Below are 461,373 nucleotides of genomic sequence, written 5' to 3'. Positions count from 1 at the left end.
AGATCGCGCACCACCGCCGTAATGGGCTTGATCCCCTGCGCATGGCGCACCGCCCCGCTCAGCGCCGTGATGGCCCGCCGGTCACTGTCGTAAGCCGTCACGGCCGCCCGCCGGGCAATAGGCAGTGTGAGCGTGCCTACGCCCGAGAAGAGGTCCGCGACAGTCTTCGCTGATTTCGGGAGCGCCTTCACGCAGAGATCCGCTAGAAGCCCCTCGGCCTGAGGCACGGCCTGCAAAAAGAGGCCTGGCTCGATGTCAACCGCAACCCCTGCAATCGTCACCGCCGGACGCCCCGCCGCGACAATCGTCTCACCGCCAACCACGAGGCGGACAAGCCCCATCTTCTGCGCGAACGCACCAATTTCCGCCTTCTCGTGCGGAGCAAGATCCTTGCGGCCATTGTCGAACGAAACGTCGAGACCGTGATCCACGCGCGTCACGACGAGACGGCCGCCAACGCGATCGGCCATGACACGTTGCGCCAGAACGCGCAAACCCGGCACCGCCGAAACGATGCGAAGATCGAGCACCGGGCACTCCATGAGATCGACCAGCTTGTGCTGGCCTTCCTCGCGAAAACCGACCGTCACATCGCTCCCGCGCCGCTCGACGCCGAGAAACGCGCGCCGCCGCGACGCTGCATCCACCACGACCACAGGCGCAACGTCTGCTTCGATCCCACGATGCCGGAATGCCTCGACGACAAGGCCCCGCTTCCAATCGCGATAGAGAGACGGCGACATGTGCTGCGCGAGGCATCCGCCACACCGCAGGAAATGCCGGCAGATCGGTTCAGCACGGTCGGGACTCTCCGTTATGCGGACGGGATCCTCGACGCCGATGCGCCAGCGCTCTCCCGGAAGCGCAAACGGAACATACACAGGCTCGCCGTCGCGGAGCGCGACGCCGTCGCCCTTCGCGCCGATCCGATCGATCACGACCTCTGCGCCCTCAGCCATCGAAAAGCGCCCCCAGCAAAAATTCCTGATTTCCCGATCCGCCTTCGATAGGCGACGGAATGACACCCGCCACACGCCAGCCCGGCAAGGCCGATACCCAGGCTGCAAGCTTGTCCGCCTGGGCATCGCGGACAGCCGCATCTCGCACGATGCCGCCCTTTCCGATGGCCTCGCGTCCCGCCTCGAATTGCGGCTTCACCAAAGCCACGAGCCAAGTGCCAGACTGTGCGAAGCCGAGCGCCGCCGGAAGCACCTTTTCAAGCGAGATGAAGCTCACGTCAGCGACGATGGCCGTTACGGGTAGCGGAATCTCTTTGTCGGTGAGCGCCCGCGCATCCTGACCTTCAAGAGACGTGACGCGCGCATCCCCCGCGAGGCGCGGATGAAGCTGCCCGTGCCCGACGTCGACCGCAAACACGTGTGCTGCCCCCCGGCGCAGCAGCACCTCCGTAAAACCACCCGTGGACGCACCCACGTCGAGAGCCACGCGGCCCTCGGGCTCGAAACCGAACGCGTCCAGCGCGGCTTCCAGCTTGAGGCTACCCCTCGAAACGTAATCGGATGATTCAGTCAGCTCAATGGGCACATCGTCCGCCACCAGAGCACTCGGCTTGAGCTCGACAATGCCCGCGACGCTCACCGCGCCTCGCACGATCAGATCGCGCGCGCGCGAACGCGTAGGAACAAGTCCCCGCTCGAGAAGCGCCTTGTCGAGCCGCAGCCCCATTTGTCGTGTTCCTGACAGAACTTTGTTGCTTCGTCTGGCGTTGCAGCAACGGCCAGCTATATATCGACTGACCGCGTTCAGAGGCAGCAACAGTTTAGCCTACTACGGAGACCGCAGATGTTGACACCCGATCGCCGCACCTTCCTTCGCGCTGCAGGCGCTGTATCCCTCGTAAGCGCCTTCTCGACAGGCGTCGTCGGACAGGCTTTCGCGGCGGATCCCCCGGCCCCCACCGGCCCGTTCACCTTGCCGCCTCTACCCTACGACGCGGCCGCCCTCGAGCCGCACATCGACGCAACCACGATGGGCCTGCACCACGACAAGCACCATCAGGCCTACGTCACCAACCTGAACAAGGCCCTCGCCGACCACGGCGAGCTGGCCAAGCTTTCGCTCGAAGATCTGCTCGCGAAGCTCAGCGAGGTCCCGGAGAGCGTCCGCACCACAGTTCGCAACAACGGCGGCGGCCACGCCAACCATTCCATGTTCTGGCAGATCATGGGGCCCCCCGGCGGTCCCGGCCCCGACGGAGACCTGAAGGCCGCTATCGAGCGCGATCTCGGCGGTCTTGAGAAGCTTCAGACGGACTTCAACGCCGCTGGCGGCAAAGTCTTCGGCTCGGGCTGGGTGTTCGTCACCGTCGATAAATCGGGCAAGCTCGCGCTTGTCTCGAAACCGAACCAGGACACGCCGGTCATGGAGGGCGGCCGTGTCCTCTTCGGCAACGACGTGTGGGAGCACGCCTATTACCTGAAGTACCAGAACAAGCGCGCGGACTACCTCAAAGCCTGGTGGAACGTCGTCAACTGGAAAGCCGTCGGCGAGCGTTATGAAGCCGCCAAGGCGGGCAAGCTCGCAATCTAGGCTTGGAGTTCTTCTCCCCATCGCCGTTCGCGATGGGGAGAAGAAGCGTACGAGTGTGAATCGCGTGCCGTTACGATTCCCCAGTTCACTCCGCGACCTGGCCGCACACTCCAGCGAGTTTTGGAGCGGAGCCACTAATCATTGATCGCGTACCGCCCAGGCCCGTTCGCAGCCAACAACAGCAACCCACCGGCCAACGCCAGATTCTTCATGAAATTGATGAACTGCCCCTGTCCGCCGTCGCCCGACCACGCGGTGTGAAACACCAGCGCAGTTACGACGCAGAAAATCGCCAGCGCCAACGCTGCCCAGCGCGAGAAAAACCCGAACAAAATCGCGAGCCCGCCGCCCAGTTCGGCAGCGATTGCGATAGGGAGTAGGATCCCCGGAAGCCCGTATGCTTCCATGTAGCCGGCTGAGCTGGCGTAGCCGGTAATTTTCTCAAAGCCGAACACGATGAAGAGCGGCGCGATCAAAAGCCGGGCAACGAGACTCGCGAGATCGTGGATTGATGACATTGGATGAACCTGTGTCCTGCGGTTGGATCAGACTGCGCATCCAGCCTAACTGCTTCTCGCGGTCAGGTCATCGCCTCGCTGATCAATCCGCTCAAAAGCCATCCCTGGAGGTATTGGGCTACCCTTAGCGCTGCACCATCCGGGTCATCGAAGGTTGCTGCCATTTCAGCGAGCGCGCCAAAGGACCTGCCGCGCGATGCTTCGCACCAGAGCATGGTTTCCTCGGCACCGAGCCTGCGAATCTTCGGGACGCCTCCCTGCCGCCAAACGAGAACATGCTCCGCTTCCTCGAGCTGCCGGGCCTCCGGGACCTCGGTCTCGTTCCTCAGCGCGAGCCAGATATCGAAGGTATTCGTCATGAACGGCAGCAGCGCCACTGACGGATGCGGAGTGAACGACACGGCGCCCCATGACTCGGGGGGAATCTTGGCAAGCGCAGCAAGATCGAGAACGGCATCGTCGCGGGCGTCGAACGCCAGGTCGAGCTGCCACTCGATGGCCGCCACATCCTTGAACACTGGCAGAGCGCCCCATGGCTCCAGGCCGAGCAGCCCCGGAAGGTTAGAGGCATACCACCGCGCGTTGGCATGACGCGACGGATAGTCCGCCACATAGCGGCGCGCGAGCGCATCGAACGCCTCATCACCCATGTAGCGCGCCAGCAGCGGAAATGCTCCACGCACCACCTCCACCAGACGCGCGCTGTATGCGTGGCGATATACGCCGAACAGCACAGCGTTGCTCGTGCGCGAACTGGCCGGGATGTATCGCAGCACGTCGTCGCTGCCGTCCAGCAACGCGGCCTGGAAACGGCTCTGAAGTTCCGAGAGCGATGGCGCCTTACGCGGCATGAGGACGGCCCAGCGTTTCGGCGGCGATGGCGCGGGCCTCGTCCAGTTCGGCCACGAGTTCCGCCAGCGGCGGGATATGATCGTCGCGCTCGATGATCGCCGACACGGGCCCGAAATGGCGTAGCGCGCTCCGATAGAGGTCCCAAACCTCGTCGCACACGATCGCATCATGCGTATCGACGATATGGCTCATGTTGTGCTCATGCCCCGCCAGATGGAACTGCACGATGCGCTCCTTGGGAATACCGGCAATGAACGCGTGCGCATCGAAGTCGTGATTGAACGCGGAGACGAAGACGTTGTTGACGTCGAACACCAGCCAGCAACCCGTGCGCTTGGTCAGCTCGGCAATGAACTCCCATTCCGTCATCTCGGAATGGGAGAATTGCACGTAGCTAGACACGTTCTCGAGCGCGATCGCCTGCCCCAGGTAATCCTGCACGTAGTGAACGCGCGCAACGACATGATCGAGTGCTTCGCGCGTATAGGGCACCGGCAGGAGATCGTGCAGGTTCACGCCATGCACGCCCGTCCAGCACAGATGATCGGAAATGAACACCGGCTCCGCACGCGAAGCCAGCGACTTGAGATCGCGCAGATAGCGCGTGTTGATCGGCGCCGTCGACGCAATCGAAAGCGAAACGCCGTGCATCACGATCGGGTAGCGCGCGCGGATCTTGTCGAGCATCTGGAGAGGCTTTCCGCCCGGCACCATGTAGTTCTCGGAAATGACCTCGAACCAATCGACATTCGGGGAACCTTCCAGAATGTCCTGATAGTGCTGCGGCCTCAGGCCGAGCCCAAATCCGAGATAGGGAGGCTTGTTCGAAACCGCCGCAGATGAAATCGAATGAACGTGACCTGGGCTCATCTCGCGCCTCCGAACCTTCCGAGGGAGAAAGTCCGGCGGCGCGCTTGCCGCCGGACAGAACATCGTCAAGCGGTACTTACTTCGCGGGTTCGAACTTGGCGCCTTCAACTTTCTCGCAGTCGGCCTTGGTCGACTCTGTGAAGCCCTGGCCCTTGCAGGCATTCTGCCCCTTGCAGGCGTTGGTGGCCGTCTTGCAGGCGCTGGTCCCCTTGCAAGCGTTGGCGCCCATGCAGTGGCCCTTCGCCTCCTCTGCCGAGAAGCTCGGCGTAGCGACAGCGCCTGCGAGAAGCAGCGTGGCTGCGGTGGCGGCGAGAGCGGAACCGGAGATGACGTTCAATTTCATGGGGCATTCCTTCCTTTGGATCAAAATGTCCCGGTCTGCGGAGCAAGCTTCCCGTCTCCGGGCCGACGCCGGAAGCATGGCGGAGTTACGTCGGGCACTGGACGCAGGTTTCAGAATGCGATCTGTTTTATTTTTCTGATGCGAAGGATACGTTCACACGTAAACGATGGCCCTATGTCATGCGCCAAAGCCTCAGTATCGCGAATATCAGAATTAAGGCGTGGCTTTCACAAGTCGGCCACTGAATACGACAGGGCCCGTCGGAGCCCCCGTCGGCGAGCCGCCCTTTGGCTCGACGCTCACCGCATACGTACCGTCCATCATCATGTCGTGCATTTTGCCCGGCGGCGTCATGGGACGCACGTCCATCTCGCTGTCATCGAACACGCCGAGCGACTTGGGGTTTGGCATGTCGTCGTGCACGAGCCAGAGCTGGTAGGACTTCTCCGCCTCCGGCGGCTTCTGCATCGCCGAGATGACAAACATATTGCTCTGGGTGTCGACCGTAAGCAGGAACGCGGGAAGGGCTTTATCCGCCTGGAGTACAGCCACATACTGCGTCGGCATTTGCCGGCGCTGATAGTCCTGCCAGCCCACGACGCCGGCGAGCGACGCGGCAAGCGCTGTCATACCTGCCGCCATGCTGCGCCACCGGTTCCCGCGGCGCACGATGGCCTGCTCGCGCGCCTTCAACGACACGACATGCGAGGCAAGCCCGATCTGCGCGCGGATCTTGTTGTAGAGACCTGGCGGGGGCTGGACAGGAGCCAGCGTTTCGGAAAGCGGACCCAGACGGCGCTCCCACGCCTGCACGGCACGCGCGAACTCAGGATCTGTCTCCTTCCGCGCTGCAGCCTCCGCGCGTTCCTCGCGCGACAGCGTCCCGAGTACGTACTCGGCAGCCAACCCATCGATGTCGTCGAGCTCGGTCATTGCTCGAGGCACCCTTTCAATTGCGCCAGGCTGCGCCGCAGCCAGGTCTTGATCGTTCCTTCCGGATGGCCGAAGCGGCTGGCCAGCGCCTCCCGGCTCAAACCATGGAGATACGCAAGCTGCACCATCTGCCGCTTCTCGGCTTCCAATCCTTCGAGGCAGCGGCGCAAGCGTTCGACATCCTCACGCCGACCCAGAACCTCGACCGGATGCTCGTCGTCACTCTCGATGTTGTCTAGTTCGGCGACGTCAGCCTGTGGTCGCGCCGCCCGCCTCCGTACTTCATCGAGCGCCCGGTTGCGGACGATCGCCGCCATCCAGGTGATCGGCGCGGCGATCCTGGGATCGAAATCCCGCGCTCGCTCCCAAACCTTGAAATAGCTGTCCTGGACCACGTCTTCAGCCGCCTCGCTGTTTCGAAGGATACGAAGGGCGACCGAATAGAGTTTCGCGGATGTGACCTGGTAAAGCTCTGCGAACGCGGCCTCGTCGCCACGCGCCACGCCATCCAAGAGCTGATCGAGCGTCTCGCGCGACGACTGCATTCCCACAGATCCCGATGCATCCGCCCAAACACCGGGCACGGAATACCGAACACTAATAGGCAGGCGCCGCTCCTGTCGAGACAGGAGCGCGCGCATGCCTTAATCAAGTGACGGCGCCCGGCGACGCCGGGTCCCGCTCAACGTATATACGGAGGCCCGCGTGCCAAGTTTCGGACTGTCGCCGACTATTGCTCCCGTCCTGATGCTTTTTGCCTCGAATGTATTCATGACGTTCGCTTGGTATGGCCACCTTAAGTACAAAACGTCCCCTCTCCTGATCGCCATCATCGTGAGTTGGGGCATCGCTTTTTTTGAGTATTGCCTGGCGGTTCCGGCAAACCGCATCGGCTCAGCCACCTACACCACAGCAGAGCTCAAGACGATCCAGGAGGTCATCACCCTCACGGTCTTCGCGGGCTTCTCGGTGCTATATTTGAAGGAGCCATTGACCATTAATCATCTGGTCGGCTTCGCTTTCATTTGCGCCGGGGCCTATTTCATCTTCAAGGGCCCGCTGTGAACGTGGCCAAGACAGAAAGACCCGTGATGAACCGGCTCCAGACCGCTCTCGAAAAAATCGACGCCGCCAACAGCGCCGATCCGAACCGCGTAAAGATGGACGGAAAGGATATTCCCGCCGAACTTGCCTACGGCCAACGCATGTCCACCATGCAGGAGCGCGTCTATCCCGAGGCGTCGGAAGAACTGCGCATCGCAGCCCGTGCCCAGCACATCCGCCGTTGGGAAGTGCCCCGGTCCACCTATCCTATGGATCGTCCGGGTTATCTCCGCTGGCGCAAAGACCTCGGTCGCAAGCACGCCGAATGGACGGGCGAAATCCTGGCATCTTGCGGATACGACGAAGCCAAAATCAGCCGCGTGGGCGCGCTCGTCCGCAAGGAGAACTTCCGCCGCGATGCCGAGGCGCAAGCCGTCGAGGACATCGCCTCGCTTGTGTTCCTCGCCCACTACGCCGACGACTTCGCCGCCAAGCACGAGCCCGAAAAGGTCGTCACCATTCTCGCCAAGACGCTCGGCAAGATGTCGGAGCACGGCAAGACAGCAGCCGGCAGCCTGAACCTCTCCCCAGCTGTGCGCGGTGCACTCGAGGCAGCCATCGCACAGGCCGCGGCCACATCATGACTCCAAGGGCACCAGAAACGCTCGCGGCCGTTCTGGTGGCGCATGGAGATCGCGGCGGCGCGTCTCCCAACGCGGCACTCGAAGCCCAGGCTGCGGCCGTACGCAAGCTGACCGGACTTCACGTCGGGACTGGTGTTCTAAAGGGTGAGCCCTCCCTCGAAGAAGCGGTGAAGAATGCTGCGCAATTCGGCGCGGCACGGATCGCTGTGTATCCGCTGTTTATGGCGGACGGCTATTTCGTGCAGAAGGTGCGCGAGCGCGTGAACGCCGTCGGCATCGTGCCGGAGCCTGTGCTGCTCGCACCACTCGGACTCGATCCTGGCCTTCCCGATATTCTCGTCCAGGAATCGCTCGCTGCGGCGGCGGCACACGCCATCGACCCGGCCAGTGCCCGCCTTCTCGTCGTCGGTCATGGCTCAAAGCTCGGCCCGGCATCCGCTACAGCCACGCGCAAAGCCGCAGCGCGCGCCGCACTCGCCCGCCGCTTCGCCAGCGTCACGACGGCCTTTCTCGAAGAAGAGCCGTTCCTCGATGACGCCCTGCACGCCTCGACGGCACCGACCGTAGTCGCCGGCTTCTTTTTCGGAGACGGCATGCACGCAGGTGAGGATGTGCCCGAGGCCATCGCCGAGACCGAGGCGAACGCCATCTACACCGGCGCTATCGGCAATTCCCCCGCCGTCGCGCCTCTCATCGCCGCATCTCTGCTTGCGGCCCTCCCTCAGGACGAAAAAAGCCGCGGAGCATAAGCCCCGCGGCCTTCGTTTTTCAGTGGTGACGCGCGAGCGAACTACTCGCGGCGGCGGCGCTCGCCGCGGCCACCCTCGCGCTCGCGGCGCGGCGGACGCTCGGCCGAGAACGTCTCCTCAGGCTCGCCCTCGGCGCGCGGAATCTCTGCGCCCGTGGCCTGATCGACAATCTTCATCGAGAGACGCACCTTGCCGCGATCGTCGAAGCCCAACAGCTTCACGTAGACTTCCTGGCCTTCCTTCACCACTTCGCCGACAGTCTGCGGACGGCCCTGCGTGAGCTGCGAAATATGGACCAGGCCGTCCTTCGCGCCGAAGAAGTTCACGAACGCGCCGAACTCCATGATCTTGACGACCTTGCCCTTGTAGATCTGACCGACCTCGGGCTCCGACGTGATGCCCTTGATGCGGTTGAGCGCTGCTTCGATGCTCTCGCGCTTCGCAGCGGCGATCTTCACCGTGCCGTCGTCGTCGATGTCGATCTTGGCGCCGCTCTCTTCGACGATCGAGCGAATGACCGAGCCGCCCGAGCCGATCACTTCGCGGATCTTGTCGGTCGGGATCTTGATCGTCTCGATGCGCGGGGCATACTCGCCGAGCTCTTCGCGAGCGCCCGTCAGCGCCTTCGACATCTCACCCAGGATGTGCAGGCGGCCCTTGTTCGCCTGCTCGAGGGCGACCTTCATGATCTCTTCGGTGATACCGGTGATCTTGATGTCCATCTGCAGAGCGGTGACGCCGTTCGCCGTGCCGGCCACCTTGAAGTCCATGTCGCCGAGGTGGTCCTCGTCGCCGAGGATGTCCGACAGAACTGCGAAGTCGTCGCCTTCCTTGATGAGGCCCATGGCGATACCCGCAACCGGCGACTTCAGCGGAACGCCCGCATCCATCAGCGCCAGCGAAGTGCCGCAAACGGTCGCCATCGAGGACGAGCCGTTGCTCTCGGTGATCTCCGAGACGACGCGCAGCGTGTAGGGGAACTCGTCGGCCTTCGGAAGCAGCGGATGCACGGCGCGCCAAGCGAGCTTACCGTGGCCGATTTCGCGGCGACCCGGCGAGCCCATGCGGCCCGTCTCACCCACCGAGTAGGGCGGGAAGTTATAGTGCAGAAGAAAGCGCTCTTTCTTCGTGCCTTCGAGGCTGTCGATGTACTGCTCGTCCTCACCGGTGCCGAGCGTCGCGACCACGAGGGCCTGCGTCTCGCCGCGCGTGAACAGCGCCGAGCCGTGCGTACGCGGCAGCACGTGCACTTCCGAAAGGATGGGACGAACCGTCTCGAGGTCGCGGCCATCAATACGGCGCTTCGTCTTCAGCACGTCGCCGCGCATGATGTCCATTTCGAGCGCCTTGAAGGCATCCGTCAGCAACACCTTCTCGCTGGCATCATCGGCCGAAAGCTGGACGCCCTCGACGACCTTTTTCTTGGCTTCGGAGACGAGATCCTGACGCTTGCCCTTCTCCTTGGTCGAGAAGGCAGTCTTGAGCAGGTCACCTGCGATTGCCTTGACCTGATCCTTGTACTTGTCGGAGTCCGGAAGCTTGATGTCCCAGGGCTCCTTGGCAGCCTTCTCGGCGAGCTTGATGATCGCATCGATCACCGGCTGGAAGTGCTTGTGGCCGAACATCACGGCGTCGAGCATCACCTTCTCGGACAGCTCTTTCGCCTCGCTTTCGACCATCATCACGGCATCCTGCGTGCCGGCAATGACGAGGTCGAGCGTACTCTCCGGCATTTCGTCGATCATCGGGTTGAGCACGTACTCGCCGCCGATCACGCCGACGCGGGCTGCGCCGATCGGTCCGAGGAACGGCAGACCCGACAGGGTGAGAGCCGCGGAGGCGGCAACCATGCCGACAATATCCGGATCGTTCTCGAGATCGTGGCTGAGCACGGTCACGACGACCTGCACTTCGTTCTTGAAGCCATCGACGAACAGCGGACGGATCGGACGGTCGATGAGGCGCGAGGTCAGCGTCTCCTTCTCGGTGGGACGGCCTTCACGCTTGAAGTAGCCGCCCGGGATCTTGCCCGCGGCGTACGTGCGCTCCTGGTAGTTCACGGTGAGCGGGAAGAAATCGATGCCCGGCTTCGGGCTCTTGGCGCCCACAACGGTGGCCAGAACACTGGTCTCGCCGTACTGCGCATAGACGGCCGCGTCGGCCTGGCGGGCCATATGCCCGGTTTCGAGCTTGAGCTTGCGCCCGCCCCATTCAATTTCCACGCGGTGAATATCGAACATGTTCGTTCTTTCGTTCTATCTCTGTTTCATGTCTCTATGATGCGCGGCTTCCTTAGCACGAATGCAAGCGGCGCCGCGAACCAAAAGGCCGGCGGCGCCACGCTTTCCTCACATTCGCAAAAGGCTCGAAGCCTCAAGGCTTTGCGCCATCGCCGGCCGGAATCCGCGCGATTAGCGGCGGATGCCAAGCTTTTCGATGATCTTCTGGTAGCGCGCCTCATCCTTGCGCTTAACGTAGTCCAGAAGCTGGCGGCGCTGGCTGACCATCTTGAGCAGCCCGCGGCGCGAATGGTTGTCCTTCTTGTGCGTCTTGAAGTGCTCGGTGAGACCGTTGATGCGCTCCGTCAGGATCGCAACCTGCACTTCGGGCGAGCCGGTGTCGTTCGCCTTGGTGGCGTTGTCCTTGATGACCTTGGTCTTGTGTTCAATCGTCAGCGACATCGGGAGCTCCTTTCAGGATGGAGGGCGGACCGCGCGAAAGCGGGCCAGCCGGAAAACGGCCATAGCCGGGATGTCGTCCAGCCAGGTCGCAAACAGAAACGCCGTCCGCACCCAAGGTGCGGCCAGATGGGGGCTTTATACACGTTCGCCCCGGCCCAGCGAGAAAAAGTTGCGAAAATTGCAACAACATAAGCGGTAATCGCCAAGCAGATCGACCATACAATTGATTTAATTATATAAAATCACAACAAGGCGAGAAAAAGTTGCATCCACTCAACGATGCGTTGCGATAATCGCAATTAACCCCGCGTCCCCTCGCCAAGAACCTCGACGGCCTTATCGAGCTGCGGATCGGCACCCGCGGAATAGGGGATCTCCAAAGGGACCTCGATAGTCGGCGCGACGCCGACACCTTCGAGGCGCTCGCTATCCACGGCCACGTCGTTCACGGCCACCATTAAGAAGCTGCCGTCCGAGAGCAGGAACCCCCGGCCTGCGAGCAAGGCTCCGGCGGTGCGCGTTCCGATAAGCTCGCCGTATCCGTACTTTTTGAAACCGTAAGCAAGCACCTCCTTGCCGCTGCGGGTTCCGCCGTTGATCAGCACGGCGGCCGGCTTGCGCCACTTGAAACCGGCATATGAAGTTTTGCCTGATCGCGCGGTGAACGTGAGGTCAGGAGCGCGCGCATTGAAGATGTCGAGGAATTGCGGCCTCGCCCCACCCCATCCATCGCGCAGGTCCCAGATCAGGGCGTCTGCATCTTTGAGCTTCCCCGAACTCAACTCTTCTTCGAGGATGTCCTGATAGTCCTGGCCCGCGTACGACCAGACGTGGATGTACCCGATACGCTTGCCATTCGCCTCGATGAGGCGCGCACTCTCCTGCATCGCGGTGCGAAACGCCTTGCCAGGCTCGATGTGCTCAGGACGCACCTCGACGACAGACACCGGCCCTCCCCGCACACGGCGGATCGACATCGTCACCGTTGAGCCGACTTTGTCGCGAAAGGAGGAAACCGGCTCGAACGGAGCGCCATCTACCGTCAGAATCTCATCGCCCGTCTTGAGATCGGCCTTGGCCGCAGCGCTGCCCGCAAGAACACCCGTAACGAACGTCTTGCCGTCGATCTCGCGCGTGAAAATTCCGATGCCGGGATAAGAAATGCCGTTGGGAAAGTATTTCGAAAGGTCGCGCCTCAATCCGAAACGGAAAATATCGACGAGTTGATAATAGGCCGGGTCCTCGGCCGTGGCATAGATCATGTGCGAAGCGTCGAGTTCCGCAAGCATGTCGTTGATGGCGGCCGACCGCGCCTCGTTGGTGGTCGCGGCGAGATACTGCGGACGGTGACGAGCAACGATGGCGTCCCAGTCTTTTCCCCGAAGGTGGCGGTCGTAGAAATTGTGGCGCACGACGCGGGCCGCCTCGTCGAAGATGACGGCATTTTCAGCATCCCGCGCCCACGCGGGAGAAGCGCTGATCGACAGCACAACGAACCCGACGATTGCCGCCAACACAACGGCAATCCGGTGCAATCTGAAATGTCCGCAACTCTGCTCGTAGGTCCGCATGGTCACGCACACATATAGGTGCGCGCAATCAATCGAACAGATGCGAACTTCTCCCGAGTGGAATTTTCGCCTAGCCGCCGAAATTGAACACGCGCGTCGGATGCAGTGCGCCGCGCTCGATTTCGCCCAGTGCCACGATCTGCCCCTTCGACATGGCGTAGGCCGCCCCGCCTAGCACCGGCGCATCGCGGCCCCGGATCAGCACGCTCCGCCCCTGCACCAGATCAGCAGCATCCGATGGACTGACATTCACCTCGAGGATCTCCCCGAGCGCCATCTCAACCGGCTGCAACAACGACGCGAGATCCTCCCCCGCTTCCGCCGCATCCTCGATCTCACTGAGGCTCACGGCCTCTGCCTCTGCGAACGGACCGACACGCGTGCGCCTGAGGCCGATCACATGACCACGGCAGCCGAGAGTGCGTCCCATGTCGCGGGCGATGGCGCGCACATAGGTGCCCTTGCCACAGCGAGCCTCGAACACCGCCGTGTCACCATCCGGAACATCGATAAGACGAAGCTCGTCAATCACCACCGGGCGTGGCTCGAGCACAACCTCTTCGCCGTCGCGGGCCAACGCGTAGGCGCGCTCACCATCGACCTTAATCGCCGAATACTGCGGCGGTACCTGCATGATCTCGCCGGTGAACTGCGGCAGCAGCGCCTCGATATCAGCGACGGTGGGCCGTCCTTCGCCGGTCGCGGTCACCGCGCCCTCGGCGTCATCGGTCTCCGTTTCCGCGCCCCAGCGCACCGTGAAGCGATAGACCTTTTCTCCGTCCATCGCGAAGGAAACAGTCTTTGTCGCCTCGCCAAACGCAATTGGTAGAATCCCGGTGGCGAGCGGATCGAGCGTCCCCGCATGTCCCACCTTCTGCGCGAAGAACAGCCGCTTGAGAATGCCGACAGCCCGCGTCGACGTCATCTCGAGCGGCTTGTCGAGAATGAGCCACCCATGGATGGGATTGCCTTTTTTGCGTCGTGCCATTCGTAACTCTTGAAGTGAGTGGGTGTCCGGGCGCGGGCGAAAAGTCGATCGCCGCAGCAAGTGAAAAAGGCCTAATCCTTTTCCACGTCGCGGCGCACCTTGTCGCTGTGCAGCAGCATGTCGATGCGATTCACTTCCTCGAACGTCTCGTCTTCGCGGAAGCGGACCTCGGGTGCCGACCTGAGATCGACAGCATGGGCGATTTCGCCGCGTATGAACTTCTGATTGCGGGTCAGCGCCTCGATAACTGCCGCCGTATCCTTGCCGCCTAACGGCATCACGTAGGCGGTCGCCAGCCGCAGATCCGGAGACATGCGCACTTCCGTGATCGTCGTCACATGAGAGGCGAGCACGTCGTCATAGATTTCGCCGCGCGCCAGCATCTCCGCCAGCTTGTGGCGGATCAGCTCGCCGACGCGGAGCTGACGCTGCGAAGGACCCTTGGTCTGATGGGATTTCCGTCTGGACATATCTTCTTCATCCTACCGGGATCGAACCGGCACGAGGCAAACGCCTCTTTCAGCAACGCTTCGGCCCCCAAAGGGGGCCGGGGAGCAAGGCGACCCGCGGCAAGCCGCGCCCCCGCGGAGCGCGCCCTTTCGCCCGAACGGGCGAAAGGAACAGCGCGTGAGCGCCTAAAGACTCCGCTTGATGGTCTCGACCTGGAAGCACTCGATCTCGTCGCCTTCCCGGATGTCTTGGTAGTTAGCGAAGGCCATACCGCATTCCTGCCCGGCCGGCACTTCCTTAACCTCATCCTTGAAGCGCTTGAGGATCGACAGCGTGCCCTCGTGAATGACGACCTTGTCGCGCAGGAGGCGCACCTTCGCGCCGCGCTCGACTTTGCCTTCCGTCACCACGCAACCTGCAACCTTGCCGACCTTCGAGATGTTGAACACCTGTTTGATCGAGGCGTAACCGAGGAACACCTCGCGCTTTGTCGGCGCAAGCAGACCGGACATCGCCGCTTTCACGTCATCCACCAGATCGTAGATGATGTTGTAGTAGCGGATCTCGATACCCTGGCTGTCAGCAGCCTGCTTCGCTTGTGCGTTGGCACGCACGTTGAAGCCAATCACGACCGCCTTGGACGCCACCGCCAGCGCGATATCGGACTCCGTGATGCCGCCGACCGCCGAGTGGACGATGCGCGCCATCACCTCGCTCGTGCCGAGCTTGTCGAGAGAGCCGGCGATGGCTTCCACCGAACCCTGCACGTCGCCCTTGATGACCAGCGGGAATTCCTTCTTACCGGCCTCCTTGAGCTGCTGCATCATCTGCTCGAGCGTACGCGCCGTTCCTGCGCCACCCAGCGTCTCGCGACGCTTGCGGATGCGGTAATCGGTAATTTCGCGCGCACGGCCCTCGTTCTCGACGACGGCGATCTGATCGCCCGCCTCAGGAGCCGAGTTGAAGCCCAGGACCTCGACGGGAACCGACGGTCCGGCGCCATCCACGTTTTCACCCTTGTCGTCGACCAGGGCGCGCACACGGCCCCACGCGGTGCCGGCCACGACGATGTCGCCGACCTTGAGCGTGCCGCGCTGTACGAGAACCGTGCCCACAGGGCCACGGCCGCGCTCGAGCTTGGCCTCGATGACAATGCCCTCTGCCGAGCGATCCGGATTGGCCTTGAGCTCGAGGATTTCGGCCTGGAGCTGAATGCCCTCGAGGAGCTTGTCGAGATTGGTGCGCTTGAGCGCCGAAACCGGAACCTCAAGCGTCTCGCCGCCCATGCTCTCCACGACGATCTCGTGCTGGAGCAGTTCGGTGCGCACGCGGTTCGGATCCGACTGCGGCTTGTCGATCTTGTTGATCGCAACAATGATCGGAACGTTCGCCGCCTTGGCGTGATTGATGGCCTCGACGGTTTGCGGCATGACGCCGTCGTCCGCCGCGACGACAAGAATGACGATATCCGTCACCTTGGCGCCGCGAGCACGCATCGCGGTAAACGCAGCGTGGCCCGGCGTATCGATGAACGTCACCTTCGCGCCCGCCGGCGTCGTCACCTGATAGGCGCCGATATGCTGCGTGATGCCGCCCGCTTCACCTGACACGACGTTGGTCTGGCGGATGGCGTCGAGCAACGACGTCTTGCCGTGGTCGACGTGACCCATGATCGTGACGACGGGCGCACGCGACTGCATGTGCTCGTCGACGTCCTTCTCGCCGATGAAGCCGGTTTCGACGTCGGCTTCAGAAACGCGCTTCGGCGTATGGCCGAACTCGGTCACGATGAGTTCTGCGGTATCCGCATCGATCACGTCCGTGATCTTGTGCATTGCGCCTTCCTTCATCAGGAACCTGATGAGGTCGACGGCGCGTTCCGTCATGCGGTTGGAGAGATCCTGGATCGTGATGGCCTCGGGAATAATGACTTCGCGCACAATCTTGTCCCTGGGCTGTTGGATGCCCATGGCCTTGAGCTTCTCGCGCTCGCGCTTGCGCTTGAGCGAAGCCAGAGACCGCTCGCGCTGTTGCTCGTCGAGGGCATTGTTGATGGTGAGCTTGCCGCGCGCGCGGTGATCCTCAGTCGTCTTGACCGGCGTGCGGACAACTTTGTTGCCGGGGCCGCGCTTGACGCCGCGTGCCTCATCGTCCTCCCCGACATCAGCAACGGGACGCGCGCGCACCTGCGGCGCTTCCTTGGTCAGCTTGCCGGCCTCGGCTGCAACGGCGCCGCGCGAAGACGGCGGCTGAGCAGCGGCAGGACGCGGGATCTCGATCTGTTTGGGACGGCCGCCCTCACGCGGAGCAAAACGCGTATCGTAGGACGTCGGCCGCTGCTGGCGCTGCGGCGTGGCGCGCGGAGCGTGACCTTCGGCGGCGGGCGGACGCGCAGCTGCTGGGCGCGGCCCAGCAGGCGCCGGACGCGGGGCAGGCTCGGCGTTCGTCACAGGCGCCGGGGCAGCCGGCGGTGGTGTCGTCGGCGCGGGGGCTTCGACAGCGGGAGCCGAAGCTTCGAGAGCCGGCGGAGGAGCCTCAGCGGCGCGCTTGGCTTCGGCTGCACGCTGCTCTTCGGCGCGCTGCGCATCCTCGACCGCTTGCCGGCGCGCGGCCTCCAGAGCGCGCGCACGTGCGTCGCGCTCCTCGGGGCGAAGGAGATCGGACTTGCCGGCGGACTCGGAACGCGCAGCCGGGGCCTTCGGCGGGGCCTTGGCCTCGACCTTCGGGGCCGGCGCTGCAGCAACGGGTGCAGGCTGATCTGCCGGTGCGCCAGGCGTCGCCAGCTTGCGCGTCTTGCGCTTTTCCACCACCACCGACTTGGAGCGTCCATGGCTGAAGCTCTGCCGGACGTGGCCCGATTCAACGGTGCGCTGAAGCGATAGCGGCTTGCGTCCGCCCCCAGCCAGCGTCTTGTCGGCAGTGTCCTTGGTTTCGCTCATTCGATATCCGTTCAAACCTTTAAATTTGAGGTGTTTTCCGGCACATCACCGGCCGCACCGGATGTGACAGAACCCGACCGGTAGCGTTCCAGCCGCTCGGCCTCGTTCAAAAACCGCTGGGCGGCTCCACCTTGTATGAGGGCAGCATGTACCACATTTGACCGCCCCATGGCCAAGCTCAATTGTTCTGTCGATAGACTGGTTACTAAAGCCGTTTTCTGGCCCTTCGCGCGCGCAACCGCAGCAAACTTCCGCTGCAGCTTTTCCCGCCCGCCTTCTGCCGCATCGGCCCCCTGAACGAGGCCGACCGCCGTTCCGCTTTCCAGAAGCTCGTCCACCTGCTGGAAACCGGTCGTCACAAGTCCCGCTTTGTTGGCTATGGCCAACGCTTCGAGAGCCCGTTTTTCCAGGAGTTGCTCGACCCGGTCAGGCAGTTGGGAATCGGCCCGGACATTCCGCTTCAGGCTCTTGGCGAAAACGTTGGCCTTCACCGCGCGCGCGAGAACGTCTTTGGAGGCCGTGACCCAAACCCCACGCCCGGGAAGACGGCGCGCAAGATCCGGAACGATATCTCCGTCAGGACCTGCGACGAAACGGATCAGAGCGTCCGGGTCGAGCGCTTCCCGCGTGGCCGCACAGAGACGCAGCCTGCCGTCTGAAACGGCGGCAGGTTCCGCATCATCGTACTGGCGGCGGCGGTCAGCCAATGCCCGAAGTCCTCCAAAACTCGTTCGCGCAGCACCACGGCCTTACGCTTCCGACGCGGGTTCGGATACTTCCGAGCCCTCGGCAGCGCTGTCTTCGTCTTCCTCCGAGGCCGGAGCCTCGTCGGGCGTAATCCAACCGGCAACCACACGAGCCGCCAAAATCAATGCCTCGGCGTCCTTGCGGTCCACCTCGAACCCATCGAGCACGCCCTTGTGACGCACGGGCTCGACCTCTTTGTCCTTCGAACGCTCCGTCCAGCCGACCAGATCGTCGGTGGCGCAATCAGCGAGATCTTCGACCGTCTTGATGCCATTCTCGCCGAACGCGACCAGCATCGCCGTCGTCACGCCTTCGACTTTCAGAAGGTCATCCGACACGCCGAGCTCGCGGCGGCGCGCATCGCGCTCGGCCTCGAGCTTCTCGAGATACTCGCGAGCACGCGTCTGGATCTCGCTCGCCGTGTTCTCGTCGAAGCCTTCGATGTGCGCGATTTCCGAGAGATCGACGTAAGCAACCTCCTCGACCGACGCGAACCCTTCCGTGACGAGCAGCTGCGCGATGACCTCGTCGACGTCGAGCGCATCCATGAACACCTGCGAGCGCTCAGCGAATTCCTTCTGACGCCGCTCGCTCTCTTCCTGCTCGGTCAGGATATCGATATCCCAGCCGGTCAGCTGTGAAGCGAGCCGCACGTTCTGACCGCGCCGGCCGATGGCGAGCGAGAGCTGGCTCTCCGGCACCACGACCTCGATGCGGTTGCTGTCTTCGTCGAGAACGACCTTGGATACTTCCGCCGGAGCAAGCGCATTGACAATGAAGCTCGCCGCATCCGGGTTCCACTGGATGATGTCGACCTTCTCACCCTGCAGCTCATTGACGACCGCCTGCACGCGCGCGCCGCGCATACCGACACATGCGCCGACCGGATCGATCGAGCTATCGCGCGAGATGACGGCGATCTTCGCGCGCGAACCGGGATCGCGGGCCACCGACTTGATCTCGACGACGCCGTCATAGATCTCCGGCACTTCCTGCGCGAAGAGCTTCGACATGAATTCGGGGCGCGCGCGGGACAGGAAAATCTGCGGGCCACGCTGCTCGCGGCGCACGTCGTAAATATAGGCGCGGATACGGTCGCCGTAGCGGACGTTCTCGCGCGGGATCATCTCGTCGCGGCGGATGATGCCCTCGGCGCGTCCGAGATCGACGATCACGTTGCCGTACTCAGCGCGCTTCACCGTGCCGTTCACGATCTCGCCGACGCGATCCTTGTACTCGCCGAACTGGCGATCGCGCTCGGCTTCGCGAACCTTCTGGACAATGACCTGCTTCGCGTTCTGCGCAGCGACGCGGCCGAAATCGAGCGGCGGCAGGCTTTCCGCGATCAGGTCGCCGGCCTTCGCCTCGGGATTGCGGCGCTTGGCGTCTTCGACCGTGATCTGGGTGGCTTCATTCTCAACGTCGTCGACGACCGCCAGCACGCGCGAAAGCCGCGTTTCGCCGGTCTTGGGGTCGATTTCACAGCGGATATCGTTCTCGGCACCATAACGCGATTTCGCGGCCTTCTGGATCGCATCTTCCATGGCCTGGATCACGATCTTGCGGTCGATCGTTTTCTCGCGCGCGACAGCATCCGCAATCTGCAGAAGCTCGAGCCTATTGGCGCTAATGCCTGCAACGCCTGCCATGTCTAGAGACCCTCCACGTCGTCGGTCTTCAGTTCGTCCGGATCGGCTTCGACGCCGTCTCCGAGTTGTTCTTTGCCTTTTGCCTTCGCGCGGCTCAGCGCTTCACGGATGAGCTCATCCGTCAACACGAGGCGCGCGCTCGCAATCAGTTCGACAGCGAGCCCGATAACCTTGCGGCCCTCTTCTCCGAGATCCGCTTCGATCAGAACCTCGCCATCCTCGAAGCCCTCGAGATGGCCACGAAAACGCTTGCGGCCCTCGATCGGCGCCCTGAGCTCGATCTTCGCCTCCGATCCTGCCCAGTCCACGAAGTCGGACGGACGCACCAGAGGCCGATCGATGCCCGGCGATGAAATTTCGAGCCGATAGCTGTCGCTCACAATGTCCTGCACATCGAAGATGGGCGAGATGGCCTTCGAGATCATCTCGCAATCGTCGATCGTGATCGAGCCATCGGGACGCTCGGCCATGATCTGGACGGTCTTTCCATCGCGGCCCGACACTTCGATGCGGACAAGGCGAAATCCCAAGCTATCGAGAACCGGCTCAACAAGCGCAGCCAGTTCCGATGCGAGACCCGTCTCCTCAATGAAGCGATCGCTCGTTGCGACCTCGTTCGTATTGTCCATACCAAGTTAATTCCGGCCGCCGCCCTAGGCGCCAAAACAAAAAGAGCGGACCCTTGAGGGGCCCACTCTCAAAGTTGAGATGATCATGAGCGTCCTAATAATACGTGAGGATGACAGCCCTTGCAAGCGGCTTTCCTGGTCTTTACCGGCCCCAAAGACTTCGAAAAGCCGGTACCTTGGCGAGTATCGGGGACTATTCCCGTAAAAATCGAAAGAAATAACAGCGGCGCCCCTCGCGGCCGGCCTTGGCCTCATAGCGGGTTGCAGGCCAGTCAGGAGAGCGGACACGCCAGTCCTCCGCGCAGTCCGCAGTCCAACGGAACTCGGGCGTCTGCGCAACGGCCAATAGCGCAGTGCGCGCGTAGTCGCCGATATCGGTGGCGAGGCGCATTTCCGCACCCGGCGCCATCACGCGGGCGAGCAGACGGAGGAGGTCGGCTGAAAACAGCCGCCGCTTGTGATGCCGCTTCTTCGGCCACGGGTCCGGAAACAGCATAAAAACGCGCGAGATCGAGGCTTCCGGAAGCCATCGCAGCAGCGGCCGAACGTCGTCTCCAAAGAGACGCACGTTCTTGAGGTCGCCGTCTTCGATGGCGGTTAACGCCTTAACCAACCCATCCTCGAATGGCTCGCATCCGATCAAGCCAACGCGCCCGTTGTGCTTGGCCTGCCAGATGAGATGCTCTGCGCCTCCGAACCCTATTTCGAGCCAGTACTCCGTCGCATCGGCTGGAAAAAGAGTTCGAATGTCGGCAAGCGGCGGTCCCGAGGGATCGACGCCGACGCGGGGTAGCAGGTCCGCCATCAGCTGATCCTGCCGGGAGCTCAGCTTACGCCCCCGCCGGCGCCCGAAAGAGCGGAGTTCAGTCGTAGGCCCTTGCGAGGGTTTGCCGCCGGCTGGATCCACGTCGTGTCATCCTCAAAACAAACGGCCGCAATCGCTGCGGCCGTTTGCAATTCGCTCAAATCCGAAAGGCTCAGACAGCCTTCTTGATCGTATCGGCCAGATCGAGCTTCTCCCAAGAGAAGCCGCCATCATTGTCCGGCTTGCGGCCGAAGTGTCCGTATGCCGACGTGCGTGCGTAGATCGGACGGTTGAGATCCAACTGCTGGCGGATGCCGCGCGGCGTAAGATCCATCGACTTGGCGAGCGCAACTTCGATGGCCGCCTCGTCGACCTTGCCCGTGCCGTGCGTGTCCACATAGATCGACAAGGGGCGCGCAACGCCGATCGCGTAGGCGAGCTGAATCGTGCAGCGGTCCGCAAGGCCGGCGGCAACAACGTTCTTCGCCAAATATCGCGCGGCATAGGCAGCCGAGCGATCGACCTTGGTCGGGTCCTTGCCCGAAAACGCACCGCCGCCGTGAGGAGCTGCGCCGCCGTACGTGTCGACGATAATCTTGCGGCCGGTGAGGCCGGTGTCGCCGTCAGGACCGCCGATGTAGAACTTGCCCGTTGGATTGATGTGCCAGATCGTATCCTTGCCGATCCAGCCGTCCGGCAGGGCGCTACGCACGTACGGCTCGATGATGTCGCGAACCTGCTTCGAGGAAAGATCCTCGACCACATGCTGATGCGAAACCACGATCTGCGTCACGCCCACCGGCTGGCCGTTCTCGTAGCGAACTGTGACCTGGCTCTTGGAGTCCGGCCCAAGCTTGGCTGCGTCGCCGTTTCTGGACTTACGCGCACGGGCAAGATCCTCGAGGATCTTGTGGCTGTAGTAGATCGGGGCCGGCATCAGCTCAGGCGTCTCGCGGCAGGCATACCCGAACATGATGCCCTGGTCGCCGGCGCCCTCTTCCTGATTTGTGGGCTGCTTCGCATCGACGCCCTGCGCGATGTCGGACGACTGGCCGTGCAGCAGAACTTCGATATTGCAGTTGGCCCAGTGGAAGCCGTCCTGCTCGTAGCCGATATCCTTGATGGCAGCGCGCGTGATGTCCTCGATCTTCGCGACGGTGACCGAGCGCGGACCACGATACTCACCGGCGATGATCACGCGGTTGGTGGTCGCGAGAGTTTCGCAAGCGGCGCGGATCGCCCAAGGGTCGAGCCCCTCGGCGGCACCCTCGCGGAAGAAAGCGTCCACAACCTCGTCGGAGATGCGATCGCAGACCTTGTCCGGATGCCCCTCAGAAACGGATTCGCTCGTGAATAGATATGACTGGCGTGCCACCTAGGTCCCCTCGTCTCGCGCGGCGCATAACCGGATGAATCAGCCGGAAAATGCGAAAAATCCAAGAACCGGGACTGCCCGATGCAATGGGCATCGGATCGATTCCGCCCAGTGAATTCGGGCCGTGTCTTGCAGGTTTTTCGGAGTTCGGTCAAGCGCGCCCCGGCGGGGATACGGCAACGGCGAAGCGACAGAACGTCCGATGATGCAATAATGGGCGAAGGCGACGTTTTAGTCCGCCGTCTCGTCCCCGCCTAGCGCGCGAACCAGCTCGACGACAGACCGACGGACGCGTGGATCGGCGATTTTTACGAACGCCTTGTTAAGCTCAAGACCTTCTCGGGTAGAGAGAAATTCGACCACATAGCTCTCGGTCGGACGTTCTGAGAACCCCGGCGCAAGCTGGGCTTCCATGAGATCCGCCGGGGCTTCGTCGTAAAAGAATTGAACGGGCACGCCGAGGACGCGGGAAAGGTCGAAAAGCCGGCTCGCGCCGATGCGATTGACACCCTTTTCGTACTTCTGAACCTGTTGAAACGTCAGCCCAAGGTGCTCGCCGAGCTTCTCCTGGCTCATGCCAAGCAGCATACGGCGCAACCGAACGCGTGTTCCAACATGAGCGTCGATCGGATTGGGCTTCCGTGACCCGCGTTCAGTATCGGCGTCATCGTCGATGGTGACTTCTTTGGACATCCGTATTCCGCTCCCCTACCCGGTCGTCGTCGTCCCACCGATACACTGCCTAGAAAACTCAAGTGCTGGGGTCAATATTTACCAGCATGAAAAGAGTTTGCACCTTACATCTTGGGAAGAATCGACAGCCTGCGAATCAACCGCGGATTGAAATAGGCATACTTCTTGGGGCGGAACAGCGGTGTCTACTACTGAACGTCAGTGGTCCGGAGAATGGGAGAACAACCGGAGTGCAGCCGCGAACAACAAGGCAACGAGTAAGAATACTCCGTCACCCATGACGGCGTAGAGACCCGGAGAACGCGCAACAGGCAGCAGCGCATCCAGCGAGCCTTTCTGGTTCATTCCGAGCATACCAACGACTCGCCCACTTGAATCGACGACGGACGAGATGCCGTTGTTCGCCGCTCTGATGAGCGGCAGTCCTTCCTCGACAGCCCGCACGCGCGCCTGATGGAAATGTTGTCGCGGACCTGTCGTATTTCCGAACCATCCGTCGTTGGTCACATTCACGAGCACTCCCGGCGGGCTGGCACTATTAGCCCCGACACCTGGAAAAATCGCCTCATAGCAAATGAGCCCGCCCACCGTCGGCAGGCCTGGCACAGCGAGCGTGGGCCGCGGCGTAACACCGACGGAAAATCCTCCGCGCAGCCGCGTCAATTGCTCCAGTCCCACCGCCTCGAGCATGTTCTGCCACGGAAGGTATTCACCGAACGGAACAAGGTGTGTCTTGTCGTAGACACCGGCAAGCCCGCCCCTTCCGTCGAAAAGCATGAGACTGTTGTACGCCCGTCGCTTCGACAGCCCCCCGTCGCCGGATGTTGCAGCTTCGCGCCTTAATGCACCTGTGAGCAGAAAAGTGCCGTCCGGCAACATGTCACCGATCGCGTCCAACGCCTCGGGATGCTCGAGCGGCAAAAAGGGCATCGCTGCCTCTGGCCAAATGACGTGTGTAATACCGGCGAGGTCATCGCGTTTTCCTGACGGATCGGTTGCCGACAGCGCGAGATGGTCCTGGAAGATCGCTCCTTGCCTATCCGGCAACCATTTTTCTCGCTGCGGGATGCTTGGCTGAACGATCCTGATTTTGACACCGTCGACAACGCCGCTCGGAGCTGTCGCGAGCCGGACTGCCCCGTAGGCAAAGAGAAACACCAACGGCACACTGGTGATCAGAAGCGCGCGAACACTCACACTGCGCCGCTTCAATGGCGACGCATCGGCGAGCAAGACAAGTGGCGCACCGAAAATCGGCATAGCAACCAGCGTCAGGCCGTAGATCCCGAGAAGCCCGGAGCTCTGCATGAGCACAAGCGGCCAGGTCAGCGCATAACCGAGCACGTTCCACGGAAAACCCGTCAGGATATGGCCTCGCAGCCATTCAGCGGTAGCAAGAGCCAGCGCGAGGACGAGGAGCCGCCCGAACCCCATCCGCCACGCGACGACAGCCGCTGCTGCGGCGCCCGCCCAGAACAGCGCGAGCCCCGCTGGCATGAGTGTTACGGCGAACGGCAACAACCAGCCGAATTTGTCCGCCTCAACGAGAAAGGCTTCTCCGATCCAGAACAAGCCCAACAAAAAATAGCCAAAACCGAACCACCATCCGGCACTCGCAGCCGCTTTGAAGCGTTCACGCGCGGAGCCCCGGCTCGCAGCGCCATCGATGAGCCAGACGAAAACAGGAATCGAGAGAAACAGGATGGGAGAGAAAAAGAACGGCGCGATAGCAAGATTGGAAACAGCACCGGCCGCAAACGCAATGCCAAGACGGCGCCATCCGCGCGCAGTTCTTACCGCGTGTTCCCAATCACCGAGACGATCCAACACCCCCATCACGCAGCTCAGTGGGGCCGACCGTTGTCCGCCGGATGAACAGGCGGAAGATGAATTTTGAGGCGCTTGACCCGCCGCGGATCTGCATCGAGCACCTCGAACTCGACGCCCGTGGGATGACGAATGAGTTCACCGCGTGCGGGAACACGCCCCACGATGGCAAACACCAACCCGCCGAGCGTATCGATGTCAGTTTCCTCGTCAGGTTTCAAAAGCTTCACGCCGAGCCGCGTTTCGAGTTCCTTCACCGGCGCGCGGCCGGACGCCACGAGTCCGAGTTTGGGATCGACCGCGATCAGGTCCGCCTCCACCTCGTCGTGCTCATCCTCGATGTCGCCGACGATCTGCTCGACCAGATCTTCGATCGTCACAAGCCCGTCGGTTCCACCGTATTCGTCCACGATGAGCGCCATGTGAATATGCGTCGCCTGCATGCGCACCAGGAGGTTCATGGCAGGCATGGATGGCGGAACATAAAGAACCGGCTTGCGAAGCTTGAGCACCGCAATCGACCGTGTGAGATCAATCCGGCTGAGATCCGGCTTGGTCGAACCCTTCGCGTCGCCCTCGCCCTTCAGCCCGGTTTCCGGCTGAATGAGCCTTTGCTTCGTCGGCTCGCGTAACTCGCGGCCAGCAACCTCGGACGAGATCCAGCGAAAGAGATCCTTGATGTGAATCATCCCGCGCGGATCGTCCAGAGTGTCGTGGAAGACCGGAATTCGCGAGACGCCGGCCTCCTCGAACAACAGAACGAGATCACCGAGCGGCTCCATCTCTTCGATGGCAATGATGTCCGCACGCGGAACCATGATTTCATCGACGCGCGACGCGCCGAAGCGCAGGAGCCCCGAAAGCATCTTGCGCTCTTCGGGCGAGAACCCACCGGTCGCTTTCGCTTCTTCCTTGAGGAGTACTTCCAGCTTGTCGCGAAGCGTTGGCTGCTCCGCAAGTCCGAGCCGCGTCCAAAGATGCTGAAGCCACCCGCTCGCGCTCTCGCGCATCGTCGGCCGTTCGTCGCGACTCACATCGTCCATCGGATCGTCGTCACTATTCATGGGTTGGAACAAATCGCCTCGTCGGCGCTGTAGGGATTGGGAATACCGAGGCTCGCGAGAATTTCGATCTCGATGCCTTCCATTTCCTCGGCTTCGGATTCGGTCTCGTGATCGAAACCCAGGAGATGCAGGAGGCCGTGCACGACAAGGTGCTGAAGGTGGTGGGCCAACGGAATGCCCTGCTCGACGGCTTCGCGTTCGACCGTCTCTTGAGCGAGCACGATATCGCCCAGTGCCACCGGCAGCCTTTGAGCCACGATGCCGTCGGGAGCCGAAAAGGAGAGCACGTTCGTCGGCTTGTCCTTGCCGCGATAACGCGCGTTGAGGTCGCGCACCGTCTCGTCATCGCTGAGCGCGACGCACGCCTCTGCCGTATCAAGGGATGCGAACCGCGGGTAGTTCGCGAGGGCGCTTGCCGCAGATGCGATCAGTGAGTCACGGTCATCAATCCGCGACCAGTCTCCCGCTTCATCGAGAATGTCGAGGCTGAGCCAGAGGGGAGCCTCGCGACCCCCCTCGCTCCGACTTCGACTGTCTGCCGAATCCGGCATGTCAGGGCTTCCTCGTCCCGACGCGATCGTACGCTTCGACGATCTTTGCAACCAGATCGCGCCGTACGACGTCGGAGTTAGTGAACCGGACTGCGTTGATATCCGGAACATCCGAAAGAAGACGCACGGCTTCCTCAAGACCGGAAACCATTCCCGGCGGCAAATCGATCTGCGAAGGATCGCCCGTAACCACCATCTTGGAGCCCTCGCCAAGCCGCGTCAGAAACATCTTCATCTGCATGCTTGTCGTATTCTGCGCTTCGTCGAGAATGACGAACGCATTGGCGAGCGTGCGCCCGCGCATAAAAGCGAGGGGCGCGATCTCGATAACGCCTTGTTCGAGATCCCGTTCGACTTTCTCCGGCGGCAGCACATCATAGAGCGCATCATACAGAGGTCGAAGGTAGGGATCGACCTTCTCGCGCATATCGCCGGGCAAGAATCCGAGCCGTTCACCAGCCTCTACAGCAGGACGCGACAGGATGATGCGCTCGACAACTCCTCGCTCGAGGCACTGAGCCGCGAACGCCACCGCGAGGTAGGTCTTACCCGTGCCGGCAGGCCCGATACCGAACACGAGATCGGTTTTCTCAAGCGCCCGAATGTAGAGGCTCTGTGAGGGCGTACGCGCCTTGACCACCTTGCGTCGCGTCGCGATCTGCGCCTGGCCGTCGGATGAAGGGGAATCCTGCTGCCGGGCATGTCGGATCAGCCCGTCGAAATCGCCTGGTCCCACATGATCTCCCTTCGAAACACGCTCATAGAGGCTTTCCAGAACTTCGCGCGCAATCTCGCAAGCCGCCTCCGATCCATTGAGAATGACAATATTGCCGTGTGCGTGGGCTTCTATTCCGAGCCGGTCTTCGATCAATGCCAGATGGGCATCGAACTCGCCGAGAAGATGGGTGAGAAGCCGGTTGTCCTCGAAAGGAACAACAACTCTCTTGCTCGGAATTGGAGACTTAGGCACTCGCCTTCGACCTATAGCCGTTTGGCCGCGAATTGCTGTCAATCGTTTCGTCTCCCGAGAGGGGTGCTTCCAGGACTCTGGAAGCTTCATATACGACGAGAAGCACGATCAATCACAAGCCCCGAGCGGAGCCGAATCGGGCTCCGTCCTTTGATCCTAGCATAGGCGGAACTCGCATCGAATCCACGCTTCTGCCCAATGCGCAAACCGTTAACAGGTTCATTTTTACCCGCATATGACGCCCGACAGGCTGTTCGAACCGGCCGATCGGATGTCGACGTTTACGATACTTCCGACGAGTGCCGGATCGGCGTCCGCGTGCACCAACTGCAAATAGGGAGACCGACCGACGAGCTGCCCCTCGCGGCGCCCGGCCTTTTCGAACAGCACGGGAAGGGTCTTGCCGACGCTGGCGCCGTTGAAACGCGCCAAGCACTCTTCGATAAGCGTCTGCAGCCGGTCCAGCCGCTCACGCTTGACGTCCTCGGGAACCTGCCCATCCATGGTAGATGCCGGAGTGCCGGGCCGCGGACTGTACTTGAATGAGAACGCGTGCGCGAAGCCTACTTCTTTCACGAGCGCGAGTGTGTCCTCGAAATCCTGGTCTGTCTCTCCCGGAAATCCCACGATGATATCGGTCGATAGCGCGATGTCGGGCCGAGCCTCGCGGATGCGAGCAATGAGACGAAGATACTCCGCAGCCGTATGCTTGCGGTTCATCGCTGCGAGGATGCGATCCGATCCGGCCTGAAATGGCAAATGCAGATACGGCATCAGCTTTTCTTCGTGAGCATGCGCCGCAATGAGGTCGTCGCTCATGTCGCGGGGATGGCTCGTCATGTAGCGGATGCGCTGCAGCCCACCGATTGAAGCGAGCTCGCGGATTAGCGCGGCCAAAGACTTGGCTTCACCGTCTGTGCCCTCGCCATGATAACCGTTGACGTTCTGCCCCAGCAACGTGATGTCGCGCACGCCGCGATCAACGAGACGGCGCGCTTCGTCCATCAGCGCCGCAACGGGACGAGAAAATTCCATTCCTCGCGTGTAGGGCACGACGCAGAACGTACAGAATTTATCGCACCCTTCCTGCACGGTAAGAAAGGCCGAAGCCGCTTTCGCCGGACGCCGGTCGGGAAGCGCATCGAACTTGTCTTCGTCCGGGAAGGCCGTCTCGACCAGGGCCTTTTCGCCACCCCTGAGACGCGAAAGCAGTTCCGGCAAACGGTGGTAGCTCTGCGGACCGACCACAAGATCGACCGCCGGCGCCCGCCGCACGATCTCGTCGCCCTCGGCTTGCGCGACGCAGCCGGCAACCGCGATGAAAGTCTCTTTGCCGCCCTTGGCGCGATCGCGTTTGATGTCGCGCAGACGCCCGAGATCCGAATAGACCTTCTCCGCCGCTTTCTCACGAATGTGGCAGGTGTTGAGGATGGCAAGATCGGCCTCGGACGCCTCGCTCGTCTCGACATAGCCCTGCGCCGCGAGTGCCTCGCTCATGCGCTCGGAGTCGTAAACATTCATCTGGCAGCCGAACGTCTTGATGAACACGCGCTTCGCCTCAGGTGAAGGCGCACCTTCACCCAAACCTGGCTGTGTCGCCACATCGTCCGAGGCTATTGGCTCAAGATCGTCCAAAGAACTCTGCATCCGGCCTTCGATCATCCGCTCGTCGCGGTATCACAAATCGACCGCGCCTGCATCCTGTGCTTGCCGCATTGCAGCATTGCGCCATCCCTTTGTCCAGCGGCACCAAGGCGATGAAACCAGGAGTTAATAGAGTTGTGTAACCAGCGCTGGCGGACGTCAAGCCTTCGACAGCGCCGAAAGTCGAGCGGTTTGGCGACTCAGCGGAACAAGCTCCCACTGCTTTGCTGACGAGGGGTCGTGCGCGCCTCCGCCGCAGGAGCCGTGACCGAGATTGGCATGTCGTCGGGGTAGCCGCGCAAAAGCCGGACGACATTTTCGCGGATTTGATCCTCGCTCCGCCGCGCGAGATCCTTGCGGTCTGCAAAACTGTCGAGCGGAATGGGCGGGCTGATCCGAATACGGACGTCGAGCGGACCCGCCTTGAGCAATTCCCAGGCGTGGCTCTGCATTTCCATGTCACCGAACCAACCGACCATCGGTCGCGCCGATCGATTGATCGGCACGCCGTGCAGTCGCGTGTAGACAATCGACAACGTCTGCACCACGACATCCGACCGGACGGCCGGAGCAGCACCCGTTTTCCCCGGCGGCTTCGCGGCGGCAAACAACGACGTTTTGAATGGCAGAACGCGGTTTCCGTCGCTCGACGTGCCTTCCGCGAAAAGAACGACCGTATCGCCCGTGGCCAGCCGCGCCATGATCTCGTTCGTCGTTTCGCCCACCGCGCTGCGCCGCTCACGATCGACGAAGACCGTGCGCTGAAGGCGCGCCAGGCTCGACACGAACGGCCAGCGCCCGACTTCTTTCTTGGCCACAAACGACAGCGGCGCGACCGCGGAAAGCACGGGGATGTCGAGCCAGGACGTATGATTGGAGATCAACAGCACCGGCTTGTCGGACATGACAGCGCCGTCGATGTGCAGCTTGATGCCGAAGAGCCTGCAGACACGCCGATGATACCAGTTCGGAAAGCGCCGCGCTCCGGACGGCGAGACCCGCAGCAGAAGCGCCTGCACCGGCATGAGCGGTACGGTCAGCGTAAAGAACCCAGCCAGAATTGACGTTGCTCTGAACGCACCCATGTCCTCGGCTCACGCGAAGTGAGCTATCCCTTTCGCGGCAGCTTCTTCTTATCGATCGGCTCACCGTAAAGCTCTAGCCGGTGTCCGACCAGAGTGTAACCGAGCTCGCGTGCAATCTTTTCCTGCAGCCGTTCGATGTCAGCACTTTGAAATTCGATGACGCGTCCTGTCGCGATGTCGATCAGGTGATCGTGGTGGTCGCGCTTGGCTTCCTCGTAGCGGCCGCGCCCCCGTCCGAAGGCATGCCGCTCGAGAATCCCCTTTTTTTCGAGAAGATTGACCGTCCGATACACGGTCGACAGCGAAATATGCGAGTCGACCAGGTGGGCGCGCCGGTGAAGCTCCTCCACATCGGGATGATCACGCGCTTCCGAAAGCACACGCGCGATCACCCGGCGCTGGCCAGTCATGCGAAGGCCATGTTCCGCGCACAGCACCTCAAGCCGTGAGAGGCTTTCGTCTTTCAGAACGGGCATAACGCAAATCCCGTGTGTGATCTGCCGCGCGAGCACGCGGCGCAATTATGATCTTTGTACTGGATCAAAATATGGGATTCTGCAAGGCAGACTAGAGCCTTAGAGCTAACGTTACGGCGTCCACGGCATCCCGCCCCGTCCGTTCGTAGTACCCCCGCCTGAGGCCGATCCCGAGAAAACCGGCGCGCTGATAGAGCTCCATGGCGGCGTCGTTATCAGCCGCAACCTCGAGGAAGAGTTTCTTCGCCTCGGCCTTCTGTGCCGCGCGCGCAACGCCCTCGACAAGCCGCTTGCCGATTCCCTTCCGCTGCCAGTCCTTGGCGACGCCGATCGAAAGGATTTCCGCTTCGTCCGCCGCGAGTTGCGCCATGACGAATCCCACGCAGGTTTTCGGCGCGCCCCCGATCATGGCTGCGAAGGCGGTCGAGGCAGGATGCTCGAGAAGAGCACGTACGCTCTCTTCGGACCAAGCTGGATCGAAGAGCTGAGAGTGAAGCCGTGTGATGTCCGCGGCGTGCTCCGGCCCCGCCCATAGAAGCGAGACGTACTTGGGATCGAAGGTCGCACCATTCGTCATGACACTCTCGCAAGGGAGGCACCGTCCTGCGGCTTTGCATCCGGTGGCCTGAGATAAAGGGGACGCGGCACGCCGAAATCCGTTGGGATCGCGGCCTCCGGCACAAATCGCACGTCCGGTTCCAGTGTCGCCAATCGCACGGAGATGGAAAGCCCCTTTGCGCGCGCGCCATCCGCGAGCAGCTGGGAACCCGAACCGACGGCCACAACGTCCCGGCCGGCGAGCCGCCGCGCAGCGTCCTCTGGCGTCGTCAACAAGGGCTCGTCCAGCGCTGCGAGATCGGGACCGGAGAAGAACTGCACGTAGATCTCGCCGCGCCGCGCATCGACCGCCGCAGCAAGTGTCTTTCCTGCGGTTTCGCCTTTAAGTTGGTGCGCGGCCGTATGGGCCATCACCGCGAGACTCGGGAGAGACGCAACGGGCGCACCCGTCGCAAGCGAAAGCGCGCGTGCAGCAGCAATCCCGACCCGCTGGCCCGTGAAGGTTCCAGGTCCTGTCGTGACAACCAAACGTTGAAGTGCGGAAAAATCGAAAGGCGCTTCACTCATCGCGTCGGCGATCAAGGGCATCAGGCGTTCAGCGTGCCCCCTCTCCAGCCGCTCGAAACGAAATGCGCCGCGAGGTCCCTCAGGCGTTGCCCAAGTGACCGCGACCGAGCAGGCGCCGAAACAAGTGTCGAATGCGAGCGTATTCATGCCGCGAGCATATCGTGCTCACCGGATCATGCAACGTTTGGACAAAGGGAATCCCGCGCTCAGACTATTTTTGCCAGCTCGTCGAAGCTGAGGCGCGGCAGGCGCGGTTTCAGTGTCGAGGCATCGCCGTAGCCAAGATTGCAAAGGAAGTTTGCCTTGATGTCCGTCCCGGCAAAAAACTCTGCCGTGACTCCCGCCTGATCGAAGCCGGACATGGGCCCGCAATCGAGGCCCACCGCCCGCGCCGCAAGGATGAGGTAGGCGCCCTGGAGCGAACTGTTGCGGAATGCGGTCTCCTGGATGTGCTCGGGCTTTCCCGTGAACCAGGAGCGCGCATCCGTATGCGGAAAAAGACGCGGCAGCAGTTCGTAGAACTTGAGATCGTAGCCGATGATCGCAGTCACCGGCGCCTTCATTGTCTTGTCGCTATTGCCTTGGGAAAGAAACGGTTTGAGCCGTGCTTTGGCCTCCGCCGAGCGCACGAACACGATCCGAACCGGCTCGCAGTTGCCACTTGTCGGCCCAAGCTTCATGAGATCGACGATCCGAACCAGAAGCTCATCCGGCACCGGCTTCTCTTGCCAGGCGGAATACGTGCGGGCGCTCAAAAAGAGCTGCGAGAGCGAAGCCTCGTCGAGAGCAGACGACATGCAGAAATCCTTCAGGTGCAGCCGCGGACAATGCGGATACCGAGCATCCGCATCAAGAAAAACCCCGCCGGAAGGGCGGGGTTCCGACGAGACTGGCTTGGCTTAAACGGCCTGGACCTCTTCCACTTCCGGACAGAAGTGCTTCAGCAGGTTCTCGATGCCGTGCCGCAACGTCGCCGTGGAACTCGGGCATCCAGAACAGGCGCCGCGCATGTGGAGATAGACGATGCCATCGCGGAAACCGGCGAAAGTGATATCGCCACCGTCCTGAGCCACTGCGGGCCGGACGCGCGTTTCCAGAAGCTCCTTGATCGTTGCCACGACGTCGGCATCTTCGGCGGCGTACGCGCCTTCCGCTTCATCGTTGGCTTCCTCACCATCGACGACGGCCGCACCCGACAAATAGTGCTCCATGATCGCTCCGAGGATCATGGGCTTCAGATGCTGCCATTCGGCGTCGGTCTTGGTGACCGAGATGAAATCCGACCCCAGGAACACCCCCGCGACGCCATCGATGTCGAACAGCCGGCTTGCAAGCGGCGAGGCTCCGGCATCGCGCTTGGCCCGGAAGTCGGCCGTACCCTCCGCGAGCACCGGCTTACCCGGAATGAACTTGAGCGTCTGCGGATTGGGGGTAGCCTCGGTCTGAATAAACATGTCGCCTCCTCGGGGACCAACCTAGCGCGCCCCGCACGTGGTCTTTAGAATAATTCTAGCAAATAGGAAAGATGGGCGCAATTGTCTAGCCCTGGCGTCGGGCTTTTCACAAGCGAAAGATGCGCTTAGGCAAGCGCAATGATGTCCTCGAAGGCGAGGTTACCGGGCACCACCGTGATCGGGATCGGAAACGATCCGGCCTGCGTGCCGACCGCCAAGGTCGAAACCAGCGGTCCCGGCCCTTTGGGGTCGGTCGACGCACCGAGAACAAGAATAGAGACGTCCTCGTCCTCGGCAATCGTCTTCATGATTTCATCGGATTTGACACCCTCGCGGATCACTTCTTCGCACGGAATGTTCTCGAACCCGACAAGATGCAACTTGCGGCGGAAAAGACGGAAGAGCGCCCGCGCCTTCAGCGTCTCTTCCTCGATTTGCACCTGCTTGACGCCGGCCCAGTGTTGAAAATCCTGAGGCTCGATGACGTAGAGCATCACGATCACGCCTGACGAGCGCACCACGCGCGCAGCGGCGTAATAGAGCGCGCTCTCCACCTCCGAACTCTCATCGACGATGAGAAGGAATTTCCGGGCGTGGCCAGCCTCGAAGGAGCGGCGTTTTCTGTATGCGGGCATCATCGGGCAATGCTGCCACGTGATTCCAAACTCCACAACAGAGGCGTGAACCGGCTGCTACGAGCGGATGAACCCGACGATGTCCTTGACCTCGTCCAGGATCGGCGTCGCGATGGCCCGCGCACGCGCCGAGCCGTCCGCCAGAACCCGGTCAATCTCCGCCGGATCGTCCATGAGCCGCACGATCTCGGTCCGGATCGGTCCGAGCTTCTCGATCGCCACGTCCGTCAGTGCACGCTTGAAACCGGTGAAGATGCTCGGTCCCTCGCCCGCCTTCGAAACGAGGACTTCGAGGCTTTGCTCCTTGGAAACACCAGCCAACGCCGCGTAGATGCCGACCAGATTGTCCACCTCCGGACGCGCCTTCAGCTCCTCGAGGTTGCTCGGCGGTGCAGGCTCCATATCCGTTTTCGCGCGCTTGATTTTGTCGGCAATCGCGTCCGTGTCGTCCATCAGGTTGATGCGCGACATGTCGGACGGCTCGGACTTCGACATCTTCTTCGTGCCATCACGCAGGCTCATGACGCGCGTCGCCGGTCCCATGATCACCGGCTCCGGCTGCGGGAAGAAGACTCCATCGGCGTAGCCCTTCGCCACGATCCCGTCGCGGAAGTCGCTGTTGAACTTCTGCGCGATGTCGCGCGCCAGTTCGAGATGCTGCTTCTGATCTTCGCCAACCGGCACGTGCGTCGCGCGATAGGCGAGGATGTCAGCCGCCATAAGATTCGGGTACGCGTAAAGTCCGACGGACGCGGCCTCGCGATCCTTGCCCGCCTTCTCCTTGAACTGCGTCATGCGGTTCAGCCAGCCGAGGCGCGCCACGCAATTGAAAATCCACGCCAGCTCGGCGTGCGCCGATACCTGGCTCTGGTTGAACAGGATGCTCTTCTTGGGATCGAGCCCGGACGCGATGTAAGCGGCCGTGACCTGCCGGATGGCGCGCTTCAACTCGGCGGGATCCTGCCACACCGTGATCGCGTGCAGATCGACGACGCAGTAGATGCACTCGTGCGTCTTCTGCATCTCGATCCACTGCACCATGGCACCGAGATAGTTGCCGAGATGGAGGCTTCCCGTGGGCTGCATGCCCGAGAAAACGCGTTCTTTGATGGTCATAGTCCCTCGATCGTTCGGCAGTCTGTCAGCCGCGGGTTATGGCGCGGCGGGCCAGGATGCGCAAGTCTCGCTCAGCTCCGGCGGATCAGGTTGCGCAACTGCCGGAAATTGATCGTTCCCGTGAGCAGCACGAACACCGCGTAGGCCAAAAACCCAGCCCCCACGAGGGCCGCCAGCGCAAGGATATGGACGGTGAACCCGCGGTCGGATGCAAAATAGGGCGCGAGATAATGGGCAGCAACGACGAGCGCCACGCCCATCAAAACGGACGAGAGCAGGATCGCCGCGAAGGCGCGCCCCATCCGGGCATCGAGCGAGAAGTGCCCCCGCCGCACGAGCGTCGACCAGAGCAGCCCCGCATTGAGCCAACCCCCCAGCGTGGTCGCCACGGCGATTCCGAGTTGAGGCAGGTAGCCGAGCTTCCGGAATAGGAAAAACAGCACCACCGAGCCGATCGTATTCGCGATCAGGCTGATGGCCGCATACCGCATCGGCGTCTTGGTGTCCTCGCGCGCGAAGTACGCGGGCGAGAACACCTTGATCATGACGAACGCCGGAAGCCCGAGCGCAAAGATCGAAAGCACAGCCGAGGTCGCGGCCGTGTCCGCAGCCGTGAACGCACCCCGCTCGAACAGAACCTTGATGATCGGGATTGGCACGACAGCAAGCGCCACCGCAGCGGGCACCGTCAGCAGCATCGCGAATTCGAGCGACCGGTTCTGGCTGTTGAGGACCCCTTCGTGATTTCCGGCCCTGAGTTGCCGCGACACATCCGGCAGCAGAACGACGCCAATAGCGATGCCGACAATTGCCAGCGGCAGCTCGTAAAGGCGATCCGCATAGTAGAGCTGCGAGACGGCACCCGGCTGCTGCGAGGCAATCACGGTTCCGATCATGATGTTGATCTGCGTCACGCCGCCAGCGATCACACCGGGAATGCCTAGCGCAATAAGCCGGCGCATGCTGTCCGTCATGCGCGGCCGACGCAGCTTGAGCGTAAAATTATTACGCCGCAGGCCGTCAATCAGCAGCCAGACCTGCAGAACACCCGCAACGAAAACGCCGACCGCCTGCACGATGCCGCCACCCGGCTCGTTGTGATAGCCCATCGCGAAGCCGATGAAGATGGCGGCGGCCAGCGTGAGATTGAGAACAATCGAGACGGACGAACTCTCGACGAACTTGCCGAACGTGTTCAACACACCCGAGAACAGCGCCACCATCGACATGCAGAGCAGGTACGGGAAGGTGATCTGCGTGAGCAGCACCGCGAGATCGAACTTTTCGGGCGTGGCGCTGAAGCCGGGCGCGAGGAGATACATCAGCCACGGCATGGCGAGGATGGCGACAATCGTCAGCACAACGAGCACGGCAAAGAGCCCACTCATCGCCTCCTCGGCGAACGAGCGCGCGGCCTCCTTGCCGTTCTCCTCGAGCTCTTTCGCGAACAGCGGAATGAACGCCGAGTTGAACGCTCCCTCGCCGAACAGACGCCGGAAGAGGTTGGGAAACCGGAACGCGACGTTGAACGCGTCCGCGACCCATCCCGCACCGAAGGCCCACGCAAACAGAATGTCGCGCACGAACCCGAGCACGCGGCTGACAAGCGTCAGCCCGCCGACGGTGGCAAAGGCGCGGTAGAGCTTCATGGCGGCCTATGGAACAATGTGGACCCCGTGAGGACGCGCCAACCCTTAGAGAGGATTTGCCCCGCAGAAAAGCCCCGACTAGAGGGGAGAGGCCCCCGTGCCACTGAGCGAGGCAACGAAGAAGCTGGCGCCCATCAGGAAGACCAGCGTCGAGCCGAGCAGCCCGGCGCCCGTGGCCACCATGCCGGCGAAGCGGCTTTCGCCTCCCGCAAGCTTCTGCGCCAATTCGCGGGAGCCGACGGCAAGCGAGGCAAGGACCGACACCGTGATCGCCGTCCCGAGGGCCATCGCAAACGTTGCAAACACACCGGCAATCAGCAGTCCCTGGCTCATGGCGAAGATCATGACCAGGATCGCACCGGTGCAGGGCCGGATGCCGACCGACAAGGCAATGGCCAGCGCCTTCTTCCAGGACAACGGCCCCTGCAGCTCCGCCGGATCCGGCATGTGGGCGTGATTACAGCAGGAGCCATCCGCGTGATGGACGTGATCGTGAGCCGCGTGAGCGGGCGCATGATCATGGGTGTGGGTGTGAGCGTGGGCATGGCTGTGCCCATGGTCGTGACCGCAGCCGCACCCCGCATGAGCGGAGGCAGGCTCGTGTGCGTGTGCGTGCCCATGACCGTGATGAGGGTCGTGAACCGGTGCCGCTGCCGCGCGCCGCTTCAGCAAAGCACTGATTTGCCCGTAGAGCAGCCAAAGCCCCACCAGTGCCACGAAACCCCAGCTGATTGTCTCGATCCACTTCTCCGTGGCCGTGATCTGGAGACTGGTCGCATTGAGCGCGATGGCTAGCACGCCGACGATGGCGATCGCCGACAGAGCCTGGATGAAGGCCGAGAGAAACGACAGCATGATCCCGCGCCGGACCGTCTTCTCGTTGGCCAGCACGTAAGACGAAATCACCGCCTTGCCGTGGCCGGGACCGGCCGCATGAAGCACGCCATAGGTGAAACTGAGAAAGGCGAGCAGAAGCGTCGCGTCGAGAACATTGCCCGTCTTCATCTGCCGTACAGCACCCGCCAGCTCGCGATTGATCCGCTGCTGCTGAGCCAGGACATACGACCAGATATCGCCGAAAAAGCTGCGTTCGACTTTCTGAGGCGAGGCCGCTGTCGATTGTCCCGGCGCGAGCGGCACGCCGAACGGCGACTTCTGCGGCTCGGACTGCGCGAATGCACCGCTCATCATCGTGAGACAGACGAACAGCGCGGCCAGCGTCGAAAGGATGCGGCTCATGATTTTTTGCAGCCGAGTGTCACGGTCTTTGCGTATCCGAGGCCCATGCCCGCGTTCGCATCGCCGGCCGTTAGCTGCCCCCCGAAAGACTCATTGAGCGCCTGAAGCTGCTCAAGTTCGTTCTCTGGGATGCCGATGTTGGCCGAACAGCCCTCAGGCGCCCCTGAACTCAGCTTCACCGGATTGTCCTTTCCGAAATCGAAGGCGATGAAGAAGGACTCGTCGAAAACTGAGAAATTGAAGTCCGGCGCATCCGCCTTCACCGGCTGCTCGAATGGCAGTGTGAAAAAAAGCGAGAGCAGGCCGTCCTTGTACTCGAGATAGTAGTCGATGGGGTCCTTCGCCTTGACCGGCATCTTGCCGAGCTTCGCGACAGTGAAATAGTTGAACTCCTTCAAGCCATCGATATTGACTTGCGCGAGCTCCTTGAGCTCCTCGCGGCTGTAGACGCCGTCATTATTGGTATCCAGGCCCTGGATCGCCATCGCGGTGTACATGTCATCGAAGGTCCATTTGTGCTGAAGACCGGTGATCGCTCCGCCCTCGTAGTCGACGGTCGTCTCGACGGTCACCCAGACATGCGGATGCGCCGACGCAGGCGCGCTCGGCATCGCAGCGAACAAGGCCAACACCACCAATTGGCTTCCGATAGCGGACCAAATCGATCGCAATCTCGTCTCCTCGTGTGAACCAGAAAGGCCGGCAGTTTAGCACACTCGCCCAACTCCCGGCCGGCAGCACACTACATCAGGTCCAAGCGTCCCGCTTCGACTCTGGGCGGAAGACGAGCCGGAAAATCAAGCAAAACCAAGGCATCTTCGCCCTAGTTGCGCCAAATTGGATGTTATAGTATCCGATACGCATGCGGCAAATATGGAGAGGCTCGAAGATGAGGCAAATGTCCAAGCTGCGCATCGGCGCCGCGATGCTGACGGCGGGCCTTACGATTGTCGCCAGCCCGGCGCTGGCCGAACTCAAAGTCACCGCGACCATCAAGCCCATCCATGCCCTCGTCGCGCAGGTCATGGAAGGAGTGGGCACCCCATCCCTTCTGGTGCAAGGCGCTGCCTCCCCGCACACCTATGCGCTGAAGCCGTCGGACGCGAAGACACTGAACAACGCCGACGTAGTCTTCCGGGTATCCGACACCGTCGAACCATTCACACGCAAGATCGTGGAGGCGCTTCCCAAGTCCGTGCGCACCGTGACGCTGGCGGGCTCGCCCGGCATCGAACTCCTGAATGTCCGCACCGGCGACACGTTTGAGGCCCATGACCACGCGCACGAAGGAGAGAGCGATCACGATCACAAAGGCGACCACGGGCACGATCATGACGACCACGATCACGCGGCCGAAAAGCACGAACACGCCGACGACCACGCCCATGACCACGAGAGCGGCGCACGCGACGGACACGTCTGGCTCGATCCCCAGAACGCCCGCAAGATGATCGCCGAAATCGCCCGCGTGCTGTCGGAGGCCTCTCCCGCCGACGCGGAGAAGTTCAAGGCCAATGCAGATCGCGCAACGGCGGCCCTCGACGCCCTCGAAACGGAAATCGCCCGCGACATCGCTCCGCTCAAGGGTAAGCCTTACGTCGTCTTCCACGACGCCTATCAATATTTCGAGCGCAGATTTGGCCTGGAAGCCGTTGGCTCCATCACTGTGAGCCCAGAAGCCCAGCCGTCGGCCAAGCGCCTCACGGAAATCCGCAAGAAGCTGTCGTCGCTCTCAGCCGCCTGCGTGTTTGCGGAACCTCAATTCAAACCCAAGCTGGTCGCGGCCGTGACCGAAGGCACCAAGGCACGCTCAGGCACGCTGGATCCTGAAGGCGCCCTCATCGAGCCCGGTCCCGCTGCTTACAACACCCTGATGCGCAACTTGGCCACGGGCCTCAAGGCGTGTCTCGCCGACGCAAGCTGATCGAGCGAGACTGACATTCGACAAAACAAAACGGGCGGCTGCTTCAAGCAGCCGCCCGTTTTAATTTGAAACCCTATCGGTCGAACTACTGAACCGAGGTCTGAGAAGCGCGGGAAACGGAGCCGCCGACCTTGCGGCCATAACGCGTGACCACTTCCTGCTTCTTCGGCTCCCTGCTCACCGACGACGACTCTTCCGAATATGTCCCGTCCGGGTTGCGCGAGTAGACCTTGACCTCGTCGTCCGCCTCAGCAGAAACCGGGGTCGCACTCGGTTCCTCGTCGGAGACAACAAAACCGGTCTTGGGCGTGCTCGCGACCGACCGAGCCTTAGCCTTCGGCTGCTCGGGCTCAGCAGCTGGTTCGGACTGAACGTCAGCCGTTTCTACGCCGCCGCTCGTCTTGAAGCGCTCCCAGGTCACGACAACTTTGGTGCCGGTCGGAACCTTCGGATAAAGGTCGATGACGTCCTCGTTGAACATTCGGATGCAGCCCTTCGAGACGTTCTGACCGATCGTCCAGGGAGCGTCCGTTCCGTGAATACGATAGGTGCTCGAGCCCAGGTACAGAGCGCGCACGCCAAGCGGATTCATCGGATGGCCACCCGGGACCCAGCTCGGAAGCTTGGGATTTTCACGCAGCATCTCGGGCGTCGGACGCCAATCGGGATTTTCACGCTTGGACGAAACGGTCGTCGTGCCCTGCCAGCGGCTCTGCTCGCGCGGAATCGCGATCGGATAGCTCATGGCCTGGCCGGCCTTGGTGATGTGGTACAGACGGCGATCGCCGAAGCTGACGATGATCTGGCCAGCCGAGTACTTCGAATCGAAGCTCACAACCTGGCGCTTCTGGCCGCCGTATTCCGGTTCGCCGCCCCAGAGGAACTCAATCAGGCTCTGCGCGCTCGCTGCGGTCGAAACACCAACCAACGTGGTTGCCGCGACCACACCCGCCAAAACGCCGCCGATCTTTGCCTTCAACACAGACATTACAGAAAACTCCCGCTGTCCAAAACTGCAAAGGTCGAAACCGGTTCCCTCTAGCCCCGACCGCTGCCGGCATGTTGCGCCCGCAAAATGAAGGCCCCGTATAAAACAGACTGAAAAATTGCGGCAGAGCATGACGGTCACACAGCGGTCATCATCGCCCCTATCGCACGACTTGCAATGCAACTGATGCAGATCAGCAACGCTTGCCGATTTGTAAGGCAAGCCGGACGCTTAGTGAGCCCGACATCAGGAATTTTGCTCATCTTGATGAGAGAACAAAAAAAGAACAAAATCGAGCGTCATACAGATAACCGTGAGCGCGTCGCCGGGCCAAGCCGGCTGCTCCGAAGTGGTCCGCGAATCCGTAAGTCGTACGCGGTCGTGTTGCGTAGCGAAGTAAAGTTGAGTGGAGTTGCAGTAGCGTCTTTTGCGTACACGGCGCTCGCCCGGTCTTGGTCCCTCTCCCGAGACCCACGTCGAGCGCCCGCATTCCCCGCCTGTTCTCTTGTGGAGCCAGTCCGCGTTCAGTTGCGTCCCCCCGATTTGGCCTGGCCCAACGGCCGGAATGGAACCCCCGCCATTCCGGCCGTCTTTTTTCGCTCCTGGTCAGCGGGACACGGGCTCGGTCGTCTTGAGCCCCTCGGCCCCCATGAACACGGCAAGGATCCGCACAGGACCGGTTCCTATATTCCGCCCATTGTGCGGAGCCGCGATTGCCTCGAGGAGCGCGTCACCGGCGCGATAGACGTGAATGCCCTTGTCGCCGTAGTCGACCTCAAGCTCGCCCTCCAGAACGTACCCGAACACTGGCACTCCATGCGTGTGCCACCCCGTCTCCTGCCCCGGCGCGAGCGGGACAACCACGGCCGTCACTTTCGCGGGCGCACTGGTGGGGTAGACGAGGGTCTCGCCCACGATCGTCTTGCCGGATGAAATGAGCGGCGTCACAGGCTGCGGCGATTCACGGGCTCCCGGAACATCGGCCCAAGTCAAAAGCAGACCACAGAGCGCAGCAGCCGTGGCGACAGCGCGAATACGGAGGTTTCCAAGCATGTGTTCGCCCCTATAGAACGGTAGCCGGCAGCTACCCTCGTCTCGGAGGATCATGCCTGAGATTCGTAGAATGATGGACCGATGCGCCTCATGAGACTGACTGCGAAATCTCGCTCGGCGGTGGCCCTCGCCCTCCTTTGCGCTCTGAGCGTCCCGGGCCCGCTATGGGCTGAACAAACGGCCATCCCGCGCGGGCAGCTCGAGCCGGAAGCCGCGTCCGGCCATTCAGAGAAAAGCCTCGCCGTCGCCAAGACCTTCATGATCTCGACGGCAGATCCCCTTGCGTCGGAAGCCGGGCGCGAAATGTTGCGCGCTGGTGGCTCCGCGACCGATGCGGCGATCGCGGCCCAGCTCGTGCTTGGACTCGTCGAACCGCAATCGTCAGGCCTCGGCGGCGGAGCCTTCATCCTGCACTGGGACCAGCAGAAGAAGGCGCTGCAATCCTACGATGGCCGCGAGACGGCGCCGGCTGCCGCTCGCCCGGATCGCTTCCTCAAGGACGGGAAGCCCATGGACTTCTCGTTTGCGGTCCAGTCCGGCTTGAGTGTCGGCACACCGGGCCTGCCGCGCCTCATCGCGGAAGCCCACCAACGTCACGGCAAATTGCCATGGGCGAAACTGTTCGAGCCCGCCATCAAGCTGGCACGCGATGGTTTCGAGGTTTCAACCCGCCTGTACTACACGCTGAGCTGGTTTGGTCCGTCGGTCCTCTCGGCGGAAGCGCGCCACTATTTCTTCGACGAGACCGGAAGCCCGCGCCCAATCGGCTATCGCCTGAAAAACGCGCCCTATGCCGCGACGCTGGAAGCACTCGCCCAGCGCGGACCCGATGCGTTCTATTCCGGCCCCATTGCCGAAGCCATCGTGGCCGCCGTGAAGACGGCGCACAACGCGGCCGGGGATCTCACGCTCGCTGATCTTGCCGGATACAAGATCCAGGAGCGCGCACCGCTTTGCACCATCTACCGTGCTCACCGGATTTGTGGGATTGGCCCTCCGTCGTCAGGCGGCATAGCCGTTGCGCAAACGTTGGGAATGGTCGAGCGCTTCGATCTGGGCCGCAGCCCAGACGACGCCATGCGCATCTCGGCCATGCACCTCATAACTGAAGCCGAGCGGCTCGCCTACGCAGACCGTGACCGGTACATCGGCGATCCCGATTTCGTGTCCGTCCCGCAGGGCTTGCTCGACCCCGCCTATCTCGCTCAGCGCAGCGCGTTGATCAATCCCGCGCAAGCCATGGCGCGCGCTGAGCCGGGCGTCCCGCCGGGCACCGGAAAACAGACCTTCGGCATCGACGAGACCTTGGAGCGCGCCGGAACAAGCCACATCTCCGTCGTCGACGCGGACGGCAACGTCGTTGCCATGACCACCACCATCGAAGGCGCATTCGGCTCGGGCCTGTTTGCCGCCGGGTTCCTGCTCAACAACGAGCTGACGGACTTCTCCTTCCGTCCAGAGGATTCGGCCGGACGGCCGGTTGCCAACCGTGTCGAAGGTGGCAAGCGTCCGCGCAGCTCGATGGCGCCCACCATCGTATTCGACGAAAAAGAGAACGTTTTCGCCGCACTCGGCTCTCCAGGCGGCAGCCGCATCATCCTTTACGTCACGAAAGCCCTGATCGGACTGATCGATTGGAAGCTCGATGCCCAGACCGCTGTCGCTCTGCCGAACTTCGGCAGCACGGGCCGTGCCCTCGAAATCGAACTCGGATGGTCCACGATGTGGCAGGCCCTGGGGCTGAAGAGCTACGGCCACACGATTGCGCCTGACCTCATGATCTCGGGTTTGCATGCGGTTGTGAAACGTGACGGCCAGCTGGAAGGCGGCGCCGATCCACGCCGTGGAGGAGTTGCCCTTGGCGATTGACCACGAGCGCGTCGCCAACCCGCTGTCGGTCACCGTCGTGGGCGCGGGCATCCTGGGACTGTGGCAAGCCCTGACCTTGTCCCGGCAGGGCCATCGTGTGCGGCTTGTCGAAAAAAGCGCGACGCCGTTCGCCGAAAGCGCAAGCCGCTATGCGGGTGCGATGCTGGCGCCGGGATGCGAAAGCGAGAACACGCCGGAAGTGCGCGACCTTGGCCCGCGCGGCCTCGCCCTGTGGCGCGAGGTCTATCCGCATCTCGTGAATGGCGGCAGCCTCGTCGTCGCCGCTCCTCGCGACTATCCTGAGCTGTCTCGTTTCGCCAAGGCCACGGCTCCGCCTGAAACGCTCGACGCAAACGGGCTCGCTGCCCTTGAACCGGATCTCGGCGGCCGCTTTCAAAGCGCGTTTTTCTTCCCCGACGAAGCCCACATGGTCACGCCAGACGCGCTCGAATTCCTGCTCGACGCCGTGCGGCTCTCCGGCGCGGTTGTCGAACTCGGTGCGGCTTGGACATCGCCGTCGGCAGCCGACGTCATCATCGACTGCCGCGGCATGTCTGCCTCCCGCGACTTACCAGTCCTGCGCGGCGTACGCGGCGAACGTCTCCTGATCAGAAGCGAAGACGTCCACCTCTCGCGTCCTGTGCGCCTGCTGCATCCGCGCCATCCGCTCTATGTCGTGCCCTGGGGCGGCGGGCGTTACGTCGTCGGAGCGACCGTCATCGAGAGCGAAGACGCGGGCGGCATGACTGTGAGATCGGCACTCGATCTCCTGGGCGCCGCTTACACCCTGCACCCGGCATTCGGTGAAGCGGAAATCGTGGATGCCGGGGCGGGCGTCCGCCCGGCCTTCCCCGACAACCTGCCCCACGTCGAGATCCGTGACGGCGGCGGCCGTATTTTCGTCAACGGCGCCTTCCGGCACGGCTTCCTGTTGGCACCGGTCTTGGCCGAGGCCGTCGCGGGCTATCTTGCTAACCAAACGCCGCATTCCCTGATCGTGCCAGCGTGAAGCATTGGCCTCGCTGGCGAGTTGCGTCTAAGGTCCCGCCATGTCGAACACACCGAACACCCCGCCCGAATCCGGCACGCAAACGAGCTTCGGCTTCCGCGCCGTTCCCGAGACCGAACGCCAGGGCTTGGTCAACCAGGTCTTCTCGTCGGTCGCCTCGCGCTACGATCTGATGAATGACCTCATGTCGGGCGGCCTGCATCGCCTGTGGAAGTCCGAGTTCGTCGCCATGATCGGCGCGTCGCGCGGCGAAAGCCCGTTCAAACTCCTGGACGTGGCCGGGGGCACGGGCGACATCGCCATCCGCTATGCGGAGAACTCAGGTCCGAATGCGACGGCCGTCCTTGCCGACATCAGCCCCGAGATGCTCGCGGAAGGACGCTCAAAGGTCGCCGCACGCGGCCTCTCCTCGCGCATTCGCCTGACTCAGGGCAACGCGGAAGCCCTCCCGTTCCCGGATCGGACGTTCGACGCCTATACGATCGCGTTCGGCATTCGCAACGTCACGCATATCGACGCGGCACTGCGCGAAGCCCATCGCGTGTTGAAGATCGGCGGCCGCTTCCTGTGCCTCGAATTCTCGGAGTGCCAGGTGCCGCTCCTCGACCGCCTCTACGACTTCCACTCGTTCGAGGTCATCCCCCGCCTCGGCAAGCTGACGACCGGCGACTCCGAGTCCTATCGGTATCTCGTCGAGAGCATTCGCCGCTTCCCCAACCAGGAAAAGTTCGCGGCAATGATCCGCGAAGCCGGATTCGAGCGCGTCTCGGTCAGAAACCTGACCGGCGGCATCGCAGCCATTCACTCGGGCTGGAAGCTCTAGAGTGCTTCCGGAAAAGTGGACACCGGGTCATGGCGGAGCCATGCAAGTACCCATGTCCGATAAGAAGCACGACAAACAAAGAATAAGGGTCGGTCCGCGATTCAACCAGAACCGGAACGCCCCTAGATCTCGCCTCGATCCGCGCGGCGAGAAAACTCCGTCTGGCCGCCGGACGCGAGGATACGCGCCTGCTCGATCCAGTTCTCCCGCTCGATGCGGCCCTTGAAGTCGAGAACCTGGCTGATGCGGTCGATGTCGGCACCGGTCCAGTTGGCCATCTGCTCGTAAGACGTGATGCCGAGCGAATTGAGCTTCTTCTCGATCAGCACGCCGATGCCGCGGATGCGCTTTAGATCGTCGACCGCACCCGCCGTGAAGCTCGCGTACCCAGCGCCCCCACCAAGCAGAGCCTCGGACCGGACGGACCTTAATCCGGCATACCCTTCATCACCGCGTTCCGAGGTTGCATCCGCCTCGGCGGCTGGCGGCTCGGCATCCGGCAGGTCGTCGCCGGTTTCGACCTCAATCGGATCGCTTGAAGACGCTCCGAACGCAACTGCTGGTGCCGCGGCGGCCACAGCGGGAGCAAACACCGCCTCCGGCGAAAGCCCGCGGATCAGGAAACGCGCCTGCTCGACCCAGCTTTCGCGCGCGATGCGCCCCGGCATCCAGAGCAGCGCCTCGAAATGCGCCACGTCATCGTCCGTCCAATCCGCGATCTGCGCAAGTAGAGTGACGCCGTTGGCGCGCAGGGCTGCTTCGGACCGCGGGTCGACGCCGATGATGCGATGAAGCCGGTCGCCCTCCACGGGCGCAGCAGCGACCTCGCCCTCCGAGGGCTTGCGTGAATAATCCGTGTCGGGGCCACCCGCAAGGATCTGCGCCTGCTCGATCCAGTTCTCACGTTCGATGCGGCCCTGGAAACCGAGGCTCTGGCTCACGCTGCGCACATCGGCAGGTGTCCAGGCGGCAATCGTTGCGAACTGATGCACGCCGTGGCGGACAAGGCGCTCTTTGGTCTCAACGTCGATGCCGTGAATGCGCGTGAGATCATCGATCGGCCCGGCGAGCACCGGATCGGGCGAGGGCGACGGTACTTCAGCCGGCTCGACCACAGCGAAGCGCGACTGCTCGACGTCCTCGTCGAGAGGCGCAGGCTCGGAGGCCGTGGCGGACGGCACCACTTCCGGTTCTGGCTCTGCTTCAGGTTCCTGCAAGACCGGAGGCGCCGGCTCGAGTGCGATGACCTCGCCGGCAGCCGCCAAGCGGTCTGCAGCCTCCGCTTCGGCCCTCGCCCGCGCGGCCAGAGCCGCCGCAGCGGCGGCCACCGCAATCTGGGTATAGCTCTCGCCGTGGTAGGGCTCGGCAGGCTTGGATTTCTGAGGGGGCTCGGGTTGCGGGGCAGGCTTTGAAATTGGTGTAATTTCGGCGACCGGCGCCGGGGCCGGTTCCGGCAGCGGCACGGGCTCGGGTGCAGGCGGCGGAACGAGTTCTGGAACAACCGCGGCGGGAGGCGGAGCTGGCTTCGGTTGTGCGGGCTGCGGCTGGACCTCCACCACCGGCTGGCCAGCGAACACGGGCGGCACCGCTGGTCCCGAACCGCCGACAAGGGCGCGACCGAAGCGATCCGTTTCGGCCACTTTCGGCATTGCAGGCGCCGCGGCTGTGAGCGAGGCCGACGTCGCGGGAACCGCAACCTCTTTCGATCCCGAAATCGCGCGCCGCATTAGGCAGGCTAGCGAGGCGCCGAGCAGAAAGGCCCCCAGCAGCAGCAGGAAAGTCTGCACCAGCAAAATAGTCATTCGCCCCAACTCCTCCTCAAAGACCGCGCCACCCCGTAAATCGGCTCAGTCTTCGACGCGCCCGCAACTGATCCACCCCACGACAAGACCGATGGCGAACGCCGCAGCTAGGTACCAGAACAACTTCACAATCAGGTAGTCCATCGCCCCGTCCCCCACTCGATCCCGACTAGTCTGTAAAAACCTTGAATTCGATGCGTCTGTTCTTTGCCATGCCCGCCGGAGTGTCGTTCGACGCCACCGGGCTCCCCGCACCATGGCCGACCGACGTCAGGCGATCTTCGGCAACACCCGCGTGAACGAGGCTCCGGACCACCGCGCGTGAGCGGCGCTCAGATAGGCGTTGGTTGCGATCGGGCTCGCCCTCGGCATCCGTATGGCCTTCGACTTCGACCCGGGCCCCCGGGCATCGTTTGATGATTTCCGCGAGCTTGGCGATCGTGAGTGAACTCTTCGGATCGATGTCAGCACTCGCGCGATCGAAGTGAATCACGCCTTTCTCGGCAGCTTCGGTCAGGCGCTTTTCGCAAGCGCTCGTCTCCGGTGTCGTCTTGCGCTTGGCCTTCTGCGCAGCGGCTACCTCAGCCTCTTGCTGCGCCTTCAGCGCTGCGGCCTGCTCCTCGGCACGTGCCTTCTCAGCGGCAGCGGCTTCCTCAGTCGCCTTCTGCTCGGCCGCGGCTGCCGCTTCAGCCTCTTCCTTGGCCTTCTGTGCAGCAGCCGCTTCGGCCTCCTGCTGCGCCTTCAACGCCGCGGCCTGCTCCGCTTCGCGCGCCTTCTCAGCGGCAGCGGCCTCGTCCTTCGCCTTCTGCTCAGCAGCGGCGGCAGCCTCAACCTCTTCCTTGGCCTTCTGCGCAGCAGCTGCCTCGGCCTCCTGCTGCGCCTTCAACGCCGCGGCCTGCTCCTCCGCGCGCGCCTTTTCAGCGGCGGCGGCGACCGCTTCAGCCTCTTCCTTGTCCTTCTGTGCAGCAGCCGCCTCGGCCTCCTGCTGCGCCTTCAACGCCGCGGCCTGCTCCGCTTCGCGTGCCGTCTCAGCGGCAGCGGCCTCGTCTTTCGCCTTCTGCTCAGCAGCGGCGGCTGCCTCGGCCTCCTGCCGCGCCTTCAACGCCGCGGCCTGCTCCGCTTCGCGTGCCGTCTCGGCGGCAGCGGCGTCCTCTTTTGCCCTTTGAGCCTCGGCGTCAGCCTTCGCCTCGGCTTCCATATCCGCTTCTTGCTTGGCCTTCTGTGCAGCAGCCGCTTCGGCCTCCTGCTGCGCCTTCAGTGCCGCGGCCTGCTCCGCTTCGCGTGCCTTTTCTGCGGCAGCGGCTTCCTCTTTCGCCCTTTGAGCCTCAGCGTCAGCCTTTGCCTCGGCTTCCATGTCCGCTTCTTGCTTGGCCTTCTGTGCAGCAGCAGCCTCGGCCTCCTGCTGCGCACTTAAGGCATCGTCTGAACCCGGCGCTACGCTATGCGGTCCAATGCTGGCCGGCAGCTGTGCCGCTCCGGCGAGATCGGTTTTGAGCTGAACGGTACGAATGCCCCACACAGAGCGAACGGCGTCGAGCGCCGCCTTGGGCTCGCCGTCCTTGCTGGCCCGCCCAGTGATCACGACATCGCGTCCGACGAGCGTCACTGCAGCCCAAGGCTGCCCGGCGTCACGAAGCGCAGCCATCGCCCGCTCCGTAAGGTCCGCCTCCACCTGAGGCTGCTCACGGTAAAACGTGCCCCAGGCTAGCATTGCGATCGGAATGAGACCCCAAAGCCAACGCGAAGGATTACACCTCATTCCCGCCCCATGCTCCCCAATACGCGTGTCGATCCCGAACCACGAACGCTCTTCCCCGCGTCGCTACCCGGCCCCCCGGTGACCTGACGCGGCGCACTATAAACAAGGCTTTCCGCGTTTCCAAGTTGCAGCGATCACACAGCGCGACCGGGTAAACGGCTCAAATTTCGATATCCTCACCCGTGCAACAAACATGAGATTAAGCATGTCGCTTTGCGGTCCCACTCCCTAAAACCTGATATTTGCTGCGCCGCAACATAACTTGACCAGAAGATCTTCCATTTCCCCCTTGCCAACCCCAGCGCCGGGGTCTCAACTGCAGGAGGTGGCACCGCGAAATGGATTTTCGATTTTGATTGATTTCACAGCGCGCTTTGCAGCGACCGGCGACATAAAACATCCCGATCGAGGACGCTTGGAATGACGGTCAGATTTTTGATCGTCGACGATCACCCCCTCTTTCGCGAAGCCCTGCAGCTCGCGATCCAATCAGTGTATCCGGAAGCCGAAATCGTCGAGGCGTCGTCCATCGCTGCCGCGCGCGACGCGCTGGCCGGCGCACAGCCGTTTGACCTGTTGCTGCTGGATCTTACGATGCCGGGCACACGGGGCTTCGACGGATTGATCGAGCTACGCGCCGCGCGTCCCAAGCAGCCCATCCTGGTCGTCTCCGCGCATGAAGATCCGCGCCTCGTTCATGAGGCCATGAGCTGCGGTGCCGCCGGTTACATTTATAAATCCGTCAAGAAGAGCGACCTCGCCGAGGCCATCCAGGACGTGATGGCGGGATTGGTGGTCCTGCCGAAAGGCTATCAACCTCCGGATGCCGATAACGGTATGTCCCGGGAAGCCGACCTCGCGGCTCGCGTCGCCTCCTTGACGCGTCAGCAGCTCCGCGTACTGCAGATGGTTCGCCAGGGTATGCTGAACAAACAGATCGCCCATGAGCTCGGCGTAGGGGAAACGACGATCAAAGCGCACGTGTCCGAGATCATGCGCAAGCTCAACGTCGTTTCGCGGACGCAAGCCGTGATCGAAGTCTCGCGGCTCGACTACGATTCGATCCTGACGAGCGCTGCGGCGAAAGAGACCGATAAGAGCACGGCCGGTTCCTAACAGATCAGCCGACGAGATGCGTGACGAGCGCTCGCAGCTCGGCCGGTTTCACAGGCTTGCGTAGGATTTCGCAGCCAGCCGCCGCAACAGCCTCCGACACTTCGGCCGAGTGATCCGCAGTAATAACGACAGCATGGACCGGCGTGCCATGCACGCCTCGAAGACGAGACACAGCCGTCAAACCGGAGTCGCCATTGTCCAAGTGAAAGTCCGCCAAGATGATGTCCGGCCGAAATCCCGGTTCGCTCGCAAGCAACTGCTCCAAGTCGCGAAGCCCCGCAAGAAGACGCGCATCGCATCCCCATCGATCCATTAGCGCCCGCATGGCGTCACGCACCGCCGCGTCGTTGTCAATGACAACGGCCTTGATCGCCGCAAACCCATAGGCCCGCGAAGCCGGCCTGCGGTCGAAGGGCGACTTATACGTACCGGCGTCTTCGGAAAGCGGAACATAGATCGAGAAGCGCGTTCCACGGTCTACGCGCGAGCACAGCTCGATGCGGTGCCCCAAAGCCTCACCCATGCGCGCGATAATCGCGAGCCCAATACCGAAACCGCCGGCGTGCGACCGCTGCCCTGCGGCCCCGCGTTGAAACTCTTCGAAGACCTTTGTCTGCTCCGAAGGAGCAATGCCGGGGCCTGTATCCCAGACATCGATCCGAAGCTGAGCCCCGCGCCTGCGGCTGGCCAGCAACACACGGCCGTGCTCGGTATATTGCACCGCATTAGCAAGCAGGTTCTGCAAAATGCGGCGGAGCATCAGCGGATCGGACGAAACCGTTGCGCACCGTGCCCGCATCGAAAGCTCAAGCCCCTTGTCGCGCGCGATCGGCTCGATGTCGACTAGCACCGAGCGAAAGAGGTCCAGGATCTCGACCGGCTGAAACGACGGCCTGAGCGCCCCGGATTCGAGTTTGGAGAGATCGAGGATCGTCCTCAAAAGCTCTTCGACTGTAGACAGAGCATGATCAATCTGTCCGATCAACCGCGTGTGTTGCTGATCGTGATGAATCTCACCGAGCGCCGAAATCGACAGGCGCGCCGCATGTAACGGCTGGAGCAGATCGTGCCCAACCGCGGTAAAGAAACCAGTTTTGAAGCGGTTTGCCCGCTCGGCTTCATCGCGCGCAGAGGTCAACTGCTCGTTGGCCGCCTCAAGCCGATTGAGCGCCGCTTTGAGTTCTTCTGTTCGCGCACGCACCTGCGTTTCGAGGCCGATGGCCGTCTGAAACATGGAATAGGCGTTCGCCTGATAGTCCATCGAACGCTCAACGCGCTGCATGAGCGCTGCGTTGATCTTGGCAAGCTTCTGGTTACGCCGCTCAAGGTCCGCGAGCGCATCGTAAGGGAAAGGCGTACCTGGCTGGTTGTTTCCTGTCACCGCAGTTCCCGCCGCGATCCAAACGCGACGCCCGTCAACGTTTGATTGAGGTGCATCGAATTGTGTTGCTCGCCGTAGGTGTGAAACCCGACCACGCCGTAGCTGCGATAGAGGTCTTCCATTTGGCGGCGCACCTGCCGGTTCTCCGCATCGAGCCGCCTCAGAACACAATCGAAACCTAGCACGATGTCGATGCCGCCAAGTGACTTGTCGAGATCCTCGAACACGCGCTCCGTCGATTGCAGCATGTCTTTCGGACGCGCGACCGTGAACACCAGACCCTCGTCGATGGCACAGAAGAACGACAGGCTGCCGTCAGGGTTCATGTTGCGGATCGAGCGGCAATAGTAATCGCCACCGACTTTAACCACGAGCGGATAGGACGCAAAGCTGAATGGCCCAAGCTCGTCGGGCATGAGACCTATGGCCGCTGCATATTCGCGGGCCGCTGGCTCGGCATTGAGTTCGTGCACTGTGCGCGATCCCGCATCCGCAGCCGTCACCACGAGCTTGATTTGCGTGGGCTCGAAATTTGAGGTCTTGAACACCTGGAACGGAAATTCGCTCTCGACCATCATCAGGATGGCGGACCGCTTGTACACGCGTCCTTCGTGAATAAGAACCGTCTCGCGGAACTGCAGCCCATCGCCAGCCGACCCGCCGATAAGCTTTATGTCACCGAAAGCCCAGTGCACCGCCGCGACCAGCGTCTCTTCCGAATTGGAAAGACCATCGACCAGCATCACGCCGAAAACACGCTCTGCCAACGTCTCGCCGGCCCGAACACCGATCCGTGCCTTGAGCCCGCGCACGATTTCGCTGGCGCGCTCGACACCGAATGCGCCCACGTCCTCGATGACACCGGTGTGAATGCGGAACCCCTGGCGTGGAAACGCGATGAGGAGCACGCCGCTTTGCACGAGGCCGGTCGGACCGAATCCGCCCGAGGTCGAACAGCCGCTGATGGTAACGTTCGGGAACGCTGCGCCGAGCGCGGTCACGAGCTCCTGCGCGTCGTAGTCGATCGAGAAAAACGCGATGATGTGCTGGAAGTCACCGACGAGCGCATCCCCGAGCTCGCACACCGCTTCTTCCACTGACGGCGCACACGTCGATGCAACGCCGATTCCACACGTCCTCGCGGAGGCTGAAGCTCGCCCCACGCAACTCCTCCCTTGGCCCGCTCCTTGACGTGCTCACAGCACGCGAAGCGTTTTGTTTGATAAGCGAGGCTGCCACACCTCCCGCAAGGCAGCAAACATGAACTTGCGGGAGGCGTATCATCGCCAAATTCCGGCTCGGACGCGGAAGGATGCGCGGAGGTGGTAAACGTCTGCAGCGAGCAGAAATCAACCATCCTGCCGTACGGGCGCCTCAACTGAGATGACGCGCAACCGGTGAGCTCGTCCGTCCACCCCCCTGAGCATGATCAATTGTCCCGGCGACAGACCGATCAAGGCCGTCCCAATCGGCGTCAGAACCGAGATTTTCCCTTTATCTATGTTGGCTTCACCCGGGAAAACCAGCTCCGCCTCACGCCGCTCGCCGCCGTCGACCTCGAACGCAACGCGTGAATTCATACGCACGACGTCACCAGGCACGCGGGCATCCGGCACGATGTCTGCGCGCTCCATTTCCGCAAGGAGAACCCGCGCCACATACGCTGACCTTCCAGTCAGCATTGCAGATGTCGCAAGCGTCGTCAGCCGCTGCTCCTCGCGCTCGCCGACAACAATCCGCGGCAGGGTCTCTGTGGGAGGGTGGTGAATCATGGTGAAAACCTCTCGTTTTTCATGCGCTCTCTCCTGTCGCACGCATGCGCGTCGTGGTAGGAGGCGCAAGCACACCCAGCCCTATGAGGGCCGAGCCCCGCTTGGGCGCAGCTGCGTTATTGGAAAATTTAGTGTGATAGGACGTCCCCCGGCTTGGGGACACACGCACGGCAAGCCAAGCCGGGGCTAGAGGCCCGCGACTTCGTCTCCCTCACGGGGGAGCTTCAAATGAAATGCCGCTGCTTTGAACATGCATAAGAGATGGGCAACGCCGGCTTGTCTGTCAAATGGATTGTAAACGACGCTCCAACCCTACGGGTTGTCATTGGGTTGTCGTCGAACCGTAGACGTTCCGTCGCACTGAATTGCTAGCGAATTCGCACAAGGCTCGGAAAAGCCTTGGCGCAAAGCGCGGGGGGCGGGTGATGGATGCGATTCACAAGGACAGGAATGGCCCGCAACCTGCCAGTCTCGATGGGTTACTGGCACGCATCAGGTTCGCCATTCGCGAGGGCGATCTAACTGCATTTCTCGTTCTCGCACTCCTGATCACCGCATTTCGGCTCGTTGCGCTCGCCTTCAACGGGACGGATCTCTACGTCGACGAAGCGCAATATTGGACGTGGTCGAGAAACCTTGCCTTGGGCTATTTCTCGAAACCACCGCTCATCGCGTGGATCATCCATGGCGCGACAACCGTGTGTGGCCATGGCGAGACCTGCGTCCGCCTGCCCTCTGTTGCACTCCATCTCGTGACAACGCTCCTCGTCTATTTTCTGGGGCGGCGCTTGTACTCGCCACAAGTTGGTTTCTGGTCGGGGCTCGCCTACGCGCTTCTGCCCGCCGTCTCGCTCTCGAGCGGCATCATTTCGACCGACGTTCCCCTGCTTGCGGCATGGGCGCTCGCGCTCTTTGCGTTCACGGGGCTTCTGGCCGCACCGAGCATCGCTGACACGCTCTTGCTCGCACTGGCACTTGGCTTGGGCCTCAATGCCAAATACGCGATGGCGTACTTTGTCCTCTGCGCGGCGATCTATTTCCTCGCCGTGCCCGACCACCGAGATCGCCTCAAGCAACCGCATCTCTGGGTTGCGCTTGCCGGCGGACTTGCGCTGATCACGCCGAACATCCTTTGGAACGTCGCCAACGGCTTCGTCACCTTCTCTCACACTGCGGACAACGCCAAATGGAGCGGCATACCGTTCCATCCGGACAAAGCTGGCGAGTTTTTCCTCGCGCAGTTCGGCGTGTTCGGCCCGATCCTGTTCGGCGCATTTCTCGTCATTCTATGGCGCACTGCGAAGACCTCCGCGAAAACCTCGGACGCCGACAAATTGCTGATCGCGTTCTCGGTGCCGATTATCGCGCTTGTCACAGCGCAGGGTCTGGCGTCACGCGCGCACGCCAACTGGGCCGCTCCGGCCTACGTGGCCGCCGTCGTGCTTGTCACGGCGACAATGCTAAGAAATCGCGATTGGAGCTGGATGCGCGCCTCGTTCGCGCTTCACGCCATTATCGCGCTGCTTCTTGCCGTCGCCACTTGGCAGGCCGGACGTCTCGCCCTTCCCGTCATCGGCGATCCATTCGCGCGCACGCTCGGAAATCGCGAACTTGCCGAAGCCGTGAAAAGCGAGATTGCGATTTCAGCGACGAACGGTCAGCCGATCGGCTCGATCCTGACCGACGACCGCGACGTTGCCGCTGCTCTCACCTACTACGCGCGCGATGCCGGAGTGCAGATCTTCGCGTGGCGCAATAGCTCCGCGCCTCGCAGCCAATACGAGATCGAGAACCCATTCTCGGCTTCAAGCCCGATGCCGGCATTGCTGGTCAGCCCGAACGCGTCGTCGTCTCTGATCAAGCAATTCGGTTCGGTCACTGCACAACGAACTGTTCAAATCCCAGCCGGAAACTACGCCTCGCGGCGCACCACCTTTGCCTTTCTCACCCGCTTTCGCGCAGGCAAGCCATGACCGCAACCGATCTCCTTGCAGTCCGGGAAGCGAAGTTCCGCCGCACGTTTCTGATCGCGACTGCAGTAATATTCCTGCTCCTGACTGCAACGCTCGTTCCCATTTCCAGTATCGACCTCACGATCTCGGAAAACGCCAAAGCCGCATGCCCCATGCCCTCGGCGAGGGGACCGTGGTGCCCGATGACGGCCGTCGTGACCGCCCGCCAGTTTTTCACGGGCGTGTTCATTCTCATCTTTCTTGCAACCCTCGCGGCAACCATCCGCACCTTGCTTGCCAAGCGTCGCTGGTTCGGCGCCGAACAGGCCCGCTGTGTGTTCCTACTCGCGGTTCTGATCTGCGGTCCGGGCCTCGTCGCCAACCTTGGCTTCAAGGAACACTTCGGCCGCGCCCGCCCACGCGAGGTCATCGAATTCGGTGGCAAAAAGGCCTTCACGCCGCCCCTCATCCCATCCAGGGAATGTTCGCGGAACTGCTCGTTCATTAGCGGCGAAGCCTCTGCGATGTATGCCCCCTTCTTCGCGCTTGCATTCGTGCTGCCGCACTATCGCAGCAGACTGCTCGCCGTCGGCGTCGCCGCGGGCATACTGGCCGGCGCCGTAAGGATCATCCAAGGCGGCCACTTCCTGAGCGATGTCCTTTTTGCCGGCGTCTTCATGGCGCTCACGGTTAGTGTGCTGCACATCGCCGTCATCGGACTCTGGCGCAATCCGCGCCGGACGTGGAGCGCACTCCTGGCGCCGTTCGCACCTCTGAGGAATGAAATACTCGGAAGGGTACGCGGATGAATCCAGAGCCAACACCCGTCACCACCCATGAGCTAGCCGACAATTCCATCTCCGTCGTAATCCCGGCCCTCAATGAAGCCGGCAACATCGGTCTCTTGGTACGCGAAACTGTTTCGTGCATCCCTGCCTTCGCGCTGCGCGAGATCGTCGTCGTGGATGACGGCAGCGACGACGCAACACCCGACGAGCTGCGCGCACTCGCCAGCGAAATCCCGAAGCTGCGATATGTGCGCCATCAGCAGCGTGCAGGCCAAAGCGCAGCCGTCCGCACCGGCGTACGCACGGCGACCGCGCCAATTATCGCCACGATGGACGGCGACGGCCAGAACGATCCGCGTGACATCGCGGCCCTCGTTTCACGGCTCGACCAAGCCGATCGCGGCAAGGTGGCCCTCGCAGGTGGCGTTCGCACCACGCGACGCGCCGAATCTTCAAAACGCGTCGCGTCGAAATTCGCCAACTGGCTCCGGGACGCCATTCTCGACGACCACTGCCCCGACACCGGATGTGGAATCAAGGCGTTCCGTCGCGAGGTCTTTCTCGACCTTCCCTACTACTCGGGAATGCACCGCTATCTTCCAGCGTTGTTCCAGGCATACGGCTACGAGGCGGTCTATCACCCCGTCAATGATCGCCCGCGGCGTGCCGGGCAATCGAAGTACACCAACCTCGGCCGGGCGCTCATCGGCATCTACGACCTCATCGGGGTCCGCTGGTTGATCCGGCGAACAATTCTGCCGGATCGCGTCCCTACTGCTAACCAGTCCCTGCGCTCAGCTTCGAAAGAGGAAACACGCGCATGTACGCAAAACTGATCGCCTGGTGGAACACACTGTCGCCGGCTGAATTGATGTGGCTGTCGTTTGGCCTTATCGGACAGGGCCTCTTCTCGGCGCGCTGGCTGCTCCAGTGGTTTGCGACCGAAAAAACGCAAAAATCCACAGTGCCAGAAACCTTCTGGTACCTTAGCCTGCTCGGCGGTCTCCTCGTATTCGCCTATGGCCTCCACAAGATGGACCCCGTGATCCTTCTCGGGCAATTCGGTATAGTCATTTACACGCGCAACTTGGTTTTCATCCGGCGCGAAAAGCAGTCGGCAGCCCCCGACACCTCCGTCAGCGCTCCCTTCGGCAGCTGACCCACGGCGGACGTAGCAAGTTGCCTGGAGTGCTTCCGGAAAAGTGGGAACCGGTTTTCCGATAAGAAGCACGACAAACAAAGAACGAGGGTCGCTCCGCGATTCAACTAAAACTGGAGCGACCCTCGTGTCATGAGCCCGTCATAAGCCTCACGGAAGCATGCGGACGAATGTCTGCCTCTCGTCCAGGCGAAGGTGGCCGAACGAGGTCGCCGCTGCTGTCAGCCTCAAACCGACCATAGGACTCACCATGACCGAGCGCGATCCCATTGGCGAACGAATGAAGGCCGAGATGCTCGACAGTTTCGACGAGGAGCTGGAGCTTGAGCTGGAGGACGAAAAGCAGGAGGGCCACGACGAGAGGACCGGAACCAGCGGTCTAGACCGCAAGCTCTATTTCCGGGAGTTGTTCCGCCTTCAGCGCGAGTTGGTGAAGCTCCAGGATTGGGTCGTCGACCAGAAGCTCAAGGTCGTGGTCATCTTCGAGGGCCGCGACGCCGCCGGCAAGGGCGGTGTCATCAAGCGCATCACCCAACGCCTCAATCCGCGCGTCTGCCGCGTTGCCGCTCTCCCCGCTCCCAGCGAACGCGAGCAGACACAATGGTACTTCCAGCGTTATGCCGCCCACCTACCCGCAGGCGGCGAAATCGTGCTCTTCGACCGCAGCTGGTACAATCGCCCTGGCGTCGAGCGCGTGATGGGCTTCTGCTCGGAAGCCGACGTGGAAGAATTCTTCCGCTCGGCACCCGAGTTCGAACGCATGCTGGTCCGAGCTGGAATCAAGGTGGTGAAATACTGGTTCTCGATCACCGACGACGAACAGAACTTTCGCTTTTCGATGCGCATCCACGACCCCTTGAAGCAGTGGAAGCTCTCGCCCATGGACCTCGAGTCGCGGCGCCGGTGGGAAGCCTATACCAAGGCCAAGGAGGCGATGCTGGAGCGCACGCACATTCCGGAAGCGCCCTGGTGGGTCGTCGAAGCGGACGACAAGAAGCGTGCCCGCCTCAACTGCATCAGCCATCTCTTGACCCAAATTCCGTATCGCGAGGTGGAGCGAGCTCCCATCGCCCTTCCTGAGCGCGTCTTCAACCCCGACTACCTGCGCGGCCCCGTACCTGACGACATGTACGTCCCCGACCTCTACGGCGACAGCTGATCCTTTAGCCCAGGTGCCACCGTAAAAGCCGGGGTCATTTTCGTCCCGTGGCTCAACCGAACTTGGCTACGGCTATGCCGCAGCCAACGTATCAAGCTCCGCGCGCACCGAGTCGACCGCCGGTTTGATCACCGTGCCTACGCCCGGAATGGCAAGTGCCTTGGAGAACATCTGCTCCAGCGCCGGCTTCACGGACGCAACGGCACTCGCAAGGCTCTTACGCATTTCCGGCGACAGTTGACTGATCAGTCCGGTCACGCGGTTGATTTCCTCCTTCGAAGTCGCGATGGCAGGCACAGCCGCCTTCGCGCTTGCTTCATCTTTGATCCCTTCGAGCGACGAGCGCAAACTGCTGACCGCAGTCGTCAACTGCGCACCCAGATCGACATCTCCAACCTTGACGCCATTGAGTGTCTGGAACGCCGCGGCAGGATCGAGCGTAACCGGCTTGATGGCACCCGTTTCGATGGGCGACGACTCGGAGACCTTCGGTGCAGGAGCACTTTCGGCCGGGGCCGGCGGGGGCGCGGTCTCGGCGACCTTTGTGTGGGTTGGACCGGAGAGAAGATACCACGCCAGCGCACCGAGGGCCGCCAGAGCCAATGCCGGCAATGCCCAACTCGGGCTTCCGGAAGTTGAGGCTGGCTTCGCCCACTGCGTAGGAGAAGGGGCATCGTAGACCTGAGCTCGCGGAGCGGCCGCACCGGCCATGGAGGCAACATCGTCAAGCAAGCCGGTTCCGCTGAGATAGTCAGCGAAGCCTTTTGGCATGGCACGCGCAATGTTGTCTTTCTGTGATGCGAGAATATCCGTGACGCTGCGACCGGTGCTGCGTTGCTGCTGTCCGAGGGCACCAAGTGCGACGGGAGCAAGCAACCCCATGATATTCTTCCCGGCGCCGCCGCCCACTCCGGCGAACTTTCCGACCGCGTTGGATAGTGCGTTTGCCGTGGGCCCGCCGAGCAGCGAGCTCAGTGTGTTGAGGCCTGTATCGATCAATGCCGACTGGTTTGCGCCACCGATCATATTGGCAAGATTGGTGAGAAGCCCGGGCTGCTGATCAGCGACGACCCGGTTGAGGCTATCTGCCCCATCACGCGTTGCAGCGCGTGAACTGAAAGCGGCCAGCAGCGACGGGATCCCGGCGCTGAGTGCTTTCTCGACGAGGTTTTTGTCTAGACCAAGAGCGGTCGCAATTCGCGTGAGAAGTTCCGGACTCAGAACCTGAGAAATCGAAGAAATGAGATTGGTCGCCATGGGACTCTCCTTGAAAGTCCCCCCGTTGCGCTACCGATATAGTTATTAAGTATGAGCAGCCGGAAACGAAGCCTCAGCTCTGGCTAAGACCAATTGCTCACTTCAAAGTGCTACTCTTTGACAACCCGCCTGTAAATCCCCTGGATTGGATAGACGCAGATTTGGGGCGCGGCGTGGGACGCTTAATAAGCGGAGGGCATACCTCCTCAAATCTTTCACGATCCAAAGCGCCCATGCCAAGCGTCTTCCGCAAAAATTCGGAACCCTTGGTCTGAAAGCACAGCAAACCCGCAGAGGTACGCATGGGTAGCCAATGTGCGTTAAGGGGCTCACGGAATGTTTAATCCATGAGCCCCGTCCTTTTTCCGGCTACGCGATGTCGAGCACAATGCGGTAACGCGCCTTGCCGTCGAGCAGGTGCTGGATGGCGTCGTTCACCTTGGCGATTGGGAAGTGCTCGGTCTGCGGCGCAATGTTGTGGCGAGCGCAGAACTCAAGCATCAATTGCGACGTCACCGGGGCGCCGTTGGGCGAGCCCGAGATGCTGTTCTGACCCATGATGATCGGGAACGCAGCGACGGGGATCGGCTCCAGGACGGCACCGACCACATGCAGGCGTCCCTTCGGACGCAACGTTCCCATCATGGCCGGCCAATCGAGCGGCACGTTGACCGTGACGAGCAGAAGATCGAGCGTCCCGGCAATGCGCTTGAGATCGTCGCTGTTTCGGGTGTTGACCACATTGTGGGCGCCGAACGAACGAGCTTCCGCGGCCTTAGCGTCGGTCGACGTGAACGCAGTCACCTCACAGCCCCAGGCATGCGCGAACTTGAGCGCCATGTGTCCAAGGCCGCCGATGCCGACAACACCGACGCGGTCCGTGGGCTTGATGCCGAAGGCGCGGAACGGCGTGAACACCGTAACGCCGCCACAAAGCAGGGGCCCGGCTTCCTTTGCGTCCACGCCGTCGGGGATCGGAATCGCCCACGGCCATTGCGCCCGCACCTTCTCAGCGAAGCCGCCGTGGCGCCCGACGATGGTGCCTGTGTGGGTCGCACAGAGATTCTGGTCCCCATCGAGGCACGGCTGGCAATGCATGCAGCTCGACGCGGCCCAGCCCACACCAACGCGCTGACCGACCTTCAGACCCTTTGCGTTAGCGCCAAGCGCCGTGACACGGCCGATCACCTCGTGACCGGGAACGAGCGGATAGGCCGTCATGCCCCACTCGTTGTGCATCATGGAAACGTCCGAATGGCAGATGCCGCAAGTTTCCACCGCGATCTCCACATCGTCGGCGGCGAGCGGCCCCGGATCGTACTCGAACGGCTCGAGCGGCTTGTCTGCGCCATTCGTGGCCCATGCTTTGACTGTCATTGCGATTGCTACCCTCCAAGTTGATAGGACCCGCTAAGGGTCTCAGCCCTGCGAAAACTATGTTTCTTGCGATCGAAACCGAGCGCGAGTGTTTCTGACAGCCGAGCGCCGCGCAATTCCCGTGTCCCGCCTCTAGGATAGGGCCCGCTGACTGCTGCAAAGCAGCATAGACGTGACGAATACGAACCAGGGCTTCGAACATATATGCTTCGAACATATATGATGTCATATGAAACGCTTCATGCGAGCGTGCGGCCTGTTCTTCTTCCGTAGCATCACTGCCGTATTGGCGCCTATGCCGACCGGGATCAGCCGTAGTGCAATTCCTGGTATCCTACTCGCCAGCCTCCTTGTGACTCTTGCGGCGCCGACGGCACGCACGCAGGACATCACGCCGCGCCACGCCCTGTTGATCGATGTGAAGGGCACCATCGGCTTCGCATCGACGACCCAGCTCACGCGCGCGCTGGAGATGGCCAAGGCGGACGAGGCGACCGTTCTCATCATGCGCATCGATACACCGGGCGGCTTGCTGACCGCCACGCGCGACATGATCCAGGCGGTGCTCGCGTCTCCCGTTCCGATCATCGCGTACGTGGCACCAAGCGGCGCGAGGGCCGCAAGCGCCGGAACCTACCTCGTCTTTGCCTCTCATGTTGCGGCCATGGCGCCGGCCACACACCTCGGCGCCGCTACTCCAGTCGAGCTAGGTGTGCCCGGCTTACCTGGATCCTCCCCGCCGACGAAGCCATCTGACGCTGAGAAGCCCGCCGCACCCGAGCCCAGCGATGCGGCGGAACGCAAATCCGTCAACGATGCGGTGGCCTATTTGCGCACGCTCGCCGAACTCAGGAGCCGCAGCGCGGACTGGGCCGAGGTGGCGGTGCGCGAAGGAGCGACACTCACAGCCAGCGAAGCCCTGAAAAAGCATGTCGTCGAGCTTATCGCCGATAACGTCAACGAACTGCTGACCACGATCGACGGACAGTCAGTCACGACCGCAGCGGGTGCAATAAAGCTCAAGACGAAGGGCCTCCGCATCGTCGAGCTCAAGCCAGACTGGAAGATGCAGGTGATGGCAATCATCACCGATCCTAACATCGCGTTTATCCTCATGCTGTTCGGCGTCTACGGCATTCTGTTCGAATTCATGAGTCCGGGTGCCGTGGCCCCGGGCGTGGTCGGTGGCATCAGCCTGATCGTGGCACTCACGGCTCTCTCCGTTCTCCCCGTCAATTACGGCGGACTCGCACTTTTGCTTTTCGGCGTTGCGCTCATGGTGCTCGAGGCGTCGGCACCGACCTTCGGCATTCTTGGTCTTGGCGGAATTGTCGCCTTCGTCGTCGGCGCGCTCTTCCTGTTCGAACCCGCCGATAGTGATCACCAGGTAGCAGTCGCCTGGCCAGTGATCGCCGGAGCGGTAGCCGCCAGCGCGGCGTTCTTTGCAGGCATCCTGGGCTTTGCGCTCAGAACCCGCCGCCGCCCAGTGCGGACCGGCGTGGAGGAGATGCTGGGCAGCACCGGTGAGGTCGTCGCTTGGTCGGAAGGCGCGGGCCACATCCGCGTGCATGGTGAAGTCTGGGCAGCCGAGTCGAACCAGAACTTGCCCATCGGTCAGAAGGTGCGTGTCGTCGGCCTGGCGGGCCTGACGCTAACGGTTGAGGCTGCGGCGTAGGCTCTTGAGGTAGGAGTTGGCAATGGAAACCCTGGAGTTCTTGATTTCGATCGCGATCCCGCTGGCCATCGTTCTGGTTATCCTCTCTTCCACCGTCCGCATCCTGCGCGAGTACGAACGCGGCGTCGTCTTCATGCTTGGTCGCTTCTGGAAGGTGAAGGGCCCCGGTTTTTTCCTCCTCATACCCTTTGTCCAACAGATGGTACGCGTCGATCTCAGGACCCGCGTCTTCGACGTCCCGCCACAGGACGTCATTTCGCGGGACAACGTCTCGGTCAAGGTCAACGCCGTTCTGTACTACCGCGTCATCAACCCGGAGAAGGCAATTATTCAGGTCGAGCACTTCGACAACGCAACAAACCAGCTCGCCCAGACCACCCTGCGCTCCATCGTTGGGCAGCACGAGCTTGATCAGATGCTGGCCGAACGCGAAAAACTCAATGCGGAGATCCGGCGCATCCTCGATCAACAGACCGACGTGTGGGGCATCAAGGTCAGCAACGTGGAGCTGAAACACATCGACCTCAACGAGACGATGGTGCGCGCTATCGCCAAACAAGCCGAAGCGGAACGTCTGAGACGCGCCAAAATCATCGATGCGGAGGGTGAGTTTCAAGCTGCGGAGCGTCTGCTGCAGGCGGGTGAGATACTCTCGAGGCGCCCGCAGGCCATGCAACTGCGCTTTCTCGGCACGCTCCTCAATATCGCCGGGGAGAAGAGCTCCACGATTGTCTTCCCGTTCCCGATCGAATTTGGGGACATTCTCGCAGCACGACCGAAGCAACAGAAGGCCGACGATGGATGGCCTCCAAAAGAGGCCTAGGTCACACCTTCCGCCGTCCCATGGGCATCTCGCCGAGAATTTTTTCGACATGTCGGAATAAAGCCGGCGCGGGCCGAGTCTTTCCCCTCGAAGCAGGTCGAAACGGTATGCAGAAGGGGAACTACCATGGACGACAACACGGACAGCCCCGGCGTAAGTCGGCGCCACGCATTGGAATGCATGCTTTGGGCCGGAACTGGCGTTTTGTGGACCGTCGCGGCCGGCGTTCCGAAATCGCTCTCGTTACTCGATGAAGCGCAAGCCGTGGAAGCGGCAAGTAGCGGCTTCACGTTCATGCAGATTTCCGACAGCCATGTCGGCTTCAACAAGCCGGCCAATCCGCACGCCATCGACACGCTGAAGGAAGCCGTTGGCCGGATAAAGAGCTTACCTGTCAAGCCGGCCTTCATGCTGCACACCGGCGACATCACCCACAGCGCAAAGCCCAGCGAATTCGACGATGCCAATCAGATCATCGGCAGCACGCAAATCAATGTGCACTACGTTCCCGGCGAACACGACATTACCGACGAAGCCACCGAGACGGCCTATCTGGAGCGCTACGGCAAGGGCACAAAAGGCGGCGGCTGGTACAGCTTCGACGCCAACGGGGTTCACTTCATCGGTCTCAACAACGTCGTGAACTTGAAGCAGTTCGGATTGGGATACCTGGGTCCGGACCAGCTTGAGTGGCTCGAGGATGATCTGCGACCACTGAAGGACTCAACTCCGATCGTGGTCTTCGCGCACATTCCATTGTGGTCCATCTATCCGAATTGGGGATGGGGCACGGACGACGCTGCAATCGCACTTGGATATCTGAAGCGCTTCGGATCGGTGACTGTTCTCAACGGCCACATTCACCAACTCATGCAGAAGGTCGAAGGAAACGTCACGTTCCACACGGCACGTTCCACGGCCTTCCCTCAGCCGGCGCCGGGCACAGCGCCCTCCCCCGGACCACTGGTGGTGCCGGCTGAGAAGCTTCGCAGCGTACTTGGCATCACCAGTGTTGCGTTCAAGAGGAATGCTTCGCCACTTGCCATCACCGACAGCTCTCTCGACGGGTAGGGTTTCGACATGCCGCACACAACAAAGCGGGCCGCCTTGGCGACGCTGAGCATCCTCTTCTCATGCCAACACGCCGAGGCCGCGGCGGATATTTCGCACGGAGAAACGCTGTATCAGGGATGCCAGGACTGCCATTCGCTCGACACCAACGATGTCGGCCCCAAGCACCGTGATGTCTTCGGCAGGAAGGCCGGCTCGGTGGCAGATTATGCTTACTCCCCGGCCTTGAAGAGCTCGGGCCTGACGTGGAACGAGGAGACCCTGGATCGCTGGCTGACAGACCCGCAAAAGCTCGTCCCCGGATCGAAGATGTTCTACCATCTCGACAGCGCCAGCGATCGCGCCGATGTCATTGAGTATCTGAAAGAGCGGCCACGCTAGCATGATCGAGCGCGCACCCCAGCAGCCAGCCTAGGCAACGCGAGGGAAGATGGACGACCGGCAGAGATTTGCGGAAGCGGTGCTGCCTCATGTCGACGACGCGCTCTCCCTGGCGCGCTGGCTGACGGGCAACCTCACCGATGCGGAAGACGTGGTGCAAGAGGCCTGCATCCGCGCCTTCCGTGCGATCTCCTCTGCGCGCAATGTCAACTCGCGCGCCTGGCTTCTCGCCATCGTTCGCAACACGGCCTTCACATGGATTGCCAAAAACCGGCCCAAGGCCGTCGTGACGACTGACGACGACGATACATTCGAGCGGGCGGGATTGGAGATGGTTGAAACGCAGACCTCGCCCGAAGCCATCCTCATCGAGAAAACCGAATCCGAGCATCTCCATGCTGTTATCGCCGCGCTTCCTCTCTCGTATCGGGAGGTGCTCGTGCTGCGGGAGATCGAAGGGCTCAGCTATCAGGAGATAGCCAAAACTCTCGCCATACCGATCGGAAGCGTGATGTCGCGACTGGCGCGGGCCCGCAGCTTGCTCATTCAGCGCATCGGCACGACAGGCAAGGGAAAGGCGGGCGTCGCATGATCAAGACACCGTCATGGTCCTCTCGAGAGGAATCCATTCTTCTGCTGAACGCCTATCTCGACAACGAGCTCGATGCGGCATCCGTGCTGGATGTCGAGCGGCGTTTGGCGGCTGACCCCGCTCTAAAAGCCGAGCACGATCGGTTGAAACAGCTACAGAGTGCGCTCGCCTCGCAGCTCGCCCGCGAACAGGCTTCGGAAGATTTGAAGCGGCGGATCACCGAGATAGTGGACCCGCCGCCTGTAGTGGCGAAGCCATTCCGCCCATCGCCGAGAACAGCTTACGGCTGGCCACAGCTGGCCGCGGCCGCAGCCCTCGCGGCTGTTGTCGCCGGAGCAGGCGTGTTCGGGCTTCTGCGTCCAGACCCACTATCGAACGATATTGCGGCGATCGTTGCCGATCACCGGCGCGCCCTGCTGGCTGCGGCTCCCTACGACGTGGCATCGAGCGACCAGCATACCGTAAAGCCGTGGTTCGACAGCAAGCTCGCACTCTCGCCGCAAGTTCTTGACCTCGCGACCTGGGGATATCCGCTCGCGGGAGGCCGCGTCGAAATTCTGAATGGGAAGCCCGTGCCGGTCCTGGTTTACAAACGCCGAGCGCACGTCATCAGCGTCGTTGCGGCGCCGCGCGATGGAGAGAAATCCGTTGCAACGTCGGTCCGGCCGGCGACCCGGGATGGATATTCCGTGATCACGTGGCAAAGCCGAGATTTCGACTACTTCGCTGTCTCCGATGTGGCCGAGAGCGAACTCAGCGATTTCGTTGCACGCTGGCGCGAAGTGTCGGGTGATCGTTGACAGGCTGTACCGCTCTCCCCTTTGCAAACGCATAAACGGCAGGGATTACGACGAGCGTCAGGATCGCGGAGGACACCATCCCGCCGACCATTGGCACGGCGATGCGCTGCATGACCTCTGATCCCGTGCCGTGGCTCCATAGGATCGGGAGCAGACCCGCCATGATGGCAACGACCGTCATCATTTTGGGCCGCACGCGCTCCACCGCTCCCTCCATAATGGCGGCGTGGAGATCGCCGGATGTGAAAGGTCGTCCCTCGATCTCGGCGATCTTCTTCCGGTCAGCGAGCGCATGATCGAGGTAGATCAGCATGATGACGCCGGTCTCGGCCGCAACGCCCGCAAGCGCGATGAAGCCGACGGCCACGGCGACGGAGAAGTTGAACCCCATCCACCACATGAGCCACAGTCCACCGACGAGCGCAAAGGGAAGCGAGAGCAGAACGATCAACGTCTCGGTCAGGCGCCTAAAGTTCAAATACAGCAGGAGAAAGATGATGAGCAACGTGAGCGGGACAACGATCGCGAGTCGCTGCTTCGCGCGCTCATAGTATTCGAACTGGCCGCTCCATACCGCGTAGTAGCCCGTCGGAAACTTCACAGTGGCCGCCACTGCCTGGCGTGCGTCGGCGACATAGCCGCCGAGATCCCGATCGCGCGCATCGACAAAGATGTACGCGGCGAGCTGTGCGTTCTCTGTGCGGATCGACGCCGGTCCTTGTGTGCGCCTGATCTTGGCGACCTCGCCTAGAGGGATCGAGGCCCCATTGGCCAAGGGGACTAATACCTCGCGGGCGATCGCTTCCGGATCTGAGCGCATGTCGCGCGGATATCTGAGGCTCACCGCATAGCGCTCGCGACCTTCAACGGTGGTGGTCACGGTTTCGGCACCGATGGCGGAGGCAATGACCTGCTGCACGTCTGCAATCTTGAGGCCGTAGCGTGCGAGCTGGGGACGGTCCGGCTCGATCTCGAGATAGTAGCCGCCGATGATGCGCTCGGCGAAGGCGCTCGCCGTGCCGGGTACGGTTTTTATCGCCGCCTCGATTTCGCGCGCCAGCCCTTCGATGACCTTGAGATCGCGGCCGATCACCTTCACGCCGACGGGCGTGCGGATGCCTGTCGCCAGCATATCGATGCGGGCCTTGATCGGCATCGTCCAAGCATTCGAGACGCCCGGAAACTGCAAGGCCTTGTCCATCTCGGTGATGAGCTTGTCGACGGTCATGCCGGATCGCCACTCGCTTTCCGGCTTTAAATTGATGACGGTTTCGAACATCTCGGTCGGAGCAGGGTCGGTCGCGGTCGCCGCCCGCCCTGCCTTACCCCAGACGCTTGCGACCTCTGGGAACGACTTGATGATCTTGTTCTGGGTCTGCAGCAGCTCACCCGCCTTGGTGATGGAGAGCCCTGGCAGAGTCGTCGGCATGTAGAGCAGTGTGCCCTCATTGAGGTTCGGCATGAATTCCGAGCCGAGTTTAGTTGCCGGCCAAACCGAGGCCGCAAGCACCACGAAGGCCAACGCAATCGTCAGCCCCTTTGCCTTGAGAACGCCCCCGATAACCGGCCGATAGATCCAGATCAGAAAGCGATTTACGGGGTTCTTGTGCTCAGGGACGATGCGTCCCCGAACGAACAGCACCATCAGCGCGGGAACCACTGTCACCGACAGCAGCGCGGCGGCCGCCATGGCGAAGGTCTTGGTGAAGGCGAGAGGATGAAAGAGCCGTCCCTCCTGCGCCTCGAGCGCAAAGATCGGCAGAAACGAGACGGTGATGATGAGGAGCGAGAAGAAGAGCGCAGGGCCGACCTCGCTTGCCGCTTCGATCAGCACGTCTGTCCGCGGCTTGTCGGGGGGCGCGCGTTCGAGATGCTTGTGGGCATTCTCGATCATGACGATCGCCGCGTCGACCATGGCGCCGATGGCAATGGCGATACCACCGAGGCTCATGATGTTCGACGACAGCCCGAGGGCATACATGCAGATGTAGGCGATGAGGATTCCGAGCGGCAACGTGATGATGGCGACGAGGGCGCTACGGGCATGGAGCAGGAAAACGATGCACACCAGCGCCACGATGAGGCTTTCCTCCATCAGCGTGGTCTTGAGCGTAGCGATGGCGCGATTGATCAGCTCCGAGCGGTCGTAGACGGGGACGATCTCGGTGCCGTCCGGCAGGCTCTCCTTGATGTCGGCGAGCTTGCTCTTGACGTTCTCGATGACGGAAAGAGCATTCTGGCCATAGCGCTGGACGGCGATACCGGAGACGACTTCGCCTTCACCGTTCAGCTCGGTGATGCCCCGCCGCTCGTCAGGCGCCAGCTCGACACGGGCGACATCGCGCAACAGGACGGGTGTACCGTTCTCCGCTTTGAGAACGATCACTCCAAGATCATCGACGCCGCGCAAATACCCGCGACCGCGCACCATGAATTCGGTCTCAGCCAGCTCTACGACGCGCCCGCCGACATCCATGTTCGATTGACGGATAGCTTCGCGCACGTCCATCAGCGATATGCCGAACGCCTTCAGGCGGCGCGGATCGACGACGACCGAATACTGACGCACGAAGCCGCCGACGCTGGCCACCTCGGCGACTCCTTCGGCCTTGGCGACTGCAAAGCGCACCTGCCAGTCTTGGGTCGACCGCAGCTCCGCAAGCGTCCGCTTGGCGGCCATGACGGCATATTGATAGACCCAGCCGACGCCCGTCGCGTCGGGGCCGAGTGTCGGCGTCACGCCGCTCGGCAGGTTGCGCGTGGCCGCCGAGAGGTATTCGAGCACGCGTGACCGTGCCCAGTAGATGTCGGTGCCATCCTGGAAGATGACGTAGACGAATGAAACGCCGAAGAAGGAAAAGCCGCGCACCACCTTTGATCTCGGGACAGAGAGCATGGCGGTCGAGAGCGGGAACGTGACCTGATCCTCGATGACCTGGGGCGCCTGTCCTGCATACTCGGTGTAGATAATGACCTGCGTGTCCGAGAGATCCGGAATGGCATCGAGCGGCACATGCTTTACGGCATAGAGACCAGCGCCGACGATGAACACCGTGGCGATGAGGATCAGCATCAAGTTGGTCGCCGACCACCGGATGAGACGCGCAATCATGGCGACGGCTCCCGAGCCGGCACGGATGGTTCTTGAGGCGGATCAGCCGTGAACGACGACAACGCTGCCTTGAGGTTGCTTTCGGCATCGATGAGGAAGTTGGCCGAGACGACAACGTTCTCGCCTGCCTTGAGGCCATCTTTGATTTCGATCATGCCATCGCCGCGCCGCCCGAGTTGCACGACGCGTGGCTCGAATCGTCCCGCGTCCCGTGCAACCAACACGACCTGCCGGCTTCCGCTGTCGATGACCGCCTGTTCCGGCACCGCAAGCCGCGGCTCATCATCCGCGCCGGTGTCGATCTCCACATCGGCATACATCTCGTGCTTGATGCGGTGGTCGGGGTTCTTGACTTCGATCCGCACGGAGGCGGTGCGCGTCTCCTTGTCGAGCTCATGAAGGATGAACGTGACCTTGCCGTCGAACGTCTCGCCGGGCAGCGCCGTGAAGCGCACCCTGGCCGGGTCGCCGATCTTGACGGCTGAAAGATCCTGCTCGGCAACGCTGGCGAGGACCCAGATGTTCGAAAGATCGACGAGGCGGTAGAGCGGCTCACCCATCCGCATCATCATCCCCTCGACAACCAATTTCTCCATGACAATGCCGGAAGCGGGAGAGGGATAGTCGAACGACGGAGTGACCTCCTTGTTGCGTTTGGCCTCGGCAATTGCGTCCGCCGGGATACCAAGGATATGCAGCTTCTGCTCGGCGCCGATCACACCGGCAATGGCACTCGACTTCGCTTCCACCAGTGCGCGCAGGAAGTCCGGACTGTAGACGCGGAACAGCGGCTCACCGGCCTTCACGTGCTGGCCTTTCTCATTGACGTAGAGCTTTTCGATGAAGGCATCGGCCCTGAGTGTGATCACGCGCAGCGTGCGCTCGTCTGGCTTCGCGATGCCAGCGGCACGAACGGGTTTTGCGAGCGCGACCATGCGTGCTTCCTCGGTGCGCACACCAGCGCGCTGGACTTTGTCGAGGCTCACCTTGACGGTCGTGCCGCTCTCGTCTTCGCCCTCGTAGACGGGGATGTAATCCATCCCCATCCAGTCCTTCTTCGGCACCGGGGAGGTGTCCGGCAGACCCATCGGATTGCGGTAATAGAGCGGCTTGCGATCGGATTGGGCTTGCTGCGGAGGTACGGGCTTTCCCGCGAAGTCTTTCTCCTGGTTCTCGTAGACGGGCACGAAGTCGCGCCCGTCAGCCGTTTTGGCCGCGGTCGGCGAATAGTCGGCCGTGCCATCGGGATGCTTCCAGTAGAGCACCTTGCGGTTCTCCTGGCTCACCGGTGCATGAGGCTCGGTCGCGCGAAGGATTGGCCATGTGCCAGTGCCGGCCAAATAGCCCGCAGCGGCACTGGCAAGGACGGCCGCAATGGCCGCCCCCGCGAGGAGCGATCTGTTCATGGACGCGCTCCTCAGTCCTTGGCCGTAAAGACGACGCTGCCTTCGACGGTCTCGGCCTCGCCGGGAACCTTGGCCTGCAGCTTGAACGCCCAGTCACCGGCCATCGTGATGTCGGCCTTGTAGCGGTAGACGCCGGGTTCGCCGGGCGGCAACGCTTCGTGCTTGGCCAGCATCTCACCCATGCCGTCGGGCGACATGTCGAGCTGGGTGCGGAAAATCACAGCACCCGGCACGGCTTTCCCTGTTCGCTTGTCGACAAGCCGGACGCCCAGCTCCGATCCCGCATCGTTCTTGATTTCGACACTTACGGGTTGGAACTCGTAGTCAGTGGCTGCGGCAAGCGCGGCATGCGTGGTGAAGACCGCAAGCCCGGCAAGGACTGCGATGCGAGAATACGTTCCGATCATGATGATCAGCCTTCCTCGAATGATGAATGCGAGCGCCTGAATGGCGCATGAAAAGGTCCGCGCGAGGCTGTAGGCCTGCGCCAGACGATGTCGATCGCACTCAGGCTCGAGGAGGAGGCAGGGGAGGTCGGAGGTGGATCACGTCAAACTGCGCCGACGCGGAAAACATGAGACGCATCGGACCGGAAAGTCCGAGTTTGATCCCGCGCGGCAAATCTCCGACGAAGCTGGAGCACTTAACTTGGCACATATCGGGGGTGCAGAGACCCGCCTTGCACTTCGCACAATGCTCTTTTTGGTGCTTGGCCGTTTCGGCGCGTTCAGCCTTCATCCCGGGGCAGTCGGGCATGTCTGCGTGGCTTGAGACGTGCTGCGCTGGAGGCGGTGCATGGTAAGGCGCGGCCGCGAATGAGATGGCAGGCGTTGCCGCAATGCTGAACGCAACCAGCATCGCCACAATACGCCGCAAGTAATGAAACCGAGCCATGGCGCACGCTAGGGCGAACGCCTCCCCGGGTCAATGCGATGTCCGCGTCCGATCGTTAACGCCAAACTTGTGTCAGCAATCACAACTAGTCGGTGACGCCGGTCGGCACCGTCTTCTGGTAGCGGCTTGACGCGCCGCTCCAGAAGTATCCGGCTATTGCCACCGCAAGGAAGATCGTCCAGGCGATCACCCATGGCGCGGGCTTGAACCCGGCGCGCGCGGCCTTGCGGCGCTGCCGCTCGCCTTCCGCTCGCCTTTGAGACAGATCAACAACATTCCGGTCGGACATTGCATCCTCAATCAAATCAAGAGGGTACACATTCTACGCAATCGATGGCGCGGTCATCGATGAATCGGCCGAACAAGGGTTACATCACTCTTGACGCATTTCGCTAGCCGACACTGGCAAGAGTCGGCCTCTGGAGCAGACTCCGAGTGGACCGCCCTCACCCGCCTGCAGCAATGCTTGGCGTGGAGAAGCACATCGTCATGGAGGGCGTGAGAACGAATGGTTTCGCGCTGAGTGTTGGCGGAGACGAGGGGATTCATACCCCTGTGAGGCGCCAGCCTAACCAATTGATAGCATTGCTCTCTTTCAAACGCCCAAACGGCGGTGATATACGCGGTGATATATGCGGCACATGCCTGCCTAGATCCACCGATTGTGAGATATACCAAACCCCGAGGCAGAAATAGGTGAAATCCTACCCTCGGTGTCTCGCCCGAAGCCAAGCCTGCACGTCGGCAAGACAATAAACAACATTGCCAACTCCCGGGCCACCCAAGCGACGGTAAGGCGGCCCACGTCCCTCATGGCGCATCTTCTCAATTGCCTTCGGTGTACGGCGTAACATCTCGGCAATCTCCTCGACCGAGAGATACACTTGATCCTCGTCACCACCTTTGCCCATGGGCCACCGCTCGGGTCTTATTGCTTATGCAGCGAGACCCATTCCAATACTTCATCGAACAGATACAGGACCTTCGATTTCCCGTTGTCGCCGAGCCTGTAATATTTCGGCCCCCGCGATTCCAACCTCATCTTTTCCAAAGTCCGCGGTGACATCCTCAACATCTCCGCCACTTCAACCGACGTCATAAATACCGGTCCGTCTTTCCTCCCCCCACCACCGGAGCCTTCCGCTGCAAGAGCTGCCCCTTCCAATAACCAAAGCACACTTGCTACAATACCGCTCAGAAACACTTGCCCACCTGGATCGATATGAACGCTTCCCCCGAACTCGCCGCCGCAGAACGTGAGCTTGCAACAGCGCGTAAGCAATTCAATACCGCCCGGCGCGCCTTGGAAGCAACACTTTCACAGCACGGAGCAAGGGAAGGGGCGGCAGACCGCCTCATCCACCATGCCGATGAATACGGCGTTGATCATACGCTGGCTGTGCTCTCCAAAACCCCTGAAGTCCTGGACATCAAGGACGTGTTGCCCGCCGCCTCGGTCGCGGCACTCCGCACACCCCTTCAAGCGGCCTACGAAGCCATGCACCGCGTGGACCTTGCCATGGCCAAGGTCGAGAACTTCGCACGCAAGGGCGATCCCTCCCGAGCGAAAGCCGTCCTCATCGCGGACAAGTCGTATGTCTTCAATGCGAAGCAAGACACGCTGCGCAACATTGACAGCGGCGAAACCGTCAAAGCTGGCTCCCGCGTCGTTGACGGTGAAAGCAGCGGCCCCGGCAAGAAGCGCGAGCCGGAACGCGACCGCTAACCTGATCCTTCGCAATCCACTTCACTAGCCAACCACAATCCCTCATCGTATAAGCCCGAAAGCAATCCAGCTGAAGAGGCTAACGTGTTCGGACTGTTCAAGAAAACATTGCCAGCTCAAATCCGCCCAGCCCTCGAAGCCCGAGCGAGAGAAGCTGTCGCTCATATGGCCGGACAGATCCACGGCACTGAGTTCGTCCTTCAAGGAGGCACCATTAACTTCGCCATTGCCGCCGAAAGAAAGGAGCTTCAGACAGAAGTATCCGCCGCGCTTACTGCCCTATCCAGAAACCGCGAGAACTGGACCCGCCAACTCAAAGAGCTATTCGATGAGTACGACAAGCCTGAAACCACCGTTTACAAAAAAGGCGCCTTCCACGTCCTTGCTGCTCTGATAAAAACAGACGTCGTCTGCCGAGCCACAGACGAATACCCTAACGACAAAGCCCTCTCAGACATAGTGACCCACGTTCTCGTCACCACCTTAACCGCATTTGACTATCTGATGACTGGCACCAAGGACCACACGTTGGGTGAACCACTGCCATCCACGGAGATACTCTCCGAATTTCAATACGCCAACGCTCATTTTGAACGGCGCATCGGGTTTCGTTGATTTGGCGATACCCATCTCCTAGCCATTGCACGCGCGAAGCAGCAAAAGCCGTTCTTCAGATAGCCGATAGATCCACACTCAAAGGCAGATCGACCACACCGGCATCGTGATCAATGAGGTCGCCGTGTTGACGGAAGCCTGACCCAGCACAAGAAAGGGAGAGGGGCGATGCCGCCCCTCATGAACCGGCGCAAGGGAAAGAGAGGCTTTTCCGCCGCGCACGGGGCAACCCAACAGAAATCACCGCCATGAACACGACCACTCTCCCGCTGCCCGACTCCGCGCCCATCCTGCTTGGCCGCATCAAAACCGGAACCACCCAGCCTTACGAACAGGATCCAGCCCACGACCTTCTGGAAGAAGCGGTGCTAGTCTTACTGAGACAACGCTACCCCGCCTACCTCAAGCTGAATGGCTACCAGGTGCGGTGCGCCCTCAACCGCGCCTTCGTCCGCTTCCTTCTCGAGCGCACACGCGGCAACCAGGCACGCGCCGCGGAACTTGCAGGGTTCAACCGCAACACCCTGCGCACCCTCATCCGAAATTTCCAGATCGACTGGAAGCGCTACGTCGGCAAGTGAACGCGCCACCCATGCGCAAATCCATCATGCCACCCGCTCGGCAGTTTCAGCGCGCACGCAGCCGCCGCACGTTCAATCGGCTGTTCCAGCCCCTCCACGAGGGCCACCTTCACGAGGTGATTGAACTTCCGCCAACCCCCGACGAACACCATTGGTGGACATGCGTTGACCTCGAACCCGACGGGCAACGCCTCTATCTGCTGCCGGGGATCCGCTTCGCCAACCGTTTGGGCTTCGTCCAGACAGAACACGCGTGGGGTGGAGATGCAGACCTGCATCCGCCCTACGTCTACTAAATCAAACGAAAGAATGCCCTATGAACTATGTCCTGCTCGCCCGCTCCAACTACTTCCGCGTCCGCGATCCGAAACGCTTTGAACGCTGGTGCAGTTACTTCGGAATCGAATACTGGACAGGCAAAGAAATCCCGGACTCCGAAGACCTCGCCTACGCCATCGCCGCTGACAACGGCGAGGGATGGCCCAGCAGCCATCCGGAAACCGGGCATGAATTCAATTTCGATGAAGAACTCGCCAAACACCTGGACCCGCGCGACATCGCCCTGCTCTACCAGGTGGGAAACGAAGGCCTGCGCTACATCTCTGGCCATGCTTCCGCCATCCACGCCGACGGCCGCGCCGTCCATGTTGGGCTGCACACCATCCAAGACCTTGCCCGCAAGGAATTCGGCGAAGACGTTGTCATCACCGACGCCTGTTACTGACCACTCAAGAAAGCACGCAGCCGGTTCCGATTGGTCTAAAACGCAGCAGGAAAATCATGTTATTCTGTGTGCTGACAATAAAGCTGGCGCTCAATAACGCCAAACCAAGCGTCTAACCCTGTCCAAAAAGAGCAAGAGCCCGCAGCGTGCGGCCGAACTTGCCGGAAGGGAGAGAGAGGCTTTCCCTGCCAGGGCCCGAAACATCAACGAAAGACCCCGACCATGACGAATGCTTTGACCATCCGAGATCAGCTCAGCGAAGCCGCCTGGAACATCCTCGACGTCTACCACCGCTTGTTCGACCCGCTTCCGGTATCGCCCGATGTCTCTTCCGATCCGGACAGTCTTGAACGCTACATGGACGGGACGCGCAACGCCCGCCTTGGTACCGACGCCTAACTACCCATCACACCACACTCCCCAAAACGCGCCGAACGATCGGCGCGTTTTGCGTTTCAATGCCACGAAAGACCATCACCATGACCCATCAAATCCGTATCGCCCTCTTCGGCTGCAATGCTTCCGACCAAGCCTGGGCCTGCAACCTCCCCTCAGAGATCGACGCCAGACACGAAGGCACCATTTCCAAAGAAACCTACGATGCCATCCTCACCGCGAAGGAAGCCCTTGCCGCGAACCCCTGCTGGGACAGCATAGCCATCTCCTCTGATATGGCGTGTACATCGCTGGAAAATGCTCTCGTAGAATCTGGCTTGTGGCGCACGGGGAACGAAGACTTTCTGGTCTACCGCTTCGGCGGCCTCTACCTCCGCATCCTGAACAAGCATGACCGCGCCGCCGATATCGAGTTTGAAGTGGTGCGCCCGGATGGGGGCTCCGTCATTCCTGATATTGCCATCCCCGCGGTCTGACATCGCTGAAACATGCCCTTGGTATTGCGCACAACCTCCACTCGCCCCATAATCCTGTCAGTCAACCGGAACGATCCATGTGAGCCAAACGTTTACGCCCCGCCTCGATATCCTGCCCAAACCACAACAACGCCTCTGGCCTGAACTTTCGCAGCTATCAGCGTCTTTCACGCTCTATGGAGGCACCGCCATCGCCCTCCAACTCGGTCACCGGGTCTCCGTGGATTTCGATTTTTTCGCGCTTGAACCCATCGACACAGGCGCCCTCTACCAAAATACCTCATTCCTTTCTGGCGCCCGCATCATCCAACGCGAAGCCAACACCCTGACTTGCATCGTTGAGCGCGACGGACCAGTGAAACTCTCGTTCTTCGGGCTCCCGAACTTAAAACGCATCAACGCCCCTCTGCGCACATCCGACACAAATCTTCCTGTTGCCTCGTTACTTGACCTTGCGGGAACCAAAGCCGAGGTCGTCCAACACCGTGCCGCGGCAAAGGACTACGCCGACATCGATGCCCTCATCAGTGCCGGCATAGACCTACGCACCCATTTGCAAGCTGGCCGCAAAGTGTATGGCGACGTCTTCGTCCCCATCGCCACTGTTAAGGCTCTCACCTATTTCGACGATGGTGATCTCGCCACTCTTCCACCGAATGTGAAAGCCAGATTGGCAAAGGCTGCCGCCGACGTTGACCTGCTTACACTCAAACAGGATGGAGGCCACGATTGAAGCCGTTTCCTCAAACTCCTGAATTCCTAGCGGCCGCACAGCGCATCGTCTGGTTCAAACCGCCAAGCACGGCCCTTACGAACCCGATCGAACTCATGGCTTACGCCATGAAGCACTCCATCCCCGAAGACATGGACCTGTTGTTGCGCCACATCGGTGACGATGGACTGCGCGAAGCCCTCGACAAGGCACCCCCAGGCATTATTGATCCGCGCTCTTGGGCTTACTGGAACACCAAGGCAGGACGCTTCCCCACCCCACCACTTCCGACCCGTTCATTCACGCGCTGACACCGCCAATGACCCTCACCGTCCATCAACAAATGCTCGCGCACATGAGCGACATGCGCACCGCTCTCGGATTGCGCTTTATGTGGTTCATCCACGTCACCTTGAAAGACAACCTGCCCGGCATCCTCCTGGAAGGGCTCCAACCCAAAACGGACATGGCCGCCCCGGACGAGGTTGTTGCAGCGCTCGGTTACGGTGCAAGCAGCATCATCTGCCTCACGCCACTGGGAACGCAGCGCGTCTGCCCACCCGTAAAGGAGGGCAAGAAAGCCTGCCTCGCCTTCTTCCGTGATGATCTGCCGGAACGCCTCGGGTTGGATTGGTCGTTTAGTTACATGACCAACTTTGCGGAAGAACGTAGCTCCCCACACAGGCCCATCGAAGACATCTTTCTGGAACTTGTCATCCAGAACGGCACCTTCGTCTCCTACGACAGCATTCCGCCGCAACACCTGCGCCTGTTCGTCAACGGCGTGGCTCCGCATGACGTGGAGAAATGGCCGATGCTCTCTCCCCAATCCATTGAACAGGCCTACACGTTTCCGTAGGCCACTGCTGAGCACACCCACCGGACATCGAATTTTAAGAGGTGCTCCCGAATGGAGGACCACTCATCCCATCACCTGGCCACGTTATAGTTTGAGTTTTTCCTTCGCGGCTTCGTCCTTTATTTTCCCTTCATAACGCCGCTTTTCATCCAAAACCGCGTCTAGGTTTGCTTCCTTCAAGGTTTCGTCTTCCCACCTAATACTCAAGCGCCGATCGTTTACAGTGGCCACGACATCTAACTCTTCCCGGATTCGCCAGACGTTCGCGCCACTCTCATGAACATACGGTTCACCGAACGAAGCGAACTTCTCGCGCACTTGCGCCATGGCATCCCCTTCACGCATCTCGGCCGGAAGATCGATTACGCGTTCAAGCTCAAACACACGCCCGTCTCGCGAGAACCTCATCCGCACAAGTTCGCCCGACTGCCTTCCCCGAAAGTTACTTTCTCCCTTCGAGAATACGCAATACTCAAGATAGCGATTGTCACGCTTAATACACGAAGCGGGAGAACCGAATGCCGCCTCCGCTTCCGTCATCGTCATCCGCGTTGAAAATTCTCCCAGCGTCACGTGCATCTCTTCAGCCGTCAGCTTCGGCAAAACCACAACCACCTCAGCGTACACCTTCCCCGTGGGGCCATAGTCCCTAAGAAGCATCGAGCAGTAGTCCGCAGCACCCCGTTCTTTCACAAATGACTTGACCACCTTTTCGCCACGCTCCGTACCCCGCGATTCATAGCGATCCATCACGTCATACCGATTATCATTCTCCGACCAATCGGATGGCGTTGGCGTATGGGTCGTGATCAATCCAACCTCCGAGAGATGTGGGCAATGCTCCTTAATCCCGGCCACCACTGCCCGATGATAAAACATCTCCTCCCAAGCCTTGAAAACCGCCTGGTCTTGCTTCTTCCCCGCCGCCGCTTCGCACGACACTGAGAACACCATCACTAAGGCTAGCAACGCCTTCATCCCTTGCCCCTGCTTCATGTGCTCCAATCCCCCGCTTCACTCAGCCACCACAACACACGCCACCCGCACCACTCCGCGAACGACAGCATTCGAGACAGCATTCGAGACAGCATCTTCTGAAAATTGTTTTGCGCGCAACGCCAACCTTGCATTTTGGTCACACCGCATACAACGAGCGTACACGCTGTATGCCTGCCTGCCTAAGTTGGCACCATGGTCCCTTGGCACCACGTCACCTTGGTGCGTCAGATGCTGGCACCATGATACTCAGAGAGATGTCAATGCCGGATGGTGAGGTGCGCCTCTACTGCACGCGCATCGCTCAGGTCATCAGCTATTTCACAGAAGACGGGGAAGGGGGCTCGGTGCTCTGGCTTGAACCCGGTGAGATGGCCATCGTGCAAGACGGCGCCATGGATGAGATCCGCACGTGGATTCTGGGTGACATCGCCCAGCGCCTCCAATGCACGCCAGACCAGGTCGAAGCCTTCCCGCTCGAAACCCTCTGCACGCGCTTGAAGTGGACACCCGACCCTCCGCGTCACCCCTGGCAAGTCCAGCGCTCCCAAACGCCCGCACGTCGCATGTCCCGCTAAGCTACGCTTAGATACTCCATTACCACAGTAAAACACGCTATAATACTCTCTCACTTCGCCTGATGGGGTGTATTTTTCCGTTCACCGTCCAATAAACCTTCGGGGGTCCGGGGGCAGACAGCCCCTGGTAGCTGCTTTTCGCATAGCCATTTCTTGAGCCGGACTGTGCACGCTCTGTATGCATCATAACTATACCATATTTTTGCATCATGATAGGTAATGATTGTTGGGAGCAAGCAATGCCATAGGGCCCCCAAGAGGGCCCTATGGCGGGTCATTCGGCCTTCGGCCTCAAGACCCAAATTGCTTGTCCCTCAAACGCCGGGAGGGCTTTGCAGCTGCATGACATCGGACACCGCCGACACCGCAACGGGCGCGCGCGCCGCGCGCGCCAAGTCGAATCGGCGCCCGAAAATCACGTTGGATGACGATGAATCCGCCTTGGTGCGATCGGCCGCCAAAGCACGAGGGATAAAACCCGCCCACTTCATGCGCGAAGCAGTTCTCGCCGCCAGCAGGGCAGCCGTCAGCACGCCGTCGCCATCAGCGACAGCATCATCCGCATCCAAACGTCAAGCAGATCCAGGGGACCCCGAGGCAACCGTCAGAAAGAAGCTCTTCCTCACCCCGTCAGAGAGCACGCTGCTCGAGAAGGAAGCCCAAGCCGCAAAGCTGTTGCAGAGGGATTACCTGCGTCTGGCCGTGGTCGCCGCCATGACGCAAGCGCCGCCTCCACGCCGCAAAGCCGTCGTCAGCAAAAACGATCTGGCCCATGAAATCTCGATGATCGCCTTCCAGCTGAAGAAGATCGGGAACAACCTGAACCAGATGGCCAAGCAGGCCAACACCGGCTTGGTGCCCATCACCGAACGCGAAATCTATTATTTCCTCTCGCTGCACCAGCGCGTGCTGACCATGAGCTCCGCCGCCCTTGAGAAGGTGCTGGCATGATCGGGAAGATCCCGCGGCCGGGGAAGGGGTTCCGGGGCAGCTTCAACTACCTGATGCACGGTAAACGCGACGATGCCCGCGATCCCGAGCGTTTGGCATGGTGGGAAACCCGCAACCTGTTCGTGCAAGATACGAACAAGATCCCGGGCATGATGCGCGCCACCGCCGCGCAATCGAAGAAATGCCAGAAGCCCGTCTACCACATGATCATCTCGTGGCGGCCGGATGAATTGCCCTCGGACGTCACCATGCGCGAAGTGGCCGACCGCGCCCTTTTCGACATGGGCTTGAACGAACACCAAGCCGTGCTCGCCGCCCACCGCGACACCAATCACCGCCACCTCCACATCCTGGTCAACCGCGTTCACCCGGAAACGGGAAAGGCTTGGCATACCAGCAAGGACTGGGCGCGCTTCGAGCAGAGCATTGCCCGCCAAGCGTTGGAACGTGGAATGGTCAAGGTGGATGGCCGCCACAATACGCCCGAGAAGATGGCACGCGCACGAAAGCGCGTCCGCGACGGCGAATACCAGATGGAAAAGCGCTTGGGGCGCGAAGTTCCCAAAGACCGCTGGTCCGCCGAGGAAATCAGATCCCGCAGAAAGCAACTCCACCCCATCTTTGAGCAAGCGCGTTCATGGGACCAGCTTTCCCGCCTGTTGGGCGCGGAAGGGTTGACCCTCACCGCCAAGGGACAAGGCTTGGTCATCGACGACGGCATGGGGTTCATGAAGCTGTCCGACCTCAACAAGGAGGTGCGCCTTGCCGGGCTTGAGGCCCTATACCGCGAGCGATTCAGTGACTTCTCGCAACGAAGGGAGATGGAAGCCGCTCAGTCGAACGCAACCCCGCCGGTTGCACCAGCGCAGGTTCCCGAACTTGCCGTTCTGCAACCCGGCCACGACAAATCAGCCGCTTCAGAAACCTCGCCCGCGCGACACCAAACCGAAGAGGCCGAGAAGGACAAGGTACGCGCCGAGTGGCGCGCCAAACGCCAGCATGAACGCCAAAGCACCGGCGAGGCCGAAGACGACAACGACGGGAGCAGCGGCACGCAAAGTATCCGCCGCGAACGCGCAGAGCCTGCGCGTGCCCGCGCCGATGCCCAGCCGCGCAAGGAAGCCTGGCGTGCGGTCATGGAAGCCCGCGAAAAGCTTGACCTTGCCCGTGAGCTCCACCGTAGCCGCCTCATCGACAATGACGACCTCGTTCGCGCCATCGACAATCACGCCGCAGCGCGCGACGACCTTGCAACGCTGATGCAGGAGGAACCCAACAAGGCGCTTCTGCGCGAGGAATGGAGACAACAAGCCGAATCCCAGCGCGAAGCCGTCCATGCGCGCGCTTGGCGTCAGCCAAATGCCAACAACGGAAGCGCCACCGAGGCTGACGCCGCCGCGGCTGCGGACGCGCGCCCCCAGCGTGCGTTGCAGCCGACACCGAAAGCTGCACCGCCTGCGCCGTCGCCACGCCTCGAAGCCTTCCGCAACCTAAGCCATGCCCATGAGACGTTGGATCTGGCCCGCCAACTGCACGGGTTGGGCCTTCTCTCCAAGCAAGACCTGATGAACGCGCGCGATGACGTTGCTGCAGCGCGCGATCAGTTGAACAAGCACCAGACCTTTAGCGAGTTTGTCGGTGATGGCGTGCGCGATGTCCTGTCCAAAACCCACAAGGCTGCACCAGCTCCGGCGGCAACACCCGACAAGAAGCCTCCTCCTCCGCCCCCAATGCCCCGCAAGCAAGAAATCAAGCAAGACAATGAGCACGATCGGAAGAAAGAGCGTGAACGTGACCGCGACCGCTAACTTCCACTCTTGACGCCTCGCGTTACGCTAAGCCACAAAGATGGTGTTCCACCGCAGCACTTGGGAGATGTCCTACCAACCCCTCCAAGCACAATCTCACATCACAGATCACACACGCTCACCGTAATAGCAGCGAGTTTGCTGATCCATGTTGCTTGGACCTGGGGACCACGCCTGGGGTGCCCGCTTGCACCCTCAGAAAGACGACTATTTCCGTTTCACGTTGGGTGAGATCATGGGCACGGCCGGCGGAGCCGGCGCCGTCTACCAGCTCATGCCGCGTACCGACCCGCCCCTAGTCGCAAAGATCTACAACGACAAGGTGCTGCAGTTCATCCGCAGCGACAGGAAGTATGCCCAGCGCATCATCGCGCTTGGACTGCATCGCGATGAGCTCGCCAAATCGTTGTCCTTCGCGACCTGGCCACGGCGCCTGATCTTCAACGAAAGAGAACCCAAAGACGCGCAGCAGGCCCTGCTCGGGTTCACCATGGAACGGTTGGTGGGGACCACCTCCCTCATTGACCTCGTCACCCAGCAGAACGCCCGGTTCAAGATCACGCCAGACACCACCGCGTTCCTGTGCATCACACTCGCCGCCCAGCTGGCGCGGATGCACCGGCATCCCTGGACGTTCGTCTTTGGGGACATGTCCCCCAACAACTTCCACATCACCGCCGACCTTACGAAGGTGCGGTTCATCGATACCGACGGCTTCCAGTTTGATTACAACAACGGAATGTACACGTTCCGGCTGTCGGGGCTGACGCCGGGGTTCAAATCTCCCGGCGCCGACGCCTCGCTGCAAAGGACAGGGCGCCTCACCACGACGCATGACGACTTCGTGTTGGCCATCCTCCTGTTCATGATGCTGATGGCCGACAAGGGGATGCCCATCCATCCCTTCCAATGCGGCGACACGCCGGAAGATGTCCGCATCGAGAAGCGCCAGTTCCCGCTTTCCGACCCCGTACAGTTCCCGCTGCCCGCGCCGGTCGTCGCCGCCTGGAACGAGCTTCCGCAAAAACTCAGGGACGCCTTCACCCGCACGTTCACCGGCCCTACGCCGATACCCGCCGCCGAGTGGGAGACCATCCTCACCGACTACCGGAGGTGTCTTTGACCCGGCGAAAATCACGGCCATGCATTCCCACTACATCGCCCCGCCCCGTGCGGTTACCCACGTCTACGGGTACTCGAACGCTTATTGGCGCTTTGCGAGATGGGTCGAGACTGCGCAACCGGCCTTCAACGTCGCCAGAAAGGTGCTGTCCGTCTCGTGGAAGGTGCTCGTCATCACCTTTCTCATTATCAAGGGCCTCCTCAAGGCACACCTCCCCAAGCTGCGGCGTCCGCTCGGCCGCGCGGCAACGTTTGTCCTCAAATCCATCGGAGAATTCCTGCAGGAAGCGCTGCACGCCCTCATCAAGCCCGTTCTCACCGTGGTGGGGCTGACCGCCTTGTTCGTCATCCTCAGCAACACCAAGGACCCGTCCCTCCAACAGGCCATGACCTTACCCGTCGCGCAGGTCACGACCTTGCTTAAACCTCAGCCACGGAAGGCCCCGCCACCGCCAGTCGACACGCCGCTCACCCGCTTCCATGACGGGGCGCAGTCGTTTTCCTCTGAAGCCGCGTCCATCACCGCGCTTGCCGACGCCCTCAACATCCCGGCCAGCGTCGTCAACGCCAACGTGCCTCGCGCACTGGAGCTCGCCAACAGCAACAACAGCGCCATGAAGAAGCGCGTGGGGAACTTTCCGCTCCCCACCGGCACCAGCAGTCGCCTACTCGCCGCCCTCACGCCCTCGGATGTCGACCATCTCGGCTTGGTGCTGGATTATGCCGCAACGCTCGGAAAGGAAGAGGTCACCCTGCAAACCGAAATGCCGTCGGGGGACCTGTCCCTCGAGGCCACGGTCACCAAGCTTTCCCGCGGATGCTTCCGCTACGCCATGACGTTTTTACGCCGCAGCTTCCGCCATCTCTCCACCGCAACCGCCTGCCGCAACGGCAACACCTGGTCATTCCCAGAGAAAAGGAGCACGCCATGAGCATCGCCAAACAGATGATCACCAATCTCGCAGGGCCGGGCTTCGTCCCTCCGACGCTGGCCTCGCGCAAGCGCTATCCCTTCGTGTTCATCATCGACGTATCGGGTTCGACCGGTGACGAACCCGACCCCGACATCCACCACATCAACAAATCCATCAGCATCCTGCTCGACACGCTCAGGAACCCGACCCCCTCGAGCGACCTGCAGAAGCAGGTGGACAGCATCGATGTCTGCATCATCTGCTATTCCGCCACAGCCCGCGAACTTCTGCCGTGGTCGATCGCGAAAAACCTTCCCCCCGCCGTCCAGACCCTTACTCCGGAATCCTCCACCAGCACGGGCGCCGCCATCGAAATGGCCCTGCAGCAGATTGGAGACCGCCTGCGCTACTACAGGGATCCCGCCAACAACTTCGCGTCAGGCATGCCCCACATCATCCACCTCACCGATGGCGCCATGAACGACATGAAGCCCGGCGACGCGAAGTGGAACACCATCAAGCAGCGCCTCGACAACATCAACGGCGCCAACAATACCGAAAAGAAATCGGTCACCATGCTGCACTTCGTGTCGCCCAAGGGTTGTGACCGCGAGCGCATCGACATCAACGGCCGCATGATGACCGGTCAGCAACTGCTTGCAGAGCTTACGGGCAAGGACACCGTATTCGAGATGGGCCGCGAAATCGGCTCGTTCGAGACGTTGATCAAGCTCATTACCGTCGCCATCACCAGCATCACCAAGAACTACGGCGGCGTAGGAGCCGTCGATGCCATGAAATCCGCCATCGACAGCGCCGCCATCCAGCTGCGCACCAACAACGTCACCAACATCCTCTGATGCAACAAAACATTACGCTTCCCGTCCGCCATGATCTCGCGCCGCTTGCTCGCCTCGAGACCAACTGGGTACCGCCCTGGCTCATCGCCCGCGTCGCCCAGCATGGCCCGTGGCATTTCGAGAGCGGCGCGCCCATGGACGACAGCCACATCATCGGCGGCGCCTCCGGAGCCTTCTGGATGGCCGCCGCCGACGGTGTCGGTTCAAAGAAGAAAAGCCGCTTTGGCAGTGCTGCCGCCTGCCTCGCACTCGACACTTATCTCGGCGCCGCCCTGTCAAACGGCGCCGATCCCACCCGCATCCTCCTTATCGAAGCCTTCCATGCGGCACACGTTGCCATCCAGCAGCTTGCCGCAAAGGAGAAAGCACCCGCCGACGAATTCGCCACCACATTCGCCGCCGTCATCATCAAGGGCGATACCATCATCGGGGCAACGGTCGGTGACAGCGGTATCGCCGTGGGATCGGAGCACGAGGACGAGCATGGTCAAAAGGCCTTCCGGCTGGCCCCATTCTGTTCAGCGCCACAACCCAATGGGGCAACCTACAGCCTCACCGACCCCAACTGGTCCCAATACGTCGCCAGCACGCAATCACGCAGCCCCCACATCACCACGGTCATCGTCGCCACGGATGGCGCCAATAACTACTTCCTAAAACCCGCCGCTTCCGGAACGTCCTTCCACCCGGAGTGGGCGGAAACGCTGGAGGGACGATTGGAAGAGCTTGGCCCGCTCACATTCATCAACGCCTTCGCCCATTTCATCCAGCATCAAACCCCCGAGAACTACGATGACAGGACTCTTCTCGTCGCGTACCGGGCCCCAGAAAAACATGCACCACCCGCTCCGCAATCCCGGTGACTACACACAAAATACCTTCGTGCCAGCGCTTCAAGCGCTGCTCGCGAATCCGGCTGGCCTGTTGACCGTTCCAGTTTCCGACCTCACCTCTCTCGCCGACACCAAGCAGTTCGAACGGTTCATCAACGACCACGTCAACAAGGATGCCCCAAGCACGATTGCTTACGCCGCCGGCGCCATCCTCAACATCTTCACCCTGAACCCCGCCGCGCAGGCGGCACACACCGCAGATCATCTGAAGAAGTCGTATCAACACAACAGCAAGGTCAAAGAGCTCTACAAGATCGTCAACCGGTTCATCGTTGCGCGCCCGGTGCTGTCGCTCACCGACAAGGAAAAGGCCTTTCTGCGCACCAACGCCGCCTTCACCGCGCAGAACCTCATGACGCCCGACGATTGGGTTGAATTCTATGCGACGATGATATGGAACGAGGGAAATTGCAGCCTTGACCCGGAGCCGTCTGTGGCTGCGTTACCTGCCACGCATGGCGCGCATTCCGTCGTCCGCTCCTTTTTGGAGAAGTGGTTCGACAAGCACGAAGTGTTTATGGCATCCACTGCCGCCGCCATCTCACGGCGTGCGCAGAACCTGCCGCCCGCCGCAAAGCCCTTGCCGCAAGCCGTGATGCACCAGGCGCTCGATACCGGCGCCAAATGGATGGACCGGAACGACCTTCATAGCAGCCGCTACTATACCGATACCTTCAAGCCCGAAACTCTCGTCCTCGGATATGAAGCATCAACCGGCGCACCCGTTTGCTTCTCGGGGGCGGAAAGCCTCATCACCATTGGCGGGCCCGGCTCCGGGAAAAGCCAATGCCAAGTCATCCCCAATCTGCTTCGGTACCGGGGCAGCGCCATCGTCCTCGATGTAAAAGGAGAGCTGTGGGATGCGACCGCCGGATACCGCTCCAATCATTATGGGCCGGTCTACCGCTTTGCCCCCACCGATCCGAGCCGGTGCACGCATCGCTACAACCCCTTCGACTTCATCTCCAATGACCCTGCCCAGGCCGCCGACCAGGCCACCGTGCTGACCTATCAGGTTGTGGTCGACGACCCCAACCTCAAGGAACCCTACTGGGAGAACAGGGGCCGCGACCTGATGTGGGCCTTCGCCATGATGGTCGCCGTGAAGGCCTCACCCGAGAAGCGCACCATGAAGGGCTTGGCGGAGCTCATGAGCGTGCCCTTCAGCGACGACCCCGACAGCGACATCCAGCTCTTGCTGGATTCCATGACCAGAATGGCGAAAAGAACCGGCATCTTCGACCTTGAAGCCGCCGCCAACGCCATCCGCGCGGGCATCAAGGCGGGGGGAACGCGCCTGGAAGGTGTCCTCGACACCGGGCGCCGCTATCTCTCGGTGTTCACCCGATCGCCAACCATTGAAAAGACCATCGCCACTTCGGATTGGAGGCCGGAGCATTTTCGCAACAAGCCCGGCACCACGCTTTACATCTGCGTGCCGCCCGCGGAATTGAAGGCTTACGCCCCCATCATCCGCATCATGCTGATCCAGCACACGCGCATCCTGATGAAAAAGCAGATGCAGCAAGGGGAACTGCCCATCACCTTCTTCCTCGACGAGATGCCTCAATTGGGCAACTTCGAGAGCATCCTGGAACTGCAGGACGTGGGGCGTGGCTCCGGGCTACGCCTCTGGATGTTTGCTCAATACATCGCGCAGCTGGAAGCAGCGTTCGGAAACAAATACCAGGGTGTGGTCGATGCCTGCCGCTCCAGAAGCTTCCTGCAGCCCGACATGCAATTGGTCAAATTCATCCAGCCGGGCCTTGGTACGACCCGCAATCCCTTCACCGGGGAAACCAAGAAACTTGCAGAAGACCACGATCTCGTCGGAAGGCTCTACGACGACAAGGTCATTCTCACTACGCGTGGGGACCACCCGATGGCGTTGAACAAACGGTATGCGTGGCAGACCGATAGAGGAAAGATGGTTCCCCCGCCCGCCATTCGCAGAATACCCTAACCCTGGTCGCGATCACTGTCCTTCGCACGGGTGTATTCCCGCACGGCAACGGAAACGGCTGGCGAGGCGGCCACCGGTGCTTGCCTCCCGCGTTCCACAGGCTTGGACTTCTCGGCTGCTCTCGCCAGCCCCCGATCGGCGGCATAGGACCGCAATTGCTTCAATCCCGGATACTCACGCGAATGGGCCGGGGGAAGGGGAGCCACCGCCGTTTCCAGCAAAACACCCAATTCAAATTTCGCCTTGTCGCGTGGGTAGTCTTCCTCGGTACGCCCCCGCAAGCGTTCGTGCGCAAGCAGCACTCGGCCGACCGTCAAAGCATCAGAGACCATCTCGCCGCGGTCAGAAACGACCTCACGCAGCTTGTCGAGCGTCCACATCACGAACCCTTTTCAGTTCCCAGCGCGATGCCTTCGTAGAGCACATGCGCACCCACTTGCCTGCGAACGATGCCCGTCGCTTCCGCAACCTTGTCAAACTCGGCATGGAACACGGAGAAAGCGAGGGGAACCGCATTCCTGCCCTCGCACCAATTGCAGTAGGATTCCCAGATGGCGCTGCTGCCCGCGCCGCTATTCGGCTCGGGTGAAATCCGCTCCAGCGCAAACACCCCTACCTGCCAACCAAGGGTGTCCTTACTTTCCGTCATCCCCCGATCGTCCCCGCCCTTGGCCGGCTTCACCAGCAATTCCCGAAAGAACCTCACGGCAGACCTCAGTCCGAAACCCCATCCCTAGTTCAAAACTCTAGCAGCCGGGGTTTACTCCGTCACCTGTCTTTGCGTTCACGGACAGCCACGCCCGCCCGCTCGGCCTCAAAGTACACGTTGGTCAGGGCATCGCCACGTCCGCAGTTGATGAAATAAACTGGAACACCCCTGCGCGCGGTTTCAGATTGGGATTTCGCGACGGATGCTGGCGCAATAGACGTTGCGCATCGCGCATCCTCTCGATGGAGGCGGTTTACGGCCTTGATGATGCCAGCCCGATCCTTGATATCGGTCGTGCTGTCCCAGAAAAAGTGATCGTCCCCAAAGGTTCGGAATCCGTCCTCGCCAACAGCCTGCTCATCCAGCGCGCTGCGCTTCACCCAGCCGACATTCGCGCGCAACCACTCCGGTTCGGTGATTTGAACGCGCACCCATTCCCCGTCGCTGCACTGCTTCTGCACCATGGTTGAATTATCGACGAGCTGGTAGTGGACCTCACCGAGCGCCTTTGTGGCCTTCTCGTTGACGATCCGTTCGCCACCGGGCGATTGCAGAAGGTTGTGACCATCGGCCCCCAGCACGCCAACGACCGCGCCGTCAGCGGAAGCTCCGAATTCACAGGCGAAGCCCTTGGGTGCCGTGCCGATCGACGACACCAGGTAGAAGGTGCCCAACGCAATCACGCCGAAGACCAGCACATGCGACCAACCCATTGGACGTTGCGGTGATACTTGTTGCGGATTTTGTGCGGTGCCGCGCTTCCCAAACGTCGTCATGAGGGGTTTCTTCTATGAGGGTTTGTCTCTCTTCGCAGCGTGCTGCCCTTCCATGGAGAAACCCTTAACGTACACGTCATATTCAGCCCAAAACGTACCCTATTGGTCAGGCAAACGCCGCTGCAATAATTTGTGATATCCCACTAGATACGCCTAGCTACGCCATACCCAGACCGCTCAAAAATGCCGATTGTATAAGGGTTTTGCATTACCCATGGTCTGTCCACCGGCACACGTGCCGGATGTTTTGACATCAAAACGAGGACAGCCCGCATGGCAAAATCCTACGACCAGACCGATCGCGGCAACTTCCGCGCCTTTAAGAACAACTCCAAGGAAATCGGCGACGACCGGCCTCTCTTTCAGGGCAAGCTGACGTTGCCCAACTCCAAGGACGAGCGCAGCTTCGCGCTCTGGCCTTACGCAAGCGAGAAGGACGGTTCTTCCATCCTCTCGGGGCGCGCGGGGGCATCCGCCAACTCGCAGATCGCCGCCTACACCCAGCCCACCAAGGAGCAGGTGCAGAAGCTCGCCGTGGAGATCCCCTCCAAGACAGACGGCAAGCCGTTCAAGCTGGAGCCGGACTCCCTGATCCTCTTCACCAACAAGACCAAGGACGCCGATAACCAGGGACGACCCGACTTCTACGGCTTCTACAATCCCGGTGATGGCAAGCTGCAGCGCGTGGCAGCCTGGTCGCAGCTTGACCGCTACGGCAACCCCATGCTGACGGGGTCGCTGCAGACCTACGACCGCAACAAGGAGATGGACCAGGACAACGCCGGTCCACCGAACCAGCACCAGCAGGCGCGCGAACAGGAACTCGAGCACGCCCGCTAAGCCCCCACGTCGCTTCAGCCAGACGGGGGGCCGCGTCTTGCGGCTCCCCAATTTTTGGAGGCGCCATGAACATCCACATCGACATCAACGAAGCCTTCGCCGACCTGCATGAGCAGTTCCGGGAAGGGAAGCTTTCGCGCGAAGAGTACGACCTCAAGCTCAAGACGATCCTCACGGATGCCGGAAAGCTGCCCGCGTCCGCTCCCAAGGCCGACAGTGTCAAAACCGAAACCGAGCAATCCGGGTGCCTGTCCTATCACTGGAAACCCGGCGAGCAGCTGTCCATCAGCTTCCGCACTTCATGGGACGGGCAACACCGCATCAACAGCTTCCCGCGTCACGTGCGGCAAGCCGCGCGTGTGGAGCTGAACGACAAGATGACCGAGTTGGAGGCCACGAAGCTTCAGGTAGCCCGCACGTCCGGTGATGCCGTCTTTGAAGCGGTGATGGACGACCTGCTCTGCAGGCGCGCCGAAGACATGGTGCAACGGGAAGGCCCCGACACCCGCCGCGCGGTCAACCTCGATGAACGCTTCCGTCTCGCGGACAACCCCGACGTCATCCGCAATGAAGACGTCACGAGCCTCATCGGCGGGCCATTGCGCGCCGATGACGATATGGAACGGTGACCATGACGGGAAAAGACGTTCCGCGCGTGCGTTATTCGCAAAGGCCCGACGGTAGTTTCGACATCACCGTGACCAACGCCGATGCACCGCACCTGCGCATCGACAGCTACCCGCGTCGGATTCAGGAAGCCGCCCAAGGCAACTTCCATTGCACGCTCACGCTCGAGGAGCGGCGCAAGCTTCGCGCCGCCCAAGACATCGGGGAACCCGTCTACACCGCCGTGTGGGACGACCTCGTATCCGCCCGCGCCGAAGAAATGCTGCACGCCCCCGCCGTAACCCTGGAGAACGGACGCGATGCCCTCACAACACCTGTCCACCCTTCTTATCACTCACGAGAACGAGAGCTTTGATGAAGAGGATGCGCTGCATTTCACCTTGCGGCTGATCATGGACCTCCATGGGCCCGCAGCCGTCATCACCTACGCAAAGGAACATGGCCTCCGCTGCGACTATTGCCATTCATGCGGATGGGTGCCCCACCAATACGGAGAATGCCTTTTGTGCGAGCTGCCGCTCATCAACGATCTATGACCAGTCGCTATCACGTTTATCGCGGGAAGGGGGTTGATTAGACAAAGTCTGCAGGTCTGCCGCGTTGCGATCGGCGATCCTCTTCACCGCATAACTGACCAGACCCTTGAAGGTCGCGTCGCCAATGTGCGCCGCGGCCTTTTGCATGCCCTCCCACTCCTCGGCGTCCATCCCGTCCAGAAGTGCGTTGAGCTCGTTCACCGTAGCTTGCCTGTCGAAGCCGTCTTCCTCAGTCCACCCCTGAGCCCGCGCATAGAGGAGCGCCGCTTCTTCCGCCTTGCTGGTGGCGCCTCTGCGCTGAAGCGCTTTTGCTTCAAGCACAGCCTTGAACTCGCCCCGGCTCCACATGAGTAACTTCCCGATATTCATGTTTGGCGTGTGGGTTGGAAATGAAGAAACACTCAAACCAGCCCTAGGCTTCTTCTTCATCCTCTTCTTCGTCATCCAGCTTGGACATAACCCGCTCAATCATTGTCGCCAAATCGGCGCCGTCGCTGACCTCCTCCAGAACTTCGTCCATCTCTTCTTCGGAAAACCCTGCCTCCACAGCTTCCCTGTGACATTGGACGGCGAGATCCTCTGCGCGTTCGGCGCGTACGTTGGCAGGTGTGGAAACGACGTTGTCATCAATCCATTTTTCAAGAAACGCCAGTGCATCGTCGTTCATGGAAATCCTCTTCCGATAACAATGCTTCCCAAAGCCCGCTCGTTCATAGCCCGCACCATACGTTCCCCTCGTTCGGCCACTTCTGGATCAGACCTTCGCCCAACAGCACGGCCCCCGCATTGCGACCGTCCTTCAAAATCACATCAACAAGAGCGCGTTTAAATTTGTCGGTCTTCCCGTTTCCCTTGATCGTATAGCCATCCGCCATTAGCGCCATGAGTCGCGCGAGCGAGGCCCGCGCCTTGTCACGTTCCGCGTCGCACTGCGCTTTGTCGTTCATCTCCGGCGCGTCGTACGCCAGCATCCGCCACTTCGTGCCGTCCTGCCACCCCGTGTCGCCATCAACGAGGCACGTGCGGCGGATGAGCCCGCATTCGTCAATGCCGCCGCTTTGCGTCACGCCACCGGACAGATCCGCCGTGGCTACGTTGTCAGAACGCTGAAAGCCGAAATAGGTGACGGCAGCGAACAGGAGCAACGCGCCCCATGCCATGACACCGAGCGAAGGGCGAAAGCTCGCGAGTGTTGCCGCTCGTCCCTCTTGCTTCTTTTCCGCACGCCGTGCGTTCAGATCCACAAGGTTGTTATCGTCGCTCATAGAGATCCCTTACTAGCATGAGCGTTTCCACTCATTGCTTCTGTGCTTCGAACCACGCCCTTGCGCGCTCTTGAGACGTCGCAATCTCTTCCGGCGTCAGCGATTTCAGAACTTCATCCCGCTGCTGAATAAGCGCTTTGTCACTGTCGTCCGCGCTGACAGTAAGGTTGAGCCAAGTGTAGGCCGCAACCTTGTCACCCATCGCAAGGTGCAGCCTGCCGATTGCGGAACGCGACGCCGAATAGCCACCCTCGGCGGCCTTCAGATAATGCTCAATCGCTTGCTTGAAGTCCTGCGGTACGCCCTTGCCGCTTTCGTACATCTTGCCGAGCCGGTAGTGAGCCCAGTATTGCCCACGTGCAGCAGCGCTCTGATACCAATGGAACGCCTTCGCATAGTCCTGTGGAAGAGACCAACCAGGTTGATTCCCGCATCCGTCAATACGCGTTGCCAACCACCCCGCCCCATCGTCGCAATCTCGGAAGTAGATATCTCCGAGATTGGCCATGGCTTTCATCAGCATGTCTCCGAGTACCTTGCGCTCTTTCCCGTCTGCTTTCGGTTCCAGCTTCTCGGCCAATGTCACGTATTGGAGGTAGTACCGTGCCGACCTTGGATGATCGATCTCGATAACAGGCTTCGCATCCTCACCGATATCGTTGTGCTTCCTGCTCTGATAAAGCTCACCGAGAAGATAGAAAGCTGGCGGATAATCCTGGAAGGACGCCGCCTCAAGCCAATTCTTCGCTTTGACAAAATCCCTTTCCACACCACTGCCATCCGAATAGCGCATAATCCCGGTCTGATAATCGAGCCCTAGCTGCACTTGCGCATCCACGTTGCCTGATTCAGCACGCTTTATGAGGCGTTCCGTATCGCTCTCTGCGTTAGCCGCGCCGGCAAGTGCGAAGCACGAAACGAGTGCCAAAGTTAGTATCCTCATCGAAGCATCCTCCGAAGACAGCTACTCATGAGAACCAAGTGCCCAAATGCCTCGGGCATAGAGTTCCGACCGCCAACGCCTCCAACAGCACGCGCGTTCTCGCGTCCTCGACCACAAGGCACCGGTACGCGTAGCCTTCGCGAAGGCATGCCCCATCGCCACCGTGCACCGCACGCGTGTAAGAGGAATTCCCATTGAGGTGGTCCTGCAGTCGTCCGAGCAACCCATCCTTGCCACGGGGGGTGTTTCCGACGTGCTCCACGCCCCCATCTGCACCATAAACGGCGTACACGCCCCGATCCGTCGTACAGACCAGCCGTTCGCCCTTCTTCGGAAACTTCAGCAACGGCGCCGCCAACAGGTCTGCGAGGAGATGGCTGATGTGGTCGCGTTCAAGGGTCATCTTGCGCCCGCTTGCCGTTCCGGTTCAGCAGGAACACTAGTACAAGCCGGAAAACGGAAGACTAGCCACACGACGTTTTGCACAGCTCGCTCCCAGCCGCGCCGGATCACGTTGACAACCGTTTGGAACCAGCCAAGGCTGATGCCTTCCGCGGGGCATGGAGATCGATATGCCGTTTGTGACTGGCGATGTTATCCCGAGCGGCGATCCAGAATGGCCGTTCAAAGTCGTGTTCAAGCGCGGCGATGAGATCGTGTCCGAGTGGTATGTGGATACGCAGGAATCCGGAGAGGAACAGATCCTCACGGTTCTACAGCGCGCCGCCGAAGAGGATGACGACGAAGAGGAGGATGAAGACGAGGGGTGACCCTCCTGACTTCATCCTCATTTGCTATTCAGGCAAGCGGCCCGGAGATGCATTTACCGACAACACCGTCTCGCTCGCCGTATCGAAATCGCAGGTATAGATGTGGAATTGCCAGGCGCCGAAGCCGTTCTGGAACTTGATGCGGTCTCCGAGAAACGTCACCACGCCAGTATTCTTGTTCTTCCACCGGAACCGCGAGAACTTCGCCTCGAGCATCCCATCCGTCCATTCGTGCTGATACTGGGCGAGCCGCTCTACCATCGGGGCGCAGGTGAATGACGCCTTGATGAGATGCTTGTCGCCCAAGCACTGCAAATCCTTGCGGCAAGATTCATTCGCTATTGATGCAGCCGCAGCGGCGTTCCGTTCCTCCGCAGCCCTCTTTGCTGCGGCTTGCTGCTCTTCCCGCGCCCGTCGATCAGCTGCCTGCTGCTCCTCATGGGCCTTCCTGGTTGCTTCGGCGGCGTTGTGCGCCGCAAGCTCCTGTGGAGACGTCAATCCAAGCGCAAGCGCCCGCCGATAAGCCGGGCCGTCGGCGAAGCCCAGGGCGACGCCTTCCTTGTCGACTTCGGCGACCAATAGACAGCCCGCAATAAACAGCAGGAATGACAGAACGCTCGCAAAAAGCGGTGTGAAGGGTTGCACGAACCCGGATATCCGACGCCTCACCGGCGGGAGTAATGCCAAGCCTCCTATGAGGTACAGCACGCCGCCCGGATCGCCCAACCGCTGCGTCTGAAAGACGAGGCTCATGAGCAGCAAAAAACATCCAAACGCCCAGCCGATGGCGTTGCCAATGGTCCGCATATCCCCCCCCAATTGCCTTTAGAGCTGCGCCGGCGGCTTCACAGTATTGATCCGCTTCTTCTTCAGCGCGGTGCTTCGCGACGAAACCTCTGCATAGAGATCCTTCGCATAGAACGAAAGTCCGAACATGAAGGCCTTGCCCACCCCTTCGACAATGCAGCCTTCCCGTGCCTTGTAGGCGGTCACCGCCACATGTTTCGGAACGGCCGGTGCCCATGGCGCGGACGCCGTTTCAAACGTCTGAAATTCATCGTTCTTGAACAGAGAGGCATCAGGCATTCCAGAGCCCTGAAACCCCTCGGGCCATTCCCGACCAAGCTTTCGGTACAAAACCTTCTCACCTTCCTGTTCGTCGCCGGAACAATAAAGCAAGGTCACGCCCATCACCCGTTGGGGCTCCGCTTTTTCAATCGTGATGCTGTATTGGCGCCGATCCTTGCAGATGTATTCGATCTGCTCGACCGTCGAAGCTCTATCCAACAAATCGATCCCGAGATCCGCCTCCAGCGTCCACATGTTCGCCAGAGCCAGCGCCGACGTACCAGGATCAAACACGCGGTCCAGCTCGGTCTTATTAGAATGGTCGTCTCGCTCCAAGCGGCGGCACCCGTCATTGTGCAGCATGATGGCGCTGAAGGATGGAGCGCCGAGCTTTACGCCGCCGAGGTCCGAAGCAGAAGCCCCTGCGGAGACGGCAATAAGTAGAACGATCGAAACGATTGGTATGCGCATGGCCCACTCCGAGGTCCGCTCGAGATTCGTGCTTCGCAATTTAACGTCATTTCCGAATGGCCGATCACGGCCGGCAACCATCACCTTGTGTAAAACCAATCACAATCCTCAACTTGCTTCTTTGAGTGTGGGCGGCTCCCTCCCTGCGGTCGGGCCACGCCCTACCGCGCGCACGCGCGCGGCCGAGCCCGAAGGTGGTCTCGGCCCATTCGGGTGACGGTCGTTGCCGCAAGTGAAGTGATCAGCACTTCGTGCCCAAAAGCATAAAGCAAGAGGAGGGCCCCGGGAGGTGTCCGCACGGGCGAATAAGAGAAAGCCCGGCGGCGCATTCAACAAGGAGCCCCGACCATGACGGAACATCACGTCGTCTACTGCTCGGCCACGCGCAACATCATCGCCTACGTCCGCCAAGACGAAACCGATGCCGCAGCCATTGCCCGCCTCAAACCGGAATACGGAACGGCGCTTTCCGCCATGCCTGCCCGTGAGGCCCAAGACCTCTACGAAACTTCGTTCAAAACGCCCGTGCAGGAAATCACCTCCAAAGAGTTCGATTACGCGTTGAACGTCCTTCCACCCGTCGCCTGGACCCACGCCCGTGGCGCCGAAAGCTTCAAGATCTCGGAACGCGTCGCAGGCTGCGTCACCGCCATCTATGTTGAAATGGGGCGCCGCTACTTCCGCTTCCACGATGACATCCGCACACCGCATGACAGGTGCTGCGACCGTGTCGCCGCCTACATCGCCGCCCAACCCGATGCATCTGTTCCCGCTCCGGAGGTGAAGCCGTGACCGCTGCTCTTCATCTTCCCCGCCACCTCAACGGATCACCAGACCGGCGCTACGGCATCGCCCGCGAATACTGCGGTTACAGGAAACCGCAGTGGGTGGTGCGCTTCTACGGAGGATGGGTCGGTCGTGCACCCGTAAAGTCCGCCGCCCGCGTTCTCGCCCGTGCCCACCAGGCCGCCCGTTACTAAAATCTCGGCATCACGCCCCATCAGGGCTGACCATTCAAAAGGAATAAGCAAATGACCTCCAGCCTTTGCGACAAGGCCATCGAAATCCTGCAAGCAACCCGTGATGGTGAAGACCTCGATCCCAAGCACCTCAAGCTTGTTGAGCTCGCCGTCAATGGGATACTCAATGAAACCGGCCTGTATGTCTTTGAGGAATTGCTGCGGCAGGTGCGCGATGGATACGTCAAGCCATGGTTCCATGGCGTTCAGCACATCACCCGCAACCATGAGGGATATGTTTTCTGGAGGGGCGTTGCCATCGAACATTACAGCTCCGATTACGCCGCTTCAGATGAATCCGAAGCCCATGTGCGAGAATTGGCGCGGCGTTGCGTCCTTCTCGAAGGGAAGGGGATTACCCCCTCCACCAACACCGTCATCTGGAAGTGGCGTGATTTTTGAGCAGCTTTCTTGTGCCGCCGCATGCCATGCGAAATACTTTCCAAGCATGGCCATCCACCCAAACCTTCAAGTGCTGCTTCACCTCATAGACTGCCACCCGGGCTCCACGGTCGTTGAACTTACCGACCACATGAAGCCCTTCGCCCCCCTCCATGATCCCTACACACAGCAGGCCGTCCGCTATCGATTGCGGGAGTTGATGGATGCCGGCTTCATTCAGCTTGGCCACAGGGGCAAACCCCGCACCTACATCCGCACGCAAGCAAGCTACCGCGTGCTCCCGACCGGGTGGGTTCCCGACGAGGGCGCTTCCCGCCGTCGCAAACACCCAACATCCCTCAAGAGATAGAGCACGGCCCGGAAAGGGGTGCCGGATGGTCCTGCACAGAGGGTGAAGGGGTCCGGTTCAATCCTGATCCGGAGGCCTTTTCATGTCGCTCCTTCACGCGCCCACTACCGCATCTTCCACACACCCGCTCCCCGATGATTTGGAACGCACCGCGTGTTCAAAGTCCGCGTCGCTCCTTGAGGCAGGCGAACTTCTTCTCGCTTTCCTCTCACGCGGACAGGCGCCATCCGCGCACGACATCCGACATTGCATGGAGCAGGCCTTTGGCGCTTCGGATGCCACCGGTAAATGGATTTGGAAGGATTCCTATGAGGCTTTGGAAATTGCCCAACTGCTGTTCCTCCGCCGCTTCCTCCCCTCCATGCGCCGGTCCTCCCACAAGGCATCCGATCTTCTCGCCATGCTGCAGAAGCTTGGAGACCTCATCCCCACCCATACGCGCCGCAGCGAAGACAGCATCGGGCTGCAGCAGTTCTCAACACCGCTAGAGCTTGCCTTCCTCGTTGCGGAGGCGGCCGCCATCACAAACGACGATGTGGTGCTGGAACCCTCCGCCGGAACAGGGCAACTGGCCGTGTTCGCGGAAAGCATGGGCGCCGCGCTTCACCTCAACGAACTCTCCCCCACCCGCGCCGACATCCTCGTCTCGCTGTTCAAGACCATGGTCACGGGCTTCAACGCGGAACACATCCATGACCGCCTGGGCGATGCGGTTCAGCCCACCGTCGTCATCATGAACCCGCCCTTCTCTGTGTCGCCCAAGGTCAGCGGAACATTGCAGGGCATGGATTTCCGGCATCTGAAATCCGCTCTGCACCGCCTCGCCCCCGGTGGACGTCTGGTCGCCATCACCAGTGCTGGATTGTGGCCCCACAGTCCGCAATGGAAGGAAGCGTTCGACACGCTGCTTTCCATTGCAACGCTGCGCTACACCACCCTTGTCAGCGGGAAGCTGTTCCGGCGCCACGGAACCACCATCACCACTCGCCTCTCCGTGTTCGACAAGCTTCCGGCCGCCAACGCGGATTGCAAATGGACGGCGGAAGAAGCAACAGATCCTCACGCCGTCTTGCGCGACATAGTGCAATGGGTGCCGCCCCGCGCACCTTGCGCGAAGAGCATTATCTCGCCGGCCGTGCAACAGGCCGTCACTCGGCACGCCTCTAAGCCCGTACAAAAATCATACGGACAGGTTGCAGCACCCGTTCATGCCATCAACGGGGAAGAGCTCGACTACAGCATTATCGACACGCCTGCGTTGAGCGTCACGGAAGGTCTCTACCAGACCTACGCCCCCGAGCGCATCGTCATCGCCCATGCCCAACCGCACCCGACCGCGCTGGTGCAATCGGCCGCCATGGCGTCGGTGAAGCCACCGGCACCCGCCTATAAGCCGCATCTTCCTTCCGGCGTTGTGCGAGACGGATTATTGTCGGATGCACAGCTGGAATGCGCCGTCTACGCGGGCGAAGCCCATTCCCGCATGCTCTCCGGCCACTGGATCGTCGAAGATGCCCTTGACCGCGTATGCACCGCGGCTTCGGACGACCAGAACGCGGTGCAGTTCAGAAGGGGCTTCTTCATCGGTGACGGAACCGGTGTAGGGAAGGGGCGCGAGGTCTCCTCCATCATCCTCGACAACTGGATCAAGGGCCGGCGCAAGGCCGTATGGATTTCCAAATCCGACACGCTGATCGAGGATGCCCAGCGCGACTGGAGCGCGCTCAATCAGGAAAAGCTGCTCATCACTCCGCAATCCCGCTTCAAGCAAGGCAGCGCAATTCCGCTTTCGCACGGCATCCTCTTCACCACCTACGCCACGCTCCGGTCTTCGGAACGCGAAGGCAAGGCCTCACGTCTCAAGCAAATCACCGATTGGCTTGGTGATGATTTCGATGGCGTCATCGTCTTCGATGAGGCCCACGCCATGGGCAATGCCGCTACCAGCCGCAACGACCGGGGTACCAAGGCCGCTTCGCAACAAGGGGTTTGCGGACTGCGCCTGCAGCACGCGCTGCCCAATGCACGCGTGGTCTATGTCTCCGCCACCGGCGCCACCACCATCGAGAACCTCGCCTACGCCCAGCGCCTCGGCATCTGGGGCAACGACGACCTCCCGTTCCCGACCCGCGCGGATTTCGTTGCGGCGATGCAGCAGGGCGGTATCGCCTCGTCCGAGGTGCTGGCGCGCGATCTGAAGGCGCTTGGCTTGTATGTCGCCCGATCCCTCTCCTACGAGGGCGTTGAGGTCGACATCCTTGAGCACGCGCTCACGCCGGAGCAGATCGCCATCTACAATGCCTACGCGCGCGCCTACAAAATCATCCACGCCAGCTTGCAGGAAGCACTGAAAGCCTCCAACATCTCGGATGACAGTGGCAGCACCCTCAACAAGAACGCCAAGTCGGCGGCACTGTCCGCTTTCGAGTCCAACAAACAGCGGCTCTTCAATCACCTCATCACGGCGATGAAGGTGCCAACGCTGATCAAGGCGTTGCAGGACGATCTCGATTCAGGGCGCGCCGCCGTCATCCAGCTGGTCTCAACCTCCGAAGCATTGATGGAACGGCGCTTGGCGAGCCTCTCGCCTTCGGAAATGAACGCGCTCAACTTCGACATCACGCCCCGCGAATACGTGCTGGACTACTTGCAGCACAGCTTCCCGACACAGCTCTTTGAGACCTACAGCGATGACGAGGGCGAAATCCAATCTCGCCCCGTCTACTCGGCCGACGGTCATCCCGTGTTGTGCCGCTGGGCCGTCGAACAGCGGGACCAGATGCTGGAAGAGCTCCAGCTGCTGCCGCCTGTGCAGGCCGCGTTGGATCAGCTCATCCACCATTTCGGGACCGATCTTGTTGCGGAAGTGACTGGGCGATCGCGCCGCATCGTGAAGCGCAAGGAAGGAAGGGGAATCGAGCTTTGCGTGCAAAACCGGCCCGGAAGCGCCAACCTTTCTGAGACATCCTCGTTCATGGACGATGCGAAGCGCATCCTCATCTTCTCGGATGCCGGTGGCACAGGGCGCAGCTACCACGCCAATCTCAACTGCCTCAACCAGCGCAGGCGCGTGCATTATTTGCTGGAAGCCGGTTGGAAGGCCGACACCGCCATCCAGGGGCTGGGCCGTTCTCATCGCTCCAACCAGAAACAGCCCCCACTCTTCCGTCCCGTCGCCACCGACGTCCGCGGTGAGAAACGGTTCCTCTCCACCATCGCCCGCCGCCTGGATAGCCTCGGTGCCATCACGCGCGGGCAGCGCCAGACCGGCGGCCACGGCATGTTCCGTCCCTCCGACAATCTGGAATCCCATTACGCGCGGGAATCCTTGCGCACCTTCTATACGCACCTGCACAAGGGCTTAGTGACTTGCACCACGCTGCAGCAGTTCCAGGATTCGACCGGCCTCAAGTTGGTTGACCGTGATGGAACGCTGTTGGACGAGCTGCCGCCCATCTCACGATTCTTGAACCGCGTCCTGGCGCTCGAGATCGAAATGCAGAACGCCGTCTTCCTCTACTTCGAGCAGCTTCTGGAAACCCGCGTTGAACGCGCCAAGCTTGCCGGAACCTATGACGTGGGGCTTGAAAGCATCACGGCCGCGAGCCTTACGGTCAAATCCCGCCAACTCATCGCCACCAACGCGATGACAGGCGCCGAAACGCTGCTGCTGCACGTGCGCAAGAAGGAACGGACACAGCCTCTGACGCTGGAGCGTTTGCGCGAATACCTCCAATACCGGGACTCTGTTCGCCTCATGAACACCAAGTCCAACCGCGCCGCTCTGCAAATCCCGGCGTCTTCCCTCATGAACGAGGATGGATCCGTTGAAGATCGGGTGCGCCTGTTGCGCCCCATGGAATCATCGGCCGTTCCCCTATCCATGATGGCAGACACCCATTGGGAGCCTTGCGACCAGGAAACCTTCGAAAAGCTTTGGACCGAGGAACTGTGCGCGTTACCCGAGTTCACCGAAACAAGCTTCCACGTCATGACCGGGTTGCTTCTCCCCCACTGGAAGCGGCTCCCCCTCAACAACCCCCGCGTCTACCGCTTCACCACCGACGATGGGGAAGCCCACATCGGCCGCCTCATTCCCGTTGAAGTGCTGGGTGCCTTCACCAAGGACAAGCCCGACCTCTCGCCGGAAGAAGCTTGGGACCACGTGCTCAACAACGGCATCCTTCGCCTTCAGGATGGATTGCTCGTGAAGCGCGTCACCACCATGCACGCGCAGCGCATTGAGGTTCTGGGCTTTACGCCCGCGCACTACCTGCAGCTCAAGGCCATGGGCCTGTTCTCCGAAACCATCGCCTGGAAGTTGCGGCTGTTCATCCCGCTCTCGCACGATGGCCCACCCACCCTTGCCGCGTTGCTCAGGAAGCACCCCATCATCTCAACCGCGTTTTGAGGAGGCGTTCATGGACCTCAAAACCCTCTCGCGTCGGTTGGCGGACAACGCGGAAGCCGTTTGTGCCCATTACCTCTCCAACGGCAAACGGCATGGGCGATACTGGTTGGTGGGCGATGTCTTCAACACGCCTGGGCGCTCGCTCTATGTGCGCCTCTATTCCTCATCCACGGGAAAGCCACCCGGAAAATGGGCCGATGCGGCCAACCCGGATCATTACGGCGACCTGCTGGACCTCATCCGCTACAATCAGAACATCTCCTCCACTGCGGAACTGCGCCGCGAAGCCTTGCGCTTCCTGTCGCTTCCCTCAAAGCCCGCAGTAGCATCGCCAGCCCCACGCAACAGTCCGCTTGCCGCATCGCGCCTGTTCCATGCGTCGGTCCCCATCCTTGGGACACTTGGGGAGCGCTATCTCAGCAACCGAAACATCACCGCTTCATTGGACCTCAAGTGGCTGCGCTTTCATCCCGGCTGCTATTACAAGCCCAACCGCGATGCTACCCTTGAAACCCATCCCGCCATTATCGCCGCCATCACCGATCTTGCCGGCTCCATCACCGGCGCGCTCCGCATTTATCTCGACCCTTACGAGGCCACCAAAGCCAATTTGGAATTTCCCCGCCTTGCCATGGGCAATGTGCTTGGACACGGCATCCGGTTGGGCCAGGCGCATGATGTGATGGCCGCGGGGGAGGGGCTCGAGACCATGTTGGCGTTGCGATCACTGATGCCGTTGATGCCGGTGGTCACCGCCACATCAGCTTCACACCTCGGTGGACTGCTTTTGCCACCTACGCTCAAGCGTCTCTACATCGCCGTCGATAACGATCCCGCGGGATTGGTGGCGGCGGAACAGCTTGCATTCCGCCATATCGATGAAGCACTTGAAATCCGGTTGCTTATCTCGATGTTCGATGACTGGAACACCGATCTCATGAGGTTGGGGGCGGCTTTCACAATCAGGCAACTCCTGCCACAGCTCGCCCCGCAAGAACGTCTGCGCTTGCAAAGTTGGCAGCTTTAGCCGAATTTCCCCACGCTAAGTCACACGCGTATAGGTTTTACCGTCAAGGACCCGCTGCACCTGTTCAGTGTTCGACGCTCCAATCCGCAAGGCGATCGTTTCGACCGAGTGCGTTGCCGACAATTCGCGGATAGCAAGAACCTGCTCAACCGAAAGCCGCCCATCCCGACCACAGATCTGAGCAACAGCCCATGCGTTGTCCTTCCATTTCTCGGCAACCCACGGCGCAGGCAGACCTTTGCGAGGATGGGCGTGCAACCATTCGGTAACAAGGCGGTCCCGCTCATCCGGCGATGGTACGACACGATCAGGCAACATCCCGTGCTCACGCATGTACCGTAAGGCCGACTTCCCACCCGGTATCATATTAAGGCGCCGCTCATCATGCCAGTGGCCTTCAACCAAACGCTCCTCCGCCCCGTAGAGCGCTTCCAAATCATCCGTAATTCCCATCACCTTGTGATGGATGTAGCTGACCCGTCCAGCATCCAGCTCCTCGCGCAACCTCTTGTGAAACAGCAACGGGCTTCCTGATTCCATGGAACGACGATGCTCATTCCATCGCTGCTGCCAGCTCCGCGTCGTCACTCCGACATAAAAGTACCCGTCATCAGGGTAAGATCCGCCAGATCCAAAAATGTGCTGATAAAGGACATAGGCCCTCTTCGGCCATGTGCTCGGTGCAATGAGCAGCGATGCTGGTGCCGAAAAGACAAGCGCCGGCTTCCTGACACCTTCAACTCGCGGCGAACTATCGCCACGACGTGCGGCCGCCAACATCGCCTCATCCTCAACCAAGTCCAAGCTGATCGTGGGCGTGAATACAAGCTCACCGCCTTCAAGTGCCTGGCCTGACGCAAAGTCCGTCTTGTCATTCACCGTCCGGTGCCCAACCAACACCTTTTCCTGCGGCACAATGAAGACAGGCCGATCAGCCAACGCAATGAACCGCACAACGGGCAAAATTTGCCCAGGCTTCGCCCGAATAACTCCATGCGGTTTTGATGCGGAAGAAAGCCAATGCGTGCCGTAATCCGACCTGCACCATTGAGCCAGAAACAGCTCAACCTCACGTCTGCGCGCATGCATGCGTTTTGGCGCCAGATGCTCCCACCATTGCTTGTTGATCGAGACCATGCACCAACCTAGCGTACAACTTCTTCGTTCTCAAAGAACCTGAAACGAGATGCATGGTCAGTTATGCGGCACCCCATCAATACACCGGGAACACGATGGGGTTGGCGATCGGCCCGCGCATGTCCGTGTCGTTGCGGAACCTCACTTCAACACCACCACCCGCCTGGCCATTTTGCGGAATGCAAGCACCTATATCGATTTCAGTTCCCGAAATTGGCTGCAGCTCCCAGCGGTAGCAATGGGGCCCCAGCTTTGGGAGGGCGTACCGGCCGACCGCGCCGAACCCCGACGCCACAAACGGCGCTTCGCGGGCAGGGGCAGCATAGGTATCCGCAATTACCCGCTGGCTGCTTTGCAGCACCCTTTTGCTCACGGGCCACGCCTCAAACCGGTAGAACACATCGTCTGGCGCCGTAACCGTCCGATAGGGAAGATGCGAAATCGGAACACCGTAATCCTGCGTCCATGGGTTGTAGTTCGGCACGAGCCGCCGGATTTCGGTCAGCCCGTTGAGTTCGATCATCTGCCCAATAACCGGCAGTTCCCGCCACCACTGATAGAAGCCAAGATGCTCACGCGGCTCCGGGCTTTCGTCTGCACTGAAGAATGGATCCGTGACCTCAATCTCTGGCCACTGCCATTGCCGCTTGAACACGTCGTCAAGCTTTGCACCGCCGTCGCCATCGCCCTCATCTGACATGAAAACAATATCGCCCAGTATGTAGCCGACCAAAATGCGGTCACCGGCCACAACTTTCGCCACCTGAACACCCATGGCAAATTCAGGCGTTCCCAACGAGCGCCTGATGTAAGGCGCCTCCAACCTGAATACCCCCATTCGCATCCCCCCTTGCAAGCAACGAATCCCGCCCCATACTCTCCTCACAAGGAAAGTATCTAAGGATGACCACCAACGCACAAACCGCTACCACAAACCTCACAACTGCCACCAAACGAGCCACAGAACTTGATCGCCTCGCAACCGATACGAGGGCCTGCCTCCTCAAAGAAATAAACGGGGAACCTGGACAACATCACTCCCATGTCTACGAATACGTAGATCATCTTCGCGCCGAATGCCGCATTCACATCTCGCAAGCAAACTACGACGACCTTCCGTTCCATCTCCGGAAGGAAAAGGATCCGACCCGATACAGAGCAGAAGTGGTCAATGGCCCTATGATTTTGATACCTGGACAACGATAGAGCCCGACCGTCCGATAGGGCACTTACGCGCTAGCATTTGACATAATATACATAATGCGAAGCGCGGAAATCTGCCATTTCCGACCAGTCAAGAAATTATGCGAAGTACCTTACATGCTCGGCCGTGCGCAACAACTCGTAGCGCCACGCAAGCTGCGGGTTACCCCTCACGCCACGGGCCATCGCATCTCCGCCAACAAGCACGAACTTCGCACCGCTCGTATTGGAAAGGTATATCAGCTGCGCTTCCGCGACGCGCAGCGCCTTACCTTTAAGCCCGGCCCACAACGCATCGGCATCATTGACCACAACCACCTTCGTCTTCGCTGATCGCAGAGCCTCACGCGCCGGCCAATCAACCATCCTGCGCGCTTCCGAAAAGCCGACGGCATCTAGTATGGAATTCGCCAGCCGTGACGACTTGTGTTGAGCGTTCGCGCTGCAGACAATGACACCATCGCATTTGATGTCCTCTATTCTGATCGTGAACCCATCCTCAGTCACCACAGCGAAGTGCCCGCCATCGCCATCCCTCGGATGTTTATGGCATTGACGTATCACCGCCACCGTAACGGATTTCGTCACTCTTGCCGGTACTGCCGTCTCATCCATCAATAACCAAAATACGCCACCCCTCATCCGTCGCAACGGATTTGCCTACGCCTTAGCCAGCTTCACCCTGACCGAACCCCGTCAGGAACCCGAGCAAACGTGTCCATAGGCTTTCACAACGAAAGCCAAACGGACTGCCGTACAAATGGCCTTTGCTGGCCGATGGCCAAGACCCCGACGCCCTTGAGGCGCGCTTGGCATATCACCTGCACCGGCTGAACCTCACAGGTGAACCGTTGCGGGAAGCATTAAAGGGGAAAGCCTATCTGGCCACGGCCCTGTCGCAGGGACGCGCAACCATCAATCATGACTTCATCCTTGAACTCGCCGCTACCCTCAGCATCGCGGCCGATGAACTTAGCCGCGCGCCCACCGACGATGAAACCATGGAATGGGCCTTTTATCGAATCAGCGCCAACAACAGCAAGGCTGTGTGGTCTAAGGCAATTCAACTGGCTCAGAACAACAACCTATCCATAAGAGACCTCGCAACCCTTACCGGAATTGACCAGGCCCATGTCGTTCGAGCTGCCTCTGGCAAAAAAGCTCGTGTATTCACCCTCGATCACGCTCAGCGTCTCGCCGCCTCAATTCCAAGCGCTGATCCACACTCACTGCTTCCTGACGACAACGAACGCAGCTGATGCCCCAGATTTCCACGCCTGAACTTTGACGCAATGCCGTCAACATGGCCGCCGCAATCGGCGACGAAATAACAGCAACCGGTGCCCGTTCGCGCCGCACTTCACACCGCTAAGAACCCCACCCGCTGCGCCGGAACCCCACCGGCGCAAACGGGCAACCATGTCCTCTCTCATATCCGGGAAACGCGATGACGCCACAATTCAATCCAACCCGCATGAAACGTTTCTTCCGCGCCAATAAACGCGCGGAAACCCTGGAGGTAAATTATGTACCTGTTATAGCTACGCATTTTTATTATGCCCACAATACATCGCTGATAACCGCGCCCGGACTATGTCCTGCAAGCCCTCTCACAAGGAGGGCTTTTGCTTTTTCGGGTTCCGTTACCCAGCGGACTGCGTGAAGCCCCTTCCGCCGCCTTCCGGCACACCGCCGGAGGGAACGATCCCGCTTGCTCCGTTCAAAGTGCCCAGGCTCATGAAAATCGAAACCCTGATCACCCGCTTCAAAGGCCACTGCGTCTACTGCGGAAAGATGGTCGATCCCACCAAGCCCCAGCCGCATGCGGATGCCCCAAGCCGCGACCACTTCATCCCGATCTCGCGTGGGGGGTCACGCGGATCCAAGAACACGGTCCTCGCCTGCTACGCCTGCAACCAGGCGAAAGGCAACATGGACCCGCGCCTGATCCTGTTCACGTGGCTGTGGCTCAACCCGGCGAGCTTCCACGCGGCTGTGCAGAAGTTCGAGCCGGTCAACGGCATCAACTCCTCCATCCATTAGCCACTCTCAGCACACGGAACCGCGGGTATGTCGTCATTGCCAGGGGTTTTCAGGTCAAACCGGGGAAACCCGCTTGCTTCATCCGCAAGCGGTTCAAATGATGCCGGCAATCCATCCGGAATCAGCAACCCACCCATGTCGAAAAGCTTCAAGAAACCGGCAGAGGATAAGCCCGCCTATCCTCCCATGCCGCCCGTTGCGGTTCCAAAATCCCCCTTCCTTGCGCGGGTGTACGACCTCACCAGCCGCTGGGTGCAAGAGGAATGGATCGCCATCGACGCCATCAAGCGGGATACCTCCAGAAGCGGCAAGGCTTTGCAGTTGGCCATCGAGGAGACGCGCCTCACGCTCAACACGCTCTCCAAGCGCCTGGACAACATCAGCCAGGCCACGCTGCTGCGCGAGCTCAAAAAACTCAATGCGCCTCCCCCCGGTGAAATCATCCGCATCACGCGCCTGCACTTCGCGCGCCACCTCCTGATCCATACCCGTCTCCTGGTTCGCGACGTGGCATTGAGGGCCGGATACGACAACGAGCGCCACTTCTCCGAGCGGTTCATCCGCGAGTTCGGCTGTCGCCCTTCTGAATTCAGGAGGCAGCATGTGGAGCAGACGGCCATCAAAACGAAGCCCCCCCCGAAGCCAAAAACCTAACAGGGGGTATTTCGTCAACAACAGCGGATTCCACGCCACGCCGTTTACCGATCACTCCCTTTCATCCAGCGTACCCATTTTCAGACCAGGGGGATTTCATGAGCTCACCACGCACCATTACCGTGCAGTCACCGGAAGCGTTCCGGAAGACCATCACCGCCTATGCCGCACAAGGGTTCCAGACGCTGCGCGACGAAGGGAACCAGATCACCCTTTCCAAGCGCACCACCTTCAATTGGGTCCTCGCCATCATCTGCCTCTTCATCCCCGTCATCGGATGGGTTGCCCTCGTCTTCATGATCATGGCCGCCGGGCGCGGATCAGAGGTGGTTGAGATCGTTCTCGAAGCCAAACCCGCCTGACTTGGAGGGCCAATCCGATGAATATCCGCATTGCGGCAATATCCGCTTCATGTCTTGTCTTCGCCATCAACGCCTCGCCGGCGTTGGCGAAAAAATCGAACCTCACCCAACTCCACTACCAGTATTTCGCAGCCATCCATCAGGGAAACATCACAAAGGCCCGCGAACTGGCTTCGCTTGGGAACATCGATCCCGACAATGTCGGCGGCTCTCCCCTTGTCGCCAACCTCTTCAATAGCGGAGGCAAGCTACCTGCTTCCGTCGCCTATCTCAGCGATGAGGCATTTGACTACGTCTTCAAGGAACTCAAGCAACCCTTCAATGCAAAGATGGAGCCAGGCGGAGATCAAACCGTCTTCTCCGCCATGTGCCTGGCATTCTCCCGTTCCAACATGTTTCAGCCCGTCAATTTCGATGATGTCTACAGCACCATCAAGCGCATCAAATTCGCGTTCTCACAGGGTGCAGACCCTCATCCACTCAGCGGCATCCCCGACCATATGCGTAAGAACCAGCCCTTTCCGGCCTGTGTGCGTGAGTACCTACGATACCGGCATATCCCGCAAGTTGCGGGGGCCATCCTCTCCGTCCTCAATGACTATCTCGAAAAGGGGGTAGACCCCGATTACCAACAGCCCATCGCCCTTGCCGCCGAGAATCTGGATGCGGAGCTGTTCGGGTTGCTTGCCATCCACAAAGCCAACTTCGGCCGGGTCTTCCAAGTACGCGGGAACATCCCCCACGCCTGTAACAGGGGACGTGGATTGACTTCCATCACTTCAGAACTCCCCCAGCGCGATACACTTCTTGGATTGCTGCCCACGCCCAAAGACTCCGAAATGGGACCGGCACGCGACTTCCTCATCGCCTACATCGAAGCCGGTGGAAGCATCACAGAGAAGCAGAACAGGTTCGGCCTCAACGGTAATCGTTGCGAGCACACCACATCCACCTTGTTCGAGAAGGCAGTCTCCAATGGACAGGTCAACTACGCAAAGATGGTGCAGGAACTAGAAAAGCAGCGCGTCCTCCACAAAGCCCTTCCCTTCGCCGCCGCCAATCCACCGTCGCCACAAGCACCTTCTCCACCAGCACAACCGCTCTACGGCAGTCGCGTCACCACCGCCGAAATCAACGTGCGCGACCAGCCCGCCATCACGGGCAACCTCATGAGCACGCTCGGGCCCAACATCGCCTTCGACATTGAAGAAACCAGCCCCGACGGGGCGTGGAGCCGCATCAACGCCGAACCGATCGTACGGGGGTGGGCCAACAATGGTGTCATCCGCAAATCCAGCACGTCAAACATCGCGCAATAATTGGAGATGCTTATGCGTCACGTCCCACTTTTCATTGCCGCCCTGCTGCTGTCATCCACCGCGCAAGCGCAAAGCTACAGCTGCACCATCCTCCAGCACTGGAGGAATGCCGCCATGAATGGTCAATACGTCCCCGAAGACGCCGGGGTCAGCGACACCAACAATGTCATCACACTAAACTTACAGACCGGCTTCATCCAGTATGGAAATCTCAAACCTGAACAAGGGAAACCCGTCGTCAACACCGGCGGCAACACCGTTGGCTTGTTGGCTGGAAGCAACGTGGAACTCACCGTCTACACCATCTTCCCCAACATCACAGATCCTCGCGGTGCAGCGCTCGGAAGCATCATGCGGATCAACGACAACATGTACATGCCCAAGGGCACCATGATGTCGCGCCTGTCCTGCAAGCCCCTGTAAGGAAACACCTCCATGAAACTCTCGCCCGCACTCATCCTCGGCGTCGCCGTCGGGGTCGCCACCTTCACCTTCATCAAGCGGTCAAGCGGTCAAGCGGTCAAGCATGATGGGCATTGAATGCTTCCACACCACCAAGCAATTCCTACCCAATACCCCCTGTCTCAACCCGGTCATCTACTACGGCCTCCTCGGCGTTGCCGCCCTGCTGACAATCGTCGGAATCATCGGCATGGCGAAGGGCAATTCATGACCTTCCGGCCCCTCGCCTGCCCGGCATGCGGTGCATCCTGGGTGGGCAAGGAAATTCCACCCGAACTTCGCCACCACTACGGGGGATCAACGCACTTCCGGCGATCAATCGGCATCTACGACATCCATCTCGACATGCGCGTTGCGATTACCTGCCCAGACTGCAACGCGATGTTCGACCGTTGGACGGGAAATCGCATCCAATCCGTAACGTATTCCAAACGCATGAACTGATGACTTGGTGACAAGGCTTGAAAATCTGCCTATTCATCACTATACTGACAAATAGACAAGGAAAGCACTCACAATCGCTATCCCACTAACCTTTAATACCCCGGGCAAGATCGTATCCACCCTTGCCCATCAGGCGCGCAGCCTCCGTCTTGAGGCGAACTTCACCCAAAAGGGTTTGGCACGGCATGCCGGCGTTTCTTACGCCTCGTTGCGTACGTTTGAACGCAGCGGCCAAATTTCCCTCCTTTCGTTCGTGAAGATCGTCCAAACGCTTGGACGGGAAAAAGACCTCCTCGCCGTCCTCTCCACCCGCCCCCTACCTTACCAATCCATCGACGATGTGGTTCGGGTGGAAACCACGCCCGCACGCCAACGGGGGCGCCGGTCATGAGCAACATCACGCGCCTGGACGTCTTTCTGCGCTTTAAAGATGAAAGCATCCCCGTGGGTACCCTCGCCACGAACGGGAAAGCGATATTCTTCGAGTATCTCACAGCCTTCATCGAACGTCAGTTGCACCTCTCCCCGTTCATGCTGCCGCTTCGGGATGGCCTCCAACACACGAACGATGACCTCTTTCATTCGTTGCCCGGCGTCTTCAACGACAGTCTCCCAGACGGTTGGGGCCGTCTCCTGCTGCACCAATCGCTGAAGCAGCGCGGCATAGACCCCGCTTCGCTCGGTCCGCTTGATGAACTAGGCATGGTGGGAAGCACGGGGATGGGAGCCCTCACCTATCAACCGTCATTGAAAACGGAACAGCAACCGTCAGCCCTTGACCTCGATCGCTACGCGTCCGCAAGCCAAAATATCCTCAACGGGTCCACCGACCACATGCTGCAACAGCTGCGCGCCGCCGCGGGATCATCGGGAGGCGCCCGTCCAAAGGTATTGGTGTCCGTGAGCGCCGACAGAACGCATCTCACCACCGCGCCGCCCGCCGATGGCGAAGAAGAATGGCTCATCAAGTTTCCGGGATCGACTGACAGCGCCGACGCCGGCGCCATCGAATACGTCTACTTCCTGATGGCTCGGGAGGCAGGCATCACAATGAGTGATTGCCACCTGTTCCCGTCACACACCGGGCCCGGATATTTCGGAACGAAGCGCTTCGACCGCGTCGGGGGAAAGCGGTTGCATGCCCACTCCCTGTCCGGGCTCGTCCACGATGATTTCCGCCATCCCAGCTTCGATTATGAGAATGTGCTGGCCCTCACCCACAAACTCACCCTCAACCCCACCGACGTGAAAGCCATGTACCGGCTTGCCGTCTTCAACGTGCTTTCACACAACCGCGACGACCACAGTAAGAACTTCTCGTTCCTCATGGACGAAACCGGGCGATGGGCGGCGTCACCCGCCTACGACCTCACGTTCTCATCCGGGCCCAACGGCTTCCAAAGCATGTCGGTCATGAATGAGGCGCGTCATCCCGCACAGGAACATCTCATCGCCCTCGGCCGTTCCGTTGGATTCCCCCAATCCGAAATCGTAAATGTCATCGAGCAGGTGGCGGATGCCTTGTCGCTGTGGCCTCGCTTTGCGAAAGAGCATGGCGTCACCTCATCGTCCGCGAAACTCGTACAGAACATCATCTCGAAGGCTATTGCCCTCAACGCCTATTGACGACGCGCTTCACGGCCACTGCCATCAACCAGCGAGGCCATTCCCCTCTATGCGCGCGTTTGTTTGCGAGATCACTTTTAGAAGCGCTTCCACAAACGGAGCGCTGCCTATGTTTCCGGGTACAATCTCTTGTCCACTTGGAACCTGCCGCGCCTTGTTAATGAGCTCTGCCAACGCCGGCAGATCCTGCATCTCCAAGAGAACATCAGCTTCCGTCATCAGCTGGCTTACTTTCGACAGAGCGCCAAACGGGCCTACGGAAAACCGTTCCGAAGCTCTGTGCCCGCGTATTGAGGCCGCAAACCCCACCGCAACACCCAGCATCGTTCCCGCAAAGACGTTACTTCCACCGTCTTCCTTCGCACGAATCCACGCAGCCGACCCTTCTTCCAGCGCATCCGCCATCTTCTCGAGACCGTAGACAACGGTTGCATCATCCATCGGATGGACAAGCTCAACTCGTTCACGCCAAGCGGCGCGGTCAAGCACGTTCATGCGTTGCTCAATACGCGCCTGCTGCCGCTTCAATATTCTGAGGTGTTCGTCGTTTCGCAGGCCCTGCTGCTTGGCCAACACCATCATCAGCACCTGGTGCAACCCGTTCGACATGGTCACGTAGTGGTTCGGATTGGACCAGCTCATTCCGGTGGTCGCATATCGCTCCGGATTGTCCCGCAGCAGGGCAGCATCAGTGTCTTTCAATCCGCAAATCTTTCCTTATGCGGATAATTGTATACGCCATTTGTCAGCAATTCACAACAAACTGGATTACCCGGAAAGGGGAGAGGGCAGTTCCCCCGCGATGCGCGGCTCGGGAGCGTGCGCCTAAGCCGGGACGCCCACCCCGCAAGGGCTTTGCCCTCGCGCTCGCGCGCGCCCAAGTGGGTGCGGGGGCCCGGCGATACACGGCTTCCTTCCGGCGCACGAGCCGCGCATCGGGCGCGGCTTCGGAAGGAAAGAAGCCCCATGCGAAACAAAAAGCCGCTGGATGTCTACCAGCACGTCACCGACCACATCGTCGCCGCCATCGAAGCAAACCCCGGCGAATACCGCATGCCGTGGCAGCGTTCAGGGTTCGGGGCGACCCTCCCCCGCAACGCCCACACCAAGGCCCTGTACCAAGGATTGAACACGGTATGGCTGTGGTGTGCCGCCGAGCAAAAGCAGTACGAACACGCCATCTGGGCCTCGTTCAAGCAATGGCAGCAGATGGGGTGCCAGGTGCGCGCAGGAGAAAAGGGCACCGTCATCGTCTTCTACAAACAGTACGAGGTGGACCCCAACCCCGACCATGAATCGGACGACGGCAAGCGCATGGCGCTGAAGTATTCCCACGTCTTCAACGCCGCCCAGGTTGATGGGTACGAAGTACCATCGCTACCTCAGACGCCACCGCTTGAGCGGCATGAACTCATGCGGAAGCTCGTGGCCGTGTCAGGCGTCAAAGTTCTCACCGGCGGCGATAGTGCCTACTACCACATGGGCAAGGATCTCATCCAAATGCCCGACGATCGCTGCTTCCAACAGACCGAAGCGGCAGAACGCACATTCCACTACGAATCCACACTTGCCCACGAACTCATCCACGCAACCGGCCACAAATCCCGTCTTGCTCGCGACATGACCGGCCGGTTCGGTAGCGAAAGCTACTGCATGGAGGAGCTTTGCGCCGAGACCGGTGCCGCCTTCATCTGTGCCCATCTCGGCATCTCCGCGGAGCCGCGCACCGACCATGCGCAGTACCTTCATCACTGGTTGCGCGTGATGAAAGCGGACAAGAAGGCCATCTTCACGGCCGCCGCGAAAGCATCCGAGGCCACCCGCTACCTCCTCAGTTTCCTCGTTAAGGAGGTGGCCCATGCCGCGTAGCAGCCGCACCACCTACGAAACCCTCATCTGGCGGGGCGTCACCTGCCGCGTCACCACCACCCGAGACTGCCGCATTGAGGGCTGGACCGTCATCACGTTGCGCGCGCCCGAGGATGTTCCGTTTCCGTTGGGCGTGCGCGGATATTGCCACCACGGCCTTGAGCAGAAGGAGCTCGATACGCTTGGTGGTGCGGTCAGTTATTTCAAAGCATGGGCCGACCGGGAGGCCGACAGCGCTGCCTATGCCATTGCCATCGCCAAATGGAAGCAAGGCAACCTTTTCGGGTAGCCCCCCTGAAATCAGTGAACACCGCTCCACCATGTTGTTACCAAGGAAAGCAACATGGATGACCACTCGTTTTGCCGATTCACACGGACGTAGGTTGGCTTGCCCATTTAGCGATCAACCACGCGGTCGGAACGTCCCCACTTCGCCTCTTCCAAGGCCTTCACCGCCGCTTCGCATTCCGGGTCATCACGCGTGAGGATTTCGGCAAACACCGCTTCCCGTTCCGCTTCATCGCGTTCTTCTTGATCCCGCTGCCAGCGTTCATACTCTTCCAACGACCACGGCGGTTTCAGTGCGGTTTCGCAGTCCCTGTCGGGCTTTCCCATGCATCGTCTTTCTTCCGATACACGCTACCCCGAACCAACCCACTCCGTCTCCGCATAACCCGCACTGCGCAATGCGCCCTGTCGCGTGACGGCAACATGCGGTGTTGCACACCATAGTTTTGTCCAAACCTGTCGATAGGGTTTAGTCAGTCCCGATTAAAATGCATGAGATACCCATGAAACCCCGTAAGCCGCGTCCAGATACCCCCTTGAACGGCCTCCTGCTCGGTTGGACAGAAGACAAAGACAGCAACACCCTCACCCCCATCTGGGATACCGGGCACGAAGGCCACCTCCTCACCATGGCGCCCACAGGAGGCGGCAAGGGCGTTTCATGCGCCATCCCCGCCCTGTTGACATGGCGTGGCCCCGCCATCGTCGTTGACCCAAAGGGAGAGAACTACGCGGTCACCGCCGAGCGCAGACGACAGATGGGCCACCTCGTCCATCGCCTCGACCCCTTCTCTATCGCAGGAGACGATATTGGGGATTCACTCAACCCCATGGACCTTATCGACCCGCACTCGGATTGCTTTGAAGACAATGCCGCAGTCGTCGCGAAGCTTTGCATGCAGGAACACGCTTCCCATAACGATCCCTTCTGGGACGAACGCGCCACCGCCATGATCGTCGCCGTCATCTGTGAGCTCTTCCGAGCACTGAAGCGTCAGCCAACCCTTAAAGACGTGCAGGAAGCCATCAGGGGGGCCCCGATCGCGGATGAATTCAGCCAAGCCGTAATGCACGCCCACGGCATGATCCCTGAAAAGCCACGCGGTATTTCAATGAGGCACGTCATCACGTCTTCTGAGTTCTCATCCGACAAGACGCGCGCCAGCATCATGGCCACGGCCCAAGCCCACATGGGGTTCCTTCGCTCACCTTCCGTACATGCCTCGCTCACCAGCAGCACCATTCCCCTCGACGACATTACCGCCGGGGCCATGCAAACCATCTATCTCATCATTCCGCCAGACAAGCTCATCTCGCACGGGAAGCTGTTGCGGTTGTGGATCGGGGTCATGCTGGCCGCGATCGCCAGACGAAAGCGCGCCCCGCAACAACCAACCCTTTTCCTCATCGACGAGACCGCGCAGCTCGGGCACATGAGCGATCTGAAAGCAGCCATCACCCTCATGCGCTCCTATGGAATGCGCGTCTGGACGTTTTGGCAGGATCTCTCCCAACTCAAAGCCGTCTACCCGAGAGACTGGGAAACCATCATCAACAACAGTGCCGTCCAGCAATACTTTGGTGCGAAATCTCCACCCGCCCGGCAAGCCCTCAGCGAGTACCTCGGAAAGTTCTACCCAAGCGAGGGGTTGCCCGAAGAAAGCCTCCTCCTGCTCAACGGGGAACACATCAAAACGGCGAAGCGGTCCAACTATCTGGTCGATCCGGTCTTCAACGGACTTGCGGCACCGCATCCGTTCCACCGGCCGCAGGACGAACTGGTCTTCCAATAGAAAAAGGGCGGACCCTGCGGATCCGCCCTTTCCCTTGATTTGGCTGCTCTACTTCTTGATCAGCAGCGTCTCGATCTTGCTCCCGCGCTTCTTCAGGTATTCCCGCATCCAGGTCGGTTGCACGCCGCGGCCGGCCCAGGTCTCGCCGGTTTCAGGGTGCCGGTACTTAGGTTCGACCTTCATACCCTTCATCGCGCCCCTTCTGTTTGCTGACCTTGCGATAATGGTTTTCGCACCACCGCGCAGAGAGGCGATTTCCTTTTCCAGCGCGGTGATACGCTGTTCCTTGGAGAGATCATGCGTCTTCTTAAAATCATCCAGAACGGATTGCTGAACCTCGAACGGTTGCCCCGCGAACCAGTCCGCCACATCCCGCTTGTTGATCACCTTTGCCGCCTTCGCCATCTCACCAACTCCGATACGCATTCATGGCAGTGATAGAGCAGGTATCCCCTGAACTCCATACCGATTGATGCTTAACGGTTATTATGCGGCTACCTGTCCCAACATATCCTTCGTTGCACTTCCCTTCTGCACGATACGCATCCGTTCAGCGGGGTATGGCCTTGCAAGCGAAAGAGCCTCCTCTTCATTTCCGTGCAACCACACGTCGAAATCCTCATCGGTCGGTGGAGATGGATTTGGGCTGGCACGGCGTCAAGAGGAGGGGTCCTACGGGGTGGGCGCCGCTTTAAGTACCCACACCCAATGCCGCTTTTAGCCAACCCCCTCTTGCCAAGCCATTTTATTGGCCCACACTCACGATGTGTCCGAAGACCGTGGCCCTTTACGCTTCATCGCCGATCTGATCGAGCTTCCTTCCGCGCGCGACACCCTCGATGAAATTGCCCGCGAACTCTCGGACATCTCCCAGATGGCCGCCAAGGCCCAAGACCTGTTCCGTTCCGCTGACTTGAACCAGCCGGACGCGCACGGCATCTACAGCAAGCTCCTAGAGCGCGCAGGGTTCAAAGATTACGCGTTCGCCACCCTCAAATCCGTGCTTGCCCAACCCGATTTGCCGGCGTTGCTCCAAAGCGAAGCGCTGGCCCTAAAAGTACGGGTCGTTACTGTTGACGACGAGCTCAACAAAACCCTCATCCATTGCTACTTCCGGCTCAGCAAAGGCAGGTCCAAGGTCGTTCCAATCGACGAGCGCCCACGCACCACCCTCAAGCAACTCAGCGAATCCCTGCAGCAGGCAAGCCTCGACCTCTCCGCGCTTTTGCATGATGCCCTCGCCGTGGAAAAGCTTGATCCCCTCCCCATCACCCGCGCCGACATCGAGAAAGCCCGCGCGGAACTTCGGCACAACCGCGCGGAAACGGCCATAGCCGCGGTCACGCTTCCCGAAGATCCACCCAGCGATCCGGACGACAGCGTGAGCTACGTCGCCGCCAAAGCCGCGCTCTACACCATCGGAGACATCACCGACGCCCTGGAAACCATCTACCGCGAAATGGAGCGGCGGCTTCTCCAGGGTGCCCCCTTGCCTCCAGCTGTTCACTAGCCTCCGCCACCTCACTTTCGGCCAAAACCCGGAAGATACTCACCATACATAACACAATACCTTTTTTGTCCGTGTATTTTGGGGGTTACCGTATGATTACCCAAGAGCGCTTTCACAACCTCTTCCGAGCGCACAATGCCATCGCCAACGTCCTTTGCGGACGAACGGCAGATGGCGAGGAAACCATCAAACAAGCCGTCTCATTCACCTCTGATTTTGCCACGCGCCAAGCTGCAGCCCGTCAGCTGCGGCTTATCCTCTGCCATTGCTTCCGCGTACTAGACGCCGAAGACGTTACACCCCTTACCATCAAGCTCCTGTGGTATTGCACGCGAACCGGGCGGAGCACGCCCTCCTCAATAGATACCCTGCCCATCATCACCATCATCCGGGCCATCAAGCACGCGCCTCATTTGGTGCGCGGCCGGTCAAGCCTTGTGGGTATTCTGAAGCACTACAATCGCCAAATTGCCCAAGAGCGTGCCACGAAGCTGTCCTCCCTCCGCCACCAGGTGCCGATGCGCACCTTGCTTTGGACTGACGGGGTCTACACGTTTGAAGAGGCCAACGATCCCCGCCATCTCGTCTACGATTCACTCACGCTAGGGCATTGCGTTGGAACCCTGCACTTGAGGGCAGCCCTCGCGCACCAAAACATTACATCCAGCCATCCAGACGCCATCAACTACCTGCATTACTGGATCAAGATCAAAAACGGGCGCTCGCGCATCATCACGCTCATCGAACGGAATACACCACGCATAACCGTGGAGTTTGATGTATCCACCTGCACGATCCTCGCCGCTCAAGGCGCCATAACTCCGATGGGCGAACTCCTGCCAGTACCCGCCTCAGCCAAAATTCCGTTCTTTGAAGCTGTGAAGGTCTTGCCGGTAAGGAAGGGTGGGGGGCGGCTGTTGCGCAGTCTGATATTCGAACCGGATCCGCCGAAACTGCAGCTGCAGCGCATCACAAGGTTCACCCCTCTCTGAAACCTCCGCCTCTCTTAAGGCTGCGGCAGGTTCCTCTGCTGCAGCCACGCCCTCATCGCCTCGATCTCCCTGCGCTGCGCAGCAATGATCTCACGGGCCAGTTCGTGGTTCTCATGGTCCTTCCCGAACCTCAGCACGATTTCAGCCATGTCGATCGCCCCCTGATGGTGAGGGATTATCCCCAAAACAAAAGCCGTATCAGGATCTGGGTTCGCCACACCTTCGATCATCGGACCGTGCATCTTGTCCATCGCCACCGCAAAGGCTGACGCCGCCGAACCTTCCGAGCTCGATGCACCAGCCATTCCATGCGGATGATCCACGTTGGGTGTATGCGTCAAACGCTCACCCGCAACGGCCGCGACCGTTCCTTGTGGGCCATAGATCGCCATATGCAGCCCCCAATAACTCCCGGCGAACACCAGCAACCCGGCCGCAAGTCCGACCGGCACCCCCGCAAGGGATCGTTTCAGCTTGGGCGCCAGGTGCTCGTCACGCGAATGGTCAGCCGCAATGGCGACGATAACGGCCATGATCAGCGCATGGCCGATAAGGTCGATACGCCCGAAGGGATAGACCGCCGCATTGAAGATGATGAACAAGGCAACGGCCGACAGACGCCGTACCAGCGGCGTCCACAACAACCCGAACCCCATGGTGAACTCGGCAACGCCCGCCATCGGAATAAAGACGTCGCGCGGCATCCCGAATGTCAAAAAGGGCTTCTCTTCCACCAGCGGATAAAACCAGTCCGGATAGGCAAACTTCTCAAGGCTCGACCACATCAATGCGATGGCCACGCCCCAGCGCAGCATTTGGAAGCGATGCTTTCGCCAATCGGGATCGGACGAGGCATCCAGAACAAGATAGCCAGCGACACCGACACCCAGCGCCAGATAATCCAGCAGGTGGAACACGTCGTAGTCACGCAGGGCCAACAACCACAAACCGATAATCCCGGCCGCTGCCAGCGGTTGCGTCTTCCGGGAAAATACCAACCCCGCAATCAACAGCTGTGTCCACGAGACCCACTCCGCCGGCGTCTTCAGGTCAGGCGTCAGATACACACCGCCCACCGCGAAAATGGAAACAAAGAACGCGCCAATAACAACCCGCACGAAATCATCCAGCCGACGCGATAGTGGCTCGGTCAAGCGGTCCATGCCCGCCAGGATAACCTCTCCCAGTTTCGACACCTCAACTAAACGCGTCGCCACAAAGAACACCAACACCAGCGAGATGCCGGTCCAGAACCAGACATCGACAAGCGTGGTCGCGATCGCTTGCGGAGGTGCCCCAACAATATACGGTGCAAACCACTTCACGTGCGCAAGGGCAGTTCCCGGAAATAACAGCAGCGCACTCACAAGCGCCGCCACTCCCGCGAGACGAGCGCAATTCAACTTGTTCCAAGAGATACTCATGCCAAAGCCTAGGCGTTGCCACCGCTCACTGTAAACGCATACGGACAACTATAGTCCGACACCCGTGGCATTCCTGTTGACCCTACCCCCCCGAAAAACTGCGGAACGTCGTCGTGCCGCCGTCGAACATCAGCTTCACCGTGTCGGTCGGTCCCTTTCGGTTCTTCGCAACAATCAGTTCAGTGATCCCGCACACCGCTTCAAGTTGCTGCTGCGCTTCCGCAATGGATTTCCTATCCGCATCGCTTGCCGCATCCCCACTGGCTGCGCGCGACAAATAATAGTCCCCGCGGTAGAGCATGAGCACTACATCGGCATCCTGCTCGATGCTGCCGCTTTCGCGGAGGTCCGACAGCAAGGGGCGCTTGTTGTCCCGGGATTCCACACTTCTGGACAGCTGGCTTGCCGCAATCACCGGAATATCCAGTTCACGGGCAATGAGCTTGAGGCCGCGGCTGATCTGCGTGATTTCCTGGACGCGGTTGAAGTCGCCCTTGATGGGGGAATGCATCAACTGCAGGTAATCGACGATGATGAGGCCGATGTTGTGCTTCCGCTTCATCTCGCGGGCGCGCGAGCGTAGCGCGCTGATGGAAAGGCCAGGCGTATCGTCGATGATCAGCGGAAGCTTGTAGAGGTTCTCGGCCGCACCCACGATGCGCGTCATATCCGCATCGTTGATTTGACCATTCCCCAGTTTGGTGGCGCAGATGTTCACCGCATTGGCAACTAGCCGTTGGGTCAGTTGCGTCGCGCTCATCTCGAGGCTGAACACGCCAACGGGTGCGCTGTTGTCCTCGTCCTGCAGGAAACGCGTCGCGGCCGTTTGCGCGATGTTGAGCAGTAGGCTGGTCTTCCCCATGCTGGGACGCGCGCCAACCACGATGAAATCGCTGTTCTGGAACCCGCCCAGAAGCTGATCCAGGTCAACGAAGCCGCTGGCAATCCCGGTGATGCCCGTTCCGCCCCGCTTCGCCGCATCCGCCATGCGGATGACCTCGATGAGATTTTGGCGCATGTCACGGGCGGTGGATTTGCCGCCAAGCTCCGTCAGTCGGAACACTTCGCCGGCGACAGCTTCCAGCATCGCTTCCACATCTTCAGGTCGGGACGTTGCACGGACCTGCGTATGGACGCTTTCGGCAAGGCCCATCAGTTGCCGTTGCCGGAAACTCGTGATGATCACTTCCGCCAGTGATTTCGCATCGCCTGCCAGCGTTGCGTTCTCGAACATGCCGGAGAGATGCGGGAACAGCCCCTTGTCCGCATCGAACTGCGTTCCCTGCAGCCGTTGGCTGATGGTGATGGGGTTCGCCTCCCCACCACGCCCGTTGATGACCTCCTCGATCGCCTCGAACACTGCCGCGTGCAATGGCACGTAAAAGTGTTCGGCCTTCAGCGTTCCTTCGAGCTCGTCATAGAAACGGTTGTTGACCATGATGGCGCCGAGCAGCGCCATTTCCGCTTGGGAACTGTGTGGGACCTTCTCGACAGGTGCAAGCGGGGCATTGCTCCCCTTCCCCAACACGCGCAACGCTTCCCCAGCCATTTGCGCATCATGCGGGGAACATTCCCAGCCGGCCACCCTTCAGATTCGTACAACAATCATTCAGGAGGCCGCATCGCCAGAATACTGCGTGTTCGATGGGCAGCCAGCCCCTTGCCGAATCCCCACATGCCCTCTACCCACTGTTCCATGGCTTCCTCACGTCTCCCCGTCGCCGGATTTCCGCACCTCGCGCTCTCCGCGCAAGATGACGACTTCCGCCAAAAGACACTCACCCGTTTGCGGGCTGAAGGATTCAAGGTTGACCACGGATTGCTGGTTCCGCCAGAGGGTGCCACCAGTCCGGCCGTCATCATGGCCATCACGCACGCATTCCACGAGGCACAGCGCAAATAGCGCAACTCTCCCTTGGCAACACAGCAGCTTCAGAGATTGAGTCTCCACCGTGAAAAGACTAACGACGCTCTGCCTCGCCATCGGCATTTCTATCGTCCACCCGACTGTCGCAACATCCAACGAAAAGCCCGCCTTTCAACTGGCGCGCGAATTTGTGGGCCACTGCCTGCAGACACTTGCAGACCCCAAGCGGGTCGAGGCAGCCGCACGGGCCTTGAACTGGAAGACGCTAGACCGCGACATGGCAGCTGTAGCAGCCCCACGGGACAAGACCGTGCCTTGGCAAAGTTGGTTCGTGGACACCGCTCCCCAACCCTTCATGATCGCCATCTCAAAGGCAAAGTTTCGCGGTCAACCCATGGCGACCTGCACGGTGGGCAGCACCCAGGCTTCGGTCTCGGATTTTCTTGGAGAACTGACGAAGGTCATAAAGTTGGGACAACCACTGGCCGACTATACAGAGGTCGGGCAACGGTCACGTGTTTGGCAGATCGATCTCTATGGCAAACCAGCCATGGTTATTGTCAACGACGCAGAACAAATGGACGTGACAGGTTTTACAATTGCAGCCATGGTCACCCCATAATCCAATTGCAAACACGCTTCACCATCCGGCCTCATCAAGGGAAGCTACGCAAACCGATCCGGGTGGTCAGGAGCCCCGCTCCTCCTCCGTTTACTGTATTACATCAGCGCACATACTCTCGGGCGATATTCTGGCTCCGGCGCGCCGTCGTGATGCCTGCACAAACCCCTATCTACTTCCGATATGGCCCCAAGGTTCGATTCAGAAGATCCGTACAATATGTCAACCGATCAATTAAGCGAAGCTCACCGGCGTAAAGGCAAGCTACACCGTGACCAAGACCGTGCTGAAGATCGGGGATGGGAAGTAACGCTACCACCCATTCTGGGTAAGGCACCAATTGGATGCCAAGAAGTGGGTATGGAGAGCACCTACTCTTTTCTCACTTGACCTTCATGATGAAAACCACCGTCATGGCGGCCACCATAATGCGTGCGTTGCCCAAACCGTTGCTGCTGGCGTTGTAGGTCGCTTGGAATGCGCCAGTTTCATTGGACTGGCTACGGCCGTAGCCGATACCGTAGTACGTGCCGCTGCTTTGACCGAAGGAATAATCCGCGTTGTTTCCCGTGTAGTAGGTCGAGGTGTTGAAATCACCAGAGGTCGTTCCTCCACGCAGATAATGGCCCCGGCCACCACCCCAGAGCTGACTGTTGAGATCGGGTAGTGCTTGCCCATTAAGGGGAGATGACGCATCGCTGACCGTTTGCCCATTGCATTCCAACCATCCTACCGGAAGGGTGCCAGGAACCCCTGTCATGCTTTTGTGCCATGGAATGATAATCCCGATGGGCATGGTGAGCAGTTCACCATTGCTGTAAATGGCAGTGCCGCTGACGGAGCCAATGACCTCTATTTTCGTGCTGGGGTTGGTCGTTCCGATTCCCACGTTGCCCGCCGTGGTGATGCGCATTCTCTCGGTGGTGGGAGAGGTTGCGCCGGTACGGAAAACCATGCCGGTGCTGGCAGAGGTATCCATCGTTTGCGCTAAAACATCATGCGTCGCCGTCACCACGAAGATGGTGATCAACGCAAGAGAAAGGGCACGGGTGCGCATCATCATTTGATCTTGATTATGTAAACCATGGTCATCGCTGCCACCTGGAAGCGGTTAGTTTGAAGGTTATTGTCAGTAGCGTTGTACGTGAGTGTGCTTCCCGCTTCGCCGTCGACCACACGACCATAGTTGACTCCATAGTAGGTGTTTGTGGATGATCCAAAATTATACTTGCTGCCATTTCCGCTGAAATAGCTTGAATCATTGAAGACACCCGATGTTGTCCCACCGCGCAGATAGTACCCCCTGCCCCCGGCATAGACCTGATTGTTGAGATCGGGTACCGCTTGGCCGTTCATGGGAGATGCCACATCGCTGATGGTTTGCCCATTGCACTCCAACCATTCGGGGGGGAGGTTGGGCACGCCTGTCATGCTTTTGTGCCATGGCAGAATGATACCAACCGGGATGATATGCAGTGATCCGTAGGAATACACGGTTGTGGCGCTGAGTGTGCCGGCGACTTCAAGCGTTTTCCCCGGTGCACTGGTACCGATACCGATGTTGCCCGCTTGAGTAATGCGCACCTTCTCTGTTGTGGGTGAGGTTAGCCCTGTCCCAAGCCGCATACCCGAAGCGTGTATGCTTTGCAGAACACGGTTCTGTTGTGCCAAGCCCTGCCCAGTGAAAAGGGCCGCGAGGAGGAGTGTAAGGGCGAAGATACTACGCATGGTCATTTAATCTTGATGATGAAAACCACCGTCATCGCCGCCACCTGAGCGCGAGCGTTTGTGAGGTCGTCGTTGCTGCCACTGTAGGTCGCGGGGTTGCCGACTTCACTGTATTGGGCGATCCCATATCCAATCCCGTAATAGCCGGAGCTTCCATAGCTAAACTGGTACAAACCCCCGTTGCCAGTGAGCTTGGTGGACGCGTTGGTTCCACCCGAGGTGTTTCCGCCGCGAATGTAGCGCCCCCTGCCCCCCGCATAGACCTGGCTATTAAGATCAGGCACGGCTTGGCCGTTCATGGGTGATGCGGCATCGCTGATGGTTTGGCCGTTGCACTCAAGCCAGCCATCCGGCAACGGAGCCACTCCCGTCATGCTTTTGTGCCAGGGAATAACCACACCGATCGGGAAGCCCTTGAGAACGCCGCCACTGTAGACCTGGCTCGCGCTAATGGTGCCGTTGACATCCAGCTTGGTGCTGGGGGTAACAATACCTCCCATTCCCACATTGCCGTTTTGGGCGACGTTGACGCGCAGCGTCGTTGGAGAGGCAGCGCCCGTGGCAAGGCCAAGACCGCGAGCATCGGTACTTTCAACGGTTTGCGCTACGACGGAAGCTGCCAACAAGGCGAAGGTAAGCATGAAGGGTAGAAACCGTCGCAGCATTCTCGTTTCTCTCCCTAGTTCAATATTTCGCCACGACGCTCTTCTAAGAGCTTGAGGCGTCGTTCTAGTTTTTCGTTGGTGTCTTTCAGACCTCGCAAAGCCCGTTCAAGTTTGTCGTTGGTGCTTTTCAGCTCCTGCATACCCTTCACGAGGTACGGAATAATTTGGCTGTAATCCACCGAGAGTGTCCCAGAGACATTAGCAGAAACAGCGGCAGGGATGACCGATGACACCTCTTGCGCGATAAGACCCGCAGCATGTTTGCCATCCTTCTTCCAGTCGAACGTTACGGGATTGAGCTTTTCAATTGTCGCCAAGCCCGACCGAAGCTGCACGATGTTGTCTTTCAAAGTTCTGTCGGAGCTCTGGAAAAAGCTTGTGGCCTGCACCACGCCATTCACGTCTAAGGAATAGGATGGCGTAGACGTTCCAATCCCAAGCCGCTTGGTCGCGTTGTTCCAAAACAGGTTGGCAGTGTCGCCGCCAAACGAAGAACCGTTGGCATTGAACTGAATGGCCCCGGTGCTGCTGGCCACGTTGGCGTTTCCAGCGGTGGTATTGCTCGCCACCCAGCTTGCGCCATTGAACGCGAGCACCTGACCGGTCGAGGCACCTGCGATGCTTACATCCGTAAGGCTAGCCAATGTCGTGAGGATGGTTTGACCGGGAGCGCTCTGGAATCCGCTATACACACAGTACGTGACGGCAACGTTCTTGGGGCGGGTTTCATCAGCCGTGCGCGGCGCCCCATTTGTGCCGTCGGTGTTCGGGTCGCCAATACCCACCCCCTTCATGTTCGTGCCGACTGCATAGTTGCCGTTACCGGTTCCGTTACCGATCCAGGCCAGGTTGCTGCCTTCCAGAATGGCATGCCGGTGGCCTTGGAAAGCATCCGTCTGCGTGTTCCCCGCCGCCCGAACGGAATCGTTCGTGCCGGTTGGGTCAATCCCGCGCAAGAAGCGCCCACGGGCAGGGGTGTATTCTGTCCACCCGCTAGGGCAACTTGCCGTCGCAAACGCCGCGATGGTGCCTGTGGGCACACCGATTCCGATGTTGCCCCAGTTGGAGCCATCGCACACCTGCATAGTGCCGGACGTGTATCGCATCGCACCGGTGAACCCGCTGTTGCACGCCAACACGGTGCTCGGGCTGTTCAGTTGAATGTAGGTGGCCGAGACGTTGGTGCTGCTCACACGGCTCGCCGTGATCGTCGGAAGGTAGCTCACTCCACTGGAGAGATAACCCCAATCCGTTCCGCTGGTAGAGAGATTTATATACCCGCTGCTTGTGTTGACTGCTACCGCGTGGGTGCCGCTGGTGATGCGATCGCCCAGAGCACCGCTACCCGTCGTGGTATTGCTCGCCACCCAGCTTGCGCCATTGAACGCAAGCACCTGACCGGTCGAGGCACCTGCAATGCTCACGTCGGTAAGGCTTGCCAATGTCGTGAGGATGGTTTGACCAGGCGCGCTCTGGAACCCCGCGTAGACACAGAAAGTGACCGCGACGTTGGACGGACGGGTTTCGTTGGCGGTACGCGCGCCGGGCGAGTTGGCACTGTCGAAGCTCAAACCGCCCGCTGCGCTGCTCCCTGGGCTGGCGCCTGCCGAACCTTGTGCAGCTGTTGCGAATGCGCCGGAGAAAGTGCTACCCGCCGTGCGGTTGAAGCCCACCGAACCGGTAATCTGCTGCATGGCATCGGCCTGTTGGTTGCCAGCAGCCCGCGTGCCGGCAGGGTCAATGCCCGCGCCATTGTCGATACCGCGAAGGAAGCGGCCGCGCGAAGCCGTATATTCGCTCCATCCGCTGGGGCAACTGCTGGCGGCAAACGCCGCGATGGTGCCCGTGGGGACACCGATGCCAATGTTGCCCCAGTTGCTGCCATCGCAGACCTGCATGGTGCCGGAGGTATATCGCATCGCGCCAGTGAACCCACTGTTGCACGCCAACACGGTGCTGGGGCTGTTCAGTTGAATGTAAGTGGCCGAGATGTTCGTGCTGCTCACCCGGTTTGCGCTGATGGCCGGGAGAAAACTGGCGCCACTACCCAGGTAGCCCCAATCGGTTCCGTTGGTGGACAGGCTGATGTAGCTCGTCGCACTGTTCGCCACCATGGCCAGTGTGCCGCTGGTAATACTGTCGCCTTCGGCGGTCGAATTGGTATTTGCGTTGCCGATGAAGTTGAAGGCTTGGCCATCGATATAGAGTTGGGAAATGTTCTTGTTGCAGCCTCCAGAAGCATGTGGGGTAAAGTTGTTATTCGTTTTGTAAGAGCCGTCCGGGTTGAAAACGTTGTAGTAGCCCTCTCCGTTATAGTAGTAAAAGTCAGTCCCGCTGGGTGACCAGTTCAAATACATGATGGACCAGTCACCATTTGAACGACGGCACCGCAAAGCATCCGGCCATCCGCTTGACATCGTGGTCGTGCTCATCACGCTGGACTCAGAAATGTTCACCCACTTGGATGTGACTGCGTCGTAGCGGAGATAATCGCGACCTGCCACATTTGTGATTTGTGTATCGGTGAGTTCCGAAAGGCTGGTTGCCGCCGTACCGCTCACCAGGCTCTTCCATCCTGAAGCGCCCGCGCACACCTGAACCGTGTTGCTGGCGGTGCTGTAGCGCAGCGCCCCGGCAATCCCCGTCGAGCATGTCAAACTACTTGTTCCTGGTTGGATTGCGTCACTCGCAGAAATCGTCCCAACCACATCAAGCTTCGCTAGGGGAGTTGTCGTACTGATACCAATATTAGCGTTCATCAACGACAGCACGCCATTGCTTGGGAAGCCCAAATATCCGTTCGATATGTTGGAACGGTAGAGACCGTAGGTGTTGTTTCCAACAATGTACGATCCTGCGCCCGTCCCCGTCCCGAACATGCCATAGCTGGAGCTTCGAACAATACCGGTCACGTCCAGGGTGTAACTCGGATCTGCGTTTCCGAGCCCCATTCGGTTGTTCGTGGCATCCCAGAAGAATTGTCCGGTATCCGCTGCGAGATTGCTACCGTCGTTGAATTGGATGTCACCTGCCCCACCCGCCGGATTGGCGGTTCCACCGCCACCGCCGACACCAGACTGAGGACCCAATAGAGCACCTTCAAAGTGGGTGTTGACCGCGCCGCCGCCGATCGTCGTTCCCGCTGAATACGCCCACCCTTCCAGATAATCCGTGGTTCCATTCATCTCGATGATCGTCGTGGCATATGCGTAGCTGTTTGCCGCCCTATTCGTGATCGAGAACGAGTTTGTGGCGCCGTTCTTGTAAATTCCAGCCATGCAGTCGCCTCCACCGGAGCAGTGAACCGTCAAGTAGACGAGATATTTCCCAGGAACCGTCGGGGTGAAGCGGCTCGTCCCCGTATCAAAATTGTTGTTCGTATCGAAAACTTCAGAGCTCCACGTGAGCTTGGTCCACGTACTCGCGGTCACTGTCTGGTTGGTGCCGTTCTTGTTGACCTTGAAACTCACCACCTGAGTATCGCTTGGTCCAAGGCTCGTCCAAGCGGTGCTGTTGCAATATTCGAGCGTGCTGCTCGTCGTCGAGTAGCGAATAGAACCTGAAATCGCACTCGAGCACACAAGCTCGCTTGTTCCGACCTGAATGGCGTCGGAGGCCGAAATCGTGCCATTCACATCAAGCTTCGCAATCGGGTTCGTATTGCTGATCCCGAGCCTGCCCCCACTCAGGCGCATGCCCTCCGCGTTGATATTGAGGAAGCGGAGTGTGCCCGTACCGCCAGAACCGTAGGTACCCTGCAGGTAGCCGCCTGAAGCATCGGCCCCCATGATCACACGGTTGTTCGCAGCCGTTGCGTCAAAAGCCGTTATCCTGCCTCCAGAGCCCGCCGCCGTAGCGATCGATCCGCTGACTTCGAGTTTCGTGCCTGGGCTGGATGTGCCAATCCCCACGTTGCCGTTGGTGCCGACGTAAAGGCTTGGAGTCGTGGTCTGCGCGCTCGTGGAAACGATGAAGCTCCCGCTCACCTGTAACGTCGCGGTGGGGGTAACGCCGGGTGCTCCAATACCGACACCTGCCGGCGCCACCACCAATTGGATGTTGTCAGGACCACCACCACCGGCAAAGACACGCCATTGATCAAAGGGGTAGTAGTATTGAAGGTACGCCTCTCCGCCGCTGTTACCCCAGATTTCAAGTCCAGCCACAGCGGGGGTAGCAGCACCGTTGGTAAGACGCACATAGCTTGTGCTGCTGACCTCCAAGGCACGGCCGGGGGTAGCCGTACCGATACCCACGTTACCAGACCGCGCCACAATCATCTGCTGGACGTTGTTGGTCGTGAAGGTCAGGCTGCTGTCTTGCCATGCGATGGCGCTGGTGGTTCCGCTGATGATGCGGTCATCTTGCCCTCCACCACCAGCACCAAGGGTCGTCCATGCGCTGCTGTTGCAATATTGCAGGATACCTGACGTGTAGCGAATGGCACCGCGTGTGGTTGCTCCACAAACAACGCCGCTGTTGGAAACCTGCACTTCGCCAACCACACTCAGGCTGACAGCAGGAAGAAGTGCAGCGCCAATCCCCACGTTACCGGCAGCCGACAACACCATCCGTTGGGCGCCTGCGCTAAAGAAACGGAGGTTTCCGGCGGAACCGCCCCCCGCAACCAACGAGTTTCCAAGCGAACTATCAAAGCTAATCGCGCTAGTAAGGTCGCCGGCACGGGAAAGATAAAGCGAAGAAGTCGCATCATCGGTCGCAATGTGCAGATGGCCTTGCGGGTTCAAGGTTCTAATCCCCACGCGCCCGCTTGCGCTTACATAAAGGCTCGGAGAAATCCCGGTGTCGGTCGAGGAAACAATAAAGCTACCACTAACCTGCAAAGTGGCGGCAGGCGTCACAACCCCACCAATCCCAACCTGTTTACCGGAGGTCAGGACCATACCGACATTGCTGTCGTTGATGTTACCGGCAGCGGCAAAGCGCAGAGAGCCACTGCCGTTTTGGCCGATACCCGCATATTGCGGGCTGGCAGGATAGTTGTTGGCAAACCACAGCACGTTGACGCCGCCGCTCGCACTGTTGGTCATGTAGGTGTGAGTGCCACCAGCGGTTCCGGAAATATGCAGGGCTGCTGAAGCATTGGGGTTGGTGATGTTAATGCCCAAGCCCCCATTCTCGCCCACAATCATCCGCTGCGTGCCAGCAGTTGTAAACGTCAGGCTCCGGTCTTGGTGCGTAAGGATGCTGCTGGTGCCGGAAACGATGCGGTCTTCCAACCCGCCGCCCGCCGCACTCAAGCTGGTCCAGCTTGTCCCGTTGCAGAACTGGAGTATTCCACCGTTGTAGCGAATAGCGCCTGGAATACTCGCCGAGCACGTAAGGGTGCTACTTCCCACTTGAATGGCGTTGGTCGAGGAAATGGTGCCGGAAACATTCAACGACGCGCGCGGCGCGGTGATACCAATCCCCACTCTACCGTTCGGGAACACAACATTGTCAATTCCGGTATGGGAACCGCCAACGTCCCGAGCAACCTGCAACCAATTGACACCGCTGCTGTTGTCGTCCGTGCGCGTAAATCCATAGAAAGTACCGGCCGAAATCGAGAAGGCCCAATTCTTTTCATCTACGGCTTGATCGGTTTCCTGGAACTGCAAGCGCGGTGCATCTGAAGACAAGGTAAGAAGCTCGGGAGGGGTACTTGTACCGAATCCAACCTTGCCATCCAGCCCAACAAAGAGACTAGGCGTAGTCGTCTGCGCGCTGGTGGAGACTATGAAGCTGCCGCTCACTTGCAACGTTGCAGCGGGTGCAAGGTTTTGGATACCCACATTGCCCGTGGCCCGACGAACCGTAAGCGGTGTTGAGATATAAGCGCCGGCATCGTCGTAAGCATTGATGCCGAAGTTTGAGCCTGATTCCGATCCGCTTTCTGCGGACTGGTCAGCGAAGAGGGACCAACGCAGGCTTCCATTGGTGCGGTAGTGCAGCATCCCGAACGCTCCAGCGCGTCTGTCGATCGCGAGCACGGGAAGCGTGGCTGAAATGTTCAGTGTCGCACTGGGGGCATTCGTACCGATGCCCAAGCGATTGTTCGAACTATCCCAATAGAAGCCATCGGTGTCGTAGGTGAGACCCGAGGCGCCGTTCCAGAAGGCCACCGCCGTTGCACTGCCAGTACCGGCGAGCGTTCCCACACCCGCCGTGCCGGACACAAGGCTCTTCCATCCGAAGCCGGTGCAGACCTGCAAAGTGTCACTCGTCGTGTTGAAGCGGATCGAGCCGGAGATGCCGGTGGCGCACGCAAGAGTGCTCTGCCCCACTTGAATTGCATCGCTCGACGAAATCGTCCCGTTCACGTCAAGTTTTGCTATGGGGCTGGTATTGCTGATCCCCAAAGCCCCGGTCGCCAAATCGGCCGTCCAATAGTTGAAACGGACTGCGATCGCGTCGCTCAATGAACGCATGTAGACTTTGTTCAGGACGTTAACAGTTTGGAGAAGGCGTTGATCAGCGGCGTTTCCGCGCGTCCTCATAATAATGTCGGATTGGGTCGCCCCATCACCATCAACGACCAAACCCCAAGCGTTGTTCGGGCGCATGACGTGCAGCATCGTAGGAAAAGCACCGAGGCTAGGGCTTGATGTTCCAACACCCACCGCGCCATTGCTCGCCACAAACAAACTTGGTGAATTCGTCCCCTGGGAACTGGTGCTCACGACGAACGTCCCGCTCACCTGCAGCGCCGCATTTGGTGCCGCCGTGCCGATCCCCACATTGCCATCATCGGTGATGACCATGCGGTAGGTGTTGAGCGTGCTCCCTGCCTTGTTGCTTAACTGATAGAACGTGAGGGCATTCTGCAGAGAAGGGATGGAGGCATATGCGCCGTTGAGGTTCGAAAGCGCCCAACGGCTTGCGCCGTTCTCTGCAAAATGGAACGCTGCGTTGCTGGAACCCGTCGCAGCATGATCGAGCATCACGATCGGGAACGTATCACTCACGTGAATGGGCCAAGCAGGCGGCACAAGACCCGTGCCGATGCCTAGCTTCCCGCTAAAGTAACCATCCGTTCCGCTAATGGGTCCGGTTGTGCTGATACCGAGCGAGACCAGACCGCGCGTCGGGTCAAACCATCCCGTGTTATTTCCGCCCTGCGTAATGGAGATGTAGCGCGTGTCGGAAACCGCAATCATCTGCGTGAACGGGCCGGTACCGCTTACGATGCGGTCTCCGCTTGCATTGCTAATCCCTGTCAGCAGGGAACCGTCGCCGATGAACTTACTGGCTGAAAGGTTGCCTGTAACGCTGACGTGGCCCGCTGTTGAAACACTCGGGGCGTAGCTGGGGCATCCGATGTCAGAGACACGAAGTCCTTCGCCAACGCAAAGGCGGCCGGCGTTGTTGCCCATCGTGTCGGAGATAACGGCGATGTTGCCCCAATCTTGGGTGTTGCCCCACGCAGCGGCCAACGCCATGAGCGCAGTAAGTGCAGCACGCGCTATCGTTCGAGGCAAATCTGCGGGCTTCCATCAGAGTTGATGCGGAAAGAGCCCAATGCATCGTGGCCACATGCGGCAGCGATAGGTGTGATCTTCTCCTGAGCGCTTTGGTAGACCGACCAGCCCACATACCCGAACACACCCAAGCAAAGGGTGGTCAACATGATACGGCGAAAAGCGATGCTCACGACCCCACTTTGCCTGCTGTTTCAGTATACAGCAGCACGTGTGCTTGTTTTGTTATCAACTCCTGTTGCTTGCGCGCACGCGTGAACATCAGGAACTGAATGATACGCTATCTGCTCCTGCCACCCGGTGTCAGAAGCCCCATCCTCCGACGCGGATGCTCCTGCCATGCGTTCTGGTATCCCTCTTCCAGAACATCGTCGTAAATCTCATCCACGCCTTCCCGAGCATCCTCTTGCACATGATCGGCGTCCGCCACCACCCGCCGCAAATGATCCCTGTTGGGGAGCGACAGGGCATCCGGCTCCAAGGATTGAGGCGCAGGAAGCGCAAGAAGAGCCGTCGTCGATTCCTGCAGGCGCTTCGGTTCAACAACCGGAAGCAATCTTCCGGGAGTTGCCTCCTTCGCTACGGCATCTCTTTGGTCCAGTTGATGTTTGCCTGAAGATTCCCCCGAAAACACCGATTTGAGGAAGCGCACATAGAACGGGGGAACATCGGCGATCATGCCCAACGCTGACACAAGCCGCCATTTCGTGGAAGTACGCCTGCACACGTTGTATCCAATGTTGGCGCAGCACAGCAACCCAGCGCGCCTTCGCTTGATATCGCTGCTGCCAACGAACCGTCTTTCGCCGCAACCCGGTTCACGCGTGTCATTGCATCCCTCATTCGCCGCGATGCACATCGCTGAAGTGCCGTTCGCGTTGTCCATGCGCACCGTGCCAAGGGAGTAACCGTCGCAGCCCCGTACGATCGTCCCTTCATCCATGGTCAATGGGTAGTAAGAATAGCGATCGGAGTTCGTTTCATTGCAACCCGTTATCGCCAGACAGGACAGCACCAACAAAAAGGACACTCTCTTCATACCCTTTCATCGCGTATTCCTCTGGCATCTGAAAGTGGATTGCGTACAGCGTGGGCAACAATTGCACATCTCTGCGCATACCTTAGCCGGTGGTTTTTCAATCAAACGCAACGGGTATCGCATCTCACAGTTGCCGCGGTCCGCGCCCAAGGACAATCTTCCCCCCGTGGTCCCGGCATGTTGAAGAGACCCCCCTTCCAAAAGCATGGTGTGGCGCCACGTATCCCCCGCCCAACCCAACCCGGCTGCTTCCCCATCATCCTTCAGCAGCCGGGTTTCCTCCCTTGACCCGCCCCCCATGGAATGACGACGTTCGGTTGATGAGCACCTTCCGCTTCATCAAGCCGTCCGAACCGGTCCAACGCGTATTACCCCCTGTCGGTGATGCATACGTCCATGAAATCAAATGGGATGGGTTCCGCGTGCAGCTGCACAAGCGGGATCAGGACGTCTATATCTATTCCCGCAACGGGAAGTGGCTGCCCCGGTTCAAGCCCATGCTTGCGCCACTTTCGCTGCTGCCTGCTCTTATCGGCCATTATCGATGCGGAGCTGGTCGCGCTGAACGCCAAGGGGATACCCGATTTCCGCGCGCTCACAGGCGGTCAATTACATTCCCTCGTCTGCTTTTGCTTCGACATCATGGAGCTCAATGGCAAGGACTTACGTCCCTTGCCGCTTGTGAAGCGATGCCGCGCGCTGGAAAAGCTGCTGAGCAAAGCCGCCATACCCGAACTACAATTCTCCACGAGCCACGACGATCCGGACAAGCTTCTTGAGCGGCTGGACGCATTGGGGATGGAAGGGATCGTGTCGAAGCTAAAAACGCAGCCTTACCTTTCCGGAAAGAACCAAGCGTGGATCAAGGTCAAATGCCACGCCTGGCGCATTGCCAACAAGGAGCGGGGCACCCTGTTCGCCAAGCGATGATAATCAGCCTCAAATATTTGCACTCCACTTGGCCTGCATTCATCATCACTCTACCCTGATTGGGTGAGCAGCATCCCGGTCAACCACCGTGAACGCATCGCGTGTCACGTCAAGGAACTCAACCGCAGGCTCGGGTTCAGCTTCACGCCTTCAGACCTTGATCACCTGATTGCCCAAGCCCCGCTGCTTGGAGAAAGGGCAACCGAATCCGTCGTCACCAACGTCGCCGGCCTGATGAGGTTGCTGAAACTCTCCACTGGTAAACTCCAGCCGTTCCTCCTTACTGTTCCGACATTCATACGTCGCTCTCCCGCATCCGTCCAAACCCAGTTCACCGACAATGCCGCGCTGCTTGGAATGCCGTGGCGGTCGTACATCAAGAAGATTCTGAAAAACCCTCGCATCGCCAACGCGACACCTGATGGCGTTGAGCTCTTGATCGTAACTTTGGCCGGAGAACTACACATCGAACGCAAAGCCGCCATCGCGATGATCCGGCGCCACATCCTCTTGCTGGGAAGTAGTCCGGAAACGCTTGCGTTCAATATCCGTGAGGCCATTGCTCTGCTTCATTTGCAGATGCCCGTCTACGTCAAGATTGTTAAGCGGTCGCCGTCACTGATGGCGACGCCAGCCCCTACCCTTCTGGCAAAGGTCAGCGCGTTCGCGGAATTGTTTGAAACAAGCCCCTCAACGGCAATGACCGTCCTGCGCCGCGCGCCGCAGCTGCTCGCCATGTCTCCCGATACGATCAGGAGCAATATCCAGGCTTCATCAGCCGCATTGAGCATCCGAACCGACACATGGAAGAAAATGATCCTCAAAAAGCCGGGTCTGGCCGGCTACCGCGCCGACACCCTCTTCGCCACCGTCACCAAGATGTCCACCCTGCTCAAGATGCCCGCTTCCGATGTCATTGCCGTCGCTGCGCGTTACCCCGCCATTCTCCTTCTCTCCATAGCGGGAATAAGAACCAAACTCCCTCTGGTCCTCGACGTCTGCCACGCTTTGGGCTTTCACTATGCTGCGTCCGATGCGTTGCGCGAATGCCCACTTGCGTTCACCTATGCCCCCAATCGCCTGCAGGAGCGGTTGCTGTTGGCTAAATGCGGCCTGGGGCCCCGCAGCGTCATGAACTTGCTGTCGCTCGCCAATGTAGACGCCGCACCCCTATTGCGCAGGGTGCCCTCCATCAAATAGCGCCGCAGACCACTCTATCCACAACGCGACATGCGGTTTCTCATCTAACCCTGCCGGTCTTTCATCACGCCATTGAGCGCTTCCATCCCTTGCTTCATCGTTTCCCCCGTGACGCCGGTGCTGGCGATGTTGTCGATGGGGTATCCCTCCGCCACCGCGTATGTGTGCGGACCGGCGTCACTTCTCCTGTCTAGCTAAGCCCGGTCGCTCCTTCCCATCAATAGGAGCGACACAGAACCTATGGGCTTGGTATCGCACAGATTTCCATGTTCTCTCAGTGTGCATGAACGAGAACATGCACAATTTTGTTCGCTTCTGTTCTCACCTCTAGCCGCCTTTTCGCAGCTTCCGTGTGCACACTTTGTGCACGTCAGTCCTTACCCATATCGGCACCATGGCATCCTTCGATAAGCTACCCTCGGGCCGTTGGCGAGTGCAGGTCCGTCGCAAGGTCAACGCGCCTCGCGCTGCTTTCGGCTGAAGTCGGAGGCCGAAACCTGGGCTGTCGAGACCGAGGGCAAGATCAGCCGTGGCAAGAGCGTCGACGCCGTACTGGTCGACACCACGACGACATTCGCATTCATAATAGACTTGCATATCCAAGATCTCGCCCAAGTCGGTAAGACGCGGTCTCCACCAAGATTGAGCGCGTGCTGCTCGTTTAGAAGAGCTATTGCGTCGTACCCCGTCGCGTCAAAAAGCGGAACCTTCTGGTGGTTGCCAGATTTGCGGCGCGGATCCTTCCTGTTGCGCACCGTGGCGAGGCTCGTGGCACGATCGAAATCGGCCCAGAGCAGGGTGCAGATTTCTTCCTGACGCATCGCAGTTGCGATTGCGAATTTAACGATCCGTCCGAGGGGGATCGCCTGCCGCGGGTTGTCATCGTGGAGCGCAATGATGCGACCAGCTCGGCTTGTGTTGGCCGGCGGTCGCGCTCGTTGCCTTTGTCAACGAGGCTGAGCCTGCGGAGCGCGACCCGCGCCAAGTTCACTTGCTCGACCGGGACATCGATGCCGTGGACAGCAGCGGCGTGCACGAGGATCGTGCGGATGTAGCCGATGTCCATGCCGATCGTGGCGGCACCAGCGCCTTGTTTTGCGCGCGTCTTGGCGTAGGTGATGAGGCGCTCGCGCGTCAGGCCCGCGAGCTTTTCGCGTCCAAGATCTGTCTTGAGCTTTTCGAGGCTGAACGCTTTGGTGCGGAGAAGCGGCTTACGTCCTTCAGCGAACTCATCTGGATCGCAAATCTACGGTTTTTTGGGACCGTGGTTTTGAGCGGGGTCAATGAACGGCACGAGCGCTGCGCAGCGGTCGACACTCCGATCCAAGTTGCAAGCCGCAGAACACGGTGCAGATCGACAGGAGCGGAGGACACTTCGCGACCGTCCATTCCTTGCGAAGCCATTCCCTAAGCAAATGGCTTTGATAGCGAGGAAACTGTCAGCCGCCCGGGACGGCACCGGCGACGCCTCCGCACGTTGATCGTGCAGTCAGAACGCACCCATTGACACCAGTCTGCGCTCGACCGCGGCCCGCAGCGGCCCTCTGTGACGCCCCTCAACAACAACGCGCAAAGCTCCACATAATATGGGGCGAGAACTCCCCCCTACACTTTCCCGCATCCCGGATATTGAAGGAGGACAGCCATGACATCACGCAGAACCAAGCCTGCAGGCGGCCTCAGTGCCGCTCCTGCAAATGTTGGCAGCATTGCGCCAACTCTGCATTCGTGGATAGGAAAAGTGGCCACGATCCTCGTGCTCGCGATCGCTATCTTGACGGCGCAGACGCGCATCGCCCCCGCCGGCTCGGACGCCTGGACAACGATCATTCGAGAGGGTGCCGAGGAATACAAGGAAAGCTGCGCCGCCTGCCACGGAACCAACGCCCAAGGCCGCGGTGACCTGGGCCAAAAGCTGTTCAAGAAGCCCAACGACCTGACCGAGATCCCCAAGCGCAACAACGGCGCGTTTCCGTTCCGACGCGTCTTCGACATCATTGCCGGTGACCAGCCCGTCGACGGCCACGACACCATGCACATGCCGAAGTATGCCGAGCGTATGAAGGGCGAGGATTTCCAGCCCGGCTACAACCGCGCGCACCTGCGCATCCTGGAACTTGCACACTATCTCGAAAGCATCCAGGCGGCGCAGCAGACACCCCAGCGCTGAGACCCGCTCGGCGACAACAGCAGCGCTGTCCGCATTGCAAAATGGATTGTTCGATCGGCTTTGTACCGTCTCAACGGTACCGAGGTCGCCGGCGCGTGCTTTGCTCCACACTGCGGGCACATACCCCCATATTCTACTTTTCGTTGCGCTAGTCGCTACATGCAATCAATCGCAACTCTAGAAATGTAAACGCAATCAACCGCTTATGATTACCGCTTTTCGAATTGATTCCAATCAAACCTCAATATCAAAAACATCTTACCGATTAACTTCTCCTCAAACTGGTGTTTCTTATTGGGAGATATGCAATGCAAAACACACAGAGCAGTTTAAGTGCAGTCTGGAAAAATGGTGCGCTCCCCGAGCCATGGGCTCCCATCGCACATCAAGCTGAAGAACTTCAATCCGCCTTCGCAGACACGAGCAACGATTACCTCGATTTTCTGCAAAAGCGCAGCTCAGAAAACATCAAGCTCCTAAGGCGCTTGGTAACTTGCAAAACGCCGTGGGATGTCTTCAGCGCGTACCAAAGCTTCCTTTCTCAGGCGTCTCGAGACTATCAGGAGGAATACTCCGCGCTCGCAGAGAGCGGCAAAAAGGCTCTGGATAATGTGGTCAACGGACATGGCGCCACTCAGCACCTAGCCCAAGGGTAGCATGTTCAATCACATCCTTATCGCCACCGACGGTTCAGATCTCGAACAGGTTGCAGTTCAGACGGGTCTAGAACTGGCCAAAGCGCTAGGTGCAAAAGTCGGCCATGCCCCGAAGCTGGAGAGTTACATGACACTTCCCGCGTCAGTCGAAAACTCGCTTCAGAAAACGCAAGAGTGGCTCAGGGAACTGCGGGTCAATGCCGAACTCGAAGACAATGAAGAGGCGTTGAGCGTCCTACGAGTTGTCTTACATCGGTTGCGGGACCGGCTGCCACGTGAGGAAGCTGTCGACCTTGGCGCGCAGCTGCCGAACATCATCCAAGGATTCTACTACGAATCCTGGCAGCCTTCCCTCATGCCGCTTCGCACCCGTGCTAAGCGCCCCTTTCTGGAAAACGTGGCGACAGATCTTGACCCGCAGCGCAACGAACCCGACCGGCTCGTGCGAGATGTATTCAAACTGCTCGCATGCCATTGCGACCCCCGCGAAATAAGCCGTATCATTAACCAGCTTCCTGAAGACATCAGGTCGCTTTGGCCGGACCCCTCGCTCACGGTTCGCCACCGGCTCTCGACAGAGAATTATTCCTGACGCGGTGGCGCGAGATGGCAAAGAGCAACAAAGCGGATAGACGCCGCGAGGAATTTGTCAGGCTTCAGATCGAAGCTCGCGGCGTACGCAATCCGCTTGTGTTGACTTCCATGCGCAGGGTTCCCCGCGAGTTATTCGTGCCTGAGAACATACGGGAGAACGCCTACTCGGACAGTCCGCTGCCGATTGGCGTAGGCCAAACTATATCCCAACCCTACATCGTCGCTTTCATGGTGGAGGCCTTGGCGCTCCAAGGCGGAGAGCGTGTTCTCGAAATTGGAACCGGCTCTGGGTATGCAGCGGCTGTATTGGCTGAAATTGCAGGAGAGGTTTTCACGGTCGAAAGGATTGGCCAACTCGCAGAGCGCGCCGCAGTCAACCTTCAGGCGGCCGGTTATAACAACGTGCATGTCAGGCACGCAGATGGAACTCAAGGATGGGCCGACTACGCGCCCTTCGACGCTATCCTCGTCTCCGCCGGCGGCCCCGACATTCCAAAATCGCTTCTTCGCCAACTCAAGATCGGCGCGCGAATGGTCATTCCTGTGGGAAGCGATCCGCGCGCACAAGAGCTCATCTGCGTCACGCGGCTGGACGAAGATGAATTCGATCGTGAAGACATCGCTGATGTTCGCTTTGTCCCTCTCATTGGCAAGGAGGGATGGGAAAGCCCGGAAGGCGAGTGGGAGACAAAGTCTCCACGTGTGGTCCAGACGCGCCCTGCGGTAAGCGTTTCAACCACCGGCCTCATAGCCAAGTCGTCCGAGACATTTGTTTCGGTCGACGAAGCGGAACTCGATCCATTGCTGCGCCGCATCGGCGACGCTCGCGTGGTGCTCATAGGCGAATCCACGCACGGCACGTCCGAATTCTACCGCACACGAGCCAGGATCACAGAACGCTTGATTGCTGAAAAGGGCTTCAGCTTCGTTGCGATCGAGGCGGATTGGCCCGACGCCGCGCGCGTAGACAATTATGTCCGAGATCGTCACATCGCCAGAGCGCCGTGGACGGCATTCGCACGCTTTCCTACGTGGATGTGGCGCAATGAGGAGACGCGCCAATTCATTGAGTGGTTGAGAGGTTTTAATGCGGCCCGCGAACCTGAAAAGCGCGCAGCCTTTTATGGATTGGATCTCTACAGCCTCTACGGCTCCATCAAGTCGGTTACCCACTACCTCGAAAGCGTCGATCCAGAACTGGCAGCTGTCGCACGTCATCGCTATGGCTGCCTGAGCCCATGGGAGGCAGACCCAGCTGCATACGGACGCGCGGTCCTATCTGATGAATACCGCGCTTGCGAGGGCGACGTCGCCCGCATGCTGGTTGATATTTTGGAGAGGCAGCAAGCCTACACGCAACAAGATGGCGAACCGTTTTTCGACGCCGCGCAGAACGCCCGTCTTGTCGCGAATGCAGAGCGCTATTATCGCAAGATGTATTTTGGATCGCGCGCATCTTGGAACCTGCGCGACAGCCATATGTTCGAAACGCTCCAGCACATTCTCGAACACCAGGGGGAGACGTCAAAAGGCGTGATTTGGGCTCACAACTCCCATGTCGGAGACGCCTCTGCGACAGAGATGGCTTGGCGCGGCGAACACAACATCGGGCAACTTTGCCGTCAGCAGTTCGGCCGTCAATCATACCACATCGGATTTGGCACGAACGATGGAACGGTGGCCGCTGCCGCCGCTTGGGATTCGCCAATGCAGATTATGGCAGTACGGCCTGCGCATCCACAGAGCTACGAGCGGATGTTCCACCTCACCAATGCCTATGGATTCATTCTGCCGTTGCAGCAAAAGAAGCAGGAGAATGTCCGAGAGCGGCTTTCCAAGCCACGCCTCCAGCGAGCTATTGGCGTCGTGTACCGCCCCGAAAGCGAACTCGCGAGCCATTATTTCGAGGCAAACCTACCGCAACAGTTCGACGAGTATATTTGGATCGACCGGACAAGCGCCATCACTCCGTTCAAGACGGCCCAACTCGAAGGCGTTCCCGACACCTACCCCTTCGGCCTCTAGCGTCTCGCAGTTCAACAGTCTGGAACACCGCCCAGCTCAACGGATGCGCTCGGCAAGACCTTCCTCTTCGTCCAAGCGATCGATCTCCATACCCTTGAAATCCGCGCGCGAAACGACACCCCAGATCCGCCCATGTTCGACGACCGGGACATGGCGGAACCCGCCATCGCTCATGATGCGCAACGCATCGATCGCACGCTGGTCCGGATCGACCGTCAGAGGATTGGGCGTCATGGCTTTCGAAAGCGCGACCTTCGGACCTTCCCCTCCCGCGAGCACTCTAAGAGCGTCGCGGCCTGTGAAAATGCCGATCAAGTGCTGATGTTCGTCCACGACAAGCACCGATCCGGCATGGCGCTCGCGCATTGCCTTCGCCGCGTTGTGCACCGTTTCGTCGGCACGCATCACCAGCGGATCCTGATCTCTAATGATGTAACCAAGTCTGCGATTGAGCATCACTTCGGCCTCCTCTTCAGGTTTGCGTTCCACCGGCACAGCCCACGATTGCTTCGAGCGTCGCTTAGCGGACGATGAGAACGGGTATGGTGCTATGCGTCAGGACTTCGTTCGCCTGGCTGCCAAGCAACAGCCGCTTGAAACCGCGCCGGCCGTGCGAAGCCATCACGATCAAGTCACTGCCTGTCGCCTGCGCTGCAGCGAGAATACCTTGCGCCGGTAGCTGATCAGGCTCATGGAGCAAGGAGCATGTGACGCCGGCCTGCTTTGCAGCGGCTCCAACCGGCGAGAGTATCGCTTGCGCGCTTACCTGGGTCGCCCGGATGTAGTCTTCGACCGGGAATGACATCCCCGCTTCTGCCGGTGCAATCGAGACCCAGGAAGGCGTCACTGTCACGGCCGTTACTTCGGCACCGAGCGCCTTCGCAAGCCCGAGGCCTTTATCGACCGCAACTCGCGAGAGTTCCGATCCGTCTGTCGCAATCAGGATGTGCTTGAACATTGCTGTTTCCGGATACGCGGTTTCAATGTGGCAATGCTACAGACGCTCCCAGTTCCTCATTTGATCACAGTCAAAACACCACAAACATAAGGCAACGTGCAGTCGGCGCCACGTAACTTCTCTTAAGCTATTCTAATAGCATCATCTGATTGACCCGGCTGCACGTTTTCCCGGGTGCCGTTTTTGAACAAGGCCTGCTTCGTGAATTCCACGGAGGCTAGGTAAACAGCCAAAATGCCGACGAGCAGCAGGTAGAACAGGGGCGGCAGTTCCCTGAGCCCGAACAGTGCGCCAAACGGTGTCCAGGGCAGGACCATACCGGCCACGGCGGCTCCAATGGAGAGACCAGCAAGCAGTCCATGGGGCCGACTGTTCCATGGACGACGACGAGTTCGGATAACGAGAACCACGAGGGTCTGCGTTGCGAGCGACTCCACGAACCAGCCGGTTTGGAAAATTGCTTCGTTCGCATTGAAGAGGGTCAGAAGCGCCCAGAATACAAAGAAATCAAACAACGAACTGAGCGGCCCCAGCACCAACATGAAGCGCTTTATCAAACCCAGATCCCACCGCATCGGCCGCTTAACTGTCTCTGGATCGACGTTGTCGAACGGAACGCCGGCCTCGGACAGATCGTAGAGCAAATTGTTGAGCAGCACCTGCATGGGCAGCATCGGCAGGAAAGGCAGAAAGAGTGCGGCGCCTGCCATGGAAACCATGTTGCCCAAGTTGGAACTGGCACCCATCAGGATGTACTTCGTGACGTTTTCGACTGTGCGGCGACCCTCGTGAATACCGTCCAGGACGACGCCGAGACTTCTGTCCAGCAAGACCAAGTCTGCAGCCTCTTTCGCCACGTCCGCAGCCGTATCAACCGAAATGCCGACATCAGCGGCATTGAGCCCGGAGGCGTCGTTGATCCCGTCGCCAAGAAAACCTACGACGCGGCCGTCCTGCCTGAAGGCTCTGATGATCCTCGCCTTCTGTTGCGGCATAACCCTGCAGAATACCGTCGTAGCGGCAAGGCGCGCCCTAAGAGCCTCATCGCTCAAGGCATTGACTTGGACCCCCGTAAGCACCCCGGCAACCTCGATGCCCAGCTCACGGCAGAGATGCAGCGTGATCCGCTCATTATCGCCCGTCAGAATCTTTACCGCGACGCCTGCCCTCGCAAGATCGTTGATCGCCAGCCCCGCGTCCGCTTTTGGAGGGTCAACGAACGCAAGAAAACCAGCAAACGCAAGATTGTTTTCGTGCGCTCGGACATCCGTCTCTTTCTTGGAAAGCGGCCGTGTCGCGACCGCGAGCACTCGAAACCCTTCCTCACCCAGGCGGTTGAACTCCGCCATGAGGCGCTGCCTCGTATCGGGATCCAAATGGACGGGTGCCTCGTCGCCCCGAATGAGATCTGTCGACAGCGACAGAACATCTTCAGGAGCGCCCTTCACGATCAGCAACCTTTCGGCGCCGCGTTCAAGCAAAACGGATACACGCCGTCTCTCGAAGTCAAACGGGCACTCACCGATCTTCGTCCATGACGAGGTGTCAACGCTCTTGTGATTGACAATGGCCGCGTCGAGAGGGCTCGAAATGCCGCCAGAGAAGCTGCTGTTGAGATACGCAAGTTCGAATATCCGCGGATCGGGCTGTCCCGCCGCGTCGGCATACTGGGACAGCGCCACATCCGCCTTCGTCAAAGTCCCTGTTTTATCGGTGCAGAGAATATCCATGGCGCCAAGATCGTGGATCGAGGCGAGGCGTTTCACGATCACGCGGCGCTCTGCCAGACGGCGCGCACCCGTTGCCAGCGTAACAGTGAGCACCATCGGCAGCAGCTCAGGCGTGAGGCCGACTGCAAGTGCCAGCGCGAAAATGAGGGTCTCGAGCCACGGCCTGCCGGAAAACGCGTTTACAGCTAGAACGAAGAGCACGAGGAACATCGTCAGGCGCATCATGAGCAGCCCGAAGTCCTGGATGCCCCGTTCAAAGGCATCGATCGGCCGTCGTTCCGACAACGATCCCGCGACTGCGCCGAGCTCCGTCCTCAACCCGGTCTCGCAGACCAACGCGGTTGCGCTGCCACTGATAACAGATGTGCCCGCAAAGACTGCATTCAATGCGTCGACCGCGCTGCTGGAGTCCACGGCATCCCGCGCATGTTTCGCGACCGGAAAGGCCTCGCCTGTCAGCAGACTTTGATTGACGTAAAGATTTTCGACCTGGAGCAAACGACAGTCGGCGGGCACGATATCGCCCGGAGACAGCTGCACCACATCTCCAGGCACGAGGCTCTCAACAGGGACTTTGTGCGGCCTGCCATCTCTTATGACATTCGCCTTGAGCCCAACGCTGCGGCGCAATGCATCGACGGCGTGCAACGCGCGTCGGTGCTGAGCAACGTCAAGAACGACACTCAACGAGATGATTGCGACGATGGTGACGAAGCTCACCCGGTCGCCGGTCCAAGCTGACAGCGCACTTGCAAACAGCAGGATCACGATGAGCGGATTTGCAACCCGGTCGAACACAGCGCGCCATAACGGCTGCACGCGCTTTTCCAGCACATCGTTCGGGCCAACGTGCAGCAGCCTACGAGCGGCTTCCGCCTCACTGAGGCCCCATCGCCGGTGCGCCAGGCTGCTGTCGAACGCCTCTTGCCAAAAGCGATGTGACGCCGTTGCGCCCGGCCTGCTGCCAGAAGGTTCGGCGGATCGACGAGCGAGCCTAGCCCAATTCATCCCATTCACGCTTCAAACAGGCGATCAAGACTCGGCGACCCGCTGGGCGATCTCCGATATCGATGCGTGCGCAAGATCGAGGACCAGCTCGCGCTGAACATGGCTCCTGACGGCTTCAGATAGGTGCGAACGGAGGTCTCCCATCATCTGAGGGGGCGCAACGATCACCAACCGATCGTAGGACCGGTTGGCGAGTCTGGCGTCGAGAACATGCGCCAATTCTTTTGCGAACTGCAGCTTCTCCGAGCGGTGCGGATCGGACTTCGGCGCAATGGCATGACGGCCTGGACCAGTAGAGTCGAACGTACGCGGCAGGCTATCCCGAACTACGTCGCTCGACTTTGGAACCGAATGGTCGAAGTCGAGCCCCGCCACCACCGACAGTTTATTCTCGGCGCCAGTCTGCTCTAAGACCCGGGCACGCCCCGCATCAGCGACCAGAAACCACGTTTTTGTGTGTTTCATAGCGACCTCTCCTTCGAGGCTACAATTGAAACAAAATCGAATGGCCTTGCTTTGCGAGAAATCAAGCCAATGCAAAATTAGGGGATGGCGTTCCGCGACGTTCCGGACCTCAATCCGTCATTAGACGAAGCCGGAAGCCACTCATTCGCTCGCGAGATAGTTTTGTACGCTCGCAATTTCCTCTGATGTGAACTGGATTTGCGGCATCTCCCGATGCTTCGACCCCATCCCTTCGGCAAGCTCGAATTCAAGCTGGTCCGGCGGATAAAAGCGAAGGATGTCCCAAAGATTTGGCGCATTGCCGAGTGGGCTTTTCACTCCGGCGCTCACGGCGTGGCACCGGCCGCATCTCCCCTCGAGCAGCACCTTCCCGCTGTCCTCAGCGGACACTGCCGGGCTCGCGGCCCCGGCGATCAATACGGTCAACACCGCCAATAAATCGACGGAATTGCGCATCATGCCCTCCTTCGCCCTTCCCGATCGGCGTGACTGATCCAGATCAACCTCAGCCGGTTTCTGGTGTGATCTTCTCTCCGGCAATAAGCCGCGGCATCATACCGGAAAACCCACGTCCGTAAGCTTACAAAATGTTTTGCTGCGCCGCCCCGCGCGGCAGGTCTTAATAGCGTAACGAGATATTGATAGGGGTTTTGACTGCGGAGGGCTCAATGAAGCCGTACAGCGCCATTGCGTTTATCTTTACGTTTCCATTTGCCAATCCAAGTCTCGCTGCTTCCCCATCCACACCCAAGGCCGATCCCGAGATCGGTCGCGCATTGGCAGAGCGCGTGTGCGTCGCATGCCATGTGGTAAGCAAGCAACCGAGCTCCGTCGCTACTGACGTTCCGAGCTTCCCCGCCATTGCCAACAAACCTGGTCAGTCGATGGAAACCATCGCCGGACGCATTGTCATTCCGCACCCACCGATGATTGCCGTTCCCTTGACCCGCGCGGAAATCGCCGATCTAGCCGCCTACATCATGACCCTCAAGGAGACCGGCGGATCCGAGCCGTGAAGGGCCACCAGCAAAAACTCGAAAACCTGGAAATCCCCGCCGATTGCTCGCGTTCTCGAGTTGTCGCGCCCTTCACGAAAGTGCTTCGCTGAGAAGCAGACAGATGCTCGTGACGAGCCCCACGACCGGAACCCAATTCGGAGCGACGTAAGCATTCGCGGGAGCCGGAATGCCGCGCCGTTTGATTGCGATCAACGCGCTATTTACGAACACGAAAACGATGAGCGTGAGCCTCGAAGTCATCTCGGCAAGCCCCTCGATAGGAAACGCAAGGCCGAGAAGGACAACTGCGGAGATGACCAGACCGGTCGCGATCAACGGCGTGCGGGTGTATGGGCTGACATGGGCAATCTTTCTGGGCAAAAGCCCTCGGCTGGCGAGGCCGTAGATCACGCGCGAAGACATCACGATATAGATCACAACGCCATTCACGGTCGCGAGAATTGCGATTGCGCTGAAGGCGAAGGGGGCAGTCCCGGTCAACCGCTCGAACACGCGAGACAGCGGAGCGCCGTCCGTGCCAAGTTCGTCGTGAGGGATAACGTTGAGCGCCACCCAAACAACCAGCACATAAAGCAGAGTGGTGAGAACAAGCGTGATCAAGATCGCGCGCGGAATGGTCCAGCCAGGAGACTTCACTTCCTCCGCGATATTTGCGAGCCCCTCGAAGCCTGTGAAGGCAAAGAACGCGATCAGGGACGCACCCAAGACGCCGCTCCACGCATTGGCATTCGACAATCCCGGCCATGCTTCAGGAAGCCGGGATCCGAGATCGGGAACGGTGACGGCGGCGAGGACAATGATGATCAGGAGCCCACCGACCTCGATCAGCGTCATGACCCCAGCGAACGCCACGGACTCGACGATACCCCACGCCGCGATGGCTCCCATCGAAAGGATCACCAGCAGCACGATCAAATCGAAGGGCCAATCTAGGAACTCGCGGATATAGCCGGCACTCCCTCGCGCAATGGCGGCCGCCGAAATGATGCCGATTGCGGCAACCATCAATCCTACGACCAGCGCGAGCCGATCAGATTGGAAGCCCTCCTTGACGTACGCGGCCTCGCCCGCACTTGTTGGCAGGCGCGAGGCAAGCTCAGCGAACGTGGCGGCGGAGGGCGCCATGACCAGAGCGGCGATAATGAACGAGAGTGGAGCGTGAAATCCTGCGCGAGCGGCCGTAGCGCCTACAAGGACATAGATTCCCGCCCCGATCGTCACGCCAAGGCCATAGAGAACAGTAAGCGGAAGACCTAACGATCGTTTGAGAGAAACCGCTTCCCCGCCCACTGAGCCCATCTCACCGCCCCCGGTTTATGTACGAATTTCCAACACGCTTCGCACCTTTCACTGTCTATAACCTTCCGTCAACGATCGGAAAATGGCGCATATGACCGAGACGAGTTGGACAGAAATCGACCGGCTTTGGGAGAAGCTGGAGAAAGCGCTCCTGACCCCGATCCGGGCGTTTCGCCTGCGGTATCTCCCGCTTCTGATGGTCTACTTCGCCTATGGCGCGCTCGGCATCATCACCATCGCCGAGAGCTTCTGGATCAAGTCATCGCTGACGTTGACGCCGTCCGAACTCGCGGCCTTAAGTGTTTGGCTCACACTTCCCTGGACCATCAAGATGGTGTTCGGCGAGTTAGTCGATGCCGTTCCGATCTTCGGCTCGCAGCGTCAGTCCTATGTCGTGATCGGCGGCGTGCTCGTTGCCCTGGGACTTCTGACGCTCGCTGGAGCAGCCGGCGGCTGGTTCACCTTTGCGCCGCCCGACGACCTATATCGCATTGGGTCGTTTCTCAGCGTCGTTGGAGTTGTTCTCCAAGACGTCGCCGCCGATGCAATGAGCGCCGAAGTCGTCGATCGGGAGAACCCGGACGGCTCCCCGCGAGCCCCCAAAGATATCAATCGTGACCTCGCAATGGTCCAGGTCTTGGGCCGGCTCGCACTTTCGCTTGGCCTCGTCGTGGTGGCAGGTCTCGGCGGCTGGCTCGCAAGCGTGTTTTCCTACACCACCGTATTTCTCTGCGGCCTTGTCATTCCGGCTATCTCCGTATCGGGTGCTTTGTTGGTCCAGATCGACAGCAGCGAAACGCGCCCCGTGGACTGGCGCATCTTGGGCGGAGGATTGGCCTTTGGCGCCGGTGTCCTGGCGATGGCGATAGGCGGCGTTCCTTACAGCCAGGAAATCGTCTTTGTCGTCTCGATGGCGGTTGTCTCGGCTATGCTCTGGCGTGTCGTTGGCGACCTTGATCGACAGATCCAGAAAACAGTCTTCTATGCGGTCATCATCATCTTTGCATTTCGAGCCACACCTCTCGTTGGCCAGGGCTACACGTGGTTCACGATTGAAATCCTGGGCTTCGACGAAGCATTTCAGGGTACGTTGAACCAGATCGGCGCTTTGCTCGCGCTCATCGGTACGTGGCTTTTTTCCGATTCCATTACGGGGAGACCTATTCCCGTCGTCTTGTTCTGGTTGACCATCGTCGCAACCATTCTCTCGTTGCCGAGCCTTGCGCTGACGCTCGGCATCAGCGGATGGACAGAGGCAACGTTTGGCTTCGGTGCCCGAACGATCGCCATCATAGACACCGCCGCGTCATCGCCGTTCCTCCAGCTCAGCATGATCCCCCTCCTCACGCTCTGCGCTATCTATGCGCCGCAGAAGCGGCGAGCCACTTGGTTCGCGCTCATGGGATCGCTGATGAACCTCGCCCTTGTCGCCGCCGCCCTACAGACAAAGTATCTCAACCAAGTTTTCGTCATCGATCGCGGGGCTTATGAGAGCCTGCCGCTGCTTCTCGGGGCCGTGATGGCTATTGGTCTCGTTGTACCGCTTACTGCAATCCTTCTATTCGGGAAAAAGTTGGAGAGCGGGGAAAGCGCGAGACCGCATTCCGGCTGAAAGCCGCTAACAAACCGTCCGCTTGCATTCGGAACTGATCATGACCATCCGCAATCTCGAATACATGTTCTCGCCGGCCTCGATCGCGCTCATCGGCGCGAGCCCCAAGCCCGGCAGCGTCGGCCGCATCATCGCGTCCAACCTTCGGAGCGGAGGATTTTCGGGCGACGTCTGGCTGGTCAACCCGCGTCACGCCGCGATCGACGGCGTCGCTTGTTATCCGTCAGCGTCGAAGCTTCCTGGCGTACCGGACCTCGCAGTGATTGCCACCCCACCGGCAACGATCTCAGACATCATCTCCGAACTGGCATCGCTCGGCACCAAGGCCGTCGTTGTCATAACGGCAGGCGTTGACGATGCCCTCCGCAGCCGCATGCTCGAAGCCTCGCGCCAGGCCTGCCTGCGTATTCTCGGGCCCAACGGTGTCGGCATCATCCTGCCGCGCCTCGGCATAAACGCCAGCTTCGCTCAACGCATGCCGCCCAACGGCGATCTCGCCTTCCTGTCCCAGTCCGGCGCCCTGGTGACGGCCATCATCGATTGGGCGGAAGGTCGCGGCATCGGCTTCTCGAAAGTCGTCTCGATGGGCGAGATGGCCGACGTCGACTTCGGCGACGCGTTGGACTTTCTGGCCGGAGATCCCGACAGCAAAGCGATCCTGCTCTATGTCGAGCAGGTCACACATGCGGCCAAGTTCATGTCTGCCGCGCGGCGTGCGGCGCGCGCCAAACCTGTGATCGCGCTCAAATCCGGAAGGCACGCGGCTGGCGCCAAGGCCGCCCGCTCCCATACCGGCGCACTATCTGGCTCGGACGCCGTCTACGACGCCGCGTTTCGACGCGCGGGCCTCGTGCGCGTCAGCGACCTCGATGGTTTGTTCGAGGCGGCAGCCATGCTGTCCTTCGCTCCGAAGCTCGCGGGCGAACGCCTCATCATCCTCACCAACGGAGGCGGCGCCGGCGTACTTGCGGCAGACCGCCTCGCCGATTTTGACGGCAAGCTGGCCGACATCTCACAGGACACGCGTGACGCTCTCGATGCGGTATTGCCGAAGACGTGGTCAAAAGGAAATCCCATCGACATCATCGGCGATGCCGGCCCGGACCGCTACGCGGCGGCGATGGAAGCGGCCCTCGACGACAAAGCCTCCGACGCGATCCTCGTCATCAATTGCCCCACCGCGCTGGCGTCCAGCGAAACCGCTGCCGACGCAGTGCTCACGGCTGTCTCGAACAACCGGCAGGAGGAGCACTCCGGCAAGGTCGTCCTGACGAACTGGCTGGGCGATGGAGCAGCCGAAGAAGGCCGGCGGCGCTTCACGGCTGCACGCATCCCGACGTTTGAGACCCCCGCGTCTGCAATCGACGGCTTCATGCATCTGGTGCGCTACCGGCGCTCCCAGGACGAGCTGATGCAGACGCCACCCGCTACTCCGCTCGAACTGGTATTCGACCGCGACCGCGCGAAAGACGTGATCGCCAGAGCGCTCGCTCAAGGCCGGACGATGCTGACCGAACACGAGGCCAAAGCGGTGCTCGCCGCGTATGGGATTCCGGTCGCCGAAACCACGATCTGTCCCGACCCCGATGCCGTCGAGGCCACGGCGCGCAGTATTCTCACGCAACATCGCGCCTGCGTCGTCAAAATTCACTCCGGCGACATCTCGCACAAGTCGGATGTCGGCGGCGTGCGCCTTGGCATCACGAGTGCCAAGGAAGCGCGCGACGCCGCCTGCACCATGGCGGACACGATCGCCGCAAAACTGCCCCACGCACGCATCCAGGGATGGGCCGTCGAGCCAATGATCGAACGGCCTGATGCGCACGAACTGATCGTCGGCATGAGCGAGGACGCCACGTTCGGCCCGACGATGCTATTCGGGGCCGGCGGTACGGCCGTCGAGGTCATCAAGGATACGGTGCACGCCTTGCCGCCGCTGGATCTCAAGCTGGCACGCGACGCCATGCGCCATACCCGCATCAGCCGCCTGCTCGACGGCTACCGCAATCGCCCAAGGGCCGATCTCGATGCCATCGCAGGTGTGTTGGTGCGTGCAAGCGCGCTCGTTGCCAACCATCCCGAACTCCGCGAACTCGACATCAACCCGCTGTTGGCCGACGAGACCGGTTGTATCGCCGTGGATGCGCGGATGCGGGTCGAGGACGAGACGAAATCTCCGCGCCGGCCGATGGCGATCCGGCCCTATCCTTCAGCTTGGGAAAAAGACTTCGAGTTGCCCAATATTGGCCCCTTCCTCATTCGCCCTGTGCGTCCTGAAGACGAACGCCTCTACGAGCACTTCTTCGCAAATGTGAGCAGCGAGGACCTCACGATGCGGTTCTTCACATCGGCTCCAGAGCGCTCGCATCGCTTTCTGGCGCGGCTGACGCAAATCGATTACGCGCGCGAAATGGCGTTCGTCGCTCTCTCGAAGACCGGCGAACTTCTCGGCGTCGCGCGCCTTATTGCGGATCCAGACTACAGGCGCGCCGAATATGCCGTTCTCGTGCGCTCCGACCTTAAAGGCCGAGGGATCGGCTGGCAGATCATGCAGCACCTCATCGCCTATTCGCGTGCAGAACGCCTCGAGGAACTCTATGGCCAAGTCCTGACTGAGAATACGCCCATGATCGACATGTGCCGCGAGCTGGGATTCCGCGTCGAGGTGGATCCTGGGGACGTCACGCTCCTCAACGTGACCCTGCGGCTAACAGCCTAGCTCGCTGCGCTCATTGCGTGACGTGCTTTCAAGTCATGCACCCCATTCCGGTCAGAAGCTGATCGGCCTTTGCCTTTTGATCTGCATTTAGGGTTGCATAGAATTGCTCGAGCGCCGGCTTCATCTCGCGTAGAGCATTCAAACGGCTCTCCATCGCGGATATGCGGGCATTCAAGCGGTCGACGGGATTCCCGGTCTCCATCGCCTTCATCATGTCGACATGCATGCTTCGCATGCCGTCCAGGTTCTTGCGCAGCGCTGCGGCATAGGCTGTCCAAGCGTCCTTTTGCGCGTCGGTGATGCCGAGCTCGGCTACGAGAAAGGCAAGACGCCCTTCGATATGCATCGGGCCTGCGCCGCCCTGCTGCATCATGCCCATCATCGGGCAATCCCGGCCGCCCATCATGCCCGGCATCATCATATCACCGTGGCCGCCCATCATGCCGCCGCGCCCCATCATCATCCCGCCGGGGCCTTTCATGTCCATGCCGGGCTGCTGCGCCAGAGCAGGCGCCGCGGAAGCGATGAGAAGGATCGAAACGAGGAAAGAGGAAAAGCGCTGTCTCATGACGGACCTCCATAAATCGTTTCAGACTATCTCCGTGGAGCGGCGCGGTCGTTGATCATCGTCAATACGCTCAAAAACAGTAGGTCCACAATTGCGATCCCGGGCCAATCCTACAGGCTGCTGACTCCGGCTGTCAGGTCATTGTCATGCGTAGAGGCGAATAGTTCCCGCGCAACGCCAATTTCAAATGGCAAGCGCGTCGACCTGGAAAGCTGACCCGAGAAAGAGAAATGCCATGACCACCATGGACAATGTAAGAGCTGCCGGCCGCGAACCTCTGCCTGCAAATGTCAAGGTCTGGGATCCGTTCGTGAGGATCTTCCATTGGAGTCTCGTTACGCTCTTTGCGATCGCCTACCTGACCGGGGACGAAATTGAGCGGCTTCATATCTGGGCCGGCTATGCGATAGCGGCATTGCTCGCGATACGCATCGTCTGGGGGTTTATCGGATCGGAGAACGCCCGTTTCACGAGCTTCGTCAGAAGCCCTCGCGCGGTCCTGACCTTTCTCAAGCAGTCAACGCATCTCGAGGCGCCGCGCTACCTCGGCCACAATCCTGCGGGGGGCGCCATGGTGGTGGCCCTGCTTCTGATATTGTCAGCACTCTGCGGCACGGGCATTGTCATGACCACGGACGCCTACGCGACTTCCAAGGCATTGGAGGAGGTGCACGAGGCGCTCGCCAACATCATGCTGGTTCTGATCGCACTCCACGTTCTGGGGGTCATCGTAGCGAGTGTCGAGCATGGCGAGAACCTTGTGAAGTCAATGGTAACGGGTCGGAAGAGGCCACAGTGACGTTGGTCCTTCAGGCGGGGGCCAGGATGGGGGGAACAATGAGCAGACTTCGCTTGCATCGCGAAAATCATCTCGTCACCCGTATCGGATGGCTCCGGGCGGCCGTGCTCGGAGCTAACGACGGCATCGTCTCGACGGCGAGCCTCATTGTTGGCGTTGCCTCAGCGGCTGCCAAGTCGGGCGATATCTTGATTGCAGGCGTGGCGGGGCTGGTCGCTGGCGCCATGTCCATGGCCGCCGGTGAATATGTCTCCGTCAGTTCGCAATCCGATACGGAGCGTGCCGATCTCGCGCGCGAGCGCAAGGAACTCAGCGAAGATGGCGACTTCGAGCGCGAAGAGCTGGCTCAGATCTATGTTGCACGCGGCGTCGACCACGAGCTGGCGCTCAAAGTCGCCGATCAACTGATGGCGAAGGACGCTCTTGGTGCGCACGCCCGCGATGAGCTCGGAATATCCGAAATCACGACGGCCCGTCCGGTGCAGGCGGCCCTCACGTCCGCCGCAACGTTCTCAGTCGGCGCGGCATTGCCGCTGCTCATGGTGGTCATCTCGCCTGCCCACCTGCTTGTTCCGCTCGTGTCCGGCGCCTCCCTGGTGTTTTTAGGGCTTCTCGGCGCCATCGGGGCGAAGGCGGGCGGCGCTGACGTTTTGCGAGCGACCCTGCGGGTGACCTTCTGGGGTGCGCTCGCAATGGCGCTGACAGCGGGGATCGGCGCCCTGTTCGGAACCGTCGTCTAGAGCGTCCTTGCCCGACGGGTCGCATCCGTCCGACGCGACATGAGGGTAGCATGGCGAGATTGATATCGGATCGTATCATGCGCAGGGTGCTGAGCGGAGCCGCCCTCGGAGCGCTGATTTTCGGTACGTTTGCCTGGTTGGTCGGACGCGACTCCATAGCGAGCTGGATCTGGGCCGCAGGAACGATCCCGGTCGTGGTTGCCCTCGCCGTTTCCATTGTCCGCGACCTTCTGGCTGGCAGGCTCGGCGTCGACGCCGTCGCATTCGTTTCAATGACGGCAGCTCTTTTGCTCGGAGAAAATCTCGCAGGTGCCGTCGTTGCCGTGATGTACGCGGGCGGCAACCTGCTTGAGGATTTTGCCGTGGCTCGCGCAGAGCGGGACTTGCGACTCCTGGTGGATCGCGTCCCCCGGGTAGCGCACCGCAGCGATGGCACATCCGTCGCGGACATCCCACTCGAAGACGTTGCGGTTGGAGACGTGATCTTGGTGCGGGCTGGCGAGGTTATTCCGGTCGATGGCGCCATCGTCCAAGCCCAGGCCGTCCTGGACGAGTCGGCGCTGACCGGAGAGCCTATTCCCATAACGCGCACCAAGGGCGAGATTGCCCGCAGCGGCGCCCTCAATGCGGGCGATACCTTCGCCATGCGCGCCACCACCCGCGCGGGTGAAAGCACCTATGCCGGCATTGTTCGCCTGGTGACCGCTGCTCAGACGGCCAAGGCTCCGTTCATTCGTCTTGCCGACCGATACGCACTCCTGCTGCTGCCAGTCACACTTCTTCTGGCCGGGGCGGCGTGGATCTTCTCGGGGGACCCCATTCGCGGATTGGCCGTGTTGGTGGCCTCGACCCCCTGCCCTTTGATCCTTGCTGCGCCAGTGGCGTTCATTGCCGGCGTGTCTCGGGCCGCCCGCCTGGGCATTCTGATAAAAGGCGGTGGTCCGCTCGAAGCCCTCGCGCGAGCGCACACGGTTTTGTTGGACAAAACCGGGACATTGACGGTCGGCGGCGCCCGTCTCGTCGCGATCGAGACGGCCCCAGGCGAGAATGCCGAGAACGTCCTGAGGCTTGCGGCATCGCTTGAGCAGGCCTCGCATCACGTTGTAGCCGCTGCCGTTGTCGCGGCTGCTCGCTCCAGGGGACTTGCGCTCGAGCCGCCAGAACATGCTCGCGAATTCATGGGTTCGGGGCTCGAGGGCAGCGTTGGCGGCAAGCGGATCAAGGTGGGCTCCTACCAACTTGTCTGCGGCCCAGGTCATCCCCCCGCTTGGGCTACGCGCGCCCTGCGGCGCGCATCTTGGCGATCGGCGCTGAGTATCTTTGTCTCCATCGACGGGCGGCTGATCGGCGCGATTCTTCTCGCGGACGAATTGCGGCGCGAAACGCCGCGCGCCGTACAGACGCTTCGCAGCGCTGGCGTATCTCGAATTGTCATGGTTACTGGCGATCGGGCTGATGCGGCGGAGACCATAGGAGCGGCCCTTGATCTCGATGCCGTGCTTGCCGAGCGTGTCCCCTCCGACAAGGTCGAAGCCGTTGCTGTCGAGCAAAGGCTTCATCCCACCGTCATGGTGGGGGATGGCATCAACGACGCACCGGCTCTCGCCGCAGCCGACGTTGGCATCGCGATGGGTGCCGCTGGGGCCAGCGCCTCGTCCGAGGCCGCAGACGTGGTCATTCTCGTCGATCGGCTGGACCGCGTTACGGATGCGGTGGTCATCGCGCGCCGCACACGCTCAATAGCTCTTCAGAGCATCGCTGTCGGAATGGCCTTGTCAGGAGTGGCCATGATCGCCGCAGCCTTCGGTTGGCTAAAGCCTGTGGCCGGTGCGCTGACGCAGGAGGCTATCGACGTCGCCGTGATCCTCAACGCCCTTCGTGCCCTGGGCCCGCCCTGGAAAGTGAAACGCGCAGTCATAACGCCCGATGTCGCCCTCGCATTGCATCAAGAACATCAAGACCTCGGGCCTGCGCTCGATCGACTGCGTGAGATTGCCGATGCCTTGGACGACGCGACTTCGGAAAACGCCGTCGCGCTGATCGTGGAGGCGGATAGCATCGTCTCCCATGACATCGTGGCGCATGAACGACAAGACGAGAGCGGCGTCTATCCGCGTCTAGCTGAAGCACTTCAGGACAAGCACGGTCTAGCAGCAATGAGCCGCGCACACCGGGAAATACTCCACCTCAGCCGGCTTCTCGGTCGGATTGGGAAAGGTTTAAAGGCGGAGGAAACTGACCGGTATCTGATCCGAGATGCGCAGCGCGTCATCGAATCCATCGAGTCTCTCGTGCGCCTCCACAACGCGCAGGAGGAAGACATTTATGAGCAAGCGGCGACCGGGTGAGCCGTCAACAGCCCATCGCGCCTTTGCGGACGCCAGCAAAGCATTCAACAAACGTCCGGCCTACGATCAGCTCGGGCCAGCGCTACGGCATCCTCAGGAGCGGCTGCGTATCGCACGAGTGGGGGCCTAAGGCCGGCCGTCAACAGCGTGCGGCGCACGCCTCGGCGGACGCCGGCAAACCAGACTTGAGTCCCGGAGCGAGTGAGTTTGTGGACGAAGCCCTCGAGCCCCTTCGCAGCCGTGCTGTCCACCAGCGGCACATCGGCGAAATCGAGCACGAACACGCGGGGATGCTCGCCGATACGGTCGAGGACTGCACTTACCGTCGCACTCGCACCGAAGAAGAAGGCGCCGCTGATGCGGTAGACCATGACATCGCTCTCGAGCCGCTGCGGGTCGTAAGCGGTGCGCTCCGGGCCCGTCGTATCGGCTTGGTCTTCCGCGATAAGTTGGCCGCCGCCTTCGATCTCGACCGCCTCTGCCAACCGGTGCAGCACGAGGAATGCGCCGAGTGTAACACCGACGCCAATGGCGGTGGTGAGATCATCGAAAATGGTCAGCATAAAAGTCGCGAGCAAAACAGTGGCATCGCCCCACGAAGCGCGCATCAGGCGTACGAATTCTTCCTTCTCCGCCATGTTCCAGGCGACGACGGCAAGGACCGCTCCGAGAGCGGCAAGCGGGATGAAGCTCGCAAGCGGCGCCGCCACCAGCATGAACAGCAACACATAAACGGCATGCAGCATTCCCGACACAGGGCTGCGAGCCCCGGCCCGTACATTCGTCGCCGTGCGCGCGATCGTGCCAGTGACGCACATCCCGCCAAAACTGACGGCCGCCATATTGGCCACGCCTTGCGCCACGAGCTCGCAATTCGAGCGATGCTTCCGGCCCGTCATTCCATCAGCGACGACAGCGGAAAGCAGCGACTCGATCGCGCCGAGAAGCGCGATGGCGACGGCATCTGGAAACACCGCCCTGAGCTTCGCGATATCGAACGCCGGGAGCGACGGAATCGGCGGCGCATTCGGCACTCCTCCGAAGCGAGAGCCGATGGTGGCAACGTCGAGGCCGAACAACCACGTTAGGAAAGCTGTCGCCGTCACCGCGATCAGAAGGCCGGGCCACTTCGGCCGCACACGGCGCAGACCAATGATGATCGTGATCCCCAACACCGCAAGAAGCACCGCTTGTGGATTGACGGTATCGAGATTGGCCCCGATTGCAGCGAGCTTCGGCAACAGCGCTGCCGGCTCCTTAACCATATCGAGCCCCAGAAGCTCCTTCATCTGGCTCGCAAAGATGATGACGGCAATGCCAGCCGTAAAGCCGACGGTGACGGGAAACGGAATGTATTTGATATACGTGCCGAGGCGCATGAGGCCGATGCAGATCATCATCAACCCGGCCAGAAGGGTCGCCAGCACGAGGCCATCGTAGCCCTGCCTTTCTACGATGCTGGCGATGAGGACGATAAAGGCGCCGGCAGGTCCACCGATCTGAAACCGGCTGCCTCCGAGCGCGGAAACGAGGAAACCGCCCACAACGGCTGTGTAGAGGCCCTTGTCCGGTGACAGACCTGATCCGATGGCGATGGCCATCGACAACGGTAACGCGACGATGGCGACCGTGAGGCCGGCAATGGCATCAGCCCGAAAGTCGGCCCACCCGTAGCCTTCTCGCAAGAGGCTGACGAGCTTCGGTGTAAACAGCTCGATAAACGATGGACGTTTAGCCTGAGAGGCAGCCGAAGCCATCGTGTCCCCCTCCCTGAAATTGAATATCAACGGGATCGGAAGTTACTATCACGGCCGTCTTTTGATCCAGGTCAGGCCCGGCTCTCCATTGAAACATGTTGGCCAAACCCAACATGCCTACAAGCAGACGCGGGAACGGCGCAGACTTTGACTTGCATCAATGCGCACGATCGCGCCTCGTGGGGGGATTAGCAGAGGGAGGAAACCGCCACTATCGCTGAACGCGATCTCGAGGAGTACACGACATGAAAGTGAAAGACGCGATGCACAGAGGTGCCGAGTGGGTAGACTCGGCGACTCCGGTTTCAAAAGTAGCCAAGCTAATGCAGCAGCTCGACGTCGGAGCAATCCCCATCGGCGAAAATGATCGTCTTGTCGGTATGCTCACCGATCGTGACATAGCTTGCCGCGGCGTTGCCGGCTCCAAGGACTTTTCGACGCTCACAGCGCGCGATATTATGAGCGAAGGCATTGTGTACTGCAGCGAGGCGGAAGATCTCGCGGATGCCCTTCGGATCATGGAGCAGAAGAAGATCCGGCGCCTGCCAGTGCTCAACGAAAACAAGCGCATAGTCGGGATGCTGAGCCTCGGCGATGTCTCGCACGCCGCGTCGCGCGAGCTGGCCGGAGAGGTCATGGCAGCGGTCTCCGCCCATCACGTTTGAGCTTGTCCAGATGACCGGCTCCACTGCTTCAACCTGTGAACCACCAACCTGAGAGCAAGGAGACAAACCCATGACGACACGTCCATTGCTTCCCCGCCTCTGGCAAGAGGATGAGCATCCCCTCAAGGCGTTCAGGAAGGACATCGATGATCTCTTCCAAAGCTGGGCACCCGAGTTCAGACTTCCAGACCTGGCCCGGAGCCACACCGACTTCTGGCCGCGGGTCAATGTCAGCGAAACCGAGAATGAGCTGCAAGTCACCGCGGAGCTTCCCGGCGTTGACGAAAAGAATATCGATGTCACCGTCACCGGCGACGAATTGACGATCAAAGGCGAGAAGCGATCGGAGATCGACGAGAAGAAGGATGAAAAAGGCCGTTCATTCCGGCGCATGGAGCGTTCATACGGTTCTTTTGAGCGGACAATGGCCCTGCCTTTCGACGTCGACCCTGACAAAGTGCACGCGACGTTCCGGAATGGCGTGTTGACGCTTACTCTGCCGAAACCCGCCGACGCAAAGAAGAAGAGCAAAAAAATCGCGATCACGGGTGAGGCTTTGCCGGCTCAAGGCAAGAAGGCAGCCTGATCTCGAAAGACCGGATGCAAGGACCGGAGGGGCACATAACTCTCCGGCCCTTAGCGCAAAAAAAGGAGCGTCAGATGACAGTGCCCGCGACGATAGCCCATACAGTGCAGCAGGCGCAGGAGTGGCTGAAGGAACTGCGCGACAATGCCAATCTCGATGACGAGGCTGCCGCGCTGAGCACATTGCGCGCCGTCCTGCATCAGCTTCGCGACCGTCTGACGCCCGAAGAAGCAGTCGGTCTCGGGGCGCAGCTTCCGACGATCCTGCGCGGCATCTATTACGAAGGCTGGCGCCCGACGCGAACACCGGAGCGCATACGCTCCAAACAGAAGTTTCTCGATGCCGTGACGATGAAGCTGTTGCCACGCCCCATCGCCGCCGAGAGGGCAGTCATGGACGTGTTTTCCCTCGTCGCCCACCATTGCGATCCCGGCGAGATATCTCAGGTCATCGGCCAACTTCCGTCAGACATCAAGGAGTTATGGCCAGAAAGAGCCCGGACGTATCGTCAACGTATGAGTTCATGAACCAACTGATCCAGGTCGCGCGCGGCCACCCCACTCGCTGACGGAACCGCAGGGAAATTGGCGAGCGATGAGAGTGGCCACTTTCAACATCGACAGCCTGGATGTGCCGCCCAAGGCGACTGTCGCGCTTGAGGACCGTATTCCTTTGTTGAGGCCCCAGCTTGAGCGGCTCAAGGCCGATATTCTGTGCCTGCAGGAAATCAACGGGCAGCACCGCCCCGGCACCAGCCAACGTTCGCTGACCGCACTCGACAAACTGCTTGAAGGCACCCGCTATCAGTCCTTTGCCCGCGCGACAACGCTCGCGCCAGACGGAGCGGGCGTCGCCGACGTCCACAACCTAGTGATCCTGTCGCGATGGCCGATAACGAACTTTCACTCCGTGCGAAACACGCTGGTTGCGCCGCTAAGCTACCGCGCCATTACCGCCGTACCCGCGGAGAAGGAAGCAAGGCAATTTGCATTCGAACGACCAATTCTAATCGCCGAGATCGAGTTTGATGCGGGGCGAACGCTGACAGTCGTCAACGTGCATTTTCGTGCCCCACTCGCTTCGCCGATCGCCGGCCAGAAGGAGAGTGCTTTCGTATGGAAGTCCGTCGCCGGATGGGCCGAAGGCTATGCATTGGCGGCGTGGAAGCGCACGGCGCAGGCTTTGGAAGCCCGGCTCGCGGTCGACGACCTGATGGATGCCGATTGCGATCGCATCATCATCGTCGCAGGCGATTTCAACGCCGAGGATCATGAAACCCCGCTGAAGATCCTCGTCGGCGCAGAGGAGGATACGGGCAACGGGCTGCTCGCAGCACGTGCGCTCGTCATACTTGATCGATCGCTTCCTCTAGACCGCCGGTTCAGCGCGCTGCACCATGGGCGCCCGCAAATGCTCGACCATATTCTCGTCAATCGGCCAGCACTCGCGCGCTTCCAGGCCATCAACGTGCACAACGAAACACTAGGCGATGAGCTCGTTGGTTATGGAAAAACAAGGCACGAGGCCGGCTCGTTTCACGCGCCGCTCGTCGCCGAGTTTGATTTGCCATGATGCAGCAAGTCCCCTCCACCTCAGAGCTTGATCCGGGTCATTTCCTTAACTGCTCTTCGAGCCTAAAAGGTAGCAATCACGGTTTGGAGCCAATCTGATGCAGTCGCCCCGCACCGCAAAAGCGGCGTTGCCCCACAGAGTTGAGCCTAACGCGCCAGCACCAAAACCATCCCGCCCACCGGCGTTATCACCACAAGCGTGCAGTGGCGCGAATTCATGGCCCTTCGAGCGCGACTCCTATGCGTCGACAGCCCTTAGTGATGTCGTCGATCGATCGCTCCATGCCGCGGTCTCGCGGCTGACGGCCGGTCTCTCTCCCGCAGCGCTGACGGAAGCCTATCTCGATTGGATGATCCACCTGGCAAGCTCGCCCGGCAAGCAAACACAACTTGTCGAGAAGGCGGTCCGCAAGTCCATCCGTCTCGCACGTCACATGTCTCAGTGCATGCTCTCCGGTACCGACACCACCGCGCAGCCGTGCATTGAGCCACTTCCGATTGACCGCCGCTTCGCCAGTAAGGAATGGCAGCAGTGGCCGTACACATTCCTTTACCAGAGCTTTTTGTTGCATCAGCAGTGGTGGCACAACGCTACGACAGGCGTCCGCGGCGTCACCGCCCAGCATGAGCGCGTCGTCGAGTTCGCCTCGCGCCAGCTTCTTGACATGTTCTCGCCGGCCAACTTCATAGCCACCAACCCGCAAGTTCTGCGCAAGTCCGTAGAAGAAAGCGGCATGAACCTCCTCAGAGGCTGGCAGAACTTTGTCGAAGATTGGGAACGTGCAATCAGCGGCGCAAAGCCCGTTGGCACGGAGGAATTCACGGTCGGCGGCAACGTCGCAATCTCGCCCGGAAAGGTGATCTTCCGCAACCGGCTGATTGAGCTCATTCAGTACGCACCCACGACAGACAAAGTCCGGCCAGAGCCGATCCTCATCATCCCGGCCTGGATCATGAAATATTACATCCTCGATCTCTCGCCGCACAATTCACTCGTGCGCCACCTCACCAATCAGGGCTTCACGGTTTTCATGATCTCATGGAAAAACCCGGACCCCGACGATCGCGACCTCGGAATGCAGGACTACAACACCCTTGGCATCATGGCCGCGCTCGACGCCGTGAGCGCCGTCCTGCCGAAGTCGAAAATACATGCGGTCGGCTATTGCCTCGGAGGGACCCTGCTCGCGACCGCCGCCGCGGCCATGGCTCGCGACGGAGACGATCGCCTTCAATCGATGACTTTGCTTGCGGCTCAGACTGATTTCTCCGAAGCCGGCGAGCTGATGCTGTTCATCAACGAGAGCCAGCTGTCATTCCTTGAAGACACCATGTGGGAACAGGGCTTCCTCGACACGAAGCAGATGGCCGGTGCCTTCCAGCTTTTGCGCTCCAACGATCTCATTTGGTCAAGGATGATCCATGACTACCTCATGGGCGAGCGGGCGCCCATGAACGACCTCATGGCTTGGAACGCTGATGCGACGCGCATGCCGTACCGCATGCATTCCGAGTATCTGCGCCGCATGTTCCTCGACAATGAACTATCGGAGGGGCGCTATCGTGTCGGCGGAAAGCCGGTTGCTCTGACGGACATCCGCGTTCCCATTTTCGCGGTCGGCACCCAGCGCGACCACGTGGCGCCGTGGCGTTCGGTCTTCAAGATCCACCTCCTGACGGACAGCAACGTGACGTTCCTGCTCACCTCCGGCGGCCACAATGCCGGCATCGTTTCCGAGCCCGGCCACAACGGACGCACCTATCAGGTCCAGACCAAGTCGCATCTGGACCATTACACGGCCCCTGACACCTGGGCTGCCAGCACTCCGACGAAAAACGGCTCATGGTGGCCGGAGTGGACCACCTGGCTCCTCGAACGCTCGGGCGCACAGGTCGGCCCGCCTCAGATGGGCGCAGAGATGGCCGGGCTTTATCCCATGGGTGATGCACCCGGCACCTACGTGATGCAGGACTGAATGCAATGATCTCACGCCGGATGCTTTACGCCGCTGGTGGCTTCATTTTGGTATTACTTGGCGTCTGGTTGTGGACGTCGAGTGGCGCTGGCGATCCACCCCAGGGATTTGCAAAGACAAACGGACGTATCGAGGCGGAACGCATCGACATAGCGACGAAATTTGCGGGCCGGCTCGAGTCGGTGCTGGTCAAAGAGGGCGATGTCGTCGAATCCGGACAGGTGCTCGCAAAGCTCGACACCGCCGAGATCAACGCACAGCTCAAAGAGGCTGAAGCCGCCAAGCGGCAGGCCGAGCAGCAACTCGATCAATCCAACGCGCTCGTGGCCCAGCGCAACAGCGAGTTGACGCTTGCCGGACTACAGCTCGAGCGATCACTGGAACTCGTCGGCAAGGGTTTCACGCCTCAGGAGACGGTCGATCAGCGACAGTCCGCCAAGCGCACGGCGGAGGCCGCCATCAATGCCGCCAACGCCCAGGTCGCGGTCTCCAAGGCCGCCATCGAAGCGGCAGAGGCACGGATCCATCGCCTCAAGGTCGACATTGCAGACTACACGCTCAAAGCACCGAGAAGCGGTCGCATCGAATACCGGCTGGCGCTGCCGGGCGAGGTGCTAGCCGCAGGCGGTCGCGTGCTCACGCTCCTCGACCTCACCGACGTCTACATGACCGTGTTTCTCCCTACGAGCGAAGCCGGCCGGCTCAGGCTCGGCGACGAAGCCCGCATCATCTTCGATGCCGCTCCGCAATACGTCGTGCCGGCAAACGTCACGTTCGTCGCGTCGGAAGCGCAGTTCACGCCCAAATATGTCGAGACGAAAATTGAACGTGAGAAGCTCATGTTCCGCGTCAAGGTCGCGCTTCCGCCAGAGATTCTCAAAGCGCACGCCAACATCGTAAAGACCGGCGTTCCCGGCGTCGCCTACCTCAAGTTAAGTCAAGACGCGCAGTGGCCGACGCGCCTCGACGTGAAGCTCCCGCAATGAATGACGCTGTAGCCTCGCTCGTCTCGGTGACTCACCGTTACGGGGAGCGGATGGCGCTGCGGGATGTCACCGTCTATATCCCTTCCGGACGCACGACCGGTCTCGTCGGCCCGGATGGCGTAGGCAAATCCTCGCTGTTGGCACTCGTCGCGGGTGTTCGACGCATTCAGGACGGGACCGTCACGGCGCTCGACGGCGATATGCGCTCGGCCCGGCACCGGCGGTCTGCCTATCCCCGCATCGCCTACATGCCGCAAGGGCTCGGCAGAAACCTCTATCCCACACTGTCGGTCGCTGAGAACATCGACTTCTTCGGGCGTCTTTTCGGCCAAGGCGAGGCAGAACGCCGCCAGCGCATCGAAGAGCTCGCACGAAGCACCGGGCTCGAGCCCTTTCTCGACCGCCCAGCCGGCAAGCTTTCCGGCGGCATGAAGCAGAAGCTGTCGCTCTGCTGCGCTCTCGTGCACGATCCCGAGCTGCTCATTCTCGACGAGCCCACGACGGGTGTCGATCCATTGGCCAGGCGGCAGTTCTGGAAGCTGATCGGGCGCATACGAGAGCGCAATGCGGGAATGAGCGTCGTCACGGCCACGGCCTACATGGAAGAGGCGGCGGAATTCGATCACCTAATCGCCATGGACGCCGGCGCTATACTTGCTGAGGGTAGCAGCCCGGAAATACTCGCGCGTACCGGTTCGGCATCGCTGGAGGATGCGTTCGTCGCTCTCCTGCCTGATGCACGCCGGAACGACACCACGAAAATCATCGTGCCGCCGCGACAGGCGGGTGCGGCCGCTGCCGCGATCGAGGCGCAGAACCTCACCCTGAAATTCGGCGACTTCGTCGCCGTCGACGACGTCTCTCTGCGCATCGAACGCGGCGAAATCTTCGGCTTCCTCGGCTCCAACGGCTGCGGCAAGACCACGACGATGAAGATCCTGACCGGTCTCCTGCAAGCCACGTCAGGCACCGCTCGCCTTTTTGGCCAACCCGCGGACGCCGCCGACTTGGAGACCCGCAAGCGCGTTGGCTACATGTCGCAGTCGTTCTCGCTCTATGGCGAGCTCACCGTGCGTCAGAACCTCATCCTGCATGCGCGTCTATTTCATCTGAGGCCGAATGCCATCGAGCCGCGCGTGGCCGAAATCCTCAAACGCTATGACCTCGACGATGTCGCGGACGCTTTGCCGGATGCCCTCCCTCTCGGTGTGCGGCAGCGCCTGCAGCTGGCAACCGCCGTGTTGCATAAACCCGAAGTGCTGATCCTCGACGAGCCGACATCCGGCGTCGATCCGATCGCGCGCGACCGCTTCTGGGAGCAGCTCGTTCGCCTGTCCCGCGAAGAGAACGTGACGATTTTCCTTTCCACTCACTTCGTGAACGAGGCCGAGCGCTGCGACCGCGTCTCTCTGATGCATGCCGGACGCCTTCTCGCAATTGATACGCCGGCCGCAATCGCCAGCGCGCACCAGGGTTCGCTGGAGGAGGCCTTTATCGCGCTCATTGAGAAAGCACAGGCGGGCGACAGCGTGGTTTCGGACAGCACGGCCCAATCGCCGCCCGACGAAGTGCCGTCTCCAGACCCATCAATCCGGGCACCAAAAAGCCGTCTGCATGAGGTGGGTAAGCTCTGGGCATTCACACGTCGCGAAGCTCTCGAGCTGATCCGAGACCCTATCCGCATCGCCTTTGCCCTTGTCGGCCCGCTGATCCTGGCCGTTGCCATGGCCTACGGCATTTCCTTCGACATCGAAAACGTCGAGTATGCAGTGCTCGACGGCGATCAATCGCTCGAGAGCCGCACGCTTCTGCAAGCTTTCTCGGGGTCACGCTACTTCGAGGAGCAGCCTCCTCTGCAGAGCCAGGACGAGATAGAGAGCCGCCTCAAATCGGGAAAACTCCGCGTCGCCCTCATGATCCCCCCGAATTTCGGTCGCGATCTCTTGCGCGGGCGACAGCCGGAACTCGGCGTCGTTCTCGACGGAGCCAACACCTTTCGTGCCGAGACCACCCGCGGATATGTCCAAGGCGTGCTCTCAGCCTACGTTAGCGATCTCGCCCGGCGCGAGGGGCTTGATGTTGCCTCCCTCTCGCCGATGAGCATCGAGACCCGCTTTCGCTACAATCAGGCCTTCCTGAGCCTCAACGCCATTTCGCCCGGCGTGCTGATGCTGCTGCTGATCATGTTTTCGACCATGCTGACGGCTCTCGGCATCGTGCGCGAGAAGGAACTCGGATCGATCACCAATCTCTATGCGGCGCCGGTCTCCAAGTTCGCATTCCTGGTCGGAAAGCAGCTTCCGTATGTGGCCCTCGGTCTCTTCAGCTTCATATTGCTCGTATTGCTGATCACACTCGGCTTCGGCGTTCCGATCAGCGGCAGCTTTTTCGCCCTCGCCTTGGGCGCGCTCCTATATTGCCTCGCGGCCACGGCTCTCGGCCTCGTGGTTTCGAGCTTCGTGCGGTCCCAGATCGCGGCCATCTTCGGCTCCGCAATTCTGGTCATGATCCCGACCGTCAATTTCTCAGGGATGATGTATCCGGTTTCGACGCTCGAGGGTGGCGCACGCGTGATCGGACAGCTCTTCCCCGCGCTCTACTTCCAGCGCATCAGTTCGGGCGTCTTCAGCAAGGCGCAGGACATCGGGGCGCTCTACCCAAACCACCTCGCCCTTGCCGCCTTCTGCGTCCTATTCCTGGGCGCAGCGGCCCTGTTGCTCAAGCGCCAGGAGACGTGACATGCCGCGCGCGCTCGACAACATTTTCCGCCTCGGGATTAAGGAGCTGTATAGCCTCCGCAGCGACCCAGTGATGGTGTTTCTCATCCTCTACACCTTCACCATCGCCATCTACACCGTCGCTAACGGCGTCAAGACCGAGGTCCGCAACGCTTCGATTGGCGTCGTGGACGAGGATCAATCGAACCTGTCGCGCCAGTTCACGGCTGCGCTGCTCAAGCCCTACTTCAAGCCGCCGCAACCGCTGTCTCACGCCGAGATCGATGACGCGCTCGACAGCGGACGCCAGGCGTTCGTCGTCGACATCCCGCCCAAATTCGAGGCCGACATTCTGGCCGGCCGCACTCCCACCGTTCAGATCAGCGTTGACGCGACCGCCATGACGCTGGCCGGCAACGGCACCACGTACGTGCAAAGCATCCTCTCAGGCGAGGTGCTGTCGTTCCTCGAACGCGACAGCGACGCAACAAATCCCATCGCCGTGGTCGTGCGCTCACGCTTCAATCCGAACCTGGAATCGAGCTGGTTCACCGCCATCATGCAGATCATCAACAACGTCACCATGCTGTCGATGATCCTGGCTGGAGCGGCCGTTATCCGCGAGCGCGAGCACGGCACCATCGAGCACCTACTGGTAATGCCGGTGACGCCGAACCAGATCATGCTCGCCAAAGTGTGGGCGAACGGCATCGTCATCCTTGCAGCTGTCCTCGTTTCGCTCACCATCGTCGTCAAAATCTTCCTGGGCGTCGAGATCAACGGTTCCCTGGCGCTGTTCGCGCTCGGCACGGCAGCCTTTTTGTTTGCCATGACCAGTTTCGGCATCACGCTCGCCACCGTGGCGCGGTCGATGCCGCAGTTCGGACTGCTCGCGATCCCGTTTTTCGTTGTGATGAACATGCTCTCGGGCGGCGTGACGCCTCTCGAGGCAATGCCGGAGTGGCTGCGCGCGGTCATGCTGACGTCGCCCTCGACGCACTACACCACATTCGCGCAGGCTGTTCTTTTGCGCGGGGCGGGGCTCGATATCGTTTGGCCGCAGCTCCTAGCGATCGCGTCGATCGGCGCCGCCCTCTTCGGCTATGCACTGCTGCGCTTCCGCGCCTCCATGGCCGCCGCGCGCTAGTTTCGCTGCGTTTGTAACGCTTTCAGATCCAGCGCCACTCTGAATTGACCGCCAGCTCGACAGCCGCTTGTATGGATGAATAGGACCGGAGGTTGATAGGCCCGTTGAGATCATAGTCGTCAAGTTCACCTGGAGTCCGCAGTTAGAAAGGAGACCACCCAAACAATTTTGCGCCTTCACGAACGACACGTCGAAAATTGCATCCCTCGACAACAACCACGGAAATGCTATTCATTTCGCAGTTATTGCTTTTCTATTTGTGCATTTTATGTGCACGTAAATCGATATCTATTTGAGAAATAGAAACACTCGATAATTTCCATCAAAGGGGGCGGCCGGGTTATTCATGTCATCTCCGTTGGTGCACCCGACAATGAGAGGGAGAGCCGGGTGACGAAGGGCGAAGGCGGCCATGGGCAGGAAGAGAGGCTTCCCCCAACCGCCGGAACCCAACGGAGACTGTCACCATGTCAAACAGCAAACCACGCCGCGCAAAGGGCGCACACACACCCATTCCCGTAACCCGGGCGATGGACATTCCGTTCAACCAGTTGCGGTTGAGCGAAAAGAACGTCCGCACCATCTACGACAAGGAAACCATCAAGGAGCTCGCGGAAAGCATCGCCACTCACGGCCTCATCCAGTCGCTGGGGGTAAGGCTTAGCGTTTCAGGGGATGAAACCGCTACAGAACAGTATGAGGTGCATGCCGGTGGGCGCCGCTTCCGGGCCTTTGAACTTCTTCTGAAGCAAAAGCGCATCTCCGCCGACAAGCCCATTCCCTGTGTCATCAAGACGGACGGGATTGCGGAAGACGACAGCTATGTCGAGAACACCCAGCGCGAATCCATGCACCCCATCGACGAGTTCCGCGCCTTCAAGCGCATGATCGATGCGGGGAAATCCGAAACAGAAATCTCCACCACGCACCGGGTCAGCATCGCCTTCGTCCGTCAGCGCCTGCGCCTTGCCGTGGCGAGCCCGCTCCTCCTGCAGGCATACCGGGACGACGAGATCGACCTCGAGCAGCTGATGGCCTATTGCGTCATCGACGACCACGCCCGCCAGGAGTCCGTGTTCGAACGCCTGCAGGGCAACTGGAACAACGATGCGCAAGACATCCGCCGCGCCCTGACCGAAGACACCGTTCCCTCCACCGACAAGCGGGTCAAGTTCATCGGCCTTGATGTTTACGAGAAGGCCGGCGGGCATGTGGAGCGCGACCTGTTCAGCACCACCGATCAGGGCTACCTCAAGGATGTGGAACTGTTGAACACGTTGGTCAGCGACAAGCTTGCTTCCGTTGCCGAAGGCTACCGGGCGAAGGGCTGGAAATGGGTCGATGCCGCCGTTGCCATCCCCCATGACGCCAAATGGGGTCTTGAGCGCGTCATCGGCGAAGATGCTCCGCTTTCCGCCAAAGAGCAGAAGCGCCTCGACAAGCTGAACGCAGAAATCGAACAGCTTGACGCGTTGGATGAACTCACCGACGAGCAGGATGCACGCCGCGATGAACTTCAGGCTGAGGTATCCGCCATTGAAGAAAAACAGCCCGTGTTCGCTGAAGACGACATGGCGCGTGCCGGGGTGTTCCTCTCCATCAACCACATGGGTCATCTTGAAATCGATGCGGGTTTCATCAAGGACGACGGTGCCGCTGATGAAAGCGCCGATAACGCGGACGAAGAAACAGCCAATGGTCAGGCTGCTTCGCCCCATGCCGGTGACGACGATGAGAATGCTTCCCGACCGCTGTCGGCGGCGCTTATGGAAGACCTCACCGCGTTTCGAACCGTTGCGCTCCGCAATGCGATGGCGCAGGACTTCAGCATTGCGTTCACATCCGTCGTGCACGCCTACGCCATGTCGCACTTCTACACCTTCAGCCACGGTAAGACCTGCCTCCAGCTGAAGATGGACACCATGTTCCCGATGAAGGCACCCGGCCTCGCGGAATGGGGGCCGATGAAGGCGGTCAAGGATCGCGATGCCGCTTGGAGGAAAATGCTCCCCAAAAGCAGTGCCGACCTTTGGAGTGCGCTGCTTGCGATGGAGCACACCACGTTGCAGCAGCTCTTCGCCCACCTCGCCAGCCTGTCCGTGAACGCGACAATCTCCGCCCATCTGCGGAGTGCCGATTCCGTTGCGCACGCGCATGACCTGTTCCGCGCGCTCGACACCACCATGGTCAAGGAAGGGTGGAATACGACCGCCGAGAACTACCTATCCCGCGTCTCCAAGGACCGCATCCTTGAGGCCGTCACGGAAGCGACCGGCGCCGAAACGCGGGCCCTCATCGCCCACCTCAAAAAGGAAGCGATGGCCAAGGAAGCCGAGCGGTTGATTGACGGCAAGGGCTGGTTACCCGAACCGTTGCGGGTCGCAGCTCCTTCAAATGCCACGGATAACGAGGACGACCGCGAGGGCGCCGACGAATCCGAAGTGCTTCCGGCCTTCCTCACGCAGAACGCTGAAACTGCGTCAGCTTAGCAGACGACTACCGGGGGCCACTTCCGCAAGGGAGTGGCCCTTTATCTATTCATCGGCACGGGTCATCTCTGCCGGCTTTGCAAATTTATCTACCCTGAAGGGTACCAACCTTGTGCGGCATAAGACTAGCCCGGCTCCTGCGCTTTTACTTTGAGGGCCTTCCTCAGTCTCTCGCGGAACGCATCTTCTTCGTCGTCCGGAAGCACGGCATAGTAGCCCTTGCGGTCCAGTGACGTGTTGACATATCCATCGAGTCCGTAGGCAGCCTCGGACGCCAGAAACATCTGGAAGGCACCGGTTGCGTTCCCCTTGAGCGGGGGCATTCTGTTCTTCACGTAGTCCTCGGCGGCATCGTACATGGCCCCCGAGATCTCCGTCTTCCTCAACTCGTACTCTTTGCGGTAGCCCTCGGGGCGCTCCAGGATGGTCTTAATGATGGTCTCCTCGAGCTGCATCGCCTGCACCCTCTTCTTGATGGCCTGGGCGAAGACAGCCGTCTCGATGTCGTCCATCGTCTTCACGTGCCGAATGAAATCGCCCATCCCGTGGAACGCGTTTTCCAGCTCGGAAATCGAGACCTGCGCTTCATCGGTCGCCTTGATGGCACGCACCTTCGCCACCATGGCCTTCCTGCGGTTTTTCAGTTCGTCGCTCAGTGCTTCAACGATGCGGTCAAGGTAGACCTTGTCCTGATCCGATAGATAGGCCGCCTGCGGGGTCTCCATGACCTTGCTGAGCACCGCGTAGAGGTTGCGGTCATTGGCAGGGATAGCCAACACGCGGTCGAAGCGAGACGCGGACACCGGTCGGCCGTTCAAGACATTCTCCGCGTACACTTCGAAATCATTGAATGTGAGTTCAACGAACCGCACATAACTGCGCACGTAGCGCTCGACGGCGTCCACTTCACGTTCCCAGGGCCATGGTTTCTTGTACTGAGGGAAATCTCCATCGCACCCCGCCATCAACAACGCCAACACCCCAACCAGAGCCAGCACGCCAGCCTTCATCGTCACCCCCACGTCACAACTCTCACAACGTCAGCGATCCCATACCTAAAAAAGTCTTCTGTTTACAACCGCCCGTCAGACGATTTGTACCCGTTATTCTCTGCAATTGCTCGAACTCGGATAGCTCTGAGATTGGCCTTCACAGAGACCGATCACTAAAGTTTTCCGAGGCGCTCAGATCGGAGAGTCTTGGCCCCTCTATTCGCCTGCAAGGACTTGCATCGGTTTCTGGATGCTCATGCCAGGAACCGCGCACGGGCGTGGCGATGGTGGAGCACCGCTACGACGTCCGCTATCTCGGCAAAGCGATGCGGGGCCACTGCGCCGCTACCTCGCGCCGTACCATCGCTTGCAGGCATCCACACCATCCGTGTCCGCGCGGGTTTCCCGGAAAGGGAAGGATGGAGTGGAGGCAGGGTTTCCGTTGATTGCCGTTCGTAGTGACACCCCTGGCCTTTCTGAGAGGCGGAGCAGGCCAGAGGCGGGGCCGGGCGCAACGGCGGCGGCCGACTATTTTCCGCCGGGCCTACGGCCCTTTGCATCGCGAACCAAAATAGTCGCCGCCTGGCCGTCCTCCGCTTCGCTACGGCCGCGCCGGTGTTGGCGCGGTGCTGCCCGTCCGCGCCTCCGGCTTAGAGCCCGCCGGAAAGGCCGGTGAGGGTCACCGGTCTCCGAAACCAACAACGGAAATCAACCCATGTCCTACAATTCATCCTTCCGCCGTTCCGGCTATCCCTCGGTCACCGCCACGGCGCGGGTTGCGGATAACTTGGCGCTCTACGGGCACCGCCCCACAGCGGACGAGCCCGAATACCGCCCCATCCCGGAACCCGAGCAGCTAACGGGTGCGGTCGCCTCCCTCTTCAATTCGATCACCGGTCTCTTCGCGGACACCGCGCTCGAACCCGACATCGACGACATGCTGTGGTCGCTGGTGAACACCCTCCACCACAAAGTCGACCGCGTGCAGCGCATGCTGGACGACAACGAAGCGCAGCAGCGTTCTTCCATCGAGGAGCAGGATGGCTCCGAGGTGCGTTCCGTGGAGCTCGAACGCCTCACCGACAAGGGCCGCGCCCTCATGGACCGCCGCAATGCCTTCGAGCACATGCGCGATGCCGCCGCCGAATTGTACGAGAGCGAGACCGGCTCGGTCTGGCGTCCCCGTTCCGGGTCCATGGTCAACCGCAAAGCGCAAACCGCCGCCATGATCGACTCCCGCGATTACCTCAACGCCAAGCGCCACGCGGAGACCAATGTCCTCATCCCGGCCGGCACTAAGATCGCCATCACCGGCGGACTGCAGTTCCAGGATCACAAGGCCGTCTACGCCGCGCTTGATGCCGCGCTGGCTCGCCATCCGGATTTGGTGCTCCTGCATGGCGCCGCCAAGACCGGCGTCGATCACCTGGCCATCACCTGGGCCCGCAACAAGGGCGTGAAAGCGATCGGGTTCGAGCCGGAATGGAACAAGCATAACCGCGCCGCCCCGTTCAAGCGCAATGACCGCATGCTCGAGGCTACTCCCACCGAGGTCATCGTGTTCCCCGGAAACGGGATCACCGACAACCTCGCCGACAAGGCCAAGCAGCAGGGCATCCGCCTTGTTGACTGCCGCGCTTCGTCCAAGCCCGGACAATCGGGCCGCGAGGGATAGCGCTCCCATCCTCATCAGCCAACAGCCCCGGCCGTCGGCCGGGGCTTTTTTCCATGCAGCCGCAACGAGGCGGAGGACGGATTTTACAGAGCGGCCGGGAAGCGTCCGCAAGAGAAAGTCCGGCCAACCAACACAATGAAAGAATACCCATGCCACCAATCGTCACCGTCTGGGCCGTTGCCGTGAACACCCTCTGCGAGGGCTGGTCCATTGGAACCGTCACCGAGGATGAAACAGACCACGCGGACGTGTATCCCATCCGCACCGCGGCCGAACAGGAGCTTGCGGACCTTATCCGGGACCGCCTGACCCAGTTCATCGAAGATGCCGACAGCTACGGCGACATCGAAGCCGCCTTGGACTGCGGATACGAAGTCATCGAAGCCGCGATGCGCGACGACGGCACCGTTCTCATCGACGGCGAGGAAAAGGGCATGGCTCCTCCATCCATCCGCCTTGCCCTCACCAAACCTTCATCGCACTGAAAGGAGACACCCATGCTCAGATTCAAAAAAGAACAGCTGCTGAAGCTTGTCACCGCCATACCTACAGACAGTGAGCTCTTGCTGGTTCACGACCAGGGCGTTTACATCATGTGCATCCCAGCCCGTCGGCGCGCGCACCATCGTCTACGCCGAAGGATGTCATCCCGAAAAGGACGATGACTGGTGGGAAACCTCGCGCAACCTCGTGGGCGGCGACGACTTCGGGGAACCCATCGGCACCGCCGCTGACACCCTCCGCCTGCTCAATCACGCCAAAACAGGATTGACGGTGCAGGTCACCGAAAACAGCTTCATCACCGAACCATACTGAAGAAAGCACCGGCCATGCGCTACGACCACGCCTTCACGATCGCGTTCTCCATCACTTCCCATCACAAGGACGTCGACGACATCAAACCCCAGCAATTCCGGAACGCCATCCTCGCCCGCCTCGCCTCCCTGGTTGACGATGAGCTCCTAGAAGCCGTTGGATTTCCATTCGACACCTTTGTCATTGAAACGGCAGCCGCCCTCTCGAAGGCGTAGCGCTTCCTCCTCCGCATTTCATTGCAGGAAAGCAGGGCGCATCACGGTCAATAAAAGTGGCACTCCCGCAACACCACGGCACGGCGCGACGCAGCCTACGGAATAATGCTTTTACGGAGCATTCTATCCGCTATCCTTCCCAAAATCGGGTACCGCGCGGACAGAGGGGTTTTCGACACCCGCGAACATATTCAACAACACACCCATAAGCTGGAGACCGTCGCCTTGGTCAACCTCAGCCCTTATTACTCGCTACCTATACCTTTAATTCCCGAGCAGCCGAGACGCCATCGGCCTGTTGTCGTTCCCCACCAAGCACCCCCGCATTACGCCTGGTGCGTAGACTGAAGCGGTGTGGCGCCATCGAAACCGAACAAGCTGACAGTTAGAGATCCCGTCGTTGTCAAACGCCGTCCTTACCCGGAGGCCTGGTAAGCCTTCGCGTTCGCGACCACCGTTTGCGCAAATTGACGGGGGGCGGCGGGCGGGATTTGCTCCTAGGAAAGCGTGATCCTACCTGCCGCCCGCTTCACCAACACTGAATTGGGGAATGTCGTTCAATAACATCGCGGAGTGCGCAGTCAATCATGATGACGCCAATCCCCTCCACATTGACGAATGAACCGCAGCAATCCAATAACAACGCATCTCCGCGCGCTAGGGTGCAGTTCCCTTCTCACCTGATCACACTGCTGACATCAATGAATGTCACCGCCGCCCATCGTCTTTCCAAGCACCTCGAGCACCTGACGGTTCTCCTCTTCGGCGCGCCGCACCGCATACTTCAGCAGCCTTCCGCAAACTCTACGGTCAGATCTCTTAACCGGCGCCTCCCACATGGCCGGAGACATGCCATCTACAATCCCGTTCAAGATTGCTTCCGCTTCACGATCTCGCCCAGCGGCTTCAAGTCGCTTGAACGCCGTCAACGCACGCCCGAGCGATGTCCCTCGTCCAGAAGCATTGCATCTGTTCACTCATCCGCGCCCACGCATCCCTTCCGAAAGGGCGATGCCGCAGCACACAAACCGCGTTCCGCCCGTGATCCAAGAATAGGACCGGGAGTTCATAACCGTTCCCAAAGGTTCGGCGCGCACTCTTTAGGCTTACGCCCTGGACATAAGTATTGCCTCCCGGTCGAACCACAACCGACAGGCAACTTCCTTCCGGCCGGATCGACTCCGGCCACCTTTGGGAAGAGGCTTATGAAGCCCCCGCCGCGGGGAAGTATCCGCGACAGAAATACAATACCACTCCCGGTCTGCCTGTCTGGTTCGCTGATTACTGAATGTGCATCTCCCTTCCCTTGGCCACGGCACAGCGAGCCATTGCATTTTATGGCCAAACCGCGCGACGGACGCGCGACCTTCGCATTTTGGGAAAAGGGTTATGAAGCCCTGCCACTCGTAACGGCGGCAGGTGAACCCTATAGGCGAACCTTACAAGAATGAATCCCCCTTGCTTACGCAGTGTGCAACTCTAACAACAAAGCCCATGTCAGATCCCCTCGCCCGCCTCGACACGATCGACAAGAAGCGCGCCAAGCTCGCCACGTATGCCAACCGCATCAAGATGGCTCGCTTCTTCGCGCCGGAAACCGAACGCAAGCTCCAGAAGCGCATCGATACGCGGTTCCAAGACCTCACCCGCGAACGTCGGCAGCTGCTCGAGCTCATCAAGGCCGATCCCGTCCTACGAAAACGTCTGTTCGAAAAGGAAGAAGCCGCACTCAAGGCGTCGGGAACAACACCCCGTCGAGAAAAGGAGCAAGACAGGTAGCTGCTTCATTCGCCAGCAGTCGCATACATAGGTGCTTGGTATTTAAGCGCGCTGTATTGACCGTGTATCCATATAACCCGACCCTTCCTTCCGTCACTAACCACGACGAAAGGAAGAAACATGGACCAAACGACGATCAATCGCCCCACGGGCAACTTCAAAATGAACTTGAACTTCCGGCGCGCAAAGAATGCCAATGCGCCCGCCATCACCGGAAGCATCTCCACTCCCGAGCATCCGGACAAGATGTTCGACTTCTCCGCCTTTGCCCAACAAGAAACCGACAAGGACACCGGCGAAGTCAAAACCTACTTCATCGGACCGGTGAACAACGCGACCACGATGCGCGAGGCCCTTTCTCAGACCAAGGAGAACGGCACCCACTTCATCGCCATTCGCCCGAACCAGTTCAAAGTGTTCGCGACACTCGAAGACGGTTCCCCCAACCCCGCCTACGAAGCCCTCAGCGAGCAAGACAAGCAGAAGGAAGACGGAAAACCTTCCTGGTGGGGCAAGTGGACCCGTACCGCCGAACAGCCCGTGTTGGACTGTTCCGCCTGGGAACGCGAACCCAGCCGCTATGGCCCCTGGGCAAGTGGCAATACGCAGCACCACATGACCAAGGAACAGCTGCAGGGTGAAGAGCACACAGTAGACGCAGAACCCGAACGCACGAATCGCCGTAGCCGCTCCCGCGCCCAAGACGCGGACATGGCCCGATAGTCTGACCCAACAAAAAAGCCCCCATCTGGGGGCTTTTTGTTTCAGGGGCTAACGATTGACCACCGCGCAACCAACCCCACACCATAGGACGCTGATACCGCAACGAGCGCGTTCACAACCGACACCGCCATCGATCCCTTCACGACGGCAAGCCTGTCCACTTCCTTGGCCCGACCCCATACCGCCACGTACTTGGGCAGCGACGACATAAGCAACCCAGCCGTTCCCAAGCAAACCACCACGATGGGCGAAACGGCACCAAACCCGCACGCGGCGCAAATCACCAATAGCAAGAACTCAGCCGACAACATGTTCCTTCACCCCCCTAACGGTCGCGATCGCACCGTTCCGCCCCGAACACGCATTCCCTTTCCTTTTGAACCACCGCCCGAAACGCCTCCCCATAGGGGTAGCTTGCCCGTCCCTGCAGGTCCTGCCGTTCGAACTCCGCACCGGTCATCCGCTCGTTGACGTTCCCCAGCCTGTACAGGGTATCTCTCTTTTCCTCATAGAGATAAGGAACACCGCCCACCACGACCACTTCATAAAGCGACAGCGTCATCCCCTTGCGGCGAGCCTCTTCGAGGGTCACCTCCTCGCTCGCCAATGATTGCGAAGCAAAAAGCCCCTTCTCCGCTCCTTAAGTGAACAGCATGTTGTCCAGGAACAGCAGTTGGCGCTTTTCCATATTCCTCACCTGTCCCGCTCGATATCGGCATTTCTTTTCGGCACGGCCAGCTCCCTGTCCATGATCGCCTTGAACACATCGCCCCGTGGCACCGTCACCGCCCCACCCTCAATCAGCGCCGCATAATCGTTCACGCCGAGACGCGAAGCGGAGTTGCCCACGCGCATCAGCTCATCCCTCACCTCGTCATAGTAATAGGGAACCCCGCCCACCACGTATGCCCGCCAGAGCGCGGCATGCACATGTCCCTTCTTGACGGCATCCATGGTCACCACACGCGGTTCCAACCCTGATGACGACAGGAACACCTTTCTGGACGCATCGAATTGGTACCGCTGGTTGTTGAGATAGATGTCGCAATACGTGAGCGTATCCTTCATCCCCTGTCTCCGTCACGATTACGGCGCCTCTGCCAATAGGACGCCTCCTTCTCCATCACCTTCCTGAATTCCTCTCCACGCGGGATGGTCAACCGCTGGTCCCTTTCCGGCAAGAGGTCAAACTGGTCATAGGTCAGCACAAATGAGGGTTCCCCGACCCGGCGAAACTCCTTCAGGCGCTCATCGTCGTAGTAGGGATACCCCTTGATCACCACGATCCGGAGATTGGAGACGTGCTTGCCTATACGCGCCGCCTCCTCTGCGGTCATCACCTGCGCTTGCTTCTCCGGATCAACGAAAACGCCATCCTGCGCATCAGCCAGATAGAGATCGTTGTCGAGGTATGCGCGCGTGTAATTTTTAGGTTGCAGCATCAGACCCTCCATCACCTTACGCATACCCTCGCAACACCACCCCTCAAACAGTAATTTCCTGGCCACTCTTCGCTACGCCCAATCCCCCTTTACCCCTCCGCCAAACGCACCTGCCGGCAGTATTCCCGCTGCCCACGCGTTGTGATCTGCAATCCGGCTTCATCAGCGAGCGCAACAAACCGTTTCGCAAATTCAGCTTCTGCGTACGCAACCAAATGCGTCCGCAGGCACCAGCGGATGTAGTCCTCATGCAGCGTCTTCATCGACAGCATGCCTTCGCCGGGCCCGATGCGCGCCAACATATACGCGTCTACATGACCAAGCATTCTCTTGCTTCCAGGCTTCCCCTCCACTGCCGCAGCCTTCGCGCGCCAAGGAGTCGTCACCATGAACAACCCCACTCCAGACCCCACCTCAACGAAACACGCCAACAGGATGGAAAGCCCTAGCCCGATATGATCCTTCGTGACTGCTTCCGTCACCAGGTGAACCACTCCCGCGAGGGCGTCGACCTGCGCATCTGCAGTCGACGGCGCTTCCGCACCTTGTGCCGATGACTTTCCCATCACCGTGCGCAGTTCATTGTTCAGCCGTTCCACCTCCCGTGCGGCGGACAGTTCCACATTGAGCTTCGCCACCGTCTCACAGGCTGCGCGGGTGGATTTTCGGTCAACCGTGCAATCGCTCGACAACGCACCCACCGTTCTGCCGCCAGTCCAGGTGCGTTCCTTCAGTTTTGCCGCGATCGCATCTTCAACTTCGGTCGGGCTCCTTTGCGGCCCGTAAAATGTGAGGCTTTGCTCAAGCCGCTTCTTCTCCGCCCTGAGATCCCCGTAGCCATCAAGCGCGACCTGCGCCGATCCCGCCTTGTTCGCCCTGTGCTCGGCTGCAAACCCCAAGGCGGATACGAACGAGTAGACGGTGCAGATGCTGAACAGCATCACCGCCGAAATGGCGGCAAGCACGTCACCGTTCCTGAAACCCCACGACATCATGAACGGCGCGATGGCCTTCAGGCTGTCGCCGAACGCAGCGCCTGCCCCATAGAGTTTCCCGTCAAGTTCGGTGTCAGCACTGCGGAAGCCCATCCTGAAATTGAGCGCCACTGAAACCGCGATGAGACCCAGTGACACCAGGATGCCGAACACCACCACCACATCAACGAGAAGGTTCCGGGGATTTTCCCCGTTTTGCGCACGTCTCGATCGCGCTCCATGCTTCTTCGCCATGCTGCCGCTTGAGCTCCCTGATGCTGTCGGCCACCGCTTCCACGAGAACACGTTCGCAGAAACCGTTCTTGGCTTCCCCGGTCACAAGTTTGATGATCTGAAGATTGATGGACATGGCTTCCGGGATGCGCAGGTTCAGGCGCATCCGGTAGCCCTTGAAGTCTACGCGCCGGGTTGTCCTTACCCGATGCAGCGGTTGAAACCGCCTGCGCAATGCCTCCCGGCTATCCGCCATCCCTCACCTATTCATTGTGAAGGGCGGATTCTCCCACGCATCCTTGATACTTTAGAAGCTCAATTTCCTAGCTACTACATCCCCCCCCCTACCTACCCGTTACCCCTCCCGCCAACCGCTCCTACTGCTGTAGATGAACCACCGGAACCGGTCGCGTAGTCGGTCAACCCTTACTCACTTCTCTATCCACGATAGCTTCCCACATTCACGTCAGCGCGTGATCTCAAGCGCACCCCGGCCGTCGCGATTCTGTATTTCCTTATTTCTTCATTTGCGGATTTCCGCATTTGTTAATATCTGTATTTCCGGGTTTCTGTATATCCTTATTTCAGCATTTCCTTATTTGCTCATTTCCGTATCCACGCATTTCATTATTTGATGATTTCCGCATTTCTGTATTTACTGACTTGCCCTCTCACACCCCCCAGCGCAACCCGCTCCCCACCTCGCTTTCTTATTCTGTATTTCCGCATTTACATGTTTTCTCATTTCCGTATTTGTGCGTTTCCGCATTCCTACATTTCTGTGTTTCCTCATTTCCGTATTTGCGCGATTCTGTATTTCTGCATTTGGCTGCTCAGAAATATCACACACCCACCTGCGGATTGCCCATCAAAGAAGCTCCTCAACTAGACAAGTGGAGAAGTTCCCAACAGCATACAATCCATGAGCACGACATCACCCATCATCATCGCCTTCGCCTCTCCCAAAGGGGGCGTTGGCAAGTCCACCACTTGCCTCGGCATCGCCGGCGCCCTCTCTAAACAAGGAAAGCTTGTCCACGTCGTCGACTACGACCAGACCGAAACTCTTTGGAATTGGTATTCAACGACCGGCGCCAGGGACATCATCCCCAATCTCACCGTCGAGAAATCGCCACCGGAAAACCTCCGCCAATACATGCACAGGTTCCTGGAGCTCAAGCACGACTACGTGCTCATCGACCTACCCGGAACGCTCACCCCGGATATGTTGGCCCTTGGCGTTCTTGCGGACCTCACTATCACCCCGTCCAAACTGAACGTTCCGGACACCTTGCAGGCGAGCAAGCTCGCGGCAGACCTCTTGGACACCGCCAAACGCATCGGCAAGCCGCTCCAACACCGCGTCCTCATCAACGATGTTCCCACCATGCTTTCGAGGGCGCAGGCATTCACGCTGGAAGAAATCGACGGCAGCAACCTACCCCGCTTCAAAACCTTCATCTACACGCGCCCTGCCGCTTACACCGAGGCTTTCCTCAACGGGCGTCCGCCCCACTTCTCGGACACCTCACGCCCCGCCATCACCAAGGCCATCGAAGAGCTCGACGCCCTGGTCAGCGAAATCCAGTCCATAGTGGGTCAACGACAAGAAGAAAGGGCCGCGGCATGACCACCAAGCAATCACAGCAGTTCCGCAAACTGGAACTCACCAAGGCATTCGCCGTCGTGGATCAGATCGCCGCCGAAAAGGGCATCCCCTCGCTTACGTACCCGAGCCCACCCGCGACATCGGCGGATGTGGTTCCCATTCCCTCCGCGCCATCGACCCTCGCAGAAGCCGAAGCCGCAGAAAACGCCAAAACCACACCGGTGTCGCTGGCTAAGCCGCTCAAACCAGCCAAGCCGAAGAAACTCTCCATGGAAGATGAGGAGGGGGCTGCCGCAATGCAGCGCCTCACCATCGACCTACCCTCATACCTCTTCAAGGAAATCGCCCAGCGCGGGTTCGACCAGAACGCAAGTGCCAAGTACGTCATCCTTCAGGCCCTACAAAACGACCGCTTCACCATCAAACCGGAAGACATGAAGAAGGACGGCCGCCGCGCCAAGAAGGAGACACGCCATGCTGCGTGACCTCCGCGTCCACACACCGCAACCAATGAAGGCTAGCGATCGTGGCGTCCTTTAAATTGAACCTGAAAACCCAGGCAGAGTTCTCCGACCTCAGCCTCGAGGAGAAAAACCTCTATCTGCAGGAAGTCGCTGTCCGCATCTCACTTCTTGATGGGGAAGAAGATCCTCAGCCCTTGAGCAAGGAAGCCTTGATGCGCCTCCGCCGCTTCTATATGCGCCGCCGCGCCTCAGACCTCGCACTGGAATCCACGACCGACGTGCTGCTGCGCGACACGCTCCAACGCATGTCCGAAGCCGTCCACCTGGGAGAAGTGAAGCAACTCATCAAACATGAGGCCCCAAGCAAGAAGGAAACCATTGTCACCTTGCGGGAGCCGCCCCACGACGACAGCCAGCTTTCGTTCTTCTCGCCCCCTACCTATGACGCGCCGCTGAAAGACGACGTCAACCTGATGGACGTGGCACCGTTCTCACTATCGAAAAACAGCCGGGGCGGCGTCATCCGCTACGAATTGCCCGACGCCATCATCACCATTGAAGGCGGAGCGGAAACAGGTCTCGCCACCGCATTCGACTACGACATCTTCCTGCACATGGTGACAAGCCTCACAGGCACCATGAAAGAGTACCGCATCGCCGAGAAGAAGGGATTGCGTCCTTCCCTTCCTCCGCGCTGCTACCGACCTTCCATGGGCGAGATCCTCTCCTTCGCCAGACGCGGGCAGGGGGGCCGCCAGTATGAACGTATCGAAGGCGCTTTGGACCGGTTGCAGGCCACCCGCATCAAGATCACCAATCTGAATCACGCGGCCAAGCGCCGCGCTTCGGAATCGTTCCCACTCATCGGACGCTACAAGGTCATCTCACGCACCAAGGGCAACAAGATAGATATGGTCGAAATCGACATCCCAGATTGGGTGTATAAGGGCGTGGTCAACCCAACCGACAAACCCAGCGTGCTGACGTTGGACGCTGATTACTTTCTCATCGCCAAGCCCCTTGCGCGGTTCATCTACCGGCTTGCGCGCAAGTCCGCCGGCACCAGCGGCATGTCGGACTACGGCTTGGAGACCGTGCATCTTCGGTCAGGTTCCGCCCTCCCGTTCGCCAAGTTCAGGAAGGCGCTGCAAGAGATCGTGGAGGATTCCAAGATCTGCCCGCTGCCGGAGTTCAACCTCGAGATCCTGCCCGCCAAAGGGGGAGAAAAACTGCGCATGACCAAGCGCACCATGCAAATCACGGGAGGAGAGCAGCAAGCCGCCTGATGGACAAATTACCCGTGCATCACTTCCGTTCGTTTGGACAAAAATAGCGATGCGCCGTCGTGGACAAAATTCCCGTGCATCATTCCGTCCAAAAATATGATGACGGTTTAGTCACGCTATTTCAGTTACCTACATCACGCACAGTGCTCGTGGACAAATTTCCCGTGCATCATTCCGGCCCAAAATTGCGTGCATCACTTCTCGTGCAGGAGCCCCGTCAACGCATTGAAATCTTGCGCATCAGCGCATTGGACAAAAACGCCGTGCATCGTTCCCGCCATCTTGGACAAAAATGCTGCCCACCTAGGGCGCAACAAGGCAAGCCCTGTCAGAGGAGGGGCCTTGGACAAAAGCAGCGTGCATCATTCCGTCCGAATTTGCCGTGCATCACTCCGCCTGCTTGGACAAATCCCCCGTGCATCACTCCCGCTTCCCTGGACAAAATGCTGACCCCTTGATGCACAAAGAACCAACTCCCGTCAGGGAAGAGGGCTTGGACCAAAGCACCGTGCATCATTCCGCCCGCGTTGGACAAAAACTCCGTGCATCACGCCCTCTCAGCCGGACAAAAATCACGCCGCACGCTTTTGGCCGCAACCGTGCATCGCTCCCGTTCCGCCGTGCATCATTCCGTCCAAGCCGTGCATCATTCCGTCCAGACCGTGCATCGATCCGTCCAGGCCGTGCATCACTGCCGCAAAGCATAGGTAAGCTGCTGCGGCTGTTCGTGTTCCCGGACTTGAAACCTATTAAAACCTTTTCCTTATAACTATCAAAACCGCTTAAACCGCCTGCGGCGAGATTTATCTTCTTTGAAGGGAAGAGGGTCAGGCTCCGTCGTACACGTTTTCATAATGCTCCATGCGTGTGACCCCTGACGACATTTCCAAGCTCGCCCTCAAGCTTATTGAGACGTTCAGCTGGCGTGACCCGCGTCAACGGGGCTTTGAACGATACTGGCCGCTTGCAGGGCCTGTGGAGACGTTTTCGGAACATGCAGTGGGTACGCTCGAGCAGGAGGTCGCAAAAGCCCTCCACAACGCGTTGCAGGCGGCGCTCAGGAGCACCGCACCACACTCCTTCGCCATGGATGCGGAATATGTGGCGCAATTTGTTGGTGCCGAGCCCTCACCGCCACGCGCGTACAAGCCACGCCGGCGATACTCTCGCCGCCGCTAAAATTGCTGGATGTTCGGCTACAGGCCAAAACAGATCGCGCCGCTGTTCTTAGAATCACCCAAGAACGTGCTGCGGCCGCCTGAATGGGGAAGGGGACTTACTCGGAACCGGGACAACGATCGGCCGTGACCGGGACCGGGCGCATACGCGAGGCCGGTCCCTTGTTCACCGTCTGGGCCTTGGCGCCTCCGCTGTACCGTGCGCACAGCATGCACATGAGCATCGCCATTTCAGAACCGTCCGTGCATCGGCATCACGCAACAAATATCAAACTTCGTCTTTTCAATTCCGCACCTGTTGCAACCCTGCACGTCCCTTGGCAGACCTGAAATAATTTGTGATGCCCCCCACCATACCCTTAGCTACGCTTACCATCGCCTAGGTAAGGCGCTGATTTTCCAACACCTTGTCAGAGCTTCTTGTCACTGCTTTCTACACCGTATGCAGATCCATGAATCGCATCTCATTCCTCTTGAACGTCTTGAACGCAATCTTCTGATTGCCGCTGAATTGTTGGCACAAGACGCAGCTTTCCTGCCCATCTTCCTCCGGATCGAGGCTGCTGTTGAGCAAGCGCGGAAAGATGATCCTGTGGCGCGCGCCCGAGCCCTTCTGCAAAAGAAGCAGAAGGGGCCTTAAACGCGATTGCCTTCATAACGTTATGCGCCTCATTAAGGCCCGGACCAAATCCGTACTGATCACCTTTGGGCGAGTGCCCCATTAGCACGTCGGTCAGCTCCTCAGTGGTCTTGCATTCCCGCAACCTATCTTTGAATGCGTGACGGAGCGAATAAAACGACTGTCCTTCAAACGGCAGCAGCTTGTTCTCGCGCAGATACTTAGTGACTGTATTCGACAAGTTGGTTGGCTTGCCCCGATAGGTTGGGAATCCATTCGGGTAGCGCCGCATCACCTCTAATGCCATGCCAGCAAGTGGAATGGTCCTCGCCGAGTGCTTCGTCTTCAGCTTCCGTTTGTTGTCGCGAAGCACCACCCGCGGGATCTCTTGATCAAGGATGATGTCCTCTGGCTGCAGCCCAACAACCTCGGACGGCCGCATACCCGTTTCCGCCACAACGTAAAAGATCGCGCGCGCTTCCGGATTAAGTCCATCCATAACGCCATCCTTTAGGAGAACGTTCTGCACAAACTCGATAACGAACGGCGTGCGTTGCTTCTTCTCCCCGCCCTTGAGGCGCATACCCACGAACGGGTCCGTGACTTTTAGTTTTTCTTCCTCCACCACTGCGCGGAACATCGCTGCAACCGTGCCGATGTTCTTGTTAGCCGTGTTCACGTCCATCCGATCCTTAAGCACATCTCCCTTCAAGGCATCACGGTAGCCCCGCACATCATCAACCGTCAGCGCTTCAACGAGCTTGTCACCGCCGATAAGCTTCAAAAATCTCTCAAGCATCTGATCGCGCTGATTGCGCCATCGCCGCCATTGATCAGCCGACTTGCCCTTCAGAGCAACGGCTTGGACCTTTTCGTAATCGTCCACCAACTCCGACAATCGACATGAGCTGCGTGGTGACGGCACAAGACCAAACAGCGCCGATCCTGCGTTAGGTAGCTCCTTTGTACCGGCCAGAGATTCAAGAGCGCTCAGGCGCTTCGACAGTTCGTCGATCGGCGAGGAATTCAGCGCAGAAAGCTCGAGATAGGAGAATCCAAACCGCCCCGCCAATTCCACAGCGGCTACACCGCGCTTTATCAAATGCGGGTCGACGCCAGATGACAAGTCACGCCAATACCTGTGCAGCTCAACATCAAGTTTGACCACCGCATGCTTCGCAGCAACACCCCTCGGATCATCAGTAATCCTAATGCCGGTGCTGACCCTTACGATCCCCCTGCTATCAAGTTGGGAGAACGCAGTAGGCACCTTCCGAACCAGGTACCAGAAGCCGTATCGCTTGTGGGGAACAGGAGCTCTCGAACGTGAACTCATGGGCCGACCTCCATTGTGGACGGCAACCCATATTTCACATGGGAAGGTTGCCCTCCAGGTTGGATTACAAAGCCCCCTTTGCCCCTCTAAGCTCCGCTGAGGGTCGGGCTTTGTAATGCATTTTCAATGGATTAGGCTGTAGCGTTATGGCGGAGACGAGGGGATTCGAACCCCTGATACCCTTTAGGGGGTATAACGATTTAGCAAACCGCCGCCTTCAGCCTCTCGGCCACGTCTCCGGAACGCGCGAAGCACCTCGTATAGATGCGGGGTTGCCCGTTGGCAAGCGTACTACGCGCTGCCACGCGAATGCCGCATAGTCCCGCGATTTGTAAAAGTTACCTTCATTGGTTTGTGGCCAGCCTTATGCTATGGCTGTCTGAGCCGAAAAACTGCGAAAACAGGCGCTTTTGAGCGTCGGCAGTTCGGGGGGAGTTCGAGTATATGAGGGCACGAGGAAGCATCCTCGCAGGCATCTGCTTCGGGCTAGGTTTCACGCATGGAGCCGCCGCGCTCGAGTATTGCGTGACGTGCGAAGGCCCGCCCGCAATGTACCGCTGCATCGTCGCAGGCACGGAAGACGGCCCCGGCAAAGACCCCACGGTTTCCCTCTATTGCATTTCTCAAATGGCCAAGCAGGGCCGCCACGCGAGTTGTGCCGTCTCTAAGGGCGCACCCTTTCCCTGTCCCGGCCTGACAGCCATTATCGAAGCCAAGACGCATCCGGCGCTGGCCTCTCCGCCCGCCGATTCACCCCCGGTTGACGCCGCCGCCACGACCGAACCGGCACACGGCGCCGCCCCGCATCCCCAAGAAACAGCGAAACCTACAGCAGAGCAGCCCACCAAAGTCCCACGCACAATGGAGGAACTGGCAGGCCAGACCGTCAAGTCCTCGCAAGAGGGACTGCAGAAGGCTGGCGAGACGATCGGCGGAACGGCCAAGAAGGCTGGCGAGCAGATCGGACATGCTGGCAATGCGATCGGCAACGCGGCTTCCCAGACCTGGACTTGCATAACCTCCCTCTTCAGCTCTTGCAGTGGCAACGAAGCCGAAGCTGAACCGCCGCCTGGCGAGCCGCATCGGAACTGAGTCACCGCCGCCACGGCATGCAATTTATTGAATCTAATTTAACCGCGACAAGCTTCGTTTCATCCGAATCGCTTAACTTGCAGGGCGTGGGGGAAGATTTGCCTCGCCGGACGCCTGAGCATTGGCCGCTCGCGCGTTCGCATTTTGGGTGCATGCGTCAGAGCCTTGGGACCGGCGTCCTTGAGATCTCTGAGCCATTATGACCGATTGGCTGGTCGTCGAGCCCAGCGGAACGTGTGGCAGTCCCGGACGGAGCTGCCAGAGGGAACGTTCCCTGGGTGCGCAATGCACCGAAGAAGTCCGTCTAGGACCGCCGTGTCCGCTCCAACCCCGTCAACGCCGTCGTCGTCTCGCTCCGCCAACCCTGGCAGAGGGAGAGGTGTGTCGCGGCTGTCGTCGGCCCATTCGCTCGGAGCCTGGTCACGGCACCAACTCGAAGATGGAGTGCACTATGCTGAAGCACCTTCGTCATTGGTCCACCGACGCGTCCCGACCAAGGAGCGCCGCTCATTTCAATGAGCTTCGGCACGATATCGAATGGAAACTTGTACTCCTATGGCGACTTAAACCTCCGCATCCTCCAAGTAGAGCTTAACTGGGCCTCGCCGGCAGGGGGTGCGACCTGAAGCCGGCCACAAATTTCGAAGGCCGGTCCCGCAAGGGACCGGCCTTCCTGTTTTCGGATCCTTAGAAAGCGTCGGCGCGCGAACTACATCGGAAGACGTGCGATCTGGTTCCCGAAGTAGTTCTCGACCGCCGTGAGAATCGATTCAGAAACCTTGTCGCGCCACGTATCGGAGCGCAAAAGCTCGGCGTCTTCCTTGTTGGTCACGTAGGCAAGCTCGATGAGCACCGAGGGGAATTGCGCGGTCTTGAGAACGCGGAAGGCGGCCTGCTGATCCGGCTTGGCGCGGAGTTCCGTGCTCGCTCCCATGTACTCGATGACCGAACGAGTGAAGACGCTCGTCCGCTCCTGCGTGGCATCCACCTCACGCCCCGCAAGATCGGCAAGGATGCCCTTCACCGCAGAGAGATCGTCGTCGATGCTCGCCTTCTTCATCGTATCGACCTCGTCCTTGGTCAGGACGGCGCCCTTCACATCACCCTTGGCAGAGCGTTGCAGCGCATTGGCGACGGACTCGCGCAACGAATAGATGGTCGCGCCGCGAGCCTTCGAGTTGCCGCCCGCGTAATCGGCGTGAACGGCGATGAACAAGTTTGCTTTGTGCTGCTCGGCATAGTCGACGCGCTTGTCGAGCTCTACGAAAACATCCGTGTCACGCGTCATCAGCACTTTGTAGCGGCCGGTCTTCTCAAGTTTCTCTTTGAGCTTGAGACTGAACGCGAGCACGACATCCTTCTCGACCGTACCGTTCTTCATGGCGCCAGAGTCGTGGCCGCCGTGCCCCGGATCGATGACGATAATCGGCTTGAACGCTCGCGCAGCCGCTTCATCGGGGCGCAGCGCCCGCATCGGCAGCGGGGGCTGAACGTCGATGGCGCCGAGCGACGACAGAGATACTTTTTGGATCGGCTTCTTCTCGGCCTGCTTCGCAGAAGCGACCGGCACGATGTCCAGAGAGAGGCGATGCCCCTTCCCGTCTTCCGACGGTACGATCTCGGCACCTTCGACTACGACGGGACGAATGACCTCGATGACCACCCGAGACTTACCCGGGGCGGAGCGTCCGGAGTAAAACGATCGCACAAGGCCGACGGCGATGTTCTCTTCCGGCTGCGGGGGAAGCCGGAGCGCCGTCTCGGCAACGTCGACGATCACCCGATTGGGATTGGAGAGCGAGAAGACCTGGAATTCTACCTGCTTGGGAAGGCCGATCAGGAACCGCGTGCGCGTGATGTCACCGCCGAGCGTGGCTTCGGGGGTAGGGCCGACTGCGGGTTTGGCTTTCGCAGCTGCGCCAATCGAGCCGGTGACCTTCACCGGGCCCTTTGATTTTTCCGCCGACGGCGCAGGCGTCGCGTCTCCATCCGCCGCGGAGACCGCGAGCGGGAAAGAGAGCGCCAAGAGCGCGCAGCAGAGCTGCAGCGCAATGCGCCGCAAGTGTCCATTCGTCATCGTTGTGTGACCCCCGTCTACGCAACTCGGTCCATTGGCGGGACAGTCATTAAATAACCAGAGATGATGGCGTTTTGCAGGACGACATCGGGCAATGTTATGGAACGATAAAGGTTAACGAAGTCCTAATCGCCGACTCGAGATCGAACGACAAATAGGGAATAAAATAGAAAATTCAGATAGATAGAGATCTTACCTAATAACCGGCTTACGGTTACTTTTGTGTTGCCGATGCTGCGGCCCAGCGGGCCAAAGCCGCCCCATCACACTCGCGCGCGTCGACCCAGTGCTCCGTTCCGTCGGAAAAGGATTCCTTCTTCCAGAACGGTGCCCGAGACTTGAGGTAGTCCATGAGGAACTCGGCCGCCTCGAAGGCCGCCTGCCGGTGCGCAGACGCCGTCACGACCAACACAATCGGATCGCCGGGCCGCAGCTCGCCCACCCGATGAATGATGGTCGAGCCCTCGAGCTCGAACCTCTGCTGCGCCTCGTCCTCGATGCGTCCGAGCTCGGCTTCGGTCATGCCCGGATAGTGCTCGAGCGTCAGCGATTGGAGGACCTTGCCGTCCGCGACACCCCTGACGAAACCGGTGAAGGTGACGACACCCCCAACGTCGGAACGGCCACCCGTCAACGCCCGGACTTCTGCCGCCGCGTCGAATACCTCGCGCTGGACTCTGACAGCCATGCCTGCTCAGCCGCCCGTGACAGGGGGGAAGAAGGCCACTTCGCGCGCGCCCTTGATAGAATGGCCCGGCTTTACATGAACCTGATCGACCGCCGCCCGCACGACGTCAGCGCGCTGGAATGCCGCCCCGTACTCTGGTCCGCGAGCCTTGAGCCAAGCTACAAGCTCGCCCACGGTCGCGATCCCGGCAGGAATTTCCAGGCATTCCTCGGCCCGCCCGACCTTCTCGCGAACCCACGCGAAATAGCGCACGGTTAGGCGCTGTTCCACAGAAGCATCCTTCGCAGTTTCCAAAATCGTCCCGCTCGACACGGCTCTTATCCTTCTATGGCGTGGCGGATGCCAGCCTTGAGATAGTCATAGCCGGTCCAAAGCGTAAGGACTGCTGCGAGCCAAAGCAGCGCGATCCCGGCCGTCGTCGTGCCAGGGACGATACGGTCTCCGGCCGGACCCGCAAGAAGGAACGCCAGCGAGACCATTTGGGCCGCGGTCTTCCACTTGGCCAACGCCGTCACATGGACCTTGACGTTGAGCTCGGCCAGAAATTCGCGCAGCCCGGAAACCAGGATTTCGCGGCACAGGATGACGATGGCCGCGCACACGGACCAGCCGTCGATCGTCCGGTCATGCACCAGCATGATGAGCACCGCGCCGACAATGAGCTTGTCGGCAATGGGATCGAGCATCCGGCCCAGCGTGGACTGCTGCTCGAGGCGCCGGGCAAGGTAGCCATCGAGCCAGTCCGTGATGGCCGCTCCGACGAAGAGCCAGAACGCCGCCCAGCGCCCGGCTTCCCCCTCGATCAGCATCAGGCACGCCACCAGCGCGGGTACGGCGGCAATACGCGCGTACGTCAGCACATTCGGTAAGTTCGTCGCGTGGGGGCGGCTGGGAATAGGCGGATCCATCGGTCTAGCTAACACCATTGGCCCGCACGTCAGTCAATGGGGTAAGGCAAGCGGCACGACGGCAGTTGAGCAAATTGCAAGAACCTAATGCGCCAAAAGCACTATTAGACTTGTCCACAGGCAAGTATTGGGGCAATGGGAAGAAAAGAGCGCCCCGAGCGTTCTTGTAACGGATACGTCAAGCAGCCGACTTATGTATCGCGTCGTCGACTGCTGGTCGTCAGCGCCTCGAGTGTACCCGCGTATTTGGAATCAGGCGCCAATAGAGCGGAGCATGAGTGATGAACTCGTGCTCCGCTCAATTATTTTGAGAAATGCTGTCAGTTAAACCGCCGGCTTCGCGCCGCGTTTGGTCCGACCCGTCCCGGATACGATCTCTCGCGCCAGCACGAACGCATCCCGGAAGTCGAGGTCGAGGGGTTGCTTCGCCGAGAGCATCCGGCGGAAGAGCCCGGCCTGTGTCTTGTACTTCACGTCGCCGATAGCGAGCGCGCCAACGCCCAGCGTGCTGCATCCTGGGAGCGGCGCCCCATCCATAAAGAGATCCATCCCCTCGATGCCGTAGGGCTGGACCGCATTAACATCCGCGGCAACCATCAAGTTCGGCGCCTGGGCCAACTGCTTGCGCGAGATGATGTTCACGCCTGCGGGGCCGGCCGTGAAGATCACATCCGAAGTGCGCAGCAGCTTGCTCTTGAGCGCGTCCGTCTGACCGCCAACCGGTTCGAGCGAGACATTGAAATGATCTGCGGCGTACTCAGCCGAAGCCTGAAGCGGTTCCATCGCATCATGCGCGACGATCCGCACATGCGCGCCTTCATTGGCGGCTATCACGGCCGAAGAAAATCCAACAACGCCCATTGCGCCGAAAACCGACACACGAAGGCCTTTCAGGCTTCGCGAAAAGTTGCGATTGAGCGCGCGCTCGACGCAGGCCACCATCGCGGCCGCAGTCGTGAATGACCCGCCTGGATCGGCGAAAACGGAAACCTCGAACGGGGGCACCATGGCGCGGCGCGCGACATTCATCATGTCGAGCGCGAGCGTGATGTCCTTCCCGCCGATGAAAATCCCCGTCGAGGCCTTCGGCGGCCGCGAGAAGATGGCATCCTGCACCAGAGCAGCCACATCACCGGCCGCAACGTTGTCGTAAGGCAGCACGACCTTGTAACCGGAATCGACCGCCATATTACAGTCGAACGGGCTCATGAATTTCTGAGGCGAAAGCATATAGAGAATAGGAAGAGAACCCGCCGCCTTCTCTTTGCTCTTCGCCTTTGCCCGCGCCGGTGTTTTTGCTTTCTTTTTGGGAGGCGAAACTGAGGGCGACTTCGTTTCGGTCCGGCGCCGTGTTTTTTCCGATGATGGCGCACGCTCCAACTGGCCGACGCCCGAGGCCACATCCTCACTCAAACGCATGACAAATTTCCTTAAGACTTTGATTGGGCAGGCACGCACAGCAGCCAGCTAAACTCGCCTCCGGCAGTCGGCGCAGTCAATTCGTCGCACCAGCCGGCTCTGACTATGGCAGTCGATAGTTGAGAAAGAATTTGAAAATTAGCCGGGAAAAATTTCTTTCCAGCAATCAGCCTGCGGCAAATGTTCAACAAATATCAGAAAGAACCGCGAATTTGCTCGGGGCAACAGTTAAGCTCAGCACGCTGCTGTTTCAGACGCGCCGCTCGTGAAAGAAATCATAAATCTTTCGAGCCATTTCGGCCGAGATCCCTTCGACCGCGACCAGGTCCTCGACGCCGGCTCGAGACACCGCCTTCGCCGAACCGAAGTGCTTCAGCAACGCGCGCTTGCGCGTGGGCCCGATGCCGGGGATCTCGTCCAGCGGATTGACGCCAAGCGCCTTTGCACGCTTGGCCCGGTGCGTGCCGATGGCAAAGCGATGCGCCTCGTCCCGGAGCCGCTGCACAAAATAAAGCACCGGATCGCGTGGCTCGAGCATGAAAGGGGGCTGGCCGGGAATATGAAAATGCTCGCGCCCCGCGTCGCGATCCGGCCCCTTCGCAACACCGACGACCGGAATCTGTCCGAGCTCGAGTTTCGCCAAAACCTCGCGCGCAACCGAGAGCTGCCCCGCCCCGCCATCGACGAGAACCAGATCCGGCCGATCCGGCAACGCGTCCGACAGCGTGCCGTCATCACCCAAAGCTTCCGGCGCGCTGTCCCCCTCAAGCGGCGCAGCATCAGTCTCACTGACGTGCTCCCAGAGCGCATCCGCCGCTGTATCTGCGGGGGCCTCAGCCTCGTTCTCCGCAAGCCTCCGGAAGCGGCGTTCGAGCACTTCCCGCATCATCGCGTAGTCATCGCCTGGGGTGAGCCCCTCCGAGCGAATGTTGAACTTGCGGTAGGCGCTCTTCGCAAAACCTTCAGGCCCCGCGACGATCATCGCGCCGACGGCGTTCGTGCCCATGATGTGGCTGTTGTCGAACACATCCACGCGCCGCGGCGCACGCGGCAAACCGAACCGCTCGCCCAGCGCCGCTAGCAGAATCCGCTGCGAGGATGTCTCTGCGAGCTTGCGGCCAAGCGCTTCGCGCGCGTTGGTCAGCGCGTGTTCGACCAATCCAGACTTGATCCCGCGTTGCGGCACGCGGATCTCGACTTTCCGGTCTGCCTTGATGCAGAGCGCTTCCTCGAGCAGCGCGTGATTGGCGATGTCATACGAGAGCAGGATCAGACGCGGCACGGGCTTGTCGTCGTAGAACTGCGCAATGAAGCTATCGAGAACTTCCTCGACGGGCATCGCCCGATCGGCCTTTGGATAGTAGGCGCGGTTACCCCAGTTCTGTCCGACGCGGAAGAAGAACACCTGGATACAGGTCTGCCCGCCCTCCTGGAACGCCGCGAACACGTCCGCTTCTTCCACGCCCTCGGGATTGATCGCCTGCTCGGCCGTCACGTGGGCGAGCGCCCACAGGCGATTGCGCAACTTCGCCGCCCGCTCGAATTCGAGCTTCTCCGCTGCCTCTTCCATGAGCCGCTGGTACATTTCGCGCACCGACTGGCTCTCTCCCTTGAGAAACCGCAGCGCTTCCTCGACTAGCGCGCCGTAGTCTTCGAGACTGATTTCTCCGGTGCAAGGCGCCGAGCAGCGCTTGATTTGGTGCAGCAGGCAGGGGCGCGTACGGCTTTCGAACACGCTGTCCGAGCACGAGCGCAGCAGGAAGGCGCGCTCCAGCATGTTGATCGTGCGATTGACGGCGCCGGCCGACGCGAACGGTCCGAAATACTCGCCCTTGATGGTGCGCGCGCCGCGATGTTTCAGAATCTGCGGCGCCCCCTGGTCCCGCCGAATCAGAATGTAGGGAAACGACTTGTCGTCGCGCAGCGTGACGTTGAAGCGAGGCCGAAACCGCTTGATGAGGTTGGCTTCGAGCAGCAGAGCTTCCGCCTCGGTCCGCACCGTCACGAACTCCATCGACGCCGTCGACTGGATCATCCGCAACGTTCGGTTCGGCAGCCCTGCGAGGCGCGTGTAGTTCTGCACGCGCGCCTTGAGATTGCGGGCCTTGCCCACATAGATGACCTCGCCCCCGGTATCGAGCATGCGATACACGCCGGGGCCTGTGGAGAGCGTCTTGAGATAGGAGGCGATCACCTCTGGGCCGGTCGCAGGCGGACCGCCGGCGCGTTCACCGGCTTCAGCATGCCGGTCAGGCGCCGGAGCCTCGGCCTTGTCGTCAGTATTGGGCATGGCCGGAACATTGGCCGCGCGAACACCCCAGTCAAGCCCGGCCGGACGCCGGAACGATGGAATTCCTGCGGCGCATCGATCCAATTGGCCGCATCGCCACAAATCCGCCTAGGACTTTGCGGCCCTTGGCGCTGAGGAAACCTTCGCGAAATCCACGCTTCTCTTTGCCCGGCGCGTCCGGAGGAAAAGGCTATGCGAGCCCTGACAGCGTTTCTACTGGCGGCTGCCCTGGCAGTACTTCCCGCACTGGCCAAGGACAAGGCCAAGCGCGAGCCGCCGCCGATGGAGTTCAAGAAGCAAGAGCAGGTCCTCAAATGGATCAATGACTACCGCAAGGCACCTGAACCCGACCGTCTGCCGGAAGTCGTGCACGCCATGGGCGATCTCGGACTGTTCCGCGATCTTGAGAACGCCGGCGTCTACATCGGCTTTACGGCGGGTGTCCTCGGGGCCAACCCGGATCGCGCCGAGCGGCTCGTCGCGCGAATGTTCCCCATGCCGCCGGAAGATCAGGTCGTTCTCATTCGTGCAATCGCCTATTCGGGCTTAGACGACTGGAAAGGCCTGCTGCAGAAGTTCGTGGAGCGCATGCCTGCGCGCATGGTGCTGCTGCGCAAATATCTCTACGGCGACGGCAAGGCGCTGAAAGATCTCCCCATCACGGATGGTGGAGGCGGATACGTGCTCGATACCCTGTGGGGCTACTACTTCGCCACGGGAGATCGCGAACCCGCCCGCCGCATCGTCGGCGCGCTGGCCCTCTCCGAAGACAGAAACGACCTCGAGAAGCTGACCATCGGTTCGATGGCCAAGTGGACGCTCGCTACTAACGCCTCGCGCGAGAAGGAGCTGCTCGACATCCTGTCTGAGGAAATGAACACGCAGCCCGCCGAAGTGCGAAAGCCACTGCGCGAGGTGATCGAAGCCGCGGAAACGTTCGAGACCGGCAAGATCAAAAAGGACGCCCTCGCCGCTATCGACGAGCTGAAGACCAAGGGCTCCCTGAATTCCCGAAACTACAATTGGTGGGGACAGGTTGGACAGACGGCGCTGGCGCTCGGCTGCGTGGGCGCCGCGGCAGGCGGTGTTGTGGCAGCGGGAATCCCGTGCGTCGTCGGCGGCGCGCTCTCCTCCGCCGCGCTCAAGTACCTCGCACCAAATCAGTAGAGGCTACGGATCGGCCCGCTCACTCCGGCAAAGCGTGCGGGCCTTCGTCAAGGCCGCATCTCGCGTCGGGAAAGTTCCGAGCGCTTCGCCACCCGCCGGACGTGACGCGAGATAGCTCTTCGTCATATTATCTTCGAAGCCATCCAGAACCGAAAGCGCGACGTAATGCACGTCCGCGCCTTCCGCAGTCTTCACGAGCACCGTCGTATCGCCGCCGAATGTCGCCGTTTCAACTACGCACCGGCCCGGCTTGACGCCGAGACCCGATGGCGGATCGAACGCGGGCTTCTGCGGAGCTGGTGCGGCGGCAGGGACCGGTGTTCCGGCAGGAACCATCGCCACAGCATCAGGCTCTTGCGGCGCGACGGGCGGCCCAACAGCATTTGCCTCCGGCTCGGACCGGGCAATCGGCGGCACAGTCACGGATTGTGTTTTGACCGAACGGGTCTCAACAACGGCTAAGGGCGCAACAGCAGCGCCTCCATTCTCCGCAGACGTGGCGTTCTGAATCTGAGGCGCAGTATTGCTCGCCGGCACAATCGTCGCGTTGGCGAGACCGGCTGGCGGTGTGAACAGAGCAAAATGGGCTTCCGGCTCTTCCACCACTGGCCCGGCTGCGGCCTCCGTCGGTGTAACGACCGCCTGAGCCTTCGGCAGCGGTTCGGACTTCGGAGCAGCAGGCACAGCAATCGCACCTGCTTTCTTGTTGGTCACCGGAGCGGCAGCTACCGCCTTGGCGGTCTTCGCCCCTGTTCTTGAAGGAGCAGGTTGCTTATCGACCGCGCGCCCTGCATCAACGGGTGTTCCCCGCGGGCTGCGGGTCCAAACTGTGCGCACCGGCGAGTCCGCGTCGGCAACAACAGTTTCCTTCTCAGCCGCCGCGCGCGCGCTCCCGGTCTTGATGGGTGCGCGCTCCTGCTGCCACGGAAGAACTTCGGTCTCTTGCGGAGGCGCATTGCGTCCCTTGCAGTATTGCGAGCGATACTGCTCGGCCACCCATTCGATCGAGCCACCATACTTTGGATCAGCGGCCCAGCGCCGGGCAAGGTCGGAGAAGCGTACGGCCCGATTGAGCTCCCGCGATTTGGCGAGGATATGCTCTTGTTTGAGTTGCGTCCGCTGTGCGACCGGATTGGCGATTTGCTCTCCGGAATAGACGACGAGATGCTGGATCTGGCCCAGCACGCCCGTACTGACATCCGGGAAACGGTCGCCGGGCACGCCGCCACCGGTCGTCCCGATGCCCGCAAAGTTGTTCTGCTTCGGATCGACATCGCCCATGCGCCCGTTCGGCGCGCGGTAGGTCAGGAAGTTCGTCTCGATCGCCATCTGAAAGAAGGCATAGTCCCAGCGCACGCCCCACGCCTCGCCGTGCTGCTTGTAGAAGGTCGCGATGGTGCGGAAACGCGGATCGAGATTGCCGTTGCGCGTCTTGAGAAACGCCATAAGGCGGTCCGGCGTCACGCACGAGGGAACGGCGTTCTTCGGCGACAGACGGATCTCGGGAAGCGTCGGAGCAGCGAGCGCGGTTCCTTGCCCGAACGCAACCGCGACGCAAGCCGCCACAGCGGCGCGCCATGAACGGCTCGCAAAGGAAAGCCTGGAAAAGAATGCGATCATGGGCTGGTCCAATAGCTACGCGACGGGAAGCAGCGGACAAGTGTCCTGATCAGCCCTCGGGACAGAGTTCGAAGGCCTTCTCCAGGGCCTGCGATTGGCTCGAGAACTCACCAACCGACTGCCCGCCTTTCGCATAGGCATTGATGTACGCGTCAGCTTCGCGCTTCTCCGAGCCTTCGTTGACGTCGAGCACGGTGTAGTTGACGGTCTTGTCCTGCGACGCCTTGATGACGATCGCCTTGCTGCCGCCATAGCTTGCAGTCCAGACACGGCACTTGCCGGCCGGTGCAGCCTCCTTCTTCTCGACCTTCCCAGGCTTGCTGGCCTTCGTGCTCTCTCCAACAGCACCGCCGCCGGGCAACGCAGCCACTTCGATGGTCTTGTTAGCCGTCTTCGGGGAGCCGGCGTCCTTGTCCTTTTCAGGCGCGTGCGCTTCGACCGGAGCCTGATCGGCAGGCGCAGCATTGAGAACCTTTAGCGGCGGGCTCATCGATGCAGTCTGCGCCGGCACCTTGGCCTCGGCTGCGACCGCTGCAACGGCAGCGGCCCCCTTCGCGGGGAGCACGTCGTCCTTCGGTTCGGCACCAAGCGACGCACGCGTGGCGCCACCCTCTGCCTTGGCGGCTTCTACAGCACGACGCTGAGCCTCCTGGCCCGGCGTCTTGGATGCGACATCGGCCGACGCAGTTCTGACAGGCGTTCCACGGATTTCCGCGACGAGTTCGGGCTGCGGATCATCTTGTTTGCAGATGCCGTCGAAGAAGCGATCGGCAATAGCCTCGATGTCGACGGCATAGCGGCGGCTCGTCGGCGCCCATTGCTTGGCAAGCTGTGTGAACGTGATCGGGCCCGAAATTCCCTTCTGCCAGTTCGTGAGAACGCCCCACTCCTGGATATTGCGCGTCCGCTCCGCGACGGGGTTCTCGATCCGCTCGCCGGAATACATGACAAGATGCTCGAGGTGAGCCCGTGCGCCCGTCGAAATATCTGAGAAGCGTTCGCCGCGTGCCCCGCGCCCGGTGGCGCCGAGGCCCGCGAAATTGTTCTGGTCGGGCTTCACATCGCCGCCGTAGTTGAGATAGCCGGTCTCCAGCAGCATCTGGAAGAACGCGTAGTCCCAACGCACATTCAGCTCTTCGCCTTGGCGCATGTACGCGCTTGCGAGACCGTCGTATCGCGCATTGAGCTTCGGATTGCGCTCGCGGACGTAAGCCATCAACCGGCCGGGCGTCGCGCAGTCTACAACGTGGTTAGTCGCGCTGGTCTTGATCGGGGGCATGTCGGCCGCGGCGGCGGCGGGAAGCGCGAGAAGCGCGGCAACGAAAGCAACGCCCAAACGAGAAGACCTAGATCGGCAGGTCATGGGAACTCCCCAATTTTCTACGCGGCGCCGCACGCGCCCAACAATCCGAACCAACAGTTCGTAAACCCTTAAGCTTAAGAGGTGGTTTACGCGCGAATCGACGGACGACAGGTGAGCCCTACCCGTCGCCCAAGTTTGGGGCGCGAGTGGGGGCGGGAAAGGGAGGAATTGTGGCGCGGGCAGACGTAATCGCCGCGGAGACTAGGTCATGCCCTCAATTTCGGACCTGATCGTCACCTGCTGGAAGTGACGCCTCGCGCGACACGGTGAGCAAGGCCCATAAGCAGAAGTTGGCGCACTTCGCGAAGTGACCAATGTCGCGACGTTTCCTGAGAGGTAGGCACAAGTGAAACGAAAAGAAGCCTGCTTATCAACTCTGCCGCCTGGTTCATGATCGCGCCAAAGTCGGGCTGCCCTGCACGTCTTGAGGGCGCGCGCCCGCGCAGTGGAGGTAACTGGATTGCAAAAGCGTGACCATTGTCCGCAGCAATCGCGATGGTCATCGCCTGATTCTAAGCACAATGCGATGTTCAATGCCCTCTACAACTCAGAGGGATTCTCGAATGACATATCGATTTGCGCCGATAATTCTCGCTGCAATCATGGCGCATTTCTGGGCGTACCGCGTCGAGGCGGCGCCAATAAAGATTGCCGGTCATTCGATGAGCTGCGGCTCTACGCCTGTGATTTCGGATTCCAGCCTTCCGATGGAAGGAATGTTCGTTCCGGGTAGGGGAATATATCTCAATCAAAATCTTATGAAGCGCCAGCCGGAGGCGGTCCGCATGTTCGTGTTCAAGCACGAATGTGCGCACAAGACCGTTGGCGGAAATGAGCTCGCCGCAGACTGTGCAGCTGCCCAATCGGGCGCGCGGGACGGATGGCTGACGCAGGCAGGCCTAGATAGCGTATGTAAGTCATTAGCGGGCCAGCCTGCAGGCGGGCGCTATCCGTCCGGGGCTACGCGATGCGCCAACATCCGAAAGTGCTACGCCAATTCGTCCGAACGCGTTGTGCAACAGAACTCTGGCTCACAACAAGCGGCTGGCAGCGGCCGACTGCGACCCGCAAATTGAAAAAAGTGGCGGGCAAAATTTGTTTGTCCGCCACTTCGATTTAGATTTCAGCGGCGAAAGCCCCCTCTGAAGCCGACACCGCGCCAGCCCCATCCGGCGCCCCTCCATCCTAAGCCGGCTCCTCTCCATCCCCAGCCCCCGTCACGCCAACCCCAGCCTCGTCTCCAGCCAACACCTCGCCAACCCCACCCGGCGCCTCTCCATCCCCAGCCGCCGTCACGCCATCCATAGCCCGCGGCTACCGGGTAGGCTGCAGCGCCGCGCCACCCGTATCCATCGCCCCTGTAGCATGCCTCTGCTGATGCAGTGAGGGTGCCTGCGCCAAGGGCCAGCACCATCGCGCAAATCGCTAATCTCTTTTTCGATGCACTAGTGATAGCCATTGTCTTTCTCCTTTAGCTATCCGAGGGCAATTGCCGCTCGATGTGCAAATCGATGATCGCGATGCGCGGTTCCATTATTCTTTCACTTGGTACAAGTCACCCGCGCAGGAACGGTTTAGGGACCTGGGGAAACTGGCAGCCATGCGTGCGGACAGGCGGACCGAGCCGCGACGTTACCCGCGAGGCAGTCGCTTGCGCCGCCCAAGATGGCGCTCATCTGCTGACATGATTAGCTCGCCAACGTCCGCTGCGGATCAGGTTCGGCGAGTCTCACACTGACCGTAGTGCTTCCATTCTGTAACCAGCAACAGAAGTGAGCGTGGGTGCGGGTGCTGGCCGTGGCAGTCGAAGCGATTGTGTCCACGGCCTATTCTTCACCGAACGTCAGGTGCTGCCCGCCATCCAGCGCAATCATCTGTCCCGTCAGTGAGGGCGACGAGAGGATGAACCGAACGGCCGCCGCGATCTCCTCGGGCGTCGGGCCGCGCTTGAGCAGCGTTGACTGCGCCTCACGCGCGAAGTCCGCATCGGTCTGGTGCACACTCTTAAGGACCGGTCCGGGACCGATGGCGTTGACACGCACCCGCGGCGCCAGCGCCTGCGCCAACGTCCGCGTCGCGGTCCAGAGGCCTGCCTTCGAGATTGTATAGGAGAAGAAGTCGGGCGTGAGTTTCCACACCCGTTGGTCGATGATGTTGATGACGTTGCCCGCTGCACCTTCGGGCAAATTGAGGAACAGGGCCTTCGCAAGAAAGACCGGCACTTTGAGATTGACGTCGAGGTGCGTGTCCCAGGTCGCTGGCGTCGTGGTCGCGACCGTATCCACGAGGAATTCTGACGCATTGTTGATGAGGCACACGGGCGCCCCCAGCACATCGCAACAGCGGGGAATGAGACGCTCGGCGTCGGATTCGGAGGCGAGATCCGCCGCCACGGCCTCCCCTACTCCTCCCTGGCGCCGGATTTCATCGACGAGAGCCTGCGCTTCATCGGCAGACCGGCGGTAATGCACGCAGACCTGCCAGCCACCCTGCGCGAGGTCGAGAGCAATCGCCCGCCCGATGCGCCGGGCGCTGCCAGTGATGAGAACGGTGGGGGCGGCTCCGCCTGTGGGCGGCATGGATGTGATCCTGTTACTGCGACGGCTTCACCAACGCTCAAGGCTTTCCCGAATTACCGGAACTGAGAACCGGTTTCGACAAAAAGCATCGAGAACGCACACAGAGAACGGTGCCTGCATTTTGTACCGCACCTGCGAACGCTCAGCACCTAGGCATTAAGGTGCTGAATATCGAGCACAATCCGCCGACTGATGCCCTGTTCTCGGGCTAAAACTGAGCAAACGCCGGTCATTTGGCACTCCGAGTTGCCGCAACGCGACACGGTTTGAATGCAGACCCAACGCGCGCGCCTTAAGGCTTGTCCCTTCTCGGCATTTTTGACCTTTATGACCACCAGGTTGCACCAACCGCACGGCAAGTTCCTTCCAGACCTGATGCACTGCACACAGTGCCAAGGCCACACGGGAACGGGGGTGCCAGACGCACGATCAGACTTCGGTGTGAGCTTAAACTTGGGGGTTATAGGTACGATGTCGATGACAACTTCATTCACGAAATCGGTCGGAGCTGCGGGCATCGCACTTCTGGCTCTCGCTGCGCCGGCGCTCGCCAGCGACATGACACCGGCCCCGGAAGGCCGCGAGTTCAGCTGGTCGGTCAACGCCGCACTGACGAGCGACTACATCTTCCGCGGCGTCTCGCAGACGGACGAAGAAGCCGCCGTTCAGGCCGGCTTCGACGCCAGCTACGGCATCCTCTATGCCGGCATCTGGGCCTCGTCGGTCGACAAGGACTTCGTCGGCGGTTCGCCGACCGAAATCGACATCTACGCCGGCATCAAACCGACCTGGGGCCCCGCCACCTTCGACCTCGGCGTCCTCTATTACTACTACCCTGGCTCGACGCAGGCCGGACCGGGTAATCCGGATGTCGTCGAGCTCAAGGCTGGCGTCAGCGGTGAGATCCTCCCCAAGCTGAGCGCCGCTCAGACATTCTACTGGAGCCCGGAAGCCGCTTACGACGCTGGCGAATATTGGGTTTCTGAAACGACGCTGGCCTATGCGCTTCCGAAGGTCTTCGTCTTTGATCCGTCCCTCAGCGGCACCGTCGGCTTCGTCGACAACCTCGACTTCGATTCCGACTACACCTACTGGAACGCTGGCCTGACGCTGGCTTATGGCAAGTTCAGCTTCGACTTCCGCTACTGGGACACGGACTCGGACGGCGAGACTCTCTATGGCGATCTTGCAGATGAGCGGTTCGTTTTCACCGCCAAGGTCGTTCTTCCTTAGTCGGAGCGACACCCATCCAAGTTCAAAACGGGGCCCGCGCGGCCCCGTTTTTATGACTAGGCCGAGCGGGGGCGATCAGGCCCGGAAACATTGCAAACCGATTCGATCGTCCCACGGGATTCGGCAAGTTGAGACGACAACACAGGCCGAGCGAGTCGGATTTTGCTGCTTCGTCATGCTCATTCTCCACGCGCGGAGATCCGAACTCGCCCTAATTTACATCCGCCCACAGACCTATTGAGGCTGATTTTTTATGCAAAAGTTGGTCAGAGCCTGCCCAAAGTTGCTCGGATGAGACACCTCGGTAAAGAGTGTGGTCCGTTCTTCGTTAGAGCTTGTGCTTCAACACGTCTTTGGATCTTCTTTCATAAGACGCGCCGTTTTGCGGCACGCTGGTTGGGGGCTATGCCTTGTGTACGGGGGGCACCTTGAGCCGGTAGCGTGGGGCGCACGGACTTCATGGTGTGGGATCTTTGGGGGTTACAAGTCGATGACTACTTCATTCACCAAAACACTCGGAGCGGCGGGCATCGCGCTTTTCGCTCTCACGGGTGCCGCTCTCGCCGATGGCTACAGCGGCAGCTCGAAGGACGCAGCAGCTGCTGACGAAGGCCGCAAGTTCGGCTGGTCGATGACGCTTGGCGGAACTTCGGACTACATCTTCCGCGGTCTGTCTCTGAACGACGAGCGTCCCGCCGCACAGGGCTCGATCGACTTCACCTACGGCATCTTCTACGCAGGCGCCTGGGCCTCCAACGTCTCTGGCAACGCAAACCCGGTTGAGATCGACTGGTACGCCGGCATCAAGCCGGTTCTCGGTCCGGTTAGCTTCGACTTCGGTGTGCTGTATTACACCTATCCCGGCGGCAAAGACTTGGCCGGCTTCTCTGGTCGGCACGAACTCGACTATGTCGAGCTCAAGGCTGGCGCCAGCATAACGCCCGTCACCAACCTCGCGATCGGCGTCACCGGCTACTACTCGCCGGAGCAGCAGGGCTTCGGTGATACCTATGCCGTCGAAGGCACGGCCGGCTACACGCTGCCCGCAGTCGGCATCTTCACGCCGACCATCGGCGGCACCTTCGGTTGGCAGGGATCTGAAGAAGACAACGTCTTCGTTGTCGACGGAGACTCCTACACCTACTGGAACGTTGGCCTCGCGCTCGCAGTCGAGAAGTTCACCTTCGACTTCCGCTATTGGGACACGGACATCAGCAAGACCGATGCTTTCCCGGGCACCTACGGCCTCTCGGACGATCGCTTCGTCTTCTCGGCCAAGGTCACGCTGCCCTAGTCGAATCGACATCCTTTCAACGGAACGGGACCCAGTCGGGTCCCGTTTTCGTTTGCCGGTCTAATCCGATTGAGGATGAAAGGCATCCTACCGACAAACTCCTTCGACGGATCGGGGCTCACACGAGCCCCGATTTCGTTTTGCCGCGCCCAATCGATAGGCAGAGTTGCACACGGGACACTGACCCTTGGTGGACCGCACAGCGCCCCATGCTTTGATCTTGTTTCTGTTGGCCGTCTGAGCTTCCATGTCCCATGGAAGCGAGCGTGTGCCTTGTGTCGCGCAGAATGACGGGATTTTGGGGACCAGAAGCATGTTGCCGATCAAGACTGCGGCGCTGGCTGGCGTCGCATTATTCGTGTCCGCGGGCGCAGCGCTCGCCGATGGCTATGGCGGTAGCGCCAAGGATGCGCAGCCCGAGGAAGGCCGCAAGCTGGCTCTATCGATTACCGTTGGCGGAACCAGCGATTACATATTCCGCGGCGTAAGCCAGACCTTCGAGGATCCGGCCGCGCAGGGCTCGATCGATCTCACCTACGGCATCTTCTACGCGGGCGTCTGGTCTTCCAACGTCGACTTCAACGACGCTCCCAAGGCCAACGCCGAGGTAGACCTCTACGCCGGTATCAAGCCGGTCTGGGGGCCGGTCACGTTCGATCTCGGCGTGATCTATTACGCCTACCCAGGTGCTGACGACGGCGTCAATTTCTTCGGCAATCCTGGACAGGTCGATTACGTGGAGCTGAAGGCGGGCTACAGCATAGTTTCGCCGTGGATCAAGGGCCTGACCAGCGGCACAACGGTCTACTGGTCTCCGGACTACAGCCTCGAAACGGGCGACGTTTTCACCCTCGAAAGCGTGGCGTCCTACGCCCTGCCGCAAGTCGGCATCTTCTCGCCGTCGATCTCGGGTGCTTTCGGCACGGTCTACGGGGACAGAGACGAAGGCTTCAGCGTCGGCGGAACCTCCGACGACAAATACAGCTACTGGAACGTAGGGCTGGCTCTCGCCGTCGAGAAGTTCACGTTCGACTTCCGCTATTGGGATACGGATATTGACGTCGTGCCACCCGGCGGCACGGTTTGCGCCTCGCAGGGCCTCTGCGACGAGCGCTTCGTCTTCACCGCCAAGGTCACGCTGCCCTAGACTTTGCAGACCTTAAATAGGGGTCTTCTGGAAACCGGCGCTGTAAAAGCGCCGGTTTCCTTTTTGTATCAAGCGTCTTTCTGAGAACAGATCGTCACGCACTCTTCATCGTGCCGTCACTCACCAAAGCTAGTCTTCACGCCAAGTCACGTCTTGGACTGATCCTCTGACCCCATCACACCCGGGGAGCGAGCAGCCCGCGCTTCGGCAGCCCGCGGAGAGGAGCAGGAGGGGGACGCGCATCGCCCTCGTCAGCGCGTCCGTCTTTGCGACCGCCACGCTTGACCTGCGGGTCGCCCGAGGCGGAGTTAGAGGCCAGCCTCGCCCATCTCGCCGGCCCCCCCGCGGCCCGCGAGCAAGCAGGCTGGCCTCGTTTGCATTTGTGTGGCTCGACCTCGATTTTCCCCAACTCTTATGGCCCGGCGCTTGATCGCACACCGACACGCGCTTTAAGAGACAAGCAGGCGAAAAATTGAGCAGAAGCCCGTGATTCTGACGATTGCAATCATGGTCACTCTGACGATCGCGATAGCGGCGCAAGTGCTCGCTCCGCGCCTTGCCGATGGGCGCGTCCACTTCGAGCAGAACCCCGACCATCCTGTCGGCTTCGGTTACAAAATGGCCTGGCTCGCCGTGCGCAGCCGCGATACGCGCGCAGTGGTGGAGGAGCTTGGCCTGGTGGCCGCGGAGCCCTGCAATTGGAAATCCGGAGTCGGCACCGTCTATGACGAACACCTCGGCAACGATCATGTCTTCGTCTCGCCGCCGGTGAATGGGTGGACGTTCGTCGTCGGCCTCGCACTTCCCTATCCCATAGGGCGAACGTTCGCAGACAAGTCGGCGCCCCTCCTGGAACGGCTGGGCCGCCGCTTCGTCGAGGTGCAGTACTTCTTCGCCTACCCGCCGCTCGACGTATTCGCGTGGGCGCGACTACTTGAGGGCCGCGCGGTACGCGCATTCGCCATCACCGATTCCGGAGTCGTCTGGAACAAGGGGCGCACGACCAAGGAAGAGCGCGCACTCGGCCTCAAGCTGTTCGATTTCCGCGGCGTGCGGGGCCGCAGAGGGGACGCGGGCGGCGAAATTATTCTCTATCCCACAGAGGAGCATGTGCTCTCTCTCGCCGAAAAATGGAGCATCGATCCGACCGGCCTCGACGAGGTCGACGTCCCGACGCTGAATGTCGGATACATCGGGCTGGCTCCAGCCGATTGGCGCCCCGAGCGCCTGCGCAAGGCCGGGTAGTTTCCAATTGCGCTAGGCCGCCGACAGGCCGGCGATTTCGGCCATCTGGTGAGCAATCATCTGATCGAGAAAGCCTTCGAACGGCACAGTGAATGCCGTGAGCCCTTTCGGATCGTTGCTCCACTCTTGCAGCTTCTCGACAAAGTTCTCGGGCAGTTCCGCCGCAGCGTCGCAAAGAGAGACAACACTGGCCGCCAGCGCCGCATCCGTCATCGGGAGAAAGGGAATGGTCACCATCTCGATATGACCATCAGCGTGCCGCCGCGGCGCATGAATGACAGCGCTGCAGATGATGTTGCGATTTCCATTGAACGTCGCAATCGCACCGATCAGCAGCCTGGAGGACTCGAAACCTTGCGGCGCCCGATAACTCCAGCTCTGTCCGGCAGCAAAGTGCATATCCTTCGACTCCACAAAAACAAGATATCACTCAAGGCCTTGGCCAAGAAGCGCGCAGATAGCTTCCTTTCGGGGCATCTTTCGGGCAGTGGGCGCACCAGAGTTCATATCGACTGTTCGCCCAAACGCAGACCAGTTTGATCTCAAACGCACTTGGAGCGCTTGACGCATCGTCTACAAAAAGTTGCCAGCGTTCTCTTTGAGCGTCAGGGGGACGACGCCGCACCAACGTACTGAGCAGCAGAAGCATCCGCGCCGCCGGTCACCGGCAGGCGATCCTCCCGTCCTAGGGACACATCGGCCGGCAGCGCCACGTGATCGGCATCGCAGGGTCGCGCCGAAGTATGGCCGGTTTGACGATCGAGTGCCAGAAGCGTGCATGCTGGTGCCGATGCCTCCGCCACCTGAACCCACTGCGGCAGCACATCGACCTGCGACTTGCGATGAGCGGGCTCTGCCGCCCGCCGTTCGATTGCGGCAATCGGACCGCCCGCGAGTACGACTTCCGACACGAAGCCCCAGAACCCGACGAAGTGCCAGAACATCGCGCCGAGAATGAAGCCGATGACGCTCCAGCCAAGTCCGCCAACACCGTCGAGAACGCCCTTCACGCCTTCGTAGCGGCGAAACCCGCCGTCCCGAGGTTGGGACATCCCGGACTCGAACGCGCCCACAACCGCCACGTTTTCGGACGCGGCGATCCCATTATCGAATAGTGGTGTCAGACCGCGTCTGCTCGCAATTTCCCGCATGCCCTCAAGCCTGCAAAAGCGAATCCAAACGCAGCACGTGAGGACTTTGCGGTCCGCCCCTGCCGTCGACAAGTCGGAATGAGGCGATCGCAGGGCGCAGTGGCGCGATCCACAATCAAGCGTGATCAGAAAACCGCAGGCAGGGAGCTGACACCGCTCAATGCACGGGTAGCACCTGCATCACCGAGCTGCGGCAGAGCTGGCCCTGATCTTCGTTTACGCCGCACGAGCGGAGCTCTCCCGCTTTCGTGAAGCAAATACGAATTTCTTGAAGGCGACTGCCCGGCCCGCGGCAAGCAACGGCGACCATGTCCGGCTTCAGTTTCGGATTCGCTGCAACAAAGGCACGAACCACATCGCGAGGGTTGACCGATTGCGCATCGGACGGCCTCCGAAAGCGATCCGGAATTGTAACGCTGTCATAGAGTCGTCGCGCCGTCTCATAATAGGCCTCCGGCGAAAGACCGGAGCAGGTTCCATGCTTGCGGTACTCGTGAATGATCAGACCCTTGCTCGGCATGACATCGAGCATGTCGTCGATGACACGCTGCGGCACGTAGGGACGTGTTCGCGTCGGGCAATCCTCCGGATAGCCACGTTCATACTGGGGCCACAGGCCGTGCAGAATGAATCCGTATCTCCGCCCGTCCGGGCGCGCGCACTGCGTGTCGTCGTCCCGGCCCTCTGAACGCGCGCAGTGTGCGGGGCTCCACGAAAGAACCAGAGAATAGTAGTCGAAATCACCGGCCGTGTTCGCCTGTCGCGCACCGGGATTTGACGTCTGCGTCGAGGACTGCGGCGGAGCGGGCCCCTCTTCCTCGCGCTTCTCGAAATACGAGAACGCGACAAGCAGAGCGATGAGAAGCAAAAGCCCGGGGAGCGACAGTTGGTTTGGGCGCATCGGGTTACGCCGGCAGCCGAGAAAGTGCATCCAGGATTCTAACCCAGCTCCGGGCGCCCTTCTTGAAGCTCTTCAGGTTGTATTTCTCGTTCGGAGAATGGATACGATCGTCCTCGACACCGTAGCCGATTAAGAGACTATCCATCCCGAGTGCATCCTTGAACGAGGTGACGATCGGGATCGAGGCACCGCATCCCATCAACACGGCATCGGTGCCCCATTCTTCTCCCAGCGCCTTGGCCGCAGCCTGCATGGCAGGCGCTGACGTATCGAAGCCGATCGCTGCGCTTCCATGTCCGCCAATGAACTCGACCTCACAGTCTTCTGGCAGATTGTCGAGCACGAACTGCTTCACGACGTCCAGCACATGCTCGGGATCCTGTCCGGGAACGAGACGGCATGTAATCTTCACGGACGCACGCGACGGAATGACGGTCTTGGATCCCGCCCCCTGATAGCCGCCCGTGATGCCGTTGAACTCGAGCGTCGGCCGCGACCACAGCTGCTCGATCATCGATACGGACGATTCACCGGCCGGAACGGAGAGACCCACGGGTTGCAATAGCAGCTTGGCGTCGAGACCGAGCGACTTCCATTGCTTGAGCTGTGCTTTGCTCGGGGCTTTGACACCATCGTAGAAGCCCGGGATTTTTATACGGCCCTTGGCGTCATGCATCTTGCCGAGGATGCCGACCAGCGCCCGGATCGGGTTCATCGCCGGTCCGCCGTAAATGCCCGAGTGCAGATCTCGCGACGGTCCTTTGAGGATCACCTCGACGCCCGCAAGTCCGCGCAACAAGGTCGTGATTGCGGGCGTATCCTTGTCCCACTGGCCCGTGTCGCAGACGAGAACCATGTCTGCGGAAATTTCCTTCCCGCTCTTCTTCAGAAAGCCCGGAAGCGAGGGCGATCCGCACTCCTCCTCGCCCTCGATCATGACGGAGACCGCAAGCGGCAGCTCGCCCACAACTTCCTTCCAGGCTCGCGCGGCCTCGAAGAAGGTCATGAGTTGGCCCTTGTTGTCCTCGGCGCCGCGCGCAACGATAACCTTGCCGTTCGCTTTGTCGTTGACGATGCGCGGCTCGAACGGCGGTTTGGTCCAGAGGTCGAGCGGATCCGGCGGCTGGACGTCGTAATGTCCGTAGAACAGAACGTGGGGCGTCCCCTTCGCGACCTTACTGCGATCGTGCCCGACGACGATCGGATGCCCGGTCGTCTGCCGCACGGAGGCCGGGATACCGATCCCGGTCAGGGTGTCGGCACACCATTCGGCGGCTTGCCGGCACGCACCCTTGTAGGCGGGATCCGTCGAGATGCTCTCGATCCGAAGCAGCTCGAACAGCCGTTCGAGGCCCGCGTCGAAATTGCGATCCAGCCGGTCGAGAACCTTGGGCACGTAGTCCGTCATGGGAACCCTGTCTTAATCAAGAAGGCGAGGAGAATGCGCAATCGGTACTTGTGTCCTGGTTCCGCAGCTCGCAACGCGATTGCGCCTTGATAGGAGCGAACTAGGGAACCTTAAGGACACCAGAAACCATAAAATCTCTAGTGTGATTCAGACCGAGAAATTCGCTCAGACCTTAACCGCATGCAAAGGCGAATTTCTGGATCATCCTAGCAGTCCGCCAAAGGGAGTGTTGGCGCATCCGGGCGCCTATGCCACAGTCCCGCCTCCGGCATCAATCGGACACCCTACGGACGGTTATCGTTCTGAAAAGAGGCACACTTGGCACTGGCTCGGCCATCCCACCACGCGGCCCCCAAATGGGTTTACTATTTCGCTGCCGGCGACGCGGAAGGAAGCGCCGGCATGAAGAACCTGCTTGGCGGCAAGGGCGCAAACCTCGCCGAGATGGCGAGCCTCGGTCTTCCGGTCCCTCCCGGCTTTACCATCACCACCGAGGTGTGCAGCCTCTATTACAAAAATGGCGGCAAGCTGCCTGACGGGCTCATTCCCCAGGTCGAACGTGCCCTCGTCAAAGTTGGTGAGGAAACCGGCGCATCGTTCGGCAGCGAGGACAATCCTCTGCTCGTCGCGGTTCGCTCCGGCAGTCGCGCATCCATGCCCGGCATGATGGACACCATTCTGAACTTGGGTCTGAACGATCGCACTGTGCTCGGCCTCGCGCGAAACTCCAACGACGAGCGCTTCGCCTACGACAGCTACCGCCGCTTCATCCAGATGTACGGCGATGTCGTGCTCGGATTGGATCACTCCGTGTTCGAGGACATTCTCGACAACTTCAAAAACCTGAATGGGGTCTCCTTCGACACCGAGCTCGATGCCGACAACTGGCGGTCGATCATCGCCCTATACAAAGAGGCAATCCAGGACGCGCTCGGCAAACCGTTCCCGCAGGATACCGGCGAGCAGCTTTGGGGCGCCATTGGTGCTGTCTTCGGCTCCTGGCAGAATGCTCGTGCCGTCACCTACAGGCGCCTGCATGCCATTCCCGACGACTGGGGGACAGCGGTAAACGTGCAGGCCATGGTCTTCGGCAACATGGGCAACACGTCCGCGACGGGCGTCGCATTCACGCGCAACCCATCGACGGGCGCGAACGAGATCTACGGCGAGTATCTCGTCAACGCGCAAGGCGAGGACGTCGTCTCCGGCATACGCACACCGCAGGCCCTGACGGCGAGAGCACGCCGCGAGGCCGAAGATCCAAATCCGTCGCTCGAAGAGGAAATGCCGGGGAGCTTTCACGAGCTGAAGCTCATTTTCGCAGCCCTCGAGAACCGCTACCGCGACATGCAGGATATCGAATTCACCATCCAGAACGGCAAGGTCTGGATGCTGCAGACGAGATCCGGCAAACGCACCGCAGAAGCCGCTGTTAAAATTGCGGTCGATATGACCGAGGAAGGCATCATCACCCGTGATGATGCCGTGCTGCGCGTGGATCCGTCGGGATTCACGCAGCTCCTCCATCCTACCATCGATCCGGCCGGCCAGAAGGAGCTTCTGACGACCGGACTTCCCGCCTCTCCCGGCGCAGCAACCGGCGAAATCGTGTTCGACTCCGACACCGCCGAGCGCCTGAAGCAGCAGGGTCGCGAGGTCATTCTCGTCCGCACCGAAACGAGCCCGGAAGACATCCACGGCATGCACGCCTCCGCAGGAATCCTGACGGCGCGCGGCGGCATGACAAGCCATGCGGCTGTCGTGGCCCGCGGCATGGGTGTCCCGTGCGTTTCTGGCGCTGGCGCACTTCGCATCAACGAGAAGGCCGAAACGCTCAGCATCGGCCAAAAGCAACTCAAGGCCGGTGACGTCATCACCATCGACGGAGCGACCGGCCGCGTCTACGCGGGCGCAGTCCCCATGCGCCAGCCACAACTATCGGGCGATTTCGCACGCCTCATTGCTTGGGCCGACGACGCGCGCGGATTGACCGTTCGTGCCAACGCCGACACGCCGAAAGACGCTCGGCAGGCACGCTCATTCGGCGCCCAGGGCATTGGCCTCTGCCGCACCGAGCACATGTTCTTCGACGCGGATCGTATCCTCGCCATGCGCGAAATGATTTGCGCAACGACTGAGTCCGGCCGCCGGGCCGCGCTCGCAAAGATCCTTCCCTTCCAGCGTTCGGATTTCATCGAGCTGTTCGAGATCATGGAAGGGTTGCCGGTCACGATCCGCCTGCTCGACCCGCCGCTGCACGAGTTCTTGCCGCGCCACGAACGCGAGCTCGAAGGTGTAGCCGAGGCGTTGAAGCTGCCGATCGAAAAGCTCAAGTTGCGGATCGCCGAGCTGTCCGAGTTCAATCCGATGCTCGGGTTGCGCGGCTCACGGCTCGCTATCCGCTACCCGGAGATTCCGGAAATGCAGGCGCGCGCCATTTTCGAGGCCGCGATCGAAGCAGAAAAACGGCTCGGGCAGCCCGTGACACCGGAGATCATGATCCCGCTTGTCGCCTATCGACGCGAGTTCGACATCCTCGCCGCAATCATCCGCGCGACCGCTGAAAGCATCGAGAATGAAAAAGGCGCCAAGCTCTCGTATCAACTCGGCACTATGATCGAGTTGCCCCGCGCCTGCCTCAGAGCCGGCGAATTCGCGGAAGGAGACGATGGGGCCGAATTTTTCTCATTCGGCACCAACGACCTCACACAAACGATCTTGGGCTTAAGCCGCGACGATGCCGCGCCGATCCTTTCGGCCTACGCCTCGCAGGGCATCTTTGAAACGGATCCCTTTGTCTCGATCGATCAGGAGGGAGTTGGCGAACTGGTACGTACCGGTGTCACGCGCGGCCGCGCGGCAAGGCCGTTGCTAAAAGTCGGCATCTGCGGCGAGCACGGCGGCGATCCGGCGTCCATCGCCTTCTTTCAGGAAGCAGGCTTCGACTACGTCTCGTGCTCTCCATTCCGCGTGCCGGTCGCGCGCCTCGCCGCGGCACAGGCCGCGATCCGCGCTAGCCTCACGAAAAAATCTGAAGACACCAACTAGAGGCTGAGATCGCGCTGCTCGATGCGGTCGAGCTCGTCCAGGCTTGGACGCCGCGGGCGAGCACCTTGGCGCTTGGGCATGACAAGCAGCCACAGCACGAGCGGCGGCAGAATAAAGCACCACGCCATCCAGAAGGAGTAGTCGCGGTTCTTCCACCCGGCGATGAATCCAGCAAGCGCCGAGGCCAAAATCGCTGCCAAGCCCCAGATTACGATACCGGCCATCATTCGCCTTCACCCTCCCTGGACAGACGCTTGGAACAACAAATCGCGTCGCCGCGAAGCCCCCGACACATGAGGGCCAACTAAGGCGAAATCAAGTGTGCAACGCGCCCAGCACCCGGCAGCACACTAAAGAATAGCCATGCAGTTAACGGCCCGCGCTCATGCAATTTCGCGAGGCACGAAATCGAGCCCAAGATCAAGGATCGGGGCCGAATGTGTCAGTGCGCCGACGGAGATCAAATCGACGCCGGTTTCCGCAATTCCCCGCACGGTGTCGAGCGCGACACCTCCGGATGCCTCGGTAAGGGCGCGGCCATCCACCATTACGACGGCCTGGCGCAGGGTCGCCAAATCCATGTTGTCGAGCAGCACAGCGTCGACGGGATGCTTCATCGCTTCCGCCAGCTCGACGAGTGATCCGACTTCGACTTCGATTTTGACCATATGACCGGCGTACGCGCGCGCGGCGGCAATGGCGGCGTCCACGCCACCGGCGGCCACAATGTGGTTGTCCTTGATAAGGATTGCATCGTAGAGCCCCGAGCGGTGGTTCTGTCCGCCCCCGCAGCGAACGGCATACTTCTCGAAAGCGCGTAAGCCCGGCGTTGTCTTACGCGTGTCCGCGATGCGTACACCCGTGCCCGCGACCGCATCGACGAACCGGCGCGTCAACGTTGCGATGCCACTCATGTGACAGAGGAAGTTGAGCGCGACACGCTCAGCCGTAAGCAGCGCGCGCGCAGGGCCGGCGACGCGCGCCACCACAGTCCCAGCCTCGACGCGGTCGCCGTCGGCGACCAGGGCTTCGAAAACGGCGCCGGTCTCCAGAGCTGCAAAGGCCGCCTCCGCAACTGCGAGACCAGAGATCACACCGGCGCGGCGCGCGCCGAACGTTGCCGCTGCCATTACATCCGGCGGTACAGTGGCGTCCGTAGTGATGTCTCCGCGCGTGCCGAGATCCTCGGCCAAAGCCACCTCGACGGCGCGCGTAATGATGAGATTCGGCAGCGTGCCGTCGACTTGCACGCGCATCACAAGGGCAGCTCCTCAATCACACGCGGTGCCGACACGCGCGCCTTGGCGCGGTTGAGCGCGCGGATGGTGCTCAGGGTAACGGCGCTCCGATGCGCAAACTTGGGCGCCGGATCGGGATAATCGGCGCGGAAGTGCGCACCACGGCTTTCGGTTCGAAGGAGAGCAGATCCCGCAATGATCTCTGCAGCCAACGCCATGTTGGAGACCAACGCATCGTCGTGGGCCTCTTCTCCGATCTCGCGAAGCGTAACGAGCGCCTGCTGAAGGCCGGGGCCGTCTCTGACCACACCAACATGCTCGCTCATTGTCTGCCTCAAGAGAGCGACGAGGCGCGCGCGGCGTGGCTCGTCGAGAAGCCGCTCGGTCGCGACACGATAGGTCTTGGCAACCGGATGCACGTCTCCCAGCGAGACCAGCTTGCGAATGTCGTCCGCCGCACGTGCACCAAGCACCACGGCTTCCAGCAGCGAGTTGGAAGCGAGCCGGTTCGCGCCGTGAAGTCCGGTCGAAGCAACTTCACCGACGGCCCACAAGCCCTCGAGGGTTGTCCGGCCGGACAGATCCGTCGCAACGCCACCCATATGATAGTGGGCTGCCGGCGCAATCGGGATCGGCTGCGTGATCGGATCGATACCGGCCGCTAGGCAATGCCCGTAAACCGTCGGAAACTTCTCCGGAAACGCATTGCCAATGGCCGTGCGACAGTCGAGATAGGCGCCGCGTCCAGCGGCAAGCTCCGCGAACACGCCGCGTGCAACAATATCGCGCGGCGCAAGTTCGGCTTTGGGATCGAGCCCCGTCAGGAAGCGGAACCCATAGCCGTTGATCAACGTGGCGCCTTCGCCGCGCAAAGCCTCTGACGCCAGAGGGGCCGGATCGACATGAGCGTCGATCGCCGTCGGATGGAACTGCACGAATTCGGCGTCGGCAATCGTCGCACCCGCGCGCGCGGCAAAGGCAATGGCCTCGCCGCGCGCGTAGATGGGATTGGTAGTAACGGAATAAAGCGCGCTTGCCCCGCCCGTCGCAAGCACGACGGCGCTAGCTGGCAGGAAGTCAAATGCGCCTGTCCTCTTGGACTCCGTGCGCACGAGGCGAACGCCAGAGACCCTCGCTGCAGACCCCGATCCCGCATCCAGGATCAGGTCCATGGCTTCGTAGCCTTCAAGCAGACGAATTGACGGCGTGGCGCGCGCTGCAGCAATCAGCGCCTGCATGATTGCGGCCCCAGCGCGGTCGCCGGAGACCCTGACCACGCGCTTGCGCGAGTGAGCCGCTTCACGCGACAGAACGAAATGCCCTGCAAGATCGCGGTCGAATGGCACGCCGTAGCGCAGGAGATCCGCAATACGCGACGGTGCCTCGGCCGCTACGACCTCAGCCACATGCGCATCGACGATGCCGCCACCGGCCGCGATGGTGTCCGCTGCGTGCTGAGCGGGCGTATCGCCTTCGCCGACGGCTGCCGCGATGCCACCCTGCGCCCACACGCTCGAAGCCCCTTCCCCGAGAGGAGCTGCGGCAACGACCGTTACCGGCAGCGGCGCAAGCCGCAACGCCGTGAAGAGACCAGCCAGTCCGGCTCCCACAACAACGATGTCGCCCGGACCGAGCGCGCCGGACGGATCGGCAAAACCGCGGGGCGGCGAACCTGTCAGATCGAAATCCATGGGCAATAAAACCCTCGAAGTGCGCGTCTGTCCCGACGATGGAACGTGGCTACTCAAGGCAGTGCGGGCCAATGCTGGCCCGCACCAGTGACATCAGGCCGAAGCCTCGACCATACGCTCCACCGCGCGGCGCGCCTTCTCAGCGACAGTCGGATCGACCGTCACCTCGTAGCGATTGTAGAGCAAGGCCTCGTAAATGTTCTCGAGGCTGATGCGCTTCATGTGCGGGCAAAGGTTGCACGGACGCACGAATTCGACATCCGGCGCCTCGGCGGCCACATTCGAAGCCATGGAGCACTCGGTCACGAGCACGACCTTTGCAGGGCGCTTCGTCTTGACCCAGTCGATCATTGCCGCCGTCGAGCCGGTGAAGTCGGACGCGTTAATGACGTCCGGCGGACACTCCGGGTGCGCAATGATCTTGAGGCCTGGCTCGGCGGCCCGCATTGCGTTCATCTCCTCGCCGGTAAAGCGCTCGTGCACCTCGCAGTGGCCCTTCCAGGCGATGATCTCGACCTTGGTCTTGGTCTGCACGTACTTGGCAAGATACTCGTCGGGGATGAGCAGCACGCGCGGCACGCCGAGACTCTCGACGATCTTCACCGCATTCGAGGACGTGCAGGTGATGTCGCACTCGGCCTTTACCGCCGCGCTGGTGTTGACGTAGGTGACGATCGGCACGCCGGGATAGGCGGCACGCAGAGCGCGCACGTCTTCGGGCGTGATCGATGCCGCCAGCGAGCAACCCGCGAGCGGATCCGGAATGAGCACCGTCTTGTCGGGGCTCAACAGCTTCGACGTTTCGGCCATGAAGTGCACGCCGGCCTGCACGATGACGTCCGCATTCGTGCGCGCGGCCTCTTTTGCAAGCTGCAGGCTGTCGCCGCGGAAATCGCCCACACAGTGGAAGATCTCAGGCGTCATGTAGTTGTGCGCCAGGATGACGGCGTTGCGCTTGACCTTGAGCTCGTTGATCGCCTTCACGATAGGCGCGTAATGCACCCACTCCATGGGCGTGACGACGTGCTTCACGCGCTCGTAGAGCGGCTCGAGCTCCCGCTTGAGCGCAGGCGTAAAGGCAAACGGCGGGGCGACCGTCTCGTCTCCCCGCGCCCGCGGCACGCAAGCGTCCCCAGGACGGTCGAGAGTGAGATCAGAATGGGCGGAACCAAGCGCCATTTTCACCTCCAGCTATCATATACTCCAGTTGAGTATATGAGGGCCCTGAAAAATACCGGCCGCCTTAGGCCAGTCACTGCTACGCGCCCGGAACGTCAAAGTTCCCTGTTATGCTCTTCGCGAGCATAGAGCGTATGTAACAAATTTAATTGATGCGACGATGCATTTCTAGGCCGTTGGTGAAATTAATTGCACCGCCGCAAACACGACCTCTACCCACGCACCGCTTTGACGCGAACACCCGGGGCTGGACGCTCCAGCAGCACCTCCCGCCGGAACCGGAAAAGCTTGGCAGGCCGCCCGCCCGTCTGCGTTTTGACCTCGCCCGTCGTCTCAACAAGCCCGGCACTCTCGACCAGCCGCCGGAAATTCTGTTTGTGCAGATGCGGACCAAGGATCGCTTCCACTGTCTTCTGCAGTTCGAACAGCGTGAAATCGTCGGGCATCAGCTCGAAAATAACCGGACGATATTTGATCTTGGCGCGCACGCGTCCGATTGCTGTTGCCAGGATGCGGCGATGATCGAACCGCATGGGTGCACCCAGACGCGGAAACGGCGAACCCCACAACGCGGCCGCTTCGCGCCCATCGCGACGTGCCTCCTCGACAAGGCCAGCCTCGTAGAGCAGCTCGAACCGGTCGAGCACCTTTTCCTCGTCCCAGGCACCGCCCTCGAGGCCGAAGCAGATCCTGACGCGATCCTCGCGCTGAACAGGGCGAACGGGCGCGGGGCTTTGCGCCCAGCGCTTGAGGCGTGGCTCGATCTCGGCAGAAAGAATCTCGGGCTTGCCTTTGCGCCAATCTTCCCACGGGAAATACTGATACCAGCTGCGCCAGGATCCGTGCTGCAGATCACGCGCATGGCCCGCTTCGGTGAGCGCAAGATATCCGATCGACACGACATGCAGCGAAGGATCATCCGGCTCCGCGTGCCGACCGCGATCGCCGAAAGTGTAAAGCTGCTCGACGTAGCCGAGACCGAGCCCCGTCTGCTCCTCCACCCACGTGCGTAGGCCGCTTTCCAGCGTCTTGTGAGCGACAGGCGAGAAGGGACCGAACGGCAAGCCGTCGACACTGACTGGTTCCGCGTCGTTGCGGATAACCAGTACCACCGGCTCGTCGTCGATCACCGCAACGATCGCGGCGTTCAGCCCGATTTCCACGGCCGCCGCATCTGTGCGCGAAGCGGTGTGGTGAGCTGCATCTGCGCCGGGATCTCGATCGTGAGTCCGACGCTTGAAGTTTGCATCTGTGACCATGGCGCGTGCTCCTTATTGCCCGCTAACCGTTGATCGTGGCTATTTTCGGAACCGATGGAAGTGAACTTTTATTTGTGTCGGGCGGAATAAAATGGAAAGCCCAATCCGTACAATTTTATAAACCTCAACGCGCTCACGTGAGCGCAGAAAAACGTTCAAGAAACAGCCGCTGCGCTTCGGCAGCAGGCAGCGGCACGAGTGCGCTCAATCTACTTGTGAGAAATTCACCGATTTCATCTGGGTGACCAAAATAGAGGAGGCCCTCATCCAGGCTAAAGCCTGCGAGTCGCGTCGCTTCATAAAAGGCCGCAATCCGGTCCGCGCGCTTGATCTCGCTTGTGATCACATCGGGGAGCTGCGCCGGAATTTCAAAGCGCGTGTGGATCGCTTCGAGCAATTTCATCTCAAAAGATTTGTAGTCGAGCCCGATCGCCGTCTTGAACGGACTGATCAAGTCGCCGATTACATACTCCGCGGAATCGTGCAGCAACGCCGCGAGCCGCCACATGTCCGGCCAATCCGCATGGAGCGCACCGGCGATCTCCTCGACAAGCAGAACATGCTGAGCGACGGAGAAAGCGTGCGCTCCTTGCGTCTGCCCGTTCCACCGCGCAACGCGCGCGAGCCCATGCGCAATATCCTCGATCTCGATGTCCTCCGGAGAAGGATTGAGGAGATCGAGCCGCCGCCCCGACAACATACGCTGCCAAGCGCGCGGCGACGCATTTAGTGATGGATCCGAGCTTCGGTTCGTCATGACTCAGTCCGCTGGTGGCACAAAGGCGCGCTGCAACTCCGCGCAGGCCGCATGACGCGGACACTCCACCAAGTGATCGTTCACCATCCCCGTCGACTGCATGAAGGCATAGACCGTCGTCGGTCCGACGAAGCGGAACCCTTCTTTCTTCAGGGCCTTCGAAAGGCGCTTCGACACATCTGTCGAAGCCGGCACATCGCCGAACTTGGCAAACGTATTCGCTTGAGCCTTCCCGCCCGCCTGCTCCCAGAGGAACGACGCGAGAGACTGACGCTTCGTCAGAACAAGAAACGCCTTCGCATTGTCGATGGTGGACTCGATCTTGAGCCGGTTGCGGACGATGCCCTCATCCGCCATCAGGCGCGCAACATCCCGGCCCGTATAGCGCGCAATGCGCGCCGCGTCGAAATCGTGAAACGCGCGGCGAAAGGCATCTCGCTTACGAAGGATCGTGATCCACGACAATCCGGCCTGAAAACCCTCGAGAACGAGTTTTTCGAAGAGACGCCGGTCGTCGGCATGCGGCACGCCCCATTCTTCGTCGTGGTAGCGCGCATAGAGCGGATCATCGATCCCGGCCCACGGGCACCGTTCCAACTTCGGCGCGTCAGGCAATTTCATGTGGCGCCCCGATCTGGAAGGTCGCGAACGCGGGAACCTCCACGCGGAGCGGGAGTCCACCAACAGCGATGGGTGTGCCGGCGCGCTGCGCCTCCGCCACCCGGTCAAGCCTCAAGAGCGCCAGCCCTCGCCCGCCGGCGACGGAACCCAGTCGCCCGATCTCCACCTCCCCCACAAGGATAGGCTCATGCCCCACCGGCAAAGCCGCGTCCGCCACCACAGGCACAACACGCTTTCTCACCGTCGCACGATGCTGCATCCGGGACACCACTTCCTGCCCCACGAAACACCCCTTCGTGAACGAGACGCCGTGCAGTTGGTCGAGAAGCGCCTCATGAGGAAATGTGTCGCCGAACACGAAATCCTTGCCGCCCTCGGGCACGCCGAGAGCGATACGGCGCGTGTGATAGGCCTCTTCGGGCGCGACATCGCCGTTGGTCGCCACAGGCACATCGGACGCGAGCTTGGCGTCCGCCAGAATGCGCAGTCCCAGCGTAGAAAGGCGCGGATCAGGAAACTCGTAAGCCCCGGAGTTCCCTCCGCGAGAAGCAGCGTCCTCTCCCCACAGCGCACCGACGACAAAGGTGTCCGATACGTCACGGATCGCAACATCCGAACGCAGCTTGTACATGGAGAGCCGCTTTGCCAGCTCGCCCGCCTTGTCGCGCGCAACATCGAGAAGAAATCCGTCGTCCGTCTTCACGACTAGGAAGTCGAACAGGATCTTGCCCTGCGGCGAAAGCAGCGCGGCGTACATCGCGGGCTCGGTGTCGAGCGCCGCCATATCATTGGTAATCAGGCCGCCCAGCAGTTTGCCGGCATCGCCTCCGGTGACGGACACGACGCCGCGATCGGCGAGGACCGTCATTCCGGGGTTTGTCGCAGCAGTCATTCCCATAGCCTCTCGGATACGCGACGCTACGACATTCGGTTTATTGCCCGCGACGCCCGCCCGCGGCGCGCTTCTTGAGAAGCGCCGCATCCGCACTGTCGGAGCTGGCGGCCGCTGCCGGCCTCGCCTCGCTCTTGGGCTTGGTCGCTTTGGGCTCGGCGTTTGCTGAAACGGGCTTCATGCAAGCCCACTCCGCCACCGCATCGATATCGTAGAAGCGGGTGGATTCCATCAGCATGCGCGCTTCGGTCCAGATGTCGCCGTCGACCATCGGCATGAAGAGGTCGTGGACGTTGTCGACGCCGAGATAGCAGCGCACACCGGCTTCCCGCAGCTTGACGAACGGCGCAATAGAGTTGTGCAGCGGCGCCGTCATGGGCAACTGCTTCATGCTGAGCGCGGCCGATGGGCAGACGATGATGCCCATATCCGCTTCCTTGACCTTCTCGATGATCCGGTCCTGCTCGCGATCTTCTTTTGCCGAGAGCGAGATCGCGTGCACGCCAAAGACGCGGCCCTGCATGCCATGCTCGATGGTCTTCTCGGCGAGAAGCTCCGTCTCGTTCTCGAGCGGATTGTTCTCCTGGTCGATATGCACGTCCACCGGCTTGCCGAGCTTCTTGGCGAGCGACAGCACGACGTCGAGATGCTTCTCGGGCTTCGGCCGGTCACGCGACGGAAGGCCGCCGCAGTAGTCGGCGAGTTCGCAGGCTTCGGCGTACTGCTGGAACGTCGCCGGATCGAGCACGCCCTGCAGCGGCTGCACGCCCACCTCGAACAGAATGCGATCCTTGTAACGGTTCTTCACCTCGAGCGCGGCCTTGATTGGCAACAGGCCGACTGTGCTGTCGGCGTCCACCATTGTTCGGCAGTAGGTCGCGCCCTGCTGGATCATCATTTCGAGGCCGCGACTGATGCGCTCGACAAGGTCGTCGTGTGTGTAGTTTTCCTTGAGGTAGCGATAGAGTTCCCACTTCTTCTGCATGTCGACCTGGCTCAAGCGCAGGTTCTCGTGCGTGATGAGATAGGCCTTGTCGAAATGCGCGTGGTGGTTCGCAAGACCGCCGAGCCGCTCCGCCGCAGCGAGAAAACGCAAGCGCAGGTTCCAAGGCTCGCTGTCGTCTGCCAGACGGTAACGATAGGTGCCGCGCTCGGCGTCGATGATGATCTGCTCGAGCGTCGCGATGCCGACGTCGGCGTCAGTGATGAGAGGAATACCGTTCTCGATGGAGAGCTTGCGGATGAGCTTCGCATCCGAGCTTTCGTCGTAGTCCTCGTCTCCCGTCAGAACGTTGATGACGAGATCAAAACGGTTGGCCTTGAGGAAGGATAGAATATTGGGGGAGCGCCCGTCGGTGATCTTGTGGATCTCGGTGCTATTGATCCCGTGCTCCTTGAAGAACCGATAGGTGCCGGGGGTCGCGTAGAGTTCGACATCGAGAGTGAGAATGCGCCGGATCGCGGGAAGCATCCGCTTCTTGTCTTCAGGGCGTCCCGCGCTGATCAGAAGGCTTTTTCGGCGCTGCCGTCCGAGGAGCTTCAGGTTGAAGGCCAGAAGCTCGAGTGAGATTGCGTTGCTCATTGTCCTGACCTCGTTGTTTCCGATAAGCGCTCGCTGCGCGTCTTAACCTCGCGAGCATCCTCGCGAGGTGGTCAGAATCGCACTTTATTGCAGTTGGCGCCGCCGTACCACCGGATTGCGCAACCGTCCACGGGCGGCGGTCTCCAGATCGGCCGCCCGTCTATACGCGAGCGGACGCGGACGAGAAACACCCCCGGTGCGGCAGCAAACGTCGCACCAGAGGGCAATCGCGAGACCAATCCGCCGTCCGCGCCTTAGATGCCCTGACCTGCCGCCGGCTGGTCCGTTGCAGGCGCACTGCCGGCCGGAGGCTGTGGAGCAGCTTCAGGAGCTTGCGGCTGAGCCGGGGCCGGGGCCGGGGACTGCGCCGATCCGTCCGCTGAAGGAGCGTTGGCCGGCGGCGCGGTTGTAGACGGCTCAGTTGACTTCTTAACCTGCTGATACGTCGCTGGCGGCATGATGACACCGGACTTCGGCAAGCGCCTCATCACATAGACGAGGGTCGAGGCGTTCACGTGATCGGCAAGATGCACCACGTGATCGTTGTGCATGCGGAAGCAGCCCGACGACGATGCTGAGCCGATCGACTTCGAGTCATTCGTTCCGTGAATCCGATAGAGCGTATTCCCTAGGTAGATGGCCTTGGCGCCGAGCGGGTTCCTGAGGCCGCCAGTCATGCGCACGGGAAGCCCCGGCTTGCGCTGGCGCATCTCAGCCGGCGGGATCCAATCCGGCCAATCCTCGATCCGAGAAACGCGTTCGACGCCGGTCCAGGTGAACCCTTCCTTGCCGACGGCGATCGGATAGACGTACGCGCTGCTGCCCGACAGGGTGTAGTAGAGCTTGCGTCCGGCTGTATCGATGACGATCGAACCCGCCTGCATCCCGTTGGGGAATGACGTCGTCTGCGGGGTTCTCGGTGAAATCGACGGCCGACCTCCGCCCTGCGCCAGGTCAACCGACTTCGCGAGGGGTGCGGCACCCAGATAGGAGGGTGTGCTGTTCCGCTCAGGCGCCTCGCCCCAGTTTCCGAACTGACTAAGACCCTGCGCGCTCGCAGGAACCGCGATGGCAACCAAACCAGCACCCGCAACAAGTGCCAAAATACGGGAACTCAACATGATGACGACCTCTGAAACGCTCTCGGCCCGCCTCCGGCAAGCCGCCACACACATAGGCGCACTATAGCCAACGTTCCAGCCGTTCACAGGCATTGACCGGAATAGCTTGATAACAAAGCGTATAATGTCCTCTTGAACCTGTATCGCACAGCCGACGCTGCTGATGCCATTACGCACGAAAGCGCACCACCGCGCGGCTAGTTCCCACTGAATTCATTCCTCAATTTGCCTGGTCATACTTGCGGAACGTGTGCCAGGTCCCGTCGGCTCCGATCGCCAGCCGCCACGAAGTCCATTTCTTCGCATCCCGCATGGATTTCGCCGCTGCAACCGGCATGAGACGATAGAGATCGACCTCTTCCGCGGGCGTAAGACTATCCAGCGGGAGCTCGGCGACGTAGGGCCATACGTAGACCAACGTATTCTCGGGATCCTTGCCGATCGCCAGCCGCGCAGGAGGCAACGCCAGCAGATTGGCGATCACAGCCAGCACCTCGCGACCGCTTCCGTCGCTGGAATTCCGTCGCCAATGTGCAATTGGATCGTCGTTTGCCTCTTTGCCGAAATCGGGCTTGATCTCGTTCCACTCGATTGCGTCTTTGAGATCCGCAACATTGCCCGAATGCACGGCGGCAAGGATCTGCTCCCGCATGTCGATCACGCTCTGCGGCAGAGCACCATGAAAAGCACGCTCCTTCGGTACGGGACGGGACGGAGCAGATTGCGCTTTGTCCCCTTCGCCCGCGGCAAAACCGGGGGAAACGGCATGGACAAGGCAAAACGCGACGGTTACCAATAATCCCATGCCGCGCAGGACGACGGCATCACGCAGCCGAGGCCTTACGGCGAAGAGCTTCGTAACTGTTCTCGGTTTATGACGCATGGGGCTCCGTTTTTTTCCTTCCATCGACCTGCTGAGCTAGGTCCAACTCGAGGTGCAATGCCGGAAGTCGATCGAGCGCTGTCCCGGCGGTGGCGCGCATGCAGCTAGTCCCAAACCTTCTCATCATCCCCGTGGGAATTCTGATCGGCGTGCTTGTCTCGGCTCCCGTCGGGCCCGTCAACGTACTCTGCATACAGCGCGCAATCGAGCGCGGTTTCTGGGGAGGTCTCGCCGCCGGTATCGGCGCGATGTTGGGCGACGGATTGATTGCGTTGTTTGCGAGCCTCGGCGTCGGAGCAATCTCGGGCGCCATCGAGCACCACCGTCAAGGCATCCAGATCGTCGGCGGGCTAGCCTTGATCGTTTTTGGCCTGACGCTCTATCTCGCCCCGCCCCGCCTCACGAACGTCCAGCAGGAGCTTGAGGGCGTGACGTCGCTCCGTGATTTTGCGTGGGACATTCCGAAGACGTTCTTCCTCACCATCACCAATCCAGGCGCGGTGCTCGGTTTGTTCGCGATCTTTGGCGGTATCAGCACGTTCGTCGAGGTTCATAGCTACGTAGATGCGCTCACGATGGTCGCATCCATCATGGGCGGCAGTCTCATGTGGTGGCTTGGCCTGTCACATTTGATCGGTCGCCTACGCCACAAGTTCAGCCCAACCCACTTGGCTTACACGAACCGCATCTCGGGCGCGCTCCTCATCGGATTTGGAGCGCTGCTGATCGGCGAGATGGTGCTGAAGGCGTGGCACTGAAACGCGCCACGACCAAACACCCACACCGAACCCCGAGGTCGCCGCCCGACAGGTCGCCTACTGCACGTTGCGGTCGAGAGTGAACTCACCCATGTCGATACGCCGCTCGAGTCCGACGGCGAGCTTTTTCACGGCGTCTTCGCCGTAGAGCGACACGAGATCAGTCAGCGCGGTGAACAGGGCCGCATAGGCCATCTGCTCCGGCGCCACGCCACTTTCTGTCCCTTCGTCCCACGCTGCCAGAATCAGACTGAGCGCGCGAAAGCTGAGATCGTCGGACGAATTGAGATCAAAATGAGTGTCCATCACGGTCCTTCCCCCAGAAGCTTGCTTGGGAGCCTCAGCGAACCCCCTCGCTTCAGACTCCGCACCCTTTCGAGGGTACACCTAACACGTACCCCCCGCGCGACCAGATGCTGCGGCAATTCACAGTAAACTAGTCGCTACCCCAAAACGCTTACGGCGCCGTCTTCACGAGGCCGTCGGCGATTTGAATTCCTTCAGTCAAAAAGCGTTCAATTGATGACTGCGCCGTCGGGGTACAGGTGACGTAGGTGCGTCGATAGCTGCGGTAACCCTGATTGAAGCTGCGGGTCAGCCGCGCGCGCCGAATGGCCGTTCCACCTTCCGTATCAAGCAATTCCTTCATGCGATCGCGCCAAAGCTGGCCATCGTTGGCACTGCAGAGCTCACGCAGATAGTGAACCGCGCCCAGGATCTCCGCGAGACGCATCAATTTGTCGTCATAGGGTTTTGCGTCGCCGGCTGCCGCGTAGGCCGCGCCAGCCCCAGCACCGAACCAACGCATCTGACCAGACAACCCAGCGACAAACGCCAGGGCGCCAAGCGCCGCTAAGGCAGCAGAAAAACGTCGGCGGTGTTCTCCTGAGCGCAGGCGCAAAAGCACAGTCACGGGCATGCCTCTCTAAGACTCTGCAGGGTTTTACCACCGATTCTGACCGCCACATGGCGGAATATCGGGCAGAGGCATCCGCAGCCCCGTACGGCCCGATTTACCACGATCACTCCACCCCTCGCCGCCTGCGGCGTAAAAGGATATGGTTTCCAGCGCAGTGCAGGGGGACGGCTTCGCGGAGATTGGAACTCCGCAAAGTCGATTGCGTCGGGAGTTGAGTGGGATGGGTTACCGTGGCGACGATTTGGAGCTGAGGACGCCACAGGCCGCGGCGGGCGAGGTCAGCACCCCGCAGGCGCCGTATCCGTTCTCAGCACCCCCGCGGCCCCGGACGTCCCTCGGAGCGACGAACGGCGCACCGATTTGGGTCGACGAAACCGTCCTCGACATCTGCAATCATGCTTACGACATAGCATCGGCCCACCGCGCCATCGAGGTCCGCCTCGAGCATCTGATCTACGCATTGACGCGGACGGATGCGGCGGCAGAGGCCCTGGAAAGTCGTGGGACCCGTGTTGCCTCACTCCGTCGCGAAGCCGCAAGTGTGATCGCAACCGATATCCCGGCTGCACAGTCCAGCGGGAAGACCACGCCGAGGCGTGCGGAGGCCTTCGAGGAGCTTCTGCGGATCGCGGCATCGCACGCCTACCGGCGCCAAGCTCCCGTCGGTGTTGCCGACGTTGTCTATGCCCTATTCGACGGAGGCGCCGACTTCACGAGCGCCCTCCCCCTCCTGCCCTCGGTGTTCCGGCTTGCCCCGCTACCACCGGCCGCGATCCGGCCCGACGCGGAAGGTATCCGTGACCGCACACACGGCCCGGCGGTACCCCTGTCCGTGCTCGGCCTGACGATAGATCCGGCGAGCTTGTCCTCCGCACAAACAACCAATCAATACGCGCGCATCGACGCCATCGAGCAGGCAATACGCGCACTCACTACGGAACTTGCCAACGAACGGAAGATCTTTTCAGGAGTGCTGCAAGACCTGCAGCGTGAACTCATGGCACAGCGCGAAGACACCTCCCGCCTGAGCGGCATCACACAGGACAAGATGCAGGCGTTTCTGACGGCACGAATGCCCGGAAGCGACGATGGCAACGCGCTGCAGGAGCGCCTCGGCCTCCTTGAACGCGCCCTTCAAGCCGAAATCGCCGTAACGCGCTCGGCCGTGGAAGCGCTCGCAGACAAGCCCAACGTCGATCTCTCGCCCGTCCTACAGAAGATCGAAACGATCGAGACCTCGGCAGCGCAGGAGCGCGAACGCGTCAAAGCCGGAGAAGAAGCGTTCTCCGCCAAGATCCAAGCCCTTGCCGGAAGCCTTGATCGCCAACCGGCCGAAATCTCCGGACTGGTCTCGAACCCGCTCGTCGAACATCTCGACGCTCTTGCGCGAACGCGGGATGCTCAGCACGCCTCAGCGACAGACGGCATCGCAGAAACAAATCGCCGTCTCGCCCACCTTGAGGAGATCTTCGCGGCCCATGTCGCGCGTTCAGAGACCGCAGCCGAGGCCGCCGCGCAGGAACGCGCCACCCTTCGCGAGCTGCTCGAACGCCTCACTGAAACCATCGTCCAAGAATCCGATAGCGGCCGGGAGACGTTTGCGAGACTAACCGACAATCTCAGCCAGGACCTAAGCGACCTGCACGACGGTCTCTCTAAGGTCGACACCGGCCAGCTCTCACTGGCGTCGACTCTCAACACCCAAGGCCAGGAGGCCACGACCGCAGTGAGCAGCCTGCTCGCCCGCATTGAAAACCTGGAAAGCGCATCTGCCAAACCCGTCGAGATGCTGGCGGCGCTGTCCACCACGGTCGACAAGATGCACAAGGTGACGGTCGAGAAATACTACCGCCGCAACCGCTTCTGGTACTGGCTGTTCGGCACCGACGACTGGCTCGCCGCAAGCTGGCCGTCGCAATCCAAGCGCGTCGCCGAGGAATTGAAGTCGCTCAAGAGCTGAGCGCCGCACCGTTACGCCTGACCGCGTTTCACCTTCTGCACGGCCAGCTCCAGGGCTTCTAGAAAACGCGAGCGATCCTGCCGCGTGAACGACGCATTGAAGCCGCGGCTTTCTCCGGTCTCCCGCAAGTGCTGCGAAAGATCCCGCATGGCGAGCGCCATGCCGATGCTCGCGTCGGTAAACGGCTTGCCCATCGGGCCGATCGCCTGCGCACCGGCCTTGAGGCAACGGGAGGCGAGCGGAATATCCGCCGTTACCGCGATGTCGCCTTTCCCGATCCGTTCGGCGATCCAGTTGTCGGCTTCATCCGCACCGTCCTGCACGACGACGCGCCGTACGTTTGCTCCCTCAGGAAGCCGCATCCAGGAATTCGAAACGTAGTGGATCTCCCAGCCGTGCCGCTCGGCAACGCGCAGGGCTTCGTCCTTCACCGGACAGGCATCCGCATCGACATAGATCACGTTCACCACAATCGACCCCGCCCCACCTGCCTACAGCCTTACTGCCTACCGCCCGCGAATACGCTACACTTTCCCCATGAGCTGGCACAAAGACCGCGGCCCCGGCGAGCGCCGCGGCTATCATCATGGAAATTTGCGCGAGGCCCTGATCGAGGCCGCGCTGAACCTGATCCGCGAGAAGGGTCCGGCGGGCTTCACCTTTGCCGAGGCCGCGCGTGCCGCTGGCGTATCACCGGCCGCGCCGTACCGCCACTTCCGTGATCGCGACGCGCTCATCGCCGACGTTGCGAAACGCGGCTTCGAGGCCTTCACGCGGGCCCTCGCGGCGGCCTGGCAGGAGGGAAATCCGAACCCGCAGGAAGCGTTCAATCGCCTCGGTGCCGCCTACTTGGCGTTTGCCAGCACCGAACCGGCATACTTCTCCGCCATGTTCGAATCCGGCCTCTCGCTTTCGGACTACCCCGAAGTCCGCGTCGAAGGTGACCGCGCCTTCGCCGTGCTGCGCGATGCCTGCGAGGCGATTATTGCCACCTTGCCGAAAGAGCGCCGGCCTCCGCCGCTGATGATGGCGCTTCACATCTGGTCACTGTCGCACGGCATCGCGGCGCTCTTCGCACGCGGCGACAGCGCGCGCCGCCCGATCCCGATGCAGCCGGAAGAATTGCTCGAGGCCGCCGTCCTCATCTACCTCGACGGCCTCGGCGGACGGTAAAGTCGGCTACTTCTTCTCCGGCGCCACAACGCGGATCGAAAGTTCGCGCAGCTGCTTCGGCGAAACCTCGGACGGAGCGCCCATCAACAGATCGGCCGCCTGCTGGTTCATCGGGAACAGCGCCACGTCGCGCACCGTCTTCGTGCCGGTGAGCAGCATCACCATGCGCTCGATGCCGGCCGCCATGCCGCCGTGCGGGGGCGCACCGTACTGGAACGCCCGATAGAGACCGCCAAAACGCGCCTCGACCTCTGCGCGGCCGAGCCCGGTGATCTCGAACGCCTTCACCATCGTTTCGGGCATGTGGTTGCGCACCGAGCCCGACGCGATCTCGTAGCCGTTGCAAACGACGTCGTACTGGTTGGCCTTGAGCGCGAGCAGCGCATCGCGCCCCTCTTTCTCCGCAGCTTCCAGCGCCTCGCGACCGCCCTTCGGCATCGAGAACGGGTTGTGCGAGAAGTCGATCTTCTTCTCGTCCTCGTTCCACTCATAGAAGGGGAAGTCAACGATCCACGCGAACGCGAAGCGGCCTTCGTCGATCAGCTTCAGCTCGCGGCCGATCTCGTCGCGCGCAAGGCCCGCGAACTTATAGAACTTCGCCGGATCGCCTGCCGTGAAGAAGCAGGCATCGCCCGTCTTGAGTCCCATCTGCGCCTGGATGGCCCCCGCGCGCTCGGCGCCGATGTTCTTCGCGATCGGACCGGCGCCTGCCGCGCCTTCGTCCTCGCGCCAGAAGATATAGCCAAGGCCCGGCTGACCTTCCTTCTGCGCCCAGGCATTCATACGGTCGCAGAACGCGCGTGAGCCGCCGGCCGGCGCAGGGATCGCCCACACGCGAACCTTCGGGTCCTTCTCGATCATCCCGGCGAACACTTTGAAGCCCGATCCGCGGAAGTGCTCGGTCACATCCTGCATCTCGATCGGATTGCGCAGGTCCGGCTTGTCGGAACCGTACTTGGCGATCGCCGTGTCGTAGGGAATGCGTTGCCAGCCGCGGTCCACCCGCTTGCCGTCCGCGAATTCCTCGAACACGGACGTCATGATCGGTTCCATCGTGCGGAAGATGTCTTCCTGCTCGACGAAGCTCATCTCGAGATCGAGCTGATAGAACTCGCCCGGTAGACGGTCGGCACGCGGATCCTCGTCGCGGAAGCAGGGTGCGATCTGGAAGTAGCGGTCGAAGCCCGAGACCATCAACAGCTGCTTGTACTGCTGCGGCGCCTGGGGCAATGCGTAGAACTTGCCGGCATGAATGCGCGACGGCACCAGGAAGTCGCGCGCGCCTTCAGGCGACGATGCGGTGAGGATCGGCGTCGGAAACTCGTTGAAGCCCGCCTCATGCATCCGCCGGCGGATCGAGCTCGTGATCGCGAGCCGCTTCATGATGATGCCGTGCAGCGTTTCGCGGCGCAGATCCAGAAAGCGATAGGTGAGACGCAGGTCTTCCGGATAGTCCGGCTCGCCAAACACCGGAACAGGCAGCTCCTTGGCCTCCGACAGCACTTCGATCTCGGAGGCGTAAAGCTCGATCTCGCCCGTCGGCAGCTCGGCGTTCGTTGTACCCTCGGGGCGCTTGCGCACCTTGCCGTCGATGCGGATGACCCACTCCGAGCGCACCGTCTCCGCCGCCTTGAAGGCGGGGCTGTCGGGATCGGCGACGACCTGCGTCACCCCGTAATGGTCGCGCAGATCGATGAACAACACGCCGCCGTGGTCGCGCACGCGGTGAACCCAGCCCGAAAGGCGCGCTTGAGCGCCGATGTCCGTGGCGCGCAGCGCTCCGCAGGTATGCGAACGGTAGCGGTGCAGCGTGCCGCCCGCGCCCGTCGTGCCTTCACCAGTAGCCGCTGTTGTTTCCGCTGCCATTTGCCGACAAATCCGCCTGAAATTTCGTATTGAAGTTGGCGGAAAAGCGCATGATGCCCCCCCAAAGTCAAGGCTTTGGGGACGGGGCGCAGCTTACGGGCTGTGAACACAGAAAAAGAACAAAATCGAGCTTCCAGAGGCGTGGAAAGCCGTGATCCGCGCCCCGAATCGCCAAGCGTGCCAGGACCTCATCCGCGATAGGCATTCACCCGGGTCAACTGGTTGTCAGCACGAGGAACCAGACCGTGAGCGACCCGGCAAAGAGGCCGATGCTGAGCTTCAGTTTCCAGGAGACGTCGCGGAACTGACGCTCCAGTTGCCCGAGTTCCGTCAGCCGGCGGCCGACGGCTTCAAAGTTTTGAAACGCGTGATAATCGCCTTTTGAGTTTCCATCGATTGCGTCAAAACGGGATTTCAAATAATCAAATCGGCGAGAAACCTCATCGAGCTTCGCCCCGCGCGCTTTATGCTCTTTATCCATAAATTCAGAAAACCGATAATTTCGGGACGCGTCGTCTCGAAGCTCTGCAACGTCGCCTTTTAAGAGTTGCATCTCCCGGCCGAGAGATTTGACCTCCAGCGCCAGCTGATCGAGCTTGATGGCTGTCTCGGCAACAAACGCATCGCGCGCGATGAGCTGGACGGTTGGTCCCGGCTCCGATCTCTGGAGCGCCTTTCTGTCAAGTAGATAACGCTGAAGCACCGAAGTCCCGGCACCGACTGGCCTATGCCTGCCAAGCTCTTGCACGCCTCACTCCTACGCGTCTCAATGACGGCCGCAAAGCCAATGAGTACAACCGGCGGCTTCTCTTCCGCGCACAAACAACAGCGCCAATCACAAGCCGATTGGAGAGTTTTGCGGACCGACAGCAGGCGAATGAATAGCGGAATGGGCACCGAAAAGGGGCAGAATTCCGTAAGTTTCGCTTGGTTGCAGTCCGCGTTCGAGACCGAACCGCGCTGGTCCAGTTTTATACATCACCGGCGTTTTCTTGCCTAGATGCCACACTGCAGGAATTTAAGGTTTTTTGTGAAAATTAATCTGCTCGATTGGTGCACGCACAGCGGTGCGGCGGCGCTTCCTGTCGCGCTTGTTTCCTGGGCATCCGCGCGGACCGACGCGACAAGAAAATCTGCCAGGACCTCGAACGGAACTAGCGACAGCCGCCGATCTCGTGTCTATAAACGACGCGCAATGCGCGTTATCACCTCCACCTCCGCCCTCTCCGAAACCTGCTCCAGGCTCGCCGCCGCCGACTATGTCGCCGTCGACACCGAGTTCATGCGCGAGCAGACCTTCTGGCCGGACCTGTGCTTGATCCAGTTGGCGGGTCCCGGCGACGAGGTGATCGTCGACCCCCTGGCTCCCGGCATCGACCTGAAGCCGTTCTACGATCTCATGGCCGACAGCCGTGTGGTGAAGGTTTTCCACGCCGCACGCCAGGACATCGAGATCGTCTACTCCGAGGCAGCCCTTATCCCGACGCCGGTGTTCGACACCCAGATCGCCGCCATGGTGTGCGGGTTCGGAGAAAGCATCAGCTACGTTAATCTGGTCAAGAAGATCACCGGCCGCGACCTCGACAAGAGCTCCCGCTTTACGGATTGGAGCCGCCGTCCGCTGACGGACAAACAGCTCATCTACGCTCTTGGAGATGTCACGCATCTGCGCGACATCTATACGCACCTGAAGTCCGAACTCGAAACCACCGACCGGGCCTCTTGGCTCAATGAGGAGATGGCCGAGCTCACGGCCCCCGCAACTTACGAAAGCCATCCGGAAAACGCGTGGCAGCGCCTCAAGATGCGGGTGAAGAACCGCAAGGCGCTTGCCGTTCTGATCGAGCTGGCCGCTTGGCGCGAGCGCATGGCACAGACCCAGGATGTGCCGCGCGGCCGCATCCTGCGCGACGAGGCGCTCTACGACATCGCCAACCAGCAACCGACCACCGCGGAGAAGCTTTCCGAGCTTCGGACACTGAGCGACGGCTTCGCCCGCTCGCAACGCGCGAAGGAAATCGTCGACGCCGTCCAACGCGGCCTTGAGCGCGATCCGAAGACAGTGCCGCATCTACCGCACGGCCAGCCCATGTCCGCCGAGGCCACCGCGACCATGGAGCTTTTGAAAGTCCTGCTCAAGGCGTCGGCCGCACGTCACCGCGTTGCTCCCCGCCTCATTGCCGATTCCGACGATCTGGAGCGCATCGCAAGCGAAGCCGAGCCTGATGTTCCTGCCCTCAAGGGCTGGCGCCGCCAGCTGTTCGGCGAGGATGCCCTGAAGCTCAAGCGCGGCGAGCTGGCCTTGACCTTATCTAAGGGCGAAGTGCTGGCACTCGGCCTCCCTGGCCGCTGAGGAGCCAAAAGGGCACAGCCTATTTCCTGGGATCGTACCGGTGCTTCTGGCGCCACTCCGAAAGGAAGTAGGACAACCCTTCGTCGATCGCGTCAGGCAGAACGATCTTGATCGTCACCAGTTCGTCTCCCGTGGCCCCGGTCGTCGCATTCCGCACGCCCTTGCCCTTGAGTCGCAGGACCTGCCCGGAGCTGGTCCCCTTGGGGATGGTGAGCTGAACCCGGCCGCTCGCCGTCGGCACCTCGACCTTGCCCCCGAGCACCGCTTCGTCGATCGTGATCGGCAGATCGACCAGGATGTCGTCGCCCTCACGGCGAAAATCGCGATGGGGTCGAACCCGGATCTCGACGAGCGCATCGCCGGCCTCTCCACCGGCTGACCCTGCCTCGCCTCGTCCCCGCAGCCGAAGCACCTGTCCATCGGACACGCCTTCCGGCACATTGAGATCGAGAACGCCCGCATCCGGTAGGGTCACGCGTTTCTTGGCGCCTTGCACGGCCTCAAGAAAATCGACATCGAGCGTGTAACGCACATCACGGCCACGCGTTGAGAACCCGCTGCGCGCGCCGCCAGCTCTGCCCCCTCCTGAAAAGAGGTCGGAGAAAACGTCGCCGAAATCCTCGAAGATCGGTCCGCCCCGACCGCGCCCTGCCGCACCCGCGCCCTGCGATCGCCAGGCCGGGCGCCGCGGCTCGCCCGACGCATCGATTTCGCCGGCATCGAACTGTCGCCGCCTGTCCGTATCGCCCAGAATGTCATGCGCCGCGGTGACCTTCTTGAACCGCTCCTCGGCCGTTTTGGACGGGTTGACGTCCGGATGCAGCTCCTTGACGAGCTTGAGATAGGCTCGCCGGATCTGTTCGTCCGTCGCGCCGCGCGGTACGCCCAAGATTTCGTAAGGATCATCGGCCATGAAAAGAGTGCGTCCTAGAGCGTGAGTAAGAAGCCGGTACTGCCCCCCGGGCCACGAACGGCCCGCTGCGACGCCAAGCTCCACAGTGCTTGATAAGGGATGTCACAACAATGAGGCCAGATCAAAAATCGCGCTTGGGCTGCCGCCTCAATTTGCGACCCGAATTTCCGCTTCGCGCGCCAGCAGCTCGGCCAGCAAACCGAACCGGCGCCTGAGGCGTTCGCCGTCAAGCGCCGCATATGTCCTTGGGATCGTGAGGACGAGCTTCGGTCCTTCGTAGAAGAGCTTCGTCTCGTCGATCACGCCGGGCATGCCAATTGAGAGCATATGAGCCGCCCTCACGGCCGCGCCGATGATTCTCGCCCTCTTTTGCGCCCGCTTGCTGACAACGAGGCGCAGGCGTGCCGCAAGGTCGTCGCTCCTTTTGCCGTCATCCGTGCCTACATGGCGATAGTAGACGGCCAGCGCAAGGAAGATGCGGCCGGGGTGATCGATACCGGCGAACCCGGCGTGCGCGACCACATCCAAGCTTTGTTCGCCGCGATGATCCGGATGGGCGCGCCAGCCGATATCCGAAAGAAGACACGCCGCGTGGCGAAGACGGCGGTCGTCTTCCGTCTCCTTCGGACCGTCACCCTCGAAAAGCGTGTCGGTCCAGGTGCACAACTCGCGCGCGTGCTCTAGAGAACGCGACCGGAGACGCGCATAGTCCTCGCAATAGCAGAGCAGAGGATCTTTCGCCTGCTCGTGCGGTGTCATGAGGCTGAAAAGCAACCCCTCGCGAATGCCGAACACCGAAAACACCACTTCGGAGGGGGCGAGCGCTTCGAGCAGGCGCTCCAGAACGAGCGCGCCGTAGGGAACGACGTCGCGTCGCGCACGCGCCACGTCATCCATACCGGGCAGCGCTGACACCTTCTTCGTGCGCCGCACGAACTGACAGAACTCGATCGCCTCGCGCGTCGGGATTGCATAACCGTGCATGACCCGGAGCGGATAGTTGGTCTGCTCCATATGCAGCTTGGCAAGAGCGCGCCAAGTGCCACCGACTGCATAAAAAGGACGCCCCCGTCCATGTGTCAGCCATTTGACCTGAGCCAGCGCCTCGTCCACCAGCGGCAGCGCACGATCGATCTTGTTTCCCGTCTGATCGATGAGCCTCAGACCGCCGAGCGGCAACGTCACCGCATCGTTGAGACGGTCCTTGTAGATGTCGATGACCTCCAGGCTGCCGCCACCGAGGTCACCGGCAAGCCCATCTGCGGCGAGAAACCCCATCCGGATTCCATATGCGGCGAACTGCGCCTCCTTCTCGCCGGAGAGCACCTCGACACGAACGCCCGCAGCCTTCTCCGCCATCTGGATGAAGCTCTGCCCATCCTCGGCCTCGCGCACGGCCGCCGTTGCGAGCACGCGCAAATTCTTCACCTTGAGGATGCGTGCAATTGCATTGAACCGGCGCAACGCTTCGAGCGCGCGTTCAACGCTCTCGACTCCGAGCTTTCCCGTTGTCGCGATCGACTTTCCTAGACCGCAGAGAACCTTTTCGTTGAAGATCGGCAGTGCAGATCGGACGGCACCTTCGTAGACGACAAGGCGCACCGAGTTCGATCCAATGTCGATCACGCCGAGCGGTTCAAGCTCCGTTGCTTTTCCCCGTCCGCCGAACACTTGCACCAAGCTCACCGATTGCTCCGCGAACACTGCATTTGGAGGAAAGCCTTCTCCGCATCACTGCCATGCGACGGACGGGCGCCGGTGCCGCAGCGAATACCGGTATCAAGGAACGGCACTGATCCAGATTGTGGTGTTGGTGCGGAGTTCGGCAACACCCTAGAGCCCCTTGGTTATGATTATGTCTCAAAGCACAAGGTAGTCCGCGCTCGGGATCGCAAGAAAACCGAGATCCCGCCAGCTTGATAGGGTTTCACACGATCTCGTGTCTAGTCTTTTTGCAGGAAGTCGAACCGGGGTGGAAAATGCTCTTTGAGGGCTCGACCGCGGCCAGACAGCGACGGATTGGTCATGAAATATTTGTGGGCATTGAACGGCATCTCGCCGGGCCCAGGCTCGATGCGCGACGACGAGCCATCCGGTTTGATTTCCCAGCTCTGCTGGTTGTCCTTGAGGTTCGCCACCATGATCTGATCGAGGACCTGCTCGTGAACCGTCGCATTCTTGATCGGCACCATTGCCTCGACACGGCGGTCGAGATTCCGGGGCATCATGTCGGCCGAGCTGATGTAGACCGCGGCCTTTGGTGACGGCAGTCCCTCGCCCTCGCCGAAGCAGTAGATCCGCGCATGCTCGAGAAACCGCCCGATGATACTCTTGACGCGAATGTTCTCGGAGAAACCGGGAATGCCCGGTCTCAGGCAACACACACCGCGAACGACAAGATCAATTTCAACGCCCGCTTGGCTCGCCTCGTAGAGCGCGTCGATAATCTGACCATCGACGAGCGAGTTCATCTTCATCCAGATAGCGCCAGGCCTGCCCGCCTTCACATGCGCGATCTCCCGATCGATGTGATCGAGGATGCGCCGCCGGATACCGCGCGGGCTCGCCGCCATGGTCTCCAGCTCCGCCGGCTCGCCGTAACCGGTCACAAAATTCAGCACCCGAGTGACGTCGCGCGCGATGGTCGGATCCGTCGTGAACAGCGAGAGGTCCGTATAAATACGAGCCGTCTGAACGTGATAGTTGCCCGTGCCGATGTGGCAATAGGTGACGAGCTCCGAGTTCTCGCGACGTACGATCTGTCCGAGCTTCGCATGCGTCTTGAGTTCGATGAAACCGTACACGACATGCACGCCCGCGTTTTCGAGGTCGCGCGCCCATCGGATGTTTGCGGCCTCGTCGAAGCGAGCCTTGAGCTCCACGACGGCTGTAACGGATTTTCCGGCCTCGACCGCCTCTTTCAAGGCCTGCACGATCGGGCTATCGCGTGACGTGCGGTAGAGCGTCCACTTGATCGCCATGACGTTGGGATCGGCCACCGCTTGGCGGAGGAACTGCACCACCACATCGAAGCTCTCGTACGGGTGATGAACGACGATGTCTTTCTTGCTGATCGCCGCAAAGCAATCGCCGTTGAACTCGCGGATACGCTCCGGGAAGCGCGGATTGTAAACTTTGAAAATGAGGTCCGGCCGGTCTGCCACGATCAACTGAGACGTATCCGACAGGCCGAGCAAACCTTCTTTCAGGAACACCGACTCCTCGCCCACCTCGAGTTCGTCGATGACGAACTTCTTGAGGCGGTCGGGCATGCGCGCATCGAGCTCGAGCCGGATCACGTGTCCGCGACGGCGCCGCTTCAGAAGCGTTTCGAACGAGCGTACCAGGTCTTCGGCTTCTTCCTGTAGTTCCACGTCGCTGTCGCGCAGAACGCGGAACGCACCCTGGCTCTTGACATCGAAGCCGGGGAACAGCTCCGAGATGAACATGCCGATCAGCTCTTCGAGCTGAATAAAGCGGAGGTTCGTGGACTTCCCGGCATTTTCCGCACGCAGGCGAATGAAACGCTCAAGCTGGCTCGGAATGGGAATGAGCCCGCTCATCGCCTTTGCATCGCTCTTCCTCTGCATCCACACGACCATCGTCAATCCGAGGTTGGGGATGAACGGGAAGGGATGTGCAGGATCCACGGCAATCGGAGTGAGGATCGGAAACACGTGGCTCATGAACAGCCGCTCGAGCCACACGGTCTCGCTTGCCGTCAGCGCGCTTGGCTCGACGATCTCGACCCCGGCCGCGGCCATATCCTTCTTGATGTCGTTCCAGCAGGCCTGCTTATCGGCGACAAGCTTGGCCGCGAAGCGATTGACCTCTTGCAGCTGCTGCTTCGGCGTCAAACCATCCTGGGTGAGCGTCGTGACGCCCGCCGCGATCTGCCCATAAATACCGGCAGCGCGCACCATGTAGAATTCATCGAGGTTCGACGCGGAGATGGACAGAAACCTGAGCCGCTCCAGCACGGGATGCTGCTTGTTTTGCGCTTCCTCGAGTACGCGGCGGTTGAATTGCAGCCACGAAAGCTCGCGATTGTAAAACCGCGCCGGTCCCTCGGGCACTTCAAGTGCAGCAGCCTTCTCGCGTACGTCCACCTTGCTGAGCTTTCCCTTTGCCGAGGCCATGTCGTCGATTCCCTGCAATCATGCGAGCAAACCGTCCGCATGAGGCTGATCAACTGTAACGGTATGATGACAGTCTACACCGTGTCGTCCTCGCCCACATCAGGGCCATCATCGGACTGTGGCGCCACAGCGGCCAGCGCCGCGGCGGCCACGGCGCGCGTAACCTTACGTTGCATTGCGAGAGAAAGCCGGTCGCACGCGGCAACGACCTGCACGGCGACCTCCATCGACCGATCCATATGCAGCGCCAGATAGCTCACAACGTGCGGCTCGACGGCGAGTTGCAGATCGGAAAACAGCTTGACCAGTACCGAGCGCAAAAGACCATCGTCTGGCGGCTCGATCGCCACCGGAGCTGTGGCCCTGAGCCGCGATCTCAGATCGGGCAACGCAATCGATAGCTCTCCCGGCGCGACCCGAGAGGTCAGCAACAGCGATCCCGACTTCTCGCGCGCGAGGTTCATGAGGTGAAAGAGCACCTGCTCGTTTCCGATCCCCCGGTCCACATCTTCCACCACCAGCGCACGCCGCTGCTCGAACACCGGAACGGCCGTTTCGGCGAGGCTCTGGGCAGCAACGAGTGCGGCCTCCGAGCGCAAACGCCAAACGTTGGCGAGATGGCTCTTTCCCACACCCGCAGGGCCGACGACGAGCGCGGTCGGCCGCGGCCAATGCGGCCAGCTGTCGACAAGCTCGACTGCTGCCGCGTTGGAGCTGCTGACCAGGAAATCTTGGGCCCCCTGCGCTTGCCGGTGGGGGAGATCGAGGACGAGCTGCTCAGGTTGCGCATTCGCGCGTACGGTCATGAAGTGGTCTCGCGTGTAAGTGATGGCGCGGTCGTGGCGCCGAGAGTGCCCTGATAGACGGGGCTCTTCAAATATACATCGAGCGCAAAACGGATGAGTACTCCGAGTGCCGCAGCCAAGGGCACCGCCACGAGCGTTCCCACAAGGCCGAACAGATAGCTGAATACAAAAAGGGCGAAGATGAGCCAAACGGGATGCAGCCCGATTTTTGAACCGACAATGGTCGGGCTGAGAAACCCGGCGTCGAGCGCCTGCCCGCCAAGAAATACGCCGATTACCAGAAAGATCGGTAGCATCTCGGGCCAGAACTGCATGACGGCAACCGTCGTCGAAATCAGGAACCCGAGGGCCCAGCCAATGAACGGAATGAACGCGAGGAGGCCTGTGGCCAGCCCGATCAACAGACCGTAGTTCAAACCGACGGCTGAGAGTGCCACGGCGTAGAAGCAGCCGAGAATGAGGCAAACCGTGCCTTGCCCGCGCACAAAGGCAGCCACGGCATCGTTCATGTCTGACGCCAGCGTCCGTATCGACGACGCATGTCCGCGCGGCAACCAGCCGTCGACCTTCGCCAGCATGGGATGCCAATCGACGAGCAGGTAGAAGACGACAAGCGGCGTCACCAGCATCAGGGCAAAGAAATTCACGATCGCGAGGCTGCGGCTCCAGATCGATGTGGCAGCCCAGCCGGCCAGGCTCGCCCAGTTTTCGGCCAGTGCATCGGAGGCGCGCCCGATCTGACTGTCGAGACCGGCATACCCCGGCCCCAAACGCTCGCGCGCCCAGATATCGAGAATCTCGCGCAACCGCGTGAGCTCACTGGGGAGCGCCTCGGCGAGCGCTTGCGCCTGCGCCAGAATGATCGGCACGATCAGCACCAGCGCCGCGATAACGATCACCGCAAGTGTGACGACAATGAGCAGCGAAGCAATGATGCGGTTGAACCCCATGCCCACGAGCCGGTCGGCGAGCGGGCTGAGAAAGTAGGCGAGTGCAATACCGGCAACGAACGGGAGGAGAATGTCCTTAAGGATAGCGATTGTGAGGATCAGCAGACCGGCTGCGGTCACCCAGAACAGAACCTGCCGCTCCCCTCGCATATCTTCCCCCGTTTCCATTGAACGGGACTTTTACCTAGACATATGCCGAAGCCAAGCCCGCAGATACGCCCAGAGGGACGCGATCGTAAGCACCCCCGCAATCCACACCAGCGCGATGCGAAGCGTCTCGAGCCCCAGCCCGAAGCCGTCATCGGCAAGGACCGTCGCCGCGAGGATGATCTGCGCAACTGTGTTTGCTTTGCTGACGGCGAGCGGGCTGATCCGGACCGGATGATCGAGCAGCCACGACAGCATGACGCCGACGACGATAAGGATGTCACGCGATACAACGGCAATCACGAGCCAGGACGGCAGCGCCCCCCTAAAGCCGAGCGCAACAAATATTGAGACGATGAGCAGCTTATCGGCGAGCGGATCGAGATAGGCGCCGAGTTCGGTCGACAGGCCGAAGCGCTTCGCGATGAACCCGTCGACCGCATCGGAAATGCCGGCCAGGACAAAGGCAAAAAACGCGAGCTGGGTCTGTCCCGACACCAGAAGCCAGAACACCACCGGAACCAGGATCACGCGTCCCAGCGTGATCAGGTTCGGAATGTTCAAATGCGGGGGAACTGAAACGCGAAAGACCATTCGTTACGTCACTCGGTCATTCATCCGGCGGCAGAGTTGTGGCGCGATCATCGCACAGCAACCACATGTCGCGCATCCGATCTCAAGATCGAGACGCACAAACCACGCCAAAGCCCTTATTTTCAATGGAAATAATCAAGAGGTCCGATCTCGGTCAGTATCCGGAACGCAACGTCCACGCTCCGCCCCCGCCCGATAATGTCAATCCCTGCTTGGCAAGTACGGGGGCAAGCCCCGCTCCTCCGCCCGGATAGCGCACCGAAACGTCGGCCGTTCGCGCCGAAACTGCACCGATGCGAACGTCGTCGATGCCGGGCGTTTCCAGCAACTGCCTGCGCAAGTCGTTCCACTCCCCGAGGCTCGAGAACTCGACCGCCATGCGGATCTCGCCGCCGCCACCGAAGCTCCCACCCTGTCCACCGTCCTCGGATTTGGCAACCTTCCACCGTCCCTCGAGGACCCCTTGCGTAACGACCGCCGCCAACTCCATGGCATAGCCGACATCGCCATCCGGAACGCGATAGCTGCGCCGCCACGAGAGCAGCCCCGCCGCATCGATGCCGGCGAGCGTGATGCTGACTTGCCTGCTTCCGGAATCGACATCCGCAATCGCAAACAGCACGAAATCGGCCTTGTACTCGCCCGTCAGAACACTCTCGACTCTATCGTCGCCGTTGAGCATCGCCATGATCGTGTCTTGGTGAATGCTCGGCAACAGGGTCTCGATCCGAAGCGGCGTCAGCGTGTTGTCGAGGTCCAGCCCCTTCCACACCTGGTTCCAATTTCCGCTCGCTGCCCGGTAGCGCAAGGCACCCCCTTCGCCCGCTTCAGCGGTCACCGGGACGAGCACCATGCGCGGTGATTGCTCGTCCACAAACGGCACGCCTTCCCGTGTGAGAAGATCGCGCACGGCATCGGCCTGGAACGAGAAATCCAGGCTCGCGATGTAGCGCGTGCTCGAGTTGGACTCGGATCGGATCGCGACGCCATCGACAAAATTTGCCGCGCGGAGCGTCTTCAAGCGATCGATTCGGTTGTAGGCCGTCACCGGCACCAATCGCTTCAGCAGCGCGCCGAGCGCCGCCTGTTGGCCGTCCGCGTGTGCCTTTTCCTTGGCCGCCACGGCGTCCTTGGCCGTTGCATCGACTGGGTAATTGGCGACCGTATACACCTTGTTCGAAGACGCACCGGCGAAGGGCGCGCCGCCCGCGACAAAGGCGAGCAGCACGCCGAGGGTCAGCGGCGTAATCAAGCGTCGAGCTGTCAAATCATCCCTCCAGCGCCTTCCAATGGCCCGCGCATTCAGTCCCAGCCTTCGCCGATCGTTGGTCCGGAGCCGTTAAGCAGCCGGAATCGGCAAGTGCGACGGGATACCCTTGTCCGTTGCCGTTCCGCCTTCGAGCTGGTAGGAGGCCCCATCTCCCGTTCACATTCGGGCGAAAGTAGGATTAGAGCCTCTCGAACTCGAGGCAGCTCCGAGGAACCATGAGCCAACCAGCGGACGGTTCGCGAACCGATAGCATTACCTATCGCGACTCCGGAGTAGACATAGACGCAGGCAATGCGCTCGTCGAGGCGATCAAGGGTGTCGCGCGCTCAACGAAGCGCCCGGGCGCCGACGCCGATCTCGGCGGTTTTGGCGGCCTGTTCGATTTGAAGGGGGCCGGTTTCCGCGACCCCGTGCTCGTGGCCGCCAACGACGGCGTCGGAACCAAGCTTCGCATCGCGATCGATACCGGACGCCACAACACGATCGGCATCGACCTTGTCGCGATGTGCGTGAACGACCTTGTGGTGCAAGGCGCAGAGCCTTTGTTTTTCCTTGATTATTTTGCCGTTGGAAAGCTGGATGTCGCAACCGCGGCCGCGGTTGTATCTGGAATTGGCGAAGGCTGCCGACAGGCAGGATGCGCGTTGATTGGCGGCGAAACCGCAGAAATGCCGGGTCACTATCAAGGTGCAGACTATGACCTCGCAGGCTTTGCCGTCGGTGCCGTCGAGCGCGGCGAGATCCTGCCTCGCCCCGACATCGCCGTAGGCGACATCATCATCGGCCTTCCGTCCTCGGGCGTACATTCCAACGGCTATTCCCTCGTGCGCCGTCTCGCGGCGGAGGAAAAGCTCAGCTGGGATGCACCGGCTCCGTTTTCGGCTGACCAATCGCTCGCAGACGCGCTGCTCGTGCCAACCCGCATTTACGTAAAACCCATACTCGCTGCGCTGGAAGCAACGGGCGGGGCCATGGATGGTCCGATCAAGGCCCTGTCGCACATCACCGGCGGCGGCCTCTCCGAGAACCTGCCCCGTGTCCTGCCACCGACAGTATCAGCCACAATCGACCTTACGAATTGGCGCGCGCCGGCCGTCTTCGGCTGGCTGGCCAAAGCAGGACGCCTTTCCGACGCGGAAATGCTGCGCACCTTCAACTGCGGAATTGGCATGGTCGCAGTGGTAGCCAAGGATAGCGCTGACGGACTCGTGCGCCTCTTGCAGGAATGGGGCGAGGCACCCGTCACTATCGGCGAGGTCACCCCACCTGGTGGCGAGAAGAGCTCCGCCAAGGGCAAAGGTGAAGCCTGGGCCGTCGCCTACGAAGGCACGTTGAGGTTCGGATAGGGCCGATGACAGCCAAAAAGCGCGTTGCAGTGCTGGTTTCCGGCCGCGGCTCCAACATGCAGGCGCTGGTCGAGGCTGCACATGCGCCCGACTATCCCGCCGAGATCGCACTCGTGATCTCGAACCGCCCGGATGCTCCGGGACTCGCCTGGGCCAAGGCACAAGGCATCCTGACGCTCGCGCTCGATCACAAGCGATACGAAAGCCGGGAGCACTTCGAAGGCCAGCTCCAAAGCGTGTTGGATTTGTCCAAGATCGACCTTGTCGCGCTGGCCGGTTTCATGCGGCTGATGACGGCATCGTTCGTCGATCGCTGGCGCGACCGCATGATCAACATCCACCCGTCACTCCTGCCCGCATTCAAGGGGCTGCGGACCCATGAGCAGGCTCTCGAGGCCGGCGTGAAAATATCAGGTTGCACCGTCCACTTCGTGCGCCCTGAGATGGACGACGGCCCGATCATCGGCCAAGCCGCCGTGCCTGTTCTGGCAAGCGATACGCCCGAAACCCTCGCGGCCCGCGTCCTCGCCGCTGAGCACCGCCTTTATCCTCGCGCATTGGCCCTAGTTGCGCGCGATCAAGTCCAAGTCGACGGTTCTGTCGTACATATCCAAGATGCTGTTTACGCTCAATTTAACCAACAGCAGGTCCTGGGCTCGCCTTCACTCTGAACGGCGGATACTGAACAATCTAACCTCCTGATTGTTAGGACCTCGTGGCGCAGAGCGACGCTGCCGCATGGACACCTAGAAACGTGAGGAAATAAACTGAGTTATTCGAAGCGCACCAACAGTATCCCCAGGAACACCAAGTCCCTGGTGTTGGTGTGCTAGAGTAAGCAGCAAAGTTTGGGTCCACAGTCCTGCGAGAGCGTATCTTCAGGAAAATATTGGACTCTCGCGGCGAACGGAAAACAACACGGCCCCGTGGACGGGTTTCCCACACGCCACAGGCACCTTCGCCAAAACACGTATCGGATCACCGGGACCTGCAAGGCCCCACCGGATCGACCCGGAGACAACGACGCATGACCGCACAAAGCACTGAACCGCAACCTGGCTTGGGCCTCGGCGATGAGAGCAGCATCTGGTTCAACCTCTCGCCGTTGCTGAAGGACCCGGACAACCCGATGCGTCTGCTCATGCAGATGGCGGAGCGCTATGGTCCTGTCATCCCCGTCAACATGGCCAACCAGCGCGTCGTGCTCGTCACCGACCCCGAGTACTTCAAGCACGTGCTCGTGACCAAGGTCGACAACTACGTCAAATACTTCGACGGACTGAAGCCGATCTTCGGCAAGTCCATGATTACGCACGACGGAGCGCTCTGGCAGAAGATCCGGATGCCGCAGCAGCCCGCGTTCCATCCCGACGCCTTCGGCGACTACATCCCCTACTTCATCGAAGCCATCAAAACCAAGATGGCCAACTGGGGCGAACTCGCGAAGACAGGCGAGACCTTCGAGATGGTCGAGCAGACGTGGACGCTCGCCGCTGACATGATCTGCAAGGCGCTGTTCGACCGCGACATGCCTTTCAATCCGCACTTCGTCTTTAAGTGCGTGAAGACCTACACCGACGTGTCCAACCATAAGGACATCCGTCTAAAACGGCAGGCCGACGCATTATTCGAAGTCGGTGACGAAGACACTGCGAAAGCCGTCGAGACGTGGTGGAGCGTTCCGCCCGCCGTCTTCGCGGCCGATCCGCGCGAAGAGCGTGAGAAGACCTTGCTCAAGATGATCGAAGCGGCCGTCGCTGATCCGAGCATTCCGGAATTCGACCAGCAGCAGGCCATCGACGAGATCAAACAGTATCTGTGGGCCGGCACCGAGACCACGGCGCTCACGCTTGCGTGGTCGCTCTACCTCACGTCGAAGCACCCCGAGGCCGCCGAGCGCATCCGCCGCGAAGGCGAAGCTGTGTGCGGTGATCGCGAGCCCACAGCCGCAGACTACTCTGCACTTCAGTACACCCGCTCCGTCATTCAGGAGACCATGCGTCTCTACCCGCCGGTCTGGAGCCTGATCCGCGTTGCGACCGAACCCGACGTGATCGCCGGCAAGGAAATCAACCCGGGCGACCGCATCGTACTGTTCGGCTACGGCGCGCATCACAACCCGAAGTTCTGGAAAGATCCGGAGTCGTTTATCCCCGAGCGCTGGATGGACAAGAGCCAGAAGCAGGTGAAGTACAGCTACATCCCGTTCGGTGCGGGCAAGCGCTCGTGCATCGGCGGCGCCATGAGCCAGGTCGAAAACACGCTGGCGCTCTCGATTCTGCTGCGCCGCTTCCGCCCGGAATATGTCGGTCTCGAACCGCCGGGCATCAACGCGACCGTGACCCTCACGCCGCGCGGCGGACTTCTGTTCCGCGTCCGCGAGCTGAGCTGATCAAGACAAGATCCGAAAACAAAAACGGGCCCCGAAAGGGGCCCGTTTTCATTTGAACGCCGATCGGCAATTAGCCGACGATTTCCTTGGCCGTGAAGAACAGCTTGATCTCGCGCGAAGCCGACTTCGGGCTGTCCGAGCCATGCACCGAGTTCTCGCCTTTCGAGAGAGCGAACTTCTTGCGGATCGTGCCGCGCTTGGCCGCTTCCGGATCGGTCGCGCCCATGATCTCGCGGTACTTGGCGACGGCATCGTCGCCCTCGAGAACCTGAACCACGATCGGCTCGGACGTCATGAAGGAGACGAGTTCCTTGAAGAACGGACGCTCCTTGTGCTCGGCATAGAATTCCTGAGCCTGCGTCTTGGACAGTTTGATCCGCTTTTGGGCAACGATGCGCAGACCGGCCTTCTCGATCACGGCATTGATTTCACCCGTGAGATTGCGCTTGGTTGCGTCAGGCTTGAGAATTGAGAAAGTGCGCTCTGTGGCCATTATGGTCCCTTAAGTTCTCTGTAGCGTCCAAATCCTGCTGAAGTCTCGGCGGCTTATAAGGCCGGGATCAGGAGCCCAGAAGGCGGCGCCTTATCGCAGGCGGCGGCCCAAGCATGCAATCCGGCGTCAGTGCCCTGCAAAAGCCCGGATTCAATGCCTGATCACCCCACGGGGCGTGGATTGCACAGACTATCCCTTGTGTCCATGACGAACGTTTGAAAATGCGCCATGCGCAAGGGGCATCTTGTGGATTGCGAAGCGCAGCGGAAATACGCTGAGGCAAAGGGGGAAATCGCAGGGCAAAATGCACCAACGGCAAGCGGTTCAAACGGCGGCGAAGATTTGGACCGGCTTTCTCTCTTCATGGTATGAGCAGGCATGAACGCGACAGACACAGATATTCAGTGGTTCATCGCCCGGGACGGTAAGCAGCATGGTCCCGTGACCGATGTTGAACTCAAAAAGTTGGTCGAACTTACTCATCTAAAGCCTGCAGATCTCGTTTGGCGCCAGGGCTTCTCGGATTGGCGGTCGGCCGCGTCGGTCTTTCCGACTCTCGCAGAGCCCACGAAACCCGCCGCACCTGCGGCCCCAGTTGCTGCGCCCGTATCGGCACCGACACCGGCCCCGACAGCCGCAGCAGCCCCCGCACCAGCTTCGGGTCTAACACCGGGCATCGCCAAACCTGCCCCGATGTCTCACACCCCCATTTCTCACCCGATGGCTCCCGGGGCAGCAAAGCTCGCCGCCGGCACTTCGGCCGTAGGCAGCAATTCCCCCCACACACTGGGAGCGATCGGCGACACGCGACCGGAACAGGCGGGCACCCGGCCTCTGGGCAACGCCACCGTCCGAGCAGCAGATCCGTTCCCCGCGCCGGGTCCTGGTCCGCGCCCAAGCAACGCCGATCCCCGCAAGCCCGCCGAGTTTTCCGCTCCCCCCCGCGAAGAAGCCTCGCTCCGTTCAGGCGGGCGCAAGAAAGTTCTCGTCGCCCTCGGCCTTGTCGCCATGACGGGCTTCGGCGCGTGGCTCATGAGCCAGTACAAGGACGAGATCCTTGGCTACGTGCAGACCCAAGGCAGCGGTTCCAATGGGACGGCAACCGCCAACCTGATACCGCCGAGTGGAACGAACCAGCCGGCGGCCGCAGAGGCCGCACCCGTACCTGCCGCCGCACCGACGGCCGACGACATCGATCGCAAGCTTCAGAGCCGTACGATGTGGGTCTCGGTGAAGCAGGAGTTCCCTGATTGGTACCAGACCCGCATCGCGGAAGTTGCGCGCCTCTCCGCCGAGCACAAGGAGCCCGCGGCGATCTCGCACTATCTCATTAGCGAGTTCGTCTCGCTTCGGCGCGAAAACGCTCAGCATGCGCTGGCCGCGAGCACGCCGCGCCACAAAGAGCTGGCGGCGGCCTTCCTTGCCAACCTGAGCCAGCTTTCCAAGGAGAGCGGCGACGGCTGCTACGACTTCATATCCAAGGGCGAATCCAGCGCCGCCATTGTGTCGCGCATGGATGACCCCGCGAAGAGCGCTGAGATCGAAGCTCAGGTGGTCGCCATCGTCGCGGCGATTTCCGAGGGCCGCAAGCAACCGAGCCAGCACGCCCCTCCGGTGAAAACCGACTATGACGTGCTTGCGGGCGAATTGGGCCGCCTCGGCTGGACGCAAGCCGACATGCAGCTCTTCGCCAATCCCAAAGAGCTCGCGAAGGCCCCACGCGACCGTGTCTGCAATATGCTGAAGGACTGGTTCACGGCGCATCTCGCCATTCAGGATCCGAGCACGCAGGAGCGCCTGCTGTTCGAAACATTGAAGCCCGTTATTTCAGGATAGCTGCCTAGATGGGTGGAACCGATGGTCGAGCAGATCGTAAAGGTGCTCTTGACCAGTGTTCTCGTTGTCTCGGCCTCGGAAGTCGCGAAGCGGAGCGCGATTTTCGGCGCGCTGATCGCCTCCCTCCCCCTGACGTCCCTCCTGGCCATGGTCTGGCTCTATTTCGACACCCGTGACCCGGAAAAGGTTGCGGCGCTGGCGACAGGGATTTTCTGGCTCCTTCTCCCGTCGGTGACGTTTCTACTCGTTTTCCCCCTGCTGCTTCGCAAGGGCGTGTCCTTCGTACCGAGCCTGCTCATCGGTATCGGGCTAACAGCCGCCAGCTACTTGGCCATGATTGCACTGCTGAAGTGGTTCGGAGGTGGGGACGTCTAGCGGACGTGACAAGCGCGCCGCGAGCCGCTATCCGCTTCTCCCATCATGCTGCACATCAACGACCTGACCTACCGTATTGAAGGCAAGCCGATCATCGAGGATGCGACGGCCGCCATTCCCGAGGGCCATAAAGTCGGCCTCGTCGGCCGCAATGGCGCGGGCAAGTCCACCTTGTTGAAGCTCATTGCCGGCGATCTTCACGGAGACACCGGAACGATCACCATCCCTCGCGGGTCTCGCATCGGCCGCATTGCGCAGGAAGCGCCGGGCGGCGACGACAGCCTCATCGATTGGGTGCTCTCGACCGATGCGGAGCGCGCAAACCTTCTCGCGGAAGCCGAGACCGCCAGCGACCCGCACCGCATTGCCGAAATCCAGATCCGCTTGACCGATATCGACGCGCACGCGGCACCTGCCCGCGCGGCGAGCATCCTCGCTGGCCTGGGCTTTGATGACGACGCCCAGAAGCGCCCCTGCCGTGCTTTTTCCGGCGGCTGGCGCATGCGCGTGGCGCTGGCCTCGGTCCTGTTCCTGGAGCCGGATATCCTGCTGCTCGACGAGCCGACCAACTATCTCGATCTCGAAGGCACACTCTGGCTCGAGAGCTATCTCAAATCCTACCCCCACACCGTGCTGATCGTCAGCCACGACCGCGATCTCCTGAACCGCGCCGCGAGTGCAATCCTCCATCTCGACCGCGGGAAGCTGACGCTCTACTCCGGTGGCTATGATGACTTCGAGGAAACGCGCCGCGCCAAGCAGCGGCTCGAATTGAAACTCAAGAAGAAGCAGGATGACGAACGCCGTCGCATTCAAGCGTTCATTGACCGCTTCAAGGCCAAGGCGACAAAGGCGAAGCAGGCCCAAAGCCGCGTGAAATACCTCGCCAAGATGCAGCCGATTGCCGATCAGGTTGAGGATCGCGTAGCGCCGTTCGCGCTGCCGAGCCCGGAGAAGCCTCTCGCCAGCCCGCTCCTTCGCATCGAAAAGGCAACCGCAGGTTACGAGCCCGGAAAGCCGATCCTCTCCGGCCTGGACCTTCGCATCGATCAGGACGACCGCATCGCGCTGCTCGGCGCCAACGGCAACGGCAAATCGACATTCGCAAAGCTGGTCGCGGGAAAGCTCGCACCCCTATCGGGCGACGTGTTTGGCATGAGCCGCGTCTCTGTCGGATACTTTGCCCAGCATCAGCTCGACGAGCTGAACCCGATGGCGACGCCGTTCGACTATGTCGTGAAGCTGATGCCTGAAGCCACCGAAGCCCAGCGGCGCACGCGTCTCGGCACGTGGGGTTTCGGCGCCGACAAGGCCGACACGAAATGCGGGAACCTATCCGGTGGCGAGAAGGCGCGCCTATTGCTGGCGCTGACGGCATTTCATGCCCCGCATCTTCTCATTCTCGACGAGCCGACGAACCACCTCGACGTCGACAGCCGTGAAGCCCTCATCCATGCCATCGCCGAATTCGAAGGCGCAGTAATCCTGATCAGCCATGATCGCCATCTCGTGGAAGCGACCGCCGATCGTCTCTGGCTTGTCGCCGACGGCACCGTGCACACCTATGACGGCGACATGGACAGCTATCGCGCGGAGTTGCTGCAAACGCGTTCGCCGCGCGCCGCACGCCGCGCCGCATCGGACGCCGCCACCGACGCCCGCGCGAGCCGCGCGGACCAACGCAAGGCCGCCGCCAACCGGCGCGCCGAGCTCGCACCGTTGAAGAAGGCGATGCAGACGGCAGAAAAGGCCGTCGAGAAACTGACGGCGGAACTCGCGAAGCTCGATACGCAGCTCACATCGCCGGACCTCTACGCCGATGCGGCGAAAGCGAGCCGCGTTTCGCTTGAGCGCGGGCAAACGGCGAAACGCCTCGCCGAAGCGGAAGAGGCGTGGCTCATGGCGACGAGCGCTTATGAAGACGCCGAGCAGCAAGCGGCCACTGTCTAGGCACCGTCCGAACTCGGCGGAACCTCGTCCGCTTCCGCGCGTTACCTACACAAGGAGACGTCCGGCGCCCAACAGAGGCGTCGCGCGCACTCAGCGCCGTCTCCACCCCGCAATGGAAAGGAACGAACATGATCAAACGTGGATTGGTGCTCGTCTCTGCCCTCGCGTTTGGCGCATTCACCGCGCAGGCGGAAAGTACGATCTCGCCCGATGGCCTCAAGGCATCGACAAGTGCAGTGAGCATTGGATCAGTGACCGCGGACAAGAATGGCTACGTCGTCATTCACAGGACCGATGTCACGGGCACGCTGCCTGGTCAGGTCATCGGACATGCGCCAGTAAAGGCAGGTCAGAATGCTGAAGTGTCGGTCCCCCTCGACAAACCGGCCAAAGCGGGCACCAAACTCATTGTGATGCTCCACGAGGAGGGCAACAACGACACCACATTCGACACGGCCGACAAACCCGTGAAGGCGGCCGGCGGTGTCGTGCAGCAGATCGTGACCGTGGAGTAGTCCCGTACTCACTCAGTACGGATCGTCACGGATCATGAGCAGCCGGCGGTCTCCCTCAGGACCGCCGGTTTTTCATGCTGAAATTCATCTGTCCGATATACGACAGCAGAGATGACGAGTGCACCGTTGCATTCCGGCGCTCAGATCATCTCGCTCAGCAGCATGCGCGCCGTCATTTCCGGCTGCACAGCGTTTTCCGCCGGAGCCACGCGGCGCGTGACTCCCTGAGGCGCCCAGTAGATCACTGACACGACATCGCCTTCCACGCGGAAAATCGCGTCGTGGTGCTTGCCATCCTTGGCGATGCTGAATGTCGTGGGCGGGCGAGCGCTTCCCATGTTCATGTCCCGGTCTCCCGTTCCCTACGCTCGTAACGAACGGAATCTACCATGAATCGTGGGAGCCCTCTGTACGGGCCACTACCTATTTTCCAGCTTCGCCTGCGATCTTCGAAAAGTCCGCGACGGTCAAAGTTGCAGCGCGAATTTCAGAGAGTAGCTTGAGCCGGTTTTCGCGGAGTGCGGCGTCAGCAGCGTTCACTGTCACTTTGTCAAAAAACGCATCGACCGGTGCGCGCAGCTCCGCGAGCGCATTCATGGCGCCCTTGAAGTTCTCGACGTTGATGGCCGCCACGGTGTCCTGCTTCACACTCTCGATGGCTGCCGCAAGGGCGAGCTCTTCCTTCTCCGTGAGCAGCTTCAGATCATAGCTGCCGGCGTAACTCCGCTTGTCCTTCTTCTCCTCGATCGAGAGGATGTTCGATGCACGCTTCACGCCCGCGAGCAGGTTCGCGCCATCGTCGGTTTTGAGGAAGTCGGAGAGCGCCTCGACGCGCTTCACGATCAGCGCGAGATCATCCTGGCCGTCGAGCGAGAACACGGCATCGATCAGATCATGCCGCGCACCCTTGTCCTTGAGATAGACCTTCAGGCGATCGGCGAAGAATTCGATCAAGCTCCGGCGCGAACGCCATATGGCGCTCAGATAATCCTCGTCCGTCATCTTGGGATCGCGCGGCGGCTCCGCGATGCGACCCTGATTTTTATACTGCACTTCGGCCTTGCCGGTCGCTTCGTCGAGCCCCAAACGCAGATCGTTCTCGATGACGATACGGATCACGCCGAGCGCGGCGCGCCGCAGCTGATACGGATCGCCCGAACCCGTCGGCTTTTCATTGATCGCCCAGAAGCCAACGAGCGTGTCGAGCTTGTCGGCCAGCGCCACCGCGATGGCAACGGCGTCGCCCTCGTCCTCCTTGGGCACGGAATCCGTTGGCCCCTTGGGCTTGTAGTGCAGCTCGATAGCACGCGCGATCTCGGGTTTGGCGCCCGCGTGTTCCGCGTAGTAGCGGCCCATCAGGCCCTGCAGCTCCGGGAACTCACCAACCATGTCCGAGACGAGATCGGCCTTCGACAATTCGGCCGCACGGCGCGCATCCTGCGGATCGGCATCGACCGCACCGGCAATTTGAAACGCCAGTTCCTTGATACGCTCCACACGCTCCTTCTGCGTGCCAAGCTTCTCGTGGAACGTAATTTTCTCGAGCGCGATCGCCATCTCGTCGAGCGGCCGCTTGAGATCGTGCTCCCAGAAGAACTTGGCGTCCGACAACCGCGCGCGGATCACCTTCTCGTTCCCCGCAACGATCTGCGCACCCCCATCCGTGGCCGTGAGGTTCGAGACAAGAATGAACTTGTTGGCGAGCTTCTTCGTCTTTGGGTCACGAAGCGAAAAGCACTTTTGGTGGTTCTTCATGGACGTGGTCAGGCACTCAGGCGGCACGTCAAGGAAACTCTTATCGAACTCACCCATCATCACGATGGGCCATTCGGTGAGCCCTGCATTCTCCGCCAGCAGCGCTTCGTCGTCGATCAATTCGAGCTTCGCCTTGGCAGCCAGGGCCTCCGCCTGCTCATTGATCTCCTCGATGCGCTCGGCTGCGTTCAGCATCACGGCGTGCCCGGCGAGCTTGTCGGCATATTCCTCGAAGCTCGAGACCTCGAACAGGTCGTTGCCGTGGAAGCGATGGCCGCGCGTCGTGTTCGACGCCTTGAGCCCCGCGATCTCGAGCGGCACGACCTCACCATCGATCAGGCAAACGATCGACTTCAACGGACGGATCCACTGGAACGTGCCCGCCCCCCAGCGCATGGACTTCGGCCACGGAAATTTCGTAAGCACGCCCGCCACGACCTCAGCCGTGATGTCAGCCGCTGCGCGCCCCGACTTTTCGATGCGCGCGACGTAATAGTCGCCCTTTTTCTCGTCTTTGACGATCTCAGCCTGATCCAGCGAGGCGAGTCCCGCCGACTTCAGGAAGCCTTGCACGGCCTGCTCCGGCGCACCGACGCGCGGCCCCTTCTTCTCTTCCGACACGGCAGGTGACTGCGCCGGCACATCCTCGATCGCGAGCGCGAGCCGGCGAGGCGTCGCAAAGCTGTGGGCTTCCCCCACCGCGAGCCCCTGCGCGCGCAAGCCCTCCGTCACGAGACGCTTGAGATCCTCCGCAGCGCGCGCCTGCATGCGCGACGGGATTTCCTCAGAGAAGAGCTCGAGCAGAAGTTCGGCCATGGGCGCGTGCCTCGTGAAGCGTTGAGTTCGGCGGCCGGGCTTGAGGCCGCCGCGACACAGACATACGGGGGCGCACCCAGCGGGGCAACCTTGGACTTCGTCGCCCTGGAAAAACGCAAACCGGGGACATGCAGCGTGCATGTCCCCGGAGTTTTAACTCTGAAATATCCGTTCATTAAGGCGCGGGAGCACTTTCAGGAGCGGGGGCCGCCTCAGGTGCTGCTTCAGGCGCTGCCGGAGCTTCTGGAGCCGGGGCCGGAGCCGCCTCAGGGGCTGGTGCTGCTTCAGAAGCAGGAGCCGGCTCAGGCGTAGGCGCCGGAGCAGGTTCGGGCGCCGCAGCAGGAGCTGCAGTCGGCGTCGCCGCCGGCGGAGGCGTGCCCACATAGTCGATGGCTTTCTTGCCCACGTCGTCAACGGCGCCGGTCGTGGTCAGGTAGCCGAGCCCGACGATGAGCGCAGCGAAGAACATCCAGAACACCGGACGATAGCGGCCAAGCAGGATGCCGCCGATCAATAGCGCCGGAACGCCAATTACAAGTATGCCAATGACAGTCTCATTCACGAACGGCCTCCATCAGTCTCGAGCCAAGCTTTGCAGCAAGCCTTGGCAAGTTCACGGACGCGCAGGATATACCCCTGGCGTTCGGTCACGGATATTACTCCGCGTGCGTCGAGAAGATTGAAGACGTGTGAGGCTTTTATGCACTGGTCGTAAGCGGGCAACGCCATGAGGTGCTTTTCATCAGTTGCACCCCGTTCGAGCAGCGACTTGCATTCCTTTTCGGCGTCGCGGAAATGCTGCAGCAGCAAAGCGGTGTCGGCATGCTCGAAATTGAACCGCGAATACTCTTGCTCGGCCTGCAGAAAGACGTCGCCGTAGGTCAGCTTCCGGTCGTCCGTGCGACCGTTGAAGTTGAGATCGAACACGCGATCCACACCCTGGACGTACATGGCGAGGCGTTCGAGGCCGTACGTGATCTCCCCCGCAACCGGATTGCAGTCGAAGCCGCCCACCTGCTGGAAGTAGGTGAACTGCGTCACCTCCATGCCGTTGCACCATACTTCCCACCCGAGCCCCCAGGCACCAAGCGTCGGGCTCTCCCAGTCGTCCTCGACGAAGCGGATGTCGTTGACCTTCGTATCGATGCCGATGGCATCGAGGCTTTGGAGGTAGAGGTCGAGGATGTTCTCAGGTGAGGGCTTCATGAGCACCTGGAACTGATAGTAGTGCTGCAGACGGTTCGGGTTCTCGCCGTAGCGTCCGTCCTTCGGGCGGCGCGACGGCTGCACGTAGCAGGCGCTCCACGGCTTCGGGCCCAGCGCCCGCAATGTGGTCGCCGGATGGAACGTGCCCGCCCCCACCTCCATGTCATAGGGCTGCAGCACGACGCAGCCCTGTGCGCCCCAGAATTGCTGGAGCGTAAGGATCAGATCTTGAAAGCTTTCCTTGGGCCGAAGCGCCGGCATTGCGGGCAGGGCTTCAGCAGTTCGGAGGGAGTTTTTGGGCATGAGGCACGCCGGATTTGCTGCGAGGCGCGCACTATACCCATTCGCGCCCTCCTGTCACCCAGCCCGCTCCTATTTGGCCCGCGGCCGGTACGCCCCCGTCTGCGGGTCGAGTTCCAGCGCGCCGAGATCCTTCGGACCGCCTCGTGCCATGGCCTCGCGGCGCTTGGCCTCCGCCTCGCCGCGCTTGATCGCCTCCTGCGCGTCGGAAACAGCGCGCGAAACCCACTTCCAGCCGGCATAGAGCCCGGCCCCTGCGATCATCAGAGCAATGACTTGCGGCATGGCACGACCTTGAAAGGGTACGACGGCCCGAACACCCGAGCCTAAAGCCCGAAGCGCGACCAAAGGGCCCGGATCTCCACAGCCGACACCAGATCGTCAGCGAAAGCAAGCCCTTGTCCCTCGGACCCCAGTCCGCCGAACACTGACGGCAGCTTCCGGAAACGCCCGGCGAACCAGCCCCGTTCCATCGGCACCACACGCAGGCGCACGTTCTCGCCGTGCAGCTCCCGCATCTTCGTCCGAACGTCCGAGATGCCGTCGATCAAGCCGAGTTCGAGCGCTTCCATGGCCGACCAGAACGCCCCCGAAAACAGTTCGGAATCCGGTCCCTTTAACCGCCCGAGACGGCGATCCTTCACGACACCGATGAAGACGTCGTGCACGTTGCGCTGAATGGCCTTCAGCCGCTCGATCTCCTCGGGCTTCTCCGGTTGGAAGGGATCGAGCGCCCCCTTGTTGGTTCCGGCGGTATAAACGCGCCGTGTGATGCCAAGCTTTTCGATAGCCCGGTCGAGCCCGAAGCTCGCCGAAATGACGCCGATTGAGCCAACGATCGAGGACGCATCCGCGTAGATTTCATCGCCCGCGATGGCGAGGTAGTAGCCGCCCGACGCGGCCACATCCTCGCAGAAAACATAGATCTTCTTGCCCTTCTCGTCCGCGAGCTGGCGCATGCGGCGAAAGAGAAGACTCGATTGCACGGGACTTCCGCCCGGCGAGTTGATCACCACCGCAACCGACTGTGCCTTCGACATCGAGAAGGCCTTTTCGATCGGCCCGGCGAGCGACGCGATCGACAGCCCCGGCCGAAGTGGCGCAGCCATGCCTATGGCGCCTGAAAGCCTCAGAACTGGAACCACGGTACCGCGGTTGAACAATCCCATTCCGTCTCGTCCTTTCGCTCCTTCTGGTGACGGCCCAATCGCGTCAGGGCGTCACCGGATCCATATCCCTCTTCCCATAGGCCACGTCGAGCGCCTGACCAAGCCGAAGCACATTCTCCGCGCCGCGCGTAGGCCGCTCGTCCTCTTCATGCAGCACGAGACCCGCCTCAAGGCGGAACGGCGCCCGCGATCCCTTCCGTCCTCGGAGCAGAATGCGCCCGGCTGCTTCTCCTGCGTGCGAATGCAGGGGCAAGGCCGTAAGCCCTCCGAACCGTCCGTCCAGGCACCGTATCAACTCCGGCAACGCGTCCGTCTTATGGACGATCAGCATTTCCCCGCCCGGCCGAGCCATACGCGCCAGAAACCGGCACCAATCGTCTAGCCCTGCTTCGGGCATCGCGTGCGCCGCTGACTTCAGCGCGTGGCGAGCCGACGTGCCAGCCCCTTCCGCATGATATGGCGGATTGGCGATCACCTGATCGAAAGTCCCCTCCCCAAGGCCAAGGCCCGCAAGCTCGGCGTTCGAAACCCGGGAGAGGTCGGCCTCTACCGCCGAGACACGGTCGTTCAGGGCATTCCGGGCGATGTTGTCGCGGGCCAACGCCACCAGTTCCGGCTCCCGCTCGAGGAGCACGACGCGGGCACCGGAACAGCGCCATGCGACGCAAAGTCCCGCTGTCCCAACGCCTGCGCCCGCGTCGAGCACGCTGAAGGGCTGTCCATCCCGATCCGGAACGGCGGCCGCCAGCATCACCGCGTCGAGCCCGGCGCGATAGGCTTGGCGGGGCTGGAGAATATTGAGCCGCCCCCCCAGAAACGCGTCATCGGTCACGGACATAAACGGCCCTCGCTGCGTCTCATTTTTCGGTGCGTATCCGCCAAACACTGGCTATGGTGCCCAGGCCCGCGGCACGTCGAATTCCATTGGTTCGGCGTGGGATAATCGTGGGAGCTTACGCCGAAGACTGCAAGAAACGTACGCAACAAACTAAGGAGCCGCCGTGGGAGTAGTCGTCCCCCTCGACGAGGCGCGGGAGCCCTCGCAAAGCCTTGCGCCCCTCCTCGAGATCGTGAACGAGGATATGAATGCGATCAACCGGATCATCCTCGATAAGGCAGTCTCGCACGTCGATCTCATCCCGAAACTGACCCACCACCTCGTGAACTCGGGCGGCAAGCGCTTGCGTCCGATGCTAGCCATCGCCGCGTCGAAGCTGTGCAACTACAAAGGTGATGGGCATATCCGTACGGCCGCAGCTATCGAATTCATGCACACGGCCACGCTCCTGCACGACGACGTCGTGGACGAGAGCGACACGCGCCGTGGCCGTAAGACCGCTCGCCTCATCTGGGGCAATCAGGCAACCGTGCTCGTCGGCGACTTCCTGCTCGGTCAGGCCTTTCGCATGCTAGTCGACGTCGGCTCACTTCCCGTCCTGCGCATCCTGTCCAACGCGGCAGCGACCATCGCCGAAGGCGAAGTCATGCAGCTCGCGGCCGCCAAGAACACCGCCACCACCGAGGACGCCTACCTCGCCATCATCGACGCCAAGACTGCAGCGCTGTTTGCAGCCGCGGCCGAGGTCGGCGCCGCCATCGCCCAGCGCCCCGCCGACGAAACGGCCGCTTTGCGCTCCTACGGCCGCAATCTCGGCCTTGCCTTCCAGCTCGTCGACGACGCACTCGATTATTCCGGCGACAGCGCACGCTTGGGCAAATCGGTTGGCGACGACTTCCGCGAGGGCAAGATCACGCTCCCGGTCATCCTGTCCTTCCGTCGTGGAAACGACCGCGACCGTGAGTTCTGGAACCGCACCATCGTGCACGGCGAGATCGGCGACGGCGACCTCGATCACGCGATCGGCCTCATGACGAAGCACAAAACGACTGAGGCCACGCTCGACCGCGCCCGTTCCTACGGCAGCATCGCCCGCGATGCGCTGGCGATCTTCCCGGAGAGCCGCGAGCGCAGTGCCATGCAGGACGTCATCGACTTCTGCATCGCCCGCGCGCACTAGGGTCGTTCCGGTTTGAGTTGAATCGCGGACCGACCGCGGTTGTTGTTTTGTCGTGCTTCTTATCGGAAAACCGGTTCCCACTTTTCCGGAAGCGCTCTAAGCCGCGCAGCGAGCCGACCCGAGCGTTGCGGCCACCGCCCACCAGTTGGGACGGCGTGCCGCGATCTCGCGGACCGCCGCCTCTGCCGCACGTCGATCCTGAAAAATGCCGAAGCACGTCGGACCGCCTCCCGAGACGGCGGCGTACTCGACATTCGGCAAGGCGCGCAGCGCACCGAGCACAGCCCCGATGTCCGGAACCACCGTCTCGGCCGCCGTCGCGAGGTGATTGCCGCGGGCGCGCATGAAGTCGAGCAGCTCCAACCGGTTGGTCAACTTCGGCGCCGACGGCGCGACGTAATCCGCGCCGAGCGTTGCGGCTCCAAGCGCTCTGTAGACTTGCGCCGTCTTATCGTCTGGCACAGCCGCCAGAGGATTGACGAGGATCGCATCGAGCACCGGCAGTTCGGCTACCGGCTCCACATTATGCCCGGTACCGGTCATCCAAAGAGGGCGGCATTCCATGCACGCCGGCACATCTGCACCAAGCGAACGCGCAATCGACAGCCAATCGACGTCGGAAGATTGAGCACCAGGAATGCGCTGCGCGACCCGCAGCAATGCTGCGGCGTCCGCCGACCCGCCACCGATACCGGCCGCAACGGGAAGCGCCTTTTGGAGCTTCACACTACCCAGCGTAAGACCAGGCAGCTGCTCACCGACCAACATCACCGCGCGAGCGAGGATGTTAGTCCCGGTGAGCTTGTCCGCGAATGGTCCTGTAACTTCGATACCGGGCCCACCCGCCGGATCCAGGGACAACTCGTCCCCAGCGCTCGCGAAAGCGACCAGGCTTGCGACCTCATGCATCCCATCGGCACGGCTGCCGGGGACTTCCAAAGTAAGGTTGACCTTGGCCGGAGCAAACTCGCGGATCGCAGTCATCGGATCGCAGTCATCGCATGGAATCTGCGCCGACAAGCTCGAAGCCTCGCGCCTACTTCTCTTCGGACTCGCCGGTTTTCGCCGCCTGCTTACCCGTTCCGTGGACCGCCTGCGCGGGCAGATCCGCACCGGTGAGGCCCGTTTCGAGTTTCTTGCGGATCTTCACCTCGTCCTCGGGCTCCGGCTTGAGCGACAGCGCCTGATCCCACTGATAGCGCGCTTCCCGCTCGCGCCCGACACGCCACAGCGCATCTCCGAGGTGATCGTTGAGCACCGGATCGTCCGGCTTCAGCTCGACGGCGCGTTCGAGATACCGGACGGCATCGTTGAAGTTGCCTTGCATGTAGTGAGCCCAGCCGAGACTGTCGACGATGTAGCCATCGTCCGGCTTCAGCGCGACGGCCTTCTCGATATGCGCCATGCCCTCTTTGAGGTTCCGGCCTTGATCGATCCAGGAGTAGCCCAGATAGTTGAGGATCAGCGGTTGATCCGGGTAAAGCGAGAGCGCCTTCTGCAGGTCGACCTCGGCAGCGTCCCAGTTCTTCAAGCGCTCGTAGCTCGTGCCGCGCGCGTAATAGTAGACCCAATGACGGCGCTCGGGCTTGGAGATCAGAGCGAGCGCCTGATCGTAGTACGGAATAGCCTCGGCATAGAGCTTGCGCGCGCGCATGATGTTGCCGAGCGCATCCAGGATCTCAAGCTTGTCGGAAGTCGTGAGCGGCATTCGCCCGTCGCTCGCCGCATCCAGCGAAGCGCTGTCCAATTGTGCAGGGTTGCCGCCCACGATGGCACGGAACGTCGCCGGTCCAACGACGCCGTCGGCCTTGAGCTTGTTCTTGTTCTGGAACGCGATCACCGCACGGCGCGTGTCGTCACCGAAGCGCCCGTCCGCCTGATCAATGTCGTAGCCGAGGCCCTTCAAAGCCTCCTGCAGCTTCCGCACCGCATCGCCGCGCTTGCCTCTGCGAAGCACCTCGTCATCGTCGATCGACGTCGCCGTATCCACCGCTGCAGCTGGCGCAGCGTTGCTGTCGGACTGCGGTTTGGTCTCGTCCTCGAGAAGCTTGGCGAGCGTCGCCCGCGCCTCGTCGATTTTGTCGAGCGAATTGAGGTTGAAAGCCTTGCGGATCTCGACGGCGGTCGCAAGCGGGCTTGTCCCCCGAATGCGATCGTAGATGGTGATCGCATCAGAGAATTGTTTATTGCCTTCGTAGGCGCTCGCCAGCGCTGCGAGCGCAAATTGGTGCTCCGGCTCGATGAAGAGGGCCATTTGCAGATAGAGCACGCCGACCCCAGTCGCTCCTTCGCTGATCAAGGCTTCACCAAGGCCATAAAAGACCTCAGCCAAACCTTCCGAAGGCGTGGTCACGATCAAATTGACCGGCTTGCCGGACTGCACAGCGGCCTTGAGGCTGCGCAGAAGCGGATGGCCGTCACCCTGCGACTTCTCGATCTGCTCATCGATGATCGACAGCGCCCGCTTGCGATCGCCGTTGTGGGCCGCATGGCGGGAATAGGCGAGTGCGGTGCGCAGCGTCCGCGCGTCTTGAGCGTAGACCCGCTCGAACGCGGTTCGCGCATCGTTTCGCTTGCCCGCGATGTCAGAGATCAGCGCCTTGTGGTAGCGCAAAAAGAACTGCGCCCACTCGGCCTGCTTGGGCATTTCGAGCCGGGCAAATGCATCGGATGTATTGTTCTGGGCCAGTTCAACCCAGGCCGCAGCCATTGCACTCGTGAGCTCGCCGATGGGTCCGGCACCGGCCGACTTGAAATGAGATTCTGCCTGCTTCCAAGAGCCAGCCTTGAAATCGCGGAGCGCTAGCGCGAGCTGCGCCATCCGGTGCTGCTTCGAAACCCCGAGCAGATCTTCGGCAAGTTTGAACGCCCGCGACCACTCCCCGCGCATGGCCTCGATCTGGAACGCCTGCTCGAGCAGCAACTCGTTCTGCGGGTCGTGAATGAGTGCGTTTCGATAGAATTCGGACGCCTCCGCCGCATCGTTCTGCGCCTTGGCGACGCGGCCGGCGAGGTAGCTGCCGACCAGCGAGTGGGTACCGTCGAAGGGCTCGCTAGCCTCGATCGTCTCGCTCCGGGAAGTCGTCGGAGTGGCCAGTAGGCCAACCGCAAGCAAAGGAACGAGGACGGCCAACCGGCCACGGCGTGCACTCATTCTTGTGATCCTCTTGGGAAGCCCTGCACGAAGTCGCGTGAGAGTAGCAAACCTTTCGACCGGTTGGCGACCCCACTTAAACGGTCTTCCGAAGCAATTAACCGGAATCCGTCCGCAACTTTCCCTATTAGAGACTCACATCTCGGCGTAATTCGGCCCGCCGCCCCCTTCCGGACACACCCACGTAATATTTTCGCTCGGGTCTTTGATATCGCACGTTTTACAGTGAACGCAGTTCTGTGCGTTGATCTGGAAAATCGGCTGCCCCGCATCATTTTGCACAACCTCATAGACGCCAGCCGGGCAATAGCGCTGCGCGGGCTCGGCGTATTGAGGGAGATTGACGTCGATCGGCACCGACGGATCCGTGAGCACGAGATGGATCGGCTGATCCTCCTCGTGGTTGGTGGCCGAGAACGACACGTTGGTCAGCTTGTCGAAGGTCAACACGCCATCAGGCTTCGGATAGGCGATCGGCTTGGCGTTTCTGGCCTTCGTCAGTGTCGCAGAGTCGGGCTTGCCGTGCCGGAACGTGCCGAGCGGCGACCAGCCGAACAACAGCGTACGCAGCCACATATCGAGGCCGCCCAGACCGACGCCCAGAATTGTCCCGAACCGCGACCAGAGCGGCTTCACGTTCCGCACGCGCTTGAGATCGCGCGCGATCTCGCCCGTCCGCACGGCTTTTTCGTAGGCTGAGAGAACATCATGCGACCGCCCCGCGCCCAGCGCCGCCACCGCGGCGTCCGCCGCATCGATGCCGGATAGGATCGCGTTGTGGCTGCCCTTGATGCGTGGAACGTTCATGAATCCGGCCGCGCAACCGATTAGTACACCTCCCGGGAACGCGAGTGTCGGAATGGACTGCCAGCCGCCCTCAGTCAGGGCGCGCGCTCCATAAGCGATGCGCCGTCCGCCCTCGAACACGCTGCGGATGCGAGGGTGCGTCTTGAAGCGCTGGAACTCATCGTAGGGCGAGAGGTAGGGGTTCTCGTAGTTGAGGTGCAGCACGAAGCCCACAGCAACCAGGTTGTTGCCGTAGTGATAGAGGAACGAGCCGCCTCCGGTCTTGCCGTCGAGCGGCCACCCGAACGTATGCTGCACGAGCCCCGGCCGGTGCTTCTCGGGCGCGATCTCCCACAGCTCCTTGAGGCCGATGCCATACTTCTGGGGCTCGCTGTTGCGTGCGAGGTCGAACCGCTTGATGAGCGTTTTCGTCAGCGAGCCGCGCGCGCCTTCGGCAAACAGCGTGTACTTGCCGCGAAGCTCCATGCCGCGCGTATAGCTATCCTTGGGCTGACCGTCCCGGCCGACGCCCATGTCGCCGGTTGCAACGCCGACAACCGCGCCGTTCTCGTCATAGAGCACCTCGGCCGCGGCAAAGCCCGGATAGATCTCGACCCCGAGCTCGGCGGCCTGCTCACCAAGCCACCGCACGACGAGACCAAGGCTGCCGATGTAATTGCCGTGATTGTTCATCAGCGGCGGCATCAACATGTTCGGGAGGCGGATGTCACCGGCCGGTCCCAGCACCAGGAATTGGTCCTCGGTCACCTGCGTCGTGAGCGGAGCGCCGCGCTCCTTCCAATCCGGAATGAGCTTGTTGAGACCTTTGGGGTCGACAACGGCGCCCGACAGAATATGCGCGCCGACTTCGCTGCCCTTTTCGAGCACGACGACGGAAATGTCCTCACCCTTCTCGGCAGCCAGTTGCTTGATGCGGATCGCCGCCGCGAGACCCGCCGGCCCCGCCCCCACGATCACAACATCGAACTCCATGGCCTCCCGCTCGGGAAGGTCAGCTTCGCCCCGCGCCATTGTCTCTGGTCCCATCACCGCCATTTGTCATTTTCCGTTTGGTCCCAATTGAGGAAAGCGTCAAGCGTGTACACAGCCGCGGCATAGCGCCGGAGACGTGCATTTGGGTCGCGGGATGGGTAATGTGCCGCCCCATGCAATCCGAAACCGACATGCGCGCCCTGGCCGCCCTCCTCGATTGGTACCGGGAGATGGGCGTCGACACCGCCGTGGACGAAGCGCCCGTGGACTGGCTCGCGCGCGGCGAAGCAGTGCCGGGACGGGATTTCCGCTTGCCTGCCCGGGAAGGGGAGGCACCTCCCACGCGCGGCGCACCCGAATTCAAATCGGCTCCGCCGATACCAGGAGAGCGCGAGCCGCCTCGCCCCGCACCCCAGCGCACCGCCCCACAAAGGCCCGCACCCGCATTCGATCCGCGTCCGGGCTTCTCGCCGAAACCACCGGACGCCGCTGAGCTCGCGGCCCGCTCAGCCGCCAAGAGCGCTCCGAACCTGGAAGCCCTGGAAAGCGCCCTTCGCGGCTTCGATGGCTGCGGCCTCAAAGCCACCGCCAAGAACCTCTGCTTCTACCGCGGGGCCCCCAAGGCACGGCTGATGATCATCGGTGAGGCGCCAGGCAGCGAGGAGGATCGCGAGGGCCGCCCCTTCGTCGGGCGCGCAGGCCAGCTGCTCGACAAGATGCTGGCCGCAATCGCGCTCAAGGAGCCGGATGTCCATATCACCAACGTCGTCTATTGGCGCCCGCCCGGAAACCGCACACCGACGCCGCAGGAAACCCAGGTCTGCAAACCGTTTCTCGAACGCCAGATGGAACTGGTGGAACCGGATGTCGTGGTGCTGCTCGGCGGCGCGGCCGCAAAGCACGTGCTCGACGTCACGGACGGCATCATGCGCGTACGCGGCAAGTGGCGCGAAATCCAGATCGGAGGCCGCGCCGTTAAAGCCATGGCAACGCTGCACCCCGCCTATCTGCTTCGCACCCCGGCAGCGAAACGCCACGCCTGGCGCGATCTGCTCGCGGTCCAGTCCGCACTCGAAAACCGCTGAAAGCTTCGGACGCATTGATCCATGACCCGCCTCGACGACACGCGCCCCTTCATCCCGCTGCGCATCGCCATTCTCACGATGTCGGACACACGCACGGCTGCCGAGGACAAATCCGGCGATACGCTGGCGGAGCTTGCCACGACCTCTGGCCATTCCGTTGCCGCGCGCGCCTTGCTCAAGGATGACGCCCAGGCGATCCGGGCGAAGGTTGCGGGCTGGATTGCTGACCCAGCTGTCGACGTAGTCATCACGACCGGCGGCACCGGCTTCACCGGCCGCGACGTCACGCCCGAAGCCGTAAAGCCGCTCTTCGAAAAAGAAATCGAGGGCTTCTCGATCCTCTTCCACCATATCTCGTTTCAGTCGGTGGGCACGTCGACGATCCAGTCGCGCGCGTGCGGCGGCATCGCGCGCTGCACGTTGATCTTCTGCCTGCCGGGCTCCACAGGGGCCTGCAAGGATGCCTGGAACGGTATCCTCAAGTGGCAGCTCGACAACCGCCACCGCCCCTGCAATTTCGTCGAGATCATGCCCCGCTTCGAGGAGCACCGGGCGAAGTCCTGACGCGCAGGATTTTGCCCGGCATGAGCCTCACGCGGCTTCTTTCCCCCACACCGGGAATGGATCGTCCAACTCCAGCCAGGCTTTCGCATCGACGGGCCCCGATTGGGCCATCGGCAATAGACAGGCATCAAGCGCGGCGATGACCGCCGCCTTGTCCATCTCCCGCGTTCCGATGAAGACAAGCTCCTGCCGCCGATCACCCCACTGTTTGTGCCAGCCCTTGCGGATACGAATCTGGGTGGCTTCGTCGTCGGGCCACCTATTCTTCGGCACCGCCGCCCACCAGTAACCGGCAGCCTCGTGACGAACGAGTGGACCGGCCTGCGAGAGCTCCCCCACCCAGGCCGGGCGCGTGGCGAGCCAGAAGAAGCCCTTGGCCCGCACGACACCTAGCCAGGGCGTATTGAAAAACGCATGCAGCTTGGCAGGATCGAACGGCCGCCGCGCCCGGTAGACAAAACTCGAGATCCCGTACTCCTCCGTTTCTGGCTGGTGGTCGCGAAACCCGTTGAGTTCTCGGAACCAAGTCGGGTGCCGGTGCGCGGCTTCGAACGAGAAGAGCCCCGTGTCGAGGATGTCGCTGAGCGCGACTTTGCTGTGGCTGGTCTCGATGATCCGCGCATCCGCGTTGAGCGCGCGAATGATCGCGCGCGCGGCTTCGATCTCGGCAGGTTCCGCAACGTCGATCTTGTTCAGGATGATGACGTCCGCGAACTCGATCTGCTCGACCAGCAGCCCCACCAACGGACGGTCGTCTTCGTCCCCGGCAACCTCACCACGATCCGCGAGAAAGTCGCGGGAGGAATAGTCTTTGAGCAGGTTCGCGGCATCGACGACCGTAACCATCGTATCGAGACGCGAAACGTCGGAAAGGCTTGCGCCGGCTTCATCCCGGAACTCGAATGTCGCGGCTACCGGCAGCGGCTCCGCGATGCCGGTCGATTCGATCAGCAGATAGTCGAACCGGCCCTCGGCCGCGAGACGGCGCACCTCGGCCAAGAGATCCTCCCGCAGCGTGCAACAGATGCAGCCGTTGCTCATTTCGACGAGCGCTTCCTCTGTACGCGAGAGGTTGGCGCCGCCCCGGGCGACGAGCGCCGCGTCGATGTTCACTTCGCTCATATCGTTGACGATGACCGCGACCTTGCGCCCTTCGCGGTTGTTGAGGATGTGATTGAGGAGCGTCGTCTTCCCCGCGCCGAGGAACCCCGAGAGCACTGTGACCGGCAATCTCCGGTCCACACCTGCGCCGTCACCCAAATGGTTGATGATGCCCTGATCCAAATAAGCTGCTCCTCTCGCCGGAACTTCCATGTGACTCCAAGTTTCAACCGACCCCAAATCTGCGACGTGGCCCACGCGAAGGGGCCCGCCAACAGCGGCATCCGTTGCAGCCTTCTAATTTTCGGATATTATAACATCCGTCAAGATGTTTTGAACGGCGAGCCCGACGGGACACGCTGGCTTGCGATGAGCGAAAGGGGATAGGGCCAATAAAACTGCGAGGAGGAAAATCCCGCCACTTATGCGCCGCGACTAACCGCTCGCGGTGAAGATCTCACCCCGCAGGCGCAGACGACTTGTAGAAATTGGCGATCGTCCTCACCGGGACGCCGAGCAGATAGAGCCCAAGGCAGGCCTGGTTGCGCGCCATGCGTGAAACATAGCCGTCGCGACGATAGTGCTCGCCGCTCGTTACGGCGCGTGCGTTGAGCAGGGCGATACGCCTACGCCCTAGGCGGCGCACGAGATCGACGTCTTCCATCACCGGCATTGAGCCGAAACCACCAACCTCGTTGTAGAGAGCGCGCGAAATCAGAAGCCCCTGATCACCGTGCGGGAGCTTGAGCAGCCCTGTCCGCAGCGAAACAAGACGTTCCAGTGTGCGCGGCAGGACGCCTTCATCATCGAGCGTGAACTGGAAGCTCGCAGCCGACGGCCGCCGCCGCCCGCTTTCGACGCGTTCGATGTGCAGCCCCGCTTCCCGCTCCCAGCCCGCGTCGAGATAGATGTCGGCATTGAGAAACAGCAGCCAAGAGAACCTAGCGCGCTCGGCACCGGCCTTCAGCTGGGCACCACGCCCCATCGGCGCTTTGACGATGTCCGCCCCGGACCCGTCGGCGATTTCCAGTGTCCGGTCTGTCGAACCGCCGTCCGCGATAATGACCTCTCGCACCAGGCCTTCGACCGCCGCCGGCACGAGCGACGAGAGTGTCTGAGCCAAGTGGGCTTCGGCGTTGAGCGTAGGTATCACGACGGAAATCATGGCCCTGTCTTGCACCAACTCACGAAACCCAACAAGCCACACCCGCGCCACACAAGAACTAGAACGCACACAGATCACTCAAGACCTCCGAGATGAAATCTGTTCTTTATTTGTTCTCATTCTTGGTTTAGGTTCATGGGCCATGACCCATCCAGAGCGTCAAAGGCCAAACCCGCTTGTTCGTTCGGAAACCGCGCCGGAAAGCGCGGTCGATGAGACGCGGCGGCGTGGCCGCGGGGCGCGTTCCAACCATTCGGGCCGCTTCGAGAGCGAGCGGCGGCTGGGCTTCGACGACGGCTGGGAAAGCCTCGGAGAGCTGGATCCATTTCGCACCGAGGTTTACGAGGAGCCGGCGCGCTCTATCATCACCACCAACAAAAGTCCGGACATCTCCTTCGACCAGTCGATCAACCCCTATCGGGGGTGTGAGCACGGCTGCACGTACTGCTATGCCCGGCCGACCCATTGCTACCTCGGCCACTCGGCAGGTCTCGACTTTGAAACCAAGCTCTACGCCAAAACGAACGCGGCGGAGTTGCTTGAGAAGGAGTTGGCCAGCAAGGGCTACACGCTAAAGGTCATTGCGCTCGGCACGAACACCGATCCCTATCAGCCGATCGAGCGCGAGCGGCGCATTACACGGCAAATTCTCGAAGTCCTTGAGCGCGCAAACCATCCAGTTGGGATCGTCACCAAATCCGCTCTCGTGCTCCGCGACCTGGATATCCTTTCGCGCATGGCATCCCGAGGCCTCGCGAAGGTCGCACTCTCCGTGACGACACTCGACCGCCGCATTGCCCGCGCCATGGAACCGCGCGCGACCACGCCACCGAAACGGCTCGAAGCCATTCGCGGACTCGCCGAAGCAGGCGTGCCGGCCGCGGTCATGGTCGCGCCCATCGTCCCCGGCCTGACCGACAGCGAAATCGAAGGCATTCTTGAAGCGGCCCATGAGGCGGGTGCCACCGAAGCGGGCTATGTGCTCCTGCGACTACCGCTCGAAATCAAGGACATCTTCCGCGAGTGGCTGGCGAGCGAGTTTCCCGATCGCGCCGACCGCGTCATCAATCTTCTGCGCTCCATGCACGGCGGACAGGACTATGTCGCCGAGTTTGGACGCCGCCAAAAAGGCAACGGCCCCTATGCCGATCAGATCGCGCTTCGCTTCCGGCTGGCCTTGAAACGCCTTGGCCTAAACGAGCGCCGCCAACCGCTTCGCCTCGACCTCTTCTCGCGCCCGGTAGCCAAAGGCCAGCAGATGCCCTTGCTCTGACCGCTGACTGCGGGACCCTTTCTATCCACAGCCCGCTTTGACACAAGTCCTGCCACCCGTAACGCTAGCGCTATGCGGGTGGATGATTCTAGAATTGTGCCGACTTTCGAGCTTGAGGCTGCGGAGCTAATGCTTGCAGGCGGGCCCATCGCAGGTATCGACGAAGCTGGACGTGGCCCCTGGGCCGGACCGGTTGTCGCTGCCGCCGTCGTGCTCGATCCCAACCGCATCCCGCAGGGCATCGACGATTCAAAGGCGCTCGACGCCGAGGATCGGGAACGGTTGTTCGAGCGCATAAAGGTGACGGCGCTCGCAATCGGCGTCGGCATTGGCGAAGTCGACCGCATCGATCGCGACAATATTCTCGCCGCCACGATGTGGGCCATGGGCGAAGCGGTGAGCAAGCTCTCTTGCAAGCCCCGTCTCGCTATAGTCGACGGCAACCGCGCGCCCCGGCTCAAATGCGAGACACGCACCATCGTCAAAGGCGACGCCAAGTGCCTCTCGATTGCAGCCGCCTCCATCGTTGCCAAGGTCACACGCGACCGCCTGATGATCGAGCTCGCGCGCGGCTGTCCCGGCTACGGCTTCGAGCGCCACAAGGGATACGGCACGCCCGAGCATCGGGCGGCGCTCGCCCGCCTCGGTATCACGCCGCATCACCGCCGGTCGTTCAGGCCGGTGCAGCTCGCCCTAGGACTGGCCGAAGCGGAAGCGTCATAGTGCGCCACGCCATTCTGCGTCGCACACCGGCATTGCCACTGCACACCCACGGGTAGCGCGCGAGCACGCAAATGCTCAAAAAGTCAACACGGCGGCGCGTAACATACCTTGCGTTTTATCGCTCCGCCTGAGATCGTTCACCCAGACGAACATCTTTTCACCCTGAACCACGGGACAACAACCGAAGGATGCCGCATCACACGCCGCTCATCGCGACGATCGTTATTGGTTTGGCTCTAGCCTTTGTCTTTGGCGCGTTGGCCCACCGCCTGCGCATATCTCCCCTCGTCGGATATCTCGTCGCCGGCATCGCTATCGGCTCGCACACACCCGGCTACGTAGCAGACCAAAACCTCGCCAACGAGCTCGCCGAGATCGGCGTCATTCTGCTCATGTTCGGCGTCGGACTTCACTTCTCCATGAAGGAGCTGTGGGCCGTGCGGAACATCGCCGTGCCGGGCGCTGTCGTTCAGATTGCCGTCGCGACGCTTCTCGGTGCCGGCCTCGCACATGTATTGGGATGGTCGGCGGGCGCGGGACTTGTCTTCGGCCTCGCGCTGTCGTGCGCGAGCACCGTCGTGCTTCTACGCGCGCTCCAGGAACGCCGCCTCATAACAACAGAACGCGGTCAGATCGCCGTTGGCTGGCTCATCGTAGAGGATCTCGTGATGGTCCTCACGCTGGTTCTTTTACCGGCCATCGCACCTTTGCTTGGCGGCAGCAGCGGAGACGGCGAGGCGGCCGGAGCGTCATCCCTGAATGTCGGACAGCTCCTCGGCACCGTCGCCTTCACGATTAGCAAGGTGATCGCATTCGTTGCCATCATGATGCTGGTGGGACGTCGCGTCATTCCGTGGATTCTTCACTACACGGCCCATACCGGATCGCGAGAGCTGTTTCGCCTTGCCGTGCTGTCCATTGCACTCGGCGTCGCTTTCATCGCGGCCAAACTCTTCGGTGTCTCCTTCGCACTCGGTGCGTTCTTCGCCGGCCTGATCTTGAGCGAGTCGCAGTTGTCGCAGCAGGCCGCCAACGAAAGCTTGCCCCTGCGTGACGCGTTCGCGGTTCTGTTCTTCGTCTCCGTCGGGATGCTGTTCGATCCCCAAATTCTGGTCACCCAGCCGGCGGCCGTCGCCGCGACTTTGCTCATCATCACCATCGGTAAGTCTCTTGCGGCTTTCGCAATCGTGCGGGCCTTCGGCCATCCGCTCGGCACGGCCTTCACGATTTCGGCGAGCCTCGCTCAGATCGGCGAGTTCTCGTTCATCCTCGCCGCGCTTGGCATGAGCCTCGGACTTCTTCCCGCTCCCGGCCGCGATCTCATTCTCGCCGGCGCCTTGTTGTCCATCCTCGTCAATCCGCTGTTTTTCTACGGCCTGGATCACCTGAAACCATGGCTCGAGAAAAAAGATGCTCACCATGAGGGGAAAGCTGCTGAGCCAGAGGTGGAGGAAGCGGAGCCCATCCATGTCACGACACTGGAAGGGCACACGATCGTCGTCGGCATCGGGCGCGTCGGCAAGCGCATTATCGATGGCCTCGCGTCCGGATCCACGCCCCTCTATGTGATCGATGAGAGCGACGAGGAGATCAAACGCCTCCACGCGCGCGGCATCGAAGGTATCGCAGGAAGCGCGACGACACTGCTTCACGCCGCGAACCCTGCCAAAGCCGCTACGATGATTGTCGCCATTCCGAGCAACTTTGAAGCAGGTCAGGCGATCGAGCAAGGCAGAGCTGCCAACGCGGGGATGCCGATCATCGGACGCGCGCAAACCGAGGCCGAGGCCGACTATCTGCGCAGCTACGGTGCCACCGAGGTCGTCATCACGTCCGACACGCTCGCGGACGCGATCCTGGGGAGCTACCGCAAAGTGCGCGAAACCGGCTAGCGCAGCGGATCCCGAGTTTGTCAGGAGCCGGTCGATCGCGCGGCAGTCGCACGCTCAAAGTAGAGGTCGAACGCTTTTTCTCGACAGCTCGCGCGCCTAACCGTTTGATGCGGAATCCTTATCCGATCGCGTCGCAAATCAGCCGGCGCGATCACTCATGTTCGCCCTCCGTTCGCCGCAAACACGTGCGAGTCCATCAGAGGTCTCGCACTAAAAAATCCTTAAGCGCCCCTTCGCGAATTAACCGAATTTTAACCGCCCCATATTTAGATTCTATTAACCGTGGGACTGGTTTGTAATCGCGTTGGGTTCGTTTCATGGATCCCTGCCATCTGTGGTTCTTCTCAGTGAGTTGCGTCGAATGGGTATGCGTCGTGGTGCAAGTGCGGCTGCAGCAAATCGCAGCGGCATGGCCAGAGATCGGTCTCTGGCCCGAAATCGAATCCTGGTGGGAGACTGCCTCGACGAGCTTCGTCGAATACCGGATCGGAGCGTAGACCTCGTCTTCGCCGACCCCCCTTACAATCTTCAACTCTCGACCGAGCTTCTGCGTCCGAACAACACGCGCGTCGACGGCGTCGACGATGCGTGGGACAAGTTCGCATCGTTCGAAGAGTACGACCGCTTCACGCGCGCTTGGCTTGCGGAGTGCCATCGCATTCTGAAACCGGACGGCGCCATGTGGGTGATCGGCTCCTACCACAACGTCTTCCGTCTCGGCGCCGCGCTTCAGGATCTCGGCTACTGGATCCTGAACGACGTCGTATGGCGCAAGGTGAACCCGATGCCGAACTTCCGCGGCCGGCGCTTCACCAATGCACACGAGACACTGATCTGGGCCGCCCGCGATCAGAAGTCCCGCTACACGTTCAACTACGAAAGCCTCAAGGCGTCGAACGACGACCTGCAGATGCGCTCCGACTGGCTGTTCCCGATCTGCTCGGGCCCCGAGCGGCTCAAGGACGACGGCGGCCGCAAAGCCCATCCCACCCAGAAGCCCGAAGCGCTTCTCCATCGCGTCATTCTTGCGACGACCAACCCCGGCGACGTCGTGCTCGATCCCTTTTTCGGCACCGGCACCACGGGCGCCGTTGCCAAACGCCTCGGCCGCAACTGGGTCGGCGTCGAACGCGATCCGGATTACGCCAAGGCCGCCGAAGAACGCATCGCCAAGGTGAAACCACTGTCGGAATCGGTCCTCGAAACGCAGCCGTCGAAGCGTTCCGAGCCGCGCGTGCCATTCGGCACCATCATCGAGCTCGGCATTCTGCGTGCCGGCGCGAAACTCTACGACGAGCGTCGCACCGTGCGTGCCGAGGTGAAAGCCGACGGCACGCTCGCGGTCCCTGGCAGCCGCGGCTCGATCCATCGCCTCGGCGCCGTCGTGCAGGGCAAGACCGCGTGCAACGGCTGGACCTTCTGGCACTACGAGCAGGAAGGCGTCCTGCATCCGATCGACGCTTTGCGCGAGCGAGCGAAAACTGCGCTTGGACTCTCCGCCACGAAGGGCGAGATTCCGCAGGTCATCGCCGCCGAGTAGCGTCCAGCGCGGGATCCGGAGGTCGTTCGCCTGCGGTCGGGCCTGATGCTTTGGGTCCCGCGCTGTTAATCCGCCGCTGCCTCAGCAGCTGCTTTCCAGCTTGTGGAGCGCCGCAGTCTCGTTGCGGCCTTGCGTCTCGGTCACTTGATTGAGAGTAACGACGCCAACGGTGAGCCCCATCTTGGGTTCAGCCTGAAGGTAAGTCGTCGTTCCAGGTTTGAGATCAAGCTCCCACGTGTCGGTGCCTCCGCCAAAGTTGACGTTGAGCGCGAAGTTTCCAACAGAGACCCGATGCTTGCCCGGGGTAACCTCGCAAACGACGAAACCATTCGGGGTGCTGATGCCGACCTTCTTGTTGTCGACATTGTAGTCCGGCTGCACCGCAAACCCCATTGCGTTCGTCCGGTAGATGACGAGTCTCGCGGTTTGGGGATTGATGCTACCGGTAAGGAGCTCGCGACCTGTAGGACCGGAAGAGGCACAACCCGCAAGCGCCATCAGAGCGCAGAGCGGCGCATTCTTTATCTTCATCCCCAGCCCCCGAAGCCCATGTCGCGTAAACAGCGGGACTTCTAGCCGAGGGAATCATGCGATGCAAAGTATGCTGACGAACTTATGCAGCTCTTTCATCGCCGAGCGTTCGATCTTGTCCCCCGTAGAGGCCTTGGATCGCAATTGCCGCCAGCACATCCCTCGCCGCGATTGCCCCTTCGGCAATCGGCGGCTCTTTGACCCTCACTGCTCCTTGAGAGCGTGTGCGATGACCTTCGCCATGACGGACGGCAGCGCGGCGCTGCCGAGGTCGCGCCGCGCAACCCACCGGCACCGCTCGGGGCTCGACCAGAATGTCAGGCTCGCATTCACCGGCACGATGGCACGCAGCACCATCAGCTCCAGGCGGAAGTGCGTGAACGTGTGACTGACGACACCGGGCACCGGCCACCAGTCCGCCTTGACCGGCTGCGCCGTCAGCGCCTGATCGACCGGCAGCCAGTCATCGCCCCAGTCCGTTGACGGCACCTCCAGCATGCCGCCGAGCAAGCCCGCCTCGGGCCGCTTCCGCAGCAGCACCTGGCCATCCTCGCGAAGCGCGAGAAAAGCAATGCCATACCGCACCGGCCGGTCGGCTCTGACGAGTTTCACCGGAAGCTGCGTCTCGATGCCGAGCGCGTGCGCATGGCAATCCTGCTGCAACGGGCACATCAGACAGGACGGTTTCTTAGGCGAGCAGATCGTTGCGCCTAGATCCATCATTGCCTGCGCGAAATCGCCGGCCCGCCGCTGCGGCGTGAGACTGGCCGCAAGCCGTTTGATCTCGCGCTTTGCCGATGGCAGCGGCCCCTTGAAGGCGAACAGGCGCGAGACAACGCGCTCGATGTTGCCATCCACAGGCGTCGCGGGCTCGCCGAACGCGATCGCGGCAATCGCAGCCGCCGTATAGGGCCCGATGCCTGGCAGTTTCAGGAGAGCCGCTTCGCTGCGCGGGAACTGCCCGCCGTAGTCAGCGAGCACGGCCTGCGCACACTTGTGCAGATTGCGGGCACGCGAGTAGTACCCGAGCCCCGCCCACGCTGCGAGCACGTCGTCGAGATCGGCGGCAGCCAACTGGGCGACACTCGGCCAGCGTTCCAGAAACCGCTCGTAGTAGGGAATGACCGCCTTGACCGTCGTCTGCTGCAGCATGATCTCGCTGAGCCAGACGCGATAGGCGTCGATCCGGCGTCCGCGTTTCCCGCGCCAGGGAAGGTCGCGCCGCTCGCGATCGTACCAGTCGAGCAACGCCGCCACCGTGTCCGGCCCAGCCGGCCGGAGCGGCAGTTGCTTGCGCGCCACAGCTCTCACCCCGTTCCCCATCGGAACCCGTCTCCCTCTTCGAAGACGCTGCGAATCACACCCATGATGGTAGGGCTCTGCAACAGCCGTGCATACGATTGCGAGACAACTTGGCCGTAAAGCTCACAGAAAAACCGAGAAAATCGTCTCTCCCTCACCCGGCGCGACGGCACCTGCCGCTCGTCAGCAGTGAGCGGCGATTCGCGTCGCCGCCCACGGCCCGCTTTGTGTCGGTTAAAGCGGTGGGCAGCTTCGTGCCGACGCTGACCAAGAAGGCCTTCGAAAAATTCGGCTTCTCAACCGCCACGCTGATCACCGACTGGACTCGCATCGCGGGCGCGGAACTGGCGGCCTACACGATCCCCGACAAGCTCAAGTGGCCACGTGGAACTGAGGCTGCAAGCCTCGCGGACGACGAGGGCGAGCGCCGCGGCGCCACGCTGATCCTGCGCGTCGATCCGGCGCGCGCACTCGACGTCGAATACCGCGCGCGCCAGATTATCGACCGCATCAACGCCTACTTCGGCTACCGTGCCGTCGAGGTCCTCAAACTGGTGCAGGCCCCCGTCGAGAACCGATCATCTTCAGCCGCCCAAGCCGCGCCTTCGGTCGCGACGTCTCCGTCCGGCCCATCCGACGATCCGCTGCTCGCCGCCCTGGCACGCCTCGAAAAGGGCGTCATGCGGGACCTGGCCAAGCGCCGCGCTTAACCCTCTTCTCCTGATCGGATTGGACTTTTCCCCCGTCATTCAAATGGCGTTCAGCAGGGATTTGCCTTAATCGGATGCCGCGCCCATGTTATCAGCCAGACCCTGAAACGAAGGCGCCCGGGGATATGCCCTGTTGGAAGCGCACGACCATAGGAGTGAGACGATGAACGTTCTGAGCCGGCTCGATCGCCGCCAGGCCCTGCAGGCCGGAGCCGCTTTGGCCGGGCCGGCATTGGTGGGCTTTTCGCTTCCCGCATTCGCGCAGCGCGCGCAGGGACCGACCGAAGTTCCTGTCGATCAGCTCATGAAGACCGGTGACCTTCCGGATCTCGCGCAGGGTTCAGAAAACGCTAAGGTGACCATCGTCGAATACGCGTCCATGACCTGCGGCCACTGCATGCACTTCCACACGACGGTCTTCCCCGAGATCAAGAAGAAGTACATCGACACCGGCAAGGTCCGCTTTGTCTTTCGCGAGTTCCCGCTCGACGCGCGTGCCTTCGCGGCCTCCATGCTTGCGCGCTGCGCCGGCCCCGACAAGGCGATGCCTTTGATCAAGGTCCTCTTTGAAAAGCAGGAAGAATGGGCCTTCGTGAAGACCAACCCGACGCCGAAGCTCTTCGAGATCGCCAAGCAAGCTGGCTTCACGCAGGAAAGCTTCGACAAGTGCCTGACGGATCAGAAGCTGCTCGACCAGCTCACCGCCATCCACACCAAGGCCAACGAGACCTTCGGCGTGAATGCGACGCCGAGCTTCTTCATCAACGGCAAGCGCCTGCAGGCCGCGCCAACGATCGAGGAGTTCGAGAAGGTGCTCGAACCGCTGCTGGCTCAGGGCTGATCGGCGGCTGAGGGGCGAAGCCGCATTTCCGGAGGAGGGGACGAGATGGGTGAAGCCCGGAGCGTGACGGTGGCGCGAGCGTTCGCCGTCGCGGCCCTCGCGGGTCTTCTGCTCTCGGCCTGCTCCGGCAACGGACCCGGTTCGTCCGGACTATCCGCCGCCGGCACGCCCCCCTCCACCTCCACCGAGCAGGCGAACGCCGGGAGCGCCTTCCCCGATGGATCAGGCGCAAAATCCGAAGACACGCCATTCAGCCCCTTCGGCTCGATCCCGGATCCAAGCCAAGGCGGACGCCAAGTCCTTGAAAACCCGACCATCGCCGACGTCATGATGGCGGGCACGCTGCCGGAAATGGCGCTCGGCAAGGCGAACGCCCCGGTCACGATCGTTCAGTACGCCTCGCTCACCTGCCCGCATTGCCAGGCCTTTCACCGCGAGACGTTCCCGGAGTTCAAGCGCACCTACATCGACACCGGCAAGGTGCGCTACATTCTGCGCGAGTTTCCGATCGGCAAGCAGTCCGGCAACGCCACCGTTGCGTTGCGCTGTGCCCCACCCGATAAGTACTTCACGCTCTATGGAAAATTCATGGAGCAACAGTCCTCATGGGTCTCCCAGGAGGTCCGCCTGGAGCCCATCTTCGTCGTCGCGAAGCAGGTGGGGATGACGCAGGCCCAGTTCGATTCCTGCCTTAAGAATCAGGCCATGATCGACGGGTTGAAGTGGGTCAAGGACCGCGGCAGGACTCTCGGCATCATCGGAACGCCGAATTTCTTTGTCCAAGGCAAGCTCGTGAAGAAGACGCTCACCATGAGCGACATCCGCGAGATGGTCGAGCCGCTGCTCCGGGGCCCAAGTGCGGCAATGGCGGCCCAGTAGCCGTCCGCTGAATGTGGGACAGTGTGCTTCCGGGAAGGTGCAACTGCGGCTTTCCGATACGAGGCACCATCAGGCAAAGCGCGCGTAATGAAGATCAGCCGCCTCAGGCTTCTGGGTTTCAAGTCCTTCGTCGAGCCGACCGAACTCATCATCGAGGGCGGCCTCACCGGCGTCGTGGGGCCGAACGGTTGCGGCAAATCCAATCTCCTCGAAGCGCTCCGCTGGGTCATGGGCGAGACCTCGCACAAAAGCATGCGCGCCGCCGCCATGGACGACGTGATCTTCTCCGGCACCACGAGCCGTCCCGCGCGCAACGTCGCCGAGGTGACCCTGTTCCTCGACAATAGCGAGCGCCAAGCCCCGGCCGAGTTCAACGACAGCGACGTGATTGAAATCACGCGCCGCATCGAGCGCGATGCCGGCTCCGCGTATCGCATCAATGGCAGCGAATCCCGCGCCCGCGACGTGAAAATCCTGTTCGAGGATGCCGCAACCGGCGCCCGTTCGCCCGCGCTCGTCCGTCAGGGTCAGATCTCGGAAATCGTCAACGCCAAGCCCGAGCAGCGCCGCCGCGTGCTCGAAGACGCAGCGGGCATCGCCGGGTTGCACAGCCGCCGGCACGAAGCCGAGCTGCGCTTGAAAGGCGCCGAACAGAACCTCGCCCGCATGGCGGACATCATGGGCCAGCTCGGCTCGCAGATCGAAAGCCTGAAACGCCAAGCCCGCCAGGCCCGCCGCTACAAGGACCTTTCGGAAGAGATCCGCCGCGCCGAAGCCCTGCTTGCGCATCTCTCTTGGATCGACGCCCAGTCGCTCGTCGAAACGGAAGAGCGCAATTTCGCCGAGGGTCTGGCCATCCTCGGCCGCGTGACAGAGGACGAATCCAAAGCAATCCGCGAGGAAGCCGAACTCGCCGAGACCATTCAGCCGCTGCGCGGGAAAGAGGCCGAACGCGGTGCTGCACTGAGCCGTATTCGCATCGAGACCGAAGGCCTCGCCAAAGAGGCCGCACGCTGCAGCGAACGCCGCCAGGAACTCGCCAAACTGGCTGGCGAGTTGGACAAGGATCTCGCCCGGGAAGCCCATCAGATATCCGAGGCAAAGGAGATCCTCGCCGGCTTCGATGTCGAGACCAAAGCCCTCGAAGATGCCGAAGCCGAGGCAGAGGCTGCGGAAGATCACATTCACGCGGCGGAGGAAGAGGCCGCTGCCACGCTCGAGGCAGCAGAAAAGGAACTTGCCGTCGTCACCGAACGCGCCGCTGAAGCGCGCGCGCGCCGCAAGACGCTCGAAACCGCCGAGGCCGAGCGCCACGCCGCCATCGCGAAGATCGATGCCAAGCTCGCGCAGCTCGTCCGCGACACGGAATCCGCCGCAGCGGGGGCCCCGGATTCGCTCAAGCTCGCCTCCATCACCGAGCAGGGACAACGGCTCGCACGCGAGATCTCGGCCATCGAGGCCGCAACCCTCGAAGCCGAAGACAAACTCGGCGATATCGCCGAAACCGCCCGCGTGCGCAGCGAGGAAGCACAAGCCGCCCGCATGGCGCTCTCGAAGCTCGTCACCGAGCGCGAGACGCTGCACAAGTTGGTTATGCCGACGTACGAAGACGGAATGCCGCCCGTTGTCGAGCAGCTACGCGTTGCTCCCGGATACGAAGCGGCACTCGTCGCCGCGCTTGGCGATGACCTCGATGCGCCGGTTCACGAGGACGCAGCTGTCCGCTGGCGCATGATTGAGGTCAGCCCTGAGGATGAAACTCTTCCTGCCGATGCTGAGCCGTTGAGCCTCCATGTCGGTGCACCTCCGGAGTTGCTGCGCAGATTGCGCCAGATTGGCGTTGTCTCGCGCGAGTTGGGCGCGCGTTTACAGCCGCATCTGAAGCAGGGCCAGCGCCTCGTCAGCCGCGAAGGCGACCTCTGGCGGTGGGACGGCTTCATCGCCGTCGCTGGCGGCATGACGCCCGCGGCCCAGCGCCTCGCCGAGCGCAACCGCCTGGCCGATATGTTCGAGCGCGAGAAGATGGCCCGCACCGAGGTGCAGCGCTTGACCGCACGCGACCAGGAGGCCACCGCCGCGCACACCGCGGCAGCTGCCGAGGAGAAACGCCTCCGCGCACTCTGGCGCGACACGCAGGCCCAGCATGTTGCGACCCGCGACGCCCTCGCTGCCATCGAACGTCAGGCGCGCGAGACCGAAGCCAAGTTGGTCGCGATCGCTGAAGCCCGCACGCGCGCCGAGTCGGACCGCACCGAATCACAAGCCGCGCTCGACCACATCGAGGACGAGCTTGCCCGCCTCGACGCTGAGGACGATCCCGCCGCTCGTCTGCCCGAGGTGCAAAAGACCGCTCAGGATCGCCGCACGGCGCTGTCCGTGGCGCAAGCGCGCGTCGCGACGCATGCGCGCGAGCGCGAAACGAGAAAACGGCGCACCGAAACCATCACAGCTGAACGGACTCGCTGGACGACGCGCAGTCAGAGCGCCTCCGAGCACATCGCCGCTCTCGAAGAACGCTGTGCGAAAACGAAAAGCGACGTCGCGGCGCTCGAGGAGGTCATTCCAGCGCTAGAGGACCGCCGCCAGAGCTTGCTGGGCGCACTCTCCGACGCTGAACAGGCCCGCAACGCCGCGGCCGACGACCTGGCCCGCGCGGAAAATGCGCTTCGCGCCGCCGCTCAAGCCCTCCGCGACAGTCAAGCCGCCGTGTCGGCCGCGCGCGAATCCCGGGCCCGCGTCGAAACCCGGCTCGAGGGCGCCCGCACGCGTCGCCAGGAAGAGTCCCGCCGTATCCGCGAGGCCCTGAACGTCAACCCGGACGAATGCCTCTCCCTGGCCGGTCTGACGTCGTCCGACACCCTTCCCGGCCTCGCCGAAGCCGACCGCGCGTTGCAGCGCATGAAGACGGACCGTGAACGCCTCGGCGGCGTGAACCTGCAGGCGGACGACGAGCTCAATGCGCTCCTTGAGCAGATGAGCGGCATGGAGACCGAGCGTGACGACGTCGAGCAGGCCATCGCCAAGCTCCGCGGCGCCATCGGTCAGCTGAACCGGGAAGGCAAGAAGCGGCTCGACGAGGCGTTCGAGACCGTAAATGGGCACTTCCAGCGGCTGTTCACGACCCTGTTCGGCGGCGGAGAGGCCCGGCTGGAGCTGATCGAAGGCGAGGATCCGCTGGAAAGCGGCCTGGAAATCATTGCCAAGCCTCCAGGAAAGAAGCCGGCGACCCTCTCGCTCCTTTCGGGTGGCGAGCAGACCCTGACCGCGCTGTCCCTGATTTTCGCGGTCTTCCTGACCAATCCGTCACCGATCTGCGTCCTCGACGAGGTCGACGCGCCGCTCGATGACGCCAACGTCGACCGGTTCTGCACACTGATGGAAAAAATGGCCGAGGAAACCGCGACCCGCTTCCTGGTCATCACCCATCACCCGATGACCATGATGCGCATGAACCGCCTGTTCGGGGTCACGATGGCGGAAAAAGGCGTGTCCCAGCTCGTCTCGGTGGATCTTGAAACCGCCAAATCCTTCCGCGAAGCCGGCTGAGTTCGCGGCCTCCCGAAGTAGAAATATGAACGGATTTGGCTGCCCTGCCGCCCCTCACCCTGCGCGGTTTAGCCGTACCCCCTTTGAGCTTGCAAAAATGTGGCCTTTGCTTGACACCGCTAGGGCTCCAGTTATGGTGCGCGCCGTTGGTAATCCGGCCGTTTCAGCCCACAGTCTGGCACGGACAGGGGATGCTATGTCGACGTCGAGCGATAACGAAAAACCGGCTCGCGGCGAGATTTCCCCCGAAGATCGGGAGTCGCTGAAGAAGCGTGCTTCTGACCTGGGCGCACGACTTGATCGGGTCAAGGCTGAGGCGCGAGCCAAGCAAGGTCCGGAGCCCGACAACGGGGCGCGAGGTGCGGCCCTGGGACAGGCGATGAAAATCGCCATCGAGCTTGTCGTCGGCGTTGCTGTCGGCGGGCTCATCGGCAAGGTGCTGGACGGCCAGTTCGGTACGGCGCCTTTGTTTTTGATCGTGTTCTTGATGCTCGGTTTTGCTGCCGGTCTCTTGAACATTGTGCGTACCGCCCGGCGCCTGCAGGCCGAGGCTGACCCCCTTCAGCGCAACGCGAAGGCGGTTTCTGACGACGAAGAAGACGACGACCGGAAGTAGGGGACGGACATTGGCTGAAGCGGCAGAAGTGGCGGGTCACGCGGCGGAAAACCATGGGCCCATGGCGCAGTTCGAGATTAAGCGGCTCATTCCGCTCGAGCTGTTTGGCTACGACATCTCTTTCACGAACTCGTCGCTCTACATGGTTCTGGCGCTGGTTCTGATTTCCGGCTTCCTGATCTTCGCCATGAACGGCCGCTCGCTCGTACCTGGCCGCATCCAGTCGATCGCCGAAAGCCTCTACGAATTCGTCGCCGGTATCGTGCGCGAAAACCTCGGCCAGGAGGGAATGAGATACTTCCCCTGGGTTTTCACGATCTTCATTTTCATTCTGACGCTGAACATGTTCGGCATGATCCCGGGCACTTTCACCGTCACGAGCCACATCATCGTCACCTTCGCCCTCGCTGCCATGGTCTGGATCACGGTCACGTTGATCGGCTTTGCGCGTCACGGCGCCGGATATCTCAAGCTCTTTGTGCCGCACGGCGTACCCCTTTGGCTGATGCCGTTGATCGTCCCGATCGAGCTCGTTTCCTATCTCATTCGCCCGATTAGCCTCTCGGTACGTCTGTTCGCCAACATGATGGCCGGACACACGATGTTGAAGGTGTTCGCGGGCTTCGCGGTCAGCCTTCCCTTTGTCGCCAAGGCTTTCCCAATCCTGTTTATCGCCGCGTTTACGGGCCTCGAGTTCCTCATCTCTTTCCTGCAGGCCTTCATCTTCACCGTGCTGACCTGCATCTACCTCAACGACGCGGTCAACATGCACCACTAACAAGCGCTGGAGGCCGGACCTGACGCATGCGTCTGGACCGGAGCAGAGCGTGCTGTTCTCAGTTTCAACCACTCAAAACTCTAAATGGAGACGACCATGGATCCCCAGGCAGCAAAGTTCATCGGCGCCGGCCTCGCCTGCTTCGCCCTCATCGGCGCTGGCATCGGCATCGGCAACATCTTCGGCAACTACCTGTCGGGCGCGCTCCGCAATCCGTCGGCTGCTCCGGGCCAGTTCACGAACCTGCTGATCGGCTTCGCTCTCGCTGAAGCAACCGGCCTCTTCGGCCTCCTGATCGCTCTGATCATCCTCTTCGGTTGATCAATGTCACTGGCGGCAGGCCAAGGACGCAGTACGATGCTGCGATCCATGGCCCGCTGCCTGCTCCTTATTGGAGATTATCATGCTTGCAGCGATGACCGCGCTCGTTGTGGCTGCTGTCGAAGTTGGAACCGACATCGCTGAGGCTCTCGACGAGCCCAAGGCGGGTGGCCTCCCGCAGCTTCATCAGCCCGACTTCGCACCGCAGCTTTTCTGGCTCGCGCTAACGTTTGCTCTTCTTTACTGGATCATGGCGAAGGTCGCGCTTCCGCGCATCGGCGAAGTGATCGAGGAACGCAAGGACCGCATCCAGCGCGATCTGGCGGCGGCTGAGCGTCTGAAGGGCGAAACCGACAAGGCGCTCCAGGGCTACGAAAAGGCTCTCGCCGATGCCCGTGGCAGCGCTTCGGCCATCGCGCGTCAGACCCGTGACTCTCTGAGTGCCGAGGTCGAGAAGGAACGCAAATCGGTCGAGGATCAGCTCGCGAAGAAGCTTGCTGACGCCGAAACCAGCATTGGCGCGACTAAGGACAAGGCTCTCGCAAGCGTCAAAGACATCGCCGGCGACACCGTCGTTTCGATCGTCGGAGCCCTGTCGAATGTCAATGTATCCAAAGACGAAGTAGACCGCGCCCTAGCCGCCAGCGCGGACAAGTGAGGCTCTCATGCTGAACCCAGCGAATCCCGAATTCTGGGTCCTGATCTCGTTCCTGCTGTTGATGGCTGTGTTCATCTGGAAGGGTGTACCCGGCCTGATCGGCAAAGTACTCGACCAGCGGGCAGCCGCAATCCGTACCGAGCTCGATGAGGCCCGCCGCCTGCGCGAGGAGGCTCAGCAGCTGCTGGCCGACTATCAGCGCAAGGCACGCGAAGCAGAAGACGAGGCCAAGTCGATCATCGACGCCGCCAAGCGGGAAGCCGAGGCTTTGGCCTCTGAAACTCGCAAGTCTCTGGCCGAGCAGGTCGAGCGCCGCACCAAGTCCGCGGAGGAGAAGATTGCCCGTGCCGAGGCGCAGGCAGTGAGCGACGTTCGCGCTGCCGCTGTCGATCTAGCGGTGAAGGCATCCGAAGCGATCTTGAAGGCAAAGATCGCGGGTGAAGCCGCCGTCTCGCTCGCCGACAACGCCATCCGCGATCTCAAGAGCAAGCTGAACTAAGCTTCTCGACAAGAACAATGCGAAAGCCGGGCCTCATCGCCCGGCTTTTTTTGTTTCGAACGCATCAGCCGCCGACGGCGATCAGTCCCGCAAAGCACGTGAGCACAGCGGCCGACACACGAGGAACGATACGCGGTGCCGACATCGACACCATCCGGCCGACGAGCGTTCCAAAAACGATCCAAGCGGACGCCACCACAACGACCATGCCCAGAAATGCGGCGACATAGGCTGCCGCATTGGGCTGCGAAAGTGGAATGACTCCGAATGCAAACACGATGGCCTTGGGGTTGAGCAGCGTCGTTATAAACACGCGATTTAAGCCGACGGGCCGGGCACACCCCATCGGTTCGTCTTGCCGCAACCACAGCTCGCGAGCTGCAACGAGCAGATAGGCGCCAACGAGAAGGCGCAACGCCGTTTTGATCTCTGGATATGCGCCGAGCAATGGTCCAAGCACTGCGTGGAGGCCGGCGATCGCTAGCGCGTACCCTGCGAGCTCCGCGCCAATAAGCACCAATGATCGACGCACACCGACGAGGGCGCCGGATGAGGCCAGCAAAGTGTTGGTCGGGCCAGGCGTGCCCAATATGGCGAGAACTGCGAGGGTGAACGGCAGAGGGTCTTGCATCGGTCTACGATCGCGGACCGCTGGTGACTGCACATTGATCTAGATCAGGCGCGTTCGCGATCGCTAGATCGCCCATGCGAGCCGATCAGCCCGATCCAATTCGTTGCCTTTGAAGATCGCGATAATCAGCCCGCGTTCGGGGTGTTGCGGTCGAAGCCCACATAGACCTCGAACTCGCCGGGCCGCGCACCTTCCGGCACGTTGAACGTGACAGTCCGCACAGCTGAGAAATAGCCGATCGGATTTTCGACCGCGACCGTCGCATCAACCCGAAGCTTGTCCGTCGTGATCCGCTCGCGCTTGGCATCCGTCACGAAGACGTTGATCGGCAAGGTGATCGGACCCGACTGACCGCGCGGTCCAAGCAGGATACGTCCCGAGAAGCCATACTTCACGGTCACCTGCGTGCCGTTCATCGAGCATTCGCGAGCCGTCTTGGTAATCTCGCCGCGATGCATGATGGCAAGGCCGTCGCCAACCCGGCCAGGCTCGTAAATTGTGAGATAGCTGTCGCGTGGCCACGTGACGAAGCGCGGGCAACCCGGCTGTGAGTCGCCGCCCGCAAATTGGGGAGCACCATCGCCGCCCGCCTTGGCTGCGGCGATCAGATCCTGCTCACTGACGCCCGTGGGCTCGGCACTGGCCGAGCCGCCGCCCAGGATACTCGTCCCAAGTCCTGACGTGACGGAAGACATGCCGCATCCGCCGAGCGAAACGGCTGCGGCGAGCGCAGCTGCGACTCCAATGGCCCCCGAGAGCTGCCTCATGACGGATTGCGCCATTCCGCTCCGATCCGCATAATCCCCGAACCCTGTTCGATCGTCGCGCGGGTGCCCCCACCCTGTCGCGCCGCTATTCTTCCAGGACCACCGACTCAAGCTCTATCATCCTTGTCTCGAACCACATAGTGGCCGCTCTGCCTTGACCCACACCATCCGAGGACACGCTCAAATGCCCCCTTCCAGCGCCGGACACCGACCGGCCTTGAACGTCCTCTTGGCGGCCCCGCGCGGCTTCTGCGCCGGCGTGGATCGCGCAATCCAGATCGTCGAGCTTGCCTTGGCCAAATTTGGCGCCCCTGTCTATGTGCGCCACGAGATTGTCCATAACCGATACGTGGTCGAGTCCTTGAAGGCCAAAGGTGCCGTTTTTGTGGAAGAACTCAACGAGATCCCGGAGACGGATCAGCCTGTGATCTTTTCAGCACACGGCGTGCCGAAGTCCGTTCCCTTGGCCGCGAAATCTCGAAATCTTTTCGCGATCGACGCCACCTGCCCTCTCGTTTTCAAAGTCCACATGGAAGCGAGCCGCCACCACGCCGAAGGCCGGAAGATCGTATTGATCGGCCACGCCGGCCATCCCGAGGTCGAGGGAACCACCGGGCAGCTCCCGCCCGGCTCGGTAACCCTAATTCAGACCGCCGCCGAGGCTGAATCTTTCGAAGCCGAAGATCCTGGCCGCCTCGCCTACGTCACGCAGACAACACTGTCCGTCGACGATACCGCCGAGATTGTCGCCATACTCAAGCGGCGCTTCCCGGCCATCGTCGGTCCGCACAAAGAGGACATCTGCTACGCCACGACCAACCGGCAGGCCGCAGTCAAAGCGATTGCCGGCAAGGTTGGCCTGACCATCGTCGTCGGGGCTCCGAACTCGTCCAATTCGTTGCGTCTCGTCGAAGTGGCCGAACGCGCGGGCTGTCCGAAAGCCATTCTTATCCAGCGCGCGGCTGACATCCCATGGGATCTCTTCGACGGCATCGAGGCGGTAGGCGTCACGGCCGGCGCATCAGCCCCGGAAACGCTGGTTGACGAAGTGCTCCAGGCGCTCCGCGAGCGTTTCGAAATTTCCGTCGATCAGGTAACGACTGCCAACGAACGCATTGCCTTCAACGTCCCTCGCGAGTTGCGTGAGCCCGCCGCCTGATCGGCCCCATCGTTCCAGACCCGAAAAGAAAACCCAATGGCCGTTTATACGGAAGTGACGGACGACGAGCTTTCGCGCCTCATCGCAGACTACGGTCTCGGCGAGTTGCTCTCCTACAAGGGCATCGCCGAGGGCGTCGAGAACACGAACTACATGGTCCACACCAGTGAGGGCACCTTCATCCTCACGCTTTACGAACGTCGCGTCGACACACGGGACCTTCCGTTCTTTTTAGGGCTGCTTGAGCACCTCAATCAGCGCGGCATCCGGTGCCCCCTTCCGGTCCACAACAAGCAAGGTCAGGTGCTGAGCGAAATCTCAGATCGCACGGCTGCGGTTGTCACCTTCCTGGAAGGTGTCTGGCCGCGACGCCCGCGAGCGGTTCACTGTACAGCCGTTGGCCAGGCCCTCGCCGGTCTTCATCTCGCGGGCAAGGACTTCGCGATGAAGAGAACGAACGCCCTCAGTCTCGAAGGCTGGCATGACCTGTACGACCGCATCGCCGCACGCGCCGACGAGATCGCCCGCGGCCTCGGCGATCTGATCGCCTACGAGCTGGCCTATCTTGACCGCGCATGGCCCAGGGATCTCCCGTCGGGTGTCATCCACGCGGATTTGTTTCCGGACAACGTGTTCTTCATCGGCGAGAACCTCTCGGGCCTCATCGACTTCTATTTCGCCTGCAATGACTCCTGGGCCTACGACTTGTCCATCTGTCTCAATGCGTGGTGCTTCGAGCCCGATTTTTCGTTCAACGCCACGAAGAGCCGCGCCTTGCTGGCGGCCTATCAGGCGGTCCGGCCTCTCACGGCCGCCGAACGCCTGGCTTTCCCGGTGCTCGCCCGCGGAGCCGCCCTGCGCTTTCTGCTGACTCGCGCCCACGATTGGCTGCACACCGACCGCAACGCGCTCGTGAAACCGCATGACCCGAACGCCTACGTCCGCCGGCTTCGCTTCCATCAGGAGGTGAAGTCGCCGAGCGAGTACGGACTGGAGGCCGCGTCATGAGCGACAAGAAGTCGATCGAGATCTATACGGACGGCGCCTGCTCCGGGAATCCGGGGCCGGGAGGCTGGGGCGCTATTTTGATCTGGGGCGATCACCGCAAGGAGATCAAAGGCGGCGAGGCCCAGACGACCAACAACCGCATGGAGCTGATGGCCGCCATTTCAGCGCTGGAGGCGTTGAAGGTAGGGGTCGAAGCCGACCTCTATACGGACAGCTCCTATGTCCGGAATGGCATCTCGAGCTGGATTCACGGCTGGAAGAAAAACGGCTGGCGGACGGCCGACAAGAAGCCCGTAAAGAATGTCGAGCTGTGGCAGCGCCTTGAGAAGGCCCTGGGCCAGCATCGCGTCACGTGGCACTGGGTGAAGGGCCATGCCGGTCACCCGGAGAACGAGCGCGCCGACGAATTGGCCCGTGAAGGCATGGCCGAGTTCAAGGCCACGCGCTAATCCCACAGCCACTGAAACACAAAGGCCGCCAACCGGGAGCCGGTTGGCGGCCTTTTGTCCGATGCTTAGGCCAAGTAGCCTTAGCCCATGCGGAACACGGCTCCAGCGACCGAACGGGCGCGCGTGCGGACTGCGCCGCCGTCGTTGCCGGAGCGAACGAGCCACTGGCCGTTCGAAGCGCGGCCGACGATCTCGCCGACGTGATGGCGCCAGACGACCACTGCGCCGACCTGCGGACCGCTCGGGCTGCCCCACTTGCTCCAGTTCCAGGCGAGGTTCAGGTGAGCGCCGCCGCCGCGTTGTGTGCGCATCCACCAGCCGCACCAGGCGCGGGGACGCGGACCAGCGCCGTGGCTGCCGCTCGAGGAATAGGACGCCTCCGCGGTGTGGCGGCGCGCAGCGTAGCGCACGTGCTGACCACGGTTGCGCGACGCGGTGCGCTGCCTCTTGGCGGAACGCGGCGCTGCGCGCTCGCCCCGCTCGGCAACGGAGGAAGAAGAATGCTGAACGAAAGGATTCCAGCTGTCGTGGGCGTGCTCGCGAGACGGACGCGCATCGGCAGACGTCGCGCCGGCGAACACCAAAAGAGTCGCCGCCACGGCGAATACGTTCTTTCTCATCTCTTAGGTCCCCTACATATGCTTACTGAAAGCTTACTGAACACAGCGCCAGTCGCATGAGCAAAGGGCAGAAACAAGGAAACGGAACGCAAGCGCGGCAATATGTCCACGTCGCCGCAACCAAGTCTGGATGCAGCGCAACCAAGTATTTTCGAAGTATTTGTGAGCGAGTTTTACTTAGAAAGACGCAAGAACCTTCTCCGCCGTAGCGTTAACATGCTCAGGAGGACTGTTTTCGATCGCGAGATATTTTACCACCCCGTCCTCGACAATCATTGCGTATCGCTGGGAGCGTGTGCCGAGCCCGAACGGTGTAAGATCAACGTTGAGACCCAACGCTTTCGCGAAATCGGCGTTCCCATCGGCGAGCATGGTGATGCCATCGGCGCCGCGCGCCTTGGACCAGGCGTTGAGAACGAACACGTCATTGACCGCCGTACACGCGATCGTGGACACGCCCTTTGCCTTGAGTGCGTCGAGAGCGCCGATGAAACCTGGAAGGTGCTGCTCGCTGCAGGTCGGCGTGAAGGCACCCGGCACGGCAAAGAGCACGACCGTCTTTCCGTCGAACAGCTCGCGCGTCGATACGGGCTTCGGGCCCCCCTCCCCCATCACCGCGAACTTGGCATCCGGCAGCTTGTCGCCAACTTTGATGGTCATCGGTTCTCTCCTGCATGTGAATTCGGGATAGGATTTGCCGTCGGCAGCATGGGCGCTGCGGCCCGGCCCTACTGGGCGGGAAAAGTCGCGAACGAAGATCCGGTTTCACCAACCAGCGTAACGGTGATCGGCTTGCCCTTGAGCGCTTCAAGATCGACGTCGGGACCCAGCGCAGCCTCGAACGTTACCTGTCCGCCCTTCGGATCGCCCACCTTCTCAGGAAGCGGGAGAAAAAGGCCGTCTGGCGCTTCGAGGAAGGCATCAGCGCCCTCGGCTCCTTGAGGAAAACGGGCTTCGACCGTTATTTTGGGGACGGCCCCCGTCAATTCCGATTGAGCGCGCAGCAGCACTGGATCACCGGGCTTGAGCTGATCTTGGGCGCGCGGAACGCTGGCGAGCGCTTCGAGCGCTTCCTGAGAAGCCGCTTCGGCCGGCTTTGCCGGTATGTCGAGGGCGAGTTCGAGTTCGACCGGAATACAGATGTCTTTGCAGATGCCGTAGTGGAGCTCGGCAACGAGGGAGATCGGTTTCTCTGCGCTCTCGGGAGTGAGAACGACGGGAAGCACAAGCCCGCCGTCATAGCCGATCGTATTGCCCGACTTGTCTGTGAAACGCTGCGGAGCCGGATACCTGACGTCCGCCGACGCAAGATTCGAAGATTTCGACCAATCGAACGAAGGCGGCAACCCTCCGGCATCTCCCGGAGTGCGCCAATAGGTTTTCCAGCCCGGCTGCAGTTCGATTTCAACGAATGCGAAACGCGTCGCACCCTGCTCGGCACCCGTTTGCCCCGAAACAAGCCGCGCTTGCGTCTTATGGCCCTGAACCCACAGAGAGCTGGCTGCAAAGGCGTGCGGCGCTACGCTTGAAGCCGCCACAACAAGAGCAAATATAGATCTGAGGCTGCGACAAATGACAGGTGACAGCGGAACCTTCATGAGGGATTGGCCTTTTCTGGCACTGTAACGTGCACACATAACTAGCACATCGGCTGGGATTATCCGGAAAGCGGTGCGGATGCAGGCCTTTCTAGATACCCGAGAAAACGCGGCTTCACAGATAACCGCCGCGAGGGCTACTCTCTCTTGATCATGACACCACAATCGAAACGAAAACGACGTACCGATACCTTTCTCAAGGGGCAGCTTCTTGTGGCCATGCCGCTCATGACGGATCGGAGGTTCGCGCGGTCTGTCATCTATATGTGTGCCCACTCCGATGACGGCGCAATGGGCCTGATTATCAATCACCGCGCCGATCACATCAGCTTCCCGGATCTGCTCGAACGGCTCGGCATTGTTCCGCAGGGCGCTGAAGACGGCATTTCGAACGACATCCTCGAACGGCATGTCCACGTCGGCGGTCCGGTTGAGACCGGTCGAGGTTTCGTTCTGCATTCGTCGGACTACCACTCGACGGAGTCGACTCTGCCGATCGACCGCGACGTCAGCCTCACTGCATCGATCGATATCTTGAAGGCCATTGCTGCCGGCGAAGGACCAGTTCATGCGATCCTGGCTCTCGGCTATGCAGGCTGGTCCGCCGGCCAACTCGAAAGCGAGATCCAAGCCAACGGCTGGCTCCATTGCCCACCCGATCTCAACTTGCTTTTCGACACCGACGTCGAAGACAAATACGCGCGCGCACTCGCCAAGATCGGCGTCGACCCGTCGCATCTCGTGAGCGATGCCGGGCACGCCTGAGCACTGCTCCTGCGCAGCATACGTCTCAAGCTAACTCAGTTGGTTTTTCGGGAAACGCCCGCGAGGCGCGCGAGGCTCTCCGCTATCGCGGGCGGAAGGTTGGAGAAATCTGGCTCCGGACGCGCAGGTCCTGCACGCGAGGGAACGGGTGTGACCGAAGCCGGCCGAACAGGTGCGGCGGGCCGCGGTGAAGCAGGCGCGGAAGAGACAGCCTGTGCCGGAGGCGTGCTCAAAGGCGGCGGGAACGGCACCGGTCCATTGGCGGCGGGTCCCAACGCAGGCGGCGGCGCAGGCTGAACCAGGATGGGTTTTGCCGGAACGTCGGGCAATTGCGGTGGCATCGGCGGAACGGGCGCCGGCAACGCAGCAGCGATCGGGAGCGGTGGAGGCGCACCATTTGAAAGCGGCGGCGGTGGCGGTGCCGGACCGCGCAACGGCAGGTCTTGGGGGCCGGTTGGAGCAGGCCCCTTGAGCCCAGGTGGTGCCGCTTGAGGCGGCCGTGAGGGCGCGGGTCCAATTGGCCGCGCCGCACCGGGCGAACCAGCGACATCAGGAAGAACATCGGCAAGGCGTGTATGCAGCGGGGCCTGTGCCGCGATCGGCAGAGGGGGCGCGACGCCAACGGGCGGCGGTGGTCCTTTGGACGGACTCATCGGGGGCGGCAGACCCGAAGATTGTGCAGCGAGTGGTGGCACGACGGGCTCCGGCGGAACTCCGTTGTTTACAGTCGGCCGTGCACGACCACGACGCTGCGGCGAAGCCGATCCAGCCTCCGCATGGGTCGGGCTCGGATGCGACGAGCCATTCACGTGCACTGCGCCGCCGCTTCCATTGACAACCGCAGTCGGCGCAGCTTCGCCAGCCTGTGCAGGCACTGCACCGTCCCCCTTGTGAGCGGCAGCTTGCTTGGCAGCCTTCTTCTTGTTCTTCGGACGGAACACGCCAACCGGCTTGTGCTTGTTCTCGGATGCACGAACTGTCGCGAGCATCTGCAGGACATCGCCGTCCGCGATCGCATCACCGCAGTACTGCCCAAGCGCGTACTCGGCGCCGATCGAGCGTAGGAAACTGACCTCGTTTGCCGCGTCGACGCCTTTCGCCAGGACTTTCTTTCCGAGCTCGTGGGCAAGCGCCACCATCGAGCGGAGGAGAACGCTGTCGTTGCCCCCCTTCACGGCGCCGGCCTGCATGATCGCTTGATCGATCTTCACGGTGTCGAAGGGCAATCGTTCGAGATAGGACAGCGACGAGTAGCCCGTGCCAAACTCATCAAGAACGATTTCGGCGCCCGCCCCTCGCAACCATCCGAGCAACTCCGTGGCTTGCTCGGGATTTTCCAAAACGACCTGTTCTGTCACCTCGATGCGCAGCGAGCCACGCGCCACAACGGTGCGTCCAAGGATGTGCCGCACTTCCTGAATGACGTCCTGCCTGAACAAATGCCGGCACGAGATATTGACGCTGGCAAACAACGGCGTGTCGGAACGCGGAAACTCCTTCTGCCAAGTCAGAACATCGCGCGCGGCCCTTTGCAGAAGATAGGTGCCAAGCTTCGCAAGCAGGTCCGTGTCATCGGAGAACGGCGCGAAGGCCGCAGGATCGATGGGACCGAGCTTTGGATGATCCCAGCGCGCAACGGCCTCGAAACCGGCCAGTTCCTCTGTCGGCAAATAGATGACGGGATAGTAGGCAACCTTGAGCTGGTTCTTTTCCATCGCCCGCCGCAGGTCCGCCTCAAGCGCGTTGCGATCCTCTTGGTCGCCTCGCATCTCGGGCGCAAAGACCTCGATACGATCCGCTCCGGCGCGCTTGGCTCGGAACATGGCAATCTCGGCCTTCTTCAGAAGATCCGCGTGGCTGGTCTCGGCGCCATCGTAAACGGCGATGCCGATCGAGCCCGTAAGAACGATTTCCTGTCCAGCGATCTTGATGGGCGAGCGCAGCGACCGGCGGATCCGCTCAGCGTGTTGCGCGAGTTCGGCCACGGGCTGGTCCGCAAGCAACATGAGAGCGAAGCGGTCGCCACCGATGCGCCCGAGCGTATCATTGGGACCGAGGTGGCGCTGCAGACGGCGAGCAATGGTGAGCAGGAGGCTGTCGCCGAGCACCAATCCCAACGACGAATTGAGGTTGGTGAACTTGTCGATGTCGATGATGAGCACCGTCGGACGAATCTGCGGTTCCGACTTGGCGCGCCCCATCGCGACCTCGAGCCGGTCGAGCAGAAGCTCGCGGTTTGGCAAGCCGGTCAGACCGTCGTGAACGGCGTCGTGCAGAAGGCGTTCCTGCGCGCGCTTGGTGTCGGTCACATCGCGCAGCAGACCCACGCACTTAAAGGAGCGCGGATCGCTGCCAGGTACGCCCGCCGCTTCAAGCTCGAACCAGCGGTAGTTGTTGTCGGCCTGCCGCAGGCGGAAATCGCAGCAGATCTTTCCGTCGCGGCGCTCTTGAACCGTAAACAGCGCCAGCCGGAAGCGCTCGCGATCCGAAGGATGCAGATGGCGCATGAACTCATCGGTACGCGTGGAAAGATCGCCCGGAGAGAGCCCGAGCAACGTCTCGACGGCCGTGCTGACCTTCACCTCGTCGCGCCGTGCGTTCCACTCCCACACGGCGGCGCCCGAAGCATCGACCGCAATCGAGCGCGCCTGCAGCTCCGAGGGAGCCGCGCCATAGTGCGGCTCGACCGACCGGAACGCGTACTGCGTCACCGTAAAACCAATCGATAGCAGGATCAGAACCAACCCCGAGACCAAGCCGAAGACGACAACGTCGCCGGACAGCTTGCCCGTGAGAGCGACACCCGCGCCGAAGATCCAGACCAGGAACAGGATCCACGTCGGAATAAGCGACAAGGCGCGATCCTGACCGCGGAGCGCGAGGAATAGGATGAGACCGGTTCCGGTTAGACCAATGAAGACGAAGGACAGTCGGGCAAAGGTCGCGGCCAGCCGCGGATCGATGATCGCGACCGCAATAAGCGAGAACTGCGCGAGCAGCCACACCGTGATCAGCATCCGGATCAGGCCGTGCCACAACGCGAGCCGGAGAAAGACATGAAGGAATACGACGAGACTTGCGGCTAGAGCTGCCTCGGCCGCGGCGCGATAGACCGCGTTCGCCTCAGGCTTCAACTGAAACAGCTTGTGGAAGAAGCCGAAGTCCACACACAGATAGGCGAGCGCACACCACGCGACGAGCGCAGAGGCCGGAAACACGAGCTTATGGTTGGCGGCGAAGATCGCGGTCAGGAAGATGGCCATCAGGCCCGTCAGACCGAGCAAGACGCCGTTGAACAGCTGCCGATCCGAGATCTTGATTTCGTAGTCGAGCGGCTTCCAGAGATGGAGACGCGTGAAGCGCTCGGACGAGAGCTCGGCCACATAGGTGATGGTCTGCCCAGGCTCGAGCGTAATGCGGAAGAGATCTGCGCGATCGCTTTTGATGCGCTCGGGCACGAAGCCGATAGAAGGCGTCACGGCCTCGATACGCCGCGCATCGAGATCCGGCCACACGACACCGGAACCGATCACGCTGTAGCGCTCAGCCGAAAGCCAGCGCTCAACGGGTTTGTCTGTCGGATTCGTGAGGGCGAAGACGATCCAGTTGGGGTTGGTACCCGGCGTCGTCGCGGCAACGGACATGCGGCTCGCGAGACCATCGGCACCCGCAGCCGTCTCGACCTGCAGGCTGTCGCCGCGAGCTTCGTAAAGATCGCCGAGCGTCGTGATCTCGACGCGTCCCTGATCGGAGCCGATCTCGATCGCCTTGAGCGCGAGGGCATGATCCGGACGCGCGACCAGCACCAAGAGGAGCACGAGCAGGAATGCGCTGAGCTGCTGCACAACACTTGCCGCTATCCGCCCGCGCGCTGTCCGCCCCCACGCCACACTCACGGCCCGCTCCCCCGGATCATCCAATCCTCGGCAAGCATCGCGAACAGGAGATGGTCCTGCCACGAGCCGTTGATCTTGAGATAGCGCCGCGCCAAACCTTCCTCGCTGAAGCCGGCGCGCCTCAATACGCTGACAGACCGGGTGTTGGAGGGTTGCGCGGCTGCTTCGATGCGGTGCAAGCGCAAAGGCTCGAAGGCGTGCGGAAGCACGGCGCGAACGGCCGCCGTCATGTGCCCGCTGCCGACGAACGGTGTGCCGAGCCAGTAGCCGAGCATGGCCGACTGGGTGACGCCGCGCCGCACGTTTGACAGGGTCAATCCGCCCATCAGGCGGTCCGTTTCGGGCTCGAAGATCAGGAAGGCATAGCCGAGGTCGTCGCGCGCCTCGCGTTGGTAGTGTTTGACGCGACGCCGGTACGCACTTTTGGTGAGGTCATCGCGCGGCCACGCCGGCTCCCAGGGCACCAGATGCGCGCGACTCATGGCGCGGAGTTCGGCCCAGGGCCCATAGTCGCTCATCTGAGGCGGACGCAGCCAGACGCCGCGGCCTTGAACCACCGCCCACTCCGACGAGTTTCCGGCCCTCAGGAACGCCATCAGGCTGTCTGTGCCTCCGAGCTGACCGAACCGCGGCCCATGCGTTGCGCGGCCTGCACCGCGAGCCGCTCCGAAACCTTGCCCGCTCCAACAACGGCGACAGAAGGTCGGCGCGCGAGAAGACGCTGCGCGAAAAGACCGACATCTTCGATGCTCACGGCGTCGACGTTACGGATGAGCTCGTCGCTTCCGATTATACGTCCGTGAATCAACATCTGTCGCGCCATCTGCTCGGCACGAGCCGAAGACGACTCGAGACTCATTAGCAGCCCGGCCTTGAGCTGGGCTTTCGCACGATGCAGCTCCGCCGCCGACGCGCCGTTGCGCGCCACGTCCTCCAGTTCGGCGCCCGTCACGTCGATAAGGCTGGCCATAAGCTCCGTTCCTGTCGCCGCGTGCACCGCGAGAAGGCCAGTGTCCCCGAGGCCCCATGCGGATGAGTAGATCGAATAGCAAAGCCCCCTTTTCTCCCGGGCCTCTTGGAAGAGGCGGGACGACATCCCGCCACCGAAGAGTCCCGAGAAAACCTGGGCCGTAAAATATTCCGGGTCGTGATAGGAAGGTCCCTCGAATGCGAGCACGAGATGGCTCTGCTCGAAACGCTTGTGATGCCAACGGGTACCGCCCTGGTAGTCAGCCCGCTCCTGTTTCTTGATTCCATCCGAAGTGAGCCCTCCGAATAGGGCTTCAGCGTGGCGGACCAGGGGATCGTGGTGAATAGCCCCAGCTGCTGCCAACACCATGTCCTGCGGACGATAAGTGGACCTGAGGAACACGGAAAGATCAGCCGACGAGAAGCGCCGAACGTTGGCCGCGGGTCCCAGGATTGCCCGCCCGACGGCCTGGCCAGGATATGCGGCCTCGTTGATCATCTCGAAAGCGATATCGTCCGGCATATCCTGCGTCGCGGCAATTTCCTGCAGGATGACCTCGCGCTCGCGCTCCAGCTCATCCTGAGAAAACCTCGAATTGAGCAGAATGTCGGCCAGCAGCTCGAGCGCGACGCCTTCGTCGCCTTTCAGAACTCGCGCGAAATAGGCGGTCGTCTCGAGCCCCGTCGCCGCGTTCAATTCCCCGCCAACGGCCTCAATTTCCTCGGCGATCGCCTGCGCCGTTCGCGAGGCCGTGCCCTTGAAGGACATATGCTCGAGAAAATGCGAGATGCCATTCTCCTCGAGCGCCTCGTGACGAGAGCCGACCCCGACCCAGATGCCGAGCGAGGTCGTCTCGAGATGGGGCATCGTGTGGGTGACCACGGTGAGACCATTCGCGAGCCGCGAGATCTCTTCCGTCATAGCGCACCCGCGGAGGCTGAGCGCACCGTGCCCTCGACGAAGGCCTTGACCGCCCCGAGATCGTTTTCGAGCACAGGGAAGCGTTCCGGATCCGTGAGCAACGTTGCGAGCCGCGGCGGCAGCCCAGGCCGTTCGCCCGTGATGCGCTCCATCGCATCCGGAAACTTCGCCGGATGGGCCGTCGAAAGCACGATACCCGGCACCTGCGGCGGCACGTCCGACCGTTCGAGTGCGACCAGCCCACAGGCTGTGTGCGGATCCATCAGATAGCTGCTACCGGCCTTTGTCCGCCGGATCGCATCGGCGACGTCGGTCTCGTTGGCGGCAAACGCTTTGAACTCGTTCGAGAAGGCCTGAGCCGTGGGTCCGAGTTCGAAGCGCCGGCCCTGCGCAAGTGTGCCCATGATGCCCCGAATGAAACCGGCATCGCGGCCCGACGCTTCGAATAGGTAGCGCTCGAAGTTGGACGAGATCTGAATGTCCATCGAGGGCGACGAGGTCTCGACGACCTCGCGCATCTCGTAGAAGCCCGTAGCGTGTGCGCGCGGCAGAATGTCGTTGGCATTCGACGCAATGACGAGGCGTTCGATCGGAAGGCCCATGCGCTTCGCGACCCACCCGGCGAGAATATCGCCGAAATTGCCCGTCGGAACGGCAAAGCTCATCGGCCGGTGCGGGCTGCCGAGAGCTGCGGCCGCGACGAAGTAGTAGGTCACCTGCGCAACAATGCGCGCCCAGTTGATCGAGTTTACACCCGAAAGGCTCATGCGATCGCGGAACGCATGATCGTTGAACATCGCTTTCACGAGCGCCTGGCAATCGTCGAACGTGCCTTTGATCGCTACCGCGTGAACGTTGGCTTCGGTCGGCGTCGTCATCATGCGCCGCTGCACATCCGAGACACGACCGTCCGGGAACAGGATGACGACATCGACGCGCTTAGACGATCGGAAGGCCTCGATGGCCGCCCCGCCTGTATCACCCGACGTCGCGCCGACGATCGTCGCGCGCTGAGCGCGTCGGGCAAGCGCATGGTCCATGAGGCGCGCAAGAAGCTGCATCGCAACGTCTTTGAACGCCAGTGTCGGCCCATGGAAGAGCTCCAGCACCCACCTGTTGCGATCGATCTGCACGAGCGGGGTCACCGCGAGATGATCGAACCGGCCATAAGCCTCCCGTGCCATGGCAAGCAACGTGGCCTTGTCGATGGAGCCTCCGACGAACGGGGCCATCACTTCGACGGCCACCTCGGCAAACGGCTTGCCGGCGAACGAGGAAATCGTGTCCGAAGACAACGTCGGCCAGACCTGCGGCACGTAGAGCCCGCCGTCACGTGCGAGACCCTGCAGCAAAACATCCTCAAACGAGAGAGAGGCAGCTTCGCCCCGGGTCGAGATATAGGTCACGAGCCTGATGTCCTGGGTTGTAGCGCCGCCGTCATTTGGTACTGGCGTGTGGCGGCCGGCAATTCATAACTGACACGGTATCTATGGCTGTAATGGCACCCTTGCAGGGGATCAAGCAAAGGACGCGATTAACGGGGCGCGCGCAGCCGCGTCCATGCGAAGGCCGCAAACACGGCCACAAGCGTCACCGCCAGCCCGAACCAAGTCAGTGCGTATTCGAGATGACGGTTCGGAATGTCGAGACGCGTGACACCCCCCTTGGGCCACGCGCCCGGATTGGCCGGCGCAGCCGCCGCATCGATGAAAAGGGGTAGAACGCGGGCCCGATCCTGCTCGGAACCTAGCGAAGCCGTCATGCCCGTAAGATCCCGCCAGTACCACATATTACGGGTCTGATCCGGATCGGGCTCGAACCACCCCCTCACGCCCGGCTTGCGGAGGAGACCCCGCACCGTCACCTGGCCCTCGATCTGTCCGGCGGAGCGGCTGGAGGAGCTCTTCAGTGCATCGGGCACGAAGCCGCGATTGACGAAGACGATGTTACCGCCCTCCGTCTCGAACGGCGTATAGACGTGCCAGCCGAAATCGCCGCCGTCTGTCGCAAAGAGGTGGCGCTCGTCCTGATGCCGAAAATGACCGGTGACGGAAACCGGCCAATACTCCTTGCCACTGAGCGACTTCCAGGCACCGGCAGGATGCTCGAGCGGCGCAGGCTCTTTTCCAACGCCCTCCGAGATCGACGCGATCAAAGCTTCCTTCCAGGCCAGACGTTCGACCTGCCAGATCCCGAGCCCGATCAGGAGGGGAAGCGCCAACACCGTCATCAGGGTTGCCGGGATGAGGCTGCGGAGACGCGTCTTCACGTCGTCAGGTTGGGGCGTTGCCATGTCAGTCCTTCGCCAGCCGGCCCTCTTCCGCCTTGTGGTGCCATTGCAGCGCTGTCAGCATCGCCTTCAGAAAGCGCAGAAGGACGAAGGCCAAGAGTGGCGTAAGCAGACCCCACAACACCACGTGAACCCAGACCGCCGGCTCATACCGGAATTCCACGAACAGCGCCAAGCCGAGCACCACGAAACCCAGGATCAGGATCGCGAACACCGCAGGCCCGTCACCGGTATCGATGAACTTGTAGTCGAGGCCACAACCGGTGCAGCCAGAGCGAAGCAGAAGACCGTTGCGGAATAGCGGACCGTGACCGCAGCGCGGGCAGCGGGCGAGCAGTCCCGCAACAAGTGGAGAAACCGATCTTCCCCCATCCCTATGCGCACTCTCGCCGGTCATGGCCTCGCCCTCGTTACCTATCCAATGAGCAAGGGGCCGGGCTGATAAGTCCCGACCCCCCGCTTGTTTCAAGACTGCTTCGGTCTTGTTAGTGCGCGGCACCTGCGTTGGCGCCAGCACCCCACACGTAGATGGCAGCGAACAGGAAGAGCCAGACCACGTCGACGAAGTGCCAATACCAGGCAGCAGCCTCGAAGCCGAAATGCTGCTGCGGCGTGAAGGCGCCACGGATTGCACGGATCAAGCACACCAGCAGGAAGATGGTGCCGATGATGACGTGTGCGCCGTGGAAACCGGTCGCCATGAAGAAGGCCGAGCCATAAGCATGACCGCCGAAAGTGAAGGCAGCATGCATGTACTCGTAGGCCTGGAAGCCCGAGAAGATCAGGCCGAGCAAGACCGTAAGCAGCAGGCCGAGAACGAGGCCGCGGCGATCGTTCTTGAGCAGCGCGTGGTGCGCCCAGGTAACCGTCACGCCCGAGGTCAAAAGGATCAGCGTATTGACGAGCGGAATGCCCCACGGATCGAACGTGCCCTTGAAGTAGCCGTTGACCGGAGCACCCGTCGCCGGGATGACGGCCTCGGTGGATTCGACCGGAACCGGCGGCCACTGCCCACCGAACAGCTCATTCCGCTGCACCATGCCGACAGCTTCTTTCATGTTGTCGATCGTGTGCACGTCGGCCGGGAAGAAGGCGAAGTCGAAGTAGGCCCAGAACCAGGCCACGAAGAACATCACCTCCGAGGCGATGAACAGGAGCACGCCGTAGCGAAGATGAAGCTGAACGACCGGCGTATGATCGCCTCGGTTGGCTTCGATGATGACGTCGCGCCACCAGAGCGCTGCAACGGTCGCGAGAGCAGCAAAGCCAGCCGCGAAAAGCCACGGACCGTGCATGCCGAACAGGCCTGCCGCGCCTTCGCCGAGCGAGCGCATCCAGACGATGGCGCCGACGGCGGTGACGAAAGCCGAAAGCGAAGCCGCAAGCGGCCATGGGCTCGGATCGAGCAGGTGATAGTCGTGTTGCTTGCCGTGCGCTTGGGCCATATTCGGTCTCCGTAGTCCCCGTTCGCTTGTTCCCCCGGCCGCACCACGAACCGGAACCAATGGTCCAATCCGTGTCTCGGCCCGTCGTTTAACCCGGATGCTCGAAAGCTCCGGGGTCTCGCAGTCCCAGGCACCGCTTGGATCGGACCCTGGGTCTTGAACTCGACTTCCGCGGTACGCCGGATTACGGCGCCCCAAAAAACATCAACCTCCCTGCCTTACGTCCTTCGGCTTGAGCTCGGCTTTCGCGCCAGCCGTCTGATAGAACGTATAGGAGAGCGTGATTTCCTTGATCGCCGACGCATCCCGATCCTCGAGCATCGACGGATCGACGAAGAACGAGAGCGGCATCTCAACGCTTTCGCCTGGAGCGAGCGTCTGCTCGGTAAAGCAGAAACATTCAATCTTGCCGAAGTAGGCGCCAGCCGCATCGGGAGAAACGTTGTAGCTCGCGGTGCCCTTGATCGTTTCGCCCGACGTATTGTGCGCCTTGTAGAATGCGAGCGCGTTCTCGCCGATCTTGACCTCGATAGTCCGCTGAGCGGGCTGAAACTCCCAGGGCATGCCCGGCGCCACATTGGCATCGAAACGAATTGTAATCGTCCGGTTGAGCGCAGCATCCGGAGCCTTCTCGGCACGCATCGGCGTGCCGCCATACCCCGTCACCTGGCAGAAGATCCGGTACAGCGGAACGGCCGCCCACGTCAGGGCACCCATGGCGAGGAGTGCGGCAAGGCAATACAGAACGACACCGCGGTTCGTCCCGCGGCGAACCGGGTCCGGCTTCGGCTGTCCGGCCGGTGCGTTTCCGTCGTTTTGCTTGCCTGTCGTCACATCAACTCCAACCGATAGCCGGCCTAGTTAGCGTGGTTGCCCATACGAACGATCGTTGCCGCGTAAAACAGCAGCACAAGGAACCCGAGCCCGAGTGCGATAGCGAGCGAACGCAGCCGCTGACGCTTCACGCGTTTCTGTTCCTCATCCAATTCGTTCGTCACCATGACCTCACGTGCTTCGCTGTATCCCACGCCACGCACCCTAGAGCAGCCTGAGTGCGAGGTGCTCGCCGAGGATCACGGCGAACAGCAGGAACAGATAGAAGATCGAAAACCCGAAGAGCTGCTTCGCCGCGTGATCGCCTTCACGGCCTTCCCGGACACGCCAAACCTTAACTGCAAGGTAGAGGAAAATGGCACCGAGCACGACCGACGTGATCGCGTACAGGATGCCACCGAGCCCGATGAAGTAAGGCACCACGGCAAGCGGCGTGAGCAACAGCGAATAGAGCAGGATCTGCCGACGGGTCTCGTCGGGACCCGCCACAACCGGCAGCATCGGCACACCGACGCGCTCGTAGTCGCGGCAACGATAGAGCGCCAGCGCCCAGAAGTGCGGCGGCGTCCACATGAAGATAATGAGGAACAGAACGACGCTTTCGACGGTGACTGTCCCAGTGACCGCCGCCCAGCCGATCATCGGAGGAAAAGAGCCGGCCGCGCCGCCGATGACGATGTTCTGCGGCGTCCGGCGCTTGAGCCACATCGTGTAGAAAAAGACGTAATAGGCGATCGTGAGCGCCAACAGCCCACCGGCGACCCAATTGACGAGCACACCGAGCGTCAGAACCGACATGACCGACAGCACAGAGCCGAAGGCCAGGGCTTCATCGGGTGTCACGCGTCCGCGCGGAATGGGGCGCGCAGCCGTTCGCGCCATGCGCGCATCGATGTCGGCGTCGTACCACATGTTGAGCGCGCCGGACGCACCTGCGCCGACGGCAATGCAGAGAACGGCAATGATGGCGAGAACAGGGTGCAGCTCGCCCGGAGCAGCAAATAGGCCCGCAAGCGAAGTAAACACCACGAGCGACATGACGCGCGGCTTCATCAGTTCGATGAAGTCGCCGACCGAAGGCTCCGAACTCGTAGCCGAGCGGTGAAGTGCGCTGTCCGCTGTTAGTCCTGCCATTGTCTCCAAGCCTCCCGCCGCGAGTTAGCCCCGCTGGTAATGCACGCAATTCTTCGTTGCGGTCTCGACGTGGCGGTGGGCGGTTTCTCCGCCCACCGGAACGATAGTCTGACTGGAACGAAGAGCGGAGCTTCCGTCTCCGCTTCTTCGTCCTTGGTCTCGCTTAGTGGTGCGAGCTGCTCGAGATGCGCGGCAGGGTCTCGAACGAGTGGTAAGCCGGCGGCGACGTCAGGGTCCACTCGAGCGTCGTTGCACCCGGACCCCACGGATTGTTGCCAGCCGGAACCTTGCGTGCGAGCGCCACAAAGATGCCGATGAAGAACGTCAGCGTGCCAACAGCCGTGATGTACGAGCCGATCGACGACACATGGTTCCAGAACGCATAGGCATCCGGATAGTCAACGTAGCGGCGCGGCATGCCGGCGAGGCCGAGGAAATGCTGCGGGAAGAACAGCACGTTCGCACCGATGAAGGTGATCCAGAAGTGCAGCTTGCCCCAGAACTCCGAGTACATGTAGCCGGTCATCTTCGGGAACCAGTAGTAGTATCCGGCGAAGATTGAGAACACGGCGCCGAGCGACAGCACGTAGTGGAAGTGCGCAACGACGTAGTAGGTGTCGTGCAGCGCACGGTCGACGCCGGCGTTGGCCAACATGACGCCAGTGACACCACCAATTGTGAACAGGACGATGAAGCCGAGCGCCCAGATCATGGGCACGCGGAACTGCAACGACCCGCCCCACATCGTGGCGATCCACGAGAAGATCTTAACACCTGTCGGAACAGCGATGACCATCGTTGCGAACACGAAGTAGGCCTGCGTATTCACGCTGATACCGGCGGCGTACATGTGGTGCGCCCACACGATGAAGCCGACGAGACCGATCGCAACCATGGCATAGGCCATGCCGAGGTAGCCGAAAATGGGCTTCCGCGAGAACGTAGAGATGATGTGGCTGACGATGCCGAAGCCCGGCAAAATCATGATGTAGACTTCCGGATGCCCGAAGAACCAGAAGAGATGCTGGTACAGGATCGGGTCGCCGCCGCCTGCCGGCGAGAAGAACGTCGTACCGAAGTTGCGGTCCGTGAGCAGCATCGTGATCGCGCCGGCGAGCACCGGAAGCGACAACAGAAGCAGGAACGCCGTAATCAGTACTGCCCAGGCAAAGAGCGGCATCTTATGCAGCGTCATGCCCGGAGCGCGCATGTTGAAGATGGTGGTGATGAAGTTGATGGCGCCGAGGATCGACGAAGCGCCCGCGATGTGCAGCGCGAGGATCGCGAAGTCTACGGCCGGCCCGGGATGGCCGGAGGTCGACAGCGGTGCATAGATCGTCCAGCCGGCACCGACGCCGTGCATGCCAGACGGTCCCTCGACGAACATCGAGATGAGCAGCAGCGTGAGCGCGACCGGCAGCAGCCAGAACGAAATATTGTTCATGCGCGGGAACGCCATGTCGGGCGCACCGATCATCAACGGGACGAACCAGTTGCCGAAACCGCCCATCGTCGCGGGCATGACCATGAAGAACACCATGATGAGACCATGGCCGGTCACGAACACGTTGAACATGTGCGGGTTAGAGAAGAACTGCATCCCCGGCTCGGCGAGCTCAAGACGCATCGCGACGGACAAGCCGCCACCGATGATGCCCGAGATCATCGCGAAGATCAGGTACATCGTTCCGATGTCTTTGTGGTTCGTCGAGAAGAGCCAACGACGCCAGCCCGTTGGGGCGTGGTCGTGATCGTCGTGGCCGGCGTGTGCGGTGGTGCTACCCATTGTATGTGACCCTTGTTGACCTGGGTGTTTCCATTCCTGAGCTCAGGCGAGGCAGCCGCCGCGGAGGCAGCTGCCTTCTCGCGCCCTAGCGTGCTTGAGCCGAGCTGGCGTCGGCAGTCGTCTTAACGCCGGCCTGCTCGAGTGCCACCTTGTCGAGGATCTCGCGCGCCTTCTTCTTGTCCTTCGCCTGCATAGCGGCGGCCCACTCGTTGAACACACCCTCGTTCACGACGCGCACGGCGATCGGCATGAAGGCATGGTTGAGACCGCAGAGCTCCGAGCACTGGCCGTAGAACATGCCTTCCTTCTCGGACTGGAACCACGTCGAGGTCAGGCGGCCCGGCACGGCGTCGATCTTGGAGCCGAAGGACTGCACCGTCCAGTTATGGATCACGTCGTTGCTCGTTACGAGCACGTGCACGACCTTATTCACCGGCACCACAATCTCGTTGTCCACCGAGAGAAGACGCGGCGAAGGAATGCCCTTCTGATTGCGCTCCGCGACCTCTTCGTCGGTCAGCATGTTCGACGTGATGGTGAAGTTGCCGTAGTCCGGATACTCATGCTCCCAGAACCAAGCATTGCCGATGGCTTTGATCGTGAGATCGGGCTTCGGATAAGTGTACTGGTTCATCAAGAGCTTGAACGAAGGGATCGCAATAACCACCAGGATCAGGATGGGGATTACCGTCCAGGCCACTTCGAGCAGCGTGTGATGCGTAGTCGTGCTGGGGGTGGGATTGCTCTTCTCACGGAAGCGGAACATCACGTAACCGAGCAGAATGATAACGAAGATCGTGATCGCAACGATGACGGTGTTCGTGAGATCGTAGAAAGCGTGCAGTTCATGAGCGATCGGCGTGGCCGCCTGCTGCAACCCCATCTGCTTGGGGAGCGGCTGGCCAAGGCCGTTCTGGGCCAAAGCCGACGCCGGCGCCAAGAGCAGGGCCACAAGCCCGGCCAGTGCCGCCTGAGGGCCACATTTTAGAATCCATTTCAGCATTAAATCCGCTCCCCGGTTCCGTGTCCCGGCAACTGTGCCGGGAATCTCCCTGATGTCGGTCGTTTCGATCTTGCCGATCGCTTGCCCGGCGGCACTCGCCAAGCCGGCGGGACCACTCGACAACCCCGTCTCGCGGCATCCCGTCGACAAGAATGCACGCGGGTTCGGCAGCGTCCCCCCAAACCGACACACAGCACAATCGTCAAACTCGGCTCAAGTCAAGTTTTGTGCGTCATAACTACGCGTTGATGTGCACTCCTTAGGGTATCGCCGTATTGCAACGCAACATCGCACCCGTCTGGAGACTTCACGTCGAGAGGTAGTCTTTGCGGTGAAGAAGCGTGCGCTGCAAGCCCGTCGAGTCCCACTTTGGCCTTTTTCCTCGCCGAGACGAACGGACTGCGCTAGTGCCAACGAGCGCCGAATGCAGGGACCCTTCGGCGCAAGCATCCGAACCCATCAAGGAACGACCAACGTCCATGGCAACTCCCGTCGGCCGGCTGACAAGCATCCTGTCGAGAGCACGGAGGGGCATGCTGTGCCTCTTGTGCACTGCGTTAGGCATTGGCTTAACGGGACTGGAGAACACGGGATTGAATCCCATCGGACGCGCACTTGCAGGCGCAGCCGATGGAGCCGGAGAATCAAAGCAGGCCCCCCTGCCGCCCCAGCTCGCAGGTGGCACAGTCAAAGGGCAGTACGGAGATTGGCAGTACGTCTGCAAGCCGCCGCCGGCCGGTGCCAAGAATGAAATTTGCGCACTCGTCCAAAGCGTGACCGCCGAAGACCGTAAGAACGTCGGTCTCACGATCTATTTCCAAAAGTTCTCGAACGGCACGAAAGTGCTTCGCGTCTTTGCGCCTGTTGGAGTGCTTCTGCCGCCGGGGATCGGCCTCAAGGTGGACGGCGTCGACATTGGACACGCGCCGTTCCTGCGCTGCCATACCTTCGCGTGCTACGCGCAGGTGACCGTAGAGGACAAGCTGATCGAGCAGCTCAAAACCGGCAAGACCGCAATCTTCATCATCTTCCAGAGCGAGGAAGCGGGCATCGGAATCCCGATCTCGCTCGCGGGCTTTAGCGATGGGCTGACGGCCCTCAACTAAAGCCGCTTAAAGCCGCGGCTCCGCAACCCGTCACACCATGCGGCGGGTTGACCGATCGCCATCGCGATCTATCAGGCTACGCGGCGCTGCTGCTTGCCCGCGGTATCTTGCCGAGGCGAAACAGCGTTGCTCTCTTTGGAGCCGGTGCCGTTGAAATTGATGTAATCGCGCTCGAACTTGCCAGCTTCGGAGAGCGAAAACGGCAGCGCCTGTCCGCAAGCCTCACCGATTTTCACCGCGCACGTCCGGTATTGTTCGGCCGCCGTCCGCCAGAACGCCAACTGCTCGTTGAGAAGGTCCTGAGGTGAGCGGCACTGCGCGAGGCGTGTCGGCACTTGCATGTAAGCCTGCGTGCGCCGGTTCATCAGACCGAGCACCTCGACCTGACAGCGCGCCGCAGCCTTCAGCGGCGCAGTAGCTTGAGAAACCGCAATTTGCGGATCAAAGCCGAATGAACCTGCACCATTCAGCGGCAGTTTCATCTGGCCCAAATTCTCAAGAGCTGAAAAGTAATTTTGAAAGAGTGCGCCGAACGGACCAAAAGCGTTCGGATCCATGCCCGCTTGAGTACCCATCGCTTAACTCCCTACATGGGGATCCGGACTGCGTGGCCCGGATCCTAGTGATCGCAGCCTAAAACACGGTGCGTTGCGATTGCAAATGATCAGGATCAAACAGATAAAAAGAAGTCCATAACGAAATGTTGATAAGATATGCACCGTTTATTTTATAGGCGTGCGTGTGCAAACCCCCTCCGGATTTTTTGCTTTTGAACGCTGCGGATGCGCCGTCATGAGAAAGTGACATAGGCCCGCTAGAGGAGTTCTAAATCTGAACTCTCCGGAACCCATTCCATGTCGCATTCGCCGCTGCCGCCTTCTGTCGCGTTCGAAGAAGCTGAGAACAAAGGCTCCAACCCGAGCATAACGCCGACGATTGGCGACATCATTGCGACCCGCTTGTCGCGCAGAGATCTCGTCAAAGGATTTGCCGCTGTCACCGTCGCGGCCGAAATCGTGTGGCCCGACGCGCTCGCCGCCGCTCCGAGTTCCGAACCGGCGACACCGGGTACGTCCTTCAATTTCACCGAGCTTGCGGTTCAGCCCGCGTCCGAGACGCACCACGTCGCCGAAGGATACGATGCCGACATCCTGATCCGCTGGGGCGATGCCGTCCTCGCGGATGCGCCGCCGTTTGCGCCCGGCAAGCCGGACGCTGCCGCGCAAATGAAGCAGTTCGGCTACAACAACGATTTCATCGGATACATCCCGCTGGAGGGCCGGTCGGACCACGGCCTCCTCGTCGTCAATCACGAGTACACCAACGGCGAACTGATGCTGCCCGGCCTCGCGCCGCGGAGCGACAAGGACAACACGTTCGCCGGCATCACGCGCGAGATCGTCGATGCGGAGATGATGGCCCACGGCGGCTCGGTCATCGAGATCAAGCGGGAGAACGGCAAATGGTCCGCCGTTCCCAACTCGAAGTTCGCGCGCCGCATCACGGCCGACACCGAAATCAGGATCTCCGGCCCTGCAGCCGGTCACGTGCGCATGAAGACGTCGGCTGATCCCACGGGAACGCGCGTCCGCGGCATGATCAACAACTGCGCTGGCGGCATCACGCCGTGGGGCACCTGGCTCACCTGCGAGGAGAACTTCAACGGCTACTTCTGGAGCAAGAGCGCGGTCGAACCGATCACCGACGAGGCCCGCGCGCTCCGTCGTTACGGCGCTCCGGCCGAGTGGTACGCATGGGGCCGCTTCCACGATCGCTTCGACGTCCTGAAAGAGCCGAACGAACCGAACCGGTTCGGCTGGGTCGTGGAAATCGATCCTATGGACCCCACGTCGACGCCGAAGAAGCGCACAGCGCTCGGCCGCTTCAAGCATGAAGGCGCAGGCAACATCATAAACAGCGACGGCCGCTTCGTTGTCTACCAGGGTGACGACGAGCGCTTCGACTACGTCTACCGCTTCGTGACCGACGGAAAGGTCGACCAAGAGAACCGCGCCGCCAATAAAGATCTTCTCGACACCGGCCTTCTGTCGGTCGCCCGCTTCCACGCCGACGGCACGGGTGAATGGCTGCCCCTCGTGCACGGACAGCCCAACAAGGACGGCCAAGTTTGGCTGAGCGAAGCGAACGGCTTCAAGGATCAGGGTGACGTGCTGATCCGCGCCCGCCTCGCCGCGGACATCCTCGGCGCCACACGCATGGACCGCCCGGAAGATACGGACGTCAATCCGAAGACCGGAAAAGTCTACGTCATGCTAACCAACAACGCGAAGCGCAAGGCGGCGGAGACGGACGCCGCCAATCCCCGCGCTGAAAATCTCTTCGGCCACATCATTGAGATCACGCCTGCGGACGGCGATCACACGGCGCCAACCTTTACCTGGGAAATCCTCATCAAATGTGGATCGCCCGCCGTTGCAGAAGTCGGCGCCGCGTTCAATCCCGCCACCTCTGAAAACGGCTGGTTCGGCATGCCGGACAATTGCACCGTGGATGCGGATGGCCGCCTCTGGGTCGCGACCGACGGAAACTCCCCGAAGAAGACCGGACGCGCCGACGGAATATGGGCCGTCGAAACGGAAGGTCCTGGGCGCGGCACGGCGCGCTGCTTCTTTCAGGTGCCGATCGGAGCCGAGATGTGCGGCCCGTGCTTCACGCCGGACCTCGAAACGTTTTTCGTCGCCGTCCAGCACCCCGGCGAAACCGAGGACGATGGCGCCCTCTCGACGTTCGAAACGCCAAACACGCGGTGGCCGGATTTCAAGGACGGCATGCCGCCACGCCCGTCTGTCGTCGCCATTACGCGCAAGGGCGGCGGAAAAATCGCAAGCTGATCGCAAATACCGGCCGCGGCACCCAGCCCCGGCCGGTTCGACTCGGAGGGCTACGTAGCAAACTTCGCCTTTAGGAACCCGAGCACGAGCGCGGTCAGCGCTCCGCTGACGCCGCCGGTCGCGAAACCTGTGACGATCGCGTTGATGTCGAGTCCGGATGCAGCAGCAGCGCCGCCCAGTCCAAGCAACGGACCGAGCAACTGGCCGCCGATGCCACCGCCCAATGCGCCGGCAATCGTATTACCCAGTGTTCCGAGAGCGTCGTTTTTGGTGGCTGCAGCAGCGGCGTTTCCGCCGATTGCCCCACTCGCAGCTTGAATAAGCAAAGACGTGAGGTCCATGGGAGTCTCCCCAAAATATAGATTTGAGATGAAATCGCCCCAAATCATTTGAGCATTGTCAGCCTTCCCCAAGTTCTGACCCAGCGCAAGTTGAGACTTCAGTAAACGGACATCTATAACGAATATCTATAGTTGGACACGTGGAGGAGCCCGTTCTGTCCTCCCGCTGCCCTGCAGCAAATTGAGCCTTGCGGTCCCATCCCTCCGCGGTGCAAACATCGTGCGGAGGATCTTCGTTCGGGCACGCGGCCACTCAGGCGCGCACTCGAGAAGAAAAATCGTTTTACTACAGATGCTTAAATGTCATCCGAGCCGGCCGGCCCAGCGAGTGATAGAAACGCGCTCAGGCCCGGTTTGAGCCGGAATGAGGAGAGACCCTCGATGAACGTGCACGTCGTCCCGATGGCCACGCCCGCCCTGGACCAGGTCCGTCATAACTGGACCCGGGCCGAAGCGCAGGCCATCTACGACCTTCCCTTCAACGATCTCCTCTTCCGCGCGGCAACGGTCCAGCGCACGCATTTCGACCCCAACAGGGTCCAGCTTGCGCGTCTGCTCTCGATCAAAACTGGCGGCTGCGCCGAGGATTGCGGCTACTGCAGCCAGTCCGCCCATCACGCCTCGGGCCTCAAGGCCTCGAAGCTGATGGAAGTGCAGCGCGTGATTGACGAAGCCAAGAAGGCCAAGGCGCAAGGCGCGACCCGCTACTGCATGGGCGCGGCTTGGCGCTCCCCGAAGAGCCGCGACATGGACTCAGTCGTCGCCATGGTCGAGGGCGTCAAAGCACTCGGCATGGAAACGTGCATGACGCTCGGCATGCTCTCCGATACCGACGTGGCCCAGCTCAAGGACGCCGGCCTCGACTACTACAATCACAACATCGATACTTCCGAGCGCTACTACTCCGAGATCATCAAGACGCGGACCTTCGCGGATCGCCTCGATACGCTGTCGCGCGTCCGCGAAGCAGGCATCAAGGTCTGCTCGGGTGGCATCGTCGGTCTCGGCGAGACGGACGAGGACCGTATCGACATGCTGGTCACGCTTGCCAACCTCGATGAGCATCCGGAAAGCGTGCCGATCAACATGCTGATCCCCATTCCGGGCACACCGCTTGAGAACCGCAAGAAGGTCGATCCCATCGCGTTCGTTCGCGTTATCGCGCTCGCACGCATCATGATGCCAACCTCGTTCGTGCGCCTGTCCGCCGGCCGCACCGAGATGAGCGAAGAAATGCAGGCGATGTGCTTCTTCGCCGGCGCCAACTCGATCTTCTGTGGCGATACGCTACTGACTGCCGACAACCCCGGCGAAGACAAGGATCAGGCGCTGTTCCGGAAGCTCGGCATCGAGCCAATGGCTCTCGAAAACGATCCGGATGTCGAAGCCAGCGCAGAGAACGCCACGGAGCACGCCGGCTGCGGCTGCACCGGACACACATCATGTCAGACAGCCACGAGCGCGCGCTAAAGGCGCTGGAGCGTCGCGGACGCCTGCGCGAGCTCAGCGCCCGCCAAGGCATCGACTTCTCGTCCAATGACTATTTGGGGCTCGCCAACTCGCGCGAGCTTTCAGAAGCCGTGGCGATGGCCCTCGATCGCGGCGTTGCCATCGGGGCGGGCGGCTCGCGCCTGCTCAGGGGCAACGATCCCGAGCACGAGGCACTCGAATCTGAAGCCCAAGCCTTCTTCGGCGCAGAGAGCTGCCTCTACTTCGGCGGCGGCTTTGTCGCCAACTACGCTCTGTTTTCGACGCTCCCGGCGCGCGGCGACCTTGTCGTCCATGATGCCTTGATCCACGCCAGCGTCATCGACGGCATGCGTGCCGGAAAGGCGACGATCGCGTCCGCCATCCACAACGACGCGCAGAGCTTCGACGACGCGATCACGCACTGGCGAGCCGAAGGTGGCACAGGTCGCCCTTGGATCGCGGTCGAAAGCCTATACTCGATGGACGGCGACCAGGTACCACTCGCGGACCTCATTGCCGTCGCACGGCGTCATGACGGCTACCTCGTCGTCGATGAGGCACACGCCACTGGCGTTCTCGGCCCTGACGGACGCGGGCTCGCTCACGCCCTCGAAGGCGCGCCCGACGTCATCTCCCTCCACACCTGTGGCAAAGCCCTGGGCGCGAGCGGCGCGATGCTTCTCACATCACGCACCCTGCGCGACTATCTCGTCAATCGCGCGCGTCCTTTCATTTACGCCACCGCGCCGTCGCCGCTGATGGCCGCAGCGGTCCGCGCCGCCCTCGGCATCATGCGCGACGCCCCGTCACGCCGCGAGCGCCTTGCGAGCCTCGTCGCGTTCGCCGGCCGCGAGCTCGAGCGCCGCTGCGGGATCACCCCCTCGGGTTCTCACATTCAGCCCGTGATTCTCGGCGCCGATGACCGCGCTGTTTCCGTCGCAAAGGCCTTGGTGGCCGAGGGCTTCGACGTGCGCGCCGTACGGCCACCAACTGTACCCGAGGGCACCGCCCGACTGCGCGTCTCGCTGACCCTCAACGCTGGCGAGGAAGCGACGTCGCGTATGCTCGACGCGCTGGCCGCCATCCTTGCGCGAGCCACAGCATGACCCAAGGCGTGATTGTCACCGGAACCGACACCGACGTCGGCAAAACCGTGTTCGCGGCCGCGCTAGCTGCAGCCCTCGGCGCGACCTACTGGAAGCCCATCCAATGCGGCCTTGAAGGCGGTGGCGACACCACGCGCGTGAGCGCGCTGTCGGGCCTGCCACCAGACCGCATTCACTCTGAAGTCTACCGGCTCGCGATGGCAGCCTCACCGCATCGCGCGGCCGAGGCCGAAGGCCTTGAGATCAGCCTCGCCAAGCTCAAGCTGCCTGAGGTTGCCGGCCCCCTCGTCGTGGAAGGCGCCGGCGGTCTTATGGTGCCGATCAACCGTCAGAGCCTGATGATCGATCTGTTCGCATCCTGGCGTTTGCCGGTCATCCTCGTTGCTCGCACGGCGCTCGGCACCATCAACCACAGCCTGCTTTCGATTGAAGCCCTCAACGGCCGCAATATTCCGATCCTCGGTATTGCTTTTGTCGGCGATGAGAATCTCGACACGGAGCGTACCATCGTCGAGATGGGGAACGTGCGACGGCTCGGCCGCCTGCCGCACCTCTCTCCGCTGACGCGTGACAGCCTGCGGGCCGCGTTTCAGGCTCAGTTCCGCCCGGAGGAATTGAGCTGATGGCACGCAATACGGTTTGGCACCCCTTTACACAGCACGCGCTGGAGCCTCCGCCCGTCAAAATTGCGCGTGGCAAAGGGGCCTGGCTCGAAACCCAGGACAATAGGCGCATCTTCGACGGCATTTCGTCCTGGTGGGTCATTACCCACGGCCATCGCCATCCCGCGATAACGGCGGCCGTCCATGACCAGATCGACAAGCTCGATCAGGTGATCTTCGCGGGCTGCACACACGAGCCGGCCGAAACCCTCGCCGAGAAGCTGATCGATGTCGCTCCTCGCGGCCTCGCCCACGTCTTCTATTCGGACAGCGGTTCGACCGCGGTCGAGGTCGCGCTCAAAATGGCGCTCGGCTATTGGCGCAACATCGGGCAGGCAAAGACGCGCATTGCGGCTCTCGAGCACGGTTACCATGGCGACACCATCGGAACGATGTCGGCGGGCGCGCGCGGCGTATTCAACGCCGCTTACGAACCATTGCTCTTCGATGTCATCCACATCCCGTTCCCGCACCCTGGCCGCGAGCAGGAGACGCTGGACGCACTTGACGCCGCAGGACGGGACGGTTCGCTCGCGGCCTTCATCACCGAGCCACTGATCCTCGGCGCGGGCGGCATGCTGATCTATAGCGCCGACGTACTGGCTGAAATGAAGCGCGTCTGCGAGCGCCACAACGCGCTCTTTATTGCCGACGAAGTCATGACGGGCTGGGGCCGTACGGGAACCCTCTTCGCGTGCACGCAGGCCGGAATCTCGCCGGACATTCTCTGCGTGGCCAAAGGACTGACAGGCGGATCGTTGCCACTTGCCGCGACGTTAGCCACCCCACGCATCTTCGACGCCCACTATTCGCAGGACCGTTCCCGCACCTTCTTCCACTCGTCGAGCTTTACGGCAAATCCCGTATGCTGCGCGGCGGCGCTCGCCAATCTCGCGACTTGGCAAACCGAACCCGTCCCCGAACGCGTTGCCAAGCTCGCAAAGATCCAGGACGAGCATCTCGCGAGCTTTGCCGCCGATCCCCATTTCGAGAACCCGCGCCGCATCGGCACCATCACGGCCCTCGACCTCAAGGTTTCGGATGGCGGCTATCTGGCGTCCGCAAATATCGCGTTGCGGACGCATTTTCTGAGCCACGGGATTCTGCTTCGGCCGCTCGGAAACACGATCTACGTCATGCCCCCGTACTGTTCGACCGCAGCCGATCTCGCCCTCGTCTACGACGCCATTCGCTCGGCGCCCGCGGCGATCAAGGCTTCCGTCTGAGAACGTAGGCAACCTCCTCGAGGGCGGTGACACCGCGCACTTTGAGGTTCTGGCTCTGCTCAAGCCCATCCCGGCTCTCCAAGAGGCCAATCGAATGCGTGGCCGCGAAGATCGACGCGACCTGGGCCAACGGAGTGGAGAACGGAGGTCCTGGGATCTGCCCCTCCGGATAGGTGAGACTGGTCAGAAGAATGGGTGCCGACGCGGGAAGAAGCTCGGCAAGTTTCTGCGCGTATCGGCCCTGAAGACCCGCAGGCAGAGCAACCAGAGCAGCCCGATCGTAGGCCCCTGCAGCGTCGCGCGTCGCCTCCGCAGGAAGCTTGAAGAAATCGCCGCACCAGATCGTGAACGGCCCGGACGAGCGCACGATGAAGTCGCCAACCTTGCGGGTATCGGCTTCCATGCCCTGCTCGCGGAAAAAATCATCCACGGCCAAGGGCGACAACTCCACCCCGACCACGCGATGCCCTGCTGCCGCGAGCCACACCATATCGCGGCTCTTGCCGCACAAAGGCACGAACACAGTCGTCCCGATTGCAAGGTCGAGCTTAGGCCAATGGCGCGTTAGGAAATCGTGTACTTCGTCGCGATGGAAGCCGGTTTCACCCTTCTCCCAGCGCTGGATCCAGAAATCCGCTGTTGACGGCATCTCAGCTCCGGTAGTCGGCGTTGATCGACACGTAGTCGTGCGTGAGATCGCAGGTCCACACGTGAGACGAGGCTTTGCCAACCCCGACGTCGATGCGAATGACGATCTCGCGGTTCTTCATATAGGAAGCGGCGGTGGCTTCGTCATACTCATGAGCCCGCTCACCGTCGCGCGCGACGCAATGCTCGCCGAACCAGATCGAAAGCCGATCGCGATCTGCCGCTTCTCCTGATTTGCCGACCGCCATGACGACACGGCCCCAATTCGGATCTTCGCCAGCGATGGCAGTTTTGAGGATCGGCGAGTTCGCGCAGGAGAGCGCGATACGGCGCGCAGCGGCCTCGCTTTCCGCGCCTTCCACGATGAAGGTCACGAACTTGGAAAGGCCTTCACCATCCTTCGCGACCTGAATCGCCAGATCCTTCATCAGGTCGTGCAACGCTTCCGAGAAGGCCTTGAGTTTCTTCGAACCAGCCTTCGTGATGGGCGGCTGGCCGCGCGCACTTGCATCGCCCGTCGCAAACAGGAGGCACGTGTCGCTCGTCGACGTATCGCCGTCGACGGTCATGGCATTGAAGGTCGTCTCGACATGCTCCGACAGCAGGTCCTGCAGCGGCTTCGGCGCGATGTGGGCGTCCGTGAATATGAAGCACAGCATCGTCGCCATGTCGGGCGCGATCATCCCGGCGCCTTTGCAGAAGCCATTGATCGTGACCTCCACGTCACCGATCAGCGCCTTCCGGGTCGCAACTTTGGGATACGTATCGGTGGTCATGATGGCGCGTGCCGCCGCCTCGAAGGAATCCGGCTCGGCATCCGCTACGAGTCCTTCGATCAGATGCGCGAACTTGCTTGCCTCCAAAGGCTCGCCAATGACGCCTGTCGAAGCCACGAACACCTCGTGGCGCTCCGCATTCGCTGCCTTCGCCCCAACCTCGACCGTGATGTCGACCGCCTCCCGGCCCTTCTTGCCCGTGAACGCGTTGGCGTTACCGGAATTCACGATCAGGAGCCGGGCCGCCCCCTTCTTCAAATGCTTGCGGCAGGCAAGGACCGGCGCCGAGGCGGTTTTGGACTGTGTGAACACGCCCGCCACACTCGTCCCCTCGTCCAGCACGGCAACCATCAAATCTGTGCGGCCCTTGTACCGGATACCGGCTTCAGCTGTCGCAAAGCGCACGCCAGCAATCGGCTCGAGGTGAGCCAACGTTTCGGGTGCGAATGGTGAGCGGGACGTGATCTTGCCCATGGCAAAGCTCCGAGGAGACGAATTCAGGCGGCAGTCTTGTCGGTGTTGTACTTGCGCTGGCCAGAGCCGCGATCAACTCCCGGTCGATTTGGAGAGGACGTTGAGGACGAAAACCCCGGCAACGATGAGCCCCATCCCCGCAATTGCGGGAAGATCAAGTTTCTGACCGTAAACAAGCCAGCCAGCCATTGAAATGAGAACGATGCCAACGCCCGACCAGATCGCGTAGGCGACACCCATCGGAATGCTCCGCAACGCCAGCGACAAGAAATAAAACGCCGTACCGTAGCCAACGATCACGATGATGGACGGCACGACATTTTTGAACCCATCGGAAGCTTTAAGCGCCGAGGTCGCGGCGACCTCAGCCAGGATGGCAATGATCAAGGCGAGTTGGCTGGACATAGTGGCTCCCGAAATAAAGCCCTCTCTCGCGGGGCTTACCAGCCCGCGAGCAAACATACCAGTCGTCGCGAGTGCGCATTCATCCGGCCGCTGATCACACAACCGCCCGAGTCCCTTTGAAAAAGAGATCGGGCCGCCAGATTGGGCGGCCCGAATAACATCGGACAAGATTTTCGTCCGAACGCCTACTTTTGCTCTTTCTGGATGGCGTCCAGCGCTTCTTTCTTTTTGATCTGCTCGTCCATCTGCTGCTCGAACACCTTCTTCTTGGCAGCGGCCGCAGCGGCCTCCTGCTCGACTTGCAGCTTCATCTCGTTGTCGACGTATTCGATCTGCGCCTTGCTGCGCAGGTCCGTTGCCACCTGCTGCCCGTTCTGCTGGACCATGCTGTTGACGATCTGGCCCTTCACTTCCTCGAACGTCGGAAGCGGTTTCACGCGGCGGTCCTCGACCTTGATGACGTGCCAGCCGAACTTGCTCTTCACCGGCTTGGAAACCTCGCCCTTCTTCAGCGCGAACGCGGCATCTTCGAACTCTTTCACCATCATCCCTTTGCTGAAATAGCCGAGCTTACCGCCGTCAGCTTTGGAACCCGGATCGGTAGAATACTCCGCCGCGAGCTTGGCGAAATCGTCACCCTTGTTGACCTTCTCCAAGACTTCCTTGGCCTTTTCCTCGCTTTCGACCAGGATGTGGCGCGCTTCGACCTCGTCCTCCGGCGGGATCATCTTGACCTTGTCGTCATAGATGCCCTTCACCAGCGCATCGCTGACCTTGCCCTTGACCTCCTTCTCATAGAAGGCATCGCGCTTGGCGCGCGTCGTCCAATAGGCAAGCCGGGCGTCATAGTCTGCCCCGCTCGCGAGGCCTGCCTTGTCGGCGGCTTCCGCGAACAGCTTCATCTCAAGCACGAATTCGAGCAGCAGACGGCGCCGGTTCGCGGCAGGCATATGCGCCACTTCCGGCCCCACCTCGGCTTCAGCCAGCGCGAGATCCGATTCCCGGATCTCTTTCCCGTTCAGTTTCGCAATCACGGCATCGTCGGCCCGAGCTTCCATCGCTCCAAGGAGGGGAAGCCCCGAAAGCACAAGCGCAGAACCGGTGAGGGCGAGCGCAGAAAGACGGACAATGCGGAACGGTTTCACTTTAGTCAGGCTCCTGGGGATTTGCCGCCTCCAGAGCGCATAGGGGCGCGGTCTGAGGCAGGGGGAAGTAATGGAAGTGTAATGTTCGCGTAAGGTCACAAAATTCGGGGCATCCATAGACCAGCGCCGGTCCGCCTGCCAAGTTAACAATTGCAGAGTTTTGCCCGGATTTTTCCCAGATGCTGGAATAGGGAACGATCAAGAACGTCCGCTAGAGAATACCCGGCCACGCGTTGACAATTCCGGGCGTCAATCCTTATGTCTGCCCCCGTATGGCTGATCTGCCGGACTGGCGCTTCTCCGCGGTTCTCCAGTTCATGGTGTTTGACCGTCGGATACGACCGGACGAGTGCGAACGCGCGCGACACATGCGCGTCGATTTCGCAACAAGTCCATGATATTGAGGAATTATCTTAATGCTCTCCATCGGCTCCATCGGCTCTTTCGCCTCGAAGATTTTTGGCTCATCGAACGAGCGGAGGGTGAAGAGCTACCGCTCGCGCGTCGAAGCAATCAATGCGCTCGAACCCGAGCTGGCTAAGCTGACGGATGCCGAGCTTCGAGCCCGGACGGAAGAATTCCGCGAGCAATATCGGAACGGCACGTCCCTCAATGACCTGCTTATTCCGGCTTTTGCCACGGTGCGCGAGGCCGCCAAACGGACGCTCGGACAGCGCCATTTCGATGTTCAGCTCATCGGCGGCATGGTGCTCCACGAGGGCAATATCGCCGAAATGAAGACGGGCGAAGGCAAGACGCTCGTCGCAACGCTCGCCGTCTATCTGAACGCCATTGCAGGCGAAGGCGTCCACGTCGTCACCGTGAACGACTACCTCGCCAAGCGCGACGCCGAGTGGATGGGACAGGTCTACCGCTTCCTCGGCCTCACCGTCGACACCATCGTCCATGGCCTCGACGACGAGCAGCGTAAGAGCGCCTACGGCGCCGACGTGACCTACGCCACCAACAACGAACTCGGCTTCGACTACCTTCGCGACAACATGAAGTTGCGCAAGGACGACATGGTCCAGCGCGGCCATGCCTTCGCCATCGTCGACGAGGTGGACAGCATCCTCATCGACGAAGCGCGTACCCCGCTCATCATTTCGGGACCGCTCGAGGACCGCGCCGACCTCTATGTCGCCGTCGACGGGCTCGTGAAAGGGCTCGTGGCAGAGCACGACCACATCGAGACGGAGCTGGCAAAATCCGTTTCGAAGGATGCCCTCAAAGAAGAGCTCAAGATCCAAGGCTTGATTGAACTCGACGAGAAGCAGCGCCAGGTTGCGCTCAACGAGGTCGGCAACGAGCGTATGGAGCAGTTGCTCGCAGAAGCAAAGCTGCTCACGGGCTCCCTTTATGACATCGAGAACGTCTCGCTGGTCCACCACGTCAACCAGGCGCTCAAGGCCCACAAGCTCTTTCAGCGCGACAAGGATTACATCGTCAAAGCCGGCGAAGTGATCATCATTGACGAGTTCACGGGCCGCATGATGCCCGGCCGCCGTTACTCCGAAGGCCTCCATCAAGCCCTCGAAGCCAAGGAGCACGTCGAGATCCAGCCCGAGAACCAGACGCTGGCTTCGATCACCTTCCAGAACTACTTCCGCCTCTACAAGAAGCTTGCCGGCATGACCGGCACGGCCCTGACCGAAGCATCCGAGTTCATGGACATCTACGGGCTCGACGTCATCGAGGTCCCGACCAACCTCAAGATCTCGCGCGCCGACGAAGACGACGAAATCTATCGCACCCAGAAAGAAAAGCTGGCCGCCATCGTCACGACCATCGCGGACTGCGCACGCCGCGGCCAACCTATCCTGGTGGGTACGACGTCCATCGAGAAGTCCGAGCAGCTTTCGGAGTCTCTCAAGGATAAGAAGTACATCGAAACGCTTGGCAAGAACCTGCTGTCTCTCGCGGAGAAGTTCAAGGAGGCCAAGGAAGGCAAGACTAGCGCCGAATCCGAGCTCAAAGCCTATTTCAATGACATCGGCGCATACCTGATCCAGATCGGCACCGCGAAGAGCAAAGACGACCCGATCCCGCATCAAGTCCTGAACGCCCGCTACCACGAGCAGGAAGCCGGCATCATCGCCCAGGCCGGCAAGCCGGGCGCCGTCACCATCGCCACCAACATGGCCGGCCGCGGCACCGACATTCAGCTCGGCGGCAACGTCGAGTATCAGCTGCGCGACTGGGTTGCGGAGGAAACGACAGCAGGCCGTCCGCCCTCCGAAGACGCCATCGCCAAGAAGCGCGCCGAGATCCAGACGGTCGTCAATGAGAAGAAGGCCACCGCGCTTGAAGCGGGCGGTCTCTATGTGATCGGCACCGAGCGCCACGAGAGCCGGCGCATCGACAACCAGCTGCGCGGCCGCTCCGGCCGCCAGGGCGACCCCGGCCGCTCCAAGTTCTACCTCGCGCTCGACGATGACCTCATGCGCATCTTCGGGTCAGACCGCATGGACAGCGTGCTGAAGACGCTCGGCCTGCAGGAAGGCGAGGCGATCACGCATCCGTGGATGAACAAGAGCCTTGAGATGGCTCAGAAGAAGGTCGAGGCCCGCAACTTCGACATTCGCAAGCACATCCTGAAGTACGACGACGTGATGAACGACCAGCGCAAGGTCATTTTCGACCAGCGCAAGGACATCATGGCCGAGGACGATGTCTCCGAGACAGTGAAAGAGCTGCGCCACCAGGTGGTGAACGATCTCGTCTCCCGCTTCATCCCTGAACGCGCCTACGCCGAGCAGTGGAACATGGCAGGCCTCAAGGAGGCTATTCAGGCCATCTTCGACCTCGACCTCCCCCTCGAAGCCTGGGGCGCCGAAGAGGGCATCGCCGACGAGGAAATCCTTGAGCGTCTGCTGGCGGCCGTCGACGAAAGGGCCGCTGCGAAAGCCGCTGACATCGGCATCGGCACCTATCGTCAGATCGAGAAGATGGTGCTCCTCCAGACCCTCGACCATCTCTGGCGCGAGCATCTCGTCACGCTCGAGCACTTGCGCCAGGTCATCGGCTTCCGCGCCTATGGCCAGCGCGACCCGCTGAACGAATATAAGAGCGAGGCTTTCGTCCTTTTCGAGAGCCTGCTGGCGCGGCTGCGCGAAGCGACTACTGGCCAACTCATGCATGTCGAGCTCGCGCCTCCCGGCGAGCAGCCGCCAGAGCTTGAGGAGCCCGAGCTTCCCGAGATGCAGGCGCACCACATCGACCCGAGGACAGGCTTCGACGAGCTCAACGACGAACTTGCGATGGCCGACGCGGCGATTGCCGCCCGTGGGCGCGGCACCCGGCCCGCTGAGAAGCGCGCCCCGCTACAGACCCGCAAGGCAGCCGACGCCGTCAATCCGAACGAGCCCGCCACTTGGGGCAAGGTCTCGCGCAATGCCCCCTGCCCGTGCGGATCGGGCAAGAAGTACAAGCACTGCCACGGCAAGTACGAATAGCTGCCCCCTAACGGGCACTGATCAGACCAACGAACGCGCCAGGCTATTGCCCGGCGCGTTTGTTTTTGCGCGCGAACCTCCTTCCGGAGCCCGGCACGCCACAGCGCTCCGAAACATCAAACAGCGACCGCCGTAGGATCGGGGCAGCATTCCGGTTCCAAGCCCATCGGGGTGGAATGTCTTACATACGCTTCGACTGAAGCGCCGCGTCAGGAATTCAAGTAAAAAAACAAAATAATAGAATATTAATCACGTCGCAGGATGCAATTACGCAGATTTACATAGAATAACAATTTGGAAACCAGACGAAATTCCGAAAAATACTTGGATTATTTCAGGTTTTTCAAAATTTATGTTCAATTTTAACTTGCAAGTAAGGTCTGTTTATGCAGTTCACCATCGCTTTTACAGGCCGTTAACAGATGGGGCGTAGAGTGTCCTTCAGTTCAGACGCGACGGCGTGTCCGCGCAGCGAACTAAAAAGAATTCTGAAGTCGACCATGGGAGTTATCGAGTCATGACCAACATCTTCTCGCGTTTCCTGAAGGACGAGTCGGGCGCTACGGCGATCGAGTACGGCCTCATCGCTGCAATCGTCGGCGTCGGCATCATCGCCGGCCTTGGCACTCTGCAGGAAGCTCTCGACGGCATCTTCACGCGCGTCGGCGGCGAACTCGACAGCTACGGCACCCAGTAATACGGAAATAGCTGCTCACAGACTTTCTATTTTGGGCCATCCGACCACTCGGGTGGCCCATTTCATTCGCCCGTATCTCGCAGGGGCTGCACTGCAAGCGGAATCAACAAGACTGCGCCAAAGCTGGAGGCAGCGATATTTTCACGTCCAACGGGAGAAAGCTCTGCATGGTGCGCCTCGCAAAACATTTTTGGAACGACGAGAGCGGAGCTTCCGCGATCGAATATGGTCTCCTCGCAGCATTTCTCGGTATGGGTCTGGTTTTCAGTCTGACCAGTTTGCAAGGGTCGCTCACCGGACTGTTTAGCGAAATCGAAGGGCAGATCCCCGATTGATCGCTGTTACCAATACAGCTGCTGCGCTAATCCGCCATTTACTGGAATAGGCGATCCTAGATCCTAAGAGTCGGCGAAAGTCGCCAAGTACACCGTCGGTACAGAGGTGCGTCCCGTGATCGCGTCCGCTATTCTTATGACATTTGCCGCCATCATGGCGTTCGGCGCCGCGATGGACTTGCTGACGATGACCATACCCAATCGGGTTTCCGTTGCGCTCGTCGCCTTGTTTCCCATTGCAGCGATCATTCTCGGCTTGCCGGCCGAAGCACTGCTGATGCATCTCTGTGCCGGATTGTTGGTCCTCGCGGCCGGCATTTTCCTTTTCGCGGTCGGCGGCTTCGGCGGAGGCGATGCGAAGCTGCTCGCGGCCGCCGCGCTCTGGATCGGCTTCGATCAACTCCTGCCATTTCTGGCTCTCGTCACAGTCTTCGGTGGCGTGCTGTCCATTGCCATCCTCTACTACCGTCGGCTCCCGATTCTTGGCGTGCACGCACCCGACTGGGCCATGAAGCTACATAAGCAGGGCACTGGCATACCTTACGGGATCGCGATCACGTGCTCGGCCTTGATGGTCCTCCCGATGACACCTTGGGCCGTCGTCGCAGCCCTTGGCTGAACCCTCCAAAACGATACAGGAATTAACGACCCGTTGACGTTTGTCCTTCAGACTTTGCTTAGGGAAGCAAAGCTTCGGCCATAAACGGCCGTATGGGACAACGCGCGCTATGAAACGGCCCCAGCTCATTGGACTTGCCATCGCGGCGACGGCTGGCGTTTTGGCCTTCGTCATGGTGCGCGGCATGGTCAATAAGCCGGCCGTTCAGAAGACCGTCGAAGTCCAGGTCAAATCCGGCGACGTTCTGGTTGCGCGCACCGACATCGGCCTCGGCCAGATCACGAACGACAGCCTCTTCCGCTGGCAATCCTGGCCGGTCGAAACGATCACCCCCGGCTACATCACACGCACCGATCGGCCTGACGCCACGACGCAGCTGTCCGGTTCCATCGCACGCGCGCCGATCATGGCAGGCGAACCGATCACGGAGCAGAAACTGGTCAAGGCCGGGCAAGGCGGTGTTCTTGCCGCAATCCTGCCCGCCGGCATGCGCGCCATCTCGACCCGCATCAAGGAAGAGACAGCCGTCGGCAATCTCATTCTTCCCAACGACCGCGTCGACGTCATCCTCATCCGCCGCATGCGCACCCGCAACGGACAGGAGGACTATGTGAGCGATCTCTTGTTCGGCAACGTCCGCGTCCTCGCGATCGGCCAGCAGATCGAGAACAAGGAGGGAAAGAAGACCGCGGACGGCGCTGCCAGCACGGCCACGCTGGAGCTCACGGCGCGTCAGGCCGAGCTGCTCGCTCTCGCAAATTCCATGGGCGACATCAGCCTCTCGCTGCGGTCGATTGCGGATCTCGATGTGAGTCAGGGTCCAACAGCTGGCGTCGATCCCAAAGCCAACAGGGACAGCACGGCGGTTCACGTGTTGCGTTACGGCGCGGCGTCACGCGCATACGGCGTAAACTGAGTAATTCTCGAGTTTTAGTCCGTCAAAAGGCGAAAGAATGTTGATCAACGTGGAACGGTCGGCCCGTAACGTCCTCCTATGGGTTGCCGCACTCGTCTTAGTGGCCGCTGTTGCGCTGCACGCTGACCGCGCGCGCGCGGGCGGCGATTTCGTGCCGGTCGAGGGAAGTGCACACAGCTCAGTCCTTCGTATCAGCGCCGGAGAGCAGTTTCCGCAGACGCGTGCCGTCCGCATTGGCAGAAACAAATCGCTTCTCGTCGAACTTGGTCTCGATCTTCGCGACGTGATGGTCTCCGCGCCCGAGATCGTCGATGCGGTCGTCCAGTCGTCAAACCGGGTCCATCTGATCGCCAAGAAAATCGGCCAATCTAACGCGTTTTTCTTCGACGCCAACGGCGACCAGATCCTGACGCTCGAGATCAGCGTCGAGCAGGATACGGCCGTTCTGGACATGCTTCTTGCCCGTTTGATCCCGGGTTCAAACATCAAGTCGGAGATCCTGAACGACACCATCATCCTGACCGGATCCGTCCGCACGCCAATCGATTCTAACCGCGCAAGCGACGTTGCCTCTCGCTTCATAGTCGCCGCCGCGGAATCGGATGAGCGTGCCAAGAACAAGGTGGTCAACCTGCTCGGCGTCGAAGGCGAAGAGCAAGTCATGCTGAAGGTGGTCGTCGCTGAAGTGCAGCGCGAGCTACTGAAGCAGTTCGGCATCAACTTGGCGGCCGACATTAACGCCGGAAACTTCACCTGGAGCCTTCTCACCGCGAACGCGCTGCCGTTGACCGCGGCAGCAGGCCTCGGATCCCTGCCGGTGCCTGGAATCAGCACGACACTAGACGAAAAGAACACGTGCGCAGGCACCACGTGCTTCTATAACAACGGACCAAACAATACCTTCGGCAACTCCGGCACCGTAACGAGCTGGGGCAACGGAGACTATCGCATCGGTAAGGCAATGCGCGCGCTCGAGCGCGACGGCCTCATCCGCACGCTCGCAGAACCGAACCTGACCGCAATCTCAGGTGAACCGGCGAAATTCCTGGCCGGCGGCGAGTTTCCGATCCCAGTCGTAGATTCGAACGGTCAGACCTCCGTCACCTTTAAAGAGTTCGGCGTCGGCGTCGCGTTCACGCCGACGGTGCTCTCGGAAGGCCGGATCAGCCTGAAGATCGAGAGCGAGGTGAGTGAGCTGACGAACGTCGGCGCCGTCGTGATCGACAGGATGCAGATCCCGGCGTTGAAGAAGCGCCAGGCCAACTCCACAGTCGAGCTTCCGTCCGGCGGCTCCATCGCGCTCGCCGGCCTCATCTCGGACGACGTGCGCCAGAATATCGACGGCTTCCCCGGCCTCAAGGACATCGCGATCCTCGGCACGCTGTTCCGCAGCCGCGACTTCATCAAGCGTGAAACCGAGCTCGTGGTGATCGTCACGCCTTACCTCGTGAAACCGGTTTCGCAGAAGGATCTGGCAAAGCCTCTCGACGGCCTCGCCGAAGCAACCGACCGCAGAGCGAACTTCATGGGGCATCTCAACCGGATCTACGGCGTCGAAAGCGCCGCGCCGGTGGGAGACCTCAAGGGCGACTACGGATTCATCGTGGAATAGTGGCAGGGCTGGAAACGCAATCATGACGCACGGACTTGCCTCACTGTTCGGAAGACAAACGGCACGCATCGCCCCGCTGTCCTGGATGGCTCTCGCCGTTATGGGATTAAGCCTCACGGGATGCCGCGCCATCGACGAAGCCGGCGCTCCTCAGGTCGCAGGCTGGGCCATGGTCGACAACTCCCAGCGCCACCCGATTATCGTCTCTCAGCAACCCCAGACGATGGAGATCCGGGTCGCTGCAGCGTCGCGCGGACTCTCGCCGCGGCAGCGCGCAGAGGTCATGGAATTCGCGGATCGCTCGCGTGCCAGCGACGCCGGCAACAGCCGCATCGTGATCCAGGCCCCCGGAGGTAGCGCCAACGAAACGGCCTCGATGCACGCTGTTGGCGAAGTTCGCCAGATCCTGAGCGACATTGGCTTCGCCGCATCATCGATCGCCGTGGAAGCCTACCATGCCCCGGACGGTCGCAGCGCGCCGGTCCGCATCTCGTATCTGCGCTACGTCGCCGAAGCGCCCGTCTGTGGCTACTGGCCGACGAACCTCGCCGAGCAGCGTGACAACGCCAACTATCCGAACTTCGGATGCGCCAACCAGCACAACCTCGCCGTCATGGTTGCAAACCCCGGCGACCTGCTGGGCCCGCGCACCGAAAGCGACCGTGCTGGCGAGCGTCGCGATGTGACATGGAACAAGTACGTCAAGGGTGAATCGACCGCATCGCAGAAGTCGGAAGACGAGCGTGTGAAGATAGCGAAGTGACAGTAGGCGCAGCGATGTCCAACACATTCAAGGGTTCCGGGTCCGAAGCGTTCAACACGCTGCCGCCCTCCTACGATCAGGACGCGGAAGCGTCCCCGAGCGATCGCGCACGCCCTCTGCCCCGAATTTCGATTCAGGCCTTCTGCGAAACACCGGACCTCGCAGACGTGATTCAGGCCGCATCCGAAGACAGACGCCTCGGCAAAACGCACGTCACCATTCAAATGGGCGGCGCCGAGGCGGCTGTGGCTCACTATCAGGAAAGCCCGACACCCAACCTCATCATTCTGGAATCCCACGCTTCGCATAGCCAGCTCATCACCGAGCTTGAGGAGCTGGCGCAAAGCTGCGATCCCGGCACGAAGGTCGTCATTGTCGGCCAAGCGAACGATGTCGTGCTTTATCGCGATCTCATGAAGCGCGGCATCTCGGAGTACCTCGTCGCTCCGATTTCGGCGTTCGACCTGATGGAATGTCTGTCGGGACTCTATAACAATCCGCAATCCGATCCTGTCGGACAGGTCCTCGCGTTCATTGGCGCCAAGGGCGGCGTCGGCTCGTCGACGATCTGCCACAACGTGGCCTGGAGCCTATCGGAGGCGCTCTCCACCAATATCGTCATTGCCGACATGGACCTTGCATTCGGCACCACCGGCCTGGATTTCAACCAGGATCCCGTGCAAGGCATCGCGGACGCGCTTCAAAATCCCGATCGCCTCGATGAAGTCCTGCTGGATCGGTTGCTCACGAGCTGCTCGAAGCACCTTTCGATCTTCGCCGCGCCGGTTGTTCTGGATCGCGACTACGACATGTCACCGGAAGGGTGCGAAACGGTGATCGACGTCGTGCGCCAGAACGTACCGTTCGTCGCGGTCGATCTTCCGCATACCTGGGCGCCTTGGACCAAGCGCCTCCTGCTCCAAGCCGACGAAATCGTCATCACGGCGATGCCGGATCTCGCCAATCTGCGCAACGCAAAGAACATCGTCGAGTTGATTAAAACCGCACGCAAAAACGACGCAGCACCGCATCTCGTCCTCAACATGGCGAACATGCAAAAGCGTCCCGAGATCACTCAGAAAGAGTTCGAAAACGCCCTCGACCTGAAAGCGCTCGCCGTCATCGATTTCGATTGCGAAAACTTCGGACAAGCCGCGAACAACGGGCAGATGGTCGAGGAATACAATTCCAAAGCCAAGGCGACACAGGCCTTCCGCGACATCGCCCTGGCTCTGGCACACCGCAAGGAAATCAAAGTCGAGAAGAAATCGCCACTCGCGCCCTTGCTCGAAAAACTCAAACTCATGCGTTGAGGCAAGTGATGTTTGGTCGGCGTACAAACGATCCCGGAGTTCAACAACGGCGGCTGCCCGCGCAGCCCGCCGCGCCGGCACCTGCATCACCCCAGCCCGCCTCGGTCGCACATCCTCAGGCTGCAGCGCCGGTGCGCGTCGAGCCCGTTGAGCAACAGCGCCACCACTCCGAAGAATATTACGACGTCAAGACAACGGTCTTTAATGCGCTGATCGACACCATCGACTTGACGCAGCTCGCCAAGCTCGACTCCGCGGCTGCGCGTGAGGAGATCCGCGACATCGTCAGCGAGATCATCCAGGTCAAGAACGTCGTCATGTCGATCGCCGAGCAGGAAGAGCTGCTCGAAGACATCTGCAACGACGTCCTTGGATACGGACCGCTGGAGCCGTTGCTCGCGCGCGACGACATCGCCGACATCATGGTCAACGGCGCCGGAACGACGTTCATCGAAGTCAACGGCAAGACGCAGAAGACTGGTGTCCGCTTTGCCGACAACCAGCAGCTGATGAGCATCTGTCAGCGCATCGTGAGTCAGGTCGGACGTCGTGTCGACGAGAGCAGCCCGATCTGCGACGCCCGCTTGCCGGACGGATCACGCGTTAACGTCATCGCCCCGCCGCTTGCCATAGACGGACCGGCGCTTACCATCCGCAAGTTCAAAAAGGACCGGCTCACACTCGAGCAGCTCGCCAAATTCGGCGCGATCACGCCTCAAGCAAAGACCATTCTCGAAGTCATTGGCCGCGTGCGCTGCAATGTCCTGATCTCCGGCGGCACCGGCTCGGGCAAGACCACGCTTCTCAACTGCATGACGGGCTGTATCGATCAGGATGAGCGCATCATCACCTGCGAAGACTCGGCCGAACTTCAGCTTCAGCAGCCTCACGTCGTCCGCCTCGAAACGCGCCCCCCAAATCTTGAGGGCGAAGGCGAGATCACCATGCGCGATCTCGTCAAGAACTGCCTGCGTATGCGCCCCGAGCGGATCATCGTCGGCGAGGTTCGCGGACCCGAAGCGTTCGACCTCCTGCAGGCGATGAACACCGGCCACGACGGCTCGATGGGCACGCTCCACTCGAACAGCCCGCGCGAGGCCTTAAGCCGCCTCGAGAGCATGATCATGATGGGCGGGTTCACGCTTCCGATCAAAACCATTCGCGAAATGATCGTCGGCTCGATCGACATCATCATTCAAGCCGCGCGCCTGCGCGACGGATCCCGCAAGGTGACCCACATCACCGAGGTGACCGGCATGGAAGATGAGACGATCACCCTCCAGAACCTGATCGTCTACGAGATCACGGGCGAGGACGCGAACGGCAAGCTGATCGGACGTCACCGCGGCACCGGAATCGCACGCCCTGCCTTCTGGGACCGAGCACAGTACTACAAGGAAGAAACGCGCCTTGCGTCCGCGCTGGCCGCAGCCGAAGTCCTCGATTCTAACGGAAACCCGATCGGAGAGCTCAATGGGTGACGTCGGCATGATGCCGCTGTTGACGGCACTTGTCGCAGCCGTCGCCATTGCAGCGACGGTCTACGCATTCATGTATCCGTACATTTCCGCCGACCGGCTCAAAGATAAGCGAGTCGCCAACGTTTCAGAATCGCGAGCAAAAACGCTCTCGGTGCGATCAGCCGCAGAATTGGCGGCCAACCGCAAGAAACAGGTCGCGGAAAGCCTGAAGGATATCGAAAGCCGCCAGAAAGCCAAAGAGAAGCTGACGCTCAGCATTCGCCTCGAGCGCGCGGGCCTGGACATCCAGCCGAGAACTTACTGGATCGCAAGTGCGGTTTCGGCAGTGCTCTGCGCAGTTCTCGCGAAGAGCATGTTGCCCTCGTCTGCATCCTCACTTGCCCCAATGTTGATGATTGCGGCCCTGCTAGTCGGTGGCTTCGGGTTGCCGCGCTTTGTTCTCGCCAAGATCACCGCCCGCCGTCAGAACAAGTTTCTCGTCGAGCTCGCAAACTCGATCGACGTGATCGTTCGCGGCATCAAATCGGGCCTGCCCCTCAACGAATGCTTGGCCGTCATTGCCAAGGAAAGCCCGGAGCCCGTTGCCGGAGAGTTTCGCGAAGTCATCGAACAGCAGCGCGTTGGCGTTTCGCTGCCGGAAGCTCTGCACCGCCTCACGCAACGTATGCCCCTTGCCGAGGTGAAGTTCCTCGCCATCGTTGTCGCGATCCAGCAACAATCGGGCGGCAACCTCGCTGAGGCTCTCTCCAATCTGTCGAGTGTCCTGCGCGACCGTTTCAAGATGGCGATGAAGGTGAAGGCGCTTTCGGCAGAAGCCAAGGCCTCTGCGATGATCCTGGGCTGCCTGCCGCCTGGCGTGATGCTGATGGTGCACACGTCGTCGCCCGAGTACATCGCCCCCTTGTTCGAGACCAGAACCGGCAATCTCTTCATCCTTGCGGGGCTGTTCTGGATGAGCATGGGGATACTGGTCATGCGCAAGATGATCAATTTCAAGTTCTAGGTCTCGGAAGATCACGTCATGCAAGACCTCGTCGATACGCTAATCTCACCGCAATTTCTGGCGACGATACTGGCCGCCGTTGCGGTGTTCGCGACCATTCTAAGCGTTGTCATGCCCATTCTGGCGCGCGATCAGATGAACCAGCGCATGCGCGTCATGGCGCTTGAACGTGACAAGCTGCGCTCGCAGCGCCTCGCAGATCTGACAAAGGAACGCGGTCCGACCAAACTGCGCAGGACCCCCAAGGGCTTCATGCAGCAGATCGTCGATCGGTTCGATCTGAGATCGCAGTTCGACAACGAAGAGCTGCGCAACAAGCTCAAGATGGCCGGCCTTCGGGGCGAAGCGCCCCTCGTTGCGTTCATGTTCTTCCGAGCCGCAGCACCGCCCCTCGCATTTATCGTTGCACTGATCTATCTCTTCTTCATCGCCAAGATCGAAGCCTCGACGAACATGAAGCTCCTGTATGCGGTGCTCGCAGCAGCAGCTGGCTACTACCTACCGAATATCTTCATCGAAAATCTTGCGCAAAAGCGTCAGCAGGCCATCAAGATCACTTTCCCCGAGGCGCTGGATATGCTGCTCATTTGCGTCCAGTCCGGCATGTCCGTCGAATCCTCGTTCGGCAAGGTGGCGAAGGAAATCGCCAACCAAAGTGTCGAGCTCGCTGAGGAACTGTCGCTGACGACCGCCGAACTGTCCTATCTGCCGGACAGGCGGGTTGCGTTCGAAAACCTCGCCAAGCGAACCGCCCTCCCAAGCGTCAAGGCCGTTACGACCGCGCTGATCCAGGCCGAACGCTATGGCACGCCCGTTGGCCAGGCATTGCGCGTCATGGCCAAAGAAAATCGGGACATTCGCATGGCCGAAGCCGAGAAGAAGGCGGCAGCCCTTCCTCCCAAGCTCACCGTGCCGATGATTCTGTTCTTCCTTCCGGTGCTCTTCGTGGTGATCCTCGGCCCCGCCGCGATCACATTCTGGAAGATGCAGTAGGCGCAGCAGCCCGCCTTGCAGACCCGTCGATTGACGCAGCGACCTCATGCGCGGAAAGCCCGCGCGTTCGCGGAGCCCTAGTCAGCACGACACTCCGCAGTCGACGATCGCACTCGTCGTGCGTTGAGAAACGACGCACGAATCCGGAAAGCGAAAAGCCCGTTTGCCTATTCGGCGGTAAACAATCCGGCAGAACGCGCGTCAGGCGGCGTGTCGCCGAACCCCGTCTCCATTGTGCTGGAGCGCAGTGAAGGCGCAGAAGCGGCACGGGCTACCGTGCGCACGGTCGGCGCCGGTCCGGGAGAAGCCTTCACTGTTGCAACCGCTGGCGCCGCGAGCTCTTGCGGCGCCTCCATGGGACCCGACGCCGGCGGAGAGGCCTTGGCGTCGAGCTTCACCATTTTCTTGAGCAGCGCGGTGTTGGCCTGGGCATCAGCCGGCGGCAAGTCGACGGAAGCCAGCTTCGTCGCTTCTTCGTATTTGCCCTGGAGACCCAGCACGAGGGCGAGGTTCTGACGAACCTTCATGTTGTCGCCGCCCGATGTGGACGCCTGGCGCAAGAGTTGCTCACCCCGATCGGCTTCGCCGCTCATCGTATAGGCGAGAGCAAGATTGTTCAGAACCGAGGGGTGACCCGGATTAAGTGCCTGCGCCCGCTCGAAGAAGCCAATCGCCTCCCGATAGCTGCCTTCCTTGGCCAGCGCGGTGCCACGCGCCATCACCACCCGCCAATTCGGATTGGTCGGATCGTCGGCGATCTCAAGCAATTTCTTGGCAACGCTGATCTGATCGAGATCCAGGGCAAGGCGGCCGTATTCTGCGGCAAGCTCCTTGTTCGTTCCATGAATCAGCGATGCCTGCTGCAGAACCGCGAGCGCCTCGCGCTTCTGGCCAAGCACCTTCAGATTCTGCGCATAAGAAAGCGCCGCTTCGAGATCGCGCGGATTCTTCGAATACTGTTTGCCCCAGTACTCCGCTGCCTCGCGCGGGTCGGACGGCTTGACAGGCTGCTGCTGGGAATCGCTCGTCTCCGGCGTCAGAGCCGCGAACAGACCGCCGCTCTCCTCACCGCTCATCTGAGCACAGGCTCCGAGCAAGAGGCTTGAAGCGATTGCGGCGAGCACGCCCACGCAGCGAACCGGCTTCGGCATCGCAAGCTGCGCGTCGACGTCGGCCATGAAGTTCTCCACTGATCGTCGGACGGAGGACGCCGAGTGGCATCCAGGGGTTTCCGTCACTTTCCGATACAGCGGTCAATAAAGCCTTAACCCGAGAATAAGTGGACGTTAACCTGAGGCAGTCTCTTGCCGGGCCCCGTCCGCCCACTCCTTCATGGCCGGCAACGCAAAGAGCGTCTCGATATAGGCCGCACACGTACCATCGTCGCCAAATGCGCCCAGGTTCTCGATATAGGTCCTGAAGCGCGACGCGACCGGCGCATACATGGCATCGGCGATGCTGAAGCCGGAGAAGAGAAACGGCCCGTCTGCGCCGAACCGCTGACGGCAATCCTTCCACAACTCGACGATGCGGCGAATGTTGACCTGCACCGGGTCGATATGGTCGGCCTTCGGATCGCGCGCGAGGAAGTTCATGGGGCAATGCTCGCGCAAGGCTTGAAATCCCGAATGCATCTCTGCGGCAGCGGACCGCGCAATAGCGCGCGCCCGGACATCCGACGGCCACAGTGCCTTGTCAGGATGTCGGTCGGCGAGATACTCGAGAATGGCGAGGCTATCCCAGACCATCAGGTCGTCCGCCCAGAGTACCGGCACCCTGCCGGCAGGCGAATGAGCCCTGATCTGCTCCTTTTTGTCAGGCGCGCGCAGATTGATCCGGATTTCCGTGAAATCGATGCCGGCCTGCTTCAGGGCAAGCCACGGCCTCAGGCTCCAGCTCGATGTGTTCTTGTTGCCGATGACAAGTCTATAGCCCTCCGTCGCCATCCTGAGCTGTCCTCTTGAGATTGTGTTTCCCTACCGACTTAGGATAATGCCCGATCATCGGAGGCCCGTCCAAGCGGCCATTCTTCGCGAGACCCAAAGAATCCACGCATGACAGAAAAAAACACTGCGGCGAGCACGATCTCCCCGTCCGATGTCCTGGCTCCTCACGATACGGCAGGCCCGAGCACCCCGATCTGGCTGGTGTCAGATACGGAACCGGTGTCGCGTATAGGCGCCCTCGACGAGACCGCCAAGCGTTGGCTGGAAGGCGCCCGCTTTACGAGCGCCCCGAAAAAGCAGGCAATTTTCCCTGGACCTCAGGGAGCACTGGCCGGCGTCGCACTCGGTCAAGGGAACGGTCGCGCGGGCGATCCTTCGGGCCCATCCGAGTTGCTGGTCGGACAACTCGCCGCGAGCTTACCGGCGGGCCTCTACCACCTTGCGCAGGAGACGGGACACGCGACCCTCTCTGCCGTGGCCTGGGGCCTCGGCGCCTACCGTTTTCGCCGCTACAAAAGCAATGCTGGCGAAACACCACCGCGTCTCAAGATTCCTGCCGGTCTCGACTACGAGTCCATCTGCAATCAGGTCGCTGCCGTCTGGAGCGGCCGCGACTTGATCAACATGCCGGCCTCTGACCTCGGCCCCGAGGAGCTCGAAGCCACGGCCACGGATCTCGCCAATCGCTTCGGCGCAACGATCGAAACGACCGTCGGCGAAAACCTGCTCACAAAAGGCTTCCGCATGATCCACGCCGTGGGCCGCGCCAGCCCGCGCGCTCCCCGCTTGATCGATGTGAAATGGCAGAAGAGCGGCGGCCGCAGCGACGCTCCGAGGGTCACACTCGTCGGCAAGGGCATTACGTTCGACACCGGCGGCCTCGATATCAAGCCCGCTTCCGCCATGCTCCTTATGAAGAAGGACATGGGCGGCGCGGCAGCCGCGTTGACGCTCGCCGAAATGATCATGGCGAGCGGTCTCGACGTGCGCCTCAGGCTCCTGATCGCAGCGGCCGAAAACAGCATCTCGGGCGACGCGTTCCGCCCCGGTGACATCCTCCTGAGCCGCGCCGGAAAGACCGTTGAGATCGGCAACACGGATGCCGAAGGCCGTCTCGTGCTCGCCGACGCATTGTCTCTCGCTGACGAAGAGGCGCCCGACACCATGCTGGTGTTCGCGACGCTGACCGGCGCAGCTCGCGTGGCGCTAGGACCGGACCTTCCGGCGTTCTTCTGTGACGACAACGCGTTCGCAGCCGCCCTGTCCGCAGAAGCGGAAGCGGTTGGCGATCCAGTCTGGCGCCTGCCCTTCTGGCCCGGCTACGACCGTCACCTTGACAGCGATGTCGCCGACATGAACAACGTCTATGATGCGCCGTTCGCAGGCGCTATCACGGCCGCGCTGTTCCTGAAGCGGTTTGTTCGCAATGCGCGCCGCTTCGCCCATTTCGATCTCTACGGCTGGCGCCCGGCCGCCCGCCCACTGGGACCGAAGGGAGGCGAACCGCAAACCGCGCGCGCGCTGTTCTCGCTTCTGACCAAAGAGCTTTCGGCATGACCGAAGTGAAGCAGCCCGCCGCGGGCAACGCGGTCTCTCCTGCCGAGCCCGCACCGCAGCTCGACCCCCGCCGCCATGCCTTTCGTCCGGACCTGGCGGCGCTCTCATTGCGCGGTCAGATCACTTCGCCGCGTTACGCAGCCGGAACGGTACGCCAGGTGGTGAGGCCGGCTGTGCCTCTCCGCCGCGAGCCGTCACCGAATATGGGTCTCGAAACTGAAGCGCTCTATGGCGAACTCCTGAAGGTCTATGACGAGGCCGAAGGCTGGGCCTGGGTGCAGCTTCAGAAGGATCGCTACGTCGGATATCTCCCTGCCGCTGCCCTGAGCGGCGACGTGATGCCTCCGACCCACCGCGTGAAGGCTCTCGGCACGTTTATCTATCCCGCCGCCGATATCAAATCGCCTCCCGTCATGCATTTGCCCCTCAATTCCACGGTGCGCGTCACCGAATGGGGCGAGCGGTTCTGCCGCCTCGAAACCAATGGTTTCGTCATCACACGCCACCTCGCCGAGCGGGACCGCTTCGAGCGCGACTTCGTCGACGTCGCCGAGCGTCTGATTGGATCGCCCTATCTGTGGGGCGGCCGCACCCGCATTGGCATCGACTGCTCCGGCCTCGTTCAGATGGCGCTCGAGGCAGCCGGCATCTCGGCGCCGCGCGATACCGATATGCAGATGGCCGAGCTGGGCGAATCCATCGCTGTTCCGGACGACCTGGAAGGCCTGCAGCGTGGAGATCTGATCTTCTGGAAGGGCCACGTCGGCATCATGTCCGACGGCGTGATGCTCGTTCACGCGAACGCCCATCACATGGCCGTCGCCGTCGAAACCCTGCCCGAAGCCGTGGAACGCATTTTAAAGCAGGGAACGCCTATCGCGGCCATCCGGCGCTTGGGCAAGCTTTCGGCAACGGCGTGAAACAGCGATCTACAGCTTGCGCCGGTACGGTAGGAAATGGCGGTCGCGATGTTCGGCGCCGCCATCCGGCTCCAACCCATCACGCCAAATCATTCCAGGACCGAGCGTTACAATCGTTTCCATGCCGCGATACGCTCCCGTCGCGGTGCTGACCCATCGGCGTTGGATCACCTTGCCGTCCGTGATCCGCTCCAACAGCAATACGATCCGATCGAGGTCCTCGAGGATGCGATCATCGTAGTGCTCGCCGGCAATCGAGATGTCGAACCGGCCGCCGTCTTTGAGCGAAATCGCAACGGGACACGCGGCGTCGATATGCGGCTCGATCGACAACAGCCAGCCTTCGTCGTCTTTCCCTTCGTAGACGCGCGCAACATCCGTAATCGTCGGCACCCAATACCGGATTTGCTCGATCGTAGCCTCGACCGAAGGCGGCCGATAGCCATCTGGCGTCATGGTCATGCGCGGATCCGGATATCGACGGAGATGAATGCAGGATGTCCCAAAAGCAGGCACCTCTCAAGTGTGGCACAACGAACCGTACCCGGAGGAGTGGAGCGAAACCGTGACGGCGCCGGTTTTATCCGGCGATTTCAGCCCGGTGCGCCACCTTGATATCGAAAGCCGCCGCCAGCAAGGCTTTCGTGTAGTCAGCTTTAGGCGTCGCGAAAATCTCATCCGCCGGCCCTTCCTCGACGGCCTTTCCGTTCCGCATGACGATCACGTAGTTGCAGAGCGCGCGCACGACCTTGAGGTCATGGCTGATGAAAACATAGGCAAGGTCGCGCTTGGCCTGAAGCTCCCTCAGGAGATCCACGATCTGCGCCTGCACGCTCATATCGAGCGCACTGGTCGGCTCATCCAGCACGATGAACTTGGGCTCCAGCGCCATGGCCCGCGCGATCGCGATGCGCTGGCGCTGCCCGCCGGAGAACTCGTGCGGATAGCGGTCGAGCGCCGTCGCGTCGAGGCCCACTTCCTTGAGCGCGCGCGTTGCTTGCTCGCGCCGCTGCGCGGACGTCCACTCCGGCTTCTGGATCAACAGACCTTCCTCGATGATCTCGAAGATCGAAAGCCGCGGCGAAAGCGATCCGTAGGGATCCTGGAACACCACCTGCATTTCGCGCCGCAGCGGCCGCATGTCCTTCGACGACAGCCCGTCAATCCGCTTGCCCATGTAGACAATGGGCCCCTGCGATGAGATGAGCCGCAGGAGCGCGAGACCCAGCGTGGTCTTCCCCGACCCGGACTCGCCGACAACGCCGACTGTCTGCCCGGCCCGGATTTTGACCGATAGTCCATCGACCGCCTTCACGTGATCAACGGTTCGCTGCAGGAAGCCTCGCTTGATCGGGAACCACACCTTGAGATCGTCCGTTTCGGCGACCACTGGCGCTGAGGCGTTGAAGCGCGGCGGCTGGCCCTTGGGCTCCGCAGCGAGCAGATGCCGCGTGTAGGGGTGCTGTGGAGAGGCGAACAGGGCTTCCGTCGGCTGCTCTTCGACGATCAGGCCGTTCTGCATCACGTACACACGCTCGGCCATACGGCGCACGATGCCGAGATCGTGCGTGATCAGCAGCATGGCCATCCCCATCTCTCGCTGCAGATTGCGCAACAGCTCGAGGATCTGCGCCTGAATTGTGACGTCGAGCGCCGTTGTCGGCTCGTCGGCGATCAAGAGATCCGGTTCGTTGGCAAGCGCCATCGCGATCATGACGCGCTGTCGCTGCCCGCCCGAAAGCTGATGAGGAAAAGCGCCGAGCCGCTTCTCAGGCTCCGGAATACCGACCTTGGTCAAAAGCTCGAGTACGCGCGCCCGCGCAGCCGCTCCGCTGAGCCCCCGATGCAGCGCGAGAATCTCGCCGACTTGCTTCTCGATGGTATGCAGGGGATTAAGCGAGGTCATCGGCTCTTGGAAGATGATCGAGATCTTGTCGCCGCGAATGCGCTTCATCTCCTCGGGGAAAGCCTTCAGCAGGTCTTTCCCTTCAAAAAAGATCTCACCCGAAGGGTGGGAAGCAGCGGGATAGGGGAGCAAGCGCAGGATAGAGAGCGCCGACACGGACTTGCCGCTACCGGACTCGCCCACCAGCGCAACCGTCTCGCCCTTGTTGATCTTGAACGATACGCCTTTGACGGCCGTGGTCGTCACCCCGCCCGAGCGGAAGGCCACCGACAGGTTCTTGACGTTGATCAGCACTTCCTTGGACATGCCCGCACTCCTCACGCAAAGGTTTTGCGGGGATCAAGCGCGTCGCGCACCCCTTCGAAGACGAAGATCAGAAGCGACAGCATGATCGCGATCGAGAAAAACGCGCTCATGCCGAGCCAAGGCGCTCCAAGATCGCCCTTGCCCTGCAACAGCAGCTCGCCGAGCGATGGCGAGCCGGGCGGTAAGCCGAGACCGAGGAAGTCGAGCGACGTCAGCGTTGTGATCGACCCGGAAAGCGTGAACGGCATGAACGTCAACGTGGCAACCGTCGCGTTCGGCAGCAGATGCTTCCGCATGATGGTGGCATCGGACAGCCCGAGCGCCCTGGCGGCACGCACGTATTCGAAATTGCGCGCCCTTAGGAATTCCGCACGCACGACGCCGACGAGTGATGTCCATTGGAAGGCGAGCAGGACGAATAGAAGCGTCCAGAACCCCGGCACCAGGACCGCTGCAATGATGATCAGCACGTAGAGCGTGGGGATGTTGCCCCAGATCTCGAGGAACCGCTGCATGAAGAGATCAATCCAGCCGCCGTAGTAACCTTGCACGGCCCCCGCGGCGATTCCGATCGCGCTCGAGAGAATGGTAAGGATCAGGCCGAACATGACCGAGATCCGGAACCCATAGATCACGCGTGCCAGCACGTCGCGACCTTGGTTGTCGAGCCCGAGCCAGTTCCAATTGCCGATAGCCGTGTAGCGTTTCATCTGATCCGGCGGCGCGTCGCAGAGCTTGGCACGCGCGGCCCATTGCGGCGGCGCCGGATAGCCGAGCCCCCCCTGCTGCTTGACGCCGTCGCGTTCGATGTAGCATCGCCCATCCGCATCGACGCGGTTGGGGTAGTCCTTGTTGATGGTGTCGTATGAGTAGCGGATCGGCGGCCAGATCATCCAGCCGTTGGCCTCGATCTCATCGATGATCACCGGGTCGCGATAGTCGGTGACGGCCAGGAAGCCCCCGAATTTCGACTCCGGGTAATCGACCAGAACCGGAAACAGCGTCTCACCCTTGTAACGCACCATCAGCGGACGATCGTTGGCAATCACCTCTGCGAACAGCGTTACGATGAAAAGCGCGAGAAAGATAACGAGGCTCCAATAGCCGCGCCGGTTCGCCTTGAAGTTCGCCCAACGCCGCTGGTTGATCGGCGACAGCTGTAAACTCGGCAGCATGCGCGTGTAGAGCGGCGGCCGCACGAGATCCGGCGACACCTTCTGCTCGACGTCCTCTTCGCGTCGCGCGTCCACGGCTCAAACCTCCCGGCTTTCGAAGTCGATGCGCGGATCGACCAGCGTATAGATAAAATCGGTGACGACGTTCACAACGAGCCCCATCAACGCGAAGATGTAGAGCGTGGCGAACACGACGGCATAATCGCGCTTGATCGCGGACTCGAAGCCGAGCAGACCCAGCCCATCCAGCGAGAACACGGTCTCGATCAGGAGCGCGCCTGAGAAGAACGCACCGATGAACGCTCCGGGAAACCCGGCGATGATCAGCAGCATCGCGTTACGGAAGATGTGCCCGTAGAGCACCTCTCGCTCACCCAGCCCTTTGGATCGGGCCGTGATGACGTACTGCTTGCGGATCTCGTCCAGGAAGCTGTTCTTGGTCAGGAACGCCATGGTCGTGAACGCGCCCAACGACATGGCGATAATCGGCAGCGTCAGATGCCAGAAGTAGTCGACGATCTTGCCGAACGTGGAGAGCTGATCCCAGTTGTCCGACGTCAAACCGCGCGACGGGAACCACTGGAAGAACGAAGAGCCTGCGAACACGATCAGGAGCAGAACCGCGATCAGAAAGCCCGGCACCGCATAGCCGATGACAAGCACAGTGCTCGTCCAGGTATCGAACTTCTCGCCGTCGTGTACTGCCTTGCGTATCCCGAGCGGGATCGAGATGAAGTACGTGATCAGCGTCATCCAGAGCCCGAGCGAAATCGAGACGGGCATCTTTTCCTTGATGAGCTCAATTACCGAGACATCGCGGAAGTAGCTCTTCCCGAAATCGAACATCAGGTAGCTCTTCATCATGAGTAGAAAGCGCTCGTGCGCAGGTTTGTCGAAGCCGAACTGCTTTTCGAGGCTCTTGATGAATTCTGGATCGAGCCCCTGCGCGCCGCGATATTTCGACGTCACGCTGTCTCCGGCGCCTTGCCCGATCTGCGATTGGTTTCCGCCGCCCATCGTGTCGCGCCCGCCGCCGCCGAGGCGATCGGAGATCGAGGTATCGCTGCCTGTCAGCTTCGCGATCATCTGCTCGACGGGCCCGCCCGGCGCGAACTGCACGATGACGAAGCTAATCAGCATGATGCCGATCATCGTCGGAATGATGAGGAGCGTTCGCTTAAGGAGATAGGCGCCCATCGTCGGTCATGTCCTCATGCGCGCGTCGCGCTTTGCGTCGATCCTTTGCCGTGCGCTGTCGAAACGCTACCGTCCCAGCGCTTTGGCCTTCTCGCTGTCCACCCACCAGGTTTCCAACGCCCCGCGTTCATACTTGGGTTTCACTTGCGGCCACGCGAACTTGTCCCAGAAGGCCAGATTGTGCGCCCCTTTGTACCACTGGGGCACCCAATAGTAGCCTGCCCGAAGGACGCGGTCGGCGGCGCGCGTCGCCGTCACCAGCTCGGCGCGCGATTTTGCCTTCACGATCTTGTCGATAAGCTCATCGAGAACCGGATCGGCGATGCCAGCGAGATTGAAGCTGCCGACTGTCGCAGCCGCCTTTGAGCCCCAGAAATTCGTCAACTCCACACCCGGCGTGAGCCGCAGCGCATAGCGCTGCGTCGTAAGGTCGAAGTCGAAATCCTTGAGCCGTCGCTGGTACTGCGCGTCATCGACCATGCGCATCGACGCGTCGATACCGATCGATTTGAGAATCTTGATGTACGGAGCAACGATGCGCTCGAAGCTCGGGGAATCGATCAGGATTTCGATCGAGAGCGGCTGGCCCGCAGCATTGCGAACGCCCTGCGGCGTCTGGGCCCAACCTGCCTCCGCGAGAAGTTTTGCCGCTTCGCGCAGCTGAAGGCGATTGTTGCCGCTGCCATCCGTGACGGGCGGTGAGACCGCTTCGCCGAACACCGCCGCCGGCAGCTTATCGCGGTACGGCTCAAGCAGCGCCAGCTCTTCGGGCGACGGCTTGCCGACCGCCTTGAGATCCGAATTCTCGAAGTAGCTCGCGGTACGCGTGTAGAGCCCGAAGAACAGATTCTTGTTGCTCCACTCGAAATCGAACGCGAGCCCCAGCGCCTGGCGTACCCGGATGTCCTTGAACTTGTCCCGGCGCATGTTGATGAAGAAACCCTGCGCGCCCGACGGACGCTCATCGGGGATCGTCAGCAACTTGATCCGGCCGTCCTTTACCGGCTGCCGGTCGTAGCCTGTCGCCCAGTCCTTGGAGGTGAACTCCTCGCGAAAATCGAAGTTGCCCGCGAGCAGCCCTTCAAGCTCGAGCGACCGGTCGCGATAGTACTCGTAGCGAACCTCGTCGAAGTTGTTGATTCCGCGATTGACCGGCAGATCCTTGCCCCAGTAGTCGTCGCGGCGCAGATAGGTCACGAAAGTCCCAGCCTTGAACGGACCGACCTTGTACGGCCCCGAGCCGAGCGGCGGTTCGAGCGTGGTCTTATCGAATTCACGCGCTGTGTAGTAAGCCTTCGACAGGACAGGCAGCGTGGCGACCGTCAGCGGCAGATCGCGGATCAGCGTGCCTTCGAACGCGTAGCGCACGGTATGCGGATCGAGCGCCTCAGCCGACTTCACGTCGCGGATCGGGATCGACAGCGCCGGGTGACCCTTCGCCTTGATCGTCTCAAACGAGAAGACGACATCTTCGGCCGTAACGGGCGAGCCATCGGCGAACTTCGCTTCCGGCCTCAGCTTGAAGGTGACGGACATCCCGTCCGGTGCGACATCGGCGGTTTCCGCCACAAGCCCGTACACGGCATCCGGCTCATCGAGTGCACGAGCCATCAACGTGTCGAACACGAGCTCCATGCCCTGCGCTGCATCACCCTTCAGAATGAAGGAGTTGAAGCTGTCGAATGTCGTGACACCCGCGCTGCCGATCTGCGAAGCTTTGCCGCCCTTGGGCGCATCGGGGTTCACGTAATCGAAGTGCTTGAAGTCAGCCGGGTACTTGAGATCGCCGAAAATCGACAGTCCGTGCCGAGGCTCGGCGGTGAGAGGCGACGCGAAACCAGCCGCGAGCGTCAGGGCGGTCAGGATGCCGGCACCGAAACTCGCGCGACCGAAACGTCCCATCCGTCCTCCGAAAAACTGGCTTGCCACTATCCCCTCACTTCCTATTCGCCGCGAGCGCCTGCTGCTTGGCTGGATCAACCCACCAGATCTGGGTGAACGCACTCGTCAGGGACGGAAGTTTTTCCGGTCGGCCGAACATATCCCACGTCGCGAGCCACTCGTAGGGGTTGTACCACTGCGGCACCACGTAATGGCCCCACTGAAGTACGCGATCGAGTGCGCGGGTCGTAGCAACGACCTCCGCGCGATCCTTCGCCACCACGAGCTTCTCGATGATCGCATCGATCACCGGGCTCTTGATGCCGATCGTGTTGCGGCTACCAGGCTGATCGGCTGCGGCCGAGCCCCAGAAGTCGCGCTGCTCATTGCCGGGCGACATCGACTGCGGGAAGCTGTCGACGACGATGTCGAAGTCGAAGTTCGTCTCGCGCTGCTCGTACTGCGCCGGATCGACGACGCGGATCGACGCCTGCACGCCTATCTTCTGCAGGTCCGAGATGTAGTGCGCGACATGGCGCGTAAAGGATTCCGAGCCGAGCAGGAACTCCACCGTGAAGGGCTCACCTTTTGCATTGCGCATCACAGTCTGCGTCTTCGCTGAGCCAAGACCGACGGCACGTCCCATCTTGCAAAACACACCGCAATCCGGGTCTTCGACTACTTCCTGGCGTACTTCCCAGCCGGCTTCCTTGAAGAGCCGCATAGCTTCGGCGAGATTCTTGCGCGCATCCTCGCGCGACGCGTAAACCGGGTTCTTCCATTCCTTGGTGAACACCTCCGGCGGAAGATCCTTTTCGAACTCCTTCAGGATCTCGAGCTCGCGCCCTTCCGGCAATCCCTTCGCGGCAAGCTCCGAGTTGTCGAAATAACTGCCGACGCGCGTATACTGGCCGAATAGAACGCTCTTATTGAGATCCTCGAAATCGAATGCGTAGTTGAAAGCTTCCCGTACGCGAGGATCCTTCAATTTCTCGCGGCGCGTATTGAAGGCGAAGCCCTGCATCCGCGCCACGCCCTTGGTCGGGATCGCTTCCTTCTTCACCCAACCCTTTTGGACGCCCGGAAATGCGAATTGCGTCGCCCACGCGCTCGCCGTGCTCTCGCGCCACATGTCGGCACGGCCGGCCTTGAAGTCCTCGAAGGCCGCGGTCCGGTCGCGGAAATACTGGAAGCGCAACTCGTCGAAGTTCCACTGGCCTTTGACCACCGGTAGATCCTTCGCCCAGTAGTCCTTCACCCGCTCGAGCACGATGCGATTGCCGGTGTCGAACTCCTTGATCTTATACGATCCAGAACCGAGCGGGACTTCCAGCGTGCTCTTGGTGATATCGCGCGGCTCACCGTTCTTGCCCTTGGCATCCCAGAAATGCTTCGGAAGGATCGTGAGCTGACCGAGGATCTGCGGCAGCTCGCGGTTGCCGGTGATGTCGAACGTGAACGTCACCTCGTGATCGCCGGTCTTCTCCGCCTTGACGACGTTCTTGTAGTAGCGGGCATACATCGGATGCGCTTTTTTCAGCGCTTCGAGGCTGAAGATCACGTCCTCGGGCTTGATGGGTTCTCCGTCGTGGAAACGCGCCTCAGGTCGCAATCCGAACTTCGCCCACGCGAAGTCCGGCGGGAACGACACCCATTCGGCGACGAGCCCGTATTCGGTAGACTCCTCGTCCGGACTTCCGGCCATCAGCGAGTCATAGATCATGCCGATGCCGCTGGCCGACACGCCCTTGATCGAAAACGGATTGAGCGAGTCGAACGTCCCTTCGGTCGCAAAGCGCACCACGCCGCCTTTGGGCGCATCGGGATTGACCCAGTCGAAATGCTTGAAGTCGGGTCCGTACTTGGGCTCGCCGATCAATGAGAGCGCGTGGTGACGTACGGGCTCGCCGGCATCGGGTGCAGCGGCAGCAGCCGGAGCAACGGAGGTCGCATTTTCGGCGGGCGCCGGAGCAGCGGCGTCTTGGGCAAATGCAGCGGGAGAAAATAGGGCGGCTAAAGCCAGAACGCTCAACACGGAGAGAAGGGAAGTTGCGCGTCGTTGAACCATGAATTCCGCTGCCATCGTCACCATCGTCCCGTGCAGTTTTTGTGGCCCGCCCAATACAGCTCGAAGACACTGGGAGCTGAGCAGAAGGTCTCGCCGCAGGAAAATGGACGAAACCCACGAAAGCCCAGTTCCTAGCACGCCTTCGGACGAATTCGGATTAAAGATCGGCAACACAGACGCAGAAAGAGGTCGAGCAAAAATTCGACGAAGCGTCCGAAATACCTACAGAAAAGATGAGGCCATTGAGTCCCGCAAACCGAGCGCTCGCCGTCAAAGCACAACGCCCCCCGGAGGGGATCCGGAGGGCGTTGTTGTAAAAGTGGGTCGCGCGGTTGCCTGCTACTGGGGCAGCGGCTGTGGGCTATCGGAAAGGGTCCGCAGGTAGGCGAGCAAATCCGCGAGCTCCTGGGGATCGGAAACGCCGTTGAAGATCATCTTCGTACCCGGAAGGAACTGCTTCGGCTTGTGCAGGAATGCGGCAAGGTCGCTGTAGGTCCAGTCTCCGCCCTTGGCCTTCATGGCTTCCGAGTAGCCGAAACCGGGGAAAGAGCCGTGCGGACGCCCGAGAACACCCCACAGGTTCGGTCCGGCCTTGCTGGCCGCGCCCTTTTCAGCCGAATGGCAGCCAAGGCACTTCTTGAAAGTTCCGGAAGCGTTCTCAGGCTTTGCGGTCGCGATAGCCGCAACCACCTTCGCAGGATCAAAAGCTGCGGCCTGAGCAGACCCACCCTCGGCAGGAGCCGCGGCTTCCGTCGGTGCCGGCAGCGTGAAGCCGCCTTCGATGTGGTGAGAGCCGTGCCGGGCGAGATCGATGAAAGTCTTAGGCACGAAAATGAGAAGCAGCGCCGTCAGGACACCACCGGCGATCTTGGTCAGTTCAAAGGAATCCATCATCTCATTACCCTGCAGCCCACGGTCATCTGCCGATTTGAGGCCTGGCCGTGATAGTTAACGACAAATCATGAACTTAACGTTTCGAGTTGAGAGCAGACCTGCATCCAGCCCAATCACAGGGGAAAAAGGTCTCAAATTCACTCTGCACGCATCTACAAGACGCTTGCCATCCCTTGCAACCCCGCGCCACGCCAGTCTACAGCTCATGCAGTCGCACGAGGCCGACGCGCCCAATGGCCAAACCGCGCCACCCCGATGCCGCCGGTCGGAATCGTACCCACCATACGTCATCGAGATCCGCCTTCCATGGGGCCAAATGTCTGAGGGCCAGCAATACGCGGGCGATGCGTGGCGGCGCCAGGTAGGCGACCGTCAGAATACAACCAACGACGAATTGAGACCCAGAATGACGCGAGCCCTCATCATCATTCCCGCCCGCATGGCGTCCACCAGGTTGCCGGACAAGCCATTGGCGGACATCGAAGGCGAGCCGATGATCGTGCGCGTGTGGCGTCAGGCCCATGCCGCCGAGATGGGCCGGGTGGTGGTGGCCGCCGATGCCGACGAAATCTGCAGCGCCGTCCGTGCCGCCGGTGGTGAGGCCCTGATGACCCGCTCCGATCATGCCTCGGGCTCAGACCGAATTTTCGAAGCGCTCAATCGTATCGATCCCGATGCCGAGGTGGACATCGTCATCAACGTGCAGGGGGATCTCCCGACCATCGACCCGGCCCTGATCCGCGAATGCGCCTCTGTGCTCGCAATCAAAGGACCGGACATCGCCACGCTCGCCGCAGAGATCACCGAGCCGCATGAACGGACCAACCCGAACGTCGTGAAAGTGATCGGCACGCCGCTACAGCAAAGGAACCGGCTTCGCGCGCTCTATTTCACCCGCGCCACGGCTCCGCATGGCGACGGCCCCCTTTACCATCACATCGGGCTATACGCGTATCGGCGGACGGCTCTCGAACGCTTCGTGTCGCTCGATCCGTCTTACCTCGAAACCCGTGAGCGCCTGGAGCAGCTCCGGGCGCTCGAGGACGGGATGCGGATAGACGTTGCCGTCGTTGACACTGTTCCTCTCGGTGTCGATACTCCGGCCGATCTCGAGCGAGCGCGGCAGCTCGTCAGACAGGCGCGCCGGACATGATGTTGTAACCCGTCGATACCCAGCCCGGATGTCTTCCAACCCGGCCGCGCAAGACTTTCGACCCTTCCCACCCACTCAGTGAGCCCTTCATCGCAATGTCCACACCATCGCCTGTCGCGCGGATCGCCTATCAAGGAGAGCCCGGCGCGAACTCCCACCTGGCCTGCACGGAGGCCTATCCGGATTTCGAGGCGCTGGCGTACCCGACCTTCGAAGACGCCCTTGCGGCAGTGAAATCGGGCGAGGTGCTCTACGCGATGATCCCGATCGAGAACTCGGTCGCCGGTCGCGTCGCCGACATCCATCACCTGCTGCCGGATGCGAACCTGTACATCATCGGTGAGCACTTCCTCCGCGTCCGCCATCAGCTCATGTCGGTGAAAGGCGCGACGCTCGAAACCGTAAAGAAGGTGATGAGCCATACGCAGGCGCTCGGCCAGTGCCGCAAAACGCTTCGCTCGCTGGGTCTCACGCCCGTGCCGGAAGCCGACACGGCCGGTTCGGCCCGCCTCGTCGCAGAGCAGGGTGATCCCGCGTTCGCTGCCATCGCCTCACGACTTGCCGCCGACATCTACGGATTGGAAATCCTGCGCTCGGACGTCGAGGACGAAAACCACAACACGACGCGCTTCATCGTGCTCGCGAAGGATCCCGACGACGCAGAGCCGGAAGATGGGCCCGTCATCACCACGTTCCTCTTCCGTGTCCGCAACGTGCCGGCCGCACTCTACAAGGCACTCGGCGGCTTCGCGACCAACGGCGTGAACATGACGAAGCTCGAGAGCTATCAGCTCGAGGGCACGTTCAATGCCACCATGTTCCACGCCGACATCGAGGGCCATCCGGCCCAGCGCCCGGTGCAGTTGGCTCTGGAAGAGTTGTCCTTCTTCTCGAGCGAAGTCCGGCTGCTGGGCACATACCTGGCCAGTCCGTATCGCATCGAAGCCGCACGCGCAGCCGCGCCTCCCATCGATGGCGTGTAAAAGGTGAGCCCACGATGAGACTCGCAGCGAAGGTCGCCATCGTGACAGGGGCCGGCTCCGGCTTTGGCCGCGGGATCGCCGAAGCCTTCGCCGAGGAAGGCGCGAAGCTCATCGTCGCGGACATCGACGAGAAGCGCGCCGCAGCCGTCGCATCCGCGATCGGCTCGGGCGCCATTCCGATCGCCGCCGACGTATCCCGCAAAGCGGATGTTGACGCCATGATCCGCGCGGCTGTGAACGCGCACGGCGGCCTCGACATCATCGTCAACAACGCCGGCACCACGCACAAGAACCAGTCCCTCATGACGGTCTCGGAGGACGAGTTTGACCGCATCTACGCCGTCAACGTAAAGTCGATCTACCTGACAACGCTCGCGGCCGTTCCGGAGCTGGAAAAGCGTGGCGGCGGCTCGATCATCAACACGGCCTCGACGGCGGGCGTGCGGCCTCGCCCCGGCCTCACTTGGTACAACGGCTCCAAAGGTGCAGTGATCACGTTGACCAAATCCATGGCCGCCGAGCTCGCGCCGCGCAACATCCGGGTCAACGCCATCAACCCGGTCATTGGCGAGACGGCGCTCCTGGAAGAGTTCATGGGCGTACCGGACACCGCCGAAAACCGCGCAAAATTCATAGCCGGCATTCCGCTGGGCCGCATGTCCAAGCCGACGGACATCGCAAACGCGGCGGTCTTCCTCGCCGATCCGGCGTCGAGCTTCATCACCGGCGTCGCCATCGAGGTCGACGGCGGCCGTTGCATCTAGCGCTAGATTTTCAGGGCTCCGCCGCGGATCTGGTAAAGGGTGAGCGCCGTCGCGACGGCAAGGTTCAAGCTGTCGAGTTTGCCAGCCATCGGGATCTTGACGAGCCGCGAACAGGCCCGGGTCAGGCTATCGGACAAACCAGGCCCTTCGCTTCCCATCACGAGCAGCGCCGGCCCCTTATAGGCCGCGCGTCTGAAATCCTCTTGAGCGTCGAGGTGAGTGCCCACGACGTCTCCGCGCCATTTCGAGCGCCACTGAAGAAACGCTTCGCGCGACGCCCGCACCATCGGCACGGCGAAAACCGAACCCATCGTCGCCCGCACGGCTTCGCGCGAATAGGGATCGCACGAATTGCCGACCAGGATGATGCCCTTGGCGCCGACGGCATCGACCGTGCGGATAATCGTTCCGAGATTGCCCGGATCGCGCACCTCCTCGAGTGCGAGCCAGCAATCGTCATTCCCCACGTGCTCCGGCAAGTCGATCCAACGCTGCCGGAACACCCCGAGCATCGCCTGCGGATTGTCCTTGGAGGAAAGCTTAGAAAGCACGACCTCGGACACCTCGAGCACATCCGCTCCGGCGTTGAGCGCCCACCCAACCAGCGAACGCGACAGCGGGCTTCCGGCAGCGCCGGCCTGATAGACAAGGCTCGTCGGCTCGAACCCGGCATCCCGCGCCGTGACGAGGATCGACGTCCCCTCCGCGACGAACAACCCGGTTTCCTTACGTTCCTTGCGCATGTCGAGCGCACGGATCGCTTTGATCCGGTCATTGGTAAGGCTTGTGATGACGCGCGGCCCCGCAGTGGTCATGACGTCCACCGAACGAAGAGCGATGTGGGAACGGCCGCCCCGCCACCTTCTGCTGACAGCGCAAGCTCGCCGGCCGAGAGCTGTCCGCCGCGCTCGGCGAGAACGTCGGCGGCAAGCTGCTCGAACGCAAGCGCGGAAGCGCGAATGGCGTACACGGTGAGGATCATGGCCGCCCGATCCGGCGCCAGAAGCTGAGCCGCGTTTTTCAGAAGAGGCGGCAGCCCCTGAAAGAGATCCCACACCTCGCCTTCGGGACCGCGTCCGAACTTCGGCGGATCGATTAGGATCACATGGTATGTCTTGCCCCGCCGCACCTCGCGCGCGACGAATTTGGCCGCGTCATCGAGAATCCAGCGGATCGGCGCATCCGCGAGCCCTGACTCGCCTTGATTGTCCTTTGCCCACTGGATGGCCTTCTTGGACGCATCCACGTGCGTGACCTCGGCCCCCGCCCGCGCCGCGAGTAGGGAGGCCGCCCCGGTGTAGGCAAAGAGATTGAGAACCCGCGGACGCTCACCGCTGACCTTGCCGATCTCGCCCAGCATCCAGTCCCAGTGCGGCGTCTGCTCGGGAAACAGACCCAGATGCCAAAGCCCCTGCAGACGGCACGTCAGCACGACCTCTCCGACTTTGACGGGCCAGCTTTCCGGCACCTTCTTGTCGAGTCGCCACTTTCCTTTCTCCTCGTCGTCGCCCGACGCGGAAAAGACGGCATGCGCGCGACGCCAGAACTCGTCGCCACGCTGGCGGCTCCACAGCGCTTGCGGTTCCGGCCGGTCGACAATCACCGCGCCGAACCGTTCGAGCTTACGCCCGCCCCCGCTGTCGAGAAGCGCATAGTCCGACGGACCGTCGGTCCGAATGAGATCCAGACGTCCAGCCCGTTCGAGGGGATGGCGCTTTGTCCCGGCCGCTTCGCCAGGGGCTTTACTGATTTTCGTGGTCATTCCGCGTTTCCGGGCGGATCTCGATGAGACGCGCTCATCGAGCCCCACCTCGCGCTTTTTCTATGATGTCGAGAATATCGGACCCGGTCGCGTCGAACGGCAGCCGCATGAAGTCGGCCGTCTGCTTCAGCGCCCCGTCGAGATAGCGATGGAAATCATCACGATCGATTTCGATGGTCCCGAACTGCCGCAAGTGATCGGTGACGAACTGGGTATCGAGCAGCGTGAAACCCCCGGCGATAAGACGCCCGATCAAGTGCACGAGCGCCACCTTCGAGGCATCGCGCTCATAGGAGAACATGCTCTCTCCGAAGAAAACGCCACCAAGAGCCACGCCGTAGAGTCCCCCGACAAGCCGGTCCTCATTCCAGACCTCGACCGTATGGCAGTGCCCGAGACGGAAAAGATCGAGATAGAGGCTGCGGATGCGCGTATTGATCCAGGTGGAGCGTCGGCCCGCACGCTCCGCCGCGCAGCCCTCGATAACCCCCTCGTAGTCCGTATCGATCGCGACGCGAAAATGAGCGCTGCGCACCGTGCGCGCAAGACGCTTCGGAACATGCGCCGCTTCCAGCGGGAGAATGCCGCGATGCTGCGGCTCGATCCAATAGAGCGCCGGATCGTCCGCGCTTTCCGCCATAGGAAAGATGCCGCAACTGTAGGCCTTGAGAAGGACCTGCGGCGTAATCTCAATCATGATGTCGTCGCGCGACGCCATCACACACGTGCTCCCGTCAGCTTTCCTCGTGGCCCACACCCGCATATCCAGCGGCATGCCCACTGACTCGAACTGAGCCGATTTGACGAAGAAATTGCGACAAACACAAGAGCATCACGCGGAAACGCTTACCGGCGCCCGGCGATCTTGCAACCAAGGGGCAGACGGCCGCCCGGGAGCTCTAGGTCTTGCCGAGATACTTTTCGAGCCAATGAATATCGTAGTCACCGTTTGCGATGTCCGGCTGCCGGATGAGTTCGTTAAACAGTGGAATCGTCGTCTCGATACCGTCGATGACGAACTCGGAAAGAGCACGCCGGAGACGCATCAAGCACTCGTTGCGGTTCTTCCCGTGCACGATCAGCTTGCCTATCAAACTGTCGTAAAACGGCGGGATGCGGTAGCCCTGGTAGACGCCGCTGTCCACGCGCACACCAAGTCCGCCCGGGGGATGCCAATACGTGATCTGGCCCGGTGAGGGACGGAAAGTGCGGGGGTTCTCCGCGTTGATGCGGCACTCGATAGCGTGCCCGGAGAACGTAATGTCTTCCTGCTTGAACGGAAGATTTCCGCCGGAGGCAACGCGGATCTGCTCCAGCACGAGGTCGATACCCGTGACGGCCTCGGTCACCGGATGCTCGACCTGGAGGCGCGTGTTCATCTCGATGAAGTAGAACTCGCCGTCCTCGTAAAGGAACTCGACCGTACCGGCGCCGCGGTACTTGATCTTCTTCATCGCGGTGGCGACGACCTCGCCAATCTTCTGGCGGGACGCAGCGTTGAGCGCCGGCGACGGGCTCTCTTCCAGGATCTTCTGGTGGCGGCGCTGAAGCGAGCAGTCGCGCTCGCCGAGGTGAACGGCGTTGCCTTTGCCGTCGCCGAACACCTGGATTTCGATGTGGCGCGGCTTGGTCAGGTACTTCTCGATGTAGACTGAGTCATTGCCAAACGCGGCTTTGGCCTCAGACTTGGCCGTCGCCAGCGCAACACCGAGGTCCGCCGCGCTGTGGGCGACCTTCATACCGCGCCCACCGCCGCCGGCTGTAGCCTTGATCAGCACCGGGAAGCCCATGTCCTTGGCGATCTTCAGCGCCTGCGCTTCGCTGGTCACTTCGCCGTCGGAGCCAGGCACAACGGGTATGCCGAGCTTCTTCGCCGTGTCCTTGGCGGTGATCTTGTCACCCATGATCCGAATGTGCTCGGACGTGGGGCCGATGAACGTGATCGAATGCTCTTCCAGGATTTCGGCAAACCGGGCGTTCTCGGAAAGGAAGCCGTAGCCGGGATGCACCGCATCCGCGCCGGTGATCTCGCAAGCAGCAAGCAATCGCGGAATGTTGAGATAGCTGTCGCTGGCCGGCGGCGAGCCGATGCAGACGCTTTCGTCCGCGAGCCTGACGTGCATGGCGTCGGCGTCGGCGGTCGAGTGAACGGCTACGGTGGCGATGCCGAGCTCTTTGCAGGCGCGCTGGATACGCAGCGCGATCTCGCCTCGGTTTGCAATCAGAACCTTGTCGAACATTCGTTTGTTGAGGCGGTAGGCTGCAAGGCAGTGAGGCAGTGGGGAATTGGACACCACGACTGCCGACTGCCTTACCGCCTACGACCCATCTCCCTTATTCAATGATCACAAGCGGTTCGCCAAATTCCACGGGCTGACCGTTCTCGACCATGACGGCCGTGACAGTGCCCGCCCGCGGCGCGGGGATCTGGTTCATGGTCTTCATGGCTTCGATGATCAGCAGCGTATCGCCCTGCTGCACACGAGAGCCGACCTCGACGAACGGAGGCGCCTTTGGATCCGGCGACCGATACGCCGTGCCCACCATCGGCGACTTGACGGCGCCCGGATGCTTCGCAGGGTCTGCTCCGGCCGCTATTGGAGCAGGAGCGGCGCCCGGCCCGGCAGGCGCGACTGCGCCGGCCTGCGGCGGCGGCGCGTAATGTGCCGGAACCGAAGCGGCAACCGTCACCGAACGAGCCACACGGATCTTAAGCCCGCTTTTCTCGATCTCGATCTCGGAAAGTCCTGTGTCATTGAGGAGCTGCGCGAGCTCCCGGATCAGTTGTTGCTCGCCACTCGGCTTCTCGGCTTCATCTTTCGCCGTCATACGCGCTAGCCCTTTCCCTGTCGGCTTCTTGTCGCTGTCTTTGTTTTTATTTTTGACCATCGTTACGCCACCAGCTTCGCCATCGCGTCGAGTGCAAACTCGTAGCCCTGCACGCCGAGGCCGCAGATTACGCCCTTGGCAGCCAGAGACACGTACGAATGATGGCGGAAACTCTCGCGGCGGAAAATATTCGAGAGATGCACCTCGATCACAGGCAATTGCGATGCCTGAAGCGCATCGAGGATGCCGACCGAGGTATGAGTGAACGCGCCCGCATTGAGGATGATCCCCGAAGCCTCGCTGCGCGCTTCCTGGATCCAATCGATCAGTTCGCCTTCGTGGTTACTCTGGCGGAACGAAATGGCGAGTCCCAGTTGCGCCGCGCGCGCCTCGGCGCGCTTGCGCACGTCATCCAGCGTATCCCGGCCATAGATCTCGGGCTCGCGCGTGCCGAGCAGATTGAGGTTCGGGCCGTTGAGGACGAAGACCTGTTTGGGCATATCACGGACTGGATGAGGATTTCAGGAGCTGGACCGCCGTCTCGCCGGCGCTCCCTGCCCGCGAAAGCAGGCCCTCCCGGGGAGCCGGGAAGGCCTTGAAAGGTCCGTAGCAGCTTTACCGCACCCGCGAAAGGACGCCAAGCCAAAGCTTACTGGAGCGCTCACGAAAATCGATCCGATCCCGTCACCTTCCAGGCGGCGAGAAAAGGCTTGTATAATCAGATACTTACAGAGACCCGCGGAGGGGCAGGGCCGAGAGCCCTGCCCCTCTCGCTCAGCAATAGGCGCATCCAGACTTTCTCAGTTCCGTGACATGGCCTTCGAGCACGTCATAAAGGTTTTCGGGAGCGCCGCCGATCGCCCTGTCGCCGACGAGGAAGTGAGGCGTACCATTGATCTGCAGCTTGCTAGCCAGCTGCTTCACCCGGTCCAACTCGCCCTTGACCTCAGGGGAGGCCATGTCGGCCTTGAGCTTCGCCATGTCGAGCCCGTGAGCCTCCGCCACCTTCAGCGCCACGGCCTCGTTGACGAGACCCTTGCTCTGAATCAGATCGCGGTGGACTTCCCAGTACTTGCCCTGCATGCGGGCGGCGAGCGCCACCTTGGCGGCCTGCTCGGACTCGTCACGCAGAATCGGGAATTCTTTGAATACGACGCGCACGTTCTTGTCCTGCTCGACGAGCTTCGCCACCTCGCTGAAGCCACGCTTGCAGTAGCCGCAGTTGTAGTCGAAGAACTCGACGACGGTGATGTCGCCATCGGGATTGCCAGCAACTGGCGCATTGGGCGCGCGGTAGATCTCTTTGGCATGCTCGGCCACGAGCGCCTTGGTGCGCTCGACTTCATCCTTCGCCATCTTGATTTCGAGCGCGCTCTGCACCTCGAGGAAGATCTCCGGATTCTGAACCAGATAGTCCTTGATGATGCCTTCGATCGCCTGCCGCTGATCCGGTGTGAAATGCGTGGCGTTGGCTCCGATCAAGGCCATGGGACCTGCGGAGCGATTGCTATCCTGTGCGTTGCTCCCGAGCACGAACCACAACCCTGCGAGAAGAAGCAGCGGGGCGGCAACAAGCGCTGCAATACTGAGCGCGGAAGGCCGGCTCGTCTTGGTGCGATCGGATTCGGTCATATGAACTCCATAGAGAAGATCCGGGACCGGCAGGGATGCATGCCCGGCGAGATTGAAGATAATTGTGAGCCGTCAGGTCTGCGGCTTGAAGTTGATAATGTCGTCGGCCTTCACCCAGTCGGGCGAACCGGCCTTCAGGCCATTTTGGGCGCGCTTGGCAAACTCCTGGGCCTGCTTCACGGCGCCAAAATAGAAAAGTCCCTGCGCCCGCGCCAGCTCCGCTTGCGCCATGAGACCTTTGTCGTAGTAGGCCTGACCAAGTGTGTTGTAGGCGCTCGCATTGTCCGGTTCGCGCTGAACGGCCTTCCTCAAGAGATCAACCGCTTCGTTTGTGTACTGAGCCTGCTTGGTTTGCAGAAGCGCCTGGGCGAGCTGTACGCTGACAAGAGGCGCATCTCCCTTATGCAGCTGCAGCGCCTTGCGCAACGGTCCAATAGCCTCCTGCGCGCGTCCCGCCTTCTGCAGGAAGTCGCCCTTGATCTCCCAGAAATAGGGATTGTTCGGCTGATCGCGAATAAGCGCGTCCGCTCCGGAAATGGCCTGCTCAAGACCGCCACCGCCCTGCCGGAACGACGCGATCGCCCGCGCATACCGCGCAGGGAAGCTCGTATTGGACACCGGGTAGCGATTGAACACGGTTGCCGGCGGCTCCATGTAGCCAGATAGCTTGGCACGCATCATATCGTGCCGCGCCTGGAGGTCTGGTGGGTCCGTATTGTTGAAGTAGGGGCTCGTCTCGACCAACTGCCTCAACCGGGCCAGACGATCGGTGGCGACAGGGTGCGTTCTTGCGAAAGCATCACGGTGCGCGTCCGAGAACAGCTCCTGTCCCGCAAACCGCTCGAACGTCGCCAGCATGCCGCGTCCCGACTGCTGGGTGGCATTGAGATAGGAAAGCCCCGCCTGATCCGCCGCGGATTCCTGCGAGCGCCGTTCCGCCGTGAGACCGCGCATAATGAGCTCGTTGCCGCCCATCATCACGCCCTGGCCAGCGCTGCCGATCTCGCGGCCGGAATCTCCGCCTGACACCGCGCCGCCGATCATGGCGCCGATACCCAAAAGCTGAATGAGAAGCGCGCGGGTCTGATCCTTGGCAATGCGCGAGCGCAGGGCCGCCATGTGACCGCCTGCGATATGGCCCGCCTCATGAGCCAGAACCCCGATCACCTCGTTAGGCGTATTGGCCATCATCAGCGTGCCGGTGTTCATGAACACGTTGCGACCATCGACGACGAAGGCGTTGAACGCTTCGTTGTTTACGATGCGAACCGTCACGCGGCCGGTGCCGAGCCCGGCGGCACGGAAGATCTTTTGCGAATAATCGTTGAGGAGAAGCTCGATCTCGGTATCGCGAATGAGCGGCAAACCCTGGGCGCGAGCCGGCTGAGCGGGCAACAGGCCCACCGTCACGGTCACCACGAAGCAGGACAGGACGAACGAGCGAAAACCGGATATGCGAGTTGAAATGCTCATGCTCTTCGTGTCGTTCAAAGGATCGCTGGATCGGACGCAGGCACCGGGCGGATGCGGCCTAGATGGGCATAGAGATGGGGGCAAAGCAAGACCGGCAAAGCACGCCGGTCAGACGTTCGCCTGGCCCCTATAAGCCGACTTTCGACGCACAAATATCCGCGATAGAGGCTGATTTTAATGCGGCCAAACAAAGGCCGCGCGGCACGCTTCACCTTAAGGAAGGTTCATGAAGGACGACGAAAACGCCGGCTCGAATGGCATGCCGCGCCGCGCACGTGCACCAGCGCGCAGAAGCGACATCGCAAGCTTCATCGTCATGGACGTCATGCGGGCCGCCGCCGCGCTCGAAGCCCAGGGGCGTTCAATCATCCATATGGAGGTCGGCCAGCCGGGCACGTCCGCTCCGGACACCGCGCTATCCGCCGTAAGGTCGGCTCTCGATGCTCATACGCTCGGCTACACCGCAGCACTCGGTATGGACGACCTGCGGGGCCGCATCGCGCAAAGCTACCGGGACAACCATGGCATCGACGTGGATGCCAGCCGTGTCATTGTTTGTACGGGATCGTCGGCCGCATTCCTTCTTGCTTTTCTCGCGGTGTTCGACACCGGAGCCAAAGTGGCCCTGCCATCGCCTGGCTACCCGTGCTACCGGCACATCCTGTCCGCGTTGGGCTGCGTTTCACCGCTGATCGAAACGGGTCCCGCGACCCGTTGGATGCCAACCTTGGACGCTCTCTCCGCCTTGGACAGGGACCAGGGGCTCGACGGGCTGCTCATTGCGAGCCCCGCGAATCCGACCGGAACAGTGATTGAACCAGTCCGGCTGGCAGAGCTGGTCCGCTATTGCAACGACAACGGACTCTGGTTCATCTCCGACGAGATCTACCACGGCCTTACATACGGCGTGCCCGCGACCACGGCCCTTGCCTTTTCCGATGATGCCATCATCGTCAACAGCTTCTCGAAATACCATTCGATGACCGGCTGGCGCATCGGCTGGCTGGTCGTCCCGCCATCACTGGTTCGCGTCGTCGAACGCCTGCAACAGAACCTATTCATTTCTGCTCCAGCCGTGTCCCAAATCGCCGCCATAGGCGCGTACGAGGGTATCGGCGAGCTCGAACGCAACCGGGAGACGTACGCGAAAAACCGCGAATTGCTGCTGAAGGCACTTCCCGAAGCAGGCATCACGGCCTTCGCACCACCCGACGGCGCCTTCTATCTCTACGCTGATGTCTCCGCGTTCACCGACGATTCCCTGAGCTTCGCATCGGCGATGCTCAACGAAATCGGCGTGGCCATCACTCCCGGATTGGATTTTGACGAAGCACGCGGCCACCGGTTTGTCCGGTTTTCGTATGCAGGAACAGAAGCCGACATGATCGAGGGTGTCAGACGAATAGCGAACTGGCCCCGTCTCCAACCCCAACGATAAAAAAAGGGGCGCTCATCGCGCCCCTTCCATTCCAGCTCCTGTTCCGGGACTAATCCTAGCCGCGACGGCGCCCACCACCCGCTCCGAGCGACACGAAACGCGGTCCAATGTCGACGTGGATGTGGCTCATACGGGCGTAGGTCATGGTGCCGCCGGAGTGATGGTTGGCGCGCAGCCAGTTGACGATCGCCGCCTTCCGGCCGCCCGCGTCGAAATCGACGGCAAGGCCGAAGCCGTGCTTCGAAGGCTTGCCGCTGCCGGCGATGCGAGCACCCGGACGGCAGGTCGAGATGACCTTGACCGCGCCGAACTGTGCCTCAATCCGATCGAGCAGCGCGCGAGCCGAAGCCTGCAAGCAGCCGCGCGAAGCGCTGGCGCCACCGCCCGAATGGCTCGCGGTCACAGCGCGCCCCTGAAGACGGGCAGCACGACCGGCAGCCGGTTTGCGGCGAACTTGGCCGCTGTATTTTGCGCTCTTCGTCGAGCGACGAGCCGAAACCTGCTTCTTCGCGCGCTGCGCCTTGGCAACCGCAGCCCGGCTGTCAGCCTCATAGAGCGAACTGACAGGGCCGCTATCGACCCGCGCTTCGGCAGGGGCAACGAAGCACCCGACCAAACCCGCACCAAGAACAGCAGCAAAAATCCCCTTGCTCATAATGAGCTCCTCTCATGCTTTACTTAAATTCCGGAGCTTTCCCAAGTAGAGCAGAGCCAATGCGGCTCAAAATCCGGAATTTCCCAAGTCATGCCCCTGGCGATTGAATGAAACTGCAAAGATCATCCAACCTCGCCACGCGAAGATCGTCGCGACATTCAGTTTGTCAGTCTGAACCCTTGCGTCGCAGCTCCCCAACTACTCGACATGACGGGCGGCACTGACACGCCGGGGATGGTCAAAATGTGTCGGTGATCCGCGTACCGACCGGGCCTGGCCGCGCCATTTGTCCGCAAAAGCCAGCAATCTCAAGCAATGCAGGGGACTGACGGGAAAAATTGTCGCGCCGCCAATCGGTTGGACGCGAAAGCGAAAACGGGCCGGGCGAATGCGCCCGACCCGTTTGATTTCAGACCTCAAGCCTGAATTTCAGAAGCCCTTGCAGTCAACCGCCGAGACGGCGCTGCCACCAGCCCCCGCGTTTCGGCGCATCTTCGGCCGGCTCTTGGCTGCTTGCCTGATCCGGAGCAACGACAACGCGCTCTAATTTGGGTTCGGCGGCGGCCGCCTGACGAGCCCGAACACGCGCAAGAACCGCGTTGTCTTCAGCAGCCGGAGGAGCAGCCGGGGCCGCATCTTCACGCTCTGCCGTACGAGCCGGAGCTTGGCGTTCCGTCGAAGCGGTCCGCGCAGGTTCCGAAGCTTCCGGCTGCTCGCCGGTCTCGGCCCCTTGCGACCGCGATGGCTGCCGGTCGTTCTGCCGCTCTGGCTTCCGGCGGGGTTCGCGCGGCTGGGACTGAGCGGGAGGACCCGCCGCCTCGGCCGAGTTGCCTTCCAGTTCGCCATTGAGGAGCTCCGGCGCGCCCTCGCCGATGTCCGAAGCGTGTTGAGCGGCATCCTCGTGCTCGGCGCCCTCGTGCTGGCGCGCACGGTCCCGGCCACGGCGTCCACCGCGACGGCCGCGGCGCCTGCGGCGACCACCGTTCCCTTCTTCGGAGCGCTCGCGATCCCCAGAGCCCTGCTCTCGAGCTTCACGCGGACCAGTGTCCTCATCGCCGCCGTCGACATCAGTGATGTGATCGCCTGCACCGGCTTCGATTGGCTCGTCCAAGTCGATGTCTGCGTCGTTGCCGCTGTCATCGAAAGTCTGGCCGTCTTCGTCAACGCGACGGCCACTGTCCGTCCGAGCCTCGCCGCGGCCTTCACCACCCCGACGCCCGCGACGGCGCCGCCGACGGCGGCTCCCGCCTTCGCGGCCACTCTCTTCACGCCCACGGCCATCGCCGCGAGCCTCGCCACGCTGATGGTCGCCGCCGGTCTCTACCGTTTCGGCGTCGGCGTCCGCCTCGTCCGCATCGGCTTCGGCATTTTCATCTGCGAAGCCCCAATCCATGTTGACCGCGGCGCGATCCGGGCGGCGTGCGGCCACAGGTGCCGCATGTCCCTTTTCGATCAAGAAGTTCGCACCCTGCAGCTTGTCACTCGCCTGAACGGTGATGAACACGCCTTCGCGGGCTTCGATCTCGTTGATGAAGTGGCGCTTGTTGTTGAGGATGTAGAGCGCGACGCTCGACGTCGTCGTTGCGACGAGTGAAGTCCGTGCTCCGGCCATGAGCGCATCTTCCAGCGCCCGCAGCACTGCGAGCGCGACGCTTTCCGTAGAGCGGATGATGCCGGTGCCCTGGCAATGCGGGCACTGCGACGTCGACCCCTCGAGCACGCCCGAACGCAGACGCTGACGGCTCATCTCCATGAGGCCGAAGTGGCTGATCCGCCCGAGTTGAATGCGCGCGCGATCGAAGCGAAGCGCGTCCTTCAACCGGCGCTCGACGGCGCGGTTGTTGCGCTTCTCCTCCATATCGATGAAGTCGATGACGATGAGGCCCGCGAGGTCGCGCAGCTTGAGCTGGCGCGCGATCTCGTCGGCAGCCTCGAGATTGGTGTTGAGCGCTGTCTCTTCGATCGAAAACTCGCGCGTGGACTTGCCGGAGTTCACGTCGATCGCGACCAGAGCCTCGGTCTGGTTGATGACCAGATAGCCGCCGGACTTCAAGGTTACGTACGGATTGAACATCGCATTGAGCTGCCGCTCGATGCCGTACTTGGTGAACAGCGGCTCCGGATCCTGATGCATGAGAACGTTCTTCGCATGGCTCGGCATGAGCATGCGCATGAAGTCCTTGGCATCCTTGTGTGCATGTTCGCCCGCGACGACGATCTCTTCCACGTCCTTGTTGTAAAGGTCGCGGATGGAGCGCTTGATGAGGTTGCCTTCCTCGTAGACGAGGCTCGGTGCCGTGGACTCGAGCGTGAGATCGCGCACACTCTCCCACAGGCGAAGTAGGTATTCGAAGTCGCGCTTGATCTCCTGCTTGGTGCGCGCGGCGCCGGCCGTGCGGATGATCAGCCCCATGCCCTCCGGAACCTCGAGTTCCTGAGCGATGGCCTTGAGGCGTTTGCGGTCCTGCGGATTGGTGATCTTGCGCGAGATGCCGCCGCCCCGCGCCGTGTTTGGCATCAGGACCGTATAGCGGCCTGCAAGCGAGAGGTAAGTCGTGAGAGCCGCGCCCTTGTTGCCGCGCTCTTCCTTGACGACCTGCACCAGAATGACCTGGCGCCGCTTGATGACTTCCTGGATCTTGTAGCTGCGCGGACGGCGGCGCGGACGCGAGGGCAATTCCTCAAGCGCATCTTCCGATCCGACGTTTTCGACGGAGTCCGATTCGGACGTCGCACTGGCAACAACTTGAACTCCCCCACCCTCACCGTTGTCGGCGCCTGAAGCGCCCTCCGGTGCAGCCTCGGCAGCCGCTTCGGGCGCAGGAGCGTCGGCAGCAGTGTCTTCGGACGCCTCGCCTTCGTCGGAGGCGGGTTCACCTCCTTCGAAGCCGCCGGCACTTTCCGGCTCGGCGATGTCTTCGACCAGCACGTCATCGCGCGTGCTGGCTTCCGCGATCACATACGACGTGTTGTCGTTGTCATCGTCGGCGTGGTCGTCGCTGGCCCCGTCGTCTGCACCATCATCGGCGGGATGGTCCTCGTGATGATCATCGTCAGCCGGCGAATTCTCTTCGCCCGCAGCTTCAGGCGCAGAGCTCGAAGCATGCGGCTGACGCCGGCGCGCAAGCCGCTCGGCCCGCGCGTCTGCTGCAGCCTCTTCCTCGGCCTCGGCAAGTGCCTCTTCTTCGATGAGCGCCTGCCGGTCCGCCATCGGGATCTGATAGTAATCAGGGTGGATTTCGTTGAAGGCGAGAAAGCCGTGGCGGTTTCCGCCGTAGTCGACGAAAGCCGCCTGAAGCGACGGTTCGACCCGGGTGACCTTGGCCAGATAGATGTTCCCGCGAAGCAGTTTGCGGGCAGCGCTCTCGTAGTCGAATTCCTCTACACGTCCGTTGCGAAGTACCACCACCCGAGTCTCCTCTGGGTGGGTGGCATCGATAAGCATCTTGTTAGGTGCCATGTTTTTTTATCCTTTGCGCGCCGGCGGGCTGAACCACCGGAACCGGCTTGGAGGCCGGAGGCGTCATGCTGCCGTGTCGTGGCGCGCGCCATTGTTGTGTTTTGATTGAAGGAAGTTGGGGTGAAAGTACGGGTGCACATCCCGAGCGCGGCCGGACGAACCGGAAACGCTCCGCCAGAAGCCGCTGCGGGCCCCGAGGCTGTTGAATGGAATGCGCGGTCGATTTGCATGCGTCCTTAGGCGACAGAGCCTGAGCGTGTCCGGATTTGGGACCTGCATCAGGAAAGGGATGGGCGGCTGACAGTCTTTGACGCGCTTGCGGCAAAATTGCTGCATCAACGCCCAAGACAGGCCGAGTTTTCACTGGAGGACAGCGCCGACCGTCGTCGGGCAAGGCCCGCGCGTTCGGAAAAAGCACCTGTCCCGCCCGTTCGTGGCACCCCTTTCGTTGGCACCTGACAAACGAGCTGCATCGTAGCCGAGACCGCTCTCGGATCGAGGCGTCGGAGCCGACGCGCTTCGGCGCATCATTCGTCTAGGAAACCGCCACTGGGGCGATCCAAGCGCAAACGCTGCCGATCACGAAGCACGCGCCGAACTGCCATCGGGCCGTGCGCATCGTCCGCTTCCGGGACTTGCGATCGCGGGTTGGTGGCAAAACGGATCCTATACCGGACCGAGCATCCAACAGCCGACTGAACTCTCGCGTGAAGTGGACGTACTCAACACGATGCAGGTTAATTTTGTACGGGTTCGCGGAGGGTGTGGCAAGTCCGTTTCAGGGGAAAGAAGGACGCAAGCCCCATTATCCGCCCCGCTCTTGCGAAAATCCTCCGAATATGACCTAACTTGTAGCGCCTACGTGATAATTTGCTCGCAAACGCGATAGGGAACGCGCCTGCAGCCGGAGATGAGAACCAGGACCGGATCTATCGGCCTGCGGACGATTTCGGCCGCATTCGCGATGCTATTGCAGGCCTGGATTTGTGCTCCGGCCCTGGCCGAACCCCTTGCCTCCGCCACCGCGGCTACCCTTGCTGGCGACCAGTACCGGACCTCCTTCCAACTGGAGCTATCTGCTGGCGTCACGGCCGAAATCTACACCCTCGCCAATCCCTACCGGGTCATAGTCGACCTGCCGGACGTGCAGTTCCGACTGCCGGATGGTACAGGGCAGGACGGGCGCGGCCTTGTGCGTACTTTCCGCTATGGTCTCTTTGCCGAGGGCAAGGGACGCGTCGTCCTCGACACAACCGGCCCTGTGAGAATTGAGCGAGCCGCCATGACGGCCGCTCCCCAGGGCGAGAGCATCGTCTTCTCGTTCGATATCGTGACGACCGACCCGGCAAGTTTCGGGTTAGGCACCGGAAGTGGTAAGGCGGCCGCAGAGAACGCACCGAAAGCGCCGCCGCCCGTGGAGCCGCCAACGAACGCCCCGAAGCAATCGGGCAAGCCCGTGATCATGATTGATCCCGGCCATGGCGGCATCGACGCCGGCGCAATCAGCACATCGAACCTGTTTGAGAAGGACGTGGTGCTAGCTGTTGCCAAGGAGCTCGGCCGCCAACTCGCGGCGGCCGGGCGATACGATGTTCGCATGACGCGGGCCTCAGACGTATTTATATCTCTTGATCAAAGACTTAATTTGTCCATGACGCACGGAGTCGACCTTTTCATTTCGCTCCACGCAGACTCGCTCGCCGAGCAGAACGTCGCCCAAACGATCCGCGGCGCAACCATTTATACCCTCTCGGAACGCGCCTCCGACGAGCAGGCACGGCGCATGGCCGAGAAAGAGAACGCCTCCGACCTCCTGGCTGGCCTCAATGCCGCCGACGGACAAGGGGACGATGAGGTAAAAAGCATTCTGTTCGACCTCATGAAGCGAGAAACCGCCAACTTCTCCTCCGACTTCTCGAACGTCCTGGTCCGCAAGCTCAAGAGCGCCACCACCCTTTCGCGCGCACCCCAACGCGCGGCGGCCTTCAAGGTCCTGAAGCAGACGCACGCGCCATCGGTGCTGATTGAGTTGGGCTACTTGAGTAATCCCGAGGACGAAAAGCTTTTGAATTCACCCGCGTGGCACAAGCAGATTGCCGCGTCGATTACAGCAGCGATAGATACCTACTTCGCCAAACGGCGGACCGCTGGCTCGCCACGACCGTAGTGTCCGTTACGCACCGGGTCATATTGCGCCGTGGCACGGCGTCTCGGAGACGCCTGCGCTAAGAACAGTTTAGGAAAGCAGGGCGTTAAGGACGACGTGATGCCACAATCCGTGGTATTGTTTGGCCTTGATCCATGGGTTGCTGCAGTGCAATAGCAGGGCGCCCGGTATCTTTTGGTAACCCGAAATTTTGAGCCGTCGATCGGACCAAGGCGGAATGCGGACCCCTACCCTGCCACCACCCCAGCGCGAGCCGCGGAGAAAGTCCCGTCGGCGCAAAAGCTTCCTCCTGAGTTTTCTGGGATGGAGCTTCGGTGCGTTCGTCGTTCTCTTCCTGGTCGGTTCGGCGGGGGCCGGCTACGTGCTGTGGCAGGCCTCGCAGGATCTCCCCGACTACGAAAGCCTCGCTCGCTACGAGCCGCCCGTCATGACGCGTATCCACGCGCACGACGGCTCACTGATTGCGGAGTACGCGCGCGAGCGGCGCATCTTCGTGCCGATCAACACCATTCCGAAGCGTGTCGTTGCGGCATTCCTCTCGGCCGAGGACCGGCGCTTTTACGAGCATGGCGGCCTCGACCTCCAGGGCATCGCCCGCGCCGTCTTCAAGATGATCGAAACTAAGATCCAGGGTGGCGACCGGCGCACCGAAGGTGCTTCGACCATCACTCAGCAGGTCGCGAAGAACTTCCTGCTGACGAGTGACCGCACGATGGACCGCAAGATCAAGGAAGCGATCCTCGCCATCCGCATTGAGCGGGCCTATTCGAAGGATAAGATCCTCGAGCTCTACCTGAACGAGATCTATCTCGGCATCGGCGCCTATGGCGTCGCCGCAGCTGGCCTTGCCTACTTCAACAAAGAGCTCAAAGACCTGACGGTCGAAGAGGTGGCCTATCTCGCCGCCCTACCGAAGGCACCCAACAACTATCACCCCTTCCGCCAAAAGCAGCGCGCGACGGAACGCCGGAACTGGATCATCGGCCAGATGGCCGAGAACGGCTACATCACGGAAGAGGAAGAGACCGAGGCAAAGGCCAAGCCGCTCGCGGTCAACATTCGCCCGGGCGGCGCGCACATCTTCGCTGCGGAATACTTCGCCGAGGAAGTCCGTCGCTCACTGATGTCAGCTTACGGCGAGGCGAAGCTGTATGCCGGCGGCCTGTCCGTCCGCACTACGCTCGACCCGCGCCTCCAGCAGATTGGACGCAAGGCGCTGATCGATGGCCTCATCGGTTATGACCGCAAGCAGGGCTGGCGCGGTCCGGTGGCGAAGATCGATATTTCCGGAGACTGGGGCGTGCCTCTGGGCGCGATCGACAGCCCGTCTGACATCGCACCTTGGCGCCTCGGCGTCGTCCTCTCGATGGAGAAGACAAAAGCCGTCGTCGGCCTGAAACCCTCGCGCAAACAGGATGGCTCGCTGACCGACGAACGTCTCGCGGTCGAACTTACGCTTGACGAAGTGAAGTGGGCCAAGGTGCCGGGCAAGCGCACGACGCCAACGGCCATCGCCGACATTCTAGCGGCAGGTAACGTGATCTACGTCGCGCCGAAGGATGACAAGAATTTGGCTGGCGCTTGGTCGCTGATGCAGATCCCGGAGGTCAGCGGCGGGTTGATCGCAATGGACCCTCATACCGGCCGCGTCCTGGCGGTCGTCGGGGGCTTCTCCTTCGCGATGAGCCAGTTCGACCGCGCGCTGCAGGCAAAGCGGCAGCCCGGCTCCTCGTTCAAGCCGTTCGTTTACGCCGCCGCCCTGGATAACGGCTACAAGCCGACCTCGATCGTACTCGACGCACCGATTGAGATCGAACAGGGCCCTGGCCAGGACATCTGGAAGCCGAACAACTACGAAAAGGATCAGTCCCACGGTCCGACGACGCTGCGCGTGGGCGTCGAGAAGTCACGAAATCAGATGACGGTCCGCCTCGCCCAGGACATGGGCATGCCGATCATCACAGAATACGCCAAGCGCTTCGGCATCTACGATGACCTCCTTCCGGTGCTGTCGATGTCGCTGGGCGCCGGTGAAACGACGCTTCTCAGAATTGCGACCGCGTATTGCATGATCGCCAACGGCGGCATGACGGTTCGCCCGACACTGATCGATCGTATCCAGGATCGCTGGGGCAAATCGGTCTGGCGCCACGATGCACGCCAATGTGTGGATTGTACTGCCGAGCAGTGGGCCAACCAGCCCGAGCCCGACGTGCCGGACGATCGCCGGCAGATCATCGATTCTCATACCGCCTACCAGATGACGTCCATTATGGAGGGTGTCATCCAGCGCGGCACGGCAACGTCTCTCAAGGCGCTGAACCGCCCGCTCGCCGGCAAGACGGGTACGACGAACGAAGAAAAGGACGCTTGGTTCGTCGGCTACACGCCGGACCTCGTCGTCGGCGTGTTCGTCGGCTATGACTCGCCGCGTCCGATGGGTAAAGGCAATACGGGTGGCCAGGTTGCCGCCCCCATCTTCGGCAACTTCATCAAATCCGCGCTCGCCGATCAGCCCGCCATCCCGTTCCGCATTCCGCCCGGCATCAAGCTCGTGCGCGTGAGCCTGAAGACGGGCCTTCGCGCATCGCCTGACGATCCGAACGCAATCGTCGAAGCATTCAAGCCCAACGAGGAACCGGATGATGCCTACTCCGTCATCGGCTTCTCGGATCCCTATGCCCAAAGCGCAGCGGACAGTTCATCGGGCGGCGGATGGCAGCCCGGCCCGTCTGCGTCGCCTGGCAATGGTGGGGCACGTCCCGGTGGAATGTGGTGAGAATTTTTCCCGTACAACTAAGTAATTAGCAAACACCGGCTGTCGCGCTGCATCCTGTCGTCGCGTTTACAGACACAGCAGCGGTCTCTATATGTCAGCCGCAACATTCCCGACTATCACCGTCCCTGGGAGGCAGCTATGCGCGCTGAAGCGCAAAAGGTCGTGACTTCGATTGAAGAGGCATTGGTCCTCTTGAGGAGGTCTCTTTGACCCGGAACAAGCTGAGGCTCGCCTAGCCGACCTCAACCGGCGCGCGGAAGATCCCGCGCTCTGGAACGACCCCGCACAGGCGCAGAAAGTCATGCGCCAGCGCCAGCAGCTCGAACACTCCCTGACCGACTTCCGTCGTATCGAGCGCGAGTTCGAAGACAACCTGACTTTGATCGAACTCGGCGAAGCCGAGGACGACGAGGCGACTGTCAGCGAGGGTGAAGGAGCGCTTCGGCGCCTCGACGAAGAAGTCCAGCGCAAGAGCATTGAAGCGATGCTGTCGGGTGAAGCCGACGGCATGGACACGTATATCGAAATTCATGCTGGCGCCGGAGGCACGGAAAGCCAGGACTGGGCCTCAATGCTCACCCGCATGTACATGCGGTGGGCCGAGCGCCGCGGCTTCAAGGTGAAGCTGATTGATGAGAGCCCAGGCGAAGAAGCCGGCCTCAAATCCGCGACGCTCGAGATCGAGGGCGAGAACGCCTACGGCTGGTTGAAAACGGAAGCCGGCGTGCACCGCCTCGTGCGCATCTCGCCGTTCGACTCCAACGCACGCCGCCACACGAGTTTCGCATCCGTCACCGTCTATCCGGTGATCGACGACTCCATCGAGATCGACATCAATCCGGCCGATGTCGACGTGAGCTTCGCGCGATCGAGCGGCGCCGGTGGCCAGCACGTGAACCGCACCGAATCTGCTGTGCGCCTCGTGCATAAGCCCACGGGTATCGTGATCTTCGCCCAGGAGCAGCGCTCCCAGCACCAGAACAAGGACATCGCCTTCAAACGCCTGAAGGCGCGCCTCTACGAGCTGGAGTTAAAACGACGCGAGCAGAAAGCGACCGCCGAGCAGGCCGCAAAGACTGACATTGGCTGGGGACACCAGATCCGCTCCTATGTCCTTCAGCCCTATCAGCTCGTCAAAGATCTGCGCACTGGAACCCAGAGTTCGAGTCCGGACACGGTACTCGATGGCGATCTCGATCCCTTCATCGAGGCAACTCTGGCCCAGCGCATGCGCGGCGGTTCTGCCGCCGAGATCGCCGATCTCGACTAAAACAGGCTGCGGGGAACGGGCAGAAGGCAGCAGCGGTATCTCTCATCCGCTGCCCAGCTGTCAGCTGCCCGCCTTCCCTGTTCCCTACGGGACAGCGCGCCTTTTCCAAAAGTTTCATGGTCTGCCTACGGGAACAAAAGCGCCCTCCCCGCTGTTGGTTCCCAGATCCACCGGAGTTGCTACCCCCGCTCTCCGGTGTGACCGAGCACCGCTGCGGGTTCCCCCCACCCACGCTCAGCGGTGCTCCCCGCACGGTCGGCCCCCCAGTCCCCCCGCTGGGGGGCCTCCATTTTTTAAGGCTGGCTTAAGAAAGGGCTCCCACACCGGCAGCTATCGGCGTCCAGCGCCCAAATCTAAGTTGAGCCGACTAAGGAGAGCCGCCCATGCAGTCGCGCCGCAGCTTCCTGAGTTCAACCTCCGCCGCCGCAGCCATGCTCACCTTGGCGCCATTCGACAGAGGTCGCGCTGAAGCCACGTCCCCTGGCACAAGGGCGCTTGCGACCCGGGCCATTCCGTCCACAGGCGAGAAGCTCCCCGTGATCGGCATGGGAACGTCGGGAAGCTTCGAGGTTGGCGAGAACACCCCGGAGTATGAAGCCCTGCAGGAGGTCGTGAAGGTATTTTTCGCAGGCGGCGGTACGGTCATCGACACGGCACCGACGTACAGAAACGCCGAGGACGTGCTCGGCATCCTGCTGGCCGAACAAAACCTCCGCCCCGAGGCATGGATTGCAACAAAGCTATCAGGCATTCGAGGTCGCGAAGCTGGTCTCGCTCAATTCAAATCCACGCTTGCCCGATTGAAAACCGACAAAGTCGAGCTGCTCCAGGTCCACAATCTCGGAGACCTGAAGACCCAGCTCGCGGTCGCGCGCGAGCTGAAGGCGGAAGGCAAGACGCGCTACGTGGGTGTGACGCATTATCTCGAACACGCGCAGGACGAGCTGGCTGACGTCGTACAAGCGGAGAAGCCGGACTTCCTTCAAATCAACTATTCGGTCGTCACGCGCGGAGCCGAAAAACGCGTTTTCCCGTTAGCCAAAGATCTCGGCGTCGCCGTGATGATCAATCGCGCCTTTGAGGATGGAAAGCTGTTCGCACAGGTGAAGGAAAAGGCGCTGCCGCCCTGGGCGGCCGAGGCGGGCATCACCTCATGGGCGCAAGCGTTTCTGAAATTCGCCTTGAGCGATCCAGCGGTGACCGTCGTCATCCCCGCCACCGGAAAACCGCATCGCCAGGCCGACAACTTGAAAGCCGGCCTTGGTCCTAACCTGACAGATGAGCAGCGCGCGTCACTCATTTCGCTTTTGGCGTGACCGCATGATTGAACCCGCCACGCGCCCTGCGCGCGAAAAGCTCGATCGCCTCATCAATATCGAGCGAAAAGATGCGCCGGTCATCTTCGCCGGTGCAGCCATGTTTTTCCTGCTGTTCACAGGCTACTTCATGCTGCGGCCGGTACGGGAGACCATGGGCATCGCAGGAGGCGTCGAAAACCTGCAGTGGCTCTTTACGGCAACCTTCATCGCAACGCTCATCGCATTGCCGATCTTCGGATGGATAGCAACCAAAGCCCAGCGCCGCCGTATTCTACCGTGGACCTACGCCTTCTTCGCGCTGAACCTCGTGGCGTTTGCGCTCGGATTCGTGCGCAATCCCGACGACGTCTGGACCGCACGAACCTTTTACGTCTGGCTGTCTGTGTTCAATTTGCTCGCCATCTCGCTCGCCTGGAGCGTATTGGCCGACGTGCTCTCCACGTCGGAAGCAAAGCGGCTCTTCGCTATCATCGCGGGCGGAGCAAGCTTGGGCGGCCTGACGGGTCCTATCCTCGGCACAATTCTGGTCGGCCCCATGGGCCACGCGGGACTGCTGTTGCTGTCGGCGGTCCTTCTGGTTTTGAGCGCGTTCGCCGCCGTCTGGCTTCATCGCTGGCGCGACCGCAACCCCGCCACCGACGAAAGGATCGATGTCCGGGAGAAGCCGCTTGGCGGCAATATATTCGCCGGCGCCACGGCAGTAGTTTCGTCGGGTTATCTCGCCGTCATTGCCCTATTTGTTGTTTTGCTCGCGGTCGTCAGCACATTTCTCTACTTTGAGCAGGCGAGACTCGTCGCGGAAACCTTCCCGGACAAGACACGCCAAACCCAAGTGTTCGGGATCATCGACACCGTGGTCCAGTCGCTCACCATCCTCATCCAGATTTTTCTAACCGGCCGCATTGCCGACCGCTTCGGCATCGGCGTTCTGCTCGTGACAGTACCACTCATCATGGCCGTCGGCTTTCTCTGGCTCGCCTTTGCGCCGGTCTTCGCCGTCCTGGCCGTGATCATGGTGGCGCGCCGCGTCGGCGAATACGCCCTCGTCCGGCCGGGCCGCGAGATGCTCTACACGGTCCTCGATCCCGAAGAAAAATACAAAGCCAAGAACTTCATCGATACGGTCGTCTACCGAGGGGGCGATGCAGTCGGCGGTTGGGTAAAGCGAGCGCTCGACGTCCTCGCCGAGCACCCCGCTGTCGCCATGCTCATTGGTACGGGGATCGCGGTCCTCTGGGCAGTGACCGGGGCCTGGCTGGGACGGCAGGAACTCGACAAAGACAAAGCTCAACCCATTCTAGAAAAAGGGATTATTTAAGCAGGACGACATTTCTTGGAATTCTTGTTGCTCGGGCCGGAATAAGTCTCCGGAATTTCCGTTTTCCCGTAAGTGCGGACCGAATGCTTATGTCCCCGCGTTGGCAATCGAGCCGCACATCACGAACTCATCAAGAGATCACGTCTGGAGATGAGCCGTCAATGGACGGGACAGGCCCCGCACACCTGTCCCGTCTTTTGCGTTTGGGGCTAGAGCGGTACTCTCCGCTCAAACACGCATCAAAAAAATTCGTCGAGAAACCGATAGAAAGCGAGCCGCTCGGGATCGTGGTCGCCTCCGTAGCGCTTCAAGAACGGCGCGACCCATTGTTCACCCAGGTTGTACTGCACGCTCCAGCTGGCCAGTGCCAGGTCCTGATGCCGATCGGCGACGCCAAGACGGCCGCAATCAATAAAGCCAGTGAAGCTGCCATTTTCGGCAAGCAGGTTTGGAAGGCAGGCATCACCATGAGCGACCACAAGGTCCTCGTCTTTGGGACGCCGTGCGAATAGCTCCTCGACCAACTCGGACACCGGACGACCCAGACGTTCCTCGTCGAAGTCATCGGTATCTACGAGCCCAGCTTCAGCGCGTTGACGCGCGCAAGCGATCTTCACATCGAGCCGCTGGTCGAAGGGGCAGGTCTCGATATCGCGCCCATGGAGCACGCGTAGCGCGTCGGCCGCGATCTCGATGGTCCGTCGCGCATCGAGGTGGAGAGGGGACGCGAGATCATGACCAGGGACCGCGCTCATCAGCAGCCAATCATGCTCGCCGTGTCGCGTTTCGGCTAGAATGCTCGGGCAAGCCATCTTTTGATCTGCGAGCCAGCGCAACCGCGCCACCTCCCCCGGCAGTTCAGAAAAAAATGATACGCGTTCCGTCTTGACGAAAAACGTCGGCTGCCCTGCAGCCTCGAGCCGGAACACGGAAGCGTCTGAGCGCCCGATGGTCTGCAAGGTCCAGGAATAGCCGGAGACACGCTCATCAAGAGTGTCCGGAACGCCTGAAGGTTTCCCGTGCTGCATGCTGCCCCTGTTTCTCTAAACGGCCAATCAGACTTTCAGTGCTGCCGCGTAGAGGTCAGGCTTGAAGCCGACCAGGGGCTTTTTTGCTCCGAATTCAAGCACTGGCCGCTTGATGAGCGAAGGCTGCTCCAACATCAAAGCCACCGCCTTCTTCTCATCCAGGCCCTGCTTGTCTTTGTCCGAGAGCTTGCGAAACGTGGTCCCCGCGCGATTGAGCAGCGTTTCCCACCCAACGTCGCGGCACCAGCCTTCGAGACGTGTCTTGTCGATTCCAGCCGCCTTGTAGTCATGAAAGCTATAGTCGACGCTATGGTCAGCGAGCCAGGCGCGCGCCTTCTTCATCGTATCGCAATTCGGAATGCCGTAGATCGTCACGCGCTTTGCCTTGGCCATGTCTCGTCCGTCTTCATCTCGTGATGAAACCGCAATAGCGCACCGACCTCAGCAGCGCCAGCCAAGATCGCGCGCCAAGGCTTCGGCCAAATGGGCGACGGTCGGATCGGCGAGCACCGTGTAGTGATCCCCTGGCAGATCCTCGATCTCTAGGCCGCCCCGAGCGAGCGCTTCCCATCCGCGCGAGCGGTCCGGATGACCGTAAGCCGCAATGTAGAGGCGCGCGGTCGCTTGGCAGGCTTCGGGACGATAGGCGTGGGCCATGAGCATGTTGGCGCGGAAGGTGGCAAAGCGGCTACGAAGCACAGCCTCGTCGACACCGTGCAGATTGGCCGAGAGTTCTGGAACACGATAGAGATCAGCCACAGCGCGCAGGTCCCCGCCGTCGCGGCAACAAAGGCTTTGCGCACCTGTGTCCCCGATCAGATCGCGGGCAAAGGCCCCGAGAACGTCTGCCCCGTCTCCACCCGTCTCCTCGATATCCGCGAGCAGATGCGGCGCGTAACAATCGATGAGCGCCAAGTGCGAGACCTGCTCTCCCGCTGCAAGGAGCTGGCGCGCCAGCTCATAGGCAAGGAGACCGCCAAAAGACCAGCCGCCAAGCCGGTAGGGCCCCATCGGCTGCACGGCTCGAACCGCCTTGAGAGCCGCCGCAGCCCGCTCCGGCAAGTCGGAAGCGCCGATCAAAGCGTCTGAAAGAGTCCCCTCTGCAGCCTGAATTGCATAGATCGGGCCGTTCGCCTCAAATCTCCGCACCAACGGGAGATAGCACGACACGTCCCCTCCCACCGGATGCATCAGGAACAGCGGCGTGCCTTCTCCCTCACGCAGCAAGATCAACGCGGGCTCGCCGAATGCGGGCCCATTCGATGTTTGGTCAACGAGCAGCCGCGCCTGAGCTGCAAGGGTCGGCGCGCCAATTAAGGCGCCCATAGTCAGCTTGAGACCGAAATTCCGGTCGAAAGCGGACAGAAGACGCACCGCCAGTAGCGAATGTCCGCCACATGCAAAGAAGTCGCTGTCACGCGACAGAACAAGATAGTCTGCCTCCGCACCGAACACGTCGCGCCATAGATCTGCGACCCACTCTTCCGTCTCGCTCAAGGGAAGGATGTCCGCGTTGCCCCCTTCCGGCCGAGCCGCCATCGCCAGAGCCAGCAACGCCGCGCGATCCACTTTCCCCGCAGCCGTCACGGGCAACGCATCCAGACGCATGTAGGACGCAGGACACATGTAGCTCGGCAATCGCTGAGCAAGTTCACCTACTACGCGCTCCGCGTCGAAGCTGTTGTCGTCAGCAACAACGAACGCAGCAAGACGGCCGGCAGCCGGAACAACCACGGCCGTCCGCGCACCAATCGCCTCAAGCGCCACCTCAACCTCGCCGAGCTCGACCCGAAATCCTCGGATTTTCACCTGCTGATCAACACGTCCCAGAAATGCCAGCTGCCCGTCCGTCCCGGAAATAAACGCCGCGCGGTCACCCGTGCGATAGAGCCGGCCTGTCCCGAACGGATTGGAAATAAACCGTTCCCCCGTTAGGTCCTCCCTGCCGTGGTAACCCAACGCGAGTCGCGGCCCGCCAATGTAGAGTTCCCCGGCAACGCCCTCCGGCACCGGCTGGCCTCCGGCATCCAGAACATAGATCTCCGTACCGGGCAGCGGCCGTCCGATCGGCACCAAGCCGTCATAGTCGCGCTCGACTTCGTGCGTCGTCGCCGTAATGGTCGCTTCTGTGGGCCCGTATGCGTTGATCAGTCGCGAGTGCGAAAGCGGACCCGAACGCCAGAGGCGAACGACGTCCGGCTTCAGCGCTTCGCCACCGCAGATCAGCAAGCGCGGCACATTTTTGGGCGCCTGCCCGGACATGCTCCATGACGTCAGCACCTCTCCGAGATAGGCGGGAGGCAGATCCGCGACAGTAACGCCGTCGCATTCGAATACGCTGAGAAGCTGCTCAGGGGTCCAGATTTCGCGCCCTCGCATCACGATTGCAGCACCGCAAACCAGCGCGGAAAGACTCTGCTCCAGAGAGGGATCAACGCTGTGCGCGGAGAACTGCAGAATGCGGTCTTCGCTGGTCAACCCGTAACGCTCGATCACCACACGGCAGTGGTGCGCAAGCGCTCCGTGCGAAACGACGACACCCTTGGGTACGCCTGTGGAACCCGACGTGTATATCACGTAAGCGGGGCTCAACGGATCGGCGGTCCGCACCACCCGTGCTTTGCGCTTTCGTATCGCCTCGCACTCCCGATCGATATGGATCGTCAACGGCACGACGATGCCCGTTCTGCCGAAACGAGTCCCGTTCACCTCATCGACGATGATCGCGCGAACGCCTGCATCTTTCAGAACAGCAGCCAAGCGCCCGTCGGGCTGATCGGAATCGATCGGCACATAGACGGCTCCTACGCTGAGAATGGACAGCAACGCGACGATGCTCGATGCATCGCGCTCCAAAAGAACAGCCACCCGATCTCCCGGCATGACGCCGCAAGCCGAGAGATGAGCCGCAAGGCGGTTTGTCTGCACATGCAGTTCGCCGTAGGTCAACGTGTGCGTGCCCGTGACAAGAGCAACGGCATCGGGTTGCCGGGTTGCCGTCGCGGCGATCCAATCGGGGACCGTACCCACCACATCGGGGCAGGGATCAGGCTTTGCAAACCGTTCGAGAATGAATGCGCGCTCTTCGGCCGATAGCATCTCCAAAGCAGCCACGGGCGTCTCAGACGCAGCCGAAATTGCCGACACCAATGCAACGAGATGATCGAGCATACGTTCGATGCGATTTGCCTCGAACTGCGCGCAATCGTAGTTCGCAACGATACGCAGCCCCTCCCCCTCCTCGAACATCTCGAAGCCGAGCAAATCGCCGCCTTGTTGCCGGACGGAAGCAACATGCTCCACGCCGGCCGGGAGCGGCCTGTCATCGTAGTAGTTCTGATAGGCGTAGCTGACGTGAAAGAGCGGCCCGTCCTGCGGCGTCCGCCCCAGCATCCGCGCCAGCGCCGCGAACGGAACGCCGGCATGATCCAGCGCTTCCGTCATACGCTCCTGAACTCCGGATATCAGAGACGCCGCGGGTTCTGAGCCTGATACGGCAGATCGCATGAGCACCACGTTCGCGAAGCAGCCGACACTGTCCTCGAACCGCCGCGACATACGACCCATAACCGGCATTCCAACCAAAATGTCGTTGGAACTTGTGTAGCGGTAGAGCAGCGCGTTCAAAGCTCCGAGATAGAATGCGGCTGTGCTCGCCCCTAAGGCACTCGCTGTCACACGCACGCGCCGAACCAACTCGGGGTCCACCACCCGCTCCACACTTGCCGCCTCGAAGGTCTGCCCGAGGGCCGTCGAGCCAAACCGTGGGAAATCGAGCGTCGGCAAATCACCCGAAAGGCGCTCCTTCCAGTAGGCGACCTGCGCTCTCCCCTTTTCGGACGCGAGATGCGCACGCTCGACCGCAACGAACTCCTGGAAGTCGGCGGGCGGCAGGAGTTCGAGACTGCCACCGCTCGCCACAATACGAGCGTAAGCTTCCCAAAGTGTCCGCGCCACGATCGTAGCCGACAAGCCGTCGATGGCGATATGATGCACGACGATGAGCACAAGCATCCGGTCATCGGCTCCGGACGCTCGGATCAGCTCGACACGGATCGGCGGCCCAGCCGAAAGATCGAAAGGTTTCGCGACACGCTTGCGCAGGAACGTTGTCTCCTCCGCGCCAGCCGGCATCACCACGTCGACGACCGGGACTGGGTCCAACTCGTCGCTGACACGCGGCCCGCTATCCTCTTCGACGAACCTGCGCGCAAGAATCGGATAACGCTTCAAAATGACCCCGAGCGCGCGCTCAAACGCACGCACATCGATGCACGCGACACGGAACGCCAGCGGCACATTGTAGGTGCTAATGTTTGGATTGAGCTGCTGCTCCACCCAGAGCCCAAGCTGCGCTTCCGAGAGGTCTCCACGCCCAGACTCAGAAGCGGCCTCTGGAACACCGGACGTCAAACCGCTTCTCCGGCGCGTCTCGATCAAAGTGGCGAGCGCGTTCACACTGTCGTGCACGGCAAGATCGCGATGCGACACCTCTACGCCCAGCTCATCCCCGAAAAGGCGGATCAGGCGCATCGCGAAGATGGACGCCGCACCGAGATCACGGAACGGCGCGCCAGCCGGGATCGCATCACGTGCCAACCCGGTCTCGTCGGCAAGCGCATCCACGATCATCTCGCGGACAGAGCGCGCCTGATGCATCTCGCACACAACTTCGTAGCCACGCGACGAACGGGACGATGCCGGGCTCGAAATCCAGTGCCGCGTGCGCGCAAATGGGTAGACCGGGAGGACCAAGGGCGGGCCGCCGGCATCGTCCGTACCGTCGTCCAATTCCGTCGAAGCGTCGCCGTCGGAGGCCCCTCCGCACCAAGCCGAGAGCTTCCTAAGTAGCTCGTTACGATCAGACGCAACAAACTCGACCGAGTGGTCGAACCGTTCGCGGCCGAGCCGCAACGTCGCGCTGAGCCGCGCCAAAGGCATTTCGCGATCGGCGGCCACATAATCGCGGATCTGGCGAACAACGGCGGCAAGCCCCTCGTTAGAGTGGGCAGAGAACGGAAAACGCCAAGGTCCATCCGCTTTCTGCGCGGCCGTCCGAGATAGCTCGGGCGCTTCTTCCAGAATGAGATGCACATTGGTGCCCCCCGCACCGAACGAGCTAATAGCCGCGCGCAACGGCAAATTCGGCTCGATCCGCCTCCAGGGTGCAAGTTCCTTGTGGAGCGTGAACGGCGAGCCATCGAACTCCAATTCGGGATCAACAGAGCCCACCGACGCCATGGGCGCGAGCATGCGATGCTCAAGCTGGAACAGGCATTTCGTGAGCTGGGCTAGACCCGAAGCCGCTTCCGCGTGCCCCATGTTCGACTTCACCGAGCCTATTGCGCAGAAACTCGTTTCGGATGTGAAGGCACGAAAAGCACGTGTCAGAGCCCGAAGCTCGATCGCATCGCCGAGAGCCGAGCCTGTCGCCGCGGCTTCAACATATCCGACGGTGCGCGGATCGATGCCGGCGTCCCTGAAGTTGCCCTCGATGAGTTCGCGTTGCGCTTCAGCGCTCGGAACGCCATAACCCGCCGAGCGACCCGAGTGGTTGACGGCAGTACCCTTGATGACGCCGAGAACGAGGTCGCCCGCTGCCAGCGCGTCGGAAAGCGGCTTGAGCAGAACCGCACCGACGCCTTCCGCAGGAAGGTAGCCGTCGCCTCCCATGAAGGCACGGCTGCCCGGATGACTGCCGACAAGCCCGGCCTCGCTAAGGGCAACGTATTTGTCCGGATGGATGGATAGGTTGACGGCACCGGCGATAGCGAGCTTGCACTCACCACGCCGCAAAGCCTGGCAAGCCAGATGTATCGCCTCGAGACCGGAAGAGCACATCGAGTCGACAGCGACGCTCGGTCCCTTGAAATCGAAGAAGTATGAAACGCGATTGGCGAGCGAAGCTTGCGAAGCCAGCATCAGAATTGCACGGTCGCGCGCCTCCGCGTCGAAGGCGCGATACTGCTGGGACATTGTCCCAACGAAGACACCGACTTTCGCGCCGTACTCGTCTTGAATACGCCGCCGCGTATGGCCACCGCGCTCAAGCAAATGCCAAGCCGCTTCGAGAAAGAGGCGCTCCTGGGGATCCATCCGCTCTGCTTCGCGCGGCGAGATACCGAAGAAGGCGGCATCGAAAAGATCGACCCCGGAAAGAAATCCGCCCCAACGGCAATAGCTCTTACCCGGCACGCCCTTGCCCTGCGCATAGGTTTCTTCGGCGTCCCAGCGACTGGCCGGAATTTCTGTGACGAGATCGCGGCCATCCCGAATAGCCTCCCACAGCTCCTCGGGAGTATCCGCACCGGGATAGCGGCCGGTAACCGCAACGACAGCAATGTCCGTTTCTACGGGCGCCGGCTGCGGCGAGGATGGATCCAGCCTGACCTCGCTGACAGGCTGATCTTCTGCAAACGTGCGCGCACTTGAAAACGCCGAACCATGCGTCTCCAGAAACACCGCCGCCAGTTTTGAGACGGTGGGATACTCGAACAACAACGTTTTGGGGAGCGGACCGAGCTTCGCCTCGAAGGCATCGACGATGTGCAACGCCGAGACGGAATCGAGACCGTAACGATCGAACGTCTCGTTGGGATCGATTCGCTCGACGGGCACTTTGAGAACGCCCGAGATTTCAGCGGCGACGAATCCGGTGACCGACTTTTGGATCTCGAGCGGTGGAACAGCCGCCGTAACCACGCGCGCGGACTTCTCAACTGTCGCGCCTTCTCTGGTGAGCGTCTCCCGCAACCGGGAATGATCGCCTTCGAGGATCAGAACCTGCGAAAGGCCATCGGCTCGCGCCGCCGCGACCGCCGCATCGAGGGCAGCCAAGCCCATGTCCGTTTCGAGCGGAACAGCGCCGGCGACACGCGCCATCGCATCGATCGCCGTCTGCGGCATGACCATGCCGCCGTCGCGCCAATAGGGCCAATCGATCGAAAGCGTGAGCCCGCGCCGCTGCCCCTTTGCGACGAGCGTATTCCGTCGCTCTGCAAACGCATCCATGAACGCGTTCGCGGCGGCGTAGGCCCCTTGTCCGGCATTGCCGAGAGCGCCCGCGGCGGACGCGAACAAAAGCATGAAATCGAGATCACAGCCGGCGCTGGCCGCATCGAGCACCGCCAACCCCGTCACCTTGGGAGCCAGGACGTCATTGAGATCGCGCGGGCTCTTGCGAACCAGCAGCATGTCGCGCGTGAGGCCCGCAGCATGCACGATCCCATCCAGCCTTCCCGATCGCGCCTTGATTTCGGCAATCAGCGTTGCGACCGCGGAAGCGTTCGTCACATCGGTACGGCAGTGAACGACCGTTGCATCGAGTTTCGCCAGATGCACACGGACAGCGTCTGATAGCACCGAGCGGCTCGTCAACCACACCGTAGGCCGCTTCACTGCCGTAGCAATGTGTTCAGCAACGTGAAGACCGAGGCCTCCCGCGCCACCGGTCAAGAGATAGACGCCACCATCTTTCCAAGGCCCCGGAGATTTTGTCGCTCGACACTCTCTCCAATGGCGCACGGTCCGCTGTCCGCGTTCGTAGCGGATGTCCGTATCCGCACTCGCGGCGTCTGCCTCAAGCAGGCTCGCCAGATCACTCGGCTCGTCGACCGCGATGAACTGGTACCGCAATCCCCGCTGTTCCTGCATCGCAGTGCGCAGGAGACCGCTCAGTCCTTCCAACAACGCGCCGTCGCCATTGCGTGGCGCTACCACCTGCACCAGCGTCGAGAACAGCCGTTGCTTGAACAGATCCTGCAGCTTGATGAGGAGCTCTTCCGCAAAGCCAGCGTACCTCTTTTCCACTGATGCGCCGTCCGAACGCAGCTCGTGACACTCCACCCGCCCTATGCGATCGCCGAGACCCATACCGCACGAGAGAATGATGCGCCGCGCTTCCAGATCATGGCGAAGCGTGGCCCGTTCAGGGCGCCACTCCGGCGTAAAGAGAAGCGGCAGCTTTGGATGCGAAAGTGACGTGTGTTTGGCCGACGGCTCAGAAATCGCCATTTGGGCCATATCCACACCCGGCACCCAGTAGGTCTCGCGGGCGAACGGATAGGTCGGAAGACTGATCTTCCTTGGTGGGCTACGCCACATCCGCACCCAATCGACACAAGCACCCGACACCCAGCCCCGCGCAATCGCATCAAGATCGCGCCCTTCTATGGAAGCCGTAGAAACATCAGCCATCCCCGCCTTCCGGGCACCGCGGTAGACGCCGGACGCATCGCCATTGAGCGCGGCTTGCAGCTTGCCGCGCAATTCAGCCCGCGACGCCGCGACGACGGCAAGCCGCACCTCGAAAGCTTCGCGACCGTTCTGAAGCACGTGCGCCGCGGACGGAAGCGCATCCTCGTCCATGTCGACAAGCGCGGCCACGAATAGGTCGACGACCCGCCGGAGGGCTGCCTCATCACGCGCCGAAAACGGAAAGACAAACGGCCCCGGGTGTACGGCGGTGCCGCGCGGCGCGTCGTACTCCTCGATGACCACATGCGCGTTCGAGCCGCCTGCCCCAAAAGACGACAGCCCGGCGATACGAGATCCTTCCTCGCCATCAGCCAAACGAGGCCGCCGCCACGCTTCCTGTTGCTGCTGGACGTCGAACGGCGAAGATTTGAAATCGATGCCGGGATTGAGAACATCCGAATGCAATGACGGCACCAGCGTCCGGTGCTTCATCTGCAGAAGCACTTTCGTCAGTCCCGCGATACCTGCCGCGCTCTCGGCGTGCCCGATGTTCGACTTCACCGACCCTATACGACAAAAACCCGCCTCCGGCGTGTCACTCCGATAGGCGCTCGACAGCGCGGCAATCTCGATCGGATCGCCGAGCTTGGTACCCGTGCCATGCGCTTCCACATAGCTGACCTGTCGCGGTTCGACGCCGGCCTTGCCGAGCGCGCGGCGGACAACAGCCGACTGCGCTTGCGGATTCGGCACCGTATAGCCGTTGGTTTTGCCGCCGTGATTGAGAGCCGAACCGCGGATCACACCGTAGATCTGATCTCCGTCGGCCACAGCCCGATCCAGCCGCTTCAGAACAACCGCACCCACGCCTTCGCTAGGTACGTAGCCATCACCGCCCGCACCGAAACTCTCGCAGCGGCCGGTGCTGGACATGAACCGCCCCTGCGCCAGCGCCAGATATTTGTTCGGATGCAGCGACAGATTAACGCCGCCCACAATCGCTGCCGAACAAGATCCGAGGGCGATGCTCTCGCACGCGAGATGAAGTGCGGAGAGTGACGACGAGCACATGCTATCAACGGCCAGGCTCGGGCCGTTGAAATCGCAGAAGAAGGAAACGCGGTTGGCAATCGAGGCGGGACTCCCGCCGAGCGCCATGGCGTCACCCGCGGCCGTTCGCTCGGCGCCGTAGAGCTGATAGTCCTCCCACATGACGCCGACGAACACACCGACGTCTCCACCACCACCGAGAAACGCCCGCGTATATCCGGCATCCTCGATGGCTTCAAAGGCACACTGCAGGAACAAGCGTTCCTGCGGATCCATGAATGGCGCTTCTCGCGGAGAGATGTTGAAGAAGAGCGGATCGAACTCGGCGACGCCGTCGACGAAACCACCCCACTTTCCGCCCTCGCTGTTCTGGAACGCAGTCGACCGGCTGGCGCCCCACCGATGCGCCGGAACCTCCGTCACGCAGTCCCTGCCCGACGCCAGATTGTCCCAAAACCCTTTGAGATCGCGGGCACCCGGATAGCGCCCGGCAAGACCGACGATAGCAATCGGCGTATCGAGTTCGGCCTTCTGCGCCGGACCCGGCACAACGGCGGACGCCGTGACAGGCGGTGAAGCCGCGCCAAAGACCGTCCTCAGTTTCTCGCCGTGGTGCTCGACAAAATAGCCGAGTACAGCCCCAAGCGTCCTGTGCTCGAAGAACAACGTTTTCGGAAGCGGACCGAACGTCTTTTCGAGCTCGTCCGTCAGCCGGACGATCAGCATCGAGTCGATGCCATAGGCATCGAGAGACGCATCGAGTTCGATCTGACTTCGCGAAATTCCGGTTTCTGCAGCGACGATCCCCGTCAGGAAACGGGCGCCGGCATCCCGAAGGGTGTCTTCGGATTCGCGCGGCACAGTCTTGCCCGGAAGAACACGCGCCGTGAACCCGATGAAACGAACGGCAACCTGCCCATGCTTGTCCGAAAGATCGATATCGATCTTGCGGAGTGTGCCCGCCCCCGGTCGCACGCGAGCATGCGCCCACATCTCGCCAGCGGTCGGCCCGAACACCTCGAGGCGATCCAAAGCAAACGGAACGGCCGTGCTCCCGTCATTGGTCTCCGCATAGAGTGCCATGCAGCTCTGCAGCGCGCCGTCCAGAATGCTTGGATGCAAAAGGAAATCGCGGCTCTCTTGATCGGCAGCAGACGGCAACGCCAACCGCGCTAGGATCTCGCCGGACCCGCAATCGATCTGCACGACGGAGCGGAACAAAGGCCCATACGCCATCCCGATCGCGGCGTAACGCCCGTAGAGCCACGAGGGCGAGCGGGCTTCAGCGCATCTCTTGCGGATCGCACCAAGGTCCAGCGGAGCAACCGGTTCAGGCACGTCGCCAAATCGGCCCTGCGCCGAGACAACCGAATTTCCTTCCTTTCCAGCGAACAGTCGGAAACTCTTCTCGTCGGCTTCAATACGCGCAACAGCGTCCTTCGCAGCGTTGACCGGCTTCAACCAGACAATCTGCGCGAGCGACAAAGGTCCGAACCGGCCGGACGCCCCCCGCGCCAGCTCAAGCGTCATCACGCCCGGCAACACCGGGACGCCAGCAATCTGATGATCGCGAAGGTAAAAGCGCTCAGGATCGAGACTAAGCCCACCGGACGGGGCGTTGTTAGAAGCGACCGGCTCGGCACTTCTCGGAACGTGTCCACTCCGGAAAATCTCGCGAGCAAAGGGATAGGTCGGCAGGTGCAGACGGCGCCGCCGCGACGGATCGAACCGCACCCAATCGACCTCACCGCCTCGAACCCAATGTGCCGCGATCGCGTCCGCCGAGACATCCCCTGCGACGCCCGTCGAAAGCCCGCTACCCGCCGCCCCTTGCACCTCATGTTGAGGGGCACCCGCAACAAACCGCTCCAGGGCCGACTTGAGATCATCGAATGAGTTCACAACGAACGCAGCGCGCTGCTTGAAGTGTGTTCGCCCCGTTTGAAGCGTGAACGCAAGATCGTCGAGGCCTACAGAACTTTCCTTGCTGAGATAGCCCAGAAGCCGCCGCGCCTGATCGGCCAGACGTACGCCGTCGCGAGCTGACAGCGGCACCACGACCTTTCCTTTTGAAGGGGGCGATGACGCGCTGCGTTCCACATACTCTTCGAGTACAACGTGTGCGTTCACACCGCCAAACCCGAAGCTGCTGATACCGGCGCGCAGCGGGAGATCTCGTCCCTCAGCATCGCGAACGGCTCGCCAAGGCTGCGCCTCGCGCACGACAAAGAATGGACTGCCCGAGAGATCGATGTACGGATTTTGCGGTTCGCTGTGGAGGCTCGGCGCCAACGTGCGGTGACGAAGCTGCAGCAAAACCTTGATCAGACCCGCAATACCCGCTGCCAGTTCAAGATGCCCGATATTGGTCTTTACCGATCCGATGCCGCATCCCGGCGTACCGTAGCCGACCGGCCCGCCGTCCTTCGCCAGCCTGGCGAAGGCGGACTTGAGCGCATTGATTTCCACCGGATCGCCAAGCGCCGTCCCCGTGCCATGGGCTTCGATGTAGCCAACGGTCTGAGGATCGATTCCAGCACCGCCATAGGCCCTTACGATAACATCCGCCTGCGCCGTGGTGTTGGGTGCCGTGAGTGAGTTGGCGCGCCCGCCGTGATTGACCGCGCTACTCCGCACCACGGCATAGATGGAATCGCCGTCGCGCTCCGCTTCCGATAGGCGCTTCAGCACCACCACGCCGACGCCTTCGCCGCGAACATAACCGTTGGCATCACGCGAAAACGTTTTGCACGCGCCATCCGGCGATAGCATACCTGCCTTGGAGAAACTGATATGTCCGGCAGGCACGACGAGCGTATTGACGCCGCCCACCACTGCGAAATCGCAATCCCCGGCTCTCATGGCCTGGATGGCGCGGTGTAGCGCAACGAGAGAACTCGAGCATGCGGTCTCCACCGGCTCGCTTGGCCCGTGCCAGTCGAGAATGTAGCTCACGCGGTTTGGACCGACCGAAGGCACCGATCCCGTGGCGACATAGCTCTCCGCACCCGCGTCCTCGGACGGTGCTTCCAACCCGCTCGACATCGTACCGACGAACAAGCCGACCGCTTTCCCAGCGAAACTCCGAGGTGCATATCCTGCATCCTCGAGGGCCTTCCACACATGCATCAGCATGAGCGTCTGCTGAGGGTCCATCAGCTTCGCCTCGCGGGGCGAGATGCCAAAAAACAACGGATCGAATTCGAACACCCCGTCAATGAAGCCGCCGAACTTGATGTCGGTCCTGTTGCTCTCCGTCTTGGGATCGCCGTAATACGCGCGCCAATCCCAACGATCCGCAGGAATCTCCTGGATCGATGCGCGGCCCTGCGAGAGATTCTCCCAATAGGCATCGGCATCCGCGGCACCGGGGAAGCGGCAGCTCAGTCCGACGATTGCAATCGGGTCGTCCGCAGGATCGGACCGGTGCGAACCGACGGGCGCCGCTGGAACTGGCGAAGCCTGCGGCACTTCTACCGGTTCTGAAACGTGCCGAAGAACGGCACTCTGAGCGACGTGACGCGCGAGGCGATCGAGCGTCGAAAACTCGAAAAAGTCCGCCGGCGTCAGAGACAGCCCGAGTTCCTCGTTCACCTTCATGGCGAAGCCGGTCATGGTGATGGAGTCGAATCCGAACTCGCCAAGTTCCGTGTCGGAATCAAGAACCGAAGTCTCGGTTTCCAGAAGCCGGGCCGCGATGAGAGTCAGGCGGTCCAGCATCGCCCGCGCCGCGTCGTGTCCCAGGTCCTTCGCCGCGTCCGAACGAACAGGTGCCACCGCCTCGGCATATCCGGAGCGATCAGGTTGGACCGTCCCGGCCGTCTGCTGCCCTGGCAGGCTCGCAATATGCCGCGCCAGACGATCCAGTGTCGCAAACTCGAAGAAATCTGCGGGCGTCAGCGAAAGGCCCAGCTCTTCGTTCACCTTCGTTGCAAAGGTCGTCATCGAGATGGAATCGAAACCGAATTCTCCAAGCTCGGTGTCGGACTCCAGCGCAGACACATCGGTTTCAAGCAGCTTCGCGGCAATGGCGGCAAGACGATCCCGTATCGCCAGAGTTGGGTCGCGCGAGACACTTGGCGAAGCGCTCGGCCGCGTCGAGGCCTCCAGGGCCTCCAAAGGCGCAACTGACGAAACAACACGCGGCTGCAGCGCATCGGCCTGAGCCGCTTCTAAGACGCGCGGCCAGTAGGACGTGCGCGCGAATGGATATCCCGGCAACTTCACGTGACGTGGAGGATGCGTGCCGTAAAGCGTGCGCCAGTCGAACGGAAGACCGCGCACCCAAAGCTCGAGGAGAACGTCAAGACGCCCGCGCTTCGGCAAGCTCGACAACGCAAGACGCACATCGGCATCACTGTCGAGCGCGGACAGGACGTCGCGATTGGACTTCGTGCGGCCCGTCAACACCCCGCCATCGGCCTGTCCGGCGATGAAGCGCGAAAGCTGCGGGCGCACCTCGTCAATGCTGGAGACCACGAACGCGAGACGGTGCTCCATCGCATCGCGGCACGTCTGAAGCGTGAACGCGAGGCCGGGCAGCTCTGCATCCGACCAATCGCGGATCGCTTCTTGGAGACGGCGCGCGCTTTCCACGAGCGCGTCTGCCGTCCGCGCCGAGAGGACAATCGCGTAAGGACCCGGCTCAGCGCGGGACTCAATGTCGGCGCGACTCGAAGAAACGTATTCCTCGACGACCACATGCGCGTTGCTTCCCCCGAATCCGAACGAGCTGACACCCGCGCGTCGCGGCAATTCGCCGCCTTCGGCATCCAGCGGCCGCGCCCACGGAGCGTTCTCGCGAATGACGCGGAAAGGACCGCCTTCAAGCTTGAGATACGGATTGAGCGTCTGACAGTGGAGCGTACGCGCAAGCGTACCGTGCTTCATCTGGAGCAGGACTTTGATGAGACCGGCCGCCCCCGCGCCCACCTCTAGATGACCGATATTGGACTTCACAGAGCCGATGCCGCACGACATCGGCGGCATCGGACCAAAACGCGCCTCCGCTTCGCTCGAAAGCGCAGAGAATGCCGTGCGCAGTGCCTCAATCTCGATCGGGTCACCAAGCGGCGTACCCGTGCCGTGAGCCTCGATGTAGCTCACCGTTCTTGGGTCGAACCCAGCGCGGCGATAAGCCTGCATGAGCAGCGCCGCCTGGGCCTTCGGATTTGGTGCCGTAAGCGAGCTCGCGCGACCGCCATGATTTTCGGCGCTGCCCCTGACAACGGCGAGAATGTGATCACCGTCTCGCTCTGCATCTTCGAGGCGCTTGAGGAAGACGAGGCCGATACCCTCGGCGCGCCCATACCCATCCGCATGAGCCGAGAACGGCTTCGAGCGCCCATCCTTGCCGAGCATCCCTGCTTTGGCAAAGCTCTCAAACAGGTTCAGCGAAAGAAGCGCATTCATGCCCCCGGCGATTGCCGCTTCGCAATCCCCCGCCTGGATCGCGGCCACGGCGCGGTGAATAGCCACCAGCGCACTTGAACAGGCTGTCTCGATTGCCAGACTGGGCCCCGAGAAGTTGAAGTAAAAGCTCGCGCGGTTGGGCGCCACGGACGGAGCCAACCCTGCTCCGGAATAGCCTTCCGTTTTTTGGCCCGCCTCGTCGAGCAACTGGGCATATCCGCTGGTGCTGACGCCCATGAATATGCCGATGTTCGCCCCTGACAGACTGCGGGGCGCATATCCGGCGTCTTCCAAAAGCCGCCAGGTTTGCTGAAGCATCAGCCGCTGCTGCGGGTCCATTGCCCGCGCTTCCGGAGCCGAGATCCCGAAGAAGGCCGCGTCAAACTCGTCAAGGCCGCGAATGAAGCCCCCGCGCGGCACCTCGCCACCGAACGGGGACTTGATCCAGCGGTTAACCGGAGCCTCTCCGATGGCATCGTGTCCTTTGAGCACATTCTGCCAAAGCGCCTCGGGATCGTCCGCACCAGGGAACGTGCCGCTCATGCCGACGATGGCGATCGCCCCCGCTCTGAGCGAAACCGGCGCCATACTCGGAGCAGCAGGATTTGACCCAGACGCCGAAACACGAACGGAAGGCTGTGGCACCTCTTGCGCCGGAACCTGCTCCGCCCGCGCGGTGACACCGAGGGCCGAAGAGACTACGCGTGCGTGCTCCCGTGCAAAATGCGATGCCAACTCGCCGAGCGTCGGATGCTCGAAGAACAGCGTGGGAACAATCGAAAGCCCGAAGCGTTCGCTCAGCGCGTTGGCGAACTGTGTGAAAGAAATGGAATCGAAGCCGTATTCCGTGAGCTCGATCTCCGGCGCGAGATCGGAGACCGCCACTTTGAGCTGCGCGGATACGCGTTGCTTCAGCTCCGATAGGATCCGGCGTTCAAGCTCCGCCGCATCGATTTCGTCACCTTGCCTCGGCGTGATCACCGCTGGCTCCACTTCACGACTGGCTTCGTCGAGCAACAGGCTATCGATCCTGGCGGGATCGCCCGAGATCACCATGACCTGGGGTTCGCCACTCGCCAACGCGTCGTAAAGCGCGGCGAACCCTGCTTCGCGCTCAAGCGCGGTAAAGCCCGTCGCCCGCGTCATCTGGCGTTCGACCGAGGGCGGCACGCGCATTCCGCCGTCTCGCCATAGCGGCCAATCGATTGTCAATGTGCGCCCATGGCAATCGCCCCGCGTGCGACGGGCTTCACGCTCCTTTGCGAAGACGTCGAGAAACGCATTGGCCGCGCCGTAGTCTATCTGCCCCGGGTTTCCCAGCGCACCGGAGATCGAACCGAACAGAAGGAAAAGATCGAGCTCCTCCTCGCCGATCGCACGATCCAGATGTGCCGTACCCGCCACCTTCGGACCGAGCACCCGGGCGAAACTGTCCGGCGTTTTTCTTGCGACAGCGCCGTCATCGATGACACCCGCCGCGTGAAGAACACCGTTGAGGCGGCCAAAGCGAGCGCGAATGTCCGCAACGACGCGCGTCACCGCATCGGCATCCGTCACGTCGAAGGCAACGCGCTCGATGTGCGCGCCACTTTCCGCCAACTTTGAAAACGCGTCGTCCGACGACGGCCCGCCGGCGCTTCGACCTGCCAGAACAAGTGTCACGCCGGACGCCCACGAGGCGATCTCGTTTGCGAACATTCGGCCGAGCGCGCCACCACCTCCGGTAATCAGATAGACACCGCCGTCGCGCCACGGATGCGACGCGCCAAGGGACGGACGAGGCAATTTTCGCCATCCGGCTGTCAGCGGACCAGACCCTCCCGCGCGGATATGATGGAACCCTGGACGAAACGTGTGCTCTTCAAGATGCCAAGCCAGCACAACCGGAGACGCGTCTTTATCTGCGACGATCAGCTGGCAGGTCAGCCCCGATATCTCATGCTGCGCGCTCTTCAGAAGGCCCGATAGCGCTGCGAGCATTTCATCGTCAGAGGGAACGACAACTTGCAGCAGCGATCCCCCCACGCGATTTGCAATCGTCCGAACGTGCGAAAAGACGTCTTGCGCGAAGCTTGCAAATCGGTGCGCGGGATCGGCAGCAGCGGTTTCGAGGCCGTGACAGGTCCAGTGGGGCAACGCCTGCGCAACGGCGTTGGCATCTGCAGAGAAACGCCCGCACAACAATGCTATGCGCTGCGCAGAACCGAGAGCCTGCGTCCGCTCGGCGGCAGCGAGGGGACGCCAATCAGGAACGAAAAGCATAGTATTCTCGTCCCCAAATGTAGGGGCTGAGGCATGTGCGGACGGGCTGGCGCCCCGTGGCACGAATCCGGTCATGCGCACGCAAACTGCGCCGTCGCCATCCAGCAGATCCAGATCAAACGCGTTTCCACTTTTTCTGGACTGTCCCTTGCCGGAAACGCGCGCGACGACGGTCATCGCTGACACACACGGCCCGAAGATCTCGACGCGGTCGAGCATGAAAGGAAGAGCCGCGCCTTGTGTATGAGCGCCTTCTTCATCGAAGGCCCACCCGGCGACACACTGGAACGCTCCATCCATGAGGCTCGGATGGAGAATGGTGTCCGCGTCATAGGCCGCGCCCGCAAAACGCAAACGCCCGAAGATTTGCCGTTGTCCCTCAGTGCTGCGGCCCCGTGCGAGGGACACGACGGGCCGATGTGACGGCCCCATTGCCATGCCCATCGTCTGCAGCCTGGCATAGAAGCGAGCGCCATCGATGGCATCCGGGTGCTCAGCTTCAAGTCGCGCGAGGTGGTAAGCGCCAGCCGCCTCGCTAACCTTTGGCACCGCGCGTGCCTGCGCGTGCACGTCGCGCCGTCCGTCGGCGTCAATGCGGATCACTTCGATGCGGGGGTACGGAACCGCCCCCCGTGTCACTTCGACCTCGATGTCAGTCGGTACCGTGACAACGAGCGGCCGCAGCCAGACGACCTGCCCCAAGTCAGCGTCGAGCCCCTCCGCCGCCATGGCCCGGCGCATGATCTCGAGATAAACGACTCCTGGCAGCGTCGGCGAGCCGTTCACGCGGTGATCGCACAAGAACGAAATGTCTGGCGTGAGGCGCAAGCCGTAGCGCCCAGGCCCCTTCTTTTGCAGTGTGAAGACACCACCCACCATCTCAGGTGCATCGAGCCCGGTGGTAACGGGCAACGCAGCAGCTTCCGGCAACCAGAAGCGCTTCCGCTGAAACGCATAGGTCGGAAGAGATACGCGCCGTAGGGTCTGCCCGCGATTGAGGTCCTCCCAATCGACAGCGCCACCCTCGACCCAATGGGCGGCAAGTGCGCAAAGATCACTGCTCTGGTCCGTCAAACGCTGTCCGGCTCGTCTGGCCCTGCGCTCGACTGTTCCGGCAAACACACCGGCGTTGCTGCCCTCTGCGAATGCGCAAAGGCGATGGCCCAACTCATCCTTGCTGCCAACGACACAGGCGAAGCGCACGCGCATCGCGTCTCGTCCGCGCTGAAGCGTGTGCGCGATGTCAGCCAACAACTGCGCGCTGCCGGCCGCGCTGTCGAGGTGAGCAGCAAGCCGCCGCGCTGCTTCGCGCAAGGCGGCCTCGTTGCGGGCCGACAGCGGAACGATCCACGGTCCCCCAACATCCCGCGCGATCGGCCGATCGAAAGATTGGTACTCTTCGATCACCACGTGAGCGTTCGCTCCTCCAGCACCGAACGAGCTGACGCCTGCCCGGCGCGGAACATCAAATCCTTCGACGACTGGACGCACCCAATCGCGCGGCGCGTCGAGCAAATAGAACGGCGAGCCGCGCAGATCGATCAGCGGGTTGGGTTCGTCGCAGTGCAATGATTTCCAGAGCTTACCGGCCCGCAGCCCGAGCAGCACCTTGATGACGCCAGCGATGCCCGCAGTCGTCTCGGTGTGCCCGATGTTCGACTTCACGGACCCAAGCCCGCAATAGGGAATATCCGGCTCGGGAAGCCTTTGCTCAGTTGCCAGATCTGCGAACGCCGCCTTCAGGCCTTCGATCTCGACGGGGTCACCAAGCGCCGTACCAGTGCCGTGACATTCGATGTAGGAGATCGTGCGCGGATCGAACCCGGCTTGCCGGTGTGCTTCCGCGATGAGCCGCGCCTGCGCGCGCGGGTTTGGCGCCGTGAGCGAGGACGCTGCGCCGCCATGATTTTCGGACGATCCGCGAACGACTCCAAGAATAATGTCGCCATCGCGCTCCGCGAGATCCAACCGCTTGAGCAGAAGTGCCCCCACGCCTTCCGCGCGCGCATATCCATTGGCAGCCCGTGAAAACGTCTTGCAGCGTCCATCCCGAGCAAGCATGCCGACGCGCGAAAACAGGATATGCTGCGTCGGCGTCAGGATGAGGTTGGAGCCGCCCGCGATCGCCATCTCGCAGCCTTCGTGGCGAATGCTCTGAACCGCACGATGCAGCGCGACGAGCGAGCTTGAGCACGCCGTATCGATCACCTGGCTGGGACCGTTGATGTCGAGCAGGAACGAAAGGCGGTTCGCGCAGAAGACGTGGCCAAGCCCGGTGAGTTGACCTGGATCGAGCACGTTGGTGCGATTGGCGAGATCGGCGTAATCCTGAAGGTTGATGCCGAGGAACAGGCCGACCCGTTTTCCCGAAAGCGAGCTTGGCGCATGGCCCGCGCCTTCGACCAACTTCCACACGCATTCCAAGAACAGCCGGTGCTGAGGGTCCATCAGCTCGGCTTCTTTTGGAGAGATGTTGAAGAACGCCGCATCGAAGAGATCGTGCCCTGGCACGAAGCCACCATGCTTCACGTCGGAGAACGGCCCGCGCCTCGGGTCACCATCGACCGCCCGCCAATCCCATCGCTCCGGAGGAATCTCCTCAATGCAGTCGGCACTCGCCGCGAGATGCGCCTCGAAAGTCGCGAGGTCCGGGCTGCGAGGAAACAGGCCCTCCATCCCGATGATCGCGATGGGTTCCGCAGGGCTCTTTAAAACTGCGGGGGAAGGCGCGGAGGTGAGTGAAGCGCTTGACGTCTCTACGGCGGCGGAAGGATCGGTCCCCCTAGCCGGTCTGACCGCACGATGCCTTGCGAGCCAGCCCTCCACATCCTTTGCGCGATCGCGTTTGCGGGCGCTCGAAGACGGACTCTCCAGCTTGGCATAGTGCGCCTCCACGGCAGCGCCATAACGCGACTGCAGAAGTTGCGCGAGATCCTTGAGATGGCGCGCCTCGAAGAAGGTCGTCGGCGCAATCGAGACACCAAAGAAACGCGAGATACTTGCCATGATCTCGGTTATGGCGATGGAATCGACGCCGTAGTTAGCCAGGTTCTCAGTTGGATCGATCTTGTCTTCGGCCATCCGCAGCGCCTGCGCAGCCAGGCGTAACACGTCCCGTTCGAGGCCATTGTCCGCAGCGTCAGCGTGTATCGCATCGCGCGTGGCCACAGCGTCGCCCGTCTCAGCAGCAAGTTTGGCGCGAGCGCGCTCGGCCAACTCCGTCTCCAGACGTTCCCGCATTTTTGTCCGCAGCATGTCGGTCATTGTGCGGCCACCCTCTGCCCCCGGGAGCCTTCATTGAGGAGATCCCGATATTTCCGCATCTGAGCCAGGAGCTTCCACAGATCTGCCTCCCACAGATGCCGGTAGGAGCGCACGAACTGATCCTGGCCGAGGTCCGGACTGTCGACCTGCTTGGCGCGCAGAAACGCCTTGAGACCCGGCGTGCGGCCGAAATAAGCATGTGCGTAATCGCGCACGAACAGCCCCTGTGTCTTGAGGCCGTCGCCGAGGCCTCCCGCCGCATTGATGAATCCCATGAACAGAAGGTTGTCGTGATTGCGCGGTACCGAATGCAGGAAGAGATCCGGAATACCCGACTTCCACTGCAGAAGTGCCCGATCGAGAAACCGGAAATCGCGTCGATACCCTGTCGCGTAAATGACGATATCGACCTCCTCGGACGACCCATCGCGAAAATGAACCGTCCGGTCAGAGAAGCGTTCGACATCTCCCTTTGGCACGATGTCTCCATGCCCGATGTGATAAAGCACCTGCGAATTCATCACGGGATGCGCGCCATCGAGCGGGTGGTCCGGCTTCGGCAAGCCGTACGAGGTGCCATCGTATCCAGCCAAACGAAACACTTCCTCGATGTAGGCGAGCGTTTCAGCTTTGGAGGAAAACTTGCCGCCAAGCTCCATCATCCATTGCGGCGTCGGCTTCCCGTCGATGAACTTTGGCTGATAATGATACCCGCGGCGCGTACTGTGAACGACCTTCGCGGCATGATGGACAGCTTCCGCCGCCACATCGCACCCAGAGTTCCCGCCACCGATTACCAGTACCCTGCGCCCCCGGATTTGATCCGGAGCCTTGTAGAAACGCATATGCAGGCTCTCTCCCGAGAAAGTCCCGGGGTAGGCTGGCTCGGGATAAAGCGGCACGCGCTGCAAACCGTTCGCGATCACCACGAGATCGTACACACCGCTGAACCCGTCTCCGGCAGCGAGGCGCCACTTCTCTCCTTCCCGCGAGAGGCGACTAACAGGCGCATTGAAGCGCGCCCCATCGTAGAGCCCAAAGGCGCGCGCATAGGATCGGATGTAGCGCAGCATTTGCGCGTGATTGGGATAGGCCGGATAGTCCTCCGGCATCGGGAAGTCCTGCACCTGCGTGTTGAACTTGGGCGAGATGAGATGCAGAGACTGGTAGGCGCGCCCGCAATCGCCCTCGCTATTCCAGACACCGCCAAAATCCGACTCCGCTTCAAAGAGATCGAACGCAATCCCGGCGTCCTTGAGCTCACGCCCCACACCGATTCCGGTCGGCCCGCCACCGATGATTGCGATCCTGGCTCGCTCCGTCACTGCAGGATCTCCCCTTGCACGTCGATTTCCATCATGTCTTTGGCTTCGCGCGAAATGAGCCCGTCGATCAGCAGGACTGGCGCACCTGATACGCCGTGCCCTGCCACCGTGACCGCACCATCCTCATGAGTGATCCGCACCCACAGTTCGGAGGGCATCGGTGTGCGCACGATCAGTCGTTCCGCCGCAAACGGCACCGTCGGCGCCGGCGCGTGCCCGTTCATTTCCGAGAAGGCGATGAGCCGCCAGATCAGATGAAGCACGGCCGTTTCGGTCAGAGGTGAATCCGCCTTGAGGTGAGCAACCAGGTCCTCTCCAAGGCGGCCAACCGAGACAACGGCCGAAACCGCAAGACCGCCGTTGCCGGCTCCCGCGAAGCGCGCCCAACGCGCCGTAACATCGCGCCCGTCCTCCCGGAACCGCCGTTCGTCGACCGGTGCGGGCCACGCGGCTGCACACGCGTCGACATCGTCCAGCATGAACGCCCCGAGGTGGCACGGCTGATCGACGCGACGCCCGTCGGTCACATCGAAGATGAAGCCGTCCTCGTCCGATCCGATCGCAACAGCCAGGCTCGAAAGTCGCCCACCATCGGCAAGCGGCGCCCACACGAGATGCTTTAGCCCCAGAACCGCCCGACCCATCCCACGCTGGCCCGCTTCCCGCACGATCTCCGGCAACAACAATCCGCCGAGGCCGTCATTGAGCAGCGTCGACACATGAGCATCATCCGTCTCTATGCGAACAAGAAAGCGCCCTGGCCTTGTGTCCTCCAACGTGAAGGATGGAGCTATCGCGGGTTCCTGCTCGTCACGCTCGGGGGTAACCCAGCAGCGCTCCTCGGCAAACGGATAGCCCGGAGCCTGGATCCGCCGTGCCGTGGTCTCCGGCCAGGAAACCGTATCCCCGGCCAGCCAGCGCCGCGTGAGAACATCAAGCGGGCCACCGCTCGTGGCAACCGCAGCGTTCGGGTCAGACGCAAGCGCTTCGAGAGCCCGCAGCAAGCCCGCGCGATCACGGAATACCATCGCGCGCCGCACCGCGAAAGCCGTGCGTCCTCGCTGGAACGTCGCCGCGAGCGATGCAAGATCGAGCCCGGGATGGGTTTCCACAAACCGCCGGATCTCGGCAGCATAGGCGCTGATCCCGTCCACCGAGCGCGCCGATACGGGTAACATCCAAGGGCCGCCGGCAACCGTCGTCACCTCAACGACAGGCGCGGATTCCAGCACCAGATGCGCATTCGTGCCGCTGAACCCGAACGCACTAACACCCGCACGGCGCAGCCCGTTCGCAGGAGTGTCCCATGGACGTGCAGCGGTGTTGATGAAGAATGGCGTGCCCGCAATTGCGAGGTGCGGGTTCTGCTGCACGACATGAAGCGTCGGCGGCAATATAGCCTTCTCCAGCGCGAACACCGCTTTCATCGCCCCTGCCACGCCCGCCGACGCAAGCAGATGCCCGACATTGCTCTTCACCGAGCCAATCGCACACGACGCGTTTGGAAGGCCACGCCCCGCGAACGCACCTGCAAGCCCTTCGATCTCGATCGGATCGCCGAGCGTAGTGCCCGTGCCATGACACTCGATCAAGCCGATACTGTCGGGCGCGATCCCGAACCGGTCATGAATGCCACGAATGAGCCGCGCCTGCGCCTGCGGATTTGGCGCAGCAATCCCGTTGGTTTTTCCGTCCTGATTGACACCCCAGCCCCGGATCACGGCACGGATCGGATCGCCGTCTCGAACGGCATCGTCGAGGCGCTTGAGCAGCATAACACCGACACCCTCGCCCGGCACAAACCCGTTGGCGCGCTCATCGAAGGTAAAGCAACGCCCATCCTTCGAAAGCATGTTGACCTTGGACGTATCGACGAACATCGAAGGACCGATCAGCACACATGCGCCGCCTGCCAGGGCCAGATCGCTGTTTCCAAGCACGAGACTGTTGCAAGCCTCGGCAAGGGCGACGAGCGAGCTCGAGCACGCCGTGTCGAGCGAGACCGCTGATCCCGTCAAATCGAGCAGATAAGCGATGCGCGCGGCCAAAATCGAACCCGCAGCACCCAGGAGACTGTAAGCGTTGCGCTCTTCAATGAGATCCGCATATCCGCTTGGACCGCCGCCCACGAACACACCGCAAGCCGTGCCTGCGAGCGAGGTCGGATCAATGCCCGCATCCTCGATGGCGTGCCAGGCATGTTGCAGGAACAGCCGCTGCTGCGGATCCATCAGCTCCGCTTCCCGCGGCGTGATGTTGAAGAAGTCGGAATCGAAGCGATCCACGCCGTCGATAGCGCCCATCCACTTGCAATAGGACTTACCCGGCGCTTGCGGATCGGGATCGTAATGAGTCTCGAGATCCCATCGTTCCGGCGGAACCTCCGTGATGCAATCGCGCCCGGCCTCGATGTTGTCCCAGAACGCTTCGAGATTTTCGGCCTGCGGATAGCGGCCCGACATACCGATCACAGCAATGGCGGCTGTCTGCGTCACCGGCGGTCGCTGCACGGCGTCAATGGCGGGAGAAGGAGCCGGCTCCACTGTTGGTGCGGCCACGGACTCCGGCACCGCGGTTGTTGGCGGGGCGGGCGGCTCACCAGATGAATTCGCCTCTTTGGCCAAACGATCGACCAAGGCGCCGACGGTCGGATTTGCGTACACTGCCGTCGCCGGCAGCTCGGTACCGAACGCCGCATTGAGACGCCGAATCCACGTCACCGCTAGAATTGAATCGAGACCGAGATCCAGAAACCCGGAACCATCCCGGATCTCTGCCGCATCGATCATCAGCTCTTCGGCGAGGCTTCGCACGACCCTGTCCCGGACCTGCGCGCGGGTTCCCTCGTCCGCAACGGCCATCGATGACGGGGCGACCTCAGGCGAGGACACGACGGCAACAGGTTCACGAGGCTGAATGTCCGCCTCGCGGGGCATGAGGTCCGCAATACGCGCAGCCAATGCGCCAACTGTTGGCTGGGCATACACGGCTGTTGCAGGCAGCTCGATCCCAAAGCGCGCGTTCAACCGCCTGATCCAGGTGACCGCCAGAATGGAGTCGAGGCCCAAATCGAGGAAGCCGGACCCGTCGCGAATGTCAGCGGCATTGATCATTAGCTCTTCTGCAAGGCTCTCCACAACGGCCGCCCGCACCAGTGCTAGGCGATCGCTTTGCGGAGAACTTTGCGCAGTCTGCGGACGCACGTCAGATGCGGACGGGAAAGCGGCACGAATTCGCGTCAAAACCTCGTCATTGCCGATGAATGTCCGGCGATGCATGTCGAGCTCGCGCTGGAGCACGCCCGGCAACGCTTCAAGGAGTTCGTGTACGCTGTCCGACTTGGCGGCTATCAGCTCGTCACGCGTACGCCGCGCCAAGGTGTGCGCGAGCCGCAGGGCCTCCGGCAGGACCCGCGCGCCAGGCAAGACGTGGAGTCCAGGCGCGCGCGCCTTGAGATCGCGTCCCTTGAACGGCATAGCCGAGAAGAGAACCTCGCGCCCGAGATCATCGCCAAGCCGCCGCGGGAAGATTAGCGTCGCACCTGCCCCCGGCGTGAAGCCGAGTTCGAGATAGTTGCTGTGGTAGACGCTCTCAGCTCCAAACAACGCAAGATCGCAGAACATGCCGAGCGCCCAGCCCGCGCCGATCGCATGCCCTTGCATGGCAGCGATCACGGGGAGCGGACATTCAAGTGGCAGGCTGTAGATACGCCGATCGGTAAAATGCGTGTCTCCGCGCTGCAGACTCTCAAGGCCGTCCGCCGTGCCTCCGCATGCGAAGTATCCTTCGAACCCCGTCAGCACGACCGCCTTGATATCGGAAGAGCGGGCGACAACCTCGAACGCCTCGCTGAGCCCGTCCATGAGATCCGCCGTGAAGGTGTTCCGGCCACTTCTTTCCTCCATCCTGAGAACGGCAACGCCGTCGTCGAAGACGTCCAGCGCAACGGCAGCCGCAGCGAGTTCGATGCGCCGCGAGCCGCCCTCGAACGCCTCCCCTCCGCCGGTTGCGAGAACGCGAAGCGGCTCACGCGCGGGCGCAGCCGCGCCCGGGCAAAGCGGCGCACCGCGCATGTGCCGCTTGAGCTCCACGAGCGCATGCCTCGGGGCACGCGCAATCGTGTTGGCCAACGCTAGCGCGTCCTCGATCACATGGTCATGAGGGACAACGCGTAGCACGAGCCCGGCCTGCCGCAGATCCTTTCCGCTTTGCTCCTGACCGAGCCGGAGGAGGCTCTTCGCCAGATCAGCATTGATCCTGCGGCGAACGATCTCGCTGATATCGGCGCCTCGCGCAGTCACGCGTGCCGCGTCCGAGAGAACGACGAAATCGCAGCTCAGGGCCGCAACGAACCCAGCGCCGGCGCACGACTGCGCGATGGCCGCGACGACCGGAACAGAGCAGTCTAGCGCCGCACGCGTGAAGGCCGCCACATCTTGGGCCGCAGGGTCTCCTCCCCAGGCGGCGGAAACACTCAGCACGATCGCGCGCACAGCCTCGTTCTGCGATAGATCTCGAAACTCGCGAACCAGCGCGGCCTCGAGCGCCGAGGACCAGGGTTCTTCCGGCATGAGCTTGCAAACGCCGGCACCATCCACTTCTCGCCCGATACGGATCATCCTCTCCGGGACGGGTTGCGCGGGCTGCAGCGGGGCGAGCCTGATCTTGCCTGGAGCCGACGGAATGGATTCGACGGACGCAGCCGCCACCGTATCCAGCACCCTACGCACCGATGCGGCCGCAACACCTAGTTTCGCAGGAGAACTCGGCGCTGAGGCAACCACCAATTCAGGTAAACGACTTTCGTCAACCCAATAGCGCCCTGCCGCAAACGGATACGTTGGGAGCGGCACACGCCGCCGCCCGGTTCCTGCGAACAAGCGCTCTGCATCCGGTATGGCGCCCTTGAGGAACGCGTCTGCCAATTTGACCGGATCGTCGGAAACGGCGTCCCAAGCGGCAGTTCGCGCGCCCGCGTCCACAACGGATATCTCGACACCGCTATCGGAAGACGACGCGAGCCATTTCGAAAGCCGAGACGCGAGATCCTCAACGCTCTGCGCAACGACGGCCAAGCGATGCGCAAGATGTCGACGGCCCGCAAGGAGCGTAAAGGCGACATCCCGCAGGGTTGGCCGATCACTGGACGTCAATGCGCGGACGAGCCGTTCGGCTTGCAAGCGCAGTTGATCTGCCGTGCGGGCTGACAGCACGATAAGATGTTGAGCAGCACGATCGCTGGTGACGTTCTGCACCTGCGGCTCTTCCACGACTACGTGGGCGTTGGTGCCGCTGAAGCCGAATGAGCTGATGACTGCACGGCACGGGCGATCTCTGCTCGGCCAGGGTTCAGAAGTTGCGTTGACTCGGAAGGGTCCCTCCGTAAACTGGATCGCAGGATTACCGCTTCCCACATGAAGCGTGGGCGGCACGAGCCCCGTCTTGAGCGCACCTAGCACCTTGATGAGGCTGGTGATACCTGCGGCCGTCGTGGCATGTCCCAAATTTGACTTCACCGAGCCAAGCAGGCACGCGCCGTGCCCAACGCCAGCGGACGAGAAGACATCGGCCAACGCATCGTACTCGATAGGATCGCCGAGCCGCGTTCCCGTCCCATGCGCTTCGACGAACCCAATACTCCGCGGATCGATGCCGAAGGTGTCGTACACCTCTCGCATGAGACGTTGCTGCGACACGCCGCTTGGAGCAGTAATGCCGTTGGTTGCGCCATCCTGGTTGGTGCCAGATGCGGCAATCAATCCATGAATGGAATCGCCATCCGCCAAGGCAGCGGAAAGGGGACGCAGCACGACGGCCGCAACGGCTTCGCCCGGCACAATTCCATCCGCATCCGCGCCGAAGGCCGCGCAGCGCCCGGAAGGCGAGAGCATGCCCGCCGCATCGGCATAGCGGAAAAAGCGGTCGGTGCATTGCACGAAAACGCCGCCAGCAATCGCGAGCTCACTCTCGCCGCTCCACAAGCTGCGGCACGCCAGATCGAGAGCCACCAGAGAACTCGAGCACGCGGTATCGACAGCAATCGCGGGGCCCTTGAGATCCAGACAATAGGCGATGCGAGCCGGGATCAGAGACGAGGTATTGCCCCAAAACGCCTGACCGGGCGGCTGACTGCGGAACAGCTCCTGGTAATCGCCCGCACTGCAGCCGACGAACACACCACAGCGCCGTCCCTCTATTGCAGAACCGGCGTGGCCCGCATGCTCGAGCGCCTTCCAGGCCTCCTCAAGGAACAGCCGCTGCTGCGGATCCATGTACGTCGCCTCGACGCCGGAGATGCCGAAGAAGACGGGATCGAACCGATCGATGCCCTCGATGAAGCTGCCGAAGTGTGGACGGGCGGTAGAAAAACGCGTGACGGGCTCGACCAAATTTCTCCCAGCCTGGAGATGTTCCCACAAAGCTTCGACATCTGGTGACTGCGCAAAGCGGCCGCTCATGCCCACAATCGCAATTGGCTCGCGGCCGGGAACCTCTGATGTTGCGGCCTTCGCAACGACAACCGCCGGCGCAGAGACCGACTGCGCAGCCTCTACAGCGCTATTCGCCTCGCGCACGGACACATCCTGAAACGTTTGCGCGATATAGCCTTCGAGGCGCGCAACGCTGCCGAAATCGTAGAGACGCGTTTGCTCGATGCGAACTCCGAGCGCGCCCTTGATCCGTTCCACCAATTCGGCGCCCAGAATGGAATCGAGCCCATAGTCGGCAAACGGCCTTTCCGGCGCCACCGACGCCACGGACATGTTCAGCGTCTCAGCCACCGCGCGCCGCAAAATTTCACGCAGCGTCGAGGAAGCTGCTCCAGCGTTAAGCGACGCCTCTTGCTCTGGAGCCCTGGCGACGATGATTTGCTGTCCCAGCGCTCGCTCTTCGTCCGGCGAGCACGTCTCCCACGTAAAGCCAGCCGCCTCAAGCTCAGCTCGCCACCTTGCTGCGCTCAGCGACGGCGTTCCTGGGATACGCAGATTCCCATCGATGAAACGCCACCACCCCTCGAGCAGACCGAACGTGACATGCGTGAACAATGTCGCGCGGCTCGTCTCGTTCAGAAGGAGGACACCGCCAGGTGCCAGCGTCTCGCGCACATGCCTTAATGTGCGCCGGATATCGGCCGTGGCGTGCAAGACATTCGCGGCGACCACGAGATCGTAGCGCCCTGTCGCAATACCTTGCTCAGCTGGCGGTTTCTCCACGTCGAACAGCGACGTCGCGAGCGCAGGCACCTGGGCGGAGAAGCGCTGCTCCGCCTTGATGAGAAACGCGCGAGAGACATCGGTAAAGCGATACTCGGCAATTGCTCCGCCGAACGCACCCAGCACGTCGAACAGAGGCTCACTCGTGCCGCCCGTACCCGCGCCGATTTCCAAAATGCGCAACGTTTGTTCAGGCTGGGCGGCCAATTTCGCACGCACGGCATCGGCGGCATGGCGAGCCAACTCGGCACTGAAACGCCTAGCGACGGGGTTGTCCTTGTAGACGGCCTCGACAAGATCGAGACGACCGGCGGGGAACAGAACCGACGCTGCGGTTCGCCTGCCCGCAAGAATGTCCGGCAACGCCCGCAGCGCGGTCTCGGCAAGCGTAATTTGTGCCGACAGTGTCGGCGAAGCCTTGGCTTTGAACGTATCCCAAGCCGCCCACGCTTCCGCCTGGGTCACCGAAGCGCCATTCGGCAACAACGTTCCGAGCGCACCCCGCCAGCGATCGAACGGCTGCGAAAGCGCACCATCGGGCAAGTCTCGAACGATCGAACGCACGAGCGGTGCGATGGCAGTCTCTAACGTTTCCGCATCGGCCAGCAAGCGGGCTGTATCGCTGCGCGGTTCCACACGCTCCCGAGCTTCAGGGACGAATCTCGTCGGCGCCTTCACGTCCGGCAGCCAATAGCGATCGCGAGCGAACGGATACGACGGCAGCGAAACGATTTGAGCCGGGCCGGACCGGGGCAGATCCTCCCAGTCAACCGGCAGCCCCTGAACCCAAAGCGCCAGCAATCTCCCGACACTGCCCCGGATCACCCAATTTCGAGCGAGCGCGCGCACATCCTCATCGTCCGCGGCGAGGGCAGACATGACGGCGCGATGATCGCGGGCGTTGCCCACGTACAGGCCGGGATAATCCGCCTGTTCCGCAACAAAAGCGCGGAGAGTTGCAGCAGCGGATTCAAACGTAACCGCCTCGAAGGCCAGACGCTCGTCCATGGCTTCGCGTCCGACCTGCAGCGTGAAGGCGATGTCGCGCAGCGCAACGCGCCCGTCAACGTCCGCCGCAAGGGACTTCTCGATCACCGCAAGCAACCGCTGCGCAGCGACGCACAGGCGCTCAGGATCGCGCGCAGAAAGAACGATCGCGTGGGGCCGATCTCTATCCCGCGACGCATCGTCATCGGTCGACGATGGCCGCCACTCCTCGACGATCACATGGGCATTCGCCCCACCCGCACCGAACGACGAAATGCCCGCGATACGTGTCTCCGCCTCCCACGGCGCGAGTTCGCTCGCCAGCTTGAATGGCGTGGCGCCGAAATCGATCTTGGGATTTGGCACATCCGCATGACACGTCGGCGCAATGAATCCGTGTTTCATCTGAAGGATGACTTTGGTCAACCCTGCGATACCCGCCGCTGCCTCCAGGTGGCCAATGTTCGATTTCACCGAGCCCAGCGCGCAGAACGTGCGATCGGGAGTATCTACCTCGAACGCCTGCGTCAGCGCCGCCACCTCGATCGGATCGCCGAGATCGGTGCCGGTCCCATGCGCCTCGATGCACGTGACAGCGCGCGCCTCGAGTGCGGCGGCGTGGAGAGCCGCGCGGATCACGTCCCGCTGCGCCAAAGGATTTGGCACGGTGTAGCCGTTGGTTCGTCCCCCGTGGTTGACTGCGGTGCCGCGGATCACGGCGTGGATGCGATCTCCATCCGCTACAGCACGCGACAAAGGCTTCAACAGCACACAGCCCACGCCCTCGCCGGGCACGAATCCATCGGCACCCTCGCCAAAACTCTTACATCGCCCCTCGGGGCTCAGCATCCGCGCCGCAGACAGCTCCACGAAATTCGAGGGATGCAGGTAAAGGTTCACCCCGCCCGCAAGCGCCATCGCGCAGGTGCCCGCGTACAACGCCTCGCATGCTTCGTGAAGGGCGGTCAGAGATGACGAGCACATCGTGTCGATGGGCAGGCTAGGACCGTTGAGGTCCATCACATGCGAAACCCGGTTGGCAATGCTCGCGAACGACGTTGTCGGGCGCACGAGCGCGCCGCTGTCGCTGACGAAGGCGCCGTGCAAAGCGAACCCGGTCTTCGTCACACCGGCGAACACGCCGACGCGTGCGCCACACCGGGCCGCAAGGCGCGACCGGCTGTAGCCCGCGTCTTCGCAAGCCGCCCACGCGACCATCAGGAACAGCCGCTCCTGCGGGTCCATGGCTGCCGCATCACGGGGCGAGATCTTGAAGAAGAGCGGATCGAAGCCTGCAAAGTCGTCGAGGAATCCACCCCACTTGGCATAGCTCTTCCCGCCCGCCACAGCCGCTTCGATATCAGGCTCAAAAAATCCATCCATCGGCCAGCGTTCTGACGGAATCTCGGTGATGAGATCGCGCCCAGCGGCCAGATTTTCCCAGAACGTGTCGAGATCCTCGGCGCCGGGAAAGCGCCCGCTGATGCCGATGATCGCAATGGGCTCACGTCCGCCGGGTACAGGCCCTCTGTCTTGCACAGACACGTCGTACGACGCTTGTCCCCTTTGCGTTGATTGCGCGAGCGGTCTCGCATCCTCACCCACGAGCTTGCGGCTACCGTCCGGATGCTGGATCGCGAGGTGTCGCGCGAGCGAACCCAGCGTCCGATGTTCGAACAGCAGCGTTCCCGAAAGCGGTCCGAACACGTCGCCCAGCTCCCGGTTCAGCCGCGTGATCATCAAGGAGTCGATGCCATACTCATCGAGCGGCGTCCCCGCCTCGATACGTCCTGCAGCCACACCGCTGACGCGCGCGAGCAAATGGCGCAGCGCATCGGATACGCGCTCCACGAGACCCTGCGAGACGAGCACACGCGTCTGTGGCAATGGCGCCGCGATGGCGCGGTTCGTTCCCGCTTTTTCGAAGAACGAGCGGATACGGCTCCCCTCACCTGCAACCACCGCGATTTGCCGGACACCGGACGACTGCGCCGCGCCAAGCGCAGACAGACCCGCCTCCGTCGCCAATGGTCTCTGGGCCATAGTTTCGAACAGACGGGCGCGGCCAGCCTCGCTGATCTGCATCCCGCCGTCGCGCCACAGAGGCCAGTTCACCGAAATCACAGGCAGGTCGCCGTACCGCGCAGACGCGATTGCATCGAGAAAACCATTCGCGGCGGCGTAGTCTGCTTGACCGGCGTTGCCGACAGCACCGGCCAGCGACGAGAAAAGCACGAAGCTATCCAGCCCACGGCCCCTGCAAGCCTCCGCGAGCGCAAGAGTTCCCAGAACCTTCGGGGCCAACACGGCCGCCAGATCATCGCGCGTCTTATTCAACAGCGTGCGATCGCGCAACGTGCCCGCACAATGAAGCACGCTGTTCAATCTGCCGTGACGAGCAATGATCCCGTCGATCAACGACGCTATAGCCGCACGATCCGCAATATCGACGGCGTGATAGCACACGTCAGCTCCCGCCGCACGCAACGCATCAAGAACCCTCGCATGCTCAGAATCGAATGGCGACCGCCCGACGAGAATGAGCACCGGCGCCTTCGCGCGCGCTGCGATATCCCTTGCCAGCAGGCGGCCGATCCCACCCATCCCGCCAGCTATGAGATAGACGCCACCATCGCACCAAACCGGTGCTTCGAGCCGCGGCCGAGAAAGCGGTACCCAGGTACGAACACGACGGCTTCCCGCATCGCGGCGAACGCGGCGATGATGAGGGTGACGCGCTTCCTCATCGAGGAGATCCGCCACCAATTCCGGAGCAAGCGACGCCGATACGCCGATGACTTGCACAGACAGGGACGGATACTCCGCGGATGCGGTGTCAAGCAGGGCACCGAGCCCAGAGAAAAGGGCATCGCCGCCAGAAATGGAATGAACAAGCTGAACCAGAACGGGAGACACGTCGGCACGGCGCATCTCCTCCTGAAGCGCGTCCAACGCGGCACCGGCAGCAGCCGCATAGCGCACGCCAATGTGTCCCGCGCCTAGATCGCAATCGATCACACGTGCACTCGGGCGGTTCGCAACGGCAACACCGCAGCTCAGAATGATACGACGGTGAGACGCCGAAGCGAGGGATCGGGACAACGGCGCTTCCGTCCACTGCGGAGCAAGCAGAACCGTCTCGTCGGCGGGCGGCGCAACAGTTTCGACACCCGGAATCCAGAAGCGCGTATCGGCAAACGCGCGCGGCGACAGCGGGGTGCGCCGCTGCGCTCCACCCGGATAGGCCTCAAGCACCACATGGGCATTCACGCCGCCAAAGCCGAAGCTGCTGACGCCGGCCCGGCGCGGAAACTCTCGACCCGCTGAGTCCAGGCGCCTCGGCCAAGGCGCACGGTCGCGTCCGATGAAGAATGGGCTGCCGGAGAGTTCGATATGCGGATTGATGTCCGCGCAATGGAGAGTCGGCGGAATCTCGCCCCTCTGCATGGCGCCAAGAACCTTCACAACCCCCGCCAACCCGGCCGCGGCCTCAAGATGTCCGATGTTGGACTTCACCGCACCCAGCGCAATTGTCGGAAGCGGCTTCTGCCCGCCCATCCTGCTGTACGCAAGAGTCAGGGCCGCGATCTCGACCGGGTCACCCAGTGCAGTGCCCGTACCGTGCGTTTCGATGTAACCAATGCTAGCTGGATCGATCTCCGCCATCGCGCGCGCGACGAGGTCGGCTTGCGCCTTTGCGTTGGGTGCCGTTAATGCACCAGCACGACCACCGTGATTGACGGCAGACCCGATCAACACACCGAAGATGTTGTCGCCATCGGCCTCCGCTTGAGCCAGGGGCTTGAGCAGCAAAGCGACAACGCCCTCTCCGCGCGCATAACCATCGGCATTCGCCGAGAACGTCTTGCAGCGTCCTTCGGGGCTCAGCATTCCGGCAAGGTGCGGGCCTTCGAATCCTTCGACCGAGAGGGCAAGGTTGACACCACCCACGAGTGCCGTCGTGCAACGGCCCAACGCCACAGCCTCGGCGCCCCGTACGAGTGCCACGAGAGAACTGGAACAGGCTGTGTCGATCGCCTCGCTGGGTCCATTCAGATTGAGCTGGTAAGAGATCCGATTGGCGACCATAGCCAGCGAATTGCCGGTCGCCGCGAAACCGTCATGCGGAACGCCATGGGCTTCGAGCAGGCTCGCATAGTCGCGGCCGGAAACGCCGACGAACACGCCAGTATCGCGCGGCAAATCTTCGGGACGATAGCCCCCGCTCTCCAACGCCCGCCACGTCGTCTCGAGCAACAGACGTTGCTGCGGATCCATACGCTCCGCTTCCACAGGCGAGATACGGAAGAACGCCGCATCGAACCGGTCCACATCCGCAAGGAAGCCACCGCGCTTTGCGAATGAAGCGCACTCGATCCGTTTGGCGTAGTCGGCACCATAGCGATGAAGCGGAAACTCGGTCGTCAAATCCGCGCCCGCCAGCAGACGATCGACAAAGATGTCCGGGCTATCGGCACCCGGAAGCCGGCAAGCAATGCCGACAATGGCAACTTTCGTGCACGCTTCGTCTCTGTCGGCGCCGAAACTCATGCTGGCGCGTGGCGCCAGCGCGTGGCGTTTCTCATGAGTTCGTGCAGCCCCCGCGCCACGACCGGCCAAATGACGACTGAGCGCGTCTACATGCCCACAGTCAAAGAAGATCGCCGGCGAAACCGTAACACCGAAACGCTCGCCGATGAGCGCTGCGAAACGCGTGAGCGAGATGGAGTCGAAACCGAGATCGTAGAACGAGGCGCGCGGGTCGATCTGCGCCGCGTCGAATTTCAAAAGCTCACCGGCAAGAGACGTCAGCTCATCACGCAAAGCCGCGTCAACGTCGGCGTCCGAAGCGCTTGCGGGTAAGGGGCTGATCGCAGGCACCGCTGCGAATGAGCCTTGGCTGGGTCGCGCTCCGCCACGCGCGCCCAGCGGCTGTATGACGGAGGGTGCGTCGTCGAATTCGGGATACCAGCAGCGCACCCGTTCAAACGGGTACGTCGGCAACGAGACGCGGTTCGGCCTTCGCCCTGAATGAAGTACGTCCCAGTCGATTGCGACGCCATCCGCCCAATACGACGCGATGCGATCGAGCGCCGGACCGATGGTATCCGCTTTCACACGCGCGGCATCGGCTCGTTGCTCGCGATCGAGCGTGCTCGGCGTATACCAGACGTCCGCCGTAGCACTGGGCTCCGCCACGAACGCATCGAGCTTCCGCACGAGATCTTCAGGAGACCGGGCCACGACCGCGAGACGGCACGGCAACGCTGTTCGTCCAACTTGAAGCGTATAGGCAATATCGCCGAGTGCCAGATCGGGGTGCGCAACGACATGATCGCGCATCCGCTTCACCACCCGCGCGAGCGCTGCGGGGTTCATTGCCGAAAATACCGCAACCTCTAGGCTACCGGAGTGGAGTGCGCGAGGAACGCCGATGTACTCTTCGACAATGAGGTGCGAGTTCATGCCCCCCGCACCGATAGACGTGACGCCCGCCCGGCGCGGCAACTCTCGCCCTTGCAAGTCACGCATCCGCGTCCACGGCGCAAGGTCTCGCTGCACGCGGAACGGCGTTGTTGCGAAAGGAATGTCGGGATTGAGCGTCTCGGCGTGCAGAGACGGCGCCAACTGTCCGTGCTTGAGTTGCATCAAAACCTTCGCGACGCCGGCCGTACCTGCTGCGGCCAACAGATGCGCGACGTTCGATTTCACGGTGCCGAGAGCGCAGAACTGCGTGTCATGCGTATGCGCCCGATAGGCTTGTGTCAGCGCCCGGATCTCGATGGGATCGCCGAGCGCCGTGCCGGAGCCGTGTCCCTCCACATAGCCGATCGTCCGCGGGTCGATCCCCGCATCTTCGAGCGCCTTCGTGACGGCTGCGGCCTGCTGCGCCGGACTCGGAACCGTAAACCCGTTGCGCACTCCCGCATTGGTAACGGCCGTGCCCTTGATGACACCATAGATGTGATCGCCATCGCGTTCCGCGTCGGCCGTGCGCTTCAGCACCAGCGCGCCCACGCCTTCGCCAAGGATCGTGCCGTCCGCGCCAACTCCGTACCCGCGCACGACTTCGGCCGTCTTGCTGGTGAAATGCTCCTGGGAAACGGCGATGAGTTTCTGCGGATGAAGCAGCAGGCTCACTCCGCCCGCCAGCGCCATTTGGCAGCGACCCGAGCGAAGCATGTGGACAGCTTCGTGGATGCACGTCGAAGACGCCGAGCACATCGTATCGAGGAAATAGGACGGCCCCGTAAGCCCGTAGAAGTAGGACACCATATTGGGAACGGTGCCCGTGTAGCTGCCGCTCGCCCGCGTGCCACGCACGAGCATATTCTGGAAGCCGTAGTAGTCGTACTCGTTGGTCATGGAGCCGACGAGTACCGCAACGTCACCGCCGAACTTTTGCTGCAGTGTTTCACGCGAATAGCCAGCGTCTTCGAAGGCTTCCACGCTCGCTTCGAGAAAGAGCCGTACCTCAGGCGACATCAGCTCGGCTTCAGCCTGGGAAATCCGGAAGTAGCGCGGATCAAACTTGTCGATATCGTCGAGAAAGGCACCGGATTTGACGACGGTCTTGCCCAAGACATCGCGCTCGGAATGATAGATCGCGCTGTGATCCCAGCGCTCCTGCGGAACCGGCCCGACACTGTGCTCGCCGTTGGCAAGCATCTTCCAGAATGCGTCCTGGTTCGCGGCTTTCGCAACACGCAGGGAAAGCCCGATGATCGCCACGTCGTGCGTATCGTTAGGCGTTTCCGATGAAGACACGACGTTCCGCACGTGTTGCCGTACCCCGGCGTCTCCTGCTGGCTCCGACGCCGGCATCGCTGCCGAAGGTAAAGGTAAAGCGCGCGTAAGCGCGGCACCATGCTCTTCCACGAGGTGTGCCGCTAGGCTAGCCAACGTCACATGCTCAAAGAAAAGGGTCTTGGACAGCGGTCCAACGATCCGTTCCAGCCGCGCCGTGACATCGACGATGATGATGGAGTCGAGTCCGTACTCGATCAACGGCGCATCGTCGCGAATGCGCGCCGGCTCGATTTGGGTCGCTTCCGACAGCAACTCCTTCAGATGGGCAACGGTTCGTTCCAGAAGCCCGGTATCGATGTCCTTCGCATCTGGCGCGCTTTCGGCAGGCGTAGCGGCTTGCACTACGGCAGTCTCAGCGAGAAGCGTTTCAATACGCGTGCGATCGCCGTAGAGCACGACAGCACGCGGAGCGTCTCCACACGACAAAGCCTGCCAAAGCGCATCAATACCCACTGCTGTCGGCAAGGGCTCCGTGCCAAACCGGCGGCGCAATCCTTCAAGGAAGGGACCATCGACCGTCATGCCCCCTTCAGCCCAAAGCGGCCAGGCAATCGCCCGCGTTGCCCCGCGCCGTTCGCCACGCGCGACGCGCGCGTCACGATGCTCCGCGAAAGCATCGAGGAACGCATTCGCCCCTGCATAGGACGCCTGTCCCGCATTGCCGAATGCCGACGCGACCGAGGAGCACAACACAAGGAACGATAGGCCGAGATCGGCGGTGGCGGCATCGATATTGAGCGTGCCGGCAACCTTAGGCGCGAGCACCGGATCGATGCGCGCCGCATCCGTCCCAAAGATGTAAGCATCGTTCAACAGGCCCGCGGCGTGGATAACGCCCTCTAGAGCCCCAATCTCGCGTCCAATCGAGGCAACCAGCCGGTCGACGGCCGTGCGATCAGACACATCGCAAGGCATATAGCGAACATCGACGCCCCTCGTGCGTAGTGCCGCCAGCCGAGCAAGACCTTTTGCGTCCGGCGCATCTCTACGTCCACTCAGCACGATGTGGCGCGCGCCCCGCGCAACCAAGGCGTCAGCGAAAATTAATCCGAGCCCGCCGAGACCACCGGTGATCCAGTAGACGCCATCCGAATCGAGCTGAGGTGGCAGGGTGGCCGGGACGGGTCCCGAGACCTTCACCGGCCGCCAAACAAACCGGCGTCCATCGCCGTCATGGCGGATCTCGGCAGGAGATCCCGCGGCCGTCGCCTCGAGTTCCGCGATCTGCCTCAAACGCTCGGCATCGCACGCCCCTAGCACCTGAATCACAGCACCGGAGATTCTAGGATGCTCCAGAGAAGCGGTCTTGAGCAGCCCGACAAGAGGCGCGGCCACGAAGGCGGGAACGGCGTCCGGAACGATCACCAGGATGCGTTGGTGACCCTTGGGGCTCAGCCCCACAAGATTGGCCACATGCGCATGGATCGTATGGAACCAGTTCCCAGCCATGCGGGCGGAATCGCGCGCGTCAGAGTCGGACAATGTGCGCACATCGAAAGCCGATTGCGCCGCGAGTGCATCCTTCAATCCGCCTAATGCACCCGTGAGAAAGACGGTCGTTGCGCGCTCGGACGTCGTGAACAACGCAGCCGTCTGCGCCCATTCGCCTTTCGCCAGCACGAGATCGCGATCCGTCCGCGCGATGCCAGGCTGCGCTTCGGCAGCGATTTGCGCGCCTTCCGAGACGAGCCGCAACGCCAGCTCCTTGAAGGCGACGCACACGCGCCCGCTTTTGTCACAGAGATCGATATCGAGATACCGGAGTCCATGCGCGACTCGGCCGCTCGGCCGCACATAGGCCGTCATCGCCGCCTCGCAACGGCCATGCACCTGGACTTCGCGGCAAGCGAACGGCACACCCGCGCCGGATGGCGCTTCGTCGTCCAGCGCCACCCAGGCTTGAATGGCAGCATCCAACAGAACGGGATGCAACGGCATGTCCGAAAGCGAGGCGGCGAGCCGGCGCGGCAAACGCAGCTCCGCGAGCACATACCCATCTCCCCGCCGCACAGCGCTCAACGCCTGAAAGGCCGGACCATGCACGACCCCACTGCTGCGCAAACGCTCGTAGCAAACCTGGACGTCCGTTGCGCGCGCAGCCCCCGCCCGCAACTGCGCGAGATCATGGACGGCAACGCCGGCATCCCCCTCCGCGACTCGCCCTTGAACACAGATCGGACCGGGAGCTCCGCGATCCAACGCCGATACCGTGAATTCGGCCCCGCCCTCTTCGGACCGCGCGAGCCGCAATTCAACCTCGACAGGCGTGTCACCGGCAGCAATCGCGCGAGACCACACCAGATCGCACAAACGCAACGGCCCTTCAGAACGCGCACCGAGCACATAGGCCGCCCGCGCCATCTCCAGCGCCACAACGCCGGGAAGGATCTGCGCACCTTGCACCTGATGATCAGCAAAGTAGAACTCGGAACCCGTCCAGCGCGTACGGTAGGCCACACCCTCGAACGATGAGCAGTTTCGATGCAGCAACGGATGCGGCACTGCGCGAGCATCCTTGATGCCGGTGGCTGTGTCGATCCAGTGGCGCTCGCGCTCAAAGGGATAAAGCGGCGCATGGATTCGTTGCGCTCCAGAAGGCGCGGTGAAAACGACATCGCCACCGCCAGCCCACACATCCGCACTACGCCAGGGCTCCGCTTCGGCAGCGCCCGCTCCCTGCAAGCGCACGCGCGTATCAGGCTCGCCCGCAACGTAGGCTATGGAGGCATCGCGAAGATCGGCAACGCTCTCGACGACAAAAGCCACCCGGCGATCCATCTCCTCACGCCCCGCCTGGAACGTGAGCGCGAGATCCACCAAATTCAGGCCCGGCTGCCGATCCAGGAAGTCGATCAGAACCTCTGCAGAGCGCCGAAGCGCAGTGTCGCTCTTGGCAGATATCGGCACCACCAGCGGACCGTGCGAGGAACGTTCGGCCTCTGGCACAAGCGGCGCGTCCTCAATGACAGCATGAGCATTGGTTCCTCCGAAACCGAAGGAGCTAATCCCAGCGCGTCTCGGCTTCCCGTCGCGCCGCGGCCATGGCGTCAACCGGCTTTGGATACGGAACGGCGTCCCGGAAAGATCGATCAAGGGATTGAGCGTCTCAAACCCAACGTTGGGCGGAAGCGCGTCGTATCGCAACGCCGCCAGCACTTTGGCGATACCCGCCACTCCGGCCGCTCCTTCGAGGTGACCGATGTTTGTTTTCACCGAACCAATGCCGCAGCTGCCCTCTTGGAGCACAACGCCGGTATCGCTTGCGCGCTTGCGAAAGGCCGCTTTGAGACCGGAGATCTCGATGGGATCTCCAAGCGGCGTCCCCGGGCCGTGCGCCTCAACGTAGCTGATCTCGTCCGGAGCAACACCGGCCCTGCCATGCACCTCCGCAATGAGATCCGCCTGAGCCGTGGGATTTGTCACCGTGAGGGAGCTGGTGTGCCCGCCGTGGTTGGTGCCAATGCCGGATATGACGGCATGGATCGGATCGCCATCCTCCTGAGCGCGCGCAAGCGGCTTGAGCAGCAGCATGGCGCCGCCCTCGCCACGCACATAGCCATCGGCACGCGCGTCGAAAGCTTTCGCCTTGCCGTCCTTGGACAGCATCCCGCTCTTGGCAAACGCAATGAAGTGATTGGGTGACCAGGCGAGATTGACTCCACCCGCGAGCGCCAGATCGCATTCCCCATTCTGAAGCGCACGCACTGCCTCGTAGATGGACACGAGCGACGCCGCACAGGCCGTATCATTCGTTACGCTTGGCCCACGCAGGTCGAAGAAGTGCGACACGCGGTTCGCGATGACGGAGAAAGCAATGCCCGTCGGCGTATAAGCATCGAGCCGCTCGAGATGCTTTTCGATCAGCTCGGCATAGTCCCAATGGCAGACGCCCATGTAGACGCCGGTTCTGCTGCCGGCCAGAGAGTGCGCGCGCAAGCCCGCATCCTCAATCGCGTGCCACGCCATTTCGAGCGCAAACCGCTGCTGCGGATCCATCCAAGAGGCTTCGCGCGGCGACACGTTGAAGAAAGCAGCATCGAACGCGTCGGCATCTTCGAGGAAGCCACCCCAGACGCTGTTCGTCTTATTCTCCTTCGCCGGATTCCCACGTAACTCGTCCGCGTTCCAACGGCGCGCTGGCACTTCATTGATGAGCGAGCGTCCAGAAGAAAGATGCCCCCAAAATGCGTCGAGGCTGTCCGCGCCGGGCAGTCTCAGACCGACGCCGATGATGGCAACGGGCATATCCCGCGACGGCCCGTCCCCCGCGCGGATCGGCTGCTTGATCTCTTTCTTCGCACGCGTCATGAGAAATCCGCTCCGGCCTGCATCGCCGCAAAGCGCCGGTTGAGCAACGATGCGGTCTCATCCATCAGGCGCTCGGCGATCCCATCCACATGCCGGTCCCGCCACGACGCGAGCCCGTTGCCGCCCACCCACTGATTGAAGGCGCCCTGCGCCGGTCCGCACTGCACCTGGAAATCCACCTTATGCGCGAGGTCTCCGGCCAACGCCCACCGGGTCGAGTCTCGGAAATACCGTCTAAATACGAGCGCCATGCGGTGCTTGGGCGAACGCCGCGCCCTTTCGACGTCCGGGCCCGGATACGCAGCAGCGGTTTCGTCGAACACCTGCGCAAACGTACGCTTCAGATAGCGTTCTTCGATCAGCGCCCGCGTCTTGTCATCGATGTCGTCGAGCGACTCATGCTGTCGATAGAGCGCGACGAGCTTGTTGGCGCGTGCCGGGAAGAAGATACCCTTCTTCAGAACCTGCACCTTCGAGCCCATCTCGAACAGGTCTCCGGAAGGTGCGTAGTCTGTATCGTGCACATTCATGCTCTGGAGCAGATCCTTGACCACATCGCTCGTGCCAGCTTCCACGGTGCACTGGTTGATCGATCCCGTCAGAATGAAGTCGGCGCCCATGACGAACATCGCCGCCGCGGCTTCAGGCGTGCCGATACCCCCCGCAGCCCCGACGTGAACGCGCCCAAAGCGCGGCGTGATCTCGGCGCACCTGTCGCGCACGGCAAGAATTGCGGGCAGCAGGGTCAACGGCATGCGCTGATCGGTATGTCCGCCGCTATCCGCTTCGACGCAGATCGCGTCGGCAACCGGCGCTGCGCGGGCCAGATCCGCTTCCTCCGGTGTGAGAGCCCCGCTCTCAATGAGCTTGGCGAGGATCGGCTCCGGGGCAGGAGACAGGAATTGTTTGGCAACATCCGGCCGCGAGATCTTGGCAATGATCCGATGACGCGAGCGAATGCAGTTTCCGTCCCGTTCGAGCCCCTTCGCGCGATAACGCACGAGCGCGGGCGTCACCTGCATGAACGCGGAAGCCTCGATTGTCGTGACGCCATGTTTCATAAGGAGATCGGCAAGATCGTCCTCGACCTGCGGCGCATTCGCGTGCGCGATGAAATTGATGCCATAGGGAGCGCCGTTCGGAATCTGACTTTGGATCGCAAGGATTGCCGTCTCGATAGCAGCCGGACGCAAGCCGCCGGCGCCGAAAAAGCCCATCAGCCCCGCTTTCGCCATCCTGACGACGACATCGACGGACGAAACACCCTGATACATGCCACCCGAAAGGTAGGCCGTCCGCACACCGAACTCGCGACAGAACGTGCGCGAACCAAGCCGTTCCAAAGTGAAGCCCGGCGTGTGGCGGCACGCACTCCGGTGGTCGACCTGCGTCGCGGCGGGTTCCGCTACAGTCTCGGACTGCAAATCGTGCGAAAACTCGGAGGCATCGAGTGGACCGCACTCAATCTGCGTCCGCATGAGCATGGGCTTGACCACGCTCACACCCTTGGGCGCAATCTCCTCCACGTCCGGGGTTGCAATGCCCTTAGCCAGCAAGTAGCGGAGACTGTCCGACCAGCGCACAGGTGCGGTGATCTGCTCGATCATGCGCTCGCGCAGGCGATCCGGCTGATGCGGCCTTGCAGTCACATTCGAAATGACAGGAATGCGTGGCGGAGCGAACGTCACGGCGTCCGCGAGGCTTCGAAACGCATCGCGCGCCGGCGCCATGAACGGCGTGTGGAAAGCCCCGCTCACGTCGAGCACCTTGAAGTAAGTGGCCCCGGCTTCGCGAAAGGCGGGTTCCAGACGCGCGACGACATCGCGCTTGCCGGAAATCACGATCTGGCGCGGCGTGTTGTAGTTGGCAGCATAAACCTGGCCCGCCGCATGATTGAGGAGCACGCTCTCCACCTGAGCGGCGTCGAGACCGAGCACCGCCGCCATCCCGCCGCCCACGGCCGCTCCCATCAGTTCTCCGCGCGCTTGCACGAGCCGAAGTCCGGTGCCGAAATCAAAAACGTCGGCGGCGAACAAGGCGACGTATTCGGCGACGGAATGCCCAAGCAGATAATCCGGCGTCGCGAGCTGATCGCGTCGAGCGAGATAGCCGAGCGCCCCTGCCACATAGAGCGCCGGCTGCGTGTAACGCGTCTGCGTGAGTTTCTCGGCCGCGCCCTTGAGACACAAATCCGAGATCGAATAGCCGAGAATGTCGTCGGCCTGCCGCGTCAAGTCCGGAAAGGCATCGAAGAGGCCTGCCCCCATTCCGACGCGCTGCGCGCCCTGACCTGGAAAAAGGATCGCTTTCATGCGCCGCTCCATGCTGCGCCGGGGCGGTCCCACAGCACCGATCCGAGATCCAGCCGAACCACGCGGTCCGCCACGCTCCAATAGCGTTCGTCATGCGTCACTGCGATGATGGTCTTGCCGCGTGCTTTCAGGTCCGCGAGGATCTTTGTGTAGAAGTGCCGCCGGAAATGAACGTCCTGCTCAGCCGACCACTCGTCGAAGACATAGATCGGCCGGTCTTCGAGAAGCGCTGAGATAAGTGCGAGGCGCTTGCGCTGTCCCGTCGACAGGTTGGTCTGGCTGAATCGTCCGTTCTCGAATTTGACCTTGTGTGCAAGCCCCATCTCTCCGATCAGCCGTTGCACTTCGGCTGGATCGGCATGCTCGGCCCCATAGAGACGATCGAACAGGTGGAAGTCGGCAAAGACCGCCGAGAACAGCTCGCGCAACCCGGCAGCACCGCGTTCGCGCAATGGAACCCCGTTGATTTCAACCACACCCTCTTCCGCGGGATAGAGCCCGGTGAGGAGGCGAAGAGTCGTGGACTTGCCGCTGCCGTTGCCGCCAACAAGGAAAAGCGTCTCGCCGGACCGGACGGTTAGATTAAGTGGTCCCACATGAAACCGCGAGCTATCGCCCGGACGGCCATAGCTGAACGTCAGCCCGCGATACGTAATCTCTCGAAACCCGGCGTAGGCGCCCGAAGCGGATCGGGCTTCGGATGTTGAAACGGAATCGCCAGAGTCGAGCTGCTGCTCAATTTCAGCAATGGCTTTGAGCCCGACTTCTGCCTGCAGGAACATAGGCGACTGGGCAACGATCTTTGCCAGCGGTCCCATGCAGAACAGCAGCGTGGGAATAAGCTGAAACACCACCGCCCCGTGCGCTGTCATATATTGTGGGAGCACGAAACCCACGACGCCGAGCATGAGGTACGTCACAAAGCTGCTGAGCAGGATCAGCGAAGCCCAGTGTTCACCACTGCGAACGGCAGCCTCCTCCGCCGAGGCGGATGCCGTACGGTATGCAGTCATCGCCGCATCGCTCCGGCGTGTATTGAGCCTCAGTTCCTTGAAGCCGTCGATGATGTCGCTTGTCGCGTCTAGCATCCGCGCCTGGTGGCCGAACCCAGCACGCAACGTCTCACGAAAATCTTCGTTGATCCGCCGGTAGCCGAGAATGCCGATCCCTACAGCGCCGATAAAAACGAACAGGGCCAGCGGCGACAAATAGGCGAGGTAAACCAACGAGACGAGCAGCAGAACGCTCTGCTGGAAGCTGTCCACAAGCAGCGGAAACGTCACCGACAGGTGGTTCGTCTCACGCGAGATCAACCCATAGAGGTGACTGCGTCCCATGCGATCGACGACTGGCAGCTCGGACGCGCGGAGCTTTTCGGTTATCCGTACGCGCAGATCTTTCAGAAGCTTCTCAATGACGCGATTGGCGCGCAACAGCGCAAGCTTGTTGCATTGGTAGTAGACCAGAAATGCGCACGCGAAGATCACCCATTCCATTGCGGACGGCCGCTCTGCGTTCGCAACCAGTCCGGCAACATCGTTGACGATGACAACCAGCAGCGCGTTGGCAAAACCCGCCGCCAGCGTCAGCAGAGCCATGCTTCGGAGATCGCGGGCGCTTGCGCGCTTGATGAAGTCGAGAATGACCACGGTCAGCCACTCTCCGCTGCTGCGAGACCACCTCCGCTGGGGACCATTGCGCCGACATCGAGCGCAATGCACCGGTCGGCACAGGTCCAGTAGCGGTCGTCATGAGTGACCGCGATTACCGTCTTGCCGGTCCGCTTCATTGCGGGAAGCAGGACTTTATAAAAGACATCGCGGAACCACACGTCCTGGTCCGCTGCCCATTCGTCGAAGAGATAGACCTCCCGCTGCTCCAGCAACGCCACCACCATGGCGAGACGCTTGCGTTGGCCGGTGGAGAGCTCCTGTGTCGAGAACTGTCCGTTCTCGAACGTCACCTTGTCTTCGAGGCCCATGTAGCGAAGCAGCATGGCGACCTGCTCCGGATCCACGTTCTCCAGACCGTAAAGGCGTTCGAACAGGTGAAAATCGGTGAAGATGCAGGTGAACATCTCGCGATAGGCCTGCAAGGTTGCGTTCGTCACCTCCACGCCATCAACGCGAATGCTACCGCCGTCGGGCTGATAAAGGCCGCAGATCAGCTTCAAGGCGGTCGATTTTCCGCTGCCGTTTCCTCCGATCAGGAAGACGACCTCGCCGCGTGAGATTGTCAGATCCCACGGACCCGCCTTGAACAAACTCGCACCCGTGTCGGTTCGATAATTGAAAGTGAGATGATTGAGGGCAATTTCACGGAACGCTCGAAAGTCCGGCGCGTCGGCATTAGCAGCACCCGGTTGCGAAGCCGTGCTGGCGTCGAGACGTTTCTCGAGCGTGTAGACATGGGCAAGACCGACATTCGCCTTGTCGAACAACGGAGCAGCAGACGTCACCGCTGTGACCGGTCCGACACAAAAAATGGCAACCGCGACGATCTTGTAGATCACATCCGTGTAGCCGCTGAAGAACACCGGCAACACGAATACTACGACACCGACCAGAACATAGAGAAACGCGTTGCTGAACAGGAGAAGCCCCACCCACGTGCGCCCGATACCGACCAACTTGGCTTCGAGGTCCTCGACGATACCGACGAATGTGCGCTGAAGCGCATCGTTCTTGTCGGCGTTGAGACGGATCTCCTGAAAGCCCTCGGTGAAATGCGAGAGCGAATCCAGCATCGCAGCCTCTTGCGCGTGCACGCTCGCCATGGCCCGCGAAAGCTGGCGCCGCCGGATCCAGAACATCAGGAGGCCAACGCTCGTCACGCCTGAAATGATCAGGAATGAAATGCCGGACAGGTAGGCGATGTAGCCGAGGCAGAACGCCAGAAGGCAGAGGCTCTGAGCCGCACTGACAAGAAGCGGGAAGCTCTGCGAGAGATGGTTGGTTTCCTGAACGACCGTCGTATAGATCTCGCCGCGGCTGAATTGCTCCAGCGAGCGCAACTCCGCATTACGGATTTTCTCCAGGAGCCTCGACCTCAAATCAGCCAGCCGGCGCTGCAAGAGGCGATTGGCTTCCCGAAGCGATATGCGGTCAGCCACGTAGAAGATCGCAAAGGCGAGGAGATACATGATCACCAGTCGCAGCTCGACCGGCTCTCCGAGCACGGCCATCTCCGCAGCGGCATTGATCAGACCGATCAGCACCACGTTTCCGAGCCCGGCAAGACAGGTGATCAGGAACCCGCTGCGGAACGTCTCGAGCGATCCCGTGGAGAGCAAGCGCAGCACATGCATATCTTACGCTCCACGCCCCCCCGACGATGGCTCGCGCCACTTCCGTGTCCGCAATCACTCCCGACAAAGTGCGGTTGCAACTTGCACCTAACTAAAACGGAGCCGGAACCTCAAGGCGCTGCTCTCGTGCAACAAGGCTTATCCCCATGAGATCTCAAGGCCCTAATCGAGGGACATTTCCGTTGCCACCCGCTGCAACGGTCAACTAAATTCAGACCAGAGATTCGCGTGTCTCGTCCCGCGTAAAAAATCGTTCCCTTCCAGAAGGTTGCGGCAGCCATGAACGCAAACGAGAAGATACGTGCCTTCATCGAGGAACAATTCCTCGTCGAGTTCGATGAGACGTTTACGGAAGATGCGGATCTTTTCCGCGAAGGCGTGATGGACTCGTTTGGCTACGTCCAGCTCCACCGCTTCATCGAGCGCGAATTCGGCATCAAGTTCACAGAAACGCAGTTGACGGAAAATCTGCTTGTAAGCTGCACCCAGATTTGTGTGTACGTCCTCCGCGCCATCGCTCAGCGAGGCGCCACACTAGACGCCGTTCAGAACCAAGCTCTTCGCGCCTAAAGTCCCGACAAATCGACGAACCAAACCCTTCGTGCCGCGCGCACGCAGCCAGAAGCAACTGCTCCGGACCAATAATCCGTACACGCTTTCGCCGGACCCGATCACGAGGCTCATCCCTTCATGTGCGGCATTGTCGGCTTCTTGGCTCCCGATCGGGACAGCCGCACGTTCGATAGCATCCTCGCTGGAATGCTCTCAGCAATCTCCCACCGCGGGCCGGACGCTGCGGGCGGCTTTGTCGATGACACCTGTGCCATGGGCACGGCACGATTGAGCGTCATCGATCCGGCCCACGGCGCGCAACCCATGAGCGACGAAAGCGGCCGCTACTGGTTGTGCTACAACGGCGAAATCTACAACTACCGCGAGTTGCGCACGGAGCTTGAAGCGAGAGGGCGCGTGTTCCGCACCCAGTCCGATACGGAAGTACTCCTTCAAGCCTGGATCGCGTGGGGCAAGCACTGCCTCCCGCGTCTCAACGGTGGCTTCGCGTTCGCAATCTACGACCGCGAAACCGGCAGTCTTGTGCTAGCCCGCGATCACTTTGGCAAACGCCCGCTTTTTTATGCCGAGCATGACGGCGGCCTGCTCTTCGCCTCTGAGATGAAGGCATTCCTCGCCTATCCCGGTTTCACGTTCGAGCAGGACGCCACAGAGATCGCGTCGATCCTCGCCCAGTGGACTCCCCTTCCCCATCAAACGGGTTTTCGGGGGATCTCAAGCCTCGGTCTTGCCGAATGGCTGGAGATCTCGGGCGTCGCCATCACGCGGCGTAGCTATGACACAATTTCCTTCGATCGCAGCCCTGAGATCCGCACGAAAGCGGAAGCCCTCGATCGCATTCGACACACACTTGCTGAAAGCGTGCGCCTCCGGCTGCGCAGCGACGTCGAGGTCGGCGTCTATCTCAGTGGCGGCCTCGACTCGTCCATCATCGCCCTGCTCACGAAACACCAATCCGAGCGCGCACTCAGAACCTTCTCGATCGCCTTTGAGGATGCGGCATTCGACGAGTCTGAGGCCCAAGCCGAGCTCTCGGACTTCCTTCACACGGACCACACATCTCTCACGATCGGCCACGCGGACATCGTCGCCAATTTCGAGGCTGCGCTCTATCATGCCGAGGTGCCTGCATTCCGCAGCGCCTTCGTCCCAATGTACCTGTTGTCGAAACGCACGCGCGACGCAGGCATCAAAGTCGTACTCAGCGGCGAAGGTGCCGATGAATGCTTCCTCGGCTACGACCTGTTCAAGGAAACGCAACTGCGCGCCGCCTGGAACAGCCTCGACGAGGCCACACGGGCGAGCCGCATCGCTGCTCTCTATCCGCATCTCGACCACTACGGGCCGCAGGATCTGGCGGCCGTAACCGGCCTCTACCAGCAGTTCGCGAGCGAGCGCTTGCCCGGCATGTTCTCGCACGAGTTACGGTTCCAGAACGGCCGCTTCGCGACGCGCTTGATGCGGAACGCGGGCGATCCCTTTACGGCGATCACCGGATGGGCCGCTGGAGACCCTGGTTTCGCGACGATGAGCGCCGTGGAAAAAGCGCAGTGGCTGGAATTCCAGACGCTCTTGCCCGGCTACTTGCTCTCCACACAAGGCGATCGCATGGCGCTCGCCCATGGCGTCGAGAACCGCTGCCCATTCCTCGACAAAGCGGTGTTCGATCTCGCTTCGTCGATCAATCTCCGCTTCGACGATGGGTACGAGGAAAAAAAGCTGTTGCGCGAAGCGTTTCAGGACAGCTTGCCGCCCTCTATCCTGCGCAAACGCAAGTTCCCCTACCGCGCGCCCGACAGCGCCGCATTCGCCAGCATCAAGCCGGACTGCCTCGACATCATCAGCTCGGATGCAGAGCTGGCCAAACTGCCGTATCTCGATGCACGCTTCGCGCGTGCGCTGGTGAAGAAGGTCACAACTCAGCCGGCTTCCGCGATCAGCACCAAAGAGAACCAGACTTTCATCTCCCTGCTCTCTCTGGCGTTTCTTCACCGCATGTTCGTCTCGCGCGAAGCCATGCGGACCCGCGCAGAGGTCCAGGTGACACTGGCTGATATGCGCCGCGTAGCCCTGCCCTGCCGTCACGGTTCCCAAGGAAACTTCATCTCCGTCACGTAGCGGCTGATGTTCCGCCGTACGGTCGGATCATCGAACATCGCCCGGTTTTCGGAAATGGCCATCGGCCGCGCGCGCGCAACGATATCCGACAATTCCGCCATGTAGCGCTTGTAGCGCCCCACTGCAGTCCCACTCAGTTTGCTCAAGCGCGGAAGGTACGCGCGCAAGAGCGCCTCGATGTCCTCGCCGACGGCATCGGCTATTCCGCACGCCAAGGCGTCTTCGGCCGTGATCGGCCGTGTCATGAGCGCCAGGCGATGGGCCTTCTGCACGCCCGTGCGCCGGATCAGAAACGGCAGCACGCACGCCGGAAAGAGACCGAACAGAAGCTCGGACAGAGAAAACGCCGCCGTGGGATCGCATAGGACGAAATCGCAGGCGCACGCCAAACCAACGCCTCCAGCGTTTACGCGGCCGCGCACGAGCGCAATGGTCACGAACGGCCCTGCTGCAAGGCGTGTCCAGAGGTTATAGAGAGCCTCGGGGTCGAGCGTCGCCCCGGTTGCAGCGGCTTCGAAGTCGCCACCGGCGCAAAACACCTCCGCCGCGCCCTCGAGAACCACAACGGTAACGGGCTTGTCCTGCCCCGACGGTTCGCACTGGGACACCGCATGGGCCAGCTCTTCGAGCATGCGCGCGTTGATGGCGTTGCCCTGCTCCGGACGATTGAGACGAATCCGGCAGAGACCATCCAAGAAGCGGACATCGAGCGTTTCGTAGCGCATACCTATCCTTCGCGCTCGACGGCCGAGAGAGCAAGAGCCGTATTGATGCCGCCGAAGCCGAACGAGAGGCTAAGCGCATGACGGACATGGCACCCAAGCGGTTCGTCTCTCACCCAGCGCAGATCCAGATCGATTGGATCGTTGAGATGGCGTGTGGGATGCAGTCTGCCCAATCTCATCTGAAGCAACGTCACCGCCGCCTCCACTGCACCTGCAGACGCGATGCCGTGACCGAGTATGGATTTGGTCGCATTGATGGCAGCGGCTGTCAGCCCTGCCTCGCGATAGGCCGCCACTTCCGTATCGTCCCCGAGTGGGGTGCCGGTCCCATGGGCGTTGATGTAGTCGATGGCGCCGGGCGTCAAATCTGCATCGGCAAGCGCCGCCCGGATAGCCCGCACTTCGCCTTCGAGTGACGGATCGGGTCCACGATGGCCATCTGCGATGTGCGCATATCCCGCGATGCGCCCATAACACTCCTGCCCGGTTGAGGCCTCATCGCGCTGAATCACGAGAGCCGCTGCGCTCTCACCGAAGAGAAACCCGTCGTGCATCCGGTCGAACGGACGGCAAGAGTGCATCGCCGGATCGCGTGGCCCTAGCGCGCCCATCACCTGTAACGCATGCAGCTCAAAGTACGACAGATCCTGCAAGGCCCCCACGGCGATGCAAGCATCAACTTCTCCGGATGACACCAGCGACGCTGCGTGCATCACCGCAATGGCGCCGCTCGCGGACGCCCCGCCAACGGTATAGGTAACACCCCGAATTCCAAATGTTTCAGCGACAAGCCCGCAAACGTCAGTATCGAAGAAGGAATATCCCAGATGGGGCGAGACGACGCCCTGCCGCCCGCGAGCGTCTTCCTGTGCGAGCAGAAGCTCTCGACTTTGGAGATTGGAACCGCCGACGACGAGCCCGATCCGCTTCCCATCAAGCTCACCAAGACGCGCCTCCGTCCACGCCTCCTGCACGACAGCCACGGTCACGCGGCCCGCGAGCCCCGCCGTGCGCGCGACCCGTTTGCTGAGAACGTCCGGCGGCTCCGGCACCTCGGCGCCGATGAACGCTGCATGCGGATAGGGAGGCTGGCGTCCCGGCCGCTTCAACGGTCCGAATAAGTTACGGCCGCCGAACAATCCTTCAATGAGACTGTCCTTGCCGTAGCCGAACCCAGTCGCGACACCGAGCCCTGTGACGACGGGCGCGGTTCGCTTAGCCAGCAAGCTTGGCATGGAGAAGATCGGAGAGTTCGCCGATATTGCGGGCGCCATGGAACTCGCGGGGCGGAGCCTTGAGCCCGAGAGTATCGAGCGTCAACAGAAGCACTTCGCTGCGCTCGATGGAATTCACGCCGAGATCAGCCATGGAGTCCGCACGCGTAAAAGCGTGTCCCCCGAGCTCCGGAACCACGTCGCGGATCTGGGCTAGCAACGCAGCAAAAACAGCATCCGGCCCCATACTTCGTCCCCCAAAGACCTACACCCAACGGTACTTGCGATGATAACCGGAGATGGCGTCTAGCACCAACCGCGGCGCTCCCGCGCCGGTCGCAATACCCGGCAGACTTTCCGGCTTGAGCTCCGTGTCCCGCGTCCCGAACCGGACAGCATCCGTTCCACGCAATATGTTCTCGTACTCGGAAATGGACAACCGGTGCCGCCGGTCGAGCGCCTTCGCGATGCCCATCTTTGTAAGATGCTGCGGCGCCTCTCCGGGCACGACACCGCTGAAGAACTCCGAGCAGCACCCGGAGCCATATGAGAAGAGCCCCACACGCTGTGGCTCGCCAATGTCGCCAGTATCGATCGTTCCGGCCAATGCAAGGAATACAGAGGCGCCCGCGGTATTTCCGACGCGCTGGCCGTACGCCAGGCTCGGCACCATGCGCCGCTTGAAATCCGCCTCGATCTCGGCAACCGGCACCTTGCAGAGCTTCCGCATCAGATGGCGGTGAGCGCCCTTCACCATGCCGCCGAACGGCGTGTGAAAGCATAAACGATGGAACGTCTCGCGAAAGTCGGCGCCGTCCACGCGCCTCGCATAGTCGAGATAGGCATTCTCGCAGCACTCGAGGTAAGCCATCAACGAGAGATCTGCGTCCCCCGCTTCCGTATCGGGACCGGGCCGGCACGTATCCATCACCTCGAAGGCGTGATTGCCGTATGCACCGACATCGATCCGGAACAGATGCGGTGTGTCGCTGATCAGCATCGCCACCGCCCCTGCACCCGAGCTGGGCTCGGAGTAGGCCCATTCCTGGATCGCGTTAGCATCCGCGAGCGCAAAGCGCGAGATATCTGTCGCGATCACCAGCGCCTTGGCGCCGCGAGACGTCCCGGACAGAACGAAATTGACTGCGGTTTGCAACCCCGCGGTCCCGGAATAGCAGGCCTGCTTGACCTCAAACAGGCGGCAGTTCTTCTGCAAGCCGAGATGCGCGTGCACATATGTGCTGAGCGATTTGCCGAAATCGATCCCAGATTCCGTGCACGTGATGATCATCTCGATGCGCGCCCGTTCCTCCTCTGGCAAGGCATCGACGAGAGGTCGAGCGGCGTTGACCGCAAAGCTGACCGGATCTTCGCACGGAAGCGCGACCGTCTTTTCGCGCATCATCAGATTTTCGAAGCGCTGAATGTCGAGACCACGATAGGTGCAGAGTTCTTCGACGTCGACGTACGCCGCGCCGCCGTACACATTGAGCGCCTCGATGCCAACCGCCGTCATTGCGCCCCCCCCACCCGCACCGGGAGGCATTTCAACCCGCGCGCATTGATCCGATCAAGCCGCCATTCGGCTGGACCCGCAAGCGCGAGATCGGCAAACCGATCAAGCAGCGCGCCGAACGCAATCTGCGCTTCGAGACGCGCCAATGACGCACCGACACAGAAATGAATGCCACCACCGAACGTAGCGTGTGCGTTTCCGGCCCGGCCGATATCGAGCACATCAGGACGTTCGAATCGACGCGGGTCGCGATTGACTGCGCCGATCAATCCCAGGATCGGCGCCCCCGCCGGAATCCGGCACCCTCCAACCTCGATGTCGTCCAGCGCAATACGCAGGATCATGTTTCCGCCGGGCTCGACGCGCAGGAACTCCTCGACCGCCGTTCGCATCAACCCGCGATCGGCACGCAGCCGCGCCAGCTCGCGCGGGTTTTGCAGAAGCAGGAGCAGGCCATTCCCGATCAACGTCACGGTTGTTTCGTGGCCGGCAACAAGCATGGACACGAGGTTGACGAGTGTCTCCTCCTCATCCAGCACACCGTTCTCTTCCGCCGCAAGCACACGTCCCATAAGACCCGAATGCGGACAGCGGCGGAGGTCAGCGAGGTGCCCCCGAAGAAATTCGTTAAAGGCTTCCAAAGCGTCCAGCGCTTCGCGCTTTTGATCAGGCGTCATCATGATGTCGCCGATCTTGATGAGCGCCGCGCTCCAGCGCGCGATGTCAGCATCCATGCGCGCGGGCATGTCGAACAGATTGCAGAGAACCCGAAGCGGAAGGGGGCCGGCGAAAGCCCCGATCATCTCGACCAAACCCTTTTCGGGCATCGCGTCGAGTAGTCGATCCGCCTCCGCTCGGATCATGGGCTCAAGCGCAGCAACGGCCTGCGGATGGAAGGCCGGCTCGTAAACCCCGCGCATGCGCCCGTGATCCGGCGGATCACTGTTGATCATCTGGGGCTGAAAGGCCGTAAACAGCCTATGGCCAATAGGATCTTGCACGGAATACTCGGGGGCCGACCACCCGCCAGCCCACCGGCGCGTATCCCGGCCAGCACGGCTCGATTTCGCGACCTGCGCGAATTCCTTGTGCCCCAAGACGAAGTAAACGCCGGACGCGGCGTCATGCTGGACGGCGCCCCGCGCACGCAGCTCGGCCAGTCGCGCATATGGGTCTTTGAGAAACTCAGACGCCGTCAGCAAGGACCACCAGTCGAAAGCCCTTTGGTCCCCAATCGTCGGATCGGCGCAGGACAGATCCATTACCGGAGCATTCCCGTACACGGGCGGACAGAAAGGATCACCCACATGGTGCAAATACTGCGGCCTTCCGCCGAAGTAGCAGTGCACAGAAACATGGCATAGTCCCCCTTGTCGGCGGCGAACGGCACTCGCTTGACCTTTTCGCCGCATTTTGGGTACGCCGATTCCGGTCCGAGCGGAAAGCGCAAGGCCCACCGGCTCGCACCTGCATACGTTTCTTCATTATGAGGACATTCGCGCGTGAAGCTGCTGGCGATCAGCGATCTGCATCTCAACAGTACCGCAAACATGCAGGCCCTTACGGAATTACCTGCATTTCCAGACGACTGGCTGGTCGTTGCCGGAGACATTGCCGAAAGCCCGGACCGGTTCCGCGAAGGGCTCGAGCTGCTGCGCGACCGATTCGCGAAAGTAATATGGGCGCCCGGCAACCACGATCTGTGGACTGTCCCTGGTCCCCTCGGCAGAGGCCAGCAGAAGTACGAGGCGTTTGTCGAGCTCGCCCGTGCGGTCGGCGTTATTACGCCAGAGGATCCCTACGCCGTGTGGACCGGCAGCGGCGAACCGTCCGTCGTCGTCCCGACGTTTCTCCTCTACGACTACAGTTTCCGGCCGGATGACGTACCCCTTGGAAAAGTGATCGAGTGGGCCCGCGCGGAAAGAGCCGTTTGCGGGGACGAGTTGTTGCTCGATCCCGCACCGTTCGCATCACGATCAGAGTGGTGTCACCACCGCTGCTGCGCAACGGAGCTGCGCCTCGAAGAGCTCGGCATCGAAGTGCCGAAGATCATCGTCAATCACTATCCCCTTCGCCGCGACCTCGTGCACCTCCCGCGTATCCCGCGCTTTTCTCCATGGTGCGGAACCGTGCTCACCGAAAACTGGCATACCCGTTTCAATGTGCGTGTTGCCGTGAGCGGCCACCTCCATGTGCGCCGAACCGACTGGCGCGATGGAACGCGGTTCGAAGAGGTCTCGCTCGGCTATCCCTGGCAGTGGGATGAGCGGCGCGGGATCGCCGCCTATCTGCGCGACATCTCGCCTTGAGCGTCACGCGAGCTGGTCGGCGAGCGCCAACAGGTCGGGAACCGTGACGCGCGCCATCTCCACGAACACCCTTGCTGGATCGGAGTGCCGGAGAGCGAGCGCAAGAAGATGCGACGACGTCGGCTTGTAGGAGCGCAAAAGCCAGCGGGACGGATCCTCGACAATCGGATCTGAAAAGTGAATGGCGAGAGGATCCAGGGTCAGCGCAAACGCCTGCAACGGAACCGACAGCCCTTGGCCCACGGCCTTGATGAAGGCTTCCTTGAGCGTCCAAAATCCGAACAAGGCTTCTGGAAGATCCGCTGGTGGCGTTTTACGCAAAATGGCGACCTCAGCCGGCGCGAACGTGCGCGCAGCGAGATCGAAGCTGAGCCGTTTGGGATCGACAGCCTCGACATCGATCCCGACCTCGTTCTCCAGCGTCAACGCGACAGCCACCAGCCCACGTGTGTGAGACAGATTGAATCTCAGCTGAGGCAGCCCGGCTTCCGGAACCACCACCGGCTTGCCGTGGGGATTTGTAGCAAAGCGCCAGCTATTCGGCGGGCGCGACACCTGCCCCGAAAGCAGGACACGCGCCAGGGCGTGAGCCGCGATATACGCTTGCTTGTCGCGCTCGAAATGGAAGCGTCCGGCCCGCGCGCACTCGGCATCATCCAGAAGCTGAGATAGCTGGTCCCACAAAGGCTCCGCAACGTCGTCGATCGCCAGCCAGCGAACATGGACGACAGCTGTGGACACACGGGCGCGAAGGTCGGGAAGTTTTTGTCTGGTCACGACACCGTTCTACTATGGCGCGCTCCGGCAGAAAATCCCGGACAGGCTCAAATTCTCTGTACCCCGGGAAATCCGATGTCCTCTTGGTTCCTTTGCCACACCCGCCCGGCCGCGCGCCTCAAACTGTTTTGCGTGCCGCACGCCGGACGCGGTGCGTCACTGTACATGCCCTGGCGAACTCTGCTCCCGGACTGGATTGAACTGAGCGCCGTACAGCTTCCAGGACGCGAAGGCCGGCTCAAGGAAGCCCCCCTCAAGAGCATTTCAGCAATGGCAGATGCCATGGCACGAGAGATGGAGCATCGCCTCGATCGGCCCTATGTCATGTTTGGACACAGCATGGGCGCGCTCGTTTGCTTCGAAATCACGCGTTCGATGCGGCAGCGAGGCCTGCCGCTCCCCAAGGCACTCGTGCTATCAGGCCGGCGCGCGCCTACCATTCCCGAAGAGGCCCCGCCGATCCACAACCTACCCGATGCCGACTTTGTCGCCGCCATGTCTGCGCGCTACAACGGCATTCCGCAGATCATTCTCGATCAACCCGACATGATGCGGATGCTGTTGCCGATCATGCGCAGCGACATCGAAGCTATCGAGACCTATCGGTATAGGTCAGAGGAACCGCTCGCTGTCCCGTTCTTCGTGTACGGCGGCCACGAAGATCCGCAGCTTGCGCCATCCAACGTGACCGGTTGGGCTTTGCTCACGAGCGGACGTTTCGAACAACGTCTGTTCCCCGGCGGTCATTTCTATTTGCAAGATGAGCGCGACACGCTTGTCGAAGCTCTGGTCAAGGACGTGGCGTCTCTTTCCTTGGCCTGCGAGGGAAATGTTAGCGCGGGCGTTCGTTAGGCCCAACCACGTCGGCCGACGCGGACGCTCCGGGCGAAGCGGGCTGCAGGCGATAACCGAACGCATTGGCGAACGAGCGAAGAATATAGGGCGGCGTGTCGCTTCCCGCAGGTTCGTTCAATCGCGCCGAGGCCCGCGGCTTCGCGGCAGGCTTTGCGTCATCTTCATCCCCCTCGTCCACACCTGCAGGGTTGATGAGCCTCTCCAAGGACGTATTCGTAGCCGGTGGACTCATATCGACCGAGCCGGCAATCTTTCCACCCTGCTCGGCATCTGCCTTTTGCGCCTTGGCCGGCTGGGCTGGTTCCGCGGCAACCGATGGCGCGCGACGCGATGAGGAATCGTCCGTGTTGAGGATGAGCGGAAGCCCCTGCGAGCCACCGCCGACGATCACGACTTTCGAGTTCGGGGACGTCGCAAGCTGCAGCGTCGCTTCGATGCCGCGCCACTTCAGGTAGGCATCGGAAATGCCGGCCTGCACGGTCTGCTGGAACGCTTGAATGCCCTGCGCCTCGATCTGCTTGCGTTCACTCTCGAGCCGCTCGCGCTGGATACGGAAATTGTACTCTTGAGAAATCTGCGCCTGCTCCAACTTGCGCTCGATCGCCGACCGGAGCCGGAAAGGCAGCGTGATGTCTTTGAGCAGGATATCCGTCAGCGTGACATAGTCGTCGGTGGCCATGTCGCCACTCTTGTTGCCAATCCTATTAACGGATTCACCAGGCGCCTCCGCGGCCACAGCCTGCAGTATTTCCCGCTGGATCTGCGTCCTGCGCGACGAGAACAGCTCTTCGATATTGTATTGCGAAATGCGCTCGCGCAAGACGGAGCCGACTTCCGGCACCATCAAGACATTGAGATAGTTCGGCCCGATTTCCTTGTGCAGACGAGCCAGAGTTGCACGATTGAGCTGCCAGCGGAATGAACTCCGCACGGTCACCTGCAGCCCCTCGCGCGCGATGACCTCGTAAGCCTGATCGTGCTCCTGCACGCGCATGTCGTAGATAAAGATATGGTCCCACGGGAAGACGATGTGCAGCCCTTCGCCCAGCGCCCCGAGCTGGGTCTGCGTTCCACCGAAGAAACGCAGCCAAAGAATGCCGCCATGGCCGGAGGGGATGGTGATGAAAATACGCGGCGCAAGAGCGGCAATAACGAACATCAAAACCAGCAGCACGAGCATCACGCCACGGCGCTGACGCTCGAGCCAGCCTCTGGTCTTGGACCAGGCATCCGGAACTGCCCTTAAAGCGATATCAGCCATGAGAGAACCGGCGCTTCATCGCCATGTCAACTCCACCACGGCTTCTTGACGACCATGCCTCTCGTGTCCACGACCACCGGGCTTGCCATGATCAGAATGATCAACGCCACGATAGGCGTGAGGATCATGGACAGCAGAAAATAGAGAAAGAAGCCACCGTTGCGGCCAATCGCCAGCACGCCGACGATTATCGAGAACAGGATGTATAGTCCGATGACCATAGCGACCTCGCGCGCTGCAGATGGTGCAGCATCGAAGCGAACCGTCTCCGATTCGCACAAACGGCGCTAGAGCCGCGCCGCTTCGCGAAAAGCCTAACTATCGTTTATTCAAAGGAAAACGAGACGAGCAACCGCCGGCCTCCACGCCCGACCGGACGGAGAGGTCAGCCGAGTTCCGATCCTTAGGCCGAAGCCGCAACCGGCTCCTTGTTTTCCGAAGTCGCCGCCGCAGCGGCCATCTCGGCATCCGAGCCGGCCTTGACCTTGTTGAACTCGGCCTCGAAGTAGGCCCGCATCTTCTGCGGATCGAAATCCAGAAGCGTCCCGCCAGCCTCAAAGTGCTGCACGAACACCCGGCCAACGGCGACAGTGGACGCCAGCGCCAGCGCGGGTAGTACGATCGTTCCAGCAATCTGCCCGAGAACAGGCACCGTCTTCAGCGCGGAAACGGTTCCAGCACCAACCGCGACCGGCAACGCGGCGCCAACGAGCGCACCGACAGAAGCACGGACCAGATCCTCAGAGAACTCCCGCCCATAAAGCGTGGACAGAGCCCGCACCATCTTGATCTGCGTGCCTGTGATCGCCGCCATATCAACGATGGGTAGCGGAATGAGGCCGAACCCGGCCGACCAATAGGAATAGCGGCGAACGATCCCATTCGCCTTCTCGATGCGCTCCGACATGTGGACCTCCTGGCGTTTCGCGTGATGCACGAGGAAACGCCCACCTGCGGACGACCACCGTCGAGAGCCCCGCTCTCTCGAATCACCCGAAAAGATCCCACACGAACAACAACCTGTCCACAGGTCGCAGGGTTCTTGCTACCGTATGCGGAAGTTTAGATCGGGCGTCGTAGCTTCGAAGCCTATCCTATTCCCACTCGATCGTGCCGGGAGGCTTCGAGGTCACGTCGTAGACGACGCGATTGATACCGCGCACCTCGTTGATGATTCGCGTGGCCGCGCGGCCGAGGAACCCCATGTCGAAGGGATAGAAATCGGCCGTCATGCCGTCGACCGATGTGACCGCCCGCAGCGCCAGGACGTGGTCGTAAGTCCGCCCGTCGCCCATCACGCCCACCGTGCGCACGGGCAGCAGCACCGCGAACGCCTGCCAGATCGCGTCGTAGAGTCCAGCTTTGCGAATTTCGTCGAGATAGATCGCGTCCGCCTTGCGCAGGATGTCGAGCTTCTCCTCCGTAATCTCGCCCGGGACGCGGATCGCCAGCCCCGGACCGGGGAATGGATGCCGCCCCACGAACGCATCCGGCAAGCCAAGCTCGCGCCCCAGAGCACGCACCTCGTCCTTGAACAGCTCACGCAACGGTTCGACGAGCTTCATGTTCATGCGCTCGGGCAGGCCGCCGACGTTGTGATGCGACTTGATCGTGACCGAAGGTCCGCCGCTGAACGACACGCTTTCGATGACGTCCGGATAGAGCGTGCCCTGTGCGAGAAAGTCTGCGCCGCCGATCTTCGCCGCCTCGGCCTCGAACACGTCGATGAAGTGCTTGCCGATGATCTTGCGTTTCGTCTCAGGATCGGAAACGCCCGCGAGCGCGCCGAGGAACAGCTTCGAGGCATCCACGTGCACGAGCGGAATGTTGTAGTGATCGCGGAAGAGCCCCACGACCTGCTCCGCTTCCCCGAGCCGCATCAGCCCGTGATCCACGAACACGCAGGTGAGCTGATCCCCGATGGCTTCGTGGATGAGCACGGCGGCCACGGTACTGTCGACACCGCCCGAAAGCCCACAAATGACGCGCCCCTTGCCGACCTGCGCGCGGATCTTAGCGATCATCTCACGGCGGTAGGCTGCCATCGTCCAATCGGCCTGCAGCCCGGCGATACGGTGCACGAAGTTCGAAAGCAGCTTTGCGCCGTCCGGCGTATGCACCACCTCGGGGTGGAACTGAACGGCATAGAAGCGGCGCGTCTCGTCCGCGACAATCGCGAACGGCGCATTTTCACTCGTTGCCAGCACCGAGAACCCGGCCGGCAACTTCGTGACGCGATCGCCATGGCTCATCCAGACCTGATGGCGCTCGCCGGTCTGCCAGACACCCTCGAACAGCGGGCTCGGCTTTTCGACCGTGAGAACGGCGCGGCCGAACTCGCGATGATGGCCGCTCTCGACTTTCCCGCCAAGTTGCTCGGCCATCGTTTGCTGTCCGTAGCAGATGCCCAGGATCGGGACGCCGGCCTTGAATACGGCTTCCGGTGCGCGCGGACTTCCCGCCTCCGGCACGGATGAAGGACCACCGGAAAGAATGACGGCCTTCGGTGCAAGTTTTTCGAAAGCAGCCGCTGCGTTCTGGAAGGGATGGATCTCGCAGTAGACGCCCGCTTCGCGCACACGCCGCGCGATCAGCTGTGTGACCTGGCTACCGAAATCGATGATCAGGACGGTCGGGGGCAGGCTGGAGGTCATGTGGGTCGGTCACTCCTGGGCAGCCGGGCGCACGCACCGCCCGGTCGGCAAAGAGCGGGTAGACCACTCCGCCGCAAACGCGTCAAGAAGGCGCCGGATCGCATGAGCCTGGATCGTCATGCACACAACACGACGCACAGAACATTGAAAATAATAAGCATTTTTCAAATTACACCGAAGCGGCGGTGCGATCGTCCGCCTCCGATCCATTTTGAAGGGACGCGCCCACCTCCGCACATCTCCAACTGATCAAATGAGTCTTAACCATGACCCGGAATTTGAGCCCCGTTCCGTAGCACCCGGCCACGCGCTCGCGACGCTTTCCTAATACCTAGGGGATAACGCTCGTCCAAGACCGCAGCTCCGGCAATACCGAGAGACCATGCCCGCAGAGACCAATCCCTACCACGAAGCATTCGGACCCAAGTTCCGCCGATGGATATTGGGAACGGCGTACGCTTTGAGGCCTGAGCACGCCCTGGAAGCGCCCGCGCTGCTCTGGAACTGCGCCTGCGACCTCGCGCGAGGCGGCACGGTGCTGCCCGACGCATCGAGAACGTGGTCCACACCCGACACCTTCGCCGGCGTCTGCCGGGACATCACCGCCGAAAGAATGGTCGAGGCCGCTCGCAAAGGCTTCTTCGCCTGGGCGCATTGCGGCCCCCTCAAATGGTGGACGCGCGAAAAGCGCATGGTGCTGTTCTTCAACGAGCACAAGCTCGAGAAGCGTTGCCTGCGCGAAATGAAGAAGAATTCCTACCGGGTCACCTTCGATACAGCGTTCGAAACCGTCGTGCGCGAGTGCGCCGCCCCGCGCAGCTACAATTGGCATTCGTTGACGTGGATCACGCCGAAGATGCAGAAGCTCTACGCGGATCTGCACCGCCTCGGCCACGCGCACTCGTTCGAGATCTGGAACGCAGATGGCGCGCTCGTCGGCGGCGGCTTCGGCATTGCCATCGGACGCGTCTTCCTTTCGGACTCGCTCTTCAGCCGCGAACGCGACGTCTCCAAGATGGTAAGCTCCGCGCTCTACTACCATCTCGCCCAATGGGGCTACGTGCTCTGCGATGGCCGCGATTATACGGCCATGCAGGACGCTATGGGCTATCGTGAGATCCCCCGCGCCGAATATGAAGCGATCCTGGCAGAGCAGGCGCGTGCTGACTTCGATCGCAAGACGTGGACCGCCGAGGCCGACCTCGCCGCAGTTGCACAGTGGGTCTCCGGCAACAAGCCATCTGCTCCAAAGGCGCAGCCATCCTCCAAAACGAAGCTTTCCGACGCGCCGCAAAAGGCAGCGTGACCTCGCGCTTTCCCAACGAATTTACGCGCCGTTAAGCGTGTTTCCACGCACCTGCTCAACTGCACGCTGCTTTAACGGCTCTCCCGATAGCGTTGGAGCGAAACCAACGGGAGAACCGCGAGACATGGATAAGTCGATGGCCGTATCAGTTGTGCGAGCCCTCGCGGTCTCAGCCGGTGCAATGCGATTCATGGGTCCCGCGACGCACGAAAACCTGACAGGCGAGGCTGCACGCCGCGCCGACTTGTTCAGGGAAGGCTGGAACGGATGGGCGCAACGGTGGGTGCTCGGTACCGCCTACGCGCTGAAGCCTCAGTACATCAAATCAGTCGCGCACCTGATCTTGCATTCCACCCTTGACCTGATGCGCGGCGGAACGGTCGTGCCGAACCGCAACCGAACCTTTGCGACACCGGACACCTTCGGCGGCATCTGCCGCGACATGTCAGCTGACACCGTGCTCGAAGCGGCCAAGCAAGGCTTCTTTCCGTGGTGCCATTGCGGTCCGCTGAAGTGGTGGACGCGCGAAAAGCGCATGGTCCTCTTCTTCAAGGACTATCACATCGCTAAGCGCCTCGCGCGCGACATGCGAAAGGCGCCCTACCGCGTTACGTTCGACCAGGCGTTCCCAGAAGTGATTTCCGCGTGCGCGGGACGGCGCAGCTATAACCGCCATTCGCTGACGTGGATCACACCCAAGATCATGCGTCTCTATACAGACCTGTTCGACCAGGGCCACGCGCACTCGTTCGAAGTCTGGGACGCGGACGGCAACCTCGTCGGCGGTGGCTATGGCGTTTCCGTTGGCCGCATCTTCATCACGGAATCCCAGTTCAGCCTCGCCTCGAACACATCGAAGATGGGCTTTGCTGTGCTCAACTATCACCTGGCCAAGTGGGGTTACATCCTCAATGACGGCAAGGACTTCACCCCGACAATCGACTCCATGGGCTTCCGCCATATCCCGCGTGCGGAATACGAAGCCATTCTCGACACTGACGGCGTAATCGGCGAAATGGGTGGCAAGGTTGGCCGCTGGTCGGTCGAGGCCGATCTGGCAACCGTTGCGGACTGGAAGCCGAGCGAAGGCGCGCCCGCGGCCGCCGCCGCTTAAGCGGCCCCGTTCAGCGTCAGGATCGCGAGATTGAGCGCCGTCGCGTAGCCCACCCACACGAGGTAGGGCACGAACAGTAGGCTCGCGATCCGGTTGGACTGCCACGTCAGTCCTATGAAAGCCGCGATCGAAACCAGAAGGGCGACAATATCCACCGCCGCGAGCCCGATCTGATGGTCGCGGAACATGATCACCGACCAAGCGGCGTTGAGCTGCAGTGAGATGGCCCAGACGATCAGCGCGCGGCCGATGCCCTGTTTCTCATAAACCCGCCAGCCAGCGACAGCGATCATGACATAGAGCACCGCCCAGACCGGTGGAAACAATGAGTTCGGCGGCGTCCACGCCGGCTTCACGAGACCCTCGTACCAGGGCCCGGGAAGGTAGGTCATGCCGGTGAGGGCGGCCGCGGCGACGAGAGCGAGAAAGACGGCGAGCGAGAGAATGGACTTCATCGGCTATTGAGCGGCCTCTGTTTGCACCTGCGGCTTGGCGACGATGTTCAGGCGATCGACGGCCGCCTGAAGGATCTGCCCCAGTAGCTCCGAATAGCGCAAACCTTGCCATCCCGCCATGATGTTGAGCTTGCCGTCCCAGCACCAGCCCGGATTGGGGTTGACCTCAAGAAGCTTGATTTCGCCCTTCGCATCGGCCCGGAAGTCGAAGCGGGCGTAATCGCGGCAGCCCAGCCGCTCGAACAGACGCGTCGAATGCTCGACCAGCTGCTGCTGGGCAATCTCGGACAGCGACGCTTCCTGATAGCGGATCTGCGTCCAGTAGGGGCTGTCCGGCTCCCACTTGCTCTCGTACCCAAGGATCTTCGGCAGCTTCGGATCGAGATTGGTGAAATCGACCTCGAGAATTGGCAGCGCGCGAAGCCCATGATCCGGATTGCCGACCAGGGCTACGGAATATTCCGGACCCGTCAGGAACTCCTGCACAAGCACCGAGCGCTTCGGAAACTCGGCGCGCAGCCGCTCGAGATAATCGAGCAGCGCCTTTTCGTTGCGCACCACCGCATCCATGGTGATGCCCTGCGAGCTGTCACCCGTGTTCGGCTTGAGGATCGCCGGGAACACCGACGGCAGCGTCGCGCCCTGATCGCCCGGTCGCACATACGTTTCGAGCGGCACCGGCACGTCGAGCGTCATAGCGACCGCGCGCACGAGCCCTTTGTCGTAGCAGGCGGCAAGAGCCGCCGGCGCGCCGCCCGTGTACGGCAGCCCCAGAGCGTCGAGCATCGCCGGTACGTGCAGCTCTTTGAAGGGGTCGTTGTTGAACCCTTCGTCGCAGAGATTGAAGACGAGCTCCGTGCGCAGATCCGCCAAGTCGCGATCGAGCGTCGCGTGATTGTCGAGGTAGCGGAACTTGTACGGCTTGAGTTCCGCCAGCGCGTCCTTGAGGCGGCGCACCGTGTCGAAGTCTTCATCCTGGAAAGCGCCACCCCGCTTCACCTGATCCGGCAGTCGCGGATCACCGAGCAGCACGGTGACATCGAGAAGCTGCAGCTTGCCGCGCGGCTTGCGCGCCGGAAGCTGGGGCGCATCCGCCGAAAGCAGAAGCCGCCGCGCCATCATTCCGAGATCCTGGTCGCGATCCGAAACGGATTCCGCGTTGCCGTGATGGCGAATGTTGCGGAAGCCGCACCGCTCCAGAAGCTTCGAAATGCTTTCGCGCGTATAGAGCCGCTCGGCATAGAACTGATCAGCGATCACGCCCGTCTCGTCGTGCACAATGACTTCGCGCGAGATGAGCCGCTCGCGATCCGCCGACAACGAGCGCTCCCGGCAAACGAAATGATGCTCGTCAATCCACTCCCACGAGCGGCGCTCGAAGTGGTCCGCCATGTAGGCGCCATCCGTGATGTCGAGCACAAGCTGGCCCGACGGCCGCAACAGCTTGCCGACCGTGGTCAACACCTTCTCGTCGTCCGTCTTATTGGAGAAGTAGCCGAACGAATTGCCCATGATGGCAACACAATCGAAGCTGCTTTCCTGAAGACGCGGGTTGCGTGCGTCGCCTTCCTTGAACACGACCGAGAGCCCTTCGGTCTGTGCACGCTTCTTCGCAAGGCGGATGAGATAACGCGAGCGATCAACGCCGGAGACGTTCTTGAAGCCGCGCCGGGCAAGCTCGATGCAATGCCGTCCCTGCCCGCAGCAGAGATCGAGAATGGCGCTGTGCGGCTGGATGGCCGCCGCCGCAATGATGAAATCCACCTCGCGGCGCGTGTTCTCGTTGTTCTCGACGACATCGCCGTCGGTCTTCACGTAAAGCGCATTGAAAAGTTTCCGCCACCATTCGGCGGGCAAGTGCTGTTCGAGATCCGCAACGGGACCGAGACAGGAGCGCGGCGAGGGACGCTTGGGCTTCTTCGCCTTCGGCACGGTGGCCATGATGGACGACTGTCCTTACGAGCGGTTTGGGCCTGTGTCCGGCAACGCGTGACGCGAGTTATCGTTCAGGCAATATCTGAACTCTCATCGCCACGCCGTTCGGCAGGCGCGCGAAGACGGCTCGTCGCCTTCGCAGCGCGCGCAACTTAGTCAAGGATTGTGACAAAGCAAGCGAGATGTAAGCCGCGTCCACGTCCGCCTTTCGGCCTAGGAAACGCGCTTGAAGGTGGCCACAAAGAACCCGTCCGTCCCGTGCGAAGCGGGCGTGAGGAGGAGGGCTTGATCTGACCCGTCAGCCGACCGAGGCGGCTCTCCCCCCAGGGTCTCGCGCCAGACCTCGCCGAAGGGAACCAGCGAAAAATTGCCGAAGGCGTTGAGAAACCAAGCCACTTGATCGACGTTCTCGTCGGGCAGGATCGAGCAGGTCGCATAGGTCAGCCGCCCGCCGGGCTTGACCAGCCCCGCCGCAGTCGCAAGAACCTCGCGCTGCTCCCCCTGCCGGGTCGCCAGGGCTTCGGGCTTGAGGCGCCATTTGGCATCGGGCTTCCGGCGCCACGTCCCCGACCCGGAACAGGGCGCGTCCACGAACACGATATCGAAGCGGGGCCCCAGCGCCGAAAGCGCGGCGGTATCGCCGCCGTTCAGCACCTGCGCATTGCGCACCCCTGCCCTCTGCAGGCGCTCGAAGATCGGCCGAAGCTGGCTCTTGTCCCGGTCGTACGCATAGATCTGTCCGCTGTTCTGCATGGCGGCCGCCAGCGCCAGTGTCTTGCCCCCGGCGCCGGCACAAAGATCGAGCACCTGTTTCCTCGGACCGGCCCCGGATAGCGCCGCCGCAATCTGGCTGCCCTCGTCCTGAACCTCGAACCAGCCCTTGCCGTGTGAAGCCTCGGCTTCCACGTGTGGGCTCTTCGCCGGACCTCGCGGCGCAGGAACCCGGACACCCAACGGCGCCAACGCAGTGGAAACAGCGCCAAGCGGTGCCAGCGCAGAGAGGACCTTATCCCGCGTTGCCTTGAGCGTGTTGGCGCGCAAATCGATCGGCGCGCGCTCGGCCATCGCCTGCCCTTCCGCAAGCGCACGGTCGCCGAAGGCGCGTGCGAAGGACGGCATCGCCCATTCGGGAATGTCCGCGGCCACATGGGGCGCCACATCCGAGGGCAATCCCTCGACAAGCCGCCGCCGTTCGTCGTCACTCAAAGGCGCAGGCGCATGTTGGCTACCGTCGCAAAGATTAGCGATGTCCTCAGGCGAGAACCCCAGCGCTTTGGGCGCCGCCGCAATAGCCAAAGCGCGCGGCTCCGAGCTGCCCATTTGCGCACCGAGTGACAAGCGCCGCCGCAGCACGTCGTAGACGAGCGTACCGATCGCCGCGCGATCGCCGGAACCAGCGAACCGATGGCGCTTACCCCAGTCCTGAAGGGCTGTGGCAGCCGGTTGGTGGCGCGAGACGATGTCTTCCAGCACCTCGGCCGCGGCTTGGATGCGGGCACCCGGTTTCACTTTGCGAATTCCAATTTAGAGAAGGACGCGTCAGGCGCCCGTCGTGGTGAAGAACAGGATGCGGATCGCAAACAAGACCCACATCACGAACAGGATCAAGGAACCGGCCGCGTACGCATAGAAGCGATAAGGCTGCTGGTTAATTGTCGTGTGGATGTAGGCATGAACGACGCGCACGGCCACGAAAAGCCAAGCCAGGACGAGAAAGATGATGTTCACCTGGCTGGTGATCATCAGGAACGCCACCAGCGCGTAGAACAGGATCGGCACTTCGAGCTGGTGGTGAAAGGCGTTCGAAATCTGCGTCGCACGCGACGGCCAAGCCTGCTGGCGCAGACTGATGTCTTTGAACTGCACCTCGCCACGCTTGATGGCGCCGACGCGTTCCTTGCGCATCCAGCCCTGCAGGAAGAACGTCAGGAGCACCAGAACGAACACAGGGTAGAGAATGGCCGTCTGGGTCATGAACGTTCCTCCCGTCGCTTCCTTTCTAACTACGCAACCCCGGGATAGTTCGGGCTCTCACGCGTAATCAGCACGCCGTGCGGATGGCTCTCACGCATGCTCGCGGGCGAGATGCGCACGAACTTCGCCGTGTTGCGGAGATCCTCGAGCGTCTTGGCACCCGTGTACCCCATACCGGCCCGAAGGCCGCCGACGAGCTGGTTCAGAACCGCATCGACCGGCCCCTTGTACGGCACCTGTCCCTCGATGCCCTCGGGCACGAGCTTCAACTGGTCCTTCACTTCCTGCTGGAAGTAGCGGTCCGCCGAGCCACGAGCCATAGCACCGAGCGAGCCCATGCCGCGGTAAGCCTTGTAGGTGCGTCCCTGGTAGAGATACGTCTCGCCAGGTGCCTCATCGGTACCGGCAAGAAGCGAACCGACCATGACGCAGTCCGCGCCGGCCGCCAGCGCCTTCACGATGTCACCCGAGTAGCGAATGCCGCCGTCGGCAATCACCGGGATGTCGTGCTTGTGCGCTTCGGCGGCGCAATCCATGACCGCCGTGAGCTGGGGCACACCGACACCGGCCACGATACGAGTCGTGCAGATCGACCCTGGACCGATGCCGACCTTGATCGAGTCCGCGCCCGCTTCAATTAGCGCACGCGTGGCATCAGCCGTGGCGACGTTGCCGGCGACGACCTGAACCGAGTTGGACAGCTTCTTGATGCGCGTCACGGCATCGAGAACGCTCCTGGAATGGCCATGCGCCGTATCGACGACGATGAGATCGCAGCCCGCTTCCAGCAGCCGCTCGGTCCGCTCCCATCCGTCGTTGCCGACGGTGGTCGCTGCCGCGACGCGAAGGCGGCCTTCCGGATCCTTGCACGCGTTCGGGTGCTTCTGGGCCTTCTCGATGTCCTTCACCGTGATGAGGCCGATGCAGTGGTAGTCGCCGTCGACGACCAGCAGCTTCTCGATACGGTTCTGATGCAGAAGACGCTTGGCGTCGTCCTGGCTCACGTCGCGCGTGACCGTGATCAGGCGATCCTTGGTCATCAGCTCGGCGACGGGCTGACTGAGGTTAGTCGCGAAACGGACGTCGCGGTTGGTGAGAATACCGACCAACCGGCCCTTGCTCTGGCCCGCCTTGGGAGCCTCCACCACCGGGATGCCCGAGATGGAGTGATGGGCCATCAGCTTCAGCGCCTCGTCGAGCGTTGCGGTGGGCTGGATGGTAACCGGGTTGAGGACGATGCCGGATTCGTACTTCTTGACCGAGGCAGCATGCCGGGCCTGCTCCTCAGGCACGAGATTGCGATGCAACACGCCGACGCCGCCTTCCTGCGCCATGGCGATCGCGAGGCGGCTCTCCGTGACCGTATCCATGGCTGAGGACAGGATCGGAATATTGAGCGAGATGGTCCGAGTGACCCGGCTCGCTACGTTGACTTGGCTGGGCAAAACCTCGGAAGCGGCCGGCACCAGGAGAACATCGTCAAATGTCAGTGCCAGACCCAAATCGCTATCGATTGGGCGTATAGCCATGGCTCTCTCCTTGGGCGGGGTTGACAGACGCGGTCCGCAAAAACGAGGCGAACGGCTCGAATGTCGGATGCCCTATAGCACCGGCCGTTTGTAAGGGGAAGGGACCCCGCCTGCGGCCGAGCAACCCTCCTCCCTCGCCCTAGGGAAACGAACGCGAGTTATTCAGTCATCAGATCCTCTCGCACCTGCACATTAGTTCGCCTAATGGTGAGTATCGAAAAATCAATTAGACCTCGGGCGCTTATCGCGTTAGGAAGACCCGTTCAAAGTGCTCTTGGGCATTTTTAGGAGGAAACGAAAATGAAGATTTGGTCCAAGCCCGCCGTGCGCGAGCAGGAAGTCGGCCTCGAGGTCACCAGCTACCTCCCGGCAGAGATCGACATCATCTAATCGATGATGAAGATTGGCTCGCGCACTGGCGAGCCGTAAGGCACGGCGGTCGAGCAAGCGGCCGCCGTTGCTATTTTGGGGAAGCCCAATCGCCCTGCAACCGCGACGCTACGCGTCGCCCTTGAAGCCGGTCGCCAGCACATAGAGTTCCGCGCTGTCGGAGCGGCTCGCCGGCGGCTTCACATGACGCACTGTTGAAAAGCGCCTCTTTAAGAGATCGAGTAGATCGCGCTCAGTGCCACCCTGGAAAACCTTACAGACAAACGCGCCGCCTGGTGCGAGCACGTCGCAGGCAAAATGCGCGGCGGCTTCCGCCAGCATCATGATTCTCAAATGATCCGTCTTGGCGTGCCCCACCGTGGGCGCCGCCATGTCCGACAGCACGACATCCGCCGCGCCGTCCTTGAGTTTGTCCTTGAGCCAGCCTTCGGCGCTCTCATCCATGAAATCGAGCGTGGCCGATTCGACACCCGCCAACGGCTCCATGTCCAGGATGTCGATCGCGATCACCTGGCCGCTCCCGTTGATCGACTGCACGCGATCGGCCGCGATCTGGCTCCAGCCGCCAGGCGCGGCGCCGAGGTCGATGACGCGGCCGCCCGGCTTGAGGAAGCGATATTTATCGTCGATCTCGATGATCTTATACGCGGCGCGGGACCGGAATCCCGCGCGCTTCGAAGCCGTCACGTATGGGTCGTTGAGCTGACGCTCCAACCACCGCTGTGACGAGGCCGTACGCTTGCGCGCGGTCTTCAGGCGCACGTTGAGGTCACGCTGCCCACCGGCCGTTCCAATCGCACTGCCCGTGCCCTTGCCTCCAGAGCCCCGGCCAGATTTGCCTTTCATCCGCATGCGCTAACCATTTGACCTTTGCCGCCGCCGGCGGCGTCCTGCGCGGTAGACACCATCCTCGCTCATCAGCGTCGCGAGAATACCTTCGCGCAATCCACGATCCGCAACCCGCAACCGATCTGCAGGCCACGTCCGCAAAATGGCTTCAAGGATCGCGCAGCCTGCGAGGACAAGATCCGCTCTCTCATGGCCGATGCACGGCTCCGCGACCCGCTCCTCATAGGAGCGCTCAAGAAGCGCGTACGTGACCGACTGGATCTCGTTCATTGCGAGCCAGCAGCCGTCAACGCGCGCCCTGTCGTACCGCTTGAGCCCAAGGTGAATGCCCGCGACTGTCGTGACTGTTCCGGACGTCCCAAGGAGATGAACATTGCCGCCGTCGGTGAGCGCCCGAAACCCATGCAGGGATTCCCACGGTCTCACCAACGAACCGACGTGCGCCACCATCTCCTCGAAACTCTCAGGCGTGACGTGATGGCCGCCGAAGCGTTCTGCAAGCGTGACCACCCCGACGGGAAGAGATGTCCACGCGCGGATCTGCGGCTTCGTACCCGGACCTTTCCCGTGCCCGGAGCTCGCGCCGTTCTTCTTGGTCAGGTCGAGCCAAATGAGCTCCGACGAGCCGCCCCCGATATCGAATACCAGCACGTAGTCAGCACGGTAGTCGATGAGCGACGCGCACCCAGAGACGGCAAGTCCCGCCTCAGTTTCCCGGTCCAGAACCTCGATCTTGAGCCCAACTTCGCTTTCGACACGCCGAAGGAAATCGCGCCCATTGCTCGCGATGCGGCACGCCTCGGTCGCGACGCAGCGCGCGCGGTCCACTTCGTTGCGAGCCAGTTTCGTGGCGCATACTCGAAGCGCATCGATCGTCCGGCGCATGGCGGCATCGGAAAGCCGACCAGTCTGCGAGACACCTTCGCCGAGGCGAATGATACGCGAAAATGCATCTACCACCCGGAATCCGCGCCGCGAGGGGCGGGCAAGCAACAATCGGCAGTTGTTGGTTCCGAGATCGAGCGCACCGTAAACTTGGCCGCGATCAAAGTTGGTTAGCGATTGCTGAAAAGGAGGATTCGACTCCGCTTGCCCAGTTTGGGCGCGCCTCTGATCGGGCGCGGGAGCGCCGACGCGCTCATCATCCGTCATTTCTGACACGTTTCATCCCCAGCGCCTGGTTCCGGGAACCGGAATGAGCCGGGTCTCCCTCTCGTCAGGCCAATATCTGGCTGCATCTGGAGCGAAGTGTAGCAGCTGAGCGCCAGGGGTAAAGCAAAAGCGCGCGTAAGGTGTACGGCGCGAACAAATACCGAGCGTGACACGAGATTGGGGATCGTGTCTGATCGTCGGACACTGGCCAAGCTCCGATCCATACGCATGACCCGCAAATTTCCAAACCGTTTGCTACGCGCGCTCGTGACGGTGCTTTCCTTATTTGCCTTTACATTGAGCACGCACGCGGCCGAGCCAAACCACCTGACCGCAGCCTATCCGGAATCGTTGGAGCGCATCGACGGCAACTGGCTCGTTTGGCGTGACGGGACACGCATGGTGCTCGATGATGGCAAAGGCCCGAAGTCGTTCACCGCCTGGCTCGACGACCCGGACATCAAGGACATGCTGCTCCTGCCCTATCCGGCTGGTATCGGGCCTGCTGAGCCTCCGCCTGAAAGCGATCCGGGCCGCGCTCGGAATAAGGACTTTTTCGACAAGATGTACGGCGACTGTCGCAAAGGCGAGGTGAAGCCGAAGCTGGTGGCAATTCGTTGGCTCCCCAAGAAAGCCAATCAGCAACTCCTCGTCACCGCCGTGAACGGCGTGGCGAAACGCCTCGAAGCTATCTCGGACGAACTCGATCGATTACCGCGAGAATTCGATAAGTATCTTGCGCCGGCCGGCGGTACGTACAATTGCCGTCTCATCGCCGGTACCGACCGGGTTTCCGCGCACGGCTACGGCATCGCCATCGACATCGCCGTAAGCCCCAGCGACTACTGGCGGTGGGGCGGCGGCGCATCGGGCCGCAAGTCACACCCGATTGCCTACCGCAACCGGATCCCTCTTGAGATCGTCCACATCTTCGAGCGCCACGGCTTCATCTGGGGCGGACGCTGGTATCACTACGACACGATGCACTTCGAATACCGTCCCGAGTTGCTGCCGCCCATGGTGCCCCACGAAGCCCAGGCGCCTGGCCCGGAAAAATAGTGCAGCGGGATCGAGCGATCGCCGTCTTGCACACCCGTAGGCGAGCTGTTATACGGCCCCTTCTCGGTGCGCCCGATCCGTGCCGCGTCAGGTCCTATCCCACTGACGCACAAAGCAACGGACGATCCAAAGGCCCGCCGCGATCCCGGCTTTGGGGGATCGTCTAATGGTAGGACTGCAGACTCTGACTCTGCCTGTCTAGGTTCGAATCCTAGTCCCCCAGCCAACAACCCTATTGAAATTGCACCGTTCCCGAGACTTTGGCTCGCGCCCAAATAACCCTGTCATTTCCGCAGCTTATCTGACCTCACATCGCATCAGCCGCTACCAGAGACCCAGAACGCGGCCCTTCGGTACAAGATCTCGCACCGTGTCTCAGGAGGCCACTTTCGAGACGGCGGAATATGGATTTTTAGTCAGGGCTCAGCACTGCGTCAGGCGACAAACCCCAGGTACATCCGCTGCTCGGCCCAATCGACCGGCGGCCCATGCGACAAAACTTGCTCCAGCACACAAACTCCGTGGACAACTAGTTCGCCGCCTGAACTCGGTGACCGTGCGTTCGAACACACCGTGGCCAAGGCCAAGGTTGTCGGTCTGGTTGAGACGCCGAGAAAGGACTAGACCTGCCCCTCGGCGTCCGTGGCCGCAGCACCTCGCGCAGCGCGCAGCAATTGCACTCAGCCGCCGTTGGGGCGCAGGAGCTCTAAGCTTTTGAACGCGGCTGGTGGCGTTTCAATTTTGCAGGAGCGGTCATCGGCAGGATCGGTGCACGTCACGATGATGCCATGCGGATATGAGGCGACGTCCCGGCATTCGACCCTGAAGCGACGCCAAACTTTCCGGCCCGCGTCGATCCGCTCGAGCTTCTGCGTGCCACAAGATGTTCCGAGATAAATCAGCCGCAGGACCATGTAGTCATGGATCTCGGCGGCAGCAGATTGCAGGGGCAGAAGAGAGAAGACGCAGCTGACATGTGCAAGCCCGCTCATCCGGCGATGGCGGCTTGCGAAGGCTCGAGACAGAGCGCCCCGCCTCATTGGCTCTGTGCCCGGAACTTTCGACTTTTGGTGTCTCGCGCAACAAGCGTCAGCGCGGGCGGATCCTGCTTCGCGAAGGCAAGTCGGAAATTTGGATCCTCGGAGATCGCAATCCCGCTCTCGATGGTGACAAGATGCTCTGTCCCGACCGCAACCTCAATCCTGTCGACGAACTCGGCTGGCGTATAGGTATTGGTCTTCGTGTCGATCTGCATGCCGGAAAAATTGGGATGGCGGATCTGCACCTGAGCTTCGTGCCACAAGTTTCCTCGGGTCGGATCCGCCTCCACCATGAGGCGGATTTTACCTAGGCCTCGCATTGCCTCGTCCATGTCCTTGAGCGAACTCGAAGTGCAGCCTCCAGCGCCGGCAACGAATTGGCTCGCCTCGTAGAGTGCCCCGTCCGCGGTCTCAAGAACTGCGCGGACGCGGCTCATGTTTTCCAGGCGGACTCTCGCTTCCAGTGAACGATCCCCAACGTCTCCGCCTGTCCGGTAAAGGTCGCCGAAATGAAAGACGGCCGCCACTGGCGCCGGATTCTGGTCGACGACAAGAAACAGTCGGCGCGCATTGAGAACACGCTCAGCACCGATGAAGACGCGCACCGGAACCAGGGCAGCGTCCTCGGCGCGCTTGGGAGCGAAAATTTTGACCGAGCTGTCCTCCACGATCTTACGCGACGCGAACAGGCTTTGCCGGATCTCGCTCCACGGATCCTCCTCCGCCCGGGCGTCGGCCGGGACAAATCCGATCACGGCGCAGAATGCGAAAGATGCGGCGACAATTCGGAGAAGCTTGGCCAGCACAGCTGCACACTCTGCTATTCGGGCTGTGCGTCGATGTAGGTGCGGATCGCCCAGATCGCTTCCTGGTTGAGAAGCCCTTCGAACGGCGGCATCTTCTGACGCCCGCCGACGGTTGCGCCCTGCAGCACGCGCGAGATAAACCACGCGTCCTCGGTCTCACCTTCGCCAAGCTCGCGAAGGTCCGGAGCCATTCCGCCGGATTTCGCCTCAAGACCATGGCAGCGTGCACAGTTCGAGTTATATCCGCGCGAGCCGATCTCAATGGCAATGTCCCGCTTCTTGGAATCGTTGCGGTATGGGTTGGTCGCGAGCCATTCCTCTCCGAGAGCTTCGAGCCCCGTGGTATCGACGGGCTGAGGCGCGCCATCCCCGTGACTCAACGCGCCGCTGATCGGAAGCAGAGGAATGAGAAGGAGAGCGAGGAAAGCCTTACGGTAGAGCATTGCGGGAGGGCCTTGTCTAATTTGTGGATTGGGTTGCGTCGGGCTCCAGCCAGATACGCCAGGACTCGCTGCCGTTGACGTCGAGAAAGTAGGTGCCGGGCTGTTCGATGCGGTAGGTCGCTTCTCCGCCACCACCGAGATGCAGGTTCTGGATCACGGATCCGTCGGCGGACTTGAGATAGAGGACGAAGATCGCACCGTCGCTCTGGTAGCGAAGACGGATGGGGCGATCGACATGGAAGCTATCGGTCGTCTTGCTGAGACGGCCGGAGAAATTTGGCGGAACGAGCTTGCGGACCTCGCGGTCGTAGCAGGCAAGGCGCGCGTCGTTCTCCACGATCGAAAGACAGGATTGTGCCCCGGCCTGCTGCGCTGCTGCGCCAACGGAAATGCCCGCCCCGGCAAAAGCGACGACGAATACGCTTCCAATCGAAGTGCGCTCAATCAGAACGCTCATTGCGCCGACGACTCCGTCGAAGTCCCATATTCATCCCACACCTTCTCGCTCGTCTGCCAGTTGACGGGGCATCCCTTGCATCCGTCCATGAAGGCATCCTGGAAGATGGCAAAGCGGATCTTCACGCCCTCGAAGAGCGCGTTGGACAGATTCGCTTCGTAGAACTTTGTTTCCTGGGCATCGGTGTTGACGAACTTGGCGCCAACGAAGGTCGTGCCCTTCGCCATCGCTTTCTCGAGAGTTGCGGCGGAGAGATCCGCGTTCGAGAGATCGGCCTTGCTCATCCGAACGAACGAGAGGTCGGCTCCCTTTAGGGATGCGCCTGGCATCTTCGCGGCCTGCATGAAGGCAATCGTGAGCCTTGCTCCATCGAGATTCGCGCCGGTCAGGTCCGCGCCTTGCAGGTTGGCGTGGCGCAAGTCAGCGCGTGCGAGCAAGGCGCCTTTGAGGCTCGCGCCCTGGAGGTTCGCGTCCTTCAAGTCGGCGTGACGCAGGTCCGCTCCATCGCAGACGGTTTTGGGAGCAATCGTGCAGCCGTTTACGATCCAAGGATCCGGCCGCTCCTCTTCGTTCACGATGACTGGGTAGTCCTGCGCATCAACCGCTAGCGGAAATGCATGAAGCGTTGCGACGAGCACGAGCGCGGTGAAACCGCATTTTACAGCAGTGGTCATGGGGCAGGCCTCTAGAGACGCATGGGCAGCCGGCTTCGCGTGGCCGAGGCCGGCTGCCCGGAGGTCAAGCGGAAGGAAAGGAGGACCACCCGCTCGAGGTTCGACTAGTCGTTCTGCGCCGTTGTACGCGGCACCTCGAACACCCAGAACGAGCCGCCCTGGCTCACCTGCTTGGTCTGGTCGGCCATGTCGCCGCCCCACAGAGGCACCGCTCCGCCGTAGCCGGATGCCAGGCCGATGTACTGCTTGCCATCCATTTCCCAGGTCACAGGTTGCGAGACGACGCCGGAGCCGGTCTGGAACTTCCACAGTTCCTTGCCGTCCTTTGCATCGAACGCTTTCACGTAGCCATCGCTGGTGCCGGTGAGGACAAAGCCGCCCTTAGTAGCCAGCACACCCGACCACAATGGCATCGCTTCCTTGTGTTCCCAGACGACCTTGCCATTGGTCGGATCCATCGCTCGCAGCACGCCCACATGGGTGTCGAACTGGCGCTTGATGCGGAAGCCCTGACCCAGATACGCTGCGCCCTTCTTGTAGCTGACGTTCTCGGTCCAGTAGTCCTCCTTCCAGTCGTTGGTCGGGATGTAGAACAGCTTGGTGTCCTGGCTGTAGGCCATCGGCATCCAGTTCGTGCCGCCAAGGAAGTTCGGCGTCACCTGAATGACCTTACCCTTGGTCTCGCCCGCGGCCGGAGCCGGCGGACGTTGGCCCTCGACCTCGTTCGGACGACCGGAAGCCAGATCCCAGCCCTTCGCCCAAGAGATGTCAGGCACCATGGGATAGATGCCGAGAGCGCTGCCGGCCTGCTTCGAGATCTTGCCGTCGCGCGCGGTCAGCTTGTCGAGATCGGTGATGAAGAGGAAGCCGTTGCGGTCGGCGTGAGCGCCGGCGCGGATTGTCTTGCCGTCCTTCTCCATCTCGAACAGCGTGATCGGGTTGTTGCCCGAATAGTCCCACGCATCGTTCGGTGTGTGCTGGAAGAAGCCGACCGGCTCACCTGTCGACGGCTCGATGTAGACCTGACCCGACGTGTAGAGGCTGTCGTAGGGCTTCCAGTCACCGTTCGGACCAGAGCGATAGTGATAGTTCCACGGTGCGGGGTTGCCCGTACCGATGACGATGGTGTTGGTCTTCTCGTCGTAGGTCGCGGACTGCCAGGGCGCACCGCCGCCTTGGTTCCATGCCTCGACCTTCTTGCCGTCCTTGCCGTTCGGCCACGACGGGGCCTTGGCATCACCCGTCGTCGTAGACTCCTTGCCGTTCAAACGGCCCATGTGCCCCTCGACGAGCGGGCGCATCCAGATCTCTTCGCCCGTATCGGGGTCGCGGGCATAGAGGCGGCCGACGACGCCGAACTCGTCACCCGACGACCCGTGGATCAACAGAACCTTGCCGGTCTTCTGGTCCTTGATGATGTTCGGTGCGCCGGTCATCGTGTAGCCGGCAGTGTGGTCTTCGAACTTCTTGCTCCACACCACCTTGCCGGTCTTGCGGTCGAGCGCGACGATGCCCGCATCGAGCGTGCCCATGTAAAACTTGTCGCCGTAGAGAGCGCCGCCGCGGTTCACGACGTCGCAGCACGGACGGATATCGTCCGGAAGACGATGCGCATAGGACCAGAGCTTTTTGCCGGTCTTGGCATCGAGCGCAAAGGCACGCGAGTAGGATGCCGTGACGTAGATCACGCCGTCATGGACGAGCGCCTGCGTCTCCTGCCCGCGCTGCTTCTCGTCGCCGAACGAGAACGACCAAGCGGGCTTCATCTGGCCAATGTTGTTGGCGTTGATCTGCTCGAGTTCGCTGTAGCGATGGTTGCGAACACCCATGCCCCAGTTCACAACGTCGCCCGTGGTCTTCTCATCGTTGAGGATGTCTTCCCAAGTGACTGCCTTTGCACCCGCAGTCTCGGCATGAGACGCACAGGTAGTTCCGAAAGCAGCAATCGCGATAGTCGAAGCGGCCGCAAAAAGGCGCGCGTTGACGCCCCGAAGGGGGTGTCTACGTTGCATGGCGTTTCTCCCAAATCGATTTAACGAGGCGATACTTTTTGCCGCCCCTGCGCGAGGAATTCAGTTTTTTAATTTGAGCGTCCATTCGCCTTTTGGCCAACGTCGTCCATTTTTCGCTGGCACTTAGACCATTGTATAGTATGGACTTTCCGTAAACTCCCTTGTTGCCCTCGAATAGTTCCCGAGGCGCTACGAGCAATACATGCAATCGGAGGTTATTTTTTTCCGCTCGCGGGAAAACGCGCGTGTCCGGCTCTCTGCTGAGGACGCGAACCTATCCAGCAACGCCGCGCGAGGCGACGCACGCTCCGACGGTGGCAACGACCAAAGAAAAGATTCGCGAACGAGCGATCTTACTAGCCGCAAGTCTTGAAGCGGCGAGGTGCCCCGCGCTTGTCGCGGCTACCGAAGGGCTAGAACTCGTTGATCGGCACCTTGAGATGCCGCTTGCCCTGCTCGTCCGGCTCCGGGAGATTGCCGCCCCGCATGTTCACTTGAATAGACGGAATGATGAGTTTCGGCAGATCGAGTGTTGCGTCGCGCGCGGTTCGCATCTTGACGAACTCCTCCTCGCTCACCCCATCGCGAACGTGGATGTTGTGCGCCCGCTCCTCGGCAACTGTCGTCTCCCATTTGATGTCGCGGCCGCCAGGGCCGTAGTCATGACACATGAAGAGGCGGGTTTCGGGAGGCAGCGCGAGCACGCGCTTGATCGAGCGGAAGAGCGCATGCGCATCACCGCCGGGGAAATCCGCACGTGCCGTACCGCCGTCTGGCATGAAAAGCGTGTCGCCGACGAACGCAGCATCGCCGATGACGTGCGTCATGCACGCCGGAGTGTGTCCCGGTGTCAGCATCACGAACGCCGTCAGGCCGCCAATCTGATAGGTGTCGCCATCCTTGAACAGGCGGTCGAACTGGCTTCCGTCGCGCTGAAATTCAGTCCCTTCATTGAAGACCTTGCCGAATACGTCTTGCACGATCTTGATGTTCTCGCCGATGCCGAGCTTTCCACCGACCTTGCCTTGGATGTAAGGCGCCGCTGACAGGTGGTCGGCATGGGCATGCGTCTCGATCAACCACACGACTCTGAGCCCACGCGCTTCGACAAAGGCGATGAGCTTGTCAGCGGACTCGTAGCTGATGCGGCCGCCCGCGTAGTCGAGATCCATCACGCTGTCGATGATGGCGCAGGCATTCGAATTCGGATCCTTGACGATGTAGCTCACCGTATTGGTGGATGGATCGAAGAAGGCCGTTACCTCGGGCTTGACCGAGAGATCAACAGGATGGGGAATGACACCCATAGGCTGCTCCTGCTTTTTATGAATTGGCGGAAACCGCTGGTTTTTGTGCCGCAACCGCGCTCTGAGACACGAGCCAGCGTCCAGCGGCCATTCCAGCGAGCATGGCCAGCACGAACCAAAAGGCAGGCTCGGCACTGACCGACAGCGCGGCCACCGCCGGTCCTGGACAGAAGCCCACCAAACCCCAACCAATGCCGAAGATCGCTGCGCCCGCCACCAAACGGCGATCGATCTTGCCCACCGGAGGGATTTGAAAAGTCCCGGCGAAAAGCGGTTTCCCACGAGCGAACGCCATGCGGTATCCAACTCCCGTGACGATGACCGCAGACGCCATCGTGATGGCAAGGCTCGGATCCCAATCCCCCGCAACGTCGAGGAAGCTCTGAACCTTGGCGGGATCAATGAGACCCGATACGCACAAGCCGAGACCAAACAATAGTCCGGAAACGAATGTGGCGATCACCTGCATCATTGCCCTCCAAGCACATGGCGGACGACGAACACTGTAATCATGCCCGCGCCCACGAACACGGGAGTCGCAATCAGTGAGCGCGACGATAGGCGCGCGGTGCCGCACACGCCATGCCCACTGGTACAGCCGCCGCCGAGAACGGCACCCAGGCCAACCAGAAAGCCCGCAACCAAAAGCACCGAAAGACTGGACGAGACAGCGATGTTGACGGAATGACCGATCCCAACGCTGTAAAGAACAGGTGCCAAAATGAGGCCGGTCACGAACGCGAGCCGGACGACGGTCTGCCGATCCTCATAGGGAGGCAGCAGACGTGAGACGAACCCACTGACGCCGGCGATACGACCTGTTGCGACCATGAGGAGCACGGCGGCTAGGCCGATCAATGCACCACCGACAGCGGCGGAATAAGGGGTGAAGGTGCTCATTCAATCTCCTCGGTTCAGAAAGACATCCAAAACTCTTGGGCCCATCATTAGGGGTGCAACCGGCAGCAGTCTGTGACCTAGTCACAGACAAAACCCCAAGATATTGGCGCAGCGGTGCGTCCGGAGAAAGCCCTTACGCACGAGATCCAGACAGCCGCTGAAAGGCCTTTCAGGGGGCGGAAGCGAGCTTCCTGAGACCATCGGCATTCAGAACGTCGATCGCTCCGCGCGAAGTGGCGATCCAGCCGCGCCGCTGGAACTCGTTGAGCTGGCGGCTGATCACCTCGCGGGCCGTACCGAGCTCCGCGGCCAACGCCTGATGCGTCAGCTCGATATGCCGAGCGTCACCTCCGAGTTGGAGCAACCGCTGTGCGAGACGCACGTCGACGCGTGCGAACGCGACATCCTCAATGACGCGTAAGAGGTTTGTGATTCGCACGCTGAATGCCGTGAAAACGAAGCGCCGGAACGTGGCCGATGTTGCAATCAGCTCATCGAAGGTCGCGCGTGGGATGGCGACCGCGTCCACATCCGTCTCCGCTATGCCTTCCGCTTGGTATTCTTCGTAGCCCATGAGGCAAGCCGTCGTGAGCGCGCAGCTCTCGCCAGCCGACACACGGTAGAGCACGATTTCGCGGCCGGTTTCCGAGACCTGCTGCACGCGAACCGTGCCTTGCAGCAGGAGAAGATACGCTTCCGGTGCATGCCCAGGACCGAAGATCCGCGTGCCTGCGCTCAGATGAACGACGTTGCTCGTCTCAATCAACGGCTTTGCAACGTCCGGCTCGAGCTTCCGAAGCCCAGGAAATGAAGAAATCCAATCTGCGCTGGCCATTGACCTCAACTCTCTCCACGCATCAGAACAACATAACATTTGCACCTATTCGCATAGGCGTCTCCGATCCGTCTCGAAGAACACGAGGCACTTGATGCATATCAAATGCCTCCCGGCCGAAGACCGCTATCCAATCTGGGATGGCACCGCCTCCCATTTCCCCGGTGCCGTTGAAACTTGGAACTTCCGAGCTCCTTTTGGCAGTCCCGACGCCTCCAGTTGGGACTGCTTTTTTTTGCGATGCACAGAAGCAGTCGCACCGATCCCTAAGATGGATCGAACACTAGGCCGCGCGCGCATCTTTCAGACGCCGAGCAATTTCGGCAACTGGAGCAGATGCCAGATCGAGTACGAATTCGTGCTCGACCCGACACTTCACATCGTCAGCAAGCGCCCGACGAAGATCACCCATCATTTGAGCGGGTACGATCAGGATCAGCTTGTCAAAAGCCCCCTTCTCGCAAGCTGCATGGAGCTTGGCAGCAAGGTCTTTGGCGAATTCTTTCTTTTCCAGCCGGCGCGGGTCAGACCTGGGCTCGATAGCGTGGCGGCCCTGCCCCACAGAATCAAACGTGCGCGGAAGCCCACCCCGCACAATTTCACTCGTCTTCGCAATCGGATGACTCAAATCGAATCCCTCGACGAGCGAAAGGTCCGTGTGACGGCCCAACTGCTCGAGAACTCGCGCGCGTCCAGCATCGGCGACGAGAATCCATGTCCGCTTAAGGGTCATCGCTACCTCCGTGCAAACTGCCTTCCACAAGTTCGGTCAACCTTCGTCGGAGCCCTATCAGCGCCGAAGCTCGCCACGCCCGATCGCAAGGCGCTGAACCTCGCGTGTCCGACACGCTTTGAAGAGACATATGGGTTGGATAAGCATCACTTGGCAGACAGGGCTTGGTTACGGATTTGCCGACACGCCCTGCTACTCGCCTGATAGATACGCTGCGATGGCAGAGATCTCTTCGGAAGTGAATTGGATCTGAGGCATGCCACGATGTTTAGAGCCTATGCCCTCAGCCAGCTCAAACTCAAGCCGATCAGTCGGGTAGGAGCGCAAGACGACCCAAAGATTGGGCGCCGTCTTGAGAGAGCTGGGTGCATCGGCCACAATGGCGTGGCATCGAGCGCAGTTCTTTTCGAGCAAAGCTCTACCGGCCTGGCCGGTTGCACCGCCGGCCGCCGGCCACAACAAAAAAAGCGTCAGGAAGACAAGCCGAGCGCTCGACATCATGCCTCCAAAAACAACGCCTTACCGCATATTGAATAGCATACCACGATGAGGAACAAGGGTCCCTGATCCAAATCAAGGCAGCCTGCCACCTAGCCCTGCTTGATGGAAAACTGAGGCTGGCATCGCCGGGGTCACATCCGAAAGACGCCGCCGATTGGATCCAAGGGATCAGACGCTACAAACAAGGAGCGCGAACATGATCAATCGCAGGCTCAGCTACATCATAAAAGACCAGAACCCCGTCCTCCTGCCGGCAACAGAAATCGTCCAGAACGCCTGCAAGGTCATGCAGGAACGGCATGTCGGTTCGGTCCTTGTCGTTGATGAGCACCAGAAGCTGGTCGGCATTTTCACGGGACGGGACGCCATAAGGCTTTTGGCTAAAAACGCCAACGCCGGTCAAATCGCCCTGGAAAAGGCGATGACGCGCGAGCCTGTTACGATCTCATCCGAGCACAAAGCCATCGACGCTCTCCGGGCAATGAGCGATGGCGGCTTTCGGCATGTCCCCATCGTTGACCGCGGCCGGATTTGGGGAGTCGTTTCCCGTGCCGACTTCAAGGGCATCGAGATCGACCGCCTTGACGAAGAGGAAGCCTTGGCGGAGCGCATCCGCTGAATTCGGCGAACGATCAAGCGATCGCTGCGATCCCAGGACAGCACGGACGGCAAGCCACAACAAGTCGACGGATGCTGCTCCAGCTCGCCTCGGCGCGCCGATCTAATGCGGCCGAGAATCCCGTGCCGCCCTCCACTCCGAGAGCTGGATAATCTGCGCGCTGTGATCTTTGGGAAGCGAGAGCGTCAGCAGCCGACGCGCCATTCGGTATCGATAGCATTCCACCAGAAAGCTGACCGGCGCACCATACACGTAGAAGCTGTCCTTGTTCGACATAGGCAGGCTCCGTGAGTTTGCGCCTCCATGTCAAATCTGTTCGCGGCCAAGCGCTAGTGCATACCGATCACTATTCGAACAGCAACCTGAATGAGGCCGCACATTCCTGAGTCCGCCCGTGTTGGTGATACCGCCGAACCCTCAAGCAGGCCCAAACGTCCTAACGTCGAACAGAGCCTCTCATCGCTGGAAAACATAAGTGCCGGGCGCATCATCCAAAGGCACATATCCGCGGGCCGGAGCACCCATCGAGGGTGCCGGAACACGCTGAGTTGCGGAATGCTCGGTTAGCCATCCCGCCCAATCGACCCACCAAGACCCTTCTTTGGAAGGCGCTTCGACGGCCCACTCGTCCGGGCTGAGACAGGGATCCTGGCTGCGCTTGAGCGCAATGCGAAATCGCCGCCGCGGATGACCGGGCTCACTGACAATGCCCGCGTTATGCCCGCCGCTCGTCAGCACGAACGTAACGTCGGTATCGCTGATATAGTGGATTTTATAGACCGATCTCCACGGCGCCACGTGATCACGCTCCGTGCCAACGACAAACATTGGAACACGAATATTCTGTATGGCTGCGGACCGCCCGTCCACCATGAACCGGCCGGCTGCGAGCTCGTTATCGAGATAGAGCCGTTGAAGATACTCCGCATGCATCCGGTACGGCATGCGCGTTGAATCTGCGTTCCACGCCATGAGGTCGATCATCGGCGTACGTTCGCCCATCAGGTAGTCGTAGACGAGCCTCGACCAAACAAGGTCGTTCGTCCGCAAGAGCTGAAAGGCCCCCGCCATCTGATCGGCAGAAAGATAACCTTTGTTCCACATCATACTTTCGAGGAAGTGCATCTGGCTGTGGTCGATGAACAAAGCCAGCTCACCAGGCTCGCTGAAATCCGTCTGCGCCGCGAGCAGCGTGACGGATGCCAGACGTTCCTCGTCCTGACGCGCCATTGCGGCCGCGGCGATTGAGAGAAGCGTCCCACCAAGACAGTATCCAGTCGCATGGATTTTCTGACCGGGCACGATGGCATTGATTGCTTCGAGCGAAGCCATCACGCCCATCCGCAGATAGTCGTCCATCGTGAGGTCGCGATCCCCTGCACCAGGGTTACGCCAGGAGATACAGAACACCGTGCGGCCCTGAGAGACGAGGTAGCGGACGAGCGAATTGTGCGGCGAAAGATCGAGAATATAGTACTTCATGATCCAAGCCGGGACGATGAAGACTGGCTCCGCGTAGACGGTCTCCGTGGTGGGCGAATACTGTATGAGCTCGATCAGATGGTTCCGATAAACGACTTTTCCGGGTGTGACGGCCACTTCGCGTCCCACCTCGAAAGTCTCGGTTCCGACAGGAGGTTGCCCCTGAGCGACCCTGCTCACGTCCTCCAACCAATTCTGAAAGCCCTGAACGAAATTTGCGCCACCCGTCTCGAGTGCCCGGCCGATCACTTCCGGGTTCGTGAAGGGGTTGTTCGATGGCGAGAACACATCGAGGATCTGGCGTGCGGTGAACGACACGACGTCCTCGTGGTGAGGCACGACACCCGGAACTTCATGCGTAACGTTGTGCCACCACTGCTGCTGCAGAAGAAAGGCTTGTGCCCAATAGCAATAGGGCGGCTTCTTCCAGGCCTCCGCGGAGAACCGGTTATCACCCGGCAAGGATTCGATGCACGAGCAGGTCTCTTGGCTGACACTCGATGCAAGAAGATATGCGGCAAACTTGTTCGCCTTGCGCCCTGCTTTCCACGCAAGCTCCATGCGTTTGCCCGGGGACGACGCGAGATGGATCGACCAATCGAAATAGGCCAATGCGAGAGCTGCAGGAGAAAGACCACCCGTCCACTGCGCAGTGAGGGCTTCGCGCATACGATCGATTGCCCGAAAGCCTTCGTAGCCGACGCTATCTTCCGGCCGCACATCCGTGCGGTCCTGTAACGAAGGTTTCACCTCCGTAGTCTTCTCCGTCATGGGAATAATGAGCGGCGCCGACCGCAATTGCGGGCGGGTACTGTATTTGCGCTTGGCTGTGCCCATTTGAGTAGACTCCTCGACCGAAGAGTTTGTTCCGGACCATAGTAATAGACTTAAAACTCTTGACGCAGGCGTACGGCAATCCAACGTTGACGGACAAGCTGACCGAAAGTAAGCGCACTTTTGTTTACCAACGCGCACCCCGATACCAGCGCGGGCCTGCACTCATTGTTCATTCACTCACGCGATCGGCAAACTCTACCAATAGGCTAGGTGCATTCGACCGCTCAGACGTTGACCTCACTCAATGTGAGACGCGCTTCGTCCCAGCAATGTATGGTCTGCTCACATCCTTGTCTCGACGGGCTTTGTCATGGCGAATTCAATATCTAGCACAGCTCAGAGTCTGAAATCGCGGGCACTGGGGAAAGACCGTTGGTTTATGGCAGCCGTTCTCGCCCTCTTGGCGGTGGGCGGCTATTTCGCCTGGAACTGGCTTGGAAGCAGTTCACTCCCGGCAGGGATTGCGAAAGGAAACGGGCGTATCGAAGCGGTTGAAATCGATGTCGCGACCAAAATCCCAGGACGAATAAAGGAAATACTGGTCGACGAAGGCGATTTCGTCGAGGCGGGCCAGGTGCTCGCCAGAATGGACACGGAGCAGTTGGAAGCTCAGCGCCGGCAGGGCGAAGCACAGCTACAGCGCGCGACAATCAGCGTGGATACGGCCAAGAGCCTCGTCAAACAGCGGCAAGCTGAGCGAACCGCTGCTGTCGCAGTCGTGGCACAGCGCGAAGCCGAGCTGGATGCCGCTCAGAGAAAGCTCGTGCGCTCGGAAGAGCTGATAAAAACCAACGCTACGTCGCAACAGATTCTTGACGACAATCGCGCAGCGACCGAAGGCGCAAAGGCTGCAGTTGGCGCAGCCCAGGCCCAACTCGCAGCAGCAGAGGCGTCGATAAGTGCAGCGGAAGCGCAGGTCGTCGACTCCCGTGCAGCAGTTGACGCAGCCCGCGCCGCCATCGACAGCATCACCGCCGATATCAACGATGGTGAGCTGAAATCGCCTCGCGACGGGCGCGTGCAGTATCGCGTCGCCCAACCTGGCGAAGTGCTCTCAGCCGGTGGACGCGTTCTCAACCTCGTCGATCTCGGCGACGTCTACATGACGTTCTTCCTTCCAACCGCTCAAGCGGGACAGGTCGCACTCGGCGCGGATGTCAGGTTGGTTCTCGATGCGGCCCCTCAGTACATCATCCCGGCTAAGGCGACTTTCGTCTCTGACGTCGCTCAATTCACGCCGAAAACGGTGGAGACCGAGGAGGAGCGTCAGAAACTGATGTTCCGGATCAAGGCGAGAATCCCGCCTGAGTTGCTCCGCAAGTACATTCGCCACGTCAAAACCGGTCTGCCCGGCATGGCCTACATACGGCTCGACCCGGCGGCCGAATGGCCGAAGAACCTCAAGGGAACTCTCGTGCAATGAGCGGCCAGCCGACCGGAAACGGAACTTCGGCATCTGCGGCTGTTGCTCGCCTCGTCTCCGTTGGGTTGTCCTACGCGAGCACGCGCGCTCTGGGCGAGATCACGTTGGATCTACCCTCGGGGTGCATGGTCGGGCTCATCGGTCCAGACGGCGTCGGAAAATCGAGCCTGCTCTCGCTCATAGCCGGTGCTCGCGCCGTCCAAGAAGGTAAGGTTGAGGTTCTCGGCGGCGACATTTCGGATCCGCGCCATAGGGAGGCCACCTGCCCACGGATCGCCTATATGCCGCAAGGGCTCGGCAAGAACCTCTATCCGACGCTTTCGGTGTTTGAGAATGTCGACTTCTTCGGGCGTCTCTTCGGACATAGCAAGCGCGAACGCGAACGCCGCATTCACGATCTGCTACGGAGCACCGGACTGTCCGCATTCGCGGATCGCCCGGCTGCAAAACTCTCAGGCGGCATGAAGCAGAAGCTCGGCCTATGCTGCGCGTTGATCCACGACCCGGATCTGTTGATTCTCGATGAGCCGACCACGGGCGTCGATCCCCTCTCACGCCGGCAATTTTGGGAATTGATCGACACCATACGGCACAGCCGGACCGGCATGAGCGTCCTCGTCGCCACCGCCTACATGGAAGAAGCCGCACGCTTCGATTGGCTCGTTGCGATGGATGCCGGCAAGGTGCTTGCGACGGGAACGCCCAGCGATCTCCTTGAGAAGACCGGAGCGCCCAACCTCGATGCCGCTTTCATTGCCCTCCTTCCCGAGGCTCTGCGCAAAGAGCATCGACAAGTGGTCATTCCACCCCGGCCTGCTGACAACGACAACGTCATCGCCATAGAGGCCGAGCATCTCACGATGAGGTTCGGTGACTTTACCGCGGTCGACAACGTGAGTTTCCGCATCCCCCGCGGCGAGATCTTCGGATTCCTCGGCTCCAATGGATGCGGCAAGACCACCACAATGAAAATGCTGACAGGTCTCCTTCCGGCGACCGAAGGCATTGCGCGCCTGTTCGGACGCGAGGTCGATCCGAAAGACATCGAGGTCCGCCGCAGGGTGGGATACATGTCGCAAGCGTTCTCGCTCTATACCGAGCTGACTGTGCGGCAGAACCTTGATCTCCATGCCCGCCTGTTCGCGATGCCGGCCGAAAAGATCCCCACGCGGATCCGAGAGATGGCGCAGCGATTTGCCCTTTCGGATATAATGGACGCCTTACCCGATGCTCTTCCGCTCGGCATACGTCAGCGTTTGTCGCTCGCCGTCGCGATGATTCACGCGCCGGACATCCTAATCCTCGACGAGCCGACGTCCGGCGTGGACCCCGTCGCGCGCGATGCCTTCTGGCAGATCCTTTCGGACCTGTCGCGCAAGGACAACGTGACGATCTTCGTCTCGACCCACTTCATGAACGAGGCGGAACTCTGCGACCGCATTTCGCTGATGCACGCCGGCAAGGTTCTTATCAGCGATACGCCTGCTGCAATCGTTAAGTCACGTTCAGCAGCGACGCTCGAAGAAGCCTTTGTCGCTTATCTAGAAGACGCGATTCGCGCGGGCCAAGACACGAGCGTTTCGACCGCACCGGAACCGGTGGTCGAAGCCGAACCTGATGCCCAGCCTCAGCCCCATGCTCCCCCAAAGTCCCGCTTCTTCGATTTTCGGCGCATGTTCGCCTACACCCAGCGCGAAGCTCTCGAGTTGCAGCGCGACCCCATCCGCGGGACACTTGCCACGCTCGGCAGTCTCATCCTGATGTTCGTGATCGGTTACGGCATCAACATGGACGTCGAGAATCTCACATTTGCCGTTCTCGACCGCGACGACACGACCATCAGCCGTGACTACACGCTGCAGATCGCCGGCTCGCGCTACTTCACTGAAAAGGCGCCAATCACAGACTACGCCGATATGGATCGGCGCATGAGAAACGGCGAGATCAGTCTAGCGATCGAGATACCGCCTGGATTTGGTCGCGACGTCTCGCGCGGACGACCGGTCAGCATCGGAGCTTGGATCGACGGCGCGATGCCCGCGCGGGCGGAAACGATACGCGGCTACGTTCAAGGCATGCATGCGAACTGGCTGACGCAGAAGTCTCGCCAAGCCTACGGCGATGCCGCCACCGTCGGCGATTTCCAATTGGAAATCCGCTACCGCTACAATCCCGATCTCCAAAGCCTGGTCGCGATGGTTCCGGCAGTCATCCCGCTCCTGCTGATGATGATCCCGGCAATGCTGGCGGTCCTCAGCGTCGTGCGAGAGAAGGAGCTCGGCTCAATCATAAATTTCTACGTGACGCCGGTAACACGGCTTGAATTCCTGATTGGCAAACAGATCCCTTACGTCGCGCTCGGGATGCTCAACTTCTTCTTGTTGACCGGTTTCGCGATATTTGTGTTCGGCGTACCATTCACCGGGAGTTTTCTGACTTATACGAGTGCGGCGCTGATCTATGTAATGGCAGCCACGGGGATGGGCCTCTTCATCTCGAGTTTCATGACGAGCCAGATTGCCGCGATCTTCGGAACGGCACTCATCACGCTCATTCCTGCGGTCCAGTACTCGGGCATCATAGATCCCGTTTCGTCTCTGCAGGGCGCAGGCGCCTTCTTCGGAAAGATCTACCCCACGACCTACTTCGTGACGATTTCGCGCGGCACCTTCTCGAAGGCGCTCGATTTCCACGACCTTGCGGGATCGTTCGTTCCCCTCCTGATCGCCGTTCCCGTCTTACTCGGCCTCGGTGCCATTCTTCTCAAGAAGCAGGCGACCTGACGATGCGTGGAGCCAACATATATCAACTTGGCATCAAGGAGATGCGAGGGCTTCTTCGCGACCCGATGCTCCTCATCCTGATCGTCTATTCGTTCACGATCTCCATCTACACGGCATCCAAAGCCATGCCGGAGACGCTCAACAACGCCGCAATAGCAATTGTCGACGAGGATCGTTCGCCGGTCGCTACGCGCATCATTTCGGCCTTCTACCCACCCTACTTCCTGAGACCGGAGCTCATCACGCAATCGCAGATGGATGCGCGGATGGATGCCGGTCACGACACATTCGCGCTCGACATACCGCCCAACTTCCAACGCGATCTCTTGGCCGGCCGAGCCCCGACCATCCAGCTCAATGTTGACGCCACACGCATGTCGCAAGCCTTCACAGGCGGCGGTTACGTCCAATCGATCGTATCGGGTGAGGTAACCGATTTCCTGAATCGCTATCGCAGTTCCGGCGTGCTGCCCATCGACCTAGTGCTACGGGCACGATTCAATCAAGAGCTGAACAAAGGATGGTTCGGCGCCATCACCAACATCATTACATCCATCACGATGCTCTCGATCATTCTGACCGGCGCCGCGCTGATCCGTGAGCGCGAGCACGGTACAATTGAGCATCTGCTCGTGATGCCGATCACACCGACCGAGATCATGCTCAGCAAGATCTGGTCGATGGGCCTGGTGGTGCTGGTTGCGTCCGCGTTCTCTCTCGTCTTTATCGTTCAAGGCCTCCTGGCGGTCCCGATCGAAGGATCGATATCGCTGTTCCTGCTTGGTGCAGCCTTGCAGCTCTTTGCAACGACTTGCATGGGCATTTTCTTGGCTACTGTCGCCGGAACGATGCCCCAATTCGGATTGCTACTCATGCTCGTTCTGCTGCCGCTGCAGGTGCTCTCCGGCGCAACCACCCCGCGTGAGAGCATGCCGGAAGTCATTCAGAACATCATGTTGGCCGCACCCAACACCCACTTTGTCATCCTGGCACAAGCCGTGCTCTTCCGTGGCGCAGGACTGAGCGTAGTCTGGCCGCAACTGGCCGCCCTGCTCGCCATCGGAGGGGTGCTGTTCTACTTCTCGCTTCAGCGCTTCCGGTCGTTCTTGAGATAACGACGGCAAGCCCCATCAAAGCTCACCTGTCAGAAACTGCGCGCGCCCATTGCCGAACGACCAGTCTTCGTCCGTGCACGTAACGAGATTGATCATGACGTCGGAGGGGGCAATTCCGCAGCTTTTCTCCAGCTCCTCCACGGTCAGCCGGTAGAATTGTTCCTTCATCTCACGCGATCGCGGCCGCGTCGTAACCTGGATGAACACGAAGTTCTTCGTGCGCGGAATATCAAGGCCGGTATCCTCCATGATCATGCGCGGAGCCTTGTGCTCGTTGACGATCTGATACCGGTCGCGCTCCGGAACCTTGAAGGCGGCGAGCATCGCACGATGAACCGCATCCAGCAGTGCCTTCAGCTCGGCATCCGTACGGCCTTCGTAGAGATCGAATCTGAGCAGGGGCATGCGCGCGTCCTCGTTCAAGTGTGGTTGGTTTCCGCCCAATGCAAACCTTGCCGGAATTCCCATGGCCGCAGCCGCTAGGCCAGCGGCCACAAGCGCATCGCGGCGAGACGGATTTCCAAATTTCGGCATCGTATTCTTCTGCAATAACAGCGGCACCAGGAGGCGCAATTCATACTGGGCCCTGCACCCGGAGGCCATTGGTCCTTAGTTGGCACAACCGTGTCCACACCGCCACATCCGGAACGCCGGACGGCGGGATTGTCGAAGCTCGCACGCTCCGCTATCGATAGCGGCTCCTTGCAGCGCTCCTAGGCGCCTGCCCAAATGGATTCCCCATGCGCCGCCGCTTTCTCATCGTTCACAATGCCTACGCCGGCACGCGCAGCCGCTCGCTTTTGCGCGACGTCTGCAGCACCCTCGAAAACGCTGGTGCCGAAGTGCACACCGAGCACGTCGCCGATATCGAGCAGGACAGGCTGGTGGCGGAGCAGGCTGCGAAGGCCGGAAGCTACGATGCTGTGGTCGCTGCGGGTGGAGACAGCACCATCCGGGGTGTCGCATCCGGCTTGATCGGCACTGCAATGCCGCTCGGCATCATTCCTGTAGGAACCGGAAACGTTCTGGCGCACGAGCTTGGCCTGCGGCGCGATCCGGCGGCCCTCGCACAGGTTCTCCTGCACGGGCCGACCCACAGCATCCCGTGCGGCCTCGCCGATCAGACGCCATTCCTTCTCATGGCCGGCGTAGGCTTCGACGCGCATGTCGTCGAAAAACTGAGCACGCCCTGGAAGCGAAGCATCGGCAAGCTCGCCTATGCCTGGCCCATACTTCGAGAACTTCTCCGCAAGCCTCAAACGTTCGATGTGCACGTCGATGGCCGCCTTTTTCCAGTGACCTGGCTCGTCGCGACACGCGCCGCCCACTATGGCGGCTCATTCGTGATCGCCAAGGATCAAACGCTCAGCGGGAACGGCTTCCATGCTGTGCTTGTGAATACCGACAGCCGCACCGCACTCGTCCGCGTCCTCATTGCCATTGCGCTTGGACGTCACCAGACGTTGCAAGAAGTCACCATCCTGCCTTGCACGCATCTCCGCATCGAACCCGGCGTAATCGCCGCGGCCCAAATCGACGGAGAGCGTATCGAAAACCTGCCGCGTGAGATTCTACTCAGCGACAAGAAGCTGAACCTGATCGTGCCGTCCTAACCCAGACGAACCGCCGAGAATTTCGGTCATCGCGCAAGCATCAAGCCCGAATCGATGAGCCGACGGTGAAACGAGAGAATTTCATCGCGCTTAAGACACGTGAAGTAGCGGCCCTTGCAGACGCTCAGCAATCGCAGCCGCTCATGCTGGGCATCGGAAATCGGGATCTTCGCGGCATTTAGCAGCAAAGCGCCGAGATAGGGCACGTCCAGCACATCGACGTCGGGCAGTGGTCCCGGGTCGTAGTTCACGCCCTCCACGGTGTAGTAGGTGAGATAGCCCGGCGAATCCGGCCCCATCGTCATGTCTTCCGTGGCAGTTGCTTGATCGAAGCCGAGGTAAGGCCGCGTGACGACCGGCTGATGGTCGCCATACTGCACGATCAGAAAGCGCTCATTGG

Annotated in this window: 400 protein-coding genes, 2 tRNA genes and 2 pseudogenes (2 of these 404 only partly in view); 178 read left to right on the top strand and 226 right to left on the bottom strand. The window is 61.2% G+C overall.

What is annotated here, in order from left to right:
* Both VHO05_RS13260 and VHO05_RS13255 read right to left on the bottom strand, forming a co-directional pair.
* Positions 1 to 959, bottom strand: the 5' portion of a protein-coding gene (locus tag VHO05_RS13260) for a class I SAM-dependent RNA methyltransferase (protein ID WP_329647055.1). The gene continues 265 nt to the left of window position 1, outside the view; 959 of the gene's 1,224 nt are visible here — the first part of the coding sequence; it begins with the start codon at positions 957 to 959; its stop codon lies off the left edge, out of view.
* The gene (locus VHO05_RS13255) at positions 952 to 1,686 is read right to left on the bottom strand and encodes a TlyA family RNA methyltransferase (RefSeq protein ID WP_329647054.1); all 735 of its coding nucleotides are present in this window, start codon (positions 1,684 to 1,686) and stop codon (positions 952 to 954) included. The genes VHO05_RS13260 and VHO05_RS13255 overlap by 8 nt, the downstream gene beginning before the upstream one ends.
* A gap of 117 nt (positions 1,687 to 1,803) precedes the next feature.
* Between VHO05_RS13255 and VHO05_RS13250 the strand changes: the two genes are divergently transcribed.
* Entirely contained in the window at positions 1,804 to 2,550 is a 747-nt protein-coding gene (locus VHO05_RS13250; protein WP_329647053.1) for a superoxide dismutase, read from the top strand.
* Between the two features lie 134 nt (positions 2,551 to 2,684).
* Here the strand turns inward: VHO05_RS13250 and VHO05_RS13245 are convergent, their stop codons facing one another.
* From VHO05_RS13245 to VHO05_RS13220, 6 genes are all read right to left on the bottom strand, one after another.
* Positions 2,685 to 3,068, bottom strand: coding sequence for a DoxX family protein (locus VHO05_RS13245; protein ID WP_329647052.1), 384 nt, complete (start codon positions 3,066 to 3,068; stop codon positions 2,685 to 2,687).
* A gap of 62 nt (positions 3,069 to 3,130) precedes the next feature.
* Complete coding sequence (locus VHO05_RS13240; RefSeq protein ID WP_329647051.1) at positions 3,131 to 3,919, bottom strand: DNA-binding domain-containing protein; 789 nt, start codon at positions 3,917 to 3,919, stop codon at positions 3,131 to 3,133.
* Complete coding sequence (locus VHO05_RS13235) at positions 3,909 to 4,790, bottom strand: DUF692 domain-containing protein (RefSeq protein WP_329647050.1); 882 nt, start codon at positions 4,788 to 4,790, stop codon at positions 3,909 to 3,911. The genes VHO05_RS13240 and VHO05_RS13235 overlap by 11 nt, the downstream gene beginning before the upstream one ends.
* A 76-nt stretch (positions 4,791 to 4,866) precedes the next feature.
* Positions 4,867 to 5,133: a hypothetical protein gene (locus VHO05_RS13230; protein WP_329647049.1), complete on the bottom strand. Its 267-nt coding sequence runs from the start codon at positions 5,131 to 5,133 to the stop codon at positions 4,867 to 4,869.
* Between the two features lie 213 nt (positions 5,134 to 5,346).
* Positions 5,347 to 6,066, bottom strand: coding sequence for an anti-sigma factor (locus tag VHO05_RS13225; RefSeq protein WP_329647048.1), 720 nt, complete (start codon positions 6,064 to 6,066; stop codon positions 5,347 to 5,349).
* Positions 6,063 to 6,611: a sigma-70 family RNA polymerase sigma factor gene (locus VHO05_RS13220; protein WP_329647047.1), complete on the bottom strand. Its 549-nt coding sequence runs from the start codon at positions 6,609 to 6,611 to the stop codon at positions 6,063 to 6,065. The genes VHO05_RS13225 and VHO05_RS13220 overlap by 4 nt, the downstream gene beginning before the upstream one ends.
* 202 nt (positions 6,612 to 6,813) lie before the next feature.
* On the opposite strand from VHO05_RS13220, the gene VHO05_RS13215 reads away from it, so the two are divergent.
* From VHO05_RS13215 to VHO05_RS13205, 3 genes are read left to right on the top strand one after another with little or no spacing between them, the layout of a single operon-like run.
* Positions 6,814 to 7,131 (top strand): DMT family protein, encoded by a 318-nt coding sequence (locus VHO05_RS13215; RefSeq protein WP_329647525.1) that lies wholly within the window; start codon positions 6,814 to 6,816, stop codon positions 7,129 to 7,131.
* 26 nt (positions 7,132 to 7,157) lie between these two features.
* Positions 7,158 to 7,754, top strand: coding sequence for a DUF4202 domain-containing protein (locus VHO05_RS13210; protein ID WP_329647046.1), 597 nt, complete (start codon positions 7,158 to 7,160; stop codon positions 7,752 to 7,754).
* A complete protein-coding gene (locus VHO05_RS13205; RefSeq protein WP_329647045.1) occupies positions 7,751 to 8,503 on the top strand; it encodes a CbiX/SirB N-terminal domain-containing protein in 753 nt (250 codons plus the stop codon). Before VHO05_RS13210 ends, VHO05_RS13205 begins: the two co-directional genes overlap by 4 nt.
* Before the next feature lie 41 nt (positions 8,504 to 8,544).
* On the opposite strand, the gene pnp is transcribed toward VHO05_RS13205, so the two are convergent.
* From pnp to VHO05_RS13065, 28 genes are all read right to left on the bottom strand, one after another.
* Positions 8,545 to 10,743 (bottom strand): polyribonucleotide nucleotidyltransferase, encoded by a 2,199-nt coding sequence (pnp, locus tag VHO05_RS13200; protein ID WP_329647044.1) that lies wholly within the window; start codon positions 10,741 to 10,743, stop codon positions 8,545 to 8,547.
* Positions 10,744 to 10,914: 171 nt separating this feature from the next.
* Entirely contained in the window at positions 10,915 to 11,184 is a 270-nt protein-coding gene (rpsO, locus tag VHO05_RS13195) for a 30S ribosomal protein S15 (RefSeq protein ID WP_329647043.1), read from the bottom strand.
* A gap of 299 nt (positions 11,185 to 11,483) precedes the next feature.
* Positions 11,484 to 12,719, bottom strand: a complete 1,236-nt coding sequence (locus tag VHO05_RS13190; protein WP_329647042.1) for a S41 family peptidase — start codon at positions 12,717 to 12,719, stop codon at positions 11,484 to 11,486.
* Positions 12,720 to 12,825: 106 nt separating this feature from the next.
* Positions 12,826 to 13,743, bottom strand: a complete 918-nt coding sequence (gene truB, locus VHO05_RS13185; protein ID WP_329647041.1) for a tRNA pseudouridine(55) synthase TruB — start codon at positions 13,741 to 13,743, stop codon at positions 12,826 to 12,828.
* 71 nt (positions 13,744 to 13,814) lie between these two features.
* Entirely contained in the window at positions 13,815 to 14,213 is a 399-nt protein-coding gene (rbfA, locus tag VHO05_RS13180) for a 30S ribosome-binding factor RbfA (RefSeq protein WP_329647040.1), read from the bottom strand.
* Between the two features lie 165 nt (positions 14,214 to 14,378).
* Entirely contained in the window at positions 14,379 to 17,132 is a 2,754-nt protein-coding gene (gene infB / locus VHO05_RS13175; RefSeq protein WP_329647039.1) for a translation initiation factor IF-2, read from the bottom strand.
* Positions 17,133 to 17,143: 11 nt separating this feature from the next.
* Positions 17,144 to 17,839 carry an RNA-binding protein gene (locus VHO05_RS13170; RefSeq protein ID WP_329647038.1) on the bottom strand — a complete coding sequence of 232 codons (696 nt, stop codon included), beginning with the start codon at positions 17,837 to 17,839 and terminating at the stop codon, positions 17,144 to 17,146.
* Between the two features lie 42 nt (positions 17,840 to 17,881).
* A complete protein-coding gene (nusA, locus tag VHO05_RS13165) occupies positions 17,882 to 19,528 on the bottom strand; it encodes a transcription termination factor NusA (RefSeq protein WP_329647037.1) in 1,647 nt (548 codons plus the stop codon).
* 2 nt (positions 19,529 to 19,530) lie between these two features.
* A complete protein-coding gene (rimP, locus tag VHO05_RS13160; RefSeq protein WP_329647036.1) occupies positions 19,531 to 20,157 on the bottom strand; it encodes a ribosome maturation factor RimP in 627 nt (208 codons plus the stop codon).
* 193 nt (positions 20,158 to 20,350) lie between these two features.
* Positions 20,351 to 20,962, bottom strand: a complete 612-nt coding sequence (gene trmB, locus VHO05_RS13155; RefSeq protein ID WP_329647035.1) for a tRNA (guanine(46)-N(7))-methyltransferase TrmB — start codon at positions 20,960 to 20,962, stop codon at positions 20,351 to 20,353.
* Between the two features lie 172 nt (positions 20,963 to 21,134).
* Positions 21,135 to 22,337, bottom strand: a complete 1,203-nt coding sequence (gene metK / locus VHO05_RS13150) for a methionine adenosyltransferase (protein WP_329647034.1) — start codon at positions 22,335 to 22,337, stop codon at positions 21,135 to 21,137.
* Between the two features lie 231 nt (positions 22,338 to 22,568).
* Positions 22,569 to 23,030: a helix-turn-helix transcriptional regulator gene (locus tag VHO05_RS13145; protein ID WP_329647033.1), complete on the bottom strand. Its 462-nt coding sequence runs from the start codon at positions 23,028 to 23,030 to the stop codon at positions 22,569 to 22,571.
* A 198-nt stretch (positions 23,031 to 23,228) separates the two neighbouring features.
* Positions 23,229 to 24,866, bottom strand: a complete 1,638-nt coding sequence (gene lnt, locus VHO05_RS13140) for an apolipoprotein N-acyltransferase (protein WP_329647032.1) — start codon at positions 24,864 to 24,866, stop codon at positions 23,229 to 23,231.
* Between the two features lie 8 nt (positions 24,867 to 24,874).
* The gene (locus VHO05_RS13135; protein WP_329647031.1) at positions 24,875 to 25,921 is read right to left on the bottom strand and encodes a hemolysin family protein; all 1,047 of its coding nucleotides are present in this window, start codon (positions 25,919 to 25,921) and stop codon (positions 24,875 to 24,877) included.
* Positions 25,918 to 26,472 carry an rRNA maturation RNase YbeY gene (ybeY, locus tag VHO05_RS13130; RefSeq protein ID WP_329647030.1) on the bottom strand — a complete coding sequence of 185 codons (555 nt, stop codon included), beginning with the start codon at positions 26,470 to 26,472 and terminating at the stop codon, positions 25,918 to 25,920. The genes VHO05_RS13135 and ybeY overlap by 4 nt, the downstream gene beginning before the upstream one ends.
* 1 nt (position 26,473) lies before the next feature.
* Positions 26,474 to 27,484: a PhoH family protein gene (locus VHO05_RS13125; protein ID WP_414653768.1), complete on the bottom strand. Its 1,011-nt coding sequence runs from the start codon at positions 27,482 to 27,484 to the stop codon at positions 26,474 to 26,476.
* A 183-nt stretch (positions 27,485 to 27,667) separates the two neighbouring features.
* Positions 27,668 to 29,089 (bottom strand): tRNA (N6-isopentenyl adenosine(37)-C2)-methylthiotransferase MiaB, encoded by a 1,422-nt coding sequence (gene miaB / locus VHO05_RS13120; RefSeq protein ID WP_414653767.1) that lies wholly within the window; start codon positions 29,087 to 29,089, stop codon positions 27,668 to 27,670.
* Between the two features lie 197 nt (positions 29,090 to 29,286).
* Complete coding sequence (locus VHO05_RS13115) at positions 29,287 to 30,171, bottom strand: lysophospholipid acyltransferase family protein (RefSeq protein WP_329647028.1); 885 nt, start codon at positions 30,169 to 30,171, stop codon at positions 29,287 to 29,289.
* Positions 30,172 to 30,194: 23 nt separating this feature from the next.
* A complete protein-coding gene (locus tag VHO05_RS13110) occupies positions 30,195 to 30,647 on the bottom strand; it encodes a Fur family transcriptional regulator (protein ID WP_329647027.1) in 453 nt (150 codons plus the stop codon).
* Between the two features lie 91 nt (positions 30,648 to 30,738).
* Complete coding sequence (rimI, locus tag VHO05_RS13105) at positions 30,739 to 31,224, bottom strand: ribosomal protein S18-alanine N-acetyltransferase (protein WP_329647026.1); 486 nt, start codon at positions 31,222 to 31,224, stop codon at positions 30,739 to 30,741.
* Positions 31,221 to 31,919 carry a tRNA (adenosine(37)-N6)-threonylcarbamoyltransferase complex dimerization subunit type 1 TsaB gene (tsaB, locus tag VHO05_RS13100; protein ID WP_329647025.1) on the bottom strand — a complete coding sequence of 233 codons (699 nt, stop codon included), beginning with the start codon at positions 31,917 to 31,919 and terminating at the stop codon, positions 31,221 to 31,223. The genes rimI and tsaB overlap by 4 nt, the downstream gene beginning before the upstream one ends.
* 59 nt (positions 31,920 to 31,978) lie before the next feature.
* Positions 31,979 to 32,569, bottom strand: a complete 591-nt coding sequence (locus VHO05_RS13095; protein ID WP_329647024.1) for a malonic semialdehyde reductase — start codon at positions 32,567 to 32,569, stop codon at positions 31,979 to 31,981.
* 102 nt (positions 32,570 to 32,671) lie between these two features.
* Positions 32,672 to 33,226, bottom strand: coding sequence for a NifU family protein (locus VHO05_RS13090; RefSeq protein ID WP_329647023.1), 555 nt, complete (start codon positions 33,224 to 33,226; stop codon positions 32,672 to 32,674).
* Between the two features lie 125 nt (positions 33,227 to 33,351).
* The gene (locus tag VHO05_RS13085) at positions 33,352 to 33,864 is read right to left on the bottom strand and encodes a universal stress protein (RefSeq protein ID WP_329647022.1); all 513 of its coding nucleotides are present in this window, start codon (positions 33,862 to 33,864) and stop codon (positions 33,352 to 33,354) included.
* Between the two features lie 54 nt (positions 33,865 to 33,918).
* Positions 33,919 to 34,977 carry a tryptophan--tRNA ligase gene (trpS, locus tag VHO05_RS13080; protein WP_329647021.1) on the bottom strand — a complete coding sequence of 353 codons (1,059 nt, stop codon included), beginning with the start codon at positions 34,975 to 34,977 and terminating at the stop codon, positions 33,919 to 33,921.
* Between the two features lie 71 nt (positions 34,978 to 35,048).
* A complete protein-coding gene (gene murJ / locus VHO05_RS13075) occupies positions 35,049 to 36,626 on the bottom strand; it encodes a murein biosynthesis integral membrane protein MurJ (RefSeq protein ID WP_329647020.1) in 1,578 nt (525 codons plus the stop codon).
* A gap of 78 nt (positions 36,627 to 36,704) precedes the next feature.
* Complete coding sequence (locus tag VHO05_RS13070; protein WP_329647019.1) at positions 36,705 to 37,865, bottom strand: nickel/cobalt transporter; 1,161 nt, start codon at positions 37,863 to 37,865, stop codon at positions 36,705 to 36,707.
* Positions 37,862 to 38,536 (bottom strand): DUF1007 family protein, encoded by a 675-nt coding sequence (locus VHO05_RS13065; protein ID WP_329647018.1) that lies wholly within the window; start codon positions 38,534 to 38,536, stop codon positions 37,862 to 37,864. Before VHO05_RS13065 ends, VHO05_RS13070 begins: the two co-directional genes overlap by 4 nt.
* Before the next feature lie 227 nt (positions 38,537 to 38,763).
* On the opposite strand from VHO05_RS13065, the gene VHO05_RS13060 reads away from it, so the two are divergent.
* Positions 38,764 to 39,789: a zinc ABC transporter substrate-binding protein gene (locus VHO05_RS13060; RefSeq protein WP_329647017.1), complete on the top strand. Its 1,026-nt coding sequence runs from the start codon at positions 38,764 to 38,766 to the stop codon at positions 39,787 to 39,789.
* 85 nt (positions 39,790 to 39,874) lie between these two features.
* On the opposite strand, the gene VHO05_RS13055 is transcribed toward VHO05_RS13060, so the two are convergent.
* Together VHO05_RS13055 and VHO05_RS13050 are read right to left on the bottom strand one after the other, a co-directional pair.
* Complete coding sequence (locus tag VHO05_RS13055; protein WP_329647016.1) at positions 39,875 to 40,777, bottom strand: L,D-transpeptidase; 903 nt, start codon at positions 40,775 to 40,777, stop codon at positions 39,875 to 39,877.
* A 606-nt stretch (positions 40,778 to 41,383) separates the two neighbouring features.
* A complete protein-coding gene (locus VHO05_RS13050; RefSeq protein ID WP_329647015.1) occupies positions 41,384 to 41,830 on the bottom strand; it encodes a cupin domain-containing protein in 447 nt (148 codons plus the stop codon).
* Between the two features lie 90 nt (positions 41,831 to 41,920).
* On the opposite strand from VHO05_RS13050, the gene ggt reads away from it, so the two are divergent.
* From ggt to ubiE, 3 genes are read left to right on the top strand one after another with little or no spacing between them, the layout of a single operon-like run.
* Positions 41,921 to 43,699 carry a gamma-glutamyltransferase gene (gene ggt, locus VHO05_RS13045; RefSeq protein WP_329647014.1) on the top strand — a complete coding sequence of 593 codons (1,779 nt, stop codon included), beginning with the start codon at positions 41,921 to 41,923 and terminating at the stop codon, positions 43,697 to 43,699.
* A complete protein-coding gene (locus tag VHO05_RS13040) occupies positions 43,689 to 44,708 on the top strand; it encodes an FAD-dependent oxidoreductase (protein WP_329647013.1) in 1,020 nt (339 codons plus the stop codon). The genes ggt and VHO05_RS13040 overlap by 11 nt, the downstream gene beginning before the upstream one ends.
* A 40-nt stretch (positions 44,709 to 44,748) precedes the next feature.
* Positions 44,749 to 45,531, top strand: coding sequence for a bifunctional demethylmenaquinone methyltransferase/2-methoxy-6-polyprenyl-1,4-benzoquinol methylase UbiE (gene ubiE, locus VHO05_RS13035; protein WP_329647012.1), 783 nt, complete (start codon positions 44,749 to 44,751; stop codon positions 45,529 to 45,531).
* 122 nt (positions 45,532 to 45,653) lie between these two features.
* Here ubiE and VHO05_RS13030 read toward each other — a convergent pair whose 3' ends face one another.
* Together VHO05_RS13030 and VHO05_RS13025 are read right to left on the bottom strand one after the other, a co-directional pair.
* Entirely contained in the window at positions 45,654 to 47,333 is a 1,680-nt protein-coding gene (locus tag VHO05_RS13030) for a hypothetical protein (protein WP_329647011.1), read from the bottom strand.
* Positions 47,334 to 47,502: 169 nt separating this feature from the next.
* Positions 47,503 to 48,978, bottom strand: coding sequence for an OmpA family protein (locus VHO05_RS13025; RefSeq protein ID WP_329647010.1), 1,476 nt, complete (start codon positions 48,976 to 48,978; stop codon positions 47,503 to 47,505).
* A 534-nt stretch (positions 48,979 to 49,512) separates the two neighbouring features.
* On the opposite strand from VHO05_RS13025, the gene VHO05_RS13020 reads away from it, so the two are divergent.
* The gene (locus VHO05_RS13020) at positions 49,513 to 50,208 is read left to right on the top strand and encodes a response regulator transcription factor (RefSeq protein WP_329647009.1); all 696 of its coding nucleotides are present in this window, start codon (positions 49,513 to 49,515) and stop codon (positions 50,206 to 50,208) included.
* Between the two features lie 4 nt (positions 50,209 to 50,212).
* Here VHO05_RS13020 and VHO05_RS13015 read toward each other — a convergent pair whose 3' ends face one another.
* The 3 genes from VHO05_RS13015 to rnk form a co-directional block, all read right to left on the bottom strand.
* Complete coding sequence (locus tag VHO05_RS13015) at positions 50,213 to 51,589, bottom strand: hybrid sensor histidine kinase/response regulator (RefSeq protein ID WP_329647008.1); 1,377 nt, start codon at positions 51,587 to 51,589, stop codon at positions 50,213 to 50,215.
* On the bottom strand, positions 51,586 to 52,674 hold the full coding sequence (locus VHO05_RS13010) for an FIST N-terminal domain-containing protein (RefSeq protein ID WP_329647007.1): 1,089 nt from the start codon (positions 52,672 to 52,674) through the stop codon (positions 51,586 to 51,588). The genes VHO05_RS13015 and VHO05_RS13010 overlap by 4 nt, the downstream gene beginning before the upstream one ends.
* 264 nt (positions 52,675 to 52,938) lie before the next feature.
* The gene (gene rnk / locus VHO05_RS13005) at positions 52,939 to 53,361 is read right to left on the bottom strand and encodes a nucleoside diphosphate kinase regulator (protein ID WP_329647006.1); all 423 of its coding nucleotides are present in this window, start codon (positions 53,359 to 53,361) and stop codon (positions 52,939 to 52,941) included.
* 425 nt (positions 53,362 to 53,786) lie between these two features.
* On the opposite strand from rnk, the gene VHO05_RS13000 reads away from it, so the two are divergent.
* The 5 genes from VHO05_RS13000 to ppk2 all read left to right on the top strand — a co-directional run bounded on the left by VHO05_RS13000 (position 53,787) and on the right by ppk2 (position 58,419).
* Positions 53,787 to 55,334, top strand: coding sequence for an ArnT family glycosyltransferase (locus VHO05_RS13000; RefSeq protein ID WP_329647005.1), 1,548 nt, complete (start codon positions 53,787 to 53,789; stop codon positions 55,332 to 55,334).
* Positions 55,331 to 56,122 (top strand): phosphatase PAP2 family protein, encoded by a 792-nt coding sequence (locus VHO05_RS12995; protein WP_329647004.1) that lies wholly within the window; start codon positions 55,331 to 55,333, stop codon positions 56,120 to 56,122. Before VHO05_RS13000 ends, VHO05_RS12995 begins: the two co-directional genes overlap by 4 nt.
* Positions 56,119 to 56,937, top strand: coding sequence for a glycosyltransferase family 2 protein (locus VHO05_RS12990; protein WP_329647003.1), 819 nt, complete (start codon positions 56,119 to 56,121; stop codon positions 56,935 to 56,937). Before VHO05_RS12995 ends, VHO05_RS12990 begins: the two co-directional genes overlap by 4 nt.
* Positions 56,922 to 57,260 (top strand): lipid-A-disaccharide synthase N-terminal domain-containing protein, encoded by a 339-nt coding sequence (locus VHO05_RS12985; protein ID WP_329647002.1) that lies wholly within the window; start codon positions 56,922 to 56,924, stop codon positions 57,258 to 57,260. Before VHO05_RS12990 ends, VHO05_RS12985 begins: the two co-directional genes overlap by 16 nt.
* Before the next feature lie 250 nt (positions 57,261 to 57,510).
* On the top strand, positions 57,511 to 58,419 hold the full coding sequence (gene ppk2 / locus VHO05_RS12980) for a polyphosphate kinase 2 (RefSeq protein WP_329647001.1): 909 nt from the start codon (positions 57,511 to 57,513) through the stop codon (positions 58,417 to 58,419).
* 72 nt (positions 58,420 to 58,491) lie between these two features.
* Here ppk2 and VHO05_RS12975 read toward each other — a convergent pair whose 3' ends face one another.
* Positions 58,492 to 59,676, bottom strand: coding sequence for a DUF937 domain-containing protein (locus VHO05_RS12975; protein WP_329647000.1), 1,185 nt, complete (start codon positions 59,674 to 59,676; stop codon positions 58,492 to 58,494).
* 369 nt (positions 59,677 to 60,045) lie between these two features.
* Entirely contained in the window at positions 60,046 to 61,053 is a 1,008-nt protein-coding gene (gene ahr, locus VHO05_RS12970) for an NADPH-dependent aldehyde reductase Ahr (protein ID WP_329646999.1), read from the bottom strand.
* A 229-nt stretch (positions 61,054 to 61,282) separates the two neighbouring features.
* On the opposite strand from ahr, the gene VHO05_RS12965 reads away from it, so the two are divergent.
* The 6 genes from VHO05_RS12965 (at position 61,283) to VHO05_RS12940 (ending at position 66,395) form a co-directional block, all read left to right on the top strand.
* On the top strand, positions 61,283 to 62,728 hold the full coding sequence (locus tag VHO05_RS12965; protein WP_329646998.1) for a nodulation protein NfeD: 1,446 nt from the start codon (positions 61,283 to 61,285) through the stop codon (positions 62,726 to 62,728).
* A 22-nt stretch (positions 62,729 to 62,750) separates the two neighbouring features.
* Positions 62,751 to 63,551: a slipin family protein gene (locus VHO05_RS12960; RefSeq protein ID WP_329646997.1), complete on the top strand. Its 801-nt coding sequence runs from the start codon at positions 62,751 to 62,753 to the stop codon at positions 63,549 to 63,551.
* Positions 63,552 to 63,677: 126 nt separating this feature from the next.
* A complete protein-coding gene (locus VHO05_RS12955; RefSeq protein ID WP_329646996.1) occupies positions 63,678 to 64,622 on the top strand; it encodes a metallophosphoesterase family protein in 945 nt (314 codons plus the stop codon).
* Between the two features lie 9 nt (positions 64,623 to 64,631).
* The gene (locus VHO05_RS12950) at positions 64,632 to 65,003 is read left to right on the top strand and encodes a c-type cytochrome (RefSeq protein WP_329646995.1); all 372 of its coding nucleotides are present in this window, start codon (positions 64,632 to 64,634) and stop codon (positions 65,001 to 65,003) included.
* A 49-nt stretch (positions 65,004 to 65,052) separates the two neighbouring features.
* Positions 65,053 to 65,595: a sigma-70 family RNA polymerase sigma factor gene (locus tag VHO05_RS12945; RefSeq protein WP_329646994.1), complete on the top strand. Its 543-nt coding sequence runs from the start codon at positions 65,053 to 65,055 to the stop codon at positions 65,593 to 65,595.
* Positions 65,592 to 66,395, top strand: a complete 804-nt coding sequence (locus VHO05_RS12940; protein ID WP_329646993.1) for an anti-sigma factor — start codon at positions 65,592 to 65,594, stop codon at positions 66,393 to 66,395. The genes VHO05_RS12945 and VHO05_RS12940 overlap by 4 nt, the downstream gene beginning before the upstream one ends.
* On the opposite strand, the gene VHO05_RS12935 is transcribed toward VHO05_RS12940, so the two are convergent.
* The 5 genes from VHO05_RS12935 to VHO05_RS12915 form a co-directional block, all read right to left on the bottom strand.
* Positions 66,349 to 69,507 carry a CusA/CzcA family heavy metal efflux RND transporter gene (locus tag VHO05_RS12935; RefSeq protein ID WP_329646992.1) on the bottom strand — a complete coding sequence of 1,053 codons (3,159 nt, stop codon included), beginning with the start codon at positions 69,505 to 69,507 and terminating at the stop codon, positions 66,349 to 66,351. The two genes, VHO05_RS12940 and VHO05_RS12935, sit on opposite strands and share 47 nt — an antisense overlap.
* Positions 69,504 to 70,913 carry an efflux RND transporter periplasmic adaptor subunit gene (locus VHO05_RS12930; RefSeq protein WP_329646991.1) on the bottom strand — a complete coding sequence of 470 codons (1,410 nt, stop codon included), beginning with the start codon at positions 70,911 to 70,913 and terminating at the stop codon, positions 69,504 to 69,506. The genes VHO05_RS12935 and VHO05_RS12930 overlap by 4 nt, the downstream gene beginning before the upstream one ends.
* Before the next feature lie 11 nt (positions 70,914 to 70,924).
* Positions 70,925 to 71,320 carry a FixH family protein gene (locus VHO05_RS12925; protein ID WP_329646990.1) on the bottom strand — a complete coding sequence of 132 codons (396 nt, stop codon included), beginning with the start codon at positions 71,318 to 71,320 and terminating at the stop codon, positions 70,925 to 70,927.
* Positions 71,321 to 71,892: 572 nt separating this feature from the next.
* On the bottom strand, positions 71,893 to 72,096 hold the full coding sequence (locus VHO05_RS12920) for a hypothetical protein (protein WP_329646989.1): 204 nt from the start codon (positions 72,094 to 72,096) through the stop codon (positions 71,893 to 71,895).
* A 415-nt stretch (positions 72,097 to 72,511) separates the two neighbouring features.
* Positions 72,512 to 72,718: a helix-turn-helix domain-containing protein gene (locus tag VHO05_RS12915; protein WP_329646988.1), complete on the bottom strand. Its 207-nt coding sequence runs from the start codon at positions 72,716 to 72,718 to the stop codon at positions 72,512 to 72,514.
* A gap of 311 nt (positions 72,719 to 73,029) precedes the next feature.
* Between VHO05_RS12915 and VHO05_RS12910 the strand changes: the two genes are divergently transcribed.
* From VHO05_RS12910 to VHO05_RS12865, 10 genes are all read left to right on the top strand, one after another.
* Positions 73,030 to 73,533 carry a hypothetical protein gene (locus tag VHO05_RS12910; protein WP_329646987.1) on the top strand — a complete coding sequence of 168 codons (504 nt, stop codon included), beginning with the start codon at positions 73,030 to 73,032 and terminating at the stop codon, positions 73,531 to 73,533.
* Positions 73,534 to 73,617: 84 nt separating this feature from the next.
* Entirely contained in the window at positions 73,618 to 74,148 is a 531-nt protein-coding gene (locus tag VHO05_RS12905; RefSeq protein ID WP_329646986.1) for a hypothetical protein, read from the top strand.
* Positions 74,149 to 74,396: 248 nt separating this feature from the next.
* Entirely contained in the window at positions 74,397 to 74,729 is a 333-nt protein-coding gene (locus tag VHO05_RS12900) for a helix-turn-helix domain-containing protein (RefSeq protein ID WP_329646985.1), read from the top strand.
* A gap of 11 nt (positions 74,730 to 74,740) precedes the next feature.
* Positions 74,741 to 75,025, top strand: coding sequence for a hypothetical protein (locus VHO05_RS12895; protein ID WP_329646984.1), 285 nt, complete (start codon positions 74,741 to 74,743; stop codon positions 75,023 to 75,025).
* 20 nt (positions 75,026 to 75,045) lie between these two features.
* Entirely contained in the window at positions 75,046 to 75,453 is a 408-nt protein-coding gene (locus VHO05_RS12890; RefSeq protein ID WP_329646983.1) for a hypothetical protein, read from the top strand.
* 222 nt (positions 75,454 to 75,675) lie between these two features.
* A complete protein-coding gene (locus VHO05_RS12885) occupies positions 75,676 to 75,852 on the top strand; it encodes a hypothetical protein (RefSeq protein WP_329646982.1) in 177 nt (58 codons plus the stop codon).
* Between the two features lie 80 nt (positions 75,853 to 75,932).
* Entirely contained in the window at positions 75,933 to 76,325 is a 393-nt protein-coding gene (locus VHO05_RS12880; RefSeq protein ID WP_329646981.1) for a hypothetical protein, read from the top strand.
* 79 nt (positions 76,326 to 76,404) lie between these two features.
* Entirely contained in the window at positions 76,405 to 77,058 is a 654-nt protein-coding gene (locus VHO05_RS12875) for a nucleotidyl transferase AbiEii/AbiGii toxin family protein (protein ID WP_329646980.1), read from the top strand.
* A complete protein-coding gene (locus tag VHO05_RS12870; protein ID WP_329646979.1) occupies positions 77,055 to 77,348 on the top strand; it encodes a hypothetical protein in 294 nt (97 codons plus the stop codon). The genes VHO05_RS12875 and VHO05_RS12870 overlap by 4 nt, the downstream gene beginning before the upstream one ends.
* An 8-nt stretch (positions 77,349 to 77,356) precedes the next feature.
* Complete coding sequence (locus VHO05_RS12865; protein ID WP_329646978.1) at positions 77,357 to 77,896, top strand: hypothetical protein; 540 nt, start codon at positions 77,357 to 77,359, stop codon at positions 77,894 to 77,896.
* 84 nt (positions 77,897 to 77,980) lie between these two features.
* On the opposite strand, the gene VHO05_RS12860 is transcribed toward VHO05_RS12865, so the two are convergent.
* Complete coding sequence (locus VHO05_RS12860; RefSeq protein ID WP_329646977.1) at positions 77,981 to 78,892, bottom strand: hypothetical protein; 912 nt, start codon at positions 78,890 to 78,892, stop codon at positions 77,981 to 77,983.
* Positions 78,893 to 79,155: 263 nt separating this feature from the next.
* Here VHO05_RS12860 and VHO05_RS12855 point away from each other — a divergent pair, with 263 nt between their 5' ends.
* The 8 genes from VHO05_RS12855 to VHO05_RS12820 all read left to right on the top strand — a co-directional run bounded on the left by VHO05_RS12855 (position 79,156) and on the right by VHO05_RS12820 (position 87,981).
* A complete protein-coding gene (locus tag VHO05_RS12855) occupies positions 79,156 to 79,470 on the top strand; it encodes a hypothetical protein (RefSeq protein ID WP_329646976.1) in 315 nt (104 codons plus the stop codon).
* A gap of 420 nt (positions 79,471 to 79,890) precedes the next feature.
* Positions 79,891 to 80,421, top strand: coding sequence for a MobC family plasmid mobilization relaxosome protein (locus VHO05_RS12850; protein WP_329646975.1), 531 nt, complete (start codon positions 79,891 to 79,893; stop codon positions 80,419 to 80,421).
* Complete coding sequence (locus VHO05_RS12845) at positions 80,418 to 82,229, top strand: relaxase/mobilization nuclease domain-containing protein (protein ID WP_329646974.1); 1,812 nt, start codon at positions 80,418 to 80,420, stop codon at positions 82,227 to 82,229. Before VHO05_RS12850 ends, VHO05_RS12845 begins: the two co-directional genes overlap by 4 nt.
* Positions 82,230 to 82,464: 235 nt before the next feature.
* Positions 82,465 to 83,352, top strand: a complete 888-nt coding sequence (locus VHO05_RS12840; protein ID WP_329646973.1) for a hypothetical protein — start codon at positions 82,465 to 82,467, stop codon at positions 83,350 to 83,352.
* A gap of 19 nt (positions 83,353 to 83,371) precedes the next feature.
* Positions 83,372 to 84,283 (top strand): hypothetical protein, encoded by a 912-nt coding sequence (locus tag VHO05_RS12835; protein WP_329646972.1) that lies wholly within the window; start codon positions 83,372 to 83,374, stop codon positions 84,281 to 84,283.
* On the top strand, positions 84,280 to 85,125 hold the full coding sequence (locus tag VHO05_RS12830; RefSeq protein WP_329646971.1) for a VWA domain-containing protein: 846 nt from the start codon (positions 84,280 to 84,282) through the stop codon (positions 85,123 to 85,125). The genes VHO05_RS12835 and VHO05_RS12830 overlap by 4 nt, the downstream gene beginning before the upstream one ends.
* Positions 85,125 to 85,988, top strand: coding sequence for a protein phosphatase 2C domain-containing protein (locus VHO05_RS12825; RefSeq protein WP_329646970.1), 864 nt, complete (start codon positions 85,125 to 85,127; stop codon positions 85,986 to 85,988). Before VHO05_RS12830 ends, VHO05_RS12825 begins: the two co-directional genes overlap by 1 nt.
* Complete coding sequence (locus VHO05_RS12820) at positions 85,918 to 87,981, top strand: type IV secretory system conjugative DNA transfer family protein (protein WP_329646969.1); 2,064 nt, start codon at positions 85,918 to 85,920, stop codon at positions 87,979 to 87,981. The genes VHO05_RS12825 and VHO05_RS12820 overlap by 71 nt, the downstream gene beginning before the upstream one ends.
* Here the strand turns inward: VHO05_RS12820 and VHO05_RS12815 are convergent.
* From VHO05_RS12815 to VHO05_RS12805, 3 genes are all read right to left on the bottom strand, one after another.
* Positions 87,978 to 88,361 (bottom strand): hypothetical protein, encoded by a 384-nt coding sequence (locus VHO05_RS12815; RefSeq protein ID WP_329646968.1) that lies wholly within the window; start codon positions 88,359 to 88,361, stop codon positions 87,978 to 87,980. The two genes, VHO05_RS12820 and VHO05_RS12815, sit on opposite strands and share 4 nt — an antisense overlap.
* On the bottom strand, positions 88,361 to 88,663 hold the full coding sequence (locus VHO05_RS12810; RefSeq protein WP_329646967.1) for a hypothetical protein: 303 nt from the start codon (positions 88,661 to 88,663) through the stop codon (positions 88,361 to 88,363). Before VHO05_RS12810 ends, VHO05_RS12815 begins: the two co-directional genes overlap by 1 nt.
* Positions 88,664 to 88,749: 86 nt before the next feature.
* Positions 88,750 to 89,403, bottom strand: a complete 654-nt coding sequence (locus VHO05_RS12805; RefSeq protein WP_329646966.1) for a hypothetical protein — start codon at positions 89,401 to 89,403, stop codon at positions 88,750 to 88,752.
* Positions 89,404 to 89,739: 336 nt separating this feature from the next.
* Between VHO05_RS12805 and VHO05_RS12800 the strand changes: the two genes are divergently transcribed.
* The 3 genes from VHO05_RS12800 (at position 89,740) to VHO05_RS12790 (ending at position 91,288) form a co-directional block, all read left to right on the top strand.
* A complete protein-coding gene (locus VHO05_RS12800; RefSeq protein WP_329646965.1) occupies positions 89,740 to 90,306 on the top strand; it encodes a hypothetical protein in 567 nt (188 codons plus the stop codon).
* Positions 90,307 to 90,371: 65 nt separating this feature from the next.
* The gene (locus tag VHO05_RS12795; RefSeq protein ID WP_329646964.1) at positions 90,372 to 90,935 is read left to right on the top strand and encodes a hypothetical protein; all 564 of its coding nucleotides are present in this window, start codon (positions 90,372 to 90,374) and stop codon (positions 90,933 to 90,935) included.
* Positions 90,936 to 90,937: 2 nt separating this feature from the next.
* Positions 90,938 to 91,288 carry a hypothetical protein gene (locus tag VHO05_RS12790; RefSeq protein ID WP_329646963.1) on the top strand — a complete coding sequence of 117 codons (351 nt, stop codon included), beginning with the start codon at positions 90,938 to 90,940 and terminating at the stop codon, positions 91,286 to 91,288.
* A 175-nt stretch (positions 91,289 to 91,463) separates the two neighbouring features.
* On the opposite strand, the gene VHO05_RS12785 is transcribed toward VHO05_RS12790, so the two are convergent.
* The 5 genes from VHO05_RS12785 to VHO05_RS12765 are packed head-to-tail and all read right to left on the bottom strand — an operon-like array spanning position 91,464 to position 94,080.
* Entirely contained in the window at positions 91,464 to 91,898 is a 435-nt protein-coding gene (locus VHO05_RS12785; protein WP_329646962.1) for a hypothetical protein, read from the bottom strand.
* Positions 91,882 to 92,136, bottom strand: a complete 255-nt coding sequence (locus VHO05_RS12780) for a hypothetical protein (protein ID WP_329646961.1) — start codon at positions 92,134 to 92,136, stop codon at positions 91,882 to 91,884. Before VHO05_RS12780 ends, VHO05_RS12785 begins: the two co-directional genes overlap by 17 nt.
* Before the next feature lie 43 nt (positions 92,137 to 92,179).
* Positions 92,180 to 92,734, bottom strand: coding sequence for a hypothetical protein (locus VHO05_RS12775; protein ID WP_329646960.1), 555 nt, complete (start codon positions 92,732 to 92,734; stop codon positions 92,180 to 92,182).
* A gap of 31 nt (positions 92,735 to 92,765) precedes the next feature.
* The gene (locus VHO05_RS12770; RefSeq protein WP_329646959.1) at positions 92,766 to 93,677 is read right to left on the bottom strand and encodes a tetratricopeptide repeat protein; all 912 of its coding nucleotides are present in this window, start codon (positions 93,675 to 93,677) and stop codon (positions 92,766 to 92,768) included.
* Positions 93,678 to 93,702: 25 nt separating this feature from the next.
* The gene (locus VHO05_RS12765) at positions 93,703 to 94,080 is read right to left on the bottom strand and encodes a hypothetical protein (protein ID WP_329646958.1); all 378 of its coding nucleotides are present in this window, start codon (positions 94,078 to 94,080) and stop codon (positions 93,703 to 93,705) included.
* A 169-nt stretch (positions 94,081 to 94,249) separates the two neighbouring features.
* On the opposite strand from VHO05_RS12765, the gene VHO05_RS12760 reads away from it, so the two are divergent.
* Positions 94,250 to 94,447, top strand: coding sequence for a hypothetical protein (locus VHO05_RS12760; protein ID WP_329646957.1), 198 nt, complete (start codon positions 94,250 to 94,252; stop codon positions 94,445 to 94,447).
* A 24-nt stretch (positions 94,448 to 94,471) separates the two neighbouring features.
* Here the strand turns inward: VHO05_RS12760 and VHO05_RS12755 are convergent, their stop codons facing one another.
* Together VHO05_RS12755 and VHO05_RS12750 are read right to left on the bottom strand one after the other, a co-directional pair.
* Positions 94,472 to 95,254, bottom strand: coding sequence for a hypothetical protein (locus VHO05_RS12755; protein WP_329646956.1), 783 nt, complete (start codon positions 95,252 to 95,254; stop codon positions 94,472 to 94,474).
* Positions 95,255 to 95,272: 18 nt separating this feature from the next.
* Positions 95,273 to 95,986: a hypothetical protein gene (locus VHO05_RS12750; protein WP_329646955.1), complete on the bottom strand. Its 714-nt coding sequence runs from the start codon at positions 95,984 to 95,986 to the stop codon at positions 95,273 to 95,275.
* A 348-nt stretch (positions 95,987 to 96,334) separates the two neighbouring features.
* Between VHO05_RS12750 and VHO05_RS12745 the strand changes: the two genes are divergently transcribed.
* The 6 genes from VHO05_RS12745 (at position 96,335) to VHO05_RS12720 (ending at position 103,194) form a co-directional block, all read left to right on the top strand.
* Positions 96,335 to 96,778 carry a hypothetical protein gene (locus tag VHO05_RS12745; RefSeq protein ID WP_329646954.1) on the top strand — a complete coding sequence of 148 codons (444 nt, stop codon included), beginning with the start codon at positions 96,335 to 96,337 and terminating at the stop codon, positions 96,776 to 96,778.
* Positions 96,775 to 96,966 carry a hypothetical protein gene (locus VHO05_RS12740; RefSeq protein ID WP_329646953.1) on the top strand — a complete coding sequence of 64 codons (192 nt, stop codon included), beginning with the start codon at positions 96,775 to 96,777 and terminating at the stop codon, positions 96,964 to 96,966. The genes VHO05_RS12745 and VHO05_RS12740 overlap by 4 nt, the downstream gene beginning before the upstream one ends.
* Positions 96,967 to 97,017: 51 nt before the next feature.
* Positions 97,018 to 97,407, top strand: a complete 390-nt coding sequence (locus VHO05_RS12735) for a hypothetical protein (RefSeq protein WP_329646952.1) — start codon at positions 97,018 to 97,020, stop codon at positions 97,405 to 97,407.
* A gap of 46 nt (positions 97,408 to 97,453) precedes the next feature.
* The gene (locus VHO05_RS12730; protein WP_329646951.1) at positions 97,454 to 97,756 is read left to right on the top strand and encodes a hypothetical protein; all 303 of its coding nucleotides are present in this window, start codon (positions 97,454 to 97,456) and stop codon (positions 97,754 to 97,756) included.
* 82 nt (positions 97,757 to 97,838) lie between these two features.
* Positions 97,839 to 102,167, top strand: a complete 4,329-nt coding sequence (locus VHO05_RS12725) for a strawberry notch-like NTP hydrolase domain-containing protein (protein WP_329646950.1) — start codon at positions 97,839 to 97,841, stop codon at positions 102,165 to 102,167.
* A 10-nt stretch (positions 102,168 to 102,177) separates the two neighbouring features.
* Entirely contained in the window at positions 102,178 to 103,194 is a 1,017-nt protein-coding gene (locus VHO05_RS12720) for a DUF7146 domain-containing protein (RefSeq protein ID WP_329646949.1), read from the top strand.
* Between the two features lie 15 nt (positions 103,195 to 103,209).
* Here the strand turns inward: VHO05_RS12720 and VHO05_RS12715 are convergent, their stop codons facing one another.
* The 3 genes from VHO05_RS12715 to VHO05_RS12705 all read right to left on the bottom strand — a co-directional run bounded on the left by VHO05_RS12715 (position 103,210) and on the right by VHO05_RS12705 (position 106,149).
* Positions 103,210 to 104,331 (bottom strand): hypothetical protein, encoded by a 1,122-nt coding sequence (locus VHO05_RS12715; protein ID WP_329646948.1) that lies wholly within the window; start codon positions 104,329 to 104,331, stop codon positions 103,210 to 103,212.
* Between the two features lie 76 nt (positions 104,332 to 104,407).
* A complete protein-coding gene (locus VHO05_RS12710) occupies positions 104,408 to 105,169 on the bottom strand; it encodes a hypothetical protein (protein ID WP_329646947.1) in 762 nt (253 codons plus the stop codon).
* 464 nt (positions 105,170 to 105,633) lie between these two features.
* Positions 105,634 to 106,149, bottom strand: a complete 516-nt coding sequence (locus VHO05_RS12705) for a TniB family NTP-binding protein (RefSeq protein ID WP_329646946.1) — start codon at positions 106,147 to 106,149, stop codon at positions 105,634 to 105,636.
* 194 nt (positions 106,150 to 106,343) lie between these two features.
* On the opposite strand from VHO05_RS12705, the gene VHO05_RS12700 reads away from it, so the two are divergent.
* The 10 genes from VHO05_RS12700 to VHO05_RS12655 all read left to right on the top strand — a co-directional run bounded on the left by VHO05_RS12700 (position 106,344) and on the right by VHO05_RS12655 (position 112,444).
* The gene (locus VHO05_RS12700; RefSeq protein ID WP_291165617.1) at positions 106,344 to 106,793 is read left to right on the top strand and encodes a hypothetical protein; all 450 of its coding nucleotides are present in this window, start codon (positions 106,344 to 106,346) and stop codon (positions 106,791 to 106,793) included.
* Between the two features lie 478 nt (positions 106,794 to 107,271).
* Complete coding sequence (locus tag VHO05_RS12695) at positions 107,272 to 107,577, top strand: HNH endonuclease (RefSeq protein ID WP_329646945.1); 306 nt, start codon at positions 107,272 to 107,274, stop codon at positions 107,575 to 107,577.
* A gap of 135 nt (positions 107,578 to 107,712) precedes the next feature.
* Positions 107,713 to 108,231, top strand: coding sequence for a helix-turn-helix transcriptional regulator (locus VHO05_RS12690; RefSeq protein ID WP_329646944.1), 519 nt, complete (start codon positions 107,713 to 107,715; stop codon positions 108,229 to 108,231).
* Positions 108,232 to 108,329: 98 nt separating this feature from the next.
* On the top strand, positions 108,330 to 108,593 hold the full coding sequence (locus VHO05_RS12685) for a hypothetical protein (protein WP_329646943.1): 264 nt from the start codon (positions 108,330 to 108,332) through the stop codon (positions 108,591 to 108,593).
* Between the two features lie 17 nt (positions 108,594 to 108,610).
* On the top strand, positions 108,611 to 109,912 hold the full coding sequence (locus VHO05_RS12680) for a hypothetical protein (protein WP_329646942.1): 1,302 nt from the start codon (positions 108,611 to 108,613) through the stop codon (positions 109,910 to 109,912).
* 12 nt (positions 109,913 to 109,924) lie between these two features.
* The gene (locus VHO05_RS12675; protein WP_329646941.1) at positions 109,925 to 110,335 is read left to right on the top strand and encodes a hypothetical protein; all 411 of its coding nucleotides are present in this window, start codon (positions 109,925 to 109,927) and stop codon (positions 110,333 to 110,335) included.
* Between the two features lie 103 nt (positions 110,336 to 110,438).
* Positions 110,439 to 110,585, top strand: coding sequence for a hypothetical protein (locus tag VHO05_RS12670; protein ID WP_329646940.1), 147 nt, complete (start codon positions 110,439 to 110,441; stop codon positions 110,583 to 110,585).
* Positions 110,582 to 110,818: a hypothetical protein gene (locus tag VHO05_RS12665; protein ID WP_329646939.1), complete on the top strand. Its 237-nt coding sequence runs from the start codon at positions 110,582 to 110,584 to the stop codon at positions 110,816 to 110,818. Before VHO05_RS12670 ends, VHO05_RS12665 begins: the two co-directional genes overlap by 4 nt.
* Before the next feature lie 73 nt (positions 110,819 to 110,891).
* Entirely contained in the window at positions 110,892 to 111,209 is a 318-nt protein-coding gene (locus VHO05_RS12660) for a helix-turn-helix domain-containing protein (RefSeq protein WP_329647523.1), read from the top strand.
* Complete coding sequence (locus VHO05_RS12655; RefSeq protein WP_329646938.1) at positions 111,206 to 112,444, top strand: type II toxin-antitoxin system HipA family toxin; 1,239 nt, start codon at positions 111,206 to 111,208, stop codon at positions 112,442 to 112,444. Before VHO05_RS12660 ends, VHO05_RS12655 begins: the two co-directional genes overlap by 4 nt.
* A 24-nt stretch (positions 112,445 to 112,468) precedes the next feature.
* Here the strand turns inward: VHO05_RS12655 and VHO05_RS12650 are convergent, their stop codons facing one another.
* A complete protein-coding gene (locus VHO05_RS12650; protein ID WP_329646937.1) occupies positions 112,469 to 113,086 on the bottom strand; it encodes a hypothetical protein in 618 nt (205 codons plus the stop codon).
* A gap of 324 nt (positions 113,087 to 113,410) precedes the next feature.
* Here VHO05_RS12650 and VHO05_RS12645 point away from each other — a divergent pair, with 324 nt between their 5' ends.
* Entirely contained in the window at positions 113,411 to 114,313 is a 903-nt protein-coding gene (locus VHO05_RS12645; RefSeq protein ID WP_329646936.1) for an ArdC family protein, read from the top strand.
* A complete protein-coding gene (locus VHO05_RS12640) occupies positions 114,303 to 114,602 on the top strand; it encodes a hypothetical protein (RefSeq protein WP_329646935.1) in 300 nt (99 codons plus the stop codon). Before VHO05_RS12645 ends, VHO05_RS12640 begins: the two co-directional genes overlap by 11 nt.
* Before the next feature lie 107 nt (positions 114,603 to 114,709).
* On the opposite strand, the gene VHO05_RS12635 is transcribed toward VHO05_RS12640, so the two are convergent.
* On the bottom strand, positions 114,710 to 114,928 hold the full coding sequence (locus VHO05_RS12635) for a hypothetical protein (RefSeq protein ID WP_329646934.1): 219 nt from the start codon (positions 114,926 to 114,928) through the stop codon (positions 114,710 to 114,712).
* 209 nt (positions 114,929 to 115,137) lie between these two features.
* Between VHO05_RS12635 and VHO05_RS12630 the strand changes: the two genes are divergently transcribed.
* Positions 115,138 to 116,394, top strand: coding sequence for a type IV secretory system conjugative DNA transfer family protein (locus tag VHO05_RS12630; protein WP_329646933.1), 1,257 nt, complete (start codon positions 115,138 to 115,140; stop codon positions 116,392 to 116,394).
* A gap of 48 nt (positions 116,395 to 116,442) precedes the next feature.
* Here VHO05_RS12630 and VHO05_RS12625 read toward each other — a convergent pair whose 3' ends face one another.
* Entirely contained in the window at positions 116,443 to 116,799 is a 357-nt protein-coding gene (locus tag VHO05_RS12625) for an H-NS histone family protein (RefSeq protein ID WP_329646932.1), read from the bottom strand.
* Between the two features lie 343 nt (positions 116,800 to 117,142).
* Here VHO05_RS12625 and VHO05_RS12620 point away from each other — a divergent pair, with 343 nt between their 5' ends.
* Together VHO05_RS12620 and VHO05_RS12615 are read left to right on the top strand one after the other, a co-directional pair.
* Positions 117,143 to 117,904 (top strand): hypothetical protein, encoded by a 762-nt coding sequence (locus VHO05_RS12620; RefSeq protein WP_329646931.1) that lies wholly within the window; start codon positions 117,143 to 117,145, stop codon positions 117,902 to 117,904.
* Between the two features lie 65 nt (positions 117,905 to 117,969).
* A complete protein-coding gene (locus tag VHO05_RS12615; RefSeq protein WP_329646930.1) occupies positions 117,970 to 118,896 on the top strand; it encodes a hypothetical protein in 927 nt (308 codons plus the stop codon).
* A 14-nt stretch (positions 118,897 to 118,910) separates the two neighbouring features.
* On the opposite strand, the gene copM is transcribed toward VHO05_RS12615, so the two are convergent.
* Positions 118,911 to 120,263 (bottom strand): CopM family metallochaperone, encoded by a 1,353-nt coding sequence (gene copM / locus VHO05_RS12610; RefSeq protein ID WP_329646929.1) that lies wholly within the window; start codon positions 120,261 to 120,263, stop codon positions 118,911 to 118,913.
* Between the two features lie 139 nt (positions 120,264 to 120,402).
* The gene (gene dnaB / locus VHO05_RS12605) at positions 120,403 to 121,869 is read right to left on the bottom strand and encodes a replicative DNA helicase (protein WP_329646928.1); all 1,467 of its coding nucleotides are present in this window, start codon (positions 121,867 to 121,869) and stop codon (positions 120,403 to 120,405) included.
* Positions 121,870 to 122,016: 147 nt separating this feature from the next.
* Here dnaB and VHO05_RS12600 point away from each other — a divergent pair, with 147 nt between their 5' ends.
* A complete protein-coding gene (locus VHO05_RS12600; protein WP_329646927.1) occupies positions 122,017 to 122,223 on the top strand; it encodes a hypothetical protein in 207 nt (68 codons plus the stop codon).
* Between the two features lie 49 nt (positions 122,224 to 122,272).
* Positions 122,273 to 122,809, top strand: coding sequence for a hypothetical protein (locus VHO05_RS12595; RefSeq protein WP_329646926.1), 537 nt, complete (start codon positions 122,273 to 122,275; stop codon positions 122,807 to 122,809).
* Positions 122,810 to 123,191: 382 nt separating this feature from the next.
* Here VHO05_RS12595 and VHO05_RS12590 read toward each other — a convergent pair whose 3' ends face one another.
* The 5 genes from VHO05_RS12590 to VHO05_RS12570 all read right to left on the bottom strand — a co-directional run bounded on the left by VHO05_RS12590 (position 123,192) and on the right by VHO05_RS12570 (position 133,722).
* Positions 123,192 to 123,872: a hypothetical protein gene (locus tag VHO05_RS12590; RefSeq protein WP_329646925.1), complete on the bottom strand. Its 681-nt coding sequence runs from the start codon at positions 123,870 to 123,872 to the stop codon at positions 123,192 to 123,194.
* Positions 123,869 to 124,537, bottom strand: coding sequence for a hypothetical protein (locus VHO05_RS12585; RefSeq protein ID WP_329646924.1), 669 nt, complete (start codon positions 124,535 to 124,537; stop codon positions 123,869 to 123,871). Before VHO05_RS12585 ends, VHO05_RS12590 begins: the two co-directional genes overlap by 4 nt.
* Positions 124,538 to 124,539: 2 nt before the next feature.
* Positions 124,540 to 125,202, bottom strand: a complete 663-nt coding sequence (locus VHO05_RS12580) for a hypothetical protein (protein WP_329646923.1) — start codon at positions 125,200 to 125,202, stop codon at positions 124,540 to 124,542.
* A 14-nt stretch (positions 125,203 to 125,216) separates the two neighbouring features.
* Positions 125,217 to 132,644, bottom strand: a complete 7,428-nt coding sequence (locus tag VHO05_RS12575; RefSeq protein ID WP_329646922.1) for a tail fiber domain-containing protein — start codon at positions 132,642 to 132,644, stop codon at positions 125,217 to 125,219.
* A 319-nt stretch (positions 132,645 to 132,963) separates the two neighbouring features.
* On the bottom strand, positions 132,964 to 133,722 hold the full coding sequence (locus tag VHO05_RS12570) for a hypothetical protein (protein WP_329646921.1): 759 nt from the start codon (positions 133,720 to 133,722) through the stop codon (positions 132,964 to 132,966).
* Positions 133,723 to 134,042: 320 nt separating this feature from the next.
* On the opposite strand from VHO05_RS12570, the pseudogene VHO05_RS20260 reads away from it, so the two are divergent.
* The 3 genes and pseudogenes from VHO05_RS20260 to VHO05_RS12560 form a co-directional block, all read left to right on the top strand.
* Positions 134,043 to 134,204: pseudogene (locus VHO05_RS20260) on the top strand (hypothetical protein); the annotation flags it as partial.
* Positions 134,205 to 134,223: 19 nt separating this feature from the next.
* The gene (locus VHO05_RS12565) at positions 134,224 to 134,652 is read left to right on the top strand and encodes a hypothetical protein (RefSeq protein ID WP_329646920.1); all 429 of its coding nucleotides are present in this window, start codon (positions 134,224 to 134,226) and stop codon (positions 134,650 to 134,652) included.
* A gap of 63 nt (positions 134,653 to 134,715) precedes the next feature.
* A complete protein-coding gene (locus VHO05_RS12560) occupies positions 134,716 to 135,852 on the top strand; it encodes a hypothetical protein (protein ID WP_329646919.1) in 1,137 nt (378 codons plus the stop codon).
* Positions 135,853 to 136,304: 452 nt separating this feature from the next.
* Here the strand turns inward: VHO05_RS12560 and VHO05_RS12555 are convergent, their stop codons facing one another.
* Positions 136,305 to 136,673 (bottom strand): hypothetical protein, encoded by a 369-nt coding sequence (locus VHO05_RS12555; RefSeq protein ID WP_329646918.1) that lies wholly within the window; start codon positions 136,671 to 136,673, stop codon positions 136,305 to 136,307.
* Positions 136,674 to 136,765: 92 nt separating this feature from the next.
* On the opposite strand from VHO05_RS12555, the gene VHO05_RS12550 reads away from it, so the two are divergent.
* From VHO05_RS12550 to VHO05_RS12530, 5 genes are all read left to right on the top strand, one after another.
* Complete coding sequence (locus VHO05_RS12550; protein ID WP_329646917.1) at positions 136,766 to 137,263, top strand: hypothetical protein; 498 nt, start codon at positions 136,766 to 136,768, stop codon at positions 137,261 to 137,263.
* A 234-nt stretch (positions 137,264 to 137,497) separates the two neighbouring features.
* Positions 137,498 to 138,022, top strand: coding sequence for a c-type cytochrome (locus tag VHO05_RS12545; RefSeq protein ID WP_329646916.1), 525 nt, complete (start codon positions 137,498 to 137,500; stop codon positions 138,020 to 138,022).
* 308 nt (positions 138,023 to 138,330) lie between these two features.
* Entirely contained in the window at positions 138,331 to 138,678 is a 348-nt protein-coding gene (locus VHO05_RS12540) for a phasin family protein (protein ID WP_329646915.1), read from the top strand.
* Between the two features lies 1 nt (position 138,679).
* Positions 138,680 to 139,270 carry a DUF2267 domain-containing protein gene (locus VHO05_RS12535; protein WP_329646914.1) on the top strand — a complete coding sequence of 197 codons (591 nt, stop codon included), beginning with the start codon at positions 138,680 to 138,682 and terminating at the stop codon, positions 139,268 to 139,270.
* A 14-nt stretch (positions 139,271 to 139,284) separates the two neighbouring features.
* On the top strand, positions 139,285 to 141,297 hold the full coding sequence (locus VHO05_RS12530) for a protein-L-isoaspartate(D-aspartate) O-methyltransferase (RefSeq protein WP_329646913.1): 2,013 nt from the start codon (positions 139,285 to 139,287) through the stop codon (positions 141,295 to 141,297).
* Between the two features lie 36 nt (positions 141,298 to 141,333).
* Here VHO05_RS12530 and VHO05_RS12525 read toward each other — a convergent pair whose 3' ends face one another.
* The 5 genes from VHO05_RS12525 to VHO05_RS12505 all read right to left on the bottom strand — a co-directional run bounded on the left by VHO05_RS12525 (position 141,334) and on the right by VHO05_RS12505 (position 145,914).
* On the bottom strand, positions 141,334 to 141,753 hold the full coding sequence (locus tag VHO05_RS12525) for a cyclic nucleotide-binding/CBS domain-containing protein (RefSeq protein WP_329646912.1): 420 nt from the start codon (positions 141,751 to 141,753) through the stop codon (positions 141,334 to 141,336).
* A 64-nt stretch (positions 141,754 to 141,817) separates the two neighbouring features.
* The gene (locus tag VHO05_RS12520) at positions 141,818 to 142,255 is read right to left on the bottom strand and encodes a universal stress protein (RefSeq protein WP_329646911.1); all 438 of its coding nucleotides are present in this window, start codon (positions 142,253 to 142,255) and stop codon (positions 141,818 to 141,820) included.
* Positions 142,256 to 142,377: 122 nt separating this feature from the next.
* Complete coding sequence (gene mgtA / locus VHO05_RS12515) at positions 142,378 to 144,993, bottom strand: magnesium-translocating P-type ATPase (RefSeq protein WP_329646910.1); 2,616 nt, start codon at positions 144,991 to 144,993, stop codon at positions 142,378 to 142,380.
* Between the two features lie 24 nt (positions 144,994 to 145,017).
* Entirely contained in the window at positions 145,018 to 145,458 is a 441-nt protein-coding gene (locus tag VHO05_RS12510) for a host attachment protein (protein WP_329646909.1), read from the bottom strand.
* A 141-nt stretch (positions 145,459 to 145,599) separates the two neighbouring features.
* The gene (locus VHO05_RS12505; protein WP_329646908.1) at positions 145,600 to 145,914 is read right to left on the bottom strand and encodes a cytochrome c; all 315 of its coding nucleotides are present in this window, start codon (positions 145,912 to 145,914) and stop codon (positions 145,600 to 145,602) included.
* Positions 145,915 to 146,126: 212 nt separating this feature from the next.
* Between VHO05_RS12505 and VHO05_RS12500 the strand changes: the two genes are divergently transcribed.
* Positions 146,127 to 146,474 carry a cytochrome c gene (locus tag VHO05_RS12500; RefSeq protein WP_329646907.1) on the top strand — a complete coding sequence of 116 codons (348 nt, stop codon included), beginning with the start codon at positions 146,127 to 146,129 and terminating at the stop codon, positions 146,472 to 146,474.
* Positions 146,475 to 146,546: 72 nt separating this feature from the next.
* On the opposite strand, the gene VHO05_RS12495 is transcribed toward VHO05_RS12500, so the two are convergent.
* The gene (locus VHO05_RS12495) at positions 146,547 to 147,776 is read right to left on the bottom strand and encodes an APC family permease (protein WP_329646906.1); all 1,230 of its coding nucleotides are present in this window, start codon (positions 147,774 to 147,776) and stop codon (positions 146,547 to 146,549) included.
* Positions 147,777 to 147,867: 91 nt separating this feature from the next.
* On the opposite strand from VHO05_RS12495, the gene VHO05_RS12490 reads away from it, so the two are divergent.
* Positions 147,868 to 149,388, top strand: coding sequence for a hypothetical protein (locus VHO05_RS12490; RefSeq protein ID WP_329646905.1), 1,521 nt, complete (start codon positions 147,868 to 147,870; stop codon positions 149,386 to 149,388).
* 40 nt (positions 149,389 to 149,428) lie between these two features.
* Positions 149,429 to 152,107, top strand: a complete 2,679-nt coding sequence (locus tag VHO05_RS12485; protein WP_329646904.1) for a bifunctional acetate--CoA ligase family protein/GNAT family N-acetyltransferase — start codon at positions 149,429 to 149,431, stop codon at positions 152,105 to 152,107.
* A 28-nt stretch (positions 152,108 to 152,135) separates the two neighbouring features.
* On the opposite strand, the gene VHO05_RS12480 is transcribed toward VHO05_RS12485, so the two are convergent.
* Positions 152,136 to 152,675 carry a Spy/CpxP family protein refolding chaperone gene (locus tag VHO05_RS12480; protein WP_329646903.1) on the bottom strand — a complete coding sequence of 180 codons (540 nt, stop codon included), beginning with the start codon at positions 152,673 to 152,675 and terminating at the stop codon, positions 152,136 to 152,138.
* 235 nt (positions 152,676 to 152,910) lie between these two features.
* Here VHO05_RS12480 and VHO05_RS12475 point away from each other — a divergent pair, with 235 nt between their 5' ends.
* The 3 genes from VHO05_RS12475 to VHO05_RS12465 are packed head-to-tail and all read left to right on the top strand — an operon-like array spanning position 152,911 to position 156,562.
* Positions 152,911 to 153,474, top strand: a complete 564-nt coding sequence (locus VHO05_RS12475) for a cytochrome b/b6 domain-containing protein (RefSeq protein WP_329646902.1) — start codon at positions 152,911 to 152,913, stop codon at positions 153,472 to 153,474.
* Between the two features lie 38 nt (positions 153,475 to 153,512).
* Complete coding sequence (locus VHO05_RS12470; RefSeq protein ID WP_329646901.1) at positions 153,513 to 154,214, top strand: VIT family protein; 702 nt, start codon at positions 153,513 to 153,515, stop codon at positions 154,212 to 154,214.
* A gap of 50 nt (positions 154,215 to 154,264) precedes the next feature.
* Positions 154,265 to 156,562, top strand: coding sequence for a heavy metal translocating P-type ATPase (locus VHO05_RS12465; RefSeq protein ID WP_329646900.1), 2,298 nt, complete (start codon positions 154,265 to 154,267; stop codon positions 156,560 to 156,562).
* Between the two features lie 44 nt (positions 156,563 to 156,606).
* Here VHO05_RS12465 and VHO05_RS12460 read toward each other — a convergent pair whose 3' ends face one another.
* The gene (locus VHO05_RS12460) at positions 156,607 to 158,319 is read right to left on the bottom strand and encodes a SulP family inorganic anion transporter (RefSeq protein ID WP_329646899.1); all 1,713 of its coding nucleotides are present in this window, start codon (positions 158,317 to 158,319) and stop codon (positions 156,607 to 156,609) included.
* Between the two features lie 245 nt (positions 158,320 to 158,564).
* Between VHO05_RS12460 and VHO05_RS12455 the strand changes: the two genes are divergently transcribed.
* From VHO05_RS12455 to VHO05_RS12415, 9 genes are all read left to right on the top strand, one after another.
* Positions 158,565 to 158,984 (top strand): CBS domain-containing protein, encoded by a 420-nt coding sequence (locus VHO05_RS12455; protein ID WP_329646898.1) that lies wholly within the window; start codon positions 158,565 to 158,567, stop codon positions 158,982 to 158,984.
* 70 nt (positions 158,985 to 159,054) lie between these two features.
* The gene (locus VHO05_RS12450; protein ID WP_329646897.1) at positions 159,055 to 159,570 is read left to right on the top strand and encodes an Hsp20/alpha crystallin family protein; all 516 of its coding nucleotides are present in this window, start codon (positions 159,055 to 159,057) and stop codon (positions 159,568 to 159,570) included.
* Between the two features lie 74 nt (positions 159,571 to 159,644).
* Positions 159,645 to 160,097, top strand: coding sequence for a DUF2267 domain-containing protein (locus tag VHO05_RS12445; protein ID WP_329646896.1), 453 nt, complete (start codon positions 159,645 to 159,647; stop codon positions 160,095 to 160,097).
* Between the two features lie 73 nt (positions 160,098 to 160,170).
* Positions 160,171 to 161,142, top strand: coding sequence for an endonuclease/exonuclease/phosphatase family protein (locus VHO05_RS12440; RefSeq protein WP_329646895.1), 972 nt, complete (start codon positions 160,171 to 160,173; stop codon positions 161,140 to 161,142).
* A 97-nt stretch (positions 161,143 to 161,239) separates the two neighbouring features.
* A complete protein-coding gene (locus VHO05_RS12435; protein ID WP_329646894.1) occupies positions 161,240 to 163,117 on the top strand; it encodes a PHA/PHB synthase family protein in 1,878 nt (625 codons plus the stop codon).
* A 5-nt stretch (positions 163,118 to 163,122) separates the two neighbouring features.
* On the top strand, positions 163,123 to 164,103 hold the full coding sequence (locus VHO05_RS12430; RefSeq protein ID WP_329646893.1) for an HlyD family secretion protein: 981 nt from the start codon (positions 163,123 to 163,125) through the stop codon (positions 164,101 to 164,103).
* On the top strand, positions 164,100 to 166,841 hold the full coding sequence (gene rbbA / locus VHO05_RS12425) for a ribosome-associated ATPase/putative transporter RbbA (protein WP_329646892.1): 2,742 nt from the start codon (positions 164,100 to 164,102) through the stop codon (positions 166,839 to 166,841). The genes VHO05_RS12430 and rbbA (VHO05_RS12425) overlap by 4 nt, the downstream gene beginning before the upstream one ends.
* 1 nt (position 166,842) lies before the next feature.
* The gene (locus VHO05_RS12420; protein WP_329646891.1) at positions 166,843 to 167,967 is read left to right on the top strand and encodes an ABC transporter permease; all 1,125 of its coding nucleotides are present in this window, start codon (positions 166,843 to 166,845) and stop codon (positions 167,965 to 167,967) included.
* Positions 167,968 to 168,434: 467 nt separating this feature from the next.
* The gene (locus tag VHO05_RS12415; RefSeq protein WP_329646890.1) at positions 168,435 to 170,456 is read left to right on the top strand and encodes a ParB/RepB/Spo0J family partition protein; all 2,022 of its coding nucleotides are present in this window, start codon (positions 168,435 to 168,437) and stop codon (positions 170,454 to 170,456) included.
* Positions 170,457 to 170,581: 125 nt separating this feature from the next.
* Here VHO05_RS12415 and VHO05_RS12410 read toward each other — a convergent pair whose 3' ends face one another.
* Complete coding sequence (locus VHO05_RS12410) at positions 170,582 to 171,478, bottom strand: hypothetical protein (RefSeq protein ID WP_329646889.1); 897 nt, start codon at positions 171,476 to 171,478, stop codon at positions 170,582 to 170,584.
* 685 nt (positions 171,479 to 172,163) lie between these two features.
* On the opposite strand from VHO05_RS12410, the gene VHO05_RS12405 reads away from it, so the two are divergent.
* From VHO05_RS12405 to VHO05_RS12390, 4 genes are all read left to right on the top strand, one after another.
* Positions 172,164 to 173,123, top strand: coding sequence for a DUF2493 domain-containing protein (locus tag VHO05_RS12405; RefSeq protein ID WP_329646888.1), 960 nt, complete (start codon positions 172,164 to 172,166; stop codon positions 173,121 to 173,123).
* Between the two features lie 149 nt (positions 173,124 to 173,272).
* Positions 173,273 to 173,608: a hypothetical protein gene (locus tag VHO05_RS12400; RefSeq protein WP_329646887.1), complete on the top strand. Its 336-nt coding sequence runs from the start codon at positions 173,273 to 173,275 to the stop codon at positions 173,606 to 173,608.
* Between the two features lie 70 nt (positions 173,609 to 173,678).
* On the top strand, positions 173,679 to 173,939 hold the full coding sequence (locus VHO05_RS12395) for a DUF3085 domain-containing protein (protein ID WP_329646886.1): 261 nt from the start codon (positions 173,679 to 173,681) through the stop codon (positions 173,937 to 173,939).
* 14 nt (positions 173,940 to 173,953) lie between these two features.
* The gene (locus VHO05_RS12390) at positions 173,954 to 174,154 is read left to right on the top strand and encodes a hypothetical protein (protein ID WP_329646885.1); all 201 of its coding nucleotides are present in this window, start codon (positions 173,954 to 173,956) and stop codon (positions 174,152 to 174,154) included.
* Between the two features lie 698 nt (positions 174,155 to 174,852).
* On the opposite strand, the gene VHO05_RS12385 is transcribed toward VHO05_RS12390, so the two are convergent.
* Positions 174,853 to 175,026 carry a hypothetical protein gene (locus tag VHO05_RS12385; protein ID WP_329646884.1) on the bottom strand — a complete coding sequence of 58 codons (174 nt, stop codon included), beginning with the start codon at positions 175,024 to 175,026 and terminating at the stop codon, positions 174,853 to 174,855.
* 622 nt (positions 175,027 to 175,648) lie between these two features.
* Between VHO05_RS12385 and VHO05_RS12380 the strand changes: the two genes are divergently transcribed.
* Both VHO05_RS12380 and VHO05_RS12375 read left to right on the top strand, forming a co-directional pair.
* Complete coding sequence (locus tag VHO05_RS12380; protein ID WP_329646883.1) at positions 175,649 to 175,933, top strand: hypothetical protein; 285 nt, start codon at positions 175,649 to 175,651, stop codon at positions 175,931 to 175,933.
* Between the two features lie 120 nt (positions 175,934 to 176,053).
* Entirely contained in the window at positions 176,054 to 176,656 is a 603-nt protein-coding gene (locus VHO05_RS12375; protein WP_329646882.1) for a hypothetical protein, read from the top strand.
* Between the two features lie 41 nt (positions 176,657 to 176,697).
* Here the strand turns inward: VHO05_RS12375 and VHO05_RS12370 are convergent, their stop codons facing one another.
* The 6 genes from VHO05_RS12370 to VHO05_RS12345 form a co-directional block, all read right to left on the bottom strand.
* Positions 176,698 to 176,967, bottom strand: a complete 270-nt coding sequence (locus VHO05_RS12370; protein WP_329646881.1) for a hypothetical protein — start codon at positions 176,965 to 176,967, stop codon at positions 176,698 to 176,700.
* A 14-nt stretch (positions 176,968 to 176,981) separates the two neighbouring features.
* The gene (locus VHO05_RS12365) at positions 176,982 to 177,248 is read right to left on the bottom strand and encodes a hypothetical protein (protein ID WP_329646880.1); all 267 of its coding nucleotides are present in this window, start codon (positions 177,246 to 177,248) and stop codon (positions 176,982 to 176,984) included.
* A 101-nt stretch (positions 177,249 to 177,349) separates the two neighbouring features.
* Positions 177,350 to 177,724, bottom strand: a complete 375-nt coding sequence (locus VHO05_RS12360) for a hypothetical protein (protein ID WP_329646879.1) — start codon at positions 177,722 to 177,724, stop codon at positions 177,350 to 177,352.
* Complete coding sequence (locus tag VHO05_RS12355; protein ID WP_329646878.1) at positions 177,721 to 178,098, bottom strand: hypothetical protein; 378 nt, start codon at positions 178,096 to 178,098, stop codon at positions 177,721 to 177,723. Before VHO05_RS12355 ends, VHO05_RS12360 begins: the two co-directional genes overlap by 4 nt.
* A gap of 89 nt (positions 178,099 to 178,187) precedes the next feature.
* The gene (locus VHO05_RS12350) at positions 178,188 to 179,249 is read right to left on the bottom strand and encodes a hypothetical protein (protein WP_329646877.1); all 1,062 of its coding nucleotides are present in this window, start codon (positions 179,247 to 179,249) and stop codon (positions 178,188 to 178,190) included.
* Between the two features lie 7 nt (positions 179,250 to 179,256).
* Positions 179,257 to 179,562 (bottom strand): hypothetical protein, encoded by a 306-nt coding sequence (locus tag VHO05_RS12345; protein ID WP_329646876.1) that lies wholly within the window; start codon positions 179,560 to 179,562, stop codon positions 179,257 to 179,259.
* A 666-nt stretch (positions 179,563 to 180,228) separates the two neighbouring features.
* Here VHO05_RS12345 and VHO05_RS12340 point away from each other — a divergent pair.
* From VHO05_RS12340 to VHO05_RS12330, 3 genes are read left to right on the top strand one after another with little or no spacing between them, the layout of a single operon-like run.
* On the top strand, positions 180,229 to 180,936 hold the full coding sequence (locus VHO05_RS12340) for a ParA family protein (protein WP_329646875.1): 708 nt from the start codon (positions 180,229 to 180,231) through the stop codon (positions 180,934 to 180,936).
* Positions 180,933 to 181,400 (top strand): hypothetical protein, encoded by a 468-nt coding sequence (locus VHO05_RS12335; RefSeq protein WP_329646874.1) that lies wholly within the window; start codon positions 180,933 to 180,935, stop codon positions 181,398 to 181,400. Before VHO05_RS12340 ends, VHO05_RS12335 begins: the two co-directional genes overlap by 4 nt.
* A 56-nt stretch (positions 181,401 to 181,456) precedes the next feature.
* On the top strand, positions 181,457 to 182,665 hold the full coding sequence (locus tag VHO05_RS12330) for a replication initiator protein A (RefSeq protein ID WP_329646873.1): 1,209 nt from the start codon (positions 181,457 to 181,459) through the stop codon (positions 182,663 to 182,665).
* 1,642 nt (positions 182,666 to 184,307) lie between these two features.
* Here the strand turns inward: VHO05_RS12330 and VHO05_RS12325 are convergent.
* Together VHO05_RS12325 and VHO05_RS12320 are read right to left on the bottom strand one after the other, a co-directional pair.
* Positions 184,308 to 185,798, bottom strand: coding sequence for a tyrosine-type recombinase/integrase (locus VHO05_RS12325; RefSeq protein ID WP_329646872.1), 1,491 nt, complete (start codon positions 185,796 to 185,798; stop codon positions 184,308 to 184,310).
* Positions 185,799 to 185,945: 147 nt separating this feature from the next.
* Positions 185,946 to 186,037, bottom strand: a tRNA-Ser gene (locus VHO05_RS12320).
* Positions 186,038 to 186,242: 205 nt separating this feature from the next.
* Between VHO05_RS12320 and VHO05_RS12315 the strand changes: the two genes are divergently transcribed.
* The gene (locus VHO05_RS12315; protein ID WP_329646871.1) at positions 186,243 to 186,890 is read left to right on the top strand and encodes a hypothetical protein; all 648 of its coding nucleotides are present in this window, start codon (positions 186,243 to 186,245) and stop codon (positions 186,888 to 186,890) included.
* 709 nt (positions 186,891 to 187,599) lie between these two features.
* Here the strand turns inward: VHO05_RS12315 and VHO05_RS12310 are convergent.
* The 6 genes from VHO05_RS12310 to uvrC form a co-directional block, all read right to left on the bottom strand.
* Positions 187,600 to 188,967, bottom strand: coding sequence for an N-acetylmuramoyl-L-alanine amidase (locus VHO05_RS12310; RefSeq protein WP_329646870.1), 1,368 nt, complete (start codon positions 188,965 to 188,967; stop codon positions 187,600 to 187,602).
* 214 nt (positions 188,968 to 189,181) lie between these two features.
* Positions 189,182 to 189,655 (bottom strand): molybdenum cofactor biosynthesis protein MoaE, encoded by a 474-nt coding sequence (locus tag VHO05_RS12305; RefSeq protein WP_329646869.1) that lies wholly within the window; start codon positions 189,653 to 189,655, stop codon positions 189,182 to 189,184.
* Positions 189,656 to 189,661: 6 nt separating this feature from the next.
* Complete coding sequence (moaD, locus tag VHO05_RS12300) at positions 189,662 to 189,925, bottom strand: molybdopterin converting factor subunit 1 (RefSeq protein ID WP_329646868.1); 264 nt, start codon at positions 189,923 to 189,925, stop codon at positions 189,662 to 189,664.
* 47 nt (positions 189,926 to 189,972) lie between these two features.
* Entirely contained in the window at positions 189,973 to 190,563 is a 591-nt protein-coding gene (pgsA, locus tag VHO05_RS12295) for a CDP-diacylglycerol--glycerol-3-phosphate 3-phosphatidyltransferase (protein WP_329646867.1), read from the bottom strand.
* A 324-nt stretch (positions 190,564 to 190,887) separates the two neighbouring features.
* Positions 190,888 to 191,982, bottom strand: coding sequence for an NAD(P)-dependent methylenetetrahydromethanopterin dehydrogenase (locus VHO05_RS12290; protein ID WP_329646866.1), 1,095 nt, complete (start codon positions 191,980 to 191,982; stop codon positions 190,888 to 190,890).
* 250 nt (positions 191,983 to 192,232) lie between these two features.
* Positions 192,233 to 194,272: an excinuclease ABC subunit UvrC gene (gene uvrC / locus VHO05_RS12285; RefSeq protein WP_329646865.1), complete on the bottom strand. Its 2,040-nt coding sequence runs from the start codon at positions 194,270 to 194,272 to the stop codon at positions 192,233 to 192,235.
* Between the two features lie 192 nt (positions 194,273 to 194,464).
* On the opposite strand from uvrC, the gene VHO05_RS12280 reads away from it, so the two are divergent.
* Entirely contained in the window at positions 194,465 to 195,439 is a 975-nt protein-coding gene (locus tag VHO05_RS12280; RefSeq protein WP_329646864.1) for a hypothetical protein, read from the top strand.
* Between the two features lie 3 nt (positions 195,440 to 195,442).
* Here the strand turns inward: VHO05_RS12280 and VHO05_RS12275 are convergent, their stop codons facing one another.
* The 3 genes from VHO05_RS12275 to VHO05_RS12265 form a co-directional block, all read right to left on the bottom strand.
* Positions 195,443 to 197,059 carry a hypothetical protein gene (locus VHO05_RS12275; protein WP_329646863.1) on the bottom strand — a complete coding sequence of 539 codons (1,617 nt, stop codon included), beginning with the start codon at positions 197,057 to 197,059 and terminating at the stop codon, positions 195,443 to 195,445.
* 49 nt (positions 197,060 to 197,108) lie between these two features.
* Complete coding sequence (locus VHO05_RS12270) at positions 197,109 to 198,422, bottom strand: glucosaminidase domain-containing protein (protein WP_329646862.1); 1,314 nt, start codon at positions 198,420 to 198,422, stop codon at positions 197,109 to 197,111.
* Between the two features lie 1,826 nt (positions 198,423 to 200,248).
* Complete coding sequence (locus VHO05_RS12265; protein ID WP_329646861.1) at positions 200,249 to 201,001, bottom strand: SDR family oxidoreductase; 753 nt, start codon at positions 200,999 to 201,001, stop codon at positions 200,249 to 200,251.
* Between the two features lie 477 nt (positions 201,002 to 201,478).
* Between VHO05_RS12265 and VHO05_RS12260 the strand changes: the two genes are divergently transcribed.
* The 4 genes from VHO05_RS12260 (at position 201,479) to VHO05_RS12245 (ending at position 205,920) form a co-directional block, all read left to right on the top strand.
* Entirely contained in the window at positions 201,479 to 202,234 is a 756-nt protein-coding gene (locus VHO05_RS12260; protein ID WP_329646860.1) for a TorF family putative porin, read from the top strand.
* A 490-nt stretch (positions 202,235 to 202,724) separates the two neighbouring features.
* A complete protein-coding gene (locus VHO05_RS12255; RefSeq protein WP_329646859.1) occupies positions 202,725 to 203,528 on the top strand; it encodes a TorF family putative porin in 804 nt (267 codons plus the stop codon).
* A gap of 313 nt (positions 203,529 to 203,841) precedes the next feature.
* Positions 203,842 to 204,675 (top strand): TorF family putative porin, encoded by an 834-nt coding sequence (locus tag VHO05_RS12250; protein ID WP_329646858.1) that lies wholly within the window; start codon positions 203,842 to 203,844, stop codon positions 204,673 to 204,675.
* A gap of 507 nt (positions 204,676 to 205,182) precedes the next feature.
* Positions 205,183 to 205,920 carry a hypothetical protein gene (locus VHO05_RS12245; RefSeq protein WP_329646857.1) on the top strand — a complete coding sequence of 246 codons (738 nt, stop codon included), beginning with the start codon at positions 205,183 to 205,185 and terminating at the stop codon, positions 205,918 to 205,920.
* Positions 205,921 to 205,932: 12 nt separating this feature from the next.
* On the opposite strand, the gene VHO05_RS12240 is transcribed toward VHO05_RS12245, so the two are convergent.
* From VHO05_RS12240 to VHO05_RS12225, 4 genes are all read right to left on the bottom strand, one after another.
* Positions 205,933 to 206,319 carry a hypothetical protein gene (locus VHO05_RS12240; RefSeq protein WP_329646856.1) on the bottom strand — a complete coding sequence of 129 codons (387 nt, stop codon included), beginning with the start codon at positions 206,317 to 206,319 and terminating at the stop codon, positions 205,933 to 205,935.
* A 206-nt stretch (positions 206,320 to 206,525) separates the two neighbouring features.
* Positions 206,526 to 206,972 (bottom strand): hypothetical protein, encoded by a 447-nt coding sequence (locus VHO05_RS12235; protein ID WP_329646855.1) that lies wholly within the window; start codon positions 206,970 to 206,972, stop codon positions 206,526 to 206,528.
* A 256-nt stretch (positions 206,973 to 207,228) separates the two neighbouring features.
* Positions 207,229 to 207,972: a ribonuclease T2 family protein gene (locus tag VHO05_RS12230; protein WP_329646854.1), complete on the bottom strand. Its 744-nt coding sequence runs from the start codon at positions 207,970 to 207,972 to the stop codon at positions 207,229 to 207,231.
* Positions 207,973 to 207,976: 4 nt separating this feature from the next.
* On the bottom strand, positions 207,977 to 209,380 hold the full coding sequence (locus VHO05_RS12225; RefSeq protein WP_329646853.1) for a M20/M25/M40 family metallo-hydrolase: 1,404 nt from the start codon (positions 209,378 to 209,380) through the stop codon (positions 207,977 to 207,979).
* 324 nt (positions 209,381 to 209,704) lie between these two features.
* Between VHO05_RS12225 and ppdK the strand changes: the two genes are divergently transcribed.
* Positions 209,705 to 212,428, top strand: a complete 2,724-nt coding sequence (ppdK, locus tag VHO05_RS12220; RefSeq protein ID WP_329647522.1) for a pyruvate, phosphate dikinase — start codon at positions 209,705 to 209,707, stop codon at positions 212,426 to 212,428.
* Here the strand turns inward: ppdK and VHO05_RS12215 are convergent.
* The 11 genes from VHO05_RS12215 to VHO05_RS12165 all read right to left on the bottom strand — a co-directional run bounded on the left by VHO05_RS12215 (position 212,425) and on the right by VHO05_RS12165 (position 223,651).
* Positions 212,425 to 212,655: a hypothetical protein gene (locus tag VHO05_RS12215; protein ID WP_329646852.1), complete on the bottom strand. Its 231-nt coding sequence runs from the start codon at positions 212,653 to 212,655 to the stop codon at positions 212,425 to 212,427. The genes ppdK and VHO05_RS12215 overlap by 4 nt on opposite strands.
* 156 nt (positions 212,656 to 212,811) lie before the next feature.
* Positions 212,812 to 213,684 carry a carboxylating nicotinate-nucleotide diphosphorylase gene (gene nadC, locus VHO05_RS12210; RefSeq protein ID WP_329646851.1) on the bottom strand — a complete coding sequence of 291 codons (873 nt, stop codon included), beginning with the start codon at positions 213,682 to 213,684 and terminating at the stop codon, positions 212,812 to 212,814.
* Entirely contained in the window at positions 213,684 to 215,357 is a 1,674-nt protein-coding gene (locus tag VHO05_RS12205; protein ID WP_329646850.1) for an L-aspartate oxidase, read from the bottom strand. Before VHO05_RS12205 ends, nadC begins: the two co-directional genes overlap by 1 nt.
* A gap of 93 nt (positions 215,358 to 215,450) precedes the next feature.
* Positions 215,451 to 216,536 carry a quinolinate synthase NadA gene (gene nadA / locus VHO05_RS12200; RefSeq protein WP_329646849.1) on the bottom strand — a complete coding sequence of 362 codons (1,086 nt, stop codon included), beginning with the start codon at positions 216,534 to 216,536 and terminating at the stop codon, positions 215,451 to 215,453.
* Positions 216,537 to 216,748: 212 nt separating this feature from the next.
* Complete coding sequence (locus tag VHO05_RS12195; RefSeq protein ID WP_329646848.1) at positions 216,749 to 217,795, bottom strand: NUDIX hydrolase; 1,047 nt, start codon at positions 217,793 to 217,795, stop codon at positions 216,749 to 216,751.
* A 133-nt stretch (positions 217,796 to 217,928) separates the two neighbouring features.
* Positions 217,929 to 218,552 (bottom strand): HD family hydrolase, encoded by a 624-nt coding sequence (locus VHO05_RS12190; RefSeq protein ID WP_329646847.1) that lies wholly within the window; start codon positions 218,550 to 218,552, stop codon positions 217,929 to 217,931.
* Between the two features lie 3 nt (positions 218,553 to 218,555).
* Positions 218,556 to 219,173 carry a DNA-3-methyladenine glycosylase I gene (locus VHO05_RS12185; RefSeq protein ID WP_329646846.1) on the bottom strand — a complete coding sequence of 206 codons (618 nt, stop codon included), beginning with the start codon at positions 219,171 to 219,173 and terminating at the stop codon, positions 218,556 to 218,558.
* Positions 219,160 to 220,065 carry a folate-binding protein gene (locus VHO05_RS12180; RefSeq protein WP_329646845.1) on the bottom strand — a complete coding sequence of 302 codons (906 nt, stop codon included), beginning with the start codon at positions 220,063 to 220,065 and terminating at the stop codon, positions 219,160 to 219,162. The genes VHO05_RS12185 and VHO05_RS12180 overlap by 14 nt, the downstream gene beginning before the upstream one ends.
* A 40-nt stretch (positions 220,066 to 220,105) precedes the next feature.
* Entirely contained in the window at positions 220,106 to 221,647 is a 1,542-nt protein-coding gene (locus tag VHO05_RS12175) for an amidohydrolase family protein (protein WP_329646844.1), read from the bottom strand.
* Positions 221,648 to 221,901: 254 nt separating this feature from the next.
* A complete protein-coding gene (locus VHO05_RS12170) occupies positions 221,902 to 222,768 on the bottom strand; it encodes a L,D-transpeptidase (protein ID WP_329646843.1) in 867 nt (288 codons plus the stop codon).
* A 220-nt stretch (positions 222,769 to 222,988) separates the two neighbouring features.
* Positions 222,989 to 223,651: a hypothetical protein gene (locus VHO05_RS12165; RefSeq protein WP_329646842.1), complete on the bottom strand. Its 663-nt coding sequence runs from the start codon at positions 223,649 to 223,651 to the stop codon at positions 222,989 to 222,991.
* A 98-nt stretch (positions 223,652 to 223,749) separates the two neighbouring features.
* On the opposite strand from VHO05_RS12165, the gene VHO05_RS12160 reads away from it, so the two are divergent.
* Positions 223,750 to 224,409, top strand: coding sequence for a LysE family translocator (locus tag VHO05_RS12160; RefSeq protein ID WP_329646841.1), 660 nt, complete (start codon positions 223,750 to 223,752; stop codon positions 224,407 to 224,409).
* 57 nt (positions 224,410 to 224,466) lie between these two features.
* Here the strand turns inward: VHO05_RS12160 and VHO05_RS12155 are convergent, their stop codons facing one another.
* Together VHO05_RS12155 and VHO05_RS12150 are read right to left on the bottom strand one after the other, a co-directional pair.
* Positions 224,467 to 224,715 carry a hypothetical protein gene (locus tag VHO05_RS12155; RefSeq protein WP_329646840.1) on the bottom strand — a complete coding sequence of 83 codons (249 nt, stop codon included), beginning with the start codon at positions 224,713 to 224,715 and terminating at the stop codon, positions 224,467 to 224,469.
* Positions 224,716 to 224,866: 151 nt separating this feature from the next.
* On the bottom strand, positions 224,867 to 225,217 hold the full coding sequence (locus tag VHO05_RS12150; RefSeq protein ID WP_329646839.1) for a TIGR02301 family protein: 351 nt from the start codon (positions 225,215 to 225,217) through the stop codon (positions 224,867 to 224,869).
* 331 nt (positions 225,218 to 225,548) lie between these two features.
* Between VHO05_RS12150 and VHO05_RS12145 the strand changes: the two genes are divergently transcribed.
* Positions 225,549 to 227,288 carry a hypothetical protein gene (locus VHO05_RS12145; RefSeq protein ID WP_329646838.1) on the top strand — a complete coding sequence of 580 codons (1,740 nt, stop codon included), beginning with the start codon at positions 225,549 to 225,551 and terminating at the stop codon, positions 227,286 to 227,288.
* Positions 227,289 to 227,299: 11 nt separating this feature from the next.
* On the opposite strand, the gene VHO05_RS12140 is transcribed toward VHO05_RS12145, so the two are convergent.
* On the bottom strand, positions 227,300 to 227,755 hold the full coding sequence (locus VHO05_RS12140) for a YaiI/YqxD family protein (protein ID WP_329646837.1): 456 nt from the start codon (positions 227,753 to 227,755) through the stop codon (positions 227,300 to 227,302).
* A 70-nt stretch (positions 227,756 to 227,825) separates the two neighbouring features.
* Here VHO05_RS12140 and VHO05_RS12135 point away from each other — a divergent pair, with 70 nt between their 5' ends.
* A complete protein-coding gene (locus tag VHO05_RS12135) occupies positions 227,826 to 228,461 on the top strand; it encodes a TetR/AcrR family transcriptional regulator (protein ID WP_329646836.1) in 636 nt (211 codons plus the stop codon).
* 6 nt (positions 228,462 to 228,467) lie between these two features.
* Here the strand turns inward: VHO05_RS12135 and aspS are convergent, their stop codons facing one another.
* Positions 228,468 to 230,270 (bottom strand): aspartate--tRNA ligase, encoded by a 1,803-nt coding sequence (gene aspS, locus VHO05_RS12130; RefSeq protein ID WP_329647521.1) that lies wholly within the window; start codon positions 230,268 to 230,270, stop codon positions 228,468 to 228,470.
* A 271-nt stretch (positions 230,271 to 230,541) separates the two neighbouring features.
* On the bottom strand, positions 230,542 to 231,075 hold the full coding sequence (locus tag VHO05_RS12125) for a hypothetical protein (protein ID WP_329646835.1): 534 nt from the start codon (positions 231,073 to 231,075) through the stop codon (positions 230,542 to 230,544).
* 447 nt (positions 231,076 to 231,522) lie between these two features.
* On the opposite strand from VHO05_RS12125, the gene rnd reads away from it, so the two are divergent.
* Entirely contained in the window at positions 231,523 to 232,680 is a 1,158-nt protein-coding gene (rnd, locus tag VHO05_RS12120) for a ribonuclease D (RefSeq protein ID WP_329646834.1), read from the top strand.
* Positions 232,681 to 232,699: 19 nt separating this feature from the next.
* Here rnd and VHO05_RS12115 read toward each other — a convergent pair whose 3' ends face one another.
* The 7 genes from VHO05_RS12115 to VHO05_RS12085 all read right to left on the bottom strand — a co-directional run bounded on the left by VHO05_RS12115 (position 232,700) and on the right by VHO05_RS12085 (position 241,496).
* Complete coding sequence (locus tag VHO05_RS12115) at positions 232,700 to 233,593, bottom strand: DnaJ C-terminal domain-containing protein (RefSeq protein WP_329646833.1); 894 nt, start codon at positions 233,591 to 233,593, stop codon at positions 232,700 to 232,702.
* A 147-nt stretch (positions 233,594 to 233,740) separates the two neighbouring features.
* Positions 233,741 to 235,273: an exopolyphosphatase gene (locus tag VHO05_RS12110; protein WP_414653779.1), complete on the bottom strand. Its 1,533-nt coding sequence runs from the start codon at positions 235,271 to 235,273 to the stop codon at positions 233,741 to 233,743.
* 263 nt (positions 235,274 to 235,536) lie between these two features.
* Positions 235,537 to 237,732: an RNA degradosome polyphosphate kinase gene (locus VHO05_RS12105; RefSeq protein ID WP_329646831.1), complete on the bottom strand. Its 2,196-nt coding sequence runs from the start codon at positions 237,730 to 237,732 to the stop codon at positions 235,537 to 235,539.
* Between the two features lie 74 nt (positions 237,733 to 237,806).
* Complete coding sequence (locus VHO05_RS12100; RefSeq protein WP_329646830.1) at positions 237,807 to 238,538, bottom strand: DnaA ATPase domain-containing protein; 732 nt, start codon at positions 238,536 to 238,538, stop codon at positions 237,807 to 237,809.
* Positions 238,535 to 239,656: an AI-2E family transporter gene (locus VHO05_RS12095; protein WP_329646829.1), complete on the bottom strand. Its 1,122-nt coding sequence runs from the start codon at positions 239,654 to 239,656 to the stop codon at positions 238,535 to 238,537. Before VHO05_RS12095 ends, VHO05_RS12100 begins: the two co-directional genes overlap by 4 nt.
* 12 nt (positions 239,657 to 239,668) lie before the next feature.
* Complete coding sequence (locus VHO05_RS12090) at positions 239,669 to 240,199, bottom strand: CDP-alcohol phosphatidyltransferase family protein (protein ID WP_329647520.1); 531 nt, start codon at positions 240,197 to 240,199, stop codon at positions 239,669 to 239,671.
* Positions 240,200 to 240,383: 184 nt separating this feature from the next.
* Positions 240,384 to 241,496: a DUF2066 domain-containing protein gene (locus VHO05_RS12085; protein WP_329646828.1), complete on the bottom strand. Its 1,113-nt coding sequence runs from the start codon at positions 241,494 to 241,496 to the stop codon at positions 240,384 to 240,386.
* 218 nt (positions 241,497 to 241,714) lie between these two features.
* Here VHO05_RS12085 and purM point away from each other — a divergent pair, with 218 nt between their 5' ends.
* From purM to VHO05_RS12070, 3 genes are all read left to right on the top strand, one after another.
* Positions 241,715 to 242,845 carry a phosphoribosylformylglycinamidine cyclo-ligase gene (purM, locus tag VHO05_RS12080; RefSeq protein WP_329646827.1) on the top strand — a complete coding sequence of 377 codons (1,131 nt, stop codon included), beginning with the start codon at positions 241,715 to 241,717 and terminating at the stop codon, positions 242,843 to 242,845.
* Between the two features lie 5 nt (positions 242,846 to 242,850).
* Complete coding sequence (purN, locus tag VHO05_RS12075) at positions 242,851 to 243,516, top strand: phosphoribosylglycinamide formyltransferase (RefSeq protein ID WP_329646826.1); 666 nt, start codon at positions 242,851 to 242,853, stop codon at positions 243,514 to 243,516.
* A gap of 356 nt (positions 243,517 to 243,872) precedes the next feature.
* On the top strand, positions 243,873 to 245,237 hold the full coding sequence (locus VHO05_RS12070; RefSeq protein WP_329646825.1) for a cytochrome P450: 1,365 nt from the start codon (positions 243,873 to 243,875) through the stop codon (positions 245,235 to 245,237).
* Between the two features lie 70 nt (positions 245,238 to 245,307).
* Here VHO05_RS12070 and ndk read toward each other — a convergent pair whose 3' ends face one another.
* Positions 245,308 to 245,730, bottom strand: coding sequence for a nucleoside-diphosphate kinase (ndk, locus tag VHO05_RS12065; RefSeq protein WP_329646824.1), 423 nt, complete (start codon positions 245,728 to 245,730; stop codon positions 245,308 to 245,310).
* Between the two features lie 378 nt (positions 245,731 to 246,108).
* Between ndk and VHO05_RS12060 the strand changes: the two genes are divergently transcribed.
* From VHO05_RS12060 to VHO05_RS12045, 4 genes are all read left to right on the top strand, one after another.
* Complete coding sequence (locus VHO05_RS12060) at positions 246,109 to 247,566, top strand: DUF4339 domain-containing protein (RefSeq protein ID WP_329646823.1); 1,458 nt, start codon at positions 246,109 to 246,111, stop codon at positions 247,564 to 247,566.
* Positions 247,567 to 247,587: 21 nt separating this feature from the next.
* Positions 247,588 to 247,941 carry a DUF3147 family protein gene (locus VHO05_RS12055; protein WP_329646822.1) on the top strand — a complete coding sequence of 118 codons (354 nt, stop codon included), beginning with the start codon at positions 247,588 to 247,590 and terminating at the stop codon, positions 247,939 to 247,941.
* 45 nt (positions 247,942 to 247,986) lie between these two features.
* Entirely contained in the window at positions 247,987 to 249,891 is a 1,905-nt protein-coding gene (locus VHO05_RS12050) for an ABC-F family ATP-binding cassette domain-containing protein (protein ID WP_329646821.1), read from the top strand.
* A gap of 128 nt (positions 249,892 to 250,019) precedes the next feature.
* The gene (locus tag VHO05_RS12045; RefSeq protein ID WP_329646820.1) at positions 250,020 to 250,406 is read left to right on the top strand and encodes a DUF7282 domain-containing protein; all 387 of its coding nucleotides are present in this window, start codon (positions 250,020 to 250,022) and stop codon (positions 250,404 to 250,406) included.
* Positions 250,407 to 250,546: 140 nt separating this feature from the next.
* On the opposite strand, the gene VHO05_RS12040 is transcribed toward VHO05_RS12045, so the two are convergent.
* From VHO05_RS12040 to VHO05_RS12010, 7 genes are all read right to left on the bottom strand, one after another.
* Positions 250,547 to 250,750 (bottom strand): hypothetical protein, encoded by a 204-nt coding sequence (locus VHO05_RS12040; RefSeq protein ID WP_329646819.1) that lies wholly within the window; start codon positions 250,748 to 250,750, stop codon positions 250,547 to 250,549.
* A 79-nt stretch (positions 250,751 to 250,829) separates the two neighbouring features.
* Positions 250,830 to 252,977 carry a glycine--tRNA ligase subunit beta gene (gene glyS, locus VHO05_RS12035; RefSeq protein WP_329646818.1) on the bottom strand — a complete coding sequence of 716 codons (2,148 nt, stop codon included), beginning with the start codon at positions 252,975 to 252,977 and terminating at the stop codon, positions 250,830 to 250,832.
* A 175-nt stretch (positions 252,978 to 253,152) separates the two neighbouring features.
* On the bottom strand, positions 253,153 to 253,539 hold the full coding sequence (locus VHO05_RS12030; RefSeq protein ID WP_329646817.1) for a hypothetical protein: 387 nt from the start codon (positions 253,537 to 253,539) through the stop codon (positions 253,153 to 253,155).
* Positions 253,536 to 254,486 (bottom strand): glycine--tRNA ligase subunit alpha, encoded by a 951-nt coding sequence (locus tag VHO05_RS12025; RefSeq protein ID WP_329646816.1) that lies wholly within the window; start codon positions 254,484 to 254,486, stop codon positions 253,536 to 253,538. The genes VHO05_RS12030 and VHO05_RS12025 overlap by 4 nt, the downstream gene beginning before the upstream one ends.
* 69 nt (positions 254,487 to 254,555) lie before the next feature.
* Entirely contained in the window at positions 254,556 to 254,768 is a 213-nt protein-coding gene (locus VHO05_RS12020) for a hypothetical protein (protein WP_329646815.1), read from the bottom strand.
* A 41-nt stretch (positions 254,769 to 254,809) separates the two neighbouring features.
* A complete protein-coding gene (locus tag VHO05_RS12015) occupies positions 254,810 to 255,652 on the bottom strand; it encodes a S49 family peptidase (RefSeq protein ID WP_329646814.1) in 843 nt (280 codons plus the stop codon).
* A gap of 43 nt (positions 255,653 to 255,695) precedes the next feature.
* The gene (locus VHO05_RS12010; protein ID WP_329646813.1) at positions 255,696 to 256,490 is read right to left on the bottom strand and encodes a tRNA1(Val) (adenine(37)-N6)-methyltransferase; all 795 of its coding nucleotides are present in this window, start codon (positions 256,488 to 256,490) and stop codon (positions 255,696 to 255,698) included.
* Between the two features lie 163 nt (positions 256,491 to 256,653).
* Here VHO05_RS12010 and VHO05_RS12005 point away from each other — a divergent pair, with 163 nt between their 5' ends.
* A complete protein-coding gene (locus VHO05_RS12005; protein ID WP_414653757.1) occupies positions 256,654 to 257,670 on the top strand; it encodes a polyprenyl synthetase family protein in 1,017 nt (338 codons plus the stop codon).
* 96 nt (positions 257,671 to 257,766) lie between these two features.
* On the opposite strand, the gene VHO05_RS12000 is transcribed toward VHO05_RS12005, so the two are convergent.
* The 3 genes from VHO05_RS12000 to VHO05_RS11990 form a co-directional block, all read right to left on the bottom strand.
* Complete coding sequence (locus VHO05_RS12000) at positions 257,767 to 258,654, bottom strand: 4-(cytidine 5'-diphospho)-2-C-methyl-D-erythritol kinase (RefSeq protein WP_329646812.1); 888 nt, start codon at positions 258,652 to 258,654, stop codon at positions 257,767 to 257,769.
* A gap of 52 nt (positions 258,655 to 258,706) precedes the next feature.
* Positions 258,707 to 260,824: a tetratricopeptide repeat protein gene (locus VHO05_RS11995; RefSeq protein ID WP_329646811.1), complete on the bottom strand. Its 2,118-nt coding sequence runs from the start codon at positions 260,822 to 260,824 to the stop codon at positions 258,707 to 258,709.
* A gap of 135 nt (positions 260,825 to 260,959) precedes the next feature.
* Positions 260,960 to 262,642, bottom strand: a complete 1,683-nt coding sequence (locus VHO05_RS11990) for an electron transfer flavoprotein-ubiquinone oxidoreductase (RefSeq protein WP_329647518.1) — start codon at positions 262,640 to 262,642, stop codon at positions 260,960 to 260,962.
* Between the two features lie 134 nt (positions 262,643 to 262,776).
* On the opposite strand from VHO05_RS11990, the gene VHO05_RS11985 reads away from it, so the two are divergent.
* A complete protein-coding gene (locus tag VHO05_RS11985; RefSeq protein ID WP_329646810.1) occupies positions 262,777 to 263,688 on the top strand; it encodes a uracil-DNA glycosylase family protein in 912 nt (303 codons plus the stop codon).
* Between the two features lie 21 nt (positions 263,689 to 263,709).
* Positions 263,710 to 264,252: a molybdenum cofactor biosynthesis protein B gene (gene moaB, locus VHO05_RS11980; protein ID WP_329646809.1), complete on the top strand. Its 543-nt coding sequence runs from the start codon at positions 263,710 to 263,712 to the stop codon at positions 264,250 to 264,252.
* A 27-nt stretch (positions 264,253 to 264,279) separates the two neighbouring features.
* On the opposite strand, the gene zigA is transcribed toward moaB, so the two are convergent.
* Both zigA and VHO05_RS11970 read right to left on the bottom strand, forming a co-directional pair.
* The gene (gene zigA / locus VHO05_RS11975; protein WP_329646808.1) at positions 264,280 to 265,536 is read right to left on the bottom strand and encodes a zinc metallochaperone GTPase ZigA; all 1,257 of its coding nucleotides are present in this window, start codon (positions 265,534 to 265,536) and stop codon (positions 264,280 to 264,282) included.
* A 274-nt stretch (positions 265,537 to 265,810) separates the two neighbouring features.
* Positions 265,811 to 266,518, bottom strand: coding sequence for a TIGR04283 family arsenosugar biosynthesis glycosyltransferase (locus VHO05_RS11970; protein ID WP_329646807.1), 708 nt, complete (start codon positions 266,516 to 266,518; stop codon positions 265,811 to 265,813).
* A gap of 142 nt (positions 266,519 to 266,660) precedes the next feature.
* On the opposite strand from VHO05_RS11970, the gene VHO05_RS11965 reads away from it, so the two are divergent.
* From VHO05_RS11965 to VHO05_RS11950, 4 genes are all read left to right on the top strand, one after another.
* Complete coding sequence (locus VHO05_RS11965) at positions 266,661 to 267,791, top strand: PA0069 family radical SAM protein (RefSeq protein WP_329646806.1); 1,131 nt, start codon at positions 266,661 to 266,663, stop codon at positions 267,789 to 267,791.
* A gap of 72 nt (positions 267,792 to 267,863) precedes the next feature.
* Positions 267,864 to 268,514 carry a ribonuclease HII gene (locus VHO05_RS11960; protein WP_329646805.1) on the top strand — a complete coding sequence of 217 codons (651 nt, stop codon included), beginning with the start codon at positions 267,864 to 267,866 and terminating at the stop codon, positions 268,512 to 268,514.
* A 188-nt stretch (positions 268,515 to 268,702) separates the two neighbouring features.
* Positions 268,703 to 270,406, top strand: a complete 1,704-nt coding sequence (gene ybaL, locus VHO05_RS11955; protein ID WP_329646804.1) for a YbaL family putative K(+) efflux transporter — start codon at positions 268,703 to 268,705, stop codon at positions 270,404 to 270,406.
* A gap of 325 nt (positions 270,407 to 270,731) precedes the next feature.
* Positions 270,732 to 271,946 carry a site-specific DNA-methyltransferase gene (locus VHO05_RS11950; RefSeq protein WP_414653778.1) on the top strand — a complete coding sequence of 405 codons (1,215 nt, stop codon included), beginning with the start codon at positions 270,732 to 270,734 and terminating at the stop codon, positions 271,944 to 271,946.
* A gap of 81 nt (positions 271,947 to 272,027) precedes the next feature.
* Here the strand turns inward: VHO05_RS11950 and VHO05_RS11945 are convergent, their stop codons facing one another.
* Both VHO05_RS11945 and mutY read right to left on the bottom strand, forming a co-directional pair.
* Positions 272,028 to 272,477: a DUF2846 domain-containing protein gene (locus tag VHO05_RS11945; RefSeq protein WP_329646803.1), complete on the bottom strand. Its 450-nt coding sequence runs from the start codon at positions 272,475 to 272,477 to the stop codon at positions 272,028 to 272,030.
* Between the two features lie 204 nt (positions 272,478 to 272,681).
* The gene (gene mutY, locus VHO05_RS11940) at positions 272,682 to 273,800 is read right to left on the bottom strand and encodes an A/G-specific adenine glycosylase (protein WP_329646802.1); all 1,119 of its coding nucleotides are present in this window, start codon (positions 273,798 to 273,800) and stop codon (positions 272,682 to 272,684) included.
* Between the two features lie 233 nt (positions 273,801 to 274,033).
* Between mutY and VHO05_RS11935 the strand changes: the two genes are divergently transcribed.
* From VHO05_RS11935 to atpF, 9 genes are all read left to right on the top strand, one after another.
* Complete coding sequence (locus VHO05_RS11935) at positions 274,034 to 274,489, top strand: DUF721 domain-containing protein (RefSeq protein ID WP_329646801.1); 456 nt, start codon at positions 274,034 to 274,036, stop codon at positions 274,487 to 274,489.
* A 163-nt stretch (positions 274,490 to 274,652) separates the two neighbouring features.
* Positions 274,653 to 275,330, top strand: a complete 678-nt coding sequence (locus VHO05_RS11930; RefSeq protein WP_329646800.1) for a DsbA family protein — start codon at positions 274,653 to 274,655, stop codon at positions 275,328 to 275,330.
* Between the two features lie 45 nt (positions 275,331 to 275,375).
* The gene (locus tag VHO05_RS11925; protein WP_329646799.1) at positions 275,376 to 276,209 is read left to right on the top strand and encodes a DsbA family protein; all 834 of its coding nucleotides are present in this window, start codon (positions 275,376 to 275,378) and stop codon (positions 276,207 to 276,209) included.
* An 87-nt stretch (positions 276,210 to 276,296) separates the two neighbouring features.
* Positions 276,297 to 279,755 (top strand): chromosome segregation protein SMC, encoded by a 3,459-nt coding sequence (gene smc, locus VHO05_RS11920; RefSeq protein WP_329646798.1) that lies wholly within the window; start codon positions 276,297 to 276,299, stop codon positions 279,753 to 279,755.
* A 196-nt stretch (positions 279,756 to 279,951) separates the two neighbouring features.
* Positions 279,952 to 280,371: an AtpZ/AtpI family protein gene (locus VHO05_RS11915; protein WP_329646797.1), complete on the top strand. Its 420-nt coding sequence runs from the start codon at positions 279,952 to 279,954 to the stop codon at positions 280,369 to 280,371.
* Positions 280,372 to 280,432: 61 nt separating this feature from the next.
* Positions 280,433 to 281,149: a F0F1 ATP synthase subunit A gene (locus VHO05_RS11910; RefSeq protein WP_329647516.1), complete on the top strand. Its 717-nt coding sequence runs from the start codon at positions 280,433 to 280,435 to the stop codon at positions 281,147 to 281,149.
* Positions 281,150 to 281,245: 96 nt separating this feature from the next.
* Positions 281,246 to 281,470, top strand: a complete 225-nt coding sequence (locus VHO05_RS11905) for a F0F1 ATP synthase subunit C (RefSeq protein WP_026867805.1) — start codon at positions 281,246 to 281,248, stop codon at positions 281,468 to 281,470.
* 82 nt (positions 281,471 to 281,552) lie between these two features.
* The gene (locus VHO05_RS11900) at positions 281,553 to 282,128 is read left to right on the top strand and encodes a F0F1 ATP synthase subunit B' (RefSeq protein WP_329646796.1); all 576 of its coding nucleotides are present in this window, start codon (positions 281,553 to 281,555) and stop codon (positions 282,126 to 282,128) included.
* Positions 282,129 to 282,135: 7 nt separating this feature from the next.
* The gene (atpF, locus tag VHO05_RS11895; protein WP_329646795.1) at positions 282,136 to 282,627 is read left to right on the top strand and encodes a F0F1 ATP synthase subunit B; all 492 of its coding nucleotides are present in this window, start codon (positions 282,136 to 282,138) and stop codon (positions 282,625 to 282,627) included.
* Positions 282,628 to 282,691: 64 nt separating this feature from the next.
* Here the strand turns inward: atpF and VHO05_RS11890 are convergent, their stop codons facing one another.
* Positions 282,692 to 283,258, bottom strand: coding sequence for a LysE family translocator (locus VHO05_RS11890; RefSeq protein ID WP_329646794.1), 567 nt, complete (start codon positions 283,256 to 283,258; stop codon positions 282,692 to 282,694).
* A 125-nt stretch (positions 283,259 to 283,383) separates the two neighbouring features.
* Positions 283,384 to 284,040: a hypothetical protein gene (locus VHO05_RS11885; protein ID WP_329646793.1), complete on the bottom strand. Its 657-nt coding sequence runs from the start codon at positions 284,038 to 284,040 to the stop codon at positions 283,384 to 283,386.
* Positions 284,041 to 284,209: 169 nt separating this feature from the next.
* On the opposite strand from VHO05_RS11885, the gene ispH reads away from it, so the two are divergent.
* The 3 genes from ispH to rnhA are packed head-to-tail and all read left to right on the top strand — an operon-like array spanning position 284,210 to position 286,641.
* On the top strand, positions 284,210 to 285,184 hold the full coding sequence (gene ispH, locus VHO05_RS11880; RefSeq protein ID WP_329646792.1) for a 4-hydroxy-3-methylbut-2-enyl diphosphate reductase: 975 nt from the start codon (positions 284,210 to 284,212) through the stop codon (positions 285,182 to 285,184).
* A 36-nt stretch (positions 285,185 to 285,220) separates the two neighbouring features.
* Positions 285,221 to 286,192: a homoserine kinase gene (locus tag VHO05_RS11875; RefSeq protein WP_329646791.1), complete on the top strand. Its 972-nt coding sequence runs from the start codon at positions 285,221 to 285,223 to the stop codon at positions 286,190 to 286,192.
* A complete protein-coding gene (gene rnhA, locus VHO05_RS11870; RefSeq protein WP_329646790.1) occupies positions 286,189 to 286,641 on the top strand; it encodes a ribonuclease HI in 453 nt (150 codons plus the stop codon). Before VHO05_RS11875 ends, rnhA begins: the two co-directional genes overlap by 4 nt.
* Before the next feature lie 80 nt (positions 286,642 to 286,721).
* On the opposite strand, the gene VHO05_RS11865 is transcribed toward rnhA, so the two are convergent.
* The 3 genes from VHO05_RS11865 to VHO05_RS11855 all read right to left on the bottom strand — a co-directional run bounded on the left by VHO05_RS11865 (position 286,722) and on the right by VHO05_RS11855 (position 288,799).
* Positions 286,722 to 287,261, bottom strand: coding sequence for a hypothetical protein (locus VHO05_RS11865; RefSeq protein ID WP_329646789.1), 540 nt, complete (start codon positions 287,259 to 287,261; stop codon positions 286,722 to 286,724).
* A gap of 177 nt (positions 287,262 to 287,438) precedes the next feature.
* Positions 287,439 to 287,921, bottom strand: a complete 483-nt coding sequence (locus VHO05_RS11860; RefSeq protein WP_329646788.1) for a peroxiredoxin — start codon at positions 287,919 to 287,921, stop codon at positions 287,439 to 287,441.
* Positions 287,922 to 287,989: 68 nt separating this feature from the next.
* Positions 287,990 to 288,799, bottom strand: coding sequence for a protein-disulfide reductase DsbD domain-containing protein (locus VHO05_RS11855; protein ID WP_329646787.1), 810 nt, complete (start codon positions 288,797 to 288,799; stop codon positions 287,990 to 287,992).
* Positions 288,800 to 289,012: 213 nt separating this feature from the next.
* Between VHO05_RS11855 and VHO05_RS11850 the strand changes: the two genes are divergently transcribed.
* Positions 289,013 to 289,624 (top strand): YqgE/AlgH family protein, encoded by a 612-nt coding sequence (locus VHO05_RS11850; protein ID WP_329647515.1) that lies wholly within the window; start codon positions 289,013 to 289,015, stop codon positions 289,622 to 289,624.
* A gap of 35 nt (positions 289,625 to 289,659) precedes the next feature.
* Here the strand turns inward: VHO05_RS11850 and VHO05_RS11845 are convergent, their stop codons facing one another.
* The 12 genes from VHO05_RS11845 to coxB all read right to left on the bottom strand — a co-directional run bounded on the left by VHO05_RS11845 (position 289,660) and on the right by coxB (position 303,903).
* Positions 289,660 to 293,520 (bottom strand): EAL domain-containing protein, encoded by a 3,861-nt coding sequence (locus tag VHO05_RS11845; protein ID WP_329646786.1) that lies wholly within the window; start codon positions 293,518 to 293,520, stop codon positions 289,660 to 289,662.
* Positions 293,517 to 294,116 (bottom strand): GNAT family protein, encoded by a 600-nt coding sequence (locus VHO05_RS11840; RefSeq protein WP_329646785.1) that lies wholly within the window; start codon positions 294,114 to 294,116, stop codon positions 293,517 to 293,519. Before VHO05_RS11840 ends, VHO05_RS11845 begins: the two co-directional genes overlap by 4 nt.
* On the bottom strand, positions 294,116 to 295,411 hold the full coding sequence (locus VHO05_RS11835; RefSeq protein ID WP_329646784.1) for a pitrilysin family protein: 1,296 nt from the start codon (positions 295,409 to 295,411) through the stop codon (positions 294,116 to 294,118). The genes VHO05_RS11840 and VHO05_RS11835 overlap by 1 nt, the downstream gene beginning before the upstream one ends.
* Complete coding sequence (thrC, locus tag VHO05_RS11830) at positions 295,408 to 296,817, bottom strand: threonine synthase (RefSeq protein WP_329646783.1); 1,410 nt, start codon at positions 296,815 to 296,817, stop codon at positions 295,408 to 295,410. The genes VHO05_RS11835 and thrC overlap by 4 nt, the downstream gene beginning before the upstream one ends.
* A 128-nt stretch (positions 296,818 to 296,945) precedes the next feature.
* Positions 296,946 to 297,704, bottom strand: a complete 759-nt coding sequence (locus VHO05_RS11825; RefSeq protein WP_329646782.1) for an SURF1 family protein — start codon at positions 297,702 to 297,704, stop codon at positions 296,946 to 296,948.
* 1 nt (position 297,705) lies between these two features.
* Complete coding sequence (locus VHO05_RS11820; RefSeq protein ID WP_329646781.1) at positions 297,706 to 298,098, bottom strand: DUF983 domain-containing protein; 393 nt, start codon at positions 298,096 to 298,098, stop codon at positions 297,706 to 297,708.
* 88 nt (positions 298,099 to 298,186) lie between these two features.
* Positions 298,187 to 299,146, bottom strand: a complete 960-nt coding sequence (locus VHO05_RS11815) for a cytochrome c oxidase subunit 3 (protein WP_329646780.1) — start codon at positions 299,144 to 299,146, stop codon at positions 298,187 to 298,189.
* Positions 299,147 to 299,350: 204 nt separating this feature from the next.
* The gene (locus VHO05_RS11810; RefSeq protein WP_329646779.1) at positions 299,351 to 299,980 is read right to left on the bottom strand and encodes a cytochrome c oxidase assembly protein; all 630 of its coding nucleotides are present in this window, start codon (positions 299,978 to 299,980) and stop codon (positions 299,351 to 299,353) included.
* Between the two features lie 23 nt (positions 299,981 to 300,003).
* Positions 300,004 to 300,174, bottom strand: coding sequence for a hypothetical protein (locus VHO05_RS11805; protein WP_329647538.1), 171 nt, complete (start codon positions 300,172 to 300,174; stop codon positions 300,004 to 300,006).
* Positions 300,175 to 300,184: 10 nt separating this feature from the next.
* Positions 300,185 to 301,114: a heme o synthase gene (locus tag VHO05_RS11800; RefSeq protein WP_329646778.1), complete on the bottom strand. Its 930-nt coding sequence runs from the start codon at positions 301,112 to 301,114 to the stop codon at positions 300,185 to 300,187.
* 163 nt (positions 301,115 to 301,277) lie between these two features.
* Positions 301,278 to 302,900 carry a cytochrome c oxidase subunit I gene (ctaD, locus tag VHO05_RS11795; protein ID WP_329646777.1) on the bottom strand — a complete coding sequence of 541 codons (1,623 nt, stop codon included), beginning with the start codon at positions 302,898 to 302,900 and terminating at the stop codon, positions 301,278 to 301,280.
* 85 nt (positions 302,901 to 302,985) lie between these two features.
* Complete coding sequence (gene coxB / locus VHO05_RS11790) at positions 302,986 to 303,903, bottom strand: cytochrome c oxidase subunit II (RefSeq protein ID WP_414653777.1); 918 nt, start codon at positions 303,901 to 303,903, stop codon at positions 302,986 to 302,988.
* Between the two features lie 593 nt (positions 303,904 to 304,496).
* On the opposite strand from coxB, the gene VHO05_RS11785 reads away from it, so the two are divergent.
* The gene (locus tag VHO05_RS11785) at positions 304,497 to 305,009 is read left to right on the top strand and encodes an invasion associated locus B family protein (protein ID WP_329646775.1); all 513 of its coding nucleotides are present in this window, start codon (positions 304,497 to 304,499) and stop codon (positions 305,007 to 305,009) included.
* Between the two features lie 71 nt (positions 305,010 to 305,080).
* Here VHO05_RS11785 and VHO05_RS11780 read toward each other — a convergent pair whose 3' ends face one another.
* On the bottom strand, positions 305,081 to 305,584 hold the full coding sequence (locus tag VHO05_RS11780) for a hypothetical protein (RefSeq protein ID WP_329646774.1): 504 nt from the start codon (positions 305,582 to 305,584) through the stop codon (positions 305,081 to 305,083).
* A 279-nt stretch (positions 305,585 to 305,863) separates the two neighbouring features.
* Between VHO05_RS11780 and VHO05_RS11775 the strand changes: the two genes are divergently transcribed.
* Entirely contained in the window at positions 305,864 to 307,861 is a 1,998-nt protein-coding gene (locus tag VHO05_RS11775; protein ID WP_329646773.1) for a PhoX family phosphatase, read from the top strand.
* Between the two features lie 50 nt (positions 307,862 to 307,911).
* Here the strand turns inward: VHO05_RS11775 and VHO05_RS11770 are convergent, their stop codons facing one another.
* Entirely contained in the window at positions 307,912 to 308,202 is a 291-nt protein-coding gene (locus VHO05_RS11770; protein WP_329646772.1) for a hypothetical protein, read from the bottom strand.
* Positions 308,203 to 308,583: 381 nt separating this feature from the next.
* On the opposite strand from VHO05_RS11770, the gene bioB reads away from it, so the two are divergent.
* The 4 genes from bioB to VHO05_RS11750 are packed head-to-tail and all read left to right on the top strand — an operon-like array spanning position 308,584 to position 312,666.
* The gene (bioB, locus tag VHO05_RS11765; protein WP_329646771.1) at positions 308,584 to 309,672 is read left to right on the top strand and encodes a biotin synthase BioB; all 1,089 of its coding nucleotides are present in this window, start codon (positions 308,584 to 308,586) and stop codon (positions 309,670 to 309,672) included.
* The gene (locus VHO05_RS11760) at positions 309,645 to 310,778 is read left to right on the top strand and encodes an 8-amino-7-oxononanoate synthase (protein WP_329646770.1); all 1,134 of its coding nucleotides are present in this window, start codon (positions 309,645 to 309,647) and stop codon (positions 310,776 to 310,778) included. The genes bioB and VHO05_RS11760 overlap by 28 nt, the downstream gene beginning before the upstream one ends.
* A complete protein-coding gene (gene bioD / locus VHO05_RS11755) occupies positions 310,775 to 311,401 on the top strand; it encodes a dethiobiotin synthase (protein WP_329646769.1) in 627 nt (208 codons plus the stop codon). The genes VHO05_RS11760 and bioD overlap by 4 nt, the downstream gene beginning before the upstream one ends.
* A complete protein-coding gene (locus tag VHO05_RS11750; RefSeq protein WP_329646768.1) occupies positions 311,401 to 312,666 on the top strand; it encodes an adenosylmethionine--8-amino-7-oxononanoate transaminase in 1,266 nt (421 codons plus the stop codon). Before bioD ends, VHO05_RS11750 begins: the two co-directional genes overlap by 1 nt.
* On the opposite strand, the gene VHO05_RS11745 is transcribed toward VHO05_RS11750, so the two are convergent.
* The 4 genes from VHO05_RS11745 to VHO05_RS11730 all read right to left on the bottom strand — a co-directional run bounded on the left by VHO05_RS11745 (position 312,650) and on the right by VHO05_RS11730 (position 316,114).
* On the bottom strand, positions 312,650 to 313,315 hold the full coding sequence (locus VHO05_RS11745; protein WP_329646767.1) for a thiopurine S-methyltransferase: 666 nt from the start codon (positions 313,313 to 313,315) through the stop codon (positions 312,650 to 312,652). The two genes, VHO05_RS11750 and VHO05_RS11745, sit on opposite strands and share 17 nt — an antisense overlap.
* 1 nt (position 313,316) lies before the next feature.
* On the bottom strand, positions 313,317 to 314,564 hold the full coding sequence (gene argJ, locus VHO05_RS11740; protein ID WP_329646766.1) for a bifunctional glutamate N-acetyltransferase/amino-acid acetyltransferase ArgJ: 1,248 nt from the start codon (positions 314,562 to 314,564) through the stop codon (positions 313,317 to 313,319).
* Between the two features lie 72 nt (positions 314,565 to 314,636).
* Entirely contained in the window at positions 314,637 to 314,969 is a 333-nt protein-coding gene (locus VHO05_RS11735) for a DMT family transporter (protein WP_329646765.1), read from the bottom strand.
* Between the two features lie 185 nt (positions 314,970 to 315,154).
* A complete protein-coding gene (locus VHO05_RS11730; protein ID WP_329646764.1) occupies positions 315,155 to 316,114 on the bottom strand; it encodes a peptidylprolyl isomerase in 960 nt (319 codons plus the stop codon).
* Between the two features lie 416 nt (positions 316,115 to 316,530).
* On the opposite strand from VHO05_RS11730, the pseudogene secA reads away from it, so the two are divergent.
* The 12 genes and pseudogenes from secA to VHO05_RS11675 form a co-directional block, all read left to right on the top strand.
* Positions 316,531 to 319,347: pseudogene (gene secA, locus VHO05_RS11725) on the top strand (preprotein translocase subunit SecA); the annotation flags it as partial.
* A 27-nt stretch (positions 319,348 to 319,374) separates the two neighbouring features.
* Positions 319,375 to 319,569, top strand: coding sequence for an SEC-C metal-binding domain-containing protein (locus VHO05_RS20255; RefSeq protein WP_414653776.1), 195 nt, complete (start codon positions 319,375 to 319,377; stop codon positions 319,567 to 319,569).
* Between the two features lie 517 nt (positions 319,570 to 320,086).
* Positions 320,087 to 320,266, top strand: coding sequence for a Flp family type IVb pilin (locus VHO05_RS11720; RefSeq protein WP_329646762.1), 180 nt, complete (start codon positions 320,087 to 320,089; stop codon positions 320,264 to 320,266).
* Between the two features lie 167 nt (positions 320,267 to 320,433).
* A complete protein-coding gene (locus VHO05_RS11715; RefSeq protein WP_329646761.1) occupies positions 320,434 to 320,601 on the top strand; it encodes a Flp family type IVb pilin in 168 nt (55 codons plus the stop codon).
* 115 nt (positions 320,602 to 320,716) lie between these two features.
* The gene (locus tag VHO05_RS11710; protein ID WP_329646760.1) at positions 320,717 to 321,220 is read left to right on the top strand and encodes an A24 family peptidase; all 504 of its coding nucleotides are present in this window, start codon (positions 320,717 to 320,719) and stop codon (positions 321,218 to 321,220) included.
* Positions 321,221 to 321,329: 109 nt separating this feature from the next.
* The gene (cpaB, locus tag VHO05_RS11705; protein WP_329646759.1) at positions 321,330 to 322,136 is read left to right on the top strand and encodes a Flp pilus assembly protein CpaB; all 807 of its coding nucleotides are present in this window, start codon (positions 321,330 to 321,332) and stop codon (positions 322,134 to 322,136) included.
* Positions 322,137 to 322,173: 37 nt separating this feature from the next.
* The gene (locus VHO05_RS11700) at positions 322,174 to 323,748 is read left to right on the top strand and encodes a type II and III secretion system protein family protein (protein ID WP_329646758.1); all 1,575 of its coding nucleotides are present in this window, start codon (positions 322,174 to 322,176) and stop codon (positions 323,746 to 323,748) included.
* A gap of 22 nt (positions 323,749 to 323,770) precedes the next feature.
* The gene (locus tag VHO05_RS11695) at positions 323,771 to 324,511 is read left to right on the top strand and encodes a CpaD family pilus assembly protein (RefSeq protein ID WP_329646757.1); all 741 of its coding nucleotides are present in this window, start codon (positions 323,771 to 323,773) and stop codon (positions 324,509 to 324,511) included.
* Between the two features lie 14 nt (positions 324,512 to 324,525).
* A complete protein-coding gene (locus VHO05_RS11690; protein WP_329646756.1) occupies positions 324,526 to 325,824 on the top strand; it encodes an AAA family ATPase in 1,299 nt (432 codons plus the stop codon).
* 8 nt (positions 325,825 to 325,832) lie between these two features.
* On the top strand, positions 325,833 to 327,305 hold the full coding sequence (locus tag VHO05_RS11685) for a CpaF family protein (protein ID WP_329646755.1): 1,473 nt from the start codon (positions 325,833 to 325,835) through the stop codon (positions 327,303 to 327,305).
* Entirely contained in the window at positions 327,298 to 328,308 is a 1,011-nt protein-coding gene (locus tag VHO05_RS11680; RefSeq protein WP_329646754.1) for a type II secretion system F family protein, read from the top strand. The genes VHO05_RS11685 and VHO05_RS11680 overlap by 8 nt, the downstream gene beginning before the upstream one ends.
* Positions 328,309 to 328,326: 18 nt before the next feature.
* Entirely contained in the window at positions 328,327 to 329,301 is a 975-nt protein-coding gene (locus VHO05_RS11675) for a type II secretion system F family protein (RefSeq protein WP_329646753.1), read from the top strand.
* Between the two features lie 167 nt (positions 329,302 to 329,468).
* Here the strand turns inward: VHO05_RS11675 and VHO05_RS11670 are convergent, their stop codons facing one another.
* Both VHO05_RS11670 and VHO05_RS11665 read right to left on the bottom strand, forming a co-directional pair.
* Complete coding sequence (locus VHO05_RS11670; protein WP_329646752.1) at positions 329,469 to 330,479, bottom strand: tetratricopeptide repeat protein; 1,011 nt, start codon at positions 330,477 to 330,479, stop codon at positions 329,469 to 329,471.
* A 108-nt stretch (positions 330,480 to 330,587) separates the two neighbouring features.
* Positions 330,588 to 331,247: a glutathione S-transferase family protein gene (locus VHO05_RS11665; RefSeq protein WP_329646751.1), complete on the bottom strand. Its 660-nt coding sequence runs from the start codon at positions 331,245 to 331,247 to the stop codon at positions 330,588 to 330,590.
* Between the two features lie 108 nt (positions 331,248 to 331,355).
* Between VHO05_RS11665 and VHO05_RS11660 the strand changes: the two genes are divergently transcribed.
* Both VHO05_RS11660 and VHO05_RS11655 read left to right on the top strand, forming a co-directional pair.
* Positions 331,356 to 332,804 carry a leucyl aminopeptidase family protein gene (locus VHO05_RS11660; RefSeq protein ID WP_329646750.1) on the top strand — a complete coding sequence of 483 codons (1,449 nt, stop codon included), beginning with the start codon at positions 331,356 to 331,358 and terminating at the stop codon, positions 332,802 to 332,804.
* Positions 332,801 to 333,724, top strand: coding sequence for a C40 family peptidase (locus VHO05_RS11655; protein ID WP_329646749.1), 924 nt, complete (start codon positions 332,801 to 332,803; stop codon positions 333,722 to 333,724). Before VHO05_RS11660 ends, VHO05_RS11655 begins: the two co-directional genes overlap by 4 nt.
* 9 nt (positions 333,725 to 333,733) lie before the next feature.
* Here the strand turns inward: VHO05_RS11655 and VHO05_RS11650 are convergent, their stop codons facing one another.
* The 7 genes from VHO05_RS11650 to VHO05_RS11620 all read right to left on the bottom strand — a co-directional run bounded on the left by VHO05_RS11650 (position 333,734) and on the right by VHO05_RS11620 (position 343,151).
* On the bottom strand, positions 333,734 to 334,186 hold the full coding sequence (locus VHO05_RS11650) for a hypothetical protein (RefSeq protein WP_329646748.1): 453 nt from the start codon (positions 334,184 to 334,186) through the stop codon (positions 333,734 to 333,736).
* A 118-nt stretch (positions 334,187 to 334,304) separates the two neighbouring features.
* Complete coding sequence (locus tag VHO05_RS11645) at positions 334,305 to 335,936, bottom strand: ABC transporter ATP-binding protein (RefSeq protein WP_329646747.1); 1,632 nt, start codon at positions 335,934 to 335,936, stop codon at positions 334,305 to 334,307.
* A gap of 11 nt (positions 335,937 to 335,947) precedes the next feature.
* Positions 335,948 to 337,111: an ABC transporter permease gene (locus tag VHO05_RS11640; protein ID WP_329647514.1), complete on the bottom strand. Its 1,164-nt coding sequence runs from the start codon at positions 337,109 to 337,111 to the stop codon at positions 335,948 to 335,950.
* A gap of 78 nt (positions 337,112 to 337,189) precedes the next feature.
* Positions 337,190 to 338,308 carry a microcin C ABC transporter permease YejB gene (locus VHO05_RS11635; protein WP_329646746.1) on the bottom strand — a complete coding sequence of 373 codons (1,119 nt, stop codon included), beginning with the start codon at positions 338,306 to 338,308 and terminating at the stop codon, positions 337,190 to 337,192.
* Positions 338,309 to 338,374: 66 nt separating this feature from the next.
* Positions 338,375 to 340,210, bottom strand: coding sequence for an extracellular solute-binding protein (locus tag VHO05_RS11630; protein ID WP_329646745.1), 1,836 nt, complete (start codon positions 340,208 to 340,210; stop codon positions 338,375 to 338,377).
* 34 nt (positions 340,211 to 340,244) lie between these two features.
* Positions 340,245 to 342,272, bottom strand: coding sequence for an extracellular solute-binding protein (locus tag VHO05_RS11625; protein ID WP_329646744.1), 2,028 nt, complete (start codon positions 342,270 to 342,272; stop codon positions 340,245 to 340,247).
* 324 nt (positions 342,273 to 342,596) lie between these two features.
* Positions 342,597 to 343,151, bottom strand: coding sequence for a cytochrome c family protein (locus VHO05_RS11620; protein ID WP_329646743.1), 555 nt, complete (start codon positions 343,149 to 343,151; stop codon positions 342,597 to 342,599).
* Positions 343,152 to 343,557: 406 nt separating this feature from the next.
* Between VHO05_RS11620 and VHO05_RS11615 the strand changes: the two genes are divergently transcribed.
* The 3 genes from VHO05_RS11615 (at position 343,558) to VHO05_RS11605 (ending at position 346,051) form a co-directional block, all read left to right on the top strand.
* A complete protein-coding gene (locus VHO05_RS11615) occupies positions 343,558 to 344,304 on the top strand; it encodes a 3-deoxy-manno-octulosonate cytidylyltransferase (protein WP_329646742.1) in 747 nt (248 codons plus the stop codon).
* 95 nt (positions 344,305 to 344,399) lie between these two features.
* Positions 344,400 to 345,287: a prephenate dehydratase gene (locus VHO05_RS11610; RefSeq protein WP_329646741.1), complete on the top strand. Its 888-nt coding sequence runs from the start codon at positions 344,400 to 344,402 to the stop codon at positions 345,285 to 345,287.
* A gap of 14 nt (positions 345,288 to 345,301) precedes the next feature.
* On the top strand, positions 345,302 to 346,051 hold the full coding sequence (locus VHO05_RS11605) for a glucose 1-dehydrogenase (protein WP_329646740.1): 750 nt from the start codon (positions 345,302 to 345,304) through the stop codon (positions 346,049 to 346,051).
* 2 nt (positions 346,052 to 346,053) lie between these two features.
* Here VHO05_RS11605 and VHO05_RS11600 read toward each other — a convergent pair whose 3' ends face one another.
* From VHO05_RS11600 to VHO05_RS11565, 8 genes are all read right to left on the bottom strand, one after another.
* The gene (locus VHO05_RS11600; protein WP_329646739.1) at positions 346,054 to 346,866 is read right to left on the bottom strand and encodes an RNA methyltransferase; all 813 of its coding nucleotides are present in this window, start codon (positions 346,864 to 346,866) and stop codon (positions 346,054 to 346,056) included.
* Positions 346,863 to 347,813, bottom strand: a complete 951-nt coding sequence (locus VHO05_RS11595) for a class I SAM-dependent methyltransferase (protein WP_329646738.1) — start codon at positions 347,811 to 347,813, stop codon at positions 346,863 to 346,865. Before VHO05_RS11595 ends, VHO05_RS11600 begins: the two co-directional genes overlap by 4 nt.
* A gap of 34 nt (positions 347,814 to 347,847) precedes the next feature.
* Entirely contained in the window at positions 347,848 to 348,531 is a 684-nt protein-coding gene (gene aat / locus VHO05_RS11590; RefSeq protein WP_329646737.1) for a leucyl/phenylalanyl-tRNA--protein transferase, read from the bottom strand.
* A 181-nt stretch (positions 348,532 to 348,712) separates the two neighbouring features.
* On the bottom strand, positions 348,713 to 350,053 hold the full coding sequence (gene accC, locus VHO05_RS11585; RefSeq protein ID WP_329647513.1) for an acetyl-CoA carboxylase biotin carboxylase subunit: 1,341 nt from the start codon (positions 350,051 to 350,053) through the stop codon (positions 348,713 to 348,715).
* A gap of 94 nt (positions 350,054 to 350,147) precedes the next feature.
* Positions 350,148 to 350,642, bottom strand: a complete 495-nt coding sequence (accB, locus tag VHO05_RS11580; RefSeq protein WP_329647512.1) for an acetyl-CoA carboxylase biotin carboxyl carrier protein — start codon at positions 350,640 to 350,642, stop codon at positions 350,148 to 350,150.
* Positions 350,643 to 350,704: 62 nt separating this feature from the next.
* A complete protein-coding gene (aroQ, locus tag VHO05_RS11575; RefSeq protein WP_329646736.1) occupies positions 350,705 to 351,142 on the bottom strand; it encodes a type II 3-dehydroquinate dehydratase in 438 nt (145 codons plus the stop codon).
* 274 nt (positions 351,143 to 351,416) lie between these two features.
* The gene (locus tag VHO05_RS11570; RefSeq protein WP_329646735.1) at positions 351,417 to 352,274 is read right to left on the bottom strand and encodes a DsbA family protein; all 858 of its coding nucleotides are present in this window, start codon (positions 352,272 to 352,274) and stop codon (positions 351,417 to 351,419) included.
* A 72-nt stretch (positions 352,275 to 352,346) separates the two neighbouring features.
* Complete coding sequence (locus VHO05_RS11565) at positions 352,347 to 353,747, bottom strand: M48 family metalloprotease (RefSeq protein ID WP_329646734.1); 1,401 nt, start codon at positions 353,745 to 353,747, stop codon at positions 352,347 to 352,349.
* 226 nt (positions 353,748 to 353,973) lie between these two features.
* On the opposite strand from VHO05_RS11565, the gene VHO05_RS11560 reads away from it, so the two are divergent.
* Positions 353,974 to 355,185: a pyridoxal phosphate-dependent aminotransferase gene (locus VHO05_RS11560; protein WP_329646733.1), complete on the top strand. Its 1,212-nt coding sequence runs from the start codon at positions 353,974 to 353,976 to the stop codon at positions 355,183 to 355,185.
* Positions 355,186 to 355,240: 55 nt separating this feature from the next.
* Here the strand turns inward: VHO05_RS11560 and VHO05_RS11555 are convergent, their stop codons facing one another.
* Positions 355,241 to 355,840 (bottom strand): hypothetical protein, encoded by a 600-nt coding sequence (locus VHO05_RS11555; RefSeq protein ID WP_329646732.1) that lies wholly within the window; start codon positions 355,838 to 355,840, stop codon positions 355,241 to 355,243.
* A gap of 445 nt (positions 355,841 to 356,285) precedes the next feature.
* Positions 356,286 to 359,300, bottom strand: a complete 3,015-nt coding sequence (locus VHO05_RS11550; RefSeq protein ID WP_329646731.1) for a ribonuclease E/G — start codon at positions 359,298 to 359,300, stop codon at positions 356,286 to 356,288.
* A gap of 910 nt (positions 359,301 to 360,210) precedes the next feature.
* On the opposite strand from VHO05_RS11550, the gene VHO05_RS11545 reads away from it, so the two are divergent.
* The 5 genes from VHO05_RS11545 (at position 360,211) to VHO05_RS11525 (ending at position 368,153) form a co-directional block, all read left to right on the top strand.
* Positions 360,211 to 361,467 (top strand): N-acetylmuramoyl-L-alanine amidase, encoded by a 1,257-nt coding sequence (locus VHO05_RS11545; protein WP_329646730.1) that lies wholly within the window; start codon positions 360,211 to 360,213, stop codon positions 361,465 to 361,467.
* 217 nt (positions 361,468 to 361,684) lie between these two features.
* Positions 361,685 to 364,246 carry a penicillin-binding protein 1A gene (locus VHO05_RS11540; RefSeq protein WP_329646729.1) on the top strand — a complete coding sequence of 854 codons (2,562 nt, stop codon included), beginning with the start codon at positions 361,685 to 361,687 and terminating at the stop codon, positions 364,244 to 364,246.
* Between the two features lie 138 nt (positions 364,247 to 364,384).
* Positions 364,385 to 365,516, top strand: a protein-coding gene (gene prfB / locus VHO05_RS11535; protein ID WP_329646728.1) for a peptide chain release factor 2 whose coding sequence is annotated in 2 segments (ribosomal slippage) — positions 364,385 to 364,453 and positions 364,455 to 365,516 — 1,131 coding nt in all. Because the reading frame shifts where the segments join, the coding sequence is not laid out codon by codon here.
* Positions 365,517 to 365,899: 383 nt separating this feature from the next.
* Positions 365,900 to 366,832 (top strand): aldo/keto reductase, encoded by a 933-nt coding sequence (locus tag VHO05_RS11530; RefSeq protein WP_329646727.1) that lies wholly within the window; start codon positions 365,900 to 365,902, stop codon positions 366,830 to 366,832.
* A gap of 4 nt (positions 366,833 to 366,836) precedes the next feature.
* Complete coding sequence (locus VHO05_RS11525) at positions 366,837 to 368,153, top strand: NTP/NDP exchange transporter (RefSeq protein WP_329646726.1); 1,317 nt, start codon at positions 366,837 to 366,839, stop codon at positions 368,151 to 368,153.
* A gap of 239 nt (positions 368,154 to 368,392) precedes the next feature.
* Here VHO05_RS11525 and VHO05_RS11520 read toward each other — a convergent pair whose 3' ends face one another.
* Genes VHO05_RS11520 through VHO05_RS11485 form a run of 8 tightly spaced genes read right to left on the bottom strand, consistent with a single transcriptional unit; the run spans position 368,393 to position 415,628 of the window.
* Positions 368,393 to 369,181 (bottom strand): APH(3')-II family aminoglycoside O-phosphotransferase, encoded by a 789-nt coding sequence (locus VHO05_RS11520; RefSeq protein WP_329646725.1) that lies wholly within the window; start codon positions 369,179 to 369,181, stop codon positions 368,393 to 368,395.
* A 27-nt stretch (positions 369,182 to 369,208) separates the two neighbouring features.
* Positions 369,209 to 369,574, bottom strand: coding sequence for an ArsC family reductase (locus VHO05_RS11515; protein ID WP_329646724.1), 366 nt, complete (start codon positions 369,572 to 369,574; stop codon positions 369,209 to 369,211).
* A 48-nt stretch (positions 369,575 to 369,622) separates the two neighbouring features.
* Positions 369,623 to 389,365, bottom strand: a complete 19,743-nt coding sequence (locus VHO05_RS11510; protein WP_329646723.1) for a non-ribosomal peptide synthetase — start codon at positions 389,363 to 389,365, stop codon at positions 369,623 to 369,625.
* Positions 389,362 to 390,690 (bottom strand): flavin-containing monooxygenase, encoded by a 1,329-nt coding sequence (locus VHO05_RS11505; protein ID WP_329646722.1) that lies wholly within the window; start codon positions 390,688 to 390,690, stop codon positions 389,362 to 389,364. Before VHO05_RS11505 ends, VHO05_RS11510 begins: the two co-directional genes overlap by 4 nt.
* The gene (locus tag VHO05_RS11500) at positions 390,687 to 410,009 is read right to left on the bottom strand and encodes an SDR family NAD(P)-dependent oxidoreductase (RefSeq protein WP_329646721.1); all 19,323 of its coding nucleotides are present in this window, start codon (positions 410,007 to 410,009) and stop codon (positions 390,687 to 390,689) included. The genes VHO05_RS11505 and VHO05_RS11500 overlap by 4 nt, the downstream gene beginning before the upstream one ends.
* Positions 410,006 to 412,321: an ACP S-malonyltransferase gene (gene fabD, locus VHO05_RS11495; RefSeq protein ID WP_329646720.1), complete on the bottom strand. Its 2,316-nt coding sequence runs from the start codon at positions 412,319 to 412,321 to the stop codon at positions 410,006 to 410,008. The genes VHO05_RS11500 and fabD overlap by 4 nt, the downstream gene beginning before the upstream one ends.
* Positions 412,318 to 413,970 (bottom strand): cyclic peptide export ABC transporter, encoded by a 1,653-nt coding sequence (locus tag VHO05_RS11490; RefSeq protein ID WP_329646719.1) that lies wholly within the window; start codon positions 413,968 to 413,970, stop codon positions 412,318 to 412,320. Before VHO05_RS11490 ends, fabD begins: the two co-directional genes overlap by 4 nt.
* A 2-nt stretch (positions 413,971 to 413,972) precedes the next feature.
* On the bottom strand, positions 413,973 to 415,628 hold the full coding sequence (locus VHO05_RS11485) for a cyclic peptide export ABC transporter (protein ID WP_329646718.1): 1,656 nt from the start codon (positions 415,626 to 415,628) through the stop codon (positions 413,973 to 413,975).
* A gap of 279 nt (positions 415,629 to 415,907) precedes the next feature.
* On the opposite strand from VHO05_RS11485, the gene VHO05_RS11480 reads away from it, so the two are divergent.
* Both VHO05_RS11480 and asnB read left to right on the top strand, forming a co-directional pair.
* Positions 415,908 to 416,198, top strand: a complete 291-nt coding sequence (locus VHO05_RS11480; RefSeq protein WP_329646717.1) for an acyl carrier protein — start codon at positions 415,908 to 415,910, stop codon at positions 416,196 to 416,198.
* 120 nt (positions 416,199 to 416,318) lie between these two features.
* Positions 416,319 to 418,319 carry an asparagine synthase (glutamine-hydrolyzing) gene (asnB, locus tag VHO05_RS11475; protein WP_329646716.1) on the top strand — a complete coding sequence of 667 codons (2,001 nt, stop codon included), beginning with the start codon at positions 416,319 to 416,321 and terminating at the stop codon, positions 418,317 to 418,319.
* Here the strand turns inward: asnB and VHO05_RS11470 are convergent.
* Genes VHO05_RS11470 through VHO05_RS11450 form a run of 5 tightly spaced genes read right to left on the bottom strand, consistent with a single transcriptional unit; the run spans position 418,283 to position 423,036 of the window.
* The gene (locus tag VHO05_RS11470) at positions 418,283 to 419,044 is read right to left on the bottom strand and encodes an enoyl-CoA hydratase/isomerase (protein ID WP_329646715.1); all 762 of its coding nucleotides are present in this window, start codon (positions 419,042 to 419,044) and stop codon (positions 418,283 to 418,285) included. The genes asnB and VHO05_RS11470 overlap by 37 nt on opposite strands.
* A 2-nt stretch (positions 419,045 to 419,046) precedes the next feature.
* Positions 419,047 to 420,279 carry a beta-ketoacyl synthase N-terminal-like domain-containing protein gene (locus VHO05_RS11465; RefSeq protein WP_329646714.1) on the bottom strand — a complete coding sequence of 411 codons (1,233 nt, stop codon included), beginning with the start codon at positions 420,277 to 420,279 and terminating at the stop codon, positions 419,047 to 419,049.
* On the bottom strand, positions 420,260 to 420,505 hold the full coding sequence (locus VHO05_RS11460) for an acyl carrier protein (protein WP_329646713.1): 246 nt from the start codon (positions 420,503 to 420,505) through the stop codon (positions 420,260 to 420,262). The genes VHO05_RS11465 and VHO05_RS11460 overlap by 20 nt, the downstream gene beginning before the upstream one ends.
* Before the next feature lie 18 nt (positions 420,506 to 420,523).
* Positions 420,524 to 421,774 carry a hydroxymethylglutaryl-CoA synthase family protein gene (locus VHO05_RS11455; RefSeq protein WP_329646712.1) on the bottom strand — a complete coding sequence of 417 codons (1,251 nt, stop codon included), beginning with the start codon at positions 421,772 to 421,774 and terminating at the stop codon, positions 420,524 to 420,526.
* Complete coding sequence (locus tag VHO05_RS11450) at positions 421,771 to 423,036, bottom strand: cytochrome P450 (protein ID WP_329646711.1); 1,266 nt, start codon at positions 423,034 to 423,036, stop codon at positions 421,771 to 421,773. The genes VHO05_RS11455 and VHO05_RS11450 overlap by 4 nt, the downstream gene beginning before the upstream one ends.
* 240 nt (positions 423,037 to 423,276) lie before the next feature.
* On the opposite strand from VHO05_RS11450, the gene VHO05_RS11445 reads away from it, so the two are divergent.
* Entirely contained in the window at positions 423,277 to 424,083 is an 807-nt protein-coding gene (locus tag VHO05_RS11445; protein WP_329646710.1) for a metallophosphoesterase, read from the top strand.
* A gap of 3 nt (positions 424,084 to 424,086) precedes the next feature.
* Here the strand turns inward: VHO05_RS11445 and VHO05_RS11440 are convergent, their stop codons facing one another.
* Positions 424,087 to 424,860: a 4'-phosphopantetheinyl transferase family protein gene (locus VHO05_RS11440; RefSeq protein ID WP_329646709.1), complete on the bottom strand. Its 774-nt coding sequence runs from the start codon at positions 424,858 to 424,860 to the stop codon at positions 424,087 to 424,089.
* Between VHO05_RS11440 and VHO05_RS11435 the strand changes: the two genes are divergently transcribed.
* Positions 424,804 to 425,712 carry a thioesterase II family protein gene (locus VHO05_RS11435; protein WP_329646708.1) on the top strand — a complete coding sequence of 303 codons (909 nt, stop codon included), beginning with the start codon at positions 424,804 to 424,806 and terminating at the stop codon, positions 425,710 to 425,712. The genes VHO05_RS11440 and VHO05_RS11435 overlap by 57 nt on opposite strands.
* Here VHO05_RS11435 and VHO05_RS11430 read toward each other — a convergent pair.
* From VHO05_RS11430 to guaA, 4 genes are all read right to left on the bottom strand, one after another.
* The gene (locus VHO05_RS11430) at positions 425,693 to 426,976 is read right to left on the bottom strand and encodes a prohibitin family protein (protein ID WP_329646707.1); all 1,284 of its coding nucleotides are present in this window, start codon (positions 426,974 to 426,976) and stop codon (positions 425,693 to 425,695) included. The genes VHO05_RS11435 and VHO05_RS11430 overlap by 20 nt on opposite strands.
* Positions 426,977 to 427,002: 26 nt before the next feature.
* Positions 427,003 to 427,197, bottom strand: coding sequence for a hypothetical protein (locus VHO05_RS11425; RefSeq protein WP_329646706.1), 195 nt, complete (start codon positions 427,195 to 427,197; stop codon positions 427,003 to 427,005).
* Positions 427,198 to 427,379: 182 nt separating this feature from the next.
* Entirely contained in the window at positions 427,380 to 427,883 is a 504-nt protein-coding gene (locus VHO05_RS11420; protein WP_329646705.1) for a YcjF family protein, read from the bottom strand.
* 187 nt (positions 427,884 to 428,070) lie between these two features.
* The gene (gene guaA / locus VHO05_RS11415) at positions 428,071 to 429,630 is read right to left on the bottom strand and encodes a glutamine-hydrolyzing GMP synthase (RefSeq protein WP_329646704.1); all 1,560 of its coding nucleotides are present in this window, start codon (positions 429,628 to 429,630) and stop codon (positions 428,071 to 428,073) included.
* A 382-nt stretch (positions 429,631 to 430,012) separates the two neighbouring features.
* Between guaA and VHO05_RS11410 the strand changes: the two genes are divergently transcribed.
* Positions 430,013 to 430,936 (top strand): leucyl/phenylalanyl-tRNA--protein transferase, encoded by a 924-nt coding sequence (locus VHO05_RS11410; protein ID WP_329646703.1) that lies wholly within the window; start codon positions 430,013 to 430,015, stop codon positions 430,934 to 430,936.
* A gap of 124 nt (positions 430,937 to 431,060) precedes the next feature.
* Positions 431,061 to 432,050, top strand: a complete 990-nt coding sequence (locus VHO05_RS11405; RefSeq protein ID WP_329646702.1) for a leucyl/phenylalanyl-tRNA--protein transferase — start codon at positions 431,061 to 431,063, stop codon at positions 432,048 to 432,050.
* On the opposite strand, the gene VHO05_RS11400 is transcribed toward VHO05_RS11405, so the two are convergent.
* The 5 genes from VHO05_RS11400 to guaB form a co-directional block, all read right to left on the bottom strand.
* A complete protein-coding gene (locus VHO05_RS11400) occupies positions 432,047 to 432,505 on the bottom strand; it encodes a TspO/MBR family protein (RefSeq protein WP_329646701.1) in 459 nt (152 codons plus the stop codon). The genes VHO05_RS11405 and VHO05_RS11400 overlap by 4 nt on opposite strands.
* Before the next feature lie 3 nt (positions 432,506 to 432,508).
* Positions 432,509 to 434,446 carry a methyltransferase domain-containing protein gene (locus VHO05_RS11395; RefSeq protein ID WP_329646700.1) on the bottom strand — a complete coding sequence of 646 codons (1,938 nt, stop codon included), beginning with the start codon at positions 434,444 to 434,446 and terminating at the stop codon, positions 432,509 to 432,511.
* Between the two features lie 207 nt (positions 434,447 to 434,653).
* On the bottom strand, positions 434,654 to 435,949 hold the full coding sequence (locus tag VHO05_RS11390) for an RsmB/NOP family class I SAM-dependent RNA methyltransferase (protein WP_329646699.1): 1,296 nt from the start codon (positions 435,947 to 435,949) through the stop codon (positions 434,654 to 434,656).
* Positions 435,950 to 435,979: 30 nt separating this feature from the next.
* Positions 435,980 to 436,414 (bottom strand): MAPEG family protein, encoded by a 435-nt coding sequence (locus VHO05_RS11385; RefSeq protein ID WP_329646698.1) that lies wholly within the window; start codon positions 436,412 to 436,414, stop codon positions 435,980 to 435,982.
* A 29-nt stretch (positions 436,415 to 436,443) separates the two neighbouring features.
* Positions 436,444 to 437,943 (bottom strand): IMP dehydrogenase, encoded by a 1,500-nt coding sequence (guaB, locus tag VHO05_RS11380; protein WP_329646697.1) that lies wholly within the window; start codon positions 437,941 to 437,943, stop codon positions 436,444 to 436,446.
* Between the two features lie 300 nt (positions 437,944 to 438,243).
* Here guaB and pqqA point away from each other — a divergent pair, with 300 nt between their 5' ends.
* Complete coding sequence (gene pqqA / locus VHO05_RS11375) at positions 438,244 to 438,333, top strand: pyrroloquinoline quinone precursor peptide PqqA (RefSeq protein WP_020084408.1); 90 nt, start codon at positions 438,244 to 438,246, stop codon at positions 438,331 to 438,333.
* Positions 438,334 to 438,441: 108 nt separating this feature from the next.
* On the opposite strand, the gene VHO05_RS11370 is transcribed toward pqqA, so the two are convergent.
* Positions 438,442 to 439,179, bottom strand: a complete 738-nt coding sequence (locus VHO05_RS11370) for an RlmE family RNA methyltransferase (RefSeq protein ID WP_329646696.1) — start codon at positions 439,177 to 439,179, stop codon at positions 438,442 to 438,444.
* A 9-nt stretch (positions 439,180 to 439,188) separates the two neighbouring features.
* Positions 439,189 to 440,142, bottom strand: a complete 954-nt coding sequence (locus VHO05_RS11365) for a Ppx/GppA phosphatase family protein (RefSeq protein WP_329646695.1) — start codon at positions 440,140 to 440,142, stop codon at positions 439,189 to 439,191.
* A gap of 420 nt (positions 440,143 to 440,562) precedes the next feature.
* Here VHO05_RS11365 and VHO05_RS11360 point away from each other — a divergent pair, with 420 nt between their 5' ends.
* Together VHO05_RS11360 and VHO05_RS11355 are read left to right on the top strand one after the other, a co-directional pair.
* Positions 440,563 to 441,393, top strand: coding sequence for a M15 family metallopeptidase (locus VHO05_RS11360; RefSeq protein WP_329646694.1), 831 nt, complete (start codon positions 440,563 to 440,565; stop codon positions 441,391 to 441,393).
* A 152-nt stretch (positions 441,394 to 441,545) separates the two neighbouring features.
* Positions 441,546 to 441,619, top strand: a tRNA-Gln gene (locus tag VHO05_RS11355).
* Positions 441,620 to 442,073: 454 nt separating this feature from the next.
* Here the strand turns inward: VHO05_RS11355 and VHO05_RS11350 are convergent.
* The 12 genes from VHO05_RS11350 to VHO05_RS20245 form a co-directional block, all read right to left on the bottom strand.
* Complete coding sequence (locus VHO05_RS11350) at positions 442,074 to 442,385, bottom strand: hypothetical protein (RefSeq protein WP_329646693.1); 312 nt, start codon at positions 442,383 to 442,385, stop codon at positions 442,074 to 442,076.
* A gap of 44 nt (positions 442,386 to 442,429) precedes the next feature.
* On the bottom strand, positions 442,430 to 443,239 hold the full coding sequence (locus VHO05_RS11345; protein WP_329646692.1) for a quinoprotein dehydrogenase-associated SoxYZ-like carrier: 810 nt from the start codon (positions 443,237 to 443,239) through the stop codon (positions 442,430 to 442,432).
* Positions 443,240 to 443,253: 14 nt separating this feature from the next.
* Positions 443,254 to 443,682: a cytochrome c-550 PedF gene (gene pedF, locus VHO05_RS11340; protein ID WP_329646691.1), complete on the bottom strand. Its 429-nt coding sequence runs from the start codon at positions 443,680 to 443,682 to the stop codon at positions 443,254 to 443,256.
* A 16-nt stretch (positions 443,683 to 443,698) separates the two neighbouring features.
* Positions 443,699 to 444,139: a hypothetical protein gene (locus VHO05_RS11335; protein WP_329646690.1), complete on the bottom strand. Its 441-nt coding sequence runs from the start codon at positions 444,137 to 444,139 to the stop codon at positions 443,699 to 443,701.
* On the bottom strand, positions 444,136 to 444,813 hold the full coding sequence (locus tag VHO05_RS11330; RefSeq protein ID WP_329646689.1) for a pentapeptide repeat-containing protein: 678 nt from the start codon (positions 444,811 to 444,813) through the stop codon (positions 444,136 to 444,138). Before VHO05_RS11330 ends, VHO05_RS11335 begins: the two co-directional genes overlap by 4 nt.
* 104 nt (positions 444,814 to 444,917) lie before the next feature.
* The gene (locus VHO05_RS11325) at positions 444,918 to 446,825 is read right to left on the bottom strand and encodes a methanol/ethanol family PQQ-dependent dehydrogenase (RefSeq protein WP_329646688.1); all 1,908 of its coding nucleotides are present in this window, start codon (positions 446,823 to 446,825) and stop codon (positions 444,918 to 444,920) included.
* 413 nt (positions 446,826 to 447,238) lie between these two features.
* A complete protein-coding gene (locus VHO05_RS11320; protein WP_329646687.1) occupies positions 447,239 to 448,132 on the bottom strand; it encodes an MBL fold metallo-hydrolase in 894 nt (297 codons plus the stop codon).
* 16 nt (positions 448,133 to 448,148) lie between these two features.
* Positions 448,149 to 448,601 (bottom strand): YeeE/YedE family protein, encoded by a 453-nt coding sequence (locus tag VHO05_RS11315; protein WP_329646686.1) that lies wholly within the window; start codon positions 448,599 to 448,601, stop codon positions 448,149 to 448,151.
* Complete coding sequence (locus VHO05_RS11310) at positions 448,601 to 449,032, bottom strand: YeeE/YedE family protein (protein WP_329646685.1); 432 nt, start codon at positions 449,030 to 449,032, stop codon at positions 448,601 to 448,603. Before VHO05_RS11310 ends, VHO05_RS11315 begins: the two co-directional genes overlap by 1 nt.
* 169 nt (positions 449,033 to 449,201) lie before the next feature.
* On the bottom strand, positions 449,202 to 449,867 hold the full coding sequence (locus tag VHO05_RS11305; protein WP_329646684.1) for a Crp/Fnr family transcriptional regulator: 666 nt from the start codon (positions 449,865 to 449,867) through the stop codon (positions 449,202 to 449,204).
* 283 nt (positions 449,868 to 450,150) lie between these two features.
* On the bottom strand, positions 450,151 to 450,600 hold the full coding sequence (locus VHO05_RS20250; protein ID WP_414653751.1) for a host attachment protein: 450 nt from the start codon (positions 450,598 to 450,600) through the stop codon (positions 450,151 to 450,153).
* A 192-nt stretch (positions 450,601 to 450,792) separates the two neighbouring features.
* Complete coding sequence (locus tag VHO05_RS20245) at positions 450,793 to 451,098, bottom strand: c-type cytochrome (protein WP_414653775.1); 306 nt, start codon at positions 451,096 to 451,098, stop codon at positions 450,793 to 450,795.
* A 199-nt stretch (positions 451,099 to 451,297) separates the two neighbouring features.
* On the opposite strand from VHO05_RS20245, the gene VHO05_RS11295 reads away from it, so the two are divergent.
* On the top strand, positions 451,298 to 451,720 hold the full coding sequence (locus VHO05_RS11295) for a cyclic nucleotide-binding/CBS domain-containing protein (protein WP_329646682.1): 423 nt from the start codon (positions 451,298 to 451,300) through the stop codon (positions 451,718 to 451,720).
* Positions 451,721 to 452,176: 456 nt separating this feature from the next.
* On the opposite strand, the gene VHO05_RS11290 is transcribed toward VHO05_RS11295, so the two are convergent.
* Positions 452,177 to 453,871 (bottom strand): PHA/PHB synthase family protein, encoded by a 1,695-nt coding sequence (locus VHO05_RS11290; RefSeq protein ID WP_414653774.1) that lies wholly within the window; start codon positions 453,869 to 453,871, stop codon positions 452,177 to 452,179.
* A gap of 547 nt (positions 453,872 to 454,418) precedes the next feature.
* Between VHO05_RS11290 and VHO05_RS11285 the strand changes: the two genes are divergently transcribed.
* The 3 genes from VHO05_RS11285 to VHO05_RS11275 are packed head-to-tail and all read left to right on the top strand — an operon-like array spanning position 454,419 to position 459,360.
* The gene (locus tag VHO05_RS11285) at positions 454,419 to 455,462 is read left to right on the top strand and encodes an HlyD family secretion protein (protein ID WP_329646681.1); all 1,044 of its coding nucleotides are present in this window, start codon (positions 454,419 to 454,421) and stop codon (positions 455,460 to 455,462) included.
* Positions 455,459 to 458,245, top strand: coding sequence for a ribosome-associated ATPase/putative transporter RbbA (gene rbbA / locus VHO05_RS11280; RefSeq protein WP_329646680.1), 2,787 nt, complete (start codon positions 455,459 to 455,461; stop codon positions 458,243 to 458,245). The genes VHO05_RS11285 and rbbA (VHO05_RS11280) overlap by 4 nt, the downstream gene beginning before the upstream one ends.
* Before the next feature lie 2 nt (positions 458,246 to 458,247).
* Positions 458,248 to 459,360 (top strand): ABC transporter permease, encoded by a 1,113-nt coding sequence (locus tag VHO05_RS11275; protein WP_329646679.1) that lies wholly within the window; start codon positions 458,248 to 458,250, stop codon positions 459,358 to 459,360.
* Between the two features lie 15 nt (positions 459,361 to 459,375).
* On the opposite strand, the gene VHO05_RS11270 is transcribed toward VHO05_RS11275, so the two are convergent.
* Positions 459,376 to 459,765 (bottom strand): tautomerase family protein, encoded by a 390-nt coding sequence (locus VHO05_RS11270; RefSeq protein ID WP_329646678.1) that lies wholly within the window; start codon positions 459,763 to 459,765, stop codon positions 459,376 to 459,378.
* Positions 459,766 to 460,100: 335 nt separating this feature from the next.
* Between VHO05_RS11270 and VHO05_RS11265 the strand changes: the two genes are divergently transcribed.
* Positions 460,101 to 460,973: a diacylglycerol/lipid kinase family protein gene (locus tag VHO05_RS11265; RefSeq protein ID WP_329646677.1), complete on the top strand. Its 873-nt coding sequence runs from the start codon at positions 460,101 to 460,103 to the stop codon at positions 460,971 to 460,973.
* 26 nt (positions 460,974 to 460,999) lie between these two features.
* Here VHO05_RS11265 and VHO05_RS11260 read toward each other — a convergent pair whose 3' ends face one another.
* A protein-coding gene (locus VHO05_RS11260; RefSeq protein ID WP_329646676.1) for a sulfatase-like hydrolase/transferase crosses the window boundary here: on the bottom strand, positions 461,000 to 461,373 show its 3' end. The gene runs 1,363 nt beyond the window's last position; only the last 374 of its 1,737 coding nucleotides appear in the window; its start codon lies off the right edge, out of view; the stop codon is at positions 461,000 to 461,002.

Source organism: Hyphomicrobium sp. (genome assembly GCF_036262015.1).
In the GTDB taxonomy this organism is placed as follows: domain Bacteria; phylum Pseudomonadota; class Alphaproteobacteria; order Rhizobiales; family Hyphomicrobiaceae; genus Hyphomicrobium_C.
The sequence above is the reverse complement of the archived record's forward strand: the minus strand, read 5'-3'. Positions and strand labels throughout refer to the sequence as shown.

What these genes read in the sequence shown, in the direction of transcription:
- VHO05_RS13255 (WP_329647054.1), bottom strand. Translation starts at nt 1,686, where the DNA reads ATGGGGCTGCGGCTCGACAAGGCGCTTCTCGAGCGGGGACTTGTTCCT.
- VHO05_RS13250 (WP_329647053.1), top strand. Translation starts at nt 1,804, where the DNA reads ATGTTGACACCCGATCGCCGCACCTTCCTTCGCGCTGCAGGCGCTGTA.
- VHO05_RS13245 (WP_329647052.1), bottom strand. Translation starts at nt 3,068, where the DNA reads ATGTCATCAATCCACGATCTCGCGAGTCTCGTTGCCCGGCTTTTGATC.
- VHO05_RS13240 (WP_329647051.1), bottom strand. Translation starts at nt 3,919, where the DNA reads ATGCCGCGTAAGGCGCCATCGCTCTCGGAACTTCAGAGCCGTTTCCAG.
- VHO05_RS13235 (WP_329647050.1), bottom strand. Translation starts at nt 4,790, where the DNA reads ATGAGCCCAGGTCACGTTCATTCGATTTCATCTGCGGCGGTTTCGAAC.
- VHO05_RS13230 (WP_329647049.1), bottom strand. Translation starts at nt 5,133, where the DNA reads ATGAAATTGAACGTCATCTCCGGTTCCGCTCTCGCCGCCACCGCAGCC.
- VHO05_RS13225 (WP_329647048.1), bottom strand. Translation starts at nt 6,066, where the DNA reads ATGACCGAGCTCGACGACATCGATGGGTTGGCTGCCGAGTACGTACTC.
- VHO05_RS13220 (WP_329647047.1), bottom strand. Translation starts at nt 6,611, where the DNA reads ATGCAGTCGTCGCGCGAGACGCTCGATCAGCTCTTGGATGGCGTGGCG.
- VHO05_RS13215 (WP_329647525.1), top strand. Translation starts at nt 6,814, where the DNA reads ATGCTTTTTGCCTCGAATGTATTCATGACGTTCGCTTGGTATGGCCAC.
- VHO05_RS13210 (WP_329647046.1), top strand. Translation starts at nt 7,158, where the DNA reads ATGAACCGGCTCCAGACCGCTCTCGAAAAAATCGACGCCGCCAACAGC.
- VHO05_RS13205 (WP_329647045.1), top strand. Translation starts at nt 7,751, where the DNA reads ATGACTCCAAGGGCACCAGAAACGCTCGCGGCCGTTCTGGTGGCGCAT.
- pnp (WP_329647044.1), bottom strand. Translation starts at nt 10,743, where the DNA reads ATGTTCGATATTCACCGCGTGGAAATTGAATGGGGCGGGCGCAAGCTC.
- rpsO (WP_329647043.1), bottom strand. Translation starts at nt 11,184, where the DNA reads ATGTCGCTGACGATTGAACACAAGACCAAGGTCATCAAGGACAACGCC.
- truB (WP_329647041.1), bottom strand. Translation starts at nt 13,743, where the DNA reads ATGGCACGACGCAAAAAAGGCAATCCCATCCATGGGTGGCTCATTCTC.
- rbfA (WP_329647040.1), bottom strand. Translation starts at nt 14,213, where the DNA reads ATGTCCAGACGGAAATCCCATCAGACCAAGGGTCCTTCGCAGCGTCAG.
- infB (WP_329647039.1), bottom strand. Translation starts at nt 17,132, where the DNA reads ATGAGCGAAACCAAGGACACTGCCGACAAGACGCTGGCTGGGGGCGGA.
- nusA (WP_329647037.1), bottom strand. Translation starts at nt 19,528, where the DNA reads ATGGCAGGCGTTGCAGGCATTAGCGCCAATAGGCTCGAGCTTCTGCAG.
- rimP (WP_329647036.1), bottom strand. Translation starts at nt 20,157, where the DNA reads ATGGACAATACGAACGAGGTCGCAACGAGCGATCGCTTCATTGAGGAG.
- trmB (WP_329647035.1), bottom strand. Translation starts at nt 20,962, where the DNA reads ATGGCGGACCTGCTACCCCGCGTCGGCGTCGATCCCTCGGGACCGCCG.
- VHO05_RS13145 (WP_329647033.1), bottom strand. Translation starts at nt 23,030, where the DNA reads ATGTCCAAAGAAGTCACCATCGACGATGACGCCGATACTGAACGCGGG.
- lnt (WP_329647032.1), bottom strand. Translation starts at nt 24,866, where the DNA reads ATGGGGGTGTTGGATCGTCTCGGTGATTGGGAACACGCGGTAAGAACT.
- VHO05_RS13135 (WP_329647031.1), bottom strand. Translation starts at nt 25,921, where the DNA reads ATGAATAGTGACGACGATCCGATGGACGATGTGAGTCGCGACGAACGG.
- ybeY (WP_329647030.1), bottom strand. Translation starts at nt 26,472, where the DNA reads ATGCCGGATTCGGCAGACAGTCGAAGTCGGAGCGAGGGGGGTCGCGAG.
- miaB (WP_414653767.1), bottom strand. Translation starts at nt 29,089, where the DNA reads ATGCAGAGTTCTTTGGACGATCTTGAGCCAATAGCCTCGGACGATGTG.
- VHO05_RS13115 (WP_329647028.1), bottom strand. Translation starts at nt 30,171, where the DNA reads ATGGGTGCGTTCAGAGCAACGTCAATTCTGGCTGGGTTCTTTACGCTG.
- VHO05_RS13110 (WP_329647027.1), bottom strand. Translation starts at nt 30,647, where the DNA reads ATGCCCGTTCTGAAAGACGAAAGCCTCTCACGGCTTGAGGTGCTGTGC.
- rimI (WP_329647026.1), bottom strand. Translation starts at nt 31,224, where the DNA reads ATGACGAATGGTGCGACCTTCGATCCCAAGTACGTCTCGCTTCTATGG.
- tsaB (WP_329647025.1), bottom strand. Translation starts at nt 31,919, where the DNA reads ATGAATACGCTCGCATTCGACACTTGTTTCGGCGCCTGCTCGGTCGCG.
- VHO05_RS13095 (WP_329647024.1), bottom strand. Translation starts at nt 32,569, where the DNA reads ATGTCGTCTGCTCTCGACGAGGCTTCGCTCTCGCAGCTCTTTTTGAGC.
- VHO05_RS13090 (WP_329647023.1), bottom strand. Translation starts at nt 33,226, where the DNA reads ATGTTTATTCAGACCGAGGCTACCCCCAATCCGCAGACGCTCAAGTTC.
- VHO05_RS13085 (WP_329647022.1), bottom strand. Translation starts at nt 33,864, where the DNA reads ATGATGCCCGCATACAGAAAACGCCGCTCCTTCGAGGCTGGCCACGCC.
- trpS (WP_329647021.1), bottom strand. Translation starts at nt 34,977, where the DNA reads ATGACCATCAAAGAACGCGTTTTCTCGGGCATGCAGCCCACGGGAAGC.
- murJ (WP_329647020.1), bottom strand. Translation starts at nt 36,626, where the DNA reads ATGAAGCTCTACCGCGCCTTTGCCACCGTCGGCGGGCTGACGCTTGTC.
- VHO05_RS13070 (WP_329647019.1), bottom strand. Translation starts at nt 37,865, where the DNA reads ATGAGCCGCATCCTTTCGACGCTGGCCGCGCTGTTCGTCTGTCTCACG.
- VHO05_RS13060 (WP_329647017.1), top strand. Translation starts at nt 38,764, where the DNA reads ATGTCCAAGCTGCGCATCGGCGCCGCGATGCTGACGGCGGGCCTTACG.
- VHO05_RS13055 (WP_329647016.1), bottom strand. Translation starts at nt 40,777, where the DNA reads ATGTCTGTGTTGAAGGCAAAGATCGGCGGCGTTTTGGCGGGTGTGGTC.
- VHO05_RS13050 (WP_329647015.1), bottom strand. Translation starts at nt 41,830, where the DNA reads ATGCTTGGAAACCTCCGTATTCGCGCTGTCGCCACGGCTGCTGCGCTC.
- ggt (WP_329647014.1), top strand. Translation starts at nt 41,921, where the DNA reads ATGAGACTGACTGCGAAATCTCGCTCGGCGGTGGCCCTCGCCCTCCTT.
- ubiE (WP_329647012.1), top strand. Translation starts at nt 44,749, where the DNA reads ATGTCGAACACACCGAACACCCCGCCCGAATCCGGCACGCAAACGAGC.
- VHO05_RS13030 (WP_329647011.1), bottom strand. Translation starts at nt 47,333, where the DNA reads ATGACTATTTTGCTGGTGCAGACTTTCCTGCTGCTGCTGGGGGCCTTT.
- VHO05_RS13025 (WP_329647010.1), bottom strand. Translation starts at nt 48,978, where the DNA reads ATGGCTGCGCTTCGTGACGCCGGGCAGCCTTGGGCTGCAGTGACGCTC.
- VHO05_RS13020 (WP_329647009.1), top strand. Translation starts at nt 49,513, where the DNA reads ATGACGGTCAGATTTTTGATCGTCGACGATCACCCCCTCTTTCGCGAA.
- rnk (WP_329647006.1), bottom strand. Translation starts at nt 53,361, where the DNA reads ATGATTCACCACCCTCCCACAGAGACCCTGCCGCGGATTGTTGTCGGC.
- VHO05_RS13000 (WP_329647005.1), top strand. Translation starts at nt 53,787, where the DNA reads ATGGATGCGATTCACAAGGACAGGAATGGCCCGCAACCTGCCAGTCTC.
- VHO05_RS12995 (WP_329647004.1), top strand. Translation starts at nt 55,331, where the DNA reads ATGACCGCAACCGATCTCCTTGCAGTCCGGGAAGCGAAGTTCCGCCGC.
- VHO05_RS12990 (WP_329647003.1), top strand. Translation starts at nt 56,119, where the DNA reads ATGAATCCAGAGCCAACACCCGTCACCACCCATGAGCTAGCCGACAAT.
- VHO05_RS12985 (WP_329647002.1), top strand. Translation starts at nt 56,922, where the DNA reads ATGTACGCAAAACTGATCGCCTGGTGGAACACACTGTCGCCGGCTGAA.
- ppk2 (WP_329647001.1), top strand. Translation starts at nt 57,511, where the DNA reads ATGACCGAGCGCGATCCCATTGGCGAACGAATGAAGGCCGAGATGCTC.
- VHO05_RS12975 (WP_329647000.1), bottom strand. Translation starts at nt 59,676, where the DNA reads ATGGCGACCAATCTCATTTCTTCGATTTCTCAGGTTCTGAGTCCGGAA.
- ahr (WP_329646999.1), bottom strand. Translation starts at nt 61,053, where the DNA reads ATGACAGTCAAAGCATGGGCCACGAATGGCGCAGACAAGCCGCTCGAG.
- VHO05_RS12965 (WP_329646998.1), top strand. Translation starts at nt 61,283, where the DNA reads ATGAAACGCTTCATGCGAGCGTGCGGCCTGTTCTTCTTCCGTAGCATC.
- VHO05_RS12960 (WP_329646997.1), top strand. Translation starts at nt 62,751, where the DNA reads ATGGAAACCCTGGAGTTCTTGATTTCGATCGCGATCCCGCTGGCCATC.
- VHO05_RS12955 (WP_329646996.1), top strand. Translation starts at nt 63,678, where the DNA reads ATGGACGACAACACGGACAGCCCCGGCGTAAGTCGGCGCCACGCATTG.
- VHO05_RS12950 (WP_329646995.1), top strand. Translation starts at nt 64,632, where the DNA reads ATGCCGCACACAACAAAGCGGGCCGCCTTGGCGACGCTGAGCATCCTC.
- VHO05_RS12945 (WP_329646994.1), top strand. Translation starts at nt 65,053, where the DNA reads ATGGACGACCGGCAGAGATTTGCGGAAGCGGTGCTGCCTCATGTCGAC.
- VHO05_RS12940 (WP_329646993.1), top strand. Translation starts at nt 65,592, where the DNA reads ATGATCAAGACACCGTCATGGTCCTCTCGAGAGGAATCCATTCTTCTG.
- VHO05_RS12935 (WP_329646992.1), bottom strand. Translation starts at nt 69,507, where the DNA reads ATGATTGCGCGTCTCATCCGGTGGTCGGCGACCAACTTGATGCTGATC.
- VHO05_RS12930 (WP_329646991.1), bottom strand. Translation starts at nt 70,913, where the DNA reads ATGAACAGATCGCTCCTCGCGGGGGCGGCCATTGCGGCCGTCCTTGCC.
- VHO05_RS12925 (WP_329646990.1), bottom strand. Translation starts at nt 71,320, where the DNA reads ATGATCGGAACGTATTCTCGCATCGCAGTCCTTGCCGGGCTTGCGGTC.
- VHO05_RS12920 (WP_329646989.1), bottom strand. Translation starts at nt 72,096, where the DNA reads ATGTCCGACCGGAATGTTGTTGATCTGTCTCAAAGGCGAGCGGAAGGC.
- VHO05_RS12915 (WP_329646988.1), bottom strand. Translation starts at nt 72,718, where the DNA reads ATGGGCAAAGGTGGTGACGAGGATCAAGTGTATCTCTCGGTCGAGGAG.
- VHO05_RS12910 (WP_329646987.1), top strand. Translation starts at nt 73,030, where the DNA reads ATGAACGCTTCCCCCGAACTCGCCGCCGCAGAACGTGAGCTTGCAACA.
- VHO05_RS12900 (WP_329646985.1), top strand. Translation starts at nt 74,397, where the DNA reads ATGAACACGACCACTCTCCCGCTGCCCGACTCCGCGCCCATCCTGCTT.
- VHO05_RS12895 (WP_329646984.1), top strand. Translation starts at nt 74,741, where the DNA reads ATGCGCAAATCCATCATGCCACCCGCTCGGCAGTTTCAGCGCGCACGC.
- VHO05_RS12890 (WP_329646983.1), top strand. Translation starts at nt 75,046, where the DNA reads ATGAACTATGTCCTGCTCGCCCGCTCCAACTACTTCCGCGTCCGCGAT.
- VHO05_RS12885 (WP_329646982.1), top strand. Translation starts at nt 75,676, where the DNA reads ATGACGAATGCTTTGACCATCCGAGATCAGCTCAGCGAAGCCGCCTGG.
- VHO05_RS12880 (WP_329646981.1), top strand. Translation starts at nt 75,933, where the DNA reads ATGACCCATCAAATCCGTATCGCCCTCTTCGGCTGCAATGCTTCCGAC.
- VHO05_RS12865 (WP_329646978.1), top strand. Translation starts at nt 77,357, where the DNA reads ATGACCCTCACCGTCCATCAACAAATGCTCGCGCACATGAGCGACATG.
- VHO05_RS12860 (WP_329646977.1), bottom strand. Translation starts at nt 78,892, where the DNA reads ATGAAGCAGGGGCAAGGGATGAAGGCGTTGCTAGCCTTAGTGATGGTG.
- VHO05_RS12855 (WP_329646976.1), top strand. Translation starts at nt 79,156, where the DNA reads ATGCCGGATGGTGAGGTGCGCCTCTACTGCACGCGCATCGCTCAGGTC.
- VHO05_RS12845 (WP_329646974.1), top strand. Translation starts at nt 80,418, where the DNA reads ATGATCGGGAAGATCCCGCGGCCGGGGAAGGGGTTCCGGGGCAGCTTC.
- VHO05_RS12840 (WP_329646973.1), top strand. Translation starts at nt 82,465, where the DNA reads ATGGGCACGGCCGGCGGAGCCGGCGCCGTCTACCAGCTCATGCCGCGT.
- VHO05_RS12835 (WP_329646972.1), top strand. Translation starts at nt 83,372, where the DNA reads ATGCATTCCCACTACATCGCCCCGCCCCGTGCGGTTACCCACGTCTAC.
- VHO05_RS12830 (WP_329646971.1), top strand. Translation starts at nt 84,280, where the DNA reads ATGAGCATCGCCAAACAGATGATCACCAATCTCGCAGGGCCGGGCTTC.
- VHO05_RS12825 (WP_329646970.1), top strand. Translation starts at nt 85,125, where the DNA reads ATGCAACAAAACATTACGCTTCCCGTCCGCCATGATCTCGCGCCGCTT.
- VHO05_RS12820 (WP_329646969.1), top strand. Translation starts at nt 85,918, where the DNA reads ATGACAGGACTCTTCTCGTCGCGTACCGGGCCCCAGAAAAACATGCAC.
- VHO05_RS12815 (WP_329646968.1), bottom strand. Translation starts at nt 88,361, where the DNA reads ATGTGGACGCTCGACAAGCTGCGTGAGGTCGTTTCTGACCGCGGCGAG.
- VHO05_RS12805 (WP_329646966.1), bottom strand. Translation starts at nt 89,403, where the DNA reads ATGGGTTGGTCGCATGTGCTGGTCTTCGGCGTGATTGCGTTGGGCACC.
- VHO05_RS12800 (WP_329646965.1), top strand. Translation starts at nt 89,740, where the DNA reads ATGGCAAAATCCTACGACCAGACCGATCGCGGCAACTTCCGCGCCTTT.
- VHO05_RS12795 (WP_329646964.1), top strand. Translation starts at nt 90,372, where the DNA reads ATGAACATCCACATCGACATCAACGAAGCCTTCGCCGACCTGCATGAG.
- VHO05_RS12790 (WP_329646963.1), top strand. Translation starts at nt 90,938, where the DNA reads ATGACGGGAAAAGACGTTCCGCGCGTGCGTTATTCGCAAAGGCCCGAC.
- VHO05_RS12785 (WP_329646962.1), bottom strand. Translation starts at nt 91,898, where the DNA reads ATGAAGAAGAAGCCTAGGGCTGGTTTGAGTGTTTCTTCATTTCCAACC.
- VHO05_RS12780 (WP_329646961.1), bottom strand. Translation starts at nt 92,136, where the DNA reads ATGAACGACGATGCACTGGCGTTTCTTGAAAAATGGATTGATGACAAC.
- VHO05_RS12775 (WP_329646960.1), bottom strand. Translation starts at nt 92,734, where the DNA reads ATGAGCGACGATAACAACCTTGTGGATCTGAACGCACGGCGTGCGGAA.
- VHO05_RS12770 (WP_329646959.1), bottom strand. Translation starts at nt 93,677, where the DNA reads ATGAGGATACTAACTTTGGCACTCGTTTCGTGCTTCGCACTTGCCGGC.
- VHO05_RS12765 (WP_329646958.1), bottom strand. Translation starts at nt 94,080, where the DNA reads ATGACCCTTGAACGCGACCACATCAGCCATCTCCTCGCAGACCTGTTG.
- VHO05_RS12760 (WP_329646957.1), top strand. Translation starts at nt 94,250, where the DNA reads ATGCCGTTTGTGACTGGCGATGTTATCCCGAGCGGCGATCCAGAATGG.
- VHO05_RS12755 (WP_329646956.1), bottom strand. Translation starts at nt 95,254, where the DNA reads ATGCGGACCATTGGCAACGCCATCGGCTGGGCGTTTGGATGTTTTTTG.
- VHO05_RS12750 (WP_329646955.1), bottom strand. Translation starts at nt 95,986, where the DNA reads ATGCGCATACCAATCGTTTCGATCGTTCTACTTATTGCCGTCTCCGCA.
- VHO05_RS12745 (WP_329646954.1), top strand. Translation starts at nt 96,335, where the DNA reads ATGACGGAACATCACGTCGTCTACTGCTCGGCCACGCGCAACATCATC.
- VHO05_RS12735 (WP_329646952.1), top strand. Translation starts at nt 97,018, where the DNA reads ATGACCTCCAGCCTTTGCGACAAGGCCATCGAAATCCTGCAAGCAACC.
- VHO05_RS12730 (WP_329646951.1), top strand. Translation starts at nt 97,454, where the DNA reads ATGGCCATCCACCCAAACCTTCAAGTGCTGCTTCACCTCATAGACTGC.
- VHO05_RS12725 (WP_329646950.1), top strand. Translation starts at nt 97,839, where the DNA reads ATGTCGCTCCTTCACGCGCCCACTACCGCATCTTCCACACACCCGCTC.
- VHO05_RS12720 (WP_329646949.1), top strand. Translation starts at nt 102,178, where the DNA reads ATGGACCTCAAAACCCTCTCGCGTCGGTTGGCGGACAACGCGGAAGCC.
- VHO05_RS12715 (WP_329646948.1), bottom strand. Translation starts at nt 104,331, where the DNA reads ATGGTCTCGATCAACAAGCAATGGTGGGAGCATCTGGCGCCAAAACGC.
- VHO05_RS12710 (WP_329646947.1), bottom strand. Translation starts at nt 105,169, where the DNA reads ATGGGGGTATTCAGGTTGGAGGCGCCTTACATCAGGCGCTCGTTGGGA.
- VHO05_RS12705 (WP_329646946.1), bottom strand. Translation starts at nt 106,149, where the DNA reads ATGGATGAGACGGCAGTACCGGCAAGAGTGACGAAATCCGTTACGGTG.
- VHO05_RS12695 (WP_329646945.1), top strand. Translation starts at nt 107,272, where the DNA reads ATGAAAATCGAAACCCTGATCACCCGCTTCAAAGGCCACTGCGTCTAC.
- VHO05_RS12690 (WP_329646944.1), top strand. Translation starts at nt 107,713, where the DNA reads ATGTCGAAAAGCTTCAAGAAACCGGCAGAGGATAAGCCCGCCTATCCT.
- VHO05_RS12685 (WP_329646943.1), top strand. Translation starts at nt 108,330, where the DNA reads ATGAGCTCACCACGCACCATTACCGTGCAGTCACCGGAAGCGTTCCGG.
- VHO05_RS12680 (WP_329646942.1), top strand. Translation starts at nt 108,611, where the DNA reads ATGAATATCCGCATTGCGGCAATATCCGCTTCATGTCTTGTCTTCGCC.
- VHO05_RS12675 (WP_329646941.1), top strand. Translation starts at nt 109,925, where the DNA reads ATGCGTCACGTCCCACTTTTCATTGCCGCCCTGCTGCTGTCATCCACC.
- VHO05_RS12670 (WP_329646940.1), top strand. Translation starts at nt 110,439, where the DNA reads ATGATGGGCATTGAATGCTTCCACACCACCAAGCAATTCCTACCCAAT.
- VHO05_RS12665 (WP_329646939.1), top strand. Translation starts at nt 110,582, where the DNA reads ATGACCTTCCGGCCCCTCGCCTGCCCGGCATGCGGTGCATCCTGGGTG.
- VHO05_RS12655 (WP_329646938.1), top strand. Translation starts at nt 111,206, where the DNA reads ATGAGCAACATCACGCGCCTGGACGTCTTTCTGCGCTTTAAAGATGAA.
- VHO05_RS12650 (WP_329646937.1), bottom strand. Translation starts at nt 113,086, where the DNA reads ATGAGCTGGTCCAATCCGAACCACTACGTGACCATGTCGAACGGGTTG.
- VHO05_RS12645 (WP_329646936.1), top strand. Translation starts at nt 113,411, where the DNA reads ATGCGAAACAAAAAGCCGCTGGATGTCTACCAGCACGTCACCGACCAC.
- VHO05_RS12640 (WP_329646935.1), top strand. Translation starts at nt 114,303, where the DNA reads ATGCCGCGTAGCAGCCGCACCACCTACGAAACCCTCATCTGGCGGGGC.
- VHO05_RS12635 (WP_329646934.1), bottom strand. Translation starts at nt 114,928, where the DNA reads ATGGGAAAGCCCGACAGGGACTGCGAAACCGCACTGAAACCGCCGTGG.
- VHO05_RS12625 (WP_329646932.1), bottom strand. Translation starts at nt 116,799, where the DNA reads ATGGCGAAGGCGGCAAAGGTGATCAACAAGCGGGATGTGGCGGACTGG.
- dnaB (WP_329646928.1), bottom strand. Translation starts at nt 121,869, where the DNA reads ATGGCTGGGGAAGCGTTGCGCGTGTTGGGGAAGGGGAGCAATGCCCCG.
- VHO05_RS12600 (WP_329646927.1), top strand. Translation starts at nt 122,017, where the DNA reads ATGGCTTCCTCACGTCTCCCCGTCGCCGGATTTCCGCACCTCGCGCTC.
- VHO05_RS12590 (WP_329646925.1), bottom strand. Translation starts at nt 123,872, where the DNA reads ATGATGATGCGCACCCGTGCCCTTTCTCTTGCGTTGATCACCATCTTC.
- VHO05_RS12585 (WP_329646924.1), bottom strand. Translation starts at nt 124,537, where the DNA reads ATGCGTAGTATCTTCGCCCTTACACTCCTCCTCGCGGCCCTTTTCACT.
- VHO05_RS12580 (WP_329646923.1), bottom strand. Translation starts at nt 125,202, where the DNA reads ATGCTGCGACGGTTTCTACCCTTCATGCTTACCTTCGCCTTGTTGGCA.
- VHO05_RS12575 (WP_329646922.1), bottom strand. Translation starts at nt 132,644, where the DNA reads ATGGCGTTGGCCGCTGCGTGGGGCAACACCCAAGATTGGGGCAACATC.
- VHO05_RS12570 (WP_329646921.1), bottom strand. Translation starts at nt 133,722, where the DNA reads ATGAAGAGAGTGTCCTTTTTGTTGGTGCTGTCCTGTCTGGCGATAACG.
- VHO05_RS12555 (WP_329646918.1), bottom strand. Translation starts at nt 136,673, where the DNA reads ATGCGTCAGGAAGAAATCTGCACCCTGCTCTGGGCCGATTTCGATCGT.
- VHO05_RS12545 (WP_329646916.1), top strand. Translation starts at nt 137,498, where the DNA reads ATGACATCACGCAGAACCAAGCCTGCAGGCGGCCTCAGTGCCGCTCCT.
- VHO05_RS12540 (WP_329646915.1), top strand. Translation starts at nt 138,331, where the DNA reads ATGCAAAACACACAGAGCAGTTTAAGTGCAGTCTGGAAAAATGGTGCG.
- VHO05_RS12535 (WP_329646914.1), top strand. Translation starts at nt 138,680, where the DNA reads ATGTTCAATCACATCCTTATCGCCACCGACGGTTCAGATCTCGAACAG.
- VHO05_RS12530 (WP_329646913.1), top strand. Translation starts at nt 139,285, where the DNA reads ATGGCAAAGAGCAACAAAGCGGATAGACGCCGCGAGGAATTTGTCAGG.
- VHO05_RS12525 (WP_329646912.1), bottom strand. Translation starts at nt 141,753, where the DNA reads ATGCTCAATCGCAGACTTGGTTACATCATTAGAGATCAGGATCCGCTG.
- VHO05_RS12520 (WP_329646911.1), bottom strand. Translation starts at nt 142,255, where the DNA reads ATGTTCAAGCACATCCTGATTGCGACAGACGGATCGGAACTCTCGCGA.
- mgtA (WP_329646910.1), bottom strand. Translation starts at nt 144,993, where the DNA reads ATGAATTGGGCTAGGCTCGCTCGTCGATCCGCCGAACCTTCTGGCAGC.
- VHO05_RS12510 (WP_329646909.1), bottom strand. Translation starts at nt 145,458, where the DNA reads ATGAAACACACAAAAACGTGGTTTCTGGTCGCTGATGCGGGGCGTGCC.
- VHO05_RS12505 (WP_329646908.1), bottom strand. Translation starts at nt 145,914, where the DNA reads ATGCGCAATTCCGTCGATTTATTGGCGGTGTTGACCGTATTGATCGCC.
- VHO05_RS12500 (WP_329646907.1), top strand. Translation starts at nt 146,127, where the DNA reads ATGAAGCCGTACAGCGCCATTGCGTTTATCTTTACGTTTCCATTTGCC.
- VHO05_RS12495 (WP_329646906.1), bottom strand. Translation starts at nt 147,776, where the DNA reads ATGGGCTCAGTGGGCGGGGAAGCGGTTTCTCTCAAACGATCGTTAGGT.
- VHO05_RS12490 (WP_329646905.1), top strand. Translation starts at nt 147,868, where the DNA reads ATGACCGAGACGAGTTGGACAGAAATCGACCGGCTTTGGGAGAAGCTG.
- VHO05_RS12485 (WP_329646904.1), top strand. Translation starts at nt 149,429, where the DNA reads ATGACCATCCGCAATCTCGAATACATGTTCTCGCCGGCCTCGATCGCG.
- VHO05_RS12480 (WP_329646903.1), bottom strand. Translation starts at nt 152,675, where the DNA reads ATGAGACAGCGCTTTTCCTCTTTCCTCGTTTCGATCCTTCTCATCGCT.
- VHO05_RS12475 (WP_329646902.1), top strand. Translation starts at nt 152,911, where the DNA reads ATGACCACCATGGACAATGTAAGAGCTGCCGGCCGCGAACCTCTGCCT.
- VHO05_RS12470 (WP_329646901.1), top strand. Translation starts at nt 153,513, where the DNA reads ATGAGCAGACTTCGCTTGCATCGCGAAAATCATCTCGTCACCCGTATC.
- VHO05_RS12465 (WP_329646900.1), top strand. Translation starts at nt 154,265, where the DNA reads ATGGCGAGATTGATATCGGATCGTATCATGCGCAGGGTGCTGAGCGGA.
- VHO05_RS12460 (WP_329646899.1), bottom strand. Translation starts at nt 158,319, where the DNA reads ATGGCTTCGGCTGCCTCTCAGGCTAAACGTCCATCGTTTATCGAGCTG.
- VHO05_RS12455 (WP_329646898.1), top strand. Translation starts at nt 158,565, where the DNA reads ATGAAAGTGAAAGACGCGATGCACAGAGGTGCCGAGTGGGTAGACTCG.
- VHO05_RS12450 (WP_329646897.1), top strand. Translation starts at nt 159,055, where the DNA reads ATGACGACACGTCCATTGCTTCCCCGCCTCTGGCAAGAGGATGAGCAT.
- VHO05_RS12445 (WP_329646896.1), top strand. Translation starts at nt 159,645, where the DNA reads ATGACAGTGCCCGCGACGATAGCCCATACAGTGCAGCAGGCGCAGGAG.
- VHO05_RS12435 (WP_329646894.1), top strand. Translation starts at nt 161,240, where the DNA reads ATGCAGTCGCCCCGCACCGCAAAAGCGGCGTTGCCCCACAGAGTTGAG.
- VHO05_RS12430 (WP_329646893.1), top strand. Translation starts at nt 163,123, where the DNA reads ATGATCTCACGCCGGATGCTTTACGCCGCTGGTGGCTTCATTTTGGTA.
- rbbA (WP_329646892.1), top strand. Translation starts at nt 164,100, where the DNA reads ATGAATGACGCTGTAGCCTCGCTCGTCTCGGTGACTCACCGTTACGGG.
- VHO05_RS12420 (WP_329646891.1), top strand. Translation starts at nt 166,843, where the DNA reads ATGCCGCGCGCGCTCGACAACATTTTCCGCCTCGGGATTAAGGAGCTG.
- VHO05_RS12415 (WP_329646890.1), top strand. Translation starts at nt 168,435, where the DNA reads ATGTCAAACAGCAAACCACGCCGCGCAAAGGGCGCACACACACCCATT.
- VHO05_RS12405 (WP_329646888.1), top strand. Translation starts at nt 172,164, where the DNA reads ATGTCCTACAATTCATCCTTCCGCCGTTCCGGCTATCCCTCGGTCACC.
- VHO05_RS12400 (WP_329646887.1), top strand. Translation starts at nt 173,273, where the DNA reads ATGCCACCAATCGTCACCGTCTGGGCCGTTGCCGTGAACACCCTCTGC.
- VHO05_RS12390 (WP_329646885.1), top strand. Translation starts at nt 173,954, where the DNA reads ATGCGCTACGACCACGCCTTCACGATCGCGTTCTCCATCACTTCCCAT.
- VHO05_RS12380 (WP_329646883.1), top strand. Translation starts at nt 175,649, where the DNA reads ATGTCAGATCCCCTCGCCCGCCTCGACACGATCGACAAGAAGCGCGCC.
- VHO05_RS12375 (WP_329646882.1), top strand. Translation starts at nt 176,054, where the DNA reads ATGGACCAAACGACGATCAATCGCCCCACGGGCAACTTCAAAATGAAC.
- VHO05_RS12370 (WP_329646881.1), bottom strand. Translation starts at nt 176,967, where the DNA reads ATGTTGTCGGCTGAGTTCTTGCTATTGGTGATTTGCGCCGCGTGCGGG.
- VHO05_RS12360 (WP_329646879.1), bottom strand. Translation starts at nt 177,724, where the DNA reads ATGAAGGATACGCTCACGTATTGCGACATCTATCTCAACAACCAGCGG.
- VHO05_RS12355 (WP_329646878.1), bottom strand. Translation starts at nt 178,098, where the DNA reads ATGCTGCAACCTAAAAATTACACGCGCGCATACCTCGACAACGATCTC.
- VHO05_RS12345 (WP_329646876.1), bottom strand. Translation starts at nt 179,562, where the DNA reads ATGGCGGATAGCCGGGAGGCATTGCGCAGGCGGTTTCAACCGCTGCAT.
- VHO05_RS12340 (WP_329646875.1), top strand. Translation starts at nt 180,229, where the DNA reads ATGAGCACGACATCACCCATCATCATCGCCTTCGCCTCTCCCAAAGGG.
- VHO05_RS12335 (WP_329646874.1), top strand. Translation starts at nt 180,933, where the DNA reads ATGACCACCAAGCAATCACAGCAGTTCCGCAAACTGGAACTCACCAAG.
- VHO05_RS12325 (WP_329646872.1), bottom strand. Translation starts at nt 185,798, where the DNA reads ATGAGTTCACGTTCGAGAGCTCCTGTTCCCCACAAGCGATACGGCTTC.
- VHO05_RS12315 (WP_329646871.1), top strand. Translation starts at nt 186,243, where the DNA reads ATGAGGGCACGAGGAAGCATCCTCGCAGGCATCTGCTTCGGGCTAGGT.
- VHO05_RS12310 (WP_329646870.1), bottom strand. Translation starts at nt 188,967, where the DNA reads ATGACGAATGGACACTTGCGGCGCATTGCGCTGCAGCTCTGCTGCGCG.
- VHO05_RS12305 (WP_329646869.1), bottom strand. Translation starts at nt 189,655, where the DNA reads ATGGCTGTCAGAGTCCAGCGCGAGGTATTCGACGCGGCGGCAGAAGTC.
- pgsA (WP_329646867.1), bottom strand. Translation starts at nt 190,563, where the DNA reads ATGGATCCGCCTATTCCCAGCCGCCCCCACGCGACGAACTTACCGAAT.
- VHO05_RS12290 (WP_329646866.1), bottom strand. Translation starts at nt 191,982, where the DNA reads ATGCGTTTGAGTGAGGATGTGGCCTCGGGCGTCGGCCAGTTGGAGCGT.
- uvrC (WP_329646865.1), bottom strand. Translation starts at nt 194,272, where the DNA reads ATGCCCAATACTGACGACAAGGCCGAGGCTCCGGCGCCTGACCGGCAT.
- VHO05_RS12280 (WP_329646864.1), top strand. Translation starts at nt 194,465, where the DNA reads ATGCGAGCCCTGACAGCGTTTCTACTGGCGGCTGCCCTGGCAGTACTT.
- VHO05_RS12275 (WP_329646863.1), bottom strand. Translation starts at nt 197,059, where the DNA reads ATGATCGCATTCTTTTCCAGGCTTTCCTTTGCGAGCCGTTCATGGCGC.
- VHO05_RS12270 (WP_329646862.1), bottom strand. Translation starts at nt 198,422, where the DNA reads ATGACCTGCCGATCTAGGTCTTCTCGTTTGGGCGTTGCTTTCGTTGCC.
- VHO05_RS12265 (WP_329646861.1), bottom strand. Translation starts at nt 201,001, where the DNA reads ATGCCGCCCACAGGCGGAGCCGCCCCCACCGTTCTCATCACTGGCAGC.
- VHO05_RS12260 (WP_329646860.1), top strand. Translation starts at nt 201,479, where the DNA reads ATGACAACTTCATTCACGAAATCGGTCGGAGCTGCGGGCATCGCACTT.
- VHO05_RS12255 (WP_329646859.1), top strand. Translation starts at nt 202,725, where the DNA reads ATGACTACTTCATTCACCAAAACACTCGGAGCGGCGGGCATCGCGCTT.
- VHO05_RS12250 (WP_329646858.1), top strand. Translation starts at nt 203,842, where the DNA reads ATGTTGCCGATCAAGACTGCGGCGCTGGCTGGCGTCGCATTATTCGTG.
- VHO05_RS12245 (WP_329646857.1), top strand. Translation starts at nt 205,183, where the DNA reads ATGGTCACTCTGACGATCGCGATAGCGGCGCAAGTGCTCGCTCCGCGC.
- VHO05_RS12240 (WP_329646856.1), bottom strand. Translation starts at nt 206,319, where the DNA reads ATGCACTTTGCTGCCGGACAGAGCTGGAGTTATCGGGCGCCGCAAGGT.
- VHO05_RS12235 (WP_329646855.1), bottom strand. Translation starts at nt 206,972, where the DNA reads ATGTCCCAACCTCGGGACGGCGGGTTTCGCCGCTACGAAGGCGTGAAG.
- VHO05_RS12230 (WP_329646854.1), bottom strand. Translation starts at nt 207,972, where the DNA reads ATGCGCCCAAACCAACTGTCGCTCCCCGGGCTTTTGCTTCTCATCGCT.
- VHO05_RS12225 (WP_329646853.1), bottom strand. Translation starts at nt 209,380, where the DNA reads ATGACGGACTACGTGCCCAAGGTTCTCGACCGGCTGGATCGCAATTTC.
- VHO05_RS12215 (WP_329646852.1), bottom strand. Translation starts at nt 212,655, where the DNA reads ATGATGGCCGGTATCGTAATCTGGGGCTTGGCAGCGATTTTGGCCTCG.
- nadC (WP_329646851.1), bottom strand. Translation starts at nt 213,684, where the DNA reads ATGCGCGTGCAAGTCGACGGCACGCTGCCGAATCTCATCATTACGCGC.
- VHO05_RS12205 (WP_329646850.1), bottom strand. Translation starts at nt 215,357, where the DNA reads ATGGATTTCGATCTGACAGGTTCGCCGCCCCGCGGTTTTGCCGATCCG.
- nadA (WP_329646849.1), bottom strand. Translation starts at nt 216,536, where the DNA reads ATGGCGCTTGGTTCCGCCCATTCTGATCTCACTCTCGACCGTCCTGGG.
- VHO05_RS12195 (WP_329646848.1), bottom strand. Translation starts at nt 217,795, where the DNA reads ATGGTCACAGATGCAAACTTCAAGCGTCGGACTCACGATCGAGATCCC.
- VHO05_RS12190 (WP_329646847.1), bottom strand. Translation starts at nt 218,552, where the DNA reads ATGACGAACCGAAGCTCGGATCCATCACTAAATGCGTCGCCGCGCGCT.
- VHO05_RS12185 (WP_329646846.1), bottom strand. Translation starts at nt 219,173, where the DNA reads ATGAAATTGCCTGACGCGCCGAAGTTGGAACGGTGCCCGTGGGCCGGG.
- VHO05_RS12180 (WP_329646845.1), bottom strand. Translation starts at nt 220,065, where the DNA reads ATGACTGCTGCGACAAACCCCGGAATGACGGTCCTCGCCGATCGCGGC.
- VHO05_RS12175 (WP_329646844.1), bottom strand. Translation starts at nt 221,647, where the DNA reads ATGAGCAACGCAATCTCACTCGAGCTTCTGGCCTTCAACCTGAAGCTC.
- VHO05_RS12170 (WP_329646843.1), bottom strand. Translation starts at nt 222,768, where the DNA reads ATGTTGAGTTCCCGTATTTTGGCACTTGTTGCGGGTGCTGGTTTGGTT.
- VHO05_RS12165 (WP_329646842.1), bottom strand. Translation starts at nt 223,651, where the DNA reads ATGCGTCATAAACCGAGAACAGTTACGAAGCTCTTCGCCGTAAGGCCT.
- VHO05_RS12160 (WP_329646841.1), top strand. Translation starts at nt 223,750, where the DNA reads ATGCAGCTAGTCCCAAACCTTCTCATCATCCCCGTGGGAATTCTGATC.
- VHO05_RS12155 (WP_329646840.1), bottom strand. Translation starts at nt 224,715, where the DNA reads ATGGACACTCATTTTGATCTCAATTCGTCCGACGATCTCAGCTTTCGC.
- VHO05_RS12150 (WP_329646839.1), bottom strand. Translation starts at nt 225,217, where the DNA reads ATGCGTTGGTTCGGTGCTGGGGCTGGCGCGGCCTACGCGGCAGCCGGC.
- VHO05_RS12145 (WP_329646838.1), top strand. Translation starts at nt 225,549, where the DNA reads ATGGGTTACCGTGGCGACGATTTGGAGCTGAGGACGCCACAGGCCGCG.
- VHO05_RS12135 (WP_329646836.1), top strand. Translation starts at nt 227,826, where the DNA reads ATGAGCTGGCACAAAGACCGCGGCCCCGGCGAGCGCCGCGGCTATCAT.
- rnd (WP_329646834.1), top strand. Translation starts at nt 231,523, where the DNA reads ATGCGCGTTATCACCTCCACCTCCGCCCTCTCCGAAACCTGCTCCAGG.
- VHO05_RS12115 (WP_329646833.1), bottom strand. Translation starts at nt 233,593, where the DNA reads ATGGCCGATGATCCTTACGAAATCTTGGGCGTACCGCGCGGCGCGACG.
- VHO05_RS12105 (WP_329646831.1), bottom strand. Translation starts at nt 237,732, where the DNA reads ATGGCCTCGGCAAAGGGAAAGCTCAGCAAGGTGGACGTACGCGAGAAG.
- VHO05_RS12100 (WP_329646830.1), bottom strand. Translation starts at nt 238,538, where the DNA reads ATGACCGTACGCGCGAATGCGCAACCTGAGCAGCTCGTCCTCGATCTC.
- VHO05_RS12095 (WP_329646829.1), bottom strand. Translation starts at nt 239,656, where the DNA reads ATGGAAACGGGGGAAGATATGCGAGGGGAGCGGCAGGTTCTGTTCTGG.
- purM (WP_329646827.1), top strand. Translation starts at nt 241,715, where the DNA reads ATGAGCCAACCAGCGGACGGTTCGCGAACCGATAGCATTACCTATCGC.
- purN (WP_329646826.1), top strand. Translation starts at nt 242,851, where the DNA reads ATGACAGCCAAAAAGCGCGTTGCAGTGCTGGTTTCCGGCCGCGGCTCC.
- VHO05_RS12070 (WP_329646825.1), top strand. Translation starts at nt 243,873, where the DNA reads ATGACCGCACAAAGCACTGAACCGCAACCTGGCTTGGGCCTCGGCGAT.
- ndk (WP_329646824.1), bottom strand. Translation starts at nt 245,730, where the DNA reads ATGGCCACAGAGCGCACTTTCTCAATTCTCAAGCCTGACGCAACCAAG.
- VHO05_RS12060 (WP_329646823.1), top strand. Translation starts at nt 246,109, where the DNA reads ATGAACGCGACAGACACAGATATTCAGTGGTTCATCGCCCGGGACGGT.
- VHO05_RS12055 (WP_329646822.1), top strand. Translation starts at nt 247,588, where the DNA reads ATGGTCGAGCAGATCGTAAAGGTGCTCTTGACCAGTGTTCTCGTTGTC.
- VHO05_RS12050 (WP_329646821.1), top strand. Translation starts at nt 247,987, where the DNA reads ATGCTGCACATCAACGACCTGACCTACCGTATTGAAGGCAAGCCGATC.
- VHO05_RS12045 (WP_329646820.1), top strand. Translation starts at nt 250,020, where the DNA reads ATGATCAAACGTGGATTGGTGCTCGTCTCTGCCCTCGCGTTTGGCGCA.
- VHO05_RS12040 (WP_329646819.1), bottom strand. Translation starts at nt 250,750, where the DNA reads ATGAACATGGGAAGCGCTCGCCCGCCCACGACATTCAGCATCGCCAAG.
- glyS (WP_329646818.1), bottom strand. Translation starts at nt 252,977, where the DNA reads ATGGCCGAACTTCTGCTCGAGCTCTTCTCTGAGGAAATCCCGTCGCGC.
- VHO05_RS12025 (WP_329646816.1), bottom strand. Translation starts at nt 254,486, where the DNA reads ATGCCCAAAAACTCCCTCCGAACTGCTGAAGCCCTGCCCGCAATGCCG.
- VHO05_RS12020 (WP_329646815.1), bottom strand. Translation starts at nt 254,768, where the DNA reads ATGCCGCAAGTCATTGCTCTGATGATCGCAGGGGCCGGGCTCTATGCC.
- VHO05_RS12015 (WP_329646814.1), bottom strand. Translation starts at nt 255,652, where the DNA reads ATGGGATTGTTCAACCGCGGTACCGTGGTTCCAGTTCTGAGGCTTTCA.
- VHO05_RS12010 (WP_329646813.1), bottom strand. Translation starts at nt 256,490, where the DNA reads ATGTCCGTGACCGATGACGCGTTTCTGGGGGGGCGGCTCAATATTCTC.
- VHO05_RS12000 (WP_329646812.1), bottom strand. Translation starts at nt 258,654, where the DNA reads ATGACTGCGATCCGCGAGTTTGCTCCGGCCAAGGTCAACCTTACTTTG.
- VHO05_RS11995 (WP_329646811.1), bottom strand. Translation starts at nt 260,824, where the DNA reads ATGAGTGCACGCCGTGGCCGGTTGGCCGTCCTCGTTCCTTTGCTTGCG.
- VHO05_RS11990 (WP_329647518.1), bottom strand. Translation starts at nt 262,642, where the DNA reads ATGGCGCGGGGCGAAGCTGACCTTCCCGAGCGGGAGGCCATGGAGTTC.
- VHO05_RS11985 (WP_329646810.1), top strand. Translation starts at nt 262,777, where the DNA reads ATGCAATCCGAAACCGACATGCGCGCCCTGGCCGCCCTCCTCGATTGG.
- moaB (WP_329646809.1), top strand. Translation starts at nt 263,710, where the DNA reads ATGACCCGCCTCGACGACACGCGCCCCTTCATCCCGCTGCGCATCGCC.
- VHO05_RS11970 (WP_329646807.1), bottom strand. Translation starts at nt 266,518, where the DNA reads ATGATTTCCGTCGTGATACCTACGCTCAACGCCGAAGCCCACTTGGCT.
- VHO05_RS11965 (WP_329646806.1), top strand. Translation starts at nt 266,661, where the DNA reads ATGACCCATCCAGAGCGTCAAAGGCCAAACCCGCTTGTTCGTTCGGAA.
- VHO05_RS11960 (WP_329646805.1), top strand. Translation starts at nt 267,864, where the DNA reads ATGCGGGTGGATGATTCTAGAATTGTGCCGACTTTCGAGCTTGAGGCT.
- ybaL (WP_329646804.1), top strand. Translation starts at nt 268,703, where the DNA reads ATGCCGCATCACACGCCGCTCATCGCGACGATCGTTATTGGTTTGGCT.
- VHO05_RS11945 (WP_329646803.1), bottom strand. Translation starts at nt 272,477, where the DNA reads ATGAAGATAAAGAATGCGCCGCTCTGCGCTCTGATGGCGCTTGCGGGT.
- mutY (WP_329646802.1), bottom strand. Translation starts at nt 273,800, where the DNA reads ATGGGGAACGGGGTGAGAGCTGTGGCGCGCAAGCAACTGCCGCTCCGG.
- VHO05_RS11930 (WP_329646800.1), top strand. Translation starts at nt 274,653, where the DNA reads ATGAACGTTCTGAGCCGGCTCGATCGCCGCCAGGCCCTGCAGGCCGGA.
- VHO05_RS11925 (WP_329646799.1), top strand. Translation starts at nt 275,376, where the DNA reads ATGGGTGAAGCCCGGAGCGTGACGGTGGCGCGAGCGTTCGCCGTCGCG.
- smc (WP_329646798.1), top strand. Translation starts at nt 276,297, where the DNA reads ATGAAGATCAGCCGCCTCAGGCTTCTGGGTTTCAAGTCCTTCGTCGAG.
- VHO05_RS11915 (WP_329646797.1), top strand. Translation starts at nt 279,952, where the DNA reads ATGTCGACGTCGAGCGATAACGAAAAACCGGCTCGCGGCGAGATTTCC.
- VHO05_RS11910 (WP_329647516.1), top strand. Translation starts at nt 280,433, where the DNA reads ATGGCGCAGTTCGAGATTAAGCGGCTCATTCCGCTCGAGCTGTTTGGC.
- VHO05_RS11905 (WP_026867805.1), top strand. Translation starts at nt 281,246, where the DNA reads ATGGATCCCCAGGCAGCAAAGTTCATCGGCGCCGGCCTCGCCTGCTTC.
- VHO05_RS11900 (WP_329646796.1), top strand. Translation starts at nt 281,553, where the DNA reads ATGCTTGCAGCGATGACCGCGCTCGTTGTGGCTGCTGTCGAAGTTGGA.
- atpF (WP_329646795.1), top strand. Translation starts at nt 282,136, where the DNA reads ATGCTGAACCCAGCGAATCCCGAATTCTGGGTCCTGATCTCGTTCCTG.
- VHO05_RS11890 (WP_329646794.1), bottom strand. Translation starts at nt 283,258, where the DNA reads ATGCAAGACCCTCTGCCGTTCACCCTCGCAGTTCTCGCCATATTGGGC.
- VHO05_RS11885 (WP_329646793.1), bottom strand. Translation starts at nt 284,040, where the DNA reads ATGGCGCAATCCGTCATGAGGCAGCTCTCGGGGGCCATTGGAGTCGCA.
- ispH (WP_329646792.1), top strand. Translation starts at nt 284,210, where the DNA reads ATGCCCCCTTCCAGCGCCGGACACCGACCGGCCTTGAACGTCCTCTTG.
- VHO05_RS11875 (WP_329646791.1), top strand. Translation starts at nt 285,221, where the DNA reads ATGGCCGTTTATACGGAAGTGACGGACGACGAGCTTTCGCGCCTCATC.
- rnhA (WP_329646790.1), top strand. Translation starts at nt 286,189, where the DNA reads ATGAGCGACAAGAAGTCGATCGAGATCTATACGGACGGCGCCTGCTCC.
- VHO05_RS11865 (WP_329646789.1), bottom strand. Translation starts at nt 287,261, where the DNA reads ATGAGAAAGAACGTATTCGCCGTGGCGGCGACTCTTTTGGTGTTCGCC.
- VHO05_RS11860 (WP_329646788.1), bottom strand. Translation starts at nt 287,921, where the DNA reads ATGACCATCAAAGTTGGCGACAAGCTGCCGGATGCCAAGTTCGCGGTG.
- VHO05_RS11850 (WP_329647515.1), top strand. Translation starts at nt 289,013, where the DNA reads ATGACACCACAATCGAAACGAAAACGACGTACCGATACCTTTCTCAAG.
- VHO05_RS11840 (WP_329646785.1), bottom strand. Translation starts at nt 294,116, where the DNA reads ATGGCGTTCCTGAGGGCCGGAAACTCGTCGGAGTGGGCGGTGGTTCAA.
- VHO05_RS11835 (WP_329646784.1), bottom strand. Translation starts at nt 295,411, where the DNA reads ATGACGGAAGAGATCTCGCGGCTCGCGAATGGTCTCACCGTGGTCACC.
- VHO05_RS11825 (WP_329646782.1), bottom strand. Translation starts at nt 297,704, where the DNA reads ATGGCAACGCCCCAACCTGACGACGTGAAGACGCGTCTCCGCAGCCTC.
- VHO05_RS11820 (WP_329646781.1), bottom strand. Translation starts at nt 298,098, where the DNA reads ATGACCGGCGAGAGTGCGCATAGGGATGGGGGAAGATCGGTTTCTCCA.
- VHO05_RS11815 (WP_329646780.1), bottom strand. Translation starts at nt 299,146, where the DNA reads ATGGCCCAAGCGCACGGCAAGCAACACGACTATCACCTGCTCGATCCG.
- VHO05_RS11800 (WP_329646778.1), bottom strand. Translation starts at nt 301,114, where the DNA reads ATGGCAGGACTAACAGCGGACAGCGCACTTCACCGCTCGGCTACGAGT.
- ctaD (WP_329646777.1), bottom strand. Translation starts at nt 302,900, where the DNA reads ATGGGTAGCACCACCGCACACGCCGGCCACGACGATCACGACCACGCC.
- coxB (WP_414653777.1), bottom strand. Translation starts at nt 303,903, where the DNA reads ATGCTGAAATGGATTCTAAAATGTGGCCCTCAGGCGGCACTGGCCGGG.
- VHO05_RS11780 (WP_329646774.1), bottom strand. Translation starts at nt 305,584, where the DNA reads ATGGGTACTCAAGCGGGCATGGATCCGAACGCTTTTGGTCCGTTCGGC.
- VHO05_RS11775 (WP_329646773.1), top strand. Translation starts at nt 305,864, where the DNA reads ATGTCGCATTCGCCGCTGCCGCCTTCTGTCGCGTTCGAAGAAGCTGAG.
- VHO05_RS11770 (WP_329646772.1), bottom strand. Translation starts at nt 308,202, where the DNA reads ATGGACCTCACGTCTTTGCTTATTCAAGCTGCGAGTGGGGCAATCGGC.
- bioB (WP_329646771.1), top strand. Translation starts at nt 308,584, where the DNA reads ATGAACGTGCACGTCGTCCCGATGGCCACGCCCGCCCTGGACCAGGTC.
- VHO05_RS11760 (WP_329646770.1), top strand. Translation starts at nt 309,645, where the DNA reads ATGTCAGACAGCCACGAGCGCGCGCTAAAGGCGCTGGAGCGTCGCGGA.
- bioD (WP_329646769.1), top strand. Translation starts at nt 310,775, where the DNA reads ATGACCCAAGGCGTGATTGTCACCGGAACCGACACCGACGTCGGCAAA.
- VHO05_RS11750 (WP_329646768.1), top strand. Translation starts at nt 311,401, where the DNA reads ATGGCACGCAATACGGTTTGGCACCCCTTTACACAGCACGCGCTGGAG.
- VHO05_RS11745 (WP_329646767.1), bottom strand. Translation starts at nt 313,315, where the DNA reads ATGCCGTCAACAGCGGATTTCTGGATCCAGCGCTGGGAGAAGGGTGAA.
- argJ (WP_329646766.1), bottom strand. Translation starts at nt 314,564, where the DNA reads ATGGGCAAGATCACGTCCCGCTCACCATTCGCACCCGAAACGTTGGCT.
- VHO05_RS11735 (WP_329646765.1), bottom strand. Translation starts at nt 314,969, where the DNA reads ATGTCCAGCCAACTCGCCTTGATCATTGCCATCCTGGCTGAGGTCGCC.
- VHO05_RS20255 (WP_414653776.1), top strand. Translation starts at nt 319,375, where the DNA reads ATGGCCGACGCGGCGATTGCCGCCCGTGGGCGCGGCACCCGGCCCGCT.
- VHO05_RS11720 (WP_329646762.1), top strand. Translation starts at nt 320,087, where the DNA reads ATGACCAACATCTTCTCGCGTTTCCTGAAGGACGAGTCGGGCGCTACG.
- VHO05_RS11715 (WP_329646761.1), top strand. Translation starts at nt 320,434, where the DNA reads ATGGTGCGCCTCGCAAAACATTTTTGGAACGACGAGAGCGGAGCTTCC.
- cpaB (WP_329646759.1), top strand. Translation starts at nt 321,330, where the DNA reads ATGAAACGGCCCCAGCTCATTGGACTTGCCATCGCGGCGACGGCTGGC.
- VHO05_RS11700 (WP_329646758.1), top strand. Translation starts at nt 322,174, where the DNA reads ATGTTGATCAACGTGGAACGGTCGGCCCGTAACGTCCTCCTATGGGTT.
- VHO05_RS11695 (WP_329646757.1), top strand. Translation starts at nt 323,771, where the DNA reads ATGACGCACGGACTTGCCTCACTGTTCGGAAGACAAACGGCACGCATC.
- VHO05_RS11690 (WP_329646756.1), top strand. Translation starts at nt 324,526, where the DNA reads ATGTCCAACACATTCAAGGGTTCCGGGTCCGAAGCGTTCAACACGCTG.
- VHO05_RS11685 (WP_329646755.1), top strand. Translation starts at nt 325,833, where the DNA reads ATGTTTGGTCGGCGTACAAACGATCCCGGAGTTCAACAACGGCGGCTG.
- VHO05_RS11680 (WP_329646754.1), top strand. Translation starts at nt 327,298, where the DNA reads ATGGGTGACGTCGGCATGATGCCGCTGTTGACGGCACTTGTCGCAGCC.
- VHO05_RS11675 (WP_329646753.1), top strand. Translation starts at nt 328,327, where the DNA reads ATGCAAGACCTCGTCGATACGCTAATCTCACCGCAATTTCTGGCGACG.
- VHO05_RS11670 (WP_329646752.1), bottom strand. Translation starts at nt 330,479, where the DNA reads ATGGCCGACGTCGACGCGCAGCTTGCGATGCCGAAGCCGGTTCGCTGC.
- VHO05_RS11665 (WP_329646751.1), bottom strand. Translation starts at nt 331,247, where the DNA reads ATGGCGACGGAGGGCTATAGACTTGTCATCGGCAACAAGAACACATCG.
- VHO05_RS11660 (WP_329646750.1), top strand. Translation starts at nt 331,356, where the DNA reads ATGACAGAAAAAAACACTGCGGCGAGCACGATCTCCCCGTCCGATGTC.
- VHO05_RS11655 (WP_329646749.1), top strand. Translation starts at nt 332,801, where the DNA reads ATGACCGAAGTGAAGCAGCCCGCCGCGGGCAACGCGGTCTCTCCTGCC.
- VHO05_RS11650 (WP_329646748.1), bottom strand. Translation starts at nt 334,186, where the DNA reads ATGACCATGACGCCAGATGGCTATCGGCCGCCTTCGGTCGAGGCTACG.
- VHO05_RS11645 (WP_329646747.1), bottom strand. Translation starts at nt 335,936, where the DNA reads ATGTCCAAGGAAGTGCTGATCAACGTCAAGAACCTGTCGGTGGCCTTC.
- VHO05_RS11640 (WP_329647514.1), bottom strand. Translation starts at nt 337,111, where the DNA reads ATGCTGCCGAGTTTACAGCTGTCGCCGATCAACCAGCGGCGTTGGGCG.
- VHO05_RS11635 (WP_329646746.1), bottom strand. Translation starts at nt 338,308, where the DNA reads ATGGGCGCCTATCTCCTTAAGCGAACGCTCCTCATCATTCCGACGATG.
- VHO05_RS11630 (WP_329646745.1), bottom strand. Translation starts at nt 340,210, where the DNA reads ATGGGACGTTTCGGTCGCGCGAGTTTCGGTGCCGGCATCCTGACCGCC.
- VHO05_RS11625 (WP_329646744.1), bottom strand. Translation starts at nt 342,272, where the DNA reads ATGGCAGCGGAATTCATGGTTCAACGACGCGCAACTTCCCTTCTCTCC.
- VHO05_RS11620 (WP_329646743.1), bottom strand. Translation starts at nt 343,151, where the DNA reads ATGATGGATTCCTTTGAACTGACCAAGATCGCCGGTGGTGTCCTGACG.
- VHO05_RS11615 (WP_329646742.1), top strand. Translation starts at nt 343,558, where the DNA reads ATGACGCGAGCCCTCATCATCATTCCCGCCCGCATGGCGTCCACCAGG.
- VHO05_RS11610 (WP_329646741.1), top strand. Translation starts at nt 344,400, where the DNA reads ATGTCCACACCATCGCCTGTCGCGCGGATCGCCTATCAAGGAGAGCCC.
- VHO05_RS11605 (WP_329646740.1), top strand. Translation starts at nt 345,302, where the DNA reads ATGAGACTCGCAGCGAAGGTCGCCATCGTGACAGGGGCCGGCTCCGGC.
- VHO05_RS11600 (WP_329646739.1), bottom strand. Translation starts at nt 346,866, where the DNA reads ATGACCACTGCGGGGCCGCGCGTCATCACAAGCCTTACCAATGACCGG.
- VHO05_RS11595 (WP_329646738.1), bottom strand. Translation starts at nt 347,813, where the DNA reads ATGACCACGAAAATCAGTAAAGCCCCTGGCGAAGCGGCCGGGACAAAG.
- aat (WP_329646737.1), bottom strand. Translation starts at nt 348,531, where the DNA reads ATGGCGTCGCGCGACGACATCATGATTGAGATTACGCCGCAGGTCCTT.
- accC (WP_329647513.1), bottom strand. Translation starts at nt 350,053, where the DNA reads ATGTTCGACAAGGTTCTGATTGCAAACCGAGGCGAGATCGCGCTGCGT.
- accB (WP_329647512.1), bottom strand. Translation starts at nt 350,642, where the DNA reads ATGACGGCGAAAGATGAAGCCGAGAAGCCGAGTGGCGAGCAACAACTG.
- aroQ (WP_329646736.1), bottom strand. Translation starts at nt 351,142, where the DNA reads ATGCCCAAACAGGTCTTCGTCCTCAACGGCCCGAACCTCAATCTGCTC.
- VHO05_RS11570 (WP_329646735.1), bottom strand. Translation starts at nt 352,274, where the DNA reads ATGACCGAATCCGATCGCACCAAGACGAGCCGGCCTTCCGCGCTCAGT.
- VHO05_RS11565 (WP_329646734.1), bottom strand. Translation starts at nt 353,747, where the DNA reads ATGAGCATTTCAACTCGCATATCCGGTTTTCGCTCGTTCGTCCTGTCC.
- VHO05_RS11560 (WP_329646733.1), top strand. Translation starts at nt 353,974, where the DNA reads ATGAAGGACGACGAAAACGCCGGCTCGAATGGCATGCCGCGCCGCGCA.
- VHO05_RS11555 (WP_329646732.1), bottom strand. Translation starts at nt 355,840, where the DNA reads ATGAGCAAGGGGATTTTTGCTGCTGTTCTTGGTGCGGGTTTGGTCGGG.
- VHO05_RS11550 (WP_329646731.1), bottom strand. Translation starts at nt 359,300, where the DNA reads ATGGCACCTAACAAGATGCTTATCGATGCCACCCACCCAGAGGAGACT.
- VHO05_RS11545 (WP_329646730.1), top strand. Translation starts at nt 360,211, where the DNA reads ATGAGAACCAGGACCGGATCTATCGGCCTGCGGACGATTTCGGCCGCA.
- VHO05_RS11540 (WP_329646729.1), top strand. Translation starts at nt 361,685, where the DNA reads ATGCGGACCCCTACCCTGCCACCACCCCAGCGCGAGCCGCGGAGAAAG.
- VHO05_RS11530 (WP_329646727.1), top strand. Translation starts at nt 365,900, where the DNA reads ATGCAGTCGCGCCGCAGCTTCCTGAGTTCAACCTCCGCCGCCGCAGCC.
- VHO05_RS11525 (WP_329646726.1), top strand. Translation starts at nt 366,837, where the DNA reads ATGATTGAACCCGCCACGCGCCCTGCGCGCGAAAAGCTCGATCGCCTC.
- VHO05_RS11520 (WP_329646725.1), bottom strand. Translation starts at nt 369,181, where the DNA reads ATGCAGCACGGGAAACCTTCAGGCGTTCCGGACACTCTTGATGAGCGT.
- VHO05_RS11515 (WP_329646724.1), bottom strand. Translation starts at nt 369,574, where the DNA reads ATGGCCAAGGCAAAGCGCGTGACGATCTACGGCATTCCGAATTGCGAT.
- VHO05_RS11510 (WP_329646723.1), bottom strand. Translation starts at nt 389,365, where the DNA reads ATGACCGACATGCTGCGGACAAAAATGCGGGAACGTCTGGAGACGGAG.
- VHO05_RS11500 (WP_329646721.1), bottom strand. Translation starts at nt 410,009, where the DNA reads ATGACGCGTGCGAAGAAAGAGATCAAGCAGCCGATCCGCGCGGGGGAC.
- fabD (WP_329646720.1), bottom strand. Translation starts at nt 412,321, where the DNA reads ATGAAAGCGATCCTTTTTCCAGGTCAGGGCGCGCAGCGCGTCGGAATG.
- VHO05_RS11485 (WP_329646718.1), bottom strand. Translation starts at nt 415,628, where the DNA reads ATGCATGTGCTGCGCTTGCTCTCCACGGGATCGCTCGAGACGTTCCGC.
- VHO05_RS11480 (WP_329646717.1), top strand. Translation starts at nt 415,908, where the DNA reads ATGAACGCAAACGAGAAGATACGTGCCTTCATCGAGGAACAATTCCTC.
- asnB (WP_329646716.1), top strand. Translation starts at nt 416,319, where the DNA reads ATGTGCGGCATTGTCGGCTTCTTGGCTCCCGATCGGGACAGCCGCACG.
- VHO05_RS11470 (WP_329646715.1), bottom strand. Translation starts at nt 419,044, where the DNA reads ATGCGCTACGAAACGCTCGATGTCCGCTTCTTGGATGGTCTCTGCCGG.
- VHO05_RS11465 (WP_329646714.1), bottom strand. Translation starts at nt 420,279, where the DNA reads ATGCCAAGCTTGCTGGCTAAGCGAACCGCGCCCGTCGTCACAGGGCTC.
- VHO05_RS11460 (WP_329646713.1), bottom strand. Translation starts at nt 420,505, where the DNA reads ATGGGGCCGGATGCTGTTTTTGCTGCGTTGCTAGCCCAGATCCGCGAC.
- VHO05_RS11455 (WP_329646712.1), bottom strand. Translation starts at nt 421,774, where the DNA reads ATGACGGCGGTTGGCATCGAGGCGCTCAATGTGTACGGCGGCGCGGCG.
- VHO05_RS11450 (WP_329646711.1), bottom strand. Translation starts at nt 423,036, where the DNA reads ATGGATCTGTCCTGCGCCGATCCGACGATTGGGGACCAAAGGGCTTTC.
- VHO05_RS11435 (WP_329646708.1), top strand. Translation starts at nt 424,804, where the DNA reads ATGGACGACAGCTGTGGACACACGGGCGCGAAGGTCGGGAAGTTTTTG.
- VHO05_RS11430 (WP_329646707.1), bottom strand. Translation starts at nt 426,976, where the DNA reads ATGGCTGATATCGCTTTAAGGGCAGTTCCGGATGCCTGGTCCAAGACC.
- VHO05_RS11425 (WP_329646706.1), bottom strand. Translation starts at nt 427,197, where the DNA reads ATGGTCATCGGACTATACATCCTGTTCTCGATAATCGTCGGCGTGCTG.
- VHO05_RS11420 (WP_329646705.1), bottom strand. Translation starts at nt 427,883, where the DNA reads ATGTCGGAGCGCATCGAGAAGGCGAATGGGATCGTTCGCCGCTATTCC.
- guaA (WP_329646704.1), bottom strand. Translation starts at nt 429,630, where the DNA reads ATGACCTCCAGCCTGCCCCCGACCGTCCTGATCATCGATTTCGGTAGC.
- VHO05_RS11410 (WP_329646703.1), top strand. Translation starts at nt 430,013, where the DNA reads ATGCCCGCAGAGACCAATCCCTACCACGAAGCATTCGGACCCAAGTTC.
- VHO05_RS11405 (WP_329646702.1), top strand. Translation starts at nt 431,061, where the DNA reads ATGGATAAGTCGATGGCCGTATCAGTTGTGCGAGCCCTCGCGGTCTCA.
- VHO05_RS11400 (WP_329646701.1), bottom strand. Translation starts at nt 432,505, where the DNA reads ATGAAGTCCATTCTCTCGCTCGCCGTCTTTCTCGCTCTCGTCGCCGCG.
- VHO05_RS11395 (WP_329646700.1), bottom strand. Translation starts at nt 434,446, where the DNA reads ATGGCCACCGTGCCGAAGGCGAAGAAGCCCAAGCGTCCCTCGCCGCGC.
- VHO05_RS11385 (WP_329646698.1), bottom strand. Translation starts at nt 436,414, where the DNA reads ATGACCCAGACGGCCATTCTCTACCCTGTGTTCGTTCTGGTGCTCCTG.
- guaB (WP_329646697.1), bottom strand. Translation starts at nt 437,943, where the DNA reads ATGGCTATACGCCCAATCGATAGCGATTTGGGTCTGGCACTGACATTT.
- pqqA (WP_020084408.1), top strand. Translation starts at nt 438,244, where the DNA reads ATGAAGATTTGGTCCAAGCCCGCCGTGCGCGAGCAGGAAGTCGGCCTC.
- VHO05_RS11370 (WP_329646696.1), bottom strand. Translation starts at nt 439,179, where the DNA reads ATGAAAGGCAAATCTGGCCGGGGCTCTGGAGGCAAGGGCACGGGCAGT.
- VHO05_RS11360 (WP_329646694.1), top strand. Translation starts at nt 440,563, where the DNA reads ATGACCCGCAAATTTCCAAACCGTTTGCTACGCGCGCTCGTGACGGTG.
- VHO05_RS11350 (WP_329646693.1), bottom strand. Translation starts at nt 442,385, where the DNA reads ATGAGCGGGCTTGCACATGTCAGCTGCGTCTTCTCTCTTCTGCCCCTG.
- pedF (WP_329646691.1), bottom strand. Translation starts at nt 443,682, where the DNA reads ATGCTCTACCGTAAGGCTTTCCTCGCTCTCCTTCTCATTCCTCTGCTT.
- VHO05_RS11335 (WP_329646690.1), bottom strand. Translation starts at nt 444,139, where the DNA reads ATGAGCGTTCTGATTGAGCGCACTTCGATTGGAAGCGTATTCGTCGTC.
- VHO05_RS11330 (WP_329646689.1), bottom strand. Translation starts at nt 444,813, where the DNA reads ATGACCACTGCTGTAAAATGCGGTTTCACCGCGCTCGTGCTCGTCGCA.
- VHO05_RS11325 (WP_329646688.1), bottom strand. Translation starts at nt 446,825, where the DNA reads ATGCAACGTAGACACCCCCTTCGGGGCGTCAACGCGCGCCTTTTTGCG.
- VHO05_RS11320 (WP_329646687.1), bottom strand. Translation starts at nt 448,132, where the DNA reads ATGGGTGTCATTCCCCATCCTGTTGATCTCTCGGTCAAGCCCGAGGTA.
- VHO05_RS11315 (WP_329646686.1), bottom strand. Translation starts at nt 448,601, where the DNA reads ATGCAGGTGATCGCCACATTCGTTTCCGGACTATTGTTTGGTCTCGGC.
- VHO05_RS11310 (WP_329646685.1), bottom strand. Translation starts at nt 449,032, where the DNA reads ATGAGCACCTTCACCCCTTATTCCGCCGCTGTCGGTGGTGCATTGATC.
- VHO05_RS11305 (WP_329646684.1), bottom strand. Translation starts at nt 449,867, where the DNA reads ATGGCCAGCGCAGATTGGATTTCTTCATTTCCTGGGCTTCGGAAGCTC.
- VHO05_RS20250 (WP_414653751.1), bottom strand. Translation starts at nt 450,600, where the DNA reads ATGACCCTTAAGCGGACATGGATTCTCGTCGCCGATGCTGGACGCGCG.
- VHO05_RS20245 (WP_414653775.1), bottom strand. Translation starts at nt 451,098, where the DNA reads ATGTCGAGCGCTCGGCTTGTCTTCCTGACGCTTTTTTTGTTGTGGCCG.
- VHO05_RS11295 (WP_329646682.1), top strand. Translation starts at nt 451,298, where the DNA reads ATGATCAATCGCAGGCTCAGCTACATCATAAAAGACCAGAACCCCGTC.
- VHO05_RS11290 (WP_414653774.1), bottom strand. Translation starts at nt 453,871, where the DNA reads ATGCGCGAAGCCCTCACTGCGCAGTGGACGGGTGGTCTTTCTCCTGCA.
- VHO05_RS11285 (WP_329646681.1), top strand. Translation starts at nt 454,419, where the DNA reads ATGGCAGCCGTTCTCGCCCTCTTGGCGGTGGGCGGCTATTTCGCCTGG.
- rbbA (WP_329646680.1), top strand. Translation starts at nt 455,459, where the DNA reads ATGAGCGGCCAGCCGACCGGAAACGGAACTTCGGCATCTGCGGCTGTT.
- VHO05_RS11275 (WP_329646679.1), top strand. Translation starts at nt 458,248, where the DNA reads ATGCGTGGAGCCAACATATATCAACTTGGCATCAAGGAGATGCGAGGG.
- VHO05_RS11270 (WP_329646678.1), bottom strand. Translation starts at nt 459,765, where the DNA reads ATGCCCCTGCTCAGATTCGATCTCTACGAAGGCCGTACGGATGCCGAG.
- VHO05_RS11265 (WP_329646677.1), top strand. Translation starts at nt 460,101, where the DNA reads ATGCGCCGCCGCTTTCTCATCGTTCACAATGCCTACGCCGGCACGCGC.